Annotated in this window: 426 protein-coding genes, 6 tRNA genes, 3 rRNA genes and 6 pseudogenes (2 of these 441 running past the window's edge); 215 read left to right on the top strand and 226 right to left on the bottom strand. The window is 72.3% G+C overall.

Annotated features, from left to right (window positions below; genetic code table 11):
- From MUK52_RS14685 to MUK52_RS14675, 3 genes are all read left to right on the top strand, one after another.
- Positions 1-379, top strand: partial view of an aspartate-semialdehyde dehydrogenase gene (locus MUK52_RS14685; protein ID WP_114053490.1) — the 3' portion only. It extends 695 nt beyond the left edge of the window; only the last 379 of its 1074 coding nucleotides appear in the window; the start codon falls outside the window, past its left edge; its stop codon occupies positions 377-379.
- Between the two features lie 171 nt (positions 380-550).
- Positions 551-1327: a SigE family RNA polymerase sigma factor gene (locus tag MUK52_RS14680; RefSeq protein ID WP_246042263.1), complete on the top strand. Its 777-nt coding sequence runs from the start codon at positions 551-553 to the stop codon at positions 1325-1327.
- Positions 1324-2409 carry a hypothetical protein gene (locus MUK52_RS14675; protein WP_284576908.1) on the top strand — a complete coding sequence of 362 codons (1086 nt, stop codon included), beginning with the start codon at positions 1324-1326 and terminating at the stop codon, positions 2407-2409. Before MUK52_RS14680 ends, MUK52_RS14675 begins: the two co-directional genes overlap by 4 nt.
- Here the strand turns inward: MUK52_RS14675 and MUK52_RS14670 are convergent.
- Positions 2381-3220 carry an SURF1 family protein gene (locus MUK52_RS14670; RefSeq protein ID WP_284576906.1) on the bottom strand — a complete coding sequence of 280 codons (840 nt, stop codon included), beginning with the start codon at positions 3218-3220 and terminating at the stop codon, positions 2381-2383. The genes MUK52_RS14675 and MUK52_RS14670 overlap by 29 nt on opposite strands.
- A gap of 44 nt (positions 3221-3264) precedes the next feature.
- Positions 3265-5070, bottom strand: a complete 1806-nt coding sequence (locus tag MUK52_RS14665; protein WP_284576904.1) for a S9 family peptidase — start codon at positions 5068-5070, stop codon at positions 3265-3267.
- 149 nt (positions 5071-5219) lie between these two features.
- Here MUK52_RS14665 and MUK52_RS14660 point away from each other — a divergent pair, with 149 nt between their 5' ends.
- The 3 genes from MUK52_RS14660 to MUK52_RS14650 all read left to right on the top strand — a co-directional run bounded on the left by MUK52_RS14660 (position 5220) and on the right by MUK52_RS14650 (position 7476).
- Positions 5220-5387 carry a hypothetical protein gene (locus MUK52_RS14660; protein WP_162793098.1) on the top strand — a complete coding sequence of 56 codons (168 nt, stop codon included), beginning with the start codon at positions 5220-5222 and terminating at the stop codon, positions 5385-5387.
- A gap of 47 nt (positions 5388-5434) precedes the next feature.
- Positions 5435-6784 carry a cytosine deaminase gene (gene codA / locus MUK52_RS14655; RefSeq protein WP_284576902.1) on the top strand — a complete coding sequence of 450 codons (1350 nt, stop codon included), beginning with the start codon at positions 5435-5437 and terminating at the stop codon, positions 6782-6784.
- A 167-nt stretch (positions 6785-6951) separates the two neighbouring features.
- Complete coding sequence (locus MUK52_RS14650; RefSeq protein ID WP_216827049.1) at positions 6952-7476, top strand: DUF5956 family protein; 525 nt, start codon at positions 6952-6954, stop codon at positions 7474-7476.
- Here MUK52_RS14650 and MUK52_RS14645 read toward each other — a convergent pair whose 3' ends face one another.
- Complete coding sequence (locus tag MUK52_RS14645) at positions 7477-8589, bottom strand: sulfite oxidase (RefSeq protein ID WP_284576897.1); 1113 nt, start codon at positions 8587-8589, stop codon at positions 7477-7479.
- A 63-nt stretch (positions 8590-8652) separates the two neighbouring features.
- On the opposite strand from MUK52_RS14645, the gene MUK52_RS14640 reads away from it, so the two are divergent.
- On the top strand, positions 8653-8997 hold the full coding sequence (locus tag MUK52_RS14640) for a VOC family protein (protein WP_114053495.1): 345 nt from the start codon (positions 8653-8655) through the stop codon (positions 8995-8997).
- A gap of 10 nt (positions 8998-9007) precedes the next feature.
- Here MUK52_RS14640 and MUK52_RS14635 read toward each other — a convergent pair whose 3' ends face one another.
- The 3 genes and pseudogenes from MUK52_RS14635 to MUK52_RS33165 all read right to left on the bottom strand — a co-directional run.
- A complete protein-coding gene (locus MUK52_RS14635) occupies positions 9008-9781 on the bottom strand; it encodes an aminotransferase class IV family protein (RefSeq protein WP_114053496.1) in 774 nt (257 codons plus the stop codon).
- Positions 9782-9815: 34 nt separating this feature from the next.
- Complete coding sequence (locus MUK52_RS14630; RefSeq protein ID WP_284576894.1) at positions 9816-10163, bottom strand: excalibur calcium-binding domain-containing protein; 348 nt, start codon at positions 10161-10163, stop codon at positions 9816-9818.
- A gap of 82 nt (positions 10164-10245) precedes the next feature.
- Positions 10246-10290: pseudogene (locus MUK52_RS33165) on the bottom strand (hypothetical protein); the annotation flags it as partial.
- Between the two features lie 363 nt (positions 10291-10653).
- Here MUK52_RS33165 and MUK52_RS14625 point away from each other — a divergent pair.
- Entirely contained in the window at positions 10654-11355 is a 702-nt protein-coding gene (locus tag MUK52_RS14625; protein ID WP_502963570.1) for a class I SAM-dependent methyltransferase, read from the top strand.
- Between the two features lie 75 nt (positions 11356-11430).
- On the opposite strand, the gene MUK52_RS14620 is transcribed toward MUK52_RS14625, so the two are convergent.
- The 6 genes from MUK52_RS14620 to MUK52_RS14595 form a co-directional block, all read right to left on the bottom strand.
- The gene (locus MUK52_RS14620; RefSeq protein ID WP_284576889.1) at positions 11431-11745 is read right to left on the bottom strand and encodes a MazG-like family protein; all 315 of its coding nucleotides are present in this window, start codon (positions 11743-11745) and stop codon (positions 11431-11433) included.
- Positions 11746-12148: 403 nt separating this feature from the next.
- Positions 12149-12802: a class I SAM-dependent methyltransferase gene (locus tag MUK52_RS14615; protein WP_284576886.1), complete on the bottom strand. Its 654-nt coding sequence runs from the start codon at positions 12800-12802 to the stop codon at positions 12149-12151.
- A 76-nt stretch (positions 12803-12878) separates the two neighbouring features.
- Positions 12879-13376 (bottom strand): hypothetical protein, encoded by a 498-nt coding sequence (locus tag MUK52_RS14610; protein ID WP_284576884.1) that lies wholly within the window; start codon positions 13374-13376, stop codon positions 12879-12881.
- Positions 13377-13461: 85 nt separating this feature from the next.
- Positions 13462-13650, bottom strand: coding sequence for a hypothetical protein (locus MUK52_RS14605; RefSeq protein WP_284576882.1), 189 nt, complete (start codon positions 13648-13650; stop codon positions 13462-13464).
- A gap of 79 nt (positions 13651-13729) precedes the next feature.
- A complete protein-coding gene (locus MUK52_RS14600; protein WP_284576880.1) occupies positions 13730-14140 on the bottom strand; it encodes an ATP-binding protein in 411 nt (136 codons plus the stop codon).
- A gap of 100 nt (positions 14141-14240) precedes the next feature.
- Entirely contained in the window at positions 14241-14786 is a 546-nt protein-coding gene (locus tag MUK52_RS14595; protein WP_284576878.1) for a hypothetical protein, read from the bottom strand.
- Between the two features lie 138 nt (positions 14787-14924).
- On the opposite strand from MUK52_RS14595, the gene MUK52_RS14590 reads away from it, so the two are divergent.
- Positions 14925-16322 carry an NsdA family TPR-like regulatory protein gene (locus MUK52_RS14590; protein WP_502963569.1) on the top strand — a complete coding sequence of 466 codons (1398 nt, stop codon included), beginning with the start codon at positions 14925-14927 and terminating at the stop codon, positions 16320-16322.
- Between the two features lie 191 nt (positions 16323-16513).
- Here MUK52_RS14590 and MUK52_RS14585 read toward each other — a convergent pair whose 3' ends face one another.
- The 54 genes from MUK52_RS14585 to MUK52_RS14320 form a co-directional block, all read right to left on the bottom strand.
- The gene (locus MUK52_RS14585) at positions 16514-16921 is read right to left on the bottom strand and encodes a hypothetical protein (RefSeq protein WP_284576873.1); all 408 of its coding nucleotides are present in this window, start codon (positions 16919-16921) and stop codon (positions 16514-16516) included.
- Between the two features lie 89 nt (positions 16922-17010).
- Entirely contained in the window at positions 17011-17331 is a 321-nt protein-coding gene (locus tag MUK52_RS14580) for a hypothetical protein (RefSeq protein WP_284576871.1), read from the bottom strand.
- 15 nt (positions 17332-17346) lie between these two features.
- The gene (locus tag MUK52_RS14575; protein WP_284576869.1) at positions 17347-18267 is read right to left on the bottom strand and encodes an N-acetylmuramoyl-L-alanine amidase; all 921 of its coding nucleotides are present in this window, start codon (positions 18265-18267) and stop codon (positions 17347-17349) included.
- Positions 18267-18590, bottom strand: a complete 324-nt coding sequence (locus tag MUK52_RS14570; protein ID WP_284576867.1) for a hypothetical protein — start codon at positions 18588-18590, stop codon at positions 18267-18269. The genes MUK52_RS14575 and MUK52_RS14570 overlap by 1 nt, the downstream gene beginning before the upstream one ends.
- A gap of 396 nt (positions 18591-18986) precedes the next feature.
- On the bottom strand, positions 18987-20015 hold the full coding sequence (locus tag MUK52_RS14565; RefSeq protein WP_284576865.1) for a hypothetical protein: 1029 nt from the start codon (positions 20013-20015) through the stop codon (positions 18987-18989).
- Positions 20016-20141: 126 nt separating this feature from the next.
- A complete protein-coding gene (locus MUK52_RS14560) occupies positions 20142-21407 on the bottom strand; it encodes a hypothetical protein (RefSeq protein WP_284576862.1) in 1266 nt (421 codons plus the stop codon).
- Between the two features lie 4 nt (positions 21408-21411).
- Positions 21412-25911, bottom strand: a complete 4500-nt coding sequence (locus MUK52_RS14555) for a hypothetical protein (protein ID WP_284576860.1) — start codon at positions 25909-25911, stop codon at positions 21412-21414.
- 306 nt (positions 25912-26217) lie between these two features.
- The gene (locus tag MUK52_RS14550; RefSeq protein WP_284576858.1) at positions 26218-26748 is read right to left on the bottom strand and encodes a hypothetical protein; all 531 of its coding nucleotides are present in this window, start codon (positions 26746-26748) and stop codon (positions 26218-26220) included.
- Positions 26749-26984: 236 nt separating this feature from the next.
- Positions 26985-27362: a hypothetical protein gene (locus tag MUK52_RS14545; RefSeq protein ID WP_284576856.1), complete on the bottom strand. Its 378-nt coding sequence runs from the start codon at positions 27360-27362 to the stop codon at positions 26985-26987.
- Entirely contained in the window at positions 27362-27958 is a 597-nt protein-coding gene (locus MUK52_RS14540; protein ID WP_284576854.1) for a hypothetical protein, read from the bottom strand. Before MUK52_RS14540 ends, MUK52_RS14545 begins: the two co-directional genes overlap by 1 nt.
- A 23-nt stretch (positions 27959-27981) precedes the next feature.
- Positions 27982-28782, bottom strand: a complete 801-nt coding sequence (locus MUK52_RS14535; RefSeq protein WP_284576852.1) for a hypothetical protein — start codon at positions 28780-28782, stop codon at positions 27982-27984.
- Positions 28782-29495 carry a hypothetical protein gene (locus MUK52_RS14530; RefSeq protein WP_284576850.1) on the bottom strand — a complete coding sequence of 238 codons (714 nt, stop codon included), beginning with the start codon at positions 29493-29495 and terminating at the stop codon, positions 28782-28784. Before MUK52_RS14530 ends, MUK52_RS14535 begins: the two co-directional genes overlap by 1 nt.
- Position 29496: 1 nt before the next feature.
- Positions 29497-30192, bottom strand: a complete 696-nt coding sequence (locus MUK52_RS14525) for a hypothetical protein (protein WP_284576848.1) — start codon at positions 30190-30192, stop codon at positions 29497-29499.
- 104 nt (positions 30193-30296) lie between these two features.
- Positions 30297-30515 (bottom strand): hypothetical protein, encoded by a 219-nt coding sequence (locus MUK52_RS14520; RefSeq protein ID WP_284576846.1) that lies wholly within the window; start codon positions 30513-30515, stop codon positions 30297-30299.
- 10 nt (positions 30516-30525) lie between these two features.
- Positions 30526-32832, bottom strand: a complete 2307-nt coding sequence (locus MUK52_RS14515; RefSeq protein WP_284576844.1) for a hypothetical protein — start codon at positions 32830-32832, stop codon at positions 30526-30528.
- A 115-nt stretch (positions 32833-32947) separates the two neighbouring features.
- Entirely contained in the window at positions 32948-34396 is a 1449-nt protein-coding gene (locus MUK52_RS14510) for a glycosyltransferase family 4 protein (protein ID WP_284576842.1), read from the bottom strand.
- Positions 34393-34911 carry a class I SAM-dependent methyltransferase gene (locus tag MUK52_RS14505; RefSeq protein ID WP_284576840.1) on the bottom strand — a complete coding sequence of 173 codons (519 nt, stop codon included), beginning with the start codon at positions 34909-34911 and terminating at the stop codon, positions 34393-34395. The genes MUK52_RS14510 and MUK52_RS14505 overlap by 4 nt, the downstream gene beginning before the upstream one ends.
- Positions 34911-35453 (bottom strand): hypothetical protein, encoded by a 543-nt coding sequence (locus tag MUK52_RS14500; RefSeq protein ID WP_284576837.1) that lies wholly within the window; start codon positions 35451-35453, stop codon positions 34911-34913. Before MUK52_RS14500 ends, MUK52_RS14505 begins: the two co-directional genes overlap by 1 nt.
- Before the next feature lie 24 nt (positions 35454-35477).
- A complete protein-coding gene (locus MUK52_RS14495; RefSeq protein ID WP_284576835.1) occupies positions 35478-37013 on the bottom strand; it encodes a hypothetical protein in 1536 nt (511 codons plus the stop codon).
- Positions 37014-37086: 73 nt separating this feature from the next.
- A complete protein-coding gene (locus MUK52_RS14490) occupies positions 37087-38184 on the bottom strand; it encodes a hypothetical protein (protein ID WP_284576833.1) in 1098 nt (365 codons plus the stop codon).
- A gap of 63 nt (positions 38185-38247) precedes the next feature.
- On the bottom strand, positions 38248-42255 hold the full coding sequence (locus tag MUK52_RS14485) for a hypothetical protein (RefSeq protein ID WP_284576830.1): 4008 nt from the start codon (positions 42253-42255) through the stop codon (positions 38248-38250).
- Between the two features lie 3 nt (positions 42256-42258).
- Entirely contained in the window at positions 42259-42780 is a 522-nt protein-coding gene (locus MUK52_RS14480; RefSeq protein ID WP_284576828.1) for a hypothetical protein, read from the bottom strand.
- 10 nt (positions 42781-42790) lie between these two features.
- A complete protein-coding gene (locus MUK52_RS14475) occupies positions 42791-43618 on the bottom strand; it encodes a cupin (RefSeq protein WP_284576810.1) in 828 nt (275 codons plus the stop codon).
- Between the two features lie 83 nt (positions 43619-43701).
- Positions 43702-45357: a major capsid protein gene (locus tag MUK52_RS14470; RefSeq protein WP_284576808.1), complete on the bottom strand. Its 1656-nt coding sequence runs from the start codon at positions 45355-45357 to the stop codon at positions 43702-43704.
- A 110-nt stretch (positions 45358-45467) separates the two neighbouring features.
- A complete protein-coding gene (locus MUK52_RS14465; protein ID WP_284576806.1) occupies positions 45468-45638 on the bottom strand; it encodes a hypothetical protein in 171 nt (56 codons plus the stop codon).
- Positions 45638-49162, bottom strand: coding sequence for a phage minor head protein (locus tag MUK52_RS14460; RefSeq protein WP_284576804.1), 3525 nt, complete (start codon positions 49160-49162; stop codon positions 45638-45640). The genes MUK52_RS14465 and MUK52_RS14460 overlap by 1 nt, the downstream gene beginning before the upstream one ends.
- The gene (locus MUK52_RS14455; RefSeq protein ID WP_284576801.1) at positions 49152-49397 is read right to left on the bottom strand and encodes a hypothetical protein; all 246 of its coding nucleotides are present in this window, start codon (positions 49395-49397) and stop codon (positions 49152-49154) included. Before MUK52_RS14455 ends, MUK52_RS14460 begins: the two co-directional genes overlap by 11 nt.
- The gene (locus tag MUK52_RS14450; protein ID WP_284576799.1) at positions 49394-51115 is read right to left on the bottom strand and encodes a hypothetical protein; all 1722 of its coding nucleotides are present in this window, start codon (positions 51113-51115) and stop codon (positions 49394-49396) included. Before MUK52_RS14450 ends, MUK52_RS14455 begins: the two co-directional genes overlap by 4 nt.
- A complete protein-coding gene (locus tag MUK52_RS14445; protein WP_284576796.1) occupies positions 51115-51450 on the bottom strand; it encodes a DUF1360 domain-containing protein in 336 nt (111 codons plus the stop codon). Before MUK52_RS14445 ends, MUK52_RS14450 begins: the two co-directional genes overlap by 1 nt.
- Before the next feature lie 126 nt (positions 51451-51576).
- A complete protein-coding gene (locus MUK52_RS14440) occupies positions 51577-51849 on the bottom strand; it encodes a hypothetical protein (RefSeq protein WP_284576794.1) in 273 nt (90 codons plus the stop codon).
- 171 nt (positions 51850-52020) lie between these two features.
- Entirely contained in the window at positions 52021-52230 is a 210-nt protein-coding gene (locus tag MUK52_RS14435; protein WP_284576791.1) for a hypothetical protein, read from the bottom strand.
- Position 52231: 1 nt separating this feature from the next.
- Positions 52232-53857: a hypothetical protein gene (locus tag MUK52_RS14430; protein ID WP_284576789.1), complete on the bottom strand. Its 1626-nt coding sequence runs from the start codon at positions 53855-53857 to the stop codon at positions 52232-52234.
- A 30-nt stretch (positions 53858-53887) separates the two neighbouring features.
- Positions 53888-54319, bottom strand: coding sequence for a hypothetical protein (locus MUK52_RS14425; protein ID WP_284576787.1), 432 nt, complete (start codon positions 54317-54319; stop codon positions 53888-53890).
- A gap of 201 nt (positions 54320-54520) precedes the next feature.
- Complete coding sequence (locus MUK52_RS14420) at positions 54521-55261, bottom strand: hypothetical protein (protein ID WP_284576785.1); 741 nt, start codon at positions 55259-55261, stop codon at positions 54521-54523.
- 50 nt (positions 55262-55311) lie between these two features.
- A complete protein-coding gene (locus MUK52_RS14415) occupies positions 55312-55854 on the bottom strand; it encodes an IbrB-like domain-containing protein (RefSeq protein WP_284576780.1) in 543 nt (180 codons plus the stop codon).
- Entirely contained in the window at positions 55851-57242 is a 1392-nt protein-coding gene (locus MUK52_RS14410; RefSeq protein ID WP_284576777.1) for a phosphoadenosine phosphosulfate reductase domain-containing protein, read from the bottom strand. Before MUK52_RS14410 ends, MUK52_RS14415 begins: the two co-directional genes overlap by 4 nt.
- Entirely contained in the window at positions 57242-58645 is a 1404-nt protein-coding gene (locus MUK52_RS14405; RefSeq protein ID WP_284576775.1) for a DUF3440 domain-containing protein, read from the bottom strand. The genes MUK52_RS14410 and MUK52_RS14405 overlap by 1 nt, the downstream gene beginning before the upstream one ends.
- Before the next feature lie 11 nt (positions 58646-58656).
- On the bottom strand, positions 58657-59457 hold the full coding sequence (locus MUK52_RS14400; RefSeq protein WP_284576772.1) for a hypothetical protein: 801 nt from the start codon (positions 59455-59457) through the stop codon (positions 58657-58659).
- Position 59458: 1 nt separating this feature from the next.
- Complete coding sequence (locus MUK52_RS14395; protein ID WP_284581708.1) at positions 59459-60562, bottom strand: inositol-3-phosphate synthase; 1104 nt, start codon at positions 60560-60562, stop codon at positions 59459-59461.
- A gap of 23 nt (positions 60563-60585) precedes the next feature.
- Entirely contained in the window at positions 60586-61704 is a 1119-nt protein-coding gene (locus MUK52_RS14390) for a DegT/DnrJ/EryC1/StrS family aminotransferase (RefSeq protein ID WP_284576770.1), read from the bottom strand.
- Positions 61701-62657 carry a ParB/RepB/Spo0J family partition protein gene (locus MUK52_RS14385; protein WP_284576769.1) on the bottom strand — a complete coding sequence of 319 codons (957 nt, stop codon included), beginning with the start codon at positions 62655-62657 and terminating at the stop codon, positions 61701-61703. The genes MUK52_RS14390 and MUK52_RS14385 overlap by 4 nt, the downstream gene beginning before the upstream one ends.
- A 60-nt stretch (positions 62658-62717) precedes the next feature.
- Positions 62718-63479, bottom strand: a complete 762-nt coding sequence (locus tag MUK52_RS14380; protein WP_284576765.1) for a GP88 family protein — start codon at positions 63477-63479, stop codon at positions 62718-62720.
- A 13-nt stretch (positions 63480-63492) separates the two neighbouring features.
- The gene (locus MUK52_RS14375) at positions 63493-65274 is read right to left on the bottom strand and encodes a DUF6884 domain-containing protein (protein WP_284576763.1); all 1782 of its coding nucleotides are present in this window, start codon (positions 65272-65274) and stop codon (positions 63493-63495) included.
- Between the two features lie 226 nt (positions 65275-65500).
- Positions 65501-66421 carry a DUF3560 domain-containing protein gene (locus MUK52_RS14370; protein WP_284576761.1) on the bottom strand — a complete coding sequence of 307 codons (921 nt, stop codon included), beginning with the start codon at positions 66419-66421 and terminating at the stop codon, positions 65501-65503.
- An 89-nt stretch (positions 66422-66510) separates the two neighbouring features.
- Positions 66511-67275 carry a PP2C family serine/threonine-protein phosphatase gene (locus tag MUK52_RS14365; RefSeq protein WP_284576759.1) on the bottom strand — a complete coding sequence of 255 codons (765 nt, stop codon included), beginning with the start codon at positions 67273-67275 and terminating at the stop codon, positions 66511-66513.
- A gap of 77 nt (positions 67276-67352) precedes the next feature.
- A complete protein-coding gene (locus MUK52_RS14360; protein WP_284576757.1) occupies positions 67353-67886 on the bottom strand; it encodes a hypothetical protein in 534 nt (177 codons plus the stop codon).
- A 47-nt stretch (positions 67887-67933) separates the two neighbouring features.
- Complete coding sequence (locus MUK52_RS14355) at positions 67934-68317, bottom strand: hypothetical protein (RefSeq protein ID WP_284576755.1); 384 nt, start codon at positions 68315-68317, stop codon at positions 67934-67936.
- A 192-nt stretch (positions 68318-68509) separates the two neighbouring features.
- The gene (locus MUK52_RS14350; RefSeq protein WP_284576753.1) at positions 68510-68866 is read right to left on the bottom strand and encodes a hypothetical protein; all 357 of its coding nucleotides are present in this window, start codon (positions 68864-68866) and stop codon (positions 68510-68512) included.
- A 61-nt stretch (positions 68867-68927) separates the two neighbouring features.
- Positions 68928-69410, bottom strand: coding sequence for a hypothetical protein (locus MUK52_RS14345; protein ID WP_284576751.1), 483 nt, complete (start codon positions 69408-69410; stop codon positions 68928-68930).
- A gap of 188 nt (positions 69411-69598) precedes the next feature.
- Positions 69599-71527 carry a hypothetical protein gene (locus MUK52_RS14340; RefSeq protein WP_284576749.1) on the bottom strand — a complete coding sequence of 643 codons (1929 nt, stop codon included), beginning with the start codon at positions 71525-71527 and terminating at the stop codon, positions 69599-69601.
- 118 nt (positions 71528-71645) lie between these two features.
- Positions 71646-73634, bottom strand: a complete 1989-nt coding sequence (locus MUK52_RS14335) for an LPD29 domain-containing protein (RefSeq protein ID WP_284576747.1) — start codon at positions 73632-73634, stop codon at positions 71646-71648.
- Positions 73635-73697: 63 nt separating this feature from the next.
- Complete coding sequence (locus tag MUK52_RS14330) at positions 73698-73871, bottom strand: hypothetical protein (protein ID WP_284576745.1); 174 nt, start codon at positions 73869-73871, stop codon at positions 73698-73700.
- A 94-nt stretch (positions 73872-73965) separates the two neighbouring features.
- Complete coding sequence (locus tag MUK52_RS14325) at positions 73966-74724, bottom strand: hypothetical protein (protein ID WP_284576743.1); 759 nt, start codon at positions 74722-74724, stop codon at positions 73966-73968.
- A gap of 197 nt (positions 74725-74921) precedes the next feature.
- Entirely contained in the window at positions 74922-78023 is a 3102-nt protein-coding gene (locus MUK52_RS14320; protein WP_284576741.1) for a hypothetical protein, read from the bottom strand.
- Between the two features lie 173 nt (positions 78024-78196).
- On the opposite strand from MUK52_RS14320, the gene MUK52_RS14315 reads away from it, so the two are divergent.
- Positions 78197-78487, top strand: a complete 291-nt coding sequence (locus tag MUK52_RS14315) for a hypothetical protein (RefSeq protein ID WP_284576739.1) — start codon at positions 78197-78199, stop codon at positions 78485-78487.
- Positions 78488-78493: 6 nt separating this feature from the next.
- Here MUK52_RS14315 and MUK52_RS14310 read toward each other — a convergent pair whose 3' ends face one another.
- The 11 genes from MUK52_RS14310 to MUK52_RS14260 all read right to left on the bottom strand — a co-directional run bounded on the left by MUK52_RS14310 (position 78494) and on the right by MUK52_RS14260 (position 84629).
- Positions 78494-78628, bottom strand: coding sequence for a hypothetical protein (locus MUK52_RS14310; RefSeq protein WP_284576737.1), 135 nt, complete (start codon positions 78626-78628; stop codon positions 78494-78496).
- Between the two features lie 111 nt (positions 78629-78739).
- A complete protein-coding gene (locus MUK52_RS14305) occupies positions 78740-79000 on the bottom strand; it encodes a hypothetical protein (protein WP_284576735.1) in 261 nt (86 codons plus the stop codon).
- A gap of 6 nt (positions 79001-79006) precedes the next feature.
- Complete coding sequence (locus MUK52_RS14300) at positions 79007-80389, bottom strand: hypothetical protein (RefSeq protein ID WP_284576733.1); 1383 nt, start codon at positions 80387-80389, stop codon at positions 79007-79009.
- Complete coding sequence (locus MUK52_RS14295) at positions 80386-80793, bottom strand: hypothetical protein (protein ID WP_284576731.1); 408 nt, start codon at positions 80791-80793, stop codon at positions 80386-80388. Before MUK52_RS14295 ends, MUK52_RS14300 begins: the two co-directional genes overlap by 4 nt.
- 26 nt (positions 80794-80819) lie before the next feature.
- Positions 80820-81740 carry a hypothetical protein gene (locus MUK52_RS14290; RefSeq protein ID WP_284576728.1) on the bottom strand — a complete coding sequence of 307 codons (921 nt, stop codon included), beginning with the start codon at positions 81738-81740 and terminating at the stop codon, positions 80820-80822.
- Between the two features lie 3 nt (positions 81741-81743).
- Positions 81744-82403, bottom strand: a complete 660-nt coding sequence (locus MUK52_RS14285) for a nuclease-related domain-containing protein (protein WP_284576724.1) — start codon at positions 82401-82403, stop codon at positions 81744-81746.
- Positions 82400-83554, bottom strand: a complete 1155-nt coding sequence (locus MUK52_RS14280; protein ID WP_284576722.1) for a hypothetical protein — start codon at positions 83552-83554, stop codon at positions 82400-82402. The genes MUK52_RS14285 and MUK52_RS14280 overlap by 4 nt, the downstream gene beginning before the upstream one ends.
- 86 nt (positions 83555-83640) lie before the next feature.
- A complete protein-coding gene (locus MUK52_RS14275) occupies positions 83641-83826 on the bottom strand; it encodes a hypothetical protein (protein ID WP_284576720.1) in 186 nt (61 codons plus the stop codon).
- A 79-nt stretch (positions 83827-83905) separates the two neighbouring features.
- Complete coding sequence (locus MUK52_RS14270; protein ID WP_284576716.1) at positions 83906-84040, bottom strand: hypothetical protein; 135 nt, start codon at positions 84038-84040, stop codon at positions 83906-83908.
- Entirely contained in the window at positions 84037-84216 is a 180-nt protein-coding gene (locus tag MUK52_RS14265) for a hypothetical protein (protein WP_284576714.1), read from the bottom strand. The genes MUK52_RS14270 and MUK52_RS14265 overlap by 4 nt, the downstream gene beginning before the upstream one ends.
- A complete protein-coding gene (locus tag MUK52_RS14260; RefSeq protein ID WP_284576712.1) occupies positions 84216-84629 on the bottom strand; it encodes a hypothetical protein in 414 nt (137 codons plus the stop codon). The genes MUK52_RS14265 and MUK52_RS14260 overlap by 1 nt, the downstream gene beginning before the upstream one ends.
- A 190-nt stretch (positions 84630-84819) precedes the next feature.
- On the opposite strand from MUK52_RS14260, the gene MUK52_RS14255 reads away from it, so the two are divergent.
- Positions 84820-85140 (top strand): hypothetical protein, encoded by a 321-nt coding sequence (locus tag MUK52_RS14255; RefSeq protein WP_284576710.1) that lies wholly within the window; start codon positions 84820-84822, stop codon positions 85138-85140.
- A gap of 145 nt (positions 85141-85285) precedes the next feature.
- Here MUK52_RS14255 and MUK52_RS14250 read toward each other — a convergent pair whose 3' ends face one another.
- The 17 genes from MUK52_RS14250 to MUK52_RS14170 form a co-directional block, all read right to left on the bottom strand.
- Complete coding sequence (locus MUK52_RS14250; RefSeq protein ID WP_284576708.1) at positions 85286-85744, bottom strand: hypothetical protein; 459 nt, start codon at positions 85742-85744, stop codon at positions 85286-85288.
- Positions 85745-85758: 14 nt separating this feature from the next.
- Positions 85759-86310 (bottom strand): hypothetical protein, encoded by a 552-nt coding sequence (locus tag MUK52_RS14245; protein ID WP_284576706.1) that lies wholly within the window; start codon positions 86308-86310, stop codon positions 85759-85761.
- An 89-nt stretch (positions 86311-86399) separates the two neighbouring features.
- Positions 86400-86765, bottom strand: a complete 366-nt coding sequence (locus tag MUK52_RS14240) for a hypothetical protein (protein ID WP_284576703.1) — start codon at positions 86763-86765, stop codon at positions 86400-86402.
- Positions 86755-87048: a hypothetical protein gene (locus MUK52_RS14235; RefSeq protein WP_284576701.1), complete on the bottom strand. Its 294-nt coding sequence runs from the start codon at positions 87046-87048 to the stop codon at positions 86755-86757. The genes MUK52_RS14240 and MUK52_RS14235 overlap by 11 nt, the downstream gene beginning before the upstream one ends.
- Entirely contained in the window at positions 87045-87554 is a 510-nt protein-coding gene (locus tag MUK52_RS14230) for a hypothetical protein (protein WP_284576698.1), read from the bottom strand. The genes MUK52_RS14235 and MUK52_RS14230 overlap by 4 nt, the downstream gene beginning before the upstream one ends.
- The gene (locus tag MUK52_RS14225) at positions 87551-88060 is read right to left on the bottom strand and encodes a hypothetical protein (RefSeq protein ID WP_284576696.1); all 510 of its coding nucleotides are present in this window, start codon (positions 88058-88060) and stop codon (positions 87551-87553) included. The genes MUK52_RS14230 and MUK52_RS14225 overlap by 4 nt, the downstream gene beginning before the upstream one ends.
- Positions 88061-88143: 83 nt before the next feature.
- Positions 88144-88566, bottom strand: coding sequence for a hypothetical protein (locus tag MUK52_RS14220; RefSeq protein WP_284576694.1), 423 nt, complete (start codon positions 88564-88566; stop codon positions 88144-88146).
- A gap of 23 nt (positions 88567-88589) precedes the next feature.
- Entirely contained in the window at positions 88590-88856 is a 267-nt protein-coding gene (locus MUK52_RS14215) for a hypothetical protein (protein ID WP_284576692.1), read from the bottom strand.
- A complete protein-coding gene (locus tag MUK52_RS14210; protein ID WP_284576690.1) occupies positions 88853-89209 on the bottom strand; it encodes a hypothetical protein in 357 nt (118 codons plus the stop codon). The genes MUK52_RS14215 and MUK52_RS14210 overlap by 4 nt, the downstream gene beginning before the upstream one ends.
- Positions 89206-89661, bottom strand: coding sequence for a hypothetical protein (locus tag MUK52_RS14205; protein WP_284576687.1), 456 nt, complete (start codon positions 89659-89661; stop codon positions 89206-89208). The genes MUK52_RS14210 and MUK52_RS14205 overlap by 4 nt, the downstream gene beginning before the upstream one ends.
- Positions 89662-89755: 94 nt before the next feature.
- On the bottom strand, positions 89756-89971 hold the full coding sequence (locus MUK52_RS14200) for a hypothetical protein (protein WP_284576685.1): 216 nt from the start codon (positions 89969-89971) through the stop codon (positions 89756-89758).
- On the bottom strand, positions 89968-90348 hold the full coding sequence (locus tag MUK52_RS14195) for a hypothetical protein (protein WP_284576683.1): 381 nt from the start codon (positions 90346-90348) through the stop codon (positions 89968-89970). The genes MUK52_RS14200 and MUK52_RS14195 overlap by 4 nt, the downstream gene beginning before the upstream one ends.
- Entirely contained in the window at positions 90345-90575 is a 231-nt protein-coding gene (locus MUK52_RS14190; RefSeq protein WP_284576680.1) for a hypothetical protein, read from the bottom strand. The genes MUK52_RS14195 and MUK52_RS14190 overlap by 4 nt, the downstream gene beginning before the upstream one ends.
- On the bottom strand, positions 90572-91057 hold the full coding sequence (locus tag MUK52_RS14185) for a DUF6011 domain-containing protein (protein ID WP_284576678.1): 486 nt from the start codon (positions 91055-91057) through the stop codon (positions 90572-90574). Before MUK52_RS14185 ends, MUK52_RS14190 begins: the two co-directional genes overlap by 4 nt.
- Positions 91054-91470: a hypothetical protein gene (locus tag MUK52_RS14180; RefSeq protein WP_284576676.1), complete on the bottom strand. Its 417-nt coding sequence runs from the start codon at positions 91468-91470 to the stop codon at positions 91054-91056. The genes MUK52_RS14185 and MUK52_RS14180 overlap by 4 nt, the downstream gene beginning before the upstream one ends.
- A gap of 1 nt (position 91471) precedes the next feature.
- Entirely contained in the window at positions 91472-91909 is a 438-nt protein-coding gene (locus tag MUK52_RS14175; RefSeq protein WP_284576674.1) for a hypothetical protein, read from the bottom strand.
- On the bottom strand, positions 91906-93375 hold the full coding sequence (locus MUK52_RS14170) for a hypothetical protein (protein WP_284576672.1): 1470 nt from the start codon (positions 93373-93375) through the stop codon (positions 91906-91908). The genes MUK52_RS14175 and MUK52_RS14170 overlap by 4 nt, the downstream gene beginning before the upstream one ends.
- A gap of 226 nt (positions 93376-93601) precedes the next feature.
- Between MUK52_RS14170 and MUK52_RS14165 the strand changes: the two genes are divergently transcribed.
- Both MUK52_RS14165 and MUK52_RS14160 read left to right on the top strand, forming a co-directional pair.
- Positions 93602-93835, top strand: coding sequence for a hypothetical protein (locus MUK52_RS14165; protein ID WP_284576670.1), 234 nt, complete (start codon positions 93602-93604; stop codon positions 93833-93835).
- A 15-nt stretch (positions 93836-93850) separates the two neighbouring features.
- Entirely contained in the window at positions 93851-94303 is a 453-nt protein-coding gene (locus MUK52_RS14160) for a GIY-YIG nuclease family protein (protein ID WP_284576666.1), read from the top strand.
- A gap of 8 nt (positions 94304-94311) precedes the next feature.
- On the opposite strand, the gene MUK52_RS14155 is transcribed toward MUK52_RS14160, so the two are convergent.
- The 16 genes from MUK52_RS14155 to MUK52_RS14080 form a co-directional block, all read right to left on the bottom strand.
- Positions 94312-94794: a hypothetical protein gene (locus tag MUK52_RS14155; RefSeq protein ID WP_284576664.1), complete on the bottom strand. Its 483-nt coding sequence runs from the start codon at positions 94792-94794 to the stop codon at positions 94312-94314.
- Positions 94795-94862: 68 nt separating this feature from the next.
- Positions 94863-95108, bottom strand: a complete 246-nt coding sequence (locus MUK52_RS14150) for a helix-turn-helix domain-containing protein (protein WP_284576662.1) — start codon at positions 95106-95108, stop codon at positions 94863-94865.
- 36 nt (positions 95109-95144) lie between these two features.
- Positions 95145-95489, bottom strand: a complete 345-nt coding sequence (locus MUK52_RS14145) for a hypothetical protein (protein WP_284576660.1) — start codon at positions 95487-95489, stop codon at positions 95145-95147.
- Positions 95486-95734 (bottom strand): helix-turn-helix domain-containing protein, encoded by a 249-nt coding sequence (locus MUK52_RS14140; protein ID WP_284576658.1) that lies wholly within the window; start codon positions 95732-95734, stop codon positions 95486-95488. Before MUK52_RS14140 ends, MUK52_RS14145 begins: the two co-directional genes overlap by 4 nt.
- 38 nt (positions 95735-95772) lie before the next feature.
- Positions 95773-96000, bottom strand: a complete 228-nt coding sequence (locus MUK52_RS14135; RefSeq protein ID WP_284576656.1) for a hypothetical protein — start codon at positions 95998-96000, stop codon at positions 95773-95775.
- Positions 95987-96349, bottom strand: a complete 363-nt coding sequence (locus MUK52_RS14130) for a WhiB family transcriptional regulator (RefSeq protein WP_350205417.1) — start codon at positions 96347-96349, stop codon at positions 95987-95989. Before MUK52_RS14130 ends, MUK52_RS14135 begins: the two co-directional genes overlap by 14 nt.
- Positions 96350-96435: 86 nt before the next feature.
- On the bottom strand, positions 96436-96630 hold the full coding sequence (locus tag MUK52_RS14125; RefSeq protein WP_284576654.1) for a hypothetical protein: 195 nt from the start codon (positions 96628-96630) through the stop codon (positions 96436-96438).
- Complete coding sequence (locus MUK52_RS14120; RefSeq protein ID WP_284576652.1) at positions 96627-96983, bottom strand: hypothetical protein; 357 nt, start codon at positions 96981-96983, stop codon at positions 96627-96629. Before MUK52_RS14120 ends, MUK52_RS14125 begins: the two co-directional genes overlap by 4 nt.
- Positions 96980-97489 carry a RusA family crossover junction endodeoxyribonuclease gene (locus tag MUK52_RS14115; RefSeq protein ID WP_284576651.1) on the bottom strand — a complete coding sequence of 170 codons (510 nt, stop codon included), beginning with the start codon at positions 97487-97489 and terminating at the stop codon, positions 96980-96982. Before MUK52_RS14115 ends, MUK52_RS14120 begins: the two co-directional genes overlap by 4 nt.
- Positions 97486-98079: a hypothetical protein gene (locus tag MUK52_RS14110; RefSeq protein WP_284576650.1), complete on the bottom strand. Its 594-nt coding sequence runs from the start codon at positions 98077-98079 to the stop codon at positions 97486-97488. Before MUK52_RS14110 ends, MUK52_RS14115 begins: the two co-directional genes overlap by 4 nt.
- Before the next feature lie 113 nt (positions 98080-98192).
- On the bottom strand, positions 98193-98429 hold the full coding sequence (locus MUK52_RS14105) for a hypothetical protein (RefSeq protein WP_284576648.1): 237 nt from the start codon (positions 98427-98429) through the stop codon (positions 98193-98195).
- A gap of 103 nt (positions 98430-98532) precedes the next feature.
- Positions 98533-99531 (bottom strand): recombinase RecT, encoded by a 999-nt coding sequence (locus MUK52_RS14100; protein ID WP_284576646.1) that lies wholly within the window; start codon positions 99529-99531, stop codon positions 98533-98535.
- Positions 99532-99533: 2 nt separating this feature from the next.
- Positions 99534-100616 carry a YqaJ viral recombinase family nuclease gene (locus MUK52_RS14095; RefSeq protein WP_284576644.1) on the bottom strand — a complete coding sequence of 361 codons (1083 nt, stop codon included), beginning with the start codon at positions 100614-100616 and terminating at the stop codon, positions 99534-99536.
- Positions 100609-100869, bottom strand: a complete 261-nt coding sequence (locus MUK52_RS14090) for a hypothetical protein (RefSeq protein ID WP_284576642.1) — start codon at positions 100867-100869, stop codon at positions 100609-100611. The genes MUK52_RS14095 and MUK52_RS14090 overlap by 8 nt, the downstream gene beginning before the upstream one ends.
- Positions 100869-101012, bottom strand: coding sequence for a hypothetical protein (locus tag MUK52_RS14085; RefSeq protein WP_284576639.1), 144 nt, complete (start codon positions 101010-101012; stop codon positions 100869-100871). Before MUK52_RS14085 ends, MUK52_RS14090 begins: the two co-directional genes overlap by 1 nt.
- A 105-nt stretch (positions 101013-101117) precedes the next feature.
- Positions 101118-101636, bottom strand: coding sequence for a helix-turn-helix domain-containing protein (locus tag MUK52_RS14080; RefSeq protein ID WP_284576637.1), 519 nt, complete (start codon positions 101634-101636; stop codon positions 101118-101120).
- Between the two features lie 194 nt (positions 101637-101830).
- Between MUK52_RS14080 and MUK52_RS14075 the strand changes: the two genes are divergently transcribed.
- The 3 genes from MUK52_RS14075 (at position 101831) to MUK52_RS14065 (ending at position 104203) form a co-directional block, all read left to right on the top strand.
- The gene (locus MUK52_RS14075) at positions 101831-102304 is read left to right on the top strand and encodes a helix-turn-helix transcriptional regulator (protein WP_284576635.1); all 474 of its coding nucleotides are present in this window, start codon (positions 101831-101833) and stop codon (positions 102302-102304) included.
- A 188-nt stretch (positions 102305-102492) separates the two neighbouring features.
- Positions 102493-102648, top strand: coding sequence for a hypothetical protein (locus MUK52_RS14070; protein WP_284576633.1), 156 nt, complete (start codon positions 102493-102495; stop codon positions 102646-102648).
- A 1-nt stretch (position 102649) separates the two neighbouring features.
- Positions 102650-104203, top strand: a complete 1554-nt coding sequence (locus MUK52_RS14065) for a LacI family DNA-binding transcriptional regulator (RefSeq protein WP_284576631.1) — start codon at positions 102650-102652, stop codon at positions 104201-104203.
- A gap of 117 nt (positions 104204-104320) precedes the next feature.
- On the opposite strand, the gene MUK52_RS14060 is transcribed toward MUK52_RS14065, so the two are convergent.
- Positions 104321-104394, bottom strand: a tRNA-Pro gene (locus MUK52_RS14060).
- Between the two features lie 100 nt (positions 104395-104494).
- Positions 104495-105433 (bottom strand): metallophosphoesterase, encoded by a 939-nt coding sequence (locus MUK52_RS14055; protein ID WP_284576629.1) that lies wholly within the window; start codon positions 105431-105433, stop codon positions 104495-104497.
- A 67-nt stretch (positions 105434-105500) separates the two neighbouring features.
- Here MUK52_RS14055 and MUK52_RS14050 point away from each other — a divergent pair, with 67 nt between their 5' ends.
- Positions 105501-105962, top strand: a complete 462-nt coding sequence (locus MUK52_RS14050; RefSeq protein ID WP_114053498.1) for a GatB/YqeY domain-containing protein — start codon at positions 105501-105503, stop codon at positions 105960-105962.
- Positions 105963-106046: 84 nt separating this feature from the next.
- Here MUK52_RS14050 and MUK52_RS14045 read toward each other — a convergent pair whose 3' ends face one another.
- Complete coding sequence (locus tag MUK52_RS14045) at positions 106047-108344, bottom strand: transglycosylase domain-containing protein (protein ID WP_114053499.1); 2298 nt, start codon at positions 108342-108344, stop codon at positions 106047-106049.
- A 397-nt stretch (positions 108345-108741) separates the two neighbouring features.
- On the opposite strand from MUK52_RS14045, the gene MUK52_RS14040 reads away from it, so the two are divergent.
- Complete coding sequence (locus MUK52_RS14040) at positions 108742-109092, top strand: WhiB family transcriptional regulator (RefSeq protein ID WP_030299276.1); 351 nt, start codon at positions 108742-108744, stop codon at positions 109090-109092.
- Positions 109093-109141: 49 nt separating this feature from the next.
- Here MUK52_RS14040 and bagB read toward each other — a convergent pair whose 3' ends face one another.
- Positions 109142-110425 (bottom strand): ATPase BagB, encoded by a 1284-nt coding sequence (bagB, locus tag MUK52_RS14035; RefSeq protein WP_502963568.1) that lies wholly within the window; start codon positions 110423-110425, stop codon positions 109142-109144.
- A gap of 104 nt (positions 110426-110529) precedes the next feature.
- Positions 110530-111492, bottom strand: a complete 963-nt coding sequence (gene bagA / locus MUK52_RS14030) for an ATPase BagA (RefSeq protein WP_284576619.1) — start codon at positions 111490-111492, stop codon at positions 110530-110532.
- A 112-nt stretch (positions 111493-111604) separates the two neighbouring features.
- Here bagA and sp36 point away from each other — a divergent pair, with 112 nt between their 5' ends.
- The 5 genes from sp36 to MUK52_RS14005 all read left to right on the top strand — a co-directional run bounded on the left by sp36 (position 111605) and on the right by MUK52_RS14005 (position 114439).
- Positions 111605-111766: a Sp36 family protein gene (sp36, locus tag MUK52_RS14025; RefSeq protein WP_007264966.1), complete on the top strand. Its 162-nt coding sequence runs from the start codon at positions 111605-111607 to the stop codon at positions 111764-111766.
- Positions 111763-112236: a RidA family protein gene (locus MUK52_RS14020; protein WP_114053502.1), complete on the top strand. Its 474-nt coding sequence runs from the start codon at positions 111763-111765 to the stop codon at positions 112234-112236. The genes sp36 and MUK52_RS14020 overlap by 4 nt, the downstream gene beginning before the upstream one ends.
- A gap of 147 nt (positions 112237-112383) precedes the next feature.
- Complete coding sequence (locus MUK52_RS14015) at positions 112384-113295, top strand: NUDIX hydrolase (RefSeq protein ID WP_284576606.1); 912 nt, start codon at positions 112384-112386, stop codon at positions 113293-113295.
- Complete coding sequence (locus MUK52_RS14010) at positions 113292-114137, top strand: MBL fold metallo-hydrolase (protein WP_284576604.1); 846 nt, start codon at positions 113292-113294, stop codon at positions 114135-114137. Before MUK52_RS14015 ends, MUK52_RS14010 begins: the two co-directional genes overlap by 4 nt.
- Positions 114134-114439, top strand: a complete 306-nt coding sequence (locus tag MUK52_RS14005) for a hypothetical protein (RefSeq protein ID WP_114053505.1) — start codon at positions 114134-114136, stop codon at positions 114437-114439. Before MUK52_RS14010 ends, MUK52_RS14005 begins: the two co-directional genes overlap by 4 nt.
- 108 nt (positions 114440-114547) lie before the next feature.
- Here the strand turns inward: MUK52_RS14005 and MUK52_RS14000 are convergent, their stop codons facing one another.
- The gene (locus MUK52_RS14000; protein WP_114053506.1) at positions 114548-115348 is read right to left on the bottom strand and encodes a nucleotidyltransferase domain-containing protein; all 801 of its coding nucleotides are present in this window, start codon (positions 115346-115348) and stop codon (positions 114548-114550) included.
- A gap of 152 nt (positions 115349-115500) precedes the next feature.
- Positions 115501-116175, bottom strand: coding sequence for a Crp/Fnr family transcriptional regulator (locus tag MUK52_RS13995; protein WP_014046869.1), 675 nt, complete (start codon positions 116173-116175; stop codon positions 115501-115503).
- 353 nt (positions 116176-116528) lie between these two features.
- Between MUK52_RS13995 and nth the strand changes: the two genes are divergently transcribed.
- The 3 genes from nth (at position 116529) to MUK52_RS13980 (ending at position 119483) form a co-directional block, all read left to right on the top strand.
- The gene (nth, locus tag MUK52_RS13990; RefSeq protein ID WP_428985381.1) at positions 116529-117350 is read left to right on the top strand and encodes an endonuclease III; all 822 of its coding nucleotides are present in this window, start codon (positions 116529-116531) and stop codon (positions 117348-117350) included.
- A gap of 161 nt (positions 117351-117511) precedes the next feature.
- On the top strand, positions 117512-118267 hold the full coding sequence (locus MUK52_RS13985) for an NUDIX hydrolase (RefSeq protein ID WP_114053507.1): 756 nt from the start codon (positions 117512-117514) through the stop codon (positions 118265-118267).
- 13 nt (positions 118268-118280) lie between these two features.
- On the top strand, positions 118281-119483 hold the full coding sequence (locus MUK52_RS13980; protein WP_114053508.1) for a MarP family serine protease: 1203 nt from the start codon (positions 118281-118283) through the stop codon (positions 119481-119483).
- A gap of 351 nt (positions 119484-119834) precedes the next feature.
- Here MUK52_RS13980 and MUK52_RS13975 read toward each other — a convergent pair whose 3' ends face one another.
- From MUK52_RS13975 to MUK52_RS13955, 5 genes are all read right to left on the bottom strand, one after another.
- Positions 119835-120791 carry an alpha/beta fold hydrolase gene (locus MUK52_RS13975; RefSeq protein WP_114053509.1) on the bottom strand — a complete coding sequence of 319 codons (957 nt, stop codon included), beginning with the start codon at positions 120789-120791 and terminating at the stop codon, positions 119835-119837.
- Positions 120788-121246 (bottom strand): phage holin family protein, encoded by a 459-nt coding sequence (locus tag MUK52_RS13970; RefSeq protein ID WP_114053510.1) that lies wholly within the window; start codon positions 121244-121246, stop codon positions 120788-120790. Before MUK52_RS13970 ends, MUK52_RS13975 begins: the two co-directional genes overlap by 4 nt.
- Positions 121247-121309: 63 nt before the next feature.
- A complete protein-coding gene (gene nhaA / locus MUK52_RS13965; protein WP_284576578.1) occupies positions 121310-122779 on the bottom strand; it encodes a Na+/H+ antiporter NhaA in 1470 nt (489 codons plus the stop codon).
- Between the two features lie 117 nt (positions 122780-122896).
- The gene (gene acs, locus MUK52_RS13960; RefSeq protein ID WP_284576575.1) at positions 122897-124852 is read right to left on the bottom strand and encodes an acetate--CoA ligase; all 1956 of its coding nucleotides are present in this window, start codon (positions 124850-124852) and stop codon (positions 122897-122899) included.
- A gap of 203 nt (positions 124853-125055) precedes the next feature.
- A complete protein-coding gene (locus tag MUK52_RS13955) occupies positions 125056-127494 on the bottom strand; it encodes a bifunctional SulP family inorganic anion transporter/carbonic anhydrase (protein ID WP_502963567.1) in 2439 nt (812 codons plus the stop codon).
- Positions 127495-127791: 297 nt separating this feature from the next.
- Between MUK52_RS13955 and MUK52_RS13950 the strand changes: the two genes are divergently transcribed.
- The gene (locus MUK52_RS13950) at positions 127792-129090 is read left to right on the top strand and encodes a polysaccharide deacetylase family protein (RefSeq protein ID WP_114053514.1); all 1299 of its coding nucleotides are present in this window, start codon (positions 127792-127794) and stop codon (positions 129088-129090) included.
- Here MUK52_RS13950 and MUK52_RS13945 read toward each other — a convergent pair.
- Positions 129044-130102 carry an ATP-binding protein gene (locus tag MUK52_RS13945; protein WP_114058384.1) on the bottom strand — a complete coding sequence of 353 codons (1059 nt, stop codon included), beginning with the start codon at positions 130100-130102 and terminating at the stop codon, positions 129044-129046. The genes MUK52_RS13950 and MUK52_RS13945 overlap by 47 nt on opposite strands.
- A gap of 109 nt (positions 130103-130211) precedes the next feature.
- Between MUK52_RS13945 and MUK52_RS13940 the strand changes: the two genes are divergently transcribed.
- Positions 130212-131033: a Fic family protein gene (locus tag MUK52_RS13940; RefSeq protein WP_284576572.1), complete on the top strand. Its 822-nt coding sequence runs from the start codon at positions 130212-130214 to the stop codon at positions 131031-131033.
- Between the two features lie 448 nt (positions 131034-131481).
- Here MUK52_RS13940 and MUK52_RS13935 read toward each other — a convergent pair whose 3' ends face one another.
- The gene (locus tag MUK52_RS13935) at positions 131482-132375 is read right to left on the bottom strand and encodes an HAD family hydrolase (RefSeq protein WP_114053516.1); all 894 of its coding nucleotides are present in this window, start codon (positions 132373-132375) and stop codon (positions 131482-131484) included.
- A 479-nt stretch (positions 132376-132854) separates the two neighbouring features.
- Between MUK52_RS13935 and ssd the strand changes: the two genes are divergently transcribed.
- The 7 genes and pseudogenes from ssd to MUK52_RS13900 form a co-directional block, all read left to right on the top strand.
- On the top strand, positions 132855-134087 hold the full coding sequence (gene ssd / locus MUK52_RS13930) for a septum site-determining protein Ssd (protein ID WP_502963566.1): 1233 nt from the start codon (positions 132855-132857) through the stop codon (positions 134085-134087).
- A complete protein-coding gene (locus MUK52_RS13925; RefSeq protein ID WP_284576569.1) occupies positions 134084-135232 on the top strand; it encodes a TadA family conjugal transfer-associated ATPase in 1149 nt (382 codons plus the stop codon). The genes ssd and MUK52_RS13925 overlap by 4 nt, the downstream gene beginning before the upstream one ends.
- Positions 135229-136110, top strand: coding sequence for a type II secretion system F family protein (locus MUK52_RS13920; protein ID WP_246042266.1), 882 nt, complete (start codon positions 135229-135231; stop codon positions 136108-136110). Before MUK52_RS13925 ends, MUK52_RS13920 begins: the two co-directional genes overlap by 4 nt.
- Positions 136107-136892, top strand: coding sequence for a type II secretion system F family protein (locus MUK52_RS13915; RefSeq protein WP_284576565.1), 786 nt, complete (start codon positions 136107-136109; stop codon positions 136890-136892). Before MUK52_RS13920 ends, MUK52_RS13915 begins: the two co-directional genes overlap by 4 nt.
- A 78-nt stretch (positions 136893-136970) precedes the next feature.
- The gene (locus tag MUK52_RS13910) at positions 136971-137168 is read left to right on the top strand and encodes a DUF4244 domain-containing protein (RefSeq protein WP_114053519.1); all 198 of its coding nucleotides are present in this window, start codon (positions 136971-136973) and stop codon (positions 137166-137168) included.
- A gap of 67 nt (positions 137169-137235) precedes the next feature.
- The gene (locus MUK52_RS13905) at positions 137236-137544 is read left to right on the top strand and encodes a TadE family type IV pilus minor pilin (protein ID WP_472912315.1); all 309 of its coding nucleotides are present in this window, start codon (positions 137236-137238) and stop codon (positions 137542-137544) included.
- A pseudogene (locus MUK52_RS13900) lies at positions 137541-137801 on the top strand (Rv3654c family TadE-like protein); the annotation flags it as partial. The gene MUK52_RS13905 and the pseudogene MUK52_RS13900, both read left to right, overlap by 4 nt.
- 108 nt (positions 137802-137909) lie before the next feature.
- Here the strand turns inward: MUK52_RS13900 and MUK52_RS13895 are convergent.
- Positions 137910-140393, bottom strand: coding sequence for a DEAD/DEAH box helicase (locus MUK52_RS13895; RefSeq protein WP_284576559.1), 2484 nt, complete (start codon positions 140391-140393; stop codon positions 137910-137912).
- Between the two features lie 82 nt (positions 140394-140475).
- Between MUK52_RS13895 and bldG the strand changes: the two genes are divergently transcribed.
- The 11 genes from bldG (at position 140476) to MUK52_RS13840 (ending at position 156705) form a co-directional block, all read left to right on the top strand.
- Positions 140476-140817, top strand: coding sequence for an anti-sigma factor antagonist BldG (gene bldG / locus MUK52_RS13890; protein WP_030152678.1), 342 nt, complete (start codon positions 140476-140478; stop codon positions 140815-140817).
- Positions 140818-140943: 126 nt separating this feature from the next.
- Positions 140944-141381, top strand: a complete 438-nt coding sequence (locus MUK52_RS13885) for an ATP-binding protein (RefSeq protein ID WP_114053522.1) — start codon at positions 140944-140946, stop codon at positions 141379-141381.
- Between the two features lie 259 nt (positions 141382-141640).
- Entirely contained in the window at positions 141641-144043 is a 2403-nt protein-coding gene (locus MUK52_RS13880; RefSeq protein WP_284576554.1) for a sodium-translocating pyrophosphatase, read from the top strand.
- A 139-nt stretch (positions 144044-144182) separates the two neighbouring features.
- Complete coding sequence (locus MUK52_RS13875) at positions 144183-144743, top strand: small secreted protein (protein WP_114053524.1); 561 nt, start codon at positions 144183-144185, stop codon at positions 144741-144743.
- Positions 144744-144850: 107 nt separating this feature from the next.
- Positions 144851-146374 carry a DUF7059 domain-containing protein gene (locus MUK52_RS13870; protein ID WP_114053525.1) on the top strand — a complete coding sequence of 508 codons (1524 nt, stop codon included), beginning with the start codon at positions 144851-144853 and terminating at the stop codon, positions 146372-146374.
- Positions 146375-146512: 138 nt separating this feature from the next.
- Positions 146513-146710: a hypothetical protein gene (locus MUK52_RS13865; protein WP_114053526.1), complete on the top strand. Its 198-nt coding sequence runs from the start codon at positions 146513-146515 to the stop codon at positions 146708-146710.
- 268 nt (positions 146711-146978) lie between these two features.
- Positions 146979-149819, top strand: a complete 2841-nt coding sequence (gene topA / locus MUK52_RS13860; protein ID WP_284576551.1) for a type I DNA topoisomerase — start codon at positions 146979-146981, stop codon at positions 149817-149819.
- A 214-nt stretch (positions 149820-150033) separates the two neighbouring features.
- Positions 150034-153219: a dTMP kinase gene (tmk, locus tag MUK52_RS13855; RefSeq protein ID WP_284576548.1), complete on the top strand. Its 3186-nt coding sequence runs from the start codon at positions 150034-150036 to the stop codon at positions 153217-153219.
- Between the two features lie 298 nt (positions 153220-153517).
- A complete protein-coding gene (locus MUK52_RS13850; protein WP_284581706.1) occupies positions 153518-154729 on the top strand; it encodes a DNA polymerase III subunit delta' in 1212 nt (403 codons plus the stop codon).
- A gap of 218 nt (positions 154730-154947) precedes the next feature.
- Entirely contained in the window at positions 154948-156516 is a 1569-nt protein-coding gene (locus tag MUK52_RS13845) for an alpha/beta hydrolase (RefSeq protein ID WP_114053529.1), read from the top strand.
- 115 nt (positions 156517-156631) lie between these two features.
- Positions 156632-156705, top strand: a tRNA-Thr gene (locus MUK52_RS13840).
- A gap of 122 nt (positions 156706-156827) precedes the next feature.
- On the opposite strand, the gene MUK52_RS13835 is transcribed toward MUK52_RS13840, so the two are convergent.
- Positions 156828-158438, bottom strand: coding sequence for a tyrosine-type recombinase/integrase (locus MUK52_RS13835; protein ID WP_284576545.1), 1611 nt, complete (start codon positions 158436-158438; stop codon positions 156828-156830).
- On the bottom strand, positions 158435-159109 hold the full coding sequence (locus MUK52_RS13830) for a helix-turn-helix domain-containing protein (protein ID WP_284576542.1): 675 nt from the start codon (positions 159107-159109) through the stop codon (positions 158435-158437). Before MUK52_RS13830 ends, MUK52_RS13835 begins: the two co-directional genes overlap by 4 nt.
- 96 nt (positions 159110-159205) lie before the next feature.
- On the opposite strand from MUK52_RS13830, the gene MUK52_RS13825 reads away from it, so the two are divergent.
- The 6 genes from MUK52_RS13825 (at position 159206) to MUK52_RS13800 (ending at position 166020) form a co-directional block, all read left to right on the top strand.
- Positions 159206-159436, top strand: coding sequence for a hypothetical protein (locus tag MUK52_RS13825; protein ID WP_284576540.1), 231 nt, complete (start codon positions 159206-159208; stop codon positions 159434-159436).
- 230 nt (positions 159437-159666) lie between these two features.
- Positions 159667-160953 carry a DUF3631 domain-containing protein gene (locus MUK52_RS13820; protein WP_284576537.1) on the top strand — a complete coding sequence of 429 codons (1287 nt, stop codon included), beginning with the start codon at positions 159667-159669 and terminating at the stop codon, positions 160951-160953.
- A 357-nt stretch (positions 160954-161310) separates the two neighbouring features.
- On the top strand, positions 161311-162168 hold the full coding sequence (locus MUK52_RS13815) for a DUF2637 domain-containing protein (RefSeq protein ID WP_284576534.1): 858 nt from the start codon (positions 161311-161313) through the stop codon (positions 162166-162168).
- Between the two features lie 477 nt (positions 162169-162645).
- Complete coding sequence (gene mobC / locus MUK52_RS13810; protein ID WP_284576531.1) at positions 162646-163197, top strand: plasmid mobilization relaxosome protein MobC; 552 nt, start codon at positions 162646-162648, stop codon at positions 163195-163197.
- Positions 163198-163202: 5 nt separating this feature from the next.
- Complete coding sequence (locus MUK52_RS13805) at positions 163203-164903, top strand: relaxase/mobilization nuclease domain-containing protein (RefSeq protein WP_284576529.1); 1701 nt, start codon at positions 163203-163205, stop codon at positions 164901-164903.
- A 325-nt stretch (positions 164904-165228) separates the two neighbouring features.
- Entirely contained in the window at positions 165229-166020 is a 792-nt protein-coding gene (locus tag MUK52_RS13800; protein ID WP_284576527.1) for a ParB N-terminal domain-containing protein, read from the top strand.
- Positions 166021-166301: 281 nt separating this feature from the next.
- On the opposite strand, the gene serS is transcribed toward MUK52_RS13800, so the two are convergent.
- A complete protein-coding gene (serS, locus tag MUK52_RS13795) occupies positions 166302-167594 on the bottom strand; it encodes a serine--tRNA ligase (protein ID WP_284576525.1) in 1293 nt (430 codons plus the stop codon).
- Between the two features lie 199 nt (positions 167595-167793).
- On the opposite strand from serS, the gene MUK52_RS13790 reads away from it, so the two are divergent.
- A complete protein-coding gene (locus MUK52_RS13790) occupies positions 167794-168816 on the top strand; it encodes an NAD-dependent epimerase/dehydratase family protein (RefSeq protein WP_284576523.1) in 1023 nt (340 codons plus the stop codon).
- 14 nt (positions 168817-168830) lie between these two features.
- On the opposite strand, the gene MUK52_RS13785 is transcribed toward MUK52_RS13790, so the two are convergent.
- Positions 168831-170153: an NsdA family TPR-like regulatory protein gene (locus MUK52_RS13785; RefSeq protein WP_284576520.1), complete on the bottom strand. Its 1323-nt coding sequence runs from the start codon at positions 170151-170153 to the stop codon at positions 168831-168833.
- A 446-nt stretch (positions 170154-170599) separates the two neighbouring features.
- Here MUK52_RS13785 and MUK52_RS13780 point away from each other — a divergent pair, with 446 nt between their 5' ends.
- The 5 genes from MUK52_RS13780 to MUK52_RS13760 all read left to right on the top strand — a co-directional run bounded on the left by MUK52_RS13780 (position 170600) and on the right by MUK52_RS13760 (position 174420).
- Entirely contained in the window at positions 170600-170866 is a 267-nt protein-coding gene (locus tag MUK52_RS13780) for a hypothetical protein (RefSeq protein WP_284576518.1), read from the top strand.
- Between the two features lie 215 nt (positions 170867-171081).
- A complete protein-coding gene (locus tag MUK52_RS13775) occupies positions 171082-171441 on the top strand; it encodes a hypothetical protein (RefSeq protein WP_284576516.1) in 360 nt (119 codons plus the stop codon).
- Positions 171442-171445: 4 nt separating this feature from the next.
- Positions 171446-172747, top strand: coding sequence for a radical SAM protein (locus tag MUK52_RS13770; RefSeq protein ID WP_284576513.1), 1302 nt, complete (start codon positions 171446-171448; stop codon positions 172745-172747).
- On the top strand, positions 172744-173622 hold the full coding sequence (locus MUK52_RS13765) for a radical SAM protein (RefSeq protein WP_284576511.1): 879 nt from the start codon (positions 172744-172746) through the stop codon (positions 173620-173622). The genes MUK52_RS13770 and MUK52_RS13765 overlap by 4 nt, the downstream gene beginning before the upstream one ends.
- Before the next feature lie 15 nt (positions 173623-173637).
- Positions 173638-174420 carry a hypothetical protein gene (locus tag MUK52_RS13760; RefSeq protein ID WP_284576509.1) on the top strand — a complete coding sequence of 261 codons (783 nt, stop codon included), beginning with the start codon at positions 173638-173640 and terminating at the stop codon, positions 174418-174420.
- Positions 174421-174483: 63 nt separating this feature from the next.
- On the opposite strand, the gene aspS is transcribed toward MUK52_RS13760, so the two are convergent.
- Positions 174484-175800: an aspartate--tRNA(Asn) ligase gene (aspS, locus tag MUK52_RS13755; protein ID WP_284576507.1), complete on the bottom strand. Its 1317-nt coding sequence runs from the start codon at positions 175798-175800 to the stop codon at positions 174484-174486.
- A 397-nt stretch (positions 175801-176197) separates the two neighbouring features.
- On the opposite strand from aspS, the gene MUK52_RS13750 reads away from it, so the two are divergent.
- Positions 176198-176665, top strand: coding sequence for an NUDIX hydrolase (locus MUK52_RS13750; RefSeq protein ID WP_284576505.1), 468 nt, complete (start codon positions 176198-176200; stop codon positions 176663-176665).
- On the opposite strand, the pseudogene MUK52_RS13745 reads toward MUK52_RS13750, so the two are convergent.
- The 9 genes and pseudogenes from MUK52_RS13745 to mads2 form a co-directional block, all read right to left on the bottom strand.
- Positions 176653-176826: pseudogene (locus MUK52_RS13745) on the bottom strand (metal-dependent phosphohydrolase); the annotation flags it as partial. The gene MUK52_RS13750 and the pseudogene MUK52_RS13745 sit on opposite strands and share 13 nt — an antisense overlap.
- A 26-nt stretch (positions 176827-176852) precedes the next feature.
- A complete protein-coding gene (locus tag MUK52_RS13740) occupies positions 176853-178334 on the bottom strand; it encodes a hypothetical protein (protein WP_284576503.1) in 1482 nt (493 codons plus the stop codon).
- A gap of 70 nt (positions 178335-178404) precedes the next feature.
- Positions 178405-183951 (bottom strand): methylation-associated defense system ATP-binding protein MAD8, encoded by a 5547-nt coding sequence (gene mads8, locus MUK52_RS13735; protein WP_284576501.1) that lies wholly within the window; start codon positions 183949-183951, stop codon positions 178405-178407.
- Positions 183948-185591 carry a methylation-associated defense system protein MAD7 gene (gene mads7, locus MUK52_RS13730; RefSeq protein WP_284576499.1) on the bottom strand — a complete coding sequence of 548 codons (1644 nt, stop codon included), beginning with the start codon at positions 185589-185591 and terminating at the stop codon, positions 183948-183950. The genes mads8 and mads7 overlap by 4 nt, the downstream gene beginning before the upstream one ends.
- Entirely contained in the window at positions 185582-189865 is a 4284-nt protein-coding gene (gene mads6, locus MUK52_RS13725; RefSeq protein ID WP_284576496.1) for a methylation-associated defense system protein kinase MAD6, read from the bottom strand. The genes mads7 and mads6 overlap by 10 nt, the downstream gene beginning before the upstream one ends.
- Entirely contained in the window at positions 189865-191268 is a 1404-nt protein-coding gene (gene mads5 / locus MUK52_RS13720) for a methylation-associated defense system restriction endonuclease subunit S MAD5 (protein ID WP_284576494.1), read from the bottom strand. Before mads5 ends, mads6 begins: the two co-directional genes overlap by 1 nt.
- On the bottom strand, positions 191265-191909 hold the full coding sequence (mads4, locus tag MUK52_RS13715) for a methylation-associated defense system protein MAD4 (RefSeq protein ID WP_284576492.1): 645 nt from the start codon (positions 191907-191909) through the stop codon (positions 191265-191267). The genes mads5 and mads4 overlap by 4 nt, the downstream gene beginning before the upstream one ends.
- Complete coding sequence (mads3, locus tag MUK52_RS13710) at positions 191906-193189, bottom strand: methylation-associated defense system AAA family ATPase MAD3 (protein WP_284576490.1); 1284 nt, start codon at positions 193187-193189, stop codon at positions 191906-191908. Before mads3 ends, mads4 begins: the two co-directional genes overlap by 4 nt.
- Positions 193186-195327 (bottom strand): methylation-associated defense system DNA methyltransferase MAD2, encoded by a 2142-nt coding sequence (gene mads2, locus MUK52_RS13705; protein WP_284576488.1) that lies wholly within the window; start codon positions 195325-195327, stop codon positions 193186-193188. Before mads2 ends, mads3 begins: the two co-directional genes overlap by 4 nt.
- Positions 195328-196395: 1068 nt before the next feature.
- Here mads2 and MUK52_RS13700 point away from each other — a divergent pair.
- Complete coding sequence (locus tag MUK52_RS13700) at positions 196396-197607, top strand: serine hydrolase domain-containing protein (RefSeq protein WP_284576486.1); 1212 nt, start codon at positions 196396-196398, stop codon at positions 197605-197607.
- A gap of 3 nt (positions 197608-197610) precedes the next feature.
- Here MUK52_RS13700 and MUK52_RS13695 read toward each other — a convergent pair whose 3' ends face one another.
- Positions 197611-199332 (bottom strand): bifunctional 3'-5' exonuclease/DNA polymerase, encoded by a 1722-nt coding sequence (locus tag MUK52_RS13695; RefSeq protein ID WP_114053531.1) that lies wholly within the window; start codon positions 199330-199332, stop codon positions 197611-197613.
- Positions 199333-199498: 166 nt separating this feature from the next.
- On the opposite strand from MUK52_RS13695, the gene MUK52_RS13690 reads away from it, so the two are divergent.
- Both MUK52_RS13690 and MUK52_RS13685 read left to right on the top strand, forming a co-directional pair.
- A complete protein-coding gene (locus tag MUK52_RS13690) occupies positions 199499-200674 on the top strand; it encodes a DUF2786 domain-containing protein (protein WP_284576481.1) in 1176 nt (391 codons plus the stop codon).
- A gap of 158 nt (positions 200675-200832) precedes the next feature.
- Positions 200833-201069: a DUF397 domain-containing protein gene (locus MUK52_RS13685; protein ID WP_114053532.1), complete on the top strand. Its 237-nt coding sequence runs from the start codon at positions 200833-200835 to the stop codon at positions 201067-201069.
- 130 nt (positions 201070-201199) lie between these two features.
- Here MUK52_RS13685 and MUK52_RS13680 read toward each other — a convergent pair whose 3' ends face one another.
- Positions 201200-201718 (bottom strand): ATP-binding protein, encoded by a 519-nt coding sequence (locus MUK52_RS13680; protein WP_114053533.1) that lies wholly within the window; start codon positions 201716-201718, stop codon positions 201200-201202.
- A 351-nt stretch (positions 201719-202069) separates the two neighbouring features.
- Here MUK52_RS13680 and MUK52_RS13675 point away from each other — a divergent pair, with 351 nt between their 5' ends.
- From MUK52_RS13675 to MUK52_RS13650, 6 genes and pseudogenes are all read left to right on the top strand, one after another.
- Positions 202070-202948 carry a Sco1979 family transcriptional regulator gene (locus MUK52_RS13675; RefSeq protein WP_114058389.1) on the top strand — a complete coding sequence of 293 codons (879 nt, stop codon included), beginning with the start codon at positions 202070-202072 and terminating at the stop codon, positions 202946-202948.
- 86 nt (positions 202949-203034) lie between these two features.
- Complete coding sequence (locus MUK52_RS13670; protein WP_114053534.1) at positions 203035-204492, top strand: aldehyde dehydrogenase family protein; 1458 nt, start codon at positions 203035-203037, stop codon at positions 204490-204492.
- A 61-nt stretch (positions 204493-204553) separates the two neighbouring features.
- Positions 204554-206620: pseudogene (mrdA, locus tag MUK52_RS13665) on the top strand (penicillin-binding protein 2); the annotation flags it as partial.
- A gap of 121 nt (positions 206621-206741) precedes the next feature.
- Positions 206742-207299: a DinB family protein gene (locus tag MUK52_RS13660; protein ID WP_284576477.1), complete on the top strand. Its 558-nt coding sequence runs from the start codon at positions 206742-206744 to the stop codon at positions 207297-207299.
- 134 nt (positions 207300-207433) lie between these two features.
- The gene (locus tag MUK52_RS13655; RefSeq protein ID WP_114053537.1) at positions 207434-208192 is read left to right on the top strand and encodes a MerR family transcriptional regulator; all 759 of its coding nucleotides are present in this window, start codon (positions 207434-207436) and stop codon (positions 208190-208192) included.
- Positions 208193-208333: 141 nt separating this feature from the next.
- Positions 208334-209026, top strand: coding sequence for a DedA family protein (locus tag MUK52_RS13650; protein ID WP_114053538.1), 693 nt, complete (start codon positions 208334-208336; stop codon positions 209024-209026).
- An 87-nt stretch (positions 209027-209113) separates the two neighbouring features.
- On the opposite strand, the gene MUK52_RS13645 is transcribed toward MUK52_RS13650, so the two are convergent.
- Both MUK52_RS13645 and MUK52_RS13640 read right to left on the bottom strand, forming a co-directional pair.
- A complete protein-coding gene (locus MUK52_RS13645; RefSeq protein WP_114053539.1) occupies positions 209114-210769 on the bottom strand; it encodes a threonine/serine exporter family protein in 1656 nt (551 codons plus the stop codon).
- A gap of 184 nt (positions 210770-210953) precedes the next feature.
- Positions 210954-211445 (bottom strand): inorganic diphosphatase, encoded by a 492-nt coding sequence (locus tag MUK52_RS13640; protein ID WP_114058390.1) that lies wholly within the window; start codon positions 211443-211445, stop codon positions 210954-210956.
- Positions 211446-211592: 147 nt separating this feature from the next.
- Here MUK52_RS13640 and dacB point away from each other — a divergent pair, with 147 nt between their 5' ends.
- The 6 genes from dacB to folE all read left to right on the top strand — a co-directional run bounded on the left by dacB (position 211593) and on the right by folE (position 219099).
- Positions 211593-213026: a D-alanyl-D-alanine carboxypeptidase/D-alanyl-D-alanine endopeptidase gene (dacB, locus tag MUK52_RS13635; protein ID WP_246042268.1), complete on the top strand. Its 1434-nt coding sequence runs from the start codon at positions 211593-211595 to the stop codon at positions 213024-213026.
- Between the two features lie 71 nt (positions 213027-213097).
- Positions 213098-214249, top strand: coding sequence for an Rv3626c family coenzyme F420 biosynthesis-associated protein (locus MUK52_RS13630; protein WP_114053541.1), 1152 nt, complete (start codon positions 213098-213100; stop codon positions 214247-214249).
- 202 nt (positions 214250-214451) lie between these two features.
- A complete protein-coding gene (gene tilS, locus MUK52_RS13625) occupies positions 214452-215537 on the top strand; it encodes a tRNA lysidine(34) synthetase TilS (protein ID WP_114053542.1) in 1086 nt (361 codons plus the stop codon).
- 65 nt (positions 215538-215602) lie between these two features.
- On the top strand, positions 215603-216163 hold the full coding sequence (gene hpt / locus MUK52_RS13620) for a hypoxanthine phosphoribosyltransferase (RefSeq protein ID WP_114053543.1): 561 nt from the start codon (positions 215603-215605) through the stop codon (positions 216161-216163).
- Positions 216164-216370: 207 nt separating this feature from the next.
- Positions 216371-218383: an ATP-dependent zinc metalloprotease FtsH gene (gene ftsH, locus MUK52_RS13615; protein ID WP_114053544.1), complete on the top strand. Its 2013-nt coding sequence runs from the start codon at positions 216371-216373 to the stop codon at positions 218381-218383.
- Between the two features lie 110 nt (positions 218384-218493).
- Positions 218494-219099 carry a GTP cyclohydrolase I FolE gene (gene folE / locus MUK52_RS13610; RefSeq protein ID WP_114053545.1) on the top strand — a complete coding sequence of 202 codons (606 nt, stop codon included), beginning with the start codon at positions 218494-218496 and terminating at the stop codon, positions 219097-219099.
- A 75-nt stretch (positions 219100-219174) separates the two neighbouring features.
- Here the strand turns inward: folE and MUK52_RS13605 are convergent, their stop codons facing one another.
- From MUK52_RS13605 to MUK52_RS13580, 6 genes are all read right to left on the bottom strand, one after another.
- Positions 219175-219666, bottom strand: a complete 492-nt coding sequence (locus MUK52_RS13605; protein WP_284576471.1) for a DUF3180 domain-containing protein — start codon at positions 219664-219666, stop codon at positions 219175-219177.
- A 61-nt stretch (positions 219667-219727) separates the two neighbouring features.
- Entirely contained in the window at positions 219728-220336 is a 609-nt protein-coding gene (gene folK / locus MUK52_RS13600; RefSeq protein ID WP_114053547.1) for a 2-amino-4-hydroxy-6-hydroxymethyldihydropteridine diphosphokinase, read from the bottom strand.
- Positions 220333-220692, bottom strand: coding sequence for a dihydroneopterin aldolase (gene folB, locus MUK52_RS13595; protein ID WP_350205391.1), 360 nt, complete (start codon positions 220690-220692; stop codon positions 220333-220335). The genes folK and folB overlap by 4 nt, the downstream gene beginning before the upstream one ends.
- Before the next feature lie 128 nt (positions 220693-220820).
- Complete coding sequence (locus MUK52_RS13590) at positions 220821-221264, bottom strand: nuclear transport factor 2 family protein (protein ID WP_114053549.1); 444 nt, start codon at positions 221262-221264, stop codon at positions 220821-220823.
- Positions 221265-221307: 43 nt separating this feature from the next.
- A complete protein-coding gene (folP, locus tag MUK52_RS13585) occupies positions 221308-222180 on the bottom strand; it encodes a dihydropteroate synthase (protein WP_502963565.1) in 873 nt (290 codons plus the stop codon).
- 153 nt (positions 222181-222333) lie between these two features.
- Positions 222334-224193 carry a phosphatidylglycerol lysyltransferase domain-containing protein gene (locus MUK52_RS13580; RefSeq protein WP_114053550.1) on the bottom strand — a complete coding sequence of 620 codons (1860 nt, stop codon included), beginning with the start codon at positions 224191-224193 and terminating at the stop codon, positions 222334-222336.
- A gap of 155 nt (positions 224194-224348) precedes the next feature.
- Here MUK52_RS13580 and MUK52_RS13575 point away from each other — a divergent pair, with 155 nt between their 5' ends.
- Complete coding sequence (locus MUK52_RS13575) at positions 224349-225458, top strand: alpha/beta hydrolase (protein ID WP_114053551.1); 1110 nt, start codon at positions 224349-224351, stop codon at positions 225456-225458.
- Between the two features lie 96 nt (positions 225459-225554).
- On the opposite strand, the gene MUK52_RS13570 is transcribed toward MUK52_RS13575, so the two are convergent.
- Complete coding sequence (locus MUK52_RS13570) at positions 225555-226583, bottom strand: ABC transporter ATP-binding protein (RefSeq protein WP_284576466.1); 1029 nt, start codon at positions 226581-226583, stop codon at positions 225555-225557.
- 163 nt (positions 226584-226746) lie between these two features.
- Here MUK52_RS13570 and MUK52_RS13565 point away from each other — a divergent pair, with 163 nt between their 5' ends.
- The 4 genes from MUK52_RS13565 to MUK52_RS13550 all read left to right on the top strand — a co-directional run bounded on the left by MUK52_RS13565 (position 226747) and on the right by MUK52_RS13550 (position 230410).
- Complete coding sequence (locus MUK52_RS13565) at positions 226747-227469, top strand: ABC transporter permease (protein ID WP_114053553.1); 723 nt, start codon at positions 226747-226749, stop codon at positions 227467-227469.
- 2 nt (positions 227470-227471) lie between these two features.
- Complete coding sequence (locus tag MUK52_RS13560; RefSeq protein WP_284576465.1) at positions 227472-228137, top strand: ABC transporter permease; 666 nt, start codon at positions 227472-227474, stop codon at positions 228135-228137.
- 45 nt (positions 228138-228182) lie between these two features.
- Complete coding sequence (locus MUK52_RS13555; RefSeq protein WP_114053555.1) at positions 228183-229157, top strand: ABC transporter substrate-binding protein; 975 nt, start codon at positions 228183-228185, stop codon at positions 229155-229157.
- 89 nt (positions 229158-229246) lie between these two features.
- Positions 229247-230410: a hypothetical protein gene (locus MUK52_RS13550; RefSeq protein WP_284576463.1), complete on the top strand. Its 1164-nt coding sequence runs from the start codon at positions 229247-229249 to the stop codon at positions 230408-230410.
- A 65-nt stretch (positions 230411-230475) separates the two neighbouring features.
- On the opposite strand, the gene MUK52_RS13545 is transcribed toward MUK52_RS13550, so the two are convergent.
- Genes MUK52_RS13545 through MUK52_RS13535 form a run of 3 tightly spaced genes read right to left on the bottom strand, consistent with a single transcriptional unit; the run spans position 230476 to position 232813 of the window.
- Entirely contained in the window at positions 230476-230691 is a 216-nt protein-coding gene (locus MUK52_RS13545; RefSeq protein ID WP_114053557.1) for a hypothetical protein, read from the bottom strand.
- 43 nt (positions 230692-230734) lie between these two features.
- Complete coding sequence (locus MUK52_RS13540) at positions 230735-231640, bottom strand: arylamine N-acetyltransferase family protein (RefSeq protein ID WP_114053558.1); 906 nt, start codon at positions 231638-231640, stop codon at positions 230735-230737.
- A 30-nt stretch (positions 231641-231670) separates the two neighbouring features.
- A complete protein-coding gene (locus tag MUK52_RS13535) occupies positions 231671-232813 on the bottom strand; it encodes an NADH-quinone oxidoreductase subunit D (protein ID WP_114053559.1) in 1143 nt (380 codons plus the stop codon).
- 31 nt (positions 232814-232844) lie between these two features.
- Here MUK52_RS13535 and MUK52_RS13530 point away from each other — a divergent pair, with 31 nt between their 5' ends.
- Entirely contained in the window at positions 232845-233336 is a 492-nt protein-coding gene (locus MUK52_RS13530; RefSeq protein ID WP_114053560.1) for a PH domain-containing protein, read from the top strand.
- Positions 233333-234742, top strand: coding sequence for a PH domain-containing protein (locus MUK52_RS13525; protein WP_502963564.1), 1410 nt, complete (start codon positions 233333-233335; stop codon positions 234740-234742). Before MUK52_RS13530 ends, MUK52_RS13525 begins: the two co-directional genes overlap by 4 nt.
- A gap of 31 nt (positions 234743-234773) precedes the next feature.
- Here the strand turns inward: MUK52_RS13525 and MUK52_RS13520 are convergent, their stop codons facing one another.
- Both MUK52_RS13520 and MUK52_RS13515 read right to left on the bottom strand, forming a co-directional pair.
- Complete coding sequence (locus MUK52_RS13520) at positions 234774-235448, bottom strand: response regulator (RefSeq protein WP_114053561.1); 675 nt, start codon at positions 235446-235448, stop codon at positions 234774-234776.
- 23 nt (positions 235449-235471) lie between these two features.
- Positions 235472-236671, bottom strand: coding sequence for a sensor histidine kinase (locus MUK52_RS13515; protein ID WP_114053562.1), 1200 nt, complete (start codon positions 236669-236671; stop codon positions 235472-235474).
- A 106-nt stretch (positions 236672-236777) separates the two neighbouring features.
- On the opposite strand from MUK52_RS13515, the gene MUK52_RS13510 reads away from it, so the two are divergent.
- Positions 236778-237752, top strand: a complete 975-nt coding sequence (locus tag MUK52_RS13510) for an SAM-dependent methyltransferase (RefSeq protein ID WP_284576457.1) — start codon at positions 236778-236780, stop codon at positions 237750-237752.
- Positions 237753-237860: 108 nt separating this feature from the next.
- On the opposite strand, the gene MUK52_RS13505 is transcribed toward MUK52_RS13510, so the two are convergent.
- Together MUK52_RS13505 and MUK52_RS13500 are read right to left on the bottom strand one after the other, a co-directional pair.
- A complete protein-coding gene (locus MUK52_RS13505; RefSeq protein WP_114053564.1) occupies positions 237861-239414 on the bottom strand; it encodes a M28 family metallopeptidase in 1554 nt (517 codons plus the stop codon).
- 173 nt (positions 239415-239587) lie between these two features.
- Positions 239588-240709, bottom strand: a complete 1122-nt coding sequence (locus MUK52_RS13500; RefSeq protein ID WP_284576454.1) for a DUF5937 family protein — start codon at positions 240707-240709, stop codon at positions 239588-239590.
- Positions 240710-240816: 107 nt separating this feature from the next.
- On the opposite strand from MUK52_RS13500, the gene MUK52_RS13495 reads away from it, so the two are divergent.
- On the top strand, positions 240817-241026 hold the full coding sequence (locus MUK52_RS13495) for a hypothetical protein (protein WP_114053566.1): 210 nt from the start codon (positions 240817-240819) through the stop codon (positions 241024-241026).
- A 26-nt stretch (positions 241027-241052) separates the two neighbouring features.
- On the opposite strand, the gene MUK52_RS13490 is transcribed toward MUK52_RS13495, so the two are convergent.
- From MUK52_RS13490 to MUK52_RS13470, 5 genes are read right to left on the bottom strand one after another with little or no spacing between them, the layout of a single operon-like run.
- Positions 241053-241862, bottom strand: coding sequence for a type III pantothenate kinase (locus MUK52_RS13490; protein ID WP_114053567.1), 810 nt, complete (start codon positions 241860-241862; stop codon positions 241053-241055).
- 3 nt (positions 241863-241865) lie between these two features.
- Positions 241866-242834, bottom strand: a complete 969-nt coding sequence (gene nadC, locus MUK52_RS13485; protein ID WP_114053568.1) for a carboxylating nicotinate-nucleotide diphosphorylase — start codon at positions 242832-242834, stop codon at positions 241866-241868.
- Positions 242831-244564 carry an L-aspartate oxidase gene (locus tag MUK52_RS13480; RefSeq protein ID WP_114053569.1) on the bottom strand — a complete coding sequence of 578 codons (1734 nt, stop codon included), beginning with the start codon at positions 244562-244564 and terminating at the stop codon, positions 242831-242833. The genes nadC and MUK52_RS13480 overlap by 4 nt, the downstream gene beginning before the upstream one ends.
- A complete protein-coding gene (gene panC, locus MUK52_RS13475; RefSeq protein WP_114053570.1) occupies positions 244561-245565 on the bottom strand; it encodes a pantoate--beta-alanine ligase in 1005 nt (334 codons plus the stop codon). The genes MUK52_RS13480 and panC overlap by 4 nt, the downstream gene beginning before the upstream one ends.
- On the bottom strand, positions 245562-246512 hold the full coding sequence (locus tag MUK52_RS13470; protein ID WP_114053571.1) for a Rossmann-like and DUF2520 domain-containing protein: 951 nt from the start codon (positions 246510-246512) through the stop codon (positions 245562-245564). Before MUK52_RS13470 ends, panC begins: the two co-directional genes overlap by 4 nt.
- A 97-nt stretch (positions 246513-246609) precedes the next feature.
- On the opposite strand from MUK52_RS13470, the gene MUK52_RS13465 reads away from it, so the two are divergent.
- The 7 genes from MUK52_RS13465 (at position 246610) to MUK52_RS13435 (ending at position 250572) form a co-directional block, all read left to right on the top strand.
- Positions 246610-247758, top strand: a complete 1149-nt coding sequence (locus MUK52_RS13465) for a threonine aldolase family protein (protein ID WP_284576451.1) — start codon at positions 246610-246612, stop codon at positions 247756-247758.
- Between the two features lie 73 nt (positions 247759-247831).
- Positions 247832-248017, top strand: coding sequence for a DUF397 domain-containing protein (locus tag MUK52_RS13460; RefSeq protein ID WP_114053572.1), 186 nt, complete (start codon positions 247832-247834; stop codon positions 248015-248017).
- A gap of 100 nt (positions 248018-248117) precedes the next feature.
- The gene (locus MUK52_RS13455; RefSeq protein WP_284576448.1) at positions 248118-248762 is read left to right on the top strand and encodes a hypothetical protein; all 645 of its coding nucleotides are present in this window, start codon (positions 248118-248120) and stop codon (positions 248760-248762) included.
- Between the two features lie 14 nt (positions 248763-248776).
- A complete protein-coding gene (locus tag MUK52_RS13450; protein ID WP_174250333.1) occupies positions 248777-248944 on the top strand; it encodes a hypothetical protein in 168 nt (55 codons plus the stop codon).
- 111 nt (positions 248945-249055) lie between these two features.
- Positions 249056-249529, top strand: a complete 474-nt coding sequence (locus MUK52_RS13445; RefSeq protein WP_114053574.1) for a BlaI/MecI/CopY family transcriptional regulator — start codon at positions 249056-249058, stop codon at positions 249527-249529.
- 9 nt (positions 249530-249538) lie between these two features.
- Complete coding sequence (locus MUK52_RS13440; protein ID WP_114053575.1) at positions 249539-250069, top strand: amino-acid N-acetyltransferase; 531 nt, start codon at positions 249539-249541, stop codon at positions 250067-250069.
- A 164-nt stretch (positions 250070-250233) separates the two neighbouring features.
- Positions 250234-250572 carry a histone-like nucleoid-structuring protein Lsr2 gene (locus tag MUK52_RS13435; RefSeq protein WP_114053576.1) on the top strand — a complete coding sequence of 113 codons (339 nt, stop codon included), beginning with the start codon at positions 250234-250236 and terminating at the stop codon, positions 250570-250572.
- Here the strand turns inward: MUK52_RS13435 and MUK52_RS13430 are convergent.
- Positions 250551-251120 (bottom strand): SCO3374 family protein, encoded by a 570-nt coding sequence (locus MUK52_RS13430; protein ID WP_284576443.1) that lies wholly within the window; start codon positions 251118-251120, stop codon positions 250551-250553. The genes MUK52_RS13435 and MUK52_RS13430 overlap by 22 nt on opposite strands.
- Positions 251121-251569: 449 nt before the next feature.
- Between MUK52_RS13430 and MUK52_RS13425 the strand changes: the two genes are divergently transcribed.
- The gene (locus tag MUK52_RS13425) at positions 251570-254095 is read left to right on the top strand and encodes an ATP-dependent Clp protease ATP-binding subunit (RefSeq protein ID WP_114053578.1); all 2526 of its coding nucleotides are present in this window, start codon (positions 251570-251572) and stop codon (positions 254093-254095) included.
- Positions 254096-254518: 423 nt separating this feature from the next.
- The gene (locus MUK52_RS13420) at positions 254519-255121 is read left to right on the top strand and encodes a M23 family metallopeptidase (protein WP_284576441.1); all 603 of its coding nucleotides are present in this window, start codon (positions 254519-254521) and stop codon (positions 255119-255121) included.
- A gap of 58 nt (positions 255122-255179) precedes the next feature.
- Here the strand turns inward: MUK52_RS13420 and MUK52_RS13415 are convergent, their stop codons facing one another.
- From MUK52_RS13415 to MUK52_RS13385, 7 genes are all read right to left on the bottom strand, one after another.
- Entirely contained in the window at positions 255180-256469 is a 1290-nt protein-coding gene (locus MUK52_RS13415) for a LamG domain-containing protein (protein WP_284576439.1), read from the bottom strand.
- A gap of 67 nt (positions 256470-256536) precedes the next feature.
- On the bottom strand, positions 256537-257850 hold the full coding sequence (gene cseC / locus MUK52_RS13410) for a two-component system sensor histidine kinase CseC (RefSeq protein WP_114053581.1): 1314 nt from the start codon (positions 257848-257850) through the stop codon (positions 256537-256539).
- Entirely contained in the window at positions 257847-258551 is a 705-nt protein-coding gene (cseB, locus tag MUK52_RS13405) for a two-component system response regulator CseB (RefSeq protein WP_114053582.1), read from the bottom strand. The genes cseC and cseB overlap by 4 nt, the downstream gene beginning before the upstream one ends.
- A 101-nt stretch (positions 258552-258652) precedes the next feature.
- Positions 258653-259288, bottom strand: a complete 636-nt coding sequence (locus tag MUK52_RS13400; RefSeq protein ID WP_114058394.1) for a hypothetical protein — start codon at positions 259286-259288, stop codon at positions 258653-258655.
- 38 nt (positions 259289-259326) lie between these two features.
- Positions 259327-259899 (bottom strand): SigE family RNA polymerase sigma factor, encoded by a 573-nt coding sequence (locus tag MUK52_RS13395; RefSeq protein ID WP_114053583.1) that lies wholly within the window; start codon positions 259897-259899, stop codon positions 259327-259329.
- Positions 259900-260070: 171 nt separating this feature from the next.
- The gene (locus MUK52_RS13390; protein ID WP_284576435.1) at positions 260071-261024 is read right to left on the bottom strand and encodes an iron-sulfur binding domain-containing protein; all 954 of its coding nucleotides are present in this window, start codon (positions 261022-261024) and stop codon (positions 260071-260073) included.
- A gap of 22 nt (positions 261025-261046) precedes the next feature.
- Positions 261047-261661: a phosphatase PAP2 family protein gene (locus MUK52_RS13385; RefSeq protein ID WP_114053585.1), complete on the bottom strand. Its 615-nt coding sequence runs from the start codon at positions 261659-261661 to the stop codon at positions 261047-261049.
- Positions 261662-261830: 169 nt separating this feature from the next.
- Between MUK52_RS13385 and MUK52_RS13380 the strand changes: the two genes are divergently transcribed.
- Positions 261831-262625 carry a hypothetical protein gene (locus tag MUK52_RS13380; RefSeq protein WP_350206362.1) on the top strand — a complete coding sequence of 265 codons (795 nt, stop codon included), beginning with the start codon at positions 261831-261833 and terminating at the stop codon, positions 262623-262625.
- Between the two features lie 54 nt (positions 262626-262679).
- Here the strand turns inward: MUK52_RS13380 and disA are convergent, their stop codons facing one another.
- Together disA and radA are read right to left on the bottom strand one after the other, a co-directional pair.
- Positions 262680-263804 carry a DNA integrity scanning diadenylate cyclase DisA gene (disA, locus tag MUK52_RS13375; RefSeq protein WP_114053587.1) on the bottom strand — a complete coding sequence of 375 codons (1125 nt, stop codon included), beginning with the start codon at positions 263802-263804 and terminating at the stop codon, positions 262680-262682.
- Positions 263805-263953: 149 nt separating this feature from the next.
- Positions 263954-265366: a DNA repair protein RadA gene (gene radA, locus MUK52_RS13370; RefSeq protein ID WP_114053588.1), complete on the bottom strand. Its 1413-nt coding sequence runs from the start codon at positions 265364-265366 to the stop codon at positions 263954-263956.
- A 138-nt stretch (positions 265367-265504) separates the two neighbouring features.
- On the opposite strand from radA, the gene MUK52_RS13365 reads away from it, so the two are divergent.
- Together MUK52_RS13365 and MUK52_RS13360 are read left to right on the top strand one after the other, a co-directional pair.
- Positions 265505-267217, top strand: a complete 1713-nt coding sequence (locus tag MUK52_RS13365) for a BACON domain-containing protein (RefSeq protein WP_284576428.1) — start codon at positions 265505-265507, stop codon at positions 267215-267217.
- 88 nt (positions 267218-267305) lie between these two features.
- Positions 267306-267518, top strand: a complete 213-nt coding sequence (locus MUK52_RS13360) for an antitoxin (RefSeq protein WP_284576425.1) — start codon at positions 267306-267308, stop codon at positions 267516-267518.
- Between the two features lie 51 nt (positions 267519-267569).
- Here MUK52_RS13360 and MUK52_RS13355 read toward each other — a convergent pair whose 3' ends face one another.
- The gene (locus MUK52_RS13355) at positions 267570-268424 is read right to left on the bottom strand and encodes a DUF3109 family protein (protein WP_284576422.1); all 855 of its coding nucleotides are present in this window, start codon (positions 268422-268424) and stop codon (positions 267570-267572) included.
- 64 nt (positions 268425-268488) lie between these two features.
- Between MUK52_RS13355 and MUK52_RS13350 the strand changes: the two genes are divergently transcribed.
- The 3 genes from MUK52_RS13350 (at position 268489) to ilvD (ending at position 272358) form a co-directional block, all read left to right on the top strand.
- Complete coding sequence (locus MUK52_RS13350) at positions 268489-269418, top strand: Ppx/GppA family phosphatase (protein ID WP_114053592.1); 930 nt, start codon at positions 268489-268491, stop codon at positions 269416-269418.
- Positions 269419-269489: 71 nt separating this feature from the next.
- Positions 269490-270308, top strand: a complete 819-nt coding sequence (locus MUK52_RS13345; RefSeq protein ID WP_114058395.1) for a sugar phosphate isomerase/epimerase family protein — start codon at positions 269490-269492, stop codon at positions 270306-270308.
- 196 nt (positions 270309-270504) lie between these two features.
- On the top strand, positions 270505-272358 hold the full coding sequence (gene ilvD, locus MUK52_RS13340; RefSeq protein WP_114053593.1) for a dihydroxy-acid dehydratase: 1854 nt from the start codon (positions 270505-270507) through the stop codon (positions 272356-272358).
- A gap of 68 nt (positions 272359-272426) precedes the next feature.
- Here ilvD and MUK52_RS13335 read toward each other — a convergent pair whose 3' ends face one another.
- Both MUK52_RS13335 and MUK52_RS13330 read right to left on the bottom strand, forming a co-directional pair.
- Positions 272427-275180, bottom strand: a complete 2754-nt coding sequence (locus MUK52_RS13335) for a PKD domain-containing protein (protein WP_114053594.1) — start codon at positions 275178-275180, stop codon at positions 272427-272429.
- A 207-nt stretch (positions 275181-275387) separates the two neighbouring features.
- A complete protein-coding gene (locus tag MUK52_RS13330) occupies positions 275388-277619 on the bottom strand; it encodes a serine/threonine-protein kinase (protein ID WP_284576416.1) in 2232 nt (743 codons plus the stop codon).
- A gap of 108 nt (positions 277620-277727) precedes the next feature.
- Here MUK52_RS13330 and MUK52_RS13325 point away from each other — a divergent pair, with 108 nt between their 5' ends.
- The 3 genes from MUK52_RS13325 (at position 277728) to proC (ending at position 279665) form a co-directional block, all read left to right on the top strand.
- On the top strand, positions 277728-278030 hold the full coding sequence (locus MUK52_RS13325) for a peptidase (protein ID WP_114053595.1): 303 nt from the start codon (positions 277728-277730) through the stop codon (positions 278028-278030).
- A 119-nt stretch (positions 278031-278149) separates the two neighbouring features.
- Positions 278150-278686 (top strand): hypothetical protein, encoded by a 537-nt coding sequence (locus tag MUK52_RS13320; protein ID WP_114053596.1) that lies wholly within the window; start codon positions 278150-278152, stop codon positions 278684-278686.
- Positions 278687-278855: 169 nt separating this feature from the next.
- A complete protein-coding gene (gene proC, locus MUK52_RS13315; protein ID WP_114053597.1) occupies positions 278856-279665 on the top strand; it encodes a pyrroline-5-carboxylate reductase in 810 nt (269 codons plus the stop codon).
- A 66-nt stretch (positions 279666-279731) separates the two neighbouring features.
- Here proC and trpS read toward each other — a convergent pair whose 3' ends face one another.
- Positions 279732-280730 carry a tryptophan--tRNA ligase gene (gene trpS, locus MUK52_RS13310; protein WP_114053598.1) on the bottom strand — a complete coding sequence of 333 codons (999 nt, stop codon included), beginning with the start codon at positions 280728-280730 and terminating at the stop codon, positions 279732-279734.
- An 894-nt stretch (positions 280731-281624) separates the two neighbouring features.
- Here trpS and MUK52_RS13305 point away from each other — a divergent pair.
- The 3 genes from MUK52_RS13305 to rrf all read left to right on the top strand — a co-directional run bounded on the left by MUK52_RS13305 (position 281625) and on the right by rrf (position 286726).
- Positions 281625-283147 (top strand): 16S ribosomal RNA (locus tag MUK52_RS13305).
- A gap of 281 nt (positions 283148-283428) precedes the next feature.
- A 23S ribosomal RNA gene (locus MUK52_RS13300) occupies positions 283429-286534 on the top strand.
- A gap of 75 nt (positions 286535-286609) precedes the next feature.
- Positions 286610-286726 (top strand): 5S ribosomal RNA (gene rrf, locus MUK52_RS13295).
- The 16S, 23S and 5S rRNA genes sit together here, the layout of an rRNA operon.
- Before the next feature lie 74 nt (positions 286727-286800).
- Here rrf and MUK52_RS13290 read toward each other — a convergent pair.
- Complete coding sequence (locus MUK52_RS13290; RefSeq protein WP_284576411.1) at positions 286801-287397, bottom strand: Uma2 family endonuclease; 597 nt, start codon at positions 287395-287397, stop codon at positions 286801-286803.
- A 69-nt stretch (positions 287398-287466) separates the two neighbouring features.
- Here MUK52_RS13290 and MUK52_RS13285 point away from each other — a divergent pair, with 69 nt between their 5' ends.
- The 8 genes and pseudogenes from MUK52_RS13285 (at position 287467) to MUK52_RS13250 (ending at position 294248) form a co-directional block, all read left to right on the top strand.
- Positions 287467-288120, top strand: coding sequence for an HAD family hydrolase (locus tag MUK52_RS13285; RefSeq protein WP_284576408.1), 654 nt, complete (start codon positions 287467-287469; stop codon positions 288118-288120).
- 43 nt (positions 288121-288163) lie between these two features.
- On the top strand, positions 288164-289390 hold the full coding sequence (locus MUK52_RS13280; protein ID WP_114053601.1) for an MFS transporter: 1227 nt from the start codon (positions 288164-288166) through the stop codon (positions 289388-289390).
- Positions 289341-290510 carry an acetoin utilization protein AcuC gene (locus MUK52_RS13275; RefSeq protein ID WP_114053602.1) on the top strand — a complete coding sequence of 390 codons (1170 nt, stop codon included), beginning with the start codon at positions 289341-289343 and terminating at the stop codon, positions 290508-290510. The genes MUK52_RS13280 and MUK52_RS13275 overlap by 50 nt, the downstream gene beginning before the upstream one ends.
- 117 nt (positions 290511-290627) lie before the next feature.
- The gene (locus MUK52_RS13270) at positions 290628-291458 is read left to right on the top strand and encodes a phosphatase (RefSeq protein ID WP_114053603.1); all 831 of its coding nucleotides are present in this window, start codon (positions 290628-290630) and stop codon (positions 291456-291458) included.
- 114 nt (positions 291459-291572) lie between these two features.
- Positions 291573-291782 carry a helix-turn-helix domain-containing protein gene (locus tag MUK52_RS13265; protein ID WP_284576404.1) on the top strand — a complete coding sequence of 70 codons (210 nt, stop codon included), beginning with the start codon at positions 291573-291575 and terminating at the stop codon, positions 291780-291782.
- A 162-nt stretch (positions 291783-291944) separates the two neighbouring features.
- The gene (locus MUK52_RS13260) at positions 291945-292043 is read left to right on the top strand and encodes a 30S ribosomal protein bS22 (RefSeq protein WP_003948845.1); all 99 of its coding nucleotides are present in this window, start codon (positions 291945-291947) and stop codon (positions 292041-292043) included.
- Between the two features lie 97 nt (positions 292044-292140).
- Positions 292141-293208 (top strand): annotated as a pseudogene (locus MUK52_RS13255) (NAD-dependent epimerase/dehydratase family protein); the annotation flags it as partial.
- On the top strand, positions 293208-294248 hold the full coding sequence (locus MUK52_RS13250) for a lysophospholipid acyltransferase family protein (protein ID WP_114053606.1): 1041 nt from the start codon (positions 293208-293210) through the stop codon (positions 294246-294248). The pseudogene MUK52_RS13255 and the gene MUK52_RS13250, both read left to right, overlap by 1 nt.
- Before the next feature lie 85 nt (positions 294249-294333).
- Here the strand turns inward: MUK52_RS13250 and MUK52_RS13245 are convergent, their stop codons facing one another.
- The 3 genes from MUK52_RS13245 to MUK52_RS13235 form a co-directional block, all read right to left on the bottom strand.
- Positions 294334-295536 carry a DUF5667 domain-containing protein gene (locus MUK52_RS13245; protein ID WP_284576308.1) on the bottom strand — a complete coding sequence of 401 codons (1203 nt, stop codon included), beginning with the start codon at positions 295534-295536 and terminating at the stop codon, positions 294334-294336.
- A gap of 277 nt (positions 295537-295813) precedes the next feature.
- Positions 295814-296608, bottom strand: a complete 795-nt coding sequence (locus MUK52_RS13240; protein WP_114053608.1) for an ECF subfamily RNA polymerase sigma factor, BldN family — start codon at positions 296606-296608, stop codon at positions 295814-295816.
- Between the two features lie 395 nt (positions 296609-297003).
- Positions 297004-297963, bottom strand: coding sequence for an HAD family hydrolase (locus tag MUK52_RS13235; protein ID WP_114053609.1), 960 nt, complete (start codon positions 297961-297963; stop codon positions 297004-297006).
- A 121-nt stretch (positions 297964-298084) separates the two neighbouring features.
- On the opposite strand from MUK52_RS13235, the gene MUK52_RS13230 reads away from it, so the two are divergent.
- From MUK52_RS13230 to MUK52_RS13195, 8 genes are all read left to right on the top strand, one after another.
- Positions 298085-298363, top strand: a complete 279-nt coding sequence (locus tag MUK52_RS13230; protein WP_114053610.1) for a glutaredoxin family protein — start codon at positions 298085-298087, stop codon at positions 298361-298363.
- 272 nt (positions 298364-298635) lie between these two features.
- Positions 298636-299466, top strand: coding sequence for a redox-sensing transcriptional repressor Rex (locus MUK52_RS13225; protein WP_114053611.1), 831 nt, complete (start codon positions 298636-298638; stop codon positions 299464-299466).
- A complete protein-coding gene (locus tag MUK52_RS13220; RefSeq protein WP_114053612.1) occupies positions 299463-301187 on the top strand; it encodes a glutamyl-tRNA reductase in 1725 nt (574 codons plus the stop codon). The genes MUK52_RS13225 and MUK52_RS13220 overlap by 4 nt, the downstream gene beginning before the upstream one ends.
- Positions 301184-302152, top strand: coding sequence for a hydroxymethylbilane synthase (hemC, locus tag MUK52_RS13215; RefSeq protein WP_114053613.1), 969 nt, complete (start codon positions 301184-301186; stop codon positions 302150-302152). The genes MUK52_RS13220 and hemC overlap by 4 nt, the downstream gene beginning before the upstream one ends.
- On the top strand, positions 302149-303819 hold the full coding sequence (locus MUK52_RS13210) for a bifunctional uroporphyrinogen-III C-methyltransferase/uroporphyrinogen-III synthase (protein ID WP_284576307.1): 1671 nt from the start codon (positions 302149-302151) through the stop codon (positions 303817-303819). The genes hemC and MUK52_RS13210 overlap by 4 nt, the downstream gene beginning before the upstream one ends.
- Positions 303820-303955: 136 nt before the next feature.
- Entirely contained in the window at positions 303956-304957 is a 1002-nt protein-coding gene (gene hemB, locus MUK52_RS13205) for a porphobilinogen synthase (protein ID WP_284576305.1), read from the top strand.
- 675 nt (positions 304958-305632) lie between these two features.
- Positions 305633-306307 (top strand): hypothetical protein, encoded by a 675-nt coding sequence (locus MUK52_RS13200; RefSeq protein ID WP_284576304.1) that lies wholly within the window; start codon positions 305633-305635, stop codon positions 306305-306307.
- Between the two features lie 527 nt (positions 306308-306834).
- Positions 306835-307107, top strand: a complete 273-nt coding sequence (locus tag MUK52_RS13195; RefSeq protein ID WP_114053617.1) for a DUF1876 domain-containing protein — start codon at positions 306835-306837, stop codon at positions 307105-307107.
- A gap of 59 nt (positions 307108-307166) precedes the next feature.
- On the opposite strand, the gene MUK52_RS13190 is transcribed toward MUK52_RS13195, so the two are convergent.
- Entirely contained in the window at positions 307167-307409 is a 243-nt protein-coding gene (locus tag MUK52_RS13190; RefSeq protein WP_284576302.1) for a DUF397 domain-containing protein, read from the bottom strand.
- Complete coding sequence (locus MUK52_RS13185) at positions 307406-308230, bottom strand: helix-turn-helix domain-containing protein (RefSeq protein WP_284576301.1); 825 nt, start codon at positions 308228-308230, stop codon at positions 307406-307408. The genes MUK52_RS13190 and MUK52_RS13185 overlap by 4 nt, the downstream gene beginning before the upstream one ends.
- A 112-nt stretch (positions 308231-308342) precedes the next feature.
- Here MUK52_RS13185 and MUK52_RS13180 point away from each other — a divergent pair, with 112 nt between their 5' ends.
- From MUK52_RS13180 to MUK52_RS13170, 3 genes are read left to right on the top strand one after another with little or no spacing between them, the layout of a single operon-like run.
- Complete coding sequence (locus MUK52_RS13180) at positions 308343-308867, top strand: ATP-binding protein (protein WP_350205368.1); 525 nt, start codon at positions 308343-308345, stop codon at positions 308865-308867.
- Entirely contained in the window at positions 308848-309129 is a 282-nt protein-coding gene (locus tag MUK52_RS13175) for a type II toxin-antitoxin system Phd/YefM family antitoxin (protein ID WP_114053619.1), read from the top strand. The genes MUK52_RS13180 and MUK52_RS13175 overlap by 20 nt, the downstream gene beginning before the upstream one ends.
- Entirely contained in the window at positions 309126-309380 is a 255-nt protein-coding gene (locus MUK52_RS13170) for a Txe/YoeB family addiction module toxin (protein ID WP_284576300.1), read from the top strand. Before MUK52_RS13175 ends, MUK52_RS13170 begins: the two co-directional genes overlap by 4 nt.
- 95 nt (positions 309381-309475) lie before the next feature.
- On the opposite strand, the gene MUK52_RS13165 is transcribed toward MUK52_RS13170, so the two are convergent.
- The 4 genes from MUK52_RS13165 to argS form a co-directional block, all read right to left on the bottom strand.
- Positions 309476-310282, bottom strand: a complete 807-nt coding sequence (locus MUK52_RS13165; RefSeq protein ID WP_114058399.1) for a VOC family protein — start codon at positions 310280-310282, stop codon at positions 309476-309478.
- A 106-nt stretch (positions 310283-310388) separates the two neighbouring features.
- On the bottom strand, positions 310389-311216 hold the full coding sequence (locus MUK52_RS13160) for a hypothetical protein (RefSeq protein ID WP_284576299.1): 828 nt from the start codon (positions 311214-311216) through the stop codon (positions 310389-310391).
- A 106-nt stretch (positions 311217-311322) separates the two neighbouring features.
- Positions 311323-311931: an NAD(P)H-dependent oxidoreductase gene (locus tag MUK52_RS13155; RefSeq protein ID WP_284576298.1), complete on the bottom strand. Its 609-nt coding sequence runs from the start codon at positions 311929-311931 to the stop codon at positions 311323-311325.
- A 157-nt stretch (positions 311932-312088) separates the two neighbouring features.
- The gene (argS, locus tag MUK52_RS13150) at positions 312089-313882 is read right to left on the bottom strand and encodes an arginine--tRNA ligase (protein ID WP_284576297.1); all 1794 of its coding nucleotides are present in this window, start codon (positions 313880-313882) and stop codon (positions 312089-312091) included.
- A gap of 216 nt (positions 313883-314098) precedes the next feature.
- Here argS and lysS point away from each other — a divergent pair, with 216 nt between their 5' ends.
- Entirely contained in the window at positions 314099-315823 is a 1725-nt protein-coding gene (gene lysS, locus MUK52_RS13145; protein ID WP_114053623.1) for a lysine--tRNA ligase, read from the top strand.
- A gap of 82 nt (positions 315824-315905) precedes the next feature.
- Here the strand turns inward: lysS and MUK52_RS13140 are convergent, their stop codons facing one another.
- From MUK52_RS13140 to MUK52_RS13130, 3 genes are all read right to left on the bottom strand, one after another.
- Positions 315906-317408, bottom strand: coding sequence for a DUF2637 domain-containing protein (locus MUK52_RS13140; RefSeq protein ID WP_284576296.1), 1503 nt, complete (start codon positions 317406-317408; stop codon positions 315906-315908).
- A gap of 122 nt (positions 317409-317530) precedes the next feature.
- The gene (locus tag MUK52_RS13135) at positions 317531-318310 is read right to left on the bottom strand and encodes a DUF3558 domain-containing protein (RefSeq protein WP_284576295.1); all 780 of its coding nucleotides are present in this window, start codon (positions 318308-318310) and stop codon (positions 317531-317533) included.
- 172 nt (positions 318311-318482) lie between these two features.
- Entirely contained in the window at positions 318483-319370 is an 888-nt protein-coding gene (locus MUK52_RS13130) for a DUF3558 domain-containing protein (protein WP_284576294.1), read from the bottom strand.
- Between the two features lie 192 nt (positions 319371-319562).
- On the opposite strand from MUK52_RS13130, the gene MUK52_RS13125 reads away from it, so the two are divergent.
- Positions 319563-320756 (top strand): RtcB family protein, encoded by a 1194-nt coding sequence (locus tag MUK52_RS13125; protein ID WP_284576293.1) that lies wholly within the window; start codon positions 319563-319565, stop codon positions 320754-320756.
- Between the two features lie 193 nt (positions 320757-320949).
- Here MUK52_RS13125 and MUK52_RS13120 read toward each other — a convergent pair whose 3' ends face one another.
- A complete protein-coding gene (locus tag MUK52_RS13120) occupies positions 320950-321711 on the bottom strand; it encodes an SDR family NAD(P)-dependent oxidoreductase (protein ID WP_114053628.1) in 762 nt (253 codons plus the stop codon).
- A gap of 214 nt (positions 321712-321925) precedes the next feature.
- On the opposite strand from MUK52_RS13120, the gene MUK52_RS13115 reads away from it, so the two are divergent.
- Positions 321926-322480: a hypothetical protein gene (locus MUK52_RS13115; RefSeq protein ID WP_246042275.1), complete on the top strand. Its 555-nt coding sequence runs from the start codon at positions 321926-321928 to the stop codon at positions 322478-322480.
- Between the two features lie 27 nt (positions 322481-322507).
- Here the strand turns inward: MUK52_RS13115 and MUK52_RS13110 are convergent, their stop codons facing one another.
- Positions 322508-323245, bottom strand: a complete 738-nt coding sequence (locus MUK52_RS13110) for a Mut7-C RNAse domain-containing protein (protein WP_114053629.1) — start codon at positions 323243-323245, stop codon at positions 322508-322510.
- Positions 323246-323348: 103 nt separating this feature from the next.
- Entirely contained in the window at positions 323349-323963 is a 615-nt protein-coding gene (locus MUK52_RS13105) for a hypothetical protein (RefSeq protein ID WP_162793102.1), read from the bottom strand.
- Positions 323964-324097: 134 nt separating this feature from the next.
- Here MUK52_RS13105 and hemL point away from each other — a divergent pair, with 134 nt between their 5' ends.
- The 7 genes from hemL (at position 324098) to MUK52_RS13070 (ending at position 330962) form a co-directional block, all read left to right on the top strand.
- Entirely contained in the window at positions 324098-325432 is a 1335-nt protein-coding gene (gene hemL / locus MUK52_RS13100) for a glutamate-1-semialdehyde 2,1-aminomutase (protein WP_114053630.1), read from the top strand.
- Positions 325429-326103, top strand: a complete 675-nt coding sequence (locus tag MUK52_RS13095) for a histidine phosphatase family protein (protein ID WP_114053631.1) — start codon at positions 325429-325431, stop codon at positions 326101-326103. Before hemL ends, MUK52_RS13095 begins: the two co-directional genes overlap by 4 nt.
- A 67-nt stretch (positions 326104-326170) precedes the next feature.
- Entirely contained in the window at positions 326171-326791 is a 621-nt protein-coding gene (locus MUK52_RS13090; RefSeq protein WP_114053632.1) for a TlpA family protein disulfide reductase, read from the top strand.
- A 4-nt stretch (positions 326792-326795) separates the two neighbouring features.
- Entirely contained in the window at positions 326796-327575 is a 780-nt protein-coding gene (locus MUK52_RS13085; protein ID WP_114053633.1) for a cytochrome c biogenesis CcdA family protein, read from the top strand.
- 13 nt (positions 327576-327588) lie between these two features.
- Positions 327589-329334, top strand: a complete 1746-nt coding sequence (resB, locus tag MUK52_RS13080; RefSeq protein WP_284576292.1) for a cytochrome c biogenesis protein ResB — start codon at positions 327589-327591, stop codon at positions 329332-329334.
- Positions 329331-330413 (top strand): c-type cytochrome biogenesis protein CcsB, encoded by a 1083-nt coding sequence (gene ccsB, locus MUK52_RS13075; protein WP_114053635.1) that lies wholly within the window; start codon positions 329331-329333, stop codon positions 330411-330413. Before resB ends, ccsB begins: the two co-directional genes overlap by 4 nt.
- A gap of 87 nt (positions 330414-330500) precedes the next feature.
- Positions 330501-330962, top strand: coding sequence for an SRPBCC domain-containing protein (locus tag MUK52_RS13070; RefSeq protein ID WP_284576291.1), 462 nt, complete (start codon positions 330501-330503; stop codon positions 330960-330962).
- 19 nt (positions 330963-330981) lie between these two features.
- On the opposite strand, the gene MUK52_RS13065 is transcribed toward MUK52_RS13070, so the two are convergent.
- Positions 330982-331377, bottom strand: a complete 396-nt coding sequence (locus MUK52_RS13065) for a PLD nuclease N-terminal domain-containing protein (protein ID WP_114053637.1) — start codon at positions 331375-331377, stop codon at positions 330982-330984.
- A gap of 89 nt (positions 331378-331466) precedes the next feature.
- On the opposite strand from MUK52_RS13065, the gene MUK52_RS13060 reads away from it, so the two are divergent.
- The 4 genes from MUK52_RS13060 (at position 331467) to MUK52_RS13045 (ending at position 334983) form a co-directional block, all read left to right on the top strand.
- Complete coding sequence (locus MUK52_RS13060; protein WP_114053638.1) at positions 331467-332924, top strand: menaquinone biosynthesis decarboxylase; 1458 nt, start codon at positions 331467-331469, stop codon at positions 332922-332924.
- Positions 332921-333388: a hypothetical protein gene (locus tag MUK52_RS13055; protein WP_246042277.1), complete on the top strand. Its 468-nt coding sequence runs from the start codon at positions 332921-332923 to the stop codon at positions 333386-333388. The genes MUK52_RS13060 and MUK52_RS13055 overlap by 4 nt, the downstream gene beginning before the upstream one ends.
- Positions 333388-334317 carry a menaquinone biosynthesis prenyltransferase MqnP gene (mqnP, locus tag MUK52_RS13050; protein ID WP_284581703.1) on the top strand — a complete coding sequence of 310 codons (930 nt, stop codon included), beginning with the start codon at positions 333388-333390 and terminating at the stop codon, positions 334315-334317. The genes MUK52_RS13055 and mqnP overlap by 1 nt, the downstream gene beginning before the upstream one ends.
- A gap of 78 nt (positions 334318-334395) precedes the next feature.
- Entirely contained in the window at positions 334396-334983 is a 588-nt protein-coding gene (locus MUK52_RS13045; protein ID WP_114053639.1) for a Uma2 family endonuclease, read from the top strand.
- On the opposite strand, the gene MUK52_RS13040 is transcribed toward MUK52_RS13045, so the two are convergent.
- Entirely contained in the window at positions 334973-335593 is a 621-nt protein-coding gene (locus MUK52_RS13040) for a rhomboid family intramembrane serine protease (RefSeq protein ID WP_114053640.1), read from the bottom strand. The genes MUK52_RS13045 and MUK52_RS13040 overlap by 11 nt on opposite strands.
- A gap of 97 nt (positions 335594-335690) precedes the next feature.
- Here MUK52_RS13040 and MUK52_RS13035 point away from each other — a divergent pair, with 97 nt between their 5' ends.
- The gene (locus MUK52_RS13035) at positions 335691-336374 is read left to right on the top strand and encodes a UbiX family flavin prenyltransferase (protein WP_114053641.1); all 684 of its coding nucleotides are present in this window, start codon (positions 335691-335693) and stop codon (positions 336372-336374) included.
- Here MUK52_RS13035 and MUK52_RS13030 read toward each other — a convergent pair.
- Positions 336371-336505 carry a hypothetical protein gene (locus MUK52_RS13030; RefSeq protein WP_260615096.1) on the bottom strand — a complete coding sequence of 45 codons (135 nt, stop codon included), beginning with the start codon at positions 336503-336505 and terminating at the stop codon, positions 336371-336373. The two genes, MUK52_RS13035 and MUK52_RS13030, sit on opposite strands and share 4 nt — an antisense overlap.
- A gap of 123 nt (positions 336506-336628) precedes the next feature.
- Between MUK52_RS13030 and MUK52_RS13025 the strand changes: the two genes are divergently transcribed.
- From MUK52_RS13025 to MUK52_RS12995, 7 genes are all read left to right on the top strand, one after another.
- Positions 336629-337084 (top strand): Lrp/AsnC family transcriptional regulator, encoded by a 456-nt coding sequence (locus tag MUK52_RS13025; protein ID WP_114053642.1) that lies wholly within the window; start codon positions 336629-336631, stop codon positions 337082-337084.
- Positions 337085-337149: 65 nt separating this feature from the next.
- Positions 337150-338313 (top strand): aminofutalosine synthase MqnE, encoded by a 1164-nt coding sequence (gene mqnE / locus MUK52_RS13020; RefSeq protein WP_114053643.1) that lies wholly within the window; start codon positions 337150-337152, stop codon positions 338311-338313.
- Between the two features lie 212 nt (positions 338314-338525).
- Entirely contained in the window at positions 338526-339050 is a 525-nt protein-coding gene (locus MUK52_RS13015; RefSeq protein ID WP_284576290.1) for a GNAT family N-acetyltransferase, read from the top strand.
- A gap of 135 nt (positions 339051-339185) precedes the next feature.
- The gene (locus tag MUK52_RS13010; protein ID WP_502963563.1) at positions 339186-339497 is read left to right on the top strand and encodes a DUF4229 domain-containing protein; all 312 of its coding nucleotides are present in this window, start codon (positions 339186-339188) and stop codon (positions 339495-339497) included.
- A 388-nt stretch (positions 339498-339885) separates the two neighbouring features.
- On the top strand, positions 339886-341211 hold the full coding sequence (locus MUK52_RS13005) for a dicarboxylate/amino acid:cation symporter (RefSeq protein ID WP_114053645.1): 1326 nt from the start codon (positions 339886-339888) through the stop codon (positions 341209-341211).
- A gap of 259 nt (positions 341212-341470) precedes the next feature.
- Positions 341471-342223: a hypothetical protein gene (locus MUK52_RS13000; protein ID WP_284576289.1), complete on the top strand. Its 753-nt coding sequence runs from the start codon at positions 341471-341473 to the stop codon at positions 342221-342223.
- A gap of 266 nt (positions 342224-342489) precedes the next feature.
- Positions 342490-344367 carry an AMP-dependent synthetase/ligase gene (locus MUK52_RS12995; protein ID WP_284576288.1) on the top strand — a complete coding sequence of 626 codons (1878 nt, stop codon included), beginning with the start codon at positions 342490-342492 and terminating at the stop codon, positions 344365-344367.
- 16 nt (positions 344368-344383) lie between these two features.
- Here MUK52_RS12995 and MUK52_RS12990 read toward each other — a convergent pair whose 3' ends face one another.
- Genes MUK52_RS12990 through MUK52_RS12975 form a run of 4 tightly spaced genes read right to left on the bottom strand, consistent with a single transcriptional unit; the run spans position 344384 to position 348067 of the window.
- Positions 344384-344941: a hypothetical protein gene (locus MUK52_RS12990; RefSeq protein WP_284576287.1), complete on the bottom strand. Its 558-nt coding sequence runs from the start codon at positions 344939-344941 to the stop codon at positions 344384-344386.
- 56 nt (positions 344942-344997) lie between these two features.
- Entirely contained in the window at positions 344998-345489 is a 492-nt protein-coding gene (locus MUK52_RS12985; RefSeq protein ID WP_284576286.1) for a hypothetical protein, read from the bottom strand.
- Between the two features lie 38 nt (positions 345490-345527).
- Positions 345528-347597 carry a hypothetical protein gene (locus MUK52_RS12980; RefSeq protein ID WP_284576285.1) on the bottom strand — a complete coding sequence of 690 codons (2070 nt, stop codon included), beginning with the start codon at positions 347595-347597 and terminating at the stop codon, positions 345528-345530.
- A gap of 35 nt (positions 347598-347632) precedes the next feature.
- Positions 347633-348067: a hypothetical protein gene (locus tag MUK52_RS12975; RefSeq protein ID WP_246042281.1), complete on the bottom strand. Its 435-nt coding sequence runs from the start codon at positions 348065-348067 to the stop codon at positions 347633-347635.
- A 273-nt stretch (positions 348068-348340) separates the two neighbouring features.
- Between MUK52_RS12975 and MUK52_RS12970 the strand changes: the two genes are divergently transcribed.
- From MUK52_RS12970 to MUK52_RS12955, 4 genes are all read left to right on the top strand, one after another.
- Positions 348341-349879, top strand: a complete 1539-nt coding sequence (locus MUK52_RS12970) for an alpha/beta hydrolase (protein WP_284576284.1) — start codon at positions 348341-348343, stop codon at positions 349877-349879.
- Between the two features lie 1131 nt (positions 349880-351010).
- Positions 351011-351901, top strand: a complete 891-nt coding sequence (locus tag MUK52_RS12965) for an SDR family NAD(P)-dependent oxidoreductase (RefSeq protein ID WP_114053652.1) — start codon at positions 351011-351013, stop codon at positions 351899-351901.
- Positions 351902-351969: 68 nt separating this feature from the next.
- The gene (locus MUK52_RS12960) at positions 351970-352551 is read left to right on the top strand and encodes a TetR/AcrR family transcriptional regulator (protein ID WP_114053653.1); all 582 of its coding nucleotides are present in this window, start codon (positions 351970-351972) and stop codon (positions 352549-352551) included.
- 431 nt (positions 352552-352982) lie between these two features.
- On the top strand, positions 352983-354635 hold the full coding sequence (locus MUK52_RS12955) for a lytic transglycosylase domain-containing protein (protein WP_284576283.1): 1653 nt from the start codon (positions 352983-352985) through the stop codon (positions 354633-354635).
- Between the two features lie 198 nt (positions 354636-354833).
- Here the strand turns inward: MUK52_RS12955 and MUK52_RS12950 are convergent, their stop codons facing one another.
- Complete coding sequence (locus MUK52_RS12950) at positions 354834-355037, bottom strand: cold-shock protein (RefSeq protein ID WP_030012116.1); 204 nt, start codon at positions 355035-355037, stop codon at positions 354834-354836.
- Positions 355038-355276: 239 nt separating this feature from the next.
- Between MUK52_RS12950 and MUK52_RS12945 the strand changes: the two genes are divergently transcribed.
- The 4 genes from MUK52_RS12945 to MUK52_RS12930 all read left to right on the top strand — a co-directional run bounded on the left by MUK52_RS12945 (position 355277) and on the right by MUK52_RS12930 (position 360190).
- Positions 355277-356125: a menaquinone biosynthetic enzyme MqnA/MqnD family protein gene (locus MUK52_RS12945; protein ID WP_114053654.1), complete on the top strand. Its 849-nt coding sequence runs from the start codon at positions 355277-355279 to the stop codon at positions 356123-356125.
- Between the two features lie 342 nt (positions 356126-356467).
- Complete coding sequence (locus MUK52_RS12940; protein WP_284581701.1) at positions 356468-358228, top strand: protein kinase domain-containing protein; 1761 nt, start codon at positions 356468-356470, stop codon at positions 358226-358228.
- Between the two features lie 74 nt (positions 358229-358302).
- Positions 358303-359502, top strand: coding sequence for a cyclic dehypoxanthinyl futalosine synthase (gene mqnC / locus MUK52_RS12935; protein WP_114053656.1), 1200 nt, complete (start codon positions 358303-358305; stop codon positions 359500-359502).
- Between the two features lie 7 nt (positions 359503-359509).
- Positions 359510-360190, top strand: coding sequence for an imidazolonepropionase-like domain-containing protein (locus tag MUK52_RS12930; RefSeq protein ID WP_284576281.1), 681 nt, complete (start codon positions 359510-359512; stop codon positions 360188-360190).
- Here the strand turns inward: MUK52_RS12930 and MUK52_RS12925 are convergent.
- Positions 360156-360461: a response regulator transcription factor gene (locus MUK52_RS12925; protein ID WP_114053658.1), complete on the bottom strand. Its 306-nt coding sequence runs from the start codon at positions 360459-360461 to the stop codon at positions 360156-360158. The genes MUK52_RS12930 and MUK52_RS12925 overlap by 35 nt on opposite strands.
- Positions 360462-360523: 62 nt before the next feature.
- Entirely contained in the window at positions 360524-361465 is a 942-nt protein-coding gene (locus MUK52_RS12920; protein ID WP_246042285.1) for a DUF3152 domain-containing protein, read from the bottom strand.
- Positions 361466-361780: 315 nt separating this feature from the next.
- Between MUK52_RS12920 and MUK52_RS12915 the strand changes: the two genes are divergently transcribed.
- On the top strand, positions 361781-362473 hold the full coding sequence (locus tag MUK52_RS12915; protein WP_114053659.1) for a demethylmenaquinone methyltransferase: 693 nt from the start codon (positions 361781-361783) through the stop codon (positions 362471-362473).
- A gap of 13 nt (positions 362474-362486) precedes the next feature.
- On the top strand, positions 362487-363413 hold the full coding sequence (locus MUK52_RS12910) for a glutaminase (protein ID WP_114058408.1): 927 nt from the start codon (positions 362487-362489) through the stop codon (positions 363411-363413).
- 18 nt (positions 363414-363431) lie between these two features.
- On the opposite strand, the gene MUK52_RS12905 is transcribed toward MUK52_RS12910, so the two are convergent.
- On the bottom strand, positions 363432-363983 hold the full coding sequence (locus MUK52_RS12905; protein WP_114053660.1) for a GNAT family N-acetyltransferase: 552 nt from the start codon (positions 363981-363983) through the stop codon (positions 363432-363434).
- Positions 363984-364080: 97 nt separating this feature from the next.
- On the opposite strand from MUK52_RS12905, the gene MUK52_RS12900 reads away from it, so the two are divergent.
- The gene (locus MUK52_RS12900; protein WP_114053661.1) at positions 364081-365364 is read left to right on the top strand and encodes a geranylgeranyl reductase family protein; all 1284 of its coding nucleotides are present in this window, start codon (positions 364081-364083) and stop codon (positions 365362-365364) included.
- Between the two features lie 302 nt (positions 365365-365666).
- On the opposite strand, the gene MUK52_RS12895 is transcribed toward MUK52_RS12900, so the two are convergent.
- Positions 365667-366488 carry a C40 family peptidase gene (locus MUK52_RS12895; RefSeq protein WP_114053662.1) on the bottom strand — a complete coding sequence of 274 codons (822 nt, stop codon included), beginning with the start codon at positions 366486-366488 and terminating at the stop codon, positions 365667-365669.
- Between the two features lie 772 nt (positions 366489-367260).
- On the opposite strand from MUK52_RS12895, the gene MUK52_RS12890 reads away from it, so the two are divergent.
- The 14 genes from MUK52_RS12890 to nuoN are packed head-to-tail and all read left to right on the top strand — an operon-like array spanning position 367261 to position 383110.
- On the top strand, positions 367261-367620 hold the full coding sequence (locus tag MUK52_RS12890) for an NADH-quinone oxidoreductase subunit A (RefSeq protein ID WP_114053663.1): 360 nt from the start codon (positions 367261-367263) through the stop codon (positions 367618-367620).
- A gap of 14 nt (positions 367621-367634) precedes the next feature.
- A complete protein-coding gene (locus tag MUK52_RS12885) occupies positions 367635-368189 on the top strand; it encodes a NuoB/complex I 20 kDa subunit family protein (protein ID WP_114053664.1) in 555 nt (184 codons plus the stop codon).
- Complete coding sequence (locus tag MUK52_RS12880; RefSeq protein WP_284576280.1) at positions 368186-368917, top strand: NADH-quinone oxidoreductase subunit C; 732 nt, start codon at positions 368186-368188, stop codon at positions 368915-368917. The genes MUK52_RS12885 and MUK52_RS12880 overlap by 4 nt, the downstream gene beginning before the upstream one ends.
- The gene (locus tag MUK52_RS12875) at positions 368917-370242 is read left to right on the top strand and encodes an NADH-quinone oxidoreductase subunit D (RefSeq protein WP_114053666.1); all 1326 of its coding nucleotides are present in this window, start codon (positions 368917-368919) and stop codon (positions 370240-370242) included. Before MUK52_RS12880 ends, MUK52_RS12875 begins: the two co-directional genes overlap by 1 nt.
- A complete protein-coding gene (gene nuoE / locus MUK52_RS12870; protein WP_284576279.1) occupies positions 370239-370997 on the top strand; it encodes an NADH-quinone oxidoreductase subunit NuoE in 759 nt (252 codons plus the stop codon). The genes MUK52_RS12875 and nuoE overlap by 4 nt, the downstream gene beginning before the upstream one ends.
- Positions 370997-372346 (top strand): NADH-quinone oxidoreductase subunit NuoF, encoded by a 1350-nt coding sequence (nuoF, locus tag MUK52_RS12865; protein ID WP_114053668.1) that lies wholly within the window; start codon positions 370997-370999, stop codon positions 372344-372346. Before nuoE ends, nuoF begins: the two co-directional genes overlap by 1 nt.
- Positions 372343-374850 carry an NADH-quinone oxidoreductase subunit G gene (locus MUK52_RS12860; RefSeq protein ID WP_114053669.1) on the top strand — a complete coding sequence of 836 codons (2508 nt, stop codon included), beginning with the start codon at positions 372343-372345 and terminating at the stop codon, positions 374848-374850. Before nuoF ends, MUK52_RS12860 begins: the two co-directional genes overlap by 4 nt.
- On the top strand, positions 374847-376217 hold the full coding sequence (gene nuoH, locus MUK52_RS12855; protein WP_114053670.1) for an NADH-quinone oxidoreductase subunit NuoH: 1371 nt from the start codon (positions 374847-374849) through the stop codon (positions 376215-376217). The genes MUK52_RS12860 and nuoH overlap by 4 nt, the downstream gene beginning before the upstream one ends.
- Positions 376210-376806 carry an NADH-quinone oxidoreductase subunit NuoI gene (gene nuoI / locus MUK52_RS12850; RefSeq protein ID WP_114053671.1) on the top strand — a complete coding sequence of 199 codons (597 nt, stop codon included), beginning with the start codon at positions 376210-376212 and terminating at the stop codon, positions 376804-376806. Before nuoH ends, nuoI begins: the two co-directional genes overlap by 8 nt.
- Positions 376803-377615 carry an NADH-quinone oxidoreductase subunit J gene (locus tag MUK52_RS12845; RefSeq protein ID WP_114053672.1) on the top strand — a complete coding sequence of 271 codons (813 nt, stop codon included), beginning with the start codon at positions 376803-376805 and terminating at the stop codon, positions 377613-377615. Before nuoI ends, MUK52_RS12845 begins: the two co-directional genes overlap by 4 nt.
- Positions 377612-377911, top strand: a complete 300-nt coding sequence (nuoK, locus tag MUK52_RS12840; protein ID WP_114053673.1) for an NADH-quinone oxidoreductase subunit NuoK — start codon at positions 377612-377614, stop codon at positions 377909-377911. The genes MUK52_RS12845 and nuoK (MUK52_RS12840) overlap by 4 nt, the downstream gene beginning before the upstream one ends.
- Positions 377912-377923: 12 nt before the next feature.
- Positions 377924-379864, top strand: coding sequence for an NADH-quinone oxidoreductase subunit L (gene nuoL / locus MUK52_RS12835; RefSeq protein ID WP_114053674.1), 1941 nt, complete (start codon positions 377924-377926; stop codon positions 379862-379864).
- 1 nt (position 379865) lies between these two features.
- Positions 379866-381458 carry an NADH-quinone oxidoreductase subunit M gene (locus MUK52_RS12830; RefSeq protein ID WP_114053675.1) on the top strand — a complete coding sequence of 531 codons (1593 nt, stop codon included), beginning with the start codon at positions 379866-379868 and terminating at the stop codon, positions 381456-381458.
- A gap of 23 nt (positions 381459-381481) precedes the next feature.
- Entirely contained in the window at positions 381482-383110 is a 1629-nt protein-coding gene (gene nuoN, locus MUK52_RS12825; RefSeq protein ID WP_428985475.1) for an NADH-quinone oxidoreductase subunit NuoN, read from the top strand.
- A 63-nt stretch (positions 383111-383173) separates the two neighbouring features.
- Here the strand turns inward: nuoN and MUK52_RS12820 are convergent, their stop codons facing one another.
- Entirely contained in the window at positions 383174-383767 is a 594-nt protein-coding gene (locus MUK52_RS12820; RefSeq protein ID WP_284576278.1) for a Uma2 family endonuclease, read from the bottom strand.
- A gap of 166 nt (positions 383768-383933) precedes the next feature.
- Entirely contained in the window at positions 383934-385157 is a 1224-nt protein-coding gene (fahA, locus tag MUK52_RS12815; RefSeq protein WP_114053678.1) for a fumarylacetoacetase, read from the bottom strand.
- 141 nt (positions 385158-385298) lie between these two features.
- Here fahA and MUK52_RS12810 point away from each other — a divergent pair, with 141 nt between their 5' ends.
- Positions 385299-386117 carry an HAD family hydrolase gene (locus tag MUK52_RS12810; protein ID WP_114053679.1) on the top strand — a complete coding sequence of 273 codons (819 nt, stop codon included), beginning with the start codon at positions 385299-385301 and terminating at the stop codon, positions 386115-386117.
- A gap of 71 nt (positions 386118-386188) precedes the next feature.
- Here the strand turns inward: MUK52_RS12810 and MUK52_RS12805 are convergent, their stop codons facing one another.
- Positions 386189-388216, bottom strand: coding sequence for a CocE/NonD family hydrolase (locus tag MUK52_RS12805; protein ID WP_284576277.1), 2028 nt, complete (start codon positions 388214-388216; stop codon positions 386189-386191).
- Positions 388217-388574: 358 nt separating this feature from the next.
- Between MUK52_RS12805 and MUK52_RS12800 the strand changes: the two genes are divergently transcribed.
- Together MUK52_RS12800 and MUK52_RS12795 are read left to right on the top strand one after the other, a co-directional pair.
- Positions 388575-389585, top strand: coding sequence for a polyprenyl synthetase family protein (locus MUK52_RS12800; protein WP_114053681.1), 1011 nt, complete (start codon positions 388575-388577; stop codon positions 389583-389585).
- Positions 389586-389664: 79 nt separating this feature from the next.
- Positions 389665-389925 (top strand): hypothetical protein, encoded by a 261-nt coding sequence (locus MUK52_RS12795; protein WP_114053683.1) that lies wholly within the window; start codon positions 389665-389667, stop codon positions 389923-389925.
- 110 nt (positions 389926-390035) lie between these two features.
- On the opposite strand, the gene MUK52_RS12790 is transcribed toward MUK52_RS12795, so the two are convergent.
- Positions 390036-391922, bottom strand: a complete 1887-nt coding sequence (locus MUK52_RS12790) for a CLIPPER-2 domain-containing protein (protein ID WP_114053684.1) — start codon at positions 391920-391922, stop codon at positions 390036-390038.
- A gap of 328 nt (positions 391923-392250) precedes the next feature.
- On the opposite strand from MUK52_RS12790, the gene MUK52_RS12785 reads away from it, so the two are divergent.
- From MUK52_RS12785 to MUK52_RS12775, 3 genes are all read left to right on the top strand, one after another.
- Positions 392251-393444 (top strand): LolA family protein, encoded by a 1194-nt coding sequence (locus MUK52_RS12785; RefSeq protein WP_284576276.1) that lies wholly within the window; start codon positions 392251-392253, stop codon positions 393442-393444.
- A gap of 119 nt (positions 393445-393563) precedes the next feature.
- Positions 393564-393767, top strand: a complete 204-nt coding sequence (locus MUK52_RS12780; protein ID WP_114053686.1) for a plasmid partition protein ParG — start codon at positions 393564-393566, stop codon at positions 393765-393767.
- Positions 393764-394180, top strand: a complete 417-nt coding sequence (locus tag MUK52_RS12775; protein ID WP_246042288.1) for a hypothetical protein — start codon at positions 393764-393766, stop codon at positions 394178-394180. Before MUK52_RS12780 ends, MUK52_RS12775 begins: the two co-directional genes overlap by 4 nt.
- A 15-nt stretch (positions 394181-394195) precedes the next feature.
- Here the strand turns inward: MUK52_RS12775 and MUK52_RS12770 are convergent, their stop codons facing one another.
- The 8 genes from MUK52_RS12770 to MUK52_RS12735 all read right to left on the bottom strand — a co-directional run bounded on the left by MUK52_RS12770 (position 394196) and on the right by MUK52_RS12735 (position 404771).
- Positions 394196-395512: a M28 family metallopeptidase gene (locus MUK52_RS12770; protein ID WP_284576275.1), complete on the bottom strand. Its 1317-nt coding sequence runs from the start codon at positions 395510-395512 to the stop codon at positions 394196-394198.
- A gap of 212 nt (positions 395513-395724) precedes the next feature.
- Positions 395725-396735, bottom strand: a complete 1011-nt coding sequence (rarD, locus tag MUK52_RS12765) for an EamA family transporter RarD (RefSeq protein WP_284581700.1) — start codon at positions 396733-396735, stop codon at positions 395725-395727.
- 175 nt (positions 396736-396910) lie between these two features.
- Complete coding sequence (locus MUK52_RS12760; protein WP_284576274.1) at positions 396911-397768, bottom strand: SDR family oxidoreductase; 858 nt, start codon at positions 397766-397768, stop codon at positions 396911-396913.
- A 229-nt stretch (positions 397769-397997) separates the two neighbouring features.
- Positions 397998-399065 (bottom strand): 2-oxoacid:ferredoxin oxidoreductase subunit beta, encoded by a 1068-nt coding sequence (locus MUK52_RS12755; protein WP_284576273.1) that lies wholly within the window; start codon positions 399063-399065, stop codon positions 397998-398000.
- Positions 399058-401016, bottom strand: coding sequence for a 2-oxoacid:acceptor oxidoreductase subunit alpha (locus MUK52_RS12750; protein ID WP_284576272.1), 1959 nt, complete (start codon positions 401014-401016; stop codon positions 399058-399060). Before MUK52_RS12750 ends, MUK52_RS12755 begins: the two co-directional genes overlap by 8 nt.
- A gap of 229 nt (positions 401017-401245) precedes the next feature.
- Positions 401246-401905: a response regulator transcription factor gene (locus MUK52_RS12745; protein ID WP_281277965.1), complete on the bottom strand. Its 660-nt coding sequence runs from the start codon at positions 401903-401905 to the stop codon at positions 401246-401248.
- Between the two features lie 159 nt (positions 401906-402064).
- The gene (locus MUK52_RS12740; RefSeq protein WP_502963562.1) at positions 402065-403480 is read right to left on the bottom strand and encodes a sensor histidine kinase; all 1416 of its coding nucleotides are present in this window, start codon (positions 403478-403480) and stop codon (positions 402065-402067) included.
- A 121-nt stretch (positions 403481-403601) separates the two neighbouring features.
- On the bottom strand, positions 403602-404771 hold the full coding sequence (locus MUK52_RS12735; protein ID WP_284576271.1) for a sensor histidine kinase: 1170 nt from the start codon (positions 404769-404771) through the stop codon (positions 403602-403604).
- A gap of 148 nt (positions 404772-404919) precedes the next feature.
- Here MUK52_RS12735 and MUK52_RS12730 point away from each other — a divergent pair, with 148 nt between their 5' ends.
- The 13 genes from MUK52_RS12730 to MUK52_RS12670 all read left to right on the top strand — a co-directional run bounded on the left by MUK52_RS12730 (position 404920) and on the right by MUK52_RS12670 (position 417423).
- Positions 404920-405327: an NADH-quinone oxidoreductase subunit A gene (locus tag MUK52_RS12730; RefSeq protein ID WP_284576270.1), complete on the top strand. Its 408-nt coding sequence runs from the start codon at positions 404920-404922 to the stop codon at positions 405325-405327.
- Positions 405318-405905, top strand: coding sequence for an NADH-quinone oxidoreductase subunit B (locus MUK52_RS12725; protein ID WP_284576269.1), 588 nt, complete (start codon positions 405318-405320; stop codon positions 405903-405905). Before MUK52_RS12730 ends, MUK52_RS12725 begins: the two co-directional genes overlap by 10 nt.
- A complete protein-coding gene (locus tag MUK52_RS12720; RefSeq protein WP_284576268.1) occupies positions 405902-407089 on the top strand; it encodes an NADH-quinone oxidoreductase subunit C in 1188 nt (395 codons plus the stop codon). The genes MUK52_RS12725 and MUK52_RS12720 overlap by 4 nt, the downstream gene beginning before the upstream one ends.
- A complete protein-coding gene (locus tag MUK52_RS12715) occupies positions 407086-408045 on the top strand; it encodes a complex I subunit 1/NuoH family protein (protein ID WP_114053697.1) in 960 nt (319 codons plus the stop codon). The genes MUK52_RS12720 and MUK52_RS12715 overlap by 4 nt, the downstream gene beginning before the upstream one ends.
- The gene (locus MUK52_RS12710; RefSeq protein WP_284576267.1) at positions 408045-408647 is read left to right on the top strand and encodes a NuoI/complex I 23 kDa subunit family protein; all 603 of its coding nucleotides are present in this window, start codon (positions 408045-408047) and stop codon (positions 408645-408647) included. Before MUK52_RS12715 ends, MUK52_RS12710 begins: the two co-directional genes overlap by 1 nt.
- On the top strand, positions 408644-409258 hold the full coding sequence (locus tag MUK52_RS12705; protein ID WP_284576266.1) for an NADH-quinone oxidoreductase subunit J family protein: 615 nt from the start codon (positions 408644-408646) through the stop codon (positions 409256-409258). Before MUK52_RS12710 ends, MUK52_RS12705 begins: the two co-directional genes overlap by 4 nt.
- Positions 409258-409620: an NADH-quinone oxidoreductase subunit NuoK gene (gene nuoK / locus MUK52_RS12700; protein ID WP_114053699.1), complete on the top strand. Its 363-nt coding sequence runs from the start codon at positions 409258-409260 to the stop codon at positions 409618-409620. Before MUK52_RS12705 ends, nuoK (MUK52_RS12700) begins: the two co-directional genes overlap by 1 nt.
- Positions 409617-411623 carry an NADH-quinone oxidoreductase subunit 5 family protein gene (locus tag MUK52_RS12695; RefSeq protein ID WP_284576264.1) on the top strand — a complete coding sequence of 669 codons (2007 nt, stop codon included), beginning with the start codon at positions 409617-409619 and terminating at the stop codon, positions 411621-411623. Before nuoK (MUK52_RS12700) ends, MUK52_RS12695 begins: the two co-directional genes overlap by 4 nt.
- Before the next feature lie 14 nt (positions 411624-411637).
- The gene (locus MUK52_RS12690; RefSeq protein ID WP_114053701.1) at positions 411638-413221 is read left to right on the top strand and encodes a complex I subunit 4 family protein; all 1584 of its coding nucleotides are present in this window, start codon (positions 411638-411640) and stop codon (positions 413219-413221) included.
- The gene (locus MUK52_RS12685) at positions 413218-414828 is read left to right on the top strand and encodes an NADH-quinone oxidoreductase subunit N (protein ID WP_284576263.1); all 1611 of its coding nucleotides are present in this window, start codon (positions 413218-413220) and stop codon (positions 414826-414828) included. The genes MUK52_RS12690 and MUK52_RS12685 overlap by 4 nt, the downstream gene beginning before the upstream one ends.
- 283 nt (positions 414829-415111) lie before the next feature.
- On the top strand, positions 415112-415975 hold the full coding sequence (gene htpX / locus MUK52_RS12680; protein ID WP_114053703.1) for a zinc metalloprotease HtpX: 864 nt from the start codon (positions 415112-415114) through the stop codon (positions 415973-415975).
- On the top strand, positions 415972-416364 hold the full coding sequence (locus MUK52_RS12675) for a YccF domain-containing protein (RefSeq protein ID WP_114053704.1): 393 nt from the start codon (positions 415972-415974) through the stop codon (positions 416362-416364). Before htpX ends, MUK52_RS12675 begins: the two co-directional genes overlap by 4 nt.
- Before the next feature lie 51 nt (positions 416365-416415).
- Positions 416416-417423, top strand: coding sequence for a glycosyltransferase family 2 protein (locus tag MUK52_RS12670; protein ID WP_281277901.1), 1008 nt, complete (start codon positions 416416-416418; stop codon positions 417421-417423).
- A 121-nt stretch (positions 417424-417544) separates the two neighbouring features.
- Here the strand turns inward: MUK52_RS12670 and MUK52_RS12665 are convergent, their stop codons facing one another.
- On the bottom strand, positions 417545-418033 hold the full coding sequence (locus MUK52_RS12665) for a YajQ family cyclic di-GMP-binding protein (protein ID WP_114053705.1): 489 nt from the start codon (positions 418031-418033) through the stop codon (positions 417545-417547).
- 202 nt (positions 418034-418235) lie between these two features.
- Here MUK52_RS12665 and MUK52_RS12660 point away from each other — a divergent pair.
- A tRNA-Tyr gene (locus tag MUK52_RS12660) sits at positions 418236-418317 on the top strand.
- Between the two features lie 69 nt (positions 418318-418386).
- Here MUK52_RS12660 and MUK52_RS12655 read toward each other — a convergent pair.
- Together MUK52_RS12655 and MUK52_RS12650 are read right to left on the bottom strand one after the other, a co-directional pair.
- Complete coding sequence (locus MUK52_RS12655; RefSeq protein ID WP_162793106.1) at positions 418387-418542, bottom strand: hypothetical protein; 156 nt, start codon at positions 418540-418542, stop codon at positions 418387-418389.
- 9 nt (positions 418543-418551) lie between these two features.
- Positions 418552-418884 carry a hypothetical protein gene (locus tag MUK52_RS12650; RefSeq protein WP_502963561.1) on the bottom strand — a complete coding sequence of 111 codons (333 nt, stop codon included), beginning with the start codon at positions 418882-418884 and terminating at the stop codon, positions 418552-418554.
- A gap of 29 nt (positions 418885-418913) precedes the next feature.
- On the opposite strand from MUK52_RS12650, the gene MUK52_RS12645 reads away from it, so the two are divergent.
- A complete protein-coding gene (locus MUK52_RS12645; RefSeq protein ID WP_114053706.1) occupies positions 418914-419354 on the top strand; it encodes a DUF3574 domain-containing protein in 441 nt (146 codons plus the stop codon).
- Between the two features lie 28 nt (positions 419355-419382).
- Here MUK52_RS12645 and MUK52_RS12640 read toward each other — a convergent pair whose 3' ends face one another.
- Together MUK52_RS12640 and MUK52_RS12635 are read right to left on the bottom strand one after the other, a co-directional pair.
- Positions 419383-420039 carry an SDR family oxidoreductase gene (locus MUK52_RS12640; RefSeq protein ID WP_114053707.1) on the bottom strand — a complete coding sequence of 219 codons (657 nt, stop codon included), beginning with the start codon at positions 420037-420039 and terminating at the stop codon, positions 419383-419385.
- 54 nt (positions 420040-420093) lie between these two features.
- Positions 420094-421461, bottom strand: a complete 1368-nt coding sequence (locus MUK52_RS12635; protein ID WP_284576261.1) for an amidohydrolase family protein — start codon at positions 421459-421461, stop codon at positions 420094-420096.
- 294 nt (positions 421462-421755) lie between these two features.
- On the opposite strand from MUK52_RS12635, the gene MUK52_RS12630 reads away from it, so the two are divergent.
- The 7 genes and pseudogenes from MUK52_RS12630 (at position 421756) to MUK52_RS12600 (ending at position 424785) form a co-directional block, all read left to right on the top strand.
- Positions 421756-421828 (top strand) — tRNA-Thr (locus MUK52_RS12630).
- Positions 421829-421876: 48 nt separating this feature from the next.
- Positions 421877-421949 (top strand) — tRNA-Met (locus MUK52_RS12625).
- An 89-nt stretch (positions 421950-422038) separates the two neighbouring features.
- Entirely contained in the window at positions 422039-422203 is a 165-nt protein-coding gene (gene rpmG, locus MUK52_RS12620) for a 50S ribosomal protein L33 (RefSeq protein WP_003956487.1), read from the top strand.
- Between the two features lie 114 nt (positions 422204-422317).
- Positions 422318-422770 (top strand): MaoC family dehydratase N-terminal domain-containing protein, encoded by a 453-nt coding sequence (locus MUK52_RS12615; RefSeq protein ID WP_114053709.1) that lies wholly within the window; start codon positions 422318-422320, stop codon positions 422768-422770.
- Positions 422771-422772: 2 nt separating this feature from the next.
- Entirely contained in the window at positions 422773-423201 is a 429-nt protein-coding gene (locus MUK52_RS12610) for a MaoC family dehydratase (protein ID WP_114053710.1), read from the top strand.
- Between the two features lie 69 nt (positions 423202-423270).
- Positions 423271-424344, top strand: a pseudogene (locus MUK52_RS12605) (UDP-N-acetylmuramate dehydrogenase); the annotation flags it as partial.
- Positions 424345-424362: 18 nt separating this feature from the next.
- Entirely contained in the window at positions 424363-424785 is a 423-nt protein-coding gene (locus MUK52_RS12600) for a hypothetical protein (RefSeq protein WP_284576260.1), read from the top strand.
- A gap of 35 nt (positions 424786-424820) precedes the next feature.
- Here the strand turns inward: MUK52_RS12600 and MUK52_RS12595 are convergent, their stop codons facing one another.
- Positions 424821-425840, bottom strand: a complete 1020-nt coding sequence (locus MUK52_RS12595) for an adenosine deaminase (protein ID WP_114053713.1) — start codon at positions 425838-425840, stop codon at positions 424821-424823.
- Between the two features lie 324 nt (positions 425841-426164).
- Positions 426165-427391, bottom strand: coding sequence for a pyridoxal phosphate-dependent aminotransferase (locus MUK52_RS12590; protein ID WP_114053714.1), 1227 nt, complete (start codon positions 427389-427391; stop codon positions 426165-426167).
- A gap of 192 nt (positions 427392-427583) precedes the next feature.
- Between MUK52_RS12590 and MUK52_RS12585 the strand changes: the two genes are divergently transcribed.
- The 10 genes from MUK52_RS12585 to MUK52_RS12540 all read left to right on the top strand — a co-directional run bounded on the left by MUK52_RS12585 (position 427584) and on the right by MUK52_RS12540 (position 440879).
- Positions 427584-427656: transfer RNA gene (locus MUK52_RS12585), tRNA-Trp, on the top strand.
- 105 nt (positions 427657-427761) lie between these two features.
- On the top strand, positions 427762-428043 hold the full coding sequence (gene secE, locus MUK52_RS12580; protein ID WP_114053715.1) for a preprotein translocase subunit SecE: 282 nt from the start codon (positions 427762-427764) through the stop codon (positions 428041-428043).
- 84 nt (positions 428044-428127) lie between these two features.
- Entirely contained in the window at positions 428128-429003 is an 876-nt protein-coding gene (nusG, locus tag MUK52_RS12575) for a transcription termination/antitermination protein NusG (protein WP_284576259.1), read from the top strand.
- A 164-nt stretch (positions 429004-429167) separates the two neighbouring features.
- Positions 429168-429602, top strand: a complete 435-nt coding sequence (gene rplK / locus MUK52_RS12570) for a 50S ribosomal protein L11 (protein WP_114053717.1) — start codon at positions 429168-429170, stop codon at positions 429600-429602.
- Between the two features lie 89 nt (positions 429603-429691).
- Positions 429692-430420 carry a 50S ribosomal protein L1 gene (rplA, locus tag MUK52_RS12565; protein ID WP_114053718.1) on the top strand — a complete coding sequence of 243 codons (729 nt, stop codon included), beginning with the start codon at positions 429692-429694 and terminating at the stop codon, positions 430418-430420.
- Positions 430421-430631: 211 nt separating this feature from the next.
- On the top strand, positions 430632-431489 hold the full coding sequence (locus tag MUK52_RS12560) for an SCO4651 family lipoprotein (protein WP_114053719.1): 858 nt from the start codon (positions 430632-430634) through the stop codon (positions 431487-431489).
- Between the two features lie 338 nt (positions 431490-431827).
- Positions 431828-432358: a 50S ribosomal protein L10 gene (rplJ, locus tag MUK52_RS12555; RefSeq protein WP_114053720.1), complete on the top strand. Its 531-nt coding sequence runs from the start codon at positions 431828-431830 to the stop codon at positions 432356-432358.
- Between the two features lie 111 nt (positions 432359-432469).
- Positions 432470-432856: a 50S ribosomal protein L7/L12 gene (gene rplL / locus MUK52_RS12550; RefSeq protein WP_189808006.1), complete on the top strand. Its 387-nt coding sequence runs from the start codon at positions 432470-432472 to the stop codon at positions 432854-432856.
- A 544-nt stretch (positions 432857-433400) separates the two neighbouring features.
- On the top strand, positions 433401-436883 hold the full coding sequence (gene rpoB / locus MUK52_RS12545; protein ID WP_114053722.1) for a DNA-directed RNA polymerase subunit beta: 3483 nt from the start codon (positions 433401-433403) through the stop codon (positions 436881-436883).
- 96 nt (positions 436884-436979) lie between these two features.
- Positions 436980-440879 (top strand): DNA-directed RNA polymerase subunit beta', encoded by a 3900-nt coding sequence (locus MUK52_RS12540; RefSeq protein WP_114053723.1) that lies wholly within the window; start codon positions 436980-436982, stop codon positions 440877-440879.
- 81 nt (positions 440880-440960) lie between these two features.
- Here the strand turns inward: MUK52_RS12540 and MUK52_RS12535 are convergent, their stop codons facing one another.
- Positions 440961-443471 carry a YfhO family protein gene (locus MUK52_RS12535; protein WP_284576258.1) on the bottom strand — a complete coding sequence of 837 codons (2511 nt, stop codon included), beginning with the start codon at positions 443469-443471 and terminating at the stop codon, positions 440961-440963.
- A 450-nt stretch (positions 443472-443921) separates the two neighbouring features.
- Between MUK52_RS12535 and rpsL the strand changes: the two genes are divergently transcribed.
- From rpsL to tuf, 4 genes are all read left to right on the top strand, one after another.
- A complete protein-coding gene (rpsL, locus tag MUK52_RS12530) occupies positions 443922-444293 on the top strand; it encodes a 30S ribosomal protein S12 (RefSeq protein WP_007265893.1) in 372 nt (123 codons plus the stop codon).
- 2 nt (positions 444294-444295) lie between these two features.
- On the top strand, positions 444296-444766 hold the full coding sequence (rpsG, locus tag MUK52_RS12525; RefSeq protein WP_114053724.1) for a 30S ribosomal protein S7: 471 nt from the start codon (positions 444296-444298) through the stop codon (positions 444764-444766).
- 39 nt (positions 444767-444805) lie between these two features.
- The gene (gene fusA, locus MUK52_RS12520) at positions 444806-446935 is read left to right on the top strand and encodes an elongation factor G (RefSeq protein WP_114053725.1); all 2130 of its coding nucleotides are present in this window, start codon (positions 444806-444808) and stop codon (positions 446933-446935) included.
- A 155-nt stretch (positions 446936-447090) separates the two neighbouring features.
- Positions 447091-448284: an elongation factor Tu gene (gene tuf, locus MUK52_RS12515; protein WP_114053726.1), complete on the top strand. Its 1194-nt coding sequence runs from the start codon at positions 447091-447093 to the stop codon at positions 448282-448284.
- 198 nt (positions 448285-448482) lie between these two features.
- On the opposite strand, the gene rfbC is transcribed toward tuf, so the two are convergent.
- On the bottom strand, positions 448483-449082 hold the full coding sequence (rfbC, locus tag MUK52_RS12510; RefSeq protein WP_114053727.1) for a dTDP-4-dehydrorhamnose 3,5-epimerase: 600 nt from the start codon (positions 449080-449082) through the stop codon (positions 448483-448485).
- Entirely contained in the window at positions 449079-449954 is an 876-nt protein-coding gene (rfbA, locus tag MUK52_RS12505; RefSeq protein ID WP_114058416.1) for a glucose-1-phosphate thymidylyltransferase RfbA, read from the bottom strand. Before rfbA ends, rfbC begins: the two co-directional genes overlap by 4 nt.
- Positions 449955-450038: 84 nt before the next feature.
- On the opposite strand from rfbA, the gene rfbB reads away from it, so the two are divergent.
- The 3 genes in view from rfbB to MUK52_RS12490 are tightly spaced (each overlapping or abutting the next) and all read left to right on the top strand, a layout consistent with a single transcriptional unit that may run on beyond the window.
- Positions 450039-451016: a dTDP-glucose 4,6-dehydratase gene (gene rfbB / locus MUK52_RS12500; protein WP_114053728.1), complete on the top strand. Its 978-nt coding sequence runs from the start codon at positions 450039-450041 to the stop codon at positions 451014-451016.
- On the top strand, positions 451013-451951 hold the full coding sequence (gene rfbD, locus MUK52_RS12495; protein WP_284576257.1) for a dTDP-4-dehydrorhamnose reductase: 939 nt from the start codon (positions 451013-451015) through the stop codon (positions 451949-451951). Before rfbB ends, rfbD begins: the two co-directional genes overlap by 4 nt.
- A protein-coding gene (locus tag MUK52_RS12490; protein ID WP_216827052.1) for a lipopolysaccharide biosynthesis protein crosses the window boundary here: on the top strand, positions 451948-452168 show its beginning. The gene runs 1108 nt beyond the window's last position; only the first 221 of its 1329 coding nucleotides appear in the window; the start codon lies at positions 451948-451950; its stop codon lies beyond the right edge, outside the window. Before rfbD ends, MUK52_RS12490 begins: the two co-directional genes overlap by 4 nt.

Raw genomic sequence — 452168 nt, 5'->3', positions numbered from 1 at the left:
GCTGGCGATACGGGCGCAGACCCGCCGGATCCTGCGGCTCCCGGCCCTGCCGGTCGCCGTGACCTGCGTCCAGGTACCGGTGTTGACCGGCCATTCGCTGAGCCTGCGGGCCCGCTTCGACGGCGCCGTGGACGCCGGCCGGGCCCGGGAGGTCCTCCAGGCGGCGCCCGGTGTCGTCGTGGTCGACGACCCGGCGGCCGGCGAGTTCCCGACCCCCGTCGACGCGGCGGGCACGGACCCCGCCTGGGCGGGCAGGCTGCGGGCCTCCCTCGACGACCCGTGCTCGCTGGAGTTCTTCGTCTGCGCGGACAACCTGCTCCATGGGTCCGCGCTCAACGCCGTCCAGACCGCGGAACTGATCGCTGCTGAATTCGCGTAATGCACTTTGTAGGATCAGGTGCTGATCCCTAGATCAAGGTGATGGCCTGACTGCCGCCTGGACGGACTGGGGCAATCAGGAAGAGCGAGTACGCATGAGGGCAATGAACATATTGCTGGTGAAGCAGCCTCGCGCGTACAACCCTGGCGGGGGGACGCGTGTCCAACGGGCGTGGCAGAGGCACTTCTCGACTTCGCCGGCATCCCGGTGCGCAGCACGATCGCCGCGCCCCGGCGACGTCCCGGCCCGTCCGGCGGGTTCCCGGTGACCGTCCCGGTGCCGCCGGGCGCGCTGTCAGGGGTGCCGACCCGGGGCGGCCTCGTGCCCGCGCCGCGCGGTAGCGCAGGCGCCTCCGGCGGGGAAGGGGCACCCGAGGACGCCGCGGCCCGCGAGGCCGCCGAGGTGCAGGAGGCCGTGGACGGGGACGCCGCCGAGCCGCGGGAGATCGTCGCCGGAACCACCGTCGACCACCTCACCGAGACCTACCGGGCCCACTACCGCTCCCTCCTCGGCCTTGCCGCCCTGCTCCTCGACGACACCGCATCCTGCGAGGACGTCGTCCAGGAGGCGTTCATCCGCGTCCACTCGGCCCGCAACCGGGTCCGGGACCGGGACAAGACCCTGGCGTACCTGCGCCAGACCGTCGTCAACCTCTCCCGCTCCGCACTGCGCCGCCGCATCCTCGGCCTCAAGCTGCTGTCCAAGCCGATGCCGGACATGGCCAGCGCCGAAGAGGGCGCGTACGACCAGCTGGAACGCGACGACCTCATCAGGGCCATGCGGGGGCTCCAGCGGCGGCAGCGCGAGGTGCTGGTGCTGCGGTACTTCGCGGACATGACCGAGGCCCAGGTCGCCGACACCCTCGGCGTCTCCCTCGGATCGGTGAAGGCGTACGGATCGCGGGGCATTGCCGCGCTGCGTGTGGCGATGGAGGCTGCGCAGTCATGATGGTCGACCACACCGGGCCGCGCGGCGGCGAGGAGCAGGAGCTCCGGACCCTGCTGCACGCAGCCGTCGCCGGACTGGAACCCTCCGACGGCGCCCTGGCGCGGCTGCGCCACGCCGTCCCCGCCCGCCGTACCCGGCGGCGCCGGGCCCTCGTCGGCGCGGCCGCGGCCGTGCTGCTGGCCGGGGCCGGCGTACCGACGGCCCTCCACCTGGGCACCACCGCCGGCAGCGGCACCGCCGGCGGCCACTCCGCCATGGCGGGCCGCGGACAGGAGCCCGCGCCCGCAGGCGGCTCCGGCACCCGCCACGACGGCGGCCACACGTCGAACACCGCCCCCGACGGCGGCAGCACCGCCGACCGCGGCACCGCCGACCCCGGCCCTTCGGGCACCGGATCGCCGGACGGCGGCAGCACCACCGGCCCCGAGGCGTCCCGCGGCCCCTCGGGCGGCCCTGCCGTCCCCGGATCCGGACCCATGCCGCCGGTGACGGCCCAGGGCACGCCCCCCGGGTGCAGCGCCGACCAGCTCGGCGTGCGCGGCAGCGCCCAGGCGCCCGAGCCGGACGGCAAGGTCTACGGCAGCTTCAAGGTCACCAACGTCTCCGCCCGCGGCTGCACCGTCACCGGCCCGGACACCGTCACGGCGGCGTCCGTGAGCGCGTCCGCGGCGGGCAAGGGCGTCGCCGTCGTCGGCCACACGGCAGGGGACCCGGCCGCCAAGCTGCCCGACCCGGCGGCGGAGGCCCCGCTGCTGGTGCTCCGGCCGAACACCGCCTACGAGGTCCGCTTTGCCTGGGTGCCCTCCGGCGAGTCCTGCCCGGCCGCCTCCTCCGGCACCGGCAGCGCCCCGCCGGCCGGCGGCTCCCCGCAGGACGAGCAGCGTACGGACGCCGGCGGCGGCACGACGGGCAGCGCCGACCAGGGCACCGTGCCGGCCCCGGAGACGGCAGGCGTGGAGGTGACGCACACCCCGGCCGCGGCGGGTGCGGCCGCCCCGACCACGCAGACGACGATCCCCGCCGCCTGCGGCGGGACCGTCTACCGGACGGGCGTCATTCCGCTGGACGAGCCGAAGCAGTGACCTGCGGGCCGCCGCCCGCGCCCTCGGGAGCGGCGGCGGCAGGGGAGGGCGCGGCGCCGTCGGGCAGCAGGCCCGCCTCGGCGTCGCGCAGCGCCTCCACCTCGCGGCGGTACAGCCGGAACCACATGAACAGCACGAACCCGACGAAGACGAACCACTCGCCGGTGTAGCCGAGGTTCTGGAACGCCTTCAGGTCCAGGCCCGTGTTGGTCGGCGCCTGCGCCGGCACCGGAGTCAGCCCGTCCGCCGGTGTCTGCACCGTCAGCCACGCGTCGTACAGCTCGTACGGCACCATGTTGACCAGCGAGGCCGCACTGATGACGCCGAGCTGCCCGGCGGGCAGCCCGCCGCGGGAGTACACGCCCTTGCTGGTGGACGTCTCGGAGGCCTGCAGGGCGCCCGTGACCTCCACCCGCCCGGTCGGCGCCGCCGGCGCCCGGCCCGGGTCCACCGCCCCCGGCAGCCAGCCCCGGACCACCGGGACCGCCTTGCCGGAGTCGGTGCGCAGCAGCGTCAGGACGTAGAAGCCGTTCTTCCCGTCGAGCCGCCGCTCCGGGACGAGCAGCTGTTCCGCGTACTCCCCGGAGACCGAGGCCAGTCGGCCGGAGGTCTTCTTGTCGACCGGCAGCAGCGACGCGAGCGGGGCCGCGGCCTCCCCGGCGGGCCGCTCGGCGGAGGCCTCGCGGTGCGTGGCGACGCGGTCCTCGAACCGGCCGAGCTGCCACGAACCCATGAACAGGCAGAACGGGACGGCGAGCGCGACGAAGACGTTGATCCCCCACCACCGCGGGGTCAGGAGAAACCGGTGCACCCCACCACGGTACGGGGGGTGCACCGCGGCCGCGGTGGCGGGGTTCAGCGGGGGAGGTGCTTCAACGCGAAGTCGATCTCCATGCCGACCTGCTTGATCCGCTCCTCGACGACGAGCGAGCCGTGCCCGGCGTCGTAGCGGTACACCTCGTGCACCGCCCCGCGCGCCGCCAGCCGGTCGACGTAGTTCTCGATCTGCCGGATCGGGCATCGCGGGTCGTTCACGCCTGCCGCGATGTGCACCGGCGCCCGCACCGCGTCCACGTACGTCAGCGGGGAGGACGCCGCGAAGCGCTCCGGGACCTCCTCCGGCGTGCCGCCGAAGAGCGTCCGGTCCAGGGACTTCAGCGCCTCCATCTCGTCGTGGTACGCGGTCACGTAGTCCGCGACCGGCACGGCGGCCAGGCCCACCGTCCACTGCTCGGGCTGGGTGCCCAGCCCGAGCAGTGTCAGGTAGCCGCCCCACGAGCCGCCCGACAGCACCAGCCGCGCCGGGTCGGCGAGTCCGCTGCCCACCGCCCAGGCGCGTACCGCGGCGACGTCCTCCAGCTCGATCAGGCCGACCCGGTGCTTGAGCGCGTCCGTCCAGGCCCGCCCGTACCCGGTCGAGCCGCGGTAGTTCACCCGGACCACCGCGAACCCGTGGTCCAGCCAGGCAGCCGGGCCCGCCGCGAAGGCGTCCGTGTCGTGCCAGGTCGGGCCGCCGTGCAGCTCGAACACCGTCGGGAACGGGCCCTCGCCGCGGCCGGCGGGCCGCTGCACCAGCGCGTGGATCCGGCCGCCGGGGCCCTCCACCCAGGCGTCCTCCACCGGGACCGAGCCGGGCGGCCGGAAGCCCGGCGGCTCCAGGACGACCCCGCCCGCCGTCGACCGCACCGCCGGGGGCTCGGCCGCCGACGACCACTGGTACTCGACCGTTCCGTCCGGCCGGGCCGTCGCCCCCGAGACCGTCCCCGGCGGAGTGTCCACCCGGGTCAGCTCCCGCGCCGCCAGGTCGTAGCGCCACAGCTCGCTGCGGGCCTCGAAGCCGTGCTCGACGAGCAGCGCCGAGCCGTCCGGGTACCACTCGGCGGCCACGTCGCCCGGCAGGTCGAGCGCCAGGTCCGTCTCGGCGCCCGTGGCCACGTCCCACACCATCGGCTCCCAGCGGCCGCGCCGCTGGTGCCCGACCAGCAGCCGGGTGTCTCCCGGGACCGGTGCGAAGCCCAGGACCTCCAGGCCCAGTTCCTCGGTGCCGCCCCGGGAGTCGTCGAGTTCCGCGACGGTCACGCCGTCGAGGGTGACGACGCGCAGGGACGAGTGCATGGCGTCGCCGTGCTCGGTGTGCTCGATCGCGACGAGCGTCCCGTCCCGCGACAGGTCGCCCACCCCGGCCGACTCCCGGTGCCGGTAGATCTCCACCGGTCCGCCGCCCGGCCGCACCACGTGGACCGTCGAGCCGTCCTCGTCGGTGCACCGGCCGACGACCGCCGTGCCGTCCCGGCCGAGCGCCAGGCCGGCCGGGTACGCCGGCTCCAGGCCCGGGACGGCCGGCTCGTCGGGGCCGCCCGCGAACGGCTGGCGCACCCAGACGCCGAACTCGTCGCCGTCGGTGTCGCGGAACCACCAGATCCACTCGCCGTCCGGGGAGAGCGTGCCGTCGGTCGTGCCGTGCGGGCGGTCCGTCGCCTGCCGCTGCGCACCGGTGGCCCGGTCCCACGCATACAGCTCGTAGGTGCCCGTCGCGTTCGACACGAACAGCGAGCGGTCGGGGGCGTCCGGCGCCCACTCGGGCAGTCCGACGCGCGGCGCCCGGAAGCGCTTCTCCCAGTCGGGCATGGACGGGGCCGGCGGGGCCGTGTTGTCAGTCATGCCCCTATGTAAGCCGATCGGCCTCGCGCACCGATGGGCCGCGGTCGGCCGGGGCCCCCGCGGGGATGCCGCGGGCCGCGAACCGGAGGACAGTGGAGGGCGTACGTACGCCTCCGGCGAGACCCGGGCGACCGAGGAGGAGGACGGCCATGGCCAAGAAGGAGCGCGCCGGCGCGGCGCAGGCCGCGGAGCGCCAGCGGGAGCGGGCGAAGAACACCGCGGCGGAAGCCCGCGCGAAGTCCGCCGCCCGCGACGCCCAGTACCTCTCGGCGAAGACACGCGGCATGCAGCAGAAAGCCCAGGCCAAACGCGGCTGAAGACTGAACCGGCCCCCGTCGGCCGGGCGGCGGCCTAGGGTGTGCCCATGCGGATGACCGTGCGCGGCGCCCGGCTGCCGGAGGCAGGCGGCACCGGGGTGCGCCCCGGGCTGTACGACGTCCACGTCGGGGACGACGGGCGGATCGCCCGCATCCGGCCCCACGAGGCACACGGGGCACGCGGCGCCCACGGCTCCCCGCCGCCCGCCGCCGTCCGCATCGATGCGGACGGCGGGCTGCTCAGCGCCCCCTTCGTCGAGCCGCACATCCACCTCGACACCGCCCTGACCGCCGGCGACCCCCGGCCCAACACCTCCGGCACCCTCTGGGAGGGCATCGCCTGCTGGAGCGCCCGCAAACGCACCCTGACCAGGGACGACGTCCTCGCCCGCGCCACCGAGGTGCTCCGCTGGCAGGCGGCGCAGGGCGTCCTGCACGTACGGACGCACTGCGACGTCACCGACCCGGCGCTGACCGCCCTGGAGGCGCTGCTGGAGCTCCGCGACCGCGTCCGCGACTTCATGACCCTCCAGATCACCGCCTTCCCCCAGGAGGGCATCGTCTCCTTCCCCGGCGGCGAGGCACTGCTCCGCGAGGCCGTCGCCCGCGGCGCGGACGTCGTCGGCGCCATCCCGCACTACGAGGACACCCGCGAGGACGGCGTCGCCTCCCTCGGCATCGCCTTCGCCCTCGCCGAGGAACACGGCCTGCGCGTCGACGCGCACTGCGACGAGATCGACGACGAGCACTCGCGGTTCGTGGAGGTGCTCGCCGCGCACGCCCTGCGCACCGGGCTCCGCGACCGGGCGACCGCCTCGCACACCACCGCCATGGGCTCGTACGGCGGCGCGTACAGCCTCAAACTCCAGCGGCTCCTGGCCCGTTCCGGCATCAACCTGGTCGCCAACCCCTTCGCCAACCTCAACCTCCAGGGCCGCTTCGACGCCTATCCCAAGCGGCGCGGCCTCACCCAGGTCAAGGAGATGCTGGCCGCCGGGGTGAACGTCGCCTTCGGCCACGACGACGTGATGGACCCCTGGAACGCGCTCGGCACCGGCAACCCCCTCCAGACCGCCCTCGTCGGCCTGTACGCCGCCCAGCTGACCGGCGCCGCCGAGATCCCGGAGGCGTTCGCGATGGTCACCACCCGGGCCGCCCGCGTCCTCGGCCTGACGGACGCCGAGTACGGCATCGCGGAGGGCGGCCCCGGCTCCTTCGTCCTGCTGCCCGCCCCCACCCCGCAGGAGGCGCTCCGCCGCCAGGTCCGCCCCCGCCTCGTCGCCGCGCACGGCCGGGTCGTCGCCGAGACCCCTCCGGCGCCGGCGCTGCTGTCCTGGCCGCCCGGCGCCCCTCCCGAGGAGGTGGACTTCGGCCGCGGCCAGAGTGAACCGCCGTGAGGCCGCGGCGACGTGACACCGCATCGGCCTGCGCGTCGCCGGGCCGACAGCCGCACCCTTCCCTCTTCGCCTCGGGCGGAGCCGGACGAGCCGCCTCCGACCCCCTGAAAGGGCCGCAGCGGCGGGGCTGACCCGTGCCGGCCCGCGGCGCCGGTAGCCTCTCGCGCATGTCGTGGGACGAGGACGGAACACCGCACCCGCTCGCACAGCGCCGCTCCGGCCGCAGCGAACAGGAACCGGACCGGCTGCCGGAGGTCCGCGAGCTGGAGGCGCTCGGCTGGGAGCCCGCCCCCGAGGAAGCGGCCTGGGTGTTCCTCCCGTACGTGTGGCCGCCAGCCGACCGCACCTGGATCCCCGACCGGTCCACCCACTGGGCCGTCGACACCGTCCTCGACGGGCACGGCCGCATCACCGACGTCCGCGCCGAACCGCTGGCCGGCCCGGACCTCCGCGGCCTCGACCGCGAGACCGACGAGGCCGTCGCCGCACTCGGCCTGCCGCCCCGGCCTCCCGGACGGCTGTGGCTGCTGCGGCCCGTGGGGGGCTTCACCAGCGTCGCGGCCGTCCTGGACCACCTGCGCGGGCTGGCCGCCGGACGCGGGGTCGATCCCGCGGCGACGGCCGCGTTCATGGACCTGGTCCGCACCGGACTGGCGGACCTGGCCGCGGACCACCACACCCAGCGCCCCTGATCACGCGCACAGCACCGGCACGTACTGCACGAGGTTGTTCCCGAAGCCCCCGCGGTTCCACGGCTGCTCCAGCGGCTGGACGTGCCCGGCGGCGTCCGCTGCCCGCGCCGCGAGCACGTACCGCCCCGGAGCCGCCTCCCACTCGGAGTGCCAGCCCTGCCAGGCGAAGCGCTCCCCACCCGGCGCCGCCAGGTCCGCGTCCGCCCAGGTCAGCCCGCCGTCGGTGCTGACCTCGACCCGGGTGACCGGCCCGAAGCCCGACCAGGCGCGGCCCTCAAGGTGCACCGGGCCCGGCCGCACGAGACGGGTGCGCGACATGAAGTCGGGGAAGCCGGGCGGTACGAGCAGGGCGCGCGGGGCGATCCGCGTGACGGGCTCGCCCGGCTCGTCCGGCGTGCGCCGGTACCGGTAGGCGACCGCCTGCTGGAAGCCGGTGAACGGCCGCGCGACCAGGGTGACCGCCCGCAGCCACTTCACGTGCGCCATCCCGTACCAGCCGGGGACGACCAGCCGCAGCGGGTGCCCGTGCTGCGGAGGCAGCGGCCCGCCGTTCATGGCGTACGCGAGCAGCACGCCCGGGTCGTCGCCGGCGGCGGCGCCGAGCGGCAGGCTGCGCTGGTAGTCCTGCTCGACACCGCGCTCGATGCCGTGGTCGGCGCCGGTGAAGACGGCCTCGACGGCGCCCGGGCGGACACCGGCGGCGTCGAGCACGGTGCGCAGCGGGACGCCCGTCCAGTCGGCCGTGCCCACCGCCTCGACGAGCCACGGCTGGCTGACCGGCCGCGGCTCCAGCCGGGCCCGGCCGTTGCCCGCGCACTCCATGGTGACGCGGCGGGTGACGGAGGGGAGGGCGCGCAGCTCCGCCATATCCAGCCGCAGCGGCGTGCGGACCAGGCCGTCCACGGTGAGCCGCCACGCACCGGCGTCCGCGGCGGGGATGTCGTAGTGGACGAGTACGTAGTGCAGGCCGGGCGGGGTGACCTCGTAGCGCAGCGCCTCCAGCGGCATCCCGTGGTTGCGGGCGGCCAGGGCCAGTTCGTCCGCGCCGATCCCCTCGCCCGGTCCGGCGATCCGGGGCGGCCCGCTCACGTCGGCGGGCGACGGCGTGTCCATGCCCCCATCGTCTCCCCCGCCCCGGCCGGGCGCCCGCGGGAGCCGGGGCCGTACGCTGCCGGCATGCGCGTACGCCTGCACCAGATCGTCGTGGACTGCCGGGAGCCGGGGGAGCTCGTGCGCTTCTGGGCGCAGCTCTTCGGGGTCGAGCCCGTAGAGCGGGCCCGCGGATGGTTTCACGTGAAACTGCCCGGGGTCGCCCAGCTCGCCTTCCAGCCGGTCCCGGAGGGCAGGTCGGCGAAGAACCGGCTGCACCTGGACCTGGCGGTAGATGACCTCCCGGCGGCGGTGGCCCGCGCCGTCGCCCTGGGGGCCGCCCCGGCCGGCGGGACGGTCACCGACGACCAGGGTTCCTTCCAGGCGATGCGCGACCCGGAGGGCAACGAGTTCTGCTTTGTGACGGGCTGACGCGCGGGCCCTACAGCACCTCCCCCGGGATGTCCTCGTAGGCGCGGCGCAGCCGGTCCACGACAGGATGGGAAGAGGCCAACGCCGCCCCGTCGACGAGGCTCACGGCCCGGACCCCGACGGCCGCGTTCGTGGCGAACGCGGCCTCCATGCCCGCGACGCCGCCGAGCCGCACGGTCGCCGAACCGTACGGGTGGACCTGCTTGAGCAGCCGCATCGTCACCCCGTCGAGGCACTCGCCGTCCGGCCACACCACCCGGCTGCCGTCGAAGAAGCCGATGTTCCAGGTGGCGCCCTCGGTGACGGCCTGCCCGCGGTCCGTGAACAGCGCGTCGTCGAAGCCGGCCGCCTGCGCCTGCCGCCGCTGGTACAGCCCGCCGAACAGGCCGACGCCCTTCACCCGGGGCAGGTCCCGCGCGTACGCGACCGACCGCACCCGCAGCGGGGGCGGCGCGGACCCGCCGGCGGGCCGGGAGGTCACGAGGACGTGCGGGTCGCCGGCGGCCACGGGCCGGCCGAGGTCGAGCCCCGGATCGAAGACGGTGACCCGCACCGTGACCGCCCCGGAGGCGGGCACGGCCCGCCGCGCCAACTCCCTTACGCGCCCGGTGTCGAGGGCCGCCCCGAACAGCACCCGGCAGTCCTCCCGAAGCCGCTCCAGGTGCAGCCCGAGCCCCCGCACCCGCCTGTCCTCGACCCGCATGGTCGTGAAGTGCCCGTAATTGACGAGCGCGAGCGCCTGCATCTCCCGCACCCGAACGGGCTGCCCATTCAGTTCAGCCATGGACCCACCCTGCCAGGGCGTCTGCTGCCCTTTCTCACCGGCTGTCGCACCCGATGCCGTCCCCGTCCCGGTCGAGCCGGTGCGGATCGGCGTCCCCGACCCACACGGGCCCGTCCAGGTCGGAACAGTCGACGTCCGGTACGCCTGCCGGCGGCCCCGGCGGCAGCCCGGCCGGGGCGGCGGGCACCTCGGGGGCCTCGGGCGTCTCGGGCGCCGGGGAGGCGGGCGGCGATGGCTTCGGGGAGGCGGGGCAGCCGGACCACAGCCCCGCCCCGGCCCGCCGCGCGGCGTCCGAGGCCGCGGCGATCCGGGCGTGGCGGGCCCGGTTCGGCAGGTGCAGCTCGCCCACGGCATGCCCGCTGCGGGCCAGGGCCTCGTCCACAAAGACGCCCCGGGCATTCCAGGTCGGTGACCTGGATACGGCGTTCCATCCGCGAGACCGTCGCCGCCGAGCACCCCAGGTGCTCGCCGAGTTCGGCGAGTGTCCGTCCGCGGTGCTCACGGCCCAACCGTACGAGTCCGCCCGGTTGTCGCCGGGCGACTAGTTCCTGACCTTCGCGCTGTTCCAGAGCGGGTCACCGGGCACTGGTCCCTCCCCCTGCTGCACGACCGGGGGTCATCACGGTACGGGCGCGGGACGGCGCCCGTCGAGACCGCTTGCACAACGTGCAAACGCCTTGCAAGGAAAGCCAGTTGATCACCGGACGGATGCCGGACGCGGCCGCCGACTGCGGCCCCTGCCACCCGGGCAACGACTCGCACTGACCCCCACGTGACGCCCTCGGCGGTCCGGGCCCACGGCTCGGGCCGCCGAGGCACGCCCGGGTGACTTTCGCCCGAACCGGCAGCAGCCCCCGCGCGGTGCCGCCAGGATGACGCGGGTGACGACCACGACCACAGACCTATGGCACCACTACGGCCGGGCCCGCGCCGCGCAGGACCACGCCGTCCCCGACTCCTTCCGCTGGACCTGGGACCAGCAGGACGGGCCGGGCCCGGAAGTCCTCGGCGACCTCACCGGCAAGACCGTGGCCGACCTCGGCGCCGGCGCCGCCCGCCACGCCGCGCACCTGGCCGTGCACCACGCCCCGAACCGGATCGACGCGGTGGACGCGTCCCCGGCCCAGCACGGCATGGCCACCTCCCTGTACGCCGACCTTGCCCCGCGCCTGCATCTCGTCCACGCGGACGTCGTCGCCCACCTTCGCGCCAACCCGGCCGCCTACGACGTGCTTTACAGCCACTTCGGGGCGGTGGACTTCACCGACCCACGCGAGCTGCTCCCGGCCGCCGCTGACGCACTCCGCCCCGGTGGACACCTGGTCTTCTCCACCCTCGCCCAGTACCTGTCCGGCAAGCCCGCGCAGCCGGACGTCACGGCCGCCGAGGTGCCGGCGAAGACCCCGGGGGGCGAGAGCACCACCATGCACCGGTGGGTGCTGCAGGAGCATGTGTGGACCAAGGTCCTGGACCAGGCCGGGTTCACCGACATCCGCGTCGAGGAGCTGCCCGCGGGCGACGGCCCCCGGCCTGCCGCCACCCTCCTCGTCACGGCCGAACGCCCCGCCACGTGAGACCCGGCCGGGGAATGCCGCTGCCCCGGGCCCAGTCTCCCGGACTCCGGGACAGCGGTGCGTTCGCGCTGAGGGTTAGCTGGGGTTCAGCCGCTCCAGGAGCCTCTGCACTCGCGCGTCCAGTACCTTCTCCGCCTCCGGGTTGATCGTGAGCAGGGCCACCTGGGCAGTCACGATGACGTCGCACAGCTCCTTCTCGACGTCCTCCCAGGTGTGGCTGTTGCCCTTGCGCGGGTTGGCGCCGAGGGCCCCTGTGATGGCCTCCGCTGCCTCCCCGAACTCCTCACCGATCTTGAGCACGCGCAGCAGGCGCACGTCGCCGGCCGCGGCCTGGTCCTCCTCGTCCAGCCAGCCGCGCAGCCTCCGCACGCCGTCCCACGTCTGGTCCATGTGGCTCGTCTCCTCGCATGTGTTGCAGCAGTGCGCCGCCGAGCGGTGACACCCCGTTTCAAGATCACACCCAGATGACACCCAGATACAACGCAGTCAGGGCCGGTCTCCCCGAAGGAAACCGGCCCTGACCTGCACTTACGAAGTCGGGGTGGCGGGATTTGAACCCACGACCTCTTCGTCCCGAATTAGGACGTCTACGAAAGCGCCGCCGGGCCGCGCGGCGCTGACCTGCGCCGCTCCGCCCCGAACGCCCTGGTCAGAGGGGGTGCCGTCGCGGTGTTTCAGCGCGCGGCGACTTCTGCCGTACTTCTGACGCACTCCCCACCAACTCCTTAATCCCGACCCCTGACATCCAGCTGACATCCAGAAACGCCAGAAGTACGCGACAAGTCTTAGCAGGTCATCGGCGGGCCGTCACGAGGAGCGTCCCGATGTGCCCCTCCTGCGGAGCGTCGAGGACCCGGGCGTCGACGTCACGGAAACCCGCCTGCTCCAGGAACCCCGTCCACCGCCGCGGCGTGTAGCTGTACCGGTAGGTGAACATCGCCCTGCCGGCAAACCCGCCCTTGTACATCCCCTGCGGCCCGTACGCCCCCGGGATCGCCGGAGGGTGCGAGAACGCGAACACCCCGCCCGGCCGGACCCGCTCCGCGACGAGCGGGAACAGCTTCGCCGGGTCCGTGAACCACACCGCCCCGAAGATCGAATACACCGCGTCATAGGTCGCCTCGTCGGCCGCGAGGGTCTCCAGCACCTCCCCACAGACGAAGTCGGCCCCCGTGCCGGCCCACCGCTCCGTCACCTTCTTCACCATGACCGGAGAGAGGTCGACCCCGGTCGCCCGGACACCCCGCCCCGCGAGCAGGGCGAGCGCCCGCCCCGTCCCGCAACCCAGCTCCAGGACCGACCCCGGGTCGCCCAGGACCTCCGGCCCCGGCCCGTGCCCGGCGTACTGCGTCCAGCAGAACGTCGGCTCCATGTCGTCCTGGAACGCGCTGCCGGCATAGGTGTCCCAGAGCTCGGTCTCGGCTGCGATGTCGTGTTGTGCGGGCACGGCGCCTCTCTCGGTGATCGAAGGGGAAGGCCCCCGCCCTCCCACGGGGGAGAGCAGGGGCCAGCGTAGGACGCGGTCAGTGGCTGTCGGGAACCTTGCTGTCGCAAGGCGAGCAGTTCGCGCCATCGATCGCCCACAGCTCGGCGTCGACGTCCCAGCCCTCCGCCGCGAGGAAGTCCGCGGTACGCAGGCACAGGCCGTCGCTCCTGCGCTGGATGAACGGCGCGTGGTGCTTGTACGCGCCGCCGTTGTAGACCTTGCAGAGCGCGAAGTACACGGGGGTGTCGAGGATCAGCTGATGGACGCCGATGTCGACGAGCTTCCCCACGCCCAGGTGGACGCCCGGGTTCTCCATGGCGCACAGCGAGTACGCCACGGCCTGGCCGAGAATCCTCTCGGCCATGTTCCGGACCATCGTGTTGTCGCGGAGCAGCAGGGCGATCTCCCGCTCCCACAGAGTGCCGCCGTCCATCACGTTCACCGTGAGGTGCTCGATGTGCGGCGCCACGGCGTTGAGGAGCTGCTCCGGGTCGCGGGTACGGGCGAGGGTGGTCGGCTGAACTGCGATGGTCATCCTGTCCTCCGTCGATCGCTGAATGGTGCAGTGGAGCCCGCCCCGGACGCCCGATCAAGTCGCGCGCCGGGGGCGGGAGTCTCAGTCAGGCCGACCGATCGGCCTGCATGTGGTGCGTCTCGACGAGCTGCTCCAGGCGCCGGATGCACGGCTCGCACGCGGCGAACGGCCCGGCCCCGTGCTCCTGCGTCTGCACCGGCCCCAGCCATATGACCGGGACGTCGTCCGCCTCGCATCGCCAGCACCGGCCGGCATCCCACACCGCGCCGCTCACTGGCCGGAGATCCCTACCAGCAGGGCCGCCATCAGGGCGACCAGCACGACGACGTACAACACCTGTTCCGCCGCGGGGCTCACGCCGCACCTCCGAGGACGGCCCACACCCTCTTGCCCCACTTCAGCGGGTCCGCCCCCCAGCGCCCGCCGCTCAGCGCATCCACCAGCCACAGACCGCGCCCCGACTCCTCGTCGGGCCCGGCATCGCGAGGACACGGCAGGACCTTCGACCGGTCGACGACCGCCACCCGCACCGCGCGCGGCCCGATCCTCTCCACCCGCACGAGCAGGGAGTCCGAACGGGCATGAGCGGCAGCGTTCGCCACCAGCTCGGTCGTCACGAGACACGCGGCATCCTCGAACTCCTCCAGGCCCCAGCGGCCCAGCGCGGCGGTCACGAGCGACCGGGCACGGCGCGCGGACTCCGGCACCCTCGGCAGCGTCGCCGTGTAGTAGGGCTCGACCTCAGCTGACGGGTACACGGTCATGCCGGCTCCGTTCCTCACCGGCCTGGCGGCATCAGCGCCGTCGACCGCGCCTGAGACTGCAAGGCGCACAGTTCTACCCTGCTCCCCGACCCCGGCCGCGTCACTCACCCCCCTCCCCCCTCTCCGCGCGGAGCCGGTCGCGCCCGAGCTGGGCGAGGACGGCGACCCGGTCGAAGGGGCACAGCAGGCCCGGCCCGTCCAGCGGGACGACCCACCACGGGCCCCCCTCGACCCGCTCACGGACCTCCGGGGCGGGCACCCGCAGCAGCGCGCGGGCCGGAGGCAGGACTAACCCCGGAGGGATGTGCAGGCGCCGGACGCTCACCGGGAGCAGCGCCGTGTACGCGCCGTCAGTTCCGAAGCCCGCCGGGTCGAAGAACAGCGGGCCGTTCTCCAGGACCTCCGCGAGGGGACCGGCGCACTCCTCCGGCGACGACAGCCCGACCGCCGCATGAACCACCCGGGCCGGCACGACCACCGGAGCGAACAGGGCACCCGGCCGGAGCCAGGCAGCGCCCTTCTCCGCCCAGTCAACGCGGGCCTGCTTCCGATCGGGTGCAGCGGCGAGGAGCCAGTGCCCCCCGGCCAGCGCCCGCTCTCTGCTCGTCGTCACCGAGGTGACGACGGCCCTACTGACGTCGGTCATCCATGCCCCCAAGCGGCATCAATGCGGATCGATGTGACCCACGCCATGCAACCCGCCGTTACCGTGGAATGGACAGCACCGGTCAACGCTCATTCGCATTACCGGTATTAACGCCCTGCTTGGGAGGGTGAACGCTCCGTGACTCAGCCACGTGCGCGCAACGAAAGACTCCGACTCGCCGTTCAGGACGCGGGTCTGACGTACAGCCAGCTCGCCGCCGACGTCCGCCGCATCGCGGCGGAGGCGGGCGAGACCCTGCGGACAAACCAGTCCGCCGTCTCCCACTGGATCGCAGGCAGGCCACCCGCGCCCGCCACCGGCGCATACATTGCCGAAGCCCTGTCCCGCCGCCTTGGCCGGCACCTCACCCCCAGCACGTTCGGCTGGGAGGACCCCGGACATGGCGACGGGCCCGATGCCCGGCTTGGGGTGGGCATCGGACCCGATCCAGTGGACATCGTACGGCGAATCGGGGAGGCCGACATCAACCGCAGGAAGATACTGACCGGTGCCGCCTACAGCGTTGCCGCCGCTGCCTTGCCTCTCGGCCTCGCACAGGCAGCAGAAGCACAGCAGCGCGCAACCGGCGCCCGGGGGCGCATGATTGGCGAGGGCGACATCGCGGCCGTGCGCTCCATGCTCACCGCCTTCACCACCATCGACGAGCGCCAGGGCGGCCTTCACGGCCGGTCAGCCGTCGTCCAGTACCTCCGGACCGACGTCGCCGACCTCGCGCGGGCGCGCGTCGCGAACGAGTCCCTCCGGGCCGACGCGCTCACGGCCGCCGCCTCGTTCACCTTCCTCGCCGGATGGAAGGCGTACGACGCGGGCGAGCACGGCCTCGCCCAGCGCTACTACCTCCAGGCCCTCGGTCTGACCCGCGAGGCCGAGAACCCCCTCCATGAGGCGTGGGTCCTGCGGATCATGGCCCACAACGGCATGGACATCGCCCGCCCGGAGCACACCCTCGACCTCGCCGACGCGGCCCTGTCCCTCGCCACCGGCCGCGCCGGTCCCGGCCTGCTCTCCATGTTCGTAGTCTGCCGGGCGCGCGCCCTCGCCACGGCGGGACGAGGACCCGAAGCGGTCGCGGAGGTCCGCCGGGCCCAGGACCTCGCCATCCGCGGCGAGAACGACGAACTCCCGTACTGGCTGACCCTCTCCGGCGCGCCACGGGCCGCCGTCGCCTCGCACTCCGCGAAGGTCTTCCGCGCCCTCCGCGACCACCCCAACGCGGCCAAGCAGTACGCATCCGCCGGGCGCAGCTACGGCACCGCCAACGGCGGCGGCCTCTCCCGCGTCACCGCCCTCTCCATGAGCGCACTCGGCCGCGAGCAGGCCGCCCAGGGCCACCTGGAACAGGCGTGCACCACCTGGTCCCACGCCCTGGGCCACTTCGAGGGCGTGTACTCCGACCGCGCGGTGAAACAGGTGGTCTCCATCCGCCGGCAGCTCCACATCTTCAACCGCCGCGGCGTCGGCGCCGCCGCCGAGCTCGACGAGCGGGCCCGGTCCTGGCAGCTCGCCCACGCCTGACCCGGGCACGGCGAAGGCGCCCGCTCCTTTCCAGGGGAGCGGGCGCCTTCATGTCCGAGTAGCGCAGCAGCATCGGGTGGACAACGCCACGATACGACCGCCGTCTGACAGCGGGCCCTCGACGCGGCGGACCCGACCGCACAACGGGGGGGAGTGCGCGATCGGGTCCGGGGCCGCGGGGCGCGGTCCGCTCAGTGTGCCGCACCCGGCCCGTCTTCCGGGTGCACTTCGCCGAGATGCTCCCGAAACGCCCGCTCCAGCTCCGCCCGCTGCGTCTCGACCCGGACGCCCGCCCGCTCGCTGAGCGCAGCCGACACGTCGTCAGCCGTGAACCCTGCCGGCAGGATCAGCGGCTCGATGGGCGCGACGTCCGCGTTCACCTCGACCGCCCACCCGCAGCCCGGCCGCTGGCACTCGAACCGGGCGACGCCACCGAGACCCGACCCGAGCCCGTACGGGAACACCGGGTACGGGATCAGCGACGGCGGGGGCGGCGCGGCCTGGGCGGCCTTCTGCGCGGCGAGGATCTCCGCCCAGTCCTCCGCGACCGGCCGCGCCCGCAGCGCCGCCATAACGTCGTCCAGCTCGGTTCCCGCCACCCTGCACTCCTCACGCTCGACCGTCGAGACAGCATGGCAGGGCGAAGGGTGCCCCGCTCCCGGAGCCGTGGGAGCGGGACACCCTGCTCTCAGCCCCCCGCCGGAGGCCCGGCGTCCGGCTCGTCCGGGCACAGGCGCGCCAACCGGCGGTTCGCCTCGTCGACCGCCGCGCGCAGCGAACCGCCCTCATCCGGACATAGCTCCTGCTCGATCCGGGCGACCCGCTCCAGCACCCCCGGCCGCGCCGGAACCCCGGCCCTCTCCGGCTGCCCGTACCAGTCGTCAACGAACTGGTCGACCCGCTCCCACGTCCGGGCCGCCGCCCGCGCGAACCGGACCAGCACCGCGACCAGCCCCGACACCCCGGCCAGCGCCCCCGCCCACAGCAGAACCGTCTCAGCATCCGGCACAGCACTCACCTCCCGTCAGGCCACGATGTCGAACGCGCGCCGCCTCGCCAGCGCGGACAGCGACGCCACGGCCGGCACGCCGTCCGCCGCCTGCCCGGGACGACGTCCCCGATACCCGAGACGCTCCTGCCAACGTGAGTACGCCTCGACCGTCGCCGACCCGAAGTGCCCGTCCGCGTACGGCGACGCGAGAAGCCCCTCGTCGACGAGCGCGATCTCGACGACCAACGTGCCCGGGTACGACACCCGCCGGTCGGCCCGGCCCGGATCGGACAGCGCCGCCGCACGGAGCCGCGACAGGTCCACCACCGGCCGTACAGGCACCGGGAGGGGCGGAGGCGCCGGGACGTGCAGCCGACCCGCCACGCGGGCCCTCATCGCGTCCATCGTGAACCCGCGCGGGTCCGGCTTCCCCGGCTGCCACTCCAGATGACCGAGGACCGACCCGGCCCCCCAGCCATGCGCCCGGCACAGCGCCGCCGCCGCCCGCTCGACCGCCTCCAGCTGAACCGCGGGCCACGGGTCGACGCCGTCGCCGAGGTTCTCGCACTCGAACCCGTAGAAGGCCCGGTTCCCGTCCACGGTCGCCTCGTCGTCGACCGGGAACCGCGTCTCGGAGATCACCGCCCGCAGCACGTCCGGATCACCCAGGCCGGCATGGTTCGCCCGCCCGTGCCCCACCAGGTGCACGGACCCGTCCTTCGCGATCACCCCATGGCACAGCGGCCCCGGGAGACCCGTGTACCCGTCCCGGCAGATGCGGACGGTCTCCGCCGTCCCCCGCGTCACGGTGTGATGGATCATCACCCCGTGCACGCCGCCCCACGGGCCGACGTGGTTCCGGTTCCTCGTCCGCCAGGCCCCGACCTCGTGCACGACCAGGCCCTCGTCGAGGAGCGCCCGGAGCAGCCGGTCAGCCGACAGCGGCGCCGACATCAGACCCGCTCCGGCCAGTGCCACGTCCCCGCGGCGCACGTCCCGTCGGCGTTCTTCGAGTACGGCACCGCCTGATCGAAGAACACCCCGGTCGGGTTCAGCACGGCGAGGGACAGCACCGACACCGGGTCGCCGTCCGGGATCTCCGTGATGACCGCCGCCCGGCAGACGGCCCGGTACCGCTGCGTCCCGTCCTCCAGGACCGGCGACCCGTGGCTGACGTAGTGAACGATCCGGCCGACCGCAGGGGACGGCAGCGTCGAGGGCGCCGTGACCGGACCTTCCGCCGGGCCGGTCTCGGAGATTTCGGTGGGCTCAGTCATCAGGACCTCCATGGTCATCAGAGCTGTCCGGACACTGTCCGGACAAGGGAGCGGACATGTCCGGACCGACGTCCGGACGATCGGGGGGCGAAGCCGTGACCTGCACGGACACCGTCCGGACACTGTCCGGACAACCGGGCCGGACAGTGTCCGGAGGCGAGTCGTCGACGGCGTCCCGCAGGGTGGCCCGGACCGGACCGCGAGGCACCATACGCGACCGCGCGCCCGACAGATCGACGTCGAAGTACGCGCCGTCGAGCATCGCGACGCCCCGGGCCGAGACCGGCGCCCCCAGGTTCGTCGACAGCGCCCGCCCGATCGCCCGCTGCGTCGCCATAGCGGCACGCAACGGCTGCTGGACGGCGCGCTGTCCGGGTACTGCGGTCACAGCTCCTCCTACGGTGTCGGCGGTGCCGGGTCGTTGCCGAGAGGCACCAGGGACACGGCGACCTGCTCCCCGGCGTCCCCCCACTCCACATCCACATCGGTCAGCCGGTACGCGACCGTCACGTTCGAGCACATCCCCGTCGTGATCACGTTCAGCCGGGTGCCGGCCACGAGCTCCTCCATCAGCACCGGGGCGTCCGACGTCAGCCTCGACCCGTTCGGCACGCTGATCCCGATGGGCACCGGGAACCGGCCGACCTGCGACGCCTGCGCGAGCTGCAGCAGGTCGTACCCGTCCATGTCCTCCGCCTGCGAGAGGACCAAGCTGTCCAGCCGCCCGTACGCCGTGTTCGTGAAGCCCGACAGGCCGAACGCCGCGTCGGCGATGTCCTCCCGGACCTGGTTCGTCGCCCACGTGATCGCCGAACCGCTGGGCCCGTCCTTGATGACCTCGACGTCCCCGGCGATGTGATCCAGCGTCAGCGTCGCCAGCGGCCGGTCAGCCGCCGTCTGCGGGCGCCCCAGGACGATCCGCCGCCCCACCGTCGTGTACTGGAGACCACGCGGCACGAGCTCCTCGTCCAGGATCTTCAACACCGGCACCAGCCAGATCGCCGCGTCCGTGCTGCCGTCCTTCTCGAACCGCGTGAGGACCGGCGAGTCGTCCCGCACGATGAACGGGAGGATGTTGCACCAGTCCGGAGGCGTCGAGAACCCCGGGTCGCTGATGTTCAGGTCGATGATCGACTCCGCGATGCCCTGGACCGGCCCGGCCGGCATGACCGGGTCGCCCACGTTCACGTACCGGAGCACCTGCGTGTTGATCGTCCGCGCCAGCCACTCCGTCACGTCCCGCGCCTCGACCCGGAACGTCGACCGCGACTCGACCGTCCGCACCACCGGCCCCTGCCACACGAGCTCCTCGTCGCGGTAGATCGACAGCTCATGGATGTACGGCTCGATCTCCCCCAGCAGCCCACAGCAGTCCGGCGCCTCCCCCTTGGCGATCGTGATGAACGCCTCCGACGTGTCGTTCACCGTCCGGTTCCACGACACCCCCGTCAGCCCGTCGACCCCCGGCGACGTGAACGGCCTCGACCCGCCCCGCCAATGGATCACCGCCGAATACTGCTGCGGACACCCCAGCCTCCCGGACACGTCACATCACCCCGCGTCCGAACGGGTCACCATCAGCACCCGCGCCATGGTCCCGGCCCCGGTGGACGCCTGCGTCGTCAGGATCTCGATACACATGCCCTCCGGGCACTGGAAGACCGGCCACTGGAACGCGTCGCCCTGCGCCCCGTACAGCGGCGGGGACGTCGTCGACGTACCGACGAGCTCCGTCTCGCACTCCACCGTCGCCCGCTGCGTCCGCCCGTCGACCACGAGCTTCGACCCTGCCGGCAGGAACGGGATCTGTAGATCAGCGCACACCGAACACGGGTCGAGGAGCGCGTCCGCGCAGTCCGCGCCCGTCAGCGACGACCGGAACCGCACGACCAGCCGCCGCAGGTCCGTCGCCCCGACGTCGAGCTCCAGCACCGGCACCATGTCGAGCCGGTTCGGCACGTCCGTCGTCGGGATGGAGATCACCGTCCGCAGGAACGTCGCCGACCCGGTCGGATAGCACGGGTCGACCGGCACCGGCACCCGCACGATGCTCGGAGGCGACGGACAGTCCGGGTCCTCCAGGCAGTCAGCGGCGCCCTCGCACTCGTCATAGACCGTATCCGGGTCCGTCACCACCACCGTGCCGGCCGTCAGGTCGTACCAGGTCTCAGACGCCGCGATCGGGTTCCGGTAGATCCACGGCGTCCCCGCGATCAGGCTGTACGTGATCCGCGCCAGGATCCCGTCACTGAGGTACTCCAGCGACTCGACCGTGGGCCCCTCCAGCAGGCCGACGTTGTACAGGTACCGCATCGCGTCGCAGCCCTCGCACTCCGGGCAGCACGCGAACACCCCCAGCTCGGCCCCGTCGCACCCGTCTTCACAGCAGCCCGTCAGCGCCGCCGCCATCCACTCCAGCCCGTACGACAGCGCGCACTCGTCCCGCACGATCATCAGCACCGTGTACGTGATCACCCGGTGCGCCCGCCGCGCGATGCCCAGCGCCGACCCGTCCCCGACGAGGGGGATCGGCGTCCGGGAGATCGTCGACGAGTGGAAGCCCGTCACGTCCAGGCCCATGAACCCCAGCACGTCCGCCGATGCCGGCACCGCCGGGTCGTACCACGGCGCCTCGTCCGTCGCCGGGTCCGTGTACGGCTCGTACGGGTCCGCCTGGAGGTCACCATGGTCCAGCGCACACGGCAGCTCCGGGCACGCGTCACACTCGATCGGCAGACAGTAGAGCTGCGAATACGTCGCCGCACGAACCGAGTTGATGATCTCGGTACAGGCGAAGTCCGCATAGTCGAAGATCATCGGCTCACACTCCCGCCGCCCGCGCGACCCGCCCGTACAGGTGCTGAGCGATCGCCATCGGGTCGTCGACCCGCGTCTGGATGTTCCACACGTTCGTCACGTTCCGCTGGACCGGCTGCTGCGGCCTCGACGCCTTCGCCGGAGCCGTCGCCCCCTGCTTCGCGAGGAGCGCGAGCAGGCCCGACTTCTCCGCCAGCTCCGCCGCCCGCTGCGGCTTCGTCAGCGGGATGATGACCTCCGGCCCCGCCTCGCCGACCAGGCCGACCACCGGGGACGTCACGACACCGCCCTCCGCGAACGGCAGCACCGCCCGGACCGCTGCCGGCAGACCGCTCTTGATCTTGCTGACGATCCGCGCCCCGATGTTCCCCAGCGCGTTCACCAACCGGCCCGGCAGCGTCGAGAACAGCGACACGATCGAGGAGATCAGCGAGGACACCGCGCTCCTCGCGCGACCGAGCGCACTCGAGAACGCTCCCGCGATCCGAGACCCGATCGACGACAGCGCCGACCCGATCCGCCCCGGCAGCCCGGAGAAGAACGACACCACCGACGACCCGAACGACCGGGCCGCCGCCAGCGCGGACGACCCGGCCGACCGGAACAGGCTCGACAGCCTCCCCGGGATCGACGAGATGGCCGACGCCACCCGCCCCGGGAGCGCCTGGAAGAACGCCACGGCCGACGACAGGAACGACGTGATCGCCGACCGCGCCGAGTTGAACGCCGACGTCAGGACCGCCAGGACCCGCGACCCGAACGAGGAGATCGCCGACGCCACCCGACCCGGGAGCGCCTGGAAGAACGCGATCGTCGCCGAGATGAACGACGTCGTCGCCGCGGACACCGAGTTGAAGGCCGACACGAACAGCTGGACCAGCGTCGCCCCCAGCGACACGAGCGCGTCGGCGATCATCGTCGGCAGCCGGAAGAAGATGAAGATGATCGCCGCGAGGGCCGTGAGCAGGGCGATACCGACCGCGGCGACGGCGTTGACGAACGCGTCGACGAGGAGCCCCGGCAACGCCGCGAGGGCCGCGCCGATCAGCCCCGGCAGGGACACGAAGAACGCCACGACCGCGTTGAACCCGGTCCGCAGCGCCCCGAGCACCTGCCCCGGCAGCTCGGAGAAGAACGTGACGACCGCGGTGAAGCCGGTCGACAGCGCCGACCCGATCGACGTGAAGAGCTCGGAGAAGAACGTCGAGACCGACGAGCCCAGCGACGACAGCGCCGACACGATCCGTGCCGGCAGGCCGGTGATGAACGTGATCGTCGACGTCAGCCCGGTCACCAGCCCCGTCAGCACCCCGACGACACCCTGGATGATCGGGACGACGGCGCTGATCGCCAGCCAGCCGACGAACGCCGCCGCGATCTCCAGGACCGGGGCGAGGAGCTGCACCACCAGGACGACGAGCGGCGCCAGCGCGGCGACCAGCCCGGCGATCGGAGGCAGCACCGGCAGGAGCGCCGCGACGACCGCAGAGAACGCCTCGATCAGCGGCGGCAGCACCGGCAGCAGCGCGTTGACCAGCGCCGTGATCAGCGGCGTCAGTGCGGCGACGACCTGCGCGAGGACCGTCGCCACCGACGCCAGCAGCGGCGCGAGCTCCGCGATGATCTGCGCGACCGCCGCACCGACCCCGGTCGCCAGCGGCAGCAGCGCGTTGACGAGCTGGACGAACGCCGCGGTGATCGGCGGCAGGATCGGGAGCAGCGCCCCGACGAGGGCCGTGATGATCGGCGCCAGGGCCTCCGCGAGGACCTGCAGCACCGGGGCGAGCGCCTGCGCGATCACCGAGACGAGCTCACCGGCCAGCGGCAGCAGCGGTGTCAGCGCGGCCACCACGGACGCGATCGCCGCACCCAGCGGCCCCAGGCTCGGACCGATCGCCGCGAGCCCCTCAGCGAGGGCCCCCGCGACGACGTCGAGCACCGGGGCGATCTCCGCCAGCGCCGGACCCAGCGAGTTGATCAGCGAGACGATCGCCGGGCCCAGGGTCGTGAACACCGGGGCCAGCGCGGGGGCGATCGCACCGACCTGCGTCACCAGCGCGCCGAGGATCGGCCCGAGCTGCGCCGCGATCGTCGCCAGCGTCCGGAAGACGTTGGCGATCGCCTCCTGGCCCTGCGCCGAGTTGACGAACTCGGCGAACGACCGGGTGATCTGCTGGAGGTTGGCGAGGAACCCGCCGCCAGAGACGTTCGCCGCCTGGAAGACCCCCGACAGAATGTCGCCGATGTTCCCGAGCAGGTCGCCGAACTGGGCGAACGCCGTAAGCGCCTGGTCGACCCAGCGCACCGCGTCACCGCCGGCAGCGATCCGCTGGAGGAACTCCCCGAACCGCTCGCCGAGACCGGAGATCCCCGACTGGAGCTCAGCGCCGAACCGGTCGGAGATGACCGCGGCGACCTGGAGGAAGCCCGCCGTCAGCTTGTTCGTCGTCAAGGCAAGCCCGTCGACCGCCAGGCCGGCAGCGTTCAGGATGCTCTCGACGTTGCTGACGCCCTGCGCCCCCTGGAGGTAGCCCGTGACCCCCAGGGCCGCCCGCCCCCACCCGGCCGCGATCCGCGACAGCCCGGATTCCAGCGGCCCCCCCAGGGCCGCCGCGACCTTCGTGATCTCCCCCTCAAGCTGGGAGAAGAACGCGTCCTGTACCGACGACCGCAGGTCCTCGAACGCGGGCTGCAACGCCCGGACCTCACGGGCCGCAGCCTGCGCCGCCGGAGAGAGGTCCTCCAGCGCCTTGGTGAACTCCTCAGCGGTCCCCGTCAGCGCGGCGCTGAACGCATCGCCGACGCCCTGCAACGCCAGCTTGAGCCCGCCCAGCGCCGCCTGAAACCCGAGGATGACCGCGGGCGCCGCCGCGACGATCCCGACCATCGGCGCCAGCGCCGCGCCCAGGCCGACGATCGACGTCGTCGCGCTCGCCGCCGCGATGCCGATCGCCCCGAACCGGAGCAGCCCGCCCAGGGCCCCGCCCACCCGCCCGGCGACGCCCGCCAGACCAGCCAGCGCGCGAGAGAACCGGTCGGTGTCGGCGTCGACGTTGACCGTGACGTCCGGGGCGTTGTGGGCCCGGATGCGGGCATCGAACCCGTCGAGGTCCGGGACGACCGTGACCTCGAACTCCTCGCCCGCCAGCGCCGCCCGCAGCCGCTCAGCGAACACCGAGGTGTCCGGGAGCACCGGGATGTTGATGCCGTCCAGATCCCGCAGCCCACGCAGGAGCGCCCGATCAAACCGGGACAGATCCGGGAGCACCGGGATGTTGATGCCGTCCAGGTCCCGCAACCCGCTCACGAGCCCCCGGTCGAACCGGGACAGGTCCGGGACGACCCGCACCCGGACATCGTCCAGGGACCGCAGCCCGGCCCGGAGCTGGGAGGCGAACCGGGTCAGGTCCGGCGTCGCCCGAACCACGGCGTCCGGCAGGGACCGCAGCCCGGCCCGGAGCTGCGAGGCGAACCGGGTCAGGTCCGGGGCGACCCGGACCATGGCGTCGGGGAGCCCACGCAGACCGCTGGTGAGCTGCTGCCGGAACCGGGTGAGGTCCGGGGTGATCCGTACCGCCGCGTCCGGCAGGGACCTCAGACCGGCCCTGAGCTGCTGCTCGAACCGGCCCAGGTCCGGGGCGACCGGCACGGTGACCGTGGCCGACGTCGCCAGGCCGGCACGTAGCGCCGCGTCGAAGCCATCGAGGTCCGGGGCGACCGGCACGGTGACCGTGGCCGACGTCGCCAGGCCGGCACGTAGCGCCGCGTCGAAGCCGTCCAGGTCCGGGGCGACCGGCACGAGGAGCGTGGCCGACGTCGCCAGCTCCGACCGGAGCAACGCGTCGAACTGATCCAGGTCCGGCGCGACCGGCACGAGGAGCGTGGCCGACGTCGCCAGCTCCGACCGGAGCAGCGCGTCGAACTGGTCCAGGTCCGGCGCGACCGGCACGAGGAGCGTGGCCGACGTCGCCAGCTCCGACCGGAGCAGCGCGTCGAACTGGTCCAGGTCCGGCGCGACCGGCACCGTCACCGTGGCCGACGTCTCGATGCCGGCACGCAACGCCCGGTCGAAGCCGTCCAGGTCCGGCACCACCGGCACGACGACGGACCGCAGCCCCTCCGCCCCGGACCTCAGCTCAGAGTCGAACCGGCTCAGGTCCGGGAGGGTCTGGACCGTCGCCTCTTCGGTCGCGAGGAGCAGCCGACGGATCGACGCCTGGAACTGGTCCAGGTCAGCGACGACCGGCACCGAGACCGGCGCCAGGTTCCGCAGCCCGCGACGGAGCTCCCGGTCAAACCGGTCAAGGTCCGGCTGTACGACGACGTCGACCGCGGCCCGCAGACCGCGCTCGATGTTCCGGCGGATCGTCTGGCCGATGGTCCGCGTACTGCGGTTGAGCGCCTGCTCGATCCGACGACCGAGATCCCGCGCGTCGGCGACCGCTTCCGTGTCGTCGAGGACGATCGTGATCCGGCCGACGCCGTAGTCCTCTTCGTCGGCCACGGGGCAACCTCACGCGTGCGTGATGATTGCCCGGCCCAGAACCAGCGGCGTGACCAGACTAGCCGCTACGCCTGCCCGTCAGCCGTGCGTCCTCCGCCGCCAGCTGCGCCGTCAACGCCTGCGCCTGCGCCCTCGTCATGCCGGCACCGGGTACACGCACCCGCTCACCCGCAGCAGGACGCCACCCCTGCGGCGGCGCGTACAGCTTCGCCCGGTTCCGCTGACGCTCACTCTCGTCCTCCGCCGTCTGGTCCATCGCGGCCTCAGCGGCGGCCAGCATCGTCCGCAGCGGCCACCGCCGGACGTCTACCCCCTGGAGCGCGAGACTGCCCTCCCAGGCGTCCCACCCGGCCGCGACGCTGGCGAGGAGCCGGTAGACGACGTAGGAGGGCGCTTCCCCGCCCCACCTCCGTACAGCTCGACGACCCACTCAAGGAGCTGCACCAGGATCCGGTCCGGCAGCCGCAGCGAACGGTTCTCGACCCGCGCGCCCTCGACCCCCGCCGCCTTCTCCTCCGCGGCCTCCGGCGACTGGAAGGTGTCCACGACCTCGTCGTCACCGACGACGACGTCCCACCGGGCGATGACCTCCGCCGACTCCGGCAGCATCAGCGACGCCAGGAACACCCGCAGCGCCCCGACCGTCCGGCGCAGGTCCGCGGGGGACGCCTTCGACAGCTCCGACACGTCGACACCGAGACGCTTCTGCGACGTCTGGAGCTGCTCGTACGCGTCCAAGAACTCGTCGCCCATCACCTCCGGCTGGAACAGCAGGGTGACGTCACCGATCGTCGCCTCGTGAGGGTCGACGTTGAGAGCGAATGTTTTGTTGGCCACGGGTGGCTCCAAGATCTCCCGTGCGGACGCCCGGCCCAGAACCAGCGGCGTACGGGGAAGGGTAAGGCACCCGCCCAACCGCTGATCTACCTCAAGTCGCGTATGCCGGCCACGAGGACGCGGAAGGCTCCCGGCATGAGCATCTTCCCCCGACGGGATACCGTTCCCTACGCGGGTACGCCGGTCCCGGTCGGCGACCGAACCCCCCGGGTCACTCCTTGCCCGGGGGGTTCGCTCTACCGCCCCAACCGGAGCGCACGACCCAGGAAGTTGTTCGGCTTCGTCCCCGGATGCCGCACCAGCTTCGCGAACACCACGTCGCCGCCGACCTCGAACCTCAGCGCCTTCCGGCGGCGCGGCCGGATCAGGTGCGGACGCGTCCCGTCCAGCACGAACCTGGTGGCCGGGTGATCGCACGTAATGACCCCCTGGAGCCCCTGCGGGCCCTCCGTCACCTCCCAGGACACAAACCGGCCCATACGGCCCGGAGCCTCCCGCTCAGCGATCCGCGCCGTCCGCTCCGTCCGGGCCGCCAGCCGACGCGCGACCGTCCCGTTCCGCAGCCGCAGCAACCGCGCCAACTGGCCCGGCGGAATGCTCACCTCGACCGGCATCAGGACTCCTCCGGACAACGACACCCGGGCAACGCCACCGTCACCCGCTGCTCCACACCCACACACCCGCCGTCCGGGCCCACCGCCCGCTGCTGCCCCAGCGAGAAGATCCGCCCGCGCGGCCTCGTCGACGTCCCCGGCAGGCAGCACAGGAGCGCGTTCTGCACCGTCACCATGTCCACATGCAGCACCCGGGCCGCCCGCGACAGCTCCTCACACGACGGCGGACACCCGTTCTCGTCCATCGTCGGGGCGCACCGGAGCAGCGTCACGAGGAGCTCGACCGCGATCACCGACGGCGGAGTGCAGCCCCTCACGCCCTGGACGAGACGCTTCTCGCCCATCGGCGACGGGAACTCCTCCAGGCTCGTCGGGTACGTCCGGACGACCGACACCGACAGCTGCCCCCCGGCCTCGTCGTCGCTGCACGGGTCTTCGCAGGAGTCCCAGGCCGGTTGTCCCGGCACGAGACAGGCCCGGCAGTCCGGACACCCCGGCTGCCCCTCGACGTCGACAGCAGCGGCGTCCAGGGCCGTGCAGACGCACGCGAGGACCGCCTCAGCGACGTCGTTGATGGCCAGCGGTGTGAGCGACACGGCTCAGTCCTCTCCCGGCCGGGTCACGGCCACGTCGTCACCCGGGGCCGCCTGAAGTCCGGACTGTAGACCCGCGAAGGCGACGCCAGCCGGTACGGGTTCACCGCCATCAGCCACATGTCGACCAGCGGCAGCCCGGTCAGGCCCTCCGAGTACAGCATCGTCGGGTCCGGCATCTCCATGTCGACGCCCTGCCGGCTCAGCCGCGTCACCCGCCGGTTCACCTTGCAGCCGCACGCCCCCGGCGAACAGCCGCTCAGGAAGTGACACACGAGCTCGCTGACGGCCGCGGTCGCCGCCTCGTCGAGGGGAAGCCCCCACCGGTACGTGACCGTGAACGTCCCCTCGCTGCCGGCAGGCGCGCCCATGTCCTGGCAGTCCGGCCAGCACCCCCCGTCGGTACGCACCAGCCGCCCCGGCGCGTCGACCCGGTACGCCTCCGGCGCCAGGACCTCCCCGTCGACGTTCACTTCGGTGACGTCGTACACGGGCCCCGGCAGATACACCTCACACAGCTCGCCACAGGAGCAGTCCGAACGGCACCCGCAGACCGACGCGTTCCGCCACAGCCCGTCAGAGCCGATGTACGGGATCCACGGCCCGGCCGACCCCCAGGTCACCGCCAGCGGGTACGAGTCCAGGCACGTCTTCCGGCACGGCCGCACGGTGACCGGACACGGCCCCCAGCGGCGCCCCGACAGGGCCCACAGGATCTGTGAAGCGACCGCCGTCCACCGGTCGACCTCCGCCTGCTCCATCCCCTCCGGGACGTCACAGCACAGCGCGGTGGGCCACGCCTCGCACGGGCCGACCTGTAGCGCCATCACGCCCTCCCGGGAGTCTCGTACCGGCACGGGGCCGGGAATGCTCGGCGGATGAACTGGCCCACCATGCCGTTGTCGAAGGAGTCCGGCATCGTCGACAGGAACGCGCTGTCGGGCCCGAAGCCACGCGGCCCGCGGTGCATGACCTTCACGTCCTGGAGCTCCTCGCCACCGATCTCGGCGAGGACCCCGTACAGCGTCCGCTTGTGAAGGACGTCGATATGCCGGCCAGCGTCGAGGGCCTTCACCATGCCGGCCTTCTCGACCGGCAGCGGCACGTGCAGCTCGTACGACACCGGGGCCGGATGCCCGAGCTCCGCCAGCAGCGCCCTCGTCTCCCGCAGGCCGCGCAGGTATGCCCCGGTCTGCCGGGCCGCGTAGTACGCCTCTACCCGGTCGGCCGGGCCCCGGTGGTACACCGGCATCCCCCCGTCGACCGGCCGCATCACGAAGAAGTCGTCATCGCACAGCACGAACGTCGGCGAGACCTCCGGGTGCTCACACGCCGCGCGGACCGCCACCGTCGTGTTCTGCCACTTCGTGCCCGTCTGCCTCGTCGGGATATGGCCGGCACCGCGCACCCACTGCGGATAGCCGCCGACCAGCCACACCCGACGGTGCGGGAGGTTCGCCGCCCAGGACCGCAGCGCATACCTGAGCTGCTGGTTCTGGTAGCCCTCCCGCACCGGGACGACCAGGTCGGGCGCCTCCACGTCAGGACGCCAGGCAGACGCCACCGGTGACCGGCGTGTAGTCGCAGACCACGGTCGGAGGCGCGATCGTCGTCGTGAACGTCCTGCGGTGGCAGGTGTTCCCCAGCGGCGTCAGGAGCGTCCCCGGGGTGTTCGCCGCATCGATCGGCATGACGTCGTACGGGCCGACGCCCCACCCGCCTCCGGCCCGCGTCGACCCGGTCAGCGTCAGGTCGACCGCCGTGCTCCCGAGCTCCATGTCGCCGAGGAGCCCGTTCGTGATCCACGGCAGCAGGAAGTAGATCCACTGACCTTCCGCGCCTTCCACGCACTCCTCGCCGATGACCTCCGCCCAGAGCTCCAGGGCGAAGCCCGTGTTGCACTGCACCGAACAGTCGTCGTACCCGATCGGCGCACCGTCGTAGCCGAAGACGACCGGGTTGCCCGTGGTCAGCTCGATGAACTCCGGCGACAGGGCGAAGAACGACAGCTCGACGTCGTACCCGTTGAACGTCGGGCACCCGCGCTTGAACCCGCACTGCCGGCCGTTCGCGGCCCGGTACTCGACGTCCTCGCCCTCGTCGACGTTCGGGTTCATGGCGAGCGTCGCGAAGCAGTCGAACACGAAGCCGTTGTCCTCGCCACAGACGGGACGGCCGCAGCTGTCGAGGCGGGTCACGCGGATAACGTCCGCGTTCGCGATCAGGGGACAGGGCATCAGGGCCTCCAACACACCAGGGGGTGTTGGCCCGGCCCAGAACCAGCGGCGCTACCACCCCAGCATAGCGAGGTAGCAGCGCCGCAAGCCGTGGCGTTCCCGTCCTACTTGCCCTTGGACTTCGCCGCCGCCCTGGTCTTCGGCGCGGTCGACGCCGACCGGACGAGGCCGCCCATGTTCACCGGCTGCGGCGGCCGGTGCTCGGCGAGCAGCGCGGCGTACTCCTCCGCCGTGATCTCCACCCACCCCTCCGGCGGGGGGAAGAAGCCGCCGGACCTCCGGACGGACGTGCTGTCCGGCGACCGGTAGTAGACGTGCGCCATCGTGGGCTCCTTACGGGGTGTTCGTCGTCGTGACGATCGTGGCGTCCGACGTCCAGTTGTTGATGGTCACCGTTCCGGCGATCACGTTGATGGCGGGGAACATGGTGACGTTGGAGCCGGTCGTCGCCGGGATGTTCCACAGCGCCTCGTTCGCGGAGCCGCTCGCCCGGATGTGCCCGGCGACGCCGAGCGGGGTCAGCTGACCCCACAGCGGGCGGACCTGGGGGGCGCCGCCGTCCTGGATGACGACGTAGCCGACCTCGAAGACCGCGTCTGCGCTGAACTCCAGGTCGAAGTCGCCGCTGTTCGTGATGACGTAGCCCCACGGCCGGCAGTTGTTCCCGATGAAGTTCGGCGGGACGTTGAACTGCTGGATCGCGCCCGGGTCGATGACGGACCAGCCGCCGGTCGGGCCGATCGGGTCGAGGACGCCGCCGAGGAAGTGCTCCACGTAGATGTGATCCTCCGCCGAGAAGTGCTCCGGCGGGGTCCACAGGCGGTTGGTGTTCGGGTCGCACTTGAGCGTGGACTCGGTCGCGACGTCGCACGTCCAGGGCCACGCCTCCTGACCGGCCTCCGGCGCGACGATCAGCGGGTCCAGCGCGGTACCCGCCCCGTCGAGACCACAGCCGGTCACCAGCGCGGCGGCCGTGCTGTAGAGCCCGCCGTCCGTACCGAAGATCGTCGCGTTCCCGGCGTCCGTCGACAGCCGCGCGGAGATCAGGCCCGTCACCGGGTCGTACGACGCGCCGTCACCAGCGGAGAAGCAGGTGCGCACCTGGGCGCACTCCAGGTACAGCCCGTCAGGACCGGCGTTGATCAGGTTCGTTCCGCCGCCCGGGGGCGCCGGGTCGAGGATCACCGCACCCGACACGACGTACGGGTCCAGCGCCGTACCGGTCCCGGTCACGGTCGTGTCGACGGTCGGCGTGTCCAGCGCCTGAATCGTGGTCCCGCCGCCCGGGGTGTAGATCCCGCCGTCGCCGCCGAACGTCGTCACGTTGCCCGGGTCGGTCGACACCCGGGCCGCGATCACCCCGGTGACCGGGTCGTAGTCGATGCCGTCGCCTTCGGTGAAGCAGGTCCGCACCTGCGTGCACTCCAGGTACAGGCCGTCGGCGCCCAGCCGGATCAGGTTCGTCCCGCCGTCGGGCGGGGTCGGGTCGAGGCGGACGTCCGAAGAGATCACGTACGGGTCGAGAGCCGTGCCGGTGCCGGTGAGCGTCGAGTCGATGGACGCCGTATCGGAGACCTGCACGATGGTGCCGCCGCCCCCGCCGCCGACGGGCGCCCACAGCCCGCCGTCGCCCCCGAACTGGACAGCGTTGCCACCGTCCGTGGAGATGCGGGCCGCGATGACCCCGGTCACCGGGTCGTAGTCGATGCCGTTGCCTTCGGTGAAGCACGTCCGCACCTGCGCGCACTCCAGGTACAGGCCCTCACCGGTCTGGCCGATCAGGTTCGTCCCGCCGCCCGGAGGCGTCGGGTCCAGCTTGACGACGCTGGTCAACACGTACGGGTCCAGGGGCGTCCCCGTGCCGGCCAGCGTGTGGTCGATGGTGTCGGAGTCCTGGGCGACGAGCTGCCCGGCGGCCGGGGTGTAGACCCCTCCGTCCGGGCCGATCGTCGTCGTGTTGCCCGGCTGGTTGGAGATCTGGACGTCGAACTCCCCCGTGGCCGGGTTGTAGTCCAGCCCGTCACCAGCCGACACACACGTCCGGACCTGCGCGCACTCCAGGTACAGGCCCTCCGGACCGGAGCCGATGAGGTTCGTCCCGCCGCCGGGCGGGGTCGGGTCGAGGATCACGTCCGCGGTCACGACGTACGGGTCCACGGCCGTGCCGGTGCCGGCCAGGGTCATGTCCACCGTGTCGGTGTCGTCGACCTCGACCTGGCCGGACGACGCGGTGTAGACACCGCCGTCGCCCCCGATCGTCGTCGTGTTGCCCGGCAGGCCGCTGATCTGGACGTCGAACTCGCCCGTAGCCGCGTTGTAGTCCAGCCCGTCACCAGCAGAGAAGCACGTCCGGACCTGGGCGCACTCCAGGTACAGGCCCTCAGCGTTGGACTGGATGAGGTTCGTCCCGCCGCCCGGAGGCGTCGCGTCGAGCTTGACGACGCTGCTGATGTTGTACGGCGACCCGGCCGACCCCGTGCCGGAGATCGTCATGTCCACCGTGTCGGTGTCCGTGACCTGGACCACGGTCTGATCGGCGCTGATCACGTACGGGGAGGTCGCCGACCCGTTGCCGGTGATCGTGATGCGGTCGCCCGCGTTGATGACGCAGGAGCACGTAGTGCGGCAGCAGGTGGCCATCGGGCTTCCTCCTCACGCCTGTACGGCGTGCACGAGGTGAAGGCCCGGCCCAGAACCAGCAGCTACCGCCCAGCATAGCCAGGCGCCCGCCCCCCGCCCGGGGGCCGACGACCCGCTACGCCCCGGCCGAACGGCGCGGCACGGCGCTGCCGGCAGCGAGCTCCCGCACCGTGTCCGCCCACGCGGCGAGCTCCCGCCGCGCCTGGTCGGCCAGGGCCTCGCTGCGGGCGTACGCCGCGGCGACGGCCGCCGCCCTCCGCGGCCCGTCCGCGTACAGCTCGCCGACCGCTTCCGTCCAGGCCCCGACGTCGGCCCGGTCGAGGAACAGCGCGGCGTCGCCGAGCGCCTCCCGGAGCCCCGGGGTGGGGTGCGCGATGACGGGGATGCCGGAGGCGAGCGCCTCGACGGCCGCCATGCCGTACGACTCGTACAGGGACGGCATCAGCAGCACCCGCGTGTGGGCCCACACGTCCCGCCGCATGTCGGAGGTCTGGCCGATGATCCGCGCGTTCGGCGGACGAGGCATGGTGAGCTGCTGGCCGTGCGCCCCGGCGACGCCGAGGAACGGCAGGTGCGGCAGCTCGCCCGCGACCGCCCGCCACGTCTGTACGCCCTTGTCGGCCGACATGTTGACCAGCGTCACCCGGTCCCCCGCCGCCTCCGTCCGGTGCTCCTCCGGGCGTACGGGGGGCCGCACGATCAGCGTCGGGATCTCCCGGACCTCGACGTACCGGGGTGCGAGCGAGGCCCGTACCCACTCCGTGTTGATGACGACGAGGTCGGGCCGGGCCGCGAGGGACCGGGCGGAGTAATCGAGGTCGGAGTGGATCAGCATGACCGGCCGCGCCCCGATCCTGCGGGCGACGGCCGTCGCGCGAGCCGCGTAGTTGTGGTGCGTGATCAGGACGTCCGGCCGCATCCCCGTCAGGAACAGCTCGGCGGGCTGCGTGCCCAGCCGCACGTACGGGACACCGTCGACCTCCCAGGACGGCGGGGAGTCCGGCATCGAGGAGCAGACGACGAGGACCGGCAGCCCAGCAGCCTTGAGAGCCCGCATCATCGTGTGCAGCATCGTCTCCGACCCGGCGCGCCGGTAGGGGACGCCGTAGTGGATCCACGCCACGACCTTCACCGGCTGCCCGGCGAGCGGGTCGTCAGGGATCGGCGTGCGCGCCATGGCCCGTGCCGGCGCAGGCAGGAGCCGGACACACGCCTCCTCGAACTCCCCGACGTCGATGTCCCCCTGATCGATGACCAGGCGGCGCACGTCGGACAGGCCCGCGGTGAGGCGGAGCACCTTCGCGTCCCGCCGGTCGACGACCACGACTTGCGGGCGCACGGTCTGCAAGGCGTGCCACCAGAAGCCGAGCCCCCAGAACGACATGCCGTCCTCGACGCACGGCCCGGCCGCTCCCCGGCCCACGGAGAGGCTCACGCCCTCGTCCGCGCACGGGCCCGGCTGGGCGCGCCCGGAGATGACCACGTGGACGTCATGGCCGGCAGCGGCCATCGACCGCAAGTGCGCCTGCTGCTCGTACGCGGGCAGGAACGCGAGGATTCTCACCGGGACCACCAGAAGTAGGCGAGGACGTCGCCGACGAGCTCGCCGCGGATCGTCCCGGACCGGGACAGCTCCGCCCGCATCCCGTCGGCGGTCCAGTGGTCGACGTGCGTCTCGTACGGGTTGCCGTACACCGCGCCCTGGTCCAGGTGCAGGACGGGCACCGAGACGATCAAGTGGCGGGCGTGCGCCCGGACCTTCGTCAGCAGCCGGACAGCGTCCGGGCGCGGCATGTGCTCCAGGACGTCACCGGCGATGACCAGATCCGCCCGGTAGAACGGGCCGACCAGGCGCCGGGCGTCAGCGACCACAACGGCGTCGTACAGGCCGCGCAGGCCGAACCGGGAGACGTAGGGCTCCCACGCCTCTACGGCCGTCCAGCGGGCCGCGCAGGGCCGTTCCCGGAGCTCTTGGGCGTACGTGCCGGACCCGGCTCCGATGTCGACGACCGTGAGCGGTGCGATCTCCCGGTACCAGGTGCCGGCAGTGCCCTTGCCCTCGCTGTCGCTGTAGGGCATCAGACTCCCTGACCCGGCTCGATCGCCAGCAGGTGCACCGTCGCGCCCACAAGAGGCTGAGGCACCTGCAGAACCGAGATGCCCAAGATCACGACACCGGGAGACTGGCGGACGTTGACCGTGCACGAGGACGCCGACAGGGCCGTGACCCTCGCCTCCGTCGCGTTGGTGTTCGTGGTCTGGAGCCCCACAGACACGACCGGCGCCACGGGGAACGCTGGGCTGAACGTGAAGGTCGCGTTCCCCGCCCCGTCTGAGACCGCCGTACCGGCGAAGACCCGGCGGGCCGCAGTCGGGGCCACGACCCACGTCGCTCCGTCCGACTGCACCCGCCTCGTACGCCCGCGCAAGACGCTCAGGGAGGCCGCAAGGACCCCGTCGACGGTGAACGGGTTCCCGGGCCCTGAGGACGTCCACACGGCCGTGGCCAGGCCGGTATTGGTCAGGTCGTGCGTGCGCCCGGCGACGCCCGTCGGGTCGGGCAGCGACTCAGCGGCCGTCGCCGTCTCGATGACCAGCGAGTCGGTGTTGTGCAGGGGCATGGTCTAGCCTCCGGTCGGACGTGCCTACACCCAGTCGTCGAATGCCTTGTTGACCAGCCGACCGACGTTCGCGCCGGTACTGGTCTTGGTGAACTGGCCGCCCTCGATCACGGAGCTGACGTGCGAGTGCGGGCCCGTGTTGAGCGTGGACTCGCCCGCGACCCGGCACCGCACGAACGTGCCTCCCGGCTGGACGTTCACAGTCGCCTGGGTCTCGATGGTCGAGTTGTCGATGGGCTGGGGAAGGGCCGGGTCCTCGACGTTCAGCGTCGCCCCATTGGTCAGCGCGAGGCGGACGAAGCTCTGGGACGGCGTGCCGGCCAGGGCCGAGTTCAGGTTGATCGTGGTCGTCCCCATCCCGGAGGACTGGAGGACAGAGTCCGTGTTGGTGGACCCGGTGCCGTTCTGGGTGATGTTGAACTGCGCGCCGAAGCACCCGGTCACGGTCAGGCCGCGCGTCGCCCCGGCGGCGCCGACCATGAAGACGTTGCCCCTGCACGCGTTCATCTGGAGCACCGCGGCCCCGTTCTGGGCGATGCCTCCGCCCGCGATGTAGTTGCCCTGCTGCATGGTGACGCTGCCCGTGCCGGTCGCGGCCACGGTGACCCCATTGGAGCGCCGGAAGGTGAACGTCGTCAGGTTCAGGGACGAGGTCGACCCGGCCGCCGTCTGGATGCGGGACTCGCTCATGTCGCCGTCGATGAGCGTCGCGTTGCCGTTGCCCGCGAAGTCCAGCGCGGGCCCCGCGGTGACGTACGGGGTGACGCGAGTGCGGAAGATGCTCAGGATTCCGCCGCCGCCAAGCTCGGCCTCGCTCGTACCGGCAAGCCTCCCGAGGAACGTCGACGCCGTAAGGGTCACGTTGCCGGTGCCGGTGATGTTCATCCGGAACCGGTCCCGGATGACCGTGCCTCCGGACAGGGTCTTGTTGCCGGCAGCGGTCCCCGTGATGGTCAGCGTGGTCGTCGCGTCGAGGACGGAGGAGTCGGTGAGTGTGAACGTCCCGGCGCCCGCGTTGGACACCGTGGCGGCGGTGATCGTCGACCTGGTGGCCACCATGTTCGCGCCGGTCGTGACCGTCGCTCCTCCGGTGACCTCCGTGTCCGTCCAGGCCCCGGCCGTCTTGCCGGTGAAGTCGACCGTGGAGCCGACGAAGCGACAGTTCGTGATCGCCCCTACCTGCGCGCCCATGGCCGTCAGGACGGCATCCTCGGCGTAGTTGTCCCGCAGGGTTGCCGAGCCGAGGTGCCAGGGCCATTGCGTATGGACCGTGGCGGCGTCAGCGTCCACGTCCTTCACGGTGTTCCCGAAGTCGTCGCGCAGCTCGGTGATCTTGTTCGCGGCGAGGTCGTAGATGCCCGGCCACGCCTCCGGGGCGAAGGTCGTGAGGACCCGCGCCGTCTGGCCGAAGGCGGTCGGGCTGACCGGGTTGAGCTCGATCTCGGTCGGGCTCGTGTTCCCCGCCGTGCCGATCGTCGGGGTGTCCGTGTGCAGGACTACCACGCAGTTCTCCCGCAGCCCGCCCCCGGCCGCCAGCGCCAGCGCCTCCGCGCGGGTCATGCGCGGGGCGTAGGCGCACTCTGGAGTGCCGGGCGGGGTGAAACTTCCTGACGTACTCACAACGGCTCCTGAGCTAGGTGTTGAGGAGTTCGAGGCGGAACCGGATCGGGGGCTGCACCGACACGTTGTTGAAGTGGACGGCGAGCGTGCTCCCCCCGTTCATCCGGACCGTGCCCGACGAGGCGGACTGAGGCGGCCCGGACAGGTACGTCAGGCGGGCACGATGGCCGCCCCCGAACACGTTCGAGAGCCGCTGTTCCCCGACGTCCATCCCGATCAGGTTGGTAGGCCACGTGATCGCGGGGAACCCGGCGGCGGTGAAGGCGATGAAGGCCGCGCCGGAGGGCTGCCCGTTCCCGTTGTCGCCGAAGCTCATCTCTACCGTGCTGACGCTGGTCCACGTGAAGGACGGATTGCCGACGACCGGGTCGTAGCAGGCCCCGGTGAGCGTCCACCCGGTGGCGGAGGACGGGGCCGGCACGACGTCGCACATGTTCTCTGCCGTGCCTGACGGGTCGTCCCCGAACGCGCCGGAGGTCATCGTCAGCGTCGGCGTGGTGAACGGGGTGGGCTGGTCGCAGCTCACGACGTCCGCGTTGGCGACGAGGTTGCCGTACTGGTCGTACCACTCCAGCGTGGTCCCCCGTCGGCACGCGAACACCGTCTCGAAGGTGAGGAGCTGGAGCTCCCGCCAGAATGGGGCGGCGCTCCCGCCGATCTGCTTGTCCAGGGTGCGCAAGACGACCCGGTCCACCCCGGTCAGCTCCAGCCCAAGGGGGAGCGTGTGGACGGTCGGGCCCGGCCCGTTGGCGCTCTGGAACGTCTGCGTGGTCAGCAGCGTCGCCCCGGCGTAGAACTCGGCGGTGAAGTGGTTCAGCCCGTCGGCGTCGGTCAGGATGCCCCCGCCCTGGTTCCACAACTTGAGGCCCCGCACCCGGCCCTGTGGGCTGGTGTGGGTGTACTCGACCCGGAGCGTCGTGCTCGGGGTGTTCCCCACCGTCGTGGTGTACCCGGAGAGCGCGCTGGAGTTCGTGACTCCGTCGATCGTGAGGGCGAGGTTCGTCGGGTTCCACCCGGCCTGTGACGCGGTCTCGGCGACCCCGGTGAACTGGACGCCGACGAGCGCGCAGCCGGTCTCTCCGATGAAGCAGCAGTTACACGGGACGGGCATCGTCTTGCCTCCTTCCGGTAGGACGGGGCGGGCCCTGGAGCCCGCCCCGTGTCGACGACGTCCCTAGCGCTGCGTCCAGACCACCGCGGTGTTGCCTCCGATGGCGTCGATGGACTGCGGGCCGGTCAACGTGTTCGCGTCCTCCGCCGTCCACGTCGCGGAGTATCCGGCGGGCAGACCGGCCATGACCGTCCCGTCCGCGTCGGTCACCGTGGCGGTCCCGGACAGGACCGTCAGCGTCACGCTGGTCAGCGTGCCGGCCACGTCCGCGCCCGGAGTCCACGCCGCGTCAGCGTCCCCGACCACCCGGCCCTGTGCCGTGAGGGTCGCTACCGTGCTGCCGGGGCACGCCACGATGTTCGCCTGGGTGATCGTGGCGCCCGTGACCGAGTCGATCAGGGTCACGGTGCCGTTGTTCGCCCGGATCGCGGTGCCCCGGCCCGACCCGGTGTTCGTGCACAGCTCGTCGGCGATGACCTGCGGGCAGCAGTCGGAGCAGAGCCCGACCGTGCCGACCGGAGCGAACGCGGCGCCCGCCAGCGTCGTGTTCGTCGTGGAGACGAGGACGCCCGTGACCGAGTTGAACCGGAACAGGCGGATGAACGGGGTGCCGTTCCCGTCGCACAGCACCTCTTCCACGAAGTCCGTGTCCGACTGGATCGTCTGGGCGCAGACCCCGACCGCGCCCGTCGGCACGAACGGCGCACCGGCCAGGGTGGTGTCGGTGAACCCGGAGACCGCGCCGTTCGCCCCGTAGGTGTACGTCCGGATGAACCGGTTCGGGGTGCCCGCGCTGTCGCACAGGATGAACGACTCGCTGTCGCCCGCCTCCGCGCAGGCGCCGACCGCCCCGGTGGGCGTGTACGTACCGCCCGCGAAGGTGTTGTCCACCACGGCGGTCACGAGACCGTCAGCGTCGCGGACGTACGTCCTCACGAACCGGGTCGGGACGCCCGCGTTGACGTCGCACAGGACGACCGACTCACTGTCGGCGACCGTGCCGGCCGAGGTCGACGCCGCGGCGCACGGCACGACCGTGAAGCCGTCCGCCGTGGGGTCGAGGAAGTTCCCGAGCGCGTCGAAGAATGCGAGCCCGTTCGGGGTAACCGGGGTGTTCGGGATGGAGTCCTGGTGCCGCGCCCAACCCGCGTGGAGGGTGTCCCCGGTGGACGTCAGCGTGTAGCAGATCGCTTCCCGGTCGGCGGTGTCCGGCTGGCAGAGCTGGACCGTGCCCGTCACCGTGTACGGCGTCGTGCCGTCCAGCTCCCAGTCGTTCACTGCGCCCGCGAAGCCGCCCTGTGCCGGCAGGTACAGCACCGACCGGAGGAACGGCACCGCCGTGCCGTCGAGCTGGACGTCGCAGAGCACCAGGTTCTCAAGGTCCCCGCTGCCGACGGAGCAGGTCGTGACGGTGCCGGTCGGGTTGTACGGGTTGCCGTCCGGGTCGACGTTCTCGGAAGCGATAACGTCGCCGTTGGCGTCGAAGATGATCCGCCGCAGGAACGGGATCACGACGTTGTTGGGCTGCCGGTCGCACAGCTCCACGATCTCGACGTCCGTCGCGCCGCACTGCCGGACCTCGCCGACGACCGTGTACCCGCCTCCGCCGAGGGTGAAGTCCCGGAAGCTGTTCAGCTGCGCCTGGTTGGTGGCGTCGAGGGACTGGACGTACTTGCGGAGGAATGGCCCGTTGTCGTCGCAAAGGATCTGGTCGGCCATGTACCGGCTCGTGGTGCACGGGCCGGGCGTCCAGGTGTCCGGGGCGATCGGGGCGCCGTCAGTGCCGAGGAACAGCACTTGGAGCGTGCCGCCGGACGGGTCGGTGACCATGACCCGGATCGCGTTCTGGGGGACACCGCCGACCGTGGCGCACACGATGTCGGAGGCGAGCATGTTGGACAGCGCAGAGCCGCCCTCGCCCTCGCTCGTCTCGGGCAGGCAGCATCCCGGGGTGGGGACCTGCGCCCAGAACTCGGCGTTGGTCAGGGTCTCGCCGGTGTCGACCTTCTGCCAGCCCACGACGGCGCCGCCTGCACACTGCGGCTGCCAGAACGAGCAGATCGTGTTGGTGGTCGTCTCCTCGGTGACGACCACACAGGTGTCGTCGTCGGTGGTGGCGGTCGCGCGCCGGTCCGGGCGGTCGATGTAGGCCCGCATGTCGGTGAACAGGCCACCACGGGCGCCGGAGACAGGGTTAGTGGAGGACAGCGCCAGGGTGTAGGTGCTGCCGGCGTTCAGCGGGATCGTCTGGGAGAACTGCGTCCACGGGTTCGGGCCGCCGTTGTTCGTGACACTGGCCGGGTTGCTGGTGTCATCGATCAGGTCGCCGTTCTGGGCGTCATCCGTGTCGCCGTTGTCCAGCGTGATCCGGTGCGTCTCCCCCGGATCACGCGCGCCGTGGACGACCCGGATGATGAAGTTGCCCGTCGCGGGCGCCTGGAAGGTCTGCCAGATGGTGCTCAGGCCGCCGGGCGGCGGCCCGTCCGAAGTCATCTCCTGGACCGGGGTACCGCGGGGGGTCGGGGTCACGTTGGACCCGTTGACGATGTCCTGTCCCCAGATCTCGAAGGTCCGGCCGACGTCGTTGGTCTCCCAGCCTCGGTTCGCGACGCTCGTGCACAGGGCGTCGTTGGCAGGCTGGTTCCCGGGGAACGGCCCGGGGTCGTCCTCCCGGGACAGGAGCCGGAATCCGTAGTTGCCCTGAGAGACAGGCGGGTCCAGCGGCGGGAACTCGTTGTACGCCGGGTTCTGGATAAGGTCCTGGCCCGCGTTGTAGACCAGTTCGATCAGGTCCGGCGGGCTCTGGTCGAGGCGCACGCACTCGATGTGCACGGTCATCGGCTGGGCCGCGCCGCACACCTGGGGCACGCCGGCATTCGGGTTCGTGATGGTGACCGTGGCCGCCGCCGGGACGCGCCCCTCGATGAAGGTGGTCAGCTCCTCCCGGAAGGTCTCGCCGTCCGGGTCGTCGACCTCCCAGGTGATCCCAGCCGCGTGGCTGACCGCGTCGACCTGGAGCGACTGGACCGCGAACCCGGGGTTGATCGGGAGGGTGATGTCGTACTGCCGGCCTGGGTGCTCCACAGGGCCCGTCGTGGTCGACGTCTGGCAGAACTGCATCGGCGGCAAACAGGCGGCGTCCGGGCAGGGCTGGAGGGTGCCCTGCGGGACGTACGGGTTGCCGGTGGCCGGGTCCACGAACGTGGGCGCGCCGGTCGGGTTGCCTTCGGTGTCGTACTCGTACACCGCGAGCGCGGTCCCGAGGAGATTGCCCTCTGCGTCGAGGTCACACAGAACGATCTGCTCGACGTCGACCGCGTCCGCCCCGGCCCCGCCGGAGTCGCACGGCAGCGGCTGGAACGGCGGAGTCGTCACGGAACCCTCCAGGGTGGTGAATGAACATTCCTGCGTGACGAGGTACTCGCCGCCGCCCTGCGCCTGCTCGGTGAAGCGGGCCCGGTAGTAGTAGGTGGTGCCCTCGGTGAGTCCGGTGAAGGTGTGCGACGGCGACAGGTCGTCGACCGGCTCGGAGGGCGCAGCGGTGTACGGGCCGCCGGGGGCCGTGGCGATCTCCCAGACGACGCTGTCCTGGTTGCACGGGCCGGAGACGTTCACCCGCCCCGACGTCGCGCCCAGGGCCACGTCGCCGCTGGTCTCGGTGGTGTCCGGGACGAGGCACGTGAACGTCGGGTACGGCTCGGTGTGCGTCGGGCCGCAGACGAACCGGTCCACCTCCGTGTCGGTCTCGTCGTAGAGGACGATCTCCAGCCAGTAATCCGTGTCGGCCAGCAGCTCGGCCGGGCCGCCCACGCCGAACACGGTCTGATCGGCCGTGGAGAACCCCAGCCGGTTGCTCGGCGCGGGGGCGCACTCGTTGCTCAGCGCGGTCAGCGGGGCGGCGCTGAACGGCCCGGCCGCCGCAGTACCGATGTTGATCTCGAACTCGTACCCGGCCGCCTGATCCGTGTCCCACGGAGGGCTGGTGACGTCGTGCGTGAGCTGCTGACGCCACCAGTTCCGCGTGACGTTCGTCGACGTCCCGCAGTCGAAGTAGCCGTTAGGTGAGGGCATCGGTCAGGCTCCCTTGCCGTGCTTCTTGCGGCGGTGGGTGGCCAGGCCCCGGTCGGAGGCGTACGACCGGCCGCAGTCCTCGCAGACGTGCGCCCCGTCGGCCGGCACGTCGTCGCCCCCGTGGTCGCCCTCGTCGTCGCCTTCGTCGGCGGCTGGAGCGTCTTCCAGCGGCGCGAAGTCCGGAGGGGCGAGCGGGACACTGTCAGGCCCGTACGCGCCCTCTGGGAGGTCCGGCAGGCGGTCGCCCGGGACGGCTTCCCGCATCGGGACCAGGAGCTCAGGCCCCTGCTCGCCGACCAGCGCGGTAGGCGGCTGTCCGGGCTCGTCCTCGTACGGGGAGACGTACCGGTGCCCGTCGACCGTCGACCCGATCAGGACCTCTTCGGGGACGGCGGTGAACAGGCCGGCAGGGACGGCGAACACGGAAGGCGACACCGTGCGGACCTTCGGCGTCTGCTGGGTGGCCCAGACGGCGAAGGCGCGCCGCTGCTCCGGGGCGGGCTGGACGTGGATCAGATGGCTCATCACCGGCCCCCTACTCGCAGAGCCGGACGCGGACGGCGGCGGCCCTGCAGCAGGCGACTTCGACGACGAACCCGCGCTCGACGAGGACGCGGCGGTCGTTGGTGCGGATGTCGACAGCCTGGCTGTCGTCGTCCGGTACCGGCACCGGAGGCTCCTGGCGGACACGGATCGGCCCAGTGGCGTACAGCCATCCCTCACCGGGCTCGGCGACCGTGCAGTCCGGGGGCCCGACGTTGATCGCGTATCCGGCGCCGAAGACGATGCAGTTCCCGACCGCCGTCTCCGGGGAGCCGTCGACGAACCGGATCAGGTTGCAGCAGCCCATCAGCGCCCCGGCCCCGACCGGGACGTGGAGGACTCCGGTGCCGCCGTACTCGACACCGAGCCACGATTCCAGGGCGCCGACGCCCTGGGCGATGGAGAGCGCCCCGGCTTCGGGGGTCAGGTCCTCGCCCTCCGTACAGAGGAACTCGCGCATGAACCACTCTTCGAGTGCGCGCTGCTCGCCCATGCGGAGGGTCTGGGTCGCGTGCTCGAGTGCCTCCGCGTACGACCAGCCGACGGTCGAGCACTCCGCCCCGGCGTAGATCGCGACCGGCGGCGCCGAGCACACGCCGGGACGTGCGAACTCCTTCGCCGGCACCGGGTCGGGCGGGTCGCCGTCCGGGCACCAGTCGGTGTCATGGGCGTCCGCGCAGGACAGCGGGCGCCACTCCGTACCGAGGAGCTCGTGAGGGTCGGTGACGTCGATGACCGTCGTGCAGCCGGACAGGATCCCGTGGGGCAGCGGCGTGCCCGGAACGGCCTCGACGTACCGGCGTAGTCCTGCTGAGGGCATCGCGCGCCTCCGTTGTCGTCTCGTGGTGACGCGGCGGACCCGCAGTCAGGTCTACGGGGCCGCCGCGCGTACGGGGGCGGAGGTCAGGCCGCGGGGCAGGACATGAGCGTCTGCGCGCCGGTCTCGCCGGACGGGCAGACGGGGACGGTCACCAGGCGAGTGTCGACCGACCGGTCCACGAGGGCGTTGCACTCCTCCGAGAAGAGGGCGGTGTAGTCGTTGGTGACGAACTTGTTCGAGTCGTGGATCACGCCGAGGTTGACCTCAGCGCCACGGCCGATCTGGATCTGACCCGCCGGGTAGATGAGGAAGCTGACCTCATCCGGCCACACGGTGGCGGGGGCGGGTCCGCCGATGCCTCCGGGGAGGACGCCGTCACCGGCACCGATGCCGCGCGCCCACTGGATGCGGACGCCGAGGGGCGTGAAGAGGGCCTGTACCTGGGCGGTGGTGACGTCGTCGATGGAGACGCCGTTGCGGCGCGCCAGGTCAGCGAGGAAGAGGTTGCGGGTCCACCAGGGGAAGACGACTTCGAGGCTGATCGAGTCACAGAAGGAGTGACGCTCGATCATGTCGGCGGCCTGGAGCGCGACGGCGGAGAACACCGGGGAGAGGGCGCCGAACGTCGCGGCGAGGGGGACCGGGGTGGCCGTGGCCACGGCGGCCGTGAAGAGCTCCTGCTTGACGCGGATCTCGTGCGCGACCATCGCGAGGCGCAGGTAGAACGCGGTGAGCTCCGGGAAGTGGCGCTGCGTCAGGATGCCGGACTCCAGGCAGACGCCGACCGCGTCACACCGGACCTCCAGCGGGTCCGGGCAGGGGATCGTGAAACAGGGCTTGGTGTTGCCCGCGATGTCGTCGGCCTCCGTGTGCACCCAGGTCATCGCGGCGATGTCGAGGGACGGCGTCTTGAAGTACCGGATGCCGCCCCTGCTGAGCTGGATCTCGGGCGCGTCCCACAGCATGTCCGGGCAGGCGACTTCAGCGATGCTGTACACGGTCTCTGACGGGGCGCACCAGCCGCCGGAGGCGACCAGGTCGCCCTGGGGCAGGCGGCGCTGTCCGGAGGCGGCGAGGGACACCGTGGTGCCCTCCGGGGCCGACCCTGCGTCGTTGACGACGAGGTCGTCCGGGAAGGGGTGCATGTACGAGGCGACGAGGGACTTCCCGCCGCCGGTCTTCGCGAGGGCGTTCGCGCGGGCGATCGTGCCCGGGATGAGGTCGGTGAACTCCAGCGCGCTGCCGGGGCGGTGGCCGGGGACATCGACGGACGCGGTGAAGCGGGTGCCCGGGGGCGTCGGCTCCGGCACCGCTCGGCGCTGGGGCTGGCGGCGGATGGCGGCCAGGTTCATCGCCGGGCGCGGGGGCGCGGCCGCGGTGACGGGCTCCGGCTCGGCGGCCGGGGCGTCGTCGGTCGCCTCCGGCTCCGCACCGCCCTCCGGGTCCGCGTCGGCGGCCGGGGCGTCGTCGGTGGCCTCCGGCTCCGCTGCCGGCCCACGGACCTGAGCGGACAGGGCTTCGATCTCCTCCGCCGCCTGGCGGGCCGCTTCGAGGCGCCCGGCCTGCTCGGTGCGGATGGTCTCGATGTTCCCCGCGAGGGCGCGGATGTCGTCGAGGTCTTCCGTCGTGATGCTGGTGGCGCTGGACCGGGTCTCGAACTCGGCGATCGCGGCGTCGAGGAGCTCGGACAGCTGGACGTCGTCGAGGGGCGTGATGTCCTCAGGGAACTCGAATGCCATGGGGGCAGCTCTCCATCAGGTGATCGAGATGGGAGCCCGGCCCAGAACCAGCGGCGCTAGAAGCCAGCATAGCCAGACGTCTAGCGCCGCTGCCGACGATGTGGGGCCGACTACCCCTTTCCGTTCGCGGCGGTGGCCTTGGGCTGCTCTCGGACGGTGCTGCCGGGGTAGCGCTTGGCCACCGTGTTGGCGGTCGCTTCGATGCCCGACGTGAACACGACCTTGCCGTTCTCGGCGACGACCTCGTACTGGCGCTTGTTCTTGTTGCAGGCGCAGCCCATCAGGCTTCTCCTCCGGTGGTGGTGCCGGCAGCGGCGGCGGCCGGGGTGGTGGTGAACACGGCGGCGGCGAGGCGCTCGACCTCGTCGCGGGCGGCGGGGTCGCCGTTGCCGGTGGCGATGGACTGGGCGAGCTCGGCGACTTCCGCGCGGCGGGCCGCCTGGGCGTTCTGGACGGTGACGATCGCGTGGGCCAGGCCCTCGACGAACGGGACGCTCGTGATGAGGGCGGAGGCGACGGCGTCGACGTGGGAGCTGAGGAGCGGCTGCCGCTGTCCGGGCACGTCCGGACGACTGTCCGGGGCGCTGTCCGGACGATGTCCGGGCAGGTCAGCGGCCGTGTCCGGGGCGGCGTCCGGGTCGTGTCCGGGGTTGTCCGGAGCGTTGTCCGGACGCTGTCCGGCGGCGGACGCGGCCAGCGCCAGGTTCGACCGCTCGATGACGGCGGCGACGAGCGGCGACGAGTGCCCGGGGACGGGGACGTCGAGGACGGCGCGGAGCTCCCAGCCGCCGCCGCGCCGCGCCCGCAGGTGGTAGCTCGGCTGGCACGTCTTGAAGACCTTCCGGTCCCAGTCGGACAGCCACGGCGCGCCCGCCCCGGAGAACCAGAGCCCTCCGGCGTTCAGGCCGACGGTGACGATCGCGCCGACGGTCCCGGAGTTGTCGAACTGGCAGACCGCGTCATCGCACTGGGCGCCGTCGCCGTCGTGTCCGACGTTCATCGTCATCGCGCCGACCCGGACCGGGCTGCCGTCGTCGAGGATGAACTCCGTGCGGAGGAAGTGGGAGAAGTCGAGGCCCTCCCGCGCGAGGCGCTCGATGGTGATCTTCTTGCCCGGGTAGCCCGCGTGGGGCACCCCGGCCTGTGCGACCCAGCCGTACACCCGGCCGTCCGCGTAGTGCACCCCGCCGGACCCCGGGGGGAGCTCCTCCGCTGTCGGCTCCTTGAACCAGGCTGCCGGCATCGGGGGCGCTTCCCGCATCGCCGACCAGGCGGACGCCTCCAGCTCGGTCAGCGCGGTCTCGTCGACCGCGGCGGCGGTGGCGTCGGTGCCGGTCGTGTTCGGGCCGACGTACAGGCCACGGGACAGGCGGACGACCCTGCCGGCCTTCGCCGCGCGGCCCAGGTGGCCGCGCGCGGTGTCCATGCGGATGCCCAGGGCGCGGGCGACGTCGCGCGCACCTACGGCGACCGGGGAGCCCTTGACGTACTCGACGACCCGCAGGTGGGTTTCGGACGGGCGCGCCGCGGCCTGCATCTCCTCGTCGTCGAACGGCTCCGGCTCCGGGTCCGGCTGCTGGTCGGGGTCGGTGCCTTCGAGGACGATCCGCGCCTGGTCGTACGCGGGCATCGCGACGAGCGTCGCCCCCCGCAGCCGGGCCCGGGTCACGCGCATCAGTAGGTCGCCGCTGCTCTCCCGGTGGACGACCGTGCCCTTGCTCTGGTCGTCGGGGTCTCCGGCGGCTGCCGTGAGGGTGCCTGTGGGCTCCAGGGCGGCCCGGACGGCGGCGGCCGGGACGCGCCCGCCGGGGCCGGTGATGAGCTGCGCCACACGGCCCGTGCGGGAGAGGGCCGTCCCGGACGCGGTCCACTCTGCGGCCGTCGACGCGGTCAGCGACCAGGACCCGTCATCGAGGCGGAGCAGCGACGCGGCGGACAGGGACGCGAGGAACAGGATCTCGCCCTCGTCCTCGTCGGCGCTGTCGGTGCGGTCGACGAACTCCACGCTGACGTCGTCGAGGTCGACGGACACGCCGAGGGGGCCCTTCTCCTCCAGGATCATCAGGGCGTCGGCTCCGGCGGGCAGGTTCGGGTAGAGCACGCCCGTGCCGGGGATGCGGTCGCCGTCCCGGCTGACGGTCTGGATCGCCCCGGCGAGCTCCGCGCCCTCGTGGCCCATCAGCATCTCGTCGGCGTACTGGAGCGGCCACGGCCCGGCCCCGGACCAGTAGATGGAGCCGGGGCGGAAGACTCTGCCGTCGCCGGTCTCGGCGTTCTCGTAGGCGAGGGCGGTGTCGCCGGGGTTGTGCCAGGGGCGGGCGGCCATGCCGGCCGCTGTCCGCTCCTCGGTGTCCTCGGTGTTCATGGGGGCCTCCTGGGCCTGGTCGTCGTCGGTCGGTGGCCCGATCGGGATGTCCGTGTGCTCGCCCGCGAAGGCGACGCGGATGCGGTCGAAGGTGATCGGCCCGAGCCTCTCGTTGAGGTCGGCGAGGAGTTGGGGGTCGTCGCTGTAGGCCGCGCAGACGTGCCCGGCCCATGGGGTGTGCTGCTGGGGGATGCCGGGCCCGTGGGTGTCCTCCAGGGCGTATGTGGCGGCCCAGCGGGCGGACTCCAGGGTCGGGGCGTCCTGCGGCCGGTCGGGGTCGTCTCCGACCGCCCAGACCCAGCACGGGCTGTCGCGGTCGGCGTTCCACATGTTCGCGCCGAACGCCCGCCCGTGGATCCGGTCGTCCGGTAGTCCGTGCTCGTCGAGGCGGGCGCGGAGACCGGCGATCAGCTCGTTGCGCTGGTCTTCCGACCAGTCGGCGCCCTCGCCCAGGTAGAAGAGGGTGAGGTGGAGCTCCTCCCACGGTTCGGCGCCGTCGACGTCGAGGGCCAGGCGGCGGGCGTCGGCCTCCGTGGGGACGAGGGCGATCATGGCGCCGGTGTGCTGGGCGGCGGCGGTGACGGTCTCTCTGCCGGCCATGTCGGATTCCTTCGGATCGAAGACGTCGCCCCGCGCAGCGGGATGCGATTCGTAGGCGGCGGACCGGTCGGCGGTCGCCAACCCCAGGCGGCAGCGGCAGTTGCAGACCTGAGCCGGGGGCGCGGTCGGGTCACCGGGGGCGGACATCTGCACCCCGCCCACGGTGAACGGGTCGTCGAGGAGCTGGATCTGACCGTTCGCGCGGGCGTGGTCGGGGCGCACCTTGCGGTCGTTGCGGGTGAGCCACTGCTTGACGAGCGGCCGGTCCGGCCCGGTGAGCGCTTCACCGGCCGCGAGGGTGCCGGTGTTCCATGCCCGGGTGCTCTCCGTCTGGGCGATGAGGTGTTCCCGTCCAGGGCCCAGGTGGGCCCCCTCGCGGGAGAACGCGGCGCGGAGGCGGTCCCGGAGGGCGTCGACGTCCTCGCCCGCGTCAAGCCCTTCTGCGAGCTCGCGGCGGGCGACGTCCGCGAGGCGCTCCCCGACCGCGTTCAGGAGGTGTTCGGTCGTCTCGACGTACTGGCCGATGCCGGGCGGCAGCTCCCGGCCGGTCTCGTGCCGGCCGGGGAGGTCGTCCCAGCCTTCGGGGAGCTCTGTCCCGACGTCGTCCGCCGCAGCCTCCGCCGCGGTCTCGACGTTGCCCAGCAGCCGGGACACGAGCCCGGACACCCGGGCGCCCCACATGCGGGCGATCCGGCCGACGGAGAAGCGGGCGGCGACGAGCTCGGTGGCGCCGTCGACGGCGCGGGCGAACTCGTCGGCGGTCTCCTCCAGGGCGTCGGCGACGGCCCGGGTGAAGTCGGCTTCGGCCTGGTCGAACTGCCGGTCGCGGTCAGCGGCCACGGTCGATCCTCCTTGGCGGCAGCGGGCTCGATGGGTCGTCGCAGATCTCGCACCACGACCAGGTCCCCACGGCGGAGACGCCTTCCGGGGCGAGGAGCAGCAGGTCGGTGGTGATGAGGGTCTCGGCCTTGCAGGTGGGGCACCAGCCGGTGTTGAGAGTGCCGTGGTGCAGGGCGAGCCCGGCCCAGTGCGGGCGCGCCGCGGGGGCCGGGCGTGGGGTGTGGCGGCGGGTCATGCCGCTGCTCCGACACAGGGGGCGACGACCTTCTCCATCAGCCCGTACTCGTGGTCGATACCGGCCGCGATGAGAGACCGGGTGTAGTCGTCGAGGGACGCGGTCAGGCACTCCGGGTCGAGGCCGTACCGGGCGGCGAGCTCCGGGGTGCGGGTCCATGCGTCGTCGAGGAGCTTGCGCTGCTCGACCTGGGCGGCGTCGACGGGCAGCAGGGTGTGGAGGCGGGCGGGGTCGGTGCTCGTCCAGCGGGCGCGTTCGGAGCGGGGACAGGCGGGGGAGTTCAGCAGCCGCTTGCCCGCGGTCGTCAGGGCCGCCCAGATCAGCCCGTCAGCGGCGGCGAGGATGCCCTCGCCGGGCCGGGCCGGGATGACGGCGGCGACAGGTTCGGCGTCCGGGTTCTGCTCCGGTTCGCTGTTCGTCTCGTCTGCCGGCAGCGGGTCGTCTTCCTCGCCGTCGCCCTCGTCGGTGGGGGCGTCGCCGGGGTTGGGTGCGTCGGCCTCGTCGAATCCGGTCTCGCGGCGCAGGGCCTCAGCGCTGATGCCTCCGGCCTCGAACACTTTGAGGGCGGTCTCGGAGCGGTTGGTGCGGACGCGGAGGCCGCTGGAGTCGTACCAGACCAGGATGTCGTCGGCGTCCGGGTCGTCTTCGGCTTCGAGGATCGGGCGGAGCCACTGGGTGGTGAGGGCGTGGACGACGGTCTTGGCGCGCGGCTCGACCCCCAGGCGGATCGCCTCTTGGCTGAGGGCCCAGACGCCCCAGTGGTTGATGCCGCCCATCCCAAGGAGGATCTCCGCCGGGACGTCGAGGCCGGTCGCGAAGCGGCGGATGGCCTCGTCGCGGAGCTTGATGGCGAGCTCGTCGAAGTCGGATTCGAAGGTGAGGCGCTTGATGTCGCCGATCGTCTCGGCCGGCACCTCCAGGATGATCGGCACCGTCGCGGCTGCTGACTCCGGCTCCCGGTAGGCGGTCTCAGCGACGGTCATCAGGACGTCGATCAGGTCGTCTTCGGCGTCGCCCTGGGCGGGGGTGCCGGGGAACTTGGTGCCCTTGGGGACGAGGAGGATGCCCCGGCCGGTGAGCCGTGAGCGGGCGATCGCGGCGACGGCGGCGTTGAGCAGCTGGAGCTCTTCGAGGAGTCCGATGCTGGCGCGTACGGGGCTGTCGGCCTCGATCTGGCGGGCGGGGTGGGCTTCCCAGACGCGGATCGCGACCGGGGCGGCCGGGTCGGGGTCGGGGTCGTCCTCGTCGTACTCCGGGACCTCGACGGGGAAGCCGTCGATCTCCGCGACCATCTTGGAGCCCTGGGTGCTGACTTCCTTGACCGACAGGACGTGCCAGGTCTCGCCCGTGACGACCTCGTCCTTGACGGTCGGGCGGATGACGATCCATGCCTCGCCGGGGACGACGAGGTGCGGGCCGAAGTCGGCGAGCATCTGCGCCTGGCCGTCGGGGCCTCCGGCGATGCTGGCGACGAGCTCGGCGGCCCGGTGGGTGTCGGGGACGGGTTCGACCTTGCCGTCCGGGCCGCGCCGTCCGGCGAAGAGGGTGAGCCCGGACATGGCGTTGGCGACCCAGTTCGCGGCGAACCGGACCTCTGGGGTGGAGTCGTACATGTCCCAGGCGCGGAGCTGCCATCCCTGGTCGACCGTGGTCGTCCGCGCGCGGAGGCGGCGGGTGGTGTACCGGGAGGCGGCGGCGGTGAGCGCGCGGCGGGCCATCAGTGGCCGTCCCTGGTGTCGTCCCACCGGTTCAGGAGTACCGCCGCCCCGGCGACGGCGAACCACTCGATGCCGTGGACGAGGAGCGGCGTGCCGTGCCAGGCATCGGTGGCGAGGAGCCAGGCGGCGAGGAAGGCGCCGGACACCCACCAGCCGGTGCAGTAGACGCAGGAGATCAGGGTCACGATCGCGGTCCGGAGGGCGGAGTCGGGTCGCTTCTCGTGCCAGCCGATCACCCGGTCACGGGCGGGGTCGAGGATGGAGTCGTGGACGACGAGCTGTGTCCCCCGGTAGCTGGCGGCGGCCAGGAGGACAAGGGCGGCGAGGCTGATCATGTGTGTCCCCTGGGGTGGAGATCATCCTGACGAGGTCGAGCGAGGATGATAGGCCACTCCCGGGGGAGGGGTCCGGCGGTGTTCGCGCAGGTCAACCGCCGTTTTAGATCAAAGAACGGGGTGGGGTCAGAAGAGGTGCGCGGTGCCGTACGGGTCGCCCTCCGGTGCGTCTGTTGTGTCCGGGGTGTCGGTCTCGTCGAGCTCCAGCTGGCGACCGGGCTGCGGCAGGTCGACGATCTCCAGCGATCCCATGCAGGACACGAGGGCGCTGCCGGGTTCGCGGGTCTGGCCGGGGACGTCGTGGCGCCACATCCGGCCCTTCGACGTGCGACCGGCGACGGGGCCGGCAGCCGTGGGGCGTCCGCAGCGCGCGCAGGGGAGGCGCGGGAGCTTCATCACCTGCCCAGTGTGGCCGTGCCGGCACCGGCCCGTACAGCGGGCGCCAGGCGGGGGCGCGGCGGGTCTACACTGCCGGGCCGGGGGCCGGTGGTCGGCTTGACGCCAGTGCCCATGGGAAGCGCCGGGATTGATCCGCACCCGGTGGCCACCGGCCCCCTGCCGGCAGGCGGCCTAGCTCGTGGCAGGCGCGAGGAGCCATCGGGGCGCGGTCGCCAGGTAGTTCAGGGCTTCATCGGGCGTCAGCCCGCAGCGGGCGGCGAGGCGGGGCAGGTCGCTGCCGACCAGCGCGCGGACCTCCGACCGTCTGAGCTGCCATTCGATGTCAGCGAGGGAGATGCGCGGCACGGTGTACTGCCTGTGCGGCGGAATGCGGGTGGTCATGTCAGCGGGTTCCTCTCGTGGCGGTGCTGCCTCCGATGGTGCGCCCGTAGCGGGCCGCTGCGGCGGCGCTCCCCTGTCCGGTCCGGGCCGGGGAGAGGATCGTCGACGAGGCGAGGAGCTCGGCGTACAGGGCCATCACGACGGCGTCCCCCCGGTCCGGGGAGCGGCCCAGCCGGGCGATCAGGTCCTCTTTCGGTTCGATCTGGATCTTCGGGGGGACGCCGGTCTTCACCTCCCACGTCGGGGCGGTCAGGTCGGCGAGCAGCAGGTCATCCGGGGGCAGCATCAGTTCGGCGCCGAACGCCGGGTCGAGGAGCTCCCTGCACCGCCAGTACGCCGCTGACCGGGTGGCCGTGAATCCCCACTCGCCGTCCCTCGTCCGCATCTTGCTCTTCGCAGCGCCCGTGTAGGCGAGGACGGGTTCACCGAGCTCCCGGAGCCGGTCGACGACGCCACCGCCGACGCCCATGGAGTCGACTGCCGGCACCGCGCCGGGGCGGCGCAGGACAGCGGCCTGGACGCGGGCGGTCGTCTGCATGGTGTCCTCGCGGTCGTGGATCTCCAGCTCGGTGATCGCGAGACCCGTGCGGTGGGCGAGGACCGTGCTGTCTCCTCCGCCGCGGGCGACGTCGACGCCGATCACCTGGCGGCCGTCGAGGGGCGGGCGCCCAGCGGCGTCCCAGAGGTGCCAGCGCTCGACCGCCGCCTCGACCCAGGCGAGGGGGATGACGCTGTCCTCGTCGGACGCGTGGAACTCCCCCAGGACGCGGTTGGCGTACAGGGCGGAGTCGCGGCCCCACTGGCGGGCGCGCTGCTCCGCCCACTCCGGGGAGATCCTGCCGGCAGCGACGGCCTCCGCGAGGGTGACGTGGCGTACGTGCCAGTCCTCGAACCCCGGCTTCCTGCTGTGGATGTCGTAGAACCGGCCTGACGGGGGCCCAGGCGTCGAGATGGCGAGGGCGAACGCCTCCGGGAGCCCGGACGTCTGGCCGCCGGAGAACGCGCCCTCGATGGCGTCCCAGGTGCCATCGGGGACGACCTTCGCCTCATCGATCAGGTAGAGCAGGCTGTCGGCGTGCGCGCCCTCGATGAGCTCGGGCTTGGTCGACGCGACGGCGGACGCGGCGCCGAACCGGAGCTTGATGCTGTGGACGAGGAGCTCCGCGTTCTCCCGGAACGGGGGGCGCCCCAGGACGTCCCAGCGGATGAGCCGCGCCCACTTCTTGATCTCGGGCCAGAGGTAGACCGCGAGGTGGCGCCAGGCGGAGGCGGTCGTCAGGATCTTCCAGTCGATGCCGGCAGCGTCCCGGGTCGTCGCGAACCAGAGCACGACGAGCGCGGCCATGCCGGTCTTGCCGAGACCGTGAGGGCCCCGGATCGCGACGCGCTTCTTCTCCGGGAGGAGCCCGATCGCGTCGGCCTGGTACGTGGTGAGGCTCTGGCCGGGCTTCCAGGCGATGACGTCGCGCGCCCAGCCGACCGGGTCGCGCATGTACCTGATCGCCCGTCTGGCGGCCTTCTGGGTACGCCGGGAGGCCACCCGGTCCCGGACGGCGCGGAGCGTCGCGACGTCGCCCGCGCGGACGAGGTCCCGGACGTGCTGCTCAAGCTCCTTCGCCGTCGCCACCCCTGCCCCCTCCCCCGGCCGGGCCGCGCGTCACGGCGCTGCTCCCTGCTCGTCCTCGTCGTCGGCAGCGTCGGCGAGGATCGCGAGGATCTCGTCACCGAGCTTCTGGGCCTCGATGTTGATCTTCCTGGGGGCGGCGAGACCGAGAAGGCGTTCCCTGCCGGCCATGCACTTGAGCACGACGTCGCTCGCCTTGGTGTCGCCCTTGACGGCCTTGCCCCAGTGGGCGGCCTGGAGGCGGTTGTAGCGCATGACCTCCCGGGTGCGGATGGTGTCGGTGTCCTCGTGGCCCCGGGCGATGCTCTCCTCGATGGCCCGGTCGACGGCCTTCTGTGCGGCGGCGCCGTCGGCGTACCCGACCTGTTTCGCGATCGTGCGGTAGTCGACTCCGGCGAGGTGGAGCTGTAGGGCCTGGATGCGTCGTTCTACGGCGGACATGCGCTGTCGGGGCGAGGCTCCCATGGGTGTTCTCCTCGTCGTCCGGGGGGCTCTGTGTGTCCAGGTTTCGCTTTCAACCATGCGGGCGTGGCTGTGACCTGGGGGTTTGTGGGGGCGTCGTGGGGTGGTGGTCGGGGTGGGGTGGTGGCGGGGTGGGGTGTGGTGTGGGTGTGGAGGGGGTGGGAGCGTGGTCCCGGGGGTGGGGGACGGGGTGGTGTCGGGGTGCTAGGGGAGGGTGCAGGAGTCGGATGCGGGCTGCTCGTCGGCGAGGAAGATCGTTTGGGCCATCATCTTGAAGCCGCTCATGCGCTCGCGGAAGGTCTCGATGGACTCCTCGGGGTGGACGGAGTCGATGACGGCGTGGGGGCCGTGGGCGTTGAACTGGTGGGAGACGCCGCGGGGGACCTGCATGTCGGCCCACGAGTTGGGCGGGACGACGAGGTTGTAGCGGGTGCGGTGGTGTCCGGCCGGGACGTCGGGGTGGTCGTCGGTGAAGGTCTCGGGCCGGAAGGTGGTGACGCCGGGGACGTCGGTGATCCGGATGGGGGCGAGGCTGCTGACGCGGATGCGGGTGTCGGGGCCGGTCATCATGCGGACGAAGCGGAGGCCGGTGTGGAGGTGCATCCTGCTGCAGATGTCGCGGTCGACGACGTCGTAGAAGTCCATGAGGTACCTGTCCGCTTCGTACCCGCTGTACGGGGCGGCGAGCATGTAGACGTCGCCTTCCTCGAAGGTCTGCGCGCGGGTGATGCCGTCGACGTCGGGCGTGGTGGCGACGGGGGCGCGGTGCGCGGACTGGACGAGGGCGCGGAGGGCGTCGGTGACGGCGACGGCGATCTCCGGGGGGAACTGGACGACGGGGGTGACGTGGCAGTTCCCGGGGTCGCGGAAGGCGAGGACGTCGTGGACCTCGTTCTCGTCGTCGGGGGTGATCTTCATCGTCGTGGCGGGGGCGGTGGCGGGCATGGTCGTGCTCCTGGTCGTCGTCGAGGTGAGGGGGCGGGGCGTGCCGGCGGTCAGCCGACGGTCCAGCCCTGGTTGAAGGTGTCGGGGGCGTGGCGGGCGAGCATGTTGCCCCGGTCGGCGAGGCGGTCGACCTCTTCGGGGTCCATCTCCAGGCGGGCGCTGATCTCGTCGGGGGTGAGTCCGAGCTTGAGGAGGTCGTCGACGATCTCGGCCATGCCGAGGACGTGGTGAGTACCGCGGGCGCGGTTGTGGCGGACGGTCGCCATGCGGGCGGTCGCGGCGTCCGTGGGCGGGAGGACGACGACGGGGACGAGGCCGTCGGAGAGGGCGGCGACGTCCTTGTCCGCGGCGATCGTCCAGCGGTGGAAGCCGTCGACGACCTCGAACGTGCCGTCGGCCTGGTCGCGGGCGACGATGGGCTGGGTCCAGCCGTTTTCGAGGATCGACGTCTTGAGCAGGCGGTGCTCCGGGGGCGCCTGCTTGTTGGGGTTCCAGGAGTTCGCGGTGAGCTGCTCGCGCGGCATCCAGCGGACGGCGCTGACGGGCTGCTGGTCGGCTCCAACCGGGGCGCGGAACGGGGCGGGGCTGGTCATCGGGTGAGGTCCTTGTACTGGTCGGGGACGATCGCGTACGCGTCCGTGGGGAGGGGGCGGGGGTGGCCCAGCTCGGCCGGGGTGGTGCCGTCGGCGAGGAGCTCGGCGAGCTCGGCGGTGTACGTCACCCAGTGGTCGGCGGTGTCGGCGCGCATGAGCTGGTTGGACTCCTGCCGGCGTTCCTTGAAGTCGCCGCGCATGGCGAGGGTCAGGAGGAACGACCAGTTGAGTCCGGTGTCGGGGTGCGGGGCGGACGGGAGGATGGGGTGGGTCGTCTTGCGGTAGTGGCGGGCCATGACGTCGGCGATGCGGCTGGCGACCTTGTGCTGGACGTGGTCGCCGTGCTTGCGGACGTAGTGGGTGATGAACTCGGGCCAGGTCTGCCCGGGGGGCTTGGGGGGCTTCCCGCCGTAGCCGTAGAGCTCGGTGCGGGCGTACCGGTACGCGGCGCCGATGCCGGGGACGCGTTCGGCCATGCGGGCCCAGACGTCGGGGAAGCACTGGGCGTACATGTGGATCTTCTGTAGGGGCTCCTCGCCGAAGGCGGGTGAGCAGCGCTGACCGGACGGGCCGATGCCGGCCATCTCCATCAGGTCGTACGCCTTGTTGTAGTCCCAGCCGTGGAGGCGGGTCGCGGCCCAGACGTCTTCGGTCCGCCAGTCGTACACCGGGTACGCCTTCCACAGGTTGCCGTGGTTGACGGCTGCGGCCTGCCGGTTCTTGCTGATGTCGTACTTGACGATGTAGTTGTCCACGGACCGGAGGCGGACGGCGTGGGCGCGGATGAGGGACTCCTGTGCGCGGATGCCCATGAGGCACGCGGTGGTGTGCGGGGGCGGGGCGAGGAGCCCGTTGGTGTTCGGGATGCTGAGCCGCTGCTCGGGCGGCCAGAGGGGGAAGCCGGGCAGGGTCGTCCGGGCCTCCGGGGGGAGGGGGCGGCACCACTTCGCCTTGTCCTCCGGGGCCCAGGGCCACCAGTGCGGGGAGCGGCGGGAGCAGGCGTTGCGGTGCTGCACGGGCAGGCAGTACCACTCGAGTGCGACGTCGTCGCGCTGCCCGACGCGGCGGACGTACTCCTCGGTCTCCTGCGGGATGGCTTCCTCGTCGAAGAAGACGACGCGGAGCGGGAGGTGTCGGCGGAGTGCCGGCACCGCGTGGGCGACGTGCAGGGCGACGTTCAGGATGGCGGTGGAGTCCTTCCCGCCGGAGAAGGAGACGAACGCCCGGTCGTGGGTGTCGAGGACGTACTCCATGCGCTCCAGCGCCATGGTGTAGACGTCGGCGGCCGCGGCGAGGCGGGGCCGGTTCTGCTTGGGCTGATAGCCGTTCTTGTAGACGTCGAGGGGTGCGCCCTCCGGGAGCCAGCCGCCGGGCGTGGTGTCGGTCATCAGGGGCCTTCCTGGGGCAGGTGCTCGGCAGGGGCGAGGGCGTACGGGTCGGCAGGGAGTGGGCGGGGGTGGCCGAGCTCGGCCGGGGTGGTGCCGTCGGCGAGGAGCTCGGCGAGCTCGGCGGTGTACTTGGCCCAGTACGAGGCGGCGGTGCCGTCGGTGAGCTGCTTCACCTCCTGGCGGCGGTGCTTGAAGTCGCCGCGCATCGCGAGGACGAGGAGGTACTTCCAGTTCAGGCCGGTGACGGGGTGCGGGGAGCGGGGCAGGATCGGGTCGGTTGTCATGCGGTAGTGGCGGACGAGGGACTCGCTGACCCGTCCGGCGATGTACCGCTGTTCCTTCGGGCCGTGCTGGTTGAGGTAGTGGGTGATGAAGTCGGGCCAGGTCATGCCGGCGGGCTTGTCGGGCTTCTTCGCTCCGAGCCCGTACAGCTCGGTGCGCGCGTACCGGGCCGCCGCGCCGACGCCGGGGACGCGCTCCGCCATGCGGGCCCACACGTCGGGGAAGCACTGGGCGTAGACGTGGAGCTTCTGCAGGGGCTCCTCGCCGAAGGCGGGCGAGCAGCGCTGTGCGGCCGGGGTGACCCCGGCCATCTCCATCAGGTCATAGGCGCGGTTGTAGTCCCAGCCGTGGACGCGTGCGGCGGCCCAGACGTCTTCGGTCCGCCAGTCGTAGATCGGGTATGCCTTCCACAGGTTGCCGTGGTCGACGGCGGCGGCCTGGCGGTCGCGGCCGTGGCTGTGCCGCACCAGGTAGTTGTCGACGGGGCGGCGGCGGACGGCGAGCGCGCGGATGCGGGACTCCTGGGCGCGGATGCCCATGAGCGTGACCGTGGTGTGCGGGGGCGGGGCGAGGAGCCCGTTGACGTTGGGGATCGTGAGCCGCTCGGATGCCGGCCAGACGGGGAAGCCGGGCAGGGAGGTGATCGCCTCCGGCGGGAGGGGGCGGCACCACTTCGCTTCGTCCTCCGGGGCCCAGGGCCACCAGTACGGGGAGCGGCGGGAGCAGGCGTTGCGGTGCTGCACGGGCAGGCACAGCCACTCTCCGGCGACGTCGGGGCGGGCGAAGACGCGGCGGACGTACTCCTCGGTCTCCCGGGGGATGGCTTCCTCGTCGAAGAAGACGACGCGGAGCGGGAGGTGCCGGTGTAGGCGGGGGTCGCGGTTGGCGACCTCCAGGGCGACGTTCAGGACGGCCGTGGAGTCCTTCCCGCCGGAGAACGCGATGAGGGCCCGGTCGTGGTGCTCCAGGACGTACGCGGTGCGCTCGCAGGCCAGGGTGTAGACGTCGCTGCCGGCAGCGAGGCGGGGCAGGCTGAACTTCGCCGTGTAGCCGCGGACGTGCTCGGCGTCGATCGGGGTGCCCTCCGGGCGCCAGCCGTCACGGGTGCCGGTGTCGGTCATCCGGTCCCCTATCAGGTGTTGCGGGCGAGCCAGTCGGCGGCCGCGGGGAGGTCGGGGGCTGCGGCGTGGATGAGGCCGGGTTCGATCGCGTACGTCTCGGCGAACGAGGCGTCGCGGTCGCCGACCCTCCGGCCGGGCCAGGATCCGGTGCCGGTCTTCCAGCCGTTCGGGAAGCCGTACACCGGGGGCAGGGGGCGCTGGTTGTAGTGGATGACGGCGAGGACAAGTTCGTGCGACCAGGCGCGGAGGGGGCAGTACGAGGTGAGGTTCCGGGTCTCGTGGATGCCGTACGGGGTGTTCGGGATGCTGTTGCCGTCGGCGGTCCGACGCCCGTAGATCTGGAGCCGGGGCCGGTGCTCTTCCTGGTAGCGGTGCTGTGCCCAGCGGGTACCGACGAGGGTCCAGCGGTAGCCGTCGCGGGAGTTGGCGGGAAAGAGGTAGCGGTCGTTCTGGGGCTGGGCGAGCCAGGCCGGGGTGATCGCGGTGTTCCCGTAGTGGGTGAGGCCGTCGGGCTGGTAGGTGGCGACCCAGTCGAGGTAGGCGGTGAACTCCAGGTGCGGGAGCGTGCCGAGCAGGGCGCGCCTGACGCCGGCACGCTCCATGACGACCTGGAGGGCGATGGAGTCCTTCCCGCCTGACCAGCCGTACACGGCTTCGTCGGTGCGGCCGTCGAGGACGAGGCGGGTTTCCGCTGCTGCCAGCATGACGGCGCGGTCGGCTTCTTCCTCGGTGACGTAGTCGGTGATCGACTCCCATACGCGCTGGACGTCGTCGTTGCTGTACGCGGTCTTGGCCTTGAGGACTCGTCGCATGTCAGGCCCCGGTCAGCCAGGCGTCGAGGCGGCGGCGGGCTTCGGTGTCGCTGTCCTGGGCGACGGGGCGCGGCGGGGCCTTGAACAGCCAGGCGGACGCCCACTCATCGGCGCTCGGGTCGTTGCGGTCGAGGGCGGCCTTGGCGATGCGCACGGCGTCGATGACGATGCCGGCACTGTTCGGGCTGTCGGGGACGGTGAGCTGGAGCTCCATGTCGATCGGGGCTCCGGCGAAGCCGCGGCCCTCGCAGCGGATGAACGCCTTCTTCGTGTCGCCGAGGAAGCGAACGAAGTCGGACGGGCCGATGTGGACGTTGTCCGGGTCGAGGTCTCCGGCGTACGCGTCGGTGACCGCGCTGGACTTCGACACGCGCTTCGTGGCGAGGCGGTCGGCCTCCAGCATGTTGTAGAAGTCCATGTTCCCGCCGACGTTCAGCTGGTACGTCCGGTCGAGGGTGATCCCCCGGTCGGAGAAGGCGCGGGCGAGGATGCGGTGGACGTACGTGGCGCCGAGCTGGCTCTTGATGTCGTCGCCGATGAGCGGGAGACCGGCCGTCCGGAAGCGGGCGCGCCATGCCTCGTCGCGGGCGATGAAGACGGGGATGTTGTTGACGAAGGCACAGCCGGTGTCGAGGGCGATCTGTGCCCACCACTCGGTGGCGGCCTGGCTGCCGACCGGCAGGTAGTTCACGAGGACCTGGACGCCCGCCGCGCGGATCTCCTCGCGGATACGGGCGGCGCCGTCCTCCGGGGTCTCGGCGGTCTCGTCGACCGTGATGCGCTCGCGGTACTTGGTGCCGGCACCGTCGAGGGCGGGGGCACGGCTGACGGTGACCCCGTCGGCGATCGGCTTGAGGCCGTCCTGCGGGATGCCGACGTCGAGGTTCTGGCCCCGGGTGCGGGCGTCCCAGAGCTGGCGGCCGACCTTGTCGGCGTCGACGTCCCACGCGGCGACGGGGACGACGTCGGCCGGGGTGTATCCGGCGATGGCGGGGTGGGAGAGGCCGGTCGTGTCCTCCGGGTGGACGGTGTAGTACGAGACGCCTTCCAGGAGCGCGCGGGCGCAGTTGCCGACGCCGATGATGCCGATGCGGACGGTGCCGATGATGTCGACGCGGACGGTGTCGTTCACAGAGACTCCATGATCATTTCGAGGGTGTGGGCGACGAGGTCGGTTTCCTCGTCGGTCCAGGTCCAGGGCGGGCACTGCTCGGTGCCGAGACAGAACGTCCAGTCGGCGAGGGTGACCGCGGCCGGGACGTGGGGCCCCAGGCCGGGGCCGGTGGCGAAGGTGGGGTGTGCGGGGAGGGGGATGGTGCCCCAGTCGTGGGTGGGGACGTTCGCGTCGCGGAGCGCTGTCCGGAGCGCCCGGTAGCGGCTTGGGGGTGTTCCGGGGAGGCCGGTGCGGATCTTGTGGAACGCGGGCTCGGTGCCGGCAGGGACCTGCTGGTGCCAGAGGCCGGTGTCGGCGAGGGTCTCGCGGAGGCGGGCGCCGACGTCGCGGGCGCGGGGGGCGACGAGGGGGAGGCGGAAGCGGATTTCGTCGACGGCGATCGCCATGGACAGCTCGGTGGGCCGCCAGTTGTGGCCGGGCCGGGTGATGAGGGCGTTGGCGCGGGGGTGCCCGGGTTCGGCTCCGTAGTCGCGGAGCTGCCGGAGGTCGTCGGCCAGGTCCTCGTTGTCGGTCGTGACGGCTCCGCCGTCGGGGGCGGACACGAGCTTGGTCGCGGAGAACGACCAGCAGTGCGTACCAGCGGCGCCCAGGTGCCGGCCGTTGACGAGGGTGCCGAGGGACTGGCAGGCGTCGGTGATGACCTGGTCCCGGGGCAGGGTGTGGGGCACGCCGTGCAGGTCCGGGGTCAGGACGACGGCACCGGGTGCCGGGAGGGGGTCGATGCTGTTCCCGGTGTCGGGGTCGACGTCGTGGTACAGCAGGCGGGCGCCGATGTGCGCAGCGCCGGTGAGCGTGCCGGCGAAGCCGAAGGCCGGGGTGTGCAGCGGGGTGCCGGCACGGACGCCGTGGGCGAGGAGCGTGGCGTGGATGGCCGCGGTGCAGGACTGGAACGCCACGGCGTACGGGGCGCCGGTCAGCTCCTTCATCGCCTCTTCGACGTCGTGCGTGTACGGGCCGCTGGTCCAGGTCCCGGAGTACAGGGCCATCGTCACCGCCCGGTCGGCGCTCATCGAGGGCGGCGGGGGCCACCTGCGTTCGCGGAGGCGGGAGAGGTCGGCGGTGCGGGTGGTCATGATGCCTCGCTGGTCGTCTGGAGGTAGGCGGCGCAGATCGCGGTGAGGGCGAGGGCCCCGGTGTCGTGACCGTTGGCGGCCTGCTCGGCCTTGATGGCGGCGCGGACGGTGTCGCGCTGGTCGAGGGTGAACACCCACTGGAGCGGCACCATCTGGACGGGCGGCGGGATCTCGATGCCTTCGCCGGGGTGGGAGCGGGCGCCGGGGCCGTCGTACGCGGTCGGGCCGGTGTGGACGCCGGGCGAGTACGGCACCGGGGCCGGGGCGGGGGCGTGGGCGTCTTCTGTGCCGGTCTGGGGCAGCGTGGACGGCGGGGCGGTGTGCGGGGGCCCGGCCTGGCTGTCGACGCCGGAGAACGGGTTGAGGGCGGGCGGCGCGGCGGCGGCCGGGGCGGCCGGGGGCTGCTCGGCGGCGGGCTCCATGAAGCTGGCGAGGAACTCGGCGCTCTGCTCGCCCAGGGCGCCGGTCGCTTTCAGGAGCTCGTCGAGGTCGTCGTCGACGTACGCGGTGCCGTCGAGGTTGTCGAGGCCGGAGAGGAGCTCAGCGAGGGCGGCGTCATCGTACGAGCCGAGTGCCGCACTGCGGTTGTCGACGAGGTTCACGCGGCGGGCGGTGTCGTCGTCGCAGTCGATGACTTCGCAGCGGGCGACCGGCTTCCATTTCGCGTCGTTGCCGCAGATCCCGCACGGGCGGGTCTCGGTGCCGGCCGTGACGAGCTGGCCGCAGTCGCCGGGGCCGTGGAGCTTGAAGGCGTCGGCGGTGTGGTTGCCCGCGAGGATCGTGAACGGGCCCTTCCCCGTGGAGGTCTCGCGGACGATGAGACTGCGGTACTGGCCGTTCCGGCGGAGGCTGTCGAGGATGACGTCGACGTCGCCTCTCTTCGCGTTGCCCTCGAAGGGTTTCAGCTTGGTGAGGGGGAGCTCGGCGATACGGACGTACGTCGCGTGGGTCATGGTCGTATCCCCTGGTGACGGCGGGTGGAGCGGAGAAGGATAAGGGCTTGGCGGGGGTGGTCAGCGTGGCCGCTGGCGGGCTGCTCGGGCGGCGTCGCGTTCGGCCTGCCACTCGCCGAAGCTCCTGCCGGCCATGCGCTTGCGGAAGTGGGGGATGTTGTTCGCGGGGATGCCGACGGGGGCGGGGCCGAGGACGGCGAGGAGGTCGTTGGCGTCCTGGGAGTGGAAGCCCGCGGCGCGGATCGCGGCATCGTCGGTGAAGACGTCGGCGATGCGGTCGCCCGGCCGCAGGAGGTGATCCTCCCGTCCGCCGAGGCTGTAGACCCAGCGGAAGTTGCGGGGCGGCGCGGGTTCGACGAGGCGGCGGAACCTCGTGACTTCCTTGGTGTAGCAGTAGAAGGAAACCGCAGGTCGGAAGGCCATTAGGCGGAGCCAGGCGGCCAGGTAGTGATCGCTGAAAAAGTCTCCGGCGTCGTGGATGCGGATCCAGCCGCCGGCATGGCGAGGGTGGGCGAGCTCCGCGGCCATCTGGCGCTGCCAGCCGGTCAGGTCGTCGAGGACGTACGCGAGGTTCTGCTGGTGGCGGGCGACGACGTTCGGGAAGTTGTAGGTCCCCGATCTTGCGTAACAGGCCAGGGCGCAGACTCCGGCGGCCGGACAGGTGTTGACGGTCCGTCCGTCCGGGAGGCGGGTCGCGAGGGCCGGGAGGGTCCAGTTCCATACTCCGTCGGCACGCAGCTCGCTGTTCTGGCCGAGGAGCCGTTCGGGTCGGCGCGGCCGTCGGCGGCGGGTCGGGGCCGGGAGGGCGACGGCGGTCGTCATCGGGGTCTCGCCTTCACTCGTGGGCGATGCCGGCAGCGGCGAGGAGCGCCGTCACGGGGACGTCGTGGGCGGGCTGCTGGCGGCGGGTCAGGACGTCGTCGAGGAGCCGGAGCGCGGAGAGGACGACGGCCGGGGCGTCCGTGTCGGGGACGGCGGCGCGGGCGGTCGTGATGAGCCGGTCCGCCTCGTCGCGGTCAGCGGCCGGGTAGGTGAGCGTGAGGTGGACGTGGCCGGGCGGCGGCGGGGGCGGGGCGTCGGGCGCGGCCGGGGTGGCCGTGGGGGCCGTGGGGGCGGGCTGCTCGCCCTGCTCCGGCTCTGGTTCCTCGTCGTCGGGCCCGTCGTCGTTCGCTTCGTCCAGGGCGGTCAGCAGGTCGTCCAGGTCGCCGCTGCTGTACCCGGTGCCGGTGAGGTCGTCGCCCATGCCGGTGAGGAGCTCGGCGAGGGCCTCGCTGTCCCAGGTCCCCAGCTCCGCCGATCGGTTGTCGACGAGGTTGATCCGGCGCGCGGTGTCGTCGTCGCAGTGCACGACTTCGCAGCGAGCTTCGGGGGTCCAGTCCTCGCCGCGGCACAGGGCGCAGGGCCGTTCCTCGCCGTCGGCCTTGGTCGTGAGACCGCACGGGCCGGGGCCGTGGGCGGCGAGGGCCTGCAACGTGTGGTTGCCCGCGAGGACGACGAGGGCGCCCGGGTCGGTCTCGCGGACGATGAGGCTGCGGTACTGGCCGTTCCGGCAGAGGGATTCGAGGATCGTCGCGACGTCGCCCCTCTTGGCGTTGCCCGGGTACGGGGAGAGGTCGGCGAGGGGGCGCGGCTCCGTGCGTACGTAGGTGGCCTGGGCGGTCATGGGCGGTATCCCCTGGTCGGCGACGGTTTGCGGCCAGGAAGGATAAGCCCGCGCGGAGGGGGTGGGACGGGCACAGGGAAGGGCCTGCCGGGCGGCTGCCGGCAGGCCCTTCGTGGGGGGGGTGGGGTCAGGCGAGGGGAAGAGGGGTTCGGCGCGGAGCTCGGCGAGGCGCTGGAGCTGGCGGCCGATGCCGCGCCCGGTGAGCGGGGCGGAGGCGTGCGGCCACACCTCCCGGGCGGCGGTGACGTAGAGGGCTCCGGCGAGGACGACGACCGTGCGGGCGTCGGCGAGACCGAGCTCGTGCGCCTGCTGGCGGAGCTGCTCCGGGGTGACGCTGCCGGGGTCGCCCATGCGCATCTCGTACGGGGCGGTGATCCGGTCGAGGGGGAGGATGCCGTGGCGGCCGGAGAGGATCACGGTCGTGCCGCCCGTGGCGGTCAGTGCGTCGGCGGTCTGCCGGCAGGCGCGGTGATAGCTGCCCTGGTAGAGCTTCCCGGCGGGGGCGGGGCGGTTGAGCTTGCGGGTGGCGCAGGGGATGACGACGAGGGGGCCGGTCGGAGGGGCGACCGTGGTCCGGATGGTGATGCCGTGGCGTTCGGCCATGGTCTGGCAGCGGGGGCACGACACGGTGCGGTCCGGGCTCTCGTAGAGGCCCCAGAACTTCGCCTGCGGCTTGCACAGGGCGTCGCCTGCGGCCCGGGTGAGCCTGCCGACGTTCAGCGGCTGGTCGAGTACGGCGTGCTCTCCGTTGGCCATGTTCGGGCCCTGGCGGAGGTGGTAGGCGGTGCGGACGTGGGCGGAGGGGACGGCGGGGTCGACGGGCGGCAGCTCGCGCGCCTGGGTGTACGGGGTGGACGTGGGCGGGGTGGGCGGCTGCTCGCCCGGGTGGTCCCGCTCGTACGCGCTCAGCATCGCGTCGAGGATGCCCTGGAAGCTGGTGGAGTCGCCGGTCATGGTGTCCTCGCTGGGTTGTCCGGACGTGTCCGGAGGGCGGGGGCGGACATGTCCGGACGGCTGTCCGGGGTGGTGTCCGCGCGGGGTGTTCCTGCTGGTCGGACGCTGTCCGGACATGTCCGGGGCGCCGTGTCCGGACGGTGTCCGGGAGGGGCGTCCGGCGGGGTTGTCCGGACGCGGGGGCGGACACGTCCGGGACGGGTGTCCGGACGTGTCCGCCGGGGCGTCAGCTGTCGGCGGGGCGGTGGCCGGTGACTTCCTCCCACCCGTACTTGTCCGTCCAGGAGTAGCCGGTCGTCACGCCGACGGTCTTGGCGTTGGCGCGGGCGACCTGGCGCCACTGGCCCCGGACGCGGACGAGGTCGCCCTTGCGGACGTTGTCCTTCGAGTACCGGCCGAAGGTGCCGGCCTGCTTCGCCTGCTCCAGCACGGCGCGGTCGCCGTCGATGCGCTCGACGAGCTCGGCGCGCTGTCCCTCGTACTGGCGGTACAGGCGGCCGGAGGTCGCTTCGGGGTGGTGCTCGGCGAGGCTCTGCATCTGGCGGTCGAGGCGGCGCAGCTCGGCTTCGCGGCGGGCGACCCTGCGGGCGACGACGTCGGGGCGCTGCTTCTCCGCCTCCGCGCGGATGGATCCGGCGACCCGTGCCGGCATCCGCTCCGCTTCCTGCGCGGTGAGCGCCGACCGGATGGCGGTGTCGACGCTGCGCTCCAGGAGGTTGCGGTGGGCGCGGCCCTTGCGGCCGGGGGCGACGGGCTGCCCAAGGGGGAGGTGGGCGACCATGGCGTCCGACGCGCGGTAAAGGGCGTCGGCCGTGCGGGCGAGCTTCTCGCCCTTCGCGGTGAGGGCCGCGCGCCGGTCCTCCAGCCGCTTGTGCGTCGTGTCCTGGACGGTGGCGTTGTCCCGGACGGCGGTCGAGACGTCGACGGTGACGGTGTGTCCGGCGGCGCGGAGGGCGTCGGCGGCGTTCTCGATGGCGACGATGCGGGGGGCGCGGTCGCGGGACTGGGGGATGCCGTACTGGCGGAGGGAGCGGAACCAGCGGAAGCCGTGGGCCTTGAGGATGTCGCCGGTGCCGTCGCCCTTGACGGTGTCGCCGTCGACGAGGGTGCCGTCTTCGGGGGTGTGGGTGATCTCGATGGTGGCCATGGGTGCGCCTTTCGTCGGGTGCTGGTCGGGTCGAGGGGGACGGTGTCCGGACGTGTCCGCTGGACGTGTCCGGACACCGTCCGGGCTGGTCAGGGGGTCAGGTCGGCGAGGAGCACGGTGGCGTTGTCCGCGTAGACGTCGTTCGGGTCGACGGCGTGGGTGGCCTTGATGGCGGTGCTCACGGAGAGGTCGACGAAGTCGCGGGCGACGGTCGTCAGCGGGTCGTCGTCGAGCTCGGTGTACAGGTCGTGCCGGGCGTCCTCGTGCGGCTCGTACGCGCCGTCAGAGGCGAGGACGAGGCGGCAGGGGCCGGTGATGTCGACGGTGGTCGTCTCGATGGCCGGGTGGCCGAAGTAGTTGCGGAGCTCGTCGTCGGTGTAGGTGGCGCCCAGGCACGAGGTGATGTGGTTCCGGTTGCCGCCGTACGGGCTGGTGGCGGTGGGCGGGAAGACGCGGCGCTTGTTGTGGTCCTGCGTGAGGCGGCGGCTGATGCCGGCCTGGAGCAGGTAGGCGCGGGAGTCGCCGCACCAGGCGACGGTGAGCCCCTCGCCGGGGACGGTGACGGCGACGACGGCGGCGGCCTTCGGCATCCCGGACGCCCCCCAGGGGGCGCGCTCCTCCGCGTAGCGCTGGTAGACGTGGCGGAGTCCGCTTTCCGCGTCGGCGCGGCGGGAGGCGGCGCGGGCGAGGCGGCGGGCGGCGGTGATGGTCCACTCGCGGACCTCGTCGCTGCGGCCGATGCCGTCCAGGAGCACGTACGCGCGGGCGCCGGAGGGCGCGGTGTGGATCGCGGTGGCGTCGCACTGGATCGGGTCGGTGCCGGTGTTCTGGGCGGTGGCGTAGTTGCGGCGCATGGGCGGGCTCCTGTCGGCTTGTGGCGGGTGCGGGGAAGGGCGGGGGCCGCCGGGTCGGGCGGCCCCCGGGTGGGGCGTCAGCGGCGGTTGCAGGGCCGGGCGTTGTCGACGGCGACGGCGGCGGCGAGGCGGTCGAAGTTGCGGTGCAGGGCGACGAGGTTCTCGAGTGCGCCGTGCCGGCCGGTGTCGTCGGTGCTGGTCTTGAGGGCGTCGGCGGCGAGGGCGATGCCGGTCAGGAGGCGGATCTCCTGGCGGGCCATCTGCGTGCTGGCCGGGTTGAGCGCGGGGAGCTCGGGGGCGCGGCGGGTGATCGGCGCGGTGACGTAGTACATGACGTGGTCGGAGATGCCGGCCTGCGGGTTGTCCAGGGCGAGGGCCTGGGCCTCCATGAGGGCGAAGGCGGCTTCGGCCGGGGTGGTGTTGGTGACGGTGATGCCGTCCATGACCGGGGCTTCGGTCGTCTCCAGGCTCTCGGCGGCGGTGATGAGCAGGGCCGCGATGGCGAGCAGGGTCTCGGCGGCGGGGTGGATGGCGGAGCGGCTGCGGACGATGTCGGCGAGGGCGCGGGCGTTGGCGGCGGCGGCGAGGGCGGTGGCGGGGATGGTGCGCATGGTGTCCTCCGGGGAGCGGATACGGGGGCGGGGCGGGGCGGGAGAGGTCAGAGGGCGTTGATGAAGCAGGTGCAGCCGCCGGAGTCGTACGAGAACCCGGCCTCGCGGAGGGCGCGGCCCGTGGCGTCGAATCCCGCGATCCGGGCGGGGCCGAACTCCGCGATGGACTGCTCGACCCGGACGGTGCCGCGAGCGACCGTGATGATCACGTTCATGCCGGCGAGGGCTTCGGTGACCAGCTCGACGAGGGCGGCGGTGTCGTCGCTGATGTGGTGGTACTCGGCGTGCAGGGCGACCAGCTCGGCCTTGGGGAGTCGCTCCAACCGGCGCTGCTCCTTCGCCGTCCGCTTGATGCCCTCCGGGCTCTGGGGCGGGGCGCTCCGGAGGGCGCGGGTCTGCATGATCTGGGCGGCGAGTTCAGCCTTGGTCATCGTTCTCTCCCGGGGTGCAGTGATCGGCCCGTCCTCCGGGCTGTTCGCCCGGCCTGACGAGAGAGACGTTATCCAACCTTGGTTGTGCAAGTCAAGTTGGAATGGCGCAGCGCGTCGGATACACGCAGGTCACAGGGTGTGGACGCGCTGAAGGCCGGACGTGCGGGACGTCCGGCCTTCGGTGTGCGGGGGTCAGTCGGCGCAGGTGCAGGGGGCCGGGTCCTCCGCGTACTCCTTGAGCATCCGGTCGAGGATGCGGGCGTGGTGGTCACGGCTCTCCTGGAGGCGGCCCGTCGGGCGGCCCTTGGCCGCCGCGCGGCGTACGTACTCGTCGCGCTCGGCGACCTCCCGCCGCTGGTCGAGGACGTCGGCGGCGCGGGAGTACGCGGCGCAGGAGAAGGACGAGAAGACGCGCCGCCCGGCCGGGGTGGTGCCCACGGGGATGACGCGGAGGCAGTCGTAGGTGACGGCGTCCGGGGTGCGGCACAGGGTCATGCCGGCGGGGAGGTCCACGGTGGTGCCGGACGGGAAGGTGAAGGTGGTGGTCATCGCGCTGGTCCCTTCGGTGGGGGCCGGGCCCCGGTGGGGGCCCGGCGGGGGTGGTGGGAGGTCAGGCCGCTTCGGCCCAGACCGGGCCGTGGTCGACGCACTCGGCGTCGAAGCAGTACGAGAAGGGGCACGCCTGGTTGCGGATGTGCTGGACGGGCGCGGGGGCGAAGTCCTCCCCGGTGGGGACGGCCCCGACGTTCCGGGTGCGGGCGTCGAGGATGCGGGCGATGCCCTGGGTGGTGACGTTGGCGGTCTCGCCCGCGGGGAAGAGGTCGTCCGCCTGCGGGTCGTACCACTCGGTGTGCAGCCGGGTGCCCTTGTGGCCCAGCGGGAGGATGACGCCCAGCAGGGCGCCGGTGGTGTCGCGCACCTCGTAGCCCTCCACGGGGTCCTCGCCCCGCATCTCGTCGCCGACCCACTTCCAGGCGGAGACCTGGGCGGAGGTCATCCGGACGAGCAGGACCGTGATGTCCGCGAACGTCATGCCGGCGGCGGTGGCCGCGGCGAAGACGGACAGGGTGTGAGTGGTGACGGCCTTGCGCATGGTGTCCTCCGGGCATGGGGGGCGGGTCGGGCCGGGCGGCCCTCCCTTCGACACAGACGTTATCCAACCCTAGTTGTGCAAGTCAAGTTGGATGGATGGGGGGTGTGTCGGATACACGCAGGTCAGGGGGTGCGGACGCGCCGAAGGCCGGGCGCGCGGGGCGTCCGGCCTTCGGTACGTCGGGAGGGTCAGGCGGCCATCGCGAGGGCCGGAGCAGGGGCCTGGGCGGGCGCCTGGGGCTCTGCCGTGTCGGCGAAGTCCTCCGGGGCCTCGCCGGTCTGCCCGGCCGCGTGCCACTCCCACAGGGCGCGGGCAGCGGCGACGCTGCTGGAGTACCCGATCCGGCGCCCGCCCCGGCAGACCTCCATGCCGTCGAGGCACTGGCACGTCACGCGGAACATGCCGGCGTGGCGGCTGACGAGCACCTCCAGGATCCGGCCCCGGTGCTCGCCGTCCTCGACGGGCAGGCTCACGGCGGCGTCCAGCTGCTCCTGGGTGACGACGGTGAGGGTGGCGACGTCATCCAGCATCGTGCCGCCGTGCTCGTCCGTGGCGTGCTTGACCGCGACCCAGCGGCCCAGCCGGTAGACGTCGCCGACGACGGCCGCGCGGGTCTGCTCCGGGTAGTGCTGCAGGACGAGGTCACCGCGCCGGACGTGCGGGGCGTCGTCGAGGACGGACAGGGCCGGGGTCTCGGCGGTCGCCTGCTCCCGGTCGTCGGCGCGGGCGGTCTCGATGTCCCAGACGCCGGGCCGGTCGGTCCGGGCCATCAGCTCCCAGTCCCCCGGGCGGCCCTCGACGGCGACGATGTCGCCCTCGCGGAAGTCGCCCCACGGGTCGGTGTCCGTGGCGGTCTCCTCGCTGCCGGCAGCGGCGGCGGCAGCCGCTTCGGTGGCGGCCGTGATGAGGGCGGCGGCCTCCAGGCGGAGGGCGGCGACGACCTCCGCGTCCAGCGCATGCTCGGCGACCTGCTCGTTGGTGGGCGTCCAGCCCTTGGGGCGCTTGGCGAAGGGGTTGGTGATGCCCTCGACCTTGACCCAGGCGGCGCGCAGGGGCTCCTCCGCGTCTTCGGCGGCGCGGCGCTCCTGGTGCCCGGCCCACCAGGCGTCACGCTCGACGCGGCGGCGCTCCTCGTCGGCGCGGGCGGCGGCGGTGCGGCGGGCGGCTTCCTCGCCCCACATCAGCGGGTTGAGCGGCATCCGCTCCTGCTTGTGGTTGCGCTCGGTCGGCTCCGGCTTCTGGGCGTCCCAGACGAAGATGGCGCGGCGTCCGTCCGGGGTGGCCTCGACGAGGCGGCGGCCGTCCGCTCCGGCCTCCGTGATGACCAGGAAGCCCGCGTTCTGCAGGGGGGCGAGGAAGCTGCCGGAGACGCGGCGGCCGGTCTTCGCGCGGTCGGTGCTCCAGCGGAAGGCGTCGGCGAAGTCGTCACGGAACAGGTGACCGGCGGCGGCGGCGCGGACGTGGGCGGCCTGCTTGGTCGACCAGACGAGTGCGTTCGCCTGGCACTGCTGCTTGTACTGCTCGCTGTAGTCGACGACCGGCTGTGCGGGCTCCTCCGGGGCGTCGGCGGTCTCGGCGTCCTCGACGTTGTCGGCGTCGGCCGGGGCCGTGGTGGGGGCGTCCACGGTGGCGGGGGCGGTCTCCTCGACGTCCTCGACGGGCGCAGCGGCGACGTCCTCGACGAGCTCCTCCGGGGCGGTCTCCTCGGTGGGCTTGTCCTCGCGGATGCGCTCCATGGGGCCGTTGTGGATGGAGGGGTGCGGCTGGCCGCTGCTGGAGTAGCGGACGGACACGGTGAAGGGGAAGGGGCCCGCGGCGAGCCAGGTCTCCAGGTCGTCGGCGTGGTCGGCGACGGTCTGCCGGGCCTTGGCGGTCAGCAGGAGCACGTTGGTGTGGCGGCGCTCGCCCTTGACGACGTGGCCGGTGACGCGGAAGTCCTTGCCGGGGCCCTGCTCCAGGCCGAGGCGGCGGAGCTCGCGGGAGACGGCGACGGTGGGGGTCTTGGGGGTGGGGACGAGCGCCATGGTGTCGGCTCCTTCGGTGTGGAGGGGGAGGGTGTCCTGAATCCAGCGGTCGCCCTCGCGGTGCTTGGGGACGTAGCGAGAGCGACGCGCCATCGGGACCTCCGGAATCGGGGGCCGGGGGCGATCCCCCCGACCTCTCGACGCAGACGTTATCCAACCAAGCTTGCACAAGTCAACTTGTGCAAGCTGGTTCGGAGTGTCGCGCCGCTGGTCAGGGGGTGTGCGCCCCCGTCGCGGTGTGCGCCAGACCGGCGTCGACGCCCGCACGCCACGCCGCACCGGGGTCGCCCTTCCAGCCCTGGGCGATCGATGCCGGCACGTGGATCCCCCGGTACCTGATGCCGGAGGCGACCGGGGTCGGGGCGTCGGGGCCGGGCCTGACGGACGCTGCCGCCCGGCCGTCGAGGCGCAGCCGGAGCTCACCGCGGAACCAGCTGTGTGCGGCGCCCTTCCGCAGCAGGGCCGACAGGCGAACCTCCGCGTCCTCCCGGCTGAGGGTGACGGGGCGGCCGGTCTCGTCGCCGAAGAACCCGAGCTCGTCGACGAGGTCGAAGCGGGTCGCGTCGCGGAACGTGATGTCGTTGAGCAGCCGGTGCGCCCGGTTGAAGTGGTGCGCCGACTCCGCGCCGTCGGTGCACGTCAGCGTGTCGAAGTCGACGAGTCGCGCCCGCTGCTCGCAGTCGAGGCAGCGGAAGGCGGCGGCGGTGCCGTCCTCGATGTCCTCGCCCGTGTTCACGACGCGGTGGGTGCCCGCGTCCATGCCGGGCCGCCCTGCCGGCACGGCCGGGGTGGCAGGTGCGGCGACGAGCTCCAGGCGGCGGGGCGCGGCGGGCTCCAGCTCCGGGGCCGGGGCGGCGGGGAGCTCCGCGCGGGCCTGGGCTTCCTCGTCGGCGACGATGCCGGCATGGGCGGCGATCATGGCGTCAGCGACGGTGACCCGGCCCAGGTCCCGGGCGTGCTGGGCCTCCGCGCGCTTGCGCTCCAGGCGCTGGCGGATCTGCTCGTGGGTGAGGCCCTGCTCGCGCATGTCCCGGACGGCCTTGGCCGTGATGGCGGCGGTCGCCCCGGTGAGGGTGCCGGTCAGCCGGTCCTGACGGATGACTCCGGCCTGGACCTTCCGGCCGATGATGGCGGCGGAGGCGGCGGCGGTGTTCGCGCCGATGCCGGGGGCGTCCTTGATGTAGTCGCGGACGTCGGCGAGGACGGCGTCTTCGTCGGTCGTGCGGGCGGTCCTGGGGCGGCGCTGGGCGGCCGGGGCCGGGGCGGTCGGCGCGGGGGCCGGGGCCGGGACGGCGGGGGCCGTGGCGGGGCGCTCCGTGCCGCACACCTCGTTGGCGCAGTCCTCCTTGCCGCACACGGAGCAGGTGTCCGCCGGGGCCGGGGTGGCGCCGAAGGTCATGCCGGCGTGCTCGAGTGCCGCGCGCACCTCGTCGACGCGGTCGGCGTGCTCCGCCCCCTGGGTGTCGGGCAGGTACCAGTACCGCGGGCGGGTCTTGTTCCACTCGAAGCCCGCGGCGCGCATGGTGGGCGCGATGCCGTCGCTGCGGCGGGTGCCGGTGACGTAGATGCCCCGGTCGGCGCTGTGGGCGATGACGACGGGCCGCCGGTCCTCCGGGGCCGGGGCGTCCGGGGCGGGCGCCTGGGGGGCGCTGGGGGCCGTGGACGGGGTCGTCTTCCGGGCGCGCGTGGTCGCCTTCGGGGCGGGCTTCGCCTTGTGCGCCTTGAGGTGGGCGGCCCACCGGGCGGGCAGGACGACCTTGTTCGCGATCTCAAGGACCTGGGTCGGCCCCCAGTGCTCCCGGATGATCTGGTCGCCGCAGACGAAGGAGGCGGCCATGCCGGCCGGTTCGGCACCGTCGTGGGCTTCCGACCACAGGCGGGTGGCCTCCGCGCGGACCTCGTCGGACAGCACGCACTCGGTGGTGGTGTGGTCCACGAGCGACTCGCCGGTCACCTGCTCGCCGTTGATCGTGACCGTGATCGTGTTGCCGGTCCGGGTGTAGCCGCGGTCCTCGCCGTTCCAGTGGCTCCCCTTCATCTTGTGGACGATGGCGTCGACGGCGGCGGTGCTCGGCCCGTCGGTCCAGCGGACGAAGAGGGCGGTGGTGTCGCTGCGGACGGAGAACTTCACGCCGGGGAAGGCGGCGGTGAGCTGACGCTTGAGCTCGGCGGAGATGTGGCGGGTGGGGATGGTCTGCATGGTGCGCCCTTCTTGGTGGGTGGGGGCCCGGCCGGTCATGCCGGCCGGGCCGGTGAGTGTCGGTCAGCCGGTGACGTCGATGCGGACGTCGGCCCGGTCGGCGTACGCGGTGCGGAACTCGGCGAGGAGCTCGGTGAGCTGCTCGGCGTCGGTCGCGGTGCTGTAGCGGAGGAGCTCCGGGTCCTGGCCGTCCGTGATGCGGAGGGCGGAGATGCCGTGTGTGGTGGTGAGCTGCATGGCGGGTCCTTCCGTTCAGGGGTGTTCAGCGGGTGTTCAGGCAGGTCAGGGGGTGTTCAGCGGGGGCCGGGCCCGGGGGCCCGGCCGGGGTGGGTCAGGCGGCGGCGGGGGCCTCGTCGGCGGCCGGGGCGCGGAGGGCGGTGGCGTCGACCTTGAAGGTCGTGCGGGTCGCCTTCCGGGGCGGGGTGAGGCCCTGGGCGACGTAGTCCAGGGCGATCTGGTCGCCGTCGAGGACGGACCGGCCGGGGGTGCGGGTGATGACCACGCGGCCGTAGATGCCGACCGGGAGCTGGCGCAGCCACTTCTTCTCCGCGTCGGCGAGCTTGGCGAGCTCCTTGGCGCGCTGGTCGAGGTCGTCGAAGCGGGCGCCGTGGGCCTCGATCTCCTCGACTGCCGGCATCTCGTCGGCGGTCAGGACCTTGTCCTCCGCCGGGGCGGAGGTGAGGGCGGTCTCGCCCAGGCGGGTGGCGATCTTGGCGACGGTGCGGGTGGCGGCGGCGGCGGCGCGCAGCGCGATGCGGTCGAGGCGGCGGGCGGCGGCGCGGGCGGCGCGGCGGGCGGCGGTCGCCGTGGCCTTCGCGTCGCGGGCGGTCTCGGCGAGCTGCTCCGCCTTGGCGGCGCGGGTCTCGGCCTTGCGGGCGGCGACCTTGAGGCCCTTGCCGCCGGTCCGCTCGATCTTGGCGAGCTCCCGGCGGGCGGTGACGGCGTCGGTCCGGGCGAGCTTGGCGCGGGCGGCGGCGCGGGTCGCGATACCGGCGGTGCGCGCCTCTTCGCGGCGGGCGGCGGTGAGCGCGGTCTCGGCCTCGACGAGGGCGGCCATCGTGCGGGCGGCGACCTGGGTGGTCTTGCTCATGGTGTGTCCCTCCGTACCGGCCGGGCCCGTTGCCCGTCCTGACGAGAGAGACGTTATCCAACCCCGCTTGCGCAAGTCAAGTTGTCCAACACGTGTTGCGTGTCGCGCCGCATCCTGTGACCTGCGTGAACGCATCCGCCGGGGCGCGCCGACGCCCCCACCTCGACGGGGAGGCGGGGGCGTCCGGGGTGGGGAGGTCAGCCGTTGGCCGGCATGGCGCCGTGCAGGAACGCGCGCTCGGCGGTCGTGCGGTACTCGTACAGGCCGATGGGGGCCACCTGGCAGTCGACGGTGACGACTCCGTACCGGGCGCCGTCGCCGGTCCCGACGCGGAACGACCAGGCGACCGGGGCCGCCGCGCCGTCCGGGTAGATGCCGGTGAAGCCGTTCGCGTCGGCGTGCAGGGCGCGGGCGGCGGTCTCCGCGTCGTCCTGGACGAGGGCGGCCCGGGTGATCGGGTCAGCGGCCTTGAGGTAGTCCAGCTGACGGCCCAGCTCGGCCAGGGCCTCGCGCCACTCCGGGCTCTGCGTGTCCAGCTCCCTGACCCGGGCGGCGGCGCCCGCGCAGGCGTCGCGGGCGGTGCCGACGTCGGACGGGTTGGCGGGGAGGCAGTTCGCGGCGATCCACTCCGCGCCGTCCTCGTCGACGACACGGGCGGGCTCACCGGTCACGGCCGGGGCCATGCCCTTGACGGTGCGGGCGACTCCGTCGGCGCAGACGACCCGGTCGCCCGCGGCGAAGGTGACCGGCTGCTCCATGCCGGCGTCCTGCTCGGTGTCCTGCTCCGGCTCGACCTCGTCGCCCTCGTCGCCCTGGTCGTCGGTGGCGCAGTCCTCGCAGCCGATGGCGGGCTGCTCCTCGTGGTCGGGGCAGACGACGGCCCACCGGTACAGGGGCGTGTCGGCGTCGAGGGCTTCGCGTGCGGTCTCGTCCTCGTGGTTCAGGTCGTGGGCGATCTGGGCGGCCTGGACGGCGCAGTCACGGGCGTCCACGCATCCCTCGTCGGAGAAGACGCCGACGGTGTCGGCGGACGCCTTGGCGTCGCAGACGGCGGCCGGGCGGGTCGGGTCGCCGGGGCGCTCGGTGTGGCCGTGGACGCAGACGGTGCCCTCCGGGGTGGGGGTGGGGCCGCCGGTGGCGAAGGGGAGCGGGGCGGGGGCGGGGACGTCGAGACCGGCGGCGCGCTGGTCGTCGGCGACCTGGGCGGGGAGCATGGCGCTGGCGTGGGAGCGGTAGCGCTCCAGGCTCTTGCCGTAGGTGCCGAAGCGGGTGACCCAGCCGTACCGGGCGCTGTGGAGTCGGCCGACCTGGAAGGTGAAGCCCAGGAGTCCGTCCTGCGTGGTGACGGGCTCGAAGCTGTCGGCGGCCGGGTAGAAGCCGGTGACGGCTTCCTGGGCGGCGGTGACGGTCTGGACGGGGCCGTCGACGCGCTCGGTGGCTCCGCGCAGGACGACGGACACGGCGCCGATCTCGCGGGCGGGGAGGTCGGTCAGGACGTCGACCATGCCGGTGTGGGTGGGGGAGTCCTGGCCGGTGGCGTGCCAGTCGAGGACGATCGCTTCGGCTTCCTCGCGGGTGGGGACGCCGACGCGGTTCATGCCCCGGCCCTGGGCGGTGACCCAGCCGAAGGCGCAGGCGTCGCCGTAGCCGGTCGTGCGGTAGGTCCAGCCGATGGGGTACGGGCCGCCGTCTGCCGGCATGACGGCGCGGAAGTGGCGGGCGCCGGAGTGGTCGGCGAGGGCGGTGGCGCGGGCGACGGTGTGGCGGAGGAGCGCCGCGCGGAGCTCGTCGGCCTCCGGGCCGGTGGTGGGCTCGGTGCGGCGGACCTGGCCGCGCTCCATGTTCATGCTGGCGATGTACTCCAGGCCGTCGACGAGCTCCCAGCCGAGTGCGCCGAGCACGGTGGCGGCGGTGCGCTCCGCGACGTGGGGGAGGGCGATGTAGTGGAGGGCGTCGGGGCGGCCGGTCTGGTGGATCGTGATCCGGTCCTCGTTGTGGCCGGGGAAGGCGAGGCGGGTCTCGACGTCGGCGTGGAAGCGCTCCGGCGCCTTGTAGGACGGGAAGGGGGCGAACTCCGGGCTGGTGGGGTCGACCGGGGCCGGTGCCGGCATGTCCTCGGGCACGGTGGTGTCGGCCGTGTCCTGGTCCGTGGCGGGGGCGGTGGGCAGGGGGCGCTGGACGGTGACCTCGTCGGTGCGGGCGAGGTCGAGGCGGAGGGCGGTGTTCCAGGGCTTGCGGCCGGTGTACGCCCGGACGTCCTTGGTGGCGCCGAGGATCTTCGCCCACCAGCGGGCATCCTCGGTGTCCTCGCCGGTCATGCAGACGTCGAGGACGGTGTGGGGGCCCTGCTCCTGGAGGACGTCGCCGGGGGCGACGTCGGCGCGCATGACGCGGATCGTGCGGCGGGGGGCGTCGGCGATCAGGTCGGCGTGGGCGGCCGGGTCGGCGTGGCGGAGGTAGCGGAGGGCGGCGCCCAGCTCGGCGACGGCCTCCGGGTCCGGGGTCTCTCCGCCGTTGCGGATGGCGGCGGCGGCGGACAGGGCGGTTTCCCTGGCGGCCGGGACGCGGCTGTCGTCGATGCGGACGCTGTCCTTGGCCAGCCACGCGCTGTAGTCGGTGGTGTGGACCCAGCGGCGGCCGTCGACGACGTCCACGTACTTGACGGTGCGGGCGAGGCCGTCGACGCAGAGCACGCGGTCGCCCTGCTCGAAGGTGACCGGGGCAGCCGGGGTGTCCTCGACGGCCGGGGCCGGGGTGGCGTGGAGCTCGTTGACCTCGAACCCGTGCTCGTTGGCGATCTGCTCGGCCAGGTCGACGCTGGCGGCGTACTTGCCGTCGTCGATGGAGCGGGCGGAGGCGGTGAAGGTGTGCAGCTCGCCGTGCGCGGTGGTGATCGCGCCGGGCCAGGCGGAGCGGAGGAAGCCGACGACTCCGGCGGTCTCGATGACGAGGACGTCGCCGTCGTCGATGTCGTCGCGGCACTGGGTGGCGTTGTACGCCTCTTCGGTGCTGTCGAAGTGGTGGACGGCCGGGGCCGGTGCCGGCGTGCTCTCGGCGGTCTCAGCGGCGGGGGCGTCGACGGTCTCGACGGCGGGGGCCTCGACGGCCGGGGCGTTCAGCTCGGCGAGGGCCTTGACGCACGCCCTGCAGAAGTTGCCGAGCTTGGCGACCTGCGCGTCCGTGAAGAGGCGGGAGCTCATCCGGTTGCAGAGGGTCTTGGCGTGGAAGCCGTCCGTCCGGATGTAGTGGGGGGTGCGGCCCTCGCCGACCTGGGCGGCGCCGGTGGTGATCGTGGTCATGGGGAACTCCCTCGTTCTCGTCGGGCGGGGTGCCCGACTGAGAGGACTGTATCCAACCCCGCTTGCACAAGTCAAGTTGGCCAACCATGCGTGTCTAAGCGTGTCGCGCTCGCCGTTGTGATCCCGTCGGGTCGCCTTCCCTGTCCAAGTCGAGTTGTGCAACACTGCTGGGCATGACCGAGAAATACACCCCCAGCCCGACCCTGCTCTCCGCCCTCGAAGAACTCGACGCGGCCAGGGAGCGCGTGCAGCAGCTCCAGAGAGCCGTGTACGACGCGGTCGCCGACGACCTGCGGGCGAACCCTGAGCTCACCAACGCCGACGTGGCAGGGCACGAGAAGATCCCGTACACGCAGGAGACCGTCCGCAAGATCGCCAGGGAGTACGACATCCCCCGGAAGCGGAAGCCGACCGTCCGCGCGATCAAGCCGAAGAAGCGCGCTGCCGGCAGGGTCGACGGCTGACCCCGGTCAGCGGCGCTTGCCCTCCGGGGGAGTGCCGGCCTGGATCCGCGCGACGTCCACGTACGCCTTCGCGACCACCGTCACGATCGCAACCACACAGCCGCCCAGGAGCACGCACACCAGCGCCGTCGTCGCCTCCACCGTTACCTCCTTCACCTGCCGAACGGGGGGCCGGAGCGTACCGCGGAGAGACGACGAGAGGGCCGCACGCGATCACCGCGTGCGGCCCTCTCTGTGCTCCGGGGCGGCTGGCTACGTGAGCCGGATCCAGGCACCGATGACGACGATCAGGATCATGATGGTGCCGACGAGCCACTGGCCCGGCGGGACGTCGGAGAAGTGGAACGGCTCCGGCTCGATGACGCGCTCGCCGTCCGGGATGTGACCGCCGTGGAACAGCCGCCGGTGCTTGTTCCGCTCCTCGTCGAGACCGGTCCGGGTGAGCACCGGGTGCGACGTCGTCCGGCACTGGTCACACCGGTACTGGTACCCCGCCATCGCTGCCTCCGTCATTTCAGATCACCTCCCCTCATGATGCTGGATGATCCAGGCGGTCGGGCCCCGTTCCGGATCAGGGACGAACCGGTACCCCTTGGCGATCTCCTCGGCGGTCCAGCGGTCGCCCCCCTCTTCCGGGGCGTTGGCGATGTTGGCGTTGTTGTTGTTGGCGGGCTGACCTGCGACAACACCGGCCCCCTGGGGGGACCCCTGAGAGGGGGGCAGGGGCGGGAAGTCGTGATGGTGTGTGCCGGGCCCGTTCCCGGCCGGTGAGCGCACCCCATTCCGGTAGGTGATGCCGGCCTCGTCCAGCAGCCGCTTGACGGCCCTGGTGTCGGGCAGTGAGAGGTGGGCGCGGAGGGTGGTGTGGAGCACCCCGCTGCCCCCTCGGTAGAGGTGGTGGAGGGCCCGGATCAGGGTGTCCCGGGAGGGTGCCGGAGGGGGCCCGGCGGGGGGGTCCTCCGGGGGTGCGGCGGGGGTGTCTCCGGCGTCTTCGGGGGCACCGTCGTCGTCCTCGTCGGGGGCCTCGTCGTCGTCCTCTTCCGGGGCCTCGTCGGGGGTCTCCGCCGGGGCGTCGTCGGGGGTCTCCCGGAGGGCCGCCAGGCGGGCGAGCAGGCCCTTGCGGGGGGCGGCCGGGGCGTCCTCCTTCTCGACGGCCGCAGGGGCGTCGTCGGGCTTGGCCGGCACCTTCTCCTTGGTCGTCTTCTCGACCTTCTCGTCCTTCGCGGTCTTGCCCTTCGCTGCCTGCTTCGCCGGTTTGCGTTCCGGAACCCGGATGACGCCCGCGCTGGCGAGGACGAGGACGACGAGGAAGCCGCCCAGGATGATCCAGGGGGCGGCGGGGAACTGGATGCCGGTCTGTACGAGGGCGTAGACGACGAAGGCCGCGATGCCGAGTCGGGCGCCGACGCTGGGCTTCTTGCCGATGGTGCCGGACAGCCAGCCGTGCAGGATACGGGCGAGGACGATCGTGCCGCCCGCGTACCAGAGGAGCATCCGGCCGACGTTGCGGAGCTCGCGGGCGATGAAGCGGAGGAGCGGGGGGCCGCCGGTCTTCCCGACCTCGACGGCGAGGGGCCCGAGCTGGGCGAGGGGGCGGACGTCGTAGTACGGGCGGAGGTCGGGGAGGGTCAGCGCGCGGCGGCGCTGCTCCCCCGGGTCGTCCTCGTCGTCCTGGTGCTCCTGGAGGTCGTCGTCGTGCTGCTCCCCCGGGGCGTCCTCGTGGTCGTGCTGCTCCTGGTCGTCGTCGAGGGGGCCCTCGACGGGGCCGGGGTGGTCGTCGTCGGCGGGTGCCGGCAGGGGGGCGCTGGCGGGCAGCGGGGGGACGGCCCGGACGGGGGCGGGGCGCTCCCCCGGTGTCTCGTCCGGGGCCGGGTCCGGGACCGCGTAGAGGTGGGCGCTCATGAGGCGAGCTGCTGGGCGGCTGCGGCGATCTTCTCGGCGAGGATGCCGAGACCGCCGTCGGAGGCTGAGGCGACGTACCAGAAGGGGATGCCCATCATGCAGACGCCGCGGCGGCTGAGCTTCTTCCAGGCGATGATCGCGGCCATGCAGATGCCGATGGCGGGGAGGGTGACGCCGGGGATGAAGCTGTTGAGCAGCTGGACGAGGTCGTTCACGAGGCTGCGGACCAGGGTGAACGGCCATCCGGCGGCGGCGTAGGACGCTCCGGCGAGGACGGAGAGGAAGAGGCACCAGCCCCAGCTGAGGGCCTTGGCCTGGCCGTCGCCCTTGGTGCCGAAGATGAGGACGACGGTCAGGACGAGGGCCAGGCCGACCGGTCCGAGGGTGCCGATCAGGGAGTTCATGGCGTGGGTTCCTTCTGGGGTACGGGTCAGACGGTGAGGTCGGCGGTGCCGTACAGCAGGGAGCCGACGACCATGGAGATCAGGGGGATGCGGGCGGCGAGGGCGAAGGGCGGGAACCAGGTGCGTGAGCGGTGGTCCCAGACCCAGATGCCGGCAGCGACGCCGTACCAGACGCAGACGTAGAAGTCGGTCCACGAGTCGTACGTCGCGGCCAGGTAGGCGACCTCTGCGGTGAAGAACTGCGGGACGCCGATGGAGAAGCCCGCGGCGAGCGCGGTGCCGTTGTAGAGCAGCCAGGCGGTGCGGCGGTCCCGGCCGTTCCACCAGTCGACGAGGGACTGCTTCTCGACCTTCTTCGCGTAGGCGGGCCGGTTGTAGTCCTTGGTGCCGTTGCCGCGCAGTCCCCAGCGGCGGCGGACCTTCTCCGGGACCGGGTCGCCGTCCGCCTGCTCGCCGTCGCCGTCGTCTTCGGCGGTCTCGTCGTCGAGCTCGTCGAAGTCGTCGGGGACGGGCAGCTGGGTCTCGCAGTCCGCGCACCAGAACGCGACGAGCCGGTTGTCGGGGCGGGAGCGGACGGCGTGCGGTTCCGGGTGGTCGCACATCTTCGGGGCCGGTGCCGGCACGTCGTACGGCCTGCCGTTGCGCCACACGATGGTGTCTCGGGGAGGGGGGTCGTCGGCGCTGATGATCGGCTTCGGCTCCCACCAGTTCGGGGCGCGGTCGCCGACCCGGAGCGCGGCGGGCTCCTTGGACACCTGGGGGATGACGATCGGGTCGTCCGTGGGCTTGGGCGGGATGGGGAGCCCTTCGGCGGTCCGCTCCTGCGGCTCCGGCTCCGGGGCCTGCTTGGGCTGGCGGCGGAACTGGAAGACGTCCCGCACGCGGAACGGCTGCTCGCCCTCGGTGGAGACCTCTTCGGGGGCCTCGTCCTCGGTGGTGTCGCTCACGGGTCAGGTCCTTCGGTAGGGCGGGAAGAGGGCGGCGGCGCGGCGGCCGGGGTGGGCGCCGCGTGCACGGTGGCGGCGGGCGATGGCGCGGAGGGCGGTGATGGCCTGGTCGGCCGGCACGATGCGGATGCCGTCGAAGAGGAGCTGACCGGCCGGGATCGGCGGGCCGTCCATGAAGACGAGCGGGATGGCCGGGCAGTCGAGGGTCTTGGCGACGGTGCGGGTCTCGTGGCGGAGGCCGCGCAGCCGGTCGGTGACGTCGTGGTCGCCGTGCATGAGGCGGCCGTTCCGGACGGTGAGCGGGTAGCGGGCGGACCAGCGCTTGGTGTCGCCGACGACGACCACCCCGGCCGGGCTGATCAGGAGGTGGTCGAGGTTCGCGCGGCCGGTGGGGAGGGCGCGGTCGTGGAGGACGGTCCAGCCCTCCCGGGTGAGGGGGGCGAGGCGGGCGGCGGTGGTCCGCTCCCCCACCGCCCCGGCGGTCCACTGGTCCGCGCGGCGGCCGCGGGCGGTCTCGACGCCCATCAGGTCGGCGAGGCGTACCAGGGGGCTGCGGAGGCGGCGGGCTTCGGCGGCGGCGGAGGCGCCCGCGCCGGGCCCCCGCCGCGCCTGGAGGTACCAGGCGACGGCGGCGGCCACGACGAGGACGAGGGCGAGGGTCATGACGCCTTTCGGGTGGGGTCGATCCGGAGCGCGCTGCGCCGGACGGTGTCGGGGAGGTTGGGCTTGTCGGGGTGTCCGGCCTTACGGACGGCGTCGACCAGCTCGGCGTCGGTCACCTTCGGGTTGGCGCCGATCTCCTGCCGGCAGACGGCGGCGATGCTGGGGCGGGTGATCTCGGTGACCTGCTGCTCCGCCGGGGGGGCGGGCTGGGCGGGGTCGGCGGGAGGGACCGGAGGGACCGGGTTCTCGAGTGCCGCCGCAGGAGCGGCCGGGGGCGCCACGGCGGGAGCGACCGGAGCGACCGGAGCGACTGGAGCGACTGGAGCGGCGACATGGGCGGCCGGAGCAGGCGCCGGGGCCGGAGGGGCGGGCGGCGCTGCCGGGGCCGCCACGGGGGCGGCAGGCGGCGCCACGGCGGCCGGGGCGGCCGGGGCCTGGGCGGGGAGGGCGGGGGGCTGCTCGGCGTCGCGGGACGCGAGGACGGCGGCGCGCGCGGCCTGCGCCTCAGCCGGGCCGTACACGGCCGCGTTGTAGGCGGAGCGGCCACCGAGCTGCTGGCGCGCGGCCAGGAGGTACTCCTCCGCCGCGGTCTCCTCGACGCGGCGCTGGAGCCAGTGGGCGACGCGGGGGCGGAGGCGGACGTTCTTCACCTGGAAGACGACCCACCACGAGCCCTTGGCCATGAGGGACACGGCTCCGCCGACGATGCCGGCAGCGGGCTCGCCCTTGTGGAAGCCGTGGACGATCACGCAGGCGGCGACGACGAGGAGCGCGATCCAGCCGATGACGCGGACGGGCCGGGCGCGGTCCGGGGTCGTCTGCAGCAGTCGCTCAGCGGCGAGGCAGACGATCCAGACCATTTCGAAGAGGGACGCGGCGGCGTACGCGATCGTCGCGGTGACGACGAGCTCCAGGAGGGTGCCGATGGCGGCGGTGGACCAGACGGCCGCGATGACGGTGGAGAGGATCGCGACGGCGAGGACGAACCGGAACAGGATCCGGTCCCAGTCCCGGGGCGGTACGGGGACGTCGACGTCGTACGGCTCCTGTTCGGTGACCTCGTCGCCGAAGACGTGGGCAGTGACGGGCCGGTATCGGGTCTCGGTGCGGTACCTCACGCCGGGGATCCGGTGCTGGGTGGGGTCGTCCATCGGGGTTTCCTCTCTGGGTGTCACGCACGTACAGGCCGGACCCGCCCCCGGAGGAATGGGGGGACGGGTCCGGCCCGGTCTGTGGGCTAGGCCCTGCCGATCCGTCGTCGGCGGGGCTCGGTTCCGGCGGCGTCGCCGTCGCGGAACACGCGGGCGCGGTGGCCCTCGCGGCGGAGGCGGGCGGCCCGGTCGGTGGCGGACTCGCGGCCGGCATACCGGCCGTCGGCCAGGGCGCGGTCGTTGCCGCCCTTGAGCCAGTCGAAGGCGCTCACTTGCCAGCACCTCCGCCGTTGCTCGACCGGTTGTTCGTCTCGCGGAGCTTCTTGAGCATCGCGTCGCGCTCGGTTTCGGTCATCGGGAACCACCCCGTCCGGCGGCCTGGTTGCCGCTGGCCTTGGCGTTGGCGTTGGCGTCGCGGACGGCCTGCGGGTCGCGCTGGGCGGCTCCGGCCTTGTAGGCGGCGGCGGCCTTCTCCTGCTCGGTCATCGGCCCATCCGCCTCTCGTGCGCGAGGACGCGGCGCAGGGCCTCGTCGGGGTCGGGGTCGGAGTCGCCGGAGTGGTGGGCGAGTACGCCGGGCTGGGTCCAGCTCTTGCACTTCCGGCACACGAGCTGTGCGCCGTCGCGGCGCATCGGGCGTCCGCAGCAGACGGGAGCGGCCATCAGGCGGCACCGCCCTTCTGCTGCTCCGGGCGCGGCCGGGGGACGGCGACCGGGGTCGGCTCCGTGCGCGGACCGGGGATACCGGTGATGCGCGGGATGGCCGGGTCGTTCTCGCCGTCGGGCCAGTCGTGCCCGGCCTCCGCGACGGTGCGGCGGAGGATCAGGGCGTACTCGCCGCGCGTGACGTCGTCGGCCGGGGCCGGGGCGAGCGCGAGGGCGGTACGGGCGAGCTCGGTGGCGCCGCCGGTCAGGCTGCGGTCGGTGAGCTTGTACGCCTCCGCGCCGAACGCGATGAGCAGCGAGTGCTGCTCAAGGACGTCGGTGGGGTGCGTGGCCGTGAAGTGGTCGGCGACGGCGAGGAGAACCGCGTGGGCCCCTTCGTCGACGACTTTCAGATCAGTACGCTGTGCCATGCGTCAGCTCCTGTCGTGTCAGGTCTGGCGTGGCCCCCGGTCGGCGTTTCTGAGGCCCCGACCGGGGGCCGTTCGCGTAGAGAGGCGGTTCCCGATTGCCTCCCGTGCGGGGTACCCTACACAACAATTCTCGTGGGGGGTACCCCACACGGCGTGTCGTCGGGGCCGTCCGGGTTCCGAAGGGGTGAACGTGGGCGACGAAGACGCTCAGCTAGACCAGGAGGTGAAGCGGGTGCTCGACTCCATCGACACACTCGGCGCGGCGGACCAGCCAGCCGCGGAGCGGGTGAAGCGCCTGACGGAGCTGCTCGAACAGTGGCCGGACGTTCACAGCAAGGTGCGGGCCATGCGGCAGGCGGCGCTCCAGGAGATGCAGGACGACGGCAAGTCGCTGCGGAAGATCTCAGCCGAGACCGGGATCAGCTTCGGCCGGGTCCGGGAGATCATCGCGGGCGTCACGAAGCGGCCCAAGGCGAAGGCGGACACGGAGGGCGATGCCGGCACCTCGTGAGCTGCGTGTTCATCAGCCGTTTATCGGTGGCGCCGGTAGCCTGAGCCGCGGCGAACGGTGCACGCCACAAAGCCCCTCCCGGCGGGAGGGGCTTCGTCGTGTCCGGACAGTGTCCGGCGGGGTGTCCGGACGGTGTCCGGGCTGGTCAGGGCTGTCCCGCAGTGACGGCGGCGGCGAGGGCGATCCATCCCTTGTGCCATGCCTGGTCGAGGAGCGGGCCGGCACCGCGGTCCCGGGTGAGCCATGGGCCCTTGCCGGTGGCGTGGGCGGCGCGGACGAGGAGCGGGGCGTCGTCGCCGGTCTCGGCCCAGCGTCCGGCGCAGCGGTCGGCGAGGTAGTGGGTGGCGGCGGAGAGGGCGAGGGCGGTGGCAGCGCGGCCGGGGCGGATGCCGAGACCGAAGGCGCGGTTGGCGGCCCAGAGGGCGGCGGCCTGGGTGGCGGTGTACGAGAGGACGTGTCGGGCGCAGGCGGCGGCGCCTTCGTGGCCGGGGTGGCCCTTGGCCGCGGCGTCGGTGTCGCGCTGGACGAGGTAGTCGCCGACCTCGTGGGCGGCGGTGAGTGCGGCGTAGGCGGCGGCGAAGCGGGTGCCGGGGTGCGCGGGCATGGGCGGGGTTCTCCTCAGGTGGGTGGGTCGGGTACGTGCTCGGCGGCGAGGACGACGGCGTGCCCGGCCTGGATGCCCCACTCGACGGGGGCGGGCCAGGGGTAGGGGCGGGGTGCCGGCAGGGCCTTGCCGATGGCGATCAGGCGGTGGGGCGTGCCGGGGTCGAGGTCGGGCCAGGAGTCTTCGGTGACGTGCTGCCAGCAGGTGATGAGGGTGTAGAGCCAGGAGCCGTTGCCGTCGGGGCTCCAGGTGTCCACGGTCGCGTAGGCGTCGAGGGTGCGGAAGTGGGCGGTCAGGGCGTCGAGGGTGTCGGGGTCGGGGTGGTCGCGGGGGGCGGTGAAGCCGACGAGGGCAGGGAGGGTCTCGGGGTGGGTGAAGGGGGGTGCGGTGAGTGGGGGGAGGCGGCGGCGGTAGGCGTACGTGGCGGTGAGGGGGTGGTCGTCGAAGCGGAAGCGGACGGCGCGGTCGAGGTCGGGGGCGCCGGTGTCGGTGTAGGGGGTGACGCGGATGGCGGTGGCGGGGCGGTAGAGGGTCGGGCTGGTCTCGACGTCGTCGTCATCGTCCACGGGGCGGTTCCTTGCGGTGCTGGCGTTCATGGTGGCCGGGCGGGCGGGGGCGGTGTGCCCACGGGTGGGCGGTGCGTGGGTGAGGCGGGTCACTGAAACCGGCGCTGGCGGGGCGGGGGCCCGTAGGGGGTGGCCCATGCCGGCCGGTCGCGGTGGGTGCTGGCAGCGGGCTGGGAGGGAATGGCGGCGCGGAGGGCGCGGGCGAGCTCGGCCATGGCGGCGGTCGCCGCGGCGAAGGCGGGGCGGAGGGCTTCCAGGGCGGCGCGGATCGGGGCGGCGGCCTCGCGGACGACGGCGGTCGCTTCGCGGGCGACGAGCTGGGTGTGGGGGCCGGTCTCGCCCCGGCGGCGCTGGGCGACGGCGGTGACGGCTTCCTCGACGGTGAGCCCGTGGTTCTGGACGAGTCGGCGGATGAGGATGAGGGCGGCGCGGGCGTGGGCCTGGTCAGGCGTCATCGAGGTCTTCCTGTGGGGTGCGGGTCTCGCGGGCGATGAGGTCGAGGGCTTCGGCGAAGGCGGCGGCCATGAGGTGGCGGGGGACGCGGGCGCGGTACTCGACCCGGACGCGTCCGGACGTGTCCGGGGGGTCGGTGTCCGGACGTGTCCGGACGGTGTCCGGCCTGGTGGGGAGGGGTCCGCAGTCGATCGTCTCGCCGACGAGGATCGGTGTCCGGACGTGTCCGCCGTGGTTGTCCGGACGCTGTCCGGACGTGTCCGGGGTGTGTCCGGGGGTGCTCATGCGTCGGCCATGGTTGACGGGGGCGCGAGGTCGTCGGCGCCGAACTTCACCCGGTAGAAGTGGCCGTCTTCGCCGGGGCGGGCGACGGCGCGGAGGAACGTCACGCGGACGTACGGGGCGAAGTCGTCGGTCTCCTCCGGCTCGACGAGTTCGAGGTGCAGGGCCCCGGTGTCGACCTGGTCGACGCGGGCCAGGGTCGTCTTCTGCCAGGGGATTTCCGTGCCGGCGGTGGCGGTCCATGTCTCGATCTGCCACGGGCTGCCGGTGGGGATCTCGGTCAGAGGGGCGAGGACGGGGGCGAGGGCTTCGCGGAGGCTGTCGTCGTTGAGGTGGTCGGGGGCGATGTTGACCGACAGGGTGAGGTCGTACCGCTCCAGCCGTGTCATGTCGTCGGAGATGTGCGGGGCGAGTTCGAGGGCGACCGGGCAGGGGTTGAGGAGTCGGGCCTCGCTGCCTGTGGGGGTGATCCGGAGGGCGTCGACCGGGAAGTGGCTGGTGTGGATCATGCGTCATCTCCGGTGTCGGGGGCGGCGAAGCTGGTCGGTCCGGCGGGGGCCGTGGCGGGGGCCTGGGGCTTCTCGTGGAGCGGGACCGGCGCGACGGTACTGGACGGGGCGGGGAGGTGCTCCACGGTCGGCTGGGGCCGGTCCTCGGGGGCGGTGACGACCACGGGGACGGTGGCGGTGCGCACCGGGTCGGTGAGGGTGGCGACGTCGGCCGGGACGGCGAGGAGCGGGCGGGGGGCCGGGGCGGCCGGGACGGCGGGCGGGTTGAGTGCCTCGTCCCACTGGTAGTCGCAGTTCTGGCACTGGCGCTCAAGGCGGGCGGTGAGGTGGGCGTACCGCTCGACCTTGCCGTTGAACTCCCGGAGGACGCGGAAGCGCTCCGCCTGGTAGCGGGTGAAGGCGCTGGTGTGCGAGCACATCACGCACACGGTGTCGGCTCCGGTGTATGCCGGCAGGGGCTCGGCGGTGTCGGGGACGGTGGTGGCCGTGGTGTCGGTGATCGTCACGCTGGGGTCCTCCCGGGAACGCGGCTGTCCCCCGCGGCGGGCGCTGCGGGGGACAGAGGATGGTAGGCGGTCCGGGAGGCCGGTCAGCGGCGTCCGCCGGGGGCGTCGGGGCAGTTGGTGGTCCGGCATGTGCCGTGGATGTAGTCGCCGTGCCGGCAGCGGGGCCGGTTGTACGCGCGGTCACGGTCGCGGTGCGGGGCGCGGCGCGGTTCGGTGGTGGCGCGCTTGTGCCACCCCAGGGGCTCGTCCTCGACGTCCGGGTCCCACTGCTCGATCGCGGCCTCGACCGCTGCCGGGTCGCGGGGGTAACACCAGGCGTGGTCATAGCCGGTGGTGTCGCCGTGCGGGACGGCGATCACGCGGATGTTGAAGCCCTGCCAGATCCACAGGAAGCGGTGGACGTCGTCCTGGCCCAGGACGTAGCCCTCCCAGTGGTCGTCATACGGCAGGTCCGACAGGCGGAACGGGTGGCGCCGGTCGGTGTCGGCGGCGGTGAGCAGGTGCACGCGGGTCTCCTTCGTCGTGTCGGTCAGGGTGCCGGGCGGGCGGCCGGCATGTCGGCGGGGGCCGGGTCGCTCCACCCGAACGGGGACTCGCCGCGGTCCTGGTCGCAGACGACGGAGGCGAGCGCGGGCAGGTCGAGGCCGGGGCGGATGGGGGTGACGGTCGCGGGCGGCAGCGGGCGGAGGTGCGCGCCGTGGTGCCGGCAGTCGGCGGACGGGATCACGAGGGGGGAGCCGTCGGCGTGGCGGACGCGGGGGCACGGGCAGTCGGGCGGGAGCTGGCGGCCGGTCATGACTGGTCCCTCCAGATGTGGATGTGGGCGGGGCATCGGGGGTGGTGGTGGTCGCCGAGAGAGGTCCACCAGGTCTCACAGCGGCAGCCCGGGGGGACGGCGGTGGCGTACTCCACGGCGGCGTCGTGGTCGGGGTCGACGGGCTGGTGGTGGCGGTAGGCGGCGGCGGTCCGGATGAGGTCGGCCGCGTGCCGGTGCTCGCGCCGTATGGCGAGGAGCAGCCCGGCCGCCGTGGCGAACAGGGCGACGGCGTACGCGGTGTGCCCGTCGGCGTGGGCTTCGGTCGCGGCGACGACGGCCCCGGTGTACGCGAGGGCGTAGGCGACGATGGCGAGGATGCGGGCGCGGGTCACGACGGGTCGTCTGTCTGGGGGAAGCGGGCGATGACGAGCTGTCCGGCGGCGGCGGTCGCCATGTCGAAGACGACGCTGATCGCGGCGGCCAGGTCTCCGGTGCAGTGGGTGTCCGCGTGTTCGGCGACGGTGTGGAAGAGGGCCATGGCGGTGTCGTCGTCGCCGTTGGCCTTCGCGGCGATGAAGCGGGCGGCGAAGCGGAGGGCCGGGGGGAGCTCGTCGACGGAGCCGGGGCCGTCGGGGCCCTGGACGTCGACGGCGAACATGTGGCCGGGGCCGTACTGCTCGCGGGCGGGGCGGGAAGCGACGTGGGCGAGGACGCAGAGCGTCGCGTACGTCGAGCCGGGGCCCTCGTCGATGAGGGGCTGGATGAGGGTCAGCGCGTGGTCGTAGTCGCCGTGGAGGGCGTGGGCGACGGCCTGGAGGACGGTCTCGACCGGGTCGGTTTCCATGGTGGTGGTGTCCTTCGGGTCAGGGATGGGATGGTGGCCGGGACCGGCCGCCCCCTCGGGTCAAGCGAGGGGGTGGCCGGTCGTCGGCTTCGGGTCAGGCAAGACCGTCGGGGCGGGGAGCTCCGCAGGTGCAGGCGGCGGTGGTCGGGTAGTAGTCCGCGCGGCAGCGGTGGCAGCGCCACATCAGGCCGGCACGGAGCGCGAGGCGGGTGAGGGCGTTCCGCTCGTGGGCGGTGACGACCTCTGCGAAGAGCCGGACGACGGCCGCGGTACGGGCCTCCGCGTCGAGCTCGGCGGGGTGGGCGGTCATCGGCCGGCACCTTCCTGGTCGCGGAGCTCGCGGGCGACGTCGACGCCGTGCCAGTTGTCCAGCCCGGCGGACTCCAGGCAGCTCAGCCAGGCGTCGCGCTCCTCCAGGCGGACGATGCGGGCGGGGTCGGTCTGGCCGGACGCGGCGAGCGCCGTCGCGATGATGACCGGGTCCGGGGTCGAGGAGGGGAATTCGATGACGGACCCGTTCGGGCAGTCGACTCCGCAGTCTCCGGAGTCGTTCAGGACGGCCCAGACGGCGCCGGAGGGGTGGCGGAGGACTCCGAGCTCGTCGCCGGGGTCGCCGACCCAGCCCGCGGCTTCGAGGGCTTCGGCGATCTCCTGGCGGGAGTTCCAGGTGTCGGCGGTGAGGGTCATGGGGTGATCTCCAGTTCTTCGAGGGGCTGCTCGCTGTCCACATGGGCGTGGAGCTCGCGGAGGCGGATGAAGGCTTTGCCGTCGCGCTTGTTCAGGGCGCGGCGGGCGGCGGCCGGGAGGGCGTCCCAGCAGGGGCCGCAGAGGTACCAGCGGACCGGCTTCGGGGTCCGGCAGGCGCGGCACGGGCTGGCCGTGAACGCGCCCTTGGGGAGCGGGCCGCCGGTCACCGGGGGCCGTCCTCGACGGTGGCGAGGTGCTCGACGTGGATCCGGCCGACTGCCGGCACGCAGAACCGGGCCAGTGCGGCCGGGTCCATGCCCGACCGGCACTCAGGCCCGATGCCGTACGTCTTCGACGTCTCGTCGCGGAGCGTCCGGCCGCAGGACCAGCAGCGGATGGCGAAGGTCGAGAAGCGGCGGCGGGCGTCGTCGAGCTCGGCGAGGATCGTGTCGATGACCTTCGTCATGTAGACGCGGCGGGACTCCGTCCAGGCCGCGGCGAAGGCCGCGCGGTCCGCCGGGTCCTCCGGGACGTCCGCGCGACGAGGGACGGCCGGGCCGTTCCACGCCTTCGCGGGCCACGCCTTGAGGACGCTGGCCTTCGGGCTGATCGCGCGCCGCCAGTACGTCATCGTCGCCGGGTCGTCCGGGTCCGGGATGGCGTAATAGCCCTCCGGGATCGGTGTCATGTCGGGCCAGACGTCGGTCACCGGGGGCCGTCCAGGGGCTTGCCGTCGGCCTGCTCGATGTCGCGCCTAGCGCTCACGGCCGCGTGCCTGGCCGCGTCCTGGAGCCGGAAGGAGTGCAGGAGTGCACCCGCGTGGCTCCGGTCGCAGCGGGCGATGTCTTCCAGGTACGCGATCGCCGGTCCTTCGAGGCTCTCGTACCCGGCGGCACCGGGGTCAGCGCCGCCGCTGGCGCGGGAGATGACGGCCGCGCCGAGGACCCGGAGGGCGATGATGTTCAGCCACCGGACGTCATTGAGGACGTCCTGGAGCTCCTCGCTGGTCGTGACCGCGCGGGCCTTAGCTTCCAGGGCCACGGCGATCTGTCGCTTCACGAGCGACATCGGGCCGTACAAGGTCTCTTCGTCCGGCCCCAGCAGGTCGGTGTGGTCGGTCATGTCAGTACTCGCTTTCTTCGGTGGGCGGCGCGGCGGGGAGTCCGGGGCGCCGGGTCGAGGGGTGGCGGTTCCGGAGGGCGATGGCGCGGGTCACGGCCTGGGGGCCGAACCTGTCGGCAGCGGCTTCGTGGCCGTGCTCGTCGTAGAACCGGAGGACGTCGCCGGGGGTGAAGTCGGTGGGGACCGGGGTGGCCGGTCGGCGGGTGGCGGGGCCGCAGAACAGGCACCCGTTCTGATAGGTGGGGTCAGCAGGGGCGCCGGGGTGACGGCCGCACCGGTTCGCGGTGCGCTGTCCGCGCGCTCCGGCGACAGCGGCGCGGGCGCGGTCGAGCTCGGCCGCGATGTCGGCCAGGGTGCGGTCGTCGACCTCGTGAGCGGCGGCGAACTGGCCCAGGTTGCGCAGCGAGGCGCCCAGTGCCGGCAGGTAGTCGGGGTTCATGCGGTCGCTCCCTGGCGGCAGGTGGGGCACAGGGTGTCGGGCAGGTCGGTGCGGTGGCCCTGGTCGCAGCCGTCGCAGACGACGGTCCGCTTGCGGCGGGCGGGGAGCTGGGCGGCGTTCTCAGGGCCTGCCGTCTGTCCGGCGGGGGACTCGGGCCAGGCGAGGAGGAACGCCCCTTGCACCGGGGCCTGAGCTCCCTGGGCGGGGATCTTGGGCCGGGGGTTCCGGTCGCGCCATCCGGCCATGTGCTGCTCGACGCGGTGGTCCAGCAGCGAGCCGTACATGCCGGCGGCGGCGAGCTGGGAGCGGAAGCGGTGGTCTTCCTGCTTCTCGCGGGCGGTCCAGGCGTCGACGACGGACCGGGCGGCGGCGGCGTCCTGGGAGGCCGCGATGTCGGTCTTCCAGCGGGCGGCGGCCTTCTCGGCGGCGGCGGTGATCGCCCGCTGCTCGGCGGCGCGTTCGGCGCAGAGCGGGCAGGCTCCGCCGTCGATGATCTGGCCGTCCTCGCACCCGGGGTCGGCGCAGTCCTGGGCCAGGAGAGCAGCGGCGAGCCACGAGCTCCGGTTCCGGATGCGGTCGCAGCCGTCAGGGTTGTCGTGGCTCCGGCGCGGAGCCTGGCAGCCGGAGGACGTGCACCGCTCGCAGCCGCGGTAACCGGGCGCCGACCGGGCGTCGGCCTTCTCGCCGTACCAGCGGCGGTTGAGGCGGGCGAGGACCTGCTCCGGGGTGCGACGGGGGATGCCGGCCGCCTGGTTGCCGGTCAGCAGGTCCTCGATGGCGCGGTGGAGTCCGGGGTACAGCCGGGTACCGGGCCGGGCGACCTCCGCCGGGATGGCGGCCCGGACCAGGTCGAAGCCCGGGGAGGTCTGGCGGGGCCGGGTCTTGAACGTCTTGGGGCGAGGGGAGGTCTTCGCCGACGCGGCGGAGCCGCCTTCGTCCTGCTGGCTTGCCTTCGCCGCGCCGGACCGGCTTCCCGCACTCGCGAAGCCACTTGCAGGTTGGCCTACGGCGTCAGCCCAAGACTCCCCCGTTTTCTTCTTCTCCCCGTTTTCTTCTTCCCGTCTTCTATAAGACGTACCAGCGTGTGGTACGTCGGTCTGACCTGCGGAAACGTCCGTTTGCCCAGGTCGCTCCGACGTACCAGACGCCGGTACGTCGGTCTGACCTGCGGTGATACCCGTCTTCCCAGGTCGGCCCGACGTACCGGCGTGCGGTACGTCGGTGACGACCGGAATGTCCCGAACTGTCAGCACGGTTCCGAGCTGCCCGCCGTCGAGCTGGGCCGGCATGGATCCCATGTAGCCGTGCACCTTGAGCTCCGCGAACGCGGCCCGGAACTGCCGACGTCCGGGGGACGCCTTGCCGTGTCGCTTCACGGACTCGCGCCACAGGTCGTCCGCCGTAGCGGTCCAGCCGTCCGGCCGACTCAGCAGCTCGGCGAGGATGCCGCGAGCCATGTGGCTCAACCGGCTGTCCCTCGCCGTCGCGTTCGGCAACTGGAGGTAGTCGCAGGTGAGGCGTGAGCGAATGATCCTCACGGGCGCCTCAGCTCTCTACTGGGTGGTTGGGGGAGGTAGGCGTAAGCCTGTGACCAGGCACTTCGTGCCTACTCGGGGATCATCATGACGTGATCTTTAATCTTTGGCAAGTCTCACCATTAGCTAAATTCTGATCACTAGGTACACTCTGGTCATGCCTTCAAGCCAGAAGGGGACCGTCGAGGCCCCGCCCAAGCCGGAGCGCGCAGAGGACGGCGTCCAGGAGCTCCCGCTGACCCACGCCCGCGCCCAGCTCACGACGCTGATCGAGGACGCCCGCGAACGGGACCTCGTCACCGCCCTGACCGTCCGCGGACGCCGCAAGATCTGCCTCGTCACGCCGGAGTTCTACGAGGCAGCCGTCAGGGCGCTCGGCCGGCAGACCTGACCCCGGAGGTTCGCTGTGGCCAAGCTCGACCCGAACCGCCGGACGGCGCTGTACCGCCTCACGGACGCAGGGGGACGGCTGCTGTACATCGGCATCACGACCGACCCTGACGCCCGCTTCAAGAAGCACGAGGGCACAGCCCCGTGGTGGCCGCTGGTCACGAAGCGGGCGCTGGAATGGCACCCGTCGCGCCCGGAGGCGGAGCGCGCCGAGCTGCTCGCCATCGGCACCGAGGAGCCGCTCTACAACCGCGCCGGGTCCGGGACGCCGGAGACCCTCGCCAAGGACTTCCCGGTGGGCCGGGAGGTGTCCGTCAGCGCCCTCCGGCTTCGCCTCGCGGACGTCGTCCACGCAAGCATCCAGGGCGCCACGACGTACATCACGAACGGTGGCCGACCGATCGCGGCCTTCGTCCCCCTGCACGTCGCGGAGGCAGCCGAAGCGGAGCGTCAGCAGACTCAGGGCTGACCTCCGGCTCACCGCGGGCCGTCCTCGTCGGGGGCGGCCCCGATGCCGTACGCCTCGCGACGGCGGGCGTGCTCGAGTGCGCCCCAGCGCCGGACGAGCGTCCCGCGCTGCTTGTCGGTGAGCCGGACGGCCCGGCTGACGACCCCCGTCACGACCGCGTACGGCGCGCTCCAGGTCGGGAAGAAGTCTTCCGTCGACTCCTCGACCCCGGTCGTCAGCTCGACCGTGTACAGGTCGCCCAGGACCGCCATCGAGGCGTAGAACCGGGCGTACTCCCGGTCGCTGGTGACGTACACCCGGTCAGGGCGCCCGGTCGGAGGGTCGATCACCCCCACGCCGGGCACCACGTGCAAACGGCCGGCAGCACGCGCCGCGCAGACCGCGCAGCCGTCGACCGTCCGGTGATGACCGGGGACGACCAGGTCGCCCGGCTTGAGGCCGGACACACCGCCGTGGAAGAGGCGCGGCAGGGTAGCGGGGTCGATGCTCAACAGGGGCTCCAGAAAGGACGGCGGGGGCCGAACCGGCGCGGTCCGGCCCCCGGGTTGGAACGGGCGGGTCAGTACGGGGACGGCAGGCGGGTGTCACCGCGCGGGCGCATGGGCGTCTCGGCCTCGCCGAGGAGCTTGCGGACCGTGCCGAACGCCAGGTCGCGGGACTCGGCCAGCTCCCGGATCGGCGACCCGATCAGGTAGCTCTCCTTCAAGTCCTCCGCGAGCAGCCGCCGCGCCTCGCCCTTCACCCGGGGCCGGTACTTCTTGCCGTCGCGGGCGATCCGCGGCTCGGTCTGTGGTGCGTATGCCATGAGGGGGATGTCCTTCGTGAGTGTGGGGAGGGTCGGTCAGTCGCAGACGTCGACGTCGAGGTCGACGTCGAGGCGCGACCGCTTCGTCTTCGTCGGGGCCGGTGCCGGCACGACCGGGGCATGGTCGACAGCCGGACCGGCCGGGGTGGCCGGAGCCTTACGGACCGGCGGCTTGTCCAGCGACGGCGCCTTACGCACCGGAGCCGGAGCAGCAGGAGCAGCGGGGGCGGGGCGGGGCGGTGCGGGCTTCGCCGCGGCGGCGAGCGCGAACCACCCGCACCCGTCGTCATCCCGGTCGGCCGCGCACCCGGCCGCGAGGACCAGGAGCAGCAGCACGACCAGGGCGACGACCCCGACCGTCACACCCGGGCGCGGCTTCACTTCTCCACCGCCCCCGACCGGCGCGCCCGGGTCCGGAGCGTCACCCCGGCCTCCAGGAGCAGCGTCCGCGTCAGCCCGAACGACAGCTCGTAGTCGTCGGCCAACATGCGGATCGACGCCCCGCTGTCGTACCCCTTCGCCAGGTCGCTGCGGAGCTTCTCCCGCTCCTGGCCCCGGCGGCGCGGGCGCCGCTCCTGCGGGCCGCGCGGACCGCGCCGCACCGGGGTCTTCTGCTCGTCCGTCATCAGGTCTTCCTCTCTTTCGTTGAGCGGGCCGGGGCCGGTCACAGCCGCCCCTGTCCGCCGTACGTCGCGACGACCGCGAGGACCTCCGCGCGGGCGCGCTCGGCGCACACCTTGTCGGCGGGCCGCTTGTCCTCGTCCCGGAGATGCGTCGGGGCACCGCAGTGCCAGCACGGCCGCGCGGTCTCCGCGAAGTGCCGGGCCGCGCGCCAGTCCAGGAGCACGGGCGGAACCTCCACGGCGGCCGGCATGGCGCTACGCGTCCGCATGGGCCGCCTCCAGCTCCCTGGCGGCCTTCTCCCGGGCGGCGCGCTCCTGGCGGCGCTGACGCTCCGCCGCCCGCCGCGCCTCGCGCAGCAGCTCGGCGCGCTCGTCCTCGTCGAGCCCGCCCCACACCCCGTACTCCTCCCGGAACGTCAGCGCGTGCTGGAGGCACGTCGACCGGACCGGGCACCGCCTGCAGAAGCTCTTGGCGTACTCCGCGTGCACCTTCGCCGGGACGCCCTTCGAGCCGACCGGGAAGAACACCGCGGTCTCCATGCCGGAGCACACGGCGTCGTCCATCCAGTGCCGGGGCCGGGGCAGGTTGTCCGGCGCGTACCGGCTGGGGCGCGGCATAAGCGACTCCTCGTCGTTGTGTCCGGACAGGTCCGGACACGTCCAGCGGACATGTCCGGACAGCTGTCCTTGCAGGTCAGGCCCCCTCATGCGGACTCCTCGGCGTCGATGTCCGCCCACTCGTCCGGGCCCTGTCCGGACACGTCCGGACGCCCCGCCCCCCGGGGGAGGACCCCCCACACCAGCCCGGCCGCCCCCGCCACCGGCAGCCACACCCCGGCGGTCTCGGTGACCGTCTCGACGACCGCGATGTAGCCGAAGAGCACGTCCAGCCACATCACGCCCGCCTCTCCTCGCGGAGCTGCCGGTCGGCGAGGTGCCCCCCGGTCATGCACCCGCCGTAGCCGCACGTCGGCCGGACCTGCCCCACCGGCTCCCGCCCGTGATGCCACCGGAACGCCAGCCGGTAACCGGTCTCGACCTGACCCCCGACCGCGACGACCGGCGTCCCGTTCGCGCCGGTCGCCCCCGTCCAGTGCAGGTGTCCGCCCTCGACCGCGACCGTGTGCCGGTCGACCGCGTCCCGCCAGGTCTCCCCGACCGCCGGACGACGGCCGCCCCGCCGGACGGCCGGGGCACCCGGCTCCAGCGATCCACCGGCCGCGTCCAGCGCGGCCATGTCCTCGTCCGTCACCGCCGCCCGCCCTTCCGGGCCGGAAGCTCGGTACGGTCCAGCGACGACCGGTGCCGGCAGACCACCAGCACCGTCCGCGGCTCCACGGCGTCGAGCTCGACGACCCCGTACACCGCCGTGATCTGCGCGTCGTCCACCCAGCCGATGCCGTTACCGGCGTCACAGATGTGCTTGATCATGTTGTCCGCGTCGACGCGCCGCCGGTCCGACCGGAAGAACACGGCGCCCAGGGCCAGGTTCCCGGTCCAGGGCTGCCGGAAGGCGCGCCGGAGGAGCCAGCCGGTAGCGGCCTCCGCCTGCTCGTCCTCGTCGCTCTTGTACGCCCGCCCACCGGCACCGAACCGCGGCCGCGCCTTCGTGGCCGGTTCCCCCGGCAGCCAAATCAGCTTGCCTTCCGTCGCCTCCGGGGCGAGGGCGGAGGCGAGCAGCCGCGCCCGCTCCCGGTCCAACTCGCGCCCCCCGGCGGGGAGCAGGCTGCTCCCCGCCGTCAGCGTCTCGGCGCTCACTCCGAACCACCCGGGCCGCCGTCGTCGGTCTCGACGTCGGCAGCGGCGGCCTCCGCCGGGACGGCCGCCCGGAAGTACGTCAGCACGAGCCGCTCAGCGCTCGGCGCCTCATAGTTCGCTTCCGCCTCGAACCACCGCCCGGCCACGAGGTCCGGCGGGAACCTGGTGTCGCTGAGGACCTGGTCCAGGAGCACCGTCACGGTCTCGTCCGGCCGCCATGCCGGGACCTCGACCCGGGCCGTCCGCGTCTGCATGTCGACGTCGACGACCCGCACCCCCGTCACCGACCGGACGTCGTCCCGCCCGGCGAGATAGGTGTGGCCCAGGGGCGTGATGGCCGGCATACCGTGCACCAGCTGACCCAGCCCCCGGACCTTCAACTGCGGGAACAGGCCGTCGGGGTCCTCGACCCGCGCCCCGGCCGCCATCGACCTGAGCAGCGCCTCGACGTCGCCGGTCAGCGGCAGCTCACGGGCCAGACGCGTCGCCCGCACCTGCGCGATCCGCCACGCCGCCGTGCCCCGCGTCGACTCCGCCGAACACGGGCACCCGTGCACGGTCTCCCGGTGCTCCTCCGGGGTCAGCCCCACGCAGCGGTGGAGACTGTTCCGCCCCCGGTCGCACAGCACCTCCGTGCAGCAGGCACAGCGCGGACAGTCCCTCTGTGCAGGCCGGACGTACTCCGGCCCGAACGTCTCGGTCATCAGCCCTCCATCAGGTGATTGGTCGGGGTCGAGGTCTTGCACGAGATGCACCGGCGGCTGCCGGCATCGACCCGATGCGGCATCAGCGCGCGTTCAGCGGGGCACCAGGCCCACAGCGGCCCCACCCGGAACCCGGCGGTCCGGCCCGGCCGGGAACGCCGCTCCAGGACGGCCGCCAGGGCCACCAGGGCCACGCCGCACAGCACGGCGGCGAGGACGAGCACAGTCGTCGTCATCAGGCACACCCCCCGCGCCCGGCCCCGGGAAGGGGCCGGGAGGCGGACCGGCCGCCGTCGTACGAGACGACGACGGCCGGAACGAGCGGCCACAGAGGCCAGATCACCGGCGGGCCCCCCGCCGCTCAGCGCGGGACTGCCGCTTCGGCTGGCGCCGCGTCCGGGACACCGGTCGCTCCCGGGCGTCCTCCGGGGCCTGCGAGTCCTCCGCGCGCTCGTGCGCCTCGTCGGCCTCCGCGAGGAGCTCCGCCCCGTCGCCGGTCGGCGCGTGGATCACCTGGACCTGCCCGGCGTCCCCGGCGTCGTCGACGCGGGCGAGCGCGACCAGCTCGGCCGACATCGGCACGAGCTTGTGCAGCCGCCGCAACGCGCTCTTGGACCACATGGCGTTGAAGTCCCGGTGCCAGAACGAATCCGCCCGGCCGGAGTCCTCCGCACGCCGGTACGCCTGGCTGTACTCGTCGCGGATCGCCTCCGCGTCCTCCCGGGACAGCATCACGACCGCCGACCGGGCGCCCGACGTCATCCACGCGAAGGCGTACGCCAGGATCACCGGCCCCCGCTCCGCCTTCGGCAGGTCCACGCGCGGCTTGTGCGTGAAGTCCAGCGGCGCGGGCGCGGTCGGCTCGAACGACCACTCGTCGTGCTCGTGGATCAGCCCGACGTGCACCGACCCCACCCGCCCGGACCGATACATCAGCTCGACGTACCCCTGGTACATCGGGATGAAGACGGCCGTCGCACCCTCCGCCTTGACGACCGCGTGCTTGCCGTCCGGGAGCAGCCCGAACCGCGCGCAGGTCAGGAGCGCCTGGAGGAGCGACGCCGGGGTGCACCGCGAGAGTGCCGGCAGCGCCGCCCTCACCGCCGCCATGAACGACCCGGTGTCGACGTGGGCGGGGAGCGCCGCCGTGAAGTCGTCGCCGTACCGCTCCAGCCACGCCATCACGGTGTCGGTCGCCTTGCCGCCCTCCGCCTGCTCGGCGGCGCGCAGCTCCTCGCCCGTCGCCCCTTCGACGACCACGGCCGGCACGGCCGCCGCCTTCACGGGCTTCTCCGCCGTCGCCATGCGGACGCGGTCCTTCAAGGTGTTCAGAGCCATGGTCAGATCCCCTTCGCGGGCACGCGCAGCACGCGGGCGCGGTAGGCGTTGTACGTGTCGGGCCTCTCGGCCTTGAGCCGGTCGACGTCGAGGGCGTCGACCTGGTGCGTGTACTGCGCGGCGAGCTCCGGCTCTTCCTCCGCGAACCGCTTCGCCGCGAACGTCCCGTTGGCCTTCCACGACCACGCGGGCTTGCCGTCGGCCGTCGCGATCTCGTGTTCGCCGGTCAGCATCCGCATCTCGTTCTCGACGAGCCGGAGTTCCTCGGCGACCGCCTTCTCCCGGGCCTTGATGTCGGCCCGGCGGGCGCGGAGCGCCTTCGCCTGCTCGACGCCGATCTCCGCGATCGTCTCGGCCTTGACGGACCACAGCTTCGCGAGCAGGTCGGTCGTCGCCTCGTAGCCGTCGGGGTCCGGCGGGAAGCCCTCGACGACGTGCCGCTGGAACCACCGGCCGCAGTAGTCGACGAGGTAGCCGATCATCTCCTCGTCGCGCTCCAGGCGGACCCACCGGAACTTGTTGCCGCCGACGAGGGCGGCGACGAAGCCGTGGTCCCAGCCGCCGACCGCCATGCCCCAATGGCACTGAACCGCGGGCGCGTCCGGGACGGCCCCGTCCTCCCACTCGGCCGCCTGGTACTCCGACCGGCTCTTGAGCTCCAGCACGCCGGACGCCGGGCCCGGACGCTCGAACGTCAGCCGGTCGACGTTGACCCGCATCCAGTCGTGATCGACGTGGACCAGCGTCCCCGGGGCCTCCGCCGTGCGGATGCCGGACCGCTTGGTGAACATGTGGGCCAGGAACGGCTCGATCTCCGTGCCGATCTCCGCCGACTCGTTGCCGGAGAACGTCGACCGCCCGTGCTTCTCCTCGTACACGTGCAGCGGGGACGCGTACTTCGTGTTCCCCAGCCCGAGGATTGCGGCGACGTTCGAGCCGCCGATCCCCCCGCGCCGGGCCTCGTGCCACTGCTCCTCAGAGGCGTCGGCCGGCAGGAGCAGCCGCGCCGTCGGCGCGTCCAGCAGTCCCCGGGGCGCGGGGGCGCCCTCCAGGTCGAACAGGGGAGGCGTCATCAGGTCAGACACGGGGCAGCTCCCGGAAGTGGGCGAGGCGCCGGATACCGGCCAGGGCCTCGATCTCAGCGGCGCACTTGATCGGGTCGACGGCGGTCCACCCGGCCGTCGCCGGGTCCTCCCCGCGCTCGAAGTCGACGATCACGCGGTTCATGCACGTCATGAACCAGCCCGGGTTGTCGCTCAGCAGCAGCCGGGGCTCGGCGACGTCGCCGATCGGCCGACGGTTCAGGCGGATCGCCTTGCGGCGGACGGGGGCGGCCATCAGGCGGCACCGCCGGTCTTCTCGGCCCGCGCCTGCCGGGGCAGAGCGGAGAGCGCGCGGCGCGTCCTCAGCTGAGACGGGTGGCGCAGCGGCGCGCAGAGGTGGCAGTCGCGGGAGCTGTGCCCGCTACAGTTCTTCTCCATGGTTCCTCGCTTCGTGAGTGTGTGAGGTACCGGCGGCGCTGGGGGCGGCGATCAAGGCCGGGCATGGCCCGTCGTCCCCCGGTGTCGTCGCCGGGAAGAGGTCGCCTAGCTGGCGACGCTGGTCGGCCGGGCGGTCTCGCTCAGCGGACGCACAGCGGTCATCGCGCTGATCTCCCGGATGTCCATCCCGGTGAACGTCACCCTCGACGCCCCGTCGTTGAACGGGATCTCGCGGGCGTACGCCTTGCGCTTGAGCTGGAGCGCGGACCACGGCAGGAACCGGGCCGCCTCCTCCGGGCTGTAGTGGAAGACCGCGCCCTCCGGCGTCCCCGGGTACGGGACGTCACGGGTGGCCTGCTTCGGCACCCTCTTCGGGCGCTTGTTCTCGACGACGTCCGCCGTCGGCTCTGCGGTGATGGTCACCATCTCTCCTCGTGTGATGTCGGCCACGGGCACCGCCAGCGCCTCCGCCAGCCGGAAGAGCAGGTCCTCACCGGCCCCGGCCTTCCCCCGCTCGATGCGCGAGAGCTGGCCGGCAGATGTCTGAGCAAGGCGGGCGAGGTCACGGAGGCTCATTGACTGAACCTCACGGAGTGCCTTGATGGCGGTGCCGTTCGGGATCACGTCGTGAGACTAGACATACACTGCACACGGATGCAAGACATCTCCGACACTTCTGGGTGCAGTCGATGCACGTTCACCCGACCGGCAGCGCCAGACACTAGACACACTTCTGCAACACGGGGCGCAACGAATGCGCCCATCTGCGCTGCCCGTGCGCCCTTGCTGTTGCAGGGGGGTGCGGCATCATGGGTGTCATGAGCAGTGAATGGGCCCAGCTCGGCAAGTCGCTCAAGGCGGCGCGCATCGAGCTCGGCATGGAGCAGCAGGATGTCGCGGCTGCGATCGGCGTGAAGCGCGGAGCGCTCCACAACATCGAGCGGGGCGCCATCGCCCGCGTCACCCACACCGTCCGCGCGTACGCGGACCTGGTCGGCTGGACCGACGACTCCATCAGCGACGTCCTGGCCGGAGGCACGCCGACCCTCAAGCCGCCGGAAGAACCGGCCCCGCCCGCACCGGCAGCCGACCCCCTGCCGGCAGGACTCTCCACCCTGGTGCAGGAAGCACTCAGGGAGGGCCCCCTGCTCGGCTCCCGCGTCGAAGAGGTCGTCACGCCCTCCGGCCGCGTCCGCGCCACCATCGTCATCCGGGGCGAGGAAGGCACCCCCCCGGAGGAGCTCCTCGCCGCACTGCGCTCCCTGCGCATCGAGGTCACGGTCGACGACTAACCGAACGCGCGAACGGATTGGTGCCCTTTCGGGTGCCTTTGCGTTACTTCCGCATTACCTGTGACTACCGTTTCAAACCATCAGGGGGGATATACCGGACAAGCACCCGCCCCCCGAGGTTGGGAGCACGCATGGCAGAGCGGCTTTGCCGCAGAGCGCACCGCGTTGAAGGAGCCCCCCGGGGAGTCGTGGCCTGGATCGACCACGACCAGGCTGACGGCCTGCTCCTCCTGAACGCCGACCGCTTCACGGCACAGGACGAGAAGAACCTCACCGCGATCCTCGCGACGGGCCGCCATACCGCCCGCCAGGTCGCCGAAGCACTCGCACCAGGGGGGTATTGACGTGGCATACGCCCAGAAGCGCACATCGCGCGGCACCACGTACTACCGGGCCTGCTACCAGCGCCCGGACCGCAAGGCACAGGGGTACGTCGTCGACGCGGACGGCCGCGCCGTCCGCTACCCGACCAAGACGACCGCCGAGAAGGCCGCCCAGAAGGCGGAGGTCGAGGCGTTCGAGGCAGCGAAGCGAGGCCGCTGGGTTCCCCCCGAGCAGGCCGCCGCCTCAGCCGCCGTCACCTTCGGCCCCTTCGCCCGCGAGCAGCTCCAGGCCCTCGCCCTCGCCGACTCGACCATGCAGAACTACCCGCGCAGCCTCGCCCACCTCACGCCGACCTTCGAGGACACCCCGATCCGGGACATCACCGAAGCCATGGTCGACAAGTGGGAGAAGGAGCAGCTGCAGCAGTTCGCCGCGAGCAGCGTCCGCACCTACCGCTCCCTGCTCCACCGGCTCCTCGCCGACGCCGTCGAGGCCGGGCACGCGGACAAGAACGTCGCGGAGCGCAAGCGTGGTCGCGGACGCCGGCACGGGCGCGGCCGGAAGCGCGGACCCGAGAAGGCCATCACGACGATGCTCGGCTCCCTGCTGATCGCCGAACGGTCGGCGCTCCTCTCTGGCCGCGATGACGAGTTCGTCGCCCACATCCACAAGACGTACACCGGCATGAGGTGGGGCGAACTCGTCGGTCTGGAAACGGAGTTCGCCCGCCCCAACTCCCGGACGTTCGTGATCGAGTGGCAGCTGTACGAGCTGGAGACCGGCGACTTCTCCCGCTGTCCCCCCAAGGACGACAGCTATCGCACCGTCGACGCCCCCGTCTTCCTCTCCCGCCTGGTCGCCGACCACATCGCCCGGACCCGGCCCCAGCCCTGCCCCTGCCACGGCCGCACGTACGTCTACAGCGGCCGGGGGACCGGCGGCACCCGCCAGCCCGGCCCCACCCTCCGCCAGGTCGCCGAGCTCGCCAAGGTGTCCACCGGCACGGTGTCGAACGTCCTCAACCGGCCCGACGCCGTCCGCCAGGCGACCCGCGAGCGCGTCGAGAAGGCCATCGCCGAAGTCGGCTTCGTCCGCCAGACCGGGCCGTCGCGCGAGGCCGCCCACTGGCGCCGCTCCGGCCACGGCACATGGATCTTCACCCCGGCCGCCACCGGCTGGTACCCCAAGAAGGCCCCCCAGGACGCCCACCCCGTCCCCGTCACCGGAGGACCCTGGCCCGGCGTCCCCGTCCGCGGGCGCGGCGCTGCCGGCAGAGCAGAGGCGTGCTGGCTCCCCATCGAGGACCGGCTCACCCGCCACGGCCTCCGTCACGGGCACCGCACGCTCATGGAGGAGCTCGGCACCCCCAAGGTCCTCATGGACGACCGGATGGGCCACGAGGACAGCTCAGTCAGCGCCCGGTACTCCCACGTCACCGACTCCATGCGCGCGCTCCTCATGGAGCAGCTCACCGAGGTGTGGAACGAGTCCCTCGACGCCCGGCTGCTCCTCGCGCCCCGGTCCCCGGTGCCGGTCCTCGACCGCCTGTTGCAGGAACGCGCCGCGAACCGCTGACATCCGGGCGACATCCCGTTTCAAGATCACATCCAGCTGACATCCCACATCCGGAAACGCATGCAAAGAGGGCCGGTCTCCCCGAAGGGAAACCGGCCCTCACCTGCACTTACTCTGTCGGGGTGGCGGGATTTGAACCCACGACCTCTTCGTCCCGAACGAAGCGCGCTGCCAAGCTGCGCTACACCCCGATCGCCGCCCTGTCGGGCTGCTGCCCTGGCGACATCGATTACTTTAGCGGACCCGCGGCCGGAGACGAAATCCGGTTTTCGCGGGGGTGCGGCCCGGGGGTCAGGGCTTCGGGGTGAGGGTGAGGAGCGTGGCCTCCGGCGGGCAGGCGAAGCGGACCGGCGTGAAGCGGTTCGTGCCGCAGCCTGCGGAGACGTGCAGGTAGGAGCGGTGGCCGGCCGCCTCGTGGGTGGAGAGGCCCTTGACGCGGTCCGTGTCCAGGTCGCAGTTCGTGACGAGCGCCCCGTAGAAGGGGATGCACAGCTGCCCGCCGTGGGTGTGGCCGGCCAGGACCAGCGGGTAGCCGTCCGCCGTGAAGGCGTCGAGGCTGCGCAGGTACGGGGCGTGCACGACGGCGATCGAGAAGTCGGCGTCGGGCTCGGGGCCGCCTGCCACCTCCTCGTAGCGGTCGCGCTTGATGTGCGGGTCGTCGAGGCCGGTGAAGGCGAGCTCCAGGCCGTCGAGCTTGAGCCGGCCGCGCGTGTTGGTGAGGTTGACCCAGCCCGCCGCGTCGAAGGCGTCCCGCATGCCCTCCCACGGGTTGTGGACGGCGCCGACGACCGGCTTGTTGCCGTTCAGGCCGTGTCGGCCCTGCATCTTCTCGATCAGGTAGCGGCCGGGGTTGCGCAGCCGCGGCCCGTAGTAGTCGTTCGACCCGAAGACGTAAACGCCGGGGAAGGACATGAGCGGGCCGAGCGCGTCGAGCACCTCGGGCACGCCCTCGGTGTCGGAGAGGTTGTCGCCGGTGTTGACGACGAAGTCGGGGCGGAGCCCGGCCAGGGACTGGAGCCAGGCCCGCTTCTTGCGCTGCCCGCAGACCATGTGGATGTCGGAGACCTGCAGGACGCGCAGCGGCCGCATCCCCGCGGGGAGGACGGGAACGGTGACCCGGCGCAGCCGGAACGACCGGGCCTCGAATCCGGCGGCATAGGCCACTCCGGCGGCCCCCACCGCCGCGATTCCGGCGGTGACCTTCAGTGGTACTCCGTAACGCGCGCGCATGGCCCCATCGTCTCAGACGGGGAAAACCGGCGGGCGCCACCGCCCCCGCACCTGGCAGACTCGGGTCATGACCACGCTCAAGGCCAAGCTGCAGGAAGACCTCACCACCGCGATCAGGGAGCGGAACGAGCTCCACTCGTCCACGCTCCGGCTGACCCTCGCCGCCATCACCAAGGAGGAGGTCGCGGGCAAGGAGGCGCGCGTCCTGTCCGACGAGGAAGTCCTCAAGGTGATCGCCAAGGAGGCGAAGAAGCGCCGTGAGGCGGCGGAGGCGTTCGCGCAGGGCGGCCGGGCCGACCAGGCCGCGCGGGAGACGGCCGAGGGCGAGTTCCTCGACACGTACCTGCCCAAGCAGCTGACCGACGACGAGCTCGGCGCGATCGTGGCGCAGGCCGTCGAGGAGGCGCGGGCCGCCGGTGCGGAGGGGCCGCGGGCCATGGGCGCCGTCATGAAGATCGTGAGCCCGAAGGTGGCGGGGCTGGCCGAGGGCGGGCGCGTCGCCGCCGCCGTCAAGAAGCACCTCGCGTAACCAACCGCACCGCACTGCACGGGCACGGGCTCCGGCTGCCGAGGTGTTCGGCGGCCGGAGCCCTGCTGTGTGCCGTGCCGCCGCCTACTGCGTGTCGCGGCCGCCGATGATCCCGGGCTCCAGGGTGATCCCCGGGAACGGGTCGGTCGGCGTGCCGCCGGTGGCGCCGCCTCCGGTCGCCGCGCCGCCGATGGCCTGGCCGCCGGTCTGGCCGCCGGGGCGCCCGCCGGGCTTGCCGTCCCCGCCGGGCTTGTTCGGCTTGGCGGGCTTGACGGGCGTGGTCGGGGTGCCGGGCCGGGCGCTGCCGCCTGCGGCTCCCGAGTCGGGCAGGCCGACGGTGGTGAAGGTCGCCACCTCCCGGCCGGCGAGCGCGCCGCTGACGGCCTGCTTCCAGATCGGGCCGGGCAGGCCGCCGCCGTAGACCTTGTCGTAGTACCTGCCGCCGATGGTGATGTTCTCCATCGACACCTGCTTGGCGCCGCCGGAGCCGACCCACGTCGCGCCCGACATGTTCGGGGTGTAGCCGACGAACCAGGCGTTGTATCGGCTGTCGGTGGTGCCGGTCTTGCCGGCGCTCTGCCGGTCCGTCAGGCCGGCCTGCGTACCGGTGCCGGAGTCGACCACCCCGAGCAGCAGCGTGTTGATGGTGTCGGCGGTCCGCTCGGACATCACCCGCTCGCACTTGGACTTCGGCACCGACAGCGCCTTGCCGTGCGAGTCGGTGATCGACTCGATCGAGACGGGCGTGCAGCGGACGCCGCGGTTGGCGAAGGCGGCGTACGCGTTGGCCATGGTCAGCGGGGACATGCCCTCACTGCCGAGTGCGATGGCCGGGACCTCGGGCAGCTTGGTTCCGTCGGCCGGGATGACGCCGAGCTTGGTGGTCATCTCGGTGACGGGGCACAGGCCCGTCTCCGCGATCATCTCGACGAAGTAGGTGTTGACCGACTTCGCCATCGCCTGGGTCATGCCGTACGGGCCGACCTCGGACTCCTGCTCGTTCTCCAGGCGCTCGTTGTCGGTGTTGACCCACGGCTTGTTGCTGCAGGTCTGCACGGGGCTCGGGTACTGCATCTGGTAGGGCGAGTTGTAGACCCGGCCCGGGGAGATGCCCTGCTCCAGCGCGGCTGCCGCGACGAACGGCTTGAAGGTGGAGCCGGTCGGGAAGCCGAAGTTCGAGCCGCCCATCCGCTTGTCGACGGAGTAGTTGATCTGGGTCTCGTTCTTGCCGAAGCCGTAGGGCTTCGACTGGCCCATCGCCAGCACGCGGCCGGTGCCGGGCTGGACCAGGGTGACCGCCGTGGCGATCTTGTCGTCCTGGTTGACGTGGTCCTTGATCGACTCGTTGACGGAGTCCTGCGCCTGCGGGTCGAGCGTCGTGCGGACGGTCAGGCCGCCCCGGTTCCACAGCTTGGCGCGCTCCTCGCGCGTCTTGCCGAAGACCGGGTCGGTCAGGAAGGTGTTGCGCACGTAGTCGCAGAAGAATCCGGCGCCCTTGACGGCGGTGATGCAGCCGTTCTTCGGCCGGGTCACCTTCAGCTGGACCGGCTTGGCCTTCGCCTCGTCCGCCTCGGCCTGCGAGATGTCCTTGACGTCGGCCATCCGCTGGAGGACGACGTTCCGGCGCTTCATCGCCTCCTGGGAGTCGTTCACCGGGTCGTACCGGCTCGGCGACTGCACCAGGCCGGCGAGCAGCGCCGACTCCTCCAGCGTCAGGTCCTTGGCGGGCTTGCTGAAGTAGCGCTGCGAGGCGGACTCGACGCCGTAGGCCTGCTGCCCGAAGTAGGTGATGTTGAGGTAGTTCTCGAGGATCTTCTTCTTCCCGAGCTCCTCCTCGACCTGGATCGAGTACTTCAGCTCGCGGATCTTGCGGCCGAGGCTCTTCTCCTGGGCCTCGCGGACCTTCGTCTCGTCGTCGCCGGCCTCCTCGACGAAGACGTTCTTCACGTACTGCTGCGTCAGCGTCGAGGCGCCCTGTGCGGCGGCGCCCTCCTGTGCGTTGCGGTTGACCGCGCGCAGGATGCCCTTGAGGTCGACCGCGCCGTGCTCGTAGAAGCGCGAGTCCTCGATCGCGACGATGGCCTTCTGCATGTACGGGGAGATGGCCGTCAGCGGCACCACCTGCCGGTCGCGGGAGTACACGGTGGCGATCAGGCCGCCCTCGGCGTCGAGGATGGTGGTGCGCTGGCTGAGCGGTGGTGTCTTGAGGTTGGCCGGGATCTCGTCGAACCCCTCGACGGTGCCCTTGGCGGCGAGCCCCAGGGCGCCGGCGCCCGGGATGGCGATGCCGGCGAGCACGACGCCGGAGAGGACGGACAGGCCGAGGAACTTGGCGGCCTGCTGCGGCCCCGTGAGCCCGGCGCCCGAGCGCTTCTTTCCCATGGAGGGCAGCCTACGTTCTCATTCACCGGACACGCGCGAATGCCTTGGCCTAAGCTGTCCCCAACTGTCACAGCAGTGTGGTGCGACATCAACCCCTCGGCTTGATTTTCACCCTTCCCGAATGGGGTGGACTGATGTCCGAATCCCGCCCCTCACTCGGATGGCCGCTCGTCACCACTTCGCCGATTTCATCCGAATCGCCGGAATGGTCGGGCATGTCGCCGGATCACTCCGTCGGGTGATCTGCCGCTTACCCATAGTCCGTTCGGGCCATCCAAGATTGGGCCCGTCGGGGGTGTTGCACTGTGCTCGCCTTCCGTAACGTCCTCAACTGGCAGCGGTGAATATGCCGCTACCGCCGTGGGGGAGCCTCGATTCGGGAGAGGACGGCGCCGGGATGGGCTGGGTTACCGACTGGAGTGCGCAGGCAGCCTGCCGCACTACCGATCCGGATGAACTGTTCGTTCAAGGAGCGGCACAGAACAGGGCCAAGGCAGTGTGCACCGGGTGTCCGGTGCGTACGGAGTGCCTGGCCGACGCGCTCGACAACCGTGTGGAATTCGGCGTGTGGGGCGGAATGACCGAGCGGGAGCGCCGCGCACTGCTGCGCAGGCGGCCCACCGTCACCTCGTGGCGGCGGCTGCTGGAGACGGCCCGCACGGAGTACGAGCGCAGCACGGGCATCCTCACCGTGGATGTCGACGCGGAGATCGACGTGCCGTACGAGACGTACGCGGCAGCAGGGTAGGCCCACCGCCCGCCCCCGCAGCCGTGCGTATGTACGTGCGTACGGACACCTACGCTCCGGCCGGCACCCCGGCCGCGAGGCGTTCCCCGATGGCCCGCAGCCCGGCGAGGTCGTGCACATCGCCGGGAAGGGCCGCCACTTCGGTCACCGCCACGTCGGGGTGCATCGAGGTGAAGCGGTCCCTCGTGCGCTGTTCGCGCGCGATCAGCTGCATGCGCTCGGCGTGCAGGCGCAGCAGTCCTGCCGTGATGCCCTCCACATCGGCGCCCTCCGGGGCGTCAGCGTCGGCGCCCGCCTCGACGCCTTCCGATTCCGGTGCGCTTCCGCCCGCGGGGGAGTGGGCGGCCGGGGCACCGAGACCAGCTTTCCCGGCCTCCTGATCCACAATGCCGCCTTCTTCAAGATTCTCCGCGGCCGCCAGCGCCCGCTCCGCCGACAGCTGTCCGGCGCCGCTCCCGTGCACCCGGTTGAGCACCAGCCCCGCCAGCGGCATCCGCTCCGCCCCGAGCCGCTCCACGAAGTACGCGGCCTCCCGCAGCGCGTCCGGCTCCGGCGCCGCGACCACCAGGAAGGCCGTGCCCGGCGCCTGCAGCAGCCGGAACGTCGCGTCCGCGCGTGTGCGGAACCCGCCGAACATCGTGTCCATCGCCGCCACGAACGTCTGCACGTCCCCCAGCAGCGAAGCGCCCATCAGCTTGTTGAGCGTCCCCGTCATCAGCGACATGCCGACGTTCAGGAACTTCATCCCCGCCCGGCCGCCGACCTTCGCCGGAGCCGTCAGCACTCGGATGAACTTCCCGTCCAGGAAGGAGCCCAGCCGCTTCGGGGCGTCCAGGAAGTCCAGGGCGGACCGGCTCGGCGGGGTGTCCACGACGATCAGGTCCCAGTCGTCGCGGGCCCGCAGCTGCCCCAGCTTCTCCATCGCCATGTACTCCTGCGTGCCGGCGAAGCCGGCCGACAGGGACTGGTAGAAGGGGTTCGCCAGGATCGCGGCGGCCCGGTCCCCGTCCGCGTGCGACTCGACGATCTCGTCGAACGTCCGCTTCATGTCCAGCATCATGGCGTGCAGTTCGCCCCCGCCGGCCACGCCCGCGACCTTGCGCGGGGTGTTGTCCAGCGAGTCGATGCCCATCGACTGGGCCAGCCGCCGCGCCGGGTCGATGGTCAGCACGACCACCTTCCGGCCGCGCTCCGCCGCCCGCAGGCCCAGCGCCGCCGCCGTCGTCGTCTTGCCGACCCCGCCCGCGCCGCAGCACACGATGATCCGGGTCCCCGGGTCGTCCAGCAGCCGGTCCACGACCAGCTCCGGCGGCATGTCCATGCCTGCTCCCATCCCGATCCGCGCCCCCGTCCCCGTTCCCGATCCCGCTTCGGATCCCGTTTCCGCTTCCGCTCCCCGGCCCGCTGCGGCGCCCGCCGCCGGGCCCACGGGCCCGCTCACTCCTCGTCCGCCTGCTTGCGCAGCTCGGCCGCGAGCTCGTACAGCCCGGCGAGGTCCATCCCCGTGCCGAGCAGCGGCAGTTCGTACGCCGGCACCTCCAGCCGGGACAGCACCCGGCGCTGCGCCCGCTCCAGCGCCACCCGGCCCGCATGCTCCGCAGCCTGCTCCAGCAGCGGGTCCACCAGCCGCTCCGCGAGTCCGCCCAGCCCGGCCCGGGACAGGGCGTGCGCCACGTCCCCGCGCAGCTCGCCGGCCGCCCGCAGGGCCTCGTCGTCCAGGTGGTGCGGACGGACCATGTTGACCACGACCCGTCCCACCGGCAGGCCCGCCTGCGCCAGCTCGGCGATCCCGTCGGCTGTCTCCTGGACGGGCATCTCCTCCAGCAGCGTCACGAAGTGCACCGCCGTCTCGCGGGACTTGAGCACCTTCATGACGGCCTGCGCCTGGTTGTGGATCGGCCCGATCCGGGCCAGCCCCGCCACCTCGTCGTTCACGTTGAGGAACCGGGTGATCCGCCCCGTCGGCGGCGCGTCCATCACCACGTGGTCGTACACGTACCGGCCGGACCGGTCCTTGCGGCGGACCGCCTCGCACGCCTTGCCCGTCAGCAGCACGTCCCGCAGCCCGGGCGCGATGGTCGTCGCGAAGTCGATCGCGCCGAGCTTCTTCAGCGCGCGGCCCGCCGACCCCAGTTTGTAGAACATCTGGAGGTAGTCCAGCAGCGCCTGCTCGGCGTCGATGGCGAGCGCGTACACCTCCCCGCCGCCTGCTGCGACGGCGATCTTCCGCTCCTCGTAGGGGAGCGCCTCCGTCCCGAAGAGCTGCGCGATACCCTGCCTGCCCTCGACCTCCACCAGAAGAGTCCGCCTGCCCTCGCGCGCGAGGGCCAGCGCGAGTGCCGCGGCGACCGTGGTCTTCCCGGTTCCGCCCTTGCCGCTGACCACCTGGAGCCTGCTCACAGCCTCTGAGCCTAACCACTCGCTCCCCGGGCCGCGCAGGACCCTCTCCCCCCGGACGCGGCCCCGCCCCGCCCGGCGCGGCCCGCCCGCGGCAGGCGATACGCTCGCCCCCATGACCAAGAAGTTCGAATACGCGACGGTCCCGCTGCTGGTCCACGCCACGAAGCAGATCCTGGACACCTGGGGCGAGGACGGCTGGGAGCTCGTCCAGGTCGTGCCCGGCCCGAACAACCCGGAGCAGCTCGTGGCCTACCTCAAGCGGGAGAAGGCATGAGCGGCGCCGTCGAAGCAAAGCTGGCCGAACTCGGCCTGACCCTGCCCGAGGTCGTCCCGCCGCTCGCCGCGTACCAGCCGGCCGTCCGGTCGGGCGCCTACGTGTTCACCGCGGGCCAGCTCCCGATGGTCAAGGGCAGCCTGCCGGTCACCGGCAAGGTCGGCGCCGAGGTCTCCGCCGAGCAGGCGAAGGAGCTCGCGGCGACCTGCGCGCTGAACGCCCTGGCCGCCGTCAAGTCCGTCGCGGGCGACCTCGACCGGATCGCGCGCGTCGTGAAGGTCGTCGGCTTCGTCGCCTCCGCCCCCGACTTCACCGGCCAGCCGGGCGTCCTCAACGGCGCCAGCGAGCTGCTCGGCGCGGTCCTCGGCGACAAGGGCGTCCACGCCCGCAGCGCCGTCGGCGTCGCCGTCCTCCCGCTGGACGCGCCCGTCGAGATCGAGATCCAGGTCGAGCTCCTGCCCGACGCCTGACCGGCACCGCCGTCGTCCCGCAGGCCGGGCCCGTACGCCGTCCGCGGCGCGGGGCCCGGCCTGCGGCACACCCCCCGGCCTGCGGCGCGCTGCCCGCAGCGGCGTGCGGCCCTCGAACATCGGGCCGGATGGCCGTAGCATCCCCGCATGCCCAACGGTGAGCAGGGACAGCAGCAGACACCCGGAACCAGCCCCGCCGGCGGCCAGTGGTACCCGCCGGAGTGGCCGGGTCTCATCCGCGCCCTCGCGGACGGCAGCCTGACCCCGGCGGAGCCCCGCCGCGCGTCGACCGTGATGCTGCTCCGCGACACCGCCGCCGGGCCGGTCGTGCACATGCTGCGCCGCCGCACCTCCATGGCCTTCGCGGGCGGCGCGTACGCCTACCCGGGCGGCGGCGTCGATCCGCGCGACGAGGAGCACCTCGTCGGCTGGGCCGGCCCCGGCCTCGGGGAGTGGGCGGAGCGGCTGGGCACGGATGCCCGTACCGCCCAGGCCATCGTCTGCGCGGCGGTCCGCGAGACTTTCGAGGAGGCGGGCGTCCTCCTCGCGGGCGAGAGCGCCGGCACGGTCGTCGGGGACACCACCGGCGACGACTGGGAGGCCGACCGGCAGGCACTCGTCGCCCGCGAGCTGTCCTTCGCGGAGTTCCTCGACCGGCGCGGGCTGCGGCTGCGCTCGGACCTGCTCGGCGCGTGGGCGCGCTGGATCACGCCCGAGTTCGAGCCGCGCCGCTTCGACACCTGGTTCTTCGTGGCCGCCCTGCCCGAGGGGCAGCGGACCCGGGACGTCTCCACCGAGGCCGACCGGACGGTGTGGATCCGCCCCGCCGACGCCGCGGCCGGCTACGACCGGGGCGAGCTGCTGATGATGCCGCCGACGATCTCCACCCTGCGCTCGCTGGAGCCGTACGGGAGCGCCGCCGGCGCCCTCGCGGCGGCCCCCGGCCAGGACCTCGCGCCCGTGCTCGCACAGGCGGTGCTGGAGAACGGCGAGGTGGTGCTCAGCTGGCCCGGCCACGAGGAGTTCACCAAGCGCGTCAGCTTCGGAGGTGCCTCGTGACCGACGCCGCCGCACTGCCCGGCCGTCCCCGCGGAGCGGTCGCCTCCGGCCGCTCCACCCCGCGCGCCTACAACGTCCTCGCGCCCAACCCGTCGGCGATGACCCTCGACGGCACCAACACCTGGATCGTCGCCGAGCCCGACTCCGACCTGGCCGTCGTCATCGACCCCGGGCCCCTCGACGAGGGGCACCTGGAGGCGGTCGTGGCGACCGCCGAGCGGATGGGCAAGCGCATCGCCCTGACCCTCCTGACGCACGGCCACGCCGACCACGCCGCGGGCGCCGGCCGCTTCGCCGAACTCACCGGAAGCAGGGTCCGCGCCCTCGACCCGGCGCTCCGCCTCGGCGACGAGGGGCTCGCCGCAGGGGACGTCGTCCGCACCGGCGGCCTGGAGCTGCGCGTCGTCCCCACGCCCGGGCACACCTCCGACTCGCTCTGCTTCCACCTGCCCGCCGACCGGGCCGTGCTGACCGGCGACACGATCCTGGGCCGCGGCACCACGGTCGTCGCGCACCCGGACGGGCGCCTCGGCGACTACCTGGACTCCCTGCGCCGGCTGCGCTCGCTGACCGTCGACGACGGGGTCCGGACGGTCCTGCCGGGCCACGGCCCGGTCCTGGACGACGCGCAGGGCGCGGTGGAGTTCTACCTCGCCCACCGCGCGCACCGGCTCGCGCAGGTCGAGACGGCCGTCGAGGACGGCTACACGACCCCCGAGGAGGTCGTCGCCCACGTCTACGCGGACGTCGACAGGTCGCTGTGGCCGGCGGCCGAATGGTCCGTGCGCGCACAACTCGAGTACCTTCAAGATCACGGACTGATCCCCGGGGGGCCCGAGTGACCACCCTTTACCTGCTGCTCGTCCTGCTCGCCGTCGCGGCGTGGATGACGTCGACCGTCAGCCTGCGCATGAAGGCCCTGGAGCGGCGCGCGGAGCGGCTGGAGCGGCGCCTCGGCCTCCTCCTGGCCCACCTGGGCGTCGAGGAGCCCGAGCCGGCCGGCCTGGAGGAGGTACGGGCACTGCTGCGGGAGGGCCGCACCGTGTCCGCGATCAAGGCGTACCGGGAGGCGACGGGCGCGGGGCTGGCCGAGGCGAAGGCGGCGGTGGAGGCGCTGGCGGAGCTGGAGGCGGACCCCGCCTGAGCGCCCGACGCGCCTGAGCGCCTGACGCGCCTGAGCCGAGGGCGCGCCTGAGCCGACGACGGCCTGAGCCGACGACGCGCCGACACCCGGGGCGGCCGCCCGGCCGCCTCACCCACCCTTCGTGCCGATGCGGGCCGCGTACTCGGCGGCGAGCCACGGGCCGAGGTCCTCGACCAGGTCCCGTACGGCGGCCCGGTCGGCCGCGGGCTCCAGTGCCAGCGCGGCCGCGGCCCGCATCTGGGCGGCCCGCTCCGGGTAGTACCGGCCGAAGACCTCCGCGGACTCGGCGAGGTCGCTCGTCCAGCCGCCCCAGCGCGGCATCACCAGCGTGAATCCGGTGCGCACCAGGTGCCGGGACCAGCCGCGGGCCAGCCGCCGCAGCTCCGCGGGGCCCTCGGCGCGGGCGAGCCGCTGCCGCCAGGCGGGCAGCAGGTCGGCCAGGTCGCCGTTGGTCCCGCGGGCGAGGCGGATGTCGGGGCGGTAGCGGGGCAGGTCCTCGGCCAGGTCGGGGCCGAGCAGCGGGGTGCACAGGCAGGCCAGGAACCAGCCCATGTCGTGGCGTTCCTGCTCGCTCAGCAGGCGGTCCCGCCCGTACAGCAGCAGCCCCACCCCGTCGATCTGGGGGAAGTCCTCGTCGAGGGTGCGGGCCAGCACCTCGGCGGTGTCCCGGTCGTCTCCGGAGGGCTCGTGGTGCAGCGCCAGCAGCAGGTCCAGGTCGGAGCGGCCGGGCCGGGCCGTGCCGCGCGGGACCGACCCGTACAGGTAGGCGCTGTGCAGCCGGGGCCCGTAGGCGTCACGGATCCGCAGGCGCGCCGCGGCGACGACGGGCGTGAACGGCTCGCGGATCCGGCCGAGGGAGCCCTCCCGCTCGATGTAGCCGTTCGCGTCGACGCCCCGCTGCTCGCCCATGGCCCTACTGTGCCTCGCGCTGCGGCGGAAGGGGCTCCTGGGGTGCCTGAGGTGCTGCGGAAGCGCGGGAGGGGCCCTGCCCCGGTTCCGCCCGGGCAGGGCCCCTCCCGTTGCTTCCGCCGCGCTCGGGCGGTGCCGGTCGGCGCGGGGGGTCAGCGCGAGCGCTTGGCCAGGCGCTCGACGTCCAGCAGGATCACGGCGCGGGCCTCCAGGCGGAGCCAGCCGCGGCCCGCGAAGTCGGCCAGGGCCTTGTTCACGGTCTCGCGCGAGGCGCCGACGAGCTGCGCCAGCTCCTCCTGCGTCAGGTCGTGGACGACGTGGATGCCCTCCTCGGACTGCACGCCGAAGCGGCGCGACAGGTCCAGGAGCGCCCGGGCGACACGGCCCGGGACGTCGGAGAAGACCAGGTCGGACATCTGGTCGTTGGTCTTGCGCAGGCGGCGGGCCACCGCGCGCAGCAGCGCGGTCGCGACCTCGGGGCGGGCGTTCAGCCAGGGCTGGAGGTCCCCGTGGCCCAGGCCCAGGAGCTTGACCTCGGTCAGGGCGGTCGCCGTGGCGGTGCGCGGGCCCGGGTCGAAGAGCGAGAGCTCGCCGATCAGCTCGCCGGGGCCGAGGACGGCCAGCATGTTCTCGCGGCCGTCGGGGGAGGTGCGGTGCAGCTTCACCTTGCCCTCGGTGACCACGTACAGCCGGTCACCGGGGTCGCCCTCGTGGAACAGGGCGTCACCGCGCGCGAGAGTCACCTCGCTCATCGAGGCGCGGAGCTCCGCGGCCTGCTCGTCATCGAGCGCCGCGAAGAGCGGGGCGCGCCGCAGAACGTCGTCCACGAGTCTCTCTCCTATGTCGACCAGCTCAGGGGACCGTGTTCCCCATTTTGCCGGACGGCTCAAACAGTGCGATCAATCACAAGGATGCCGGACGTACGGGCCTGCTGTGCTGCGGGCGCCCAAACGGAGTGGTGTTACCAGAGGTCCGGGCGGGTGTACGCGGCCGGCCTTAGGCTGGCCGGGTGTCCAATAAGCCGGTGAGAGCACAGGCCAAGGGGTCCGCGGGAGTGACGCTCGCGCCCGATTCAGCTGTGGGCGAACAAGCCCCCCGAAAGGCGCCCTCGAAGCCGCCGACGGCGCGCGCGCAGCCCGCGGGCAAAGCTTCGGCCAAGAAAACGGAATCACGCCTGGCCATGGTCCGCAGGGCCCGCAGGATCAACCGGGAGCTGGCCGACGTCTACCCGTACGCCCACCCGGAACTCGACTTCCGGAACCCCTTCGAGCTGCTCGTCGCCACGGTTCTGTCCGCCCAGACGACCGACCTGAGGGTCAACCAGACGACCCCCGCGCTGTTCGCGGCCTACCCGACCCCCGAGGACATGGCCGCGGCCGTCCCCGAGGAGCTGGAGGAGCTCATCCGGCCGACCGGGTTCTTCCGGATGAAGGCGAAGTCCCTGCTGGGGCTGTCCGCCGCCCTGCGCGACCGCTTCGGCGGCGAGGTCCCGGGACGGCTCGAAGACCTCGTCACCCTGCCGGGCGTGGGCCGCAAGACGGCCAACGTCGTCCTCGGCAACGCGTTCGGAGTCCCCGGCCTGACCGTGGACACCCACTTCCAGCGGCTGGTCCTGCGCTGGAAGTGGACCGAGCAGAAGGAGCCGGAGAAGATCGAGGCGGAGATCGCCGCGATCTTCCCCAAGAGCGAGTGGACGATGCTCTCGCACCGGATCATCTTCCACGGCCGCCGCATCTGCCACGCCCGCAAGCCGGCCTGTGGCGCCTGCCCGATCGCCCCGCTGTGCCCCGCGTACGGGGAGGGCGAGACGGACCCGGAGAAGGCGAAGAAGCTCCTGAAGTACGAGAAGGGCGGACAGCCGGGCCAGCGGCTCAGCCCGCCGCCGGACTACCCGGGCAGCCCGGCCCGGCCGTCGGAGCCCGCGGCGCAGCGGCCGGGGGCCGGCGGTACGGCCGGCACCGCGGGCGGCAGTACGGGGGACGGCGGCGCGGCGGCGTCCTGAGCAGGTCGGCGGGCCCGCCACACGGGGCGGACCCGCGCAGGAACGGAACCGGGCCGGCGGGGCGTTGTCCCGGTGCGGGACGGCGCCGGCGACGGCAGGCGGCACAGCACACAGCACGGCACGGCACGGCACGGCACGACGGCAGGGAACAGGGATTGCCCATGACGCGCGGAGCACGGGACGACAGCAGCGTGGCCCAGGCGGCCGCCCCACCGGGCAGGCCGGGCGGCAGGCCGCACGGCCTGCCGCCCGCCCCGGTGGTCACCACCGACGGCCTGCCCGGCTGGCTCGGCCCCGTCGCCGAGGCCGTGCGCACGGTCCGCCCGACCCAGCTCAGCCGCTTCCTGCCGCCCGAGGACGGTCGCGGCCGCCAGTCCGCCGTCCTCATCCTCTTCGGGGAGGGCGCCCGCGGCCCGGAGCTGCTCCTGATGGAGCGCGCCGGCAGCCTGCGCTCGCACCCGGGCCAGCCCTCGTTCCCCGGCGGCGCCCTCGACCCGGAGGACGGCGACCCGCACACCACCGGCCCGCTGCGGGCCGCCCTGCGCGAGGCCGAGGAGGAGACCGGGCTCGACCCTGCCGGGGTCCAGCTCTTCGGCGTGCTGCCGCGCCTCTACATCCCGGTCAGCGAGTTCGTCGTCACGCCCGTCCTCGGCTGGTGGCGCGAGCCCAGCCCGGTCGGCGTCGTCGACCCCGCCGAGACGGCCCGGGTCTTCACCGTGCCCGTGGCCGATCTCACGGACCCCGCGCACCGCGCCACCGCCGTCCACCCCAGCGGCCACCTGGGCCCGGCGTTCACCGTGCACGACGCCCTGGTCTGGGGTTTCACCGCCGGGGTGATCGACCGCATGCTCCACTTCGCGGGATGGGAGCGGCCCTGGGACCGCTCGCGGCAGGTCCCGCTCGACTGGCGCGCATGAGACGGTGGCCCATGTGAACGTGCTGGACATCCTGTTGCTGGTCGCCGCCGTGTGGTTCGCGATCGTCGGTTATCGCCAGGGCTTCGTCGTCGGCATCCTGTCGGTGATCGGCTTCCTCGGCGGCGGTCTCATCGCCGTGTCGGTGCTTCCCCTGGTCTGGGACCAGGTGACCGACGACGGCACCCAGGTGTCCACCACCGTCGTGGTGGCCGCCGTCGTCGTGGTCATCATCTGCGCCTCCATCGGGCAGGCCTTCACCACCCACCTGGGGAACCGGCTGCGCCGCCACATCACGTGGTCGCCGGCGCGGGCCCTCGACGCGACCGGCGGCGCCGTCGTCAACGTCGTCGCCATGCTGCTCGTGGCGTGGCTGATCGGCTCGGCGCTCGCCGGGACCTCGCTGCCCACGCTGGGCAAGGAGGTCCGCAACTCAAAGGTGCTGCTGGGCGTGGCGCGGGTGCTCCCGGCCCAGGCGAACACCTGGTTCTCGGACTTCTCCTCCGCCCTCACGCGCAACGGCTTCCCGCAGGTCTTCAGCCCGTTCTCCAACGAGCCGATCACCGCGGTACGGGAACCGGACCCGGCGCTGGCGACGAGCCCCGTCGCCGAGGCGGCCAAGCGCTCGATCGTGAAGGTCGTCGGGACCGCGCCGAGTTGCAGCAAGGTGCTGGAGGGCACCGGGTTCGTCTTCGCCCCGGGCCGCGTCATGACCAACGCGCACGTCGTGGGCGGCGTCAGCGAGCCGACCGTGCAGGTCGGCGGCGAGGGCAAGCTGTATGACGGCAAGGTCGTGCTGTACGACTGGGAGCGCGACATCGCCGTCCTGGACGTGCCCAAGCTGAAGGCGCCGCCGCTGGAGTTCACCGAGAAGGACGCCGGCAGCGGCAGTGACGCGATCGTCGCGGGCTTCCCGGAGAACGGCGCCTACGACGTCCGCTCCGCCCGCGTCCGCGGCCGCATCAACGCCAACGGCCCGGACATCTACCACCGCGGCACCGTCCGCCGCGACGTGTACTCGCTGTACGCGACCGTCCGCCAGGGCAACTCGGGAGGTCCGCTGCTCACGCCCGACGGCAAGGTGTACGGGGTGGTCTTCGCCAAGTCGCTCGACGACCCGAACACCGGCTACGCGCTCACGGCGGACGAGGTCCGCGACGACATCCGGCTCGGGAAGACGAACGACCGCCGCGCCGACACCCAGGGGTGCGCCCTGTGACCGGGGGCCGCTGAGCTGCGGGGCCGCGGGGGCCCGCCCGGGCTGCGGCCCGCGCGGCTACGGTGTGCGCTGGTGGCGCAGCCGGGCCGAGAACCAGCGGGCCCGGCGGCGCAGGATACGCGGGATTCCGAGCCGTGGGTCGTGGCCCTCGCGGCCCGTCCTCCCGTACGCGCCCGGCGTCGCTGCCGGGCGGCGGTCGCGTGCGGTGTCACCGTGGTCGTGCGTCCAGCCCATACAACGTGCTGTGCCCGGGCCCGAACGTCCGTAACCCCTTCTGCGGCCTCCAATTGGCCTATGCGCGCGGCAATTGAATGCTTGTAGGACCGCGGGTCCGGCAATCCGTCAGGTCGCTCAGCGGTCCGGCTCGGGGTCCTTCAGCCAGCCGATCAGCTCGGACGAGAAGGCGACGGGGTCCTCCTCGTGCGGGAAGTGCCCGAGTCCGTCGAACAGCCGCCACCGGTACGGGGCTTCGACGAACTCGCCGGATCCGGCGGCGCTGCGCGTGCGCATCACGGGGTCGAGGGAGCCGTGCATGTGCAGCGTCGGCACCCGTACCGGCATCTTCATACGGCGGTTGAACTGGAGCCCGTCCGGCCGGGCCATGGAGCGCATCATCCAGCGGTACGGCTCGATCGAGCAGTGGGCGGTCGACGGGATGCACATGGCCCGCCGGTAGACCGCGAGGTCGTCCTCCGAGCCGTCCTCGCGGAGCCGCGGACCGGACCAGTCCCGGATGAGCCGGCCGACGAGCGCCCCGTCGTCGGCGACGAGCTGCCGCTCGGGGACGAACGGGCGCTGGAAGCCCCAGATGTGCGAACTCGCCCGGGTCTGGCCGAGGTCGGAGAGCATCGCCGACCGCCAGCGCCGCGGGTGGGGCATCGACACGACGGCGAGGCGGCGCACCAGCTTGGGCCGCATCGCGGCGGCCGTCCAGGCGAGGTAGCCGCCGAGGTCGTGCCCGACGAGCGCGGCGTCCGGCTCGCCGAGGGAGCGGATCACCCCGGTGACGTCCAGGGCCAGGTTCGCGGGGTCGTAGCCGCGCGGGGTGCGGTCGCTGCCGCCGACACCGCGCAGGTCCATGGCGACCGCGCGGTAGCCGGCGTCGGCGAGGGCGGTCAGCTGGTGCCGCCAGGTCCACCAGAACTGGGGGAAGCCGTGCAGGAGCAGGACGAGCGGGCCGTCACCGAGCTCGGCGACGTGGAACCGGGCGCCGTTGGCGGCGACGTCCCGGTGGGTCCACGGCCCGTCGAGGCGCACTGCCGTCGCGGTGGTCGGCGGTGTGCTGGGGTCCGGTGCGCTCGCTGTCATGAGGACGAGCGTGCCACACCCACCGCCTTGTCACTCAACGGCCGCGGATGCGGCTTGACGGTGCCGACGACGGCCGCGGTCTGCTTCACGGAGGCGATGGACCTCTCCGGCGGCTTGACCTTCTGGAGCTTGGACTTCCCGATCAGGATGAGCAGGGCCGCGAACAGCAGGAACGCCACGCCGACGATGAGGAACGACCAGGCGAGGCCGAGCCCGAGGTTGTGGATCCCGTACGCCGCGGCGAAGCTCAGCACGGGCAGGGAGAACAGGGCGAACACCCCTGCGACCGAGATGGCGGCGCCGCCGATACCCGCGCGCTTGACGTCCTGGCGGAGTTCCGCCTTGGCGAGGGCGATCTCGTCGTGCACCAGGGCGGACATCTCGGCGGTGGCCGAGGCGACCAGCTGGCCGAGTGTGCGCTCGGCTCCTTGCGCCCCTTGGTCCACTGCGGTCATCGCTCTCTCCCTCTGTCGTCTGCCGGCGGCTGTCCTCCGTCGGACACAAGCGTTCAGTTCAGATCATGCCGGACGGTCGCCCGCTCCGCTGGACCCGGCCGCCCCTTCGGCGGTGCCGCCGGGCGCTTCGGAGCCCGCGGCGGCCGCGGCGGCGCGGGCCAGGCGGCGGTGCTCGGCGGCCTTGTCCTCGTGGATCCGCGCCATGCGCAGGTGGTACTGCGGGTTGCCGGCCTCGTAGATGTCCGGGATGCCGTCGTGGTCCTCGTCGCGCTCTTCCGCCTCGGTGAGGGCGCGGTAGGTGCGGTCGCGCAGTTTGAGCAGCACGCCCGCCAGGACGGCGGCGATGAGGGAGCCGACCAGGACGGCGGCCTTCACCTCCTCGGCCAGTACGGGGTCGTCGGCGAAGGCGAGTTCGCCGATCAGCAGTGAGACGGTGAAGCCGATGCCGGCGAGTCCGGACACGGCGAGGACGTCCGGCCAGGCCAGGTCCTTGTTCAGCTCGGCCCGGGTGAAGCGCGCGGCCAGCCAGGTGCCGCCGAAGACGCCGGCCGTCTTGCCGACGACCAGGCCGAGGACGACGCCGAGGGGCTCCGGCCGGGCGAAGACCTCGGCGAGGGCCCCGCCGGAGAGGGGGACGCCGGCGGAGAACAGGGCGAACAGCGGCACGGCGATGCCAGCCGACAGGGGCCGCACCAGGTGCTCGACGTGCTCGCCGGGGGAGTGCTCCTCCCCTTCCCTGCGGGTGCAGCGGAGCATGAGGCCCATGGCCACGCCGGCGATCGTGGCGTGGACGCCGCTGTTGTACATGAGTGCCCACACGGCGATCGCGAGGGGGACGTACACGTACCAGCCGCGGACGCCCGTGCGCAGCAGGATCCACATCAGGGCCAGGCCGGCGAGGGCGCCGGCGAGCTGCGGGAGGCGGATGTCGCCGGTGAAGAAGACCGCGATGATCAGGATGGCGAAGAGGTCGTCGACGACGGCGAGGGTGAGCAGGAAGGCGCGCAGGGCGGACGGCAGCGAGGTGCCGAGGACCGCGAGCACGGCCAGCGCGAAGGCGATGTCGGTGGCGGTGGGGACCGCCCATCCGCCGAGCGAGCCTCCTCCGGCCGTGTTGACGGCCGTGTAGACCAGCGCGGGCACGGCCATGCCGCAGACGGCGGCGATCACGGGGAGGGCGGCCGCCTTGGGGTCGCTGAGGTCGCCCGCGACGAGTTCGCGTTTGAGCTCGATGCCGGCGACGAAGAAGAAGATCGCGAGGAGGCCGTCGGCCGCCCAGTGCTGCAGCGAGAGGTCCAGGCCGAGCGCGGCGGGGCCGAAGTGCAGGTCGCGGACGGTGTCGTAGCTCGCGGAGACCGCGGGGATGTTGGCCCACAGCAGGGCGGCCACCGCGGCTGCCAGGAGGACGATGCCGCCGACGGTCTCGGTGCGCAGGGCGTCCGCCACGTAGCGGCGCTCGGGCAGGGAGAGGAGGCCGAGGAACGCACGGCGGGAGGGGGAGTCGGGGGAGTGGGGCGGGCGGGGCGCGGCCACGGGTGGCACCTCGGGTGTGCGCGGGCTTGCAGCGGACGATCGCCACCTTATGCGCGACCGGGGCATCCGGCGCGGCGGTCGCGTCGGATGCCCCGGTCAACGGGCGGGTGCCGGCGGTCAGTCCTCGGAGGACGCCGAGGGCAGCTTGGTCTGGATGAGGTCCATGACCGTGGCGTCGGCGAGAGTGGTGACGTCGCCGACGGCGCGGTTCTCGGCCACGTCGCGCAGCAGGCGGCGCATGATCTTGCCCGAGCGGGTCTTGGGCAGCTCGGCGACCGGCAGGATGCGCTTGGGCTTGGCGATCGGGCCGAGGGTGGCGGCCACGTGGCTGCGGAGCTCGGCGGTGAGGCCGTCGTCCTCGCTGGCGGTGCCGCGGAGGATGACGAAGGCGACGATGGCCTGGCCGGTGGTCGGGTCGGCGGCGCCGACGACGGCGGCCTCGGCGACGGCCGGGTGGGAGACGAGGGCGGACTCGACCTCGGTGGTGGAGATGTTGTGGCCGGAGACGAGCATGACGTCGTCGACGCGGCCCAGCAGCCAGATGTCCCCGTCCTCGTCCTTCTTCGCGCCGTCGCCGGCGAAGTAGCGGCCGGGGAAGCGGGACCAGTAGGTGTCGGTGTAGCGCTGGTCGTCGCCCCAGATCGTGCGGAGCATCGACGGCCACGGCTCGGTCAGGACGAGGTAGCCGCCCGCGCCGTCGGGGACTTCGGCCGCCTCGTCGTCGACGACGGTGGCGCTGATGCCGGGCAGCGGACGCTGGGCGGAGCCCGGCTTGGTCTCGGTGACGCCGGGCAGCGGCGAGATCATCATCGCGCCGGTCTCGGTCTGCCACCAGGTGTCGACGATCGGGCAGCGGTCGCCGCCGATGTGCTTGCGGTACCAGATCCACGCCTCGGGGTTGATGGGTTCGCCGACCGAGCCGAGGACGCGCAGGCTGGACAGGTCGAACTTGGCGGGGATGTCGTCGCCCCACTTCATGAACGTCCGGATGGCGGTGGGGGCGGTGTAGAGGATCGTCACCCCGTACTTCTGGACGACCTCCCAGAAGCGGCCCTGGTGCGGCGTGTCGGGCGTGCCCTCGTAGAGCACCTGGGTGGCGCCGTTGGCCAGCGGCCCGTAGACGATGTACGAGTGGCCGGTGACCCAGCCGATGTCGGCGGTGCACCAGTAGACGTCGGTCTCGGGCTTGAGGTCGAAGACGGCGTGGTGCGTGTAGGCCGTCTGCGTGAGGTAGCCACCGGAGGTGTGCAGGATGCCCTTGGGCTTACCGGTGGTGCCGGAGGTGTAGAGGATGAACAGCGGGTGCTCGGCCGGGAAGGGCTGGGGGGTGTGCTCGCTGCTCTGGCGGTCGACGATCTCGTGCCACCAGACGTCGCGGCCTTCGGTGAAGGCGGTGTCCTGGCCGGTGCGTCGGACGACGAGGACGTGCTCGACCTGCGGGCACTTGGCCAGAGCGTCGTCGATGGCCGGCTTGAGGGCGGACGGCTTGCCGCGCCGGTGGCCGCCGTCGGCGGTGATGACGAGCTTGGCGTCGGCGTCCTGGATGCGGGAGGCGACGGCGTCCGCGGAGAACCCGCCGAAGACGACGGAGTGGGCGGCGCCGATGCGGGCGCAGGCGAGCATCGCGACGACGGCCTCGGGGATCATCGGCAGGTAGACCGCGACGCGGTCGCCGGCGGTGACGCCGAGTTCCGCCAGGGCGTTCGCGGCGCGGGACACCTCGTCCTTGAGCTGGGCGTAGGTGATCGTGCGGGTGTCGCCCGGCTCGCCTTCGAAGTGGAGCGCGACCCGGTCGCCGTTGCCGGCCTCGACGTGCCGGTCGACGCAGTTGTAGGCGACGTTGAGGGTCCCGTCGGCGAACCACTTCGCGAACGGCGGGTTGCTCCAGTCCAGGGTCTCGGTCGGCTCCTGCGCCCAGGTCAGGCGGCGGGCCTGCTCGGCCCAGAAACCCAGCCGGTCCGCCGCGGCCTGTGCGTACGCCGCCTGCGTCACGTTCGCTTCGGCCGCCAGACCGGCAGGCGGAGCGAACCGCCGCTCCTCCTTGAGCAGATTGGCCAGGCTCTCGTTGCTCACGACATCTCCCTTTCCCAGGGTGTCCGTTGTGTCCCCGGGCATAGCTCATCAGTCGAACGGGCCGGTGACAAGGGGTAACCCGAAATTGGTTTAGACCTATAGCGCGTCGTCCCCCGCACACGAGCGGCCCCCTCCCGCCGGACGGGGGAAGGGGCCGAACGATGGCACGGAAACGGGAGGGTATCGGTTCGGGCGCGTCCTGATCAGGTACGCCCGCCGACACTGTCAAAAACGCGGCAGTCGAAGAAGTCCTCCCCCTCGGACAGCAGGTAGGCCTGGGCCTCGCCCACGTGGAAGTACATGCCGTGCAGCTCCAGCGTGCCCTCCGCGAGCCGTCGGGCCACCGACTCGTGCGCCCGCAGGTGCTCCAGCTGCTGCACGACGTTCGTCAGGCACAGCTGTTCCACCGCGTCCGCCGGGAGCCGGCCGGAGATCCGCGCCCAGGTGTGGTGCGGGCTGTCCATCCGCTCCAGGCTCGGCCGGCCGTGCCGCAGCCACCGGCCGAGCGGCGTCGCCGACTCTCCGGGCGCGGAGTTCAGCAGTGCCTGCATGGCCCCGCAGCCCGAGTGCCCGCACACGGTGATGCTGTCCACCTGGAGCACGTCCACCGCGTACTCGATGGCCGCGGCGACCGAGTCGTCCCCGGTCTCGGCTCCGGGCAGCGGCACCAGGTTCCCGACGTTGCGGACGGTGAACAGGTCGCCGGGACCGCTGGCCGTGATCATGCTGGTGACGAGCCTGGAGTCCGCGCAGGTGAGGAAGAGCTGCGAGGGCCGCTGCCCCTCGCGGGCCAGCCGGGCCAGCTCGTCGCGGACGTGCGGCGCGGTGTCCCGCTGGAAGGCCGTGATCCCGCTGGCGAGACGGCTGGCGCCGCGGTTGCGCGGGGCCGCGGCAGCTCCGGCCCCGTCCGCGGCGGAGCCGGGGTCCGCCGCGGGGCCCGCCCGGCCGGCGTCGGCCGACGCGGACGGAACCGGAGCCGCCTCCGGGTGCGTGCGCTCGCCGACCGCCTGGTGGTCGCAGTGGTTCTTCCACGGGGTCCACGGCCGGCAGCACTGGTGGCCGGAGCCGGAAGCGGAAGCCGCTCGGGAAGCGGGCACGGTGCCGGTCCCCGGCTCCGCCGGAGGGCCGTCCACCTCCAGCGTGCCGCCGTGCGCCAGATGGGACTCCTGCCAGTCGTGCAGCGTCTCGTACGCGGCGTGGTCCATGAAGGAGCCCTGCAGCTCCACGACCACATGCCCCTGGTGGGGGATCTGCGCCAGGGTCCGGCTCAGCCGCGGCACCGCGAGGAAGGTCAGCTGGCCGCGTACCGCCAGGTGGTGGACGCCGTCCCGCACCTCCACCGTGATCCTCGTCCGGGCCAGCCGGTGCAGGGCCAGCACCACGGCCACCGCGATCCCGACGGCGACGCCTTCCAGGACGCCGCCGAGGACGACCGCCGCGATGGTGGTCGCGTACACGGCGATCTCCCGGTGGCGGGTGACCGTCCGCATATGGGTGATGCTCACCATCTGCACGCCCACCGCCATGACGAGCGCGGCCAGCGCCGCCAGCGGGATGAGGTCGAGGACGGGCACGAGGAGCCCGGCCGCGAGCACCACCCAGAAGCCGTGCAGCATGGCCGATTTGCGGCTCATCGCTCCGGACTTCACGTTCGCCACGCTGCGGACCGCGACACCGGTGATGGGCAGGCCGCCGAGTGCGCCGGAGACGATGTTCGCCGCGCCCTGGCCGCGGAGCTCGCGGTCGAGGTCGGCGCGCGGCGGCCGGGAGGCGGTGGGCCGCTCGGAGGCGATCAGCTTGTCCGTGGCGACCGAGGACAGCAGGGACTCGACGCTGCCCACCAGGGTGATGGTCAGGACGGCGGCGATGAGCCCGAGAACCGGGCCCTCGGGCAGCTCGGGGAGCGCGTGGCTGCGCCAGGAGGGCAGGTCCACGCGGGGCAGCCGCAGGCCGGCGAAGGCGGCGACCGCGGTGGCGGTGCCGACGGCGGCGAGCGCGGCGGGCACCTTGCGCAGGGCCAGGCCGGCCCGCCCGGGCAGCCGCGGCCAGGCGATGAGGAGGACCAGTGTGAGCGCGCTGATCCCGAGGGCGGTCGGGTGGATGTCGGCCAGCTGCGAGGGCAGCTCGCGGACGTTGGCGAGGGCGGAGCTCTGCGGGGTCCCGCCGAGGACGATGTGCAGCTGCGCCAGGGCGATCGTCACGCCGATGCCGGCGAGCATGCCGTGCACGATGGCCGGGCTGACCATCAGGGCGGAGCGGGCGGTGCGCAGTGCGGCGAGGCCGAGCTGGCAGCAGCCGGCGAGGACGGTGATGGCGCAGGTGGTGCGCCAGCCGTACCGCTGGATCAGCTCGGCGGTGACGACGGTGAGTCCTGCTGCCGGGCCGCTGACCTGGAGCGGGGCTCCTCCGAAGTAGCCGGCCACGAGGCCGCCGGCGGCTGCCGCCACCAGGCCTGCCTGGAGCGGCGCGCCGGTGGCGAGGGCGATGCCGAGGGAGAGGGGCAGGGCGATGAGGAAGACGGTGAGGGAGGCGGAGAAGTCCGCCGACAGGCCGGTCCGGTCGGGTGTCCGGCCCGGTGGGGAAGGGGCGTCGGGCTTGGTGCCGAGGGTGCCGGCGGGGGGCTTGGAGAAGGTGGCTGTCACGGGGTCCCGTCTCCTCTGTGAGGGATGAAGCGGCGGGAATCAGCAGAAAGCAGTCGTCGGCAGTCGAATACGGTCGCCGTTCGATGCGGACATCTACGGCGTCTCAACACTCAGTAAATGAAAGGTAATGCTGAGTAAAGCACTGCGGAGGGTAATACGGGCAAACGGCCTAGAGATTCCCCCTCCCTGCTGAATAAGCATTTTTTACGGCTTGTCACACCATCTCCGAGGGGTGCGGCGTGGGACGTTGCGGCCCGGAAGCGAAGTCCTGCGAGGCAAGCGAGGAGAGGTGGACGGATGATCGCCGCCACGAAGAAGACCGCCGGCGGCCTGGTCGCCATGGCGCTGGTGCTGGGCGCCGCCGGGTGCAGCGGTTCGGAGTCCGCCGGCCCCGCCCGCGGGCCGGGAGGGAAGGAGGGCGCGGCCGCGCCGGAGGCCCCGGGCAGCGTCAACCGGCCGATCGGCGACGGCTCGACCGCGTACACCGGCCCGCAGCCCCGTGTGGCCGCGCAGCAGCGGATGAAGCCCGGCGAGAAGCCCCCGCAGTTCGTGGTCTTCTCCTGGGACGGTGCCGGTGAGGACAGCCAGAAGCTCTTCTCGCACTTCCGCGAGGTCGGCAGGAAGTACAACGCCCGGATGACGTACTTCCTCTCCGGCGTGTACATGCTCCCGGAGGAGAAACGTTCCCTCTATGTGGCTCCGCAGCACGACCCGGGCCGTTCCGACATCGGCTTCGGCGACCTCCAGGGCATCAAGGACACCGCCACCCAGATCCGCGCCGCCTGGCTGGAGGGCAACGAGATCGGCACCCACTTCAACGGGCACTTCTGCGGCCCCGACGGGGGCGTCGGCACCTGGTCCGTCGAGGAGTGGAAGAGCGAGATCAACCAGGCCAAGTCCTTCGTCAAGAACTGGAAGACCAACTCCGGCCTGAAGGACCTGCCGGCGCTGCCGTTCGACTACGACAAGGAGCTCATCGGGGCCCGCACACCCTGCCTGGAGGGGCAGAAGAACTTCATGCTCGCCGCCAAGGGCATGGGCTTCCGCTATGACTCCAGCGGTATCTCCAAGCAGGTCTGGCCCAAGAAGACGGAGGGCCTCTGGGACATCCCGCTCCAGCTCGTGCCCCTGCCCGGCCGCGCCTTCGAGACGCTGAGCATGGACTACAACTACATGGTGAACCAGTCGGGGACGACGACCCAGGGCGACCCCTCGCAGCACGTCTACTGGGGCAACCAGATGCGCGACGGCCTCCTCCAGGCCTTCGAGCGCGCGTACCAGGGCAACCGCGCCCCGCTGATCATCGGCAACCACTTCGAGTCCTGGAACGGCGGCACGTACATGCGGGCCGTCGAGGAGACCATCAAGGGCACCTGCACCCGCCCGGAGGTCCGCTGCGTGCCGTTCCGCGAGCTGGTCGACTGGCTCGACGCCCAGGACCCGGAGGTCCTGGAACGGATGCGGACGCTCGGCGTCGGCGAGGCCCCGAAGGAGGGCTGGGCGAAGTTCCTGACGGCCGCGCCCGCCTCCCCGTCCGCCGGAGCCGCGGTCAAGCCGGCTGCGGGGCCTGCCGCAGAGGAAGCGGCGCAGGACTGAGCAGTCCCGCCGCCGCGGGGACTTCCGCCGCCGCGGGCCCGTCGGCGGAGCCCTCGCGCAGGACGAAACCGGGATCGACCTGGGCCGCCAGGTCGATCCCGGTCCTGGCGTTGCCCCAACTCTGCGCGTTGCGCAGGTGGAAGTGCACCATCTGCGCCGTGTAGCGCTCCCAGTCGCGGAGGGCGTACGAGGCGTCGGCTGCCCCCCGGAGCGCTTCCAGGGCCCGCCGGCTGTCCTCCTCCAGCAGCGCGAACGGCGCCGGGCGGCCCTTCTCCATCGCCCGCACCCAGTCCGAGTGCCCGACCGCCACCAGCAGGTCCTCGCCCACCTCGTCCTGCAGGAAGGCCAGGTCGTCCTCGCCCTGCACCTTGTTCCCCACGACCCTCAGCGCAACCCCGAAGTCCCGCGCGTACTCCTTGTACTGGCGGTAGACGGAGACGCCCTTGCGGGTCGGCTCGGCGACCAGGAAGGTCATGTCGAAGCGGGTGAACATGCCGGAGGCGAAGGAGTCCGAGCCGGCGGTCATGTCGACCACCACGTACTCGCCCGGCCCGTCGACCAGGTGGTTGAGGCAGAGCTCCACCGCCCCGACCTTCGAGTGGTAGCAGGCGACCCCCAGGTCCGATTCCGTGAACGGGCCCGTGGCCATCAGCCGTACTGCCCCGCCGTCGAGCTGCACCTCCCGCGCACACGCCGCGTAGACCGGATTGTCCTCGGTGACGCGCAGCAGGCGCGATCCGGCGCCGGGAGGCGTCGTTTTGATCATCGAATCGGCCGACGCGATCCGCGGGTTGGAGCCCCGCAGGTACTCCTTGACGAGGGGCAGGTGCGCACCGAGGGCGGGGAGGGCGGCGGCCTGCGCCTCGTCGAGGCCGAGGGCGGCGCCGAGGTGCTGGTTGATGTCCGCGTCAACGGCGACGACGGGCGCGCCCGCCGCGGCGAGGTGGCGGATGAAGAGGGAGGACAGGGTGGTCTTGCCGCTGCCTCCCTTTCCGACGAAAGCGATCTTCATGTTCACGAAGGGTAGTCGTTCGATCGCTGTGGGTGGTGTGAATGAGTGGGCAAGACCACTCCAAGGAGGGGTCGGTGGCACGGCCCGGCAGTGCGTAGGCTCCCTACCTATGAGTAGCGCTGCCGACCCGCTGGCCGCCCTGGGCTCCCTGCCGGGCGTCACCGAAGCCGTGGATTCCGTACGCAAGGCCGTGGACCGGGTCTACGGGCACCGCGTCATGCGCCGGCGCAGCGGTGAGATCACCTCCGAGGCCGCCCTGCGCGGTGCCCGCGCCAGCGCCGCCCTGTCCGGGGCGGACTGGGCGCTGGAGGAGGTGCGCCGCCGCACCGACTTCAGCGCGGACGCGGAGGCCCGCACGGTAGGCGCCGCCCTGCGGCTCACCGCGGAGGCGGGCCAACTCCTCAGCATCTGGCGCCAGTCGCCCCTGCGGGTGCTCGCCCGCCTGCACCTGGTGGCGGTGGGCTCCACGGCCGACGGCGACGCGGTGGGCCGCCCGCGCCTGGCCGGGGAGCCCGTGGACGAGCCCCTGGTCGCGCAGCCGCTGCCCTCGGCCGACGAGGTCGCGGGCCGGCTGGACGGCCTGTCCCGGCTGGTCCTCGCCGGCAGCTCCGCACCGGCACTGGTGATGGCGGCGGTGGTGCACGGCGAACTGCTGGCGCTGCGCCCCTTCGCCTCCCGCAACGGGCTGGTGGCGCGGACCGCCGAGCGGATCGTGCTGATCAACAGCGGCCTGGACCCGAAGGCCGTCTGTCCTGCCGAGGTCGGCCACGCCGAACAGGGCCGGGACGCCTACCTGGAGGCCTTCGAGGGCTACCTGTCGGGGACGCCCGACGGGATGGGCCGCTGGATCGCGCACTGCGGCCGGGCAGTCGAGCTGGGCGTCCGCGAGTCGACGGCGGTGTGCGAGGCGCTCCAGCGCGGCGCGGCCTGAGGGCCCCGGCCTGTCCTGAGGGCCCGGCCGCCCGTCCCGAGGGCCCGGCCCTCGGGGGAGCCCGTACAAACGGGTTGCGGCGACACCGTCCTGCTCTGGTGTCGCCGCTGGCACTCCCGCCGGGTTACCAAGCGTCCTCGATATGTGCCCATCAGGTCGGGGTCTTTGCCCGGTTACCTGGTGCGGCTGGCCCGTAATCGACGGGTCGACGTCGCGTGGGTGCTCGGCGTTCGTGCATTCGGTCCGTGGGGCCTTACTGCGTTCTAAAGATGATCCTCTCGGATGTTCTTCGGTCTCGCGGGCCGTGACTCCTTTGTACTCCGCTTCCGGGATAAGCGGAACCCCTGGCAATTTTTTTTACTTTCCAGGGCGTACGGGGGTGAACCGGGCGCCCGGAGGCCGGGCGGGCCGGTCCGGGGCCGCGGCGGGCGGCGGGGCGCGGCGGGGCTCAGGCGCTGGCGGCCCTCGCGGCCGTGGCGGCCGCGGCCAGGGCGCCGGCCTTGCGGCGGCTCGCGTACCAGACCAGGCCCGCGGTGGCGGCTGCCGCGCCGACTGCCGCGGCGGCGACCAGGGCCGGGCGCGCGGGCATGGAGAATCCCGGCAGCCGCTGCTTGAGCCGCACCGGCCGGTTGAACACCAGCACCGGCCATTCGCGCGCCGCCGCCTCGCGCCGCAGCGCCCGGTCGGGGTTGACCGCGTGCGGGTGGCCGACTGCCTCCAGCATCGGGACGTCGGTGATCGAGTCGCTGTACGCGTAGCAGCGGGAGAGGTCGTAGCCCTCGGACTCGGCGAGCTCCCGCACTGCCTCCGCCTTGGTGGGCCCGTACGCGTAGTACTCGATGTCGCCGGTGAAGCAGCCGTCCTCGCCGATCACCATGCGCGTGGCGACGACCCGGTCCGCGCCGAGCATCTCGCCGATCGGCTCGACGACCTCCGCCCCGGAGGTCGAGACGATCACCACGTCGCGGCCCGCGGTGTGGTGCGCCTCGATGAGGGACGCCGCCTCGTCGTAGATCAGCGGGTCGATCAGGTCGTGCAGGGTCTCGGCGACGATCTCCCGCACCTGCTGCACGTTCCACCCCTTGCACAGGGCGGACAGGTACTCCCGCATGCGCTCCATCTGGTCGTGGTCGGCGCCGCCGACCAGGTAGATGAACTGGGTGTACGCGGTGCGCAGCACGGCCCGGCGGTTGATCAGACCGCCGTGGTAGAACGACTTGCTGAACGTCAGCGTGCTGGACTTCGCAATGACCGTCTTGTCCAGGTCGAAGAAGGCTGCGGTGCGGGGCGACGAGTGCGGCAAGGGCTGGATTTCCACGCCCCGAGCATATGCGCCCACCATTCGGCGTAAGGTGTGGCGCGTGGGTTTGCCTGAGAAGGCTCTCGGGTACACCATGGAAGTCACGGATCGTTCGCGACCGTGCTAACCCGGTCTGGCTCCTCCCCCCCCGAGTCGGACCGTGGGGACGACCCCCGCTCTCCCCCCCGGCGGGGGTCGTCGCATGTCCGGACGCGGTTCGCGTCCTTTCCGCCGGTCTCCACCGCTCACTGCCGCCCCCCTGCCCTTCCGTGGCGGGCCGGCGCGGTGCCGGCCTCCACCTCTCAGGACTCGTCACGGTGCGTGATGGTTCCGCAGCGCTGGGGAACTCACCCGTGAGGGTGGCGGAGTTATTCACAAGGCTCCCGTTGTCCACGGTTTTCGAGCAAGATCCACTTCTTTTTCCGGATCGCTGCACGGTGATTGCGGGCCGCGAAGTCCGCGGCGCCGGGATTTGCAGCGAGAAGGGGCCGGAGATCGTGGCTGGATCGAAGACGTGCAAAGTGCCGAACCGGAGCGGGGCAGGCGGAATCCGGACAGCGGAACTCCCCGCCGGGGCGGTGCCGCCGGGCGGGCGCCCGCTGATCATCACCGAGGACCCGTTGCTCCTGGACGACCTGCTGCGGTTGTGCGCCGCCGCGGGAGCCGAGCCGTACGTGCACCACGGGCTGCCGGCGCCAAACGGAAGCGGAGGCGGCCGCGCCGCCGACGGCGGGGCCCCTGGCGCGAAACCCGGTGGCGCAGCGGGCGGCGCCCCGCCCGCCCCGCCGCCCGGCACCGGATGGGAGTCCGCGCCCCTCGTCCTCGTCGGGGACGACGCGGCCCGCAGGGTCCGCGGAGCCCCGCGGCGCGGCGGTGTCCTCCTCGTAGGCCGGGAAGGGGCCGGGGGCGACCCGGCGGTGTGGCAGCGCGCGGTGGAGATCGGCGCCGAGGAGGTGCTGCGGCTCCCCGGCGCCGAGGGCCGCCTCGTCGACCGCATCGCCGACGTGGCGGAGGGGGCCGGCCGCAGCGCCCTCGCCGTCGGAGTCATCGGCGGCAGCGGCGGCGCCGGAGCGTCCACCCTCGCCTGCGCCCTGGCCGTCCGCGCCGCGCGGGCCGGGGAGCGGACAGTCCTGATCGACGGAGACCCCCTCGGCGGCGGACTGGACGTCCTGCTCGGCGGCGAGAGCGCCGCAGGCCTGCGCTGGCCCGACCTCGCGGGCTCCCGCGGCCGGGTCGGCGCCGGAGCCCTGGAGGAGTCACTGCCCGAACTGCACGCGCTGCGCGTGCTCAGCTGGGACCGCGGGGAGCGGGTGGCGGTGCCCCCGGCCGCAGTGCGCTCGGTCGTGGCCGCCGCCCGCCGGCGCGGCGGGGTGGTCGTCGTCGACCTGCCGCGCCGCGTCGACGAGGCGGTCGCCGAAGCCCTGGCCCAGCTCGACCTCGTACTGCTGGTCGTCCCCGGCGAACTGCGCGCGGTCGCCGCCGCCGGCCGGGTCGCCGCGGGCGTGCGCATCGCCGCCAGGGACGTGCGCGTGGTCGTGCGAGGCCGCTGCTCCGGCGGGCTCGACGCCGAAGCGGTGGCCGGGCTGCTGGGCGCGCCGCTCGCAGGCGAGGTGCCGGTCGAGGTGGGCCTGCCGGGGCGCGTCGCCGAGGGCGAGCCGCCCGGGGCGCACGGGCGCGGGCCGCTCGCCCGCTTCTGCGACGGCTTCTGGCGGCGGGCCCTGGGGCCCGTACCGGACCGGGAGGTGACGGCATGAGCGCGGTACTCCTGGAGGCGGTGCGCCAGCGGCTTGCCGAAACGGGCGCCGAACCGACCCCGGCCCGGGTGGCGGCGGCCCTGCGGGCCCAGGGCCGGCTCCTCGGAGACGCCGAAGTGCTGGGCACCGCAGCCCAGTTGCGGTCCGAGCTCGTCGGCGCGGGCCCCCTGGAGGCGCTCCTCGCCGACCCCGCCGTCACCGACGTGCTCGTGGCCGCCCCCGACCGGGTGTGGGTCGACCGGGGCGGCGGGCTCGAACTGACCGCCGTCACCTTCCCCGACGCGGACGCCGTCCGGCGGCTCGCCCAGCGGCTGGCCGCGGTGGCGGGGCGGCGGCTCGACGACGCCCGCCCGTGGGTCGACGCCCGCATGCCCGACGGCACCCGGCTGCACGCGGTGCTGCCCCCGGTCGCCGTCGGCTCCGCCTGCCTCTCCCTGCGTGTGGTCCGGCCGAGGGCCTTCACCCTGGACGAGCTCGTCGAGGCGGGGACCCTGCCGCCCGGCGGACACCACCTCTTCCGGGACGTCATCGGCGCGCGGCTGTCCTTCCTGGTCTCCGGCGGGACCGGAACCGGGAAGACCACCCTGCTCAGCGCCCTGCTCGGGCTCGCCGGCCCGGGGGAGCGGATCGTCCTCGCCGAGGACTCGGCCGAGCTGCGCCCCGACCATCCGCACGTGGTGCGGTTGGAGACGCGGCCCGCCAACCAGGAGGGGGCCGGGCTCGTCACCCTGGCCGACCTGGTCCGGCAGGCGCTGCGGATGAGGCCGGACCGGCTCGTCGTCGGCGAGGTGAGGGGCGCCGAAGTAGCCGACCTGCTGGCGGCCCTGAACACCGGTCACGAGGGGGGCTGCGGCACTGTCCACGCCAACGCGGCGGTGCACGTCCCGGCCCGGCTCGAAGCGCTCGGGACAGCCGCCGGCCTCGACCGGGCCGCTCTGCACAGCCAGTTGGCGGCCGCCCTCACGCTCGTGGTCCACCTGGTCAGGGACCGGGCCGGGCGGCGCCGGGTGGCGGAGGTGCACGTACTGGAGCGGGACGCCGCCGGTCTGGTCGTCACGGTGCCCGCGCTGCGCTGGTCCTCCCGCGGCTTCGTGCGGGAGCAGGGCTGGGAGCGGCTGCGGCCGCTGCTGGGCGGTGCGCGGTGAGCGCCGCGGCTGCGGCGCCCGTGCCGGTGTTCGCCGGAGTCCTCTGCGCGGCTGCGGCCGCCTGGACGCTGGCCGGCGGGGAGCGGGCGGCCCGCCGGGCCCGGATCGTTGTGGCCGGGGGCGGCGCCGAGCCGCGCGGGCCGGGGCGCGGGCAGGTGTGGGCAGCCGCGGTCCGGGTGCGGGCCCAGAGCCGGCGGGAGTGGGTCGGCCTCGGCGCCGGGCTGGTGCTCGCGCTGCTCGGCGCGTCGGTGATCCCGCTGGCGGCGGGCGCTGCGTCGGTGCCGCTGCTGCGGCGCTGGCTGCGCGCGCGGCAGCGGCAGCGGGAGCGGTCCGCGCGCCGGGCCGGGGTCATCGCCCTGTGCGGGGCGGCCGTGGGGGAGCTGAGGGCCGGAGCCCAGCCGGGCCAGGCGCTCACCGCGGCCCTGCGCCGGTCGGCCGTCGGCCCCGGGGCGCCCGGGCCGGCGGAGACGGCGGTGCTGGCGGCAGCCGCGTTCGGCGGGGACGTGCCGGCGGCGCTGCGGGAGGCGGCCCGGGAGCCGGGAGCGGAGGGGCTGGTCGGCATGGCGGCCTGCTGGCAGATCTCGGTGGACGGCGGTGCGGGCCTCGCCGCCGGACTGGACCGGTTGGAGGGTGCCCTGCGCGCCGAGCGGGACCGGCAGGAGTCGCTGCGGGCCCAGCTGGCCGGAGCCAGGTCGACGACTGCCGTGCTCGCCCTGTTGCCGCTCGTCGGGCTGCTGATCGGCTCGGGACTGGGCGCGGACCCTCTGGGGGTGCTGCTGCACACCCCCGTCGGCTGGGGCTGTCTGGTCGCGGGGAGCCTGCTGGAGGGGCTGGGGCTGCTGTGGTGCAGCCGCATTGTGCGGGAGGCGGAGCGGTGACCGGCGCGCTGGCCGTCCACAGGCTGGGGGCAGTGCTCTGCCTCGCGGCGGCCGTGCTGTGTGCGGCCGCAGCGGTCGCCTTGCGGCTGCGGACGCGGGCCGCCCGGCGCAGAACGGCCTCCGTGCTGGCGCTGCCGCCGGTCCGGCGGCGGACCGCCCCCGGACCGCGGGTGCGGAGCGCCGCTGGCGAGTGGGCGGTCCCGGCGGCGGTGCTGGCCGCGGTGTGGCTGCTCGTCGGCGGCCCGGTCGGGGCTCCGGCGGGGTGCGTGGCGGCCCTCGCGGTGCGGCGGCTGCGGCGCCGGACCCGCCCGGATCCGGCCGGGGCGGCGGATCCGCGGGAGGCGGAGCGCAGGCTGCCGTTCGCCGCGGACCTGCTGGCGGCCTGCCTGGCGGCCGGAGCCGGGCCGGTGCAGGCCGCGGAAGCGGTCGGGGAGTCGCTCGGGGGGCCCGTCGGCGACGGGCTTGCCCTGGCCGGTGCGGAGGTCCGGCTCGGTGGCGAACCGGGTGCCGCGTGGGGGAGGTTGGCCCGGATACCCGGTGCGGCTCCGCTCGCACAGTGCCTGGAGCGGGCCGCCCGCACGGGTGCGCCGACCGCCGAGCAGGCCGCCCGCCTGGCGGGCGCGCTGCGCGAGGAGCGGGCCCGGTCGGCGCAGGCCCGGGCGCAGCGCGCGGCGGTCCTCGTCACGGCGCCCGTGGGGCTGTGCTTCCTCCCCGCGTTCCTGGCGGTGGGTGTGGCCCCGGTCGTCATCGGAATGGCGACCGGCATGCTCTCCGCCCGCTGAAAAGGAATCAGAAGTGGCGGGTGGGGCGCAAAAGAAGCTGAGAGAACGTCAGTGCATGAATTTGCAGAGGAGGTTGCCATGAGGATGATCTGGTTTCGTGTGCGGGCGGTGATCGGCGGGCGGGCCGGGGACGCCGGGATGTCGACGTCGGAATACGCCATGGGGACGATCGCGGCGTGTGCGTTCGCCGCGGTCCTGTACAAGGTGGTGACGAGCGACGTGGTCTCCACGGCGCTCCAGTCGACCATCGGAAAGGCACTCGATGTGCCTTTCTGAGGAAAGTCCGCGGACTGCTCCGGCCCGGCCGCGCGACGGCGGATTCGCCACCGCGGAGGCGGCTCTGGTGATTCCGGCCCTGGTGCTGTTCGCCGCCCTGCTCGTGTGGGCCCTGATGGCGGCGGCCGCGCAGATCCGCTGCGTGGACGCGGCCCGGGTCGGTGCCCGGGCCGCGGCCCGCTCGGAGCCGGGGCAGGACGCGGCCGCGGCAGCCCGGTCGGCCGCCCCGGCCGGGGCCGAGGTGGTGATCGAACGCAAGGGCGACCTGTGGCACGTTCGGGTGGAGGCGCCTGCGCCGGGGCCGGCCGGGCTGCAGGTGCGGCTCGGGGCCCGGGCGGCGGCCCTGGCCGAGGACAGCGTGGGGCCGCCGCCATGAGGGGCGACCGGGGTTCGGCGACCGTGTGGGCGGCCCTCGTGGCCACCGCCCTGGGGGCGGTGTTCGGCGGGGTGCTGCTGCTCGGCCAGGCGGTGGCCGCCCGCCACCGCGCGGCGGCGGCCGCCGACCTGGGGGCGCTCGCCGCGGCCGCCACCTGGGCCCGCGGCCCCGAGGCCGCGTGCGCCGCCGCCCGGCGCGTGGCGGCGGCGCAGGGCGCCTCCGTCGCCGCCTGCCTCCTCCACGGGGAGGTGGCCGAGGTTGCGGCCCGCCCCGCCGCGGGCCCCTTCACCCCGGTGATCACGGCCCGCGCGGGCCCGTCCTCGGCCGAGGACGCACCGCCTCCGGCCGCGGAGGAGCCGCACGGCTCAGGGGGCGGGCGGCTGCGGGTCGGTCCCGGGGGCGTCCGGGGCGTGGGCGAGGAGGCGGGTCAGGAGGCGGATCGCGCCCCGCTTGTGGAGCGGGTCGTTGCCGTTGCCGCACTTCGGGGACTGGATGCAGGAGGGGCAGCCCGCCTCGCACTCGCAGGCGGCGATCGCGTCGCGGGTCGCCGTCAGCCAGGCGCGGGCCGTGTGGAAGGCCCGCTCCGCGAAGCCGGCTCCGCCGGGGTGGCCGTCGTAGACGAAGACGGTCGGCAGCAGGGTGTCCGGGTGCAGGGGGACGGAGACGCCGCCGATGTCCCAGCGGTCGCAGGTCGCGAACAGCGGCAGCAGGCCGATGGAGGCGTGCTCGGCGGCGTGCAGGGCCCCGCCGAGGATCTCCGGGGTGATCCCCGCCTCGTCCAGCTGGTCCTCGGTGACCGTCCACCACACGGCGCGGGTGCGCAGGGTGCGCGGCGGCAGGTCCAGCTTGGCCTCGCCGAGGACCTCGCCGGTGATCAGCTTGCGGCGCAGGTAGGACACCACCTGGTTGGTCACCTCCACCGAGCCGTAGCAGAGCCGGGCGTCCCCCCAGGGGATCTCGGCGTCGGTCTCCAGCACGGAGACGGCGGTGGTGTCGCGGGCGGTCGTCGAGAAGGGCGGGCTGGCCTCCTCGACGAGGGCGACGGAGTCCTCCAGGTCGAGGTGCCGCACCAGGTAGGTGCGGCCCTGGTGGAGGTGGACGGCGCCGTCGTGGACGGCGGTGTGGGCGGCCGACTCGTCCACCGTCCCCAGCAGCCGCCCCGTGCCGGCCTCCACGATCTGCACCGGGCGGCCGCCCCCGCCCCGGATGTCCGCCAGGTCCGCGGCCCGCTCCCGGCGCGTCCAGTGCCAGGCCGTGGCCCGCCGGCGCAGCAGCTTCGCCGCCTCCAGCTGCGGTACGAGCTCCCGGGCGGCCGGGCCGAACAGCGGCAGGTCCGCCTCCGTCAGAGGGGCCTCCGCGGCGGCCGCACACAGGTGCGGGGCCAGGACGTACGGGTTGTCCGGGTCCAGGACGGTTGCCTCCACCGGCCGGCGGAACAGCGCCTCCGGATGGTGCACGAGGTAGGTGTCGAGCGGGTCGTCGCGGGCGATCAGCACGGCCAGGGCGCCCTGGCCGGAGCGGCCGGCCCGGCCCGCCTGCTGCCACAGCGACGCCCGGGTCCCCGGATAGCCGGTGATCAGGACCGCGTCGAGCCCGGACACGTCCACGCCCAGCTCCAGCGCCGTCGTCGCGGCCAGTCCCAGCAGCTCGCCGGAGTGCAGGGCCGCCTCCAGGGCCCGCCGCTCCTCCGGCAGGTAGCCGCCGCGGTAGGCGGCGACCCGCCCCGGCAGCGACCGGTCCACCTCGGCGAGCTTCTCCTGGGCGATCACCGAGATCAGCTCTGCGCCCCGCCGCGAGCGGACGAACGCGACCGTCCGGACCCCCTGCGCGACGAGGTCGGTCAGCAGGTCGGCGGTCTCGGCCGTGGCCGTGCGCCGCACCGGGGCCCCCCGCTCGCCCCGCAGGTCGGTCAGCGGCGGCTCCCACAGGGCGAAGACCACCTCGCCCCGCGGGGAGGCGTCGTCGGCGACCTCGCGGACCGGCAGGCCCGTCAGGCGGGAGGCGGCGGCCGCCGGGTCGCTCGCGGTGGCGGACGCCAGCAGGAACACCGGGTCGGCGCCGTAGCGCGCGCACAGCCGCCGCAGCCGGCGCAGCACCTGCGCCACGTGCGAGCCGAAGACGCCCCGGTAGGTGTGGCACTCGTCGACGACGACGTAGCGCAGGGCACGCAGGAAGGAGGACCAGCGGGCGTGGGCCGGCAGGATCCCGCGGTGCAGCATGTCGGGGTTGGTCAGGACGTAGTTCGCGTACTGGCGCACCCATTCGCGTTCTTCCACCGGCGTGTCGCCGTCGTACACGGCGGGGCGGACCGAGGTGCCGAGCGGCGCCGCCAGTTCGCGCACGGCGCGCCGCTGGTCGGCGGCGAGCGCCTTCGTCGGGGCCAGGTACAGGGCGGTCGCGCCCCGCCCGTTCGGAGCCTCGGAGCCGTCCGCGAGGGCGGACAGCACCGGCGCCAGGTAGGCCAGCGACTTCCCGGAGGCCGTTCCGGTGGCGACCACCACGGATTCGCCGTCCAGGGCGTGCTCAGCGGCCGCCGCCTGGTGCGCCCAGGGGTGCTCGACACCCGCGGAGCGGATCGCGGCCACGACATCCGTCCGGATGCGGTCGGGCCACACTGCATGACGGCCCTCCCGAGGGGGCAAGTGCTCCGTATGAGTGATGCGTGCAGCCCTCTCCGGCCCCCGTGACAGGCGGTCCAGGACCGTGCCGGGAGCGGGTTTCGGGTCCCCGGGCGCCCTATGGCGGCCGGGGCGGTGAGTATTGGCCATTGGAACCGAGTGTGTCACCGGCGTGCAGGACAATGGACGGAAGGCGTCGTGCGCGCCTGCCGGTAAGTGGTTGAATGCCATCGCGGCAGCCAATCTCTCCCCCGCCCGCGGGTGGGGGAGGCCCCTGGGGGGCGCCGCTCGATAGCAAGGTGCTGGAGGATCCGTGGACCTGTCCCTGTCGACTCGCACTGTCGGCGACCGTACGGTCGTGGAGGTCGGTGGCGAGATTGATGTGTATACCGCGCCCAAGCTGCGCGAGCAGTTGGTCGAGTTGGTGAACGACGGCAGCTACCACCTGGTTGTCGACATGGAGCGGGTGGACTTCCTCGACTCCACCGGCCTCGGTGTGCTCGTGGGCGGCCTCAAGCGCGTCCGCGCGCACGAGGGCTCGCTGCGGCTGGTCTGCAACCAGGAGCGCATCCTGAAGATCTTCCGCATCACGGGCCTGACCAAGGTGTTCCCGATCCACACGACGGTGGAGGACGCCGTCGCCGCCACCGACTGACGTCCGTCCCCGCCCCGGGCGCGGCCGTACGCCGGCCCGGGCAGCGGGGGCGCCGGAGAGGAGCGGGGGCGCGGGCCGCATGCGGTCCGGGCCTCTGCAAGGCACGCCCAGTCCGAGGGGGACGCAATGGCCACCGTTGAACTCCGCTTCAGCGCCCAGCCCGAGCACGTCCGCACGGCCCGCCTGGTCGCGGCCGCCGTGGCGCGGCGGGTCGGCGTGGACGAAGCCGTGCTCGACGAGGTCCGCCTCGCCGTGGGCGAAGCCTGCTCACGCGCCGTCGGACTGCACCTCAGCAACGGGCTCACCGCGCCCGTCCGGGTGGTGCTCACCGAGGAGGAGAAGTCGTTCTCCATCGAGGTCGGCGACGAGGTGCCCGGCCCGTCCGGCGGGACCGTGCCGGGTCTGCAGGCGGCCCTCGACCCGGACGGCGACGCGGAGGACGAGATGGGGCTCGCCGTGATCAGCGGTCTCGTCGACGACGTCGAGGTGATCAGCGGCGAGGCCGGCGGCACCATCCGCATGAGCTGGCCCGTCTCGGGGACGGGCGAGGGCGAACTGCCTTAGCCGGTACTCCCTGAATATTTTTGGATCTTATTGAAGGCCCTGCCGAGCAGGGCCTTTTCTCGTTCCCGGACCGGTATTACGGATCAATGACCAGGCGTCAATGCCTTTGCCCCATTACTTCTTTCGGGGGTAATGGAGTGACGCAATCTATTGGTGGGGTGCAAGAGCAGGCCAATTCCGTTTCCCGTGCACTGTTTTGATGCGGAAGAGGTCCCTACAATCCGTCCACATCTTGAGCTCATCACGTCAAGGAGGACGAATGACGGGGCTCTTCACCCCCAACGCGCCGGACGGCACCGCCGATCTGGCAGCCGCAGTACTCACCGAGGACAACCGGCTCATCGTCATGGTGATCGCGGCCGTCGCAATTGCCGCACTCGTCGTCGCGCAGGTCCTGGTCCGCCAGGTACTTTCCGCCGACGAGGGAACCGACAGCATGAAGAAGATCGCCGCGGCGGTCCAGGAAGGCGCGAACGCCTACCTCGGCCGGCAGCTGCGCACCCTCGGGATCTTCGCCGTCGTCGTGTTCTTCCTGCTCTTCCTGCTGCCCGCCGACGACTGGGGCCAGCGGGCGGGCCGCTCCGCCTTCTTCCTCGTCGGCGCCCTCTTCTCGGCGGCCACCGGCTACATCGGCATGCGCCTTGCCGTCCGGGCCAACGTCCGCGTCGCCGCCGCCGCGCGCGAGGCCACCCCGGCCGAGGGCGAGCCCGCCAAGGACCTGACCGAGGTCTCCCACCGGGCGATGCGGATCGCCTTCCGCACCGGCGGCGTCGTCGGCATGTTCACCGTCGGCCTCGGCCTGCTCGGCGCCTCCTGCGTCGTCCTGGTCTACGCCGCCGACGCCCCCAAGGTCCTGGAGGGCTTCGGCCTCGGCGCCGCCCTGATCGCGATGTTCATGCGTGTCGGCGGCGGCATCTTCACCAAGGCCGCCGACGTCGGCGCCGACCTGGTCGGCAAGGTCGAGCAGGGCATTCCGGAGGACGACCCGCGCAATGCCGCGACCATCGCCGACAACGTGGGCGACAACGTCGGCGACTGCGCGGGCATGGCCGCCGACCTCTTCGAGTCCTACGCCGTCACCCTCGTGGCCGCGCTCATCCTCGGCAAGGCCGCCTTCGGCGACCTCGGCCTCGCCTTCCCGCTCATCGTCCCCGCCATCGGCGTCGTCACCGCGATGATCGGCATCTTCGCCGTCTCACCGCGCCGCTCCGACCGCAGCGGCATGACCGCCATCAACCGCGGCTTCTTCATCTCCGCCGCGATCTCCCTGGCCCTGGTCGCCGCCGCCGTGTACGCGTACCTGCCGTCCTCGTACAAGGACCTCGTCGGCGTCGAGAACGCGGCGATCACCAACCACCCCGGCGACCCCCGGATCCTCGCCCTGGTCGCCGTCGCCATCGGCATCGTCCTGGCCGCCCTGATCCAGCAGCTCACCGGCTACTTCACCGAGACCACCCGGCGCCCCGTCCGCGACATCGGCAAGTCCGCCCTCACCGGGCCGGCCACCGTCGTCCTCGCGGGCATCTCGGTCGGCCTGGAGTCCGCCGTCTACACGGCGCTCCTGATCGGCCTCGGCGTCTACGGCGCGTTCCTGCTCGGCGGCACCTCCATCATGCTCGCGCTCTTCGCGGTGGCCCTGGCTGGCACCGGCCTGCTCACCACCGTCGGCGTGATCGTCGCCATGGACACCTTCGGCCCGGTCTCCGACAACGCCCAGGGCATCGCCGAGATGTCCGGCGACGTCGAGGGCGCCGGAGCCCAGGTCCTGACCGACCTCGACGCGGTCGGCAACACCACCAAGGCCATCACCAAGGGCATCGCCATCGCCACCGCCGTGCTCGCCGCGGCCGCGCTGTTCGGCTCGTACAACGACGCCATCTCCACCGCGGTGAAGGAAGTCGGGGCGAAGGCCGGGGAGATGAACCTCAGCCTCGACATCGCCCAGCCCAACAACCTCGTCGGCCTCGTCCTCGGCGCCGCCGTGGTCTTCCTCTTCTCCGGCCTCGCCATCAACGCCGTGTCCCGCTCCGCCGGCTCCGTCGTCTACGAGGTGCGCCGCCAGTTCCGCGAGCACCCCGGGATCATGGACTACACGGAGAAGCCCGAGTACGGGCGCGTCGTCGACATCTGCACCAAGGACGCGCTGCGCGAGCTCGCCACGCCCGGCCTGCTCGCCGTCATGGCGCCCATCGCGGTCGGCTTCGTCCTCGGCGTCGGCGCGCTCGGCGCGTTCCTGGCGGGGGCCATCGGCTGCGGCACCCTGATGGCGGTGTTCCTCGCGAACTCCGGCGGGGCCTGGGACAACGCGAAGAAGCTCGTCGAGGACGGCCACCACGGCGGCAAGGGCAGCGACGCCCACGCCGCGACCGTCATCGGCGACACCGTCGGCGACCCGTTCAAGGACACCGCCGGCCCGGCCATCAACCCGCTGCTGAAGGTGATGAACCTGGTGGCGCTCCTGATCGCGCCGGCCGTCGTGCAGTTCAGCTACGGCCCCGACACCAGCCCGACCGTCCGGGCGATCGTCGCGGCCGTCGCCATCACCGTCATCGTCGCCGCGGTCTACGTCTCCAAGCGGCGCGACATCGCCGTCGGCGAAGGCGGCGACGGGGCCGCGGCCGAACGGGTGGCCAAGCCATCCGACCCCGCGGTGGTCTCCTGACCCGGAGGGCCCCCTCGGCGGCCCGGCACGGAGGCGGACGGGCGGCGCGTACGGGCGCGCCGCCCGTCCGCCTTTCCGCGACGGGCGACAGCGGCCGTGTATCTTCCCCGCGGAGAGCCTCCTCGAAGGGACCGATCCGGTGAACAAGAAGCTTGCGGCCGCGGTGTCCGGCTGTGCGGCGCTGGTGCTCGTGCTGTCCGGCTGCGGCGACGACGGCGACGAGAAGGCCAACGCCTGGGCCAAGAAGGTCTGCGACGTCTGGGAGCCGCACCTGGACAAGGTCGAGAAGGCGAACGCCGAGATGAAGCGCGTCTCGTCACAGGACAGCAAGTCCGACGAGGTCCAGAAGGTCGACTCCGCCGCCTTCCAGACGCAGGCCGACGCGTACACGGCGATGGCCAAGGCCCTGCGCGATGCCGGGGTCCCGCCCGTCAAGGACGGGCAGTCCACGCTCGACGCGTCGGCCGGCGGCTTCGAGTCGGCGGCCAAGGGCTACGCGGACGTGAAGACGAAGATCGACGCGCTGGACGCGAAGGACCCGGCGAAGTTCGCCGACGGCCTCGAAGCGCTCAGCGCCGACATCGAGGCGGCGAACCAGGGCAGCAAGAACGCCTTCAACGAGCTCAACGCGAGCGGCATGGCGAAGGCGTTGAACGCGCAGAAGGGCTGCAAGGTCGCGGCCCCCGCGCCGACGGGCTGATCCACAGGGCCGCCGGACCGCCGGGCAGCCCGCCCGGCGGACCCCGCCGCCCCGCCGCCCGGCCGCGCGCCGCACGGAACGGCGGCGCCGGCCGACACAATGGACGCGTGAGTACCTCCAGCCTCCCCACGCCCGACCGCGCCGCCGAACTCCGCACCGCGCTGCTCGCCGCCGGCTTCACCGCCGACGGGCTGCTCGACCTGCTCGGCGCCCCCGCCTACGCCGCCCTGGCCCGCAGCGAGACCGTGCCCGCCCTGCGCGCCGCCCGGAGCGCCGGCAGCAGCCCGCTGGCGAGCCTGGTCCGGCTGTTCCTGCTCCGGCAGACCGTGCCGGCCGCAGACGCCGCACGGGCGCTGCCCCTGGAGGCCGCGCTCGCCGACGGCTGGCTGCACCGCGCGGAGGAGGCCGGCGGCGGGGACGCGGTCCGCGCCGCCGTCGACGTCCGCCCGTACGGCGGCCCGAACGGCGAGGACTGGTTCATCGTCTCCGACCTCGGCTGCGCGGTCGGCGGGGCCGGCGGGATCGGCTCGCGCGAGGAGGGCGTCGTCCTCGGCGTCGGCGGCGCCTCCACCACCCTCGCCGGGATCACCGTGCGCACCCCCGTCGGCAGCGCCCTCGACCTCGGGACCGGATCCGGCATCCAGGCGCTGCACGCCGCCGGGCACGCCACCCGCGTCACCGCCACCGACGTCAACCCCCGCGCCCTGGAATTCACCCGGCTGACGCTCGCGCTGTCCGGGGCGCCGGAGGCCGAACTGCTCCTCGGGTCGCTGTTCGAGCCCGTCGGGGATGCCGCGTACGACCTCATCGTGTCCAACCCGCCGTTCGTCATCTCCCCCGGCGCCCGGCTGACGTACCGGGACGGCGGCATGGGCGGCGACGACCTGTGCCGCACGCTCGTCCAGCAGGCCGGCGCGCACCTCAACCCCGGCGGCTACGCGCAGTTCCTCGGCAACTGGCAGCACGTCGAGGGCGAGGACTGGCGCGACCGCGTCCGCTCCTGGGTGCCGCGCGGCTGCGACGCCTGGATCGTCCAGCGCGACGTCCAGGACGTGACCCAGTACGCCGAGCTGTGGCTGCGCGACGCGGGCGACCACCGCACCGCTCCGGACGAGTACGCGCGCCGGTACGAGGAATGGCTCGACGAGTTCGAGGCCCGCAAGACCAAGGCGGTCGGCTTCGGGTGGATCACGCTGCGCCGCAGCGGCGCGCAGGAGCCGTCGATCGTGATCGAGGAGTGGCCCCACCCGGTGGAGCAGCCGCTCGGCGACGCGGTCGCCGCGCACTTCGCCCGCCAGGACTACCTGCGCGACCACGACGACGCGGCCCTGCTGGAGGCCCGCTTCGTCCTGGCCGGCGAGGTCGTGCAGGAGCAGGTCGGGGCGCCCGGCGCGGAGGACCCCGAGCACGTGGTGCTGCGGCAGAACCGCGGCATGCGGCGGGCCACCAAGGTCGACACGGTCGGGGCCGGGTTCGCGGGCGTCTGCGACGGCTCGCTCAGCGCGGGCCGGATCCTCGACGCGATCGCGCAGCTGGTGCAGGAGGATCCGGTGGGGCTGCGGGACCGGACCCCGGAGGCGATCCGGCTGCTCGTCGAGCAGGGGTTCCTGGAGCCGGTCGCCGACCACTGAGCCGTCACCGGGGGTTCGCCCGCCGTTCCCCCGCGGCTGGCAGGCTCCCCGGCGGAAGGGCGCACGGCCGCAGGGGCCCCGGGGTACCGGGGGGACGCCGGGGCCCCGGGGCGGCCTTGCGACGATGGGGGGAACGGCATGGAGCGCGGTCCGGCGGTGTTCGCGGCAGCGGTGTTCCTGCTGTACGGGACGGCCCTGCTGGCCTGGACGGGGGCGTGCGTACGCCGCGGTGCGCCGGTCGCCGAGGGCGTGCGCCCCTCGCTCGCCCTCCCGGCGGCTCTGCTCGGCGCGGCGGTGTCGCTGGGCCTCGGGGCGTGGTGCCTCGCACATCTCTGACCCGGGCCGCTCCGCCGGCCGCGGCTCTCGGGGCAAAGCCGGACGTCAGGACGGGTGCGGGGGCGGGGCCAGACGGCCCCCTGGCCACTCGGGCCGGTGATCGGGACGGGCCCGGCGGGGTATCCGGGCGGCAGAAATGGCACTAGTCGGGTTACCGTTCGAGTGGCCGTTGCGGGCTTGTGCCGTTTGACACGGGGGCGGGTTGTACCGTCACACTCCGCAGCGTCGCCGTACTGCGACCGAGTGCCGACCGGAGAGAAGAGCCAAGTTGTCCCCGACTAGCGAGACCGCACAGGGCGGCCGCCGACTCGTCATCGTCGAGTCCCCTGCCAAGGCGAAGACGATCAAGGGCTACCTCGGCCCGGGATACGTCGTCGAGGCGAGCGTCGGGCACATCCGCGACCTCCCGAACGGCGCCGCGGAGGTACCCGAGAAGTACACGGGCGAGGTGCGCCGCCTCGGCGTGGACGTCGAGCACGACTTCCAGCCGATCTACGTCGTCAACGCCGACAAGAAGGCCCAGGTCAGGAAGCTCAAGGAGCTGCTGGCCGAATCCGACGAGCTCTTCCTGGCCACCGATGAGGACCGCGAGGGCGAGGCCATCGCGTGGCACCTCCAGGAGGTCCTCAAGCCCAAGGTCCCCGTCCACCGCATGGTCTTCCACGAGATCACCAAGGACGCGATCCGCGACGCCGTCGCCAACCCGCGCGAGCTGAACCAGCGCATGGTCGACGCCCAGGAGACCCGCCGCATCCTCGACCGGCTCTACGGCTACGAGGTCTCCCCGGTGCTGTGGAAGAAGGTCATGCCGAAGCTGTCGGCGGGCCGCGTGCAGTCCGTGGCCACCCGCCTCGTCGTCGAGCGCGAGCGCGAGCGCATCGCCTTCCGCTCCGCCGAGTACTGGGACCTGACCGGCACCTTCTCGACCGGCCGGGCCGGCGACCCGTCCGACCCGTCCACCCTCGTCGCACGCCTGAACACCGTCGACGGCAAGCGCGTCGCCCAGGGCCGCGACTTCGGTGCGAACGGACAGCTGAAGAACCCCGAGGTGCTCCACCTCGACGAGGCGAACGCGCGCGCCCTGGCCGCCGCCCTCGCGGACAGCTCCTTCGCGGTCCGCTCGGTCGAGTCCAAGCCGTACCGCCGCTCCCCGTACGCCCCGTTCCGTACGACGACGCTCCAGCAGGAGGCCTCGCGCAAGCTCGGCTTCGGGGCGAAGGCGACCATGCAGGTGGCGCAGAAGCTGTACGAGAACGGCTTCATCACCTACATGCGAACCGACTCCACGACGCTGTCCGACACGGCCGTGGCCGCGGCCCGGGCGCAGGTCACGCAGCTGTACGGAGCCGACTACCTGCCGGAGAAGGCGCGCGTCTACGCGGGCAAGGTCAAGAACGCGCAGGAGGCGCACGAGGCGATCCGCCCCTCGGGTGATCGTTTCCGCACGCCGGCCGAGACCGGTCTGACCGGCGACCAGTTCCGGCTCTACGAGCTGATCTGGAAGCGGACCGTCGCCTCCCAGATGAAGGACGCGACCGGCAACTCGGTCACCGTCAGGATCGGCGGCACGGCCCGCGACGGCCGGGACGCCGAGTTCACCGCCTCCGGCAAGACCATCACCTTCCACGGCTTCATGAAGGCGTACGTCGAGGGCGCGGACGACCCGAACGCCGAGCTCGACGACCGTGAGCGGCGCCTGCCGCAGGTCGCCGCGGGCGACGCGCTCGCCGCCGACGAGATCACCGCGGACGGCCACGCCACCAAGCCGCCGGCCCGCTATACCGAGGCCTCGCTGGTCAAGGAGCTCGAGGAGCGCGAGATCGGCCGCCCGTCGACGTACGCGTCGATCATCGGCACGATCCTCGACCGCGGCTACGTCTTCAAGAAGGGCACGGCCCTCGTGCCGTCCTTCCTGTCGTTCGCCGTGGTCAACCTGCTGGAGAAGCACTTCGGCCGGCTCGTCGACTACGACTTCACCGCCAAGATGGAGGACGACCTCGACCGCATCGCCCGCGGCGAGGCCCAGGCCGTGCCGTGGCTCAAGCGCTTCTACTTCGGCTCCGAGGAGGCCTCGGGCATCGTGCCCGCCGACGGCGACCACCTCGGCGGCCTGAAGGAGCTCGTCACCGACCTCGGCGCGATCGACGCCCGGGAGATCTCCTCCTTCCCGGTCGGCGAGGGCATCGTGCTGCGCGTCGGCCGCTACGGGCCGTACGTGGAGCGCGGCGAGAAGGACGCCGAGGGCCACCAGCGGGCCGACGTGCCCGACGACCTCGCCCCGGACGAGCTGACGGTCGCCTACGCGGAGGAGCTCTTCGCCAAGCCGAGCGGAGAGTTCCAGCTGGGCGCCGACCCGGTCAGCGGCAACCAGATCGTCGCCAAGGACGGCCGGTACGGGCCGTACGTGACCGAGGTCCTGCCCGAGGGCACCCCCAAGACCGGCAAGAACGCGGTCAAGCCGCGCACCGCCTCGCTGTTCAAGTCGATGTCCCTGGACACGGTCACCCTCGACGACGCGCTGAAGCTGATGTCGCTGCCGCGCGTCGTGGGCACCGATGCCGAGGGCGTGGAGATCACCGCCCAGAACGGCAGGTACGGCCCGTACCTGAAGAAGGGGACGGACTCGCGGTCGCTGGAGTCGGAGGAGCAGCTCTTCACGATCACGCTCGACGAGGCGCTGGCGATCTACGCCCAGCCCAAGGTCCGCGGGCGGGCGGCGGCCAAGCCCCCGCTGAAGGAGCTGGGCACCGACCCCGTCAGCGAGCGGCCGGTCGTCGTCAAGGACGGCCGCTTCGGCCCGTACGTGACGGACGGCGAGACGAACGCGACGCTGCGGCGCGACGACGACGTGGAGACGATCACGCCCGAGCGCGGCTACGAGCTGCTCGCCGAGAAGCGGGCGAAGGGGCCGGCGAAGAAGACGGCCAAGAAGGCGACCGCCGCGAAGAAGGCCCCGGCGAAGAAGGCGACGGCCGCGAAGAAGACCGCCGCCAAGAAGACCTCGGCGGCCAAGACGACGACGGCGAAGAAGACGGCCGCGAAGAAGACGGCCACCGCGAAGGCCGCGGCTGCGAAGACGACGGCAGCGGCGGCCACGGCCGAGGATTAGGCAGGACCTCAGGACCTCAGGACCTGAGGACCTCAGGGTCCGGCGGGGCGGTACCGGCGCGAGCGCGCGGGGTACCGTCCCGCCGCGCGTCCGGCCCCGGCCGGGAGCCGGCCCTGCAGGCGGTGCAGGAGGGTTCGGAGGGGCGCGAGGCGGGGGCCGCCGGGGTTGTCCACAGGCCTCCGCAGCCGTCCGGCGCAGCGGATAGGCTGGGCGGATGACGCGAGCCGAGCAGCCGACTGGCGTGACCGCCCCCGTGAACCCCTCCTACGACGAAGCCCTCGCCGCGGACTCCCGCGAGCGGGCGGTGCGCGCCCTGCTGCGCACACCCCGGCTGCGGCGGCTGTGGAGCGCCCAGCTCGTGAGCGGCATCGGCGACGCCCTCGCCCTGCTGGTCCTGGTGCTGCTGGCCTTCCAGACCGGCGTCTCCCAGGAGGTGTTCGGCGGCGGCTACCGCGGCTGGGCCCTGACCATCGCGGCCGTCTTCGGCGTCCGCATCGCCGCGACCCTGCTCTTCGGCGCCGTCCTGCTCGGCCCGCTCGCGGGGCTCATCGCCCCCGGCGGCAAGCTCGACCGCCGCTGGACCATGATCGCGGCCGACGGGATCCGGATCGGGCTGTTCGTCGTCGCCCCGCTGTGGCTCGACTGGATCCCGGCGCACGCGCTGACCGCGCTGCTCGCCACCGTCTTCGTCGCCGGCGCCGCCGAGCGGCTGTGGACCACGGCCAAGGACAGCGCCGCCCCCGGCCTGCTGCCCGCCGCGCCGCCCGAGGGCGCCGCCGTACGGCCGCTGCCCGACCACCTGGACGCGCTGCGCCGGCTCACCCTGCGCACCTCGTTCGCCGCGATGCCCGCCGCCGCGGCCGTGCTGCTCGCCGCCACCCTGATCGGCAAGGCGCTCGCCCTCGGCGTGGACTGGCTCGCCGCGAACCAGGCCGCCCTCGGCTCGTACGTGGCGGCCGGACTGTTCGCCGCGTCCCTGTCGCTGCTCGTCCCGCTGGTCCTGCCCGAGAGCCGGACCCCGCGGCCGCGCTCGCCGCTGGAAGGGCTGCGCGCCCCCAAGGCGGGGGACCGGCCCGACAAGGGGCGTACCGGTTCCATCCCGCTGTTCGTCCTGGCCTGCGCGGCCGTCGCCGGAGCCGTGTCCGGTGCCGCGGCCGTCGCCGTGCTCCACGCGTACGACCTCGGCGGCGGTCCCGCCACCTTCGCGCTGCTCGTCCTGGCCCTGCTCGGCGGCACCGCCGCCGGCATCCGCGCCACCCAGGCCGGGAAGGTGCTGCCCGCCCTGTCCCGGCGCCGCCTGCTGGCCCTCGCCACGGCGGTCGCGGGCGCCGCGCTGCTGCTGAGCGGCCTGGTGCCCGACACCGCGACCGTGCTGCTGCTGTCGCTGCTCGCCGGCACCGCCGCAGGCGTCGCCGCGAACACCGGGCACACCCTGCTGGACCAGGAGACCGAGGAGCTCCGCCGCGGCCGCGTCACCGAGCACCTGCAGGCCGTCGTACGGGTCGCGGTCGGCCTCGGGGCGCTTCTCGCCCCCGTCGTGGCGGCCGGCATCGGCCCCCACCGGCTGACCGCCGGCGAGCTGGTGTTCCGGCACGGCGGCGCGGCGTACACGCTGATGCTCGTCGGCGTCCTGCTCCTGCCGGTCGCCGTGATCGTGCTCGCCAAGGCCGACGACCGGGGCGGCGTACCCCTGCGCCGCGACCTGCGCGACGCGCTGCGCGGCGGGGAGCCGCTCCAGGCCCCGGCCGGCTCCGGGTTCTTCATCGCCCTCGAAGGCGGTGACGGCGCCGGCAAGTCCACCCAGGTCCAGGCCCTGGCCGAGTGGATACGGGGCAAGGGCCACGAGGTCGTCGTTACGCGCGAGCCGGGCGCCACCCCGGTCGGCAAGCGCCTGCGCTCGATCCTGCTCGACGTCTCCTCCGCCGGGCTGTCGAACCGGGCCGAGGCCCTGCTGTACGCCGCCGACCGCGCCGAGCACGTCGACACCGTGGTCCGGCCCGCCCTGGAGCGCGGCGCCGTCGTCATCAGCGACCGCTACATCGACTCCTCCGTGGCCTACCAGGGCGCCGGCCGGGACCTGTCCCCGACCGAGATCGCCCGTATCTCGCGCTGGGCGACCGACGGGCTCGTCCCCCACCTGACCGTGCTGCTCGACGTCTCCCCGGAGACCGCCCGCGAGCGGTTCACCGAAGCCCCCGACCGGCTGGAGTCGGAGCCCGCCGAGTTCCACCAGCGGGTCCGGGCCGGCTTCCTCACCCTGGCCGCGGCCGACCCCGGCCGCTACCTCGTCGTCGACGCCGGGCAGGACCCCGACTCGGTGGCCACCGTCGTACGCCACCGCCTGGACCGGATGCTCCCGCTCTCCGAGGCGGAGGAGGCCGCCCGGGCCGAGGCGCGCCGCGAGGCCGAGGAGGAGGCGCGGCGCCGCGCCGAGGAGGAGGCTGCCCGCAAGGCAGAGGAGGAGCGGCAGCGCGCCGAGGAGGAGGCCCGCCGGGCCCGCGAGGCCGAGGAAGCCCGCCTCCGGGCCGAGGCGGAGCTCGCCGAGGCGCGCCGGATCGCCGAGGAGGCCGCCGCACGCCAGGCCGAGGAGGAGCGCCGGCGCGCCGAGGAGGAGGCGCGCGCCCGCGCCGAGGCCGAACGGCTGCGCGCCGAGGCCGAGGCGAAGGCCCGCGCCGCCGAGCAGGAGCGGCTGCGCCGCGAGGCGGAGGAGGAGGCCCGGCTGCGCGCCGAGGCCGAGGAGCGGCGCCGGGAGAAGCAGCGGCGCGCCGAGGAGGCGCTGCTGAAGGCCGAGGAGGCGCGCCGGCTGGCGGAGGCCCAGGCGGCCGCCGCCGCGGCGGAAGCGGCCCGCAAGGCCGCGGCGGCCCCGCGGGTCTCCATGACCAAGGAGCCGCACCCGGACGACGCGGTGACGGTCGAGACGCCGGTGGTCCGGCCGCCGGTGGAGAAGCGGGTCGTCCGCCCGGACGACGTGACGCAGACGGTGCCGATGCCGAAGGCGGACCCGGCCGGGCCCGCCGCCGACCGGGTCGACCCGGCGGCCGAGACCTCCGTACTGCCGCCTGTGCCGGCCTCCGACCCGGCCGACGAGACGGCTGTCCTGCCGCCCGTACGCCCGGACGCGCCCCGGCCGCGCCCCCAGGCGCACTCGGCGGTCAGGCCCACGGCCCGGCGCCCCGACCGCGACCCGGCGGACCGGGTCCCGCCGGGCATCTTCCGGGACTCCGACGACGACGTGACCCGCGAACTGCCGCTCCTCGACGAAGCGGGCCGGCCGCGCGCCGCACGCCCGTCGTGGGCGCAGGACGCCGCCGGGGACGACGACATGCCGACCCTGGCGGACGAACTGCTCGGCCCGCGCCACGACGACGAAGACGACGAGAACGGCCGCCGCCGCCACTGACCGGGCAGCACGCAGGCCACGGAGGTGCCCGCGCGCTCGGCCATGCCGGCGCCGGGAGGCGCCCGGGGCACCCGCAGGTGGGGGTGGAGGCGCCCGGCCCCGAAGCCGCACCTGCGGCCGTGGTCCCGGTCGCGGTGCCTGGCCGGCACCGGGCCGGGCAGCCGGCAGGGACCCGGCGTGTGGTCGGGACTGTCGGCGGCGGGCGTCACACTGGAGGGCGCACGCGCCGGGCCGGCGGCGGCCGTGCGGCCGGCATGGCGGATGGCACATGAGCAGTACCTGGAAGGCGGTGGGCGGGATGCCCGTGTGGGACGACCTGGTGGGCCAGGAGCGGGTGCAGGCACAGCTTGCCGCGGCCGCCCGTGACGCCGACGCCCTGGTCACGGCCGTGGAGGCCGGGCAGGAGCCGCCCGCCGCGTCCAAGATGACCCACGCCTGGCTCTTCACCGGCCCGCCCGGCTCAGGCCGGGCCACCGCGGCCCGCGCCTTCGCCGCCGCCCTGCAGTGCACCAGCCCCGACCGGGCCCTCGGCGGCGAGCCCGGCTGCGGCTTCTGCGACGGCTGCCACACCACCGTGGTCGGCACGCACGCGGACGTGGAGTTCGTCCGGACCGACCTGCTGTCCATCGGCGTCAAGGAGACCCGCGACCTCGTCCGCCGCGCCCAGCTCTCCCCGGCCGTCGGCCGCTGGCAGGTCATCGTCCTGGAGGACTCCGACCGCCTGACCGAGGGCGCCGCGAACGTCCTCCTGAAGGCCGTGGAGGAGCCCGCTCCGCGGACCGTGTGGCTGCTGTGCGCCCCGTCCCTGGAGGACGTGCTCCCCACGATCCGATCCCGCTGCCGCCACCTGACGCTGCGGACCCCGCCCGTCGCGGCCGTCGCGGACGTGCTCGTGCGGCGCGACGGCATCCCGCCCGACATGGCCGCCTTCGCCGCCCGGGCCACCCAGGGGCACCTCGACCGCGCCCGCAGGCTCGCCCAGGACGAGTCCGCCCGCACCCGGCGCACCTCCGTCCTGAGGCTGCCGCTCCGCGTCGGCGACGTCGGCGGCTGCCTGAAGGCCGCGCAGGAGCTCGTCGACGCCGCCGCAGAGGACGCCAAGCAGCTCGCCGAGGAGGTCGACACGAAGGAGACCGAGGAGCTGAAGGCCGCCCTCGGCGCCGGAGCCGGCACCTCCGGCCGGCTGCCGCGCGGCACGGCCGGCGTGATGAAGGAGCTGGAGGACCGGCAGAAGCGCCGCCGCACCCGCACCCAGCGCGACAGCCTCGACCTCGCCCTGACCGACCTCACCGGCTTCTACCGCGACGTCCTCGCCCTCCAGCTCGGCAGCGCCCTCGCCCTCGCCAACGAGGACCTGCGCCCCGACCTCGAACGGGTCGCCCGGGCCGGCGGCCCCGAGCGCACCCTGCGGCGGATCGAGGCGATCAGCGCCTGCCGCGAGGCCCTCGACCGCAACGTGGCCCCGCTCCTCGCGGTCGAGGCCATGACGATGGCACTCCGCGCGGGCTGACAGCCGCCGTGCCCCGCTGCGGCGGGCCGCCCGCCCGCCGCAGCCGCCGGAGGCCGCCGGGGCCGCCGGAGGCCGCCGGCCCGCCCTGGTCGACCGCGGTTGACCGCTCACCCGTACGAGCGAACCGCCCGGCGGCGGCACGCGAACACCGGGCACCGTCCGGGCGGCCGCCCGGCGCCCACCCGGCCGGGCCGCCCGTCGGCACGTAGTCTCCGAGGATGGACACCAGTCGCCTCCTGCGCACCACCGGCACCGCCCTTGCGGCGGCCGGGCTGCTGCTCTCCGGCTGCACCTCGGACGGCTCGACGGCCTCCCGCGCCTCCGCCTCCGCGGTCCGCGGCACCACCCCGTCCGCACAGCCGACCGCCGTCCCGGCCGCGCTGCGCCCGTACTACGAGCAGAAGCCGGCCTGGCGCGACTGCGGTGTCCCCGGCTTCCAGTGCGCCACGATGAAGGCCCCGCTGGACTACGCACACCCCGAGTCCGGCCAGGACATCGACATCGCCATCGCCCGCCGCCCCGCCACCGGCCCCGGCAAGCGCCTCGGCTCGCTGCTCGTCAACCCGGGCGGACCGGGCGGCTCCGGCATCGGCTACCTCCAGGCCTTCGCCGGCATCGGCTACCCGGCGTCCGTACGCGCCCAGTACGACATGGTGTCCTTCGACCCGCGCGGAGTGGACCGCAGCAGCCCCGTCCAATGCCTGACCGGGCCGGGCATGGACAAGTTCACGCAGGTGGACCAGACCCCCGACGACGAGGCGGAGCGCGCCCGGCTCGTCGCCTCCTTCAAGGAGTTCGCGGCCGCCTGCCGGGAGCGCTCGGAGCGCATCCTGCCGCACGTCTCCACGGTCGACGCCGCCCGCGACATGGACATGCTGCGCGCGGTGCTCGGCGACGAGAAGCTGACGTACGTCGGCGCCTCGTACGGCACCTTCCTCGGCGCCACGTACGCGGACCTCTTCCCCGCCCGGGTCGGCCGGCTCGTCCTGGACGGGGCGATGGACCCCTCCCGCTCCGCGATCGACATGAACCGCGACCAGACCGCCGGCTTCGAGACCGCCTTCCGCTCCTTCGCCCGGGACTGCGCGAAGCAGCCGGACTGCCCGCTCGGCAAGGGAGGGCCGGACGCGGTGGCCGCCCGGCTCGGGGAGTTCTTCACGGCGCTCGACGCGGAGCCGGTGCCCAGCGGCGACCCGGCCCGCCCGCTCGGCGAGTCCCTCGCCACGACGGGCGTGATCGCCGCCCTGTACGACGAGAGCGCCTGGCCGCAGCTGCGCGAGGCGATCGCCGCGGCGCAGGACGGCGACGGCTCGGGCCTCCTCGCCCTCGCCGACACGTACTACGAGCGCGAGCCCGACGGCCGGTACGCGAACCTGATGTACGCGAACGCCGCTGTGAACTGCCTCGACCAGCCGCCCTCCTTCTCCGGCCCCGAAGCCGTCCAGGCGGCCCTCCCGTCGTTCCGCAAGGCGTCCCCGGTGTTCGGCACGGGCCTGGCCTGGGCCGCGTTGAACTGCACGTACTGGCCGGTCAAGGCCACCGGGGCGGCCCGCCCCCTGACGGCGAAGGGCGCCGCGCCGATCGTCGTGGTCGGCACCCTCCGCGACCCGGCGACCCCGTACAAGTGGGCGCAGGCCCTGGCGGGCCAGCTCGACTCGGGCGTCCTCCTCACCTACGACGGCGACGGCCACACGGCATACGGCCGCGGCAGCACGTGCATCGACAACGCGATCAACACGTACCTCCTGGAGGGCAAGCCGCCGCAGAACGGCAAAAAGTGCACGTAAGTCGCGGCGGCGGCCCGCCCCGGAACTCGGTTCGGGGCACCCCTCCCGAGCCTGTAGACTAGGCGCCGCTGCTGATGAGCGAACCCCGCCAGGGGAACACTTGTCTACCGGCGGTGCCGCCTTAGCTCAGTTGGCCAGAGCAACGCACTCGTAATGCGTAGGTCTCGGGTTCGAATCCCGAAGGCGGCTCAGAGAAAGGCCAGGTCAGATACTTTCTGACCTGGCCTTTTCTGTTGCTCGGGGCATGGCAGGGCATGCGGCGGGGGTGCCGCAGGTTTGCGTGCGTGAGCGATGCGTGAGCGGAGGGGCCGTCAGCCCTTCTTGGCAGCCTTCTTGGCCTTGGCCTTCTTCTTCCCCTTGGCTTTCGCCTTCGCGGCCTGCTTGGCCTTCTTGGCGGCCTTACGGGCCTGCTCTTCCTGCTCGGCCTTGCGCTGGAGGGGGACCAGCTTGGCGGTGGCCTCGGCGGCGCTCTTGCCGACGTGGGGGAGCACGCTCTGGTAGATGTCGCGCGTGATCCGGGTGTCGCTGTGCCCGAGCGTGTCCGACACGATCTTGATGTCGATGTCGGCCGCCAGCATGAGCGTGGCCGCGCCGTGCCGGAGGTCGTGCAGCCGGATCGGCGGCAGCCCGGAGGCCGCGACGAGCCGCTCGAAGAGATCCGTCACCTTGCCTGGGTGGAGCCAGGAGCCGTCCTCCTGGGTGAAGACGAGGCCGGTATTCACCCAGGCCGACCCCCACTCCAAACGGTCGGCCTCCTGCTGCATGCGGTGCCGCTCCAGGACGCCGACGGTGTCGTCGTCGAGCGCGACGACGCGGAACCCGCTGTCCGTCTTCGGCTCCGACGCCTCGACCTCCCAACCGTCTTGGACGAGCTGCCCGGTCACGGTGAGGGAGTGCCGGTCGAGGTTGGTCTCCGACCAGGGCTGCCCGCACGCCTCGCCGCGCCGCAGACCGCGGAACGCGATCAGGTGCCACATCGCGTACAGCCGGTCGTCGGCGACGAAGTCGAGGAAGGCGCCCGTCTGTTCCGGCGTCCAGACCATCACGGGGGAGGGCTTCTCGCCGGTCTGCTCCCACTTGGCGACCCGCTCGTCCGTCCACACCAGCGCCTTCGGCTTGCGCACCGGGTCGATCTCGACGTGGGCCGCAGGGTTGAACGTGATGATCTGCTGCCCGATCGCGTCGTTCAGGGACGCGCGGAGCGTGGCCTTCACGTGCTGCCGCGTGGCAGGGCCGGTCACGCGACGGAAGGCCGGCATCGCGTCGATCGCCTCCTTCAGTGCCTTCCGGCGAGCTCGGTTCTCGGCCCCCTTCCACGGGATCGTCGCCAACTCCTTCACGGCTGCCCGCCGCTGGGCGTTTTGCTCCAGGATCTCGGCGTTACCGTCGGCGATGGCCGTGAACATCTCGCTGAGGTGACTCACGCGCAGCCGGTCGAGGCGCCGGTGGCCGATGTGAGGCTTCAGGTGCACGCGGATGTCGGTCTCGTACCGGCTGATGCCCGACTTCCGGATGCGCTTGCCCGCCAGCCACCGGTCCAGCCACTCGGCGACGGTCAGGCTGCCGACGAGGTCCTGGCCGGCCTTGAGGCGTCGCCGGGTCTCCTCCACGTCGGGCAGCGGCAGCTTCTCGCCGCTGACTTCCGCCAGCATCTCGGCAAGCAGCTGGGTGCCTTCGGGGTCGTCGGCCTCGGCGAGCCCGAGCAGGGCACGAACGTGGTCGAGGTCGGCTTGCGCAGCCTTGGCGTTGGTGTAGCCGCCACGGGCGAACGACCGCCTGCTGCCGTCCTCGCGGGGTGGCAGCTCCTGGCGTATGGAGTAGGTGCAGTGGTTTCTGCTGTTGCGCTTGGGGCAGGAAGCGCCGAGTTCCTTGCCGGACTTGGGGTCGCGGCAGGAGCAGCGGCGGTAGGTAGAACCCTTCAAATGTCTTCCTCTTCGTAGCCGTCGTCGAACGGACTCATGAACCGGGTTCGCATCAGATGCGGGGGTGTGCCGCCCTCCTCACGGATGGAGGCGCGTACGCTGCGCAGCCGTTGTTTGGCGAGCGCTGCTCTTTCTGCGTAGAAGGCTTGGGCGCTGAGGGCCTCTTCGCGTTGAGTGGCGTTGCTGGCCGATTTGGCCTTCCAGGCTTCGTGTTGCTCGCTGGATTCGGCGGCATTGAGGGCCTGCTGCTCGCTCTCGTGCCGATGGAACAGGCGCAGCATGCGGTCGAGAGCGAGCGGCTCACCGGGTTCGGCGCCGGTGAACCACCGCATGGCGCCCCAGGTCTGCTCGCTGTCCCGCAGGGGGAGTTTCTGAACCCTTTCGACGTAGCCGACGGGGTAGATCAGGCAGATCGGGTTCGTGTGGAGTGCCTCGGCCAGCACCATGACGTCGACCAAGGGGAGGCTGGCCCGGCGGCCTGACTCCATGTTGGCGATCACGTTGCGCGGGATCCGGTGGCCGATCTCCTCACAGGCATCGGCGAGCTCTTGGGCGCTCATGCCCAATTCCTTCCTGCGTCGTCGCACCTCCTTGGCCACGGTTGCCATGACTTGGTCCACCCACTCTGGGACGTCGTCCTCGTCTTCATCATCGAATCCACGTTGTGTCATGGAGACACATTAGCTCGAACAGACTTGTTTCTCGTAGGCCCGGAGCCGGACGTGAGGACCGCGTTCGCCGACGGCTGTGACGAGAGGAGTCGCTGCGTGCGCGAGAACCCGACTGAAACCGGGCCGAAGGGGATGGGTCGCGAGGAGATATTGGCCCTACCGGCAGCCATTGACCTGGACACCAGCAACCGTGCGCTGGGTCTCGGGCGAAGCAAGGGCTACGAGCTGGCCAAGCGGGGCGAGTACCCGTGCAAGGTCCTGCGGCTGGGCAAGGCGTACCGCGTGGTGACCGCAGACCTGGTGAACCTGCTGGGACTGGCCGCTTGAGGGCGAGAGAAGGTAGCAGACCATTCTGCGCGGAGCTGACACAGAAACGCTGGACTGTGCCAGGGGTCGGACGTACTGTTCGTCGTCGCCCGGCTCCTCCAAGGGATCACGGCAAACAAGTGAGCCTCCGACGCGCCAACGTCGGAGGCCCCGGCAACATCCCCACCCGCAACCACACGGTCAACCCGAGTGGCCAGCACGCACGCGGCCACACGAGAAGGAGCTGCCCCTTGGAACCTACGACATCCACGCCCCCTGCCGCACCTGCCAAGGCGACCTGGCCTGCGGTCGCGGTCCCCGGCCAGCCCGGCGCCCACTTGCACGACGCACCGGCCTGGGGACTCGACACACCCGTCGAAGGCCCCGCTGAGGCGGAAGTTCCCCCGCCCGCACCGTCGACCCCCGCGTCAGAGGGGGAGGCGATCCTGGACGAGCTGCGCGCCACGATCCGCCGGTACGTAGTGATGCCCAGCGAGGAGGCCCTGACCGCCGCCACGCTGTGGGCGGCGGCCACACACCTCCAGACGGTGTGGCAGCACGCCCCGCGCCTCGCGGTGGTCGGACCGGCAAGGCGGTGCGGGAAGTCGCGGCTGCTGGAGGTCCTGATCGAGGCGGTCCACGAACCGCTGATCACGGTCAATGCGTCCGCGGCGGCGATCTTCCGCTCGATCAGCGAGGACAACCCGCCGACCCTGCTGGTGGACGAGGTCGACACGATCTTCGGGTCGGCGAAAGTCGCGGAGAAGAACGAGGAGATACGCGGCCTGCTCAACGCGGGACATCAGCGCAACCGCCCCACCCTGCGCGTCTCGGGCCCGAACCACGACGTGCAGAAGTTCTCCACCTTCGCCATGGCCGCCCTGGCCGGCATCGGCGACCTGCCCGACACGATCATGGACCGGTCCGTGGTCATCCGCATGCGCCGCCGCGCCCGCAGCGAGAAGGTCGCCTCCTGGCGCTACGGCCGCGACGACCTGGCGGTCAGGGCGCTGCGGGAACGGCTCGCGGCCTGGCTGGCCAGCGTGCGCGACGAGGCCATCGCGCTGGAGCCCAAGCTCCCGGTCGACGACCGCGCCGCCGACACGTGGGAGCCGTTGATCAGCGTCGCCGACCTCGCGGGCGGACGCTGGCCGATGACCGCCCGTACGGCGTGCAAGGCCATGACGGACTACGAGTCCGGCCGGGACCAGGACGGTGGGCTGAAGATCCGTATTCTGACCGACATCCGGAAAGCCTTCGCGAGTGTGGGCAATCCGCCCGCGCTACGGACCACCCACCTGCTGGACCTCCTCAACGCCGACCCAGAGGCGCCGTGGTCCGAGCACAGCCCCAAGGGGCTCACCCCGCGCGGCCTGCAGATCCTGCTCGATGACTACGGCATCGGCTCGGGCAACCGCCGCTTCCCCGACGGCAACCAGGCCAAGGGCTTTACCCCCGCGCAGTTCACCGACGCCTGGACCCGGTACTGCCCGCCGGAGAATCCCGCCGCAGAGGCCCTGCCCACCACCGGCGCCTGACCCTCCACGTCTCGTCCCACTCGTCCCCGCGCAGGTCAGCGCGGGGACGGGTGAGGGAGGCGCAACGAGTCGACTCGACATCACCAGCCTGCTGACCTGGTGAAACCTGCCGTCGAAAGCGTGCAACCGCCCGCCAAGCGGCTCCCAGGACGCGCGAGTCGGCACCCGTACCAACTCGTCCCCCACTCGTCTCACCGACCGTCCGGCACGCGGTATCGGACGGGTGCAACGAGTCGACTCGACATCAGCCGAGCACCCGTACCTGCCCTGACCAGCGACAGGACGAGTGGGACGAGTCCCCACCCTCCACAGCCACCCAGTCCGGTGGCCACACCTCACCCCTTGGAGTGCACCCGCTTGACCACACCCACCCCCACGCACAAAACCACCCGGGCCGAGCGGTACGTCCTGGCCGCCGCCGGATTCGTGATCGTCGCTCTGACCGCCGCAGGCTTCTGGCTCTCGTACGCCCACCTGGCCGAGGTCGCCGGACGCCACGGCCTGGGTGACGCCCCCAAACGCCAGTGGGCCTGGCCCGCCACCCTCGACGCGTTCATCGTCTCCGGCGAGCTCCTGATGCTCCGCGCCAGCCTGCGGCGGGTGACCGACTGGTGGGCGATTACACTGACCGCCACCGGCTCCCTCGGATCCATCGCCCTGAACGTGGCCGGCGTCTACGGCACACGCGGCACCACCGAGGTCCCGCTCCTGGACTACGTGATCGCCGCCATCCCTCCGGCCGCCGCCCTCATGGCCTTCGGTGCCCTGATGCGGCAGATCCACCAGCACGTCGCAGAACCCGCAACCCCACGTCCCTCGGACGACCGCCACCACCCTGTGGCGATCGCCGCCCAGCTCCCGCCCGACGATGGGCAAGCCTTCGAACGCCAGCCCGTACCCGCGGGCGAGGAGCCGGAGGATTCCGGTGACAACGCCGCCGAGGCTGCCGAGGAGTCGGACCTGGAAGCCGGTCCGCACAAAGCCGACCCGCCCGCCGTCCCCTCCCGGAAGGTCGGCCGACCCACAACCGGTGACCTGGACGAGTTCCTCGCGATCGTGGAGAAGTTGGAAGGCAAGCCGACGCTGAAGCAGATGCGGGCGGCCATCGAAGCCGAGGGCCACTCGATCAGCAACGAGCGCCTGGGGAAGGTGAAGAAGGATCTCGTGGGCCTCCGCAGGCAGCAAGCCCTCAGTGGAACCGCCCCCGGACGCTGACCGATATTCACCGCAGGTCAACGCCGGTAAGGCCGGACGGGGACCGTGGCTGCCTGCTGGCCACGGTCCCCCGGCGATCACCGTAGAACCCGCGTCCCCGACCACCGGTCCCCGTCCCCACCCAGCCCGCGATCCGCACTCCCCGGTCTCCTGCACCGGGGCAGCCATCCGCCTATTCCGGGGACCGTCGGACTTCCGGTCATCTCCTCGCTGACCGCGCGCCGCAACCTCTGCCAATGCCGCTGGCGCCCGCCTGCCGACCTCGCCTGTCCCGCATCGCCAGCAGCCACCCCCGCATCGGAGAAGCACCCTGTGACGCTCGACCCGAACGACCCCGACTCCACGCCCTCGCCGGTCTCGAAGTCGCCGAGTCTGATAGACCGTTGGCAGCGTGCGTTCGGGATGACGGCCCCTGGCGGAGCCAGTAGTACCCCGAGTCCGACTCAAGGCCGGCCCTCGGGGATCTCCGCCCCGGGGGTGGCGGAGACGGCCCAGCGCCAGGGGGCGCCAGACCGGGGGGTCGGGTCCGAGGGCAGCCCCGACCAAGACAAGCTCCAGGCCATCCAGCGCGAGATCCTCCGCGCCGAACCCAGCCCCCAGCCCGCCGCCGGTGAGCCGACGGTGCAGAGCGTTCAGCCCACGATCCGCCGCTTCACCGGCAACAAGCGCACCGACCGTGTCGGCCCGCTGCGCTTCACCCGCACCGAGCGCGCCCGCCTGATCGAGGCCGCCGCCGAGCACAACTACAAGGGCGAATCCGGCCTCGCCGCCGACATCGTCTTGGCCTTCATCGACGGCCGGTTCACCGCCAACCTCCCCCTGTCCGAGGATCGCCGCCGCACCCACGTCTTCCGCGCCCAGGTCCTCCGCCAGTGCAACCGCATCGGCGTCAACATCAACCAGATGGCTCGCGCCCTGAACAGCGACCTCACCCCGCCCGACATACGCCAGCGCCTCGACGAACTCCACGACCTGCTCACGGTGATCGCCGAGGCCCTGCGCGAGCCCGCCGACCCGAGGGAGGTCTGACGATCGTGATCGCCGCCATCAAGCCCGCCGGCGCCAACACCCGCGGACTGCTCGCCTACCTCTACGGCCCCGGCCGTCACGACGAGCACACCGACCCGCACATCGTGGCCGGCTTCGCCATGCTCGGCATGCCCGACCCCGGCCGCGACGAGAACGCCACCCTCACCCAGCTCGCCCGCTACCTGGACGAGCCCGTACGCCTCCGCAACAGCGAGTTCGGCAAGAAGATCACCGACCATGTCTGGCACTGCCCCGTCCGCGCAGCTCCCGAAGACCGCCACCTCTCCGACGCCGAGTGGGGCGAGATCGCCCAGCGCATCGTTGCCGCGGCCTGCATCGCCCCCGAAGGCGACGACCTGTCCTGCCGCTGGATCGCAGTACGCCACGCCGACGACCACATCCACATCCTCGCCACCACCGTCCGCGAGGACGGCCGCCGCCCCAAGCTCCACGACAGCGGCATCCGCGTCGGCGACGCCTGCCGCCAGATCGAGAACGACTACGGCCTGCGCCGCCTGAGGAAGGGCGACCGCACCGGCACCCGCGTCCCCACCCAGGCTGAGATGCACAAGGCCCAGCGCCTCGGCTGGGAACAGACCAGCCGCGAGTGGCTCCAGGACCGCATCCGCGCCGCCATCCCCCATGCCCGCACCGCCGAGGAACTCCTCGCCTACCTCGAAGCCGACGGCATCGCGATCAAGGCCAGGCGCGGCCCCTCCGGGGACCTCCTCGGCTACGCCGCAGGCCGCCCCGGCGACCTCAACAAGGACGGCGAACAGATCTTCCACCCCGGCGGGAAGATCGCCCCCGACCTCACCCTCCCCAAGCTCCAAGCCCGCCTGGAAGCCGGCCAGCCCGAGGAACACCCCACCGCCCGCCGCAACCGGCCGGCCACCCCCTGGCACCAGGCCACCGAAGCCCTCGACACCTTCCGTACCGACCTCGCCGACGACACCCACGCCCAGGCGCACATCACCGCCCTCGGTGAACTCCTCGAAGCCACCGCCCAGCAAGCCCCCACCCGCCTCCGCGCCGAACTCCAGGCTGCATCGAAGGCGTTCGCACGAGCCCAGCGCTCCCAGGTCCGGGCGGAAGACCGCGCCGCCCACGCCATCCGCCACGCGGCCCGCGACATCGTCCACACCGCCACCGGCCCCGACGGCAGCGCCCTCGCCGCCCTCATCGCGGCCCTCCTGTGGGCCGGGATCATCGCCAACCGCTGGCACGAGGCCAAGGGCCACGCCCACCAAGCCGACGCCGCCCGCCGGGCCCTCCACCACCTGCAGGCAGCCGCCGACCAGGCCCTCGCCCCCACGCTCGTCGTACTCGAACAGCGTCAACCGAAGCAGGAGATACGCCGCACGCTCGCCCACGACGTACGCGCCGCCGTCCCCGACCACGCAGACCGCATCCTCACCGACCCCAGCTGGCCCGCCCTCGCCGCCGTCCTCGCCGACGCGGAAGCCCGAGGCCACCAACCCCACCAGCTCCTGAAGGAGGCCGCAGCCCAGCGCGAACTAGCCACAGCCCGCCAGCCCGCCCGCGTCCTGATCACCCGTCTCCAACACACCAGCCGCAACCCCAGCCCGAACCCTCGGGCCGAAGCCGCCCGCCGCCGCACCACGGCGTCGGTGACCGGCCGGCGGGCCACCGCTTCAATGCCGTCAGTAGCACCCGGAGGCCGACCCAACCGCCCGCGACGCTGACCCCTGGAATCTCGCCATTGGCACCCGCCCTGCACCCCAGCAGGACACGTTTTCCCCCGCAGCACACCGCAGCTGTGCTCAGGTGGCCGCCGCCACCGTGGCCGCTCTCCGGGCCCGAGGCCACAGGCGGATCCGGACGCGATCGCCGGGAGAGGGCCGACATGTATAGCCGACGATCCCCGGTTAGCCAAACCGGGGATTCCCCAGACCATTTACATGCACGGGCCCGCGCCCAACTCCACCCAGACGTACAGCACCCGCACGGTGCTGTCGGCACACCCACACCACAAGGAGCACCACCCTGAAGTTCCACCCCACCGCTGCCATGTTTCCGCCGCTCACCAACGAGGAGCTCCACGAGCTGACCGAGTCGATCAGGACCCACGGCCTGCGCCACCCGATCGTCCTCGGCCCCGATGGAACCCTCCTCGACGGCCGCCACCGACTCGCCGTCTGCAAGGCCCTCGGAGTCGAACCCCGCTTCACGACCTACGAAGGCGGTGATCCCGACGGGTACGCCCTGTCCGTCAACATCGGCCAGCGCAACCTGACCACGGGACAGGCGGCGATGATCGCCATCAAGGCCCAAGCCGTCACCGAGACGAACGAGCACCCCTCCCCCGAGGAGGCGATGCGTTCCCTCAGTGAGAAGACCGGTGTCTCCATTGGCCGACTGGAGCTGGCCGACATGGTCATGCGACACGAGCCCGAGTTCATCGAGCCAGTCATCACGCGTGCTGTCAGTTTGGACAAGGCGCACGAGCTCGCACTCACCAACAAGGTCCGTGCACAAGTCAGCCAGCAGCACCTCGCCCGCCTGCGCACCGATGCCCCTGACCTCGCCGACCGCGTCATCGCGGGTGAACTCACCGCGTTTCATGCCTGGAACAAGCACCAGGGTCGTATCAAGGAAGTCGAACGGCAGCGCAGGGTCGCGACGTATCTTCTCTGCGACGTCGTAACGTCTCTGGCGCAGACACGGGGCTCCAGGACCTTCGTCAGGTACGACCCCCAATACGAGGCACCGCGCCGCGCCGTTACCCGCGAGACCATCGCCCACGCGATGACCGCGCTCACCGAAATGGACGCTGTATGGCGGGAGCGCAACCTCCCCTGAGCCTGCCCGTGAGACCCGGCAACGAAAGATCATTCGGAAGGTGGGCCAAGTCCGCCCCCCATCTCACCGGGTCCTTTGAGATGGATGGCCAGCACCGCCGGAGTCACGTCCTCAGCCCGTGACTCCGTAGCCCGACTTGATCTCATGACGCCCTCTGGGGGCCAGCGCCGAAACGCCCTGGCCCCCAGAGGCTTTGCGCCTACCGACGCAACTCGCCCTCGATGAATCGAGCAACCAACGGCCGCGGAACTCGGAGCTCGCCGAACAGAGCCCAGTACTCGCTATGCCTCCGGTGTTCCGTCCGCCGAGATGCGGCGGAAGCCGAGGTACGGGAAGAGGGATTCGGGCAGGACGATCGAGCCGTCCTGCTGCTGGCACTGCTCGAGGAGCGCGGCCAGGGTGCGGCCGATGGGCAGGCCGGAGCCGTTGAGGGTGGCGACGAGCTTGGGCTTGCCGTCCTCGCCGCGGGTGCGGATGTTGGCGCGGCGGGCTTGGAACGTGCCGAAGTTGGAGACCGAAGAGATCTCCCGGTAGGTGTTCTGGCTGGGGATCCAGACCTCGATGTCGTACGTGAGCTGGGCCGAGAAACCCGTGTCACCGGCGGCCAGCTTGACGACGCGGTACGCGAGGCCGAGCTCCTTCAGGCACGCCTCGGCATGGCCGACCATCGTCTCCAGCGTGGCAGCCGCGTCCGCCGGGTCGACCATCTGGACGATCTCGACCTTGGCAAACTGGTGCTGGCGGATCAGGCCCCGGGTGTCACGGCCGTAGGAGCCGGCCTCGGAGCGGAAGCACGGGGTGTGCGCGGTCAGGGCCAGCGGCAGCTCGGCCGGCGGGATGATCTCGTCGGCGTAGAGGTTGGTCAGCGGGACCTCGGCCGTCGGGATGAGGAACAGGTCGCGGTCGGCGACGCCCGTCTTGAACAGGTCCTCCTCGAACTTCGGCAGCTGGCCGGTGCCGGTCATCGTCTTGCGAGTGACCAGGTAGGGGACGGCGTGCTCGACGTACCCGTGGCGCCGGGTGTGGATGTCGAGGAAGAGGGTGGCCAGAGCCCGCTCCAGGGCGGCGCCGGCGCCGCGGGAGACCGCGAAGCGCGGGCCGGAGAGCTTCGTGGCGCGGGCGAAGTCGAGGATGCCGGTGGCCTCGCCGAGGTCGACGTGGTCCTTCGGTTCGAAGGAGAAGGCCGGCGGAGTGCCGACCCGGCGGATCTCGACCGCGAACTCCTCGGAGTCGCCGTCGGGGGCCGCGTCGTCGGGTAGGTTCGGGATGGTCAGGAGCAGCTCGCGCAGCTCCTCCTGCACCTGCTCCTGCTCGGCATCGATGTCCCGGATCTGGTCTTTCAGCTCGCGGGCGCGCTCCTTCAGCTTGGAGATGTCGCCGCCCTGCTTGGCCGTCTGCTGGACCTCGCTCGCCACCCGCTTGGCCTCCGTCCGCAGCTCATCGGCTGAGCGGATGTTCTGGTTGCGCCGGGACTGGAGGTCTTCCAGCCGGGACAGGTCCAGGGAGTATCCGCGACGAGCGAGCCTACGAACAGCTTCGGCACCCATTTCGATCAGGGCGCGGGCGTCATGCATGAGGGGATCCTTTTTATCCAGCGAGTGGGATGGGGATTCCAGAGCGACGGTAGCAACAGCGACCCCTCGCGGATCCGGAATATCGCCGTGTGATCTCTACGGCGCAGCGCTACTGGGCTCCACGTACTGTCCAGATCCCGCCAGCCTCGACCAGGGCCGGGATGGTGCCCGCCCGGTGCTTCGTGACAGGGTCGACCCCATGCGGATTTTGGTGATGGGCGGCACCTGGTTCCTCGGCCGCGCGATTGTTGACGAAGCTCTGCGACGGGGCTGGGAGGTGACAACCTTCAACCGTGGCCGTTCCGGTGCGGTAGAGGGCGCCGACACGGTCCGCGGTGACCGGACTGACCCCGACGACGTGAAGCGGCTGGCCAGCCAAGGGCCGTGGGATGCCGTCATCGACACCTCCAGCAGCGAGTTCTCGCCTCGTGATGTGCTCCTCGCCACCGAGGCCCTGCGCCCGGTTGCCGTCCGGTGGGTGCACGTCTCCACGGTGTCCGTTTACCAGGGCTGGCCCCACCACCCGCTCACTGAGGATTCCCCACTGCTGGAGTGCCCACCGGACGCGGACGAGTCGTTCGGACACACCGGCCCCGACGGCAGCCCGACGAAGTACGGATTCCAGAAGGCCGGCGGAGAGGCCGCGGTGCGGACCGCGTTCGGGGACGACTCGGTGTTCGTACGGCCGGGGGTGATCCTGGGCCCCGGCGAGTACGTCGGCCGACTCCCGTGGTGGCTCACCAGGGCCCATCGCGGCGGCCCGATCGTTGTCCCGGCGCCGGGCGAGCAGCGCCTCCAGCCCGTCGACGTGCGCGACGTCGCCGCCTTCGCCGTCGATCAGGCCGCGGCCGGTACCCCAGGGCGGGCCTTCAACATCGCCCACCCCGAGGGCATCAGCTGGGCGGACTTCATCAGCGCATGCCTCGCGGTCACGGGCGGCATCGGCCATCCGGTGTGGACCGACGCTGCGACCCTCACAGCGCACGCCGTCAAGCAGTGGACGGAGCTTCCGCTGTGGCGTACCCATGCCGGCGTGTGGTCCGTCGATGCCTCCCGTGCCGCAGCCGCCGGGCTCCGGTGCCGCCCGCTCGCGGACACCATTGCCGATACCTGGGCGTGGATGCAGGCGGACGGACGACCGGTCGAGCACCCGAGGTGGTCCGAACACGGCGTGGACCCGGACAAGGAGGCCCAGATCCTCGCTGCCCTCGGCCACGCGTAAGGAGGGTGAGCGGATCAGGAATCGATGGCGAGCAGCCCTCGCCCAGTACCCAACTGCCTCGGCGCTGAGCGGCGGCCGAACTCCTCGATCCGCTCGCCCAGCGTGACCGCCGCGCCCGCCCCCCTGAACGCGGGGGCGGTCAGCGCCCGCCTCAAGCTCCCGGTGCGCTCCAGCAGCCCAGCCACGCGTTGGTCCTCAGGAATCGCCCAGACCGTCTCCAGCGTCACCGTCGCCGCGTCCAGGTCGCCCCGCAGGAGCTGCGCGGCTGCGAGGTCGGCCGCGGCCTTCCCGCGTACGGACGCCGACTGCCGGGCCGGCGGCCGGGACGAGACAAGATCCAGCGCCCGCTGCGCGGTGGCCTCGGCACCTGCCCCGTCGCCGACGAGTAGGGCCGTCGTGCCGTTGGACATCAACAGCCGCTCCTCGCTGAACGCGAACTCGCCGCCCACACCATCGTGCAGCTCGTCGCGCTCCCCGCGATCCTGGCGGGTCGATGCGACGAGCGCCCGGGTCGCCCGCTCGTGGTCTCCGAGGTGTCCGTGGGCGCGGGCCTCGATGGACAGCAACCGACGGCGAGCCGTGTCCCCCAAGCCTGCATAGGCCAGCGCTGTCCGGGCCTGCCGTACCGCCTCCGACGGGCGCCCCGTGAAGTAGGCACAGATCGCCAAGGACCCGGTCGCGTAGGCGCGCAGCGGATCGAACCGAGCCATCTCCCCGTACAGGGCTGCCGACCGAGCAAGCCGAGCCGAGTCGTCCAGGGAGCCGAGGTCGAATGCGGCGGTCGACAGCAGCGCGCACGCCTGCCCGGCCACGATCAGCAGGTCCTGCTGTTGGGCGGGCACCTGTGTCAGCCCCCGCTGGTGCTCCGCCTCCGTACGAAGCACCCTGGCCCGCCGGAAGATGTCGAACGCGCTCACAGCCCCGTAGGAGCGGGCGAGAGCAAGGGCGTCGTCGCGAAGTTGGTCGATGGTGGTGTCGGATACACACTGCGCGGCGGCAGCACCCGCCTCGTCTGCGGCGTCACGTGCGGTCATTGCAATGTCACTTTCGAGGTCGTACGCAACAGGAGCCCCCGACGTCGTCGGAGACGGCGTAGGCGGAGGACCGAAAAGCGCGACGGTCTCCACCTCGAACAGGCGCTCAAGCACCCGGCACGTGTCCGGTCCCGGCAGGGTTTTGATCCGGCCCGATGTCCACCGCCGGAACTGTGCCTCGGACACCGACAGACCCGGTAAGGCGGCCTGTGAGGCCGCCCGCGCGAAGGCTGCAGCGAAGTCCCGGTACCGCCAGCGTCGTTGCTGGACCAATACGCGTAACAGGGTGGCCGGATCGTGCATCGGTCGCTCCCTCAAAGTCAGGAGACGGGTCACAACACCCCGTCCTCTCCGTTGACTACCGGCCAACCGGCTTGATCCGCAATGGAATCCGCGCACATGACATGCCGATGCCACCTCCATGACACCCCACACACCCAAGTGGGCGCCAGATGACATCTGCGGCGTCATGGCCGTGACACCCGCACCGGAGGGACTCTTACGCCACCCCAAGGAGCTCAGTGAAGGGAACGGATCGTGAGCAGCCCCCGGCTTCCCCGCCGAACCCCCGGTGCGACCAACCTGCAGTACGAGGCAGCCGTCGCCCCGTACGCGGAGACTGACGCGGGCCCGTCGTTGGAGAGGCGCCGCTTGCCGCGGGCGGCGGAGGTGTTCCGGGCCGAACAGGGTGATCCCGCCACCTGGAGCTCTGCCCAGTTCGACGCCTTCCTCGGTCTCGGAGGTGCCCAGTGACCACGACCACCGACGCGAACCTCTGGGTGGCGGACGACCCCGGTCACCGGCTGCTCGGCCAAGAGGTCGCACAGCCGTCCAGCGGGCGGCGCGGAACCGTCGGCACTGTTCTGATCTACACGTCGAAGATCACCGGGCGGGTGGTCAAGAGGGTGGCGCACATGCGCCCGCTGGACGACTCGGGCCGCGAGTGGACGGCGGACCCCGGCTCTCTCCAGCCCCTGCTCCCGCTGGCTTCCAATGTGGCGGCGGACCCTCGGTGACCACCGTCCAGTCAGTGCGGGGCAACGGCGCCCGGAGCTGAACAGACTTCCCGCTCGTGTTGCCAGTCACCAGTCGGCCACGCGCGGGGAACGGCGCCCCGTGGGCGCCGTGCACCAAACCGCTCGGGGGCGCTGTATGGCATCCCGAGTGGCGGCCAGCAGAGCGGATCAGAGCTGCCCAACCGGGCAGTCACCCTTCCAACAAGGAGATCGGCATGCCGAAACCCAGGAAAGAGAAGCAGAACCACCTGATCTACGCGGACGTCGTGGACTCCAAGTCCAAGGCGGGTGTGTGGATGGGCGAGCGCGCCTCCTTCCGCGAGAAGCAGGGTCGCATCCTCGACGCGCTCAAGGACCGCACCGACTGGGTCGAGCTGAACGACGCGATCATGGTCATCAGCACCGAGCCCGCCGGCCTCACGGTCATCGTGCCGAACCCGACGCTGCCCGGCGTCATCGTCCTCTCCGACGGTGGCAGCCCCGCGGCCTCGGCCCAGCTCCAGGCTGGCGCCGAGGAGCAGGTCCGCGCCGTGATGGCCGAGCTGGGCATCGCCGAAGAGGAAACGGCGGCCTGACCCAGTGGCCGCTCCCCTGCTGCTGTGGGGGAAGTACTTCCAGTACGACCGGGCCGGGGAGGCTGTCCTCCTCGACCCGGTCACCCTGGAAAGTGTGCTTCTCGACTCCGGCGAGGTCGCTGACCTCGCCGGAGTCTCCCCGACCGCGACCCATGAAGCCCTCGCCGGGCTCGGCTTCACGCAGGACGGCCGTTCCGCCGACCGCCGTGAAGCACTCCACAACCGCCTCCAGGCCCTCGGATTCGACCCGACACCGCAACGGATCAGCGGGCTGCGGGTGGTCCTCACCGACCGCTGCAACATGGCCTGTACGTACTGCTTCGTCGACACCAACACCGGCAAGCCGGACATGACCGAGGAGGAGCTCGCCACCGGCCTGGAGTTCCTGTTCGAGCAGAACGCCGGCCAGGAGGAAGTGTCGATCCAGTGGTTCGGCGGCGAGCCGACCATCCGCTTCGACCTCATGAAGTACGGCGACGAGCTAGCCGACACCCTCGCCGTCCGCTACGGCGTCGCACGCGTCCGCCGCACCGTCGTCACCAACGGCGCCCGGCTCACGGACGAGGCCCTCGACCACTTCGTGCAGCGCGAGTACGGAGTCGGGATCTCCATCGACGGCCCGCCTGGGATCAACTCCGCCAACCGGCTCCTCTTGGGCGGCCAGCCTGCCGACGACCGGATCCGCCGCAACGTCGGCCGCCTGGTCGCGGCCAAGGGCCTGCACGTCGGCTGCAACCTCACCCCCACGGCATCGAACATCGGGCGCCTGGCCGAGACCGTGCGGTGGATCATCGACGACCTCGGCCTGAAGTTCATCTACGTCAACACCCCCATCCCCACGGGGGGTGAGTGGCGAGTCAACGGCGCCGAGCTGGCCCGCGAGCTGTACGAGGCACGCCTGACCGCGCTCGGCAGGGGCGGGATGCTCTTCTCCGTCCTCGACCGCGCCTTCCAGGCCCTCGACACCCGACGGCCGATGCTGTTCGACCACATGCAGGGCGACCGAAGCCTGAACGCCGCCCTGCTGCCCGGCAACCGGGTCAGCGTGTGTGACATCAACTTCACGGAGCCCTCGTTCCTCCACACCGTGGACGAGCTCCGCCAGAAGCCCGGCCTGCTGGCCGCCGCGGCGAAGAAGGTCGCCCCGATCCCCGCCTGCGGCGACTGCCCGGCCCTGGCCGTCTGCGGCGGCCCGTCCCGAAACGAGCAGGCCCTCATCGGTGGCGACACCCCGGACCCGCAGATGTGCGCCTTCTACACGAGCACCATGTCCATCGCGGTCTGGGACAACACGGGGGTCCAATGAGCACCCCCGCCCGTACCGCGCTGGTCTCCACGGCCGGCCACTGCAAGGTCGCGTGCGGATTCTGCTTCCGGGCCGACCGGGCTCATGGCTTCCTCACCGTCGAGACCTACGCCCGGGCCCTGTCGCGGCTGAGGGAGACCGGGGTGGAGGGCGTGTGCCTGACCGGAGGCGAGCCGACCCACCATCCGGAGCTCCGGAAGCTCGTCCGCCTGGCCCACCAGTTCGGGATGTCCGTGTCCATGGTGACCTCGGCCCGCACCGAGGCCGAGGTCACCGCCCTCACGGAGGTCGAGCACCTTTTGACCAACGTAACCGTCTCCGCTGATTCCGAGGGCGCGATGGCTCTTGGCCGGACGACGCGGACCGTGGCCTCCGCCGTTGCAACACTGCTGGCCGTGGACGTTCCGGCGAAGGTACTTCACTTGACCTACTTGGACGTGGCGGAGGAGGAAGCCGCGCAGATCGCCGGCCTCGTCGCCGGGACAGGCATTGAGGTCCAGCTCAGCCCCGTACTCCTCACCGAGCAGGGCTTAGTCAGGTCCGGCGGATCGCTCCAGGACTCTGTGAAGCTCAGAGAGGCTGACACGGAGACCCTTGCCGGGCGCTTCCGCCTGTCCAACGCGTACCGGTCGTACCTCGATGATCTGCGTCGGATGCAGCTGTCCGACGACGAGGGCCACCCCTGCCGGTCAGCGACCCTCTACTTGTCCGCCGGGGGCGAGTTACGGCGCTGTCCCTACGGCGCGGACGGGGTCAGCGTCCAGGCCCCGCGTGCCGAGATCAGGGGCTTCCTCGAAGCGCCGGCGAAGGACCGTGTCGGACCCGACTGCGCCGCCATCTGCCGCCCCGCGTCGCACGCCGGCGCGGCGGCCTGAGCCCAAGGAGCCATCGTGCACGCACCGGTCTCCGTCACCGACCCGCACAACTTCACCGCCTGCTGGAGGCATCCGCCGAACTTCCGCTTGCACGTCCCGTTCGACTACCTCTTCATGCCCGCCATCGACATCCTCGACCACATCCGCCGGGACGAGGAGGTGCGCTTCACCATCCTCGGCGACGAAGACTGGCAGGTCCGCATGGACCGCACGGCCGCCTTCCGGACGGCCCCGGTCGAGGAGATCACCACTTGGCCCTTCCGCCTGGTGCACTTCAACCTCTCCCGGTTCTACGGCGAACTCCTGGACGGCTTCCAGGACGAGGTCATGACCCCCTGGCGCACGTATCTCGCCTCCCAGGGATTCACCTGGCAGCGGTGCGCGCCCATCCTCTTCCTGTCCTCCCGGGGGGCCACCTCGACGTACCACAACGACAACTCGCACGGCCTCGTCTGGCAGGTCCACGGCACCAAGACCTTCCACAGCTACCACAACCCCGACAAGCACCTCACGGCCGAAGCCGCCGTCATCGGGGAGACCACCGCCGAGGAACCTCCGGCCCACCGCGAGGCGGACCGGCAGTCGGTGACCATGCACCCCGGCGACCAGCTGTGGAGCCATGCCCTCACCCCGCACTGGGTCACCACCGAGTCCCCGCTCGCGCTCAGCGTGACCATCTCCCACGGCGGCCTGTGTCACCAGGGACGCTACGCCGACCGCGAGCTGGCCCTCCGGTCCCACTGGGACAAGAACCCGGCCGAAGCATGGACCCTCGACCTGGGCCACACCCGCTACTGAGCACCTCGTGCCGCTGCCCCCACCGCCAGACGGCGGCGGGGGCAGCGGCACGTACGCAATCGATCAGGGAGTCAGCCGGTTCGGTCCGCGGAACAGGAAGGCCGCCTCGCGGATGGAGTCCAGGCCGAGCATGACCATGAGGATCCGCCCGAGGCCGGCGCCGAGGCCGCCGTGCGGCGGGCAGCCGAAGCGGAAGATGTTCAGGTAGTCCTGCATCGGCTCGGTGCTCATGCCCTTCTCCTCCGCCTGCTTCAGCAGGACGTCGGAGCGGTGCTCGCGCTGGGCGCCGGTGGTGATCTCCAGGCCCTTCCACAGCAGGTCGAAGCTGAGCGTCAGGTCCGCCCGATCCGCAGGGCGCATGTGGTAGAAGGGCCGGATGCTCGCCGGGTAGTGCGTGATGAACGCGAACTCGTGCCCTGTCTGCTCCTTCATGTGGGCGGCGATCCGACGCTCACCGTCCGGGTCCAGGTCCTCCTTCACCCCCTCCGGGTCCCAACCGCCAGCCCGCAGGACCTCCTGCGCCTCGGCCATCGTGATCCGCGGGAACGGCGCCTCCGGCACTGCCACCTCGACCCCGAAGACCTCCCGGATCCGCTCCCCGTGGACCTCGGCGACCTTGGCGATGGCGTGGGCGAGCATCTGCTCCTCGAAGGCCATCACGTCCTCGACGTCGTCGATCCACGACAGCTCGACGTCCACACCGGTGAACTCGGTCGCGTGTCGGGACGTGAACGACGGCTCGGCACGGAAGACCGGCCCGATCTCGAAGACCCGGTCGATGCCGGCCGCCACCGCCATCTGCTTGTAGAACTGCGGCGACTGCGCCAGGTACGCCGACCGGTCGAAGTACCCGAGCTTGAACACCTCCGCCCCGGACTCCGAGGCGGTCCCCATCAGCTTCGGGGTGTGCATCTCCGTGCAGCCATGCTCCATGGCGTACTCCCGCAGCCCCTGCTCAAGGGTCGTCTGCACGGCGAACACCAGCTGCGCGGTCTCCCGCTTCCGGACGTCCAGGAACCGCCAGTCCAGCCGGTGCTCGGGCCCGGTGTGCTCGTCGATCGGCAGCGGCGTCTCGGCCAGGTTCAGCACCTCGACCGACTCGGGTACGAGCTCCAGGCCGCCGAGCTTGACCTGGGCCGCGTCCACGACGCGTCCGGTGATCCGTACGGCGGACTCAGGGGTGAGGGACTCGAGCACGGCCTCCAGCGGGCCGCCGTCGCGCTTGTGGGTCACCTGGACCATGCCGGAGTGGTCGCGCAGGATCACGAACTGCATCTTGCGCTGCAGCCGGAGTGCGTTCACCCAGCCGGAGACAGAGACGGTCTGGTCGATGTGGCCGCGTAGGTCAGAGGTCAGAACGCGGCTCGTAGTGTGGATCATCGCAGCCCTCCAGGGGCGTCGTCATGATCCCTTGGGAGTGCGGGCGAGAAGGGAACTCGCGGTACCACCGCACTTTCGCCGCCACCCGAGGGCAGCGGCCTCATTCAGCCCTGTGACGGGGGCGAACCGGCGGGGCATTGGGCCATGGGGCCGTTCCTCCCCGCGCTCAGGAGGGTCTTCACCTCGGGTGCGAGTCCGCCTTCCCAGCTACCGGCGGCTCTCTCTGCTCGCGTGATCCTTGGCTACTCGTCTCCGTCTACGCGTTGCCCACGAGAATAGGGACCTTGAAAGTCCCCCGCAACGCGATCACGGCGATGGCGCACGACCTGGCCGAAATCGGGCTCCACCGGTGTCCGAGTACGGCTGTGCTCACCCGATCAGGAGAGGAAAGCCGCACATGGGCAGGACTGAGTACTACAACGACCCCGACGCCCCCAAGGCCAACACCCTCATCCCCGCCAGCAACCTGCTGGTCGTCGACGACAGCGGCGCCATGCTGCTCCAGCGCCGCCGTGACACCGGCCAGTGGGCGCTGCCCGGCGGTGCCCAGGACATCGGCGAGACCGCCGCCGAGTGCGCGGTACGCGAGTGCCTGGAGGAGACGGGGATCGTCGCCGAGATCACCGGCTTCCCCGGCGTCTACACCAACCCGGACCACATCGTGGCGTACACCGACGGCGAGATCCGCCAGCAGTACGAGAACACCTACATCGGCCGTCCCGTCGGCGGTGAGCCCACGATCAACGACGAAGCCGACGGCGTCCGCTTCGTCCAGCCGACCGACCTCGATCAGTACGACATCCACGCCAACATGCGCCAGCAGATCGGCGACTACCTCGCTGGCACCTACCCCTACCTCGGCTGAGCCGCCAGCGCGGCCTCCACATGCCCGATGGCGGCGAAGATCTCCGGCGCCGCCCGACGGATGAACCGCCCGACCACACTGTCGTCCCCGTAGCGGCCCAGGATCTCCGCGACACGCTCCTCGGCGGTGGTCCGGCCGCCGTCGGACGTGGTCGTCATGTCATGACGGCAGGAGGTTGACACGGTCGCTACCGCGGGTGGCGGCTGATCTCGGGGAGCCGTGACGACTTCAGGAGTCGCTCAAGCGCCGGGACCGCGTCATGGTAAAGGGCTGGTCCTGACGCACCTGGCATGAGTCGGCGCAGGGCACGCGTCGCGATGTCGGCGAGCGTCGCACTGATGTCGCCGCCTATTGCGATATCCAGAGTGCCGACGAGGTTCACTTCGCGATCGTCCCACTCGTCGATGTGCTCCGTGAGGAAGTCCACCGCCACGGACTGTCGGCGGGCAAGAAGTAGCAGCTCGCAGGCGTGCACGGCGTCGCGGAGGTCGAAGCGGAGGCGGGCGGCGAGCCCCGACGGCCCGAGCCCCGGCTCCTGGCAGGCGATGACGAGTTCGTCAGCATCGTGGGTCTTGGCGATGATGCCCAACTGCATGCCGCCGCGCACAAGCAGCTCCTCCGCCGCCTGCCGTTCGCGTTCGTCGTGAAGGGCGATCGACCACCAGGGGAGCGGGCCCCATGTGCCGTGTGTTGTTTCGTGCTCAAGGAAGGGGGAGAAGATCTGGTATCGCTTCAGCAGATGCTTCTGGAAGGTGGCGAGGCAGCCGTACTGGAAGTGCTCGTCCTTGCTGCGCTCACGCAGCAGCTCGTACTCGATGGCGCTCATGCCCTCCACGGCCAGCGCGATGCGTTCCAGCTGCTCCTGGATGATCTCCGCGGTCCGCACGAGAACCCTGCGGAACTCATCGCCTGACGGAGCCTGATCGAGGAGATGGCCCAGAGCGCGCTGCGCGGCTTGGCAGCGTACGAGATCGCCGCCAAGGCTCACCAAGTGGCGTGCCTTGAGAGTGCTCCAGGGGCGGGTGGACATCCAGCGCTCCCAGGCCTGGTCGCCGCCACCACGCTGGGTCAGCGTCATAGCTCCGGCATTGCCGACCCGGAAGTCCGGCTCGGCCTTCAGCCTCTCCCACAGGTCGGGGTACCCCTCCAGCGGGAAGGCGGGCAGTGAGGAGTGCGCCGCGAGGACACGTGAGTCCGCTGTGTCCCACAGTTCGCTCAGCTCCCGTTCCACACGCGAACGAGGCACAGTACGGCCCCGCTGGGCAGCCCAGTATTCGATCAGCAGCATGTAGGTGCTCTCCGGACTCCAGGGGAGCAGGCCCAGGCCGTCGAGTACCACAACGGTGTTGGCCAGACCGTCGTGCTCGAACCCGAACTGGATCTTGCCGATGAGTTTGGTGAGTTCTTCGGTATCAGGGCCGGGCGCCGCGAATAGTGGGCTGGCGGCGAGCATGTCACGGATGTTCGATGTGCTCTCGCCCCGGGCGAGCTGGACGGCGACCCGCGCGACCAGCATGGAGCCGATGAGCCTGGGCTCGCCGAGGTCGTCGCGCAGGCGGTCCTTGCCCAGGGCCGGGACATCCCTCACGTGCCACAGCAGCCCCTCTTGGATCTCACGGAACCACTCTTCCCGCTGCGCCGTGAGCTCTCCGGACGTGCTGCGCGACATGCTTCTCCCCTGTTGGATGCGGCTGCTGAAATGCAGTGTTTCGGCTAAATGCCCGTGACCGAGGTCCGGGCTACTGTCCTCCGCCAGCCGTCTTGGTGGCACCACCGTGCTTGGTCACGCGCGGGCGGCATCGGATGCGTACGGCCCCGTGAGTGAACGCCGGGTCGGTGGCCTTGCTTGCCCACACGTATGCCTCGCCAGGCTGCAGTCGCGACATCTGGTCGGAACTGAGTGTGGAGAGCGCGGCGTTGGCCTTCTGCAGGTGCTTGAGCCACGCGGGGGAGGTGAACTTGTGCAGGATGACATGGTCGGAGAGTTCGATCAGGGAGATCGGGACCGAGGGTGGGTCCTGGCTGGCGACCAGGATGCTCATGCCCTTGTGGCGCATCTCTCGGACGGTCTCAACCAGCCCTGCCACCAGGTCCGGGCTGTCGATGTACTTGTGAGCCTCGTCGAACACGACGAGCTTGTTGAAGTGCTCGCCGCCGTCGCGGGCTTCCGCGAACAGCTGCATCAGAACGACGAACAGTCCGAGTGCCTCGTCCTTCTCGATGAACTCGTCGCGCAGGTCGACGATGATCAGCCGGCCCGGCCGAACCAGGCTGGTCAGGCGCGTTGTGTCGTCGATGTACTCGCCGGCGAGGTTGAGCCGTTCCTGCGCCAGCCGCTTCAGGTGATCGGGTAGTTCGGACTCCTCCACGCCCTGGCGGATGGCCGCCAGGTTCAGGTTGTCCCGGTGGGCTCGCATGATGCGAGTGAGTTGGCGGATGTAGACGGACTGGTTGCCGACCGCGCCCATAAGGAAGCGCCAGTGCGCGGCCTGCAGTTCGTTCGACGCGAAGGTGAGGGGCTGCACCTCGATACCTGGGTACTCGGAGCGCCGCTCTGCGAGCTGGGCCGCCGGCACGAGGAGCAGGACGTCCTGGAGGGCTTTGGGTTGTGCTCCGTAGCGCTCCTTGAGCGTTCGGAGCTGCGTCTCGTCGTCGTTCGGATGCGCCATGGACGTGAACTCGGGCGCGTAATCCTGCGTCTGGCTGTAGTGGAAGACCACCGTCGCCAGCGGATGCGGTAGCTCGTTCACGGGGGGTGCCGGGAGGGAGGCCATTTCCATGATGCTGCCCAGGGTGTAGCTCTTGCCGCCGCCCTGGACGCCGAACAGGCTGATGGTGTGCGTCTCATAGAGGTCGAGGGCGATGGTGCGGCTGGCGATGTCACCGAGTACGCCGTACTGAGGGGACGGGCGCATGACGCCGAGGAACGCGTCCGGAACGAGTGAGGGAACGACGCGGGGCACGTCGGTAGCCGGTGTGTCATGGGACGCCGTAGAACTGACGACCGGCGGCGATGACGCGGCCTCCGGCCTTGCCTGTGTCTGTGGCGAATCACTCAGCGTGGTCGACGGGGACGGCTGCTGAGGGCCAGGAGCGGTGTCCGTGGGGGCCGTTCCTGATGTCGACTCCACAGCTTCTGGGGAGGCAGGTGTCTCTCGGTCCGATGCCGGCGGGGCGGGTACGTCTTCGACCTCTGGCGCGCGGAACGCGGCGTCGGTGATCCGGGGCACTGTCAGATCGAGCCGAGACAGAGTGGCAGCTGGATCCCCGCTGCTGCCATCGGGAACGTCATCAGACGGTTCGAGGTCCTGAGGCTGCGGCTGGACCTTGTTCTGGACAGTCGGGATCGCGTCGATCAGTTCCTTGATCAGGTCGCGGCCGATGCGGTGGAACTCTATGGCGTGGTCGAGTTCCCGGTCGGTGCCCGATCGGGCGAGGTCGAAGACCAGTCCACTGCGGGTGAACTGGAGCGTATAGCCGTCGTCGAGGCGGTCCAGAAGGCGGTGTGCTGCTTCGTACGGGGCTTTGCCCATCGTGCCGTGGCGGAAGGCACGTGTCAGGTAGAAGCGGAGCAAGGAGCTGAGCGCGAGGTTCTTCACACCGCGGTCGACACGGTCTGGAGTGCTGCGATGCGGGTCGAAGGCGGTCGCGAGAACGTCCTGGCTGCGCTCGAGCTGCTCGGCGACCTTCGCCTTGAGCTGCTGGTAGGCGCCGATGTTGTTCAGGGCTGTGTAGCACTTGACCTCGACCAGGCGGCAGGTGATCGTCTTGCGCCGGTCGTCGAGGTGGAACAGGGCCAGATCGCTGCGGTGGAAGGAGAGGGAGTCACCCAGTTCTCGCACCTGGCGGCGTGCTTCGCGATACAGCTCTGGGTGTGCGTCCAATGGGACGATGATCTGGTTGGTGAGGACCCCCTGGTAGTCGAGGTAGAGCCGGGCGAGCGAGAGGCCGAGGACTTCGGTGCGCTGGGTGGGAGCGGCGGACGCCAGTTTGAAGGCCAGGTTCCCCGACAGCAGCCGCAATTGGTCGAAGAATGTGTGAAGGTGCCGCTGGTCGATATCCAGGTCGTGGTCCGCGGCGACCGGACCGAGCAGGGCGCGCAGTTCGTCTACGGACTTGGAGCTGACCATGATCTGGTGGCCCAGAGTTCCGCTTGCCTGCGGCACGTAGTCGATGACGTACTCGGGGCGTCCGTCATCGCCGGAGTGGTCGAAGTACTCCAGCCCCAAGGTCCGGTCGATGGTGACGACCCAGTCGCTGACTTGATGGGCCTGGTACAGCAGAGCGCGGTCCGCGGTTTCCAGGGCGAGCACGGTGCAGGGGACGTGCCGCAGTGCGCGGCCTGCGGTGGCGACACTCGCGGCGGCCGAGGCCATGAGCGCGGGGAGGTGGCCGAGAAGTGTGGTGAGGTCCTCGGCATCGTCCAGAACCGGTGCTTCGCCGTGCCGGGGGAACTTGCGCCACGCGACCTGCTGTCCGTTCTCCACGTACCGCGATGCCATCGCCTGCACCAGTCCGTGGACCGGCGCGTGCGCGATGTCCTCGTGCTGGGTTGAGCCGAGCTGTTCCCCGCCGAAGGCATCGATGAGAACGGTGAGGTGCGCGTCGAAGTCGCCAGGGTTGGCAGTGAACTCGTCCACCGACCGGACGGAGAAGGCCAGCTTCGCCTGGAACGCGCCCCCTGAAGGGTTGAGGAACGCTTCCGCCTCGGCGGCCGAGACCTGGGCTTCCGCGCGCAGAAGCTCAGCGAGCGCCTCTCCCGCCTCCGGCGCCTCCGGATCGCCAACACACAGACGCAGGTCGAAGCGCAGAGACCGCGTCACCTCCCGCCGTTGGAGCTCCAGCAGCATGTCGGCGAGCAGCTCACCGCGCCCCGCGTTCACCACGTTCATGACGAGGGTGTGGACATACGGATGCAGGCGCACATAGCGCTCCACGCGGTCTGCGAGATGCGTGCCTGACAGACCGGTGGACCCGGCACCGGTACCGGATGTGGCAGCCGGCAGTCGCAGAACTGAGGCCAGTTGGCCGAGCAGCCCGCGTGGGTCTTCCACCTCACTAGGCAGATAGGCCCCCCAGTACGGAGTGAGGTTCTCCGCAGCCACCAGGAGGCGTCCGTCCCGCCGCGGCACCGCGAAGGGAAACCCCAGCGAGGACAGTTCGTCCATCAGCGAGCCGCGAGCGGCGATGACCTGGCGCCGGTCGGCGCCCGTCAGCCGCGTGATCCAGTCGGCGCCCAGGGCCGACCAGGTCGCCAGCCACAGGGCGCGTAGCGGGTGCGTAGGAGCCACGAGCAGGACGTGGTGGCGTTGTCCAAGCCCATCGGTGAGCGTCGCGGCCACGCAGTCGAACTGCAGGATCTGGGCGAGACGGACGAGAACTGACGCCCGCTCCGTGTCCCCGGCCCGCTCCAGGTGGTGCAGTTGCGCCGCGATGAGCTCGGTGTACGCCTGCGCATATGCGGCGAGCTCTATGCGCACCGCCGAGAAGTCGACGGCCTCGGTGACCAGGAGACTCTCTTCCTCTGCCGCGTCGCCGGCGCCGCGGAGTGCGGAGAAATAGCCCCGCCTCGCCGCGAGGAAGGCGTCGAAGGCTTCGGCCGTCCGACCGGTCAGCGAGGCCACCAACCCGTCATCGGCATCGAGCACAGGATCTCCGGCACTCGCCGGTCCCAGGCTGAGCTGCCACAGCCCCGGCCGGTCTGCCGCCGCGAGGATGCGCTGCTGAAGCACAGTGAGGGTGGGGGAGAGACGGATGTCCACCGTCCCGGCGGCGCTGACCCGGGCGCTCAGCGTCCGTTGCTGGGCGCGGCCGGTGCCTGCCTTCCACCGGACTTCGCCGAGTGCGACACGTGCCGGGTCGTCACCGTTCGCTAGCGCCTGGAACTGAAGGTCGCGCAGGGCCTGTACGACACCCTCGTACCGGCCGGCGCTGCGCTCTGGTGGCTCCTCCGTCTCCGCATCGGGCACGACGTAGAACCGCTCGCTCTGCCCCCCTGGCAGACCGTCGCCGGCCGACTCGACATCGAGAGGCTGTTCCTGGTCGTCGAGCGGTGTGACGGTGAGGTAGTGCCACCCCTCGTCCCAGTCGATCTTCGTGAGTTTGGGCAGCTTCGCTTTGTGTTCGGCCTTGGCAGCCTTCTTCACTGAGGTGCTGCGGCCGACCGGCCCGGACTTCTCCGACGCGATTTCCACACGGAATCGGGCGAGCCCCTCCACCTTGCGGGGGATGGGGTCGACCGTGAATTGGGCGAGGAGCTCGCTGACGCCCTTCGGACCGGCCAGCAGGTAGGGCTGGCCAGCTATGGCGGACAACGCGGGGTACGCGGCCAGATCGTCGGGCACGTCACCTGCGCGGGGCAGTCCGAGTTCCTGCACATCGATGGAGATCGAGGCACGCTGGCGGTCGTCGAGGCGCCAGTTCCCGAAAGAAAGCGCCCAGTTCTCCCGGTCGATGACGATACGCCGCGTCCACGCGACGCGGTCCTCCAGCCCGCAACGGGCCACGAATCCGGCCAGGCGGCCAGCGAATTCCGAGTCAATGAGCCCGAGTTCCAGCACCCGCTGTCGCTCCGAGCGGGCGGACTCGGTCAGCTTGTCGACGAGGTCGCGATTGCGGTCGGCTCGCTCCCGCACCTCACCCGGTTGGGCGAACAGCTCGAAGTCCGGAACCAGGCCGAAATGGAAGACCGCGGCGCCGGCGGCCTGTTCTCCGTAGCCGTTGGCCTTGAGAGTGAGCAGGTACGCGGCACGGGCCCGTGCACTCGCGCGCTGGTCGGGGACCTCGCCCAGGAGCGCGAGCAGCTCCTCCACGCTTGGTCGCAGCGTGGCCGGCACCTCGTCCAGCAGCTGGGCGGCGAGGAGGTCGTAGCTGTCCCCGAGAGAGATCTCCTCGAAGGTCGCGACACCGAAGGAGTCCTCTGCGCTGGCCCTGAGCCCCGGCGGCACGAAGACGAGAAGGGGTCCGGCAGCGCCGTCCGACTGAGGCTGGTCCGTGCGGTTGCGCAGCTCGACCAGCTTGGTGCTGGTCACTGTGACATCCCGCAGCTCGCTGCCTTCCTCGGTGTCCCGTGCCGGCCCCAGCAGACACACCTCGGCCCCTGCGCCGTTGGCGCTCCTGAGCCTGCGCACCAGACGCGCCGCGAGGGCGGCGTCCACTTCGGTCACCCGCATGCAGTGGCCCGCGTCGCGCGAGGCGAGCAGAGACGTGAGCCGGGGCACCAGCACGCCCTCCAGCGCATCGCGCAGATCTGCGGTGCTCGGCTCGGTCAGTCCCACAGTGCTCACCGGACCACCTCCGCGCCGGGCGTCGTACCCATGGAGTAGCGAGGAGTGATGGTCTGCGTCAGATAGGCGTCCGACATGTCCTGGTAGTAGCCGATCTCGCGGAGGCGATGGGTGAAAGCGGCGGAGTTCGCTCGGAGCGCGAACTGGTCGTCGAGGTCGGCGCCCGTGAAACCGTCCGAGTCGGGCAGCTGGTCGACGTAAAGGCCGTAGCGCTCGCGCAGTACGGCGAGGAACTCGTCGATACGCATGGGCGAGGTCGACAGATTCCCGTCAGGCCCAGGGCGCAGCAGCGAAATCTGCAGCAGAATCTCCAGCAGTCGTGCGTCGAGGACGAAGCGGCGCTCGCCCCGGGTGCCACGCGGCTGGGCCAGCAGCGCGCCGGGCCGGTTCTTCAGTAGCAGGGAGTCCAGGCAGTCGACGATGTATCCGCGGTGGTAGCGGCCCTTGTAGTGCAGCAGCATCTCGATGTATTCGTCGAACGGGCTCAGGCCCAGGTCCGCAATCTGCCGTACCTCTGCGGGCGGGTCGATCTCGTCGTCCAGCACCCCGTTCACGCGCTGATCGAAGAAGTTGTCCCGCTCGCTCTTGTACCCCTTGCCCAGCAAGGCCAGTACTTCGGCGGCCGAGAAGTAGGGACGGCCCTGGGGGGCGGTGAGCTTGCGACGCTTGGTCATCAGGTGCTCGGCGAACTCGTCCAGCTTCTTCACCTCGAACGTGGCTTTGACGAACCGCTGGATGCGGCCGTACCACACGCTGGCGCTGTGCTCCGCGAGAAGGGCAGTCGGGGTGCCGGGGACACCCTCGACGTCCACGAAGAGGTGGACGCGGTAGGGGCATTGATGGGCCGCATCCGCTCCCTTGTGCCCACTCGCACACGAGGTGTCCACGGTGCCGGCGGCCACCGCTCTGGGCAGCAGTTTGATCATCCGCAGGTGGTAAAGCGCCAGATGGAAGGCGAAGAGGATCTTCAAGTACTCCACCAGGACCGTGCGCGGCATGTGCTCCTGGTGGTAGAGCAGCCGCATGACGTCCTCCGCGAGCAGCCGCGCGGGCTCCCGGCACAGCAACGGATAGGGCCTGCGGGGCTTGCTCGTATCCGGCCGGTCCTCGACCTTGCCGTACGCCTTGCTCACCAGGTGCAGCAGCGCCTGCGTCTCCACGTCGGTGTCAGGACCCGGCTTGATCGCACCGGTGGTCCGGTCCACGTCAGAGAAGAAGAACGACCGCAGCTCCTGCAGCGCACTGGGCGTCTCGGCGAGCATCTCGTAGAGCTGCTCGTCAGCCCCGTACGGACGGGACTTGCGACTGTTGCGGAAGCGGTAGGTGAAGCCGTGCAGCGGGCGGGGGCCCGCCACTGCCTCGTTCACCCGGCCCCGGTTGACCAGATCCATCAGGTGTGTGTTCACCCAGCGGGTCGTCGTGTCCCGGTCGAAGCCCTCGAAGACATCGGGGTTGGCCAGGAAGAGGTCCACGAAGTCGTCGACGGTGAGATCTCCGGCGCGACTGAGCTTGCTCGGCAGACCGCGATGCCACAAGCGGGCCAGGAAAGCGGTCAGGACCCGGTCCATGTGGAGCGTCTTGTAGTCGACACGGCTCACACCGGGATGGTGGAACTTGCTGTGCACACTGGTCAGCGCCATGTTTCCTCCTCGTCCCCGTCACCGGACACGGCGGACAGGTCCTCCATGTGCAGGGCATGATCCGGTGTGCGGTGGACCCGGCGCAGATCGTGTCCGTGGGCGGTGAGCAACACTTCCTGGTACGGCGCCGAGGCGAGCCGATTCTTGAACACAGCGAGGGCGAGCTGCTGCCCCTGCATGTCGGCGACGCCCGGTCGGTACCCCTGGGCGAAGCGCTGCAGCAGCTCGAACAGGTCGAGCCCGATGGCCAGTTCAGCCTCGGCTCCCTGCCGCCCGTCAGGATCCTGGTAGCGCAGTCGCAGTGCCGTCCGGCTGCCTTCGACGTATATCGAGGCTGGGGCGTCCCCAGGCTCCAGCGTGAAGCCCGCCGCGGGAAACAGCCGGAAGCTGCGTACCGTGCCGTGCGGCACGGTACGCAGCTTCAACGCCATGGCCTCACCGATCCGGTCCGGCGCTGCCAGCCCCTCTCCCCGGTTGAGCGCGTACAGCAGCTCGTCCCGGGCCGCCGCGGCAGCCGTCGGTGAGGCGAGCAGAGAAAGAAATCGCAGTGCGGAGGGGTAGGGCAGCATTCGCTCGGCACGCGCGTCGTCCCGGAGCTCGAAGTAGAGCAGCCGCCGGGCCGCGCTCAGATGGCGGCGGTGCGCGAGGATGTCCTCCGACAGCGCGGAGGTGGACCGCGCCAGCCTGGCGAACTGCGCCGCGATCAGCTGCCTGTCCCGATCGGAGCGTCCGTCGATGGCGACCAAGGCGCGGTCGTCGATGAGCCCGGTGTAGTCGAGCCGCCGGTCCAGCTGCGGCTGGGGCGGAGCGGCAACGTCCGTCTCCCGAAGCAGCCTCAGCAGCCGGTCCTGCTCTCTGGGCAGTCCGTTCGGAGCCGGCGGGGTGCCCAGGTAGGCGGAGAAGTAGTAGCTGTCGAGCAGGGGTTGTGCCTCGTCAGCCGCGTGCACTGCGTGGATCTCCGCGCAGTCCCGTCCAGAGGTGAGCGTGTAGGCGAGAGCGGAACGCAGATCGCGCAGGGTGATGTGGAGCCGACCGCGCAGTTGAGTGAGCTCGTAGACCCGGCGTAGCCGGCGTTTGACCTGTGGACCCGCATCAGGGTGGCGGAACGTCTGGGCATTGTGCCGCGCGTAGCAGGTATCGGCGATGTCGCAGGACGCGCACACCTCCCAGAAGCGCTCATGCGTCATGCGGTCCAGCATCCGCTCCAGAATCGACTCGCCGTCGACAGGATCGCCTTCCTCGTCGGCCGGGCGGGCGGTCACATCACGCGCGTTGAGGTTGACCACGGCGACCGCGTCACCGGTTTCCCCGCCCGCCAGGCCGATGTTGACCAGCTTGGACAGGAGTGGGAAGCGCTCGTGGTGATGGCTGAGGAAGTCCACCAGGCGTCCCTCGTTCACCGCGATCAGGCGAGTTTCCCCCCGCCCAGCCCAGCCGGTGGCGTCCTCGCCGGCGTACGGTGCGAAGAAGTCCTCCAGTACGTCGTCGCTGGCGGTATCGGCTTCGTCCTGACTGCCGTCATGGTTGGTTCGGAAGCGATGTCCGTCGAGCGTGAAAACGCTGCCGTTGAGGCGACCGGGTCCGAACTGGGCATCAAGTTTGCGCGCCTGGGCCTCGAAGCTCTCCAGGAACGCGGTTTTCCCATCGCCCGCGTTACCGGTGACGATGACCAGCGCGTGCTTTCCCGCGCGCAGAGCAGGGACCAGCGCGCGGTCCAGGGCCGTCTCGACGTACACCTGCATGCCCTGAGGGTCGAGGCCGCGGGTGCCGCGGTTGCTGCGGTGGCTCTGGCTGTAGAGCGTCTGCAAGTGGGCCACGTACGAGTTGGTGTTGGGCACAGGTTCGGCAGCCGGGGCGGCCGGGGACAGGGTGGCAGGGTCGGCGTCCTCTGGTTGGGTGGACCGAGGCACAGGCACACGGGCGGCTCCCAGTGCCTCCAGAGCGGAGAGCAGTTCCTCGGCCGAGCTGAAGCGCTCCGCACGGTACGGTGAGACGGCCCTCAGCAGGATTTCCACCAGCCCGGGCGAGAGATCGCCGAAGCCGCTGAAAATGGTGCGCGGATCAAGGGCCTGCATACCGGGCGGCGGGTTACCGACGTCTCCCCACGGATACTGTCCGCCCGTGAGAGCCTCGTACATCGTGACGCCCAGGGCGAACAGATCACGGTCGGCGAAACCGCTGCCGTCGGCAGGCACCTCATCCAGATCGGGCGGAGTATAGCGGGGACTGGTGTGGGTGTGCCCCTCGGAGGAGTCCGCGGTCTTGGCGATCCCGAAGTCGATGAGTTTGACCCCGTCGTCGGTCCACAGCAGGTTGCTGGGCTTGATGTCGCAATGCCACACCCCGAGCCGGTGGATGTGCGCGAGCCCGCGGGCCGTGTCGGTTCCGAGGCGCAGTACATCGGCCGGGCCGAGCCGGCCGTCGAGGATCACTTCGCTGACGTCCCTGCCCTCGACGAACGCGAACACGAGATAGGGGTAGTTGTCCGGAGGCAGCAACCGGTCGGCGTCTACCATTGCCACGACATTGGGGTGCGGGGCACTGGTCAGACGCTCCAGAACGCTCGCCTCGCGGCGCAGCCGCTCCAGCGGCGAGTCGCGGTCGTGCAGGACGAGCTTCACTGCCCGGTCGACGTTCCTTATCGTGTCGTACACCCGGTAGGCGACGCCGAAGGAACCGGGGCGGCCCAGCCGGTTGCGCACGATGTACTTCGTGCCGAGCTGGAAGTCGGCGGCCAGGTTCTTGAAGAACGAGGGGTCGCGGGGCCCATCGGCAGCTGCCGCGGGTGCCGGTGGCGGAGTGCCGGGCGGCGCGGGCGGAGCCGCGGAACTCAGACGTTTCCGCGGGGCACGCTGCGCGCCCACCGCGAGATCCAGTCTGCGCAGAGCTTCGACAGCTGTCAGGCGCTCTTTGGGATCCGTGGCGCACAACGTCTGCAGCCAGTGCGCCAGCTCGGTGCGGACCCCGGCGGCTTCGAGCTCACTGGCGGGCAGCCGGCCGCCCGCACTGGCCTGCTCCGTGGCGGAGGAGAACGGCACATGCCCTGTGAGCAACTCGAAGCCGATGACACCTACAGCGTAGATGTCCGCGGGTTCGAGCATCCGTCTCGGATCGGCATGGCACTCAGGCGCCAGGTATGCCGTCTCGGCAGCGGCACGGGCCTGGTGCATCACGGTGTGCCCGCGCTGCTGCGCCGTCTTCGCGTAGTCGAAGCCCGTGAGCACGGCCCGGCCGTCCTGCGTGATCAGGACGGTGGACGGGCTGAGCTCGCGGTGCGCGATGCGGCGGCTGTGTGCGTGGGCCAGGCCGAGGAGGATGTGACGGATGGTCCGCAGCTTCGCGTCCGCCGTCAGGGGGTCGTCGGCCCCCTCCCCCAGATGAAGCCGCAGGGCATGGCCCGGAACGTCGTCGTAGACGGTGACGTACGCGCTCTCGTCATCCAGCGCGAAGAAGTCCCGCACCCCGACGATATGCGGGTGAGGAGGCAGCTTGCCGAGCGCCTCGTACGCGATCCCGATCTGCTTCTGCCACATCAACCGGTCCGCGGCGGGAGCGTACGGGTCGGCGGCGCGTACCGACAGCCGTACCGTGCCCGAACCCTGCACGGCGAGGGCGTTCTTCGCCCGGTACTCGTCCAGTACGTCGATGCCGGGAGCGCGCTGAGACTCACTGAGCCGCTCGATCACCTCCCAGCTCCCGAAGCGGAGCGGGCCGGACGGGGCACGGGAGCTGCCCTGGACAGTGTCGACGATCGTCGCGTGGTGCGCCGAGATGTCGGCGTCCACAGGGCGAGTCGCCACAGGTACGCGGCCGGCGTCGGCGAGACGACCGATCAGCTCGGGCAGTGTCACGGTCGCCTTGAGGTCCCGCTGGTCCGGCGTGTGATCGACCAGTACTGCGTCAGGGGCCGGCAGCACGACGAGCGCGTCGGTGTAGACACGGGCCAGTTGCGGGTGCGCGTTCTCCAGGATGCTCTTCAGCTTCTTGGCGTGGCCGCGCAACTTGGGCAACGGGCTCCTGAACGGTGCGCGCCTCGCCGGATGCCACCGGCTTCCCTCGACCTCGATGCGGCCCCGGGTGCCCTTGACGTCGATGACGTACACGGCGTGCCCGGTGACCACGACGAGGTCGACCTCGAACAGCTCGTCTCGCTGCGGGATTTCGACAGAGTGCAGGACCGTCCAGTCGTCCGATCCCTGATCGCGCAGATACGCAATCACCCGCCGCTCGGCATCGTTGACGGCCTCCCCAACGGCAACGATCCTGGCACCCATCAGGCAGCGGCCTCCTCGATGGCTTCGGTCAGCAGGGTTAGCGCCTGGTCTTCGAGGACATCGGCGCGGTCGCGGTTGCGGTAGGCGCGGCGGACTGTTTCGGCGATGCGGTGGCGGGCTTTGGGAGCGGCGAGAGGAATCGGGATCTCGGCTCGCAGGGTTTCGTGGATGTCTTGTTGTTTGCCTCCTACGCTCAGGGAGCGCAGGAGGCGGAACGCGGCCTCAGAACGGAAGAAGGCGAAGAGGTATGCACCAGGAATCTCGGGATCTCCGCTAACAATGCGCAAGAAATGCTGCGTATATACGTAATTCAACCAGCTTCCGGTCACGAAGAGGGGGCGACAGAAGACCTCATTCTCGCCCAACGTTCCCTGGGCCGCGATCATGACCGTCTCATCTTGTGCGAAGATTCCCGGCGGAGCTTGTTCGGCGCTGATCCAGCGGCCTTCTGGGCGGAGCCAGAACCCTTGCCGTTGACCTACTAGTTGCACGCCGTGTTCAGGGTCGGCGTCGATGCGCTTGAAACGGGCCCCTGAGCCCAACTGGCCCCCAGTGCAGATCTCACCGAGAGGTTTTCCCGGCACTGAGCCGAGCTTCGCGATGAGGCGCCGGGCCCGTGGAGCGAAGTTGAGTGCCCGCAGGGTGGTCGGCCCGATCTCCTCCACCTCGAACCCGAGGTCCCGCTCTTGCTGATGCCAGCGAACGTCGATCAGCTCGGGCAGGTCGACGCTTCTGAAGAAGTCCTCTGTTGCGGCTACCAGGCCAGCCTGGGAGCGGGCGCGAAGTCGGGCACTGACTTCCACCATGCGGTGGATCCGTTCTTCCAGCTTCGCATCAAACCGAGGTACGGGCAGGTCGGCGATGTGGTGTGGCTCGATGTGCTGGATGATCGCGCCGTACGCCGAGCTCGCGATCATCGGGACGCCGAACTTGCTGCGCAGGAAGGTGTACAGGTAGCCGGACGGGATCCGATTTACGTCTGGGACAGCTCGGAGCACGTGCTCGCTACACGCAAAGCCGTCGATGTCGGGCCGGGCGTATGCGATTCGGCCTACCGTTCCCGACCGTGTAATTAGCGTCCAACCGGGCTTGATCAGAAGCCTGGGGTTCTCCGCGGCTGATTTATTGGCGACGAGCGGTAGGTAGGAGAAATCTGCTTCCAGGATGTCCGTGCTTGAAAAGAACGGGATTCCGTAATCGGGATCTTGGATCCATCGGCGGCTGAACCGCCCTGCATGAAAGATGCCGGTCGTAATGTCCCTAAGCGTAACAGTGTTGGGCAACCGCTCCAGCAGCTTCCGAGCCTCCAACGCCCCCGACAAATAGGGGGAAGGATCCATCCGGAACCCCTGGTCGGCGAGCCAATCCGACATGACGGGATGGGACAGGCTGACGAGCTTCACGAGGCGTACTCCGGGGGGAACCAGGTGCGGAGGGTGGACTGTAGGCGCTGGAACGCGGGATCGGTGCAGCCGTTGGTGGACAGCGCTGCAACCCGCTTGAAGACGGCGTTGGACTTGTCCGCACGATACTGCTTGCTCTTCCGTAGGAATTGCAGTGCTTCTTTGGGGTCGGTCGGTTTTGCCTGCCCAGGTGGCCAGGAAGCGGGCCCCATGGCGGGCAACAGCTCTCGCACCGGCGTGCCGCGGTGCTGCCGGGGGAGATTCAGTACCGTTCCGAGCTCGGGGTGATCGCGCCAGAACCACACCTCTAGCTCGGGTTCGAGAACGATCACGGCCGAGCTCTTCCACACCCCGTCGAGCTGTTCTTCGACCCGCGACCGGATCGCGGCTGCGCCGGGGCTGCCCTCCCACTGGGCGTCGACGAGTACGACGGCGTACGACTCGTCGCGCTCGTACGGTCGGAGCAGTTCCCGCGCTGTGTTGTAGACGCCCGGATCCTTAGTGGGGGCCACGACCGTCTCGTACGTGAACGAGGCACAACCGAGCCGCTTGTGGAATTGATCCCGGACGAAGAAGCCGAGCAGCATCTGTTCCATCGCCCCGTCGGCAAGCAGGAAGATGACCCGTCGTTCCGTCGTCAACTCAGTACCCCCGCCGCGAACAGCGTGCCGATGTCGAGTGCCCCTTGCCAGTCCTTGAGCCGCGGATGCTGGTCGCCCGGGACAACGGTGACCTGTCCGTCACCGTTGAGGCGGGCGGCCAGCACGTCGCTCAGCTCCACGTGAGCCAGAACCAGCGGCGAATGAGTGGATACCCACACCTGTGTGTCGTACATCGATGCCAGCGACTGGACGACGGTCTCGATCGCCCGTGGATGGATGCCGTTCTCAGGTTCTTCTGTGACGAGTATCCGTGGAGGCTGCGGAAGGTAGGGCAAAAGGGCCAACGCCAGCACCCGCAGGGTGCCATCGGACAGGCCGCTGCTAGTAACGCGGTGGCCGCCCTGGTACTGGACGTCGAAGTAGGCGTAGCGGTCCTCGTCCCGTACGCGCACATCCACCGTGTCGATCTGAGGCAGCGCGGTCTGGACGTGCTCCACCCACGCCTGGTAGCTATCTGGATCCTGTTCCCGCAGGCCGAGCGCTAGCCATGGGACGTTGCGGCCGTCAGACCGCAGTGGCAAGAGACGGTCGCCGGGAGGGGACGCCTGGCGTAGTACTCCCCAGTCGGGGGCGTATGAGACGGCGTTCTGCTGAACCAGCTCGATGAACCAGAGGGCCGCGGGGTACTGGTCGCGGTCTTGAGGGAGTGTCGCCAGAGCGAGCTGCTCCGCGGGGACACGCCTGGTGGTGCCTTTCGCCCCGCGGGGCAGCTCCGAGCGGAAGTACGGGTCGTCGCCGCGCTCGCGCCGGACGACGTAACGCCATTCGCGGTGCGCTGGCGTCCGGTTCGCACCGGTAGGTCGTCCCTGCAGGGTGCTGCCGAGCAGCGGCCGGTTGCGATGTTCGTTGAACAGGAACAGGTACTCCTCGGCGACCTGGAGCGTGTCGTTGAAGATCTCCAGGCTGACCTCATACCGCACGTGAGTCGGGGGGTGCGGGCTAACCGTCTCCGCCGCGAACTCCCGGGCGAGCTCGTCGGGCAGCTGTGCCTCGACTGCGAGAGTGAAGGTGCCGCCACGGTTGCAGTGCACCAGCTCGCGGAGCGTGTGCGCGCGGGGGACCGCCACATTGTCCTGCGGTACGAGGAACGCGTCGGCCACGGTCTGCCGCGGTCGCAGCAGATCGCCTAGCAGCCCCGGGATGTCTAGCAGGGTCGTCTTGCCAGCGCCGTTGGGTCCGGCGAGTACCTGAAACTGGCCGAGATCCACCGCCAGCGCACGGAAGCACCGGTACTGGTACGCCTCGACTCTGGTGATCATGCTTGGCCGCCGGTGGAAGCAGCGCGCGGATCGGCCCCTGGCATGGGGTACTTCGCGCGGAACTCCCGGTACTTCTCTGCGATGACCGGCAGGTCGTTGTCGACGACTGGCCGGCTCCGTTTCAGCTCGCGGACCTCGTCTTTTCCGTTGATCCTGATCCGCTCGCGCTCGACCGTCGCCTCCATCACCACATCACCATTCGGGTGGCGCTTGTACAGCTCATTGCCGCGCCGGTCGAAGCCCACCTTCTCGGCGACGGCCATGAACACCGGGTAGGGCTTCTCGGTACCGATTCGGTGGTTGCGCACCTCTTGGGCGGTCTTCTTCTTCAGGAAGAGCAGCGTAGTCAGGATGTTGACGTTGGCGTCGACGATGAAGGTCTCCACCGGCAGCTCGACGCTGGCGAGGACCCAGCACTGCTCCAGGATGTAGCGGCGGATCGCTTCGGCAGTGGGGCCAGGGTTGGACAGAACGCCGTTGGGCAGGACGATGCCAACACGGCCGCCGGGTTTGACCCACTCGATGGCTCGCTGGATGAACAGCTCTTCGGGAGCCATGCTCGTCGGCTTGCTGATGCTCTCCACGAGCTCGCCGGTGTCCTTGTCTCGCCCCCAGGACTTGGCGACGCCGTCTCGGAACGACCCCAGTACCGACTCGTCGCTGATCGGGATGTCCGCGCCGAAGGGCGGGTTGGTGAGCAGCACGTCCACGGTCTCACCGAGCGGGATCTTCGCCTTCGCGGGCTCCACACCCGACAGATGCCCTCGCGGGAAGGCCAAGGAGTCCATGTGGAAGACGTTCCCTGTGGTGTCTGCCAGGGTCATGATGTTCATGGTGGTGGCGCGCACCAGGAACGGATCGAAGTCCGAACCGAACAGGTGCTTGTCGGCGTAGGCGCGAAGCTTGTCCCGGTAGCGCTCCTGCTGCTCAGGGCTGTCCGGGAAGCCGAACGTTCCGTCTTCCTTCTGCCAGGTGTGGTGCAGGTGGTTGAGCGTGGCCTGAAGGAAGCCGCCGGTGCCGCAGGTCGGGTCGAGGACGGTCTCGTCCTCCTTCGGGTCGAGGATCTCCACCATCAGCCGAACGGCGCCGCGCGGAGTGAAGTACTGGCCACGGTCACCGCGCAGGTTGGTGCCGACCAGCTCTTGGTAGGCAACGCCCTTGGCGTCGACGTCGGTGCCGCCGAGGTCGTACGGGGCAAGCTCGCTCACGATGAACGCCAGGGCCCGGTCGGACAGCGTGATCTCGTCCGTCGGCTTGAAGACATTCAGTGGCGCGTACTCGGCCTTGACTTCCTCGAAGAGGCTCTCGATCCGCTTCCGGATGGCGGCCCGGCCCTCGTCGGAGAACGGCTCTGTCATGTCTGTCCGGAACCGGGCGCGGCCCGTTCCGCGGCTCTTGCGCTCGTCGTACATCTTGGCGAAGAGCAGGTAGAGGAACTGCCAGAACGCGGCGTCCTTCGGCATGCCTTCATTGCCGTGAATATAGTTGTGGCAGCGGCGGAAGGTCGTCTTGAGCATTTCCGGCTCGGCTCGACGCAGTCGCTGATGGGAGACGACCGTACGGCTGCCGACGCTCTCGGGCGCGACGTCCCAGTCGCTGCGGTCCTCGTACGTCGCGCCGAACCTGTTGACGATCTTCTTGAGAAAGAAGAAGTCGACCCCGTCGGTCCACATGCCGTCGGTGCACTCCGGGCGGTCCTCGGCGCCGAGTAGGTCCTTGAGCTCCTGAAGATCCTTCTGGGCCTGCGCGGGCTCGCGCAGCTTGATCACGTTCTTGCCGCGCTTGGGCTCCGGCTTGCAGACCACGACCCGGCGCAGGTTCTCCTCGGAGTGCTCGGTGCCGTGTGCGAAGATCGCGATGTCGGCCTTCTTCTTCCGGGTGCGGGCCCCATCCGTACTGACCGTGATGGGAAAGTCCGCCGCCATGTCACCGGGTGAGATGCCGTGCTCGTGGAACAGGGCCCGGGCGATGCGCTGGCGTACCCTCTCCTTTGGGGAGTCCTTGACCGGAGTGTTGGTGATGTAGTCGACGATCTGGCCCTCGCCGAGCGTCGTGACCTGGGGCTGGGGCACCGCCTCCGGGGATGCATCCGGTTCCGTGGGACGCGGGTTCTCCAGGTCCAAGGTCAGCTCCTCCATCAAGGTCCACTCATCTCTGTGTATCAGGGCCCGTGCGGCTAACGAAAGCCAGTGACCGATCCCGCTCCACCAGCGATTTTACGGGTGCGAAACGGACAGGCCTCGCCCTTCAGGGCGAGGGGTGAGCCTACTGCGCACCACTGACAATCGTCCGCCGAGCGTGAAGAACGGGACGCGGTGTGTGATGCGAGACCCGCAGGGGAGGTGCATCACTGCAGGTGGGAGTCCTGCTCTTCTTCGGTGTCTCGCTTACCACCAGGCCCTGCTTGGGGCGCACCGCGTCGGCGAAGAAGCTGAGCGGTCTCTCCCCCCGGCGACGTATCAGTGCTCGGGGCCCTGCACCGAGGTGTCCCGCATGTCGGCCCGCTGGGCGGGCGGCCGGCCAGCATGCCTCGTACGGCGGTGCGCGCCACCCCGGCATACGCTCAGTGTTCCGTACAGCCGCGATCACGTGAAGGGTGGGCCGTGAGCGTCTTCGACGGGAGTTGGAATACAGCAGGAGCTGCCTGTCCCGGCCGGTGGCCTGTCCTGGATGGCGCTGGTATCCGGCCAGCGGTACACGACCTACGTGATCAGAAAGCCACCGTTGAGGTTCCTCCAATGCCAGGGAGCTGGATCAGCTAGCCACCGAACTGCTTGGCTGAGATGAGCCCCGCACCGTTTGCCCTACTCCCCCTGGGAGGAGGAACAGAGGGCCCGCAGGGCTGCCACTGGCCGATCTTGCGTGAGCGCTGCGTGAGCGGACTGGGTGGCACTAGGGTGGACCCAGCGTCATGGTGGTCATGGTCGGAAGTCTCTGACCTGGGGAAACGGGATTCTGCGGTACCGCCCGGCACCAGGCGGGATGATCTTGCGGGCCCTCGTAATGCGTAGGTCTCGGGTTCGAATCCCGAAGGCGGCTCGGATACAGCCCAGGTCAGATGCTTCTGACCTGGGCTTTTTCTGTGCCTTGGGCCCGATGGGCGCAGGCCGTTCTACCTGCGCCTCCGCGGCCCGATGTGGTGGGCAGCGGTCGCCGGGGGTGGGGGGCGGGGCTAGCGTGGAAGGGGCTCTGCTTGGGAGGCCGGGATGGTGACACGGTGGCGCAAGGCGGCGGTGGGAGTGGTCGCGGCGGGGCTCGTGGCGGTGCCGCTCGGCGGGGCGCCCGGGTACGCCCTGGAGGCGGGAGCGCCGACTCGTGTTGCGGCGCCCGTGCGGGATGACGGGGATGTCGTCCGGATCACGCCCGCCGTGGCGCAGCAGCTGGATGATGCCGTGCGGAAGGTCATGGTCGACGCCCGGGTGCCCGGGGTGATGGTGGCCGTGTCGGCGCCCGGCAAGGGCGAGTACGTCCGTACGTTCGGTGTTGCCGACAAGGCGACCGGGGCGCCCATGGACACCGGTCTGTACATGCGTATCGGGAGCGAGACCAAGACCTTCACGGTCACCGCGCTGCTGCGGCTCGTCGATGACGGGAAGGTCGGGCTCGACGATCCCATCGGGAAGTACGTATCCGGTGTTCCGAACGGGGACCGGATCACGTTGCGGCAGCTCGCCGGGATGCGCAGCGGGCTCTTCAACTACTCCGAGGACGAGGGGTTCTTCAAGGCGCTGACCAGTGATCCGCAGCGGCCGTTCACGCCGCAGCAGCTGCTCGCGTACTCGTTCAAGCATCCGGTGCTCTTCGAGCCGGGCGCCAAGTTCGACTACTGCAACACCAACCTGATCCTGCTCGGGCTCGTCATCGAGAAGGTGAGCGGGAGGAGGCTGGGTGACTTCCTTGCAGATGAGGTCGTCAGGCCGGCCGGGTTGAAGCGGACAGCGCTGCCGCCCGGTGCCGCGTGGCCGACGCCGCACGCGCAGGGGTACACCGACCAGACCGCCGACGGGAAGGTCGAGGAGACCGCCGACTGGAACCCGTCGTGGGGGTGGGCTGCCGGAGCCATGTACTCCGACCTCGCCGACCTGCGCAAGTGGGCCCGCGTCGTCGCCACCGGCACGCTGCTGGAGCCGGAGACGCAGAAGGAGCGGCTTGACGTGGATCCGGCGCTGCCCGGGACGGGGTACGGGCTGGGGATCTTCCTCGACCACGGCTGGGTCGGGCACAACGGGTCCCTGCCGGGCTACCAGTCCCTGACCCTGTACCTGCCGGAGGCGCAGGCGACGCTGGTGGTGCTGCTCAACACCGACATCTCCGCCGAGGGGGAGGAGCCGAGCACGTTGTTCGGCGAGGCCATCACGAGGATCGTGTCTCCCGACAACGTCTTCTCGCTGCCCGCTCAGCCCGCCGCCGGGAAGTGATCCTCACTTGGCGTCCGCGTAGCACTCCACGATCGCCGTGGTGAACGGGAAGCGGACCGGAGTGTCGCCGAAGGCGATACGGGCGGCGCGGTCGCCGGCCGCGCGGACCGCCTCCGCGACCGCTTGCGCCTCCTCGGCCGGGCAGTGGACTATCACCTCGTCGTGCTGGAAGAACACCAGCTCCGCCCGCATCCCCGCGGCCGCGATCGACTGCCGCAGCGCTGCCAGCATCAGCAGCGCCCAGTCGGCGGCGCTGCCCTGCACCACGAAGTTGCGGGTGAAGCGGCCGCGGGCCCGGGTGTTCGTCGAGGCGTAGCTCGGAGTCCAGGCGTCGTTCCGGGTGGGAGTCCCGTCCGCGGGAGGGGTGTCCGGCTCCTGCGGGATGCCGGCCTCGCCGTACGGGTCCTCGCCGGCCGGGCCGGAGCGTGCGGGCGGCGGGCAGGTGCGGCCCAGCCAGGTCCGCACGAGGCGGCCCTCCTCGCCGGCCCGCGCCGCCTCGTCCACGTACGCGACCGCCTGCGGGAAGCGGCGGCGCAGCGCAGCCAGGTTCTTCAGGCCGTCGCCGGACGTCTGGCCGTACACGGCGCCCAGTACGGCGATCTTCGCCATCTCCCGGTCGCCTGAGAAGCCCTGGCGGGATACTGCCGTGTACAGGTCCTCCGCGCGGCCCGCCACCGCCATGAACGCCGGATCGCGGGAGATCGCGGCGAGCACCCGCGGCTCCAGCTGGTCGGCGTCCGCGACGACCAGGCGCCAGCCGGGGTCCGCGACGACCGCCCGGCGGATGACCTTGGGGATCTGCAGGGCGCCGCCGCCGTTGGTCACCCAGCGCCCGGTCAGGGTGCCGCCGGGGACGAACTCGGGACGGAAGCGGCCGTCCCTGACCCAGTCCTGGAGCCAGGCCCAGCCGTGCGCGGTGTAGATGCGGTACAGCTTCTTGTACGCGAGGAGCGGCGCGACGGCCGGATGGTCCAGGCCCTCGATCTCCCAGCGGCGGGTCGAGGTCAGGCGGATGCCCGCCTGGGCGAAGGCCTTCGTGACGTCCGCCGGAAGGTCGGGGCGGACGCGGCGGCCGAACGCCGCGGACACGGCGTCCGCCAGCTCGGCCAGGCGGCGGGGCTCCCCGCCGCCTGCGTAGCGCTCGCCCAGCAGGTCCGTGAGCAGGGCGCGGTGGGTGTCCGCCCGCCACGGCATGCCGGCGCGGTGCATCTCCGCCGCGATCAGGAACGCCGCCGACTCCGCGGCCGTCAGCAGGCGCATGCGGTCCGGGTGGGCGGCGGCGCCGTGGCGGCGGGTCTGGTCCTCGTAGACGGCGAGCAGCGCATCGAGGGGAAGGGGCGCGGGCTGCGGATCGAACAGGGAGTCCTGCGCGCCGGGCGCTGCCGCGCGCGCCGGAGGATCGGGCGGTACGGGCGCACCCGTGAGGCGGGCCCATGCGGCCGCGGCCGAGCGGGGCTCGCCGGATCGGCCCTCGTGGCCGAGGAGCAGCAGCTCGGCGACCTCGATGTCGTAGCAGCGGTCGACGCGGAGGCCGGCGGCCAGGAGGCGGGGGTACACGGCCGCCGTGGAGCGCCAGATCCAGCGGGTCCCGGCGGGGGCGGTGCGGACGGCCTCCGCGGGGTCGCGTACGCGGACGGGGGGCGTGGGGGCGGGGGTCAGGGCGGCCGCCTGCCAGTGGCCCTCGGCGTCTTCGGCCAGGGCCCAACGGGGTGCGGGGTCGCTCATGCATGCGAGTGTCCCACCGGGGGCTGACAGCGGGGCTGCGGCTCGGTCCGTGTGCCGCGGCTGCCGCCTGCGGCCGCGGGGCCCGCCCGCGCTGACCGGTGGAGGCGGTCGGGGTGCGGGGGATCGGGGTGCGGGGGCGAGGGCGGCGGCGTGGGAAGGTGGTGGGGTGAAGGGCATTGTTGAGCGGGGCTGTGAGCTGGCGCTTTATGGGCAGGGGGATGCCGGGCTGGATGCCGGGGCCTCGCTGCTGGCTGCCGACGGGCAGCAGTGGGGCGGGGTGGCGCGGGAGCTGCTCGCACGGGGCGAGGGGTACCTGCGGCAGGCCTGGGAGCGGGGGTGGCAGCCCGCGGACGTGATGCGGCTCGTGCGGCGGGACCTTGCCGAGCGGCATCTGCGGATCACCGCCGATCTGGTCGCGGCGGAGGCGCGCCGCTATGCGCGGCTGCCCGAGCGGTGGACCGCCGCCGAGGTGTGGTGGGGCGACGACTCCGGGTACGGGGAGCGGCTTGCCCGGCGGGAGAGGGCGGACCGGTTCTCGCTGGCAACGGCCGTGCTGGAGGTGTTCCGGCTGCTGATCCGGCTTCCGGCGATCGAGCCGGTCGCCCCTGTGCCGGGGGACCCTGCTGCCGATGCCCTCGCGCACGTGCACATCGAGCCGCGCATGCTCGGCCGCATCCGGGCGCTCCTGGCCAAGGCCGAGGCCACCCCGTACCCGGAGGAGGCGGAGGCGCTCAGTGCCAAGGCGCAGGAGCTGATGGCCCGGCACACCGTGGACGAAGCCCTGCTCGCGGCAAGCGGCAAGGCGCCCGTGCAGGCGCCGTCGGCCTGCCGGATCGGGGTGGAGCCGCCGTACGAGGAGGCGAAGGCGGTGCTGCTCGACGCGGTCGCCGGGGCCAACCGGTGCCGGGCGGTGTGGAACAGCGCCTTCGGGTTCTCCACGGTGGTCGGCTTCGAGAGCGACCTGGAGGCGGTGGAGCTGCTGTACACCTCGCTGCTCGTGCAGGGGACGGCCGCCATGACGCGGGCGGAGGCCGGGCAGCGGGCGGGCGGCCGCAAGCGTACGAAGACGTTCCGGCAGTCGTTCCTGCTCGCCTACGCCAGTCGGCTCGGCCAGCGGCTCGCCGAGACGGCGGAGCACACGGCGGGCGGGGCGCCGGACAACCTGCCGGCGCTGGTGGCCCGCGATGTCGCCGTCACCGCCCGGGCCGACGAGATGTTCCCGAAGACCGTCAGCACCCGGCTGCGCGGGGCGACCGACCTTGACGGGTGGAACGACGGGACGGCCGCCGCAGATCAGGCCAGGGTGGCGGACGGCGCGCGGCGCCGTCCGCTGGCTCCGTAGCCCTCTGTTGCCGCCCCGTCAGCGGAGGGTTTGGTTCCGTTGCCCCTCACCGTGACCGGGGCAGCACCCTCCGCGTGCACGTGCATCTGCCCATGCAGGCGCCCGTGAACACAGCTATGATCCGGTGGAGTTGACATCTGCACTATCGGGGGCTTCCTGTGGACCACGCGTACAACGGGATGGCAGCTGCAGAACTCGACGGGGTGACCTGGCAGAAGAGCAAGCACAGCAACTCGCAGGGCTCCTGCGTGGAGTTCGCGAAACTGCCGGGCGGCGCCGTCGCCGTGCGCAATTCGCGGTTCCCGGACGGACCGGCTCTCGTCTACACGCCGGCCGAGATCGAGGCGCTCCTCCTGGGCGTCAAGGACGGCGAGTTCGACCACCTGATCCACTGAGGGCCGGGCTCGGAAGACTCTGGAACGGTGCCACAGATCCAGCCGTGCACGTGCACTGGCCGGGATCGATCGTTCATGATCGATCCCGGCCGGTGCGCCGTGCGGAACCCCTGCCCCGCCGCGCCGCCGCCTACTCGGGGAGCATGAACAGCGCCCACACGACCTTGCCGGTGAGCCGGCCCGCGAGCGGGTGCCAGCCCCAGCTGTCGCTGTAGGCGTCCACGAGGAACAGTCCGCGCCCCGACTCCAGGTCGCAGTTCTCCTCCGTGTGCTCCGGTTCGAACGTGCCGCCCGGCCGGTCCTCGCTGGGGTCGCGCACCGCGCACACCAGGCGGGAGCTCCACCGCATCAGGTGCAGCCGCACGGCGGCCTCCGGCTCTCCGCTCCCCGCCCCCGGCGGCCGCGGGTCCCCGGGAAGGGCGTGGCGCAGCGCGTTGGTGACGAGCTCGGAGACGACGAGGGCCACGTCGTCGAAGCGCTCGTCGAGGCCCCACTGGGCCAGCGTCGAGCGGGTGAACGTACGGGCCCCGCGCACCGCCTCGAAGCGGGCGGGGAGGGAGCAGGAGGCAGACCCGGACACAGCCGTGGGGTCGACCGGGGGCAGGCCCTGCCGTAACGGCTCGAGCATGGTCGATCCATTCGTCCCCATGCGAGGCACTCCCGGGATTCGCGGACGTGGCGGCGGCTTGCGTCCAGAAAGAACTGCGGGGTGGGTCGGTCCGGCGCCGGCGCGAAGAGCACGCAGGTGCGCGGCACCATCGTTCCGAATGCAGAAGCTGGATGCAAGGGCAGATGCACGTGCACGCGCCGGACCTGTCCCCACCCGTGATGGTTCTTGCTCATTTCTTCCTACGTACACTTACGGACTTCTTCTACGGCAGCCCGGATTCCGTTACAGAACGAGTACGGGCCGATGCGTTTTGGTGGCAGACTGCGAGCCCTGGGGACACGGGGGCCCAGCGATGCAGCACACACGCGCAGACCACGCGTATCCATGGCGATGGGGAGGGCAGGACTAGTGACCGCAGAAGCAGGCGGTTCCGTGGTGCGCCGCATCCTCCTGGGCTCACAGCTCAGGCGACTCCGAGAATCCCGCGGCATCACCCGTGAGGCGGCCGGCTACTCGATCCGCGCATCCGAATCGAAGATCAGCCGCTTGGAGTTGGGAAGGGTGAGCTTCAAGGCAAGGGACGTCGAAGACCTCCTCACGCTCTACGGGGTCACGGACGGCACCGAGCGCGAGTCCCTCCTGGGCCTCGTCCGCGAGGCCAACGCGGCGGGCTGGTGGCACAGCTACGGCGACGTGCTGCCCGGCTGGTTCCAGACCTACATCGGCCTGGAGGGGGCGGCGTCCCTCATCCGCATCTACGAGGTGCAGTTCGTGCACGGCCTCCTCCAGACCGAGGCCTACGCGCACGCCGTCGTCAGCCGCGGCATGCCCGGCGCCGGCAAGGCGGAGATCGAGCGCCGCGTCGCGCTGCGCCTGGAGCGGCAGAAGGTCCTCGTCTCCGAGAACGCCCCCGTCTTCCACGCCGTGCTCGACGAGGCCGCGCTGCGCCGCCCGTACGGCGGCCGGGACGTCATGCGGGGCCAGTTGGAGCACCTGATCGAGGTCTCGCAGCGGCCGAACGTGCAGCTCCAGGTGATGCCGTTCTCCTTCGGCGGCCACTCCGGCGAGAGCGGGGCCTTCACCCTGCTGCGGTTCCCCGAGTCCGACCTCCAGGACATCGTCTATCTGGAACAGCTCACCAGCGCCCTCTACCTGGACAAGGACGAGGAAGTGGCGCAGTACGAGCGGGCGATGGAGCGGCTCCAGGCCGACTGCCCGGACCCCGGCCAGACCCGGGATCTTCTGCGCGGCCTCCTCCAACTGTCTTGATCCGCACGTACTATGACGTCTGATCAGTGCATGACCGAACGGTCTCGGGTGCAGCGCCCGGGTGCGCGCTCGCAGTAAGGGATGGCATGTCCATATTCGAGGACCTGGCTCACCAGTACATCGACGGCACCTGGCTGGCCGGCAACGGCTCCTGGGACATCATCGACGTCAACCCGTACAACGGGGAGAAGCTCGCCGCCATCACCGTGGCCACCGTCGAGCAGGTGGACCAGGCCTACCGGGCCGCCGAGCGCGCGCAGCGCGAGTGGGCCGCCACCAGCCCCTACGCGAGACGCGCCGTCCTGGAGCGGGCCCTGCGGATCACCGAGGAGCGCGAGAAGGAGATCGTCGAGGCGATGATCGACGAGCTCGGCGGGACGCGTCCCAAGGCCGAGTACGAGATCCACCTCGCCAAGGAGTTCATCCGCGAGGCGATGCAGCTCGCCGTACGCCCCGAGGGCCGGATCCTCACCTCGCCCGTCCCGGGCAAGGAGAGCCGCGTCCAGCGCCTCCCCGTCGGCGTCGTCACCGTCATCAGCCCCTTCAACTTCCCCTTCCTCGTCACCATGAAGTCGGCCGCCCCGGCGCTCGCCCTCGGCAACGCCGTCGTCGTCAAGCCCAACCAGAACGCGCCCGTGGTCGGCGGCGGCGTCATCGCCCGCATCTTCGAGGAGGCCGGCCTGCCCGCCGGGCTGCTGAGCGTCCTCGTCACGGACATCGCCGAGATCGGCGACGCCCTCCTGACCCACCCTGTCCCGAAGGTGATCTCCTTCGCCGGCTCCGACCGCGTCGGACGGCACGTCGGCGCTGTCGCCGCCCGCCACTTCAAGCGCACCGTCCTGGAGCTCAGCGGCAACAGCGCCCTCGTCGTCCTCGACGACGCCGACATCGACTACGCCGTCGAGGCGGCCGTCTTCAGCCGCTTCGTCTACCAGGGCCAGGTCTGCATGGCCGCCAACCGGATCCTGGTCGACACCCGCATCGCCGAGGAGTTCACCGACAGGTTCACCGCCCGCGTGCGCGCCCTGCGCACCGGCGACCCCCGCGAGGCCGACACCCACATCGGGCCGCTGATCAACTCCTTCCAGGCGGAGGCCCTCACCGCGCTCGTCGACCGCGCCGTCGCCTCCGGCGCCCGGGCGCTCGTCCGCGGCGCCACGCGCGGCAACCTCGTCGAGCCGACCGTGCTCACGGGCATCCCCGAGGACTCCCCGCTGCTCACGCAGGAGATCTTCGGCCCGGTCGCCCTGCTGATGGTCTTCGACGGCGAGGAGGAGGCCGTCCGCATGGCGAACGCCACCCCGTACGGCCTGAGCGGCGCCGTCCACACGCGTGACGTCGAGCGCGGCATCCGCTTCGCCGAGCGCATCGAGACCGGCATGATCCACGTCAACGACTCGACCATCGGCGACGAGCCGCTGGCCGCGTTCGGCGGGGAGAAGGCCTCCGGCCTGGGCCGGCTGAACGGCGAGTCGACCGTCGAGGCCTTCACCACCCAGAAGTGGATCTCCGTGCAGCACGGCAGGAGCACCTTCCCCCTCTGACCCCCGCCCGCCTTAGACTCGGCGGAGTCGGCGGCGGGCAGCGTTTCGGGGGAGTCCTCACGTGAGCAACATTCCGGAGACGGGGCGGACGCCCCGGGTCCAGAACCGCCTGGTGGTCATCCAGGTGGTCGTCTTCTCGCTGCTGCTCACCCTCGGCGGCCGCCTGTGGTACCTCCAGATCCGCAACGGCGACGAGTACACGGACGAGGCGAAGAACAACCACGTCCAGCAGGTCGTCCAGCCCGCCGTGCGCGGCTCGATCCTCGACGCCCGCGGCGTCCCCCTCGCCGACAACGAGACCCGCATGGTGGTCTCCGCCAGCCGCACCGAGCTGAGCAAGATGAAGGACAGGGGCAAGGAGGTCCTCACCCGCCTCGCGGGCGTCCTCGGCCTGAACCCGGACGACGTCGTCAACAGCGTGCGGCTGTGCGACGCCAAGACCCCCAAGCCGTGCTGGAACGGTTCGCCGTACCAGCCGATCCCGATCACCGACGAGGCGACCACCGAGCAGGTGCTGGAGATAAGGGAGCACGCCGAGCGGTTCCCCGGCATCACGGCCGAGCCGACCGCCGTACGCCGCTACGCCGGCCCCGACGGCGCCAACACCTCCCAGGTCCTCGGCTACCTCTCGCCCGTCACCGACGCCGAGATCGCCAAGGCGAAGAAGACCGACTCGCCCTACCTGCGCTCCGACCAGGTCGGCCGCTCCGGCCTGGAGCGCACGTACGACAAGGAGCTGCGCGGCAAGGCGGGCATCACCCGCTACGAGGTCGACAACCTCGGCCGGGTCATCGGCCTGGCCAAGGCGGACAAGCCCACCCCCGGCTCGAACATCGTCACCTCCATCGACGCCCGCGTGCAGGCGGTCGCCGAGCGCGAGCTGAACAACGCGATGATCGAGGCCCGCAAGGGCTACGACCGCAACACGCACCGCAACTACGAGGCCGACTCCGGCGCCGTCGTCGTCATGGAGGCCAAGACGGGCCGGATCGTCGCCATGGCGTCCAACCCGACCTACGACCCGAACGCCTGGGTCGGCGGCATCTCCGCCAAGGACTACGCGGCCCTCACCGACAAGGACTCCAACTACCCGCTCCTGAACCGGGGGATCCAGAGCGTGGCCGCCCCCGGCTCCATCTTCAAGGTCGTCACCTCGACCGCCGCCGTCAACGCCGGCTACCCCTTCAACGCCCGCTACCCCTGCCCCAGCTCCTACTCGGTCGGCGGGCAGACCTTCACCAACTTCGAGTCCCAGGGATACGGCGACATCACCATCGGCCGCGCCCTGGAGGTCTCCTGCGACACCGTCTACTACTACCTCGCCGACAGGGAGTGGAAGAAGGACGGGGGGATCAACCCGAAGAAGGACCCCGCCGACTGGTTCCTGAAAACGGCCCACCAGTTCGGCCTGGGCAAGCCGACCGGCGTCGACCTGCCCAACGAGGTCGGCGGCCGCGTCCCCGACCGGCAGTGGAAGAAGGACTTCTTCGAGGCCAACAAGGCCGCCTGGTGCCGCGACGGCAAGAAGAACGGCACCTTCGCCGAGCGGATCGCCTACGAGAACTGCCGCCAGGGCAACCAGCTGCGCGAGGGCGACGCGATCAACTACTCCATCGGCCAGGGCGACACCCTCGTCACGCCCCTGCAGATGGCCTCCGTGTACGCGGCCCTCGCCAACGGCGGCACGCTGCACCAGCCCAGCATCGGCAAGGCCGTCGTCAGCGCGGACGGCACCTCCGTCGAGGAAATCGCACCCAAGGAGCGCGGCCGGCTCCCCATGGACGCCAAGCTGCTCAAGGACGTGGACGCCGCCCTGGAGTCGGTCGTCACCTCCGGCAGCGCGGCCTGGCGCTTCGGCGGCTGGCCGCAGAAGCAGATCCCGATGCACGCCAAGACGGGCACCGCCGAGGTGCACGGCAAGCAGACCACCTCCTGGTTCGCCTCGTACACCGAGGACTACGCGATCGTGATGACGATCTCCCAGGGCGGCACCGGCTCGGGCGCCTCCGGACCGGCCGTCCGCAAGATCTACGAGGCGATGTACGGGCTCGACGAGAAGGGCGCCCAGGACCTGTCGAAGGCCCTCCTGCCCAAGCCCATGACGGAGCTTCCCGCGATCCGCCCGGACAACGGATCCTGACGCGCGCGGCCGCCCCCGGCCTCGTCAAATAGGACACGTCCTGACCGCATCGGAGCCTAACGTGGTGGGTGTCAGCAGGACGGCACACGGCACAGAAGGCGGTAGGTCCATGCCCACTTTCGTCACGCCCGAGGCTCACGGCGACGAGCGCGGCGCGCTCCTGTCCTACGTCGAGGCCCAGCGCGCCGGACTCCGCCGCGCGCTCCTCGGCCTGACCGAGGAGCAGGCGGCGAGCCACCCGAGCGCGAGCGGGCTCTCGCTGTCCGGACTGGCCAAGCACAGCGCCGAGGTCGAGTTCAACTGGCTGCGGCTGGCGCAGCAGCAGACCAACGAGCGCCAGCAGAGCGCGGAGAGCTGGGGCGACAGCTTCCGCCTCGTCGGCACCGAGACCATCCCCGAGATCCTCGCCTTCTGGGACGGCGTCACCGCGGAGCTGGAGAAGTTCATCCGCGAGCTGCCCGACCTCGACGCCACCTTCCCCCTGCCGGAGACGCCCTGGTTCCCCAAGGACGCCCGGGTGTCGATGCGGTGGCTGCTGCTGCACCTGGTGGAGGAGTTCGCCCGCCACGCGGGCCACGCCGACATCATCCGGGAGTCCCTGGACGGCGCGACCGCGTTCGAGCTCGTGGCCCGCGCCCAGGCCGAGGACGGCGCGCCCGCCTCCTGACCCGCTCCCGCCCGCCTCCTGACCCGCTCCCCGCCCGGCTCCCGGACGGCCTCCGGCGCGGCCCCGGCCGCGCCGGCTTGCACCTCACGCGGCGTGAGGGGGGAGAGTCGAAGGCGAGAGAAAGGGCGGAAGCCATGAGCTACTCCGTGGGCCAGGTCGCCGCGTTCGCCAAGGTGACGGTGCGCACCCTGCACCACTACGACGAGATCGGCCTGCTCTCGCCGGGCAGCCGCAGCAGTGCGGGGCACCGGCGGTACGACGACGCCGACCTCGACAGGCTGCAGCGGATCCTGTTCTACCGGGAGCTCGGCTTCCCCCTGGAAGAGGTCGCGGTCCTGCTGGACGATCCGGACTCGGACCCGAGGGAGCACCTGCGCCGGCAGCACTCCCTCCTGTCCGACCGGATCGCCCGGCTCCAGCAGATGGCCAAGGCCGTGGAGCAAGCCATGGAGGCGAACAGAATGGGCATCAACCTCACGCCCGAGGAGAAGTTCGAGGTGTTCGGGTCCCACGACCCGGACCAGTACGCCGAGGAGGCCGAGCAGCGCTGGGGCGGCACCGAGGCCTACCGGGAGTCGGCCCGCAGGGCGGCGTCCTACACCAAGGACGACTGGAAGCGGATCATGGCCGAGGGGGAGGACCTCAACCGGCGCCTGGCCGCGCTGCTGGACGCCGGGGCCGACCCGGAGTCCGAGCAGGCCATGGACCTGGCGGAGGAGCACCGGGGCTGGATCGAGCGCAACCACTACACCTGCCCCTACGAGATGCACACCTGCCTCGGGGAGATGTACGTGGCCGACGAGCGCTTCACTGCCTTCTACGACACGGTGCGTCCCGGTCTGGCGGTGTTCCTCCGGGACGCCATCATCGCCAACGCCGTCCGCCGCGCCTGATCCCGCCTGATCGCACACGGCCGCCATCCGGTACCTGGAACCGGGTGGTGGCCGTGAGCGTTGATAATTGAGACGATCCCCTCCGTCCGCTCCACCCCCTTCATCCGCGGACGCCCCCCGATCCAGGAGAGACCGGCACCCGTGTACACGCTTGCGCTCGGCCCCGAATGGCTGTCCCCGGACTATCTGATCTCGCACTTCGGTCTGATCGGCATCCTGGTCATCGTTTTCGCGGAATCAGGACTGTTCGCGTTCCTCCCGGGTGACTCCCTGCTGTTCACCGCGGGCCTGCTCGTCGCCAACGGCGAGTACATCAAGCAGCCGCTGTGGCTCGTGTGCACGCTGATCACGATCGCGGCGATCGTCGGCGACCAGGTCGGCTACATGATCGGCAAGTACTTCGGCCCGAAGCTCTTCAACCGGCCGAACTCCAAGCTGTTCAAGCGGGAGAACCTGGACAAGGCGCACGAGTTCATGGAGAAGCACGGCCCCAAGGCCATCGTGCTCGCCCGGTTCGTCCCGATCATCCGCACCTTCGCCCCGATGGTCGCCGGCGCCGGCTCCATGAAGTACCGCACCTTCCTCACGTACAACGTGATCGGCGGCATCGCCTGGGGCACCGGCATCACGGTCGCGGGCTACTGGCTCGGCCAGATCGACTTCATCAAGGAGAACATCGAGCCGATCCTCGTCGGCATCGTCCTCGTCTCCGTCATCCCGGTCGTCGTCGAGGTCCTGAAGGCCCGCAAGGAGAGCAGGGCGGCGGCCGAGCTCCCCGGCCAGAGCGGTCCGGGCGGCAGCCAGGGCGAGCGCCGGCGCCACGCCAAGCGCTGACCCTCCCGACGGCACGGCGCGGGCCCCACGGCCCGGTACGGCGCCCCGCGGACCCGCAGCGGTCCGCGGGGCGCCGCTTCGTTGGCCCTAGTACCCGCGGGTGCGCTTGGCCGCGGCGCGGCGGCGGGCTGCGCTGGCGGCCCCCGGGATCCGCATGAAGAGCCGCGAGGCCTCCTGCCCGAGGTTCACGCCGATGGCGATGGCCAGCGCGATGGCGGCGGCCTTGGTGAGCGAGCCCAGGCCGCGGTTGAGCTCGTCCTCGGCGATGAGCAGCAGCCCGTAGTACGTGGCCGAGCCGGGCAGCAGCGGTCCGATCGCGGCGGTGACGAACGGCAGGGCCGAGGCGAAGCGGTAGCGGGAGAAGAGCTGCCCGAAGAGGCCGACGAGCCCGGCGGCGACGGCGGTGGAGGGCACCGGCGGGATCCCGCCCGCGTAGTGCAGGGCGCCGAAGGTCACCCAGGCGACACCCCCGTTGAGGGTCACGATCCACACGGTGGAACGTTCCTGTTGGAGCAGGATCGCGAACGTGAACACCAGCACCATCGAGGCCGCGATCTGGATCAGCGGCCGCTGGGTGATCTGCAGGGCCTCCTCGGGCCGGGGCGCCGCGCCCAGTTGGAGCCCGAGGTAGAGCACCACCAGGACGCCCATGATGATGCCGATGAAGAGGTACATGACCTCCAGCAGGCGGGCCGACGCGGTGATGTAGAAGCCGGTCAGGCCATCCTGCACGGCCGCGACCAGCGCCCGTCCGGGCAGCAGCGCGAACAGCCCGCCGGTGATCACCGCCGAGGCGAGGACGTCGAGCTCGGTCAGGGCAAGTCCCACGCCGAGTGCCGCGGGCGGCATCGCGGCGACGACGAACTGGTAGAACTCCGGCAGCCCGCGGCCCGCGCACAGCCAGGCGAGCCGGTCGCCGAGCATGGCGCCGATCGCGGCTGCGAAGAAGACGATCACGCCGCCGCCGACGAGGACGGAGGCGGCGCCGGCCAGCAGGCCGGTGGCCGCGGTGAGCACCCAGGTCGGGTACGGGTGGCGGTTGCGGCGGATCTCCGCGAGGCGCCGGTAGGCCTCCTCCAGCGTCACCTCGGCCTCGGGGGAGCTGATGTCGGCCACGAGCCGGAAGACGGCCGCGAGCCGGTTGTAGTCCGTACCGCGGCGGCGTACGGTCCGGCTCGCCGAGACGGGGTCGCCCACCAGCGACGGCTGGTGGCTGATCGACAGCATGGTGAACGTGACGGTCGGCTCGCAGCGGTCCAGCCCGTAGCTGCGGGCCACCGCGAACATCGCGGCCTCCACGTCCTCGGCGCCCTCGCCGCCGGCGAGCAGCAGTTCGCCGATGCGCAGGGTCAGGTCGAGGACGCGGCCGACGGCGGGCCCCGCCTCGCCGTGCCGCTGCACGGGCTCGGGGACGGGCCGCACGTCCACCGGCATGCGCAGCATGGTGCGCATCCGGTCCTGCCAGGGCGACTCGGTCGTCCGCGCGAGCGGCAGCCCGGGGCCGTGCACGTACGCAGGCGGGGAGTGCTGGGCGCTGTAGGTGGAGGGCGGTGCGAACGCCGAGCCCTCCGGGGGCTCCGGCGGCGGCAGGGGCAGCCCCTCGGGCACCGTGAACTCGGAGGTCGGCTGGTCGTCGCCGAACGGCTCCGGTCCGGCCCCGGGCGGCGGGGAGAAGGCGCTGTGCGCCTCGTCGGATTGCGGCTTCCGGTCCTCTTCGTCCCCGGATCCCTCGGCCTCCGCCACGCGTCCTCCCGTCCCTGGCCGGCCCGGGTATCAGTATGCGGAACGGTTTCGTCCGGGGCGACCACGGGCCCGCGCCCCGGGGAAACGCCGAGGCGGGCGGCACCCGGTGGGGCGCCGCCCGCCTCGGACGGGGCAGGGGCTCGCGGGAGCCCTCACCGGCCCGCCGGGGCGGGCCGGAGCGGCCTCAGTGGCCGCCCTGCTCCTGCAGGCGCTTGAAGGAGCGCTCGATCTCGGCCTCGGCCTCGGCGCGGCCGACCCAGTTGGCGCCCTCGACCGACTTGCCCGGCTCCAGGTCCTTGTAGACCTCGAAGAAGTGCTGGATCTCCAGGCGGTCGAACTCGGAGATGTGGTGGATGTCGCGCAGGTGCTCCACGCGCGGGTCGGAGGCCGGCACGCACAGCAGCTTGTCGTCGCCGCCCGCCTCGTCGGTCATGCGGAACATGCCGATGGCGCGGCACTTGATCAGGCAGCCCGGGAAGGTGGGCTCGTCCAGGATGACCAGCGCGTCCAGCGGGTCGCCGTCCTCGCCCAGGGTGTTCTCGACGAAGCCGTAGTCCGTCGGGTAGCTGGTGGAGGTGAACAGGCGACGGTCCAGGCGGATCCGGCCGGTCTCGTGGTCCACCTCGTACTTGTTCCGCGAACCCTTGGGGATCTCGATGGTGACGTCGAACTCCACGTCCTGCTCCTCCATGATCAGCTTCGTTGCTCGAGTGATAGCGCGTCCGGGCCCAGCCCTGCCGGGTGGGGTGCCATGCTCGCGGCAAGACGCAGTGGTTAAGTGTCCCTCACGCACATACGTGATCGCGAAAGGGGCTGGTGCGAGGTGCCTCTGGTCAAGACGTGGCAGCTCATCGCGGGGTCGACCGCCGCCGGTCTCGCCCTGTCGGTGGCCGCGGTGTCCGCGGCCGGTCCTTGGGACTCCGGTCAGCGTAAGGCCGAGCGGGACAGGGCCGCCTCCTGGGAACCGGCGGGTGGCGCAGATCACGCCGCGCCGCCCCTGCCGCAGCCCGCGCCGAGCGCCCCCGGCGTGCTCGCCGGCATCGGCCCGGGCCTTGCGCAGGCCGCCGGCGCGGCAGGTGCCGCGGAGCCCGCCGGGCTCGCCGAGGCGCTGCGGCCGCTGCTGGACGACCCCGCGCTCGGCAGCGCCCGTACCGCCTCCGTCGTGGACACCGCCACGGGCCGCGTCCTGTTCGAGTCGGGGCACGGCCGGCCCATGGCCCCCGCCTCCACCACCAAGATCGCCACGGCGGCAGCGGCGCTGACCGCCCTCGGCCCCGACCACCGCATCCGCACCACCGTCGCCCCCGGCACCGACCCCGGGCAGATCGTCCTCGTCGGCGGCGGCGACCCCTCCCTCACCGCGAAGAAGAAGCCCCCGGCCGGCTCCGGCGGCAGCCTCGTCGCGCTCGCCGCCGACACCGCCCAGGCCCTCAGGGCCACCGGCCGGGACAGGGTCGCCCTCGGCTACGACGACAGCCTCTTCACCGGCCCGGCCCGGCACCCGATCGGCGTCAACGGCAACCTCGCCCTCGTGAGCCCCCTCATGGCCGACGAGGCCCGGCCCGACGACTCCGTCTCCGGGCCCGTGGCGCGCATCGAGGACCCCGCCGCCCACACCGCCCGCTCCTTCGCCGCCCTCCTGGCGGAACGCGGCATCACCGTCACCGGCGAACCCGCCCGGGCCAGGCCCGCCGCGGGCACCCAGCCGCTCGCCGTCACCCTCTCCACCCCCGTCTCCGGGCTCGTCGAGCGGATGCTGACCCACAGCGACAACGACATCGCCGAGGCGCTCGCCCGGCAGACCGCCCTCGCCTCCGGCCGGCCCGCCGGCTTCGAGGGCGCCGAGAAGGCCGTCGCCGACCGGCTCGCCTCCCTCGGCCTGGACACGGCCGGCTCGCGCTTCGCCGACGGCAGCGGCCTGAACCGCGCCGACCGCCTCACCGGGAGCCTGCTCACCGGGATCCTGGCCAAGGCCGCCGACCCGGACCACCCCGAGCTGCGGCCCCTCCTGACGGGGATGCCGGTCGCCGGGTTCACCGGCACGCTGCGGGCCCGCAACGCGGGCGACTCCCCGGCGGCCGGCCTCGTCCGCGCCAAGACCGGCACCCTCACCGGGGTGAACGCCCTCGCGGGCACCGTCGTGGACTCCTCCGGGCGGCTGCTCGCCTTCGCGTTCCTCAGCGCCGAGGCCCCCGACGGCCCCGCCGCGGAGAAGCGCCTCGACCGGCTCGCCGCGGCCGTCGCCGCCGCCCGCTAGGGCGGTGCCCCGCGGACACCGGCGGCTGCGCGGGGGATCCGCAGCGGCCCGGGTCCACGTACCGTTGACGCATGACGAGCATCGGTGGTGCCGAGATGGTCGACTGGAACCTCGCGGTGGCGACCGCGACGCGGCTGGTCCGGCCGGGTCCGGAGGTCACGCGCGACGAGGCCCGGGCCGTGGTGGCGGAGCTGCGCCGGCACGCGAGGACCTCGGAGCGCCACGTGCGCGGGTTCACCCGCATGATCCCCGAGGGCGCGGAGGTCCCCGACACCCCGGTCCTGGTCGTCGACCGGGCCGGCTGGGTCCGGGCCAACGTGGCCGGCTTCCGCGAACTCCTCGCCCCGCTGCTCGGCAAGATGCAGGACCGCCGCGCCGGCACCCCCGGCGCCGGCGTCCTCGGCGCCGTCGGCGGCAAGGTCACCGGCGTCGAGCTCGGCATGCTGCTGAGCTTCCTCGCCTCCCGCGTGCTCGGCCAGTACGAGACCTTCGCGCCCCTGGAGCGCGACCTCTCCCGCGGCTCCGGGGCCGCCGCCGGCGGCCGGCTGCTCCTCGTCGCCCCCAACGTCGTCCACGTCGAGCGCGAGCTGGACGTGCACCCCCACGACTTCCGGCTGTGGGTCTGCCTGCACGAGGAGACGCACCGCACCCAGTTCACGGCCGTGCCCTGGCTGCGCGACCACCTCGAAGCGGAGATCCAGAGCTTCCTCGGCGCCACCGAGATGGACCCGGCCGCCCTCCTGGAGCGGCTGCGCGAGGCCGCCCAGGCCTTTGCCGGGGCCCGCCCCGACGCCGAGCGCGGCGACGAGGGCCGCACCCTCGTCGAACTCGTCCAGACGCCCGAGCAGCGCGAGGTGCTGGGCCGCCTCACCGCCGTGATGTCCCTGCTGGAGGGCCACGCCGACTACGTGATGGACGGGGTCGGCCCCGACGTGGTGCCGTCCGTCGCCGAGATCCGCGAGAAGTTCCAGCAGCGCCGCGCCACCGGCGCCGGCCGGCTGGATGCCGCGCTGCGCAAGCTCCTCGGCCTGGACGCCAAGCTGCGCCAGTACCGCGACGGCGAGCGCTTCGTACGGGCCGTCGTCGGGCAGGTCGGCATGGACGGCTTCAACCGGGTGTGGACCTCCCCCAACACGCTGCCGACCAAGGCGGAGATCGCCCGGCCCGCGGACTGGGTGGCCCGCGTGCACGGCAGGGGCGGCGAACCGGGCGAAGGGGAGTGACCCGGCAGGCGTAAACCTGTCGCCCGGGGGGAACGAGCGTCACCCGTCCGAGGGACCGTGGGGCGTTGAAGGGCGTGCGATGCTCGGAGGACGGCTCGGTTCTGTCACCATCGACGCACTCTGAGTGACAACCGCCCATCCCGCGGAGGCCGCTCCCGGCCTCCCACGGCATCTGACGAAACTCCACCGAAGGGCACCGGACATGGGTCCCCATCCTGCGGTCGCGGCGATACGCCTGGCGGTCCGCCGCGTTCTCCACGACGTCCTGACCGACCTCGCCGAACGGCCCGCCCCCGTCCGCGGCGGCGCCGGCCGGGGCGCGCTCCTCCCGGCGCCCGGGGCAGGCAGCCCGCCGCTCGTCCTCGTCGCCTGCTCCGGCGGCGCCGACTCCATGGCCCTCGCCTCGGCCCTCGCCTTCGAGGCGCCCAAGCTGGGCATCCGGGCCGGCGGCGTCACCATCGACCACGGCCTCCAGCCGGGCTCCGACCTGCGCGCGGCCGAGGTCGCCACCCGCATGGCCGCCCTGGGCCTGGACCCGGTCGAGGCGGTCACCGTGCGCGTCGGCCGCGAGGGCGGCCCCGAGGCCGCGGCCCGCGACGCCCGCTACGCCGCCCTGGACGACGCCGCGAACCGGTTCGGCGCCGCAGCCGTGCTGCTCGGCCACACCCGGGACGATCAAGCGGAAACCGTCCTGCTGGGGCTGGCCCGCGGCTCCGGCATCCGGTCGCTGTCCGGGATGCCCGAGGTCTCCGCCGGGCCCGGCGGACACGGCGCCCCCGGCCGTACCCACCGCTACCGCCGCCCCTTCCTCCAGGTCGACCGGCAGACCGCCCGCAAGGCGTGCATGGTGCAGTCGCTGCCCGTGTGGGACGACCCGCACAACATCGACCCCGCCTACACCCGCTCCCGGCTGCGGCACGAGGGGCTGCCCGCCCTGGAGAAGGCCCTCGGCAAGGGCGTCGTCGAGGCGCTCGCCCGCACCGCCCAGCTCTCCCGCGACGACGCGGACGCCCTCGACGCCTGGGCGGCCGAGGCCGAGGCCGGCGTACGCGACGACGACGGACGGCTGGAGTGCGCCAAGCTCTACGCCCTGCCCCCGGCCGTCCGCCGCCGCGTGCTGCGCCGGGCCGTCGTCGCGGCGGGCTCCCCGGCCGGCTCCCTCTTCGCCCGCCACATCGAGGAAGTCGACCGGCTGATCACCGGATGGCGGGGCCAGGGCGCCATCAACCTGCCCGGCCGGGTGGAGGCCCGGCGCCAGGGTGGCAGACTTGTCATCCGGCAGGGCTGATAGGTGCTGAAACACGGCTGAGTCCTCCGGGGTCGCCCCCGGGGTCCCGGCCGACAACGAAAGTGATGCGGGTGGACGAGAAGGACATGGGCAGCGACCTGGCGTCGGTGCTCATCACCAAGGAAGAGATCGACGCGAAGCTGGCCGAGCTGGCCGCGAAGATCGACGCGGAGTACGCGGGCAAGGACCTGCTCATCGTCGGCGTCCTCAAGGGCGCGGTGATGGTGATGGCGGACCTGGCGCGCGCCTTGTCCACCCCGCTCACCATGGACTGGATGGCGGTGTCCTCGTACGGCGCCGGCACCCAGTCCTCGGGTGTGGTGCGGATCCTCAAGGACCTGGACACCGACATCAAGGACAAGCACGTCCTGATCGTCGAGGACATCATCGACTCCGGCCTGACGCTGTCCTGGCTGCTGTCGAACCTGGGCTCCCGCCAGCCGGCCTCCCTGGAGGTCGTCACCCTGCTGCGCAAGCCCGACGCCGCGAAGGTCGCCATCGACGTGAAGTGGGTCGGCTTCGACATCCCGAACGAGTTCGTCGTCGGCTACGGCCTCGACTACGCCGAGAAGTACCGCAACCTGCCGTTCGTCGGCACTCTCGCCCCGCACGTCTACGGCGGCTGACGCACCTCCTGCGCGGGGCCTCCGACGGGGGTCCCCGCCGGGGAACCCCCGGCCGCCCCCCGCCGTTGAAGCAGGGGAAAGCAGTTCTGTCAGCCGTCCCACGGGGCCGCGGGTGACAATTCAGGGGTACATTCCGAAGAACAGTCTTTACTCACAGCAGCATTTACCTACGGGCAGGAGGGACGGGGCGCCTTGCGTCCCGTATGGATGGACGTGAAGCGATACTTCCGTGGGCCGGTCATGTGGATCGTGCTGGCCGTCCTCGCCGTGGTCGTGTTGATGAACGTCGTCAGCTCAGGCGGCGGCTACAAGTCGGTGGACACCAGCGAGGTCATCAAGGCGATCAACAGTGGCCAGGTGGAGCAGGCGCGCCTGACCACCGGCGACAGCCAGATGATCAAGATTGACCTGAAGAAGAACGAGAAGCTCGGCGACAAGTCCGGGACGAAGTTCCAGGCCAACTACATCGGAGACCAGGGCGTGCAGCTCGCCCAGAGCCTCCAGACCAAGTACGAAGCAGGTCAGATCCCCGACGGGTACTCCGTCGCCCCGGACAAGACCAGCCCCTTCCTGAGCGTGCTGCTCTCGCTCCTGCCCTTCGTCCTCATCGTCGTCGTCTTCCTGTTCCTGATGAACCAGATGCAGGGCGGCGGCTCCCGGGTGATGAACTTCGGCAAGTCGAAGGCCAAGCTCATCACCAAGGACACCCCGAAGACGACCTTCGCGGACGTCGCCGGATCGGACGAGGCCGTCGAGGAGCTCCACGAGATCAAGGAGTTCCTGCAGGAGCCGGCCAAGTTCCAGGCCGTCGGCGCGAAGATCCCCAAGGGCGTCCTGCTCTACGGCCCGCCCGGCACGGGCAAGACCCTGCTGGCGCGTGCCGTCGCCGGCGAGGCGGGCGTCCCGTTCTACTCGATCTCCGGTTCCGACTTCGTCGAGATGTTCGTCGGCGTCGGCGCCTCCCGCGTGCGCGACCTGTTCGAGCAGGCGAAGGCGAACGCCCCGGCGATCGTCTTCGTCGACGAGATCGACGCCGTCGGCCGGCACCGCGGTGCGGGCCTCGGCGGCGGCCACGACGAGCGCGAGCAGACCCTGAACCAGCTGCTCGTCGAGATGGACGGCTTCGACGTCAAGGGCGGCGTCATCCTGATCGCCGCCACGAACCGCCCGGACATCCTCGACCCGGCGCTGCTGCGCCCGGGCCGCTTCGACCGGCAGATCGCCGTCGACCGGCCGGACATGCAGGGCCGCCTGGAGATCCTCAAGGTCCACCAGAAGGGCAAGCCGGTCGCCCCGGACGTCGACCTGTCGGCCGTCGCCCGGCGCACCCCCGGCTTCACCGGTGCCGACCTGTCGAACGTGCTGAACGAGGCCGCGCTGCTCACGGCCCGCTCGGACAAGAAGCTGATCGACAACCACATGCTGGACGAGGCGATCGACCGCGTCGTGGCGGGCCCGCAGAAGCGGACCCGGATCATGTCCGACAAGGAGAAGAAGATCACCGCGTACCACGAGGGCGGCCACGCCCTGGTGGCGGCGGCGTCCCCGAACTCCGACCCGGTCCACAAGATCACGATCCTGTCCCGCGGCCGGGCCCTGGGCTACACCATGGTCCTGCCGGACGAGGACAAGTACTCGACCACGCGCAACGAGATGCTCGACCAGCTGGCCTACATGCTGGGCGGCCGCGCGGCGGAGGAGCTGGTCTTCCACGACCCGACCACCGGCGCCGCGAACGACATCGAGAAGGCCACGGCCACGGCCCGCGCGATGGTCACCCAGTACGGCATGACCGAGCGGCTCGGCGCGATCAAGTTCGGCGGCGACAACACCGAGCCGTTCCTGGGCCGCGAGATGGCGCACCAGCGGGACTACTCGGAAGAGGTCGCGGCGCTGGTCGACGAAGAGGTCAAGAAGCTCATCGAGACCGCGCACAACGAGGCCTGGGAGATCCTGGTCGAGAACCGGGACGTCCTGGACAACCTGGTCCTGGCCCTCCTGGAGAAGGAGACCCTGGGCAAGGAGGAGATCGCCGAGATCTTCTCCACGGTGGTCAAGCGCCCGGCCCGCCCGGCCTGGACCGGCTCGGCGCACCGCACCCCGTCGACCCGCCCGCCGGTGCTCTCCCCGAAGGAGCTCCAGCTGACGAACGCGGCGAACGGCACCTCGGCCGCCGTGTCGGTCGAGAAGGACCCCGTCGCGGAGGACCGCGCCGAGTAGGCGCAGGCCGGGGCGGGTCCCCGGAATGGATGCCGCGCCCCCCGGGTTCTAGCCTGGGGGGCGCGGCATTTTCGTATGCCCGTGTGATCGAGGACAGGAACGAGGCACAGATGACCGACCCAGTGACCCTGGACGGCGAGGGCACGATCGGCGTGTTCGACGAGAAGCGGGCCGAGGCGGCCGTCCGCGAGCTGCTCCTGGCGGTCGGCGAGGACCCGGACCGGGAAGGCCTCCTGGAGACGCCGGCGCGCGTGGCCCGGGCCTACCGCGAGATCCTCGCGGGCCTGTGGCAGAAGCCGGAGGACGTCCTGACGACGACGTTCGACCTCGGGCACGACGAGATGGTCCTGGTCAAGGACATCGAGATCGTCTCCCTCTGCGAGCACCACCTGCTGCCCTTCCACGGCGTCGCCCACGTCGGGTACATCCCGGCGGAGAGCGGGAAGATCACCGGGCTGTCCAAGCTGGCCCGCCTCGTCGACGTCTACGCCCGGCGCCCGCAGGTGCAGGAGCGGCTGACCACGCAGATCGCGGACTCGCTGATGGAGATCCTGGAGGCGCGCGGCGCGATCGTCGTCGTGGAGGCCGAGCACATGTGCATGTCGGTCCGCGGCATCCGCAAGCCGGGCGCGAAGACGACGACCTCGGCGGTCCGCGGCCAGCTCCGCGCCCCTGCCACCCGCAGCGAGGCCATGAGCCTGATAATGGCCCGCTGACGCCGCAGCCCGCCGGTGTGCGGGCGGGTGTGCCGCCCGGTGGCCCGCGGCCGCCGGGCGGGGCCGCGGAGGCGGTCAGGCCCGGGAGGGCGCCTGCGGCGGGGCGGTGTCGTCGTCCTCCGGGAGCTTCAGGACGCGCTCCAGGAACAGGGCGGCGGCGATGACGGCGATGCCCGCGAGGACCGAGAACGCCGCGTACCAGGCCTGGTCCCGGCGGGCGGGCACCTCCAGGCCGTCGGCGAGGAGGAAGACGCCCACGCCGCCGTACATTCCCGCGACGAGCGCCGCGACCAGCGCGCTGGCCTGCCCGAAGACCAGCGCCCGGGCGGCCATCAGCGGCTCGACGCCCTTCGCGTCGGGGCGGCGCTCGCGCTGCGCCTTCAGCCGCGAGCGCAGCGACAGCGCCGTGGCGAGCAGCACGACGGCGATCACCCCGAGCACGACGGGCGCCGCCAGGGGGACGCCGGGCAGGCTGCCGTAGGCGTTCCACAGCCGGGCGCCCGCCCAGGACAGCACCCCGGCCACGGAGAAGATGCCCGCCAGGACGGCCGGCTTCAGTTGCTTCACGTGCCTGCTCCCCGCTTTTCGCGCCGGTTCCCCGGCAGTCTGGCAGTGACCAGGCTAACGACTACTCGGGGAGGCGGAGTTCCAGGTCGGGGCGCGGCGTGACGCCGCCCCGGCCGAGCCCGTCCAGCAGGCCGGCGACGGGCCCGCGGCCGGGGATCCGCGCCTCGGGGTCGACGTCGTGCCAGGGGGCCAGCACGAAGGCCCGCTCGTGGGCGCGCGGGTGCGGCAGGGTGAGGACGGGGTCGTCGGAGACGACGTCCGCGTACGCGACGATGTCGACGTCGATGGTGCGGGGCCCCCAGCGCTCCTCGCGGACGCGGTCGAAGGCCTCCTCGATGGCGTGGCCGCGCTCCAGCAGGGAGGACGGCGGCAGGGTCGTCTTCACCAGCGCCACCGCGTTCAGGTACGAGGGCTGCGAACCGGGCTCGACGCCCCACGGCTCGGTCTCGTAGACGGGCGAGACGGCCTTGACCCGGATGCCGGGGGTGTCGCCGAGGGCGTCGACGGCGCCCTGGAGGGTCTCCATCCGGTTGCCCAGGTTGGAGCCGAGGGCGATGACGGCCCACTTCGGGTTGGACAGGGTGACGTCGGCGGCGTCGACGGCTTCGACGACGGACGCCGGGACCGGCTGGACGGTCGGGTCGCTCTGGGCGTTCAGTCCGTTGTTCACGCGCGGCTCCGGGTGATCGTGATGGTCACGTCGTCGAAGGGGACGGTGATCGGCGCGTCCGGCTTGTGGACGACGACCTCCACCTCGGCGACGGCGTCGTGCTTCAGGCACTGCCGGGCGATCCGCTCCGCCAGGGTCTCGATGAGGTCGACGGGCTCGCCCTCGACCACGGCGACGACCTCCTCGGCGACGACGCCGTAGTGGACCGTCTTCGCCAGGTCGTCGTCCGCCGCGGCCGGGCGGGTGTCGATGTGCAGCACGAGGTCGACAATGAAGGTCTGGCCTTCCTCGCGCTCCCGGGGGAAGACGCCGTGGTGCCCGCGGGCCTTGAGGCCGCGCAGCGCGACACGATCCACGCGAATCACTCCTGCTTCGTAGTGCTTGCGGTCCGGGACTCCCCGGATCCTTGGGCCTGCGCCGAGTGCGGTCGGCGTCGTCCGCCGTCGAATCTACCTGCGAACGGGCCCCCGGCCTGCCCTCGGGGTCAGCCGGAGGCCTCCTCGTCGTCCTCGTCGGTGTCCGCGAGGACCGGGGACCCGTGGTGGGACCACAGCCGCCAGCCCTCGGATGTGCGTCTGAACACATTCGTGGCGACGACGAGCTGGCCGACGAGCGGGCCGAGCTCCCCGCCGTCCTCGGCAGGGCCCCCGCTGAGGATGTTCTCGGTGCACGTCACCAGGGCCGTGTCGCCCAGGACGGCGACCTTGGTGTCGGTGAGGAAGAACTGGATGTAGTCGGTGTGCGACATGATCAGCGCGTACGAGCGCAGCACCTCGCCGCGGCCGGTCAGCACGGGCCACCCGGGGTGCACGCAGGAGACCTCGTCCTCCAGCCAGAGCGCCGACATGGTGTCGAAGTCCCCCTGCTCCATGGCCTCGTAGAAAGCCGTGTTGACCTCTTCGACCGCTTCGATGTCGGTTCTGCTCACCTTGCCCCTTTCCAGGTGGTTCGAGCCTCGGGCGCGGGACCGGTCACAGAGCCCCTTCCACGGCGCGGGCCACCCGAACCGCGTCGGCCGTGGCCCGTACCTCGTGGACCCGGACGGCCCAGGCCCCCTGGTGGGCGGCGATGGCGGAGACGGCCGCGGTGGCGGCGTCGCGCTCGCGGGCCGGCGGGGGCGCGGCGTCGGCGGCGCCGGCCAGGACCCGGCCGAGGAATCGTTTGCGCGAGGCGGCGACGAGCAGCGGGAAGCCGAGGGCCCGCAGCTCGGGCAGGTGGGCGACGAGGGCCAGGTCGTGCTCGGCGTTCTTCGCGAAGCCGAGCCCGGGGTCGACGACGAGCCGCTCGGGGGCGATGCCTCCGGCGACGACGGCGTCGATGCGGTCGCGGAGCTCGGCGGTGACCTCGGCGAGGACGTCCCCGTAGACGGCGAGGCTGTTCATGCCGGCGCTGAAGCCGCGCCAGTGCATCACGACGAAGGGCACCTCGGCAGCGGCGACGGCGGGCACCATCGCCGGGTCGGCGAGGCCGCCGCTGACGTCGTTGACCAGGCGGGCGCCGGCCGCGACGGCCCGGGCGGCGACGGAGGCGCGCATGGTGTCGACGGAGACGGTGACGCCCTCGGAGGCGAGGCCGCGGACCACGGGGACGACGCGGCGCAGCTCCTCCTCCTCGTCGACGCGGGTGGCGCCGGGGCGGGTGGACTCGCCGCCGACGTCGACGAGGTCGGCGCCGTGGGCGACGAGGTCGAGGCCCCGCTTGACGGCGGCGGTGGTGTCGAAGAAGCGGCCCCCGTCGGAGAAGGAGTCGGGGGTGACGTTGACGACGCCCATGACCCCGCAGCGGTCCCATTCCGGCAGGCCTGCGACCTGGCCCCTGCCGACGGCCCCGTGCGTGTTGTTCATGGTCCCAGGGTAGGGCTGCCCCGCTGCGGGCACGGCCCGGGCGGTTCCCGGCCCGGGGAGCGGGGGTGCGCGGCCCCCGGAAACACGGAGCCCGGCCCCCGGGCGGACCGGGGCCGGGCCGTGCGTACGGCTGCTGCGGCGCAGCCGCGAAGGTCAGGCCGCCTGGACCTCGCGCTCCGGGGCCTTGGCCGGGGCGGCGGCGGTCCGCAGGTGGGCGTGGGCGCAGTCGCGCACCGGCCTGGGGCGGCGGCGGGCGGCGAAGAGCCGCGGCAGGGCCAGCGTCACGAAGCCCTCGGCCTGCATGGCGGCGAAGCCGATGCGGGGCAGGTCGCCGGTGCTGCGGAAGACGACGAAGCGGGGCTCCCAGCGGGGGCGGAACTTCGCGTTGAACTTGTACAGCGACTCGATCTGGAACCAGCGGGAGAGGAAGACCAGCAGGTTGCGCCACATCCGCAGGACCGGTCCGGCGCCGATCTTCTCGCCGCGGGCCAGGGCGGAGCGGAACATCGCGAAGTTCAGGGAGACCCGCTCGATGCCGAGGGAGGGGGCGGCCTCCAGGGAGGCGACGATCAGCAGCTCGTTCATGCCCGGGTCGGCGGCGCGGTCGCGGCGCATCAGCTCCAGCGACATGCCGTCCCTGCCCCACGGCACGAAGTGCTGGATGGCCTTGAGGTCGCCGAAGGGGCTGGTGTCGCCCTCCTCGGTGCGGTGGGCCGTGGCGATGATGCAGTCGCCGTCCTCCGGGTCGCCGACCCGGCCCAGGGCCATGGAGAAGCCGCGCTCGGTGTCGGTGCCGCGCCAGGCCTCGGCGGCGCCGCGGACCTGCTCCAGCTCCTCCTCGGTCAGGTCGGCGACGCGGCGGACCTTGGTGGTGTAGCCGTTGCGCTCGATGCGCTTCACCATCTGGCGGACGTTGCGCATGGCGCGGCCGGTGAGGGAGAAGTCTTTGACGTCGACGATGGCCTCGTCGCCGAGCTCCAGGGCGTCCAGGCCGGTCTCGCGGGTCCAGACCTCGCCGCCCGTCTCGCTGCACCCCATGACGGCGGGGGTCCAGGAGTGGGCCTTGGCCTCCTCCATGAACCGCTCGATGGCGCCGGGCCAGGCCTCGACGTCGCCGATGGGGTCGCCGGAGGCGAGCATCACGCCGGAGACCACGCGGTAGGTGACGGCTGCCTTGCCGCTGGGGGAGAAGACGACGGCCTTGTCGCGGCGCAGCGCGAAGTGGCCGAGGGAGTCGCGGCCGCCGTGCCGGGCGAGGAGTTCGCGCAGCCTGGCCTCGTCGTCGGCGGTGAGGCGGGCGGCCGGGTGCTCGGGGCGCAGGGCCAGGTAGATGGTGGTGAGCGCGGTCAGCATGCCGAGGGCGCCGAGGGAGTAGCCGACGGTCCAGGACACCCGTCCGGCGTAATCCACGGGTCCTTCGAAGCCGAACAGGCCATATACCACGTGGGTGATCTGCTCGTAGATCCCCGGGCGGCCGACGACGCGGCCGGGGTGGGAGTTGACGATGACGAGGCCGAGGCCGATGGAGCCGGCGCTCATCAGCACGAAGTTGGTCAGCGCCTTCCAGCGGCTGCGCGGGTCGGGCAGCGCCTTGAACTCGCCGTGGTGGCGCAGCAGGAGCGCCAGCAGCAGTGCGGCGATGACGACGCCGGCGATCGAGTGCCGGTACGTGAACTGCGCCACGGCGCCCGCGGGCAGCAGGACGACGGCGGCCCGCCAGGCACGGCGCTTGCGCCGCTTCAGGGCGTGCGCGAGCAGGAGGAGGAGCACGCCCGCGCTGATGGACAGGGCGGCGGCGAAGGGGCCCAGCGAACCGGGCAGCACCTCGGTGACCGCGTGGATCCGGCTGTGCCTGAACCGCGGGAAGACGCCCGCGGCGATGTCGAGGAGGCCGACGATCGTGACGGCCGTACCCACCAGCCCGGGGACCGATTCAGGCCGTGGTCCGCGGAGGATTCGGCGCACCCCGCTCGGAACCTGTCCCGACTTATCGCCATCTATCCTGCTAGACATCGCTTCCCGTTGCTCCGCGAGAGATCATGTGGCCGAAGGCCGCGACGACAGCCTCCGGAGTGTGGTGCGTCCCCTAGGACGACGCCCGGGCCGAGCGGGTTCACTCTTTCGTCGAGAAAATCCAGTCCTGCCATCAGAAAGTCGACTGACTGCTCATGGGTCTCACCAGTAACACGGTTCTGGCGCTGGCCGTCGCCGCCGGTGTGCTGCTCTTCGCGGCCACCGTCTACCTCTGGCCCCGGCTCTCGGGCCGCACATGGCGTGCGATGCTCGGCCGGATCGGCCTCCTGCTGGCCACCCAGCTGGCGATCTTCGCGGCGGTGGGCCTCGCGGCGAACCAGTCGTTCTCCTTCTACGGCTCCTGGGCGGACCTGCTCGGCAGGGAGACCTCCGTCGGCAAGGTCGTCGACCACTCCCTGAGCAGCAAGGACATCAAGGTCGTCGACAAGCAGAAGCTCGACGTCCCGGGCGGCGCCCAGCCCCAGGTGGGCGGCCAGATCCTCAAGGTGTCCATAACCGGGGAGAAGTCGAAGATCACGAGCCCCGGCTACGTGTGGCTGCCGCCGGAGTACTTCCAGCCGCAGCACAAGGACGCCAACTTCCCGGCGTCCGTCGTGCTGACGGGCTACCCGGGCACCGCGGAGAACCTGATCAAAGGGCTGAACTACCCGATGACGGCCTTCAAGCAGGCCAAGGCGGGCAAGATGAAGCCGATGATCCTGGTCATGCTGCGCCCGACCGTCGCGCCGCCGCGGGACACCGAGTGCGTCGACATACCCGGCGGCCCGCAGACGGAGACCTTCTTCGCGCAGGACCTGCCCCAGGCGATCCAGAACACCTTCCGGGTCGGCAAGAAGCCCGAGAACATGGGCTTCATCGGCAACTCCACGGGCGGCTACTGCGCCCTGAAGATCGCCGCCCACTACCCGCAGACGTTCGGCGCCGCGGCCGGCCTGTCCGCGTACTACGAGGCCCCGAACGACGCCACCACGGGCAACCTGTTCCAGGGCGACGAGAACCTGAGGAAGCGCGCCGACATCCTGCACAGCATGGAGCGCAGGCAGCCGTCGGGCACCTCGTTCCTCGTCACCAGCAGCGAGCAGGGCGAGCCCAACCTGGAGGACACCCGCAAGTTCATCAAGCTGGTGAAGGGACCGGACCGGGTCTCCTCGATCATCCTCGACAGCGGCGGCCACAACTTCAACACCTGGCGCCGCGAGATCCCGCCCATGCTGGTGTGGATGAGCAACCGCATCCAGGCCTGACCGCCGCCCCGGCGAGCACCGGGGCGGCGCCTTCACACCCCGGACGAGACCGGCCCCCGCGGCCGGTCTTCCGTGTCTCCGGGGCCCGTCGCCGCGTCAGGAGCCGCCGCCGGCCCCGGCGTCCGCGGCCCCGCCGGCTTCCCCGGCCTGCCCGGACTCCGCAGTCTCCGCGGCCTCCGCACGCCGCAGCGCCCGGTGCACGCCCTGCGGGGTCAGGACGCCCGCGAGCCGCCCCGACTCCGGGTCCGCCACGCCGATCCGCCCCGCGTCCTGCCGGAGCAGCGCGGCCAGCGCCTCACGCAGCGAGGACCCCAGCGGCACGGTGGCCGCCGGGGCCGGCCCCCCGGCCGCCGGCTCCAGGTCCGCCGCCCGGACGGGCGTGACGGCGAGCCGCTTCAGGCTGCGGTCCGCGCCGACGAAGGAGGCCACGTACGCGTTGGCGGGCGCGCCCAGCACGGCGGCCGGGCGGTCGAACTGCTCGATGGTGCCCGCCCCGTACACGGCGATGCGGTCGCCGAGCCGGACCGCCTCGTCCAGGTCGTGCGTGACCAGCAGGATCGTCTTGCGCACCGTCTTCTGCAGGGCCAGGAACTCGTTCTGCAGGCGCTCGCGGACCACCGGGTCCACCGCGCCGAACGGCTCGTCCATCAGCAGCACCGGCGGGTCCGCGGCGAGCGCGCGGGCCACCCCGACGCGCTGGCGCTGCCCGCCCGACAGCTGTGCGGGGTAGCGGCCCCCGTACACGGACGGGTCCAGGCCGACGAGTTCGAGGAGTTCGGCGGCCCGGGCGCGGGCGGCGGCCTTCGGGGTGCCGACGAGCTGCGGGACGGTCGCCGTGTTCTCCAGCACCGTCTTGTGCGGGAAGAGCCCGACCTGCTGGATGACGTAGCCGATGCGGCGGCGCAGCTGCACCGGGTCGGCGGCCGCGATGTCCTCGCCGCCGAGCAGGATCCGGCCGGAGGTCGGCTCGACCAGCCGGTTCACCATCTTCATGGTGGTCGTCTTGCCGCAGCCCGACGGGCCCACCAGGGTGACCAGTTCTCCCTCGGCCACCTCGAAGGAGAGGTCGTCGACGGCCGTCGTCCCATCGGCGTAGCGCTTGGTCACGTGCTCGAATCTGATCACCCTGCCATCCTTGCGCACCCGCGGCGCGGACGCGTGACGGGATGTGACGGAAGTGCTGCCCTTGTGCGAATGGTTCCGGCCATCCGGGGAAGCGGGGGATAGGGTCGCGGAGTACGCCCGATCCGGACGGGCGTACGGGAGTCGGCAGGTGAGGGGGTGGGCAATGGCCGGGCAGGGCTGCCTGGTGGCGAACGACTGGCTGTGCTGGGAGTACGTCGCCTCCCGCTCCGAGGAGCTCACCGACGCCGCCGTCCAGCACGTGTGGATCACCGCGGCCTCCGTCCTCACCGGCCTCGCCGTGGCCGTGCCGCTCGCCCTGCTGGCCCGCCGGGGCCGGCGCTGGGCCGCGCCCGTGCTCGGCCTCACCACCCTGCTCTACACGATCCCGTCGCTGGCCATGTTCTCGCTGCTGCTGCCGCTGTTCGGGCTGTCGGCCGCCCTCGTCGTCACCGGCCTCGTGCTGTACTCGCTGACGATCCTGGTCCGCAACACCCTCGCCGGGCTGGAGGCCGTCCCCGAGGAGGTGCGGGAGGCCGCCCGCGGCATGGGGTACGGGCCGGGCCGGCTGCTGTGGCAGGTCGAACTCCCGCTCGCGATGCCCGCGCTGCTCGCCGGGGTGCGGATCGCGACCGTCTCCACCGTCGCCCTGACCACCATCGGCTCCATCGTCGGCAAGGGCGGCCTCGGCAACCTCATCGCCCCGGCCGTCAGCAGCAACTTCAAGGCCCAGGTGCTCACCGCCTCCCTGCTGTGCGTCCTGCTCGCCGTCGCCGCGGACCTGCTCCTGCTCGGCGTGCAGCGGCTGCTGACGCCGTGGGCGCGCGCGGCCGTCGCCGACGGCGCCGACGGCGGGCGGCGGCGGGGACCGCGGAACGGGGAGGTCTGAACGTGGGCGTACCGGGCGGAGTCCTCGACTGGCTGGCCGACGGCGCCAACTGGTCGGGCGAGAACGGGGTGTGGCACCGGCTCGCCGAACACGCCCTGGTCAGCGGCACGGCGCTGGCGCTCGCCTGCGCCCTTGCCCTCCCCGTCGGCCTGTGGCTCGGCCACACCGGCCGCGGCGGGGCCCTGGCCGTGAACCTCTCCAACATCGGGCGCGCCGTGCCGGTGTTCGCAGTGCTCGCGCTGTTCATGGTCTCGCCGCTGCGCAGCGCGGGCCACGTGCCGACCGTCGCCGCGCTCGTCCTCTTCGCCGTCCCGCCGCCGCTGACCAACGCCTACGTCGGCGTGCGCGGGGTGGACCGGTCGGTGGTCGAGGCCGCCCGCGGCATGGGCATGTCCGCGGGCCAGCTGCTCCTGCGGGTCGAATTCCCTCTGGCGCGGCCGCTGGTGATGACAGGAGTGCGGTCGGCCGCCGTGCAGGTCGTCGCTACGGCCACGATCGCCGCGATGGTCGGCCAGGGCGGCCTCGGCCGGATCATCACGGCCGGGTTCAACACCTACAACACCGCCCAGGTCGTGGCGGGCGCCCTCCTCGTGGCGGGCCTCGCACTGCTCGTCGAGGGCGCCCTCCTCGCCGTCGACCGGCTGTTCCCGCGCCCGGCGGCGCGCTGACGCGGCCGCCCCCGCCCGTATCCACCGCCCCCTGGAGGAGCACCCATGAGCAAGCCCGTCCGCACCCTCGGAGCCGCCCTCGGGGCGCTCGCCCTGGCCGCCTCGCTCACCGCCTGCGGCGGCGACAGCCTGGAGAAGAGCAAGGACGCCGCGGCCTCCGGCGGGGCGGGCGGCGGGAAGGGCACCCTCGTCGTCGGTGCGGCCGGGTTCACCGAGTCGAACGTGCTCGCCGAGCTGTACGCGCAGGTGCTCCGCCACGCCGGCTACACCACCTCGGTCACCACGGTCAACAACCGCGAGCTGTACGAGCCTTCGCTGGAGAAGGGCGAGATCGACGTCGTACCCGAGTACGCCGCCACCCTCGCCGAGTTCCTCAACGCCAAGGTCAACGGGCCGAACGCGCCGCAGGAGAAGCCCGTCGCGTCCAGCGACGCCGCGGCGACCGTCGCCGCCCTGGAGAAGCTGGCCGGCCCCCTCGGCCTGAAGGTCCTCCCGGCGGGCGGGGCGGTCGACCAGAACGCCTTCGCCGTGTCGAAGGAGTACGCCGCGAAGAACAACCTGAAGACCCTCTCCGACCTCGGCAAGTCCGGCCTGCCGGTGCGGATCGCCGCCGGCGACGAGTGCTCCGTACGGCCCTTCTGCGCGCCCGGGCTGAAGACGGCGTACGGGATCACGGTCTCCGGCATCGACCCGAAGGGCGTCGGCACCCCGCAGGCCAAGCAGGCCGTCAAGGACGGCGCGGCCCAGCTGGTGCTCACCACCACCACGGACGCGACGCTCGACAGCTACGGCCTCGTCCTGCTGGAGGACGACCGGAAGCTCCAGAACGCCGACAACGTCCTGCCGGTGGTCAACGCGAGGGACGCGGGCGCGCCCGAGGTCGCGGCGGCCCTCGACGGCCTGACCCGGACGCTCACCACTGCCGACCTCGCCGACCTCAACCGCAGGGTGGACGCCCTGCGGGAGAAGCCCGCGGACGTCGCGAAGGCCTACCTGAAGGCCAAAGGCCTGGCCGGCTGACGGCCGCGCGGGCACGGCAGGCAACGGGCGGGGAACAGATTGCCCGCCGACACCCCCACATGCCCCCCACGCCCTGTAAATTTCTGGCCATGCCCCGTGGACGCCACCGCAATCCCGAACCCCTGCACCGGCTGCTCACCCCGACGGCCGTCGCCGGTGTGTCCCTCGCCGGCGCGGCCGCGGCCTGGCTGGTCGACCAGCTCCTGGTGCTGCGGCTGCTCGCGGCCCTCGCGGCGGCCGCGGGCATCGCAGGAGCCGTCCTCATGCGCAGCTGGGACCGCGCCGCGGGCCGGCGCGTCGCCGAGCTGGCGCGCGAGCGCGTCAAGGACGAGTGGCGCACCGAGGAGCGGATAGCCGAGCTGGAGGCCGCCCTCGAAGAGGCCCGCGTCCTGCGCGGCAGGCTCGACGGCAAGCTGCGGGCCAAGCGGGTCGAACTCGCGGGCCTGCGCGGCGAGCACGCGGCGCTGCTGCGCCGCTACGCCACCGCCGAGACCGAGCGGGCCAGCGCACTGGAGGGCCGCCGCCTCCTGGCCATCGAGGCCACCGCGGCCCCGGCCGACGCCCCCAGGGAGCTCCCGGCGGTCACCGAGGAGCGCACGTCGAGCGGGGCCCCCACCTCCGTCGGGTACGCGCGGGCCCACGCCGCGCTCGCCGCCCTCGCCCGCAAGGCCGAGCAGCGCGCCGCCGGTCCGGCGGCCATCGAGGCCGGGCCCGCCGCCCCGCAGGATGCCGCCCCCGCCCCCGCGTCCCCCGCCGAGCCGGTGGCGCCCGCCGAGCCCGCCGCGCCGGCGCCGCCTGCGGCGGCCGGGGAGGGCGCCGCCCTGCCTGCGCGCCGCCCCGCCGCACCCGTCGCCCCGTACCAGGCCGCGCGCCGTCCGGCGCCCCGCACGATGGGCGGCTTCGACTTCTTCGGTACGAAGAGCGCCGACCGGGCGCGCGCGGCGATCGAGTCGGTCCAGGACGAGGACCTCGCGGACGTGGTCGGCGCCGAGGCCCTCGAAGCCCACAAGGCGGAGACCGACCGGGCGGCCGCGGTGCCGCAGGCCCGTCCGGCCGCCGCCGAGCGCGGCGAGCCGGCCCAGGCCGGAGCACGCGGGGCCGGTCAGGACGCGCCGGGGCAGGACGAGGCAGGCCAGGACGAGGCAGGCCAGGACGAGGCCGGCCAGGACGAGGCCGGCCAGGTCATCGACCTGACCGAGCACGACGAGACCGAGCCGATCGACGTCGTCCGCCTGCGCAGCGCCATCTCCTGATCCGCGCCTCCCGCCCCCGGCCGCCCGTATCCGCCAGGCTGCCCGGCCCCGCGTGCCGCCCCTGCTCAGAACAGCGGCAGCTGGCCGGGCAGTTCCGGCAGGACGAAGCCGTCCAGCGTCGGCGCGGACGCGCCGAGCACCACCCGGGCCCGGGAGCCGGGGCAGGACACCAGGGCGCCCCGGTCCCGCCCGGCCGGCGGGTCGTGCCGGGCGATCCGGCCGGCGGTCACGGCGCAGTCGCGCCCGCAGGAGGGGCAGGCGCGTCGGGGTGAGTGGGACATGCCCCCAGTCTGCCCTGCGGCACCGACACTCCGCCCGGGCCGGCTAAGGCCCGTCGGACTCCGCCCGGGAGGCGAGCCACGCCTCGTGTGCCCGCTCGACCCGCTCCCACAGCGCCGCCCGGTCCTCCTCGGTCAGCCCGCCGAGGTCGCGGCCGAACAGCCCGCCGACCACCGACCAGAACTCGCCCGGCGTCCCCAGCACCCGCTCGGTGTCCCCCTTGACCGGGTCGGTGCGGTGCAGGACCCGCCCGCGCAGGGCGTCGACGCCGTCCGCGTCGCGCCGCAGCATCGCGAAGGTCCGTACGAAGCCGGAGTCCTCCGCGGTGGACAGCCGCGCGTGGACGGCCTCGAAGTCGGCCGTCGCGGCCGGCGCCGACAGGAAGTTCACCACCGGGCACGGAGCGGCCTCGTTCGTGTACCGCCAGCCGGGCGCGTCTCCGCCGAGCGGCTCCAGCCCGTACGCGAACGCCCCCTGCCGGTGGGTTCCGGTCCGCAGCGGCAGCGGCTCGTGGGGCCCGTCGCCCAGCCCGGCGTCGACGAGGAACTCCCCGCCGTCCACGCGGACGGTCAGCGCCAGGTGGTCGCCGCTGACGTCGCGCCGCTCGCGGTCCGCGGCCCCGAGCACGCCCGCGACGTGGCGCGTCACGTCGAAGCCCAGCTCCTCCAGCAGCAGCGCGAAGGCGCCGTTCAGGTGGAAGCAGTAGCCGCCGTGCCCGGCGGCGAAGCGGCGCGCGGACAGCGCCGGGTCGATGCCGGGCGGCCGGCCCAGCTGGATGTCGATGTTCTCGTACGGGACGCGCTCCAGGTGGGCGCGCTGCAGGGCGAAGAGGGTCTCGGCGGTGGGGCGGGGCGGCCGGGCGAAGCCGAGCCGCCGCAGGTACCCGCCGATGTCCTCCGCGGGCGTGCCGCCGCCGTCGCCGGCGGGGCCGGTGCATATGCCTGAGGTCATCCCCGCACCCTAACGGGCCCTGGGCGCCCGCTACTTGTCGATGTCGCCGACGACGAAGAACAGCGAGCCGAGGATCGCCACCATGTCGGCGACGAGGGTGCCGGGCAGCAGCACCGACAGCGCCTGGATGTTGTTGTAGGAGGCCGAGCGCAGCTTCAGCCGGTACGGCGTCTTCTCGCCCTTGGAGACGAGGTAGTAGCCGTTGATGCCGAGGGGGTTCTCGGTCCAGGCGTAGGTGGCGCCCTCGGGGGCCTTCAGCACCTTCGGCAGCCGCTGGTTGATCGGGCCGGGCGGCAGCTCGGCCAGCCGGTCCAGGCAGGCGTCCGCAAGGTCGAGCGCGTTGTGGGTCTGGTCCAGGAGGCACTCGAAGCGGGCCAGGCAGTCGCCCTCGGTCCGGGTGACCACCTCCAGGACGTCCTGGAGCTCGCCGTACGCCAGGTACGGCTCGTCGCGGCGCAGGTCGAAGTCGACGCCGGAGGCGCGGGCGATCGGGCCCGAGACGCCGTACGCGTGGACCGCCTCGGCCGACAGGACGCCGACGCCCCGGGTGCGGCCGCGGAAGATCTCGTTGCCGTGCACCAGCTTGTCGTAGACGTCCATGCGGCTGCGGACGTCGGCGACGGCGGCGCGGGTGCGGGCGGCCCAGCCGGCGGGGAGGTCCTCCTTCAGGCCGCCCACCCGGTTGAACATGTAGTGCATGCGGCCGCCGGAGACCTCCTCCATGACGGCCTGGAGCTCCTCGCGCTCCCGGAACGCGTGGAAGATCGGTGTGATGCCGCCCAGCTCCAGGGGGTAGGAGCCGAGAAACATCAGGTGGTTCAGGACCCGGTTCAGCTCGGCGAGCAGGGTCCGCGTCCAGACGGCCCGCTCGGGGACCTCCATGCCGAGCATCCGCTCGACCGCCATGACCACGCCGAGCTCGTTGGAGAACGCCGACAGCCAGTCGTGGCGGTTGGCGAGCATGACGATCTGCCGGTAGTCGCGGGCCTCGAAGAGCTTCTCCGCGCCGCGGTGCATGTAGCCGACGACGGGGTCGGCGCTGACGATCCGCTCGCCGTCCAGGACGAGGCGCAGCCGCAGCACGCCGTGCGTGGAGGGGTGCTGCGGTCCGATGTTGAGCACCATGTCCGTGCTCTCCGCCGCGCCGCCGATGCCGACCGTGGTCTCCGTCATGCGGGCATTGTCGCAGTCATAGGGTGGACGCATGGAAACGGGGACGAAGGACGGGACGGGCCGGCCCGAGTGGGTGCGGCTGCCCGGGGGACTGCTCGGTCTGAGACGGCTGCTGCTGGTGCTGTGGACGGTGCCGCCGGCCGTCGTGAGCGCCGTGGTGCCCGCGCTGCTCTGGGGGCCGGTGTGGGCGGTGTGCGGGGTGTTCTGGCTCGCGGTGCTGGCCTGGGGCTGGTGGCTGCTGGAGCGGAACTGGCGGTCCTGGCGGTACGCCGAGCGCGCCGACGACCTGCTGATCGGCCGCGGGGTGCTGTGGCGGGAGGAGACCGTGGTCCCTTACGGGCGGATGCAGCTCGTCGAGGTGGCCTCTGGGCCGCTGGAGCGCCGCTTCGGGCTGGCCTCCCTCCAGCTGCACACCGCGGCCGCGGCGACGGACGCGAAGATCCCCGGGCTGGCGCCGGCCGAGGCCGAGCGGCTGCGGGACCGGCTCACCGAGCTGGGCGAGGCCAGGTCGGCGGGCCTGTGACCGACGGACCCGGCCGCCGCTGCGGCCCCTCCGACCCCTCCGGCGCGACCGACCCCGTGCCCGGGGAAGCCCCCGCGCCCGCCGCCGCGCCGCCCCCGCCCGCCGGTGAGCCGGGCGCCGAGCAGCGGCTGCACGTGCTGACGCCGCTGCGCCGCGCCTGGGTGCCGATCGCCGCCACCTTCGGCATCGCCGCCCAGCAGGGCGACCGCGTGGCGGAGTGGGCCGGCGGCCTCTCCCCGGTGGTGCGGGCCGCCGTGCTGGCCGCATTCGTCGCGTTCTTCGCCGCGTACGGCTTCCTGAGCTGGTGGTTCACGCGGTACGCGGTCACCGCCACCGAGCTGCGCATCCGCAGCGGGCTGCTCTTCCGGCGCACCGCCCACATCCGGCTCGACCGCATCCAGGCCGTGGACGTCACCCGGCCGCTGCTGGCCCGGGTGGCCGGCGTGGCCAAGCTGCGGCTCGACGTCATCGGCACCGAGGACAAGGACGAGCTGGCCTTCCTCGACGAGCGGACGGCCGTCGCGCTGCGCGCCGAGCTGCTGGCCCGCGCCGCAGGTTTCGCGCCCGAGCAGGCCGCAGGCGTGGGGGAGGCACCGCAGCGCGAGCTGCTGCGGGTGCGGCCCCGGGACCTGGCGGTGTCGCTCGCGCTGACGCTGTCGGCCTGGGCGGCCGTGCCCGCCGCGGCGGCCGCCGCGTTCGCCGTGTCGTGGTACGCGGACGGCCCGTGGGCGTTCGCCGCGCTCCTTCCCGTCCTGGCGGCGGCCTGGGCGGGCACGTTCGGCCGCTTCCTGGAGGAGTACGACTGGCGGGTCGCCGAGTCCCCGGACGGGCTCCGCCTCGACCACGGCATGCTGGACCGGGCCCACGAGACCGTCCCGCCGGGGCGGGTTCAGTCCGTGCGGATCGTGGAGCCGCTGCTGTGGCGGCGGCGCGGCTGGGTCCGCGTCGAGCTGTCCGTCGCCGGTTCGAAGAACGGGGTGCTCGTCCCGGTGGCCACCCGGGCCGCGGCCCGGGAGCTGATCGCCCGGATCCTGCCGGGCGCCGACCCGGAGGCCCTGGAGTTCGCGCCCGCGCCGCGCGGCGCGGCGCGCTGGGTGGTGCCGGTGTGGTGGAAGGGGTACGCGCTGGCGGTCTCGCCGGAGGTCTTCGCGGCCCGCCACGGCCGGCTGTGCCGGCGTACGGACATCGTCCCGCACGCCAAGGTGCAGAGCGTCCGGCTCACGCAGGGACCCTGGCAGCGGGCCCGCGGCGTGGGCGACGTCCACGTCGACCACGGGGCCGACGGCACGGTCACCGCCCGGCTGCGGGCCGCGGACGAGGCCGCCGCGCTGCTCGCCGCCCAGGCGGACCGCTCGCGGACCTCCCGGGCGGGCGCCCGCCCGGACCGCTGGATGGCCGCCGGCTGACACCGGGCCGGGCCGGCCGCGGGGCGGGCGGTTACGCGGCGCCGCCGCCGGCCCGGACCAGGCCCGACTCGTAGGCGAGGACGACGACCTGCACCCGGTCGCGCAGGTTCAGCTTGGTCAGGATCCGGCCCACGTGCGTCTTGACGGTCGCCTCCGACAGCACCAGCCGGGCCGCGATCTCGCCGTTCGACAGGCCCTGCGCCACCAGCAGCATGACCTCCCGCTCGCGCTCGGTCAGCCGCTCGATCTCCTTGTTCTGCGGCTCCTGCGTGCCCGTCGGCAGCATCGGGGCGAACCGGTCCAGGAGCCTGCGCGTCGTCGACGGCGCCACCACGGCGTCGCCGCTGTGCACCGAGCGGATCGCGGCCAGCAGCTCCGCCGGGGGCACGTCCTTCAGCATGAAGCCGCTCGCGCCGGCCTTCAGGCCGGAGAAGGCGTACTCGTCCAGGTCGAAGGTGGTCAGGATGATGACCTTCGGGTGCTCGGGGGCCGCGCAGATGCGCCGCGTCGCCTCCACCCCGTCCAGCCGGGGCATGCGCACGTCCATCAGGACCACGTCCACCTTGGTGGAGCGCAGCACCTCCAGCGCCTCCAGGCCGTCGCCCGCCTCGGCGACGACCTCCATGTCGGGCTGGGCGGCGAGCACCATCCGGAAGCCCGTGCGCAGCAGCACCTGGTCGTCGACCAGCATCACTCGGATGGACATCAGTTACCTCGACCTCGTCCTCGTCAACTCTTCTTGAGCGGAAGCAGCGCGCTGATCCGGAAGCCGCCGCCGGGACGCGGGCCCGCGTCCAGGGTTCCGCCGACCATACCGACCCGCTCGCGCATGCCGATCAGCCCGTGCCCGGCGCCGTCGGCGCCGCCGTCCTCGTACATCTCGTGCGCCGCGCCGCGGCCGTCGTCCTCGACGAGCAGCCCGAGGCCGTCGTCGAAGTACACCAGGCGGACGCTCGCTCTGGCGTCCGGGCCGCCGTGCTTGCGGGTGTTCGTCAGCGCCTCCTGCACGATCCGGTAGGCGGTGAGCTCGACCCCGGTGGGCAGCTTGCGCGGCGCGCCCTCCACCTCGAAGTCGACGTCGAGGCCGGCCGCGCGCACCTGCTCGACGAGGACCTCGATCTGCTCCACGTCCGGCTGGGGCACGTAGTCCTCGGACTCCTGCGGCTCGCCGGTGCGCAGCACGCCCAGCAGGCGGCGCATCTCGGCGAGCGCCTGGCGCCCGGTGCCGGAGATCGTCTGGAGGGCCTCCTTGGCCTGCTCCGGCGCGACGTCCATGACGTACGCCGCCCCGTCCGCCTGGACCACCATCACCGAGACGTTGTGCGCGACGACGTCGTGCAGCTCGCGGGCGATCCGGGCGCGCTCCGCGGCCACCGCGACCTTCGCCTGGGCCTCGCGCTCCTTCTCCAGCCGCTGGTTCCGCTCGACGAGCTCGGCGTAGTAGGCGCGGCGGGTGCGCAGGGAGTCGCCGAGCACCCAGGCGAGCGCGAAGGGGACCATGGCGAACAGCGTGAACAGGACGTTCGCCGTGCTGTCGCCCTTGTCGACGGGGAAGCGCAGTGAGTAGAGCGGGGCCGCGGCCAGCCCCGTGCCGAAGGCGGCCCGGGACAGGGACCGCGGGACGGCAGCCGAGGCGGCCACCGTGTAGAGGACGACGAGCATGCCGAAGTCGGCCGTGTGGATCGGGACGCCGGCCAGCAGCTGGTAGGCGCCGGCGCCCACGGCGAGCGCGAACACCGACCGGGTCCACCGGCGGCGCAGGGCGACGGCCGCGCCCATGGCGGCGACCGAGGGCACCGCGAGGAGTTTGGCGGCGGAGCCGGAGCCCGAGCCGGCGACCTCGAGCAGCGCGATCCCGCACAGGAGGACAGCCCAAAAGGTGTCGACCCCCGTGGGGTGTCTGCGGAAGAAGTCGTAGAGGCGCTGCACGTAATCAGGGTAGGAAGACGGGATAGGTGCTGGAGTCAACCACAGGGGCGATCCGTCCTCCGGACGTGTACTCCGCAAGGTGGAGGCCGAGCTTAGCCTGTGGAGGATGAGCACTGAGGACGGACGCCGCGGCCCGGTCGGCTGGCGCGCGGCGATGGAGGCGGCGCTGTACGGGCCCGGCGGCTTCTACGTGCGCCCGGGCGGACCGGGCCCCGCCGGGCACTTCCGGACCTCCGTCCACGCCTCCCCGCTGTACGCGCGGGCCGTGGCCCGGCTGCTGTGCCGGGTCGACGGGCAGCTCGGCCGGCCGGACCGGCTGGACCTGGTCGACATCGGCGCCGGGCGCGGGGAGCTGCTGGCCGGGGTGCTCGCGGCGCTGCCGCAGGAGACGGCCGCGCGGGTGCGCCCGTACGCGGTGGAGAAGGCGGGGCGGCCGGCCGGGCTGGACCCGCGGATCACCTGGGCGGCCGAGCCGCCGCGGGGCGCGGTGGGGCTGCTCTTCGCCAACGAGTGGCTGGACAACGTCCCCCTGGACGTGGCCGAGGACGGGCGCTACGTCCTGGTGGGCCCGGACGGCGCGGAGACCCCGGGCGGGCCGGTGGACGGCGCCGACCGGGAGTGGCTCGCGCGCTGGTGGCCGGGGCCGGGCCGGGCGGAGATCGGCCGGCCGCGGGACGAGGCGTGGGCGGCGGCCGTCGCGACGCTGGACCGGGGCCTGGCGGTGGCCGTCGACTACGCGCACACCCGTGCGGGGCGGCCCCCGCACGGCACGCTGGCCGGCTTCCGGGAGGGCCGCCAGGTCCCGCCCGTGCTGGACGGCAGCTGCGACGTCACCGCGCACGTCGCCCTCGACTCCTGCGCCGGGCCGGGCGCGGTGCTGCTGACCCAGCGGGAGGCGCTGGCCGCGCTCGGCGTCTCGGGGGCCCGGCCGCCGCTGGCCCTGGCCTCGTCCGACCCGGCCGCGTACGTACGGGCGCTCGCGGCGGCCGGGGAGGCGGCCGAGCTCACCGCCCGCGGCGGCCTCGGCGACTTCGGGTGGCTGGTCCAGCCGGTCGGCGTGGAGGCCTGGCCGCAGGCCTGAGCGGCCTTCCCGCGGACGCGCGGCGGGGCCGGGCGGTGACGTGCACCGCCCGGCCCCGCCGGACCGTTCCCGCAGGCCGGCTGCCGCCGGCGCTGCTCAGCCCCGGTCCTACTCGGTCACCTCGTGGCCGTGGCCGTCGTGGAGGCCGCCGCCGCTGCCGGCGTTGCCGCCGGTCGGCTGCGAGACCACCGGGCGCGACAGCGGCGCCAGGTCGTGGGCGTAGTGGCCGACCGCGTCCGCGATCACGTCCACGTTGATGTCCAGGGCCTTCTTGTCGATGTTGGACAGGTCGTCGCCCGCGGCGTGGTAGTTCGGGTCGTAGGCCTTGCCCGCCTCGCCGCCGAACTTCGCCGCCTGCGCCGCGGTCTTGATGCCCTCGGCGCCGGTGAAGGTGCCGCCTGAGGGGATGCCGACCTCGATGAACGGGCCGTAGTCCGAGCGGCCCGTGAAGTCGGTGCCCTCGTGCGGGATGTTCTTCGAGTCCAGGAAGTCCGTGATCCCGCGCTCCAGCTGGGCGGAGCCCTCCGGGCCCGGGCCGGCGCCGACGCCGTCGGAGTCGTCGCCGTCGTAGACGAAGTAGGCGGCGTTCGGCGAGCCGATCATGTCGAAGTTCAGGTACAGCTTGATCTGCTTCTTCTGCGCCTCGGTCAGGCCGCCGACGTACGCCTCGGAGCCGAGCAGGCCGAACTCCTCGGCCGACCACCAGGCGAACTTCACCTTGTTCTTGACCTTGTTCTGGCTGCTCGCCAGGCGCTGCGCCACCTGGAGGATGCCGGCGGAGCCCGAGCCGTTGTCGTTGATGCCCGGACCGGCCGCGACCGAGTCCAGGTGCGCGCCGAGGAAGACGGTGTTGTTCTCGTCGCCGCCCTTCGTCTCCGCGATGACGTTGAACGTCTTGCGCTGCTCGCGCAGCTCGCGGATGTCCAGGGTGACCTCGACCGGGCCGGCCGCGGCCTCGGCGGCGAGCTTCTCGCCGTCCGCCTGGGTGACGCCGCCGGTCGGGATCTTCCCGGCGGCCGGGTCGCCGAGGGTGCCGTTGAGGGCGCCGTCGGTGTTGTTGTAGATGACCGCGCCGACCGCGCCGGCGGCCGCCGCGTTGGCCTGCTTCACCGCGAAGGTGCAGCCGCCGCGCTTGACCAGGGCGATCTTCCCGGTGAAGGCGCCCGCCGCGAAGTCGCCGGGCTCGCAGCCGTTGGTGCCGTCGGCGTCGACGGGAGCCGCGGCGAGCTGCGCCGTGATGCCGTCCTCAGGGCCGCTCGCGGTGTACGTCATCAGGTGGATGGGCACGTCGCGGCCGTTCGCGCCGTTCACCTTCAGGGATTCCGCGACCGTCTCGACGTACGTGAACTCGAACTCGTTGCGGGAGACCTTGTAGCCCGCGTTGCGGAGCACCGATTCCACGTACTGGGCGGACTGCACGTGGCCCTTGGAGCCTGCCGCGCGGTGGCCGTTGTTGTAGTCGGCGATCGACTGGAAGACCTTCAGGTGGTTGTAGGCGCCCTTGCCGGTGGAGTCCTTGACCAGCTTCCTGGCCAGGGCGTCGGCGCGGGCGGCGTCGCTCTGCGGGCTGGTCGCCCCGGCCGGTCCGGCCAGGAGCAGGGGGGAGGCGAGGGCGGCGGCAGCCAGGGCGGCGGTCGCGGCAGCTATACGGCGTGACGGCATGAAGGTCCTTCCACGACGGGTGCGAGCGGACACACGGAAGCGAAACGCGCTACGTGGGGGGAGTGGTGGACGCACGTTATAGACGGGGAGGCGGATCTGGCCAGAGTTTTCACTGATTCCGGTTTGTGAATTCCATATATCGGTACATCCGTATGGTTCGAAACCGGCTGTCTCTACCTCAGGACGCCCTCGATGAAGTCGGGTCCGATCCGGGCAACCGCCCCCAGATCCAACTGGTGCTGCGCATATCGGCCCTGACGGCGCGTATGCAGCAGACCTGCCTTCTTCAGGGCCGAAAGGTGACGGGACACCTCCGGAGGGGTGATGCCGTGCACCCGCGCCAGCTCGCTCGTCGTGTACGGCGCCCGGGCCAGACTCCGGCACAGCATCATCCGCATGGGGTGCGCCAGTGCCTCCATTCGGCGGCGGAGCGTCTCGACCGAGCCCGGGGAGGGCAGTTCGGGCCGGCGCACCGGGTAGTGCACGACCGGCCGCCAGCCCGGGGCGTGCAGCACGAGCAGGTGCGGCCAGCCGAAGTGCGTCGGGACGAACACCAGTCCGGGGCCTATCCGGGGATCGGTCGCGGTCGCGGTGCCGTGCACCATCTTGTCCGCGGTGATGACGGTCCGCTCCGGATCGACGCTCAGGGCACCGGAGACCTCCTCCAGCGCGGCCGCCAGCCCCCTGCGGCGCAGCACCTCCGCCTTGTGCCGCGCGTCCGCGGCCTGCTCCGGCCCCACCCGGCGCCACGTCTGCGCGAAGAACGCCTCGTCGCAGTCCTCCAGCAGCCGCCGCAGCCACACCCGTACGGACGCGGTGTCGTCCAGCAGCCGCAGCGAGAACTCCAGCCGGCCGGGCCCGCGCGCCGCGGCCGTCTCCAGCACCCTGGCCCGCGCCCCCGCGTCGGTCAGCGGGGACGGCCCGCCGCCCTCGTTGTACAGCGCCAGCCAGCAGTGCTCCAGGGCGGCCGTCACGAACCGCTCGTCGTCCAGCCGGTCGAGGACGTCGAGCTCCTCCGCGAGCGTCCCCGCGGGCAGGCCGCTGCCGCCGGGGATCCCCGCGAAGGCCATGAATATGTCGGCGAACGAGCTGCGCCACATGAAGTCGCCCTCCAGCAGCCGGTCCGCGACGCACGGGTCGAGGCAGGCGGCCGTGGCGGCCGTCCAGGAGGCCAGCTCCGGGTGGTGGGCGGGCTGGGACAGCGCGTGCAGGGCCATGCACAGCTCGGCGAGCGGGGAGGGCGCGAACGCGATGCGCTCGTCGGGCAGCCCGGCGATGTCGATGGTGACGCTCATCGGGCCATTCTGGCCGTACGGACCCTCCTGACCAGGCACGACCCGGTCGATTGACGGCGGTTGCCAATCGTCGTGCGGTTCGGCCCGGACGGGTCCAGGGTGGAGGGATGACAGCGATCGAGCAGTACCTCATCGACACGTACCGGGCGGCCCAGCGCCAGGAGGCCCCGCCCCCGCCGCCGGGCCGCCACGACGTCGCCGCCGTGCGCGCGGCCCGTACGTACGCCCGGTTCCAGGCGGTCGTCGACGGCCGCGCGGCGGAACACCCCTGGCGCGCGGCCGTCCGCCGCCTGCTGACCCGCCCGCGGCCCTGCTAGGAGCGGGGGCCGCGGGGGCCGGCCGGTCAGCCGAAGTTCGGGGCGTTGCGCTCGTAGACCAGGCGCAGCCCCACCAGGGTGAGCCACGGCTGGTGGTCGTCGATCACCGAGGACTCGCCCAGCACCATCGGCGCCAGGCCGCCGGTCGCGATCACGCGCACGTCGTCCGGGTCGCCGTGCGGGCCGGCCAGCTCGCGCGCCATCCGGGTCACGACCCCGTCCACCTGGCCCGCGAACCCGTACACCACGCCCGACTGCATCGCCTCGACGGTGGACTTGCCGATCACGTGCCGCGGCCGGGCCAGCTCGATCTTGCGGAGCTGCGCGCCGCGCACGCCGAGCGCCTCCATCGAGATCTCGATACCGGGGGCGATCACCCCGCCCACGTACTCGCCGCGGGCGGACACCGCGTCGAAGGTGGTCGCGGTGCCGAAGTCCACCACGATCGCGGGGCCGCCGTAGAGCTCGACGGCCGCGACCGCGTTGATGATGCGGTCCGCGCCGACCTCCTTGGGGTTGTCCATCAGGATCGGCACGCCCGTCTTGATGCCGGGCTCGACCAGCACCGCCGGGACGTCGCCGTAGTAGCGGCGGGTCACCTCGCGCAGCTCGTGCAGCACCGACGGCACCGTCGAGCAGATCGCGATGCCGTGGATGCCGTCGCCGAGCTCGCTGCCCAGCATCGGGTGCGTGCCCATCAGGCCCTGCATCAGGACGGCCATCTCGTCGGCCGTGCGGCGCGGGTCCGTGGAGATCCGCCAGTGCTCGACGATCTCCTCCCCGTCGAAGAGGCCGAGCACCGTGTGGGTGTTGCCCACGTCGATGGTGAGCAGCACCGGTTACACCGCCTCGCGCAGGTCGAGGCCGATGTCGAGGATGGGCGAGGAGTGGGTCAGCGCGCCCACCGCGAGGTAGTCGACGCCCGTCTCCGCGTACGCGCGGGCCGTGTCCAGGGTGAGCCGGCCGGAGGACTCCAGGACGGCCCGCCCGGCCACCAGCGCGACGGCCTCCTCGGTCTCCGGCACCGTGAAGTTGTCCAGCAGGATCAGGTCGGCGCCCGCGTCGAGGACCTCGCGGACCTGGTGCATCGTGTCGACCTCGACCTCGATCGGCACCTCCGGGAACGCCTCGCGCACGGCCCGGAACGCCTCCGCGACGCCGCCCGCGGCGACGACGTGGTTGTCCTTGACCAGCGCGGCGTCCGACAGCGACATGCGGTGGTTGACGCCGCCGCCGCAGCGGACCGCGTACTTCTCCAGGGAGCGCAGGCCCGGCGTCGTCTTGCGGGTGTCGCGGACCTTCGCCTGCGTACCCTCCAGGACGTCCGCCCAGCGGCGGGTGGCCGTCGCGATGCCGGACAGCCGGCACACGATGTTCAGGGCGCTGCGCTCGGCCGTCAGCAGGTCCCGGGTGCGGGCCCGCACCGACAGCAGCACGTCGCCCTTCTGCACCGCGTCGCCGTCCTCGGCGTGCCGCTCGACCTCGAAGGACTCGGTGCAGACGACCGAGAAGACGGCCTCGGCGATCCGCAGGCCCGCCACGACGCCGTCCTCGCGGGCGACGAAGTCGGCCACGGCCTCGGCGTCCTCGGGCACGGTCGCGACCGTGGTGACGTCCTCGCCGCCGTCGAGGTCCTCGGCCAGCGCCATGTGGGCGATGTCCTCGACCTCGACCGGGTCCAGCCCGGCCTCGGCCAGCAGCCGGGCGAGCGCCGGGTCCAGGCCGCTCTCCTCGCCGTCGGCGCAGCCGCAGCCGTCGCCGCAGCCGCCTTCGTTCTGCTCGATCAGGGGGAGTTCGGGGGTGCTCACGTTGACTGCTCCTGGCTCAGGGGGTGCTGTACGGACGGGAAGTCCGCGGAGTCGGTGGTGGTGACGACCAGGGCCCGCTTCTCGGTGGCGGACAGCCTGACGACGAGGTGGCGGCGCCAGGCGGCGTCGTCGCGCTCGGGGAAGTCCTCGCGCCAGTGGCAGCCGCGGGTCTCCTCGCGCCGCAGCGCGGCGGCGACCAGGACCCGGGCCACGCACAGCAGGTTCGTGGCCTCCCACGTCTCGGTCCCCGGCACGGCGGTCTTGCCGTCGGCCTCCTGGGCCGACAGCGCGGTCGCGTACAGGTCCTCCAGGGCGGCGGCGGCCCGGCGCAGCGACTCGGCGGAGCGGAGCACGCCCGCCCCCTCGGTCATGATGCGCTGGACCTCCTGGCGCGCCTCTGCGGGCTGGAGCGGGCCGGTGGAGGGCACCGGGATGCCCGGGCCGGTGCCGGCGGGCTGCGTGCGGGCGATGTCCTCGGCGATCCGCTCGGCGAAGACCAGGCCCTCCAGCAGCGAGTTCGACGCCAGCCGGTTCGCGCCGTGGACGCCGGTGCAGGCGACCTCGCCGCACGCGTACAGGCCGGGCACGGTGGTGCGGCCCTGCAGGTCGGTGCGGACGCCGCCGGAGGCGTAGTGCGCGGCGGGCGCGACCGGGATCGGCTCCGTGACCGGGTCGATGCCGTGCGCGCGGCAGGCGGCGAGGATCGTCGGGAAGCGCTGCTCCCACATCTCGGCGCCGAAGTGCCGGGCGTCCAGGTACATGTGCTGCGCGCCCTGCTCCTGCATGCGGCGCATGATGCCCTTGGCGACGATGTCGCGGGGCGCGAGCTCGGCCAGCTCGTGCGCGCCGACCATGAAGCGGACGCCGTCGGCGTCGACGAGGTGCGCGCCCTCGCCGCGGACCGCCTCCGACACGAGCGGCTGCTGCCCCTCCGCGTCGGGCCCGAGGAAGAGCACGGTCGGGTGGAACTGGACGAACTCCAGGTCGGAGACCTCGGCCCCGGCGCGCAGCGCGAGCGCGACGCCGTCGCCGGTGGACACCGACGGGTTGGTGGTCGCCGAGAACACCTGGCCCATGCCGCCGGTCGCGAGGATCACGGCGGGCGCGTGGACGGCGCCGACGCCGTCGTGCTGGCCCTCGCCCATGACGTGCAGGGTGACGCCGGCGGTGCGGCCCCCGGCGTCCTGGAGCAGGTCCAGGACCAGGGCGTTCTCCACGGTGCGGATCCCCGCGGCGTGGACGGCCTCGACGAGTGCCCGGGAGATCTCGGCGCCCGTGGCGTCGCCCCCGGCGTGTGCGATGCGGCGCCGGTGGTGGCCGCCCTCGCGGGTCAGCTCGATCTCGCCGGTCTCGGCGGACGTGTCGAAGCGGGCCCCGGAGGCGATCAGGCGCCGCACGGCGTCCGGCCCCTCGGTGACCAGCAGCCGCACCGCGTCCCCGTCGCACAGCCCGGCGCCCGCGACGAGGGTGTCGTCCAGGTGCTGCTCGGGGGTGTCGCCCTCGCCGAGGGCGGCCGCGATGCCGCCCTGGGCCCACCGGGTGGAGCCGTCGTCCAGCCGGGCCTTGGTGACGACGACGGTGCTGCGGCCCGCGGCTGCGCAGCGCAGGGCGGCGGTCAGGCCGGCCACGCCGGAGCCGACGACCACGACGTCGGCGTCGAGGGCCCAGCCGGGTGCGGGCGCGTGCAGCCGTATGCCGGTGCCGGCGGAGGCTGCGCCAGGGGTGCTCACGAGTGTGCTCCGAACTCCAATGGGATGTTGTCGATCAGCCGGGTGGCGCCGACCTTTGCGGCGACGGCCAGCACGGCCCGCCCGGTGAAGTCCGGGCCGACGTCGGTGAAGTCCTCCGGATCCACCAGGGCCAGGTAGTCCAGCACCAGCGGCGGGTCGAGCCGCCCGGCCTCCTCCAGTACGTGCAGCGAGGCGGCGCGCACGGCGTCGGGCAGGCCCGTCCCCGCGGCGGACACGGCGTGCGCGTCGGCGGAGGCCCGGATCTCCCCGAGCCGGGCGAGGGCGGTGGCCCGCTCGTCGCTGGCGGGGGAGGCCTCGGCGCGGGCGCGCAGCGCGGCCTGCGCGGCGAGCCGGTCGCGGCCCGCGAACAGGGCCCGGGACAGGGCGAGGGCGGTGCGCCGCTCCGCCGTGTTCAGGTAGCGGTTGCGGGAGGACAGGGCGAGCCCGTCGTCCTCGCGGACGGTCGGTACGCCGACGATCTCGACGGGGAAGTTCAGATCGGTCGCCATCCGCCGGATCAGGGCGAGCTGCTGGGCGTCCTTCTGGCCGAAGAGGGCCAGGTCGGGGCGGGTGAGGTGGAGCAGCTTGGCGACGACGGTGAGCATCCCGTCGAAGTGCCCGGGCCGGGTGGCGCCCTCAAGCCGCCCGCCCATGGGCCCGGAGCTGATCCGGACCTGCGGCGCGCCGCCGGGGTAGACCTCCTCGACGGCCGGGGCGAACACGGCGTCGGCGCCGGCCTCCCGGGCCAGGGCGAGGTCGGCGTCGAGGGTGCGCGGGTAGCGGTCGAGGTCCTCGTTCGCGCCGAACTGGAGCGGGTTGACGAAGACGGTGACGACGACCTGCCCCTCGGGCCCGGCCTGCTCGCGCGCGGTGCGGACCAGGGTCGCGTGCCCCTCGTGGAGGGCGCCCATGGTCATGACGACGGCCCGCGGGCCGGAGCCCGCCCGCGGCAGCTTGGCCAGCTCCTCGGCGGTGTCGATCAGCAGCAGGTCGCGGCTCACCGGCCGTCGCTCCCTTCGGCGCCGCCCGCGGCGTCGGCGCTGTCTGCGAGGACCCCCAGGAGGTCCTCGGCGAGTTCGGGCTTGAGCAGTCCGTGCGCCAGCGCGCGGTCGGCCGTCGTACGGGCCATCGCCAGGTATCCGGAGACCGTGCCCGGAGCGTGCTTGCGCAGCTCCGACACGTGCGCGGCGACCGTGCCGGCGTCGCCCCGGGCCACCGGCCCGGTCAGCGCGGCGTCGCCCGAGCGCAGGGCGTTGTCCAGGGCGGCGCCCAGCAGCGGGCCGAGCATCCGGTCCGGGTGCTCCACGCCGGCCTTGCGCAGCAGCTCCATGGCCTGCGCGACCAGCGTGACGAGGTGGTTGGCGCCGAGGGCCAGGCCCGCGTGGTACAGCGGGCGGGCCTCCTCCGCGATCCACTCCGGCTCGCCGCCCATCTCGATGACCAGCGCCTGCGCGGCGAGCCGCAGCTCCTCGGGGGCGGTGACGCCGAAGGAGCAGCCTGCGAGCCGCTGCACGTCGACCTCGGTGCCGGTGAAGGTCATCGCCGGGTGCAGCGCCAGCGGGAGCGCGCCCGCACGGCGGGCCGGGTCCAGGACGGAGGCCCCGTACCGGCCCGAGGTGTGCACGAGGAGCTGCCCGGGCCGGACGGCGCCGGTCTCGGAGAGGCCCTGCACCAGCCCGGGCAGGGCGTCGTCGGGGACGGTCAGCAGCACCAGGTCGGCCAGCTCCAGCACCCGCGCGGGCGGGACGAGCGGCACGCCGGGCAGCATCCGCTCCGCGCGGCGGCGGGAGGCGTCGGAGACGCCGGAGACGGCGACGGGCCGGTGGCCGGCCAGCCGCAGGGCGCAGGCCAGCGCGGGGCCGACCCGGCCGGCCCCGACGACGCCGACGGACAGCCGGGCGGGCCGGGCGGACGGATCCGGGGGTTCCGTCGGATGGGGTGCGTTCACGCGGGAAGGGCCTTCCGTTCCAGTCCGCGGGGGTACCGGACGATACGCCGCCATGCTAGCCCCTGGCCGCCGGGCGCGATCAGCGATGATCTGGGCCATGACGGATGACATCGAGCGGGCGAACCGGCTGGTGGCGGCCGCCCGCACCGCGCGGCGCACGCTGTGGCGCGGCGCGGGCGAGGCCACGGTCGGCGAGCTGCTCGCCGACCTGGCCGCCCCGGACCCCGACGAGCCGGCGGACCTGTACGGCGACGGGGTCGTCGCCCGCCTGGAGGAGCGCGTGGCGCAGCTGCTCGGCATGGAGGCCGCCGCCTTCTTCCCCTCCGGGACCATGGCCCAGCAGGTCGCCCTGCGCTGCTGGGCCGGCCGCACCGGCAACCCGGTCGTGGCCCTGCACCCGATGAGCCACCCCGAGGTGTGGGAGGGCGGCGCCCTGTCGCTGGTCTCGGGGCTGCGCACGGTCCACCCGACGCGGGAGCCGCGCCAGCCGACCGCCGAGGAGGTCGCCGGGCTCGCGGAGCCGTTCGGGACGCTGGTGCTGGAGCTGCCGCTGCGCGACGCCGGCTTCCTGCTGCCGTCCTGGGAGGAGCTCGAAGAGCTCGTCGGCGCGGCCCGGGAGCGGGACGCGGTCGTCCACTTCGACGGGGCCCGGCTGTGGGAGTCCACCGTCCGCTTCGGCCGCCCGCTGCCCGAGATCGCCGGACTCGCCGACTCCGTCTACGTCTCCTTCTACAAGTCGCTGGGCGGCCTCAGCGGGGCCGCCCTCGCCGGGCCGGCCGCGCTGGTGGAGGAGGCCCGGGTGTGGCGCCACCGCTACGGCGGCCAGGTCTTCCGCCAGTTCCCGCAGGCCCTGTCGGCGCTGGCCGGACTGGAGCGGGAGCTGCCCCGGCTGCCGTTGTACGTCGCCCACGCGCGGACCGTCGCCAAGGCCCTGCGGGAGGGCTTCGCCGCCGCCGGGACGCCCTGGTTCCGGATCCATCCGGAGGAGCCGCACACCCACCAGTTCCAGGTGTGGCTGCCGTACGCGGCGGACCTCCTGACCGAGGCGGGGATCCGGCTCGCGGAGGAGACCGGCACGATGCTGTTCCGCAGCTGGTCGCCGGGGCCCGTGCCCGGCCTGTCCGTGACGGAGGCGGAGGTGGGCGCGCCCGGCCTGGAGTGGAGCGCCGAGGACGTCGTCCGCGCCGTGGAATCCTTCGCCACCCGCCTGGAACCGGCCACGACGCACCGAATTCGGCCGAAGTAGCCGAACGGGGCCCGCCCCGGAGTTACCGTCCCACCACGGGAAGCACCAGCCCGTCCCTCGGAGGAGAGACCACATGACCGCTCACCCCGCCTGGCAGAAGTCCTCGTACTGCGGCGACGGAGATGCCTGCGTCTACGTGTCCGCCGCCCCCGGCCACCTCGTGCGCGTCGCCGACCTGAGCGACCCGGCGCACCTCGTCCTGGCCACCACGCAGGCCGCGTGGGCCGACTTCCTGCGGGCCGTCAAGGAGCACGGCTGACGCAGGCCGGTCGCCGCGGGTCCCCCGGGCGCCGCCCGGCCGCCGCGCCGCAAACGCGACGATCAGGGGATTTTGTCCGATTAGCGCGTATCTTCGGCCCATGCCCACGCCCTACGGAACCCGCGGCGGCATGGCGTTCAGCGCCGCCGAGCTGCGCGTGCTCAGGCGCACGCTCGCCCGTGCCCTCCAGCCCTCACCGGCCCCGCCGACGGCCGCCGAGGTCCAGGACTGCCTGCACCTCGCCCAGGCGGTGGACGACGCGGCCCGGGAGGCGGGCCGGCTCAGAGCGTTCCTCCTCGCCGACCTCGACCGCTACCGCAGAGCCCTCCCCGGCAGCCGCTCCGGCTACCTGGGACTCCTCGCGGACGCCCTCGCCGCCGGCTGCGAGCCGCTCCCCGAGGACCTGGACGCCCTGCGCGGCCTGCGCCCGCACCCGGCCGCCGAGGCGCTGCTGGAGCGGATCCGCACCGCGGCCGAGCACCCCCTGCCCCGCCGCAGGCCGGTCGTCGGCCCGCCGCGCACCCGGCTGCTGGCACTGGCCGGCGGCCGGGAGGGCGGCCAGGAGCCGCCGCCGCGGCCCAAGCCCGGCCCGAAGGAGCCGGCCCGGCCCCAGCGGCCCGCGGAGCGGCCGGGCGAGCGGCCGGGCGAGCGGCCCGCGCAGCGGCCCGTACCGACCCCGGGCGAGGTGTTCCCGCCGCGCCGCAGGCCGACCCCGCCCCCGGCGGCGGACCTGGCCGCCGGGTAGCTACGCTGGGGGGCATGGACTACGTTTCCGCGCTCCTTCCCCCCGTCGTCATGGCCGCGTTCTTCATCGCCCTCATCGTGACGATCGTGAAGAGCCAGGGCGGCGCCAACAAGGCGAAGGAGGACGCGGCCGTCGACGCCGCGCTCGCCCGCGCCGAGTCCGCCCGGCAGTCGCAGCCCTGACGGGCCGAGCACGACCCGGGCGTACGGCCTTCCGGCCGTGCGCCCGATTTTTGTGCCCCTTTCCGCGCGCATGACCGGGCAATTCCGTACATTCCGCACTATCGTGCAGGTGTGCCCCGGCCCTTGGGAGAACTCGAAGACGCCGTCATGACGCGGGTGTGGCAGTGGAACCGCCCCGTCACGGTGAGGGAAGTCCTGGAGGACCTCCAGCAGGAGCGGTCCATCGCCTACACCACGGTCATGACCGTGATGGACAACCTCCACCAGAAGGGCTGGGTCCGCCGCGAGGCCGAGGGCCGCGCCTACCGCTACACGGCCGTCTCCACCCGGGCCGCCTACTCCGCCGCCCTGATGAACGAGGCCTGGTCGACCAGCGACAGCCCGGCCGCCGCCCTGGTCGCCTTCTTCGGCATGATGTCCGCCGAGCAGCGCGAGGCCCTCCGCGACGCCATCCGCATCGTCCAGCACGACGACGAGGCGGCCGCCGAACCGGCCCCGCAGGCCCCGGCCGCCGCCGAGCCGCCCCCGCAGGAGCCGCCGGCCGCGGAGGGCTCCGCCGGGCAGGCCGCGGCACCGGGGCGATAGCGTCCGGCCATGGCCGACATTTCCGCTGCCCCCGCAGAAACGGTGACGATCCGCCGTGCCCGCACCCGCGATGTCCGCGCACTGCGCAGACTGCTGGACCAGTACGTGCACCAGCGGATCCTCCTCGACAAAGCCCCCGTCGTCCTTTACGAGGACATCCAGGAGTTCTGGGTGGCCGAACGGGACTCCGACGGCGTGGTCGTCGGCTGCGGCGCTCTCCACGTCATGTGGGAGGACCTCGCCGAAGTCCGCACTCTCGCCGTCGACCGCGACGTGAAGGGGGGCGGTGTCGGCCACCTCCTGCTCGTGCAGTTGTTGGAGACCGCCCGCGCCCTCGGCGTCAGCCGGGTTTTCTGCCTCACCTTCGAAGTGGACTTCTTCGCGAAGCACGGCTTCGTCGAGATCGGGGAGACCCCGGTCGAGACCGATGTCTACATGGAGCTCCTCCGTTCCTATGACGAGGGCGTCGCCGAGTTCCTCGGTCTCGAACGGGTGAAGCCGAACACGTTGGGCAACAGCCGCATGCTTCTGCGTCTCTGATCGATCACGGCGGCTTTTCCCGGGGTCCGCGCACCTGTGGCCTATGTCCGAATCGCGCACGTTTCCCTCCCCGTTGCGGTCCTGAACCTCTCCCCGGGGGTTTGTGTTTTCCCCGGAAAAGCGGTTTCCTTTCCGCGTACTGCTTTTCGATGAAAGGAAATCCGGTGGCACAGAAGGTTCAGGTCCTTCTTGTCGACGACCTCGACGGTGGCGAGGCGGACGAGACCGTGACGTTCGCTCTGGATGGCAAGACCTACGAGATCGACCTCACCACCGCCAACGCGGAAAAGCTCCGTGGTCTGCTCGAGCCGTACACCAAGAGCGGGCGCCGCACCGGCGGCCGTGCCGCAGCCGGCCGCGCCAAGGGCCGCGCCGCCTCCGGCTCCGGACACCCGGACACCGCCGAGATCCGCGCGTGGGCCAAGGCCCAGGGGATGAACGTCAACGACCGCGGGCGCGTCCCGGCCGAGATCCGCGAGGCCTACGAGAACGCCAAGGGCTGACCGCTCAGCGGCGTGCGCCGCCGCAGCCGCGCCCGGTGGCACTCCGTCGCCGCCGCGGCTACCAGGCGCACGAGATCGGGCCGGTCCGCGGCCCCGCCGCCCCGCCCGGGACCGGGCAGGGCGGGCAGCAGGGCCTCGCACCCCGGTCCGGGGGGCCGCAGCCACACGGCGGCCCCCCGGAGGCTTCCCCGCGGCCACCGCCCCGGTGGGACCGGGGCGGTGAAGGCACCGCCCCCACCCAGGGCGGTGAGGTCCAGGGCGACCCCGCCCCACTCCAGCCAGTCCAGCAGCCCGCCCAGCTCGTCTGCGCTCCCCGCGGCCAGCAGGAAGCGCATCCGGCCGCCCTCCAGGGCGACGGGACCCGTCGGCACGGTCCGCCGCAGCAGCTCCGCCCCCGCATCGGACGGCAGCTCCAGGGCGTCGAACCGGATCCCGGTGGGCAGTGCGCCGGGCGGGCCGCCCACCACGGGCCAGCCGAGGACGTCCTCGTACCAGGAGTCGAATCCGGCGTCCGGGGCGGAGCGGGGCGGCGGAACGGTGAAGGCCATGCCCGGAGCAACTCCGGGAGGCCCGCCGGGTTACGCTGGGCGTCCCGACAGGTGCGGAACGTAAAGCCCGCCGCCGGCGGAGTCCCGCATTCGGGACGGAATCGTGTTCGCCCGTAGCGGAGGGACGCGGTGCCGCGGGCATGGAGTGTCAGTGTGCACGGGTAAGACATTCCTAGTGGATCGGGGCGACACGCTGATTTGAGCGGTTCCGTTCGCCATCGGCGTACACGTGTGACGGGTATCTGCCTGGCCTGCGGGAACATCGTCTCGCACCATCGGGTTGGAGCAGTTGTCGGCTGTTGGAGCCGGTTTTCCCCAGGACACGGGGGTGAGCCGCGGACGGATGTCGGCAGTTGGAATGAGCTGTCCCGCCCCGCGGGACTAGCATGCGGAAGGACAGGGCGGGGACCGACCCCGAACTGCCCGACCGCTCTGAGGAGCGATAAACGATGTTCGAGAGGTTCACCGACCGCGCGCGGCGGGTTGTCGTCCTGGCTCAGGAAGAAGCCCGGATGCTCAACCACAACTACATCGGCACCGAGCACATCCTCCTGGGCTTGATCCACGAGGGTGAGGGTGTCGCCGCTAAGGCCCTGGAGAGCCTCGGGATTTCGCTCGAGGCTGTTCGCCAGCAGGTTGAGGAGATCATCGGCCAGGGCCAGCAGGCCCCGTCCGGGCACATCCCCTTCACCCCGCGGGCGAAGAAGGTCCTGGAGCTTTCGCTCCGAGAGGCCCTCCAGCTCGGCCACAACTACATCGGCACCGAGCACATCCTGCTCGGCCTGATCCGCGAGGGCGAGGGCGTCGCCGCCCAGGTCCTGGTGAAGCTGGGCGCCGATCTCAACCGGGTCCGTCAGCAGGTCATCCAGCTGCTCTCGGGCTACTCCGGCGGAGGCAAGGAGTCGGCCACCGCAGGCGGCCCGGCCGAGGGCACCCCCTCGACCTCGCTCGTCCTGGACCAGTTCGGCCGCAACCTCACCCAGGCGGCCCGCGAATCCAAGCTCGACCCGGTCATCGGGCGCGAGAAGGAGATCGAGCGGGTCATGCAGGTGCTGTCCCGCCGCACCAAGAACAACCCGGTCCTCATCGGCGAGCCCGGCGTCGGCAAGACCGCCGTCGTCGAGGGCCTGGCGCAGGCCATCGTCAAGGGCGAGGTGCCCGAGACCCTCAAGGACAAGCACCTCTACACCCTGGACCTGGGCGCCCTGGTCGCGGGCTCCCGCTACCGCGGCGACTTCGAGGAGCGCCTGAAGAAGGTCCTCAAGGAGATCCGCACCCGCGGCGACATCATCCTGTTCATCGACGAGCTCCACACGCTCGTCGGTGCGGGCGCCGCCGAGGGCGCGATCGACGCCGCCAGCATCCTCAAGCCCATGCTGGCCCGCGGTGAGCTCCAGACCATCGGCGCCACCACGCTGGACGAGTACCGCAAGCACCTGGAGAAGGACGCGGCCCTGGAGCGCCGCTTCCAGCCGATCCAGGTGGCGGAGCCCTCGCTCCCGCACACCATCGAGATCCTCAAGGGCCTGCGCGACCGCTACGAGGCCCACCACCGCGTCTCCATCACGGACGAGGCCCTCGTGCAGGCGGCCACCCTGGCCGACCGCTACATCTCGGACCGCTTCCTGCCGGACAAGGCGATCGACCTGATCGACGAGGCCGGCTCCCGGATGCGCATCCGCCGGATGACCGCACCGCCGGACCTCCGCGAGTTCGACGAGAAGATCGCGGGTGTCCGCCGGGACAAGGAGTCGGCGATCGACTCGCAGGACTTCGAGAAGGCGGCCTCCCTCCGCGACAAGGAGAAGCAGCTCCTCGCCGCGAAGGCCAAGCGCGAGAAGGAGTGGAAGGCCGGCGACATGGACGTCGTCGCCGAGGTCGACGGCGAGCTCATCGCCGAGGTCCTCGCGACCGCGACCGGCATTCCCGTCTTCAAGCTGACCGAGGAGGAGTCCTCGCGCCTGCTGCGCATGGAGGACGAGCTCCACAAGCGCGTCATCGGGCAGAAGGACGCCATCAAGGCGCTCTCCCAGGCGATCCGCCGCACCCGTGCGGGTCTGAAGGACCCGAAGCGCCCCGGCGGCTCGTTCATCTTCGCCGGCCCGTCCGGTGTCGGTAAGACCGAGCTGTCGAAGACGCTCGCCGAATTCCTCTTCGGCGACGAGGACGCGCTGATCTCCCTCGACATGTCGGAGTTCAGCGAGAAGCACACGGTTTCCCGCCTCTTCGGTTCGCCCCCCGGCTACGTGGGCTACGAAGAGGGCGGCCAGCTCACCGAGAAGGTGCGCCGCAAGCCGTTCTCCGTCGTCCTCTTCGACGAGGTCGAGAAGGCCCACCCGGATATCTTCAATTCCCTTCTCCAGATCCTGGAGGACGGTCGCCTGACCGACTCCCAGGGCCGGGTCGTGGACTTCAAGAACACGGTCATCATCATGACCACCAACCTGGGCACCCGGGACATCTCGAAGGGCTTCAACCTGGGCTTCGCCGCCACGGGCGACGTCAAGACCGGCTACGAGCGCATGAAGGCCAAGGTCAACGAGGAGCTGAAGCAGCACTTCCGCCCCGAGTTCCTGAACCGTGTCGACGACACGGTGGTCTTCCACCAGCTGTCGCAGGACGACATCATCCAGATCGTCGACCTGATGATCGCCAAGGTGGACGAGCGCCTGAAGGACCGCGACATGGGCATCGAGCTGAGCGGCGACGCGAAGCTCCTGCTCGCCAAGCGCGGCTACGACCCGATCCTGGGCGCCCGCCCGCTGCGCCGGACCATCCAGCGCGAGATCGAGGACATCCTGTCGGAGAAGATCCTCTTCGGCGAGCTGCGCCCGGGCCACATCGTGGTCGTCGGCAAGGAGGGTGAGGGCGAGGACGCCAAGTTCACCTTCCGCGGCGAGGAGAAGTCGGCCCTGCCGGACCTCCCCCCGATCGAGGCGACGGGCTCCGGCCCGGACCTGAGCAAGGGCGCGTGACCGCGCGGTCCGCACAGGCGGCCTGACGCACCAGGGCGGCCCCGGAACCACTCGGTTCCGGGGCCGCCCTTTGCGTCGGCGGCGCCCCCGCGGGCACTCCCCGGGCCGCGGAACCCGCCCCGCAGGGCCCGCAGGGGCCTCCGGCCGGTGACAAGGGGCACAGGGCAAAACGGACGTCCTATGACCTTTCGTAGATCCAGTGTCCGATTTGTCCCCACCCTGCCCCTGGCATCAGTGCTGGCAGCGGGCGGTCTACGGCCTGCGTCACACGACCCCCGGCTACGAGCCGGGGTAGTAAAAGGGACGTTTGGGGATGGCGTGGGGCGCGGGTTACCAATGAGGGGCAAGCCCGGCACCCGGTCGCACAGCGTGCCGGGCCGCCTGATGCCTGACTGCCCTTGTCCCCGGCCCCGGAGGTCTTTCATGTCCGCGAAGCGCGTCACCACCCCCCGTACCCGTCTCGCCATCGGCGCAACCGCCATCGGTGCGGCCCTGGCCCTGGGTGCCGGGACCGGCTCCGCGTTCGCCGACGAGGCCCCCACCAGCCTGACCGCCACCGCCGAGCTGGTCGCCGCGCAGGCGTCCGCCCAGGCCTCCGCCAAGGCCGGCGCCTGGCAGAAGCCGCTCTCCACCTACACGCTCAGCGCCACGTACGGCAAGGGCGGCAACCTGTGGTCGCGCAAGCACTCCGGCCAGGACTTCGCCGTCCCGGTGGGCACCCCGGTCAAGTCCGTCTCCGCCGGCGTCGTCGTCAAGGCCGGCCCCAACGGCGGCGGCGACGGCCCTGCCTACGGCAACGCCGTCGTGGTCAAGCACGCGGGCGGCACCTACTCGCAGTACGCGCACCTGTCCAAGATCCAGGTGAAGGTCGGCCAGAAGGTCGCGAAGGGCAAGCAGATCGCCCTCTCCGGCAACACCGGCAACTCGACCGGCCCGCACCTCCACTTCGAGATCCGGACCACCCCGAACTACGGCTCCTCCGTCAACCCGGTCGCCTTCCTGCGCGCCGCCGGCGTCACCCTCTGACCCGGAGCCCCTCCGAACGGCACGGCAGGCCCGGCGGGGATTCCCCCGCCGGGCGGGCTCAGTAGAGCAGCCAGGCCCCGGTCGGCTCGACCGACGCATTCGCCTTGCCCGGCTTCAGCGTGTCGACCTGCGCCGCGGACAGCGCCTTGTCATAGGTCTGGATGCTGTCCATGGCCCCGTTCCACGCGGCCGTCCACTTGTCCTCGTGCCGGACCCGCGCCAGCTGGAGCGGCCCCTTCGCGTCGTGGATGCCGGGAACCGCCGCCTCGCCGGCCTTCTTCCCGTTCACGTACAGGGCGATCTGCTTGCGCTCCGCGTCGTACGTCGCGGTCAGCTCGGCGAAGGTCTTCTCCATCTTCGAGCTCTTGCCGCTGACGACGACGGTCGTGGCGTCCGCGCCCTGGTCCCCGGTCTGGACGCGGAACACCCAGGCCGGCTTCCCCTTCACCTGGTCCAGGCCCAGCGCGAACGACGACGACTTCTCGTTGCCCTGGCTGACGGCGATCTGCCGGCCCTTGGTGGAGCGGACCCAGACGCGGGCCGAGACGGTGAAGCTCTTGGACGTGTCGACGATCTGCTTCTCGGACTCCGCGTAGGAGTTCTCACCGCCCCTGGTGCGGATCTCGAAGCGCTTGTCGATCGGGAAGACGCCCGCGTCGGGGCCCATCTTCAGCGGCGCCTTGCCGGCGCGGTCCCGGATCTGCGTCGGGTCGTCCTTGACGGTGGGGCTGTTGTCCACGGGCTTCTTGCTCTTGGAGCCGCTCGGCGAGGGCGAGCCCGGCTCGGAGGCCGCCGGCCGGCCGTCCGCCTGCGGCTGCTCCCCGCCGTCCCCGCCGAGCAGCCAGAACGCGCCGCCGCCGGCGAGCAGCGCCAGCACGGTCGCGCCGCCGACGATCCCCCACGTCCTCTTCTTGCGCCGCTCGGACGCCGTGCGGTCGGCCAGCGCCTCCCAGTCGGGCTGCCCGGACTGCTGCGCGTAGAACGGCGCCGGTGCCGGGGCCTCGTGGACGGGCAGCCCGGCCGGCGGCCACTGCGCGGGCGGCATGGTCGGATTCTGCTGGAACGGCCCGCCGGGCGCTCCCGGCGCTCCGGGCGCTCCCGCTCCGGCCGGTGCGCCGGTGCCGTCCTGCCGGTACGGGTTCGGGGCGCCCGCCTGCGGGAAGCCGTAGCCGCCCTGCGGGGCGGCCCCGCCCGGCGGAGGGCCGAAGCCGCCGCCCGCCGCGGGCTGTCCGGGCGGGAAGCCGTAGCCGCCGCCGGGTGCCGGCGGGACCGGCGGGAACCCGTAGCCGCTGTTCCCCGGAGCGGGCTCGGGCTGCGGGGTGTTCGGGGGATGCTTGCCGTCGGTCATGCCAGGGATGCTAGAACACGCCGCCGTACAGGCGTACGACCCGGTCCCATCCCCCGTATGCCGCCGCTCACTCCGGCAGCCGGACGATCGGGAAGCTGCCCGTCGCCGTCGGCGCGTGCTCCGGCAGCCACAGGACGGCCACCGCACCCGCGGCGGACCCCTCCTGGTCCGAGCCGCCCGGGGCGGCCACGTTCCGGAACGTCAGCCGTGCGCCCAGCACGCGCGCCTGCCCCTCCGCGATGGTCAACCCCAGCCCGTGGCCCCCGCCGGCCCGGTCCGTCGACCCCGTGCGGAACCGGCTCGGGCCCTCCCGCAGCAGCGCCTCGGGGAAGCCGGGGCCGTGGTCGCGGACCCGGACCACCCGGCCCTCGACGTCGACCTGGACCGGCGGGCGCCCGTAACGGGCCGCGTTCGCCAGCAGGTTGCCGAGGATCCGCTCCAGGCGCCGCGGGTCGGTGCTGACGATCTCGTCCGCGACGATCCGGACGGTCGCCTCCGGCATCTGCGCCGCCACCCGGCGCCCCACGAACTCGCCCAGCGCCAGGTCCTGGAGCTCCGCCCGCTCGGACGCGCTGTCCAGCCGGGCCACCTCCAGGACGTCCTCGACGAGCGCCCGCATGGCCCGCGCCCGGTCCAGGACCAGCTCGGTCGGCCGGCCCGGCGGCAGCAGCTCCGCCGCCGTCAGCAGGCCCGTCACCGGGGTCCGCAGCTCGTGCGCGATGTCCGCGGTCACCCGCCGCTCGGCCTCCAGCCGCTGCTGGAGGGCGTCCGCCATGGCGTCGACCGCGCGCGCCAGGTCGTCGGTCTCGTCGCGGACGACGCCGCCGACGGCGTCCCGGACCCGCACGTCGGGGTCGCCGTGGGCGACGCGCTGCGCGGCGGCGGCGGCCTTCCGCAGCCGCCGGGAGATCTGCCCGCCGATGAGCACGCCGAAGGCCGCGCCGGCGACGACGGCGGTCAGCGAGCCGACGACCAGCGCCCGGTCGAGGTCGCGCACCAGCTTGGCGCTGTCCTTGAAGGTGGTGTGCAGGGAGAGGACCTGGCCGTTGCCGAGCGGCACCGCCGCCCACACCTCGGGCAGGCCCCTGCGGGACTCCTGGATGTAGGTGCCGCGCCGGCCCGACTTGGCCTTCTCCCGCAACTCCGCGGGCAGGTCGGGGTCGTTGAGCTTGGCGCCCATCGGCGGCTTGCGGCCGGCCTCGACGTTGCGGGCGATGAACTGGACGCGGTCGAGCTGCACCTCTCGGGCGCTGTCGAGCATCGAGGTCCGGGCGCCGCTGTGCACGACGAGGCTCAGGGCGACGACGACGAGCGCGGCGACGGCGGCGATGGCCGAGGCGATCTTCCAGCGGATGCCCGTGCGGAAGGTGAAGCGTCTCATCCCTTGAGCTTGTATCCGAAGCCGCGGACCGTTTCGATCCGGTCCTGCCCGATCTTGGTGCGCAGGCGCTGCACGTGGACGTCGACGACACGGGTGTCGCCGCCCCAGTCGTAGTCCCAGACCCGCTCCAGCAGCCGGTCCCGGGAGAGCACGGTGCCGGGCGCGGAGGAGAACTCCAGCAGCAGCCGCATCTCGGTCGGGGTGAGCGCCACCGGCGCGCCCGCCCTGCGGACCTCCATGCCCTCGGTGTCGACCTCCAGGTCCCCGAAGGCGAGGATCCCGTTCCCGGGCCCGCCGTCGCCGGGCCCGCCGGCCCCGTTCGGGCCGCCTGCGTGGCCGAAGCGGCGCAGGACGGCCCGGATCCTGGCGACGAGGACGGCGCCGTCGAACGGCTTGGTGACGTAGTCGTCCGCGCCGGCCTCCAGGCCGAGGACCACGTCGATGGAGTCGGCCCGCGCCGACAGCATGATCACGGGGACGGTGGACTCGTCGCGGATGCGGCGGCACAGGCTGACGCCGTCCATGCCGGGCACCATCACGTCCAGGAGGGCGATGTCGGGCCGGCAGGCCCGGAAGGACTCCAGGCCCGACAGGCCGTCGGGCATGGCGGTGACCGTGAACCCGTCGCGCTCCAGCGCCAGGGTGGTGGCCTCGCGGATGACGTCGTCGTCCTCCACGAACAGGACATGGGTCTCGGCCATGCGCACGCCTCGCCTCGGTATCTTCGCTTCGTCGGCGGGCCGCCCGGGCCCGGGTCCTGGGTCTGCCGGCGCCGGGTCGCCCCGGGTGCCGGCGCGGCGCCTCAGCCCTTCGGGCTGACCGCCGGGGCGGGCAGGGCCCCGCCGTCGATGTTGCTGTAGTCGGTGTGCACGCGGTCGTGCTCGGTGAACCTCTCCCCGTCCCAGCGGTAGGTGACCACGTCCTCGCCGGAGGGGTAGGCGAGCGGGTCGCTCTTGCCGTACACCGGCTTGGTGACGACCAGGTCGCCCCGGTCGATCTCCGCGTAGACGGGCGGCTGCTCGTCCGAGAACACATTCTCGTACCTGCCGTCCTCGGCCCGGTACACGTAGGAGCCGCGGCCCAGGGCGTCGGCGCAGGACAGCACGTTCACCACGATGTCGGCGGCCGGGCCGCCGGTGACCTTCCCGTAGCTGACGTCGACCGGGTACTCCTTGCCCGTGCAGGGCTTGAGGTCCCGCTTCACCTGCGGGTTGACCTTGGGGTCCGCCATCAGCAGGGCGACCGGGTCGACCTTCTGGTACGGCTTCCCCGACCCGCCCGGCGCACTCGGCGCGGTGCCCGCCGGGGCCGGCGGCGAGCCGCTCTTCGCGACGGTCTCCGTGCGGGCGGGGCCGCCGTCGCGCAGCCCCGTCCCCGCGGCCGAGCAGCCGACCGCGAACAGCACGGTGCCGACGAGGACGATCGTCCCCGCCGACATCAGTACCAGCGGCCCTTTGCCGCTCAGGAGTTGGCCGTTCAGGCCGCGCACCGCTCACGCCTCTCGTACCGGATGGTGGGGTCACCGCGGTGGTCACCGCGCTCCAGCGCGCGCATGTCCAGGTTCCGGTTCTCCAGCTCCTGCCGGAGCCGGGCCAGTGCGCGGTGCAGGGTGCTCTTCACAGTACCCGTGGACATGCCCAGCGCGGCAGCGGTCTCCTCCGTGCTCATCTGCTCCCAGTGTCGCAGCACGACGACGCTGCGCTGCTTGGGGGCGAGCACCTTGAGGATGTCCATCAGCAGGGCGCGGTCGGCGCGCTGCTCGGTGCCGTCCTCGACGGAGGCGTCCGGGAGCTGCTCGGTGGGGACCTCCTCCAGCTTGCGGGCGCGCCACCACTCGGTACGGGTGTTGATCATGACGCGCCGCAGGTAGGCGTCGGCCAGGGACTTGTCGGCGATGCCGTCCCAGCGGCCGTAGGTGCGCACGAGGGCGGTCTGGAGCAGGTCCTGGGCGTCGGTGGGGTCCGGGACCAGGCGCCGGGCGCTGCGCAGCAGCGCGTCCTGCCGGGTGCGTACGTACTCCTCGAAGCCGAGTACCTCGCCGTGCGCCATCTCCGACCGCCTCCGTTCCGTGCACCGCTCGTCCGCTGCAACGGACCCGAAGGTACGGAGGCGTTGTCACGAGCCTGTGCGGGCCAGCCTGCGGTGGGCGCACGGACACCCATAGGTTGTGTAACAACGCCTGTGAGCTGGGCTTTCCCCGAAAAAAGCGGAATGGATCAGTCAGTCGGAGGCGGGATGCTGCGGCAGCCGGTACATGCCGCCGGACAGCGGTTCCACCAGCCCGTCGGCCACGAGCCCGTCCAGCGCGCGGGCCCGCTGTACGGGCTCGTTCCACACCGTGTCCAGCACCGCCTGGGGAACCGGCCCGACCGCGTCCCGCAGCACCGCGAGGAGCTTGCCGCGGACCTGCCGGTCCGTCCCCGCGTACGTCTGCCCGCGCCGCGGCGGCCCGTCGTGCGCGGGCTTGCCGGCCAGCCGCCACGCGCACTGGCCGGCCACGGGGCAGCGGGCGCAGTCGGGGTTGCGGGCCGTGCACACCAGGGCGCCGAGCTCCATGGAGGCCGCCGCCCAGCGGGCCGCGGTCGCCTCGTCCTGCGGCAGCAGCTCGCGGGCCAGGCGGCGCTCGGCCGCGGTGGTCGCGTTCGGCGGGTACTCGACGCCGGTCCGCGCGCGGGCGAAGACCCGGCGGACGTTGGTGTCGAGCACGGCGTGCCGCTGCCCGTACGCGAACGAGGCCACCGCGGCCGCCGTGTACTCGCCGATACCGGGGAGCGCCAGGAGCTGCGCGTGGTCCCGCGGCACGTCGCCGCCGTGCCGCTCCGTTATGGCCACGGCCGCCCCGTGCAGCCGCAGCGCGCGCCGCGGGTAACCGAGCCGCCCCCAGGCGCGTACGGCCTCACCGGGGGCCTCGGCGGCCAGGTCGGCGGGGCGCGGCCAGCGGGCCAGCCACTGCCCGTACACGGGCAGGACCCGGCTCACGGGTGTCTGCTGGAGCATGAACTCGCTGACCATCACACCCCACGGGCCGGCCTCGGGGCGGCGCCAGGGCAGGTCGCGGGCGTGCTCGTCGAACCAGTTGATGACCGGCGCGTGCAGCGGGTGGGGGGCCGCCGGGGCGCCGGCGGCACCGGGGGAGCCGGCGGGTGCGGTGGTGGTCGTCCGGGATGCAGTCATGGCTACCGCATCCTGGCACGTTTCAGGTCCGGCGTGCGGAGCCCGGACCGGTGAACCACATGGCCGTCGCGTTGCCGCTCGCCCGCATGGACGCGGCGATCCGGCCGACCGGCCCGGTCAGCGCCAGGACGAAGAGGGCGGCGACGATCCCGCCGCCCACCAGGCCCACGGCCACGTCGTGCGGGTAGTGCACGCCGACGAAGACCCGGGAGTACGCCATCAGCACCGCAATCGGCAGGGTCAGCAGCACCAGCCGGCGCAGCGCCAGGGCGAGGGCGACGGCCGCGGCGCCCGCGATGGCGGAGTGGTTGCTGGGGAAGGACCAGTCGCCCGGCTCCGGGCACACGGAGAGTGAGGCGGCCGCGTTCGCGACGGCCCGGCAGGGCCGCTCCTCCTGGACGAGGACCTTCACGGTCTCGGAGACCACGTACGCGAACGCGGTGGCGAGGGGCGCGAGGACCGCGAGGGACACCGCCCGCGGGCTGCGCTGCCCGCGGGCGCGCCACCACACGGCTATGAAGAGGAAACCGAATATCAGCAGCCCGAGTTCGGTCCACACTTCGAACGCCGTCTGCACCCAACCGGGTGCCGAGCGGGCGGAGTCGGTGATGTCGCGGTAGAGGTCCGAGGTGTCCATGGTGACCGACCGTACTCAACGCCCGCGGGCGGCCGCGTGCCACCCCTGGCTGATAGTCCTCCCCGCGCCCTCCGCCTCCAGGATGATCATCGGCAGAACCGGGCGGATGTGCGGCATGTAGGGCGCGGTTCGGGCCCCGGATTCTCGTAGAGTTCCGTCCGTGGGATCTATGCGCAATCCGGTCGGGCCGCTCCCCTCCTCCATCTACTGGCGACGGAGGGCCGTCCTGGCGTCCGTCGTGGCGCTCATCGCGCTGCTCGCCGTATGGGCGGTCAGTTCCGGTGGCGGCACCTCCAGTACGAACGGGAAGGGCCAGGACGGACCCGACCCGGCGGCCTCGATCACACCCGGGCCCTCGGGCACCGGGCCGGCGATCAGTCAGGCCCCGGGCGGGCGAACCGAGTCGGGCGCCGGAACCGCCAAGAACGGTGAACCAAGCTCCGGTTCGGGCGGCGGCGCGGGCTCCGGCGCCGACTCCGGCTCCGCGGCGGGCGCGGGCGGCGGCGCCGGTGCGGCCGGCGGCGCGGCCGCGGCGCAGGTGCCGGCGGACTCCCCGCTGCCGACGTGCTCGACGAGCGCCCTCCAGTGGGAGGTCAAGAGCGCCAAGAACGAGTACGAGGCGGGCGAGAAGCCGCGTCTGGAACTGATCGCCCGCAACATCACCGGATCCACCTGCAAGGTCGATCTCGGCCCCAGGCAGGCCGTCGTGACGATCCTCCAGGCCGGCATCAGCAAGGCCGTCTGGTCCTCGGCGGACTGCCCGCAGGGCGCGGGCACGGCGTTCTTCCGCGTGCCGGCGCAGGGCGAGACCAGGCACACCGTCGAGTGGGACCGCAAGCCGAGCGCTGCCGACCAGTGCCAGACGCCCCCGCAGGGCGCGGCCGTCCCCGACACCTACGTGGTGGAGGCCAAGGCCCCGGGACTGCCGGTGGCGCGGACCTCGTTCGTGCTGAAGCCGGAGTAGGCGCGGCGGGGCCGGGAACGCCGGCCCCCGTGGCCCCGCCCCCGCCCGCGTCCGTCAGACGTAGCGTTCCAGGATCGAGGACTCCGCCAGGCGGGACAGCCCCTCGCGGACGCTGCGGGCGCGGGCCTCGCCGACCCCGTCGACGGCCTGGAGGTCGTCCACGCCGGCCGCGAGCAGCTTCTGCAGCCCGCCGAAGTGCTCCACCAGCCGCTCGATGATCGCGCCCGGCAGCCGCGGCACCTTCGCCAGCAGCCGGTAGCCGCGCGGCGACACCGCCGAGTCCAGCGTCTCGGGCGAGCCCGTGTACCCCAGCGCCCGCGCCACGATGCCCAGCTCCAGCAGCTCCGGGTGCGTCAGCGCGTCCAGGGCCGGCAGAGCCTCCTCGACGGTGCGCGACCGCTTGGCCGTCGGCTCGGGCACGTAGTCCCGGATGACGAGCTCCCGCTCCTGCTCGATCCCGACCGTCAGCTCGTCCAGCTGGAGCGACAGCAGTCGCCCGTCCGTGCCCAGCTCGACCACGTACTCCGCGATTTCCGTCGCGATCCGGCGGACCATTTCCAGCCGCTGCGCGACGGCCGTGACGTCGCGCACCGTGACCAGGTCCTCGATCTCCAGCGCCGACAGCGTGCCCGCGACCTCGTCCAGCCGGAGCTTGTACCGCTCCAGCGTGGCGAGCGCCTGGTTGGCCCGGGACAGGATCGCGCCCGACTCCTCCAGGACGCGGCGCTCCCCGTTCACGTACAGGGCGATCAGCCGCATCGACTGCGAGACGGACACGACGGGGAACCCGCACTGCTTGGAGACGCGGTCCGCGGTGCGGTGCCGGGTGCCGGTCTCCTCCGTCGGGATCGAGGCGTCCGGGACCAGCTGCACGCCGGCCCGCAGGATCTTGGTGAGGTCCTTGTCGAGGATGAGTGCGCCGTCGAGCTTGCACAGCTCCCGCAGCCGGGTCGCGGTGAACTCCACGTCCAGGACGAAACCGCCCGTGCACATCGCCTCGACGGCCTTGTCCATGCCGAGGACGATCAGGCCGCCGGTGTTGCCGCGGACGATCCTCTCCAGGCCGTCGCGCAGGGGCTGGCCGGGTGCGACCGCGCTCAGGGAGGCACGCATCATGGCCTCCTGCCTGGAGCTCGCGCCCGACTTCCCGGATGCTGCTGCCCCGTCCTTGGCTGCCACTGCACTCCTCCGGTCGCGGGTTGCGCCGCCTGCGTAGGGCCGGGCGGACCAGCACAAAGTCTACCGGCGCCCGCTGCGCGCCCGCCGTGGCTTCGCCAGGTGCGCCCCGGGGGACCCCCGCACACGCCCGCCCGCAGGCCCTCCCGGGGCTATTCGCGGGCCGTCTCGCGGGCCGTCTCGCGGGAGCGCCGGCGGGGCAGAACGCGCAGCGCATCGCCCATGTCCGCGACCTCCGTGACCTTCATGCCGGCGGGCACCTTCCCCGGGTCGGCGGGCACCAGCGCGTGCGTGAACCCGAGCCGGTGGGCCTCGGCGAGGCGCCTCTGCACGCCGGTGACCCGGCGGACCTCGCCGGCCAGGCCGACCTCCCCGATGGCGACCAGGTTCTTCGGCAGCGGGACGTCGCTCGCGGCCGAGGCGAGCGCCAGGGCGACGGCCAGGTCGGCGGCCGGCTCGGTCAGCTTCACCCCGCCCACGGTGGCGCTGTAGATGTCCCGCTTGCCGAGCGCGGTGATCCGGCCGCGCTGCTCCAGCACGGCCAGCATCATCGAGACGCGGGAGGTCTCCAGCCCGGAGGTGGTCCGCCGCGGGGAGGGGATCTGCGAGTCGACGGTCAGCGCCTGCACCTCGGCGACCAGCGGCCGCTTGCCCTCCAGGGTGACGGTCAGGCAGGTGCCGGGGACGGCCTCCGCGCGGCGGGTCAGGAACAGCCCGCTGGGGTCGGCGAGGCCGGTGATGCCCTCGTCGTGCAGTTCGAAGCAGCCCACCTCGTCGGTGGCGCCGTACCGGTTCTTCACGCCGCGCACCAGGCGCAGCCGGGCGTGCCGGTCGCCCTCGAACCCGAGGACGACGTCCACCAGGTGCTCCAGCAGCCGCGGGCCGGCGATGGCGCCGTCCTTCGTGACGTGGCCGACGAGCAGCGTCGACATGCCGCGCTCCTTGGACGCCCGGATCAGGGCGCCGGCGACCTCGCGGACCTGGGCCATGCCGCCGGGCGCGCCGTCGATCTCGGGGGAGGCGACGGTCTGGACGGAGTCCAGGACCAGCAGCGAGGGGTTCACGGCCTCGATGTGGCCGAGGACGGCCGACAGGTCGGTCTCGGCGGCGAGGTAGAGGTGGTCGCTGAGCGCGCCGATGCGGTCGGCCCGCAGCCGCACCTGGCTCGCGGACTCCTCCCCGGTGAGGTAGAGGGTGCGGTGGGAGGGGCCGGAGGCCTTGGCCGCCACGTCCAGCAGCAGCGTCGACTTGCCGACGCCCGGCTCGCCGGCGAGCAGGACGACGGCGCCGGGGACGAGGCCGCCGCCGAGCACCCGGTCCAGCTCGTCGACGCCCGTGCTGCGGGCGGTCGCCGTCCTGCCGTCGACCTGCGCGATCGGCAGCGCGGCGGTCGAGACGCGGCCGGGCGCGGTGGTCCGCACGGCGGCCGCCCCCATCTCCTCGACGGTGCCCCACGCCTGGCACTCGGGGCAGCGCCCGAGCCATTTGGCGGTGGTCCAGCCGCACTCGGTGCAGCGGTAGGAGGGCCGGTCCTTGGCGGACGAGCGGGATGTACGGGCAGCCATGGCGCCCACCGTAACGGCAGGCGCCGACAGCCCGGCGTCAGTCGGGCGGTCAGCGGCTGTTCGATCTCGTCACCCGTAAGGGCTAAAACAGCTCAAGGCTTCACGGCTCCCGGCGGGCTGCCGCCTACCTTCGCCAGGGTGAACAGCAGCAACCAGGAAAGCCCCGCCCGGCGCTCCGGCGCGCAACGGGCGCACGGGCGCACGCCCCCCGAGGGGCGCGAAAGAGAACAGGCGCCCCCCTTCCGGCACGAGCCGTACCTGGACGGCCTGTTCACGTACTGCCTGTCCGTCCTGTGCGACCACGACACGGCCACCGACGTCCTCGCCGACGTCCTGGCCGTGGCCGAGCGGCACCCCGGCCGCTGCCCCGACGAGAGCGACCGCCGCGCCTGGCTCTACGCCCTCGCCCGCTGGGCCTGCCTGCGCCGCCTCGCGGAACGGCAGGGGACCCGGCAGGGGACCCGGCAGGGGGCGCACACCGCCCAGCGTGCGCCGGAGCACACCGAAGCGCACCGCGCCCCCGGCGACCGCCCCCGCGACACCGCCGCGCACCGGCGCACCGAGCTGGCCCGGCTCGCCTGGCCCGAGGCCGCCGGCACCACGCCCGAACAGCGCGAGGCCCTCGAACTCGCCGTCCGCCACCGCCTCGGCGTACCCGAGCTCGCCGCGGTCCTCGGCACCCCCGAGGCCGGCGCCCGCGAACTGCTGGCCGGCGCGGCCTGCGAAGTGGAGCGCACCCGCGCCGCCCTCGCCGTCGTCGAGACCGGCGGCTGCCCCTCCGTCTCCCGGCTCACCGGCGGCGGGCAGCTCCTGCTGTCCACCACCCTGCGCACCGAGCTCGTCCGGCACGTGGACGACTGCCCGCGCTGCCGCCGCCTCGCCGAACGCGTCGACGCCGCCTCCCCCTGGCCGGGCTCCTGCGGCATCGAGGCGGCCCTCCCCCTCGTCCAGGCCCCCCGCACCGCCGTGCACGCCGCACTCCAGCGGCCCGGCCGGAGCCGCGGCCGGCCCGCCCCGCGCTTCGACCGCACCGGCTTCCCCGTGGACCCGCGCGACCGGGCCGCCCGCCGCGACCGGCTGCGGGCCCGAGCCGTCACCACCACCGTCGTCGCGACCGTCGTCGCAGCGCCCGTACTCGCCCTGTGGACGACCCACCGCGGCGGCCCCGGCACCGGCGAACCCGCCGGCGCCGACGCCACGCGGATCTCGGCCGGCGAGGCGGAGCTCCCGCCGGGCCGGGCGGGCGGCAGCCCCATGCGGGCGTACGAGAACACCGGCGGAACCGGCCGCACCACCGGCGCCCCCGGCTTCGCCGGACCCTCGCCCTCCGTCTCCGTCGAGGTGATCAGCACCGGCGCCCCGGCCGCCCCCGACCGGCCCGGCGCCCCGGGCCGGCTCACCGTCTCCGCCTCCGCCGACGGCGCAACGACCGTGCTCACCCTGACCGCCTCCGGCGGGGCCCCGGTGCACTGGCGGCTCTCCTCCGACGGCCCCTGGCTCCGCGCGAGCCGGACCGCCGGCACGCTGGCGCCGGGCGACTCCGCCCGGATCCTGATCACGGTGGACGGCGCATCCGAGCCCGTCGGCCCCTGGACCGCCCGCGTCGGCGTCGACCCGGGAGGCGCCGTCGTCGCCGTACGCGGCAGCGGCCGCCCCGCACCGGCCGGAAGCGAGCCCCCCGCCCCCGAGCCGACGCCGACGCCCACCCCGACACCCACCCCCGAACCGACCCCGACCCCGACCCCGACACCCGAGCCGACACCCTCCGGGACCCCCGAGCCCACGCCCACCGCCACGCCGGACGACCCCGGAGGAACGGTTCCCCCACCCCCCGCCGACCCCGCTCCGTGACCGCCGCGCCCCGCCCACGAGGTGCGCGCACAGATCACCGCGGCCACCCTGGAACCAGCGGGGGACCCCGGAGGACCAGGAGGTCCGGATGAGCATGCTGGACAAGCTGAAGCAGATGCTGAAGGGACACGAGTCCAAGGTGGACCAGGCCGTCGACAAGGGCGGCGACATGGTCGACAAGAGGACGCAAGGCAAGTACGCCCGCCACGTCGACACGGCCCAGGAGCGGCTCAAGGACCAGTTCGGCACCACCGGCCGCGACCAGAACCCGCCCCCGCCGCCCGCCCCGCCGCAGCGCTGACCGCCCCGGCGTCCCGGGCGGCCGGCCCGGCACCCGGGCCGGCCGCCCGCGCTACCCCGCCGCCGGCGGGCCCGGCGGGTCCGCCGGGTGCGGCGCCATCGGCAGCAGCGACGCCAGCCGGGCCTCGCACAGCCGCACCAGCTCCGCGTACGCCTCCGCTCCCATGAGCTCGACCAGCTCCGCCCGGTACGACACGTACACCGGCTGCCCGGCGCCGTGCGCCGACGTCGCCGACGTGCACCACCAGTGCAGGTCGTGCCCGCCCGGCCCCCAGCCCCGCCGGTCGTACTCGCCGATGGAGACCTGCAGCACCCGCGTGTCGTCCGGCCGGTCGATCCACTCGTAGGTGCGCCGGATCGGCAGCTGCCAGCACACGTCCGGCTTCGTCTCCAGCGGCTCGCGCCCCTCCCGCAGCGCCAGGATGTGCAGCGAGCACCCCGCGCCCGCCGGGAACCCCGGCCGGTTGAGGAAGATGCACGCCCCCTCCCACCGGCGGGTCTGCCGCTCCCCGTCCTCGTCCCTCTGCACCCACCCGGTGCCGGTGCCCACGTCGTGGAACTGCCACAGCTCCGGGGAGAGCCGGGCCACGTGCTCCGCGACCCGCTTCTCGTCGTCCTCGTCCGAGAAGTGCGCGCCCAGCGTGCAGCAGCCGTCCGAGGCCCGGCCGGCCTGGATGCCCTGGCAGCCGCTGCCGAAGATGCATGTCCAGCGCGAGGTCAGCCACGTCAGGTCGCAGCGGAAGACCTGCTCGTCGTCCGCCGGGTCCGGGAACTCCACCCACGCCCGGGGGAAGTCGAGGCCGGTCTCGTCGCCCGCGGCCGCGGCGGGTCCTACCGCATCGGCCTTCTTGCCGCTCTTGCCGTTCTTGCCGCTCTTGGGCTTGTCGGCCTTCTTGGTGTGTGGCACGCAACCAAGCCTATGCCGCTCTTCGGGCACCCCCGGCTCCCGCCGCACAGTAGCGTTTCCCCTTATGAGACTCGGTGTCCTCGATGTGGGGTCGAACACGATCCACTTGCTGGTGGTGGACGCGCACCCCGGCGCGCGCCCGCAGCCGGCGCACTCGCACAAGGTCGAGCTGCGCCTCGCCCAGCTGCTCGACGAACACGGGGCGGTCACCCGCGACGGCATCGAGCTCCTCGTCTCGGCGATAGCCGGCGCGGCGCAGGCCGCCGAGGACAAGGGCTGCGAGGACGTCCTGCCCTTCGCGACCAGCGCCGTGCGCGAGGCCACCAACGCCGACGAGGTGCTGGCCCGCGTCAAGGCCGAGACCGGCGTCGACCTGGCCGTCCTCAGCGGCGAGGACGAGGCGCGGCTCACCTTCCTCGCCGCCCGCCGCTGGTTCGGCTGGTCGGCGGGCCGCCTGCTCGTCCTCGACATCGGCGGCGGCTCCCTGGAGATCGCCTACGGCATCGACGAGGACCCGGACGCGGCCGCCTCCCTCCCGCTCGGCGCAGGCCGCCTCACCTCGGCCTGGCTGCCGGGCGACCCGCCGGAGCCGGCCGACATCCGCGCCCTGCGGCGGCACGCGCGGGCCCAGATCGCCCGCGTCGTCCGCGAGTTCAGCCGCTTCGGGACCCCCGACCACGTCGTGGCCACCTCCAAGACGTTCAAGCAGCTGGCCCGCATCGCCGGCGCCGCCCGCTCCGCAGACGGCCCCTACGCGCAGCGCGAACTCTCGCGCAAGGCACTGGAGGAGTGGGTGCCCAAGCTCTCCGAGATGACCGTCGAGCAGCGCTCCACCCTCCCGGGCGTCTCCGAGGGCCGCGCCGCCCAGCTGCTGGCCGGGGCCCTGGTCGCCGAGGGCGCCATGGACCTCTTCGGCATCGACGAGCTGGAGATCTGCCCGTGGGCGCTGCGCGAGGGCGTCATCCTGCGCCGCCTGGACCACCTGCCCACCTGATGCCGCGCCCGGCCCGGCCGGCCGCGGCGGCCGGTCTGCCCCCGGCCGCGCGGGGCCCGTACCCTGTCCCCGTGGCAGAACCCGTCCGCGTCCCGACCGCGAAAGTCGCCCTCTCCACCGCCTCCGTCTACCCGGAGTCGACGGCGACCGCCTTCGAGATCGCCGCGCGCCTCGGCTACGACGGCGTGGAGGTCATGGTCTGGACGGACCCGGTCAGCCAGGACATCGACGCGCTGCGCCGCCTCTCCGACCGGCACGGCGTGCCGATCCTCGCCGTCCACGCGCCCTGCCTGCTGATCACCCAGCGCGTCTGGTCGACCGACCCGTGGATCCGGCTCCGGCGGGCGCAGGCCGCCGCCGAGCGGCTCGGCGCGAGCACCGTCGTCGTCCACCCGCCGTTCCGCTGGCAGCGCCAGTACGCCCGGGACTTCGTCACCGGCATCTGGCGCATGGCCGACGAGACCGGCGTCCGGTTCGCCGTCGAGAACATGTACCCCTGGCGCTACCGCGACCGCGAGATGCTCGCCTACGCGCCCGAGTGGGACGTCACCAAGGACGACTACCGGCACTTCACCGTCGACCTGTCGCACACCGCGACCGCCCGCACCGACGCCACCGCGATGGTCGACCGGATGGGCGACCGCCTCGCGCACGTCCACCTCGCCGACGGCAACGGCTCCGCGAAGGACGAGCACCTCGTCCCCGGCCGCGGCACCCAGCCCTGCGCCGAGCTCCTGGAGCGGCTCGCCGCGAACTCCTTCGACGGGCACGTCGTCATCGAGGTCAACACCCGCAGGGCCATGTCCTCCGCCGAGCGCGAGGCCGACCTCGCCGAGGCCCTCGCCTTCACCCGGCTCCACCTGGCCACCGCCCCGGCGCGCCGCCCGTGACCGGAAACGCCGCGCAGGCGGGCACCGCCCCCGCCGCGCCCGCCCGGCAGCGGCACCTGACCGAGGACTGACCCTCCCGTCCCGGCATCCGGACCGGCTGTCCGCATCCCGGTCCGGGGGCGTAGCCTCGTAACCGAGCCATATCCGCAGTCGCGGCGGCGCCCCGGCGCCACCGCACTCATGGGGAGTGAACCCGATGCCCGAGCTGAGGTCCCGCACTGTCACCCACGGCCGCAACATGGCGGGCGCCCGCGCCCTCATGCGTGCGTCGGGCGTAGCGAGCGAGGACATCGGGAAGCCGATCGTCGCGGTCGCCAACTCCTTCACCGAGTTCGTCCCCGGCCACACCCACCTCGCGCCGGTCGGCCGGATCGTCTCCGACGCCATCCGCGCGGCAGGGGCCGTCCCCCGTGAGTTCAACACCATCGCCGTCGACGACGGCATCGCCATGGGCCACGGCGGCATGCTCTACTCGCTGCCGTCGCGCGACCTGATCGCCGACTCCGTCGAGTACATGGTCGAGGCGCACTGCGCCGACGCCCTGATCTGCATCTCCAACTGCGACAAGATCACCCCGGGCATGCTGATGGCCGCGATGCGCCTGAACATCCCGGTCGTCTTCGTCTCCGGCGGCCCCATGGAGGCCGGCCAGGCCACCCTCGTCGACGGCACCGTCCGCAAACTCGACCTGATCAACGCCATCGTCGACGCGGTCAACGAGAACGTCTCCGACGAGGACGTGCTGCGCATCGAGGAGAACGCCTGCCCCACCTGCGGCTCGTGTTCCGGCATGTTCACCGCCAACTCGATGAACTGCCTCGCCGAGGCCATCGGCCTCGCCCTCCCCGGCAACGGCTCCGTCCTCGCCACCCACACCGCCCGCCGCGCCCTCTACGAACAGGCCGGCCGCACCGTCGTCGAGATCACCAAGCGGTACTACGAGGACGGCGACGAATCCGTCCTCCCCCGCAACATCGCCACCCGCGAGGCCTTCGAGAACGCCATGGCCCTCGACATCGCCATGGGCGGCTCGACCAACACGATCCTGCACCTCCTGGCCGCCGCCCAGGAAGCCGGCCTCGACTACGACCTGAAGGACATCGACGCCGTCTCCCGCCGCGTCCCCTGCCTGGCCAAGGTCGCCCCGAACGTCGCCCCCGGCGGCACCTACTACATGGAGGACGTCCACCGGGCCGGCGGCATCCCCGCCATCCTCGGCGAACTCCACCGCGGCGGCCTCCTCAACAAGGACGTCACCACCGTCCACTCCCGGGGCCTGGAGGACTGGCTCGCCACCTGGGACGCCCGCTCCGGCACCGCCTCCGCGGAGGCGATGGAGCTGTGGCACGCCGCCCCCGGATGCAAGCGCTCCGCGACGGCCTTCTCCCAGTCCGAGCGCTGGGAGTCCCTCGACCTCGACGCCGAGAACGGCTGCATCCGCTCCGTGCAGCACGCGTACAGCAAGGACGGCGGCCTCGCCGTCCTCAAGGGCAACATCGCCGTCGACGGCTGCGTCGTGAAGACCGCCGGCGTCGACGAGTCGATCTGGACCTTCGAGGGCCCGGCCGTCGTCTGCGAATCCCAGGACGAGGCCGTCGAGAAGATCCTCTCCAAGCAGGTCAAGGAGGGCGACGTCGTCGTCATCCGCTACGAGGGCCCCAAGGGCGGCCCCGGCATGCAGGAGATGCTCTACCCGACCTCCTTCCTCAAGGGCCGCGGCCTCGGCAAGGCCTGCGCCCTGATCACCGACGGCCGCTTCTCCGGCGGCACCTCCGGCCTGTCCATCGGCCACGCCTCCCCGGAGGCCGCCTCGGGCGGCACGATCGCCCTCGTCGAGGACGGCGACCGCATCCGCATCGACATCCCGAACCGCTCGATCGACCTCCTCGTCGACGAGGCCGTGCTGGAGGCCCGCCGCGAGGCCCTCGGCGGCGTCTACGCCCCGAAGAACCGCGAACGCAAGGTCTCGGCCGCCCTCCGCGCCTACGCGGCGATGGCGACGAGCGCCGACAAGGGCGCGGTCCGCGACGTCTCGAAGCTGACGGGCTGACGCACCCACCGCGAAGCCCCGGCCGCCGCACCTGCGGCGGGCCGGGGCTTCCGTGCACCCGGGCCAGGTCAGGGCTGGGTGAAGTGGCCGAGCAGGTCGGCGATCACGTGCGTGCTGCCGCCGAAGCTGTTCCACACGGCCGCACCGCCGCCCGAGACGGGCGTGGTGACGTGGTTGGGGACGGTGTCCCCGGGCCGGGTGTTCACGCTGCTGGCCGCGGGGCGCGCCGCGCCGGCCGCGTAGACGGTGAGGAACCCGGCGCCGGTGGACTCGGTCGCCGTCACGTTGAGGACGGCCCCGACGGCACCCGCCGGCAGGCCGGTGACCGCGGCGGTCGCACCCGGGGCGAGCCTGCCGGTGGTGCGGGTGTCGGCGAGGCGCTTGGGCACTGCGGGGGTGAACAGGGCCCGGCCGTCCTTGCCGTACCAGCCGACCGCGTCCACGACGACGTGGGTGGAGCCGGTGTTGGTCCACAGGGTGATGGTCCCGTCCGGGCCGACGGGAACGATCGCCTGGTTGGACTTGTCCTTGCCGGGCTCGACGTTGAGGTTCGAGGTGGCCGGCCGCCGCGCCGGATCGGGGTAGGCGATGACGTGCGCGTCTGCGGTGGCGCCCGTTCCCGTCAGGTTCAGCGCGACCGCGGTCGCGCCGGCCGGGATACCCGCGGTTCCGGCGACCTTGACCGTGCGGATCTGCCCGCCGCCCAGCGCGCCGCCCGCTGTGCGGGTGTCGGCGAGGCGGGTCGGGGCGACCGGCGTGAACCGGTGGCCGGCGCCGGGCTGGTAGTAGCCGGCGAAGTCGACGACGAGTTCCGCCCGGCCCGAGTTGAGCTGCGCCTGTATCCGGCCGTCGGCGCCGACAGGCACGGTGACCGTGTTGGAGGACGTGCCGCCGGCCCGGACGTTCACGTTGGACGTCGCGGGCCGCGGCTGACCCGACGGCCACACGCTCAGGTGCGTGTCCTCGGTCGCGCCGGTGACGGTCACATTGAGGACGGCGGCGGCCATGCCGCCGGAGAGGGCGTGGCCCGGCACGGCCTGCCCGACGGGCAGCGCCACCTGGACGGGCCCCCCGCTGTGGAGGGCGCTGCCGGTGGTGCGGCTGTCCAGCAGCCGGAACGGTGCGACGGCGGTGTACGCGGACGGCGCGTAGTCGACCTGCACCCTCCGGGTGGCGGTGGTCTCCGTCCCCTGCGAGTCGCGGACGGTGACGGTCACCCCGTAGGTGCCGGGGCGGGCGTAGGTGTGCTCGACGGGGCCCGTGTGCTCGGTGCTCGTCCCGGAGCCGTCCCCGAAGTCGACATGCACGAACCGCACGGGCCAGGGAGCCGTCGTGCCGGACGGGTCGATCCGCACCGTCAGCGGCCGTACGTGGCTGCTCGGGTCGGCCGAGGCCGGCAGGACAGGCTCGGCGGTGAAGGCCGCGGCAGGCGGGGTGGCCGCGGTGACCCGAACGGTCCTCTCGTCGGAGAAGGTGGTTCCGCCGCCGTTGACGCCCGTCACCGTGACCTTGCACTCGCACGGGGAGCGGTACACGTGCGAGGCGCGCGGCGCACCGTCCCCGGAGTCGACCGCGGCGACAGGGGCGCTGCCGTCACCGAAGTCGACCCGGTAGCTCATCATCGTCGGCCACTTGCTGTCCGAGTACGCCCGCACCTCGACGGGGGTGCCGGCCGGCGCCCAGGACGGTTCGACGTCCATCCACACCTTGGACAGGAAGTCGTGCGTCTCGCGGGCGCCGCGGTCGAGGTACCCGCCGTTGCGCCCGGTGTTGGGCACCCGGGGGTCGTCGGACATCGGGTAGCCGTCGTAGTCGGTGGTGGTCACGCCGGGAGCCGTCGCGTCGGCGGAGTCGACGGCGAGCGAGACGCTCGCTTCACGGGGATCCGAGGTCAGCAGGTCGTGGGCGCCCTGGCCGGTCGCCGCGCGGAAGGCTTCGGGCGTCGGATGGACCGCGCCGGACCAGGCGTACACCTGCTGCAGCGGGGCATTCGCGATGGTCAGGTTGTAGTCGACGCGGGTGCCCTCGACGGCACCCGGTGCGACCGCGATGCCCTGGCGGGGCTCGGCCGACTTGCAGTGGTCGGAAGTGCGGCTGTTGTGGAGCACGTTGTTGAAGAGTCCGCTGCCGGTCGAGCCGCCGCCGACGGAGGCCATCGCCCCGCAGTACCCGACGATCATGTTGTTGGTCAGGATCGTTCCGGGCGCGTCCACCGCGGTGACGGCCTGACCCCGTGAGCCGATGAGCATGCTGCGGCTCACGACGGTGTCGCGGGAACCGCCCGCGATCCGGACGCCGGCGATCTCGCTGCGGACGACCTGCACGTCCGTGCTGCCCTCGACGAGGAGTGCGTCGGGAAGGTTGCCCTTCGTCACGGAGACGCCCTCCAGCCGGATCCCGGCAGCACCGCTGATCGTGACGCCGCCGAAGGCGCGCAGACCGCTGAGCCGGACGTGGGAGGCTCCACGGATGGTCACTGCCCTGGTGTAGGCCGGCTCCGCGTGACGGCGGTCCCCGACCGGATCCAGGGCGAAGGCGATCGGCCGTCCCGGCTCGCCGGACCGGTCGATGGTGACCGACTCGTCGTACTGCTTCCCCGGCCTGATCTTCACGGTCTGCCCCGGCTGCACGACCTTGGCCGCGGCCGAGAGCGTGCAGTACGGGACGGCCTGCGAACCGGGGCCGGCGTCGGAGCAGCGGGAGGCGTCGCGGTTGTCGACGTAGAGCGTGGACGGCGTGTCGGCGGCGGCCGCGGCGCCGGGCATGCCGAGGAGGGTGACGAGGCCTGCGGTCAACAGGGTCGCCACGCGGGTGGGACGCACCAGAGGAGTTCCTTAGCGCACGGAATTGGGCGTGGACCACGAAGGGTGCGGTGCACGGCGCGCCGGCGGCCCGGCCTGTTCCCCCCGGCCCCCCCGGCCGTGCGCCCGCTGGTCCACGGAGACGGAGATCATCATCCCTCCTCGGAGATGCGGCTGTCACCTCGGGAGTGGCGCACGCACGGCCGAATGCGCAGGCCGCGGGCCGCTCTACCAGGCGGCCGGGCGGGCGGCGTCCGCAGCGAAGACCGTGCCGTCCGGGGCGGAGGCGAAGACGCGGCCGGCCGCCGCGACCGGGGCCGGCAGGGCTGCCGTGAAGGTGTTCGGGGCGGCCGCCATACGGGGCTTCGTCTGGCCCAGCGGGCGGCCCGCGGCCGCGTCCACCGCCAGCAGGCGGCCGTCCGGCGCGGACAGGAAGACGCGGCCGTCCGCGAAGACCGGCCGGGACGCCACCGCCAGGCCCGTCTCCAGCCGCCACTGCTCCTTCGCCGGGCCGATCGCCGCCAGGCCGCCCGAGGCGCCGAAGGCGTACACGACGCCGTCCCCGCCGACCGACGCCTGCGTCTGGTAGAGCGGGGTGCCCGGGCGGACCCGCTTCACGGCGCGGGTGCCGAGGTCGATCCGGACGACCGCCTCCGTCTTCCCCTCCAGGTCGCTGTCCAGCAGGAACAGCCCGCCCTGCGCCGCCCCGACCGGCTGGAGCAGCCCGGCCGTGCGCAGCTGCCAGCGGGCCGCGCCGGTCGCCGGGTCCACCGCCGCCACCCGGGTCGCGGAGCCGTCGCCGTCGGGCACGGCCGCGTACAGGGCGGGCCCCGCGGGATCCTGCGTGCCGCCCCACCACTGCGTGCCGGTGCCGCCGACCTGCCTGGTCCAGCGGACCGCGCCGGTCGCCGGGTCCAGCGCGGTCGCCGTCCCCGACGCCGACACGGCGAGGACGTGCCCGCCCGCCGCGACCGCCCGGGCGCCGCCCGGCAGCGGGTGCCGCCACCGTTCCGCACCCGTGTCCGGGTCCCGCGCCTGGAGCAGGCCGGCGCCCGGCGCCGCGGTCAGGACGAGCCCGCCCGCCAGCAGCGGGGCCTCCTGCGCGGTCCCGGGTGCGCTCCGGCCGGCGGCCGGCACGCTCCACACGGCCGTCCCGTCCGCCGCGTCGAGCCGTACCGCGGCCAGGCCCGCCCCCGCGCAGTACAGGGCCGTTCCGTCCGCCGCGCACGCGGCGCCCGCACCGCCCTGAGCCGGTCCGCCCGGACCGCCCGGAGTGACCGCCCACGGGGCGGGCGGCTGCTGCGGGGGCGCGCTCCGGCCGGCGGTACGGGCGGCCAGCGACTCCCCGCCGTCCGAGCCGGCCGCGTACACGCCGCCCGCCGCCAGGGCGGACGCCGCCAGCACCGCGGCCGCGACGGCACCGCGCCGCCGCCGCGACCAGCGCCGGGCGCGCGGCCGCGGCCCGCCGGCCTCGCCCGGCCCCCCGGCGCCGCCGTCCCCGCCCGCGCCCGCGCCCGCCCCCGGCTCCGGCTCCGGCGCGCGGCTCCGTACGTGCGTGGCGTCCTCGGCGCCGGCCCGCCCTACCGCCTCCGCGGCCGGGCGGGGCCGCGGCTGCGGGATGAACGCCTGCGTGTCCTCGCCGGTCGGGTACGCGACCGCCCGCACCTCCGCGATCAGCTCCCCGGCGGTGGGCCGGTCCGCCGGGTCCTTCGCCAGGCACCGCGCCACGACCGGGGCGAGCCGCTCCGGCAGCCCGCTCAGGTCGGGCTCGCCGTGCACCACCTGGTACGCGACGAGGTAGTGGCTGTCGGAGTCGAACGGCCCGCGCCCGGTCGCCGCGTGCACCAGCACCGCCCCCAGGGCGAAGACGTCCGCGGCCGGGCCGACCTCGCGGGGCCGCTGGAACTGCTCGGGCGCCATGTAGGGCGGCGTCCCGATCAGCTTGCCGGTCTCCGTGCGCAGCTGGCTGTCCGCGGGCCGGGAGATCCCGAAGTCGATGACCCGGACCCCGTCGGGCGCCATCAGCACGTTCCCCGGCTTGAGGTCCCGGTGCACGACGCCCGCCCGGTGGATGTCCCGCAGCGCCTCCGCGAGCCCGGCGGCGAGCCGCGTCAGCTCGGCGGCGTCCAGGACCCGCTCGCGGACCCGCTCGGCGAGCGTCGGCGCGTCGATGAACAGGGTCGCCATCCAGGGCCGTTCGGCGTCCGGGTCGGCGTCCACGACGGGCGCCGTGAAGGCCCCGCTCACCCGCCGCGCGGCGGCGACCTCCTGGCGGAAACGCGCCCGGAACTCGGGGTCGACCGCATGCTGCGGATGCACGATCTTGACGGCGAGTTTCAGCCCCGACCCGGACGTGGCGAGATGGACGACGCCCATCCCCCCGGAGCCGAGCACCCCTTCGAGCCGGTACTGCCCGGCGTACTCCGGAAAGCCCACCCAGTCCGCACGCCGCGACTGCACCGCTCCACCACCCCCGACGGAGCCTAGTCGATGCCCCGTACGGGGCCACAAGGGTCCTGCTACCCTGCGCGGGTTGCGCACCGCAGCATTTCCGGGGGGAGATCACGCATGTCCGTCGAGAACGATTCCGGCCAAGTCCAGAGCACGGCGTCCGGCTCCGGCTTCCCGACCTTTCCGATCGCTCCGGGCTACCGGGTGAACGTCCGCAGCGGGCCGGGCACCAACCACTCCATCGTCCGCGTCCTGCCGTACGGCGCATGGGTCGGCATCCGCTGCCAGTGCAGCGGGACGACCGTGACGGGCCCGTACGGCACGTCGAACATCTGGGACTGCATCGGGAACGGCGAGTTCGTCTCCGACGCGTACGTGAAGACCGGCAGCGACGGCTACGTCGCCGGCCTCTGCGGCTGACCCGCCCGCACGGCGGCCCCGGGGCGACAGCACCCGGGGCCGCCGCCGGCCACCCGGCCACCCGTCCGCCGCGTGAGACGCCCCGGCCGGGCCGCGCCCGCCGGGGGATAATCGCCGGTGTGAGCGACGACCAGCCCGAGAAGACCCCCGCCGCGCCGGCCGCGAAGGCCCCGGCGGCGCCCGCCGGAGGCCCCGAGCCGGAGCCGATCCGCTTCTTCGGCACCACCTGGCTCCACCACGACGGCGGGTACGCCCTGCGCCGGGTCGCCGCCGGTGCCGGCTCGATCATCACGGCCGCCGCCGCGGCAGTCCTGCTCCGCCTCTCCTACGAGGGCCTGGAGATCGGCAACGCCGGCTCGTTCCTGAACATCTCCGTCGTCGTCCTCTTCGCGATCTGCAGCGCCATCGCCTTCGTCAAGACCTGGGACTCCTTCAGCCGCCGGCCCGCGCCGTCCTCCGACGAGGCCGCGCTCAAGGGCCTCAAGACCATCGGTTTCATCGGCTCCCTCATCGCGTACTTCCTGCGCTGCTTCGCCGAAGCGCCCGGCGAGGGCCTGCGCCGCGCCGAGTACGAGCGCGCCGTCGCCGAGTACGAGCGCCGCCGCAGCTCCCGTGCGGGCAACCCGGCCGCGCGCGGGCCCAGGCGCAAGCGGTAGCCGAGACGGCATCGCGGCATCGCCGTCGCCGCACCCTCTGACCGCACTGCGGACACCCCCTCGCCGCCGGGCCCGCGAGTGCAAGGATGAGCAGGTGGGAGGGCGCGCCCGCCCGTGCGCCCGCAGCAACAGCAGCAGCCAGCCAGCCAGCTCGACGAGGTGACACCGCATGACCCAGACAGTCGCAGTCCTCGGTACCGGAAAGATCGGCGAGGCCCTGCTCAGCGGCATGATCCGCGGCGGCCGGCCCGCCGGGCAGCTCCTCGTCACCGCCCGCCGCCCCGAACGCGCCGAGGAACTGCGCGCCCGCTACGGCGTCGAAGCCGTCAGCAACGCCGAGGCCGCCGAGCGGGCCGACACCCTCATCCTCACCGTCAAGCCGCAGGATATGGGCCGCCTCCTCGACGAACTCGCCCCCCACGTCCCCGCGGACCGCCTCGTCATCAGCGGCGCCGCCGGCATCCCCACGTCCTTCTTCGAGGAGCGGCTCGCCGCCGGCACGCCCGTCGTCCGCGTCATGACGAACACGCCGGCCCTCGTCGACGAGGCGATGTCCGTCATCTCGGCCGGCAGCCACGCCACCGCCGAGCACCTCGCCCACGCCGAGGAGATCTTCGGCGGCGTCGGCAAGACCCTCCGCGTCCCCGAATCCCAGCAGGACGCGGCGACGGCCCTGTCCGGCTCCGGGCCCGCCTACTTCTACTACCTCGTCGAGGCCATGACCGACGCCGGCATCCTCCTCGGCCTGCCGCGCGCCCAGGCGCACGACCTCATCGTCCAGGCCGCCATCGGCGCGGCCGTCATGCTCCGCGACAGCGGCGAGCACCCGGTCAAGCTCCGCGAGGCCGTCACCTCCCCGGCCGGCACCACGATCAACGCGATCGTCGAACTCGAACGCCACGGCGTCCGCGCCGCCCTCATCGCCGCCCTCGAAGCGGCCCGCGACCGCAGCCGCGAGCTCGCCACCGGCAGCAGCTGACGCCGGCCGGAGCCGGGCCGGGGCGGAAGCGGACCCAGTCCCGCCCCGGCCGCGCCGTCCTCCGCCTCAGGGCGCCAGGAGTCCGATCGCCTCGTACGCCCGGTCCACCACCGGCCGCGCCAGCGCCCTCGCCCGCGCCGCGCCCTCGCGCAGCACCCGGTCCACCGCCGCGGGATCCGCGGCCAGCTCGGCGTGCCGCTCCCGCAGCGGCCGCAGCACCTCCACCACCGCCTCGGCCACGTCCCGCTTCAGGGCCCCGTACCCGGCGTACCCGTCGGCGAGGGCCGCCGGGTCCCCGCCCGTACAGGCGGCGAGGATGTCCAGCAGGTTCGCGACCCCGGGCCGCCCGGCCCGGTCGTACACGACGCCGCCGTCCCCGCTGTCGGTGACGGCCCGCATCACCTTCCGCCGTACCACCTCGGGCTCGTCCAGCAGGAACACCACCCCGGGCCCGTCCCCGAACGACTTGCCCATCTTCGACGTGGGGTCCTGGAGGTCCATCACGCGCGCCGCCACCGCCGGGTGGACCGCCCGCGGCACCGTGAACGTGTGCCCGTACCGCTGGTTGAAGCGGACGGCCAGGTCCCGGGTCAGTTCGACGTGCTGCCGCTGGTCCTCCCCGACCGGCACCTCCCCGGCCCCGTACGCGAGGATGTCGGCCGCCATCAGCACCGGGTACGTCAGCAGCGACAGCCGCACCCCCGCCCCCGCACCCCTGGCCTGTACGGCCTTCTCCTTGTACTGGACCATCCGCCGCAGCTCGCCGTCCGTGGCGGTGCACTCCAGCAAGTACGCAAGCCGTGTGTGCTCGTCGACGTGGCTCTGGACGAAGAGGGTGCACCGGTCGGGCGACAGCCCGGCCGCCAGCAGCAGGGTCGCCGCCTGCCGGCTGAGCCTGCGCACCCGCGCCGGATCGTGCTCGACGGTGAGCGCGTGCAGGTCGACTACGCAGAACAGGGCGTCGTCGGGTTGGTGCTCGGCCTCGACCCACTGCCGTACGGCCCCCAGGTAGTTGCCCAGCGTCAGGTGGCCGGTCGGCTTGATCCCGCTGAAGATCCGCGTCATGTCGGTGTCTCTCCCTGTCCGTGTCGGTGTGGCGGCCGCCGGCTGGTGGGGCGGCCAGGCCACTCCGCGGATGCGGGGAGGAAACGAAAAACGGCCGCCGAGGCGGCGGCCGTGAGCGCGTACGTGCTCGCGTGGTGGATCGGCCGCCGTCAGGCGGGCCACCAGCGAAGGTTCGGCACGAGTGCGCGCGTGGTCATGACGGCCACAGTAGCGGCCGACGGGCCGCCCGGCGCGGGAGTTGACACACCCTTGCGCCGTCCGTAAGGTTCTTCGAGTTGTCCGACGTGAGCGCCGACTGCGGTCGGTCCCCGGACAGCCATTCCGCACCACACACCTGAGCGAACGGCGCGCTGTGCCGTCTCGTTTTCATGCGTGTTTGCGAATGGGGAATCCGCGTTCCAGGACGCAGCCGCCGATTGGCATCGGGGGCGAGGAATCCGCTAATGTCTCACAACGCCGCAGGGGCCCAACGGCCCCCAAGGCGAATCCCGCTGACTGGGAGTCAGCCCCGAGAGGGTCTGATAGAGTCGAAACCGCCGGAAAGGGAAAGCGCGAAAGCGAAAACCCCGGAAAGCGGAGCGCGAAAGACTCTGATAGAGTCGGAAACGCAGGAAAGAAGAACGAAAGCCCGGAGGAAAGCCCCAGTAAGTGTTACTGCGGGTGAGTACAAAGGAAGCGTCCGTTCCTTGAGAACTCAACAGCGTGCCAAAAATCAACGCCAGAAGTTGATACCCCGTCCACTCCGGTGGATGAGGTTCCTTTGAAAAAGACCTGTGAGGCTTCCTCTGGAAGTGCTTGCAGGCAACAACACAGCGAGGACGCAGTGGTCAGTCGGTCCTATTCCGGCATGACTGGCCCGCTCTACGTGTGTGTGCACCGGATGACCGGTAAACATTCATGGAGAGTTTGATCCTGGCTCAGGACGAACGCTGGCGGCGTGCTTAACACATGCAAGTCGAACGATGAACCTTCTTCGGGAGGGGATTAGTGGCGAACGGGTGAGTAACACGTGGGCAATCTGCCCTTCACTCTGGGACAAGCCCTGGAAACGGGGTCTAATACCGGATACGACTGCGGAAGGCATCTTCCGCGGTGGAAAGCTCCGGCGGTGAAGGATGAGCCCGCGGCCTATCAGCTTGTTGGTGGGGTAATGGCCTACCAAGGCGACGACGGGTAGCCGGCCTGAGAGGGCGACCGGCCACACTGGGACTGAGACACGGCCCAGACTCCTACGGGAGGCAGCAGTGGGGAATATTGCACAATGGGCGAAAGCCTGATGCAGCGACGCCGCGTGAGGGATGACGGCCTTCGGGTTGTAAACCTCTTTCAGCAGGAAGAAGCGAAAGTGACGGTACCTGCAGAAGAAGCGCCGGCTAACTACGTGCCAGCAGCCGCGGTAATACGTAGGGCGCAAGCGTTGTCCGGAATTATTGGGCGTAAAGAGCTCGTAGGCGGCCAGTCACGTCGGATGTGAAAGCCCGAGGCTTAACCTCGGGTCTGCATTCGATACGGGCTGGCTAGAGTGTGGTAGGGAGATCGGAATTCCTGGTGTAGCGGTGAAATGCGCAGATATCAGGAGGAACACCGGTGGCGAAGGCGGATCTCTGGGCCATTACTGACGCTGAGGAGCGAAAGCGTGGGAGCGAACAGGATTAGATACCCTGGTAGTCCACGCCGTAAACGTTGGGAACTAGGTGTTGGCGACATTCCACGTCGTCGGTGCCGCAGCTAACGCATTAAGTTCCCCGCCTGGGGAGTACGGCCGCAAGGCTAAAACTCAAAGGAATTGACGGGGGCCCGCACAAGCGGCGGAGCATGTGGCTTAATTCGACGCAACGCGAAGAACCTTACCAAGGCTTGACATATACCGGAAACATCCAGAGATGGGTGCCCCCTTGTGGTCGGTATACAGGTGGTGCATGGCTGTCGTCAGCTCGTGTCGTGAGATGTTGGGTTAAGTCCCGCAACGAGCGCAACCCTTGTCCTGTGTTGCCAGCATGCCCTTCGGGGTGATGGGGACTCACAGGAGACCGCCGGGGTCAACTCGGAGGAAGGTGGGGACGACGTCAAGTCATCATGCCCCTTATGTCTTGGGCTGCACACGTGCTACAATGGCCGGTACAATGAGCTGCGATACCGTGAGGTGGAGCGAATCTCAAAAAGCCGGTCTCAGTTCGGATTGGGGTCTGCAACTCGACCCCATGAAGTCGGAGTCGCTAGTAATCGCAGATCAGCATTGCTGCGGTGAATACGTTCCCGGGCCTTGTACACACCGCCCGTCACGTCACGAAAGTCGGTAACACCCGAAGCCGGTGGCCCAACCCTTGTGGAGGGAGCCGTCGAAGGTGGGACTGGCGATTGGGACGAAGTCGTAACAAGGTAGCCGTACCGGAAGGTGCGGCTGGATCACCTCCTTTCTAAGGAGCACAGTACCGATTGCAGGCAAACGTTCTGCACGGTCAGCTCATGGGTGGAACGTTGATTAGTTGGCGCGAGTGACTCGAAAGGTCTCCCAGTACTGCCCTTGGGCGTGGAAGAGAGAACACGGAGAGCGCTGGCGCTTGGCACGTTGTTGGGTCCTGAAGGCACGGCCGTCTGGCTAGTCTTCAGTGCCGGCCCCGGTAAAGCTCTGTTTCGGCAGGGTGTGACGGGTGGCTGGTCGTTGTTTGAGAACTACACAGTGGACGCGAGCATCTGTGGCCAAGTTTTTAAGGGCGCACGGTGGATGCCTTGGCACCAGGAACCGATGAAGGACGTGAGAGGCCGCGATAGGCCCCGGGGAGCTGCCAACTGAGCTTTGATCCGGGGGTGTCCGAATGGGGAAACCCGGCAGTCGTCATGGGCTGTCACCCGCTGCTGAACACATAGGCAGTGTGGAGGGAACGAGGGGAAGTGAAACATCTCAGTACCCTCAGGAAGAGAAAACAACCGTGATTCCGGGAGTAGTGGCGAGCGAAACCGGATGAGGCCAAACCGTATGCGTGTGATACCCGGCAGGGGTTGCGCATGCGGGGTTGTGGGAATGAGCTTCAGTCGTCTGCCGGCGGCTGGGCGAGTCAGAAACCGTATGGATAGGCGAAGGACATGCGAAAGGTCCGGCGTAGAGGTAAGACCCCGTAGCTGAAATCTGTGCGGCTTGCTTGCTCATCTCCCAAGTAGCACGGGGCCCGAGAAATCCCGTGTGAATCTGGCGGGACCACCCGCTAAGCCTAAATATTCCCTGGTGACCGATAGCGGATAGTACCGTGAGGGAATGGTGAAAAGTACCGCGGGAGCGGAGTGAAATAGTACCTGAAACCGTGTGCCTACAAGCCGTGGGAGCGTCGGGATCTTCGGATCCTCGTGACTGCGTGCCTTTTGAAGAATGAGCCTGCGAGTTAGCGGTGTGTAGCGAGGTTAACCCGTGTGGGGAAGCCGTAGCGAAAGCGAGTCCGAACAGGGCGTTTGAGTTGCACGCTCTAGACCCGAAGCGGAGTGATCTAGCCATGGGCAGGTTGAAGCGGAGGTAAGACTTCGTGGAGGACCGAACCCACCAGGGTTGAAAACCTGGGGGATGACCTGTGGTTAGGGTGAAAGGCCAATCAAACTCCGTGATAGCTGGTTCTCCCGAAATGCATTTAGGTGCAGCGTCGTGTGTTTCTTGCCGGAGGTAGAGCACTGGATAGGCGATGGGCCCTACCGGGTTACTGACCTTAGCCAAACTCCGAATGCCGGTAAGTGAGAGCGCGGCAGTGAGACTGTGGGGGATAAGCTCCATGGTCGAGAGGGAAACAGCCCAGAGCATCGACTAAGGCCCCTAAGCGTACGCTAAGTGGGAAAGGATGTGGAGTCGCAGAGACAACCAGGAGGTTGGCTTAGAAGCAGCCACCCTTGAAAGAGTGCGTAATAGCTCACTGGTCAAGTGATTCCGCGCCGACAATGTAGCGGGGCTCAAGCGTACCGCCGAAGTCGTGTCATTGCAGTAATACTCCCAACGGAGGCTGTGATGGGTAGGGAGCGTCGTGTGCCGGGTGAAGCAGCCGCGGAAGCGAGTTGTGGACGGTTCACGAGTGAGAATGCAGGCATGAGTAGCGATACACACGTGAGAAACGTGTGCGCCGATTGACTAAGGGTTCCTGGGTCAAGCTGATCTGCCCAGGGTAAGTCGGGACCTAAGGCGAGGCCGACAGGCGTAGTCGATGGACAACCGGTTGATATTCCGGTACCCGCTTTGAAACGCCCAATATCGAGGCGAGCGATGCTAAGTCCGTGAAGCCGTCCTGGATCCTTCGGGTGAAGGGAAGTGGTGGAGCCGACGAACCGGACTTGTAGTAGGTAAGCGATGGGGTGACGCAGGAAGGTAGTCCAGCCCGGGCGGTGGTTGTCCCGGGGTAAGGGTGTAGGCCGAGGGGTAGGCAAATCCGTCCCTCATACAAGGTTGAGACCTGATGCCGAGCCGATTGTGGCGAAGTGGATGATCCTATGCTGTCGAGAAAAGCCTCTAGCGAGTTTCATGGCGGCCCGTACCTAAACCGACTCAGGTGGTCAGGTAGAGAATACCGAGGCGTTCGGGTGAACTATGGTTAAGGAACTCGGCAAAATGCCCCGTAACTTCGGGAGAAGGGGGCCATTCCTGGTGATAGGTCTTGCACCTTGAGCTGGGGTGGCCGCAGAGACCAGCGAGAAGCGACTGTTTACTAAAAACACAGGTCCGTGCGAAGCCGTAAGGCGATGTATACGGACTGACGCCTGCCCGGTGCTGGAACGTTAAGGGGACCGGTTAGCTCCATTTCGGTGGGGCGAAGCTGAGAACTTAAGCGCCAGTAAACGGCGGTGGTAACTATAACCATCCTAAGGTAGCGAAATTCCTTGTCGGGTAAGTTCCGACCTGCACGAATGGCGTAACGACTTCTCGACTGTCTCAACCATAGGCCCGGTGAAATTGCACTACGAGTAAAGATGCTCGTTTCGCGCAGCAGGACGGAAAGACCCGGGACCTTTACTACAGTTTGATATTGGTGTTCGGTTCGGCTTGTGTAGGATAGGTGGGAGACTGTGAAGCGGCCACGCCAGTGGTTGTGGAGTCGTCGTTGAAATACCACTCTGGTCGTGCTGGATGTCTAACCTCGGTCCGTGATCCGGATCAGGGACAGTGTCTGATGGGTAGTTTAACTGGGGCGGTTGCCTCCCAAAGGGTAACGGAGGCGCCCAAAGGTTCCCTCAGCCTGGTTGGCAATCAGGTGTTGAGTGTAAGTGCACAAGGGAGCTTGACTGTGAGACCGACGGGTCGAGCAGGGACGAAAGTCGGGACTAGTGATCCGGCGGTGGCTTGTGGAAGCGCCGTCGCTCAACGGATAAAAGGTACCCCGGGGATAACAGGCTGATCTTCCCCAAGAGTCCATATCGACGGGATGGTTTGGCACCTCGATGTCGGCTCGTCGCATCCTGGGGCTGGAGTCGGTCCCAAGGGTTGGGCTGTTCGCCCATTAAAGCGGTACGCGAGCTGGGTTTAGAACGTCGTGAGACAGTTCGGTCCCTATCCGCTGTGCGCGTAGGAATATTGAGAAGGGCTGTCCCTAGTACGAGAGGACCGGGACGGACGAACCTCTGGTGTGCCAGTTGTCCTGCCAAGGGCATGGCTGGTTGGCTACGTTCGGGAGGGATAACCGCTGAAAGCATCTAAGCGGGAAGCCTGCTTCAAGATGAGTATTCCCACCTCCTTGAGAGGGTAAGGCTCCCAGTAGACGACTGGGTTGATAGGCCAGATGTGGAAGCCCGGTAACGGGTGGAGCTGACTGGTACTAATAGGCCGAGGGCTTGTCCTCAGTTGCTCGCGTCCACTGTGTTAGTTCTGAAGCAACGAACTCGCCATTGCCGGCTTGAGTTCAACTTCATAGTGTTTCGGTGGTCATAGCGTTAGGGAAACGCCCGGTTACATTCCGAACCCGGAAGCTAAGCCTTTCAGCGCCGATGGTACTGCAGGGGGGACCCTGTGGGAGAGTAGGACGCCGCCGAACAATCATTGTGGGAAAGCCCCGCACCAGCTCTGGTGCGGGGCTTTCCTGCGTTTCAGGGGGGGAATGCCCCGCCCTCACCATTCGGCGGGATAGCTCTTCAGAGACGTCGTGTCGAGGGACCATCGGCCGGCGGTGACGGTCTCCCCGAAGGCGTAGGGGACTTCCTTGCGGAAGCGGATCCCGTCGGGTCCCCGCGAAGGGTCGCTGTGGACCGTGACCGTCTTCCTGTCCTTCCGAGGATCCACCATGACGTACAGCGGAATTCCCATCTTCGGGTAGTCCAGCAGCTTGTCGCGGATGTCCGTCAGGGAGTTCGTCCGTGAGACGACCTCGACCACCAGCATGACGTCCCGCGAGTTCACGACCTTCGCGGTGTCGTCGACGTCCTCCTCCGCGATCACCATCAGGTCGGGGACCTTCGTCAACCCGGTCTCCGGATCTCCCATGTTCGTGTCGCTCAGCGCGATGACCTCCGGGGTCTGCGCCTCGATCTGCCGACGCAGCCGGACCACGTTCAGGCCATGGGGAGCCGTCGGGCTCATCATCGTGAGGAAGATCTGGCCGTCGGTGGTCTGCACCTTCCACTGGTCTTCCTGGTGCTCGGCCAGCGCCGCGAGCTCTTCCGCGAAGTCGTGCAGGCGGCGCATCTGCTCGGGGGTGAGATCGGCCATGGACTCCTCCTGGTGGGTGCCCGACCAGCGTATCCGCAGGGCAACAGGGGGTGCGTCTACGTTGGGGGCATGCGCTATGACCTCGTCATCTTCGACAACGACGGTGTGCTGGTGGACAGCGAGCCCGTCGCCAACACCATCCTCGCCGGGTACCTCACCGAGCTCGGGCACCCCACCTCCTACGAGGACTCCGTCCGCGACTACATGGGCGCCGCCGTGCACCGCGTCCACGACCTCGTCCGGGAGCGGACCGGTCAGCGGCTGCCGGACGACTTCGACGACACCCTCCACGCGCGGACCTTCGCCGCGTTCGCGCGCGAACTCGCCCCCGTCCCCGGTGTCGAGGACGTGCTCGCCGCACTCACCGCGCACCAAGTCCCGTACTGTCTCGCCTCCTCCGGCAGCCACGAGCGGATACGGGTCGGCCACCGGGCCGCCGGGCTCGGCCGGTGGTTCGGCGACGGCATCGTCTTCAGCGCCCAGGACGTCGGCCGCGGCAAGCCCGCCCCCGACCTCTTCCTGCACGCCGCCCGCAGCATGGGCGTGCCGCCCGCCCGCTGCGTCGTCGTCGAGGACAGCCCGCTCGGCGTCCAGGCCGCCCTCGCCGCCGGCATGGACGTCTACGGGTTCACCGGCATGATGCCCGCCGAGCGGCTCGCCGGCGCCACCGGCCACTTCTCCGACATGAAGGAGCTGCCCCGCCTCCTCGAACTACCCGTGTGAGATCCCTACCCACAGGTAGGCCCCGGCCGTACGCTGTGCCGCCATGACGGAGGATCTTCGGCTGCGGCGTGCGCGGGGCGCCCTCGGGTTCTGCTTCCTCGCCCAAGGCGTCGCGTTCGCGCTCCTCGTGACGCGGATCCCCGCGATCCAGGACCGGTACGGGATATCCGACGCCCTGCTGCCGGCCTTCCTCGCCGCCGTGCCGGTCCTGGCCGGGGTCGGCAGCGTCGCCGCCGGGCGCCTCGCCCGGAGCGTCGGGCCCGCCGCCGTGCTCCGGTGGTCGCAGCCGCTCGTCCTGCTGTCCCTCCTCGGCGTCGGCGCCGGCCGCACCCTGGGCCACGCGGCCGCCGCGCTCGCCGTGTTCGGGCTGGCCGTCGGCGCGCTCGACGCGTCCATGAACATGCTCGGCGTCAGCCTCCAGCACGGCTACGGCCGCAGCATCATGCTCGGCTTCCACGCCGCCTACAGCCTCGGCGGGATCGCCGGCGCGTCCGCCGCCTGGGCCGCCGCCCACTGGCACCTCGGGCTGCCCGCGACCTACCTCGCCGCAGCCGCCGTACTCCTCCCCGGCATCCTTGCCGCCGGCCCCCTCCACACCGCAGACCGGCCCGGTCCGCCGCCGACCGGCCGGACACCGCAGGACGCTGCCGGAACCGGCGGCTTCCGGCCGCTGCTGCCGCTCTGCGCCGTGATGACGTGCGCGTACATCGGCGACGCGACCGTCTCCAACTGGAGCGCCAAGTACGTCCTGGACGTCCTCGGCGGCTCCGAGCAACTTGCCACGCTCCCCTACAACCTGTACATGGCCACCACGCTCGCCGGGCGCGCCGTCGGCGACCTCGGCGTGCGCCGCTTCGGCGCGGCAGCCGTCGTACGGGCCGGGACGGTCCTCGCCGCCGGCGGGTTCGCCGTCGTCGCCGCGGCGCCCGGACCCTGGGCCGGAATGGCCGGGTTCACGCTCCTCGGACTCGGGCTCTGCGTCATCGTGCCGCAGACCTTCGCGGCCGCCGGGCGGCTGTACCCGCAATCCTCCGACGCCGCCGTCGCCCGGCTGAACATCTTCAACTACGCCGGATTCCTCATCGGTTCACCGCTCGTCGGCGCGCTCGGCGACGCCTGGAGCCCCCGCGGGGCGATGCTCGTACCGGCTGCCCTCGTGCTGGTCACGCTGCTGTACGCCCGTTCGTTCGGCTCCGGCGGCGCCCTATACGGTGTCCCGCATGAGCAGCCGCGGGTTGGTGATGTGGGACGAGGCCGTGACCGGCTATGACTTCGGGCCGAGCCATCCGATGGACCCGGTGCGCCTGGCCCTGACGATGGGCCTCGTGCGCGCCTTCGGACTGGACCGCGAGGTGGAGGTGCGGTCCGCGCCGCCCGCCGGCGACTCCACCCTGCGGCTCGTGCACCGGGAGGACTACATCGCCGCCGTCCGCGGCGCGTCCGCCGACCCCGGCGCCGCCGACGGGTCGTACGGGCTCGGCACCGTCGACGACCCGGCGTTCCGCGGCATGCACGAGGCGTCCGCGCTCATCGCCGGGCAGTCCGTCGCGGCCGCCGAGGCCGTCTGGCGGGGCGAGGCCGCCCACGCCGTCAACTTCGCCGGGGGACTCCACCACGCCATGCCCGGCGGCGCCTCCGGGTTCTGCGTCTACAACGACGCCGCCCTCGCCATCGCCCGCCTGCTCGAACTCGGCGCCGAACGCGTCGCCTACGTGGACGTCGACGTCCACCACGGCGACGGCGTCCAGGCGGCGTTCTGGGACGACCCGAGGGTCCTGACCGTCTCCCTGCACGAACACCCCGCCACCCTCTTCCCGCAGACCGGCTGGCCGCAGGAGACCGGCGGGACCGGAGCCGAAGGCACCGCCGCCAACATCGCCCTCCCCGCCGGCACCGGAGACGAGGGCTGGCTGCGGGCCTTCCACGCCACCGTCCCCGAACTCCTCGCCGACTTCCGGCCGCAGGTGCTCGTCACCCAGCACGGCGCCGACACCCACTTCGAGGACCCGCTCGCGCACCTGGCGGTGTCCCTCGACGCCCAGCGCGCCGTCCAGGAATCCTGCCACCGGCTCGCCCACGAGCACGCCGGCGGCCGGTGGCTCGCCCTCGGCGGCGGCGGGTACGCCGTCGTCGACGTCGTGCCCCGCTCCTGGACCCACCTCGTCGGGATCGCCGCCCACCGGCCCGTCGACCCCGCCGCGGCCCTACCCGCCTCCTGGCGGGACGAGGTGTACGCGCGGACCCGTCAGCTCGCGCCGGGCCGGATGACCGACGGACGGGACGCCGCCTGGCGGGACTGGGACGCCGGCTACGACCCGGCCGACCGCGCCGACCAGGCCGTCCTCGCCGCCCGGCGGGCCGTGTTCCCGCTCCGCGGGATGCTCCCCTAGCCGGTACGCCGCCCCGCCCGCACCCCGGGCGGCACAGGTGAAGCATCGTTACGCCAACTGTGCGCAATCCCGCCCGAACCGGCACCCCGCCGGGCCCGGTGCGGCAGCATCGGACGGGTGTTGAGCACCGGCGCACTGCGAGCGCACCTGCTGGCCGCCCGCCTCGCCGGGCCCGTCGCGACCACCCGCGAGGAGAGCCTGCGCAGCTACCGGCTGTTCGCGGCCGGCGACCCCCGTGCGCTCCTCGGCCTCGACCCCGAACCCGGCTGGGGCGAGCGGGAACTCCTGCACCTCATGGCGGACAGATGCGGGGTCTCCGCCGACCCCGCCCACGTCAGCGGCCCGGACCTGATCGACCCGGAGCGGACCCTCGCCGCGCTCCGGGCGTTCGCGGAGCGGCTGGGAGCGGCGGCGGCCGCCCGGGAACCCGTCCTGTTCGGCACCGGCCACCCCCACCGCCTCCTGGAGTTCTACGCCAGTTTGGCCCGGGCCCTGTCGGCGGCCGGCTGTGTCGTCCTCACCCCCGCGCAGGGCGCGCGCATCGACGTCGCGACCCGGTTCGGGGTACGCACGCACTGCCTCGACTACGTACGGGGGGTCGCGCTGGTGCGAGCACCCGGCGCGCGGCCTCCCGGGAGTGCCACCGGCGCGCACACCCATTCACCCCTGCCGGTTCGGATCGCGCTGGAGGCCCTCGCGGAGGGCGCAGGGCCGCTGCCGCAGCTGGTCATCGGGGACCACGGGTGGGTCTGCGGTGCAGGTCAGCTCGGTGTGGACGCGATCGGGCTGGCGGACACGGACGATCCGGCGGTCTTCGTCGGGGAGGCCGAGGGGCGCGTCGCGGTGGCGGTTCCGGTTGATGACGGCGTGCGCGCGGACTACTACAGACCGCTCACGCGGTATCTACTGGACCGGGCGAGTCTGCCGGGCGCGCAGGAGTGGCCGTAGCTCCTCTTCCCCACTCGTATCACGCGCCCCTAATCTGGGGAGTGAGCGTGCGACGACGAGGAGTAACCGGAGGGGAAGCCGGTGCCCGTCATGCACGGAAGGTCAAGGTGTGTCATGGCTGCTGGCGAGAGGCCTCTCAGTGAGGTTCAGTTCCTGACCGTGGCGGAGGTCGCCTCGGTGATGCGAGTGTCGAAGATGACCGTGTACCGCCTGGTGCACAACGGTCATCTGCCCGCAATCCGGGTGGGCCGGTCCTTCCGGGTCCCCGAGACCGCGGTCCACGAGTACCTCCGAGAGTCCTATGTGGGGGTGGAGTCGGCCTGAGAGTGGGGCCCGCGACACCTTTGGGCCACCTTCGGGTCGCCTCGGATTACAAGCTCGGAGCTCGGGCGGGTAGGCTAGGCCGACGTAGGTCGTGTGGGCCCAGACGCCCCGCACCGATCCCCGCGGGCGCGGGGATGTTCCGAGAAGTGAGCGAGGGTAGTCGTGGGCTCTGTTATCAAGAAGCGGCGTAAGCGGATGGCCAAGAAGAAGCACCGCAAGCTGCTCAAGCGCACCCGCGTTCAGCGCCGTAACAAGAAGTAAACGGCAGCTGTACGTGTTCTCCGCAGCCCCTCCACCATCCTTTGGTGGAGGGGCTGCGGTGTAGCCGGGAACAGGCGGGGACGAGGGAGGCGCGGGGCTCGTGGGGAAGGTCGTGCTCGTGACCGGGGCTGCCCGGCAGTTGGGAGGCCGCTTCGTACGGCGGATCCAACGGGACCCGGAGGTCGAGCGCGTCGTCGCCGTCGACGCGGTCCCGCCGCCGCACAACCTCGGGCGCGCCGAGTTCGTCCGGACCGACATCCGGCAGTCGTCCGTGGCGCGGGTCCTCGCCGAACACGCCGTCGACACGGTCGTCCACCTCGCGGTCACCGGGGGCAGCTCCGCGACGGGCGGCACGGGCAGCGCCGTCAAGGAGACCAACGTCATCGGGACGATGCAGCTGCTGGGCGCCTGCCAGAAGTCGCCCACGGTGCGCCGCCTCGTGGTGAAGTCCAGTACCAGCGTGTACGGGGGCACCCCGCGGGATCCGGCCGTCTTCACCGAGACCACCCAGCCGAAGTCGCAGCCGCCGCCGGGCTTCGCGAAGGACGCCGGCGAGGTCGAGTCGTATGTCCGGGGGTTCGCCCGGCGGCGGCCCGACGTCGCGGTGTGCGTCCTGCGGTTCGCGAACATCCTCGGCCCGTACGCGGACTCGGCGCTCGCCGAGTACTTCTCGATGCCCGTCCTGCCGACCGTGCTCGGCCACGACCCGCGGCTGCAGTTCGTCCACGAGGAGGACGTCCTGGAGGTGCTGCGGATGGCGGCGCAGGAGCCGCGGCGGGGCACCCTCAACAGCGGCACCTTCAACATCGCCGGGGACGGTGTCCTGCTGCTGTCGCAGTGCGCGCGGCGGCTGGGCCGGCCGACGCTGCCGCTCGCGCAGCCCGCGGTCGGCTGGGTGGGGGCCGCGCTGCGGGTGGTCGGGGTCACCGAGTTCTCGCCCGAGCAGATCCGGCTCCTCACGCACGGGCGGGTCGTGGAGACCGCGCAGATGCGGGAGGTGCTGGGCTTCAAGCCGATGTACTCGACCTCCGAGACGTTCGCCGACTTCGCGGCCGGCCGGGGTAGCGGGCTGCTGCCGCCGGAGCGGCTGGCCCGGGCCGTGGACCGGGTCGCGGGCATGCTGGACGCCGGGGTTGCCGGAGCCGACGAGGGAGCGCAGCGATAGTGGCGGACGCCAAGGTCATTCCGTTCGACGAGGACCGGCCGCGGCGGCGCGGCGCCGACCGGCGCGCCGTCCGCGCTGTGCCCGGCCCCGCACCGGCGCCGGACGCCGAGGCGGGCCCGGAGGCCGGCACACCGGTCCCGGGCGGGCCGCGCGACGGCGCGGACGGCGCTCCGTCCGGCCCGCGGGCCGGCGCGGAGGGTCCCGGCTGGGAGCGGCGGCTCGCATCGGGGCTGGCGTTCCTGCGGCGCCGCATCACGGGCGAGTACGAGGTCGACGAGTTCGGCTACGACCGGGAGCTGACGGACCAGGTCCTGATGTCCCTGATGCGGCCGCTGTTCGACAGCTACTTCCGCGTCGAGGTCAGGGGCGTCGAGAACATCCCGGCCGAGGGCGGGGCGCTGATCGTGGCGAACCACTCCGGGACGCTGCCGCTGGACGGGCTGATGATGCAGGTCGCCGTCCACGACCGGCATCCCGCACAGCGTCACCTGCGGCTGCTGGCGGCGGACCTGGTGTTCATGCTGCCGGTCGTCGGCGAGCTGGCGCGCAAGGCCGGGCACACGCTGGCGTGCGCGGAGGACGCGCAGCGCCTCCTGGAGGCGGGCGAGCTCGTCGGCGTCATGCCCGAGGGGTTCAAGGGGATAGGGAAGCCGTTCGGCGACCGGTACCGGCTCCAGCGGTTCGGGCGGGGCGGGTTCGTGTCGACGGCGCTGCGGGCGGGCACCCCGATCGTGCCGTGCTCCATCGTCGGCGCGGAGGAGATCTACCCGATGGTCGGCAACGCGAAGACGCTCGCGCGGCTCCTCGGGCTGCCGTACTTCCCGGTCACGCCGACGTTCCCGTGGCTGGGCCCGCTCGGGGCCGTGCCGCTGCCGACGAAGTGGACGATCCAGTTCGGGGAGCCGATCGCGACGGACGGCTACCCGCCGGAGGCGGCGGAGGACCCGATGCTGATGTTCAACCTGACGGACGAGGTGCGCGAGCAGATCCAGCACACGCTGTACAAGCTGCTGGTGCAGCGGAGGTCCGTCTTCTTCTGACGCCCGGATCGTTCCGGCGTCCGGCAGGACGAGGTGCCCGGTCCCCCGCGGGGGCCGGGCACCTCGTGCCGTGCAGGGCGGGGCCCTACTCGGCGTCCTCCGCCGTCAGTCCCAGGCCAGGGAGCAGGCCGGGGAGCAGCGGCGGGAGGGTGATCTCCGGCTGCGGGGCCTGCGACCCCGCGGTCGAGCCGGGCGTGGGCTGCGCCGGAGGCTTCAGCAGGTCGCCTGTACCGCCGAGGAGGCCGCTGCCGGGAGCCGGTGTCGGCTGCGCGGCGGGCGGTGCGTCCGGGGCCTGGCTTGCGGCGGGTGCTCCCGCGCCCGGCGCCGGGGCCTGCTGCTGCCCGGCCGGGGCGCTCGGCCGGGCCGGGGCGCCGCCGTTGCCCTGCGTCTGCTCCGGAGCCTTCGGGAGGAGGGCCTGGAGGGGCGCCACGTCATCGTCTATGGCCTGGAAGACCGACTCCACCTCGCCGCCGACGTCGCCCAGTTGGGCGGGGAGCTTGTCGCGGAGCCTGCCCCATGCGTCGCGGTGGGAGCGGGAGAACGACGACAGCGTCTGGATCGGGCCCAGCGAGCCGTCCCGCTCGTACGCGGCCTGGAGCAGTCGGTGGCCTTCGGCCGCGTCGTGCTTCATGCCGTCCAGGGCGCGGCGGATCGCGCCCAGCGATTCGTGGTCCAGGACGCCCGTTCGGCCGCGCTCCATCAGGCGGCGCGCCTCCGACAAGCGGTTCGAGGCCTGGTCCAGGTAGAGCTCGCCCCGGTCGGCGTCCTCGTCGGCCATGCCGAGCTTGAGGTCCTCCATGCCCCGTTTGACCGGGTAGAGGGTGTCACCGGGGAGGGCGTCCGTGCTGGCAGCGGCGACTCCGCTGAAGGCCCCCGCGGCCACACCCACGGTGAGGCCGCCTGCCGCGATGCCCTTGGACCAGCGGGAGCGGGGCCGCAGTTTCCGGAGCGAGGTCGCCCGGTGGGCGCCGCGGCCGGCCCGCTGCTCGGGCAGCTGAGGGTCCGAAGCGGCACCGCCTCCGGCCCTCTCCTCCATCACCATGGCCTCCATGGCGGCCACGAGCTGCGCTCGCTGCACCACTTTGACCTCGGGGTCCAGCACCGGGCGCGGCATTTCGCCGAGCACGCTCGCCAGGGCCAACAACCGCTCGTGGTCGGCAGATTCGGCAGGTGCCTCGGACTGCTCGGCCGCCGGGTCAGGTTCGGAAAGGTCGGACGACGGGTTCCGATCCTCCAGGGCCTGGGCGAAGGCGTTCGCCCGCCGGTGCGGAGTCACGTTCGCGATCACTGGCGGCACCTCCTCTCGTCATGACGATCGACTCCCCAAGGTGTCCGGAAGGTTGCCTTCCTTGAGCACATCCACCCTTTCGAGTGAGCGGCTTCGGGCAGGGCGCGTCCAAAGGGAGCCTGCATCCCGCACAACGAGCGGCGCGGCAGTTGGGTTACGGACGAAGGATGATCGGACCACAGCGTCATCGAGGGGTCACCGGTTGTGTGGATGGTGAGCGGTCGGAAGGGGTGGGGGGAGGCCTGCGGCGGCGGGGCGGGGGCCGTCGGGGAGGAAATCAGCGGGCGTCTTCCGGGAGCAGGCGGGCCAGGGTGCGCACCGCCCGGTACTGGAGGGTCTTGATGGCGCCCTCGTTCTTCCCCATCACCCGGGCCGTCTCCGCGACCGACAGGCCCTGGAGGAAGCGCAGGGTCACGCACTCCTGCTGCTGCGGGTTGAGCTTGCGGACCGCCTCCAGCAGGGCGGCGTTGGAGAGGGACTCCAGCACCGAGTCCTCGGGGGACCGTTCCACCTCGTTCGCGTCGAGCATCTCGCCCGTGGTCACTTCGAGGCGGAAGCGGCTGGACTTGAAGTGGTCGGCCACGAGGTTGCGGGCGATCGTCACGAGCCAGGCGCCGAAGTCGCGCCCCTGCCAGGTGAAGGTCGAGATGCGGCGCAGGGCGCGCAGGAACGTCTCGCTGGTGAGGTCCTCCGCGGTCGCCTTGCCGCCCACGCGGTAGTAGATGTACCGGTACACCGTGTCGCTGTACTGGTCGTACAGCCGGCCGAACGCCTCGGCCTCGCCGGCCTGCGCGCGCTCGACCAGGTCCATCATGCGGGCCTGGTCGCTGTCCGCGGTGGGCCGGCGGGCGGCCGGGGCCGTGGTGCCGGTGGTGGCGGTGCCGGCCGCGCGACCGCGTCTGCCCACCGTCGCTCCGCCGTCGGCCAGGGCATAGCAAGGACCGGCCGGGCCGAGGCCGGCGGCGAGGGCAGGGACGGCGTACGCGGTGGGGACGAAGCCGCGCAGGTGGTCCAGGACCGTTGCGCGCAGCGTAGCCAGGCCCGAGGCGTCAACCCCGACAGGTGGGTACACGGGACTCCCAGAGGCAGAGCTTCCATCACGTGCAGTGCGAGGCCGTTCACCCGTCGTGGCGACAGATGGGCGGCGGCATGCGTCTGAGGAGAATAACGCTTCGTACAGGCGGCACTACACCCAGTTGCACAAATCATCGATTCCGACACTTCTGTTGCGTGTCGAAGGCATATTCGGTCGCAATTGGTGATCGCTTGTTGATCGGTCGATGGCGCGGAATGGGCAGTTCCAGGCTGGCTCGGGACCGGGTCGCGCAGGCGTGCGTGCCCGCCCGCCTGCGCGGGTAGGGCTGGGGGAATGTGCGCCGGGCGGCCCGGCGGGTCGGCGCGCTCGCCGCCGTACGGGCGGCCGGGGTGCTCCGGTGCAGGCGGCGGGCCGCCCGGGCGCCGCGGAGGCTACTTGCGGCGGCGGTGCAGGGCGATGGCGGCGGCCGCGCCGCCCGCGATCGCGCCGACCCCGGCGGCCGCCGGGACGCCGACCTTCACGGCCTTGCGGCCGGTCCGATAGTCGCGCAGCCGCCAGTCGTGCTCACGGGCATGCTTGCGCAGTTTTGTGTCCGGATTGATCGCGTACGGATGCCCGACGAGTGACAGCATCGGAATGTCGTTGTGCGAATCGGAGTACGCCGCGCACCGCTCCAGGTCGAGGCCCTCCGCCACCGCCAGCGCGCGCACCGCCTCCGCCTTCGCCGGGCCGTGCAGCGGCTCGCCGACCAGGCGGCCGGTGTAGACGCCGTCCACGGATTCGGCGACCGTGCCCAGGGCGCCCGTCAGGCCGAGCCGGCGGGCGATGATCGTGGCCGTCTCGACCGGCGCGGCCGTCACCAGCCACACCTTCTGGCCGGCGTCGATGTGGGCCTGGGCCAGGGCGCGCGTACCCGGCCAGATCCGCTCGGCCATGTACTCGTCGTAGATCTCCTCGCCGATGGACATGAGCTCGCTGACCCGGTGCCCCTTGACGATGGACAGCGCGCTGTCGCGGGCGTCCTGCATGTGCTCGGGGTCCTCGACCCCGGCCAGCCGGAACCAGGCCTGCTGCCAGGCGAAGCGGGCGAGTTCGCGGCGGCGGAAGAACTCCCGCTTGTACAGGCCGCGGCCGAAGTGGAAGATCGCCGCGCCCTGCATGACGGTGTTGTCGAGGTCGAAGAAGGCGGCGGCCAGGTCGTCCCCGGCCACCGGGAATTCCGGTTCGACGGCCTCGGGCAGGGCGGGCTCGGGCCCGGCGGCCTCCGCAGGCGCCTCCGCTTCGAGGACCTGGGCGGTCTTGCGGGCGGCCTCGGCCGAGGCCTCGCCTGCCAGCACGCTCCGCGCGGTGGCGGAGCGCCTACGGGGGGTGAGCCATCCTCGAGCGGCCATGACGCGAGCATAGCCACTGTGTTCGGGACTTCCCGAAACCGCGCGATTGCCGGGGCGTGAACTCCTCGGTGCGCGGGGGCCGGCGCACGGGGGTCGGCGCGCGGGGCGTGAGAATGGGGGCATGAGCCCTTTGCTGCGCCGCAAGGAAAAGAAGAGCCCCGGCGAGCGGATGGTCACCCTCATCGGCAAGCCGGGGTGCCATCTGTGCGACGACGCCGAGGCCGTGGTCGCCCGCGTCTGCGCCGAGGTGGGCGCGCCGTGGGAGAAGAAGGACATCTCCCAGGACGAGGAGCTCTACCGGCGGCACTGGGAGCAGATCCCGGTGGTCCTCGTGGACGGCGAGCAGCACACCTTCTGGAGGGTGAACCCGGACCGGCTGCGCCGGGCGTTGGAAGGCTGACCGCCCGACGGCTACCATCATGGGCGTTTTGTGGGATCTCGGGGGCGTATGGGTGAGGAGTGTGTGTCGGTTTGCCCCCGGCAGGATCTGAACGGGTTCGGTGCGTTGTGCGCCGTCCGGCCGCAGCCCCACGGCGCGTGACCCCGGTCACTTTGGTCGGACAAAGCGGACACAATCTTTGTGCACGCGTTCACAAAGACATAGCCTGCTGTCGACGGGGCGGTCTGGGGACAGAGGACCGCCTTCAGCCCCGCTCATCCCGCAGGAGCATCGTGGCAACTGGCCGAACTCACCGACCGGCGACCCGCAGCCGAGGTATCCCCGAGGCCACCGTCGCCCGGCTTCCGCTGTACCTGCGCGCCCTGACCGCGCTCTCCGAGCGCTCGGTGCCCACGGTCTCCTCCGAGGAGCTGGCGGCGGCCGCCGGCGTCAACTCCGCCAAGCTCCGCAAGGACTTCTCCTACCTGGGCTCCTACGGCACCCGGGGCGTCGGCTACGACGTCGAGTACCTCGTCTACCAGATCTCCCGCGAGCTCGGCCTGACCCAGGACTGGCCCGTCGTCATCGTCGGCATCGGCAACCTCGGCGCGGCCCTCGCCAACTACGGCGGCTTCGCCTCCCGCGGCTTCCGCGTCGCCGCGCTGATCGACGCCGACCCGGCCATGGCCGGCAAGCCCGTCGCGGGCATGCCCGTCCAGCACACCGACGACCTCGAAAAGATCATCCGGGAGAACGGCGTGTCCATCGGCGTCATCGCCACCCCGGCGGGCGCCGCCCAGCAGGTCAGCGAGCGGCTGATCGCCGCCGGCGTCACCTCCATCCTGAACTTCGCGCCGACCGTCCTCTCCGTCCCCGACGGCGTCGACGTGCGCAAGGTCGACCTGTCGATCGAGCTGCAGATCCTCGCCTTCCACGAGCAGCGCAAGGCCGGCGAGGACTCCGCCGCCCCGGCCCCCGCCGCCGGCGCCGCCACCGCGCCCTCCGCTGCCTCCGCCGGCGCCGGGGCGGACGCCTCCGCCGTCGTGCCGCCCGCCGCCCGCCCCGCCTCCGGCGCCCGCAAGCCCGGACCCGAGGGCGACGTCCCGGCGGTGATGCCGGCATGAGCCTCCTCGTCGTGGGACTGAGCCACCGCAGCGCGCCCGTGAGCGTGCTGGAGCGCGCCTCGCTGTCGGCCGACGCCAAGGCGAAGCTGCTGCACGACACCCTCGCCGTCGAACCGGCCGCCGAGGCCGCCGTGCTCGCCACCTGCAACCGCATCGAGCTGTACGCGGACGTCGACAAGTTCCACGCCGGCGTCGCCGAACTCTCCACGCTCCTCGCCCAGCACAGCGGCGTCGCGCTCGAAGAGCTCACCCCGTACCTGTACGTGCACTACGAGGACCGGGCCGTCCACCACCTCTTCTCGGTGGCCTGCGGACTGGACTCCATGGTCGTCGGCGAGGGCCAGATCCTCGGCCAGATCAAGGACACCCTCGCGCTCGGCCAGGAGCTGCACACCGCCGGCCGCCTGCTGAACGACCTGTTCCAGCAGGCCCTGCGGGTCGGCAAGCGCGCCCACTCCGAGACCGGCATCGACCGGGCCGGGCAGTCGCTCGTCACCTTCGGCCTGGAGCAGCTGGCCGCCGGACGCGAGCCCGTCGAGTCCTGGGCCGCCGGCAAGCGGGCCCTCGTCATCGGCGCCGGCTCCATGTCCTCCCTCGCCGCCGCCACCCTCGCCCGGGTCGGCGCCGCCGAGGTCGTCGTCGCCAACCGGACCGCCGCGCGCGCCGACCGTCTCGTCGAGATTCTGGTTGCCTCAGGCACAGGCGTGACCGCCCGGGCCGTGGCCATGGCCGCCGTCGCCGACGAACTGACACGAGTCGACATCGTCGTCTCCTGCACCGGAGCGACCGGCCTCGTCCTGACCGGCGACGACGTCGCCGCCGCCCTGGCCCACACCCCGGCCGCGGCGCCCCGGACGCTCCCCGCGCAGGCAGGCCCGCGCACCGCCGTCCCCGCGCCGGCCCGGCCCGCCGCCCTGCCCGCCGGCCTCGACCCCGAGGTCGTCGCCCGCCTCGCCGCCGTCGCCGCGGCCGGCGGCCGCCTCGCCGACGCCGGAGTCGCCCGTACCCTCACCGGCGCCCCCGGCCCCGACGGCTGCCCCGCCGACGCGCCGGCCGCCGCCGGGCGCGCCGCCCTCACCGGCGTCGACGCCACCGACCTCGAACTCCACGGCACCTGGGCCGACCAGGGCGAGGCCGCCGCCCAGCGGCAGCCCCGCAAGGGCACCCGCAGCCACGCCGACGGCACCCCCGTACGCCTGGCCCTGCTCGACCTCGCCATGCCCCGCGACATCGACGCCGCCGTGCACCGCATCCCCGGCGTACGCCTCGTCGACATCGAGTCCCTCGCAGAGGCCTCCGCCGACGCCCCCATGGCCGCCGACGTCGACGCCGTACGCGGCATCGTCGCCGACGAGGTCGCCGCCTTCGGCGCCGCCCAGCGCGCCGCGCACATCACCCCCACCGTCGTCGCCCTGCGCGCGATGGCCGCGGAAGTCGTCGCCATGGAGGTCGCACGCCTCCACGGGCGCCTGCCGGACCTCGACGACCGGCAGCGGGCCGAGGTCACCCAGACCGTCCGCCGCGTCGTCGACAAGCTCCTCCACGCCCCCACCGTGCGCGTCAAGCAGCTCGCCAGCGAGCCCGGCGGCGCAGGGTACGCCGACGCCCTGCGCGAACTCTTCGACCTCGACCCGCAGACGGTGGCCTCCGTCAGCCGGGCCGACGGGGCGGCCGCGGCCGGCCAGGCCAACCAGACCCACGACTCAGGACGGGCATCATGAATTCACGCTCCGACCAGCCCCTCCGGCTCGGCACGCGGCGCAGCAAGCTCGCCATGTCCCAGTCGGGGCACGTCGCCGACGCGGTGCGCGCCGTCACCGGCCGGTCCGTCGAGCTCGTGGAGATCACCACCTACGGCGACGTCTCCCGCGAGCACCTCGCGCAGATCGGCGGCACCGGCGTCTTCGTCACCGCCCTGCGCGACGCCCTGCTGCGCGGCGACGTCGACTTCGCCGTGCACTCCCTCAAGGACCTGCCGACCACGCAGCCCGAGGACCTCGTCATCGCGGCCATGCCGCTGCGCGAGGACCCCCGCGACGCGCTCGTCGCCCGCGACGGCCTGACCTTCGCGGAGCTGCCCGACGGCGCCCGCGTCGGCACCGGCTCGCCCCGCCGCACCGCCCAGCTCCACCACTACGCCCGCACCCTCGGCAAGCGCATCGAGACCGTCGCCATCCGGGGGAACGTCGACACCCGCATCGGCTTCGTGCACAGCGGCGAGCTCGACGCAGTCGTCCTCGCCGCCGCCGGCCTCAACCGGATCGGCCGCAGCGGCGAGGTCACCGACCACCTGTCGGTCGACAGCGTCCTGCCCGCACCCGGCCAGGGAGCCCTGGCCGTCGAGTGCCTCGCGTCCGACGCGGACCTCATCGCCGCCCTCGGCAAGCTCGACGACCCGCACACCCGGGCCGCCGTCACCGCCGAGCGGTCCCTGCTCGCCGCCCTGGAGGCCGGCTGCAGCGCCCCCGTGGGCGCGCTCGCCGACCTTCTGGCCGACGGGCAGATTGTCAATGAAATGCGCCTGCGCGGCGTCGTCGGCACCCTCGACGGCGCGACGCTCGTGCAGCTGTCCACCACCGGTCCCGTGCCCCAGTCGCACGACGAGGCCATGGCGCTCGGCCGCGAACTCGCGGACGAGATGCTGGCCAAGGGCGCGGCCGGTCTGATGGGGGAGCGATCCCTTTGAACCCCTCACGTCCCACCACCTCCGCTCTCCCCGTCGCCGCCGCCGGGCACGGGCACGTCACCTTCCTCGGTGCGGGCCCCGGCGACCCGGGACTGCTGACGCTGCGCGCCGTCGAGGCGCTCGCCGCCGCGGATGTGCTCATCGCGGAGCCCGAGGTGCTCGAGGTCGTCCGCACGCACGCGCGCGCCGGAGTGGACACGCCACAGCTGACGATCGCTGACGAGGCGTCAGCGGCCGCCGGAGTACCGGTGATCCGGGACGCCGCCAATCTTGTCATGGAGGCCGCGCGCTCCGGCAGGCGGGTCGTCCGTGCCGTCACCGGCGACCCCGGCCTCGACGGCAACGCCGCCTCCGAAATGCTCGCCTGCGCCGGCGAGGGCATCCCCTTCGAGGTCGTGCCCGGCGTCGCCACCGCCGTCGGCGTCCCCGCCTACGCGGGCGTCCCGCTGCGCGGCGAACAGGGCGCCGACGTCCGCTTCGTCGACGCCCGCAACGCCTCCGCGCAGTGCTGGAGCGAGGTCGGCTCCGGCCACGGCGTCGTCGTCGTCTCCGCCACCCTGGAGACCGTCCCCGCCGCCTGCGCCGAGCTCGTCGCCGCCGGCCGCGCCGGCGACACCCCGCTCACCGTCACCGTCGGCGGCACCACCACCCGCCAGCGGACCTGGAACGCCACCCTCGGCACCATCGCCCAGGTCTTCAAGCAGGGCAAGGTCCTGCCCTCCCCCGAGGGCACCCGCCCGGTGATAGCCGTCGTAGGCGAGCAGGGCGCCGCCGCCCGCCGCGAGGAGCTCGCCTGGTTCGAGTCGAAGCCGCTGTTCGGCTGGCGGGTGCTCGTCCCCCGCACCAAGGAGCAGGCCGCCTCCCTCTCCGACCAGCTCCGCTCCTACGGCGCCGTGCCGCACGAGGTCCCCACCATCGCCGTGGAGCCGCCGCGCACCCCGCAGCAGATGGAGCGCGCCGTCAAGGGCCTCGTCACCGGCCGCTACGAGTGGATCGCCTTCACCTCGGTGAACGCCGTCAAGGCGGTGCGCGAGAAGTTCGAGGAGTACGGGCTCGACGCGCGCGCCTTCGCCGGCATCAAGGTCGCAGCGGTGGGGGAGCAGACCGCCGCCGCCCTCGTCGAGTTCGGCGTCAAGCCCGACCTCGTGCCGAGCGGCGAGCAGTCCGCCGCCGGACTGCTGGAGGACTGGCCGCCGTACGACCCGGTCTTCGACCCGATCGACCGCGTCTTCCTGCCGCGCGCCGACATCGCCACCGAGACCCTCGTCGCCGGGCTGATAGAGCTCGGTTGGGAGGTCGACGACGTCACCGCCTACCGGACCGTGCGCGCCTCGCCCCCGCCGGCGGACACGCGCGAGGCGATCAAGGGCGGCGGCTTCGACGCCGTGCTCTTCACCTCGTCCTCGACGGTGCGCAACCTCGTCGGCATCGCCGGCAAGCCGCACAACGTCACCGTCATCGCCTGCATCGGCCCGGCGACCGCCAAGACCGCCGAGGAGCACGGCCTCCGCGTCGACGTCCTGTCGCCGGAGCCGAGCGTGGGCAAGCTCGCCGAAGCCCTCGCCGAGTACGGCGCGGCGCGCCGCGAGGCCGCCAAGGAGGCCGGCGAGTCGGTGTCCCGGCCGAGCGAGCGCCGGCCGGGGGCGCGGCGGCGCCGGACGACCTGAGGGACGTCCTGGCCGACGAGCGGAGCCGAGGGCCCGGGTGCAGCCGCACCCGGGCCCTCACGCTTCACGGGGCGGGCCCGGCCCTAGGCTGGGACCCGACCCCGACTGCTGTCGAAGCTCGAAGAGGCGACTGAAGATGAGCGCGTACGGATCCTTCCCCGGCTCGCGGCCCCGCCGGCTGCGCACCACCCCTGCCATGCGGCGGATGGTCGCGGAGACCCGGCTGCACCCCTCCGACCTGATCCTCCCGGCGTTCGTCCGGGAGGGTCTGAGCGAGCCGCTGCCGATCAAGGCGATGCCGGGCGTGGTCCAGCACACCCGCGACACCCTGCGGAAGGCCGCCGCCGAGGCCGTCGAGGCGGGCGTCGCGGGCATCATGCTCTTCGGGGTTCCCGCCGACGAGAACAAGGACGCGCTGGGGACTGCGGGTACCGAGCCGGACGGCATCCTCCAGGTCGCGATCCGGGATGTGAAGGCGGAGGTCGGGGACGACCTGGTGATCATGTCGGACCTGTGCCTGGACGAGTACACCGACCACGGCCACTGCGGCGTCCTCGACGCGCAGGGGCGCGTCGACAACGACGCGACGCTGGAGCGGTACGCGGAGATGGCGCAGGTCCAGGCCGACGCGGGCGTCCACGTGGTCGGGCCGAGCGGCATGATGGACGGCCAGGTCGGCGTCATCCGGGACGCGCTGGACGAGACGGGCCACGAGGACATCGCCATCCTCGCCTACACCGCCAAGTACTCGTCCGCGTTCTACGGGCCCTTCCGCGAGGCCGTCGCCTCCTCGCTCCAGGGCGACCGCAAGACCTACCAGCAGGACCCGGCCAACGCGCGCGAGTCGCTGCGCGAGCTGGCGCTCGACCTGGAGGAGGGCGCCGACATGGTGATGGTGAAGCCGGCCGGCCCGTACCTCGACATCCTGTACCGGGTCGCCCAGGCCGTCGACGTACCGGTGTCCGCGTACCAGATCAGCGGCGAGTACGCGATGATCGAGGCGGCCGCGGAGAAGGGCTGGGTGGAGCGCGACCGCGCCATCATGGAGACCCTGACCGGCATCAAGCGGGCGGGCGCCGACACGATCCTGACGTACTGGGCCACGGAAGTCGCGGGGTGGCTGCGGCGTGAGCGGTGACCGGCGCCGGTCGGGGGTGTGACGGCGGGAGCCGGCGACTCGGCGTCGGATGTGCGGCGGCCGCGGTGCGGTTTGGCGGGATTCGATGGGTCAGTAGCGGAGACGCGACTGGGGGTGTCCCGGGCAGTTGATGGTGTCCGGGGCGGCCCGGTCCCTCAAGGGCGCGCCCGTTGGGCGCGTCGCTGCGCGATGGCCCTGGCGGGCCACCCTTGACCGACCGACCCGCCCCGGAGGCATTTTTCTGCCGGGACGCCCCCAGGGGAACGGCCAGGGGGTACGTGGACCATTCAGGGCCATCAGAGCCCTTTCCCTCCCGCCCCGGGGGCTCTTTTCGCCCCACCGGCATCAGCCGACCCGACGGCGGAAGCCCGGGTGTGCCGTGACGTAGCGAAACGACGTCCGGAGCATCATCCGCAGACATGAGCGCCCCAGATCGCTACGTGGGCGTCCTCGGCTCAGCGACTATCGGCCGTCAGGGGCGGGGGCGGCGCGGCAGATCGCTACGGGGGCGCCGTCGGCTCGGCGGCCGACCGCCGTCCGGGGCGGGCAGACGCATCGGATCGCTACGTGCTCCTCTTGTCTGGCGACGGGCGGCCGTCTCGGGTCAGGCCGGGCGACGGAACCGGAATGTGGCTGTGACCTGCGGTGTCAGCGGTGCTCGCTAGGGTGTTCGTCGTGAGCATGACTGAAAAGCGGAACGTTCCGCTTGCCTTGCAGCTGGTGATCGGCCTGGTCGTTGCGGGCGTGGTTTTCTTCGTCCTGACGAGGGTCGGCGGGGAGACCGTCGCCGGCAGGCAGGAGGCGGCCGCCGCGCCCGAGGCGGTGCCCAGCGCATCGGACCGGCCGGTGATCCCGCTCGCCGACGCCTTCCCGGACCGGGTGCCCGACGGGAAGGGCGGCGACTTCACCAAGGTGGGAGCCGTGACCTTGAAGTCGTGCACCGAACCCGACTCGGTCGGCCCGGCCCTCGTGAACATGATCGAGGCGGGCAAGGGCTGTCTCGGCGAGCACGTCGCCCTCTACAAGGACGCCCAGAACAACCAGTTCAACCTGGCGGTCTTCACCATGAGGGACCCGCAGGACACCGTCACGCTGGTGATGCGCCTCGGCGGCAACCCGACGGACTACCAGGTCGGCGCCCAGGCGCCGCCCCCCGGATCGGGCCTGAAGACCCTTCCGCCGGACAGCGGCATGGTGCAGTCGTTCACCGGCCGGGGCCGTTCGATGGTCGTCGGCCTGGGCCAGTGGTCCGACGGCGCCACCCGCGACTACCAGGGCATCGTCGACCGCCTCAGCCCTCTCCTCCAGCACGTCTCGGACCGGGTGGGCCGGTACGAAAGCGGTTCCTGACCGCTACAGTCCACGGCATGGGGGAGAAGAAGGTCCGCATGGCGCCGTGCCACCTCTTCCCGCCCACGGCGGTCAGCCGCCGACAAACGACGCCCACGTAGCGATCTGACGCGCCTCCCGGCCCCTGACGGCCGATAGTCGCTGAGCAGAGGATGCCCACGTAGCGATCCGGGGCGCTCCTGTCTCCGGATGACGCTCCGGGCGTCGTTTCCCGACAGCAGAGCCCACCCGGCTGCCGCCGACGGTTCTGATGATGCCGGTGGGGCTGGATGTGGCGGCCGGAGCGGGAGGGCCAGGGCTCTGATCGGCCTCTTTGGTCTTCGTCTCTCCAGGCCGTTCCCCCGGGGGTGCCCCGGACACCATCAACTGCCGGGGACTCCCCCGGTCACACTCCCGACCCGGATCGATCGGCCACCGCCGAACCCCGCCCCCGCCGCCTCCCCTCTACCCCGCCCGCCCCGCTCGCATCCTGCCCACCCCGGGAGCACCCTGGAGGGACAAGGGTGAGCCCCTGGAGGTGATGCACCATGTCCACACTGGTCGGGTGGCACGTGGAGCTCGAATTCACCGAGGACGGACACCGCACCACTGCGGCGGCCATGGTCAGACTCGGTGACGGCTCCGAGATGCGGGCGCGCGGTTACGCCATGCGTCACCCCTCCGACCCGGCGCAGCTGAGGGTCGGGGAAGAGATCGCGGGCGCGCGGGCGCTGATGGATCTCGCGTCCCAGATGTTGCAGAAGGCGCACGGAGAGATCGACGAGGCGACGGGCCGGCACTCCTACCCGCTGTCTCCCTGATCCGCGAATGAGCGGGTGTCGGCCGGGCCCCGGCCGACACCCGCTGCCGCGGGGCGCGGCTACCGCCCCGCGACCCACCCGGCGAGCGCCGTCCAGGCGGCGGGAGCGAGGCTCAGCACCGGACCGTCGATGACCTTGGAGTCCCGGACGTGGACGGTACCGGGGCAGGTGGCGACCTCGACGCAGTCGCCGCCCTCGCTGCCGCTGTAGGTGGACTTCTGCCAAGCGATGGCGACCTCCAGGCAGTCGCCGCCCTGCTCGGTGCTGTAGCTGGACTTGAACCACTTCAGTGCGATGCTCATCGCTCTCCTAGCAACCCGTCCAACAGGCCCGTTGTCTCTTCCGGGTTGAGGGCCTGAGACCGCAGCATCGCATACTTGGCCGACAGGATGTTGACCTCGTTGGGGTCGGAGATTAGCTGGCTGCCACGTTGCGTTTCGGCGTACGCAAGGTGTTGCAGATCCGGTGTCACGATAAGGACGAAGGGGCCTGAGAGACCCGCGTGAGTGTGACGCCCCAAGGGCATCACTTGGACGGTCACGCCGTGCAGATCGGTGCAGGCGCGCAGATGCAGGAGCGCCTCGCGGTGGATGTCCGGACCGCCCAACTGGTCTCGAAGCGCCGCCTCGGAGATCACGTAGCTCAGGTTTGGCGGATCCTGTCGGTGCAGGATCTCCTGGCGGGCCATCCGTACAGCGACGCGCTCTGCGATCTTCTTCTGACTCAGTGCCGGGATTTCGTTGGTGAAGACCGCGTGGGCGTAGGCCTCGGTTTGGAGCAGGCCAGGGATGACTTGGTTCTGGTACGAGGACAGGGCGAGAGCCTCCCGCTCCAGGTCCATGAACCCCTCAGCCCACTCCGGCACCTGATCCACCGCCGGCAGCTTCTCCACCCCCGCCGCCAGCACCCCGCCCGACTCCAGGACCCGGTCCATCGTCTCGGCCACGTCCGGCATCAGGGCGCGTCTGCCCTGCTCGATCGAGGCGATCGTCTCCTCTTCCATCCGCACCAACTTGGCCAGTTGGCGCTGTGTCAGGCCCTTCCTGACCCGGAGTACGGCCACCTGCGCCCCGACCATCTTCAGGGCGGTGCCGTTCTTCGGTACGCGTTTCCTCGGCGGCATGTTTTCCGGACTCCCCACCTGCGCCCGCGATGTACCCGTGCCTGCCCGTACCAACGGATCGGTACGGGCGGTCGCCCTGCACACGGTAGTGACGGACGGCGACGATCGCCCCGTGATCCAGGAGATTGAACCCGCCCGGATGAGGGACCGCTACTTCGCTCGCTCGCGCCAAACCGTCGCCATGGCCAGGCAGTTCACGGCAGAAACACTTGACGTGTGGGGTGTCACCCAACACCGCGACGACCTGTTGCTCTGTGTGAGCGAACTCGCGGGCAACGCCCTCCGCCACGGCGTCCCGCCCGGCCGGTACTACCGCGTCCGGCTCCGGCGGTACGAGGGCGGCCTGCGGCTGGAAGTGCACGACAGCGGCCCCGGGCTGTCCCGCACCCGGGTCGGCGACGGGTACGGGCTGCGCATCGTCGAGGCGGTCTCGGACCGGTGGGGCGTGCTGCCCAGGCAGCCGGGCAAGTCGGTCTGGTGCGAGTTCGGCGCGCCGGCGAACGGGGCAACCGGCGCCGGCACCGGCCTGCGGTCGATGCAGGGTCGGCCCGACGGTGGGACTGGTACGGTAATCCCGTACGACTATGACTGCGTCTGTGGTCCATGGGAGGTCAGCCATGTCGATGTCAGCCAATGAGGCCCGTCAGCGCTTCTATCCGCTGATCCGGCAGGTCAACGAAGACCACGTGCCCATAGAGGTCACGTCCCGGGAGCACGGTGACGTGGTGATCATGTCGGCTGAAGACTTCCGCTCTTGGCAGGAAACGGTCTATCTCCTGCGCTCGCCGCGAAACGCGCAGATCCTGATGGAATCGATCGCAGAGCTGGATGCCGGACAAGGCCAGGCCAGAGAGCTGATCAGCGTCGACGACGAGGAAGAAGCCGGGTCCGCCGCGTGAAAGTTGTCTTCTCGGGCCGGGCATGGGAGCAGTACACGTACTGGGCAACTGCCGACCCGAAGATCCTCAAGCGGATCAACCGCTTGATCGGCGAAATCCGGCGTACACCCTTCGAAGGCACTGGGAAGCCGGAGCCGCTCAAGGAGAACCTGTCGGGCTGGTGGTCTCGGCGGATCACCGACGAGCACCGGCTGGTGTACCGGATCCAGGACCAAGCAGTGGAGGTCGCACAGGTCCGGTACCACTACTGAACCGACGGCCCCTCCGGGCCGCCCCCGCCTCCGCCCCGTCGGCGGCGGCTCGTCGGCGGCGGCCCGTCAGCGGCGGCAAAGGGCCGCCCCGCCCGTCACATCGGGTCCGGCTGCTCCGGAGCCTCGCTCGGCGTGATCACCGCGAACACCGCGCCCTGCGGGTCCGCCAGGACGGCCATGCGGCCGGCCGGCATGTCGAAGGCGGGGGCCATGACGCTGCCGCCGGCGCGTTCGGCGGCGGTCTGGGCCGCGTCGGCGTCGGCCACGCGGAAGTACGGCAGCCAGTGCGGCGGGGTGCCCTTCGGGTGACGGTCGAGGGACATCATGCCGCCGACGACCCGGTCGTTGACCTTGAGCTCGGTGTAGCCCTCGGCGCCCGGCATCTCGGACGCGGCCGGGGTGATCGGCAGGATCCTGGCGTAGTACGCGGCGGCCTTGGCGGGGTCGCTGGTCGCCAGCTCGTTCCAGGCGAGGGTGTTGTCCTCGTTGACGATTCCGGCGCCCTGGAAGGTACCGGCCTGCCAGATGCCGTAGACGGCGCCGGTGGGATCGGAGAGGACGGCCATCCGGCCGAGGTCCATGACCTCGGTCGGGTCGACCAGGGTGCCGCCGCCGGCCGCGGTGCTCGCTCTGACCACCTCGTGCACGTCGTGCACGGCCAGGTACGTGGTCCAGGCGGCAGGGGGCATCGGGTCGGGGACGGAGCCGTCCGGGTTCATCGCCTTCATGATCCCGGCGACCGGCTGCCCCTTGTACTCGCAGACGGAGTAGCCGCCGGTCTCGGGCGGGCCGATCTCGCCGGTCCAGCCGAAGAGGCCGGCGTAGAAGTCGAGGGCGGCTTGCTGGTCGGGCACCATCAGGTCGATCCAGCACGGGGTGCCGGGCCGGTACGAGCCGGTCATGAGGGGCACGGGGCCTCCGGGGCGGGTGGGGAGGGACGGACAGACGGCACGTCCCTACCCCCGGCCCGGACGGCAGGAATCGGGCCGAACGGGTGGTCGGTCCCCGCTAGAACGCCCGGCCGGTGACGGCGTCGGCGAGGAGCAGGGCGAGCACCGCCAGGTTCAGCAGCAGGCCCGCCGCCGGCAGCGGACGGAACGGGCGGCGAACGGCGGAGCGCGCGCAGGCCATTCCGGTGACGGCGAGCACCAGCAGCAGCGGCCACAGGAAGCCGGGCACCCGGCCGCCGGTCGCGGCGAGCGCCGTGGTGGCGGCCGCCCCGGCGAGGAAGGACGCCCGCACGGCCCGCCCGGCCGGCGGCGTCCGCCCGACTGCCCGCGCCGGCCCGGCGGGGGCGGACTGCGGGCCCGGCGCGGCCTCCGGTCCGGCCCGTCCCGGGCCGTCCCCGCCCGCCTTCCACGGCTGCGATGTCCCCGGCAGGGGCTGCGGCGCGGCCTGCGCCGGTTGCGGCGCCGCGGGCTCCGGGTCCGGAGCCGCCCCGGGAGCCCGGGCCGGAGCCGCGGCCTCCGCGGGCGCCGCCTCCGCCGCAGGGCCCGTCCGTCCGGCGTCCCGCTCCGGCGGGGAGGCCTCCGGCGCCCCGGGCGCCTCCCCCAGCTCCTCCAGCAGTTCCCGCAGCGCCGCCGCGAAGGCCGGGTCCCGGTCGGCCTCGTCGGCCAGGACGATCTCGGCCATGGTGGTCGAGGCGCCGCCCGGGGCGGTCCGCAGGCGGTGCAGGGCCACCGTGCCCGAGGCGGTGGCGCGCAGCCGGTCTTCCGTCAGCCTTCGTATGCGGGCGGGCAGCGCGGTCTGCGCCGGGGTGTCCCCGGCGTCCGCCTCCGTGAGGACGTGCAGTGCGGTGCGTGCCAGTCGTAACGGGTCCACGATCGGTCTCCCCATGCCTCCCGCGGTGCCGTTCCCCGGACCCCCCGGCCGCGGCCGCGGTCAGGTGATCGTACGGACTCGCACGGGTCCGTCGCCAGGCCTGCCGGGTCCCGGACGGCGCTCAGGCGGCGGGCGGGTCCGTGACCAGGGCGGCGGCCAGGGCGCGGGCTTCCGCCAGCCAGGCGGTGCGCTGCCGCGGTGTGGAGTCGGAGACGGTGCGGAAGACGCGGCGGCGGACGTCGCGCGCGCCGGTGTACGGCAGGACGCACGCCGCCCAGATGCGCTGCAGCGGGTCGCCGAACTCGCCCGCCTCCCGCTCCTCGGGGGTGTCGGAGGTGTTCAGGACCAGCGCGCGGTCGGCGCGCAGCAGGCCGGCGGGCTCCCCCTGCGCCGTGCCGAGCTTGTAGGCGACGCCGGGGACGAGGACCCGCTGGACCCAGCCGGCCAGGACGGCCGGCGGCATGCCCCACCAGTTGGGGTGGACGAAGACCAGCGCGTCGAGGCCGGCGACCTCGCGGCGGTGCGCCTCGACCCGCGGGTCCGTGGCGGCGGCGGGCGCGTCGACGGTCTCCGTCTCCTGCGCCGCGAGCAGCGGCGGGAACCCCTCCGCGTACAGGTCGTGCGCGTGCACCTCGCAGCCGCGGGCGGCGAGTTCGGCCGTGACGGCCTCGAACAGCGCGTGGTTGAAGCTCCCGCTCCGCGGGTGCGCCAGGTAGACGCCTGCCTTCATCGTGTGCGTGCCCTCCCCGTACCGACCGCCGGTTCCGTCAACGGCCGCCGGGGACACCGTACTTGGCGGCACCCGCCCGAAACGGAGCCGCCCCCGGCCCGGCAGCTCGGGGCTGCCGGCCCGGGGGCGTCGCGGAGCAGGCGGGACGCGCGAGGCGTCAGAGCTTCTCGGGGGTGCGGATGCCCAGCAGGCCCATGCCCTTGGCCAGGGTCCGCGCCGTCAGGTCGATCAGGAAGAGGCGGTTCTCCTGCTGCTCCGGGGTGTCGGCCTTCATGACGGGGCACTGGTCGTAGAAGGCGGTCAGGTGCGAGGCGAGCTGGTACAGGTACGCGGCGAGCTTGTGCGGGGCGTACTCGGCGGCGGCGTCGGCGATGAGCTCGCCGAAGCCGTCGAGGTGCAGGCCCATCGCGCGCTCGGCCGGCGCCAGCGGCAGCTCCGGGTGCGCCTTGGGCGCGGTGTCGGCGAGGCGGCGCTGGATGGACCGGATGCGGGCGTACGCGTACTGGAGGTAGACGGAGGTGTCGCCGTTGAGCGAGACCATCTGGTCGAGGTCGAACTTGTAGTCGCGCGCGGCGGACGTGGACAGGTCGGCGTACTTGACGGCGCCGATGCCGACGTGCCGGCCGTTCTCGACGATCTCGGGCTCGCTCAGGCCGGCCTTCTCCGCCTTCTCGCGGACGACGGCCGTGGCCCGGTCGACGGCCTCGTCGAGCAGGTCGACCAGCCGGACCGTCTCGCCCTCGCGGGTCTTGAACGGCTTGCCGTCGGCGCCGAGCACGGTGCCGAAGGCGAGCTGGACGGCCTTGGTGCCCTCCTGGAGCCAGCCGGCGCGGCGGGCGGTCTCGAAGACCATCTTGAAGTGCAGCGACTGGCGGGCGTCGACCACGTACAGCAGGGTGCTCGCCTTGAGGCTGCCGACGCGGTCGCGGATCGCCGACAGGTCGGTGGCGGCGTAGCCGAAGCCGCCGTCGGACTTCTGGACGATCAGCGGGGTGGGCTGGCCGTCGGGGCCCTTGTACTCGTCGAAGAAGACGCACAGCGCGCCGTTGGAGCGGACGGCGACGCCGGACTCCTCCAGCAGGCGGCAGGTCTCGGCGAGCATGTCGTTGTAGCCGGACTCGCCGACGATGTCGGCGTCGCGGATGTCCATGTCGAGCTTGTCGAAGACCGAGTAGAAGTAGATCTTCGACTCGTCGACGAACCGCTGCCACAGGGCGAGGGTCTGCTCGTCGCCGGCCTGGAGGTCGACGACGCGGGCGCGGGCGCGGGTCTTGAACTCCTCGTCGGCGTCGAAGAGCGCGCGCGACGCCTTGTACAGCCGGTTCAGGTTGGACATGGCCTCTTCGCCGGCCGCCTCGGCGGCGTCGGAGTCCCCGGCGGCCGGCTCCGCGGCCTTGTGGTCCAGCTCGTGCGGGTGCTCGATCAGGTACTGGATGAGCATGCCGAACTGGGTGCCCCAGTCGCCGATGTGGTGGCGGCGCACGACCTGCTCGCCGGTGAATTCGAGGATCTCGACCATCGCCGCGCCGATGACCGCCGACCGCAGGTGGCCGACGTGCATCTCCTTGGCCACGTTCGGCTGCGCGTAGTCGATCACGGTGGTGCCGGCGTCCGGGTTGACGGGGACGCCGAGGCGGTCGTCGGCGGCGCGCGCCGCGAGCGTCTCGACGATCGCCCGGTCGGAGACGGTGATGTTGAGGAAGCCGGGGCCGGAGACCTCGATCTCCTCGATGACGCCGCCCTTGTCGAGGCCGCCCACGACGGTGGCCGCCAGCTCGCGCGGGTTGGCCTTGGCCTTCTTCGCCAGCGCCAGGATGCCGTTGGCCTGGAAGTCGGCCCGGTCGCTTCGTCGCAGCAGCGGGTCGGCCGCACCGGCCTCCGGCAGGGCGGAGGCGAGGGCGTCGGCGACGCGCTGGTGGACGGAGGAGGCGAGGGAAGGGACCGAGGCCATGAGCTGCCGTTCCTGTGAGTGTGCCCCTGGCGCGGTGTCCGCCGGGGCGCGGGGTTGTTCGTTCCGACAAGGGCCGAGTATCCCACGCGGCCGCATCCCGTTTCCCGGCTTGTACCGGCCGCCGGGCTCCTTGTACCGGCCGCCGGGCAACCAAGGAGCGGCGGGTTCCGTCTGGGAGAATGGCTGAAGCCAGCATTCGAGATAGAAGGACGTGTCGTGGCTCAGAGCAGCACCGAGACCGACTGGGTCTCCCGTTTCGCGGACGAGGTCATCGCCGAGGCGGAGCGCCGAGCACCCGGCAAACCTGTCGTCGTCGCGTCCGGACTCTCCCCCTCCGGCCCGATCCACCTGGGCAACCTGCGCGAGGTCATGACCCCGCACCTGGTCGCCGACGAGATCCGCCGCCGCGGCATCGAGGTCCGCCACGTCCTGTCGTGGGACGACTACGACCGCTACCGCAAGGTGCCCAAGGGCATTGCGGGCGTCACGGAGGAGTCGCACGGCGGGCACATCGGCCGGCCGCTGACCTCCGTGCCCGCGCCCGAGGGGTCCCCCTACCCGAACTGGGCCGAGCACTTCAAGGCCGCCATGGTCGAGGCCCTGGCCGAGCTCGGTGTCGAGTACGACCCGATCAGCCAGACCGAGCAGTACACCTCGGGCGCGTACCGCGAGCAGGTGCTGCACGCGATGAGGCACCGCGGCGACATCGACGCCGTCCTCGCCCAGTACCGCACCAAGCCGAAGGCCGCGAAGAAGTCGCAGAAGCCGGTCGACGAGGCCGAGCTGGAGGCCGCCGAGGGCTCCGGCGCGGCCGGCGAGGACGACGGCAGCGCCGAGGGCGCCGAGTACTTCCCGTACAAGCCGTACTGCGGCGAGTGCGGCAAGGACTTCACCAAGGTCACCTCGTACGACGACGAGACGACCGAGCTGACGTACGTCTGCACCGAGGACGAGTTCACCGAGACGGTGAAGCTGTCGGAGTTCAACCGCGGCAAGCTCGTCTGGAAGGTCGACTGGCCGATGCGCTGGGCCTTCGAGGGCGTCGTCTTCGAGCCGTCCGGTGTCGACCACTCCTCGCCCGGCTCGTCCTTCCAGGTCGGCGGCCAGATCGTGCACATCTTCGGCGGCGAGCAGCCGATCGGCCCGATGTACGCGTTCGTCGGCATCAGCGGCATGGCCAAGATGTCGTCCTCGAAGGGCGGCGTCCCGACCCCCTCCGACGCGCTGAAGATCATGGAGCCGCAGCTGCTGCGCTGGCTGTACGCCCGCCGCAGGCCGAACCAGAGCTTCAAGATCGCCTTCGACCAGGAGATCCAGCGCCTGTACGACGAGTGGGACAAGCTGGAGGCGAAGGTCGCCGACGGCTCGGTGCTCCCCGCCGACGCCGCCGCGCACACCCGCGCCGTGCGCGTCGCCTCGCACGAGCTGCCGCGCACCCCGCGCCCGCTGCCGTACCGCACGCTCGCCTCGGTCGTCGACATCACCGCCGGCCACGACGAGCAGACGCTGCGCATCCTGGCGGACCTCGACCCGTCGCAGCCGCTGGCCTCCCTCGACGAGGTCCGGCCCCGCCTGGACCGCGCCGAGAACTGGATCACCACCCAGGTCCCGGCCGACCAGCGGACCCTGGTGCGCGAGGAGCCCGACACGGAGCTGCTCGCCTCCCTGGACGACGAGGCGCGCCGCTCGCTGGCGCTGCTGCTGGAGGGCCTCGACTCGCACTGGTCGCTCGACGGGCTGACCACGCTCGTCTACGGCGTGCCGAAGGTGATGGCCGGGCTGGAGCCCGACGCCAAGCCGACGCCCGAGCTGAAGGTCGCGCAGCGCAGCTTCTTCGCGCTGCTGTACCGCCTGCTCGTCACCCGTGAGACCGGCCCGCGCCTGCCGACGCTGCTGCTGGCGGTCGGCGCGGACCGCGTCCGCAAGCTGCTGGCGGTCTGACCGGCCGTACGACGGAGGGCCCGCCGGACGTCCGGCGGGCCCCCTTTCCGCTTCCTCACCGCCCGGGCGGTGCCGGAGGCGCTCAGGCGATGTGCTCGTTCTCCAGGTCGCGCTGGTAGCGCTGCTTCAGCTCCGGCATCAGGCGGCGCAGGGCGGAGGCGCTGCGCGGGTGCACGATCCCCATGCGGTCCTGGAGGTGTATCTCCAGCTGCTCCGGGGTCGGGAAGCCGCCGTTCTCGTCGATGTACGCCCGGAAGACCTCGTACGCGGCCTCCGCGAACTTCACCTCGTCGATCTCGGCCTCCGCCTCCGCCTCCGCGGACGCCGCCCCCTCCGGTGCGGCCGGGAAGAGGGCGCCCTGGCCGTCGGTCTCCGCCTGCGCGTCCAGGGCGCGCTGGGCGGCGCGGGCCTCGAGCTGGGCGGCGAGGGCCTGCCGGTCGGCCAGGTCCTGCTCGGTGTCCGGCAGCTCGGGGCCGGTCGGCGGCAGCACCGGGGTGGGCTCCAGGCCCTCGACGTACTGCGGGTTGTAGCCGCTTTCGTACGCGGTCTGCGGAGCCTTCGGCGCGGCGAACCAGGCGCTGTTGTGGGCCGCGGGCATGGCCGTCGGATCCACGGCGAACGGCGGCGGAGCGTGGTGCGGGAGGCCGTGGGCCTGCAGCCAGGCCGCCCGGGCCTCGGCCTGCGCCGGGGTCTCGGGCTGCGCCGGGGTCCCGGGCTGCGCCTGCACCCCGGGCTGCGCGTCCTGCCCGGGCCCGGCCGGCACCGGCTGTCCGTGCGGGCCCTGCGGCGCCTGTCCGCCCGGACCGGCCACGGCCACGGCCTGCGACTGCGCGGCCGCCGCGCCCGCCGCCAGCGCGGGGGCCGTCGCCGCCGTCTCCACGGGCGGCAGCAGCGCGGGCTCGATGCCGGCCGCGGCCAGCCCCTCGGGGGCCGTCTGCGACAGCGGTACGCCGATGCGGGCCAGCCGCAGCGGCATCAGCGCCTCGACCGGCGCCTTGCGGCGCCAGGCGCGCCCGTACCGGGCCTGGAGCCGGGCCTGGTAGATCAGCCGGTCCTGTTCCATCCCGACGGCCTGCTCGTAGGAGCGCAGCTCCCACAGCTTCATCCGGCGCCACAGCTTGAAGGTGGGGATGGGGGAGAGCAGCCAGCGCGTGATGCGGACGCCCTCCATGTGCCGGTCCGCGGTGATGTCGGCGATCCGGCCCACCGCGTGCCGGGCCGCCTCCACGGTGACGACGAACAGCACGGGGATCACCGCGTGCATGCCGACGCCCAGCGGGTCGGGCCAGGCCGCGGCGCCGTTGAACGCGATCGTCGCCGCGGTCAGCAGCCACGCCGTCTGGCGCAGCAGCGGGAAGGGGATCCGGATCCACGTCAGCAGCAGGTCCAGCGACAGCAGGACGCAGATGCCCGCGTCGATGCCGATCGGGAAGACCAGCGAGAAGTCCCCGAACCCCTTCTTCAGCGCGAGTTCGCGGACCGCGGAGTACGAGCCCGCGAAGCCGATCCCCGCGATGACGACGGCACCCGCGACGACCACGCCGATGAGTATTCGGTGCGTACGAGTCAGCTGCATCGCGGCCACCCGCGATCTCCTCCCCTTGTCGTGCCACGGCAGGCACAGCGTACGGGTGACTGTACGGGTGACTGAATGTCAGCCTCCAGTAAGGGTGCCCGGTCCGCTGCGCGCCGCGGCGTCGGTGCCTGCTACTGGGACGCGGCCGGGGAAGGCTGCTGCTCGGGCTGCTTCTGCTCCTGGTTGGCGGCGTCGACGGAGGCGACGATCTCCTTGGCCGCGGCGACGGCGTCCTGGAGCAGCTTGGCGTGATCCGGTGCCCCGGCGCCCTCGTAGGCGGCGCCGTTGTAGTCGAGGGTGACGACCACGTTGTGGGTGCGCGCGACGACCGTCGTGTTCGCGAAGTCCACGTCCTTCTTCACGCCGAAGACGATGGAGGTGGCCTGGTCGCCGGTCTCGGCGACGGCCTCGGCCTTGACGTCGGTCGCGCCCTCGGTGGCCTTCGCGGTCTCGATCTGCTTGGCGTACTGCTCCTCGGCGCGCTTGGTGGCGCTGCCGAGGGAGGCGTGGGAGTCGTAGCGGACCAGGGAGACCGACAGCCAGCGGTACTGGGAGCCCTTCAGGCCGTCCGTCTTCAGGCCGTTCCAGGAGCAGCTGGCGCGGCTGCCCAGGTCGTTGGACTTGGTCGCCGTGCCGTTGGTGTCCTTCGCGTCCGGGACGAGGGTCTCGACGGTCTTGGACTGGAGGGTCTTGCACGGCTCGGGGAGCGTGGCGAAGCGGGCCTTCTCCAGCTCGACCTTCGGCTTCCCGCCAGGCGTGGCGGACGCCGACGCGCCGGACTTCTTGCCGTCGCCGGATCCGGAGCCCTTGCCCTTGTCCGAGTCGGACGAGCATCCGGCGGCGGCGAATATGACCGGGACGACGGCGGCGCAGGCGAGCACCCGGGTGAGGCGCGAAGCAGATCGGTGCATGGTTCCTTCACTACGTTGAGGGACGCGTTCGTGTGGAGCGGTGGGGGCGCGGTACGGACGCGGCGCGGGCGCGGGACCCGTGCAACGGTAGCCCCACCGGGCGCGCGGCTGCTGTGCGCGCCGTCACGCCGGGGTGTCGCGCCGGGGTGCCGCGGGGCCCCGGCCGCCGCCGTCAGTCGCTGAAGCGCTCGACGAGCGCCTGCGCCAGCTGCCGCGCCTTGTCCTGGGTTTCGGTGCTGGAGGGGACGGCGCCAGGCACGGCGGGCTGGACGCTGTACTCGACGGTGACGATGACGTTCGCGGTGCGGAAGACGACCCGCACGGTGCGGGACTGGGCGGCGCTGGCGCCGGCCGCGCCCAGCTTGTCCTCGATGAACGCCTCGGCGCCGAGGCCTTCGAGGACGCGGGAGCCGAGCTCGGACGGGGACGGCGACGGCGTGGGTGCGCCGCTGCCCGGCGCGGCGGGGGACCCGGAGGCGGGGGGCGCACCGGTGGGGGCCGGCGGCGGGGAGGCCGGCGGGGCCGCGGGCGCGGGGCTCGACGCCGGGGCGGCGCCGGGGGAGGCCGGGGCGCCGGGGGTGGCGGCGGGGCCGGGGAAGGGCAGGCGGGCGTCGGTGAGGCGGCGGACGTAGACCTGGCGGGCCTTGTCGTCGTCGCTCATGGCGGTCCGGTCGTACGAGACGACCCGCTCGAAGCCGACCGAGAGCAGGCGGGTCTCCTCGGGCGTCTGCGCGCTCCAGCGGCAGCCGACGTGCCGGTCGGCGTCGTAGGAGGTGTCGGCGGCCCCGGCGTAGATCCGCTCGCGGTCCTCCTCGGTGAGGCCGGGCGCGGCCGGCAGCATGGTCCGCAGCCGCTTGCCGTCGACCGACCGGCAGGGGGAGGGCAGGCTGCGGTACTTCCCGGCGGGCGCGGGGGAGGGGGAGCTGTCGCCGGACTTCGAATCGGTGTCGGCCCCGCCGCCGCCTCCGCCGGTGCACCCGGTCAGGCCGGCCATGCCGGCCATGAGTGCGGTGAGCACCGCGATGCCCGGCAGGACCCGCCGTACCGCCTTGCGCTGCACGTCCTCTGGCTCCCTTCGACCGCCCCGGCCGCCCGGCGGTCAGGAAAATGCGTTGCCGCGCTTTGGGCGCGGATGGACACAATGTCTATCGCACACGCCGGTCCCGGCGCCGGTCCCCTGTCTGCTTTGGGGGCATGAGCGAGGGTTTTGCAGATTCTGATTTTTCCATGGTTTTCGGGGGATTAAGCCGTTATGTCGCACTTCGAGGTTGCGGGGGAGCACGTCCCCATCCGGATGTGGACCGATCCGGCGTCCGTCGAGCCGAGTGCCATGCGGCAGCTCCAGAACACCGCCACCCTGCCGTGGATCAAGGGCCTGGCCGTCATGCCGGACGTCCACTACGGCAAGGGCGCCACGGTCGGCTCGGTGATCGCGATGAAGGACGCCGTCTGCCCGGCGGCCGTCGGCGTCGACATCGGCTGCGGCATGTCCGCCGTGAAGACCTCCCTGACGGCGAACGACCTGCCGGGCGACCTGTCGGGGCTCCGGTCGAAGATCGAGCGGGCGATCCCGGTCGGGGCGGGCATGCACCGCGACCCCGTCGACGCCGACCGGCTGTACGGGTTCCCGGTGGAGGGGTACGCGCGGCTGTGGGACCGCTTCGACCACCTCGCGGACGCCGTGAAGTTCCGGCGCGAGCGGGCGGCGAAGCAGATCGGCACGCTGGGCAGCGGCAACCACTTCATCGAGTTCTGCCTCGACGAGGCGGGCTCGGTGTGGCTCATGCTGCACTCGGGCTCCCGGAACATCGGCAACGAGCTCGCCGACCACCACATCGGCGTGGCGCGGGGCCTCGACCACAACCAGAACCTCGTCGACCGGGACCTCGCGGTCTTCCTCGCGGCGACGCCCGAGATGGAGGCGTACCGCAGTGACCTCTTCTGGGCGCAGGAGTACGCCAAGTACAACCGGGCCGCGATGATGAGCCTGTTCAAGGAGGTCGTCCGGCGGGAGTTCCGCAAGGCGAAGGTCTCCTTCGAGCGGGAGATCAGCTGCCACCACAACTACGTGGCGGAGGAGCGGTACGACGGCATGGACCTGCTGGTCACCCGCAAGGGCGCGATCCGCGCCGGCAGCGGCGACTACGGGATCATCCCGGGCTCGATGGGCACGGGCTCGTACATCGTGAAGGGCCTCGGCAACGAGCTGTCCTTCAACTCGGCCTCCCACGGGGCGGGCCGGAAGATGAGCCGCACGGCGGCGAAGAAGCGGTTCTCGGCGCGGGACCTGGCGGAGCAGACCAGGGGCGTCGAATGCCGCAAGGACACGGGCGTGGTGGACGAGATCCCCGGCGCCTACAAGTCCATCGAGCAGGTCATCGACCAGCAGACCGACCTGGTCGAGGTCGTGGCCAGGCTCAGGCAGGTCATCTGCGTGAAGGGCTGAGCCCGCACGCGGACACGGGGGGACGGAGGAGCCCCGGCCGGCACCGGCCGGCCGGGGCTCCTCCGTCGGTTCCGGGTCAGCCCGGGTCCCCGTCGAGCAGCAGGTCGGCGGGGAGTCAGCGTCAGGGCGTGCGCAGTCACCCGGACGGGGTTGAGGGGCCGCCCGGCTCGTGCCCCGGGCGCGGCCGGGGTGCTCAGAGCTCGCGGTGGACCTTCGTGTTCGAGGCCTGGGCGCGGGGGCGGACGACCAGGAGGTCGATGTTGACGTGGGAGGGGCGGGTCACCGCCCAGGCGATCGTGTCGGCCACGTCCTCGGCGGTGAGGGGCTCGGCCACGCCCGCGTAGACCCTGGCCGCCTTCTCCTCGTCGCCGCGGAAGCGGGTCTTCGCGAACTCCTCCGTCCTGACCATGCCCGGGGCGATCTCGATGACGCGCACCGGCAGGCCGACGATCTCCAGGCGCAGCGTCTCCGCCAGGACACGGGCGCCGTTCTTCGCGGCGACGTAGCCGGCGCCGCCCTCGTACGTGCCGTGCCCCGCCGTGGACGACAGCACGACGACGGTGCCGTCGCCGGAGGCGGTCAGGGCGGGCAGCAGGGCCTGGGTGACGTGCAGGGTGCCGATGACGTTGACCTCGTACATCGTGCGCCAGTCGGCGGGGTCGCCGGTGGCGACCGGGTCGGCGCCGAGCGCCCCGCCCGCGTTGTTGACCAGGACGTCGCAGCGGTCGAGGGAGGCGGCGAAGGCGTCGACGGCGGCCCGGTCGGTGACGTCCAGGGCGTACGCGGCCGCGGACAGCCCGGCCGCGCCCAGCTCGGCGGCGAGGTCCTCGATGCGGTCCTTGCGGCGGGCGGTGAGGACGACGCGGTAGCCGGCCTCGGCCAGCTGCCGGGCGGTGGCCGCGCCGATGCCGCTGCTCGCGCCGGTGACTACGGCGGTCCGGGTGGCCGTGCTCATGTGCGGCTCCTCCTGCATGGCGCCCGCGCGCGGTGGGGTGCGCGCGTGCGTGTGTGTGTGTTCGTACGGCGGACAACCGCCAGCATAGGCGCGGGCCGCTGCCGGGCACGGGCCCGCCCGCCGCGGTGCGGGGGCCTGCCGGATGGGGGAGGACCCGCCCTCGTTCGTGTGATGGTCCGACCGGCCGGGTGCGGCTGCGGGCTAGCCTCCGCGCGTGGACGAGGAGGTGGTGGCGGTGCGCCGTGGTGCCGCTCGCAGTGTGGTGATGGGGTTCGCAGGTCTGGCCGGCGCGGTGGGGCTGCTGTGCGGCGCCCCCGGCGCGGCCGCGGCAGCCGGGACCGCCGGCCCGGACCCCGGCGGGCCTGCCGCGGCGGCCGCGGCCGCCCCGGAGGCCGACGTGGCCTACCACGGCAGGGTCGCCCTCTCCCGGGGCGAGCTGCGGGTGTGGCTCGTGCCGTGGAACGAGGGGCCCTCCGAGCTCCCCGACTCCACCGTGCGGCTGCGCCTGTCCGCCGAGCTCGCCGACCGGCAGGACCTGGCGGCGGGCTGCGTACGGGCCGGGGCGCGCGAGGTGGTCTGCGAGACCGGGCCGCTGCCCCGGCACGGGCAGGGCCGGCACATCGGGCTCGTGCTGGGCCTGAAGGAGCCGGTCCCCGAGGTCGTCGTCCGCATCGACACCTGGTGGGACGGCGGTGCCGCCGACCGCGACCTCGCCAACAACCAGCACGCGGTCCTCGCCCTGGACACGGGCGACACCTACGCCTTCTGACCGGCGCGCACCCGCGGCGGACAGGCCCTACGGCGCCGCCACGCCCCCGAACTCCTCGACCGCGTCGGTGACGATGCGCTCCAGGCGGGCGTGGTGCGCGCCCCGCCAGTAGACGCGCTCGCAGGACGTGCACTGCGCGAACACGTCGTACGAGCGGTGCGTGCCGCTCTGCAGGCGGTCGCCGACGCTCTCCTTGTCGGCGTCGCGCAGTGTCCCGTTGCAGGCGGTGCAGCGCGTCCACGGGGCGAGCGCGGGCGCGAACCGGCCCAGGACGTCCCGCAGTTGCTCGTCGGGGTTGTCGCTGTACACGTACGCGCCGGCGAAGATCTCGCGGCGGCGCAGCAGCCCGCGGTCGCGGGAGAGCAGCACGCGCCGCTCGTCCGCGGAGCGGGTGGCGAGGGCGGGGTCGCCGATGTCCTCGTTCTCGTAGGCGGCGTCCACGCCGAGCAGCCGCATGCGGCGCGCGAGGGTGCCCAGGTGCACGTCGAGGAGGAACCGCAGCGGGGCGCCGGCGACCTGCTGCGGCCGGTCCACGCCGAGCACCTCGACGCTCTCGCCGGGGCGGGGCACGTACGAGAAGGGCTCCTCGCGGCCGTCGACGAGGAGCCGGCCGACCTCCGTCAGCGGGACACCCGCGGACTCGACGACGTGGCCGAGGCTGGAGGCTCCGTCCGTGGCGGTCGGGACCCGTTCGGCGCGCCGGGCGGGCGGGGCGAACAGGCGGAGTTCAGGGGCGAGGGTGAGGTGGATGCCGGGTCCGTTCACGCTGCCCAGGATGCCATCGCGGGGCTGCCCGCGCGGCCGAATTACGGGGTCCCGGCCGCACCGCGGCGGGCGGTGCGGGGCGCACCCCGCGCGCGGCGGCCGGTCAGGGCCAGACCAGGCAGTACGGCTGGTGGCCCGCCTCGTGGAGGCGCTGGCTGAAATCCTGCCATTCGTGCAGCAGCTGGTAGACGTTGAACGCGTCCCGCGGGCCCCCGCGGTCGGGCACCGTGGACCAGATGAACGCGGCCGCGCCGACGGACTCCTCGCCGACGTCGCGCAGCGGGTCCACGACCGTCGTCGGCAGCTTGACCACCGCGTAGTCCGGGTGCAGGACGACCAGCTCCAGCGGCGGCACCTTGTGCAGGGGTATGCCCTGGATGCCGGTCAGCACCATCGCCGCCATGGTCTCCGGCTTGATCTTCGTGAACATGCCGCCCATGCCGAGCTCGTCGCCGCCGAGCTCCTCCGGCCGCATGGTCACGGGCACGCGGGCCGCCGTCGCGCCGTCCGGCGCGCCGAAGTACTTGTACGTCACGCCCATGCCGCGGCCCTTGGGCGCCAGGCTGTCGAGCTCCTCCGCGGCCGGCGCGGGCACGGGCTCGGCCGCGTCCGCGGCGCGGCGGCGGTGCCTGCCGCGGCGGCGGGCTTCGCGGGCCTCGCGGGCGCGCTTCGGGTCGAGGTCGTCCGTACCCTCGCCCGGTCCACCACCGCGTTGCATATCTCCACCCGACTGGTCTTGCCTGCCCCGGCCCCGCGGCTGCCGCCACGCAGCCTGATCATCATGGCAGTGACCTCCCCCGGGGCGGCGCGGTGAAACGCCCGTCCGCAAGTCGGTCGCGGCCTGATGAGACCATGGCTCGTGTGAGCTACCCGTACCCGTATGAAGCCAAAGTCTCGCAGACTCTCTTCGACCGCGCGTCCCTCGTGACGCCCGGCGGCGTGAACTCTCCGGTCCGCGCGTTCCGCGCCGTGGGCGGAACGCCCCGGTTCATGGTGTCCGGTACCGGTCCGTACCTGACCGACGCCGACGGCCGCGAGTACGTCGACCTCGTCTGCTCCTGGGGGCCGATGATCCTCGGCCACGCCCACCCGGCCGTGGTCGAGGCCATCCAGGCCGCGGTGGCCCGCGGCACCTCCTTCGGCACCCCCGGCGAGGGCGAGGTGGCGCTCGCCGAGGAGATCACCGCCCGGATCGAGCCGGTCGAGCAGGTCCGCCTGGTGTCCTCCGGTACGGAGGCGACCATGTCCGCGATCCGCCTGGCCCGCGGCTTCACGGGCCGCTCCAAGGTCGTGAAGTTCGCCGGGTGCTACCACGGCCACGTGGACGCGCTGCTCGCCGCCGCCGGTTCCGGTCTGGCGACCTTCGCGCTTCCGGACACCCCCGGTGTCACCGGCGCCCAGGCCGGCGACACCATCGTGCTCCCCTACAACGACCTCGAAGCGGTACGGGCCGCGTTCGCCGCGCACCCGGGCGAGATCGCCTGCGTGATCACCGAGGCCGCCCCGGGCAACATGGGCGTCGTCACCCCCGCCGAGGGCTTCAACCAGGGCCTCGCCGACCTGTGCCGGGACAACGGCGCGCTGTACATCTCCGACGAGGTCATGACCGGCTTCCGCACCTCGCGGGCCGGCTGGTACGGCGTCGACGGCGTCCGCCCCGACCTGATGACCTTCGGCAAGGTCATGGGCGGCGGCTTCCCCGCCGCCGCGTTCGGCGGCCGCGCCGACGTGATGGCCCACCTCGCGCCCGCCGGCCCCGTCTACCAGGCCGGCACCCTGTCCGGGAACCCCGTCGCCACCGCCGCCGGCCTCGCCCAGCTGCGCCTCCTCGACGACGCCGCGTACGCCGCGGTCGACGCCGTCTCGGAGCGGATCCAGGGCCTGGTCACGGACGCGCTGGCCAAGGAGGGCGTCGCCCACCGGGTGCAGACCGCCTCCAACATGTTCTCCGTCTTCTTCACCGCGGACCCCGTCCGCAACTACGACGAGGCGAAGCAGCAGGAGTCCTTCCGCTTCAACGCGTTCTTCCACTCGATGCTGTCGCAGGGCGTCTACCTGCCCCCGTCCGCCTTCGAGTCGTGGTTCGTCTCCACCGCCCACGACGACGCCGCCGTCGAGCGGATCGCCGCCGCCCTGCCCGCCGCCGCCCGCGCCGCCGCGCAGGCCGCCCCGGAGGCCTCCGCATGAGCGACACCACCGTCGTCCACCTGATGCGCCACGGCGAGGTCGACAACCCCGACGGCGTCCTCTACGGCCGCCGCCCCGGCTACCACCTCTCCGAGCTGGGCCGCCGCATGGCCGACCGGGTCGCCGAGCACCTCCGGGACCGCGACGTCGCGTACGTCGTCTCCTCGCCGCTGGAGCGGGCCCAGGAGACGGCGGAGCCCGTCGCGAAGGCCCACGGCCTGGAGATCGCGACCGACGCCCGGCTGCTGGAGGCGGAGAACGTCTTCGAGGGCAAGACCTTCGGCGTCGGCGACGGCGCGCTGCGCAGGCCCGGCAACTGGCGGCACCTGACCAACCCGTTCCGCCCGTCCTGGGGCGAGCCGTACGTGGAGCAGGTCGTCCGCATGATGAGCGCGATCGAGGCGGCGCGGGACGCGGCCCGCGGCCACGAGGCCGTCGCGGTCAGCCACCAGCTGCCGATCTGGATCGTCCGCAGCTTCGCGGAGAAGCGCCGCCTGTGGCACGACCCGCGCCGCCGGCAGTGCACGCTGGCGTCGCTGACCTCGTTCACGTACCAGGGGGACCGTCTGGTGTCGGTGGGCTACAGCGAGCCCGCCCGCGACCTGGTCCCGCCGCACCTGCTGGCCGGCGCGCGGCCCGTCAAGGGCAAGTCGAAGGCGTTCGGGGCCTGACCAGCGGCTTGTCACCGGCCCCGGGGGGCGCGGAAGATCGGCAAATCGCTCATGCGAAACTTTTCACATGAGAACTGGCCGCGCCCCCCGCCGCCGCCCCGCCCGCGGCCGCGCCCTCCTGCTGACCGCCGTGGCCGCCGCAGGCGCCCTGACCCTGACGGCGTGCGAGGACGGCGCCAAGTCCTCGGGATCCGGCGGCAACTACGTGACGGGCCCCAGCGGCATCTCCACCGTCGCCAAGGGCGAGCGCGTCGACGCGCCGAAGCTCGACGGGGAGACCGTCGACGGCAAGACCCTCGACACGACCGAGCTCAAGGGCAAGATCGTCGTCCTCAACGTGTGGGGCTCGTGGTGCCCGCCCTGCCGGGCCGAGGCACCGTCCTTCGCGAAGGTGTCCCAGGAGCTCGCCGACGCCGGCAAGCCCGTCGCCTTCGTCGGCATCAACACCCGCGACACGAGCAAGCAGAACGCGGCCGCCTTCGAGGCCGACTTCAAGATCACGTACCCGAGTCTGTACGACCCCTCCGGCAAGCTCCTGCTCCGCTTCCCGGCCGGCAACCTCAACCCGAACGCCATCCCCTCCACGATCGTCCTCGACAAGGAGGGGAAGATCGCCGCGCGCACCCTGGCCCCGCTGGGCGAGCAGCAGCTGCGCTCGATGATCGACCCGCTGCTCGCGGAGCAGTGACCCCGTGGTCCCCGAGCTCCTCACCCTGGCCGCCGAGCCGGCTGGCGTGAACACCACGGTCCTGTCCGGCGCCCTCCTGCTGGCCCTGCCCATCTCCGTACTGGCGGGCCTCGTCTCCTTCTTCTCGCCGTGCGTGCTGCCGCTCGTGCCCGGCTACCTCAGCTACGTCACCGGCGTCAGCGGAGCCGACCTCGCCGAGGCCCGGCGCGGCCGCATGGTGGCCGGCGCGAGCCTGTTCATCCTCGGCTTCACCGCCGTCTTCGTCTCGACGGGAGCCCTCTTCGGGCAGTTCGGCAGCGTCCTGCTCGGCAACAAGGAGGTCATCTCCCGGGTCATGGGCGGCCTGGTCATCCTCCTCGGGCTGTTCTTCATGGGCGCGATCCCCGGCCTGACGATGCGCGAGTTCCGCTTCCACCGGAAGCCGGCGGCCGGCCTGCTGGGCGCGCCCCTGCTCGGGGTGCTCTTCGGCGTCGGCTGGACCCCCTGCATGGGCCCGACCCTCGCCGCCGTCACCACGCTCTCCCTCGACCAGGCCAGCGCCGGGCGCGGCGCCCTGCTGACCGTCGCCTACTGCCTGGGCCTGGGGATCCCGTTCATCGTCGCCGCGGTCGCGTTCCGCAAGGCGCTGGGCGCGTTCGGCTGGGTGAAGCGGCACTATGCGTGGGTGATGCGCATCGGCGGCGGCATGCTGATCGCGACCGGCCTGCTGCTCGTCACAGGAGTGTGGGGCAGCATCGTGAACGACATGCAGAGCTGGACCCAAGGCTTCACGGTGGGGATCTGAGGACTACACGGACATGAGTACGACCGACAAGGCGTCCGCAGAGGCGCAGCACCCGCCCGCGGACGAACCCTCCGACCGCCCCGGCACCGGCCGGGCCGACTCCGAAGCCGACTCCTCCGACTCCGCCGCCGGCGCCCAGCTGTCCACCGCCCCCGCGGAGGACGGCCCCGGCCCCGTCGGCATCGGCGTGCTCGGCTGGGCCCGCTGGATGTGGCGGCAGCTCACCTCCATGCGGGTCGCGCTGATCCTGCTGTTCCTGCTGTCGCTGGGCTCCATCCCCGGCTCCCTCATCCCGCAGAACCAGGTCGACGAGCTGAAGGTCGCCGACTGGAAGCGCGACCACGCGTTCTGGGTGCCGGTCGCGGAGAAGCTCCAGCTCTTCGACGTCTACAGCTCGGTGTGGTTCTCCGCGATCTACCTGCTGCTGTTCGTCTCCCTCATCGGCTGCATCATCCCCCGCACCTGGCAGTTCGTCGGCCAGCTCACGGGCCGCCCGCCCGGCGCCCCGCGCCGCCTGGACCGCATGCCCGCGTACGCGACCTGGCGCACCGACACCCCGCCCGAGCAGGTCCTCGCCCACGCCAGGGCCCTCCTGGGCCGCGGCCGCTTCCGCACCGATCCCGGCAAGGGCTCCGTCGCCGCGGAGAAGGGCTACCTGCGCGAGGCCGGGAACCTCGTCTTCCACCTGTCGCTGATCGTGATGCTGGTGGCGTTCGCCTGGGGCCAGCTCTTCAAGTCGGAGGGCGGCAAGCTCGTCCTGCGCGGCAGCGGCTTCGCGAACACCCTCACCCAGTACGACGACTTCAAGTCCGGAAGCTTCTTCAGCACCGACGACCTGCCGCCGTTCTCCTTCACACTCGACGACTTCTCCGCCAGCTACGAGGAATCCGGCCCCCAGAAGGGCACCGCCCGCGACTTCACCGCCTACGTCACCTTCCACAAGGGCGCCGACGGCACACCGCAGAAGCGCCGGATCCAGGTCAACAAGCCCCTGGAGGTCGACGGCGCCAAGGTCTACCTGCTCGGCCACGGCTACGCACCGGTCATCTCGGTGACCGACCCCTCCGGCAAGGTCGTCTACAAGGACGCCGTCCCGATGCTGCCGTTCGACGGCAACCTCAGCTCCTCCGGCGCCGTCAAGGTCACCGACGGCTACCGCAACAAGGACGGCGTCAAGGAGCAGCTCGGCTTCAACGCCCTCTTCGTGCCGACCTTCGCGGGCGCCGGCCAGGGCACCATGCTCTCCCAGTTCCCCGACCTGAAGTTCCCCGTCCTCGCCCTCAGCGCCTACCACGGCAGCCTCGGCGTCGACTCCGGCCTGCCGCAGAACGTGTACCAGCTGAACACCGCCAAGATGAAGGAGTTCAAGGACGCCGACGGGCAGCTGCTGAAGAAGCGCATGCTCGTCGGCGAGACCATGGAGCTCCCCGACGGCGCCGGCACCGTCAGGTTCGAGGGCATCGAGCGCTGGGCGACCTTCTCCGTCACCGCCCAGCCCGGCAGCGGCCTCGCCCTCGGCGGGGCGGTCGCCGCCATCGGCGGCCTCGCCGCGTCGCTGTTCATCCAGCGCCGCCGCATCTGGGTCCGCGCCGTCCCCGGCCCGGACGGCACCACCGTCGTCGAGATGGCCGGACTCGGCCGCAGCGAGTCCGCCAGGCTCCCCGAGGAGCTGGGGCAGCTCGCCGCCGCCCTCCACGAGCAGGCGCCCACGGCGCCCGAACGACCTGTCACGGAAACCGTCGAAGGAGAGCGCGGATGACGCCGCTCGCAGCCGAGGTCAACGAGAACCTCGCGCAGATCAGCAACTACCTCGTCTACTCGTCGATGGCGGTCTACACGCTCGCCTTCCTCGCGCACATCGCCGAGTGGACCTTCGGCAGCCGCAGCAAGGTCGCCCGCACCGCGGCGGCCCTGACGACCGCACCCGCCGCGGCCGCCGCGCCCGCCGTGCAGGTCCGCTCCCAGGGCACGACCGCCGTCCTGGACAAGCCGAAGGTCGTCACCCGGTCCGCGCCCGGCTCCCGCGACGTCCCCGACGGCCCCGGCGCCGCCGGCGGCACCGCCCAGGGCGACCTGTACGGCCGGATCGCCGTCTCACTGACCGTCCTCGGGTTCCTCCTCCAGGCCGGCGGCGTCGTCGCCCGCGCCGCCTCCGTGCAGCGCGCCCCCTGGGGCAACATGTACGAGTTCTCGATCACCTTCTCCACGGTGGCCGTCGGCACGTACCTGGCGCTCCTCGCCCTGAAGAAGAACGTCCGCTGGCTCGGCCTGATCCTGATCACCACCGTCCTGCTCGACCTCGGCGTCGCCACCACCTGGCTGTACACCGACAGCGACCAGCTCGTCCCCGCGCTGCACTCGTACTGGCTGTGGATCCACGTCTCCACCGCGATCTTCTGCGGCGCCGTCTTCTACCTCGGTGCGGCCGGCGCCGTGCTCTACCTGCTGCGCGACTCGTACGAGGCCAAGATCGCCTCCGGCGGCACCCCCTCGAAGATCGCCGCCTCGGTGCTGGAGCGCTTCCCGTCGGCCGCCTCGCTCGACAAGTTCTCCTACCGCATCAACGCGGCCGTCTTCCCGCTGTGGACGTTCACGATCATCGCGGGCGCCATCTGGGCCGGCGACGCCTGGGGCCGCTACTGGGGCTGGGACCCCAAGGAGGTCTGGTCCTTCGTCACCTGGGTGGCGTACGCCGCCTACCTGCACGCCCGCGCCACCGCCGGCTGGAAGGGCCGCAAGGCCGCCTACCTGGCCCTCTTCGCCTTCGCCTGCTGGGTCTGGAACTACTACGGCGTGAACATCCTGCTCAACGGCAAGCACTCGTACGCGGGCGTCTGAGCCCCCGGTCCTCCGTACACGCGCGGCTGCGCACCCCGGGCTTGGGCCCGAGGTGCGCGGCCGCGCCTCCAGGGCGACGCTGGTGCCATGCCGACACCGCAAGGCACCAGCGAGCGCCGGAGCGGCGACCGCTACCTGCTGCACTTCGAGCCGCACCTGCCGTGCGCCTACGAGACGGTCTGGCCGGCCCTGACCACGCCGGAGGGGCTGCGCCGCTGGCTCGCGGATGCGGACGTGCTGGAACGGCACCTGGGCGGGGCCGTGACCCTGCACTGGCTCGACGAGGACGAGACGGTCTCGGGCCGGGTCACGGCCTGGGACGTCGAACGGGTCGCGGAGTACACGGTGGACGAGAACGACCGGATCCGCTTCTACCTGGAGCCGCTGGGCACGGACTCCACGCTGGTCCGCTTCACCGACGACCGGCACGGCTCCGACAGCGACTGCGCACGCGGCCTGGCCGTCTGGCATGACCGCTTCGAGCGGCTGGAAGCCGTGCTGACGGCCACGGCCCCAGGCCCGGGGCGATCGGCTGCCCCGCCCCACTGAGACCGTGGCGGGACACCCGCTAGGACTGCCCCTTGTCCTTCTCCTCGCCCTGCTCGCGCCGCTTCAGCTCTTCCTCGCGGCGCCGCAGGTCCGCCTCCCAGTCCTTGAGGAGGGCCTCGTCCTTCTTGTTCTCCTCGCGGAGGGAGCTGAGGAACTCCGGGTTGTCGTCGGGGGCGACCCACTCGTGCCGGTGGTTGCGGTGCCACTCGGAGGGCGTACGGCCGCCCACCGGAGGACGGCGCATCTTGCCCGCGGCGAACCAGACGATCGGGCCGACGATCCAGAAGAGCAGGATGATGATGACCCAGACGACCTTGGGGAGGTGCTTGGCCTCGTCCTCGGGGGTGTTGAGGCAGTCGATGAACGCATAGATCGTCAGCGCCAGCGGCAGGATGAACATCAGCGCCCGGATCATGTGGAGCAGCCCCCTGTGAGCAATGGCGGGGTTCGCATCGACGGCCCCGGTGACAGGTCCAGCGTATCCGGTGACGGATACTGGCCCCTATGGCTTACGACGATCTCCGCTCGCTGCTCCGGGCCCTGGAGCGGGAGGGCGACCTCAAGCGCATCAAGGCCGAAGTCGACCCGTACCTGGAGGTAGGGGAGATCGTCGACAGAGTGAACAAGGCGGGCGGTCCGGCCCTGCTGTTCGAGAACGTCAAGGGCTCCGACATGCCCCTGGCGATGAACGTCTTCGGCACCGACCGCCGCCTGCTGAAGGCCCTCGGCCTGAAGTCCTACGCCGAGATCAGCGAGAAGATCGGCGGCCTGCTCAAGCCGGAGCTGCCCCAGGGCTTCGTCGGCGTCCGCGAGGCCTTCGGCAAGCTCGGCTCGATGGTGCACGTCCCGCCGAAGAAGGTGAAGGCGGACGCGGCGCCCGTCCAGGAGGTCGTCCTCACCGGCGACGACGTCGACCTGGACCGGCTGCCCGCCCTGTTCACCTGGCCGAAGGACGGCGGCTCGTTCTTCAACCTGGGCCTGACGCACACCAAGCACCCCGAGACCGGCGTCCGCAACCTCGGCCTGTACCGCCTCCAGCGCCACGACAAGCGCACCATCGGCATGCACTGGCAGATCCACAAGGACAGCCGCAACCACTACGCGGTCGCCGCGGAGCGCGGCGAGCGGCTGCCGGTCGCCATCGCGTTCGGCTGCCCGCCGGCCGTCACCTACGCGTCGACCGCGCCGCTGCCCGGCGACATCGACGAGTACCTGTTCGCCGGGTTCGTCGCCGGCAAGCGGATCGAGATGGTCGACTGCAAGACCGTCCCGCTCCAGGTCCCCGCGCAGGCGGAGGTCGTGGTCGAGGGCTGGCTGGAGCCCGGCGAGATGCTCCCCGAGGGCCCGTTCGGCGACCACACCGGCTTCTACACCCCGCAGGAGCCGTTCCCCGCGCTGAAGATCGACTGCATCACGATGCGGAAGCGGCCGCTGCTCCAGTCCATCGTGGTCGGCCGGCCGCCCACCGAGGACGGCCCGCTGGGCCGGGCCACGGAGCGGTTCTTCCTGCCGCTGCTGAAGATCATCGTCCCGGACATCGTGGACTACCACCTGCCGGAGTCGGGCGGCTTCCACAACTGCGCGATCGTCTCGATCGACAAGAAGTACCCCAAGCACGCCCAGAAGGTCATGCACGCGATCTGGGGCGCGCACATGATGTCCCTGACGAAGCTGATCGTGGTGGTCGACAAGGACTGCGACGTCCACGACCTGCACGAGGTCGCCTGGCGGGCACTCGGCAACACCGACTACTCCCGCGACCTCACCGTCGTAGAGGGCCCCGTCGACCACCTCGACCACGCCTCCTACCAGCAGTTCTGGGGAGGCAAGGCGGGCATCGACGCGACGAAGAAGCTCCCCGAGGAGGGCTACACCCGCGACGGCGGCTGGCCCGACATGGTCGAGTCCGACCCGGCGACGGCGGCTCTCGTCGACCGGCGCTGGAAGGAGTACGGGCTGTGAGCGCCGGCGCCATGGCCGGCCCTGCCCTGTTCCTCGGCGACGACACCGCGTACGTGGCCCTGGTCCGCCCGCAGCTCGACCCGGCCGACCCGGACCTCGTCCAGGCGGCGCGGGAGGCGGGCGTCTCCCCCGAGGAGTTCGCCGGACCCGGCAACGTCTGGACCCTGCTCACCGAGCACGACGGCGAAGGCGACGGCTTCGAGCTGCCCGGACTGCGCGACACCGAGGCCGACGGCTTCGCCGAGCAGCTCCAGGCGGCCGTCGCGGCCGCCGGGCCGTTCACGGTGGAGGCCGGCGACGTACTCGCCCTCGACGGCGCCCCGGCGGACGGCGGCTGGGCCTTCACCGCCCGCGTGACCCCGCCCGAGGGCCACGACGGCGGCCCCTGGACCCTCGCCACGGGCCCGGTGGCGACCGCTGACCTGCTCGCGGACCTGGCGGACTTCCGGAGGGCCCTCGCATGATGACCACCGCCGACGGGGTCGCCGGCCCCGGCACCGGGCCCGCCGCACCGCAGGCCCCCGGCAGGGTGAAGGCGTTCCTGCGGCTCGTGATGATCGAGCACTCCGTCTTCGCGCTGCCCTTCGCCTACATCGCCGCGCTGACCGCGATGTTCCAGGCCGACCGCACCGTCCACTGGTCCGAGCTGCTGCTCGTCACCGTCTGCATGGTGGGGCTGCGGACCTTCGCGATGGCCGCGAACCGGATCATCGACCGCGAGATCGACGCCCGGAACCCGCGCACCGCGGGCCGCGAGCTGGTCACCGGCGCCGTGTCGGTCCGCTCGGCGTGGACCGGGGCCGGGATCGCGCTGGCGGTGTTCCTCGGGGCGGCGGCCCTGCTGAACCCGCTGTGCCTGATGCTGGCGCCGGTGGCGGTCGTGCCGATGGTGGTCTACCCGTACGGCAAGCGGTTCACGAACTACCCGCACGCCATCCTCGGCCTCGCCCAGGCGATGGGCCCGGTCGGCGCCTGGCTCGCGGTGACCGGCGCCTGGTCGTGGGACGCGGTGATCCTGGGCCTGGCCGTCGGCGTGTGGATCGGCGGCTTCGACCTGATCTTCGCCTGCCAGGACGTGGCCGCCGACCGGGCGGAGGGTGTCAGGTCCGTCCCGGCCCGCTTCGGCGTCCCGGCCGCCCTGTGGGGCGCCCGCGGCGCCCACGCCGTCACCACGGCCCTCCTGGCCTGGTACGCGGTGGCCACGGGCGCGGGCGTGCTGTTCTGGATCGGCCTGGCGGTCGTCGTCGCGGCGTTCCTCTACGAGCACACGATCGTCACCCCGCACGACCTGTCCCGCCTGAACCGGGCGTTCTTCACGGTGAACGGCTTCATCGGGATCGCGCTCTTCGCGTGCGCCCTCCTGGACCTGGTGGTCCGCGGCCTGCACTGGTAACCCGAAAGAACGACTCCGCCCGAACGGGGCTGCGCATGCCCCGCCCACATGCGTACCGTGCGGCCTACCATCGAGTGCATGGACAGGGAGGCCGACGTGACCGTCTCGGAGAGCGACCGCCTGCACTCACAGCTCAGCCGGTTCGAGGACATGTTCCCGGGCTACCGGATGGAGATTGTCGAGGGCGCCATCGTGATGAGTCCGCTGAAGCCGCACCACAACGCCACCATCTGGCACCTGTGGAGTGCGCTGAAGCCCCAGATGCCCGACCAGTGGGGCTTCCTCAGCGATGTCGCGATCCCGTTCGACGGCGACAACGAGTTCTGCCCCGACCTCGCCGTGATCCCGGCCGCCGAAGTGGCCAAGAACCTCAGCGCCTACTCGCCCGATCTGATCGAGCTGGCCGTCGAGGTGGTTTCGCCGAGCAGCCGCCGCAACGACTACGACGTGAAGCCCCGCGCCTATGCCCGCCGAGGGATCCCGCACTACCTCGTCTTCGACCCCTACAAGGCGCACTGCGTGTTGTTCTGGAACCCCGGCCCCGACGGTTACCTGGGTACGGACACCGTCGCGTACGGGGGGACGGTCGTCGTGGAGACCGGTATCGGCAAGCTCACCGTCGACACCTCGGGGCTGCCCGTGGACCCCTCTGCCGTCAGCCCGTGAGCCGGGCGCCCGCCGGGCGGGGCGGCGTCGGGCGGCGGTGGTAGACCGCCGTGGCGATGCCCGCGACGAGGCCGCAGAGGTGGCCCTGCCAGCTGATGCCCTCGTGGAGGGGGAGGATGCCGGTGAGCATGGTGGTGCCCCAGTAGGCGGCGATGGCCAGGGACACGGCGACGCCGAGGACCCTGCGCTCCACGAAGCCGCGTACCAGCAGGTAGCCGAAGAGGCCGAAGACCACCCCGGAGGCGCCCAGGGTCATGGTGTCGGGCGGGGAGATCAGCCAGGTGCCCAGGCCCTCGGCCACGATGATGATCCCGCAGACCGCGAGGAAGCGTCGGATGCCGGACAGGGCGGCTATGAAGCCGAGGACCAGCAGCGGGACGCTGTTGGAGGCGACGTGGTCGAAGCCGAAGTGGAGGAAGGACCCGGTGACGACGCCGGGCAGGGTGTCCGGTTCGCGGGCCACCACCCCGTACTGGTCGAGGGCGTGCCCGGTGGCGTAGTCCACCGCCTCCAGGACCCACAGCAGGGCCACCCAGCCCAGCATCAGCTTGGCCGCCGCCTTGGCCCGTTCCGTCCGGCTCCATGTCGGCTCGATCGTGCTGCTGCTCATCCGCTTCGCCCCCTGGGTGTCGTGCTCCGTTCCCCCCGGGAACGTCCGGGACACCTTAGCGAGTGCCCGCCCGGTGTGGCCGGATAGTCTCGTAGCCATGACAGAGCGCAAGCGCACCCCCTGGGTGGTGGGGGTTTCCGGGGCTTCCGGGACGCCGTACGCGGCTTCGGTGATCCGGGGGCTGCTCGCGGCGGGCGAGAGTGTGGACCTGGTGGTGAGCCGGGCCGCGCGGCTGACCCTGCTGGACGAGACGGGCATCGCCTTCCGCGACGCGCACTGGCGCGACGACCTCGCGCAGTGGCTGGCCCGCGGCGCGGACGGCAAGCCCGGGGTGTTCGCGGTGCCGGACGGCGACGTCCGGTACTGGGCCGCGGGGGACCTGGCGGCCGGGCCGAGCTCGGGCTCGTACCCGGTGCAGGGGATGCTGATCGTGCCGGCGTCCACGGCCTGTGTGGCGGGGGTGGCGCTCGGGCTGTCGAAGGACCTGCTGCAGCGGGTCGCGAGCGTGACGCTCAAGGAGCGGCGCCGTCTGGTGGTCGCGGTGCGGGAGACCCCGCTGAGCGGCCAGACGCTGAAGCAGCTGGTGGCGCTGGACGAGGCGGGCGCGGTCGTGCTGCCCGCCTCTCCGGCGTTCTATGCGGGTGCGACGCACATCCAGGACCTGGTGGACTTCGTCGCGGGGCGGGTGCTCGACGCGGCAGGGGTGCCGCACGGGCTGTACCGCCGGTGGGAGGGGGAGCTCGGTGGAGCGTCCCGCTCCCGGGAGGCAAGCGGTGGCTAGCGCTTCTTCGCGGTGTGCGGCTTGCGGGTCCTGTCCACCTGGTAGGCGGCTGCGGGCTTGTCGGTGCGGGATCGGTTGGCCAGCTCCTGAAGCTGTCGCATGTGCGCGTAGGCCATCTCGATCGTGTACACGGGTACACCACTCCTGAAGATCGTCATTGATCTGTTGACAGATTCACAGGGTGTTGACCCTGTGCGCCTTTGATTCTATACGTAAACTTGCAGCATCGCCGAACAATGGAAGGCTCCAGGCATATGGACGCGGTGGACAGGCAGCTCATCCAGGCACTCCGGGAGAACGGACGCGCCTCGTACGCGGAGCTGGGCCGGCTCGTCGGCCTGTCCGGCCCCAGCGTCACGGACCGGATCAACCGGCTGGAGTCGGCCGGTGTCATCACCGGCTACCGCGCGACCGTCGACGCGGCCTCCCTCGGCCTCGGCGTCACCGCGCTGATCGGCATCTCCCTCTCCGACGCCGCCGACCACGAGGACGTCGCCCGCCGCCTGCGGGACCTCGCCGAGATCGAGGACTGCTGGTTCATCGCCGGCGACGACTCCTACATGCTGAAGGTCCGCGCGAGCGACGTGGACGGCCTGGAGAAGATCATCCGGAAGCTCTCCGGCACCAAGGGCGTCTCCCGCACCCGCACCACGATCGTGCTGTCGACGAAGTGGGAGAACCGGGTCGGGGAACTGCCCGCCGAGCGCTGAGAGTACGGTTGCAGGGTTGGCAGGCCCTACCGGGCAGAGCAGGACACTGAGGAGGCGACCGGCCGATGGACGCTGGGCTGAAGCGCGAGCTGGAGGAGAAGGTCCGCTCCGGCGAGCGGCTGACCCGTGAGGACGGTATCGCCCTCTACGAGTCCGACGACCTGGCCTGGCTGGGCGGCCTCGCCCACGAGGTGCGCACCCGCAAGAACGGCGACGTCGTCCACTTCAACGTCAACCGCCACCTCAACATGACGAACGTGTGCACCGCGTCGTGCGCCTACTGCTCCTTCCAGCGCAAGCCGGGCGAGAAGGACGCGTACACGATGCGCATCGAGGAGGCCGTCCGCCTGGCCAAGGCCATGGAGAGCGAGAACCTCACCGAGCTGCACATCGTCAACGGCCTGCACCCGAGCCTGCCCTGGCGGTACTACCCGCGCTCGCTGTCCGCGCTGAAGGAGGCGCTGCCGAACGTCTCGCTGAAGGCGTTCACGGCGACCGAGATCCACCACTTCGAGACGATCTCCGGGATGTCGGCCTCCGACATCCTGGACGAGCTCATCGAGGCCGGGCTGGAGTCCCTCACCGGCGGCGGCGCGGAGATCTTCGACTGGGAGGTCCGCCAGCACATCGTCGACCACCGCACCCACTGGGAAGACTGGTCGCGCATCCACCGGCTCGCGCACGAGAAGGGTCTGAAGACCCCGAGCACGATGCTGTACGGGCACATCGAGGAGCCGCGCCACCGCGTCGACCACGTGCTCCGGCTGCGCGAGCTCCAGGACGAGACCGGCGGCTTCCAGGTCTTCATCCCGCTGCGGTACCAGCACGACTTCGTCGACATGAAGGACGGCAAGGTCCGCAACCGGCTCCAGGCCCGCACGACGATGGCCACGGGCGCCGAGGCGCTGAAGACCTTCGCCGTCTCGCGGCTGCTCTTCGACAACGTGCAGCACGTCAAGGTCTTCTGGGTGATGCACGGCCTCCAGACGGCCCAGCTGGCGCTCCAGCACGGCGCCGACGACATGGACGGCTCGGTCGTCGAGTACAAGATCACCCACGACGCGGACAACTACGGCACCCCGAACAAGCTGACCCGCGACGACCTGCTGGAGCTCATCCGCGAGGCCGGCTTCCGGCCCGTCGAGCGCAACACGCGCTACGAGGTCATCCGCGAGTACCCCGGCCCGGACGCGTCGCTGCGCGAGACGCCGCAGGCGATGCGCGTCTGACCCGGCGGCGGGCGCGCGGCTGCCCGCATGCGTGGCCCCGGGCTCAGGCCCGGGGCGCAGGCCCGGCCCCAGGCCCCCGGCCCCAGGCCCCCGGCCCCAGGCCCCGGTCTCCGTACGGAGGCCGGGGCCTTCGCGTTGCCGCGGGGCCCGGGCGGCGCGCCGTTGATCCGTGCCCCGTTGTCCGGCAGGCTCGTAATAGATAATCTTGGCCTGTGACTCTTACCTTCACGGTTGATCCGGTCGTCGACCCCGCCCTGCGCGAGGGGATCGTCGATCTCTGGACGGACGTCAGCAACGCCGGCGGCGCCGTCGGTTTCGTGGCGCCGGTGACGCAGGACGACATCCGCCCCGAGATGGTCAAGCACCTCGTCGCCATGGCCGAGGGCCGCCACCGCCTCGTCGTCGGCCGCGACGCCGACGGGCGCGTCCGCGCCTGCGCCTTCCTCGCGCTCAACACGCACCGGCTGATGGCCCACTGGGTGTGGGCGTACACCGTCATGGTCGACCCCGCCCTCCAGGGCCGCGGCGCCGGCCGCGCCCTGATGGAGGCCGTCGCCGACGCCGCCCGCACCCTCGACGGAGTCGAGGCGATCCGGCTCTCCTGCCGCGGCGGCCTGGGCCTGGAGCACTTCTACGCCGCCTGCGGCTACAAGGAGGTCGGCCGCATCCCGGACGCCATCCGCGCGGCCCCCGGCGACGACCGCGACGAGATCATCATGCTGCTGCCGCTGCACTGACTCACGCCCACCGCGGGCCCTGCGCCGCACTCGGCGGCGCAGGGGGCCGACCCCGGCGGCGCCGGGTGCGGTACGGGCGTGCTTCACTGGACGGACACGCCACGACGAAACCGACGAACCGAAGAAGGGGTCACCGTGTCCTTCAAGCCGAGCGCGACGATCCGCTACACCGCGATGCGCCTGGGCATCTTCGTCGGATGCCTCCTCCTCGTGGCCGTCCTGGTCAACGTGGGCTGGGTCCCCGCGGGCCTCGGCGACGCGAACCCCGCCTGGGTCGTGCTCCTCGCGCTGGTCCTCTCCGCCCCGCTGTCGTTCGTCCTGCTGCGCCGCCAGCGCGACGAGATGTCCGCGCAGATCTCCGAGCGCGTCGCCGGTGCCAAGGGGCGCCTCGCGGCCAACCGCTCCCAGGAGGACGCGGCCGACGACGCCGCCCGCGCCGGCTCCTGAGGCCCGGCCGAGGGCCTGACGGCCTGAGGGTCTGGGCACCTGAGGATCCGAGAGTCGGCTTCCTCACACGGCACACGACGAGCGCCCCGGCGCCGGGAACACCCCCGGCCGCCGGGGCTTCGGCGTTTCCGGGGGCGGTCCCGGCCCTGGGGAAGGGGGCCGCGGGCGCTTGATGACCTTGGCTCAAAGTCCGCCTTTGAGTTTCTCAAAGGGAAAGTGTTAGCGTGTTAAACATGTTGACCCCGGTTGCGCCCCAAATGATCACGAGCGTCCCGCTCGTGGCGCGCCTGCACGTCGACCTCTGCCGCTGTGTGTCCGCGGCCTGTTGCGGCTGTCGCTGAACCCACACACCCCTTTCCCCACCCCTGCTGTGCCCCCCACTCGGAGAGTGTCCGTGTCCGCGACCCCCCAGGCCCCCGCCAAGGCCTCCTTCACGTTCCCCTTCTGGGCGCAGATCGTCACCGGTCTCGTGCTCGGCGTCCTGTTCGGCTGGCTCGCCCGCACCCAGGACGTCAGCTGGCTCGCCACCACCCTGGAGAAGGTCGGCGACCTCTTCGTCCAGCTGCTGAAGCTGGCCGTCGCCCCGCTCGTGTTCTTCGCGATCCTGGTGTCCGTCACCAACCTGCGGAAGGTCAACAACGCCGCCCGCCTCGCCTCGCGCACCCTGCTCTGGTTCATGATCACGTCGCTGATCGCGGTCGGCATCGGCCTCGCGATCGGCCTCCTCACGAACCCCGGCGCAGGCACCGGCCTGACCCCGCAGGACGGCCAGCTGCCCAAGCGCACCGGCTCCTGGCTGGACTTCCTGACCGGCATCGTGCCGACCGACATCGTCACGCCGTTCACCGAGCTGAACGTCCTGCAGATCGTCTTCCTCGCCGCCGTCGCCGGCATCGCCGCCCTCCAGCTCGGCGACAAGGCGCAGCCCGTCCTGACCCTTGCCGAATCGATCCTCCAGCTCCTCCAGAAGGCGCTGTGGTGGGTCATCCGCCTCGCCCCGATCGGCACCGTCGGCCTCATCGGCACCGCGATCGCCAGCTACGGCTGGGACCTCATCGGCAAGTACGCCACCTTCACCGCCGACGTGTACGTCGGCTCCGCGCTCGTGATGTTCGGCGTCTACCCGCTGCTGCTCGCGCTCGTCGCCAAGGTCAACCCGATCCACTTCTTCAAGGGCGCCTGGCCGGCCATCCAGCTGGCCTTCGTCTCCCGCTCCTCCGTCGGCACGATGCCGCTGACGCAGAAGGTCACCGAGCGCCTCGGCGTCCCGAAGGAGTACACCTCCTTCGCCGTCCCGTTCGGCGCCACCACGAAGATGGACGGCTGCGCCGCGATCTACCCGGCCCTCGCCGCGATCTTCATCGCGCAGATCTTCGACGTGCAGCTGACGATCACCGACTACCTGCTGATCGCCTTCGTCTCGGTCGTCGGCTCGGCCGCCACCGCCGGCCTCACCGGCGCCACGGTCATGCTGACCCTGACCCTCTCCACCCTGGGCCTGCCCCTGGAGGGCGTCGGCCTGCTGATGGCGATCGACCCGATCCTCGACATGGTCCGCACCGCGACCAACGTCACCGGCCAGGCGCTGGTCCCGGTCGTGGTCGCCGCCCGCGAAGGCATCCTGGACAAGGAGGCCTACGCCGGAGCCTCCTCCTCCCCGCTGGACGAGGCCTCCCCGCTCGACGGTCGCGCCGCGGTCGCACCCGCCGCCTGACCCCGTCCGGCCCAGGCCCCACCTCCGCCGCAGCCCCCGCCCCGTCCGGGCGGGGGCTGCGGCGCTGTCCGCGCACGCCGCGTCCGGGCGGGGGCTGCGGCGCTGTCCGCGCACGCCGCGGCTCACACCGGGGCGGCCGTACGCAGCCAGCCGGGCCCAGGCCCGGCGCAGGACGCCGCCCACCCCCGGCGCGGTTCCGGGCCGCGGGCCGGCCCTATAGTCGGCGACCGTTGTCCAACGAGCAGGAAACGGGGGCCTGATGGCACGGGTGAAGGCAATGCAGGACATACGGGCGGCCCAGGCGGCGGCCCGGGCGGCAGCCCGCCTGATCGGGAGGCGCAACGCGCTGCGCTACCTCGCGCTCGGCGCGGGCGCCGCCCTCGCGGCAGCCTGCACGGGGAAGGGCGCGGGGACGGCCGGCTCGGGCGGTACGGGCGCGGCGCCCGCCCCGGCCGGCAGCACGGGCCCGGCGCCCGCCCCCTCGACGGCCGCACCGACGGCGCCCCCAGGGACCGCCGCCCCGGGCGCCGGCTCCGCGTCCGCGGAGCCCGGCCCGACCACCGCCGGGGTGTTGGCCAGGGCGTTCGATGCCTTCGCCAAGGGCGGGTGGCGGCTGGAATCCACGACGCCCGGCGGCCCGACCGTCACCGGAACGGCCACCGTCCTCGCCGACGGCGGCGGCAACGGCGGCTTCACCATCGACTGGGACGGCGCCGACGGCAAGCCGGTCACCTGGGCCGGATCCTGGCTGCTGCGCGGCGGCCACCTGCGCATCGACGTCCACGCCGCCCCCAAGGGCGTCAACCGGCTCACCGGCGGCGAGGCCCTCACCGTCCCGAAGGAGGTCGGTGAGGGCGCCTCCCTGCTGCTCCCGTGGAAGCCGCCCGGCCACAAGGACACCGGCGACGGCCAGCAGTTGCAGGCGACCTACCGGGACGGGGTGCTGCGCATCGTCCACCGCGAGCGCGGCGGCAGCGAATCCGTGCACCTCTGCACCCGGGCTCCCGGCTGACGGGACGGCGGTCCGGGCCGACCGACGGGACGGCGGTCCGGGGCCGGCCGACGGCGGCGGGCGGCCTGGCCGCCGCCTGGGGCCCGGCCGCCGCCTGGGCCGGCATCGGCAGCGGCCGGGCCGGCCCTTCCCCGTTCCTCCGCTCTTCCTCCGCCAACTCCGCTCACCGGGGTCTGGCCCAGCCCCGTTACCCGTGGGTAAATTACCGGCGGTAACGCGGTGAACGCGGTACGCGGTAACTCCCGTGTCGAGCGGAGGAGAGCGCCATGAACGCGGACGTCATGCGGGCCGCCCCCAAACCGGTGGAGCCCGTACGGACCGTCGTCGACGGAGTCGTGCGCCAGGTGGAGGTCCCGCCGCTGGCCACCGTCCCCGCCGGCGGCTCGCTCGCGGACATCCCCTTCCACAACGCCCGCGAGGCCCCCAACACCGTCGTCCTCTCCCGCAAGCACCCCGACGGCACCTGGCACGACGTCACCGCCGCCGCGTTCGCCGCGGAGGTGCTCGCCGTCGCCAAGGGCCTCATCGCCGAGGGGCTCCGCGAGGGCGACCGGCTCGCGCTCATGGCCCGCACCACCTACGAGTGGACCCTGCTCGACTTCGCCGCCTGGGCCGCCGGACTCGTCACCGTACCCGTCTACCCGACCTCCTCCGCCCTCCAGGCGCGCTGGATCATCCAGGACTCAGGCGCCGTCGCCTGCGCCGTCGAGGACACCGCCCAGGCCCGCCTCATCAGCGCCGAACGCGCCAACCTGCCCTGGCTGGCCCACCTGTGGGAGTTCGACACGGGCGCCCTGACCCGGCTCGCCAAGGCCGGCGAGCACATTCCCGACGCCGTCGTCCACGCCCGCCGCGCCGCCCGGACGCCCGAATCGGTCGCCACCCTCATCTACACCTCCGGCACCACCGGCCGGCCCAAGGGGTGCGTCCTCACCCACGGCAACTTCTTCGCCGAAGCCGACAACGCCGTCGAACTCCTCCACCCCGTCTTCCGCTCCGCCACCACCGAGCCCGCCTCCACCCTCCTCTTCCTCCCGCTCTCCCACGTCTTCGGCCGCATGGTCGCCGTCGGCTGCCTCCGCGCCCGCGTCCGCATCGGCCACGCGCCCAGCATCAGCACCGACGACCTCCTCGCCGACCTGGCCGGCTTCCGCCCGACGTTCCTCCTCGCCATCCCGTACGTGCTGGAGAAGGTCTACAACACCGCCCGCGCCACCGCCGAGCGCATGGGCCGCGCCTCCTCCTTCGACCGCGCCGCCCGCATCGCCCGCCGCTACGGCGAAGCCGCCGAGAACGGCCGCCCCGGCATCGGCCTGCGCACTGCCCGCGCCCTGTACGACCCCCTCGTCTACCGCCGCATCCGCGCCGCCCTCGGCGGCCACGTCCGCTACGTCATCAGCGGCGGCTCACCCCTCGGCCGACGCCTCGCCGCCTTCTACACAGGGGCCGGCATCGACGTCTTCGAGGGCTACGGACTGACCGAGACGACCGGCGCCAGTACGGTGACCCCGCCGCAGAAACCGCGCCTCGGGACCGTCGGCTGGCCCCTCCCCGGCACCGCCGTCCGCATCGCCGACGACGGCGAGATCCTCCTCCGCGGCCGCCACGTCTTCGCCGGCTACTGGAACACCGCACAGCCGCCCACCCGCCCCGACGGCTGGCTCGCCACCGGCGACATCGGCGAACTCGACGCCGACGGCTACCTCACCATCACCGGCCGCAAGAAGGACCTGATCATCACCTCCGCCGGCAAGAACGTCGCCCCCGCCCCCCTGGAGGACTGGCTGCGCGCACACCCCCTCGTCGGCCAGTGCCTCGTCGTCGGCGACAACAGGCCGTACGTCACCGCCCTGATCACCCTGGAACCCGACGGCATCGCCCACTGGCGCGCGATGCGGCGCCGCGAAGGCGTCCCGACCCGCGAACTTCTCCGCGCCCCGGACCTCCTGGCCGAACTCCAACGCGCCGTGGACGACGCGAACCGCCTGGTCTCCCGCGCGGAGTCGATCCGCAGATTCGCGGTCCTGCCGGGCGAGTTCACCGAGGCGAGGGGCCACCTCACCCCGTCGCTGAAACTCCGCCGCGCCGCGATCGTCCGCGACTACGCGGAGGAGATAGACGCCCTGTACGGGCAACAGCCCTGAACGCCGTGGCGGCGACTCAACGGCAGCCGAGGGTCTTCATGGTGTCCGCCATGTAGGCACGCGTGAACGCCTCGACGTGAGGCCGAAGATCCCGCTTCAGCGGGCTGGCCCGGTTCACCTTCATCTTGAAGGTGAAGTGGTCGCCGCCGGCCGTCTTGCACGGGGCCGTGGCGGCGGCGCCCTCATTGCCGAGCACGGAGTCCTCGAAGCCGAGGTCCACCCGCACCGGGTCCGTCAGCCCGACGATCGTGCTTTCGCGGGAGCGGACCAGCAGGTCGGCCGGTAGGCCGTCGTGAAAGCCGAACCGGATCGTGAGGGCGCGCTTACCGTCCACAAGCACCTCACAGGGAATCAACCCAGGCCTCGGCTGCTTCAGCAGATTTCCCTCGACGATCTTCCCGTGTGGGCGCAGCAGTGGACCGGATAGGTCGGGAGAGATGGGCGTGCCGCATATCGCCTCGGGCAGGGCTTTATCGGCAGTGCGGCATGCTGTTAGAGCCAGGAGGAGGACGGCACCTGCGGTGGCCGCAGCCGTAACTCGACTTGGTGCGGTCACGGCTCGTGCGGAGATCATGACAGTTCCCCTGTCGGTGATTGCCGGCGTTCAGGGTAGTTCCGGGTCTGCAGGTCTCAGCCGCAGTTCAGGGTTTTCAGGGTTTCCGCCATGTAGGTGCGCATGAACGCCTCGACGGCGGGCCGGAGAGTGCGCTTCAGTTTGTCGGCCCGCAGTACCTGCACAGTGAGGGTGAAGTGGTCGCCCTCTGCTGTCTTGCAGGGGGCTGTGGCCGTGGCTCCTTCGTTGCCGAGCACGGAGTCCTCGAAGCCGAGGTCCACCCTGGCGGGCTCCGTGAGCTCCAAGACTTTGTTCTCGCGAGAGTATGTCAGCAGGTCCCCAGGTGGGCCTTCGTGCCAACCGAAGCGGAAGTTCAGCGCACGTTTACCGTCCACGGTGATGACACAAGGCGCTGTTACCTTCGGTTGGTTTCGGTCCACCATGCTGGCCTCTTCGATCTTTCCGTGCGGCCTCAACAGCGGCCCGGATAGATCGGGGGAGATGGGTGTGCCGCAGATCTTCCCTGGGATGGCCTCGTCAGCGGTGCCGCAGGCCACGAGGGCTACCATCAGGGTGGTACCTGTAGCTACCTCAGCTAGCGACCACCTCATTTTGCGGCTCCACTCTCCGGTGGGGCAACGGCCTTGGCGCGGGCGGCACCAGCCCCGGCGGCCTCGTCCACTGCGGACTGGTGCCTGAACCGGTCGCCCTCCTGGTCGTGCTGACGCATCCACTCATCCGTCAGCGCCATCAGCTGATTAGTGCGCTTCTGGAAGGCCTCGTAGGTCCCGTCCGCGAAGGCTTTGTCGATGTGCTTCTGCTCATCCGCCAGCCACTTGTCGACCACGTAGTCGAAGCCTGCCTGGACTTCCGAGTCGTAGGCGGGCAGGTAGCCGATCGCTGTGTCGAACATCCATTTCTCGTCCCAGGCGGCTTGCTCCGCCGGCCCGACGGCGTCCGTGCGGGCCTGTTCCAGGAAACCCACCGTCCGGGCGGCACGCAAGAGAGATTCCTCAGGGTGCTTTTTTCCCGTCTCGTGGATCTCGTGGACCATGGCCTGGTTGATTCCGGCGTTCAGGTTTCCGTAGGCCTCCTGGTCCTTGGAGACCTGCTTGATGACCTCGTACATGTCGTTCTGCTCGACCGGCAGGGACCGCATGTCCACGCTGCTGGTGACCTCGTGCACCGTGCCGGAGTGGTTCACCAGGATGGTGGACATCGGCTCGCGCAGGGATTCGGGGAGGTCGTCGCCGGCTTCCGCGAACTCGCTGATCGCGTTCTTGAAGACGGCCTTGTTGTCGGCGGAGTGCTCGACGAACTTCGGGTTGTCCGAGGAAGGGTCGATGCCGGTGGCGCCGGCCACCAGCGCTGCCGAGAAGCCTGCCCTCTCGTCCTTGTCGAGCCCGGGGGAGTAGTGGACGGCGTTGCCGTGCTCGTTCGCCTGCAGGACCACCTCCCAGTTCCGCTCCATGAGGTGCTTCATCCGGTCCTCGTCCTTCAGGTACGAAGCCGACGCCTCCGGGTTGTGGCTCATCACGCCGAGCAGCCCGTCCATCGGGTCGTTGGCGAACCAGCCGGTCCGCTCCCCGCTGTACGCGCCGCCCTTCATGACCCAGATGTCGTCCCTGTCCTTCTCCGCCTTCATGATGTCGTCGCCGATGTCGTGCAGGAACTGCTTCGAGTAGTCGCCCCCGCCCTGGCTCATCAGCGTGACCAGGGACTGGTAGCCGTACACCTTCTCCAGTCGCGTGTCCGTGAAGGAGGTGTTTCGGCGCTCCAGTCCCTCCTTCTGCATGTCGGCCCGGAACTTCTTGTACGTCTCCGAGTTCGGGTCCTTCGTCGCCGAGGCGAGCGTCGCCCCCAGGCCCTTCTGGAGATCCGTGTAGTCCCCCTTGTTCGCGGGGTTCCTGACGTGGATCTCGTCGCTGAGCCGGTTCGTCAGCTCGATCGTGCCCTTCGCACCCAGCCCGTTGATGAACACCTGGCTGAACTCGGGCTTGCCCGAGTTGTCGCGGAAGGACCGCTGGAGCTCCGCCATCTCGGCAGGCGGGATCTTCTCGCCCCCGGCCAGGCGCGTGGCGATGCTCTCGGCGTTCCGCGCCTCGTACACCTCGACGTCGCCCTGCGCCGCACCGTTGAAGCCCGTGCCCAGCGTGGTGTCGTTCTTGTCGCCGTAGCCGTCCGCGCAGGCCGCCTCCAGTGCGATCTTCACACCCTGGTCGGCGTCGTCCAGAGCGCGGACCGCGCTGTCGATGTGCTGTGTCCAGGCGTTCTCGGTGTTCTTCAGGTCCGGATCATGCCGGGCCGCGTTCGCCGTGGCCGCGTCCACCTTCGCGTAGTCGAAGCTGCACCGGCCCTGGTCGGAGACCTTCATACCGGCCTTCACCGCGTCGTCGCGGGCCGACTCGACCTTCTTCTTCAGGTCGGTGAACTGCTCGTGCGCGTCACGCAGCAGTCCGGCGATGGCCTTCGCCTGTGTCTGCGCGGCCGTGTACTCGTAGCGGGTGCCCGCGAAGTTGGTGTGGGCTGCACCGGCGCTCACACCGGTCCACGCCTGCCCGCCCATGGTGATCTTCTGGACGCTGTCGCGGTAGCGTTCCTCGACCTTCTTGAACTCACCGGCCATGGAATCCCACTTGGTCGCGGCAGTGAGCAGGTGCCCGAAGTCCGTCGTCATGACCTCGTGATACGTCAGCACGGTTGCTCCGCCCCCTAGATCCCGTTCAGCTTCGAGTCCGGAGCGGGCTTCACGAGATTGAACCCCTCGCCGGTCGTGATGTCGTTGCGCAGGAACATGTTCGACGTGCCGCGCAAGGCGGTCTTCTCGGATGCCAGCCTGCCCATCAACCCGGTCACCTGCCGGTCCCAGGTTTCCAGCACCTTCTTCAGACCGGCTGCGGTGCTCCACCCGTCGAAGGCCTTCACCGTGCCGTTCGACGCCTCGTCCGCGTGGTCCCCGGCCTTCTTGGTGCTCGGTTCCAGGTCGTTCTCGATGGTGTTCGCCGCGGTCTTCTTCTCGGCGGGCGTCGACCCGAAGTCCTGGGCGCCGGGAAGGAGAGGCCCGGACGGCGGCGCGGAGTTCAGCCGCATGGACCCGTGCTCGGATGAGGTGGCCGGCGGCTGGCGCCAGTCCTGTTCGAAACCCATGGTGTCCCCCCGTCGGCCCTCTTTGCCGACGTCTGTCTTTGCCGTCGCGTTCGCAACGGAACGCGACGCTACCAGGGGGTGTGGGCGGGCTCCGGGCTTCCGGAGAAACAGCCGCAAAGATGTCCGGAACCGGACAGTGCAGTCCCCCATTTGGCGTGTTGTCGCAGGTGAGACATGTGAGGGGAGGGGAGTCCGACTGCTCCGGGGGCGGGCGCGGGGTGGGGCGTTTATCGTGGGCTGACGGGATCGGGGGGCCGGCCCGAGGAGTGTGCAGTGCACCGTGCCCGCACCGGCGCCGTGGTCGGCGCAGCCTGCCTGCTCGCCCTCGCCGTACTGCCCGCCGACCCGCAGCGCCCGGCCCCCGCGGCGACGCCCGCCGCGTCCCGGATCCGGTGGGGTCCCTGCCCCGGGCAGCCCGTGCCGGACGGCATGCGCTGCGGGTCCCTCGCGGTGCCCCTCGACCACGCCGACCCCGCCAAGGGCACCATCGACCTCGCCCTCGCCTCCATCCCCGCCAGCGGACCGCGTGCGCAACGCCTCGGGTCGCTGCTCCTCAACTTCGGCGGGCCGGGCGCCCCCGGCGTCGAGGGTCTCGCCGCCGACGCCAAGGCCTTCGCCGACCTCGGCGAGCGGTACGACCTCGTCTCCTTCGACCCCCGAGGCGTCGGCCGCAGCGCCCCCGTCACCTGCGGGGGCTCCATGGCGCCCGACCCCGGAGCGGCCCGCGGCGACGCCGCCGCGCAACTGGCGGCGCTGCGCGCCGTCGTCGAACGCTGCGAGCGCGCCTCGGGCCGGGTCCTGCCGTACATCGGCACCGTGCACGTCTCCCGCGACATGGACCTCATCCGCCGCGCCCTCGGCGAGGCGAAGCTGAACTACCTCGGCTTCTCGTACGGGACCCGCCTCGGCGCCGTCTACGCCGCCCAATACCCGCACCGTGTCGGCCGGATGGTCCTCGACGGCGTCGACACCCTCGTCGAGACGCTGACCGAGCAGGCGCTCGTCTCCGCCGAGGGCCAGCAGCGGGCGCTGGAGAACTTCCTCGCCTGGTGCACCCGCCGGGCCGAAGGCTGCGTGTACGGGACGAACACCCGCGCCGCCAAGGAGCGCGCCGACAGCCTCGTCGCCTACCTCGACGTACATCCCCTCGTCGATGCCGACGGGGCCGTCTTCACCGGCCAGCACGCCGTCACCGCCATCGCCGCCGCGCTGTACTCCCGTACGTCGTGGCCGGCGCTCGCCGACGCTCTGGCCCGGGTCGAACGCCACGACGACCCCACCGGCCTCCTGCGCCTCGCGACCCCTGCCGAGGGCGTCCCGGCCGACCTCGAAGCCGAGCCCGACCCCGACCCCGCCCCCGTCCCGATGGACAACGCCGAGGCCGCCATGGCTGCCGTGAACTGCGCGGACGACCCCGACCGCGGCAGTGACAAGGCCGCGCCCGCCGTCGTCGAGCGGCGGATCGCCGGACTGCGGGACCGGTTCCGCCAGGCCTCGCGCATCTTCGGGCCGCGCCAACTCGGCACGGTCCTGGCGTGCTACGGCCGGCCCGCGGGCACCGACTTCCTCCGGAAGATCGACCACCCGGGAGCCCCGCGCATGCTGCTGATCGGCACCCGCGGCGACCCGGCCACCCCGTACCGGTGGACGGAGGAGACGGCACAGCGCCTGGGGTCGGCGGTCGTCCTGGACTACAAGGGCGACGGGCACACCGCCTACACGGCGTCCGCGTGCGTCCGTGCGTACGCGGACGCGTTCCTGGTCGACGGCGAATTGGCGTCGGGGACGCGGTCGTGCCCGGGGGTGGAGTAGGGGGAGGGGGAGCCGGTGGGTCGGGGTCGGGGGTGTGACGCGGGACGCACGTCGGCGGGAGCCGATGGGTCGGAGCCGAGGCTCAGCGGCGGGGGGCGGTGTGGGCGGGGGCCGATGGGTCGGGGTGGGGAGTGGTACTGGGGGTGTCCCGGGCAGTTGATGGTGTCCGGGGCGTGCCGGTCCCTCAAGGGCGCGCCCGTTGGGCGCGTCGCTGCGCGATGGCCCTTCGGGCGACCCTTGACCGACCGACCCGCCCCGGAGGCATTTTTTCTGCCGGGACGCCCCCAGGGGAACGGCCAGGGGGTACCTGGACCATTCAGGGCCATCAGAGCCCCTGCCCTCCCGCCCCGCGGGCCCCTTTCACCTCACCGGCATCAGCAGACCCGTCGGCGGGAGCAGGGTGGGCCGTGACGTAGCGAAACGACGTCCAGAGCATCATCCGGAGACAGGAGCGCGTCGGATCGCTACGTGGGCGCCCTCGGCTCGGCGCCCGGCGGCCGTCAGGGGCCGGGGCGCGCGGCAGATCCCTACAGGGGCGCTGTCAGTCCGGCGGCTGGCCGCCGGAGGTGGAGGGCGGGAAGCTAGCTGGGGCGCTTCGTGGTCCACCGCAGCAGCCAGCAGGGTGCAGCCAGCCGCTGAACTGACGGCCCCGGTGGCGACTGCCGCCCCGCCCCAGCCGTTGAGCGCCTTGTGGCAAACCGGATCTTGTTCGAGCGGCAGCGGTTGATCATCTGGACGCCGAGCAGATCCTCGCCCATGCCCGGCCGCCACACCGGCGGCCTCTCGCCAGCCCCCGCGCTGGAGCCGCCCGATCCCACGGCAGCTGCGATCTCACCACCAGACGGCACGGAAACCGTCGTATCCACCGGACTCTCCTCGGCCGGCACCGACACGAGCTCCTCCCGCCCTACCCGGGACCGCTCGACTCGCTCGCGTGCGGCATCCACCTAGGCCGGGCCTGCTCCGGGGCCATGTCGGACCCGCCCGCTGAAGGCTTCGGGGTCTGGTGCTTGCGAGGGCTTCGCAGGGCGGCACAGCCCCGTGTGGTACCACAAACGGATGAGTCATCCGGTTGTGGTACTGTCGCCAATAAGCGGATGGTCTATCCGAATCACTGGGCTGGAGGAACGTATGGGGAAGACGGCTGTGGTCACGGCCGGGACCGCCGGCATCGGCCTGGAGACCGCTCTGGGGCTGGCTGCCGCCGGATTCTCAGTCACCGTGGTCGGGCGCAGTGCCGAGCGGGGCGCCCGGGCGGTCGAGCGGATCGGCGCGGTGAACCCGGCGGGTTCTGCCCGGTTCCTGCCCGCCGACCTCGGCTCGCTCGACGGCGTGCGCGCGCTCGCCGACCGGATAGCCGGCGACCACGCCGCCTCCGGCGAACCGCTGGCCGTGCTGGTGAACAACGTCGGGGCGATGTTCGCGGATCGACAGGAGCTGGACGGTGTGGAGGCGTCGTTCGTCGTCAACCACCTTTCGCCGTACCTGCTGACGGAACTGCTGCTGCCCACGCTCACGGCCGGTGCGCCGAGCAGGATTGTGAACGTGACCTCGGGTGCGGTCGGTGTCGCCAAGCGGGTGTTCGACGCCGTCGAGCCGCCCGGCGGCTACTACGGCTTCCACTGGTATGGCCGCGCCAAGCTCGCGAACCTCGCCTACACGCTCGACCTGGCGTCACGGCTCGACGGCTCGGGCGTCTCGGTCTTCGCCGCCGACCCCGGAGGCGCCGCGACCGACATGACCAACGGCACCCTGTCCGACCCGAAGATCGTCTCACCGGCCCTGCGGCTGCTGTGGCCGCTGGTGCGCCGCACGTTCGAACGCTCCACCGCGGGCCCGGCATCCGAGGCGGCGAAGTCCTCCATCGCCGCCGCCACTGACGAGTCCCTGGCAGGCCGGACGGGCATCGTCATCGGCGCCACCGCACGCCCGGCAACGCCGTTGCGCGCGGCCACCGACCCCCGCGTCGCCGATGCCGTGCGCCGACTCAGCCGGCAGCACGCGCCCCTCGTGGCGCCCTGACCCGCCAAGCCCGGCCCCGGCACGGGCGGCGGGGCCATCCGGATGAGCTATCCAATTAGTATGTCCCCATGCCGACGACACCACTGCGCAAGGACGCGGCCCGCAACTGGGACCGGATCGTGGCCGTCGCCCGCGAACTGGTCGACCAGGGCACACCGTTGCAGCTCAACGACGTCGCCCGCCGCACCGGACTCGGAGTCGGCACCGTCTACCGCCACTTCGCCACGCCCGAGGCGCTCCTGGAGACCGTCGCCACCCCCCGCCTGGAGGCCCTGACCGCCCACGGCAGGCAGGCGCTGGCCGACACCGACGCCTGGCGGGCGCTGGAGAGCTTCCTGACCCGCACCGTCGAGGCGCAGGTCACCGACGCCTCCCTGGCGCCGGTTGCCGCCGCTTCCGTCGACGCCCTGCCACGCACCACGGAACTCAAGGAGTCCCTGTGGTCGACAGGCAGCGCACTTCTCGACCGGGCCCGCGCGGCCGGGGCGGTCCGTCCCGACCTGGCCGCAGCCGATCTGGTCCCGCTCATGTGCGGCATCGCCTACGCCGTACAGGTACACGGCAGCGCTCCCGCGGACCGGATCGACACCGCGCACCGCTACCTGGCCGCATTGCTCGGCGGCCTGCGAGCCACACCGACGACGGTGTGAGATCCCCTGCCGCAGCTGCCGGGACACCCCCGGCATCAACCGACCCCGAGTCGTCGGGTTTCGCTCTCGCCCCCTCTGTCGGCGCGTCTTCGATTCCGAGAGCTCGGCTCGGCTCCTGCCCTTTCCCCCGCACCCCGCCACACCCCGTCGAAACCGCCCAAATGCCCCTGCCCCGCCGCCTCCTGGGCGTTCTGTCGGTTGCGGGGTGGAAGACGAGACGAATGGTGTGATGGAAGTGCCGGGGCGGCGGTGAGTCGTCTTGGAATACCTGATAGACAGTGAATATTCACGGCTCGACCCGCCGTACAACCTGCCGGCCGCCTTGGGGGGATCGCCGCACTGTGAAGCCGCTTCACCGTCACCTTGTCAACACCTCGCGCAAGGTCCTGTGTACGGCCGCGCTCGCGGCCAGTCTCACGACCGCCGCCGTCGTGACCAACCCGCCGACCGCCGATGCGGGCGAGTCCGAGCCCACCCCGGACAGCCCGCAGGCCACCGACCGCGGTGACGCCCGGCTCGACCTGCCGCAGGACGTCGCCGACCCGGCCGTGCCGCCGGCCGGCGGGGCGGTCGCGGGCGAGGGGGCCAGCGGGATACCCGCGACCGCCCTCGACGCGTACAAGCGCGCCGAGACGGCGGTCGCCGCCGCGCTGCCGAACTGCAAGCTGCCCTGGCAGCTGCTCGCCGGCATCGGCCGCGTGGAGTCCGTCCACGCCTCCGGGTACGGGCTCAAGGCCGACGGCTACACCGAGAAGCCGATCCGCGGCCCCCAGCTCAACGGCCAGGGCTTCGCCGAGATCAAGGACACCGACAAGGGCGAGTACGACGGCGACACCGCGTACGACCGGGCCGTCGGCCCGATGCAGTTCATCCCCTCGACCTGGGCCACCTGGGGCGCCGACGGCAACGGCGACTCCAAGCGCGACCCGAACAACATCTACGACGCGGCGCTCGGCGCCGGGCTCTACCTGTGCGCCGGCGACCGCAAGCTCTCCGACCCGGCGCAGCTCGACCGCGCGATCCTCAGCTACAACAACTCGCGCGAGTACGTGAACACGGTGCTCGGCTACATGCGCCAGTACCAGAGCGGCGCGACCGAGGTCGCGAACCCGCCCGTCGGGACGTACCCGACGCCGGCGACGCCGGTGCTCCCGACCCCGCGGCCCGCCACGCCGGCGAAGCCGTCGACGCCGGCGACCACGCCCGCCAAGCCGGCCCCGCAGCCGACGCCCGAGAAGCCGAAGCCCAAGCCGGAGCCGGAGAAGCCCGCGCCCGCGCAGCTGGCGAAGCTGGAGGCGGTCGACGGCGCCGCGCTGAAGGCGGAGGCCGGTACGGCGTTCACCGCGGTGCCGCGCGTCAAGGCGCTGCTCAGCGACGGCAAGCCGGCCGTCGGGCAGCACGTGCTGTTCGCCGTCGAGGAGGACACCACCGGCGGCACCCACTTCGGGACGGAGGGCCGCTCGCACCTCGTGGTCCAGACGGACGCGCAGGGCATCGCGGCCGCGCCGGGCCTCAAGGCCGGCCCGAAGGGCGGCACGTTCACACTGCGCGCCTCCGGCTACGACACCACCCGCCAGTTCACGGTGAACCTCACCGGCACCGTCACCCCGAAGCCGGCCCCGGTCGCCGACCTGCTGGCGCCGACCGGTAAGGGCGCGGACAAGCCGCTGGAGGTCGTCGCCGGGACGCCGCTGGAAGGCGTCCGGGTGAAGGCCACGGCAGCCGGCAAGCCGGTGGCGGGTACGCAGGCCACCGCCGAACTGGTCGAGAAGAACGAGGCCGGCGCGTGGGTGCCGGTGGACCCGGCGGAGGCGAAGGGCCCGTACTTCGAGGGCGCGAAGGAAGGCGAGAAGCTGTTCCGGGTGGAGCTCGACCCGTCGGATGCCGACGGTGTGATCGCGCTGCCCGAGCTGCTCACGGCCGACGTCGCCCCCGGCATCTACCACGTGCGGCTGACCACGAAGGAGAACGTGGTGCTGCTGCTGAAGCTGGAGGTGACTGCGAAGGCCGACTCCGGCGAGAGCCCGGAGCCGAAGGCCCCGGAGACTCCGAAGGCCCCGGCGGCGGCCTCCGCCCGGCGGTAGGCGGATCGCAGGACCGCAGGACCAGAGGCGGCCGCCCGGCACCGTTCCCCTGACGGTGGCGGGCGGCCGCCGTTTCGCTTCCCCCTGCCGAGCCCCGATCGGGCCGGGAAAAGGCAGGAGCCCTGCCTCCTCCGCTCGTGCGGAGGAGGCAGGGCTCCTTGGGTGGTGCTTTCCAACCGCGATGGTTGGCCCCGGGCATTAGGCCGGGGTGACGTTCTCCGCCTGCGGGCCCTTCGGACCCTGGGTGACGTCGAAGTTCACGGTCTGGTTCTCCTCGAGGGAGCGGAAGCCAGACGCGTTGATCGCGGAGTAGTGGACGAAGACATCCGGGCCGCCGCCGTCCTGGGCGATGAAGCCGAAGCCCTTTTCAGCGTTGAACCACTTCACGGTTCCGGTAGCCATGAGCCCTCCTATATGGGCCAAAGGGTCGCCCTGCTCCAGAACCTGCTAAGAAGTCTGAAAACTACAAAAGCCCGCGGGTCACATTCTCCGCAGGCCTCGTACTGCAAGGGAAACCAAACTGCAACTTGCGTCGAGCCTAGCATGCACACCGCGGCCGAGACCAGAGGGAAAGATCACGTCACCCGGACGTTTGAGACCCGCGCGAAGGCTGACGCGGGGCCGCCAGCTAGTCTCGCGATGTGGACGTGTATCGCAGCCGGCCCCGGGTGGGCCACATTCAGTTCCTGAACTGCCTTCCCCTGTACTGGGGGCTGGCCAGAACCGGCACGCTGCTGGACCTGGAGCTGACCAAGGACACGCCGGAGAAGCTGAGCGAGCACCTCGTCCGCGGCCGTCTCGACATCGCGCCGATCACCCTGGTGGAGTTCCTCCGCCATGCCGACGGGCTCGTCGCGTTCCCCGATCTCGCGGTCGGCTGCGACGGCCCGGTCATGTCCTGCGTGATCGTCTCGCAGGTGCCGCTGGAGCGGCTGGACGGGGCGCGCGTCGCGCTCGGCTCGACCTCCCGCACGTCCGTCCGCCTGGCGCAGCTGCTGCTCTCCGAGCAGTACGGGGTGCGCCCCGACTACTACACCTGCCCGCCCGACCTGGGGCTGATGATGCAGGAGGCGGACGCGGCGGTGCTGATCGGGGACGCCGCGCTGCGGGCCTCGCTGCACGATGCGCCGCGGCTCGGGCTGGAGGTCCACGACCTGGGGCAGATGTGGAAGGAGTGGACCGGGCTGCCGTTCGTGTTCGCCGTGTGGGCGGCCCGGAAGGACTACCTGGAGCGCGAGCCGGCCGTGGTGCGGCAGGTGCACGGGGCGTTCCTCGACTCGCGGGACATCTCCCTGGAGGAGGTCGCCAAGGTCGCCGAGCAGGCCGCGCGCTGGGAGGCCTTCGACGCCGCCCTGCTGGAGCGGTACTTCACGACGCTCGACTTCCGTTTCGGCCCTGAACAGTTGGCGGGCGTACGGGAATTCGCGCGCCGTACGGGTTCCCCGACGGGCTATCCGGCGGACGTGGCGGTGGAGCTGCTGAAAGTCTGATCAGGCGGTGTGATCGATTTCCGGGCGGTTGCCCCGGTTCCGCTCCCGTTCCGCTCCGGTCCTCGCGACGGGTGCGGTCGGCGATCTCCGCGGCGTGATCCGTTTATCGGGAATTCGCCCTTCATTCATGCGGTGTGCGCCCGCCCCGTTTATCCGCGCCGTCCCCTTAGGCCCCCGCCCACGGGGAATACTGCCCCCGCCCGCCGGCCCCGAGCGCGCCGGATCCGCCCCGGCGGGCGCCAGGCCCGCCTAAGGTGGCGGCTGGCGATCAGCACACGGTGATCAGCCCGCGCAGCGAGTAGAGGGGCCCCGGGGGGCCCGGACCACGGGGGAGGGGACGTGTTGCAGCCGCTCGAAGCCGGCGAACCGCGGACCATCGGCGCGTACCGGCTGCTGGGGCGGCTCGGGGCGGGCGGCATGGGGCGCGTCTACCTGGGCCGCAGCGGGGGCGGCCGTACGGTCGCCGTCAAGGTCGTGCACCCGCACTTCGCCGCCGACGCCGAGTTCCGCGCCCGGTTCCGCCGCGAGGTCGAGGCCGCCCGCCGGGTCGGCGGCGAGTGGACCGCGCCCGTCCTCGACGCCGACCCCGACGCGCCGGTGCCGTGGGTGGCCACCGGGTACGTCGCCGGGCCGTCCCTCGGCGCGGCGGTCGCCGCCCACGGGCCGCTGCCCGAGCCGGCCGTGCGCGCCCTCGGCGAGGGCCTGGCCCGCGCCCTGTCCGCCGTCCACGCGCTGGGCCTCGTCCACCGCGACGTGAAGCCGTCGAACGTGATGCTCACCCCCGACGGCCCCCGCCTGATCGACTTCGGCATCGCGCGGGCCACGGACGGCACCGCCTCCCTCACCTCCACCGGGGTCTCCGTCGGCTCGCCCGGCTACATGTCCCCCGAGCAGATCCTCGGCCGCGGTGTCACCGGCGCCTCCGACGTCTTCTCCCTCGGCGCGGTGCTGGCGTTCGCCGCGTCGGGCCGGCCCCCGTTCAGCGGGGACCACTCGGCGACTCTCCTCTACAAGGTGGTGCACGAGCCGCCGGACCTCGACGCCGTCCCGGCCGGCCCGCTGCGCGACCTGGTCGCCGCGTGCCTGGCGAAGGACGCCGCGGCCCGGCCCGCACCGCAGGCCGTCGCGGACGCGTTCGACGGGGCGCTGCTCGCCCCCGGGCGGCTCCCCGCGGCCGTGCTGGAGGACGCGAGCCGGGCGGCCGTCGCCCTGCTCGACCTGGAGGCCGGGGAGCCCGGCCCGCAGCAGGAGGCCGCCTCGGGCCCGGTCCCCTTCACCACGCCCGCGTACGGGGCCGCCGCCGGCGCCTTCGGGGCGCCCGACCCCTCGTACGGCGGCCCGGCCGGCCCCGGGTACGACGCGCCGGCGGGCCCGTACGGTGCGCCGACGCAGACCGCGGGCGGCGCCCTGCCCGGGCCGCGCGCCGCCGGCTCCGGGGCCGCCGGCTCCGCTACGGGCGGTGCCGGTGCCGGTGCCGGTGCCGGCACCGGCGCGGGCGGAGAGGGCAGCGGCCGGGCCGCCGGGCGCAGCCTTGCCTTCACGGCGGCCGGGCGGCGCGTCAGCTGCACCGTGGTCCTCGCCGCGGCCGCCTTCGTCTCGGCGCTCTCCGGCGGCCTGTACGGGCTGGGGCTCCTCCCCGGCACCGGCGGCAGCGGCCGGGACGCGGGCGCCCGCCCGCCGTCGGCCTCGGGCGAGGGCCCCGCCTCGCCCGCCACGCCCGGCCCGTCGGCGCCGAAGGCGCGCGCCGACGTCCCCAAGGAGCTGGTCGGGACCTGGAAGGGCACGGTGACCACGGCCCGCATGGGCGTCCCCGCCGAGTTCGAGATCACCATCAGGGCGGGCCGCACCGGGGAGGTCGTCGGCCGGGACAAGTCGGTGCTGCCGCTGCTCGGCACGGACTGCAGCGGCGACTGGAAGCTGGTCTCCGCGACCGACCGCTCGCTGGTCCTCGACACGTCGGGCGGCCCCAACCCGGCTCCCGGCATCTGCTCGAACGGCTCCTCCGACGAGCGCTTCTCCCTCAACGACAACGGCACCCTGCACTACAAGTCGGGCGACGCGGCCGCCGGAAACCCCGAGGGGGACCTGACCCGCATCCGGTGATTTCCCGGTCCGGGCCCTGGCGTAGGCTGGATCGGTCCGGACCTCTTGACACACCGCCGAAGGGTGACGCACCGGTGACCGACCAGGCCGCTCTCCAGTCTGTCCTCGACCGCGCCGCCGAGGGGGGCCGGATCTCCGCGGAGGAGGCGCTCGACCTCTACCGGCACGCCCCCCTGCACGCCCTCGGCTCGGCCGCCGACGCCGCGCGCCGCCGCCGCTACGCGGGCACGGAGCACATCGCGACGTACATCATCGAGCGGAACATCAACTACACCAACGTCTGTGTGACGGCCTGCAAGTTCTGCGCCTTCTACGCGGCCCCGAAGGACACGCGGAAGGGCTGGACCCGCGACCTCGACGACATCCTGCGCCGCTGCGCGGAGACCGTGGAGCTCGGCGGCACGCAGATCATGTTCCAGGGCGGCCACCACCCGGACTTCGGCGTGGAGTACTACGAGGAGCACTTCTCCGCGATCAAGAAGGCGTTCCCGCAGCTGGTCATCCACTCCCTCGGCGCGTCCGAGGTCGAGCACATGGCCCGCATCTCGGGGGTCGGCGCCGAGGAGGCCATCCGCCGCATCCACGCGGCCGGCCTGGACTCCTTCGCGGGCGCCGGAGCCGAGCTGCTGCCGGCGCGGCCCCGCAAGGCCATCGCCCCGCTGAAGGAGTCCGGCGAGCGCTGGCTGGAGATCATGGAGCTGGCGCACACCCTGGGCGTCGAGTCCACCTCCACCATGCTGATGGGCACCGGCGAGACCAACGCCGAGCGGATCGAGCACCTGCGGATGATCCGCGACGTGCAGGACCGGACGGGCGGCTTCCGGGCGTTCATCCCGTACACGTACCAGCCGGAGAACAACCACCTCAAGGGCCGCACCCAGGCGACCGTCTTCGAGTACCTGCGGATGATCGCGGTCGCGCGCCTCTTCCTCGACAATGTCGCGCACATCCAGGGCTCCTGGCTGACGGTCGGCAAGGAGGCCGGACAGCTGTCACTGCACTACGGCGCGGACGACCTCGGCTCGATCATGCTGGAGGAGAACGTCGTCTCCTCGGCGGGCGCCAGGCACCGCTCCAACCGGCACGAGATCATCGACCTGATCCGCAAGGCGGGCCGCGTCCCCGCCCAGCGCGCCACGACGTACGAGCACCTCGCGGTGCACACGGACCCGGCGGACGACCCGGTCGACCACCGCGTCGTCTCGCACATCTCGTCCGTCGCGATCGAGGGCGGCACCGCCCACCCCGAGCTGAAGCTCATCCCCGCCGAGTGATGCGGCCGTGCTGACGCTGCACTGCGCCGACGTCCTCCTCACCGGGCGCGGGGCCGAGCCGCTGCCCGGCGGGGCGGTCCTCGTCGACGGCGGGCGGATCACCGCGGTCGGCCCGTACGAGGAGCTCGGCGCGCGCGCCCCGCAGGCGCGGGTGCGGCGCTGGCCCGGCCTGCTCACCCCGGGGCTCGTGGTGCACGGGGCGCGGGAGCTGCTGGAGGAGGCGTACTACCCGGACGGGCAGTTCGAGGCGGACCGGCTCGGCACCGAGCCGATCACCGGCGCCGCGGAGCTGGCCGCGCTGGCGCTGACGGAGGCCCGCCGCGGCAACAGCGCGCGGCGCGCCACGCAGAGGCTGCTGGCCCGCGGGGTCGTGGCGGTGTCGGGGCGGCTGACGGTCCCGGCGGTGCGGACGGCGGTGGCCCGCTCGGGCCTGGAACTGCTGCCTCCGGCCGCGGGCGAAGGGGCGCCCGGGGCGCCCGGTGCGGCGCCCGGGGTGCGCCGGGCGGTGCCGGCGGATCCGTTCGAGGGCCCGGCCGATGTCCGGGACGCCTTCCACGGGGTCGTGGCGGCCGGCGGGCCCGCCCGGTTCGCGGTGTTCGCTGCCGCGGCCGGGTCCCTGCGCGAGGCGGGGTCCGCGGAGTGCGTGGCCACCGTCATCGGCGGACGGCTGCTGCACCGCCGGCGCTGAGCGTCCCCTCCTGGCGGGCCAGGGCGGCCAGCAGGCACGCCTGGAGGCGGCTGATCCCGCCCAGCTTGGCCCGTATGTTGTGGACGTGGAACTTCACCGTGCTGACGGACAGGTGGAGTTCGCGGGCGAGCTCGGCGTTCGACGCGCCGGTCGCCAGGCACAGGAAGACGGCCGACTCCTGCTCGGTCAGCTGGACCTCGGAGCGGCGGGCCGTCGTCTCCCTCCCGTACGCCGGGAACCAGGCCGGGACGCTGAAGCTGACGACACGCACGTTTCCACTCCTCGCCCCCGGCCGTCACGGCCCGGACGGTCGACTCACCGGATCTCCCTGCTCTAAGGGACGGCGGGACCGGACAAGTAGGTTCCGTTCTCGGTGTACGGCCATGCGTTCGCGACGCAGCCGAACAGCCCCCTGATCTGCTGCATCATCGCCGGCGCAGGCTTGCCGGGGGCCGGGCAGGACTCGTGCCCGCGGCCCAGCTCGTGCCCCACCTCGTGGTTGACGATCAGCGCCCGGTACTCCTCCACCGGGCCCTTGAACTGCGGCGAACCCTCCTGCCAGCGCTTGAGGTTGACGACGACGTCGTGTCCGGCGCGGCAGTTCGTCTCGCCGACGAGCTCCGGGGTGACGACCTCGCACAGCCGGTCGGTGGTCTTCGGGGTGGCGATCTTCACGGTGAAGTCCACCGGCTGTCCGGCGCCGACGAGCTGGAAGCCGTACGCGGGGTCCCGGATCCAGCCGCGCTTGTCGCCGAGTATCGCCTCGACGGCCTGCGCGGCGGTGTTCGGGTCGATGCCGCTGCCGCCCTCGACCTCGACGCGCCAGCGGCGGGCGGGGCCCTTGCCCTGCGGCTGCCCCGTGCGGGTGGAGGGGGTGAAGACGCCGTCTCCGGAGGTCGGGACGGCACCGGCCTTCCCGGAGGGCTGCGGCGAGGGGGAGGAGGAGGGCGAGGGGGATGCGGCGGGGCTGCGGCCGCCGGAGCCGGAGGAGCGGGAGGCGCCGCCGTCCTCGGTGTGGGTGGAGGTGTCGGGTTCGCCGGAGGCCTTGGCCGCGGCGCCCCGCCCGTTCGCGACGGCCGCCGTCTCCGGCGACGGCCAGGCGGTCCACAGGGCGGCCGCGGCGGCGACGGAGGAAGCCGAGACGAGGAGGGTGCGGCGGAGCCGCCTGCGCCGCTCGGCGCGGCGGCGGGCGCGCGGCCCGCGGGGTGCGGATGCTGCCGCGGAGGTGCGGCGTCGGGTGGTGGTGCGGCCCGTGGCGCTGCGGCCTGCCGGCATGCTGAAGCCCTTTGCTCGCGGCTGCCGCATGGTTTCCGGGCCGCGCGGGGCGGCCGGGGAACCGCGGGTGGTGACCGTCACCGGGCCGCGCCGCCCCAGTAAACCCTGCCGCACCGCCTGCGCGTAACTGTCCTCGGGGCCAGTACGTGCCGGTAACGCCGGGGTGCCGGCGGACAGTCGGCCCGCACCCGGGGCGCGGGGCCGGCAGGCCGGCCGCCGGCCGCCGGGCGCGGGGGTGGCCCCGCCGCGGCGGGGGCGGGCGGCCTGAGAGGATGGGGGAGTACGTACTCCGGACCATCTGAGGGGCCCACGCCAGTGACCCGCGCATCCCTGGACAAGCAGCCGCACGAAGTCGCCTCCATGTTCGACGGGGTCGCGGCGAACTACGACCTCACCAACGACGTGCTCTCCCTCGGACAGGCCCGCCTCTGGCGCAGGGAGGTCGCCCGGGCGGTCGCCGCCCGCCCCGGCCAGAAGGTGCTCGACCTCGCCGCCGGAACCGCGACGTCCTCCCTGCCGTTCGCCGCGACCGGTGCGTACGTCGTCCCCTGCGACTTCTCCCTCGGCATGCTCCGCGAGGGCAAGAAGCGCCACGCCTGGCTGCCGCTGACCGCGGGCGACGCCACCCGGCTGCCCTTCGCCGACGGTGTCTTCGACACGGTGACGATCTCCTTCGGGCTGCGCAACGTCCAGGACACCGAGGGCGCGCTCCGCGAGATGTACCGGGTGACCCGGCGCGGCGGGCAGGTCGTCATCTGCGAGTTCTCCCAGCCGACGTGGGCGCCCTTCCGCACCGTGTACACGGAGTACCTGATGCGCGCGCTGCCGCCGGTCGCGCGGGCCGTGTCCTCCAACCCCGACGCGTACGTGTACCTCGCGGAGTCGATCCGCGAGTGGCCCGAGCAGCCCGCGCTGGCGGCGCTGCTGCAGAAGGCCGGCTGGTCCCGGGTGGCCTGGCGCAACCTCAGCGGCGGCATCGTCGCCCTGCACCGCGGCTTCAAGGCCTGAGCGGGCGGTGGCGGTGGACACCGGAGCCCAGGACCTCGCGGGACTGCTGGAGCGGATCGCGGCGGACGTCGCCCCGCTGATCGGCAGCGGCACGCCCGCCGAGTACATCCCGGCCCTCGCCGAGGTGGACCCGCGCCACTTCGGCATGGCGGTCGCCGACCTCGACGGGAACGTCCACGGGGTGGGGGACTGGCGGGTGCCGTTCTCCGCCCAGTCGATCACCAAGGTGTTCGCGCTGGCCCTGGCGCTGGCCGAGGGCGGCGACAGCCTGTGGCGGCGGGTCGGCCGGGAGCCGTCGGGCAACCCGTTCAACTCGCTGGTGCAGCTGGAGCACGAGAACGGCATCCCCCGCAACCCGTTCATCAACGCGGGCGCCCTCGTCGTCACCGACCGGCTCCAGACCCTGACCGGCGACGCCAGCAGCGAACTCCTGGAGTTCCTCCGCGCGGAGAGCGGCAATCCGGACGTCTCCTTCGACGCCGAGGTCGCCGCCTCCGAGCACGAGCACGGCGACCGCAACGCGGCGCTGGCCCACTTCATGGCCTCCTACGGGAACATCGACAACCCCGTGCCCGCCCTGCTCGACCACTACTTCTGGCAGTGTTCGATCGCGATGAGCTGCGCGGACCTGGCCCGCGCGGGCCTGTTCCTGGCCCGGCACGGGCTGCGCGCCGACGGCTCGCGGCTGCTGACCCGCAGCGAGGCCAAGCAGGTCAACGCGGTGATGCTGACCTGCGGGACGTACGACGCGGCCGGGGACTTCGCCTACCGGGTGGGCCTCCCGGGCAAGAGCGGGGTGGGCGGCGGGATCGTCGCGGTCGTCCCCGGCCGGTGCGCGCTCGCCGTGTGGAGCCCCGGCCTGGACAGCCGGGGCAACTCGGTGGCGGGCGTGGCCGCGCTCGACCGCTTCACGACCCTGACCGGGCTGTCCGTCTTCTGACCGTCCGGCGCGGCCGGCTCACAGGGCGAGGGCGTACCGGCGGCCGGTGCGGCGGCCTCCGGGGAGGGGGAAGACCTCCTCCAGGGTCATGCCGAGGCGCTCGGCGACCGCCGCCGAGCGGGTGTTCGCGTCGTCGACCATGGCGACGACGCGGGGGACGCCGGCCGCGCGGACCCGCTCCAGGGTGGTCAGCGCGGCGGCGTACGCGTACCCCCGGCCCCACGCGGGGCGGGCGAGGCGCCAGCCGATCTCGATCTCGCCGACCGGCCCCCACGCCTTGTCCTCGGGCCACGGCTGGGCGCCGGTGAAGCCGAGGACCTCGCCGTCCGCGTCCAGCAGGGTCCACAGGCAGTAGCCGAGCCGGGCGTCGTGCATCCGCTGCCGGGCGGTGATCTCCTCGTATGCGGACAGCTCGGCGGGCCCGCCGAGGAACTCCATCACGTCGGGGTCGGCGAAGACGCGGTGCCAGGCGTGGGCGTCCTCGTCGGTGGGCACGCGCAGCCGGACCGCCGGGAGCGGCCGGGCGGCCGCCGGGAGCGGCGTGGTCGGCGTGGTCGGCGAGCTTGTCATCGGGTAGCCCTTCGGATTCACGATCTCTCTCGCTGCATAGACTGCACATGTCCTGTGCCCATGGGCACCCCTTATCGAGCCTTCGGGAGACCCCGCAGTGACCGAGCCCCTCTCCGAACACTCCGCGGACGTGATCGTCGTCGGGGCCGGGCCCGCCGGCTCGACGACCGCCTACTACCTCGCCAAGGCCGGACTGGACGTCCTGCTGCTGGAGAAGACGGCGTTCCCGCGGGAGAAGGTCTGCGGGGACGGCCTGACCCCGCGCGCCACGAAGCAGCTGGTCGCGATGGGCATCGACATCTCCGAAGAGGCCGGCTGGCTGCGCAACAAGGGCCTGCGCATCATCGGCGGCGGGCAGCGGCTCCAGCTGGACTGGCCGGAACTCGCCTCCTTCCCCGACTACGGGCTCGTCCGCAAGCGCGACGACTTCGACGAGACCCTGGCCCGGCAGGCGCAGAAGGCGGGCGCCCGCCTGTACGAGCGCTGCAACGTCGGCGAGCCGGTCCGCGACCCGCGCACCGGGCACATCACGGGCGTGCAGGCGAAGCTCGGCGAGGAGAAGACGCCGGCCACCTTCCACGCCCCGCTCGTCGTCGCCGCGGACGGCAACTCCTCCCGCCTGTCGCTGGCGATGGGCCTGCACCGGCGCGAGGACCGCCCGATGGGCGTCGCAGTGCGCACGTACTTCACCTCGCCGCGGCACGACGACGACTACCTGGAGTCCTGGCTGGAGCTGTGGGACCGGCGCGGCCCGCAGGACCGGCTGCTGCCCGGCTACGGCTGGATCTTCGGCATGGGCGACGGCACCTCCAACGTCGGCCTCGGCATCCTCAACTCGTCCTCCGCCTTCCGGGAGCTGGACTGGCGCGAGGTCCTCAAGGCGTGGTGCGCGTCCATGCCGGAGGAGTGGGGCTACACCCCGGAGAACATGACGCAGCCGATCCGCGGGGCGGCCCTGCCGATGGCGTTCAACCGGCAGCCGCACTACACGAAGGGCCTGCTGCTGGTCGGCGACGCGGGCGGCCTCGTCAACCCGTTCAACGGCGAGGGCATCGCCTACGCGATGGAGTCCGGGAAGATCGCGGCGGACGTCGTGGTGCAGGCGGCCGCGCGGGCGACGGCGCTCCAGCGGGAGCGGGCGCTGCACCAGTACCCGAAGGTGCTGAAGGAGACCTACGGCGGCTACTACTCGCTGGGCCGCGCCTTCGTGAAGCTGATCGGCAACCCGGCCGTCATGAAGGTCGCCGCGCAGCGCGGCCTGACGCACCCGGTGCTGATGCGGTTCACGCTGAAGATGCTGGCGAACCTGACCGATCCGACGGGCGGCGACGCGATGGACCGCATCATCAACGGCCTGTCGAAGGTGGCCCCCAAGGCCTGAGTCCCAGCCCGAGCGGGCCGCCGCGGAACTTCCGCGGCGGCCCGCTCGGGCGTTGTACGGAGGTCTGCCCGTCGGCCGCGGACGCGACGGCCGGCCCGGGCGGGCCCGGGAAGGGGCCTGGGCGGCCCTGTGGCGGCCTCCCGCGACCGCCGGAGCCTTGCGGGGCGGGGGTGACGCTGCGAACGCGCGTACGGGCATGCCGAAGGGCCGGCACTCCTCCCCCGAGCGGGGGAGTGCCGGCTCTTCGCCGTACGGGGTGCCGACCGCGGGGCGCGGGGCGGCGGGTGACGGGGTGTCGGGCGTCAGAGGACGCGGACGGCGCCCGTGGGGCGGTCGTAGCTCAGGCTGCGCTCGACGATGCCGGTGCTGGGGTTCTGCGCGCCGACGAACTTGCCGCCGCCGACGTACAGGGCGACGTGGTAGGCGCTGCCCTTGGAGCCCCAGTACAGGATGTCGCCCGGCTGCAGGGCGCTCAGCGAGACCGACTTGCCGAACGAGGACTGCGCCTGCGAGGTGCGCGGCAGGGAGACGCTGGCCTGCCGGTACGCGGCCTGCACCAGGCCGGAGCAGTCGAACGCGGACGGGCCGGTGGCGCCCATGACGTAGGCCTTGCCGACCTGCGCGCGGGCGAAGCTGATGATGGCCGCGGCGGAGCCCTTCGGGGCGGTCACGGTGCCCACGCCCTGGCTGCTGTCGGCCGAGGCGGCGGCGGAGGTGCTCTTGAGCGCGGTGCGCTCGGCGTTGCGGGTGGCGCGCTCGGCCTCGGCCTTGCGGTCCGCCTCCTCCTTCGCCTTCTTCTCCGCGGCCTCCTTGGCCTTCTTCGCCTCGGCGGCGGCGCCGGTGCGGGCGCTCTCCTCCTGGGCGTTCAGTTCGCCGTCGACGGCGGCCGCCTGGGTGTTCTCGGCGGCGGCGGCGACGGCGGTGGAGACCTCGGAGGCCAGGTCCATGTCGAGGACCGGCATCTCCATCGTCTCGGTCACCGGCTCGGCGGCGGGGGACGCGCTCGCCGTGCCGGCCATCGCCAGCGTGCTGAGGACGCCACCGGCAACTCCGGCGCGTACCGCGAGCTTCGAGGCGCTGCGACGGGGCTTCCGGTGGCTGGGTATGTGAGCGGTGTGGGACATGAGGACAACCGCTATCAGGGGGCCCGCTGTCCCTTCAAGAAACGTGGTGTGCGCCACAGTTGCGCCGCGAGGGGCGCGAACCGGACGCGGCGCGCGTCTTATTGACGCCGTAACGGACAAATCAGACAGCCCCTCACAGGCCTGTGATCAAGGCGTTTCAGCAATAAGTCCGAATTGATCCAGGGCCTACCATCCCGGCGCACCGTTGGCCAAGCCCGGCTTCGGAACGCCTGATTCTGATGTGACACAGGTCACACCGAAATCGCGCCGAGAGGTGTCCGTGGCCTGCCCGTGACCCGAAGCCCGCGGAAGGGTGGCCGAAAGATCGTCCGCGGGCGGCGGGGCGGGGGCCGGAGGCTCGTGAACGGATGCACGCGTCCACTCCCGTCCGCACCCCGTCCCCCGGTCGAGCGACGCGGATCGCCTTACCACGCAGGGAGAGATCCGGCCAAATTTGCCTGCACACCTCATCGTTTGATAGGGCAACCCCGCTTCTACCTGGGGTAACACGCCCCGATGTCACGGTTGGTGATCAAGTGGCTGCTTCGCGTACGAAGATCACCCCTCATCGGGGTTCATGATCGTTCGTCAGGTGGTGGAGATCACAAACTCCGTCCTGTCACCCGTGTCGCAGATCACAGATCGACGGGCATAGGATGCGCACCAGCCCGGCTTGTGAACTGCCTCACATGCACAAGATCCCCGAGGGGCGGGGCACCAGGCGCCGGCGCAGCGGTCCAACGGTCCAGGACGACTGGAAGGAGCGAGGAGCGTGAATGCCTACGCGCCCATCCTCGTGCTCGGCGCCCTAGGCGCAGGGTTTGCGATCTTCTCCGTGGTCATGGCCACGCTGATCGGCCCGAAGCGGTACAACCGCGCCAAGCTGGAGGCGTACGAGTGCGGCATCGAGCCGACTCCCACGCCCGCAGGCGGCGGTCGCTTCCCGATCAAGTACTACCTGACGGCGATGCTCTTCATCGTCTTCGACATCGAAGTTGTCTTCCTCTACCCCTGGGCCGTCACCTTCGACGCCCTGGGGATCTTCGGGCTCGTCGAGATGCTGCTCTTCGTGCTCACCGTCTTCGTCGCCTACGCCTACGTCTGGCGCCGCGGCGGCCTGGAATGGGACTGAGGGGCTGAATTCCCATGGGACTGGAAGAAAAGCTGCCGAGCGGCTTCCTGCTGACCACCGTCGAACAGGCCGCGGGATGGGTGCGCAAGGCGTCCGTCTTCCCCGCGACCTTCGGCCTCGCCTGCTGCGCCATCGAGATGATGACCACCGGAGCCGGCCGCTACGACCTCGCCCGCTTCGGCATGGAGGTCTTCCGCGGCTCGCCCCGCCAGGCCGACCTGATGATCGTCGCCGGCCGGGTCAGCCAGAAGATGGCGCCGGTGCTGCGGCAGGTCTACGACCAGATGCCCGCCCCCAAGTGGGTCATCTCCATGGGCGTCTGCGCATCGTCGGGCGGCATGTTCAACAACTACGCGATCGTGCAGGGCGTCGACCACATCGTCCCGGTGGACATCTACCTGCCCGGCTGCCCGCCCCGCCCCGAGATGCTCGTGGACGCGATCCTCAAGCTCCACCAGAAGATCCAGAGCTCCAAGCTCGGCGTCAACCGGGAAGAGGCGGCCCGCGAGGCGGAGGCCGCGGCCCTCAAGGCCCTGCCCACCATCGAGATGAAGGGGCTGCTCCGGTGAGCGACACCACCCCCGGCACCACCCCGGGCGACGACGGCGCCGTCCCCGCCCCCCGCGAGTCCGCCGGCCCCGAGGTGATCGGCGTCCGCAAGGGCATGTTCGGCGCCCGCGCCGGCGGCGACACCAGCGGCTACGGCGGCCTGGTGCGCACCGTTGCCCTGCCCGGCCCGAGCCACCGCCCCTACGGCTCCTACTTCGACGAGGTCGCCGACGAGCTCGAAGGCGCCCTGGAGGAGCAGGGCCTCCTGCCCGCCAACGCCATCGAGAAGACGGTCGTCGACCGCGGCGAGCTCACCTTCCACATCGCCCGCGAGCACCTCGTCCGGGTGGCGTCCACCCTCCGCGACGACCCCGCCCTGCGCTTCGAACTCTGCACCGGGGTCAGCGGCGTGCACTACCCCGGCGACCGCGGCCGCGAACTGCACGCCGTCTACCACCTGCGCTCGATCACCCACGGCCGCACCGTGCGGCTGGAGGTCTGCGCCCCGGACGCCGACCCGCACGTCCCCTCGCTGGTCTCCGTCTACCCGACCAACGACTGGCACGAGCGCGAGGCCTACGACTTCTTCGGGCTGGTCTTCGACGGCCACCCGGCCCTCACGCGGATCATGATGCCGGACGACTGGCAGGGCTTCCCGCAGCGCAAGGACTACCCCCTCGGCGGCATCCCCGTCGAGTACAAGGGCGCCCAGATCCCGGCTCCCGACCAGCGGAGGTCGTACAGCTGATGTCCACGAACCACCACGCGGCGTCCCGCGAGACCACCGAGGGAACCGTCTACACCGTCACCGGCGGCGACTGGGACGAGGTCGTCCGCTCCGCGGCCAAGGCCGACGACGAGCGCATCGTCGTCAACATGGGCCCCCAGCACCCCTCCACCCACGGCGTGCTGCGGCTGATCCTGGAGATCGACGGCGAGACGGTCACCGAGGCCCGCTGCGGCATCGGCTACCTGCACACCGGCATCGAGAAGAACCTCGAATTCCGGAACTGGACGCAGGGCACCACCTTCGTGACGCGCATGGACTACCTCACGCCGTTCTTCAACGAGACGGCGTACTGCCTCGGCGTCGAGAAGCTCCTCGGCATCACCGACCAGGTCCCCGACCGCGCCACCGTCATCCGCGTCCTGCTGATGGAGCTCAACCGGCTCTCCTCGCACCTGGTCTGCATCGCCACCGGCGGCATGGAGCTCGGCGCCACCACGATCATGATCTACGGCTTCCGCGACCGCGAGCTGATCCTCGACATCTTCGAGCTGATCACCGGCCTGCGCATGAACCACGCGTTCATCCGCCCCGGCGGCCTCGCCCAGGACCTGCCCCCCGGCGCCGTCGACCAGCTCCGCGACTTCCTGAAGACCATGAAGAAGAACCTGCCGGAGTACGACAAGCTCGCCACCGGCAACCCCATCTTCAAGGCCCGCATGCAGGACGTCGGCTACCTCGACCTCACCGGCTGCATGGCCCTCGGCGCCACCGGCCCCATCCTCCGCTCCGCCGGCCTGCCGCACGACCTGCGCAAGGCCGACCCCTACTGCGGCTACGAGACCTACGAGTTCGACGTCCCCACCACGGAGACGTGCGACTCGTACGGGCGGTTCCTGATCCGCCTGGAGGAGATGCGGCAGTCCCTGCGGATCGTCGAGCAGTGCCTGGACCGGCTGGAGCCCGGCCCCGTCATGGTCGCCGACAAGAAGATCGCCTGGCCGGCGCAGCTCGCCCTCGGCCCCGACGGCCTCGGCAACTCCCTCGACCACATCAAGAACATCATGGGCACCTCCATGGAGGCACTCATCCACCACTTCAAGCTGGTGACCGAGGGCTTCCGCGTCCCGGCGGGCCAGGCCTACGCCGCCGTCGAGTCCCCCAAGGGCGAACTCGGCGTCCACGTCGTCTCCGACGGCGGAACCCGCCCCTACCGGGTCCACTTCCGCGACCCGTCGTTCACCAACCTCCAGGCCATGGCGGCGATGTGCGAGGGCGGCCAGGTCGCCGACGTCATCGTCGCCGTCGCCTCCATCGACCCCGTGATGGGAGGCGTCGACCGATGACAGCCAGCCCCGCCCGTCGAGAGGTGAGCCTGGGCATGCCCCAGCCGCCCGCCCCCGACTACCCGGCCGAGGTGCGCGAGCGGCTCGCCGCGGACGCCGCGGAGATCATCGCCCGCTACCCCGACAGCCGCTCCGCCCTCCTGCCGCTGCTCCACCTCACCCAGTCCGAGGAGGGCCACGTCTCCCGCACCGGCATCCGGTTCTGCGCGGAGACCCTCGGCCTGACCACCGCCGAGGTCACCGCCGTCGCCACCTTCTACACGATGTACCGGCGCAGGCCCTCCGGCGACTACCAGGTCGGCGTCTGCACCAACACCCTGTGCGCGGTCATGGGCGGCGACGCCATCTTCGAGGAGCTCCAGGAGCACCTCGGCATCGGCAACAGCGAGACCACCCCCGACGGCAAGGTCACCCTCGAACACATCGAGTGCAACGCGGCCTGCGACTACGCACCCGTCGTGATGGTGAACTGGGAGTTCTTCGACAACCAGACCCCCGAGTCCGCCAAGGCCCTCGTCGACGACCTCCGCGCCGGCCGCCCCGTCGAACCGACCCGCGGCGCGCCGCTGTGCACGTACAAGGAGACCGCCCGGATCCTCGCCGGCTTCCCCGACGAGCGGCCCGGAGCGGTGGAGGCGAGCGGCGGCGCCGGACCCGCCTCCCTGATCGGACTGCGCATCGCGCGCGGCGAAGCCCCGCACCAGGGGCGCATCGTGCACCCGCGGGCCGCTGCGACCGGCGAGGAGGGGGAGTGATGACGGTGGCGACCGCCATGCACGAGAACGGAACGAGCCCGGAGAAGCTGCTGGCCCCCGTCCTGTCGGCGTTCTGGGACGAGCCGCGGCCGTGGACGCTGGAGACCTACCGGCGCCACGACGGCTACGAGGGGCTGCGCAAGGCCCTCGCGATGACCCCCGACGAGGTCATCGCCTACGTGAAGGACTCCGGGCTGCGCGGCCGCGGCGGCGCCGGCTTCCCCACCGGGATGAAGTGGCAGTTCATCCCGCAGGGCGACGGCAAGCCGCACTACCTCGTCGTCAACGCCGACGAGTCCGAGCCCGGCACCTGCAAGGACATCCCGCTCCTCTTCGCCAACCCGCACTCCCTCATCGAGGGCATGGTCATCGCCTGCTACGCGATCCGCTCCGCGCACGCGTTCATCTACCTGCGCGGCGAGGTCGTGCCCGTCCTGCGCCGCCTGCACGAGGCGGTCCGCGAGGCGTACGAGGCCGGCTACCTCGGCAAGGACGTCCTCGGCAGCGGGATGGACCTCGACATCACCGTCCACGCCGGGGCGGGCGCCTACATCTGCGGCGAGGAGACGGCGCTGCTGGACTCCCTCGAAGGCCGCCGCGGCCAGCCCCGGCTCCGGCCGCCCTTCCCCGCCGTCGAAGGCCTCTACGCCTGCCCCACCGTCGTGAACAACGTCGAGTCCATCGCCTCGGTTCCCGCGATCCTGAACCGCGGCAAGGACTGGTTCAAGGCGATGGGCACCGAGAAGTCCCCCGGCTTCACCCTCTACTCGCTGTCCGGGCACGTCGCCGGCCCCGGCCAGTACGAGGCCCCGCTCGGGATCACCCTGCGCCAGCTCCTCGACATGAGCGGCGGGATGCGCCCCGGCCACCGGCTGAAGTTCTGGACCCCCGGCGGCTCCTCCACCCCGATGTTCACCGACGAGCACCTCGACGTCCCGCTCGACTACGAGGGCGTCGGCGCGGCCGGCTCGATGCTCGGCACCAAGGCCCTGCAGTGCTTCGACGAGACGACCTGCGTGGTGCGCGCGGTGACCCGGTGGACCGAGTTCTACGCCCACGAGTCGTGCGGCAAGTGCACCCCCTGCCGGGAGGGCACCTACTGGCTGGTCCAGCTGCTGCGCGACATCGAGGCCGGCAAGGGCGCCATGGAGGACCTCGACAAGCTCCAGGACATCGCCGACAACATCAACGGCAAGTCGTTCTGCGCGCTCGGCGACGGCGCCGCCAGCCCGATCTTCTCCTCGCTGAAGTACTTCCGCGACGAGTACGAGCAGCACGTCACGGGCAAGGGCTGCCCCTTCGACCCCAGGAAGTCGGTCCTCTGGGCCGACACGGAGGTGAACGCATGACCGTCACCACGAATGCCCCCACCGGTGGCGGAGGGGCCGCCGTGCCCCCGGAGGACCTGGTCTCGCTGACCATCGACGGCGTCGAGCTGTCGGTGCCCAAGGGGACCCTCGTCATCCGCGCCGCCGAGCAGATCGGGGTGGAGATCCCCCGCTTCTGCGACCACCCCCTGCTCGACCCGGTCGGCGCCTGCCGGCAGTGCATCGTCGAGGTGGAGGGCCAGCGCAAGCCGATGGCGTCCTGCACCATCACCTGCACCGACGGGATGGTCGTCCGGACGCAGCTGACCTCCCCCGTCGCGGAGAAGGCCCAGCGCGGGGTGATGGAGCTGCTGCTCATCAACCACCCGCTGGACTGCCCGGTCTGCGACAAGGGCGGCGAGTGCCCGCTGCAGAACCAGGCGATGTCGCACGGCAACGCCGACTCCCGCTTCGAGGGCCGCAAGCGCACCTACGAGAAGCCGGTGCCGATCTCCACGCAGGTCCTCCTCGACCGGGAGCGGTGCGTGCTCTGCGCCCGCTGCACCCGCTTCTCCACGCAGGTCGCCGGCGACCCGATGATCGAGCTGCTCGAACGGGGCGCGCTCCAGCAGGTCGGCACCGGCGAGGGCGACCCCTTCGAGTCGTACTTCTCCGGCAACACCATCCAGATCTGCCCGGTCGGCGCCCTCACCTCGGCCGCGTACCGGTTCCGCTCCCGCCCCTTCGACCTCGTCTCCTCCCCGAGCGTGTGCGAGCACTGCGCGGGCGGCTGCGCGACCCGGACCGACCACCGGCGCGGCAAGGTGATGCGCCGCATGGCCGCCGAGGACCCCGAGGTCAACGAGGAGTGGATCTGCGACAAGGGCCGCTTCGCGTTCCGGTACGCGCAGCGCCCCGACCGGCTGACGACGCCCCTGGTCCGGAACGCCGACGGGGTCCTGGAGCCGGCGAGCTGGCCCGAGGCGCTCGCCGCCGCCGCTGCCGGACTGGCCGCGGCCCGCGGCCGCGCCGGCGTCCTGACCGGCGGGCGGCTGACCGTCGAGGACGCCTACGCGTACGCCAAGTTCGCGAGGGTCGTCCTCGACACCAACGACATCGACTTCCGGGCCCGCGTGCACAGCGCGGAGGAGGCCGACTTCCTGGCCGCGGAGGTCGCGGGCCGCGGCGTCGACCTCGACGGGCAGGGTGTCTCGTACGCCGGGCTGGAGGCGGCGCCGGCGGTGCTGCTCGCCGGCATCGAGGCGGAGGAGGAGGCACCCGGGGTCTTCCTGCGGCTGCGCAAGGCCTTCCGCAAGCGCCGCCAGCGGACCTTCGCGCTGGCCCCGTTCGCCACGCGCGGCCTGGCCAAGGCGGGCGGCACCCTGCTGGCCGCCGCACCGGGCACCGAGCCGGAGTGGCTGGACGCGCTCGCCTCCCGCACCGGCCTGGAGCAGGGCGGCGAGGCCGCCGCCGAAGCACTGCGCGAGCCCGGCGCGGTCATCGTCGTCGGGGAGCGCCTCGGGGGCGTGCCCGGCGGGCTGACCGCGGCGGTCCGGGCGGCCGCCGCGACCGGGGCCCGGCTGGTGTGGATCCCGCGGCGGGCCGGGGAGCGCGCCGCGATCGAGGCGGGCGCCCTGCCGTCGCTGCTGCCCGGCGGCCGCCCGGCCACCGACCCGCGGGCCCGCGGGGAGGTGGCGGCCGCGTGGGGGCTCCAGGAGCTCCCGCACCGCTACGGCCGCGACACCGGGCAGATCGTCGAGGCCGCCGCCGGCGGCGGGCTGACCGCGCTGCTCGTCGCGGGCGTGGAGGTCGCCGACCTGCCCGACCCCGAGCGGGCGCGGACCGCGCTGCGCGAGGCGTTCACGGTCTCCCTGGAGCTGCGGCCCGGCGAGGTCACCGACCACGCCGACGTGGTCCTGCCGGTCGCGGCCGTCGCCGAGAAGGCCGGCACGTTCGTCAACTGGGAGGGCCGCGTGCGGCCGTTCGAGGCCGCGCTCAAGCCCGACCAGATGACCCGCCCGCTCGCCCCGGCCGACTCCCGCGTCCTGCACATGCTGGCCGACGCCGCCGACCGGCCGCTGGGCCTGCCCGACGTGCACGCCGTACGCCGGGAGATCGACCGGCTCGGCCGGTGGGCCGGCGAGCGCCCCGCGGCGCAGCCCGGCTCCCCGGCGGTGCTGCCCCGGCCCGCGGCCGGCGAGGCGGTCCTCGCCGGGCACCGGCTGCTCCTCGACCTCGGCCGGCTCCAGGAGGGCGACGACGCCCTGGCCGGCACCCGGCACGAGGCGAGCGCCCGGCTCTCCGCGGCGACCGCGGCCGAGACGGGCGTCAAGGACGGCGACCTCCTCGCGGTGACCGGTCCGTCCGGCACGGTCGAACTCCCGCTGCGGATCACCGAGATGCCCGACCGGGTGGTCTGGCTCCCGCTGAACTCCACCGGCTCCGGGGTCCGCGCGGACAGCGGCGCCCTGCCCGGCACCCTCGTACGGATCGGCCCGGCGACCCCGGCCGGCGCAGGCGGCACCACTGCGGAGGTGGGAGCGTGAACGCGGTAGTGCTCGCTGCCGAGGACCTGTCCCTGTTCGGCACGGACCCCTGGTGGCTGGTCCTCGTCAAGGCGGTGTTCTGCTTCGCCTTCCTGATGGTGACCGTCCTGTTCTCCATCGTGTGGGAGCGCAAGGTCGTCGCCTGGATGCAGCTGCGCATCGGCCCGAACCGGCACGGCCCCTGGGGCATGCTCCAGTCGCTTGCCGACGGCGTGAAGCTGATGCTGAAGGAGGACATCGTCGTCAAGCGCGCCGACAAGGTCGTCTACGTGCTGGCGCCGATCGTCGCGGCGATCCCCGCGTTCATGGCGATCGCGGTGATCCCGTTCGGGCCCGCCGGCAACGAGGTGTCGATCTTCGGGCAGCGCACCACGATGCAGCTGACCGACCTGCCGATCGCGATGCTGTACATCCTGGCGGTCGCCTCCGTCGGCATCTACGGCATCGTGCTCGCCGGCTGGTCCTCGGGCTCGACGTACCCGCTCCTCGGCGGCCTGCGCTCCTGCGCCCAGATGATCAGCTACGAGATCGCGATGGGCGCGGCGTTCGCCTCGGTGTTCCTCTACTCGGGGTCGATGTCGACCTCGGCGATCGTGGAGGCGCAGGCAGACCGCTGGTTCATCGTGCTGCTGCCGGTGTCGTTCATCATCTACGTGGTGACGATGGTCGGCGAGACCAACCGGGCGCCGTTCGACATGCCGGAGTCCGAGGGCGACCTCGTCGGCGGCTTCAACACCGAGTACTCGTCCATCAAGTTCGCGATGTTCATGCTGGCCGAGTACGTCAACATGGTCACCGTCTCGGCCGTCTCGGTCACCCTGTTCCTGGGCGGCTGGCGGGCCCCGGCGCCGATCTCCACGTACTGGGAGGGCGCCAACCACGGCTGGTGGCCGCTGCTGTGGTTCGTGCTCAAGGTGCAGCTGCTGCTGTTCTTCTTCATCTGGCTGCGCGGCACCCTGCCCCGCGTCCGCTACGACCAGCTGATGAAGCTCGGCTGGAAGGTCCTCATCCCGGTCTCGCTGCTGTGGCTGATGCTCGTGGCGACCGTGCGGGCGCTGCGGAACGAGGCGTACGACTTCTCCCAGATCGTCCTCTACGTCGGCGGCGCGGTCGTCGCGGTCCTGCTGCTGTCCTTCCTCGCGGACTTCTTCCGCGACCGGCGGGAGAAGGCCGCCCAGGCCGCGGAGGCGGCCGCCCCCGGGGCCGAGCCGTTCGACCCGCTCGCGGGCGGGTTCCCCGTACCGCCCAAGCCCGGCCAGCACCTGGCCCCCGTACCGCGCCGGCGGCCCCGCCGGGAGCGGGAGCTCATCGCCAGCGGCGGGGCGAACAACGACAGCGACCGAGAGGAGGGTGCGGAGAATGCCTGACGAACAGTGGCAGAACCCGGTGGCCGGCTTCGGCGTGACCTTCAAGGCCATGTTCAAGAAGCGCCTCACCGAGCAGTACCCCGAGCAGCAGAAGACGACCGCACCGCGTTTCCACGGACGGCACCAGCTCAACCGGCACCCGGACGGCCTGGAGAAGTGCATCGGGTGCGAGCTGTGCGCGTGGGCCTGCCCCGCGGACGCCATCTACGTGGAGGGCGCGGACAACACGGAGGAGGAGCGCTACTCCCCGGGCGAGCGCTACGGCCGCGTCTACCAGATCAACTACGCCCGCTGCATCCTGTGCGGGCTGTGCATCGAGGCGTGCCCGACGCGGGCGCTGACGATGACGAACGAGTTCGAACTGGCCGACGCCAGCCGCGAGTCGCTCATCTACACCAAGGAGGAGCTGCTCGCCGGGCTGACCGAGGGCATGGTCGAGGCGCCCCACGCCATGTACCCGGGCACGGACGAGCAGGACTACTACCGCGGCCAGGTGACGGGGGCGGCCCCCGGGACCGAGCGGCAGCAGGCCGCGTCCAAGGGCGAGGCCCCGCAGGACCGGGGCGCCGCCGAGGGGGTGGGGGCATGAGCGCGGTCGCCGCCGCGGCAACGGCCACCTCCACGGGCGAGGCGGTCCAGTTCTGGATCCTCGGCACGGTCGCCGTGATCGGCGCGCTGGCGACGATCCTGATGAAGAAGGCCGTGCACAGCGCGCTGAGCCTCGCCGGGACGATGATCATCCTGGCGGTGTTCTACCTCGCGAACGGGGCGTACTTCCTGGGCGTGGTCCAGGTGATCGTCTACACCGGCGCGATCATGATGCTGTTCCTCTTCGTGGTCATGCTGGTCGGCGTCACCGCCGCCGACTCCCTGAAGGAGACCATCAAGGGCCAGCGCTGGCTCGCCGTCCTGTGCGGACTGGGCTTCGGCATCCTGCTCATCGCGGGCATCGGCCACGCCTCCCTGCAGCACTTCAACGGACTGGGCCGGGCCAACTCGGCCGGGCACGTGGAGGGCCTCGCCCAGCTGATCTTCACCCGGTACGTCTTCGCCTTCGAGCTGACCGGCGCGCTGCTGATCACCGCCGCCGTCGGCGCGATGGTGCTCACGCACCGCGAGCGCACCGAGCGGGCCGCGACGCAGCGCGAGCTGTCCGAGCGGCGCATCCGCGAGGGCGTCCAGCTCCCGCCGCTGCCCGCGCCCGGCGTGTACGCCCGGCACAACGCGGTCGACGTGCCGGGCCTGCTGCCGGACGGCACCCCCTCGGAGCTGACCGTCAGCAAGACGCTCCGCGCCCGCGGCCAGGTCCGCGACGTCTCCGGCGAGGCCCTCGCCGACCTCAGGGCGCTGGAGCGGCGCTCGGCGGAGCGGCTCGGCCGTGAGGAGGCCCCGCAGTGAACCCGGTCAACTACCTCTACCTCGCGGCCCTGCTGTTCACCATCGGCGCCGCGGGCGTGCTGATCCGGCGCAACACGATCGTGCTGTTCATGTGCGTGGAGCTGATGCTCAACGCCTGCAACCTCGCGCTCGTCGCGTTCTCCCGGATGCACGGCAACCTCGACGGCCAGATCATCGCGTTCTTCACGATGGTCGTCGCCGCCGCCGAGGTCGTGGTGGGCCTCGCGATCATCGTGTCGCTGTTCCGTACCCGCCACTCGGCCTCGGTCGACGACGCCAGCCTGATGAAGCTGTAAGGGGCGTACACAGTGGAGAATCTGATTGCGCTGCTCGTGGCGGCGCCCCTGCTCGGAGCGGCGGTGCTGCTGTGCGGCGGCCGGCGCCTCGACAGGGCCGGGCACTGGCTCGGCACCCTGCTCGCGGCCGCCTCGTTCGGCATCGGCGCCGTCCTGTTCGCCGACATGCTGGGCCGCGGCGCCGACGACCGGACCATGCGGCAGTACCTGTACAGCTGGATCCCGGTGGAGGGCTTCCAGGCGGACATCGCCTTCCGGCTGGACCAGCTGTCGATGACGTTCGTCCTGCTCATCAGCGGGGTCGGCACGCTGATCCACGTGTACTCGATCGGGTACATGGAGCACGACGAGCGCCGCCGCCGCTTCTTCGGCTACCTCAACCTCTTCCTCGCGGCGATGCTGCTGCTGGTCCTCGCCGACAACTACCTGCTCCTGTACGTCGGCTGGGAGGGCGTCGGCCTCGCCTCGTACCTGCTCATCGGCTTCTGGCAGCACAAGCCCAGCGCGGCGACCGCCGCGAAGAAGGCCTTCCTGGTCAACAGGGTCGGCGACATGGGCCTCTCCATCGCGATCATGCTGATGTTCACCACGTTCGGCACGTTCGCGTTCGGGCCGGTGCTGGCCTCGGCCGGCGAGACCTCCGAGGGCATGCTGACCGCGATCGGGCTGATGCTGCTGCTCGCCGCGTGCGGCAAGTCCGCGCAGGTGCCGCTGCAGTCCTGGCTCGGGGACGCGATGGAGGGCCCGACGCCCGTCTCGGCCCTCATCCACGCGGCGACGATGGTCACCGCCGGCGTCTACCTGATCGTCCGCTCCGGCGCGATCTTCAACGGGGCGCCCGACGCGCAGCTCGTCACGGCGATCGTCGGAGCGGTCACGCTGATCTTCGGTGCCGTCGTCGGTTGCGCGAAGGACGACATCAAGAAGGCGCTGGCCGGGTCGACGATGTCGCAGATCGGCTACATGGTCCTCGCGGCCGGCCTCGGACCGATCGGCTACGTCTTCGCGATCATGCACCTGGTGACGCACGGCTTCTTCAAGGCCGGCCTCTTCCTCGGCGCCGGCTCCGTCATGCACGGCATGAACGACGAGGTCGACATGCGCAAGTACGGCGGCCTGCGCCGCTACATGCCGGTCACCTTCGTCACGTTCGGGCTCGGCTACCTCGCCATCATCGGCTTCCCCGGCCTGTCCGGCTTCTTCTCCAAGGACCGGATCATCGAGGCGGCCTTCGCCAAGGGCGGCACCGAGGGCTGGATCCTCGGCTCGGTCGCCCTGCTCGGCGCGGCCATCACCGCGTTCTACATGACCCGGGTCATGCTGATGACCTTCTTCGGCGAGAAGCGCTGGCAGCCGGCGCCCGACGCGGACGCCGCCGCCGACGTGGAGCCGTCCGCCGGGCACCGCCCCGGCGAGATGCCGCACCCGCACGAGTCCCCGAAGTCCATGACCGTCCCGATGATCGTGCTGGCCTTCGGGTCCGTCTTCGCCGGCGGGTTCTTCGCCGTCGGCGACCGGTTCCTGAACTGGCTGGAGCCCGTCACCGGGTACGAGCACGGGCATCCGCCGGTCAGCGCCCTCACGGTCACCCTGGCCACCATGGCGGTACTCGTCGTCGGCGTCGCGATCGCCTGGGCGATGTACGGCCGCCGGCCGGTCCCCGCGACCGCGCCGCGCGGCAGCCTGCTCACCCGGGCCGCCCGCCGCGACCTGCTCCAGGACGACTTCAACCACGTCGTGCTGGTGCGCGGCGGGGAGCACCTGACCCGCTCCCTCGTGTACGTCGACCACAGCCTGGTCGACGGCGTGGTCAACGGGACGGCGGCGTCGGTCGGCGGCCTGTCGGGCCGGCTCCGCAAGCTGCAGAACGGCTACGCCCGCAGCTACGCGGTCTCGATGTTCGGAGGGACGGCGATCCTCATCGCCGCGACCCTGCTGATGAGGGCGGTGTGAGATGGATTTCCCGCTTCTGACGGTGACGGCCGCGGTGCCCGCGGCCGGCGCGGTCCTCACGGCGGCCGTCCCGGCCGCCCGCCGGACCGCCGCCAAGTGGCTGGCGCTGCTGTTCTCGCTGGCCACGCTCGCCCTGGCGGGGCTCGTCGCGGCCCGCTTCGACCCGGGCGGCGAGCGCTACCAGCTCACCGAGTCCCACGCGTGGATCCCCGCCTTCGGGGTCCGCTACGAGCTGGGCGTCGACGGCATCGGCGTCGCACTGATCGGGCTGACCGCCCTGCTGGTGCCCTTCGTCATCGCCGCCGGCTGGAAGGACGCCGACCCGCTGGAGACCCGGTCGCCGCGGTGGCGGCCCACGCAGGGCTTCTTCGCCCTGATCCTGCTGGTCGAGGCGATGGTGATCATCTCGTTCGAGGCCACCGACGTCTTCCTCTTCTACATCTTCTTCGAAGCCATGCTCATCCCGATGTACTTCCTCATCGGCGGCTTCGGGGACCGGGCGCACGCCGGGACCGACGAGAACGCCGCCGCGCAGCGCTCGTACGCGGCGGTCAAGTTCCTCCTCTACAACCTGGCCGGCGGTCTGATCATGCTGGCCGCGGTGATCGGCCTGTACGTGGTGGCGGGGAACTTCTCGCTCCAGGAGATCACCGCCGCCCGCGCCGCGGGCACCCTGGACATCGCGACCAACACCGAGCGGCTGCTGTTCCTCGGCTTCTTCTTCGCGTTCGCGGTCAAGGCGCCGCTGTGGCCGCTGCACACCTGGCTGCCGAACGCGATGGGCGAGGCCACCGCGCCGGTCGCCGTGCTGATCACCGCGGTCGTCGACAAGGTCGGCACCTTCGCGATGCTCCGCTTCTGCCTCGGCCTGTTCCCCGAGGCGAGCAAGTGGGCCACCCCGGTGGTCCTCGCCCTGGCGCTGGTCAGCATCGTCTACGGCGCGCTCCTCGCGGTCGGGCAGCGGGACATCAAGCGGCTGATCGCGTACGCGTCGATCTCGCACTTCGGCTTCATCATCCTGGGCATCTTCGCGATGACCTCCCAGGGGCAGTCGGGCGCGACGCTGTACATGGTCAACCACGGGCTGTCGACGGCGGCGCTGATGCTGGTCGCCGGGTTCCTGATCTCCCGGCGCGGCTCGCGGCTCATCGCCGACTACGGCGGGGTGCAGAAGGTGGCGCCGGTCCTGGCGGGCACGTTCCTGATCGGCGGGCTGGCGACGCTGTCGCTGCCCGGGCTCGCGCCGTTCGTCAGCGAGTTCCTCGTCCTGGTCGGCACGTTCTCCCGGTACCCGGTCGCCGGCATCGTCGCCACCTTCGGCATCGTCCTCGCGGCGCTGTACACGCTGGTGCTGTACCAGCGGACGATGACCGGGCCGGTGAAGGAGGAGGTCCGCCGGATGCCCGACCTGCGGCCGCGCGAACTCCTCGTGGTCGCCCCGCTGATCGCCCTGCTGATCGGGCTGGGCGTGTACCCGAAGCCGCTGACCGAGATCGTCAACCCGGCGGTGGAGCACACCATGTCCGACGTGAAGCAGAAGGACCCGAAGCCCGAGGTGGCGGTCGGGGCCGAGAACGGGGAGGCGGGCCAGTGAGCACCGCAACTGCTGCCCACAGCCTGTGGGCGCTCGCCGCGCAGGCGCCGGCGGACCGGATCCCGGCCCCGCACATCGAGTACGCGCAGCTGTCGCCCATTCTGATCGCGGTGGGCGCGGCGATCCTCGGCATCCTCGTCGAGGCGTTCGTGCCGCGCCGCGGCCGCTACCCGGTCCAGGTGTTCCTCGCCGTCGCCGCGCTCGCCTCCGCGTTCGCGGCGGTCGTCGGGCTCGCCGTCAGCGGGCATGCGGGGGAGAAGGCGCAGATCGCGGCGATGGGGGCCGTCGCCGTGGACGGGCCGGCCCTCTTCCTCCAGGGGACGATCCTGCTGGCGTCGCTCGTCGCGGTGTTCACCTTCGCCGAGCGGCGCCTGGACCCGGCCGCGCACGGCAGCCGGGTGGACTCCTTCGCCGCGCAGGCGGCGTCCGTACCGGGCAGCGAGGGCGAGAAGGCCGCCGTGAAGGCGGGGTTCACCACCACCGAGGTGTTCCCGCTGGCGATGTTCGCCGTGGCCGGCATGCTGATCTTCCCCGCGGCCAACGACCTGCTGACGCTGTTCGTGGCCCTGGAGGTGTTCTCGCTGCCGCTGTACCTGCTCTGCGCCGTGGCCCGCCGCCACCGGCTGATGTCGCAGGAGGCCGCGGTGAAGTACTTCCTGCTGGGCGCCTTCTCGTCGGCGTTCCTCCTCTTCGGCATCGCCCTGCTCTACGGCTACGCGGGCTCCGTCTCGTACGCGGCCATCGCGGACGTGGTCGACGGCACCACGGCCCACATGGACCCGGCGCTCGCCGACACCATGGGCAACGACGCGCTGCTGCTGATCGGCGGGGCGCTGGTGCTGACGGGGCTGCTGTTCAAGGTGGGCGCCGTGCCCTTCCACATGTGGACCCCGGACGTCTACCAGGGCGCCCCGACGCCGGTGACCGGCTTCATGGCCGCGGCGACGAAGGTGGCCGCGTTCGGCGCGCTGCTGCGCCTGCTGTACGTGGTGCTGCCGGGTCTGCGGTGGGACTGGCGGCCGGTGATGTGGGGCGTGGCGATCGTGACGATGCTGGCGGGCGCGGTGATCGCGGTGACGCAGACCGACGTCAAGCGGCTGCTGGCGTACTCGTCGATCGCGCACGCCGGTTTCATCCTGGCCGGTGTCATCGCGACGTCGGCGGAGGGCGTCCAGTCGGTGCTCTTCTACCTGGGCGCGTACGCGTTCGTCACGATCGGCGCGTTCGCGGTGGTCACGCTGGTCCGGGACGCGGGCGGCGAGGCGACCCACCTGTCGAAGTGGGCCGGGCTGGGGCGGCGTTCGCCGCTGACGGCGGCGGTCTTCGCGGTGTTCCTGCTGGCCTTCGCGGGCATTCCGCTGACCTCCGGGTTCTCCGGGAAGTTCGCGGTGTTCAAGGCGGCGGCGGAGGGTGGCGCGGGAGCGCTGGTCGTCGTCGGCGTCATCTCGTCCGCGATCGCCGCGTTCTTCTACATCCGGGTGATCGTCCTGATGTTCTTCAGCGAGCCGAAGGCGGACGGGCCGACCGTGGCCGTGCCGTCGCCGCTGACGATGACGACGATCGCGGTCGGCGTGGCGGTCACGCTCGTACTGGGCCTGGCGCCGCAGTACTTCCTGGACCTGGCGGGTCAGGCGAGCACGTTCGTGCGCTGACCGGTTGTCGGGTGGATGCGCCGGGGCCCGGCTCCCTTCGGGGGAGCCGGGCCCCGGTGTGTTTCAGCTGCGGTGGTGCGAGGTGATCTCGGTGAGGTCGGCGATGACGGGGAAGGGAACGGCCACCTCGAGGCGGCCGTGGAAGATGCCGGTGCCGGTGTAGACGCCCGTGGCCGGCTCCCGTTCGAAGACGTAGGCCATGGCCAGGCCGTCCCGGTTCTCGACCCGCCAGAAGTGCGGGATCCCGGCGCGGGCGTATGTGACGGGCTTCGTCTCGCGGTCGCGGGTGACCCCTCCGGGGGAGACCACTTCGACGGCGAGCAGGACCGACTCGGCGGGGAGACGGGTCTGGTCCAGGTCCTCCACCTCCCCGCCGGCCACCACGATCACGTCCGGTTCGGGGCGGTTCCAGCGGTCGATGTCGATGGTGAACTCGCGGAGGACGTCGAAGCCGTCCGGGGCCGCGGCGCTCAACTGCTGTTCGAGGAAGCTCACTGCGAGCATGTGGAAGAGGTTCTGCCGGGTCGGGAAGACCAGGCTGCCGTCGATCAGCTCCGTGTGCGGAGGCAGGTCCGGAAGCGTGTCGAGGTCGTCCGCGCACCAGCCGCCGTCAGGAGGGCGCGGCCAGGGGTGTTCCGGTTCCGTCGGTGCTTCCACGGCCGGAGTCTGTAGCCCGGGGGCGGACCGCTGCCGGGGAATCCGCGGGGATCCGCCCGCACGGGTGGCCGGGGTGCGGCGTGTTGACCGTGCCGGGGTCATCGGCGGACGGCATATGTGCCTGCCGTCCGGCGGGGCGGGACGCCGCCCCGCCGGACGGGGACGGTCAGCGGGAGGGGGTGATGCGGCCCGTGACCTCGCCCAGGCCCACGCGGGTGCCCGCCGGGCCCGGGGCCCAGGCCGTGAGGGTGACCGTGTCGCCGTCCTCCAGGAACGTCCGCTTGCCCTCGGCGAGCTCGATGGCGTCGCGGCCGTTCCACGTCAGCTCCAGCAGGGAGCCGCGCTGGGCGACCTCGGGGCCGCTGACGGTGCCGGAGCCGTACACGTCGCCGGTGCGCAGGGAGGCGCCGTTCACCGTCATGTGGGCCAGCTGCTGGGCGGCGGTCCAGTACATCGTCGCGAACGGCGGGTGCGCGACCTCCTGCCCGTTGACGGAGACGGTGATGTGCAGGTCGAAGCCGCCGGGCCGGTCGGCGTCGGCGTCGTCGAGGTAGGGCAGCAGCGGGAAGTCGCGGGCCGGCGGTGCGGTGCGGGCCGCGTCGAGGGCCTCCAGCGGGGTCACCCACGCCGAGACGGAGGTGGCGAAGGACTTGCCGAGGAAGGGGCCCAGCGGGACGTACTCCCAGGCCTGGATGTCGCGCGCGGACCAGTCGTTGAGGAGGAAGAGGCCGAAGACGTGGTCCTCGAAGTCGCCCAGCGCGACGGGGCTGCCCGGTTCGGAGGGGGTGCCGACCAGGAAGCCGACCTCGGCCTCGATGTCGAGCTTGACGGACGGGCCGAAGACCGGCGCCGGGTCGGAGGGGGCCTTGCGCTGCCCGGAGGGGCGGACGACGTCCGTGCCGGAGACCACGATGGTGCCGGAGCGGCCGTGGTAGCCGATCGGCAGGTGCTTCCAGTTGGGGGTCAGCGGTTCGCCGTCGGGGCGGAACATGCGGCCCACGTTGGTGGCGTGGTGCTCGCTGGCGTAGAAGTCGACGTAGTCGGCGACCTCGTAGGGCAGGTGCAGGGTGACCGCGTCCAGCGGCAGCAGGTGCGGCTCCACGGCCTCCCGGTGCCCGGGGTCGGTCACCCAGGCCGTCAGGGCGCGGCGCACGTCGCGCCAGGCGGTGCGGCCGGCGGCCAGCAGCGGGTTCAGCGAGGGGTGGCCGAGCAGGCCGGCGTACGGGGAGCCGAGCGCCTCGGCGGCGGCCCCGGCGTCGAGCACGTGCCCGCCGATGCGCACGCCGATCCGGCGGCGGGCGTCGCCGCCGGTGGAGAAGACGCCGTACGGGAGGTTGTGCGGCCCGAACGGGTCGCCCTCGGGGACATCGAGGGGGCTCTGCTGGGGCATGGGGTACTGCCTCGCTTTCGATGCGGCCCGGGGGGTGTCCCGGGGGCTTGTTGACACGTTACGTGGCTGGTGGGGCCTGCGGGAGGCCGGATTCGGGCGCTATTTGTAGGACTTGTCCAACGGGGTCCGTATCCTTGCGCCGTGACTTCCGCCCCGCTTTCGGCCCTCCCCTTCTCTCTGGTCGCCACTGATCTGGACGGGACCCTGCTGCGCGCCGGAGACACCGTCTCCGCCCGCTCGTACACGGCGCTCGCGACGGCGCGCGCTGCGGGCGCGCAGCACATCATCGTCACCGGGCGCCCCGTACCGCAGGTACGCCATGTTCTTGACAGGTTGGGATATACGGGGCTCGCGGTGTGCGGGCAGGGCGCGCAGTTGTACGACACGGCGCGCGGCGTCCTGCTGCACTCCGTCGAAATGGACCGTGAGCTGGCGGAGGTGGCGCTCGGCAAGATCGAGGCCGAGATCGGCGAGGTGTACGCGGCCGTCGACCAGGAGGGGGTCGACGCGGCGATGCTGATAGGGCCCGGCTACCGGATGCCGCACCCGCACCTGCCGACGGTCCGGGTGCGCCGGCGCGCGGACCTGTGGGCGGCGCCGATCACGAAGGTGCTCCTGCAGCACCCGGCGCTCGACGACGACGAGCTGACCCGGCTCGCCCGCGGGGTCGTCGGGCACATGGTCAACGTGACGATGGCGGGGGAGCACACGGTCGAGCTCCAGCCGCCGGGGGTGAGCAAGGCGAGCGGGCTGGCGCTGGCGGCGGAGCTGCTGGGGGTCGGGGGGCCGGGCACGATCGCCTTCGGGGACATGCCGAACGACGTCCCCATGTTCGCGTGGGCCGGGTACGGGGTGGCCATGGCCGACGCCCACCGCGAACTCGTCGCGGTCGCCGACGAGGTGACGCTGTCGAACGAGGAGGACGGCATCGCGGTGGTGCTGGAGCGCCTCTACGGCTGAGCCGCCCGGCGGGCGGCGCGCGGCGTGCGCCGGGGGCGCGGCCGGCCCCCGGCGCCGCCCGGCGCGGGGCCTCAGCCCCCCGTGCGCGGGTGGCTCCGGCGCCAGGTGCGGTGGAAGACGGCCTCCCCGCCCTCCCGGCACAGCAGCTCGTCCTCCGTGTGGAAGGCGTCCGCGTCGCAGGAGGTCTCCGAGCGGGCCTCCACCACGGTGTCCCAGCCGAGGCCGGGCCGGTGCAGCCGGATCCGCCACGTGCAGCGGACGCGGGCAGACAGGGCGTCGCCGTCGCGGATCGCGTACTCCTCGTCCGCGTCCTCGGCGTACTCCAGCCCGTCCGGGTGGATCCTGCGCCACTCCGGCCGGGGCGCCGCCTCAAGCCGCCACGTCCCGGCCGCGACGTCCCGGACGACCCGCCGCGGCGGGCGCGGCGGGTCGAGGGTCTCCGGGACGACGGCCCCGAGCGGCGGCGCCTGCTCGGGCGGCGCGAAGCCGACGCCGGCGTCGGTCTGCGGCGACGGGCCGCGGACGGGCAGGACCAGCGCGCTGCCCGCCGGGTCCAGCGTCCAGCCCGCCTCCGACCCGGCCCGCGGCCACAGCCACGGCCAGTACGCGGAGGAGAGGGCGAGCCGGATGCGGTGCCCCGGCGGGAACGCGTATGCGGCGGCGCCCAGGTCGAGGACGACGTCCTCGTACGCCCCCGCCGGCCACGGCACCGCCTTCTCCGGGCCGAGCCGCGCGGACAGGTTCAGCGCGCCGCGGGTGACCAGCGTCGAGGAGCCGTCGGGGGCGACGTCGCACAGCCGTGCCGCGACCTGCCCGTGCGGGACGTCCAGCCGCAGCCGCAGCGCCACCTGCGGCCGGCCCAGCACCTCCACCGGCTGCCCGGCCGCGACGGGGAACTCGAAGCACGCGGACTTCGCGTCCTCCTCCCGCTGGTCGGGCGGCAGGTCGGCGTCGCCGCCGCGCGGGACGAACCGGCCCGCGTCCAGCCCGGTGTGCTGCGGCGAGGCCACCTCCACCGGCTCGCCCCGCAGCGCGTACGTGACCGGTGCGACGGCCCGCGGCGGCCAGGCGGCCTCGCCCGCCCACCTCCCCGGCAGCTCCCCGTACGCGGTGGCCGGCGGGCGGGAGGCGCAGATCCAGGTCCGCAGCAGCGGCTCGTCCATCACCCCGTTGGCCGCGCCCCGCAGCCAGTGGTCCCACCAGCGCAGGGTCTCCTGCAGGAAGCCGATCGCCGGGCCCGGCGGCAGCCCGCGGTCGGGGTAGGCGTGCGGCCAGGGGCCGAGCAGGCCGCGGACCCGGCCGGGCGGCAGGCGGGACACCAGCCGGAGCACGGTGTCCCGGTACGGGTCGTGGAGGCCGCCCACGGCGAGGACGCCCGCCCGGACGGCGGCGGGGTCCTCGCAGAGGCCGCCGTGCGCCCAGTGGGCGTCCCGGGTCTGGTGGGCCAGCCAGGTGCCGGAGGGCGGGTCGAGCGCCTCCAGCCGCGTCAGCCACTGCTCGCGCCAGTCGTCGCCGGCGTACAGGGGGTCCGGGGGCCGGGCGGCCAGCGCGAGCAGCGCCGCCGACCCGGCGTGCCCGTCCGCGGCGACGACCGAGCCGCCCAGGTAGGGCGCGGCGCCGCCGAAGGCGTCGTCCGCCGCGCACACCGCGACCACGGCGCGCAGCGCGTCGGGCGCCAGGGAGGCGATCCGCAGGGCCAGTGCGCCGGCCCAGGACATGCCGAACATCCCCACCGCCCCCGTGCACCACGGCTGCGCCGCCAGCCAGCGCACCACCGCGACCCCGTCGGCGGCCTCCGGGCCGTCGCCGCCCCGGGCGTACGGCGCGTACGGGCCGCCGGGCACGCCGCCGCTGCAGCCGTGGCCGCGGACGTCCACCCGGACCGAGGCGTAGCCGTGGCCGGCGTACCAGGGGTGGCGGCGGGCGTCGCGGGGAGCGGTGCGGTCGGTCAGCCGGTGGGGCGCGTACTCCAGCAGGGCGGGCACCGGCTCCGGGGTCACCGGGCGCCAGATCCGGGCGTACAGGGCGATGCCGTCGGGCATCGGGATCCGGACATCCTCGCGCGCGGTCCCGTACGGGAAGTCGGTGCGGACGCTCATACGGGGGCCTCCGCCGTGCTCCCGGCCGGTGCGGGGCCGGCGTCCGGTCGGCGAGCCGTCCGCCTGCGGCGCGGGCGCGCGGGACCATGGGGGCGGAGGCCGGGCTGTCCGGCCCCTGCGGGCGCCGGCTCCGCGGGCTCCGCCGTGTCGATCACGGGTCTGGGCAAGGCGTGCGCTCCGGTTTCTTTCGGCTTTTTCCGAACATACCGGGGTGGATCGGACAGTGCGGGGACGGCGGCACGACGGGTGCTCTCCGTGATCGAAATCGGACCGGATACGCTGGCTTGAGTGATGGCAGCGACACATCGACAATCCAGGTGATCGTCAGCGTGATCGTCAGCAGACAGGAGTACCCCTCGTGACCGTCGTCGGGCCGTTCGGACTGAGCGTGCGGGACCAGGCTCTTGAGGCCGATGTCCAGGCCGGACTGGCCGCCGTCGAGGCGGGTCTGCTGGAGGCCACCAAGAGCGAAGTCCCCTTCATCACCGAGGCCGCGCAGCACCTGGTCAAGGCCGGCGGCAAGCGGTTCCGGCCGCTGCTGGTCATGCTCGCCGCCCAGTTCGGCGACCCGTACGCGCCCGGGGTCGTCCCCTCCGCGGTGGTCGTCGAGCTCACCCACCTGGCCACGCTCTACCACGACGACGTCATGGACGAGGCGGACGTGCGCCGCGGCGTCCCCAGCGCCAACGCCCGCTGGGGCAACTCGGTCGCCGTCCTCACGGGCGACTTCCTCTTCGCCCGCGCCTCGCACATCCTCGCCGACCTCGGCCCCGAGGCCGTGCGCATCCAGGCCGAGGCCTTCGAGCGCCTCGTGACCGGCCAGATCCTGGAGACGGCCGGCCCGCGCGACGGCCGCGACCCGGTCGCCCACTACCTCGACGTCATCGCCGGCAAGACCGGCTCGCTGATCGCCGTCTCCGGCCGGTTCGGCGCCCTGATGTCCGGCGCCGACGACTCCGTCGTCGACATCCTGACCCAGTACGGCGAGCGCCTCGGCACCGCCTTCCAGCTCGCCGACGACGTCCTCGACATCGCCTCCGACTCGCACGAGTCCGGCAAGACGCCGGGGACCGACCTGCGCGAGGGCATCCCGACCCTGCCCGTGCTGCTGCTGCGGGAGCGGGCCGAGCAGGGCGGCGACCCCGCCGACCTGGACCTCGTACGCCTCCTCGACGGCGACCTCGCCGACGACGCCCGCCACGCCGAGGTCCTCGCACGGCTGCGGGTCCACCCCGCGCTGGAGCAGGCCCGCCGCGACACCGTCCGCTACGCGCAGGAGGCGCGGGCCACGCTGGCCCCCCTGCCGGAGTGCTTCGCGAAGTCGGCCCTGGAGGAACTCTGCGACGCGGTGGTCCACCGCGCGGGCTAGTACGGCAGGACCGTTGCCGTGCCAGGGCCTACCCTGGGCGCGGTACGCGTCCGTAACCCGCCCGGGTGGAGGAGGCCTGATGGGGCCCGACGTCTGTCTCCGCATCTCCCAGGAGGCCCGTGACCGGCTCGCCGCAGCGGCGGCGGAGGAGGGCCTGTCACTGCGCGCCTACCTGGTCCGGCTCGCCGGAACCCTGCCCGCCCCGCAGGAGCGGGCCGGGCAAGCCGGGCAGGCGCGGGCCGCGCTGAAGGAGTGGAGCGGCCACGCTCCGACCCCTGCCGAGGTGCAGGACCTCGACAGCGAGTTGGACCGGCGGCTGGCCCGGGCGATCGCCCGGTGAGCGGCGCCGTGCGCACGGCCCCGGACGGCGCGCGGTCCGATGCCTGATCCGGCGCCCTGACAGGGGCGGCCCCCCGGCCGCACCGGGCGGTCCGGGGAGCCGTCGGGGCGTCAGCTGCAGGGCGGGATCGCGGAGTCGGCCTGGGCGTGGCGGGCGGGGATCCAGCCGCGGCCGTCGGCCAGGCGGTACCAGACCGGGTTGCCCTCGACGTCCTCGCCGTTCGTCTGGCAGATCACCGACGTGTGGGAGTGCGCCTTGAGCGTGCCGGTGGGTTCCTGGTCGCTGCCCGGGCCGCTGTGGATCTTCACCGGCTTCTTGGACGCGATCTTCACCTTGTGGCGCTCGACGTGCGAGCAGTCGTCCTTGCAGGGGCAGGCCACCAGGGTGACCCGGTTGCTCGTCGTGGTCACCGTCGTGCCGTCGGGGCCCCGGCCGGTGGCGGTCGCCGTGTTCTTGATGCGGCCGGCCTTCACGTCGGCCTCGGTCGTCGTGTAGGTGGCGGTGCAGGTCATGGACGCGCCCGGGGCCAGGGTGGTGGCGGGACAGGTGACCGGCGGGGTGCCGGGGCCGTCGTCGGTGAGGTGGATGTCGCTGACCGGTACGGTGCCCGTGTTCGTCACCTCGAAGGTGTAGTGCAGGACCTCGCCGGCCTTCGTGAAGGCGCTCTCCTCGACGTCCTTGCGGATCCGCAGCCTCGGCTCGGCGGACGTGACGGGCACGGTGACCGTGCACCTGCCCGCCGCGGTGCAGGTGCCGCCCTGGGCGGTGGGGGTGACGGTGTTGCGGAGGCTGTGGTCGCCGGCGGTCGGCGAGTCGACCCGGACCTGGTAGGTCACGGTGGCCGTGGCCTGCGCGGGCAGCAGCCCGCTCCAGGCCAGCGTCCGGCCGTCCAGCTCGGCCGTCCCCGTCGACGCGTTCACCGAGCCCGGTACCACGGCGCCGTCGTCGAGGATGCCGGACAGGTCGTCGCTGAAGGCGGCGTTGGCCAGGACCTCGCCGGTGTTGGTCACCGTGACGGTGTAGGTGACGGTGTCGCCCGGGTCCACGGGCCCGGCGGTCGACGCGGTCTTCTCCACCGTGTACGCGGGCTCGGGGCACTGCCCGGCGTCCTGGAGCGCGGTGGCCCCGAAGAAGGGGCTGCCGGTCGCCTCGACGACGGTGACCGGCAGCGGCTCCGCCGACTCCGCCGTCGGCAGGCTGGTGAGCCGGTAGATGTCCCCCGCCGAGCCGAAGGCGTACACGCTGCCGCCGGACAGTGCGCCCCCGAACATCTGGGGGATCGTCCCGATCTGGGTCACGGTGTTGTCGGGATGGATGCGGAACACCGCGGACGGGGCGCTGGTCTGGCCCGCGGGGGAGGCGAAGGCCAGGATGTCGCCGTCGGCCAGGGTCAGGAAGTCGCCCGCGGAGACGAATCCGGCGGGGAACGCGTACGGCGCCGCGCTGCTCGCGCCGGTGGCCGGATCGATGAGGAAGATCCGGCCGGTCCCGAACGAGCCGGCGATCAGCATGCCGTCCGCCCGCGCCGTCAGGCCGTTGACCGCGGACGAGCCCTGCGCGCTCAGGTCCGCGATCGGACCGGTGACCGGGACGCTCGCGGTCTCCGCCCCGGTCACCGGGTCGAGGGTGTAGAGCGTCGTCGATCCCCTGCCGGGGAAGTCGACCCCGTACAGCCTCGTCCCGTCCGCGCTGAAGGCGATGTCGCCGTAGTCGCGGACTGCCGGGGCGGAGGAGAGGACGCCGCCCTCCGTGTCGTACTGGATGAGCCGGCGGGCGGTGCCGCCGGTGTTCGCCCACAGCGGGCTGGGGGGACAGTCCGCGAGCGCCGCCCGTGGACCGGCGGCCGAGGTGCCCGCCACCGCATGCCGCGCCTGGGTCGGCTGGGCGGCGGCGGCCTGAGAGCCCAGCAGCGCTCCGGTGCCCGTCAACCCCAGGACCAGAGCGACGGCCGCGGCCGTCAGCCGGTGCCGCGAGGCACCTCGTGGGAGCAGGGTCATCAGTCCTCCACTTCTCGCTGCGGCGCCGCGTTGGCGCCCGCGCCGGGCCCGCCGTCCGCCGGTGGGCCGGTGGGCCGGTGGAGATTTACTCACGCCGTAAGCCGCGAAGGGGACATATGACACATAAAAGGATCATCAGCACCCACGTGGAGTACCGGGGCCCCCGTCCCCTACGGGTGGGGGAGGGGGAGGCCGCGCCGTGTCATCCCCTGGGCGTACGCGCAGTTGAGTCCGAGGGGTGACGCCCCGGACCCCGCCCGTTTGGTCCCATGGAGACACCCCACCGGAAGCGACGAAGAGCCCCCGTAGACGAAGAGGCAGGGCAGACATGGCAACGAACGACAAGACCCGCAAGGCCGCCCGGTACGCCGTACCGGTCGCGGTGGCGGGTGTGGCCGCCGCGACCGTGGCGATGGTCCCGGCCTTCGCGAACGCCGGCAGCCCCGAGCTGCCGAAGGTGACGGCCCAGCAGCTGATCGAGAAGATCGCCGCGTCGGACGTGCAGCAGTTCTCCGGCAGCGCGAAGATCACCACGGACCTGGGGCTGCCGTCCTTCGCGAGCGGCCTGCTCGGCGGCGGGGGCGTCGCCGGCGGCTCGGCCGACCCGCAGGAGAAGCTCGCGCAGCTGGCGAACGGCACGCACACGCTGCGCGTCGCGGCCGACGGCCCCGACCGCCAGAAGCTGACGTTCGTCGACGGCAAGGACGAGTACAGCCTGATCCACAACGGCGCCGAGGTCTGGGCCTACGACAGCAAGGCCAACGAGGTCTGGCACGAGAAGGACGCCGGGGCGGCCGGCGGGGACCGCCACAAGACGGCCGACCGGGCCGGCGCCTCCCCGCAGCAGGTGGCCAAGGAGGTGCTGGAGGCCGCCGGCCCGACCACCGAGGTCAGTGTCGGCGAGACCGCGCAGGTCGCCGGCCGGGACGCCTACCAGCTGGTCCTCAAGCCCAAGCACGGCGGCTCGACCCTCTCCTCCGCCAAGATCGCGGTCGACGCGCAGAACGGCGTGCCGCTGCGCGTCCAGGTGCTCTCGGTGGAGGGCGGCAAGCCGATCCTGGACGCCGGCTTCACGAAGGTCGACTTCGCCAGGCCCGCCGCGGACACCTTCGCCTTCACCGCCCCCAAGGGCGCCAAGGTCACCGAGGGCGCGCCCGGCGGCCGCGGGCCGGGCCACGAGAAGGAGTTCAAGGGCCTGGAGGCCTTCCCCGGCCTGGAGGCCGTCACCGGCGGCGCCGGCGCCGCCGGCCCCTCGAAGGTCATAGGCGAGGGCTGGTCGGCGATCGCCCGGATCGACACCGGTGCGGGCCGGGGCCTGAAGGACATCGAGAACGACAAGAACGCGCCGAAGGAGGCCAAGCAGTTCCTGGACTCCCTGGGCGACAAGGTGAAGGGCTCCTTCGGTGAGGGCCGCGTCTTCTCCACCCGGGTGGTCAACGCCCTGATCACCGACGACGGCCGCGTCTACGCCGGCGCCGTCACCAAGGACGCCCTGCTGAAGGCGGCGAACGCCGACAGGTGACCGGCCGCGGCGGCCGTACGGGCCGCGCGGCGCACACCGGGGTGGGCGGGGACTGTGTCCCCGCCCACCCCGGCCCGTTCCGGCCCCGCGTACAGCGGGGCCGCTGTACCGTGTCAGGCATGTCGAGACACGTCACCATCCGCCTGGACGAGGAGTTCCACGACCGCCTCAAGGCGCGAGCGGCGGCCATGGGGACGACGGTCACCGCGCTGATCACCGAGGTCACGGAGCGGGAACTCGACGAGGACCGGAGCAACTTCCTCTCCGGGATAGAGGAGTTCGCCGTCCACTGGGGCTACTTCCAGGAGCGGTTCGGCAATTGAAGATCACCATGGAGTGGGCCTGGACCGCTCTGGCCCACCATCTGCCGTCGGATCCCGCCGTGTGGGATCCCTCAGGGGTGGCCGCCGCCGTCGCCCGCCACCGGAACGACCTCGTCCTGGTGCCCGAACAGCCCGCCCCGGACACCGCGTGGCGGGCCGCCGCGTTCCTGCACACCCTCGCGGTGTGCCCGGCGCTCGAATCGCCGATGAACGAGTTCTACGCGGCCGCCGCCACCCGCTCCTACCTGCGCGTCGCCGGGGCGAAGCAGCTGCCCTCGCCCGAGGAGCTCGGCGACCTCGTGGAGGCGGCGAAGCTGGGCCGGGCCGACGTCGGGGCCGTGGCCGAGGAGCTGCGCGCCCTGATCAGGGAACCGCTCGACGCCTCCCCGGGGCTGCGCGGCGGGGAGGCGTAGAGCGCGGAGACACCGTCAGAAGGTGATCTTCCAGCTGTTGACGTAGCCGACGTCCTGGGCGGCGGCGTCCCGGACCCGGAGGTTCCACACGCCGTTGGCCGTCTCGGAGGAGGCGTTGACCGTGTAGGACCCGACGATGTTGTCGGCGCTGCCGCCGCTGCGGTTGTGCAGGTTGTAGACGCTGCCGTCCGGGGCGACCAGGTCGACGACGAGGTCCCCGCGGTAGGTGTGGACGATGTTGACGTCCACCTTGGTGGTGGCCGGCGCGTTGCCCGCGACCCCCGAGACCGTGATCGGCGAGCTCACCGCGGAGCCCGGGTAGTCCGGGATGCTCACGTCGGCGGTGTTCTCGAACGACGGGCCCGGCGGAACCGGGGTGGAGGCGCCCAGGTGCCAGATCGCGTAGGCGATGGCGTCGCTGTTGCGGTCCAGGGCGGTGTCGTTGATGGCCGAGGTGGTGTCGCAGGAGGAGTGGTAGCAGCGGTCGAAGGCCTGGCCGGCGGTGCCGCCCCACTTCTGCGCCTGCGCCGAGGTCTTGGTGCGGCTGGCGCCGGTGAACAGGCCGCCGACGGGGATGCCGACGTTCTTGAAGGAGGCGTGGTCGGAGCGCCCGTCGCCCTCGGTCTCGATCTCCGTCGGGATGCCGATGCCGGAGAAGTAGTTCTTGAAGGTCTGCTCGATCGCCGGGTCGTCGTCGTAGACGAAGTAGCCCGCGTTCGAGGAGCCGATCATGTCGAAGTTCAGGTAGCCGGAGAGCTTCGCGCGCTCGGCGGACGGCAGGTTGTTGACGTAGTACTTCGACCCGACCAGGCCGAGCTCCTCCGCGCCCCACCAGCCGAACCGCAGGTGCTTGGTGGGCTGCAGCTGGGCGCGCGAGACGGCCAGGGCGGCCTCCAGGACGGCCGCGGAGCCGGAGCCGTTGTCGTTGATGCCGGGGCCCGAGCTGACCGAGTCCAGGTGCGCGCCGGCCATCAGCACCGAGGCGGGGTCGCCGCCCGGCCAGTCGGCGATCAGGTTGTAGCCGGTGGTGCCGTTGTACGTGAAGGTCTGCACCGTGGTGGTGAAGCCGGCCGCGTCCAGCTTGCCCTTCACGTAGTCGATCGAGGCCTTGTAGCCGGCCCTGCCGTGGGCGCGGTTGCCGCCGTTGTTGTTGGCGATCGTCTGGAACTGCGACAGGTGGGCCTTGACGTTGGCCAGCGGGATGTCGGGCGGCGTGGGGGCCGCGGCCGCTGCTGGGGGTGAGGCTTGGGCGGCGGGCGCGGTGGCGGCGAACAGGCCGGCGAGCGCGAGCGCGGTCGCGGCGGCAAGACGCCTGGAGACGGACAGGCTCATGTGGGGGCTCCGGGAATTCCGTTGGGGATTGAACGGAACGTGCGGGGATGGCGGTGAGCAGTCGTGCGTCAGTGCGAGCCCGATGTTGAGTGAGGGTATGACCATCCGTCAAGACCGCGATCCGGTCAGGGTCGTTCGGAAAACGGACGATCCCCGTCACGCGGGTGGCGTGACGGGGATCGCGGGGGCCGTGGGGCGCGGGGGGCGCCGTCCTACGCGCGCTCGGGCGCCGGGGCGGCCGGCGCCGCGGCGGCCGCGGAAGCGGAAGGAGCGGGCACCGGGGCGGGCAGGGGGGCGGAATCGGCGGCTGCCGCCCCGGCGGCCGCCAGGCGGGCGCGCGTGGCATGGGCGGTGCGGAGGGCGTCCCAGGTCAGCACGGCGAGTGCGGCCCAGACGAGGGAGAAGCCGATCCAGCGCTCCGTCGGCATGGCCTCGCGGAAGTAGAGGACGCCGAGGGCGAACTGGAAGACAGGCGCGAGGTATTGGAGCAGGCCGAGCGTGGACAGCGGGACGCGGATCGCGGCCGCCCCGAAGAACACCAGCGGCACCGCGGTCACGAGTCCCGTCGAGGCCAGGAGCGCCGAGTGCGCGAGGCCCTCGGAGCCGAAGGCGGCCTGCCCCTGCAGGCCGAGCCAGACGAGGTAGGCGAGGGCGGGCGGGAAGAGCAGGGCGGTCTCGGCGGCCAGCGATTCGACGCCGCCCATGTTGAGCTTCTTCTTGATCAGCCCGTACGCGGCGAAGGAGAAGGCGAGGACCAGCGAGATCCACGGCGGGCGCCCGTATCCGACGGCGAGCACCGCCACGGCGGCGAAGCCGATCCCGACGGCCGCCCACTGGGCGCGGCGCAGCCGCTCGCCGAGCAGGAGGACGCCGATGGCGATGGTGACGAGCGGGTTGATGAAGTAGCCGAGGCTGGACTCGACCACCGCGCCGTTGTTGACCGCCCAGATGTACAGGCCCCAGTTCACGGAGATCACCGAGGCGGCGAGCGCGGTCAGGCCGAGCTTGCGGGGCTGCCGCGCGAGCTCGCGTATCCATCCCCAGCGGCGCAGGGCCAGCAGCAGTACGCCGACGACGGCGAGCGACCACACCATGCGGTGGGCCAGGATCTCGACCGCCCCGGCCGGCTTGAGGAGCGGCCAGAACAGGGGAACCAGGCCCCACATCCCGTACGCGCCGAATCCGTAGAGCAGACCCGTGCGCTGCTCGTTCTCCGCCTTCACGAAGGCCTCCCGTCGCATTCCGGCCAACCTCACGACGAACTTAGCGCTGCGGAGCCCGGATGTCATGCCCGTAACGGCGAGATACTCATGACAGATCCGGGGTCTTGTGCGGCCGGCGCCGGGCGGACTCGCAGATTCCGCCCGGCGGCGGGGCGCGCGGGGTGCGGGCGGCGGGTCAGCCCGCCAGGGCGGCGGAGATCGCGGCGGAGATCGGCGTGGTGGGCCGGCCGATCAGCCGGGACAGGTCGCCGCCGGTGTGGGCGAGGCGGCCGCGGGAGATCGCCGCGTCCACGTCGACGAGGAGCGCCGCGAAGCCCTCGGGCACCCCGGCGCCGGTCAGGATCGACAGGTGGGCGTCGGCCGGCACCTCGGTGTACGCGACCTTGCGGCCGGACTGCGCGGCGACCTCGGCCGCGTACTCGGCGAGGCTCCAGGCGGTGTCGCCCGAGAGTTCGTAGACCGTGTTCTCGTGGCCCTCGCCGGTCAGGACGGCTGCCGCTGCGGCGGCGTAGTCGGCGCGCGCCGCGGAGGCGACGCGCCCGTCGCCCGCGCTGCCGACGACGGCGCCGTGCTCCAGGACGCCGGCCAGGTGGCCCGTGTAGTTCTCGTGGTACCAGCCGTTGCGCAGGAAGGTGTAAGGCAGGCCCGAGTCGAGGACGGCCTGCTCGGTGGCCCTGTGCTCCGCCGCCAGCTCGAAGTCGGCCTCGGGGCCGCCGAGGATGCCGGTGTAGGCGAGGAGGGACACGTCGGCGGCCTTCGCCGCATCGATCACGGCGGTGTGCTGCGCGGTGCGCCGGCCCACCTCGTTGCCGGAGATCAGCAGGACGCGGTCGCCCCGGCGGAAGGCGCCGGCCAGGCTCTCGGGGGAGTCGTAGTCGGCGATGCGGATCTCCACCCCGCGCCCGGCAAGGTCGGCGGCCTTCGCCCCGTCCCGGACGACGGCGGCCACCTCGGCCGCGGGGACACGGGCCAGCAGCTCCTCCACGACGAGGCGGCCGAGGGCTCCGGTGGCTCCGGTGACGACGATGCTCATGGCGGGTGCTCCCTTGCAGTGGGCGCGGGGCCTCTCCCCGGCTCACACGCCACCTTACAGAGAGCGCTAACTTTTTGAAAGTACTCGGGGTGCGGGCCCGTCCTCCTTGCGGTGCGGGCCCGTCATCCCGTCCCGCGGCGACGGCCCGCCGGGGCGGCGCGCACCGCACACGACGAGGCCCGGAGCTCCTGGTGGAGCCCCGGGCCGGGGGATCGGCGCGCCGACAAGTTCAGCCGACGACGGTCCAGGTGTCGTTGCCGGCGAGCAGCGCGGCGAGGTCGCCCCCGCCCTTCGCCTCGGCGGCCGTCTCCAGCTGCTCGGCCATGAGCGTGTCGTACACCGGCCGCTCCACGCTGCGGAAGACGCCGATCGGCGTCCGGTGCAGGGTGTCCGGGTCGGCCAGCCGGGACAGCGCGAAGGCCGTGGTGGGGCTTGCCGCCCGGGCGTCGTGGACCAGGACGCGCGCCTCGTTCTCCGCGGTGACCTCGACGACCTCCAGGTCCCCGGTCGCCGGATCGCGTACGACGCCCTTGCGGCCGCCCGCCCCGAGGCGGATCGGCTGCCCGTGCTCCAGGCGGATCACCGCCTCCTCGGCCCGGTCCCTGTCCTTCAGGGCGTCGAAGGCGCCGTCGTTGAAGATGTTGCAGTTCTGGTAGATCTCCACCAGCGCCGTGCCCGGGTGGTCCGCGGCCGCCCGCAGCACCTCGGTGAGGTGCTTGCGGTCGGAGTCGACGGTGCGCGCCACGAACGACGCCTCCGCGCCCAGCGCCAGCGACACCGGGTTGAAGGGCGCGTCGAGGGAGCCCATCGGCGTCGACTTGGTGATCTTCCCGAGCTCGGAGGTGGGGGAGTACTGCCCCTTGGTCAGCCCGTAGATCCGGTTGTTGAACAGCAGGATCTTGAGGTTGACGTTCCGCCGCAGCGCGTGGATCAGGTGGTTGCCGCCGATGGACAGCGCGTCGCCGTCACCGGTGACGACCCACACCGACAGGTCGCGCCGGGAGGTGGCCAGGCCCGTCGCGATGGCGGGGGCCCGGCCGTGGATGGAGTGCATCCCGTACGTGTTCATGTAGTACGGGAAACGCGAGGAGCAGCCGATGCCGGAGACGAAGACGATGTTCTCCCGCGCCAGCCCGAGCTCCGGCATGAAGCCCTGCACCGCGGCGAGCACGGCGTAGTCGCCGCAGCCGGGGCACCAGCGGACCTCCTGGTCGGACTTGAAGTCCTTCATGGACTGGCGGGCCTCGGCCCTGGGGACCAGAGAGAGCAGGCTCGCCGTGTCGGTCGCCTCAGTCATTGATGGCCTCCTCCAGTACCTTCGCGAGCTGCTCCGCCTTGAACGGCATGCCGTTGACCTGCGTGTACGAGCGGGCATCGACCAGGTAGCGGGCCCGCAGCAGGGTCGCGAGCTGCCCGAGGTTCATCTCCGGCACCACGACCGTGTCGTAGCTCCGCAGCACCTCCCCGAGGTTGCGCGGGAAGGGGTTGAGGTGGCGCAGGTGGGCCTGCGCGACCGGCAGGCCGGCGTGGCGCAGCCGGCGGACGGCGGCCGTGATCGGCCCGTACGTGGAGCCCCAGCCGACGACCAGGGTCCGGGCGCCGTCCGGGTCGTCGACCTCCAGGTCGGGCACCTCGACGCCGTCGACCTTGGCCTGGCGGGTGCGGACCATCAGGTCGTGGTTGGCGGGGTCGTAGGAGATGTTCCCCGTGCCGTCCTGCTTCTCGATGCCGCCGATGCGGTGCTCCAGGCCGGGAGTGCCCGGCACGGCCCACGGGCGGGCCAGCGTCTCGGGGTCCCGCTTGTAGGGCCAGAAGACCTCGGTGCCGTCCCGGAGGGTGTGGTTCGGCCCGTCGGCGAAGGCGACCCGCAGGTCGGGCAGCTCCTCCTGGTCGGGGATCCGCCAGGGCTCGGAGCCGTTGGCGAGGTACCCGTCGGACAGCAGGAACACCGGCGTCCGGTACGTCAGCGCGATGCGGGCCGCGTCCAGGGCTGCGGCGAAGCAGTCCGCCGGGGTGCGCGGGGCCACGATCGGCACCGGCGCCTCGCCGTTGCGCCCGTACATGGCCTGGAGCAGGTCCGCCTGCTCCGTCTTGGTGGGCAGGCCCGTGGAGGGGCCGCCGCGCTGGATGTCCACGATCAGCAGCGGCAGCTCCAGGGAGACCGCCAGGCCGATCGTCTCCGACTTCAGCGCCACGCCCGGCCCGGAGGTGGTGGTGACGCCGAGTGCGCCGCCGAAGGCCGCGCCGAGCGCGGCGCCGATGCCGGCGATCTCGTCCTCGGCCTGGAAGGTCCGCACGCCGAAGTTCTTGTGCCGGCTCAGCTCGTGCAGGATGTCCGAGGCCGGGGTGATCGGGTACGAGCCGAGGTAGAGCGGCAGGCCGGCCTGCCGGCTCGCGGCGATCAGCCCGTACGACAGGGCGAGGTTCCCGGAGATGTTGCGGTAGGTGCCGGTCGGGAACGCGCGGGTGGCCGGGGCCACCTCGTAGGAGACCGCGAAGTCCTCGGTCGTCTCGCCGAAGTTCCAGCCCGCGCGGAACGCCGCGACGTTCGCCTCGGCGATGTCCGGCTTCTTGGCGAACTTCTGCCGCAGGAAGTTCTCCGTGCCCTCGGTCGGCCGGTGGTACATCCAGCTCAGCAGGCCCAGCGCGAACATGTTCTTGCTTCGCTCGGCCTCCTTGCGGGAGAGCCCGAAGTCCTTCAGCGCCTCGACCGTGAGGGTCGTCAGCGGCACCGGGTGGATGTTGTACGCGCCCAGGGAGCCGTCCTCCAGGGGCGAGGTGTCGTAGCCGACCTTCGCCATCGGGCGCTTGGTGAATTCGTCGGTATTGATGATGATCTCCGCGCCGCGCGGAACGTCGGCGATGTTCGCCTTCAGCGCGGCCGGATTCATCGCCACCAGCACGTTCGGGGCATCGCCCGGCGTGAGGATGTCGTGGTCCGCGAAATGCAGCTGGAACGAGGAGACGCCGGGCAGGGTGCCGGCGGGGGCCCGGATCTCGGCCGGGAAGTTCGGCAGGGTGGAGAGGTCGTTCCCGAAGGCCGCCGTCTCCGAGGTGAACCGGTCGCCGGTGAGCTGCATGCCGTCCCCCGAGTCACCCGCGAAGCGGATGATCACCCGGTCGAGGCGGCGCACTTCCTTCCCGCCGCCGCCCGGACCCGGGGGCGTCCTCTGCTCGCCGACGACTGCCGGCTCGGCGCCGCCGGCCCCGTCGGCCTGCTCGGCTGGGCTACTGACCTGACTGGTCACTGAACTGGACCTCCTTCGAGGCGTGGCGTTGCCGCTCCAAGGCCCACCCTACGACGCCGGGCCTGCCCATATCGGGGACATTCATACTCCGGACCGCCGCACAAGACGGCCTCCGGTCAGAATTCCGCGAGATTCCGCGGCAATCCCGGGGATTCACCCATTCCGATTTTTTCGGCGGCGTTCAGGAAAAGGTGTGAATCCCCGGGAGGCGCCCGGCCCGGAGGGGCGGTCAGGAGCGCAGGTAGGCCAGGACCGCCAGGACGCGCCGGTGGTCGCCCTCGCTGGGCGACAGGCCCAGCTTCATGAAGATGTTGCCGACGTGCTTCTCGACGGCGCCGTCGCTGACCACGAGCTGCTTGGCCACCGCCGAGTTCGTCCGGCCCTCCGCCATCAGCCCCAGCACCTCCCGCTCGCGCGGGGTCAGCCCCGCCAGCACGTCCTGCCGGCGGCTGCGCCCCAGCAGCTGGGCGACGACCTCCGGGTCCAGCGCGGTGCCGCCGCGGGCGACGCGGACCACCGCGTCCAGGAACTCGCGGACGTCGGCCACCCGGTCCTTGAGGAGGTAGCCCACGCCGGTGCTGGATCCGGCCAGGAGCTCGGTGGCGTACTGCTCCTCCACGTACTGCGACAGCACGAGCACCCCGACCCCGGGGTGGCTGCGGCGCAGCCGTACGGCCGCCCGGACGCCCTCGTCCGTGTGCGTCGGGGGCATCCGCACGTCGGCCACGACCACGTCGGGCAGCGCGCCCCCGGCCCCCAGCTCGTCCACCGTCCTGAGCAGGGCTTCCGCGTCCCCGACGCCCGCGACGACGTCGTGCCCCCGGTCGGTCAGCAGCCGCGTCAGCCCCTCCCGCAGCAGCACCGAGTCCTCGGCGATGACCACCCGCACCCTGTCTTCCACGATCCCGCAGCTCCCGCGTCCACTCGTCCGTTGTGCCGACGCGGCCAAGCATTCCAGGCCGGGGGCGCGTACGGGGGCGCACAGGGGGCGCGTTCGGGAGGGGCAGTCAGCGGAGCTGTGGGTTCCGGCAGGTGGGGCGCCGCCCGGTCAGCGGGAGCGCCAGGGCAGCTCGGCGGTGACGGTGGTGGGGCCGCCGTCGGGCGAGTCGACGACGAGCACGCCGTCCACCGCGCCCAGCCGCTCGGCGAGCCCCGCCAGCCCCGTACCGCCGGAGCCCGGTCGGGCCCCGCCGCGCCCGTCGTCGGCGACGCGGACCAGCAGCCGCGGCCCCGACTTCCAGACGTCCACGTGGGCGGCGGTGGCGCGCGCGTGGTCGCCGACGTTCCGGAGGAGCTCGCACACGGTGAAGTAGGCGATGCCCTCGACGGCGGGGGCGGGCCGCTCCGGCAGGTCGACGGCGACGGCGACCGGCACCGTGCAGCGTGAGGCGACCGAGGAGAGCGCGGCGTCCAGGCCGCGGTCGGTCAGCACCGCCGGGTGGATGCCGCGCGCCAGGTCCCGCAGCTCCCTCAGGGCGAGCTTCACCTCGCCGTGCGCCTCGTCCACCAGGCGGGCGGCGGCCTGCGGGTCCTCGGCCGCCTGCTCCTTCGCCAGGCCCAGCCCCATCGCCAGCGCCGCGAGCCGGGCCTGCGCCCCGTCGTGCAGGTCCCGCTCGATGCGCCGCAGGTCCGCGGCCGCCGTGTCCACGACCACACCCCGGTCCGACTCCAGCTCCGAGACGCGGTGCGCGAGGGGGGACGGCCCGAGCAGCCCGCGGACGAGCAGCAGGTCCACCGCGGCCAGGCCCCGTACGACCCACGGCGCGGCCGACACCAGCACCAGGCCGGCCAGGAAGGCCAGCGCGACCTCCGCCGGCCCGTCCAGGTGGACGGTGTGTTCGCCGTCCTGGAACAGCTGGAGGCCGGGCTGGTCCGTGAACACCGGGAACACCCAGAACCACAGCGGGTACAGCAGCAGCGACCACGCGGTCGTCCACAGCGTCAGGGCGGTGCAGAACGCGAACACGGCCCAGGGGAACCACACCACCGCGAACACGGCGTGCCGCCAGGCGCTCCCGCTCTTCAGCAGCGCGGCCACCGCGCCGAGCAGCCCGCGCCCCCCGGCGGCCCCCGCTCCCGGCCGGCCCGCCGGCAGGGGCTCCGGTTCGGCGACCTCGGCCCCCAGCATGACGCGCGCCCGGGCCCGCTCCAGCCACCCGAACCCGCGGCACACCAGCAGCACCCCGGCCAGCACCGGGATCCCCACGAAGGTCACCAGCAGCCCGGCGGCCAGGCTCAGCCCGGTGATCGCGAGGGAGAAGTAGACGACCGCAAGCGGCAGCGACAGCAGCACGTACGCGAACTCCCGCCACGCCCGCGCCGACACCGGGGCCGACAGCATCGCGCCGAGCCCCCGCCCTGCCCCGCCGGCCCGACCTGCCCCGCCTGCCCCGCCGGCCCGCCCTGCCCCGCCTTTCCCGCCTGCTCGGCCTGCCCTGCCCGCCACCGCGCCGCCGCCGTCCATGCTCCGTCCGCCTTCCCCTCGGGTCCGCTTGATCCGCCCCTTCACCCTCCCCGCCGGGGCCCGGCCGGTCCATGAGGTGCGTCGGCCTCCCCGGCCGGGGGTTAACCCCACCCCCGCGCGGTCAGCCGCGCGCCCGCCACGGCAGCTCGGCCGTCACGACCGTCCCCCGGCCCGGCGGGGAGTCCACGGCGAACACCCCGTCGACCGCCTCCAGCCGCTCCGCGAGCCCCGCCATGCCGGTGCCCCCGGAGGGCGCCGCCCCGCCCCGCCCGTCGTCGGCGACGCGTATCAGCAGCCGCGGCCCCGACTTCCACACCTCGACGCGGGCGGAGGAGGCCTGCGCGTGCTTGCTGACGTTCTGCAGGAGCTCCGAGACCGTGAAGTAGGCGATGCCCTCGACGGCGGGGGCGGGCCGCTCCGGCAGGTCGACGGCGACGGCGACCGGCACCGTGCAGCGTGAGGCGACCGACGACAGGGCGGCGTCCAGGCCGCGGTCGGTCAGCACCGCCGGGTGGATGCCGCGCGCCAGGTCCCGCAGCTCCCTCAGGGCGAGCTTCACCTCGCCGTGCGCCTCGTCCACCATCGCCGCCGCCGCCCGCGGGTCCTCCTCCAGCTTCTCCTTCGCCAGTCCCAGCCCCATCGCCAGCGCCACCAGCCGGGCCTGCGCCCCGTCGTGCAGGTCCCGCTCGATGCGCCGCAGGTCCGCGGCCGCCGTGTCCACGACCACCCCGCGGTCCGACTCCAGCTCGGCGATCCGCCGCTCCAGCTCGTCCGACGGCGACAGCAGCACCCGCACCAGCACCCGGTCCACGTTCGTCAGCGCGCGCGCCACGTACGGCAGCACCGGCCACAGCATGAACAGGCCCGTCAGCGCTACCGTGAAGGTGAGCACCCCCCAGGGCAGCCGTACCAGCTCGTACAGAACGGCCCGCCAGGCCACCGGGTCCGTCACCGCGGACCACAGCCACGCCAGGAACCCGCCCGCCCGCCGCGGACCCGGCAGCGCGGACGGCTCCTCCACCCGCACGCCGAGCAGCAGCCGAGCCCGCGCCCGCTCCCACCGCCCCACCATCCGGGACACGGCCAGGCCGGCCGCCAGCAGCGGAACACCGACCACCGTCACCGACAGCCCGCCCGCCGTCGCCACCATCGTCAGCGTCCACACGAACCCGACGAGCGAGGCCGGCAGGTTGGCCAGCAGGTGGGCGATCTCCTTCCACGTCACCGCCCCCAGGGCGGGGCGCACGGGAGGCGGTCGGTCGTCGTCGGCAGCGGCAGGGAGTGCGGTCATGCCGCACAGCCTGCCAAGACGCCCGCGGCCGCTGCCATGGGGGAGCCGGGCCGCGGTGAACGGGGGATAACCCCACCCCGCTCCGGGCAGGCCCTAGACTCCCGTCCGTACCAGATCGTCGACAGTGGCCAGGGAGCGAGGAACGGACGTGTCCGAACCAACGGTGTCGACCGTGACCGTGCTCGCCGCGGACTACTTCCTGGGCTATTCGGCCGTCGGCCTGCTGGCGGTCCTCGGCCTGCTCTTCGTGGCCGTCGCCTTCGGCGCGGGCCGCCTGCTGCGCCCCGTCGTCCCGACCCCCGAGAAGCTCCTGACGTACGAGTGCGGCGTCGACCCCGTGGGCGAGGGCTGGGCGCACACCCAGGTCCGCTACTACGTCTACGCCTTTCTCTACGTCATCTTCGCCGTCGACTCGATCTTCCTCTTCCCGTGGGCGACGGTGTTCGCCGCCGCCGGCTACGGCGCCACGACGCTCGTGGAGATGTTCGTCTTCCTGGGCTTCCTCGCCGTCGGCCTGCTCTACGCGTACAAGAAGGGCGTCCTCGAATGGACGTGACACCCGAGCCCCAGATGCTGCCGGAGCCCCGGCGCCTCGGGGTCCTGTCCCGGCTGGCCCCCGAGCCGATGAAGGTGGTCCTGAACTGGGGCCGCCGCTACAGCCTGTGGGTCTTCAACTTCGGCCTCGCCTGCTGCGCGATCGAGTTCATCGCCGCGTCGATGGCCCGCCACGACTTCATCCGGCTCGGCGTCATCCCCTTCGCGCCGGGCCCCCGCCAGGCCGACCTGATGATCGTCTCGGGCACGGTGACCGACAAGATGGCCCCGGCCCTCAAGCGGCTCTACGAGCAGATGCCCGAGCCGAAGTACGTCATCTCCTTCGGCGCCTGCTCCAACTGCGGCGGCCCGTACTGGGACTCGTACTCCGTCACCAAGGGCGTCGACCAGATCATCCCCGTCGACGTCTACGTCCCCGGCTGCCCGCCCCGCCCCGAGGCACTGCTCCAGGGCATCCTCAAGCTCCAGGAGAAGATCGCCCGCGAGTCGCTCGCCGAGCGGTACGCGCAGGCGCCCTCGGTGCCGCAGCTCACCAGCGGGCTGGTCACGCCCCCGCCCGCCCCGGGAGGCGGCGCATGAACCCGTACGACACCCTGCCCGACGCCGCCGCCAGCGTCTTCGGCGCCGAGGCCGTCGCCGAGAGCTCGTACGGCGTCCTCACCGTCGACGTCCCCGCCGGCAGCTGGATCTCCGCGCTGGAGACCGCCCGCGACAAGCTGGGCTGCACCTACTTCGACTGGCTGAGCGCCGTCGACGAGCCCGGCACCGGCTTCCGGATCTGCGCGCACGTCGTCGCGCTGGAGAACCGCCGCGTACGCCGCCTGCTGCTGCGCACGACCGTCCCGCACGCGGCGGCCTCGCTGCCGTCCGCCGTCGCCGTGTACGCGGGCGCCGCCTGGCACGAGCGCGAGACGCACGAGATGTTCGGCGTCGTCTTCACCGACCACCCCGGCCTGGCGCCGCTGCTCCTGCCGGAGAACTTCGAGGGCCACCCGCTGCGCAAGGACTTCGTCCTCGCCGCGCGCGTCGCGAAGGCCTGGCCGGGCGCGAAGGAGCCGGGCGAGGGCGCCGAGGCCGACGGGCCCAAGCGGCGCCAGATGCTGCCACCGGGCGTCCCCGACCCCAACGACTGGGGCCCCCTCAAGGGCCAGCTCCCGCCCGCCCCCGCCCGCCCGGCCCGCACCGCGCGCGCCGCGGGCGCGGCCGCCCGCACCCCGCGCGAGGGCGCACCGGTCCGCCGCACCCGCTCGGCGGCCGACGGCTCCGCCGGCCAGGCGGCCGCCGCTCCGGCGCCGGCTGAGGGTGCGGCCGGTGCGGAGGCTCCGGCGCGGCCCGCGCGGCGCATGCGGTCGGTGTCGGAGGGCTCGGCGAGCCAGGCGGCCGCCGCTCCGGCTCCGGCTGAGGGTGCGGAGGCTCCGGTGCGTCCGGCGCGGCGTACGCGGTCCGCGGCGGACGGCTCCGCCAGTCAGGCCACCGCGCCCGCGGCCCCGCCCGGCGGGGGAGAGGCCCCGGCAGCCGCGGGGGAGGAGCGGCCCGCCCGCAAGGCCGCCGCCCGGCGCAGCTCCGACGCGCCCTGGCACGACCCCAAGCCCGCCTTCGGCGAAACCGAGCCCCCGGCCGACCGGGAGCGCAAACCGGGACCCGCCCCCGCCCCCGCCGCCGAGCCGGACACCCCGGCGACCGGCACCCGGAGCGGCAGCGGCAGCGACTCCGCCGAGACCACCACCCCCGACCCCACACCCGACAACGGAGGCGACGCGTGAACGACGCACTCGACGTCGCCCTGCGGCTGCTGGTCGTCTTCGCCGTCTTCCTCGTGCTCCCGCTCGTCGTCGGGCAGACCGAGCACAAGGTGATGGCGCACATGCAGGGCCGCCTCGGCCCCATGTACGCGGGCGGCTTCCACGGCTGGGCCCAGCTCGTCGCCGACGGCGTGAAGTTCGCGCAGAAGGAGGACGTGGTCCCCGCCGGGGCCGACCGCCGCATCTTCCAACTCGCCCCGGCCGTCGCCCTGCTCCCCTACCTCCTCGTCCTCATCGCCATCCCCGTCGGCCCCGGCGAGGGCGCCGTCGGGCAGGCGATCGACGCGGGCGTGTTCTTCGTCCTCGCCGTCATGGGCGTCGGCGTCCTCGGCAGCCTCATGGCCGGCTGGGCCTCCGCGAACAAGTTCTCCCTCCTCGGCGGCCTGCGCACCGCCGCCCAGCTCCTCGCCTACGAGCTGCCCATGCTGCTCACCGCCGCCTCCGTCGCCATGGCCGCCGGGACCGTGTCCCTGCCCGGCATCGTCGACGCCTTCGAGTGGTGGTGGCTGCCCTGGCAGATCACGGGCGCGCTCGTCTTCTTCGTCGCCGGGCTCGCCGAACTCCAGCGGCCCCCCTTCGACATGCCCGTCGCCGACTCCGAGATCATCTTCGGCGCGTACACCGAGTACACCGGCCTCCGCTTCGCCCTGTTCCTCCTCGCCGAGTACGCCGGCATCGTCGTCCTCTGCGCCCTGACCACCGTCCTCTTCCTCGGCGGCTGGCACGGGCCCGTCGCCGACGGCTGGGTGTGGACCCTCCTCAAGACCGCCGTCCTCGCCTTCGTCGTGATCTGGCTCCGCGTGAGCTACCCGCGCCTGCGCGAGGACCAGCTGCAGAAGCTCGCCTGGACCCTCCTCATCCCGCTCGCGCTCGCCCAGATCGCGCTCACCGGCATCGTGAAGGTGGCGATGAACTGATGCCCATCCCCGGATCCGGCCTGGCCAAGGGCCTCGCCGTCACCCTGCGCACGATGACGAAGCGCTCGCACACCGCCCAGTACCCCGAGGTGCAGCCCGAACTCCCGCCCCGCACCCGCGGGGTCATCGGCCTGTTCGAGGAGAACTGCACGGTCTGCATGCTGTGCGCCCGCGAGTGCCCCGACTGGTGCATCTACATCGACTCCCACAAGGAGACGGTGCCCGCCGCCACCCCCGGCGGCCGCGAGCGCAGCCGCAACGTCCTCGACCGCTTCGCCATCGACTTCTCCCTCTGCATGTACTGCGGCATCTGCATCGAGGTCTGCCCCTTCGACGCCCTCTTCTGGTCGCCGGAGTTCGAGTACGCGGAGACGGACATCCTCGACCTCACCCACGAGCGCGACAAGCTCCGCCAGTGGATGTGGACGGTGCCCGCCCCGCCCGCCCTCGACCCCGCCGCGGAGGAGCCCAAGGAGCTCGCCGCGGCCCGCAAGGCGGCGGACAAGGCCGAAGCCGCTGCCGCCGCGGCTGCCGCAGCCGCCGAGCAGGCCTCCGCCGACCCGGCCGCAGGCCGCCCGGCCCCCGGGGAGGCGGACGCGTGACCCCCGCATCCACCGCCCTCGCCACCGCGGCGACGGCCGCCGCCGAGCGCGGCTTCCTCTCCCCGACCGGCGTCGAGATCGCCTTCGTCCTCGTCGGCCTCGCCACCCTCGGCGCAGCCCTCGTCACCGTCACCACCCGCCAACTCGTCCACGCCGCCCTGTGGCTGGTCGTGGCGCTCGGCGGGATCGCCGTCGAGTACCTGCTGCTCACCGCCGAGTTCATCGCCTGGGTCCAGGTCCTCATCTATCTCGGCTCCGTCGTCGTCCTCCTCCTCTTCGGCCTCATGCTCACCAAGGCCCCCATCGGCCGCTCCCCGGACGCCGACTCCGGCAACCGGTGGGTCGCCCTCGGCGTCGCCTCCACCGCCGCCGCCGCACTCGTCTGGGTGGTCGTCGACGCCTTCCGCACCACCTGGATCGACCTCGACGGCCCCGTCCAGGGCTCCACCCGGGTCACCGGCGAAATCCTCTTCCGGCACTGGGTGCTGCCGTTCGAGGCCCTGTCCGTCCTCCTCCTCGCCGCCCTCATCGGCGCCATCGTGCTCTCCCGCAAGGACACGGCGGACACCGCCGCCGCACCCGCCGACGCCACCGACCAGGGGGAGCGCTGATGCACCTCGCCTACCCCGCCGTGCTCGCGGCGCTCCTCTTCTGCACCGGCCTCTACGGGGTCCTGGCCCGCCGCAACGCCATCCTGGTCCTGATGTCCGTCGAGCTCATGCTCAACGCCGTCAACCTCAACCTGGTGGCCTTCGACGTCTGGCTGCGCGACACCCTCCACGCCGGCCAGGCCCTCACCCTCTTCACCATCGCCATCGCCGCCGCCGAGATCGGCATCGGCCTCGCGATCGTGCTGATGGTCTACCGCAACCGGGGCACCTCGGACGTCGACCGGCTGCGCGACACCGCCGAAACCCGCGAACCCGACACGACCGGCACGACCGGCACCGCCCGGCCGGAGGTCGCCGCGTGAGCACCACCACCCTCGCCGTCCTCGTCCCGCTCCTCCCCTTCCTCGGCGCCGCCGCCGGCCTCCTCCTCGGGCGCACCGCCCCCGGCTTCGTCCGCCCCCTCGCCGTCCTCCCCGCCCTGGCCGCAGCCGTCCTCGCCGTGCTCGTCGCCGTCCGGCAGGGCGGGGGACCCGCCCTCGACGCCGCCACCGAGCTCACCCCCACCGGCTCCGTACCGATCGAGCTGTCCCTGCACCTCGACGGCTTCGCCGCCCTGACCGCCGTCCTCGTCGCGACCATCTCCACCTGCGTCCAGCTGTACTCGACGGCCTACCTGCGCGAGGACCCCCGCTACCCCTCGTACGCCGCGCTCGTCTCCCTCTTCACCTCCGCCATGCTCCTCGTCGTCTACTCCGGCGACCTGATGGTGCTGCTGGTCGGCTGGGAGGTCATGGGCATCTGCTCCTACTTCCTCGTCGGCCACTACTGGGAGACCGAGGCGGCCCGCTCCGCCTCCCTCAAGGCGTTCCTCGTCACCAAGCTCGGCGACGTCCCCTTCCTGATCGGCCTGTTCGCGCTCGCCGCCGACACCGGCTCCTTCCAGATCACCGACATCCTCGGCTCCGTCGCCGCGGGCGGGCTCGACCACCCGACCGTGATCGCCCTGCTGCTCCTCGCCGGCGTCGCCGGCAAGTCCGCGCAGTTCCCGCTGCACACCTGGCTCCCCGACGCCATGGCCGGCCCCACCCCCGTCTCCGCGCTGATCCACGCGGCGACGATGGTCGCCGCCGGCGTGTACTTCATCGCCCGCCTCCTCCCCGTCTTCACGGCCTCCCGGGCCGCGCTCCTCGTGATGGCCGCCATGGCCGCCGTCACGATGGCCGGCTCCGCCCTCGCCGCCCTCGCCCAGGACGACATCAAGCGGGTCCTCGCCTACTCCACCATCGGCCAGCTCGGCTACATGACCGGCGCCCTCGCCGTCGGCGACCGCGGCGCCGCCGTCTTCCACCTCCTGTCCCACGGCGCCTTCAAGGCCCTCCTCTTCCTCGGCGCCGGCGTGATCATCCACGCCGCCGGCACCAACTCCCTCGCCGCCATGGCCCGCATGGACGGCCTCGCCCGACGCGTCCCCGACGCCTTCTGGACCATGACGATCGGCCTGCTCGCGCTCGCCGCGATCCCGCCCTTCGCCGGCTTCTTCTCCAAGGAAGCCGTCCTCGTCGCCGCCGAGAACGCCGCCGCCGGCCACACCGAGGCCGTCCCCGCCGCCGCCGGCTGGCTCGTCCTCGCCTCCGGCGTGCTCACCGCCCTCCTCACCGCCGCCTACGCGACCCGCCTGTGGCTCATGGCCTTCCGCGGCCGCGGCGCCGCCGCCCCCGACCACGGCAGGCAGCCCCTCGCCATGACCGGCGTCCTGTGGCTGCTGGCCCTCCCCTCCCTCGCCTTCGGACTGGCCGCCGTCCCGCTCGCCGACTGGTTCGACGGCGGACAGCTCACCCCGACCGCGGCCACCACCGTCCTCGGCACCGGCGCCGCCGCCGTCGGCGCCCTGCTGACCTACGGCCTGTGGCAGCGCGCCGTCGCCGCCGCCGCGGCCGGCTCCTACCGCAGCGCCGAGCCCGTGCCCGCCTCCGTCGCCGCCGCCGAATCCGCCGCCGAGGCCCCCGAGGTCGCCGAGGTCACCCACGACCACCCCGCCGTCCCGGCCGGCCCCGCCCCCGACCCGGGCCGCGCCCTGCTCGGACCGCTCTACCGGCACGCCGCCGCCGGCTTCCACCTCGACGCCGTCTACGACCGGCTGTTCGTCCGGCCCGTCCGCGCCGCCGCCGGGCTCGTCCGCTTCCTGGACCGCGAGGTCGTCGACACGTACGTCGGCGGGGCCGGCGCCGGGACCAGGCTGCTCGGCAGCCTCGTCCGCCGCGCCCAGACCGGCAACGTGCAGAGCTACCTGAGCGCCCTGTTCGCCGGCGCCGTGGTCCTGGCGATCGCCACCGCCGTCCTCGCCAACCTCAACGCCGGATCGTGAGCCGTGAGCCAGCCGTGATCGATATCAGCCCGTCCGTGATGCAGCTCCTCCTGGCGTTCGCCGTCGCCGCACCCCTCCTCGGTGCCGCCGCGGCCCTGCTGCCGCCCCCGCCCGGCCTGAAGGGCAGGAACCCCGAACAGGCCGTGCTCCGCCACGGCGTGACCGTCACCGGCGCCGTCCTCGCCGCGGTCCTCGCCCTGGCCGCCGGCTTCGACCACGACCAGCCCTCCCGCTTCCAGGCGACCACGGACATCAGCTGGATCCCCGCGCTGAACGTCCGGATCCACCTCGGGGTCGACGGCATCTCGCTCCCCCTCCTCGTGATGACCGCGCTGCTGTTCTTCCTCTGCGCGCTCTACAGCTACTTCAAGCTGCCGGCAGGCCCCTCCGCCAAGGCGTTCACCGCGCTCCTCCTCGTCCTGGAGACCGGCACCCTCGCCACCTTCGCCGTCCTCGACCTGATGCTGTTCTTCCTCGCCTTCGAGACGGTCCTCATCCCCATGTACTTCCTCATCGCCCGCTGGGGCGGCGACCGGCGGCAGGCCGCCGCCTGGAAGTTCATCCTGTACACGCTCCTCGGCTCCGTCGTGATGCTGCTCGGCCTGCTCCTCCTCGGCCTGCACGCCGGCACGTTCGACATGACCGCCCTCGCCGCCGACGGCGGCCGCGGGCTGACCGCCACCACCCAGCTGCTGGCCGTCCTCGCCATCGGCGCCGGCCTCGCCGTGAAGACCCCGATGTGGCCGCTGCACAGCTGGCTGCCCGACGCCCACACGGCCGCCCCCACCGTCGGCTCCGTCCTCCTGGCCGGCGTCCTGCTGAAGATGGGCACCTACGGGTTCGTCCGCATCCTGCTGCCCGCCACCCCCGACGGCATGGAGACCGTCGCCCCGTACCTGGGCGCCTTCGGCGCCGTCGGCATCCTCTACGGATCCCTCGCCTGCCTGTGGCTGGCCCGCAAGGGCAACAAGGGCGACCTGAAGCGGCTCATCGCGTACTCCTCCGTCGGCCACATGGGCTTCGTCCTCCTCGGCATCGCCTCCATGACCCCGACCGGTGTCAACGGCGCGCTGTTCGCCAACATCGCCCACGGCCTCATCACCGGCCTTCTCTTCTTCCTCGTCGGCTCCCTCAAGGACCGCTACGGCACCGCCGACCTCGACACCCTCGCCGGCGCCACCGGAGCCGCCCTCTACGGCCGCGCCCCGCGCCTCGGCGCGCTCCTCGCCTTCGCGGCGGTCGCCTCGCTCGGCCTGCCCGGACTCGCCGGGTTCTGGGGCGAGATGCTCGCCCTGTTCGGCGCGTTCGACCCCGCCGAGGGCCTGTCCCGCCCCGCCTTCCTCACCTGGACCGCGATGGGCGCGTTCGGCACCCTCCTCACCGCCGCCTACCTGCTGGTCGTCGTCCGGCGCGTCTGCATGGGCGACCCCGCGGCGCAGCCGGCCGGCCCCGCCGCCCTCGCCGACGTCCGCGGCTACGAGTTCGCCGCCTGGACGCCGCTCGTCGCCCTCACCGTCCTCGCCGGCCTGTGGCCCGCGATCCTCCTCGGCCTCACCGACCCGGCCGTCCAGAAGCTCCTCGCAGGAGGCAAAGCATGACGGCCCTGCACGCGGCCACCACCGGCGGCGCCGCCGCGGCCACCGCCACGACCGCCGCAGAACCCGCGGCCGGCCTGGTCCAGAGCATCGACTGGCTCGCCATCGCCCCCGTCGTCGTCCCGGCCGCCGTCGCCCTCGCCGTCCTCGTCGCCGACCTGTTCGCGACCGAGCGGACGAAGCGGCTCCTCGGCTGGCTGTCCATCGCCGGCCTCGCCGCCGCCACCGCCCTGCTGCTGCCGCTGCGCGCCGGCGACCGCAGCACCTTCTGCCTGACCGGCGACCCCGGCGCGTGCAGCTACACCGCCGACCACTTCACCCTCGTCATCCAGTTCCTCGTGCTGGCCGGCGCCCTCGTCACCGCCCTGCTGTCCGTCACCGCGGTCCGCGAGGCCCGCATGCCGGACGGCGAGTACTGGTTCCTGCTGCTCTCCTCCGCCGCCGGGGCCGCCCTGCTGCCCGCCTCCCGCGACCTCGCCACCCTGATCGTCGCCCTGGAGGTCGCCTCCCTGCCCGCCTTCGCCCTCGTCGGCATGCGGCGCGGCGACCGGCTGTCCTCCGAGGCGGCCCTGAAGTTCTTCCTCTCCTCCGTCACCGCCACGGCCGTCTCCCTCTTCGGGATCAGCCTCGTCTACGCGGCCACCGGCTCCCTCCACCTGGAGCAGGTCGCCGACCGGCTGGACCACGTCCCCGGACAGCTCGACACCCTCGCGATGGCCGGCGTCGCGCTCACCCTCGTCGGCTTCGCCTTCAAGACCGCGGCCGTCCCCTTCCACTTCTGGGTGCCGGACACCTACGTCGGCGCGCCCCTGCCCATCGCCGGATACCTCTCCGTGATCGGCAAGGCCGTCGGCTTCACCGGCCTCATCCTCGTCACCGTCATCGCCTTCCCCGCCTACTCCGACATCTGGGGCCCGGCCCTCGCCGTCCTCGCCGCGCTCACCATGACCTTCGGCAACGCGGCCGCCGTCCGGCAGGACCCCGCCCGCCCCCACAGCGCGGTGCGGCTGCTCGCCTGGTCGTCCGTCGGCCAGGCCGGCTACCTCCTCGTGCCGATCGCCGCCGCCGCGTACTCCGGCCGCGACGAGATCGGCGCCACCGTCGCCTACGCGCTCATGTACGCCGCCGCGAACCTCGGCGCGTTCGCCGTGGCCGCGCTCGTCGCCCGCACCAAGCCGCTGCACCGCATCGCCGACTACCGCGGCCTGTACGCCGAGCGGCCCGCCGCCGCCCTCGCGCTCGCGTTCTTCCTGCTCTGCCTGGCCGGCCTGCCGCCGGGCATCATCGGGCTGTTCGCGAAGGTCGCCGTCTTCGGCTCCGCGGTCGACGCGGGACTGGGCTGGCTGGCCGTCGTGATGGCCGCCAACGTCGTCATCGCCCTGTACTACTACCTGCGCTGGACCGCCCTGCTCTTCCGGGCCCCGGAAGGCGCCGCGGAAGGCGCCGCGGAAGGCGCCGCGGAAGGCGCCGCGGGGGCGGCCGGGGCGCGCGGGCGGGCCCCGTGGCCCGTCACCGCCGCGATCGCCGTCACGGCCGCCGTCTCGGTCGTCCTCTCGGGCGCCCCGCAGGCCGTCCTCCGCTTCGCCTCGGGCACCCTCTTCCCGCACTGACCGCCGGCCGCCCCGCCGGCCGCCCTCGCCCCGGCCGGCGCCGGCCGCCCTCGCCCGGCCGCCCCGCCGCGACCGCGCCCGCTCCGGCGTCACCCGGACGGAGCAGCGGCCGCGCCGACCGCCCGCCCCCGCCCCGGCCCGGCCGCGGGGGCGGCCGCCGCCGCGCCCCGCCCCGTACGCCGCGGGAACCACGCGCCCCCACCTCGCGTTGACCTGGAAGGGAGGGTCCACTGGACCGTGGACCCCCGCGAGGTTCCCCGCCGCACCACTTGGAGGGCGTACCGTGCACCGCCGGCACAACGGGCTGAAGACCGCCGTACTCCTCGGCGGGCTGTCCGCACTCATCATCGTCATCGGAAGCCTCTTCGGCCGGGGCGGCCTGATCATCGCCGTCCTGGTCGCCCTCGCGACGAACGCGTACGCGTACTGGAACAGCGACAAGCTGGCTCTACGCGCGATGCGCGCCCGCCCCGTCAGCGAGTTCGAGGCCCCCGCCCTCTACCGGATCGTGCGCGAGCTCTCCACCTCCGCGCGCCAGCCCATGCCCCGGCTCTACATCTCGCCGACCGCCGCGCCGAACGCCTTCGCCACCGGCCGCAACCCGCGCAACGCCGCCGTCTGCGTCACCGACGGCATCCTGCGCATACTCGACGAGCGCGAGCTGCGCGGCGTGATCGGACACGAGCTCAGCCACGTCTACAACCGCGACATCCTGATCTCGTCCGTCGCCGGAGCGCTCGCCTCCGTGATCATGTTCCTGGTGAACTTCGCCTGGCTGATCCCGGTCGGCCGGTCCAGCGACGACGAGGGCCCCGGCCTCTTCGGCATGCTGCTGGTCATGATCCTGGGCCCGCTCGCCGCCTCCGTCATCCAGCTCGCCATCAGCCGCTCCCGCGAGTACGAGGCGGACGCATCCGGAGCCCAGCTCACCGGCGACCCCCTCGCCCTCGCCGGCGCCCTGCGCAAGCTGGACGCCGGCACCAAGCAGCTCCCGCTGCCCCCCGAGCCCCGGCTGGAGACGGCGAGCCACATGATGATCGCCAACCCGTTCCGCCCAGGCCAGGGCCTTTCTAAGATGTTCTCCACCCACCCCCCGATGGCCGAGCGCATCGCCCGGCTCGAACAGATGGCAGGCCGCAGACAGTGAAGACCATCCTCAACGTCATCTGGCTCGTCCTCAGCGGCGTCTGGCTGTTCCTGGGCTACTGCCTCGCGGGCGTGCTCCTGTGCATCACGATCATCGGCATCCCCTTCGGCATAGCCGCCTTCCGCATCGCCGTCTACGCCCTGTGGCCCTTCGGGTACACCACGGTCGAGAGGCGCGACGCCGGAGCCCCGTCCTGCGTCGGCAACGTGCTGTGGCTCGTCCTCGCCGGCTGGTGGCTGGCCCTGGGCCACATCGCGACCGGCATCGCGCTGTGCCTCACGATCATCGGCATCCCGTTCGGCATCGCGAACTTCAAGATGGTCCCGCTCTCCCTGCTCCCGCTGGGCCGCGAGATCGTCCCCACCGACGCCCCGTTCGCCTCCCGATAGGCGGCCCGCAGGCGCCCCGGTACCGAAGCAACCCACGGTCAGGAAGAACCAGTGTCGGCAGCGCGCACGGGCACGACCCTGTCGGTCATCGTGCCGATGTACAACGAGGAGGAGGCCCTCCCCGCCCTCGTCGCCCGGCTCCGCCCGGTCCTCGACGGCACCGGCGCCCCCTACGAGGTCCTCGCCGTCGACGACGGCAGCACCGACGGCACCGCGGAACTCCTGGAGAAGCACCGCGCCGACTGGCCCGAGCTGCGGATCATCCGGCTCCGCGGCAACTCAGGCCACCAGGCCGCCCTCCGCGCCGGACTGCACCGCTCCCGCGGCGCCTACGTGGCCAGCCTCGACGCCGACCTCCAGGACCCGCCCGAGAAGGTCCCGGAGATGCTGGACCTCGCCCGCGCCGAGAACCTCGACATCGTCTACGGCGTCCGCTCCGACCGCAGCACCGACACCGGCTTCAAACGCCGCACCGCCGGCGCCTACTACTGGCTGATGCGGCGCCTCGTCGGCAAACAGGTGCCCGCACAGGCCGGGGACTTCCGGCTGCTCAGCCGCGAGGCCGTCGAGGCCCTCAAGGCCCTGCCCGACCAGCACCAGGTCTACCGGCTCCTCGTCCCCTGGCTCGGCTTCCCCAGCGGCCAGGTCACCTACCGGCGCGGCGAGCGCGTCGCGGGCGAGACCAAGTACCCGCTGAGCAAGATGATCCGCCTCGCCGCGGACGGCATCACCAACTTCTCCGCCGCCCCGCTGCGCATCGCGACCTGGCTCGGCGCGGTCAGCTTCGTCGCCTGCCTCCTGCTGATCTGCGCCAGCCTGGTGGTGTTCCTGCTGGGCCGGACCGTGCCCGGCTGGACCTCGCTGTTCGTCGCGATGCTGTTCCTCGGCGGCGTCCAGCTGATCTGCGTCGGCCTGCTCGGCGAGTACATCGGCCGCATCTACACCGCCGTCCAGCGCCGCCCCACGTACTTCGTCGGCTACGACTCGGCCGACGCCGCAGCCGAGGCCGACGCCGGCCGCGCGGAAGACCGGGAGCCCGGCCGTCCGGACGGCGCCTGACGCCCCCGCACCACGGCCCGCCGCCCACGCCCCGCAGGCCGGCCGCCCCCGGTGCACACCAGAACGCCCCCCGGCCGTCGGCGACGGCGGGAGGCGCCTTCCGGGCCGGGGGCCACCCGGCTCAGCGGTAGTTCACGAACTGGATGGCGAAGTCCAGGTCCTTGCCCTTGAGCAGCGCCTGGACGGCCTGCAGGTCGTCGCGGCTCTTGGAGCTGACGCGCAGCTCGTCGCCCTGCACCTGCGCCTTGACGCCCTTCGGGCCCTCGTCGCGGATCATCTTCGCCACCTTCTTGGCGTTCTCCTGGGAGATGCCCTCCTGGATCGAAGCGAAGATCTTGTACTCCTTGCCGGACAGCTGCGGCTCACCGGCGTCGAGCGCCTTCAGCGAGATGCCGCGCTTGACCAGCTTGGTCTCGAACACGTCCAGGACGGCCTTCACGCGGTCCTCGGAGTTCGCCTCCATCAGGATCTTCTCGCCCGACCAGGCGATGCTCGCACCGGTGCCCTTGAAGTCGTAGCGCTGCGAGAGTTCCTTGGCGGCCTGGTTGAGGGCGTTGTCGACCTCCTGCCGCTCGACCTTCGAGACGATGTCGAAACTGGAGTCGGCCATGTGCTGTGGCTCCTTGAAGTCGGCTGTCGGTGCCCCGGAGGGCCGCGGCCGGCCATGCCCGGCCCGCTCCGCAAAGCCTAGCCACCGCAGATGGCGCAAGCGCTGATCAATCCGGTGGCGGAGCACCCCGGAGCATCGGGTATTGTTTACGTCGTTGCCAGGGAGCACCGCCGCAAAGCGGTCTCGGAAGGCGACATCCCATGGCGGTGTGCCCGAGTGGCCAATGGGAGCGGACTGTAAATCCGTCGGCTTAGCCTACCCAGGTTCGAATCCTGGCGCCGCCACACTGGAGGAACGGCCCCTGATCTGCGGAAACGCGATCAGGGGCCGTTCTGCGTTCCCCGGGTGGCGCGTTAGTGTCGGGGCATGGGTGGGAGGACGTACAGGGCGGGGCTGTGCCGACGGTGCGGGAAGCCGCTGGTCGACGGCGGGCGGCGCAGGCCGAAGCGGTTCTGCAGCCGGTGGCACCGGATCAGGCACTGGATCTCGAACATCGTCGAGGCCGTCATGGACTCCGCCTAGCCGTCCTGGGGCAGGGCCGCCTGCCAGGACCAGGACGTGCGGCGCGGGCGGTCCGGGAGGGCTGCGCGGCCCGCCGACCACAGCAGGGCGTCGGGGCGCGGACCCGCCGCCGGGGCGTCCGGGAAGAGGCGGGCCAGCACCAGGGCCGACAGGTCGGCGACCTGGGCCGCGTACGCGAACAGGTCGTGCGCGACGTGCGCCGCCGTCGTCCAGCACGACCATTCGAGTGAACCCGCCCGGACCGTCCAGTCCCTGCCCCCGTGCGGTGACAGGGCCGACAGCATTCCGGCCGCCGCCCGTTCGACGTCGGAGCCCCGCAAGCGCCGCATCGTCCCCGTCCCCTGTTCGTTCACCCTGCGTGAAGTGGATCTCAGACACCCGCGGAAAGGTCGGAGGCGGCGTGCTCGCCGCCCTCATCGGCGCAGGCATCCCCGCCATCGTAGGAGCGGCCCTGGACGGGCCGGAGCCGGAGCCGTACCGGGAGACGCGCCTGTACTTCGGTACGGACCGCCCCGGCGGCCTGCCGCCCGTCACCGAGCAGGAGTTCACCCGGTTCCTGGACCGGGAGATCACCCCCGCGTTCCCGGAGGGGCTGACGGTGCTCGACGGCGTCGGCCGCTGGCGCGCCGGCGACGGCGCCATGATCCGGGAGCAGTCCTACGAGGTCGTCCTGCTGTACCCGGAGAAGGACGCCGGCGTCCGCAGCGTCCGCATCGAGCGGATCCGCTCCGCCTACGAGCAGCAGTTCGCGCAGGACTCCGTCGGGCGGTCCGACGACAAGGTGACCGCCGACTTCTGAGGCGGCCTCAGGCGGTCCGGACGCGGCCTCAGTTGCCCGCCACCGCCTTCACCGCCACCGGCACCGGCACCGGGCCGGAGACCAGCTCCAGCGTCAGGCCCGCCGTCGCCGGCGTCTCCACCAGTTCCGCCAGCACCGCCGCCACGTCGTCCCGGGGCACCGCCCCGGGGCCCGTCGAGGCCTCCAGGTCCACCAGCCCGGTCCCCGGCTCGTCCAGCAGCGAGCCGGGCCGCAGCACCGTCCACTCCAGGCCGAGGCGGGTGCGCAGGTGGTCGTCCGCCTCGCCCTTTGCCCGCAGGTAGGCGTCGAACACCTCGCCGCCCTCGTGGCGGGCGTCCGCGCCCATCGAAGAGACCATCAGGAAGCGGCGCACACCGGCCCGTTCCGCCGCGTCCGCGAAGAGGACCGCCGCGCCCCGGTCCACGGTGTCCTTGCGGGCGGCCCCGCTGCCAGGCCCGGCGCCGGCCGCGAAGACGGCGGCGTCCGCGCCCGCCAGGATGCCCGCCACGTGGTCGACGGTGGCCGACTCCAGGTCGCAGAGCACCGGTTCCGCGCCCGCCTCGCGCAGGTCGTCCTCCTGCGTGCGGTCGCGGACGATGCCCGCGACCCCGTACCCGCGCGCGGCGAGCAGCCGCTCCAGCCGCAGCGCGATCCGACCGTGTCCACCCGCGATGACGATGCGCATGAGGCGACCGTACGACGACCCGGGCCCGCCCGCCCGCGCACGGCCGCCGCCCGCTCAGGGGCCCGGCTCCATCCGGCCCTGCCGGGGAAGGTCGAGGGCCACCGCGACCGCCGAGTCGCAGTACTCCCGCACGGCGCTCGTACGGGCCACCACGCGCCCGCGGTGCACCACGATCCGGCTGTACGCCAGCGACAGCACCCCGGCGATCCGGTCCCCGCGTACCGCGAGCAGCTCCGCCGGAGCCCCCGGCTCCACCCGCACCTCCGGCAGGCCCATCGCCTCCCGGGCGGCGGAGCCGACCGCCTCGTACGCCTCCGCGGGCCGCAGCCCGCCCTGCGACGCCAGCAGGTAGGCGGCCTCCAGGGGGTCGCCGCGGCCGACCGGGTTCCCGGTGTCGCGCAGCGCCCCGCTGCCGGCCGCGACCCGCACCCCGGCGGCCCGCAGCAGCCGCACCGGCGCGGTGCGCAGGCCGCGCCGCTCCAGGGCCGCGCAGTCGCCCTGCGGCAGGCAGGTCACCCGTACGCCTGCCTCGGCCAGCCGGTCGGCGGCCCGGTGCGCCGCCTCCAGCGGCAGCCGCGACAGCCCGCCGCAGGGGCCGATCACCACGCCGGGGCGCAGCCCGCGGGCCATCGCGGCGATCCGGGCGAGGCGGTCCGGGTCGCCGCCGTCGGTGTGCAGGTCCACGGGGCAGCCGTGCTCGGAGGCGAGGCCCAGGACGGCTTCGAGGTGGCCCGCGGGGTCCGGGTCGAGGTCGGGGCAGCCGCCGACGACCGAGGCGCCCATGCGGACGGCGTCCCGGAGCATGGCGCGGCCGTCCGCGCCGGCCGTGCCGGTGAGCAGCCGGGGCACGGCGGCGGCGGTCAGGTCGGTGAGGCCGCGGAGGGAGCGGCGGGCCTGGAGGACGGCCTCCAGCGGGCCGAGGCCGTGCGCGCCGCCGATCCGGACGTGGGAGCGGACGGCGGTGGCGCCGTGGCCGAGCTGGAGCAGGGCGGCCTCCGTGGCCCGGCGCTGCACCTCGTCGGGGGCGTAGGAGACGGGCCCGGCGCAGTCGGCGGTCAGGGCGGTGTCCCCGTGGGCATGCGGTTCGGCCGGGGCGGGCAGCAGCAGCCAGCCGGTGAGGTCGACGCGGGCCGAGGCGCCGGAGGGCATGCTGCCCGCCGCCCCGACGGCCTGGACGCGGCCGCCGCCGAGCCGTACGTCGACCAGGCGGCCGTCGGCGAGGCGGGCGCCGGCCAGCAGCAGGGCGGCGGACTCGGCGGCGGCCGCCGCCGCGGGGCCGGGCGGGTGCGCCGGGCCGGGGCCCCGGCCCTGGGGGGCGCCGGGGGAGGGTGCGCCGCCGGGGGGCCGCGGGGCCCGGCCGCCGCCGTCGCCGCGGCCGTTGCGGGGGGACGGGGGCGGCTGCGGCGGCTGGCTGTCGGACATCGCGCTCCTGCGGGGCTCGGGGCGGTCCCGGACCGGTCGGCTCGGCCCGCGGCCCAAGATCACGCGTTCCGGCGAGCCTAGGGTGCGGGGCTGCCGGCATCGCGGAGGAGCGCAATAGTCGTACCGCCGTGCCCGCTCGCCGCGGCAGCCCGTGACGCCCTCCGCGGGTCCCTTCCCGGGGCCCCGCGCGCCCGGTCGCGGCCCGGTCCGGAAGGCCCCGGAGGGGCCCCGCGGGCGGGCCCCGGCAATGGATTTGGGCGATCGGCGGGCAACCGTGTAATGTCTTCCTCGCTCGCCCCAATAGCTCAGTCGGTAGAGCGTCTCCATGGTAAGGAGAAGGTCTGCGGTTCGATTCCGCATTGGGGCTCTGGTGAGAGAGGCCCCCCGCCTTAGGGCGGGGAGCCGATCACATCAAAGCGGCGTAGCTCAGTCGGTAGAGCAAGCGGCTCATAATCGCTGTGTCACCGGTTCAAGTCCGGTCGCCGCTACCCACAGTAGCCGATTGCGGGGTCGGTCTCCCGATCGGCTACTCTTTTATGCGTTCGATCCGTCCATTAGTCCGTCAAGGAGCACTCACGTGGCTGCCACCGACGTCCGCCCGAAGATCACGCTGGCCTGCGTGGAGTGCAAGGAGCGGAACTACATCACCAAGAAGAACCGGCGCAACAACCCGGACCGTCTTGAGATGAAGAAGCACTGCCCGCGCTGCAACTCGCACACGGCGCACCGCGAGACCCGCTGACACTGGCGAAGTCTCCGATTCAGGCAACGTCATGAGGTCGTCCCCTGCAAAGGGGGGCGGCCTCGTGTCGTTTCCGCGATCATTTCCACTTGTCCAAGCAGGAGGTAGGGAGCCATGGCGCTCGACCAGTCCTTCGTCGGGCGGAGCTACCCGCCCACCGATCCCTACGAGGTCGGCCGGGAGAAGATCCGCGAATTCGCGGTGGCTGTCGGGGACGCCCATCCCGTCTACACCGACCCCGAGGCCGCCAAGGCCGCCGGGTACCCGGACGTGATCGCCCCGCCGACCTTCGTGTTCGCGATCACCTTCGCCGCCGCCGGGCAGGTCGTCGCCGACCCGCAGCTCGGCCTCGACTACAGCCGCGTCGTCCACGGCGACCAGAAGTTCGCCTACACCCGCCCCGTCCGCGCCGGCGACCGCCTCTCGGTGACCTCCACCATCGAGGCCGTGAGGACCATGGCCGGCAACGACATCATCGACATCCGCGGCGAGGTCCACGACGAGACCGGCGAGCACGTGGTGACGGCGTGGACGAAGCTCGTCTCCCGCGCCCCCGAGGAGGCCTGACGATGACCGCGCAGATCAAGTACGACGACGTCGAGGTCGGCACCGAGCTGCCCGCCGCGTCCTTCCCCGTGACCCGCGCCACCCTCGTGCAGTACGCCGGCGCCTCCGGCGACTTCAACCCGATCCACTGGAACGAGAGGTTCGCCAAGGAGGTCGGCCTCCCGGACGTCATCGCCCACGGCATGTTCACCATGGCGCAGGCGATCCGCGTCGTCACCGACTGGGCCGGCGACCCCGGCGCCGTCGTCGAGTACGGCGTCCGCTTCACCAACCCGGTCGTCGTCCCCGACGACGGCACCGGCGCCGTGATCGATGTCACCGCCAAGGTGGCCGCCAAGCTCGACGGCAACCAGGTCCGCGTCGACCTCGTCGCCACCGCCGCCGGCCAGAAGGTCCTCGGCCGCTCCCGCGCCGTCGTCGCCCTCGCCTGACCGGCCGCCACACGGCACCGGCACCGGCACCCGTACGGTCCGTGGCCCCGCAGGGATGCGGAGGGCACGGACCGTACTCTTGTCCCCGTGCAGGAACTCCACGACGCCCCCCTCGCCCCCCTGACCACCTTCCGCCTCGGCGGCCCCGCCACCCGGCTGGTCACCGCGACCACCGACGCCGAAGTGGTCGAGACCGTCCGCGCCGCGGACGAGAGCGGCACCCCGCTCCTCGTCATCGGCGGCGGCAGCAACCTGGTCATCGGCGACCGCGGCTTCGACGGCACCGCCCTGCGCATCGCCACCACCGGCTTCCACCTCGACGGCAGCCGCCTGGAGCTCGCCGCCGGCGAGAACTGGTCCGACGCCGTCGCCCGCACCGTCGAAGCCGGCCTCGCCGGCATCGAATGCCTCGCCGGAATCCCCGGCTCCGCCGGCGCGACCCCGATCCAGAACGTCGGCGCGTACGGCCAGGAGGTCTGCGACACCATCACCGAGGTCGTCGCCTACGACCGCGTCCGGCGCGAGACGGTCACCCTCACCGCCGCCGAATGCGCCTTCGCCTACCGCGACAGCCTCTTCAAGCACGACCCCGACCGGTACGTCGTCCTGCGCGTCCGCTTCGCCCTGGAGGACGCCGGCGGCATGTCCGCGCCGATCAAGTACCCGGAGACCGCCCGCGCCCTCGGCGTCGAGGCCGGCGACCGCGTCCCGGCCGCCGCCGCCCGCGAGACCGTCCTGCGGCTGCGCGCCGGCAAGGGCATGGTCCTCGACCCCGACGACCACGACACCTGGTCCGCAGGCTCCTTCTTCCACAACCCGATCCTCGGGGACGAGGCCTTCGCCGCCTTCCTCGCCCGCGTCGAGGCCCGCCTCGGCACCGGCACCGTCCCGCCCGCCTACCCCGCCGGCGACGGCCGCACCAAGACCAGCGCCGCCTGGCTGATCGACAAGGCCGGCTTCACCAAGGGCTACGGCACCGGCCCCGCCCGCATCTCCACCAAGCACACCCTCGCCCTGACCAACCGCGGCGAGGCCACCACCGAGGACCTCCTCGCCCTCGCCCGCGAGGTCGTCGCCGGCGTCCGCGAGGCCTTCGGCGTCACCCTCGTCAACGAGCCGGTGACGGTCGGCGTCAGCCTCTGAAGGAGCCCCGGCGCCGCCATGCACTGCCCACTGCACGGGGCCGGAACGGACCCCGCCCGCCTCGTGGGACGCACGATCCGCCGGATCGTCGCGTCCTGGCACGTCTGCGACGGGGAGCGCTCCGAGGCCCCCCTCGACGTCTGGCTGATCGACAGCGAAGGCGACTCCACCCGCATCAGCACCGGCTCCGACCGGTGCCTCATCGTCGAGTCCGCCGCCCCCCACGAGCCGTACGACATGGGGGAGTGGGGCCGCATCGACGTCGGCGAGGACCTCGGCGACCACGCCCTCCTGCCCCACGTCGGCGCCAACGTCGCCGGCGTCGCCGAATTCGCCGCCCCCGGCGCCGGCCGCGCCCGCCTGGAGCTCTCCTTCGACGACGGCGCCCGCGTCCGCGCCGACTGCTGGCACGGCGACCTCCGCCTCACCCGCGCCCGCTGACCCCGGCCCGGGGCGCCCCCGCACCGCCGCGCCCGCTACCCCGCCAGCCAGTGGTCGATCCCCGCCAGCAGCTTGTCCTGCACCTCCTGCGGCGCGGCCGACCCCCGCACCGACTGGCGCGCCAGCTCCGCCAGCTCCGCGTCCGTGAACCCGTGGTGCCGGCGGGCGATCTCGTACTGCGCGGCCAGCCGCGACCCGAACAGCAGCGGGTCGTCCGCGCCCAGCGCCATCGGCACCCCCGCGTCGAACAGCGTCCGCAGCGGCACGTCCTCCGGACGCTCGTACACCCCGAGCGCCACGTTCGACGCGGGGCACACCTCGCACGTCACCCCCGCGTCCGCCAGCCGCCGCAGCAGCGCCGGATCCTCGGCGGCCCGCACCCCGTGCCCGATCCGCGCGGCGTGCAGATCGTCCAGGCAGTCCCGCACCGACGCCGGGCCCGTCAGCTCGCCGCCGTGCGGCGCGGCCAGCAGACCGCCCTCCCGGGCGATCGCGAACGCCCGGTCGAAGTCGCGGGCCATGCCGCGGCGCTCGTCGTTGGACAGCCCGAAGCCGACGATCCCCCGGTCGGCGTACCGGACGGCGAGGCGGGCCAGCGTGCGGGCGTCGAGGGGGTGCTTCATGCGGTTCGCGGCGAGCAGGACGCGGATCCCGAGCCCCGTGTCCCGCGAGGCCGACTCGACCGCGTCGAGGATCACCTCCACCGCCGGGATCAGCCCGCCCAGGTGCGGGGCGTACGAGGTCGGGTCGACCTGGATCTCCAGCCAGCCGGCCCCGTCGCGGACGTCCTCCTCCGCGGCCTCCCGCACCAGCCGCCGGATGTCCTCCGGCCGGCGCAGGCACGAGCGGGCGGCGTCGTACAGCCGCTGGAAGCGGAACCAGCCGCGCTCGTCGGTGGCGCGGAGTTTCGGGGGCTCCCCGGCGGTCAGGGCGTCCGGGAGGCGCACGCCGTACTTGTCGGCGAGCTCCAGCAGGGTCGACGGCCGCATGGACCCCGTGAAGTGCAGGTGCAGATGGGCTTTCGGCAGAAGCGTCAGATCGCGTACGTGCTCCATCTGGTGATCCTGCCGTACCGCGGCGCCCGGCGGGAGGGTTTTCCCGATCGGGGTCCCGTCCGAACGCGGGATCGGGGCCGATGGCGGTGGGTGGGCCGCTGCGCGGAGCCGGGCCCCACCCCGCCCCTTCCCGAAACCGGGGCCTGCGGCCCCGGACCCCGCACGGGGCTCCGCCCCGGACCCCGCACGGGGCTCCGCCCCGGACCCCGCACGGGGCTCCGCCCCGGACCCCGCGCCTCAAACGCCGGCGGGGCTGGATCGGGGCTCCGGAAAACGACGGAGCGGCGCCGTCCCCACGGGGTCGGCGCCGCTCCGGAGCGTGGGTCAGGCCTTGGCCTCGGCCAGCAGCTTCTGGATCCGGGACACGCCCTCGACCAGGTCCTCGTCGCCCAGGGCGTACGACAGGCGCAGGTAGCCGGGCGTGCCGAAGGCCTCGCCCGGGACGACCGCGACCTCGGCCTCGTCCAGGATCAGCGCGGCCAGCTCGACGGAGGTCTGCGGGCGCTTGCCGCGGATCTCCTTGCCGAGCAGCTCCTTGACCGACGGGTACGCGTAGAAGGCGCCCTCGGGGACCGGGCAGAACACGCCGTCGATCTCGTTCAGCATCCGGACCATCGTCTGGCGGCGGCGGTCGAAGGCCTTCCGCATCTCCGCGACCGCGTCCAGGCTGCCCGAGACGGCGGCGATGGCGGCGACCTGCGCCACGTTGGAGACGTTCGAGGTGGCGTGCGACTGGAGGTTCGTCGCGGCCTTGACCACGTCCTGCGGGCCGATGACCCAGCCCACGCGCCAGCCGGTCATCGCGTACGTCTTCGCGACGCCGTTGACGATGATGCACTTGTCGCGCAGCGCCGGGACCAGGACGGGCAGCGAGGTGAACTTGGCGTCGCCGTAGACCAGGTGCTCGTAGATCTCGTCCGTCAGCACCCACAGGCCGTGCTCGGCGGCCCACTCGCCGATCGCCTTCGCGTCCTCCTCGCTGTAGACCGCGCCCGTCGGGTTCGAGGGGGAGACGAAGAGGAGGACCTTGGTGCGCTCGGTGCGGGCCGCCTCCAGCTGCTCGACCGAGACCCGGTAGCCGGTGGTCTCGTCGGCGACGACCTCGACCGGGACGCCGCCGGCCAGACGGATGGACTCCGGGTACGTGGTCCAGTACGGGGCCGGGACGATGACCTCGTCACCCGGGTCGAGGATCGCGGCGAAGGCGTTGTAGATGGCCTGCTTGCCGCCGTTGGTGACCAGCACCTGCGCGGCGTCGACCTCGTAGCCGGAGTCGCGCAGCGTCTTCTCGGCGATGGCCTTCTTCAGCTCGGGCAGACCGCCGGCCGGCGTGTAGCGGTGGAACTTCGGGTCGCGGCAGGCCTCGACCGCCGCCTCGACGATGTAGTCCGGAGTCGGGAAGTCGGGCTCGCCCGCGCCGAAGCCGATGACCGGGCGCCCGGCGGCCTTCAGGGCCTTGGCCTTGGCGTCGACGGCGAGGGTGGCGGACTCGGAGATGGCGCCGATACGGGCGGACACGCGGCGCTCGGAGGAAGGCGTTGCAGAGGTCATGCGGCCATCGTCCCAGACCGCCCGCGGCGGCGGCACACCGTTCCGGACATCGGACCGACCAGCCGGATCACGCGCTCTGTTCGACGTCAGGGCCTCGAGCACGTACACTCACCTGTCGTTGGACCTCGCCGACCACTCCAGAGCGTGAGCACTCCGTGCACTCGCCCGGATGCGGTAGGTTGGGGTGCACAAAGGGTCGTAGCTCAATTGGTAGAGCACTGGTCTCCAAAACCAGCGGTTGGGGGTTCGAGTCCCTCCGGCCCTGCTCCACACTCCTTCTCGGATGTGTGCGCAGGTACGTACTTCGATGCAACGCCGTGCGGCGCAACCGGGCGCGGCCACGGCCCCGACCCGGATTCAGGTGAGAGACGTGACGGACGCCCTGGGCTCCATCGACAAGCCTGACGCCGAGGACGAAGCCCGCGAGAAGAAGGCCCGCAAGGGCGGCAAGCGCGGCAAGAAGGGTCCTCTGGGCCGGCTCGCGCTCTTCTACCGCCAGATCGTCGCGGAGCTCCGCAAGGTCGTCTGGCCCACCCGCAAGCAGCTCTCGACGTACACCACCGTGGTGATTGTCTTCGTCGTCATCATGATCGGTCTGGTGACCGTGATTGACTATGGGTTCCAGGAAGCCATCAAGTTCGTCTTCGGCTGATCCCCGCGGAGGGCGGCGCCTTGATGGGTGCCGCCCCTTTTCGCATGTTCCACCACCTTTTGTATCCAGGAAGAAGCAGCCACCGTGTCTGACCCGAACCTGAACGCGAGCCACGACTCCGTCGAGTCCGTCGAGGACGAGCTCGACACCGTCGAGGCGGCAGACGCTGTGGAGCCGGACGAGGCAGAGCTCGCCGACGCCGAGGACGCCGCGCTGCACGCCGAGGACGAGGTCGAGGACGAGGACGCCCCGGCCGAGGAGGCCGCCGAGGCCGCGGCCGAGGACGAGGCCGCCCAGGCCGCCGACGCCGAGGCCGAGGAGGCCGCCGAGGAGGCCGAGCCCGTCGACCCGGTCCAGGCGCTCCGCGACGAGCTGCGCCTGCTGCCCGGCGAGTGGTACGTCATCCACACCTACGCGGGCTACGAGAAGCGCGTGAAGGCCAACCTGGAGCAGCGCGCCGTCTCGCTGAACGTCGAGGAGTTCATCTACCAGGCCGAGGTGCCCGAGGAAGAGATCGTCCAGATCAAGAACGGCGAGCGCAAGAACGTCCGGCAGAACAAGCTGCCCGGCTACGTGCTCGTCCGCATGGACCTGACGAACGAGTCCTGGGGCGTCGTCCGCAACACCCCCGGCGTCACCGGCTTCGTGGGCAACGCCTACGACCCGTACCCGCTGACCCTGGACGAGATCGTCAAGATGCTCGCCCCGGAGGCGCAGGAGAAGGCCGCCAAGCAGGCCGCCGAGGAGGCCGGGCTGCCCGCGCCCGCCGTCAAGCGCACCATCGAGGTCCTCGACTTCGAGGTCGGCGACTCGGTCACCGTCACCGACGGCCCGTTCGCGACGCTCCAGGCCACCATCAACGAGATCAACCCGGACTCGAAGAAGGTCAAGGGCCTCGTCGAGATCTTCGGCCGCGAGACCCCGGTCGAGCTGAGCTTCGACCAGATCCAGAAGAACTGATCTTCTGAACCACAGCTTCCGGACAGGTCAGACAGCCCCCTCGGGGCTCGTCTGACCTGCTCGGTTTCGAGCCCCGCACCGATACCCGTTATCGTGGTGCGGTATGCCTCCATCCGGATGACCGGATCGGCGGCGAAAACTCTCACTAGGACCCGGAGAGAGCAATGCCTCCCAAGAAGAAGAAGGTCACGGGGCTTATCAAGCTCCAGATCAACGCCGGTGCCGCCAACCCGGCCCCGCCGGTCGGCCCCGCGCTGGGTCAGCACGGCGTCAACATCATGGAGTTCTGCAAGGCCTACAACGCCGCGACCGAGTCGCAGCGCGGCATGGTCGTGCCGGTGGAGATCACGGTCTACGAGGACCGCTCCTTCACCTTCGTGACCAAGACCCCGCCGGCCGCGCGCCTCATCCTGAAGCACGCGGGCGTGGACAAGGGCTCCGGCGAGCCGCACAAGACCAAGGTCGCCAAGCTGACGGCCGCCCAGGTCCGCGAGATCGCCGAGCTGAAGATGCCCGACCTCAACGCCAACGACATCGACGCCGCCATGAAGATCATCTCTGGCACCGCGCGCTCGATGGGCGTCACGGTCGAGGGCTGACCAGCCCCCTTCCCGCACCACCCAGTGGCAGGGCCAAGCGCTGGCCCGGACCACGACTCCATGCCTGAAGCGAATAAACAGGAGCAGAAGTGAAGCGCAGCAAGACCCTCCGCGCTGCGGACGCCAAGGTCGACCGGGAGAAGCTGTACGCCCCGCTCGAGGCCGTCCGTCTCGCCAAGGAGACGTCCGCCACCAAGTTCGACGCCACCGTCGAGGTCGCCTTCCGCCTGGGTGTTGACCCGCGCAAGGCCGACCAGATGGTCCGCGGCACCGTGAACCTCCCGCACGGCACCGGTAAGACCGCCCGGGTCCTGGTCTTCGCGACCGGTGACCGTGCTGCGGCCGCGACTGCCGCCGGCGCCGACATCGTCGGCGACGACGAGCTGATCAACGAGATCGCCAAGGGCAACCGCCTGAACGAGTTCGACGCGGTTGTCGCCACCCCGGACCTCATGGGCAAGGTCGGCCGCCTCGGCCGCGTGCTCGGTCCCCGTGGCCTGATGCCGAACCCGAAGACCGGCACCGTCACCATGGACGTCGCCAAGGCCGTCACCGAGATCAAGGGCGGCAAGATCGAGTTCCGCGTCGACAAGCACTCGAACCTGCACTTCATCATCGGCAAGGTCTCCTTCTCCGATGAGCAGCTGGTCGAGAACTACGGCGCGGCCCTGGAGGAGATCCTCCGCCTGAAGCCGTCCGCCGCGAAGGGCCGCTACCTGAAGAAGGCCGCCCTGACCACCACCATGGGCCCCGGCATCCAGCTGGACCCGAACCGCACCCGCAACCTCCTCGTCGAGGAGGACCCGGCCGCGGTCTGAGCCTGACGGCTCCGGGCCGCCCTGCGGCCCGCCAGTGGCACCTTGAACGGGCCCTCCGCCCCCTCACCGGGGCGGAGGGCCCGTTCCCGTTTCCGGCTGTTCGGCCCCTGTGCGAGGCGTGTCAGAGGCATGGCATAGAGTCACTACTGTCTCGCGGCCGGTGCGACAGGTCCGCGAGCTGAAGATCACTGCATCAGGGGTGGGGAACAGAATGAACGCGTACCGCAAGAAGGCCCTCGGGGCGGTCCTGGCCGCCGTCCTGCTGGCCGGCGGAGCCACGGCGTGCGAGGACGGCAAGGGCGCCGGGGACGCCAAGAAGGACGGCGCCGCGGCGGCGCCCTCCGCGGCCGCGCCGAAGCCGGCCGAGGTCACTCCGGCGGCCTTCCTGGAGAAGACCAAGGCGAAGGCGGCGGAGATCACCTCCGTCCGCTACACCATGGCGGGCACGGCCGCGGGGCAGACCGTCTCCGGCGAGGCCTCCATGCGGCTGAAGCCCACCGCGGCCATCGCCATGAAGATGGCGAACCCGGAGAAGCCCGGCGAGAACGTGGAGATCCGCCTCCTCGACGGCGCCCTGTACCTCGGAGCCGAGGGCAAGTACCTGAAGTTCGACCTCAAGTCCCTGGACCCGGAGGCGGCCAGGAAGCTCGACCGGCTCGGCGGCGCCCAGCAGGGCGAGAACCCGGGCGACAGGGCCGGCGACATGAGCGCGGCCAAGGACCTGAAGACGGTCGGCGAGGAGACCGTCGACGGGCAGAAGACCACCCACCTCAGCGGCACCGTCACGCTGGACGAGCTGCGCGCCGCCTCGGCCGCGGGCACGCCCGAGGCCAAGGAGCGCCGGAGCAAGAACCTGCAGGCGCTGGAGGCCCAGGGCATCAAGAGCCTGGCCATGGACATCTGGATCGACGAGAACCACCAGACCAGGCAGTTCCGCACCCGCGGCGAGGGCACCGAGGGCCCGCTCGACATGACCGTCAAGTTCCTCGACGTCAACAAGCCGGTCGACATCGCGGCCCCGCCGGCCGACCAGGTCCTGGACCTCGCCCAGCTGACCCAGGAAGGCTGACAGGCGCCCGTACGGGCGCCTGCCGCCCGCGCCCCTGCCTCTCACCCCGCCCCGCCCGGCCCGGGGTCCGGCAGGGGCCCGGGAGGGCGATTTGCCCTCCCGGGACGCGGTCACGTACAGTTCCACGGAAGCCAAAGACCGCTGGTCGTTGCCGCGCCCGCAAGGGGGCGGTGGCCGAAGGATCCGCTGAAAGCGGGCGACCCGCGCAGGTGACTGTGGAAGGCTCCCAGGATTTCGGTCCTGGTCGAGCGTTGCCCCGTGCGCCTGCGCCCGGGGCGCTTTGTTTTGTCCAGCCCCTTCTGCGCGGTCCTCATCACCCGGAAGGAGGCCGACGCTCTATGGCAAGGCCCGACAAGGCTGCCGCGGTAGCCGAGCTGGAGGACATGTTCCGCAGCTCGAACGCCGCTGTGCTGACCGAGTACACGGGGCTCACCGTTGCGCAGCTCAAGACGCTGCGCCGTTCGCTCGGTGGGAACGCCCAGTACGCCGTGGTGAAGAACACGCTGACCAAGATTGCGGCCAACTCGGCCGGGATCACCGCGCTGGACGAGCACCTTGCTGGTTCGACCGCGGTCGCCTTCGTCACCGGTGACCCGGTGGAGTCGGCGAAGGCTCTGCGTGACTTCGCCAAGGACAACCCGAAGCTCGTCATCAAGGGCGGTGTCCTTGACGGCAAGGCGCTGTCCGCCGACGAGATCAAGAAGCTTGCGGACCTCGAGTCCCGCGAGGTTCTGCTCGCCAAGCTGGCCGGTGCCATGAAGGGCAAGCAGTCCCAGACTGCCGCGCTCTTCCAGGCGCTGCCCTCGAAGCTCGTCCGCACCGTGGAAGCGCTTCGTGCCAAGCAGGACGAGCAGGGCGGTGCCGAGTAATTCGGCTCGCGCATTGATCCGCGCCGCCTAGTGCGCGGGTCGTAGCGGGCCGTTACGCCCGCCTTTCGATACATCTCGGCACCAGCCGAATTAGTGGAAGGATCGCCCATCATGGCGAAGCTGTCTCAGGACGACCTGCTCGCTCAGTTCGAGGAGATGACCCTCATCGAGCTCGCCGAGTTCGTGAAGGCCTTCGAGGAGAAGTTCGACGTCACCGCCGCCGCCCCGGTCGCCGTTGCCGGCATCGCGGGCCCGGGTGCCCCGGCCGCCGAGGCCGTCGAGGAGAAGGACGAGTTCGACGTCATCCTCACCGGCGCCGGCGACAAGAAGATCCAGGTCATCAAGGTCGTGCGTGAGCTGACCTCCCTGGGTCTGAAGGAGGCCAAGGACCTCGTCGACGGCACCCCGAAGCCGGTCCTCGAGAAGGTCAACAAGGAGGCCGCTGACAAGGCCGCCGAGGCCCTCAAGGGCGCCGGCGCCTCGGTCGAGGTCAAGTAACACCCCGGGGCCCCTCCAGGCCCCTGCCAAGGGCGATCACCCGCACGGGTGGTCGCCCTTCGGCGTACCCGGGGTGCCTGATTTGCCCAGCTGTCGTTGGGGAGTAGGGTGATCATCGTTGCCCCGTGCCGGGTGTCCGAGATGATCCGCACGGAGCAGGGGGCCTTGACGAACGGCACGCGGCGCGCAATTCTCAGGACCGTCGCCAGCTCGATCCGCGGTCCGGGGCACCGGTCGGGGATCCGAGGCATGGATCGACTACGAAGAGGGCAGTACTGATACGCGCTCTGTGTACGAGAGCCGCGGCGTTGATCTACAAGGGGAAGGCCTGTTGCCGGTTGCCGGAAACCTGGTCTGGACATCAGTGAGCCGAGTGGCTACACTGACCCTTTGCGCTGCCTGTTAGCTGCCCCCTGCCCGTCGCCAGGGGCATGCCCACGCTTGAGCACACACGATTGATACGCCCTGACCTGGGGTTTTGGTCTATGTGTCAGCTGGGACCGGTACGCGCGTAGTGAGTCCGAGCCCTCGGAAGGACCCCCTCTTGGCCGCCTCGCGCAACGCCTCGACCAATACGAACAACGGTGCCAGCACCGCCCCGCTGCGCATCTCCTTTGCAAAGATCAAGGAGCCGCTCGAGGTTCCGAACCTCCTGGCGCTGCAGACCGAGAGCTTTGACTGGCTGCTCGGCAACGCCGCCTGGAAGTCCCGCGTCGAGTCGGCGCTCGAGAGTGGACTCGATGTCCCCACCAAGTCCGGTCTGGAAGAGATCTTCGAGGAGATCTCGCCGATCGAGGACTTCTCCGGGTCGATGTCGCTGACCTTCCGCGACCACCGGTTCGAGCCGGCGAAGAACTCCGTCGACGAGTGCAAGGAGCGCGACTTCACGTACGCGGCGCCGCTCTTCGTCACCGCCGAGTTCACGAACAACGAGACCGGTGAGATCAAGTCTCAGACGGTCTTCATGGGCGACTTCCCGCTCATGACCAACAAGGGCACCTTCGTCATCAACGGCACCGAGCGTGTCGTGGTGTCGCAGCTGGTGCGCTCCCCCGGCGTCTACTTCGACTCCTCCATCGACAAGACGTCCGACAAGGACATCTTCTCCGCCAAGATCATCCCCTCCCGGGGTGCCTGGCTGGAGATGGAGGTCGACAAGCGCGACATGGTCGGTGTCCGCATCGACCGCAAGCGCAAGCAGTCCGTGACCGTCCTCCTCAAGGCCCTCGGCTGGACCACCGAGCAGATCCTCGAGGAGTTCGGCGAGTACGAGTCCATGCGCGCCACCCTGGAGAAGGACCACACCCAGGGCCAAGACGACGCGCTGCTCGACATCTACCGCAAGCTGCGTCCGGGCGAGCCGCCGACCCGTGAGGCCGCGCAGACGCTGCTCGAGAACCTCTACTTCAACCCCAAGCGCTACGACCTCGCGAAGGTCGGCCGCTACAAGGTCAACAAGAAGCTCGGCGCCGACGAGCCGCTCGACGCCGGCGTGCTGACCGTCGACGACATCATCGCGACGATCAAGTACCTCGTGAAGCTCCACGCGGGCGAGACCGAGACCATCGGCGAGTCCGGCCGTTCGATCGTCGTCGAGACCGACGACATCGACCACTTCGGCAACCGCCGCCTGCGCAACGTCGGCGAGCTCATCCAGAACCAGGTCCGCACCGGCCTGGCGCGCATGGAGCGCGTCGTCCGCGAGCGCATGACCACCCAGGACGTCGAGGCGATCACGCCGCAGACCCTGATCAACATCCGGCCGGTCGTCGCCTCCATCAAGGAGTTCTTCGGCACCAGCCAGCTGTCGCAGTTCATGGACCAGAACAACCCGCTGTCTGGTCTGACCCACAAGCGCCGCCTCTCCGCGCTCGGCCCCGGCGGTCTGAGCCGTGAGCGGGCCGGCTTCGAGGTCCGCGACGTGCACCCGTCCCACTACGGACGCATGTGCCCGATCGAGACCCCCGAAGGCCCGAACATCGGTCTGATCGGCTCGCTCGCCTCCTACGGCCGCGTCAACGCGTTCGGCTTCGTCGAGACGCCGTACCGCAAGGTCGTCGACGCCCAGGTGACCGACGAGGTCGACTACCTGACCGCCGACGAGGAGGACCGCTTCGTCATCGCCCAGGCCAACGCGCGCCTGGACGAGAACCTGCGCTTCGCGGAGGGCCGCGTCCTCGTCCGCCGCCGCGGCGGCGAGGTCGACTACGTGCCCGGCACGGACGTCGACTACATGGACGTCTCCCCGCGCCAGATGGTGTCCGTCGCGACCGCGATGATCCCCTTCCTGGAGCACGACGACGCCAACCGCGCCCTCATGGGCGCGAACATGATGCGCCAGGCCGTTCCGCTCATCAAGGCGGAGGCGCCGCTCGTCGGCACCGGCATGGAGTACCGCTGCGCCGTCGACGCCGGCGACTCCATCAAGGCGGAGAAGGACGGTGTCGTCCAGGAGGTCTCGGCCGACTACATCACCGTCGCCAACGACGACGGCACGTACACCACGTACCGGGTCGCCAAGTTCTCCCGCTCCAACCAGGGCACCTCGGTCAACCAGAAGGTCATCGTCAACGAGGGCGACCGGGTCATCGAGGCCCAGGTCCTCGCCGACGGTCCGGCCACCGAGAACGGCGAGATGGCGCTGGGCAAGAACCTGCTCGTCGCGTTCATGCCGTGGGAGGGCCACAACTACGAGGACGCGATCATCCTGTCGCAGCGCCTCGTGCAGGACGACGTCCTCTCCTCGATCCACATCGAGGAGCACGAGGTCGACGCCCGCGACACCAAGCTGGGCCCCGAGGAGATCACCCGGGACATCCCGAACGTCTCCGAGGAGGTCCTCGCCGACCTCGACGAGCGCGGCATCATCCGCATCGGTGCGGACGTCGTCGCCGGCGACATCCTGGTCGGCAAGGTCACCCCGAAGGGCGAGACCGAGCTGACCCCCGAGGAGCGCCTGCTCCGCGCGATCTTCGGTGAGAAGGCGCGCGAGGTCCGCGACACCTCGCTGAAGGTCCCGCACGGCGAGATCGGCAAGGTCATCGGCGTCCGCGTCTTCGACCGCGAGGAGGGGGACGAGCTTCCCCCGGGCGTGAACCAGCTGGTCCGCGTCTACGTCGCCCAGAAGCGCAAGATCACCGACGGTGACAAGCTCGCCGGCCGCCACGGCAACAAGGGTGTCATCTCCAAGATCCTCCCGATCGAGGACATGCCCTTCCTGGAGGACGGCACCCCGGTCGACATCATCCTGAACCCGCTGGGTGTCCCGTCCCGAATGAACCCGGGGCAGGTCCTGGAGATCCACCTCGGCTGGCTCGCCAGCCGCGGCTGGGACGTCTCCGGCCTGGCGGAGGAGTGGGCCGAGCGGCTCAAGGCCATCGGCGCCGACCGCGTCGAGCCCGGCACCAACGTCGCCACCCCCGTGTTCGACGGCGCCCGCGAGGACGAGCTCGCCGGCCTGTTCGAGCACACCATCCCGAACCGCGACGGCGACCGCCTGGTCCTCCCGTCCGGCAAGGCGCGCCTGTTCGACGGCCGCTCCGGCGAGCCGTTCCCGGACCCGATCTCGGTCGGGTACATGTACATCCTCAAGCTCCACCACCTGGTCGACGACAAGCTGCACGCCCGTTCGACCGGTCCGTACTCGATGATCACGCAGCAGCCGCTGGGTGGTAAGGCGCAGTTCGGTGGCCAGCGCTTCGGTGAGATGGAGGTGTGGGCGCTGGAGGCTTACGGCGCCGCGTACGCCCTCCAGGAGCTGCTGACCATCAAGTCCGACGACGTCACCGGCCGCGTGAAGGTCTACGAGGCCATCGTCAAGGGCGAGAACATTCCCGAGCCGGGCATTCCCGAGTCCTTCAAGGTGCTCATCAAGGAAATGCAGTCGCTCTGCCTCAACGTGGAGGTGCTGTCCTCGGACGGCATGTCCATCGAGATGCGCGACACCGACGAGGACGTCTTCCGCGCCGCGGAGGAGCTCGGTATCGACCTGTCCCGGCGCGAGCCGAGCAGCGTCGAAGAGGTCTGACGGGCCTGGCCGGGGCTCTCGCGTAGAGCCCCGGCCGTCCCCGGGACCGTTCAGACCATGATTGAGACACGACCCCGAAAGAGGGATTGACGCACAGTGCTCGACGTCAACTTCTTCGACGAGCTGCGGATCGGCCTTGCCACCGCGGACGACATCCGTACCTGGTCGCACGGCGAGGTCAAGAAGCCGGAGACCATCAACTACCGCACCCTGAAGCCCGAGAAGGACGGCCTCTTCTGCGAGAAGATCTTCGGCCCCACCCGGGACTGGGAGTGCTACTGCGGCAAGTACAAGCGTGTCCGCTTCAAGGGCATCATCTGTGAGCGCTGTGGCGTCGAGGTCACGCGCGCCAAGGTGCGCCGCGAGCGGATGGGCCACATCGAGCTCGCCGCCCCCGTCACCCACATCTGGTACTTCAAGGGCGTCCCGTCGCGCCTGGGCTACCTGCTGGACCTCGCGCCGAAGGACCTCGAGAAGGTCATCTACTTCGCCGCGTACATGATCACGTTCGTCGACGACGAGCGCCGCCAGCGCGACCTGCCGTCGCTGGAGGCCCACGTCTCCGTCGAGCGCCAGCAGATCGAGAACCGCCGCGACGCCGACCTGGAAGGCCGGGCCAAGAAGCTCGAGTCCGACCTGGCCGAGCTGGAGGCCGAGGGCGCCAAGGCCGACGTGCGCCGCAAGGTGCGCGAGGGCGCCGAGCGCGAGATGAAGCAGCTCCGCGACCGCGCGCAGCGCGAGATCGACCGCCTCGACGAGGTGTGGAACCGCTTCAAGAACCTCAAGGTCCAGGACCTCGAGGGCGACGAGCTGCTCTACCGCGAGCTGCGCGACCGCTTCGGCACGTACTTCGACGGCTCGATGGGTGCCGCGGCGCTGCAGAAGCGCCTGGAGTCCTTCGACCTGGAGGAGGAGGCCGAGCGCCTCCGCGAGATCATCCGCACGGGCAAGGGCCAGAAGAAGACCCGCGCGCTCAAGCGCCTCAAGGTCGTCTCCGCGTTCCTGCAGACCAGCAACAGCCCCAAGGGCATGGTGCTCGACTGCGTGCCGGTCATCCCGCCGGACCTGCGTCCGATGGTGCAGCTGGACGGTGGCCGCTTCGCGACCTCCGACCTGAACGACCTGTACCGCCGCGTCATCAACCGCAACAACCGCCTGAAGCGCCTCCTCGACCTCGGTGCCCCCGAGATCATCGTGAACAACGAGAAGCGCATGCTCCAGGAGGCCGTCGACGCGCTCTTCGACAACGGCCGCCGCGGCCGCCCGGTCACGGGCCCCGGCAACCGTCCGCTGAAGTCGCTGTCCGACATGCTCAAGGGCAAGCAGGGCCGCTTCCGCCAGAACCTGCTCGGCAAGCGAGTCGACTACTCGGCGCGTTCCGTCATCGTCGTCGGCCCGCAGCTGAAGCTGCACCAGTGCGGTCTGCCCAAGGCCATGGCGCTGGAGCTCTTCAAGCCGTTCGTGATGAAGCGCCTGGTCGACCTGAACCACGCGCAGAACATCAAGTCGGCCAAGCGCATGGTCGAGCGCGGCCGCACCGTCGTGTACGACGTCCTCGAAGAGGTCATCGCCGAGCACCCGGTGCTGCTGAACCGTGCGCCCACGCTGCACCGCCTCGGCATCCAGGCCTTCGAGCCGCAGCTGGTCGAGGGCAAGGCCATCCAGATCCACCCGCTCGTCTGCACCGCGTTCAACGCGGACTTCGACGGTGACCAGATGGCCGTCCACCTGCCGCTCTCCGCGGAGGCGCAGGCCGAGGCCCGCATCCTGATGCTGTCCTCGAACAACATCCTCAAGCCGGCCGACGGCCGCCCGGTCACGATGCCGACCCAGGACATGGTCCTCGGTCTGTTCTTCCTGACCACGGACGGCGAGCTCCGCGACGTCAAGGGCGAGGGCCGCGCGTTCGGCTCCACCGCCGAGGCGATCATGGCGTTCGACGCCGGCGAGCTGTCGCTCCAGGCGTCCGTGGACATCCGCTTCCCGGTGGGCACCATCCCGCCGCGCGGCTGGGTCCCGCCGGTCGCCGAGGAGGGCGAGCAGGAGTTCCAGCCGGGCGACAGCTTCCGCCTGAAGACCACGCTGGGCCGTGCGCTCTTCAACGAGCTGCTGCCCGAGGACTACCCGTTCGTCGACTACTCGGTGGGCAAGAAGCAGCTCTCCGAGATCGTCAACGACCTGGCCGAGCGCTACCCCAAGGTCATCGTGGCGGCGACGCTCGACAACCTGAAGGCGGCCGGCTTCCACTGGGCGACCCGCTCCGGCGTCACCGTGGCCATCTCCGACGTCGTGGTCCCCGAGGCCAAGAAGGAGATCGTCGCGGGCTACGAGGCCCAGGACGAGAAGGTCCAGAAGCAGTACGAGCGCGGTCTGATCACCAAGGACGAGCGCACGCAGGAGCTCATCGCGATCTGGACCAAGGCGACCAACGAGGTCGCCGAGGCGATGAACGCGAACTTCCCCAAGACCAACCCCATCTTCATGATGGTCGACTCGGGTGCCCGAGGAAACATGATGCAGATGAGGCAGATCGCCGGTATGCGCGGTCTGGTGTCGAACGCGAAGAACGAGACCATCCCGCGTCCGATCAAGGCCTCGTTCCGCGAGGGCCTGTCCGTGCTCGAGTACTTCATCTCGACCCACGGTGCCCGTAAGGGTCTGGCCGACACCGCCCTGCGTACCGCCGACTCGGGTTACCTGACCCGTCGTCTGGTGGACGTCTCGCAGGACGTGATCATCCGCGAGGAGGACTGCGGCACCGACCGCGGCCTGAAGCTGAAGATCGCGTCGCGCGGCGAGGACGGCGTCCTGCGCAAGGCCGACGACGTCGAGACCTCGGTCTACGCCCGCATGCTGGCGGAGGACGTGGTCGTCGACGGCAAGGTCATCGCGCCGGCCAACGTCGACCTGGGCGACGTCCTGATCGACGCCCTCGTCGCCAACGGCGTCGAGGAGGTCAAGACCCGCTCCGTCCTGACCTGCGAGTCCGCGGTGGGCACCTGTGCCTTCTGCTACGGCCGCTCGCTGGCCACCGGCAAGCTGGTCGACATCGGCGAGGCGGTCGGCATCATCGCCGCCCAGTCCATCGGTGAGCCCGGTACCCAGCTGACGATGCGTACCTTCCACACCGGTGGTGTGGCCGGTGACGACATCACCCAGGGTCTGCCGCGTGTCGTCGAGCTCTTCGAGGCCCGTACCCCGAAGGGTGTCGCCCCGATCTCCGAGGCCGCCGGCCGCGTGCGGATCGAGGAGACCGAGAAGACCAAGAAGATCGTCATCACCCCGGACGACGGCAGCGACGAGACGGCGTACCCGATCTCGAAGCGCGCCAAGGTCATCGTCCACGAGGGCGACCACGTCGAGGTGGGCCAGAAGCTCACCGCGGGTGCCACCAACCCGCACGACGTGCTGCGCATCCTCGGCCAGCGCGCCGTCCAGGTGCACCTGGTCGGCGAGGTCCAGAAGGTCTACAACTCGCAGGGCGTGTCGATCCACGACAAGCACATCGAGATCATCATCCGGCAGATGCTGCGCCGCGTGACGATCATCGAGTCCGGCGACGCGGAGCTGCTGCCGGGCGAGCTCGTCGAGCGCTCGCGCTTCGAGACCGAGAACCGTCGTGTGGTCACCGAGGGCGGTCACCCCGCCTCCGGCCGTCCGCAGCTGATGGGTATCACCAAGGCCTCGCTGGCGACGGAGTCCTGGCTGTCGGCCGCCTCCTTCCAGGAGACGACCCGAGTCCTGACGGACGCGGCGATCAACGCCAAGTCCGACAGCCTCATCGGCCTCAAGGAGAACGTCATCATCGGCAAGCTCATCCCGGCCGGTACGGGCCTCGCCCGCTACCGCAACATCCGGGTCGAGCCGACCGAGGAGGCGAAGGCCGCGATGTACTCGGCCGTCGGCTACGACGACATCGACTACTCGCCCTTCGGCACCGGCTCCGGCCAGGCGGTCCCGCTGGAGGACTACGACTACGGCCCGTACAACGGCTGAGGTCACACAGAAGCCCCCCGCCGCTCCGAGAGGAGCGGCGGGGGGCTTCGCCGTTTCCGCGGGGCCTTGGGAGCCTGCCGCTCACGCGCGCCCGGGGGCGCGCAGGCGGCGGTGGAGGCGGGGGAAGGCGGTGGCGGCCGTCAGGGCCAGGGCGGCCAGGGCGGCGCCGGCGAGGCCCGGGAGGAGGCCCGGCGGGGTGTACGTGCACGCGAGCGTGCGGGCGCCCGGGGGAAGGGGGGCGGCCAGCAGGCCGTGGAAGGGGGTGAGGGGGGCGGGGCGGCCGTCGGCGGTGCACCGCCAGCCCGGGACCGCCGTCGTCGCGACGACCGCCGTGCCCGCGGCGCCCGGCGGGAGGTCGGCCCGGAGGGAGTGGCCGCCGGTGCGGACCGCGGTGGCGCCCGTACGGGTGAGGCGGGCGACCGCGTCGTCCAGGGCTGCCCGGTCCAGGCACCCGATCGGGTGGGACTCGGCGGCTGCCGCCGTGGCGGTGCTCCCGCCCCGGGCGCGGACGGTCGCGGTGAGCGCGCCGTCCGCCGGGACCGGGCCGAGCCGGACCACGCCCGTGGTCCTGCCGTCCAGCCGGCGCTCGCCGCCTGGGCGGGAGAGGGTGCCGGTGAGGCCGGGGGAGTACCAGTACGCCTCCGAGCCCGGGGTGCAGTGCGCCGTGTACGTCCGCTGCTGCGGCGTGCCGTCCGCGGTCGGCTCCGGGACCCGGTAGACCGCGGCGCCGAGGGCGTTCTCCTGGCGGGCGTACACGCTGTCCGCGGGGTGGGGCGAGGTGAAGGGGGCGCTGCGGACCGTCACGAGCGGGGGAGCGGGGAAGCGGGAGGCCGTCCAGGTGCCGGCGACGGGGCCGGGGCGGACGCGGGCGCCGATCGCGAAGACCGCGTCGAGGACGGGGTTGTCCGCGCCGAAGAAGGTCCGGCCGTCGTTCTTGAAGCCGTAGCCGAGGGGCTCCAGCGCCCTGTACGTGGCCTCGGGGAGGTAGCTGCTGTAGTACTGCGGGCCTTCGGCGCGCAGCGCGAGCGCGTCGTTGTACGAGGTCTGCGGCGTGCCGGAGTCGGTCCGGTATGCGGGCCAGCCGTTCACCTGCCGGACGGCCTCGGTGTGCGCGGCGATCGACGGGCCGCTGGTGGCGGCGGGCTTGGCCCAGCGCTCCCGCGCGCGGCGGACGTCGGCGTTCCAGGCGGCTGCCGCGGACTCGGCGAAGACCAGGCCGGCCATCAGGACGGCCGCCGACGGGACGAGGAGGCGGTGCCTCGCGCCGTGGTGCAGCAGGGCCACGGCGAGGACGGACAGGGCGCCGCCGCCCAGGACGGCGGGCCAGGTCCAGCCGCCGAAGTCGTCGGTGCGGCGCAGCAGGAAGGCGGCGGCGGCGAGCACCGCGGCCGCCGCCGCTGCATGCAGCGGGCGGGGGCGGTGGGCCAGGGCGAGCCAGGCCAGGACCACCAGCAGGGCGCTGAAGACGAAGGTCTCGCGGTACGGGTTGCCGTTGGGCACCGCCAGCCCGTGCCAGAGGTACTGGGTGGGCGGGAACTGGAAGGAGACGAGGACCAGGACGGTCGCGGCGCCCCACACCAGGCGGGTGCGGCGGGCGATCGCCGGGTGGAAGAGGAACGCCAGCGCGAGGACCGTGGCGAGCGAGGCGACGTACAGGCGGGGGCGGCCGCCCCACAGGTGCGTGGCCGGCAGCATCCCGGAGAGCAGGACGTCCAGTCCCACAGGCTGGAACGCCGCGGCCTGCGTCTGCCGGGCGGCGCCGCTCGACAGGAACGCCGGCAGCAGCAGGGGCAGGGTCAGCAGGATCCCGGTCGCCGCGGCGGTGGCGGCGCGCCAGAGCGCGCGCAGCCGCTGCCGGCCGGTCGTCTCCAGGGTGGCCAGGCGGACCGCGAGGAGGACGCAGGCGGCCATCGTCGCCATCATCGCGGTGTAGAAGTTCCCCAGCCAGGCGAGCGCGACGAGCAGCGCGGCGCCGGGCGGGCGGCGCCCCTCGATGCACCACTCGACGGCGATGCCGAGCAGCGGCAGCGCGACGAGGCCCCACAGCCACATGGGGATGTACGAGGCGTCGCTGAGGGCCCAGCCGCACAGCCCGTAGCAGGCGCCGAGGACGCCGCGCTGCCACCAGGGGCCGGGCCGGAGCCGGCCGAGGTAGGCCGCCATGGCCGCGGCGGCGGTGCCCGTGGTCAGCGGGGTGACCGCGAAGACGGCGAGGTCGACGTGGTCGCGGGGGACGAGGACGGCCGCCCAGGAGAACGGGTTCCCGAGGTAGGTGTGGTAGTCGGAGAGGAACTGCTGTCCGAATCCGCCGCGCCAGGTGAACAGCAGGTCGCCGGCGGCCTGCCCGTGGGCGAGGTCCCACAGGCCGCGGTGGAACGGGACGTACTGGTTGGCCTGGTCGTTGACGGCCCGGCCGAGGCTGCCGAAGGGGAAGGCGCCCCGGGCGGCCCAGGCCGTGCAGACGGCGGCAGCGGTCAGCAGGAAGGCCGACAGCGGGGCGCGGAGGCGGGCGAGGACCGGGCGGCTGCAGGCGGCGTCCGGCGGCCGGGCCGGGCTGTCCGCTGCCTTCGGCTCCGGGGTGGCCGTCCGCAATGTCGCGCTCCCTGCTGGTCGTGCCATTCGGGGGGAATCGGGGGGCAGTGTAGTGGTCCGGCGGGGCCCCGACGGACCGCCGCGGGACGGCCGCCGGACCGCCGCGGGGGCGGGCGCAGGCGGCCGGGGCCCATACCACATCCCGGCGCCGGGCACGGCCCGGGAGCCCGCAGGCCAGACGCGGCACGGGCCGCGGGCCCGCAGGCGCGGCGGCGGCGGGGCCTTTGTTTTGACCGGAGTGGATGGGGTGGGTACGCTCAGACCTTGTGCCTGGGGTGTGCCTGGGCTCCCGTGCGTGTCCATCAACCGCACGCGGGCCGCACAAGCCGCCGCGATCCACGTCCTCCCGCGCTTGCGCGGGGGTCTGCCGGATCCGACACACCCGACCGCGTGGGTCGGGGAACGTTCCAGGTTAGCTTCACTACACGGCACACAGAAACCGGAGAAGTAGTGCCTACGATCCAGCAGCTGGTCCGGAAGGGCCGGCAGGACAAGGTCGAGAAGACGAAGACGCCCGCGCTCGAGGCTTCGCCCCAGCGCCGCGGCGTCTGCACGCGTGTGTTCACGACCACCCCGAAGAAGCCGAACTCGGCGCTCCGCAAGGTCGCGCGTGTGCGTCTGACCTCCGGCATCGAGGTCACCGCTTACATTCCGGGTGAGGGACACAACCTGCAGGAGCACTCGATCGTGCTCGTGCGTGGTGGCCGTGTGAAGGACCTGCCGGGTGTTCGTTACAAGATCATCCGCGGTGCGCTTGACACCCAGGCTGTCAAGAACCGCAAGCAGGCCCGCAGCCGCTACGGCGCCAAGAAGGAGAAGTAAGAATGCCTCGTAAGGGCCCCGCCCCGAAGCGCCCGGTCATCATCGACCCGGTCTACCAGTCTCCTCTTGTCACCTCGCTGATCAACAAGATCCTGCTGAACGGCAAGCGCTCCACCGCCGAGCGCATCGTCTACGGCGCCATGGAAGGCCTCCGCGAGAAGACCGGCAACGACCCGGTCATCACGCTGAAGCGCGCGCTGGAGAACGTCAAGCCGTCGCTGGAGGTCAAGTCCCGCCGCGTCGGTGGTGCGACCTACCAGGTTCCGGTCGAGGTCAAGCCGGGTCGCCAGTCGACCCTCGCGCTGCGCTGGCTCGTGGGCTACTCCCGCGCCCGCCGCGAGAAGACCATGACCGAGCGCCTCATGAACGAGCTCCTCGACGCCTCGAACGGCCTCGGTGCGGCCGTCAAGAAGCGCGAGGACACGCACAAGATGGCCGAGTCCAACAAGGCCTTCGCGCACTACCGCTGGTAGTCGCAACCCACATCGAGACCGAGAGAAGACTGAAGCCTTATGGCTACCACTTCGCTTGACCTGGCCAAGGTGCGCAACATCGGCATCATGGCCCACATCGACGCGGGCAAGACGACCACCACCGAGCGCATCCTGTTCTACACCGGTGTTTCGTACAAGATCGGTGAGGTCCACGACGGCGCTGCCACGATGGACTGGATGGAGCAGGAGCAGGAGCGCGGCATCACGATCACGTCTGCCGCGACGACCTGCCACTGGCCGCTCGAGGACGTCGACCACACCATCAACATCATCGACACCCCGGGCCACGTGGACTTCACGGTCGAGGTGGAGCGCTCGCTCCGCGTCCTCGACGGTGCCGTCACCGTGTTCGACGGTGTCGCCGGTGTGGAGCCGCAGTCCGAGACGGTGTGGCGCCAGGCCGACCGTTACGGCGTGCCGCGCATCTGCTTCGTCAACAAGCTCGACCGCACGGGCGCCGAGTTCCACCGCTGCGTCGACATGATCAAGGACCGCCTGGGCGCGGTTCCGATCGTCATGCAGCTCCCGATCGGTGCCGAGGCGGACTTCCAGGGCGTTGTCGACCTGGTCCGCATGAAGGCGCTGGTCTGGTCCGCCGAGGCGACCAAGGGCGAGATGTACGACGTCGTCGACATCCCCGACACGCACACCGAGGCCGCCGAAGAGTGGCGCGGCAAGCTGGTCGAGACCGTCGCCGAGAACGACGACGAGATCATGGAGCTCTTCCTCAACGGCGAGGAGCCGACCGAGGAGCAGCTGCACGCCGCCGTGCGCCGCATCATCCTGGGCTCCGGCAAGGGCGAGGGCTCGACGATCACCGCGGTGTTCTGCGGTACCGCGTTCAAGAACAAGGGTGTCCAGCCCCTGCTCGACGCGGTCGTCCGCTACCTCCCGTCGCCGCTCGACATCGAGGCCATCGAGGGCCACGACGTCAAGGACGCCGAGACCGTCGTGAAGCGCAAGCCGTCGGACGAGGAGCCCCTCGCCGCGCTCGCCTTCAAGATCATGAGCGACCCGCACCTCGGCAAGCTCACCTTCGTCCGGGTTTACTCGGGCCGCCTGGAGGCCGGCACCGCGGTGCTGAACTCCGTCAAGGGCAAGAAGGAGCGCATCGGCAAGATCTACCGCATGCACGCGAACAAGCGTGAGGAGATCGACTCGGTGGGCGCCGGCGACATCGTCGCCGTCATGGGCCTGAAGCAGACCACCACCGGTGAGACGCTGTGCGACGAGAAGCAGCCGGTCATCCTGGAGTCCATGGACTTCCCGGCCCCGGTCATCCAGGTCGCCATCGAGCCCAAGTCCAAGGGTGACCAGGAGAAGCTGGGTGTCGCCATCCAGCGTCTCGCGGAGGAGGACCCCTCCTTCCACGTCCACTCGGACGAGGAGACGGGCCAGACCATCCTCGGCGGCATGGGCGAGCTGCACCTCGAGGTGCTCGTCGACCGCATGAAGCGCGAGTTCAAGGTCGAGGCCAACGTCGGCAAGCCGCAGGTCGCGTACCGCGAGACCATCCGCAAGGCGGTCGAGCGCCACGACTACACGCACAAGAAGCAGACCGGTGGTACCGGTCAGTTCGCCAAGGTGCAGATCGCGATCGAGCCGATCACCGAGACCGACGGTCCGGCGTACGAGTTCGTGAACAAGGTCACCGGTGGCCGCGTGCCGAAGGAGTACATCCCTTCGGTCGACGCCGGTGCGCAGGAGGCCATGCAGTTCGGCATCCTGGCCGGCTACGAGATGACGGGCGTCCGCGTCACGCTTCTCGACGGTGCCTTCCACGAGGTCGACTCCTCCGAGCTCGCGTTCAAGATCGCCGGTTCGCAGGCCTTCAAGGAGGCCGCGCGCAAGGCGTCCCCCGTGCTCCTCGAGCCGATGATGGCCGTTGAGGTCACCACGCCCGAGGACTACATGGGCGACGTCATCGGCGACATCAACTCCCGCCGTGGCCAGATCCAGGCCATGGAGGAGCGTCACGGCGCCCGCGTCGTGAAGGGCCTCGTGCCGCTGTCGGAGATGTTCGGCTACGTCGGAGACCTCCGCAGCAAGACCTCGGGTCGCGCCAGCTACTCGATGCAGTTCGACTCCTACGCCGAGGTTCCGCGGAACGTCGCCGAGGAGATCATCGCGAAGGCCAAGGGCGAGTAACTCTCCCGAGTACACGCTTTAGGCTTGTCACCGGAACCTCCGGGGCAGCAGGAGATTCTTCCGAAAAACCTGTTGCCCCGGGGACCGGCTTTCCAGCAAAGATCACCTGGCGCCGATGAGTAAGGCGTACAGAACCACTCTCCAGGAGGACCCCCGTGGCGAAGGCGAAGTTCGAGCGGACTAAGCCGCACGTCAACATCGGCACCATCGGTCACATTGACCACGGTAAGACGACCCTCACGGCCGCCATTACCAAGGTGCTGCACGACGCGTACCCGGACCTGAACGAGGCCTCGGCCTTCGACCAGATCGACAAGGCTCCCGAGGAGCGCCAGCGCGGTATCACCATCTCCATCGCGCACGTCGAGTACCAGACCGAGGCGCGTCACTACGCCCACGTCGACTGCCCGGGTCACGCGGACTACATCAAGAACATGATCACCGGTGCCGCGCAGATGGACGGCGCCATCCTCGTGGTCGCCGCCACCGACGGCCCGATGCCGCAGACCAAGGAGCACGTGCTCCTGGCCCGCCAGGTCGGCGTTCCGTACATCGTCGTCGCCCTGAACAAGGCCGACATGGTGGACGACGAGGAGATCCTGGAGCTCGTCGAGCTCGAGGTGCGCGAGCTCCTCTCCGAGTACGAGTTCCCGGGCGACGAGCTCCCGGTCGTCCGCGTCTCGGCGCTGAAGGCGCTCGAGGGCGACAAGGAGTGGGGCGAGAAGCTCCTCGGCCTGATGGCTGCCGTCGACGAGTCGATCCCGACCCCGCCGCGCGACACCGACAAGCCGTTCCTGATGCCGGTCGAGGACGTCTTCACCATCACCGGTCGCGGTACGGTCGTCACCGGCCGTATCGAGCGCGGTGTCCTGAAGGTCAACGAGACCGTCGACATCATCGGTATCCGCCCGGAGAAGACCACCACCACGGTCACCGGCATCGAGATGTTCCGCAAGCTGCTCGACGAGGGCCAGGCCGGTGAGAACGTCGGTCTGCTGCTCCGCGGCATCAAGCGCGAGGACGTCGAGCGCGGCCAGGTCATCATCAAGCCGGGCTCGGTCACCCCGCACACCGAGTTCGAGGCCCAGGCCTACATCCTGTCCAAGGACGAGGGTGGCCGCCACACGCCGTTCTTCAACAACTACCGTCCGCAGTTCTACTTCCGTACCACGGACGTGACGGGCGTTGTGACCCTGCCGCAGGGCACCGAGATGGTCATGCCGGGCGACAACACCGAGATGTCCGTCCAGCTGATCCAGCCGGTCGCCATGGAGGAGGGCCTGAAGTTCGCCATCCGTGAGGGTGGTCGCACCGTGGGCGCCGGCCAGGTCACCAAGATCGTGAAGTAAGTTCCTTCACGTTCTGACCTGGTAGTCCGCGCGAGCGGGCTCCGTGTCTGACACCAGGGCCCCTCCCCTGTCGCTCCGGCGGCGGGGGAGGGGCCTTGGCTGTTCCCCCGGGCGGGGCGCGCCGCCCGGGGGCGCGTACGCAAGAGGGCCGTACCCCCGCGGGGGTACGGCCCTCTTGCGTACGTGGTGCAGCGGCCGTCAGGCCGTGCGCAGCGACTCCGTGAACGCCTTGCAGGCGGCGTAGTCGGGCAGCAGACCCGTCTCGACGGCCTGCGCCAGCGACGGCGCGGCCTCGTCGCGGGCGGACAGCAGCGGGACCTCCGCCGGCCAGTCGATGCCCAGGTCGGGGTCGAGCGGGTGCACCGAGTGCTCGCCGGTCGGGTTGTAGGTCTCGGAGCAGAGGTACGACAGGGTGGCGTCGTCGGTGAGGGCGCAGAAGCCGTGGCCCATGCCCTCGGGGATGTAGACCGCGCGGCGGTCGGTGTCGTCAAGGCGGACGCCCTCCCACCGGCCGAAGGTCGGCGAGCCGACCCGCAGGTCGACGATGACGTCGAGCACGGCGCCGCGCACGCACGTCACGTACTTCGCCTGGCCGGGCGGCACGTCGGCGAAGTGGATGCCGCGGACGACGCCGCGGGAGGAGACCGACAGGTTGGCCTGGGCCAGCTTCAGCGGGTGGCCGGTGAGTTCGGCGAGCCTGTCGAAGCGGTACCACTCGGTGAACAGGCCGCGCGGGTCGCCGTGCAGCTGCGGGGTGACCTCGAAGACGCCCTCGAGGGAGAGTTCGCGGAACTTCACTTGGCCGCCTCCTCGTCGAGCAGGTTCAGCAGGTACTGGCCGTAGCCGCTCTTGAGCAGGGGCTCGGCCAGCGTGCGCAGCTGCGCGTCGTCGATCAGGCCGGCCCGCCAGGCGGCCTCCTCGATGCAGCCGATCTTGAAGCCCTGGCGCTCCTCGATGACGCGGACGAACTCGGAGGCCTGGACCATGGAGACGAAGGTGCCGGTGTCCAGCCAGGCGGTGCCGCGGTCGAGGATGGTGACGTTGAGCTCGCCGGCCTGGAGGTAGGCGTCGTTGACGGCGGTGATCTCCAACTCGCCGCGGGCGCTGGGCTTCAGGCCCCTGGCTATCTCCACGACGCGGTTGTCGTAGAAGTAGAGGCCGGGCACGGCGTAGCGGGACTTCGGCTTGGCCGGCTTCTCCTCGATGGAGATGGCCTGGCCCTTCTCGTCGAACTCGACGACGCCGTAGGCCGTCGGGTCGGCGACGGGGTAGGCGAAGACGCGGCCGCCCTTGGCACCGGTGTGCTCGGCGAGGCGCGTGCCGAGGCCGCTGCCGTGGAAGATGTTGTCGCCGAGGATCAGGGCGACGGACTCGTCGCCGATGAAGTCGGCGCCGAGGACGAAGGCCTGGGCGATGCCCTCGGGGCGCTCCTGGACCGCGTACTCCAGCCGCAGGCCGAACTGGGAGCCGTCGCCGAGCAGCCGCTCGAACTGCGCCCGGTCCTCCGGCGTGGTGATGACGAGAATCTCACTGATTCCGGCCATGACCAGGGTGGAGAGCGGATAGTAGATCATCGGCTTGTCGAAGACGGGGAGCAGCTGCTTCGAGACTGCCCGGGTCAGCGGCCAGAGTCGGGATCCGGTTCCGCCGGCCAAGAGAATTCCACGCATGGGCACAACCCTATGCGAGAGCAAGCGGAGTGAGGCGCTCCGGGCCGGTGGGGTGGTAGGACAAGCGGCTAGACTCTTCGTACTATGCGCATCCTCGTGACCGGCGGCGCCGGCTTCATCGGTTCAGAATTTGTTCGCCAGCAGCTCGGTGCGGATGCATCGGCCCAGATCACGGTCTTCGACAAGCTGACCTACTCCGGAGTCGAAGCCAACCTCGCGCCGGTCGCGGACCACCCCGGTTACAAGTTCGTCAAGGGCGACATCTGCGACGCCGAAGCCGTCGACGCGGTGATGCCCGGTCACGACGTGGTGGTGCACTTCGCCGCCGAGTCGCACGTCGACCGCTCCATCGCCGGCGCCGGCCCGTTCGTCATGACCAACGTCGTCGGCACCCAGGTGCTGCTGGACTCCGCACGCAAGCACGGCGTCGGCCGCTTCGTGCACATCTCCACCGACGAGGTCTACGGCTCCATCAGCGAGGGCTCCTGGACCGAGGAGTGGCCGCTGGTCCCCAACTCCCCGTATTCCGCCTCGAAGGCCTCCTCCGACCTGCTGGCGCTGGCGTACGCGCGCACGCACGGCATGGACGTCGTGGTGACCCGCTGCTCCAACAACTACGGGCACTACCAGTTCCCGGAGAAGGTCATCCCGCTGTTCGTCACCAACCTGATGGACGGCCGGAAGGTCCCGCTGTACGGCAACGGCGGCAACGTCCGCGACTGGCTGCACGTCTCCGACCACTGCCGGGGCATCGACCTGGCGATGCGCAAGGGCCGCGGCGGCGAGGTCTACAACATCGGCGGCGGCACCGAGCTCACCAACAAGGAGCTCACCGGCGTCCTGCTGGAGGCCGCCGGCCTCGGCTGGGACATGGTCGAGCACGTCGAGGACCGCAAGGGCCACGACCTGCGCTACTCCATCGACATCAGCAAGATCAACGCCGAGCTGGGCTACGAGCCGCAGGTCCGCTTCGAGGACGGCATCGCGCAGACCATCGCCTGGTACCGCGAGAACCGCGGCTGGTGGGAGCCGCTCAAGGACAAGGCAGCGCTGCAGAAGTGACCGCCTCCGCCACCCCCGCCGTGCCGTCCGCCGCCGGGCGCTGGGTCGTCACCGGCGCCGCCGGCATGCTCGGCCGGGACCTCCTCGCCGTACTGGAGGACGCCGGGATCGAGGCGGCCGGCCTGCGCCGCGCCGACCTCGACGTCACGGACGCCGCCGCCGTCCGGGCAGCCGTCGAGGGCGCCGCCGTCGTCGTCAACTGCGCCGCCTGGACCGACGTCGACGGCGCGGAGACCGCCGAGGACGCCGCCACCGCCGTCAACGGCACCGGCGTCCGCGTCCTCGCCGCCGCCTGCGCCGACGCCGGCGCGCGCCTGCTGCACGTCTCCACCGACTACGTGCTCCCCGGCGACGCCTCCGAGCCGTACCGCGAGGACGCCGAGACCGGCCCGCTCAACGCGTACGGCCGCAGCAAGCTCGCGGGCGAGCGCGCCGTCGCCGAACTGCTCCCGCAGGACGGCTACACCGTCCGCACCGCCTGGCTGTACGGCGAGCACGGGCCGAACTTCGTCGCGACCATGCTGAAGCTGGCCGCGCAGCGCGACACCCTCGACGTCGTCGACGACCAGCACGGCCAGCCCACCTGGTCCCGCGCGCTCGCCCACCGGCTCGTCGAGGTGGGCCTCGCCGCCCTCGCGGGCCGCGCCCCGGCCGGCGTCTACCACGGCACCGCGAGCGGCCGCACCACCTGGTTCGGACTGGCCCGCGAGGCCTACCGGCTCGCCGGCCTCGACCCGGAGCGGATCCGCCCCACCACCTCCGCGGCCTTCGTCCGCCCCGCGGCGCGCCCCGCGTTCAGCGTGCTCGGCCACGACCGCTGGGCCGAGGCCGGCCTGGCCCCGCTCGCCGACTGGCGCGAGCAGCTCGCCGAGGCGCTGGCCACTCCCGAGTTCACCCGGCTCGCCGCCGGGGCCCGCGAGGGCAGTACGGGATGAAGGCCCTGCTGGGCAAGGCCACCGCGGCGCTGCCGCCGGGCACCGTCGCGGTGGCCGGCGGCACCGTCGTGCTGGGCGCGGCCTCGTACGTCCACCTGGGCGTGGCCGGGCACAGCCTCTCCACCGAGGCCATGGCGAACGTCTCCGTCCTGTGGACGATCGTGATGTCCGTCGGCATCGGCGTGTTCTTCCCCGTCGAGCAGGAGCTCACCCGGAT

Origin of the sequence: Streptomyces sp. 2P-4, assembly GCF_030167965.1 — a bacterium.
Classification (GTDB): domain Bacteria; phylum Actinomycetota; class Actinomycetes; order Streptomycetales; family Streptomycetaceae; genus Streptomyces; species Streptomyces globosus_A.
This window is presented reverse-complemented; position numbering and strand designations above follow the sequence as displayed.

Coding starts and splice junctions, on each gene's coding strand:
- MUK52_RS14205 (WP_284576687.1), bottom strand. CDS start 89,661: ATGGAAACCGACCCGGTCGAGACCGTCCTCCAGGCCGTCGCCCACGCC.
- MUK52_RS13790 (WP_284576523.1), top strand. CDS start 167,794: ATGCGGATTTTGGTGATGGGCGGCACCTGGTTCCTCGGCCGCGCGATT.
- tilS (WP_114053542.1), top strand. CDS start 214,452: ATGGGTCCCCATCCTGCGGTCGCGGCGATACGCCTGGCGGTCCGCCGC.
- MUK52_RS12770 (WP_284576275.1), bottom strand. CDS start 395,512: ATGAGCCTGTCCGTCTCCAGGCGTCTTGCCGCCGCGACCGCGCTCGCG.
- MUK52_RS13095 (WP_114053631.1), top strand. CDS start 325,429: ATGAGCGACACCACCGTCGTCCACCTGATGCGCCACGGCGAGGTCGAC.
- MUK52_RS14055 (WP_284576629.1), bottom strand. CDS start 105,433: ATGCGCGCGCGTTACGGAGTACCACTGAAGGTCACCGCCGGAATCGCG.
- MUK52_RS14640 (WP_114053495.1), top strand. CDS start 8,653: ATGCGCGTACGCCTGCACCAGATCGTCGTGGACTGCCGGGAGCCGGGG.
- folP (WP_502963565.1), bottom strand. CDS start 222,180: ATGAACAACACGCACGGGGCCGTCGGCAGGGGCCAGGTCGCAGGCCTG.
- bagB (WP_502963568.1), bottom strand. CDS start 110,425: ATGGGAGCAGGCATGGACATGCCGCCGGAGCTGGTCGTGGACCGGCTG.
- rplJ (WP_114053720.1), top strand. CDS start 431,828: ATGGCAAGGCCCGACAAGGCTGCCGCGGTAGCCGAGCTGGAGGACATG.
- MUK52_RS14390 (WP_284576770.1), bottom strand. CDS start 61,704: ATGACCACCCGCACCGCCGACCTCTCCCGCCTCCGCGAACGCAGGTGG.
- MUK52_RS14450 (WP_284576799.1), bottom strand. CDS start 51,115: ATGGCCCGCCGCGCGCTCACCGCCGCCGCCTCCCGGTACACCACCCGC.
- MUK52_RS13520 (WP_114053561.1), bottom strand. CDS start 235,448: ATGTCCATCCGAGTGATGCTGGTCGACGACCAGGTGCTGCTGCGCACG.
- MUK52_RS13025 (WP_114053642.1), top strand. CDS start 336,629: ATGGACGCGGTGGACAGGCAGCTCATCCAGGCACTCCGGGAGAACGGA.
- MUK52_RS14260 (WP_284576712.1), bottom strand. CDS start 84,629: ATGGCACAGCGTACTGATCTGAAAGTCGTCGACGAAGGGGCCCACGCG.
- MUK52_RS14660 (WP_162793098.1), top strand. CDS start 5,220: ATGGCCAAGAAGGAGCGCGCCGGCGCGGCGCAGGCCGCGGAGCGCCAG.
- hemL (WP_114053630.1), top strand. CDS start 324,098: ATGGCTCGTGTGAGCTACCCGTACCCGTATGAAGCCAAAGTCTCGCAG.
- MUK52_RS13220 (WP_114053612.1), top strand. CDS start 299,463: ATGAGCCTCCTCGTCGTGGGACTGAGCCACCGCAGCGCGCCCGTGAGC.
- nth (WP_428985381.1), top strand. CDS start 116,529: ATGGTCCGCAGGGCCCGCAGGATCAACCGGGAGCTGGCCGACGTCTAC.
- MUK52_RS12685 (WP_284576263.1), top strand. CDS start 413,218: ATGACGGCCCTGCACGCGGCCACCACCGGCGGCGCCGCCGCGGCCACC.
- MUK52_RS13440 (WP_114053575.1), top strand. CDS start 249,539: ATGGCCGACATTTCCGCTGCCCCCGCAGAAACGGTGACGATCCGCCGT.
- folE (WP_114053545.1), top strand. CDS start 218,494: ATGACCGACCCAGTGACCCTGGACGGCGAGGGCACGATCGGCGTGTTC.
- MUK52_RS13415 (WP_284576439.1), bottom strand. CDS start 256,469: ATGACCGACGGCAAGCATCCCCCGAACACCCCGCAGCCCGAGCCCGCT.
- mqnP (WP_284581703.1), top strand. CDS start 333,388: ATGACCACCGCCGACGGGGTCGCCGGCCCCGGCACCGGGCCCGCCGCA.
- MUK52_RS13700 (WP_284576486.1), top strand. CDS start 196,396: ATGGTGACACGGTGGCGCAAGGCGGCGGTGGGAGTGGTCGCGGCGGGG.
- MUK52_RS12830 (WP_114053675.1), top strand. CDS start 379,866: ATGGATTTCCCGCTTCTGACGGTGACGGCCGCGGTGCCCGCGGCCGGC.
- mads3 (WP_284576490.1), bottom strand. CDS start 193,189: ATGATCACCAGAGTCGAGGCGTACCAGTACCGGTGCTTCCGTGCGCTG.
- MUK52_RS13380 (WP_350206362.1), top strand. CDS start 261,831: ATGCGCAATCCGGTCGGGCCGCTCCCCTCCTCCATCTACTGGCGACGG.
- MUK52_RS13850 (WP_284581706.1), top strand. CDS start 153,518: ATGCCCGTGTGGGACGACCTGGTGGGCCAGGAGCGGGTGCAGGCACAG.
- MUK52_RS12755 (WP_284576273.1), bottom strand. CDS start 399,065: ATGACTGAGGCGACCGACACGGCGAGCCTGCTCTCTCTGGTCCCCAGG.
- argS (WP_284576297.1), bottom strand. CDS start 313,882: ATGGCCTCGGTCCCTTCCCTCGCCTCCTCCGTCCACCAGCGCGTCGCC.
- rfbB (WP_114053728.1), top strand. CDS start 450,039: ATGCGCATCCTCGTGACCGGCGGCGCCGGCTTCATCGGTTCAGAATTT.
- MUK52_RS12760 (WP_284576274.1), bottom strand. CDS start 397,768: ATGAGCATCGTCGTCACCGGAGCCACCGGAGCCCTCGGCCGCCTCGTC.
- MUK52_RS12735 (WP_284576271.1), bottom strand. CDS start 404,771: ATGACCGCACTCCCTGCCGCTGCCGACGACGACCGACCGCCTCCCGTG.
- MUK52_RS13865 (WP_114053526.1), top strand. CDS start 146,513: ATGGAGCGCGGTCCGGCGGTGTTCGCGGCAGCGGTGTTCCTGCTGTAC.
- MUK52_RS13575 (WP_114053551.1), top strand. CDS start 224,349: ATGGGTCTCACCAGTAACACGGTTCTGGCGCTGGCCGTCGCCGCCGGT.
- MUK52_RS14385 (WP_284576769.1), bottom strand. CDS start 62,657: ATGACCCACGCGACGTACGTCCGTATCGCCGAGCTCCCCCTCACCAAG.
- MUK52_RS14040 (WP_030299276.1), top strand. CDS start 108,742: ATGGGCTGGGTTACCGACTGGAGTGCGCAGGCAGCCTGCCGCACTACC.
- MUK52_RS14250 (WP_284576708.1), bottom strand. CDS start 85,744: ATGCCCGCGCACCCCGGCACCCGCTTCGCCGCCGCCTACGCCGCACTC.
- MUK52_RS14570 (WP_284576867.1), bottom strand. CDS start 18,590: ATGACTGAGCCCACCGAAATCTCCGAGACCGGCCCGGCGGAAGGTCCG.
- MUK52_RS13800 (WP_284576527.1), top strand. CDS start 165,229: ATGTTTCCGCCGCTCACCAACGAGGAGCTCCACGAGCTGACCGAGTCG.
- MUK52_RS14675 (WP_284576908.1), top strand. CDS start 1,324: ATGATGGTCGACCACACCGGGCCGCGCGGCGGCGAGGAGCAGGAGCTC.
- rplL (WP_189808006.1), top strand. CDS start 432,470: ATGGCGAAGCTGTCTCAGGACGACCTGCTCGCTCAGTTCGAGGAGATG.
- MUK52_RS14650 (WP_216827049.1), top strand. CDS start 6,952: ATGTCGTGGGACGAGGACGGAACACCGCACCCGCTCGCACAGCGCCGC.
- MUK52_RS12710 (WP_284576267.1), top strand. CDS start 408,045: ATGCCCATCCCCGGATCCGGCCTGGCCAAGGGCCTCGCCGTCACCCTG.
- MUK52_RS14625 (WP_502963570.1), top strand. CDS start 10,654: ATGACGCGGGTGACGACCACGACCACAGACCTATGGCACCACTACGGC.
- MUK52_RS12975 (WP_246042281.1), bottom strand. CDS start 348,067: ATGGGTTTCGAACAGGACTGGCGCCAGCCGCCGGCCACCTCATCCGAG.
- MUK52_RS13925 (WP_284576569.1), top strand. CDS start 134,084: ATGAGCGCGGTACTCCTGGAGGCGGTGCGCCAGCGGCTTGCCGAAACG.
- MUK52_RS14525 (WP_284576848.1), bottom strand. CDS start 30,192: ATGCCCTGTCCCCTGATCGCGAACGCGGACGTTATCCGCGTGACCCGC.
- MUK52_RS13940 (WP_284576572.1), top strand. CDS start 130,212: ATGAGTAGCGCTGCCGACCCGCTGGCCGCCCTGGGCTCCCTGCCGGGC.
- nuoI (WP_114053671.1), top strand. CDS start 376,210: ATGCCTGACGAACAGTGGCAGAACCCGGTGGCCGGCTTCGGCGTGACC.
- MUK52_RS13035 (WP_114053641.1), top strand. CDS start 335,691: ATGACAGAGCGCAAGCGCACCCCCTGGGTGGTGGGGGTTTCCGGGGCT.
- MUK52_RS12860 (WP_114053669.1), top strand. CDS start 372,343: ATGACCGTCACCACGAATGCCCCCACCGGTGGCGGAGGGGCCGCCGTG.
- rfbA (WP_114058416.1), bottom strand. CDS start 449,954: ATGCGTGGAATTCTCTTGGCCGGCGGAACCGGATCCCGACTCTGGCCG.
- MUK52_RS14330 (WP_284576745.1), bottom strand. CDS start 73,871: ATGCAGCTCACCACCACACACGGCATCTCCGCCCTCCGCATCACGGAC.
- MUK52_RS14320 (WP_284576741.1), bottom strand. CDS start 78,023: ATGACCACGATCACCACCGGCGCCGCCCAGGTCGGCGAGGGCCGCACC.
- MUK52_RS14495 (WP_284576835.1), bottom strand. CDS start 37,013: ATGACCCGCGCGGAGGCGCTGGCGCTGGCGGCCGGGGGCGGGCTGCGG.
- MUK52_RS14105 (WP_284576648.1), bottom strand. CDS start 98,429: ATGACGACGACTGTGCTCGTCCTCGCCGCCGTGCTGTGCGGCGTGGCC.
- MUK52_RS13280 (WP_114053601.1), top strand. CDS start 288,164: ATGACGGAGGATCTTCGGCTGCGGCGTGCGCGGGGCGCCCTCGGGTTC.
- MUK52_RS14270 (WP_284576716.1), bottom strand. CDS start 84,040: ATGACCGAGCAGGAGAAGGCCGCCGCCGCCTACAAGGCCGGAGCCGCC.
- MUK52_RS14285 (WP_284576724.1), bottom strand. CDS start 82,403: ATGACCCTCGCCCTCGTCCTCGTCGTGGCCGCCGCCGTCGCCTGGTAC.
- MUK52_RS13155 (WP_284576298.1), bottom strand. CDS start 311,931: ATGAAGGCAGGCGTCTACCTGGCGCACCCGCGGAGCGGGAGCTTCAAC.
- MUK52_RS14000 (WP_114053506.1), bottom strand. CDS start 115,348: ATGGGCGAGCAGCGGGGCGTCGACGCGAACGGCTACATCGAGCGGGAG.
- MUK52_RS14515 (WP_284576844.1), bottom strand. CDS start 32,832: ATGGCCACCTGCTGCCGCACTACGTGCTCCTGCGTCATCAACGCGGGC.
- MUK52_RS13565 (WP_114053553.1), top strand. CDS start 226,747: ATGGCCGGGCAGGGCTGCCTGGTGGCGAACGACTGGCTGTGCTGGGAG.
- MUK52_RS12610 (WP_114053710.1), top strand. CDS start 422,773: ATGACCGCGCAGATCAAGTACGACGACGTCGAGGTCGGCACCGAGCTG.
- MUK52_RS14405 (WP_284576775.1), bottom strand. CDS start 58,645: ATGACCGACACCGGCACCCGTGACGGCTGGCGCCCGGAGGGCACCCCG.
- MUK52_RS14215 (WP_284576692.1), bottom strand. CDS start 88,856: ATGACCGGCCGCCAGCTCCCGCCCGACTGCCCGTGCCCCCGCGTCCGC.
- MUK52_RS12805 (WP_284576277.1), bottom strand. CDS start 388,216: ATGAGCGTCCGCACCGACTTCCCGTACGGGACCGCGCGCGAGGATGTC.
- MUK52_RS13750 (WP_284576505.1), top strand. CDS start 176,198: ATGGGCAGGACTGAGTACTACAACGACCCCGACGCCCCCAAGGCCAAC.
- MUK52_RS14295 (WP_284576731.1), bottom strand. CDS start 80,793: ATGAACTCCCTGATCGGCACCCTCGGACCGGTCGGCCTGGCCCTCGTC.
- MUK52_RS13120 (WP_114053628.1), bottom strand. CDS start 321,711: ATGAGCACGGCCACCCGGACCGCCGTAGTCACCGGCGCGAGCAGCGGC.
- codA (WP_284576902.1), top strand. CDS start 5,435: ATGCGGATGACCGTGCGCGGCGCCCGGCTGCCGGAGGCAGGCGGCACC.
- MUK52_RS14150 (WP_284576662.1), bottom strand. CDS start 95,108: ATGGCATACGCACCACAGACCGAGCCGCGGATCGCCCGCGACGGCAAG.
- MUK52_RS14375 (WP_284576763.1), bottom strand. CDS start 65,274: ATGACCGGCGACTCCACCAGCTTCCAGGGCATCCTCGACGCGATGCTG.
- MUK52_RS14435 (WP_284576791.1), bottom strand. CDS start 52,230: ATGACCACCCGCATTCCGCCGCACAGGCAGTACACCGTGCCGCGCATC.
- MUK52_RS14100 (WP_284576646.1), bottom strand. CDS start 99,531: ATGGCTCTGAACACCTTGAAGGACCGCGTCCGCATGGCGACGGCGGAG.
- MUK52_RS14050 (WP_114053498.1), top strand. CDS start 105,501: ATGACCACGCTCAAGGCCAAGCTGCAGGAAGACCTCACCACCGCGATC.
- MUK52_RS13070 (WP_284576291.1), top strand. CDS start 330,501: ATGCCGACACCGCAAGGCACCAGCGAGCGCCGGAGCGGCGACCGCTAC.
- MUK52_RS14345 (WP_284576751.1), bottom strand. CDS start 69,410: ATGCGCAAGGCCGTCACCACTCACACCCTGTCCGTCTTCGCCGCGGCC.
- MUK52_RS13580 (WP_114053550.1), bottom strand. CDS start 224,193: ATGTCTAGCAGGATAGATGGCGATAAGTCGGGACAGGTTCCGAGCGGG.
- MUK52_RS14400 (WP_284576772.1), bottom strand. CDS start 59,457: ATGCGACGAGTCCTCAAGGCCAAGACCGCGTACAGCAACGACGACGTC.
- MUK52_RS12590 (WP_114053714.1), bottom strand. CDS start 427,391: ATGACCTCTGCAACGCCTTCCTCCGAGCGCCGCGTGTCCGCCCGTATC.
- MUK52_RS13000 (WP_284576289.1), top strand. CDS start 341,471: ATGGCACGGGTGAAGGCAATGCAGGACATACGGGCGGCCCAGGCGGCG.
- MUK52_RS13065 (WP_114053637.1), bottom strand. CDS start 331,377: ATGATCCGGGCGCTGATGTTCATCCTGCCGCTGGCGCTGACGATCTAT.
- MUK52_RS12650 (WP_502963561.1), bottom strand. CDS start 418,884: ATGCGGCGCTTGCGGGGCTCCGACGTCGAACGGGCGGCGGCCGGAATG.
- serS (WP_284576525.1), bottom strand. CDS start 167,594: ATGCATGACGCCCGCGCCCTGATCGAAATGGGTGCCGAAGCTGTTCGT.
- MUK52_RS12960 (WP_114053653.1), top strand. CDS start 351,970: ATGCCGACGACACCACTGCGCAAGGACGCGGCCCGCAACTGGGACCGG.
- MUK52_RS14165 (WP_284576670.1), top strand. CDS start 93,602: ATGCCTTCAAGCCAGAAGGGGACCGTCGAGGCCCCGCCCAAGCCGGAG.
- MUK52_RS12780 (WP_114053686.1), top strand. CDS start 393,564: ATGTCGAGACACGTCACCATCCGCCTGGACGAGGAGTTCCACGACCGC.
- MUK52_RS12640 (WP_114053707.1), bottom strand. CDS start 420,039: ATGCGCATCGTCATCGCGGGTGGACACGGTCGGATCGCGCTGCGGCTG.
- MUK52_RS13165 (WP_114058399.1), bottom strand. CDS start 310,282: ATGACCGGCTCGTACCGGCCCGGCACCCCGTGCTGGATCGACCTGATG.
- MUK52_RS13465 (WP_284576451.1), top strand. CDS start 246,610: ATGACGGATGACATCGAGCGGGCGAACCGGCTGGTGGCGGCCGCCCGC.
- cseC (WP_114053581.1), bottom strand. CDS start 257,850: ATGAGACGCTTCACCTTCCGCACGGGCATCCGCTGGAAGATCGCCTCG.
- MUK52_RS14645 (WP_284576897.1), bottom strand. CDS start 8,589: ATGGACACGCCGTCGCCCGCCGACGTGAGCGGGCCGCCCCGGATCGCC.
- MUK52_RS13390 (WP_284576435.1), bottom strand. CDS start 261,024: ATGACTGCATCCCGGACGACCACCACCGCACCCGCCGGCTCCCCCGGT.
- MUK52_RS12740 (WP_502963562.1), bottom strand. CDS start 403,480: ATGGACGGCGGCGGCGCGGTGGCGGGCAGGGCAGGCCGAGCAGGCGGG.
- MUK52_RS12720 (WP_284576268.1), top strand. CDS start 405,902: ATGAACCCGTACGACACCCTGCCCGACGCCGCCGCCAGCGTCTTCGGC.
- MUK52_RS13420 (WP_284576441.1), top strand. CDS start 254,519: ATGTCCGCGAAGCGCGTCACCACCCCCCGTACCCGTCTCGCCATCGGC.
- MUK52_RS14315 (WP_284576739.1), top strand. CDS start 78,197: ATGACCGAGAAATACACCCCCAGCCCGACCCTGCTCTCCGCCCTCGAA.
- rplK (WP_114053717.1), top strand. CDS start 429,168: ATGCCTCCCAAGAAGAAGAAGGTCACGGGGCTTATCAAGCTCCAGATC.
- MUK52_RS13135 (WP_284576295.1), bottom strand. CDS start 318,310: ATGCACCGATCTGCTTCGCGCCTCACCCGGGTGCTCGCCTGCGCCGCC.
- rpsG (WP_114053724.1), top strand. CDS start 444,296: ATGCCTCGTAAGGGCCCCGCCCCGAAGCGCCCGGTCATCATCGACCCG.
- MUK52_RS14355 (WP_284576755.1), bottom strand. CDS start 68,317: ATGACCAAGGCTGAACTCGCCGCCCAGATCATGCAGACCCGCGCCCTC.
- MUK52_RS13530 (WP_114053560.1), top strand. CDS start 232,845: ATGGAAACGGGGACGAAGGACGGGACGGGCCGGCCCGAGTGGGTGCGG.
- MUK52_RS13460 (WP_114053572.1), top strand. CDS start 247,832: ATGACCGCTCACCCCGCCTGGCAGAAGTCCTCGTACTGCGGCGACGGA.
- MUK52_RS13190 (WP_284576302.1), bottom strand. CDS start 307,409: ATGAGCATCGCACTGAAGTGGTTCAAGTCCAGCTACAGCACCGAGCAG.
- MUK52_RS14535 (WP_284576852.1), bottom strand. CDS start 28,782: ATGGCGCTACAGGTCGGCCCGTGCGAGGCGTGGCCCACCGCGCTGTGC.
- resB (WP_284576292.1), top strand. CDS start 327,589: ATGAGTACGACCGACAAGGCGTCCGCAGAGGCGCAGCACCCGCCCGCG.
- MUK52_RS13450 (WP_174250333.1), top strand. CDS start 248,777: ATGGACTACGTTTCCGCGCTCCTTCCCCCCGTCGTCATGGCCGCGTTC.
- cseB (WP_114053582.1), bottom strand. CDS start 258,551: ATGGCCGAGACCCATGTCCTGTTCGTGGAGGACGACGACGTCATCCGC.
- ilvD (WP_114053593.1), top strand. CDS start 270,505: ATGCCCGAGCTGAGGTCCCGCACTGTCACCCACGGCCGCAACATGGCG.
- MUK52_RS13105 (WP_162793102.1), bottom strand. CDS start 323,963: ATGCAACGCGGTGGTGGACCGGGCGAGGGTACGGACGACCTCGACCCG.
- MUK52_RS14265 (WP_284576714.1), bottom strand. CDS start 84,216: ATGGCCGCTCCCGTCTGCTGCGGACGCCCGATGCGCCGCGACGGCGCA.
- MUK52_RS13185 (WP_284576301.1), bottom strand. CDS start 308,230: ATGCCGCCGAGGAAACGCGTACCGAAGAACGGCACCGCCCTGAAGATG.
- MUK52_RS14305 (WP_284576735.1), bottom strand. CDS start 79,000: ATGACGGAGGCAGCGATGGCGGGGTACCAGTACCGGTGTGACCAGTGC.
- MUK52_RS13670 (WP_114053534.1), top strand. CDS start 203,035: ATGTCCATATTCGAGGACCTGGCTCACCAGTACATCGACGGCACCTGG.
- nuoF (WP_114053668.1), top strand. CDS start 370,997: ATGACGGTGGCGACCGCCATGCACGAGAACGGAACGAGCCCGGAGAAG.
- MUK52_RS14635 (WP_114053496.1), bottom strand. CDS start 9,781: ATGGCTGAACTGAATGGGCAGCCCGTTCGGGTGCGGGAGATGCAGGCG.
- MUK52_RS13630 (WP_114053541.1), top strand. CDS start 213,098: ATGACGAGCATCGGTGGTGCCGAGATGGTCGACTGGAACCTCGCGGTG.
- MUK52_RS12985 (WP_284576286.1), bottom strand. CDS start 345,489: ATGGTAGCCCTCGTGGCCTGCGGCACCGCTGACGAGGCCATCCCAGGG.
- MUK52_RS14200 (WP_284576685.1), bottom strand. CDS start 89,971: ATGACCGCCCACCCCGCCGAGCTCGACGCGGAGGCCCGTACCGCGGCC.
- MUK52_RS13425 (WP_114053578.1), top strand. CDS start 251,570: ATGTTCGAGAGGTTCACCGACCGCGCGCGGCGGGTTGTCGTCCTGGCT.
- MUK52_RS14175 (WP_284576674.1), bottom strand. CDS start 91,909: ATGAACCCCGACTACCTGCCGGCACTGGGCGCCTCGCTGCGCAACCTG.
- MUK52_RS14410 (WP_284576777.1), bottom strand. CDS start 57,242: ATGACCGACACCACGCCCGGCGGCTGGCTCCCGGAGGGCGCACCCCTC.
- MUK52_RS14370 (WP_284576761.1), bottom strand. CDS start 66,421: ATGGCCACCATCGAGATCACCCACACCCCCGAAGACGGCACCCTCGTC.
- MUK52_RS14280 (WP_284576722.1), bottom strand. CDS start 83,554: ATGGACGACCCCACCCAGCACCGGATCCCCGGCGTGAGGTACCGCACC.
- MUK52_RS12965 (WP_114053652.1), top strand. CDS start 351,011: ATGGGGAAGACGGCTGTGGTCACGGCCGGGACCGCCGGCATCGGCCTG.
- MUK52_RS14335 (WP_284576747.1), bottom strand. CDS start 73,634: ATGCAGACCATCCCCACCCGCCACATCTCCGCCGAGCTCAAGCGTCAG.
- MUK52_RS14480 (WP_284576828.1), bottom strand. CDS start 42,780: ATGAGCCATCTGATCCACGTCCAGCCCGCCCCGGAGCAGCGGCGCGCC.
- MUK52_RS13175 (WP_114053619.1), top strand. CDS start 308,848: ATGTCGATGTCAGCCAATGAGGCCCGTCAGCGCTTCTATCCGCTGATC.
- MUK52_RS13360 (WP_284576425.1), top strand. CDS start 267,306: ATGAGCATGCTGGACAAGCTGAAGCAGATGCTGAAGGGACACGAGTCC.
- MUK52_RS14140 (WP_284576658.1), bottom strand. CDS start 95,734: ATGACGGACGAGCAGAAGACCCCGGTGCGGCGCGGTCCGCGCGGCCCG.
- MUK52_RS12845 (WP_114053672.1), top strand. CDS start 376,803: ATGAGCGCGGTCGCCGCCGCGGCAACGGCCACCTCCACGGGCGAGGCG.
- MUK52_RS13895 (WP_284576559.1), bottom strand. CDS start 140,393: ATGGCATTCAACCACTTACCGGCAGGCGCGCACGACGCCTTCCGTCCA.
- MUK52_RS14300 (WP_284576733.1), bottom strand. CDS start 80,389: ATGAGCGCCCACCTCTACGCGGTCCCGGACCCGGCCCCGGACGAGACA.
- MUK52_RS13660 (WP_284576477.1), top strand. CDS start 206,742: ATGCCCACTTTCGTCACGCCCGAGGCTCACGGCGACGAGCGCGGCGCG.
- MUK52_RS13040 (WP_114053640.1), bottom strand. CDS start 335,593: ATGAGCAGCAGCACGATCGAGCCGACATGGAGCCGGACGGAACGGGCC.
- MUK52_RS13910 (WP_114053519.1), top strand. CDS start 136,971: ATGAGGATGATCTGGTTTCGTGTGCGGGCGGTGATCGGCGGGCGGGCC.
- MUK52_RS13555 (WP_114053555.1), top strand. CDS start 228,183: ATGAGCAAGCCCGTCCGCACCCTCGGAGCCGCCCTCGGGGCGCTCGCC.
- MUK52_RS13125 (WP_284576293.1), top strand. CDS start 319,563: ATGTCGCACTTCGAGGTTGCGGGGGAGCACGTCCCCATCCGGATGTGG.
- MUK52_RS12655 (WP_162793106.1), bottom strand. CDS start 418,542: ATGACGGCCTCGACGATGTTCGAGATCCAGTGCCTGATCCGGTGCCAC.
- mads2 (WP_284576488.1), bottom strand. CDS start 195,327: ATGGAGGAGCTGACCTTGGACCTGGAGAACCCGCGTCCCACGGAACCG.
- MUK52_RS13970 (WP_114053510.1), bottom strand. CDS start 121,246: ATGACCGCAGTGGACCAAGGGGCGCAAGGAGCCGAGCGCACACTCGGC.
- MUK52_RS13160 (WP_284576299.1), bottom strand. CDS start 311,216: ATGGGGAGACCGATCGTGGACCCGTTACGACTGGCACGCACCGCACTG.
- hpt (WP_114053543.1), top strand. CDS start 215,603: ATGCGGGTGGACGAGAAGGACATGGGCAGCGACCTGGCGTCGGTGCTC.
- MUK52_RS13090 (WP_114053632.1), top strand. CDS start 326,171: ATGAGAACTGGCCGCGCCCCCCGCCGCCGCCCCGCCCGCGGCCGCGCC.
- MUK52_RS14465 (WP_284576806.1), bottom strand. CDS start 45,638: ATGGGCTGCGCCTGCAACAAGAACAAGCGCCAGTACGAGGTCGTCGCC.
- MUK52_RS14545 (WP_284576856.1), bottom strand. CDS start 27,362: ATGCCGGTCGAGGTGAGCATTCCGCCGGGCCAGTTGGCGCGGTTGCTG.
- MUK52_RS14380 (WP_284576765.1), bottom strand. CDS start 63,479: ATGACGACCGCCGTCGCCCTCCCGGCCCCGACCCGCCGCCGACGGCCG.
- MUK52_RS13195 (WP_114053617.1), top strand. CDS start 306,835: ATGTCCACACTGGTCGGGTGGCACGTGGAGCTCGAATTCACCGAGGAC.
- MUK52_RS12920 (WP_246042285.1), bottom strand. CDS start 361,465: ATGCCGGCAGGCCGCAGCGCCACGGGCCGCACCACCACCCGACGCCGC.
- MUK52_RS13950 (WP_114053514.1), top strand. CDS start 127,792: ATGATCGCCGCCACGAAGAAGACCGCCGGCGGCCTGGTCGCCATGGCG.
- mqnE (WP_114053643.1), top strand. CDS start 337,150: ATGGACGCTGGGCTGAAGCGCGAGCTGGAGGAGAAGGTCCGCTCCGGC.
- MUK52_RS12995 (WP_284576288.1), top strand. CDS start 342,490: ATGAACGCGGACGTCATGCGGGCCGCCCCCAAACCGGTGGAGCCCGTA.
- MUK52_RS14475 (WP_284576810.1), bottom strand. CDS start 43,618: ATGCCCTCAGCAGGACTACGCCGGTACGTCGAGGCCGTTCCGGGCACG.
- MUK52_RS14075 (WP_284576635.1), top strand. CDS start 101,831: ATGAGCAGTGAATGGGCCCAGCTCGGCAAGTCGCTCAAGGCGGCGCGC.
- MUK52_RS14500 (WP_284576837.1), bottom strand. CDS start 35,453: ATGCCCCTGCACAACACCGACTCGCTGGTCATCGAGACGGCGACGGCC.
- MUK52_RS13395 (WP_114053583.1), bottom strand. CDS start 259,899: ATGGCGCACGGCGAGGTACTCGGCTTCGAGGAGTACGTACGCACCCGG.
- fusA (WP_114053725.1), top strand. CDS start 444,806: ATGGCTACCACTTCGCTTGACCTGGCCAAGGTGCGCAACATCGGCATC.
- MUK52_RS14090 (WP_284576642.1), bottom strand. CDS start 100,869: ATGGCCGCCCCCGTCCGCCGCAAGGCGATCCGCCTGAACCGTCGGCCG.
- MUK52_RS13845 (WP_114053529.1), top strand. CDS start 154,948: ATGGACACCAGTCGCCTCCTGCGCACCACCGGCACCGCCCTTGCGGCG.
- MUK52_RS12595 (WP_114053713.1), bottom strand. CDS start 425,840: ATGGAGCACGTACGCGATCTGACGCTTCTGCCGAAAGCCCATCTGCAC.
- aspS (WP_284576507.1), bottom strand. CDS start 175,800: ATGATCCACACTACGAGCCGCGTTCTGACCTCTGACCTACGCGGCCAC.
- MUK52_RS14620 (WP_284576889.1), bottom strand. CDS start 11,745: ATGGACCAGACGTGGGACGGCGTGCGGAGGCTGCGCGGCTGGCTGGAC.
- MUK52_RS14240 (WP_284576703.1), bottom strand. CDS start 86,765: ATGACGCCTGACCAGGCCCACGCCCGCGCCGCCCTCATCCTCATCCGC.
- MUK52_RS13655 (WP_114053537.1), top strand. CDS start 207,434: ATGAGCTACTCCGTGGGCCAGGTCGCCGCGTTCGCCAAGGTGACGGTG.
- MUK52_RS14195 (WP_284576683.1), bottom strand. CDS start 90,348: ATGACCCTCACCGCCGACACCTGGAACTCCCGCCAGGAGATCGCCGAA.
- MUK52_RS13265 (WP_284576404.1), top strand. CDS start 291,573: ATGGCTGCTGGCGAGAGGCCTCTCAGTGAGGTTCAGTTCCTGACCGTG.
- MUK52_RS14135 (WP_284576656.1), bottom strand. CDS start 96,000: ATGCGGACGCGTAGCGCCATGCCGGCCGCCGTGGAGGTTCCGCCCGTG.
- radA (WP_114053588.1), bottom strand. CDS start 265,366: ATGGCTGCCCGTACATCCCGCTCGTCCGCCAAGGACCGGCCCTCCTAC.
- MUK52_RS13540 (WP_114053558.1), bottom strand. CDS start 231,640: ATGACCTCAGGCATATGCACCGGCCCCGCCGGCGACGGCGGCGGCACG.
- MUK52_RS13785 (WP_284576520.1), bottom strand. CDS start 170,153: ATGCACGATCCGGCCACCCTGTTACGCGTATTGGTCCAGCAACGACGC.
- MUK52_RS14085 (WP_284576639.1), bottom strand. CDS start 101,012: ATGGAGAAGAACTGTAGCGGGCACAGCTCCCGCGACTGCCACCTCTGC.
- MUK52_RS12895 (WP_114053662.1), bottom strand. CDS start 366,488: ATGTCCCACACCGCTCACATACCCAGCCACCGGAAGCCCCGTCGCAGC.
- MUK52_RS12615 (WP_114053709.1), top strand. CDS start 422,318: ATGGCGCTCGACCAGTCCTTCGTCGGGCGGAGCTACCCGCCCACCGAT.
- MUK52_RS13765 (WP_284576511.1), top strand. CDS start 172,744: ATGAGCACCCCCGCCCGTACCGCGCTGGTCTCCACGGCCGGCCACTGC.
- MUK52_RS14415 (WP_284576780.1), bottom strand. CDS start 55,854: ATGACCAGCCCCGCCCCGTTCCGCGCCCCGGTTGGAGCCGACCAGCAG.
- MUK52_RS13495 (WP_114053566.1), top strand. CDS start 240,817: ATGACAGCGATCGAGCAGTACCTCATCGACACGTACCGGGCGGCCCAG.
- MUK52_RS12885 (WP_114053664.1), top strand. CDS start 367,635: ATGGGACTGGAAGAAAAGCTGCCGAGCGGCTTCCTGCTGACCACCGTC.
- MUK52_RS13975 (WP_114053509.1), bottom strand. CDS start 120,791: ATGACAGCGAGCGCACCGGACCCCAGCACACCGCCGACCACCGCGACG.
- MUK52_RS13430 (WP_284576443.1), bottom strand. CDS start 251,120: ATGGCCTTCACCGTTCCGCCGCCCCGCTCCGCCCCGGACGCCGGATTC.
- MUK52_RS12875 (WP_114053666.1), top strand. CDS start 368,917: ATGTCCACGAACCACCACGCGGCGTCCCGCGAGACCACCGAGGGAACC.
- MUK52_RS13535 (WP_114053559.1), bottom strand. CDS start 232,813: ATGACGGAGACCACGGTCGGCATCGGCGGCGCGGCGGAGAGCACGGAC.
- MUK52_RS13740 (WP_284576503.1), bottom strand. CDS start 178,334: ATGTCGCGCAGCACGTCCGGAGAGCTCACGGCGCAGCGGGAAGAGTGG.
- MUK52_RS13885 (WP_114053522.1), top strand. CDS start 140,944: ATGGCCACCGTTGAACTCCGCTTCAGCGCCCAGCCCGAGCACGTCCGC.
- trpS (WP_114053598.1), bottom strand. CDS start 280,730: ATGACGCGGATCTTCAGCGGGATCAAGCCGACCGGCCACCTGACGCTG.
- MUK52_RS13060 (WP_114053638.1), top strand. CDS start 331,467: ATGGCTTACGACGATCTCCGCTCGCTGCTCCGGGCCCTGGAGCGGGAG.
- MUK52_RS13045 (WP_114053639.1), top strand. CDS start 334,396: ATGGACAGGGAGGCCGACGTGACCGTCTCGGAGAGCGACCGCCTGCAC.
- ccsB (WP_114053635.1), top strand. CDS start 329,331: ATGACGCCGCTCGCAGCCGAGGTCAACGAGAACCTCGCGCAGATCAGC.
- MUK52_RS12980 (WP_284576285.1), bottom strand. CDS start 347,597: ATGACGACGGACTTCGGGCACCTGCTCACTGCCGCGACCAAGTGGGAT.
- MUK52_RS12795 (WP_114053683.1), top strand. CDS start 389,665: ATGGGGCCCGACGTCTGTCTCCGCATCTCCCAGGAGGCCCGTGACCGG.
- MUK52_RS14600 (WP_284576880.1), bottom strand. CDS start 14,140: ATGACCGTGTACCCGTCAGCTGAGGTCGAGCCCTACTACACGGCGACG.
- MUK52_RS14340 (WP_284576749.1), bottom strand. CDS start 71,527: ATGGCGCGTCGCTCTCGCTACGTCCCCAAGCACCGCGAGGGCGACCGC.
- MUK52_RS13775 (WP_284576516.1), top strand. CDS start 171,082: ATGCCGAAACCCAGGAAAGAGAAGCAGAACCACCTGATCTACGCGGAC.
- MUK52_RS14325 (WP_284576743.1), bottom strand. CDS start 74,724: ATGAGCAAGACCACCCAGGTCGCCGCCCGCACGATGGCCGCCCTCGTC.
- MUK52_RS14020 (WP_114053502.1), top strand. CDS start 111,763: ATGAGCGGCGCCGTCGAAGCAAAGCTGGCCGAACTCGGCCTGACCCTG.
- MUK52_RS13510 (WP_284576457.1), top strand. CDS start 236,778: ATGAGCACTGAGGACGGACGCCGCGGCCCGGTCGGCTGGCGCGCGGCG.
- MUK52_RS12665 (WP_114053705.1), bottom strand. CDS start 418,033: ATGGCCGACTCCAGTTTCGACATCGTCTCGAAGGTCGAGCGGCAGGAG.
- MUK52_RS13230 (WP_114053610.1), top strand. CDS start 298,085: ATGAGCCCTTTGCTGCGCCGCAAGGAAAAGAAGAGCCCCGGCGAGCGG.
- nuoK (WP_114053699.1), top strand. CDS start 409,258: ATGCACCTCGCCTACCCCGCCGTGCTCGCGGCGCTCCTCTTCTGCACC.
- MUK52_RS12725 (WP_284576269.1), top strand. CDS start 405,318: ATGGACGTGACACCCGAGCCCCAGATGCTGCCGGAGCCCCGGCGCCTC.
- MUK52_RS13275 (WP_114053602.1), top strand. CDS start 289,341: ATGAGCAGCCGCGGGTTGGTGATGTGGGACGAGGCCGTGACCGGCTAT.
- MUK52_RS12990 (WP_284576287.1), bottom strand. CDS start 344,941: ATGATCTCCGCACGAGCCGTGACCGCACCAAGTCGAGTTACGGCTGCG.
- proC (WP_114053597.1), top strand. CDS start 278,856: ATGACCCAGACAGTCGCAGTCCTCGGTACCGGAAAGATCGGCGAGGCC.
- MUK52_RS13880 (WP_284576554.1), top strand. CDS start 141,641: ATGACGGGGCTCTTCACCCCCAACGCGCCGGACGGCACCGCCGATCTG.
- MUK52_RS13325 (WP_114053595.1), top strand. CDS start 277,728: ATGTCCGTCGAGAACGATTCCGGCCAAGTCCAGAGCACGGCGTCCGGC.
- MUK52_RS13830 (WP_284576542.1), bottom strand. CDS start 159,109: ATGACACAACGTGGATTCGATGATGAAGACGAGGACGACGTCCCAGAG.
- MUK52_RS12950 (WP_030012116.1), bottom strand. CDS start 355,037: ATGGCTACCGGAACCGTGAAGTGGTTCAACGCTGAAAAGGGCTTCGGC.
- MUK52_RS14520 (WP_284576846.1), bottom strand. CDS start 30,515: ATGGCGCACGTCTACTACCGGTCGCCGGACAGCACGTCCGTCCGGAGG.
- hemC (WP_114053613.1), top strand. CDS start 301,184: ATGAATTCACGCTCCGACCAGCCCCTCCGGCTCGGCACGCGGCGCAGC.
- MUK52_RS14360 (WP_284576757.1), bottom strand. CDS start 67,886: ATGCGCACCATCCCCGCCACCGCCCTCGCCGCCGCCGCCAACGCCCGC.
- MUK52_RS14235 (WP_284576701.1), bottom strand. CDS start 87,048: ATGAGCACCCCCGGACACACCCCGGACACGTCCGGACAGCGTCCGGAC.
- MUK52_RS14420 (WP_284576785.1), bottom strand. CDS start 55,261: ATGCCCGCCACCGCCCCCGCCACGACGATGAAGATCACCCCCGACGAC.
- MUK52_RS14455 (WP_284576801.1), bottom strand. CDS start 49,397: ATGACCCGCCGCCACACCCCACGCCCGGCCCCCGCGGCGCGCCCGCAC.
- MUK52_RS14445 (WP_284576796.1), bottom strand. CDS start 51,450: ATGATCAGCCTCGCCGCCCTTGTCCTCCTGGCCGCCGCCAGCTACCGG.
- MUK52_RS13285 (WP_284576408.1), top strand. CDS start 287,467: ATGCGCTATGACCTCGTCATCTTCGACAACGACGGTGTGCTGGTGGAC.
- fahA (WP_114053678.1), bottom strand. CDS start 385,157: ATGCCCCAGCAGAGCCCCCTCGATGTCCCCGAGGGCGACCCGTTCGGG.
- MUK52_RS13290 (WP_284576411.1), bottom strand. CDS start 287,397: ATGGCCGATCTCACCCCCGAGCAGATGCGCCGCCTGCACGACTTCGCG.
- MUK52_RS14560 (WP_284576862.1), bottom strand. CDS start 21,407: ATGATCTTCGACTATGCGGACTTCGCCTGTACCGAGATCATCAACTCG.
- sp36 (WP_007264966.1), top strand. CDS start 111,605: ATGACCAAGAAGTTCGAATACGCGACGGTCCCGCTGCTGGTCCACGCC.
- MUK52_RS12785 (WP_284576276.1), top strand. CDS start 392,251: ATGGCAACGAACGACAAGACCCGCAAGGCCGCCCGGTACGCCGTACCG.
- MUK52_RS13350 (WP_114053592.1), top strand. CDS start 268,489: ATGAGACTCGGTGTCCTCGATGTGGGGTCGAACACGATCCACTTGCTG.
- MUK52_RS13505 (WP_114053564.1), bottom strand. CDS start 239,414: ATGCCGTCACGCCGTATAGCTGCCGCGACCGCCGCCCTGGCTGCCGCC.
- MUK52_RS13550 (WP_284576463.1), top strand. CDS start 229,247: ATGCCCCGTGGACGCCACCGCAATCCCGAACCCCTGCACCGGCTGCTC.
- ftsH (WP_114053544.1), top strand. CDS start 216,371: ATGGACGTGAAGCGATACTTCCGTGGGCCGGTCATGTGGATCGTGCTG.
- MUK52_RS13675 (WP_114058389.1), top strand. CDS start 202,070: ATGGGGAGGGCAGGACTAGTGACCGCAGAAGCAGGCGGTTCCGTGGTG.
- MUK52_RS13935 (WP_114053516.1), bottom strand. CDS start 132,375: ATGGTGGGCGCATATGCTCGGGGCGTGGAAATCCAGCCCTTGCCGCAC.
- MUK52_RS13985 (WP_114053507.1), top strand. CDS start 117,512: ATGACGCGCGGAGCACGGGACGACAGCAGCGTGGCCCAGGCGGCCGCC.
- MUK52_RS14180 (WP_284576676.1), bottom strand. CDS start 91,470: ATGACCGACCACACCGACCTGCTGGGGCCGGACGAAGAGACCTTGTAC.
- MUK52_RS13695 (WP_114053531.1), bottom strand. CDS start 199,332: ATGAGCGACCCCGCACCCCGTTGGGCCCTGGCCGAAGACGCCGAGGGC.
- nuoE (WP_284576279.1), top strand. CDS start 370,239: ATGACAGCCAGCCCCGCCCGTCGAGAGGTGAGCCTGGGCATGCCCCAG.
- MUK52_RS14130 (WP_350205417.1), bottom strand. CDS start 96,349: ATGCCGCGCCCCAGCCGGTACGCGCCGGACAACCTGCCCCGGCCCCGG.
- MUK52_RS13455 (WP_284576448.1), top strand. CDS start 248,118: ATGCCCACGCCCTACGGAACCCGCGGCGGCATGGCGTTCAGCGCCGCC.
- MUK52_RS13680 (WP_114053533.1), bottom strand. CDS start 201,718: ATGGGGACGAATGGATCGACCATGCTCGAGCCGTTACGGCAGGGCCTG.
- MUK52_RS14595 (WP_284576878.1), bottom strand. CDS start 14,786: ATGACCGACGTCAGTAGGGCCGTCGTCACCTCGGTGACGACGAGCAGA.
- MUK52_RS14365 (WP_284576759.1), bottom strand. CDS start 67,275: ATGCGCCGCAACTACGCCACCGCCCAGAACACCGGCACCGACCCGATC.
- MUK52_RS14015 (WP_284576606.1), top strand. CDS start 112,384: ATGCCCAACGGTGAGCAGGGACAGCAGCAGACACCCGGAACCAGCCCC.
- MUK52_RS12600 (WP_284576260.1), top strand. CDS start 424,363: ATGCACTGCCCACTGCACGGGGCCGGAACGGACCCCGCCCGCCTCGTG.
- MUK52_RS14575 (WP_284576869.1), bottom strand. CDS start 18,267: ATGTCGGCGCCGCTGTCGGCTGACCGGCTGCTCCGGGCGCTCCTCGAC.
- MUK52_RS13235 (WP_114053609.1), bottom strand. CDS start 297,963: ATGGCCGCTCGAGGATGGCTCACCCCCCGTAGGCGCTCCGCCACCGCG.
- MUK52_RS12635 (WP_284576261.1), bottom strand. CDS start 421,461: ATGTCCGACAGCCAGCCGCCGCAGCCGCCCCCGTCCCCCCGCAACGGC.
- MUK52_RS14665 (WP_284576904.1), bottom strand. CDS start 5,070: ATGACTGACAACACGGCCCCGCCGGCCCCGTCCATGCCCGACTGGGAG.
- MUK52_RS14610 (WP_284576884.1), bottom strand. CDS start 13,376: ATGACCATCGCAGTTCAGCCGACCACCCTCGCCCGTACCCGCGACCCG.
- tmk (WP_284576548.1), top strand. CDS start 150,034: ATGACGCGAGCCGAGCAGCCGACTGGCGTGACCGCCCCCGTGAACCCC.
- MUK52_RS14505 (WP_284576840.1), bottom strand. CDS start 34,911: ATGCCCTACAGCGACAGCGAGGGCAAGGGCACTGCCGGCACCTGGTAC.
- mads6 (WP_284576496.1), bottom strand. CDS start 189,865: ATGGGTGCCAGGATCGTTGCCGTTGGGGAGGCCGTCAACGATGCCGAG.
- MUK52_RS14485 (WP_284576830.1), bottom strand. CDS start 42,255: ATGCCCTCACCTAACGGCTACTTCGACTGCGGGACGTCGACGAACGTC.
- mads7 (WP_284576499.1), bottom strand. CDS start 185,591: ATGGCGCTGACCAGTGTGCACAGCAAGTTCCACCATCCCGGTGTGAGC.
- MUK52_RS13385 (WP_114053585.1), bottom strand. CDS start 261,661: ATGGACACCTCGGACCTCTACCGCGACATCACCGACTCCGCCCGCTCG.
- MUK52_RS14425 (WP_284576787.1), bottom strand. CDS start 54,319: ATGGGAGCCTCGCCCCGACAGCGCATGTCCGCCGTAGAACGACGCATC.
- MUK52_RS14490 (WP_284576833.1), bottom strand. CDS start 38,184: ATGCCCGTCCCGTGTAACTGCTGCTTCATCGGAGAGACCGGCTGCGCG.
- MUK52_RS13945 (WP_114058384.1), bottom strand. CDS start 130,102: ATGAAGATCGCTTTCGTCGGAAAGGGAGGCAGCGGCAAGACCACCCTG.
- MUK52_RS14350 (WP_284576753.1), bottom strand. CDS start 68,866: ATGACCACCACCTTCACCTTCCCGTCCGGCACCACCGTGGACCTCCCC.
- MUK52_RS14045 (WP_114053499.1), bottom strand. CDS start 108,344: ATGGGAAAGAAGCGCTCGGGCGCCGGGCTCACGGGGCCGCAGCAGGCC.
- MUK52_RS12905 (WP_114053660.1), bottom strand. CDS start 363,983: ATGACAAGCTCGCCGACCACGCCGACCACGCCGCTCCCGGCGGCCGCC.
- MUK52_RS14230 (WP_284576698.1), bottom strand. CDS start 87,554: ATGATCCACACCAGCCACTTCCCGGTCGACGCCCTCCGGATCACCCCC.
- MUK52_RS14470 (WP_284576808.1), bottom strand. CDS start 45,357: ATGGCATTCGAGTTCCCTGAGGACATCACGCCCCTCGACGACGTCCAG.
- hemB (WP_284576305.1), top strand. CDS start 303,956: ATGAGCGCGTACGGATCCTTCCCCGGCTCGCGGCCCCGCCGGCTGCGC.
- MUK52_RS13545 (WP_114053557.1), bottom strand. CDS start 230,691: ATGTCCCACTCACCCCGACGCGCCTGCCCCTCCTGCGGGCGCGACTGC.
- MUK52_RS13500 (WP_284576454.1), bottom strand. CDS start 240,709: ATGAGCGTCACCATCGACATCGCCGGGCTGCCCGACGAGCGCATCGCG.
- MUK52_RS12790 (WP_114053684.1), bottom strand. CDS start 391,922: ATGACCCTGCTCCCACGAGGTGCCTCGCGGCACCGGCTGACGGCCGCG.
- MUK52_RS12560 (WP_114053719.1), top strand. CDS start 430,632: ATGAACGCGTACCGCAAGAAGGCCCTCGGGGCGGTCCTGGCCGCCGTC.
- MUK52_RS13400 (WP_114058394.1), bottom strand. CDS start 259,288: ATGTCGGCGGGGACGATCGTCCTCGTCGGCACCGTGCTGTTCGCGGTC.